The organism is Methylobacterium radiodurans (assembly GCF_003173735.1).
Taxonomy (GTDB): domain Bacteria; phylum Pseudomonadota; class Alphaproteobacteria; order Rhizobiales; family Beijerinckiaceae; genus Methylobacterium; species Methylobacterium radiodurans.
Genome location: NZ_CP029551.1, coordinates 544436 through 994447, shown reverse-complemented (window position 1 = coordinate 994447; position 450012 = coordinate 544436). Strand labels below are relative to the sequence as shown.

Annotated in this window: 411 protein-coding genes and 4 pseudogenes (2 of these 415 only partly in view); 225 read left to right on the top strand and 190 right to left on the bottom strand. The window is 70.5% G+C overall.

Annotated elements, in window-relative coordinates; genetic code table 11:
- A protein-coding gene (locus DK427_RS04440; RefSeq protein WP_109950215.1) for a catalase family peroxidase crosses the window boundary here: on the bottom strand, window positions 1–1038 show its 5' portion. It extends 36 nt beyond the left edge of the window; the window shows 1038 of its 1074 coding nt (coding positions 1–1038); its start codon is at window positions 1036–1038; the stop codon falls past the left edge of the window.
- Window positions 1039–1566: 528 nt separating this feature from the next.
- Between DK427_RS04440 and DK427_RS04435 the strand changes: the two genes are divergently transcribed.
- Complete coding sequence (locus DK427_RS04435) at window positions 1567–3747, top strand: malate synthase G (RefSeq protein WP_109950214.1); 2181 nt, start codon at window positions 1567–1569, stop codon at window positions 3745–3747.
- Window positions 3748–4060: 313 nt separating this feature from the next.
- Here the strand turns inward: DK427_RS04435 and DK427_RS04430 are convergent, their stop codons facing one another.
- Window positions 4061–4642 (bottom strand): LOG family protein, encoded by a 582-nt coding sequence (locus DK427_RS04430; protein WP_109950213.1) that lies wholly within the window; start codon window positions 4640–4642, stop codon window positions 4061–4063.
- 375 nt (window positions 4643–5017) lie between these two features.
- Complete coding sequence (locus DK427_RS04425) at window positions 5018–5338, bottom strand: DMT family transporter (protein ID WP_109950212.1); 321 nt, start codon at window positions 5336–5338, stop codon at window positions 5018–5020.
- Between the two features lie 1041 nt (window positions 5339–6379).
- Between DK427_RS04425 and DK427_RS04420 the strand changes: the two genes are divergently transcribed.
- Window positions 6380–6838 carry a MarR family winged helix-turn-helix transcriptional regulator gene (locus tag DK427_RS04420; RefSeq protein ID WP_109950211.1) on the top strand — a complete coding sequence of 153 codons (459 nt, stop codon included), beginning with the start codon at window positions 6380–6382 and terminating at the stop codon, window positions 6836–6838.
- A gap of 1124 nt (window positions 6839–7962) precedes the next feature.
- Here the strand turns inward: DK427_RS04420 and DK427_RS04410 are convergent.
- Entirely contained in the window at window positions 7963–8844 is an 882-nt protein-coding gene (locus DK427_RS04410) for an IclR family transcriptional regulator (protein ID WP_109950209.1), read from the bottom strand.
- 552 nt (window positions 8845–9396) lie between these two features.
- On the opposite strand from DK427_RS04410, the gene DK427_RS04405 reads away from it, so the two are divergent.
- From DK427_RS04405 to DK427_RS04395, 3 genes are all read left to right on the top strand, one after another.
- A complete protein-coding gene (locus DK427_RS04405) occupies window positions 9397–10356 on the top strand; it encodes a hypothetical protein (RefSeq protein WP_109950208.1) in 960 nt (319 codons plus the stop codon).
- A 158-nt stretch (window positions 10357–10514) separates the two neighbouring features.
- Window positions 10515–11021, top strand: a complete 507-nt coding sequence (locus DK427_RS04400) for a Ros/MucR family transcriptional regulator (RefSeq protein ID WP_109953999.1) — start codon at window positions 10515–10517, stop codon at window positions 11019–11021.
- 196 nt (window positions 11022–11217) lie between these two features.
- Window positions 11218–12255 carry an urea transporter gene (locus DK427_RS04395; protein WP_109950207.1) on the top strand — a complete coding sequence of 346 codons (1038 nt, stop codon included), beginning with the start codon at window positions 11218–11220 and terminating at the stop codon, window positions 12253–12255.
- Window positions 12256–12530: 275 nt separating this feature from the next.
- Here the strand turns inward: DK427_RS04395 and thiC are convergent, their stop codons facing one another.
- Complete coding sequence (gene thiC, locus DK427_RS04385) at window positions 12531–14420, bottom strand: phosphomethylpyrimidine synthase ThiC (RefSeq protein WP_109950206.1); 1890 nt, start codon at window positions 14418–14420, stop codon at window positions 12531–12533.
- Between the two features lie 741 nt (window positions 14421–15161).
- Here thiC and DK427_RS27470 point away from each other — a divergent pair.
- The 10 genes and pseudogenes from DK427_RS27470 to eno all read left to right on the top strand — a co-directional run bounded on the left by DK427_RS27470 (window position 15162) and on the right by eno (window position 30349).
- Window positions 15162–15899: a GGDEF domain-containing protein gene (locus tag DK427_RS27470; protein WP_109950205.1), complete on the top strand. Its 738-nt coding sequence runs from the start codon at window positions 15162–15164 to the stop codon at window positions 15897–15899.
- Window positions 15900–16274: 375 nt separating this feature from the next.
- Complete coding sequence (gene gcl, locus DK427_RS04375) at window positions 16275–18062, top strand: glyoxylate carboligase (protein ID WP_109950204.1); 1788 nt, start codon at window positions 16275–16277, stop codon at window positions 18060–18062.
- A 96-nt stretch (window positions 18063–18158) separates the two neighbouring features.
- Window positions 18159–18935 (top strand): hydroxypyruvate isomerase, encoded by a 777-nt coding sequence (gene hyi, locus DK427_RS04370; protein WP_109950203.1) that lies wholly within the window; start codon window positions 18159–18161, stop codon window positions 18933–18935.
- Between the two features lie 123 nt (window positions 18936–19058).
- Window positions 19059–19952, top strand: a pseudogene (gene glxR, locus DK427_RS04365) (2-hydroxy-3-oxopropionate reductase); the annotation flags it as partial.
- A 32-nt stretch (window positions 19953–19984) separates the two neighbouring features.
- Complete coding sequence (locus tag DK427_RS04360) at window positions 19985–21256, top strand: glycerate kinase type-2 family protein (RefSeq protein ID WP_109950201.1); 1272 nt, start codon at window positions 19985–19987, stop codon at window positions 21254–21256.
- 2 nt (window positions 21257–21258) lie between these two features.
- Window positions 21259–22689 (top strand): pyruvate kinase, encoded by a 1431-nt coding sequence (gene pyk / locus DK427_RS04355; RefSeq protein ID WP_109950200.1) that lies wholly within the window; start codon window positions 21259–21261, stop codon window positions 22687–22689.
- A 296-nt stretch (window positions 22690–22985) separates the two neighbouring features.
- A complete protein-coding gene (aceE, locus tag DK427_RS04350) occupies window positions 22986–25646 on the top strand; it encodes a pyruvate dehydrogenase (acetyl-transferring), homodimeric type (protein ID WP_109950199.1) in 2661 nt (886 codons plus the stop codon).
- A 122-nt stretch (window positions 25647–25768) separates the two neighbouring features.
- Window positions 25769–27070 (top strand): dihydrolipoyllysine-residue acetyltransferase, encoded by a 1302-nt coding sequence (aceF, locus tag DK427_RS04345; protein ID WP_109950198.1) that lies wholly within the window; start codon window positions 25769–25771, stop codon window positions 27068–27070.
- 51 nt (window positions 27071–27121) lie between these two features.
- The gene (gene lpdA, locus DK427_RS04340; RefSeq protein ID WP_109950197.1) at window positions 27122–28969 is read left to right on the top strand and encodes a dihydrolipoyl dehydrogenase; all 1848 of its coding nucleotides are present in this window, start codon (window positions 27122–27124) and stop codon (window positions 28967–28969) included.
- Window positions 28970–29059: 90 nt separating this feature from the next.
- On the top strand, window positions 29060–30349 hold the full coding sequence (eno, locus tag DK427_RS04335; protein ID WP_109950196.1) for a phosphopyruvate hydratase: 1290 nt from the start codon (window positions 29060–29062) through the stop codon (window positions 30347–30349).
- Window positions 30350–30442: 93 nt separating this feature from the next.
- Here eno and DK427_RS04330 read toward each other — a convergent pair whose 3' ends face one another.
- Window positions 30443–31675 (bottom strand): serine hydrolase domain-containing protein, encoded by a 1233-nt coding sequence (locus tag DK427_RS04330; protein WP_109950195.1) that lies wholly within the window; start codon window positions 31673–31675, stop codon window positions 30443–30445.
- A 367-nt stretch (window positions 31676–32042) separates the two neighbouring features.
- Here DK427_RS04330 and DK427_RS04325 point away from each other — a divergent pair, with 367 nt between their 5' ends.
- The gene (locus tag DK427_RS04325; RefSeq protein ID WP_109950194.1) at window positions 32043–32240 is read left to right on the top strand and encodes a hypothetical protein; all 198 of its coding nucleotides are present in this window, start codon (window positions 32043–32045) and stop codon (window positions 32238–32240) included.
- A gap of 402 nt (window positions 32241–32642) precedes the next feature.
- Here DK427_RS04325 and DK427_RS04320 read toward each other — a convergent pair whose 3' ends face one another.
- Window positions 32643–33137: an ureidoglycolate lyase gene (locus tag DK427_RS04320; protein ID WP_109950193.1), complete on the bottom strand. Its 495-nt coding sequence runs from the start codon at window positions 33135–33137 to the stop codon at window positions 32643–32645.
- A gap of 191 nt (window positions 33138–33328) precedes the next feature.
- Window positions 33329–34168, bottom strand: a complete 840-nt coding sequence (locus tag DK427_RS04315) for a bifunctional allantoicase/(S)-ureidoglycine aminohydrolase (RefSeq protein WP_109950192.1) — start codon at window positions 34166–34168, stop codon at window positions 33329–33331.
- Between the two features lie 171 nt (window positions 34169–34339).
- On the opposite strand from DK427_RS04315, the gene DK427_RS04310 reads away from it, so the two are divergent.
- Entirely contained in the window at window positions 34340–35269 is a 930-nt protein-coding gene (locus tag DK427_RS04310; RefSeq protein WP_109950191.1) for a LysR family transcriptional regulator, read from the top strand.
- A gap of 97 nt (window positions 35270–35366) precedes the next feature.
- On the opposite strand, the gene DK427_RS04305 is transcribed toward DK427_RS04310, so the two are convergent.
- The 5 genes from DK427_RS04305 to DK427_RS04285 form a co-directional block, all read right to left on the bottom strand.
- Window positions 35367–35636 carry a PepSY domain-containing protein gene (locus tag DK427_RS04305; protein WP_245930793.1) on the bottom strand — a complete coding sequence of 90 codons (270 nt, stop codon included), beginning with the start codon at window positions 35634–35636 and terminating at the stop codon, window positions 35367–35369.
- A 386-nt stretch (window positions 35637–36022) separates the two neighbouring features.
- Window positions 36023–36532, bottom strand: coding sequence for a 2-oxo-4-hydroxy-4-carboxy-5-ureidoimidazoline decarboxylase (gene uraD / locus DK427_RS04300; RefSeq protein ID WP_109950190.1), 510 nt, complete (start codon window positions 36530–36532; stop codon window positions 36023–36025).
- Between the two features lie 88 nt (window positions 36533–36620).
- Window positions 36621–37556 (bottom strand): allantoinase PuuE, encoded by a 936-nt coding sequence (gene puuE, locus DK427_RS04295; protein WP_342772542.1) that lies wholly within the window; start codon window positions 37554–37556, stop codon window positions 36621–36623.
- 193 nt (window positions 37557–37749) lie between these two features.
- The gene (locus DK427_RS04290; protein ID WP_109950189.1) at window positions 37750–39006 is read right to left on the bottom strand and encodes a urate hydroxylase PuuD; all 1257 of its coding nucleotides are present in this window, start codon (window positions 39004–39006) and stop codon (window positions 37750–37752) included.
- Window positions 39007–39082: 76 nt separating this feature from the next.
- Window positions 39083–40438, bottom strand: coding sequence for a nucleobase:cation symporter-2 family protein (locus DK427_RS04285; RefSeq protein WP_109950188.1), 1356 nt, complete (start codon window positions 40436–40438; stop codon window positions 39083–39085).
- Between the two features lie 236 nt (window positions 40439–40674).
- Here DK427_RS04285 and uraH point away from each other — a divergent pair, with 236 nt between their 5' ends.
- Window positions 40675–41034 carry a hydroxyisourate hydrolase gene (gene uraH / locus DK427_RS04280; RefSeq protein WP_109950187.1) on the top strand — a complete coding sequence of 120 codons (360 nt, stop codon included), beginning with the start codon at window positions 40675–40677 and terminating at the stop codon, window positions 41032–41034.
- A 357-nt stretch (window positions 41035–41391) separates the two neighbouring features.
- A complete protein-coding gene (locus tag DK427_RS04275) occupies window positions 41392–42597 on the top strand; it encodes an OprO/OprP family phosphate-selective porin (RefSeq protein WP_245930792.1) in 1206 nt (401 codons plus the stop codon).
- Here DK427_RS04275 and DK427_RS04270 read toward each other — a convergent pair.
- Window positions 42587–43108: a GNAT family N-acetyltransferase gene (locus tag DK427_RS04270; RefSeq protein ID WP_162559659.1), complete on the bottom strand. Its 522-nt coding sequence runs from the start codon at window positions 43106–43108 to the stop codon at window positions 42587–42589. The two genes, DK427_RS04275 and DK427_RS04270, sit on opposite strands and share 11 nt — an antisense overlap.
- Window positions 43109–43166: 58 nt before the next feature.
- On the bottom strand, window positions 43167–44375 hold the full coding sequence (locus tag DK427_RS04265) for a cyanate transporter (RefSeq protein WP_109950184.1): 1209 nt from the start codon (window positions 44373–44375) through the stop codon (window positions 43167–43169).
- A gap of 493 nt (window positions 44376–44868) precedes the next feature.
- On the opposite strand from DK427_RS04265, the gene DK427_RS04260 reads away from it, so the two are divergent.
- Entirely contained in the window at window positions 44869–45348 is a 480-nt protein-coding gene (locus DK427_RS04260) for a nucleoside deaminase (protein ID WP_109950183.1), read from the top strand.
- Window positions 45349–45368: 20 nt separating this feature from the next.
- Here DK427_RS04260 and DK427_RS04255 read toward each other — a convergent pair whose 3' ends face one another.
- Both DK427_RS04255 and DK427_RS04250 read right to left on the bottom strand, forming a co-directional pair.
- Window positions 45369–46250, bottom strand: coding sequence for a polysaccharide deacetylase family protein (locus DK427_RS04255; RefSeq protein ID WP_109950182.1), 882 nt, complete (start codon window positions 46248–46250; stop codon window positions 45369–45371).
- Between the two features lie 610 nt (window positions 46251–46860).
- Window positions 46861–47178 carry a helix-turn-helix transcriptional regulator gene (locus DK427_RS04250; protein WP_162559658.1) on the bottom strand — a complete coding sequence of 106 codons (318 nt, stop codon included), beginning with the start codon at window positions 47176–47178 and terminating at the stop codon, window positions 46861–46863.
- A 63-nt stretch (window positions 47179–47241) separates the two neighbouring features.
- On the opposite strand from DK427_RS04250, the gene DK427_RS04245 reads away from it, so the two are divergent.
- From DK427_RS04245 to DK427_RS04195, 12 genes are all read left to right on the top strand, one after another.
- Window positions 47242–48138: a 3'-5' exonuclease gene (locus DK427_RS04245; RefSeq protein ID WP_162559657.1), complete on the top strand. Its 897-nt coding sequence runs from the start codon at window positions 47242–47244 to the stop codon at window positions 48136–48138.
- Between the two features lie 5 nt (window positions 48139–48143).
- Window positions 48144–48380 carry a hypothetical protein gene (locus DK427_RS04240; RefSeq protein WP_109950180.1) on the top strand — a complete coding sequence of 79 codons (237 nt, stop codon included), beginning with the start codon at window positions 48144–48146 and terminating at the stop codon, window positions 48378–48380.
- Window positions 48381–51004: 2624 nt separating this feature from the next.
- The gene (locus DK427_RS04235; protein WP_162559656.1) at window positions 51005–51709 is read left to right on the top strand and encodes a TnsA endonuclease N-terminal domain-containing protein; all 705 of its coding nucleotides are present in this window, start codon (window positions 51005–51007) and stop codon (window positions 51707–51709) included.
- The gene (locus DK427_RS04230) at window positions 51706–53901 is read left to right on the top strand and encodes a Mu transposase C-terminal domain-containing protein (RefSeq protein WP_109950178.1); all 2196 of its coding nucleotides are present in this window, start codon (window positions 51706–51708) and stop codon (window positions 53899–53901) included. The genes DK427_RS04235 and DK427_RS04230 overlap by 4 nt, the downstream gene beginning before the upstream one ends.
- 80 nt (window positions 53902–53981) lie before the next feature.
- The gene (locus DK427_RS04225) at window positions 53982–54980 is read left to right on the top strand and encodes an ATP-binding protein (protein ID WP_162559655.1); all 999 of its coding nucleotides are present in this window, start codon (window positions 53982–53984) and stop codon (window positions 54978–54980) included.
- The gene (locus DK427_RS04220; RefSeq protein ID WP_162559654.1) at window positions 54977–56896 is read left to right on the top strand and encodes a TniQ family protein; all 1920 of its coding nucleotides are present in this window, start codon (window positions 54977–54979) and stop codon (window positions 56894–56896) included. The genes DK427_RS04225 and DK427_RS04220 overlap by 4 nt, the downstream gene beginning before the upstream one ends.
- 58 nt (window positions 56897–56954) lie before the next feature.
- Entirely contained in the window at window positions 56955–57497 is a 543-nt protein-coding gene (locus tag DK427_RS04215; protein ID WP_109950176.1) for a hypothetical protein, read from the top strand.
- A 326-nt stretch (window positions 57498–57823) separates the two neighbouring features.
- A complete protein-coding gene (locus DK427_RS04210; RefSeq protein WP_162559653.1) occupies window positions 57824–58822 on the top strand; it encodes a hypothetical protein in 999 nt (332 codons plus the stop codon).
- Window positions 58823–58928: 106 nt separating this feature from the next.
- Window positions 58929–59993 carry a hypothetical protein gene (locus tag DK427_RS04205; RefSeq protein WP_109950174.1) on the top strand — a complete coding sequence of 355 codons (1065 nt, stop codon included), beginning with the start codon at window positions 58929–58931 and terminating at the stop codon, window positions 59991–59993.
- 1010 nt (window positions 59994–61003) lie between these two features.
- Window positions 61004–61486 (top strand): hypothetical protein, encoded by a 483-nt coding sequence (locus DK427_RS04200; RefSeq protein WP_245930791.1) that lies wholly within the window; start codon window positions 61004–61006, stop codon window positions 61484–61486.
- A gap of 508 nt (window positions 61487–61994) precedes the next feature.
- The gene (locus tag DK427_RS25980; protein WP_162559652.1) at window positions 61995–62423 is read left to right on the top strand and encodes a hypothetical protein; all 429 of its coding nucleotides are present in this window, start codon (window positions 61995–61997) and stop codon (window positions 62421–62423) included.
- Complete coding sequence (locus tag DK427_RS04195; protein ID WP_109950173.1) at window positions 62420–63868, top strand: helix-turn-helix domain-containing protein; 1449 nt, start codon at window positions 62420–62422, stop codon at window positions 63866–63868. The genes DK427_RS25980 and DK427_RS04195 overlap by 4 nt, the downstream gene beginning before the upstream one ends.
- Before the next feature lie 138 nt (window positions 63869–64006).
- Here the strand turns inward: DK427_RS04195 and DK427_RS04190 are convergent, their stop codons facing one another.
- Window positions 64007–68005 carry a PIN domain-containing protein gene (locus tag DK427_RS04190; RefSeq protein ID WP_109950172.1) on the bottom strand — a complete coding sequence of 1333 codons (3999 nt, stop codon included), beginning with the start codon at window positions 68003–68005 and terminating at the stop codon, window positions 64007–64009.
- A 775-nt stretch (window positions 68006–68780) separates the two neighbouring features.
- On the opposite strand from DK427_RS04190, the gene DK427_RS04180 reads away from it, so the two are divergent.
- Complete coding sequence (locus DK427_RS04180; RefSeq protein WP_162559651.1) at window positions 68781–69245, top strand: hypothetical protein; 465 nt, start codon at window positions 68781–68783, stop codon at window positions 69243–69245.
- A gap of 523 nt (window positions 69246–69768) precedes the next feature.
- A complete protein-coding gene (locus DK427_RS04175) occupies window positions 69769–70479 on the top strand; it encodes a GntR family transcriptional regulator (RefSeq protein WP_162559650.1) in 711 nt (236 codons plus the stop codon).
- 93 nt (window positions 70480–70572) lie between these two features.
- On the opposite strand, the pseudogene DK427_RS04170 reads toward DK427_RS04175, so the two are convergent.
- Window positions 70573–70907: pseudogene (locus tag DK427_RS04170) on the bottom strand (IS5/IS1182 family transposase); the annotation flags it as partial.
- 396 nt (window positions 70908–71303) lie between these two features.
- Here DK427_RS04170 and DK427_RS04165 point away from each other — a divergent pair.
- Genes DK427_RS04165 through DK427_RS04135 form a run of 7 tightly spaced genes read left to right on the top strand, consistent with a single transcriptional unit; the run spans window position 71304 to window position 74812 of the window.
- The gene (locus tag DK427_RS04165) at window positions 71304–71648 is read left to right on the top strand and encodes a phage major tail protein, TP901-1 family (RefSeq protein WP_342772541.1); all 345 of its coding nucleotides are present in this window, start codon (window positions 71304–71306) and stop codon (window positions 71646–71648) included.
- Between the two features lie 4 nt (window positions 71649–71652).
- Window positions 71653–71997, top strand: coding sequence for a gene transfer agent family protein (locus DK427_RS04160; protein ID WP_109950169.1), 345 nt, complete (start codon window positions 71653–71655; stop codon window positions 71995–71997).
- Window positions 71994–72224, top strand: coding sequence for a phage tail assembly chaperone (locus DK427_RS04155; protein WP_109953992.1), 231 nt, complete (start codon window positions 71994–71996; stop codon window positions 72222–72224). The genes DK427_RS04160 and DK427_RS04155 overlap by 4 nt, the downstream gene beginning before the upstream one ends.
- 12 nt (window positions 72225–72236) lie before the next feature.
- A complete protein-coding gene (locus DK427_RS04150; RefSeq protein WP_109950168.1) occupies window positions 72237–72803 on the top strand; it encodes a phage tail tape measure protein in 567 nt (188 codons plus the stop codon).
- Window positions 72804–72826: 23 nt separating this feature from the next.
- The gene (locus DK427_RS04145) at window positions 72827–73462 is read left to right on the top strand and encodes a DUF2460 domain-containing protein (RefSeq protein ID WP_109950167.1); all 636 of its coding nucleotides are present in this window, start codon (window positions 72827–72829) and stop codon (window positions 73460–73462) included.
- 10 nt (window positions 73463–73472) lie between these two features.
- Window positions 73473–74342, top strand: coding sequence for a DUF2163 domain-containing protein (locus DK427_RS04140; protein WP_109950166.1), 870 nt, complete (start codon window positions 73473–73475; stop codon window positions 74340–74342).
- Window positions 74339–74812: a C40 family peptidase gene (locus DK427_RS04135; RefSeq protein WP_109950165.1), complete on the top strand. Its 474-nt coding sequence runs from the start codon at window positions 74339–74341 to the stop codon at window positions 74810–74812. The genes DK427_RS04140 and DK427_RS04135 overlap by 4 nt, the downstream gene beginning before the upstream one ends.
- Here the strand turns inward: DK427_RS04135 and DK427_RS04130 are convergent.
- A complete protein-coding gene (locus DK427_RS04130; RefSeq protein WP_109950164.1) occupies window positions 74799–76490 on the bottom strand; it encodes a methyl-accepting chemotaxis protein in 1692 nt (563 codons plus the stop codon). The genes DK427_RS04135 and DK427_RS04130 overlap by 14 nt on opposite strands.
- 182 nt (window positions 76491–76672) lie before the next feature.
- On the opposite strand from DK427_RS04130, the gene DK427_RS04125 reads away from it, so the two are divergent.
- The 20 genes from DK427_RS04125 to DK427_RS04035 all read left to right on the top strand — a co-directional run bounded on the left by DK427_RS04125 (window position 76673) and on the right by DK427_RS04035 (window position 99711).
- Entirely contained in the window at window positions 76673–80587 is a 3915-nt protein-coding gene (locus DK427_RS04125) for a baseplate multidomain protein megatron (protein WP_109950163.1), read from the top strand.
- 155 nt (window positions 80588–80742) lie between these two features.
- Window positions 80743–81996, top strand: a complete 1254-nt coding sequence (locus DK427_RS04120; protein ID WP_109950162.1) for a DUF2793 domain-containing protein — start codon at window positions 80743–80745, stop codon at window positions 81994–81996.
- 16 nt (window positions 81997–82012) lie between these two features.
- Window positions 82013–82627, top strand: a complete 615-nt coding sequence (locus tag DK427_RS04115) for a lysozyme (protein ID WP_109950161.1) — start codon at window positions 82013–82015, stop codon at window positions 82625–82627.
- A gap of 66 nt (window positions 82628–82693) precedes the next feature.
- Entirely contained in the window at window positions 82694–83197 is a 504-nt protein-coding gene (locus DK427_RS04110; RefSeq protein WP_109950160.1) for a hypothetical protein, read from the top strand.
- Between the two features lie 64 nt (window positions 83198–83261).
- A complete protein-coding gene (locus tag DK427_RS25975; protein WP_162559649.1) occupies window positions 83262–83675 on the top strand; it encodes a hypothetical protein in 414 nt (137 codons plus the stop codon).
- 11 nt (window positions 83676–83686) lie between these two features.
- Entirely contained in the window at window positions 83687–83845 is a 159-nt protein-coding gene (locus DK427_RS25970; protein WP_162559648.1) for a hypothetical protein, read from the top strand.
- Between the two features lie 257 nt (window positions 83846–84102).
- On the top strand, window positions 84103–84480 hold the full coding sequence (locus DK427_RS04100) for a PepSY domain-containing protein (RefSeq protein ID WP_109950158.1): 378 nt from the start codon (window positions 84103–84105) through the stop codon (window positions 84478–84480).
- 30 nt (window positions 84481–84510) lie between these two features.
- Window positions 84511–85188: a response regulator transcription factor gene (locus DK427_RS04095; RefSeq protein WP_109950157.1), complete on the top strand. Its 678-nt coding sequence runs from the start codon at window positions 84511–84513 to the stop codon at window positions 85186–85188.
- Window positions 85189–85295: 107 nt separating this feature from the next.
- Window positions 85296–86714, top strand: a complete 1419-nt coding sequence (locus tag DK427_RS04090) for a sensor histidine kinase (RefSeq protein WP_109950156.1) — start codon at window positions 85296–85298, stop codon at window positions 86712–86714.
- Between the two features lie 160 nt (window positions 86715–86874).
- On the top strand, window positions 86875–88314 hold the full coding sequence (gene ccmI / locus DK427_RS04085; protein ID WP_109950155.1) for a c-type cytochrome biogenesis protein CcmI: 1440 nt from the start codon (window positions 86875–86877) through the stop codon (window positions 88312–88314).
- Window positions 88315–88485: 171 nt separating this feature from the next.
- Window positions 88486–89004: a cytochrome c maturation protein CcmE gene (gene ccmE, locus DK427_RS04080; protein ID WP_109950154.1), complete on the top strand. Its 519-nt coding sequence runs from the start codon at window positions 88486–88488 to the stop codon at window positions 89002–89004.
- A gap of 29 nt (window positions 89005–89033) precedes the next feature.
- Window positions 89034–91031: a heme lyase CcmF/NrfE family subunit gene (locus tag DK427_RS04075; RefSeq protein ID WP_109950153.1), complete on the top strand. Its 1998-nt coding sequence runs from the start codon at window positions 89034–89036 to the stop codon at window positions 91029–91031.
- Window positions 91028–91480 carry a cytochrome c-type biogenesis protein gene (locus DK427_RS04070; RefSeq protein WP_109950152.1) on the top strand — a complete coding sequence of 151 codons (453 nt, stop codon included), beginning with the start codon at window positions 91028–91030 and terminating at the stop codon, window positions 91478–91480. The genes DK427_RS04075 and DK427_RS04070 overlap by 4 nt, the downstream gene beginning before the upstream one ends.
- Before the next feature lie 210 nt (window positions 91481–91690).
- Entirely contained in the window at window positions 91691–92344 is a 654-nt protein-coding gene (locus tag DK427_RS04065) for a glutathione S-transferase family protein (RefSeq protein ID WP_245930790.1), read from the top strand.
- Between the two features lie 249 nt (window positions 92345–92593).
- A complete protein-coding gene (locus DK427_RS04060; protein WP_109953991.1) occupies window positions 92594–93067 on the top strand; it encodes a formate dehydrogenase subunit gamma in 474 nt (157 codons plus the stop codon).
- Window positions 93064–94623 carry a formate dehydrogenase beta subunit gene (locus tag DK427_RS04055; RefSeq protein WP_109950150.1) on the top strand — a complete coding sequence of 520 codons (1560 nt, stop codon included), beginning with the start codon at window positions 93064–93066 and terminating at the stop codon, window positions 94621–94623. The genes DK427_RS04060 and DK427_RS04055 overlap by 4 nt, the downstream gene beginning before the upstream one ends.
- 10 nt (window positions 94624–94633) lie before the next feature.
- Window positions 94634–97495 carry a formate dehydrogenase subunit alpha gene (fdhF, locus tag DK427_RS04050; protein ID WP_109950149.1) on the top strand — a complete coding sequence of 954 codons (2862 nt, stop codon included), beginning with the start codon at window positions 94634–94636 and terminating at the stop codon, window positions 97493–97495.
- Window positions 97496–97501: 6 nt separating this feature from the next.
- Entirely contained in the window at window positions 97502–97795 is a 294-nt protein-coding gene (locus DK427_RS04045) for a formate dehydrogenase subunit delta (RefSeq protein WP_109950148.1), read from the top strand.
- 348 nt (window positions 97796–98143) lie between these two features.
- Complete coding sequence (locus DK427_RS04040; RefSeq protein ID WP_109950147.1) at window positions 98144–98611, top strand: PAS domain-containing protein; 468 nt, start codon at window positions 98144–98146, stop codon at window positions 98609–98611.
- Between the two features lie 167 nt (window positions 98612–98778).
- Window positions 98779–99711 carry a LysR family transcriptional regulator gene (locus tag DK427_RS04035; RefSeq protein ID WP_109950146.1) on the top strand — a complete coding sequence of 311 codons (933 nt, stop codon included), beginning with the start codon at window positions 98779–98781 and terminating at the stop codon, window positions 99709–99711.
- A 116-nt stretch (window positions 99712–99827) separates the two neighbouring features.
- Here the strand turns inward: DK427_RS04035 and rpmG are convergent, their stop codons facing one another.
- From rpmG to DK427_RS04010, 5 genes are all read right to left on the bottom strand, one after another.
- The gene (rpmG, locus tag DK427_RS04030; RefSeq protein ID WP_109950145.1) at window positions 99828–99995 is read right to left on the bottom strand and encodes a 50S ribosomal protein L33; all 168 of its coding nucleotides are present in this window, start codon (window positions 99993–99995) and stop codon (window positions 99828–99830) included.
- A gap of 146 nt (window positions 99996–100141) precedes the next feature.
- Window positions 100142–100903: an NUDIX hydrolase gene (locus DK427_RS04025; RefSeq protein WP_109950144.1), complete on the bottom strand. Its 762-nt coding sequence runs from the start codon at window positions 100901–100903 to the stop codon at window positions 100142–100144.
- Window positions 100860–101336 carry a DUF983 domain-containing protein gene (locus DK427_RS04020; protein WP_109950143.1) on the bottom strand — a complete coding sequence of 159 codons (477 nt, stop codon included), beginning with the start codon at window positions 101334–101336 and terminating at the stop codon, window positions 100860–100862. The genes DK427_RS04025 and DK427_RS04020 overlap by 44 nt, the downstream gene beginning before the upstream one ends.
- 116 nt (window positions 101337–101452) lie before the next feature.
- Window positions 101453–102982, bottom strand: coding sequence for an anthranilate synthase component I (trpE, locus tag DK427_RS04015; RefSeq protein WP_109950142.1), 1530 nt, complete (start codon window positions 102980–102982; stop codon window positions 101453–101455).
- Window positions 102982–104883: a peptidylprolyl isomerase gene (locus DK427_RS04010; RefSeq protein WP_109950141.1), complete on the bottom strand. Its 1902-nt coding sequence runs from the start codon at window positions 104881–104883 to the stop codon at window positions 102982–102984. The genes trpE and DK427_RS04010 overlap by 1 nt, the downstream gene beginning before the upstream one ends.
- A 252-nt stretch (window positions 104884–105135) precedes the next feature.
- On the opposite strand from DK427_RS04010, the gene tpiA reads away from it, so the two are divergent.
- On the top strand, window positions 105136–105897 hold the full coding sequence (gene tpiA, locus DK427_RS04005) for a triose-phosphate isomerase (RefSeq protein ID WP_109950140.1): 762 nt from the start codon (window positions 105136–105138) through the stop codon (window positions 105895–105897).
- Between the two features lie 9 nt (window positions 105898–105906).
- On the opposite strand, the gene DK427_RS04000 is transcribed toward tpiA, so the two are convergent.
- On the bottom strand, window positions 105907–106353 hold the full coding sequence (locus tag DK427_RS04000) for a nuclear transport factor 2 family protein (protein WP_109950139.1): 447 nt from the start codon (window positions 106351–106353) through the stop codon (window positions 105907–105909).
- Between the two features lie 288 nt (window positions 106354–106641).
- Between DK427_RS04000 and secG the strand changes: the two genes are divergently transcribed.
- From secG to DK427_RS03975, 5 genes are all read left to right on the top strand, one after another.
- Window positions 106642–107067, top strand: a complete 426-nt coding sequence (gene secG, locus DK427_RS03995; RefSeq protein WP_109950138.1) for a preprotein translocase subunit SecG — start codon at window positions 106642–106644, stop codon at window positions 107065–107067.
- Window positions 107068–107241: 174 nt separating this feature from the next.
- A complete protein-coding gene (locus tag DK427_RS03990; protein ID WP_109950137.1) occupies window positions 107242–108870 on the top strand; it encodes a CTP synthase in 1629 nt (542 codons plus the stop codon).
- A gap of 65 nt (window positions 108871–108935) precedes the next feature.
- The gene (locus DK427_RS03985; RefSeq protein ID WP_066920420.1) at window positions 108936–109388 is read left to right on the top strand and encodes a DNA polymerase III subunit chi; all 453 of its coding nucleotides are present in this window, start codon (window positions 108936–108938) and stop codon (window positions 109386–109388) included.
- Window positions 109385–110962, top strand: coding sequence for a S10 family peptidase (locus DK427_RS03980; protein WP_425452534.1), 1578 nt, complete (start codon window positions 109385–109387; stop codon window positions 110960–110962). The genes DK427_RS03985 and DK427_RS03980 overlap by 4 nt, the downstream gene beginning before the upstream one ends.
- Complete coding sequence (locus DK427_RS03975) at window positions 110959–111351, top strand: hypothetical protein (protein WP_109950136.1); 393 nt, start codon at window positions 110959–110961, stop codon at window positions 111349–111351. The genes DK427_RS03980 and DK427_RS03975 overlap by 4 nt, the downstream gene beginning before the upstream one ends.
- Before the next feature lie 4 nt (window positions 111352–111355).
- Here DK427_RS03975 and DK427_RS03970 read toward each other — a convergent pair whose 3' ends face one another.
- Entirely contained in the window at window positions 111356–113137 is a 1782-nt protein-coding gene (locus tag DK427_RS03970) for a hypothetical protein (RefSeq protein ID WP_109950135.1), read from the bottom strand.
- Window positions 113138–113380: 243 nt separating this feature from the next.
- Between DK427_RS03970 and DK427_RS03965 the strand changes: the two genes are divergently transcribed.
- From DK427_RS03965 to DK427_RS03945, 5 genes are all read left to right on the top strand, one after another.
- Entirely contained in the window at window positions 113381–114586 is a 1206-nt protein-coding gene (locus DK427_RS03965) for a glycosyltransferase family 87 protein (protein WP_162559647.1), read from the top strand.
- A 21-nt stretch (window positions 114587–114607) separates the two neighbouring features.
- The gene (locus DK427_RS03960) at window positions 114608–115645 is read left to right on the top strand and encodes an NAD-dependent epimerase/dehydratase family protein (protein ID WP_109950133.1); all 1038 of its coding nucleotides are present in this window, start codon (window positions 114608–114610) and stop codon (window positions 115643–115645) included.
- A gap of 111 nt (window positions 115646–115756) precedes the next feature.
- Window positions 115757–117259 (top strand): NAD(P)/FAD-dependent oxidoreductase, encoded by a 1503-nt coding sequence (locus tag DK427_RS03955; protein WP_109950132.1) that lies wholly within the window; start codon window positions 115757–115759, stop codon window positions 117257–117259.
- Window positions 117260–117398: 139 nt separating this feature from the next.
- Entirely contained in the window at window positions 117399–118682 is a 1284-nt protein-coding gene (locus tag DK427_RS03950) for a PQQ-dependent sugar dehydrogenase (RefSeq protein WP_109950131.1), read from the top strand.
- On the top strand, window positions 118679–119014 hold the full coding sequence (locus DK427_RS03945; protein ID WP_204165264.1) for a c-type cytochrome: 336 nt from the start codon (window positions 118679–118681) through the stop codon (window positions 119012–119014). The genes DK427_RS03950 and DK427_RS03945 overlap by 4 nt, the downstream gene beginning before the upstream one ends.
- A 63-nt stretch (window positions 119015–119077) precedes the next feature.
- Here DK427_RS03945 and DK427_RS03940 read toward each other — a convergent pair whose 3' ends face one another.
- The gene (locus DK427_RS03940; protein ID WP_245930788.1) at window positions 119078–119653 is read right to left on the bottom strand and encodes a TadE/TadG family type IV pilus assembly protein; all 576 of its coding nucleotides are present in this window, start codon (window positions 119651–119653) and stop codon (window positions 119078–119080) included.
- The gene (locus DK427_RS03935) at window positions 119650–120264 is read right to left on the bottom strand and encodes a TadE/TadG family type IV pilus assembly protein (protein WP_109953988.1); all 615 of its coding nucleotides are present in this window, start codon (window positions 120262–120264) and stop codon (window positions 119650–119652) included. Before DK427_RS03935 ends, DK427_RS03940 begins: the two co-directional genes overlap by 4 nt.
- A gap of 272 nt (window positions 120265–120536) precedes the next feature.
- Here DK427_RS03935 and DK427_RS03930 point away from each other — a divergent pair, with 272 nt between their 5' ends.
- From DK427_RS03930 to DK427_RS03920, 3 genes are read left to right on the top strand one after another with little or no spacing between them, the layout of a single operon-like run.
- Window positions 120537–121970, top strand: coding sequence for a TadE/TadG family type IV pilus assembly protein (locus DK427_RS03930; protein ID WP_109950129.1), 1434 nt, complete (start codon window positions 120537–120539; stop codon window positions 121968–121970).
- Window positions 121971–121992: 22 nt separating this feature from the next.
- Complete coding sequence (locus DK427_RS03925; RefSeq protein ID WP_109950128.1) at window positions 121993–123030, top strand: HD-GYP domain-containing protein; 1038 nt, start codon at window positions 121993–121995, stop codon at window positions 123028–123030.
- Window positions 123031–123059: 29 nt separating this feature from the next.
- Window positions 123060–125765, top strand: coding sequence for an ATP-binding protein (locus tag DK427_RS03920; RefSeq protein ID WP_109953987.1), 2706 nt, complete (start codon window positions 123060–123062; stop codon window positions 125763–125765).
- 76 nt (window positions 125766–125841) lie between these two features.
- Here the strand turns inward: DK427_RS03920 and DK427_RS03915 are convergent, their stop codons facing one another.
- Entirely contained in the window at window positions 125842–126588 is a 747-nt protein-coding gene (locus DK427_RS03915; RefSeq protein ID WP_109950127.1) for a YebC/PmpR family DNA-binding transcriptional regulator, read from the bottom strand.
- Window positions 126589–126818: 230 nt separating this feature from the next.
- Between DK427_RS03915 and DK427_RS03910 the strand changes: the two genes are divergently transcribed.
- Entirely contained in the window at window positions 126819–127025 is a 207-nt protein-coding gene (locus DK427_RS03910) for a hypothetical protein (RefSeq protein ID WP_109950126.1), read from the top strand.
- 59 nt (window positions 127026–127084) lie between these two features.
- Complete coding sequence (locus tag DK427_RS03905; protein ID WP_109953986.1) at window positions 127085–127426, top strand: lysozyme inhibitor LprI family protein; 342 nt, start codon at window positions 127085–127087, stop codon at window positions 127424–127426.
- Window positions 127427–127433: 7 nt separating this feature from the next.
- Here the strand turns inward: DK427_RS03905 and hisG are convergent, their stop codons facing one another.
- Entirely contained in the window at window positions 127434–128408 is a 975-nt protein-coding gene (hisG, locus tag DK427_RS03900) for an ATP phosphoribosyltransferase (RefSeq protein WP_425452533.1), read from the bottom strand.
- Window positions 128409–128428: 20 nt separating this feature from the next.
- The gene (locus DK427_RS03895) at window positions 128429–129562 is read right to left on the bottom strand and encodes an ATP phosphoribosyltransferase regulatory subunit (protein WP_109953985.1); all 1134 of its coding nucleotides are present in this window, start codon (window positions 129560–129562) and stop codon (window positions 128429–128431) included.
- 297 nt (window positions 129563–129859) lie between these two features.
- Here DK427_RS03895 and DK427_RS03890 point away from each other — a divergent pair, with 297 nt between their 5' ends.
- The 7 genes from DK427_RS03890 (at window position 129860) to DK427_RS03860 (ending at window position 135769) form a co-directional block, all read left to right on the top strand.
- A complete protein-coding gene (locus DK427_RS03890) occupies window positions 129860–130480 on the top strand; it encodes a Maf family protein (RefSeq protein ID WP_109950124.1) in 621 nt (206 codons plus the stop codon).
- A 12-nt stretch (window positions 130481–130492) separates the two neighbouring features.
- Complete coding sequence (locus DK427_RS03885; protein WP_109950123.1) at window positions 130493–131503, top strand: cation diffusion facilitator family transporter; 1011 nt, start codon at window positions 130493–130495, stop codon at window positions 131501–131503.
- A gap of 13 nt (window positions 131504–131516) precedes the next feature.
- Window positions 131517–132353, top strand: coding sequence for a shikimate dehydrogenase (locus DK427_RS03880; protein ID WP_109950122.1), 837 nt, complete (start codon window positions 131517–131519; stop codon window positions 132351–132353).
- Window positions 132353–132994 carry a dephospho-CoA kinase gene (coaE, locus tag DK427_RS03875; RefSeq protein WP_109950121.1) on the top strand — a complete coding sequence of 214 codons (642 nt, stop codon included), beginning with the start codon at window positions 132353–132355 and terminating at the stop codon, window positions 132992–132994. Before DK427_RS03880 ends, coaE begins: the two co-directional genes overlap by 1 nt.
- A gap of 142 nt (window positions 132995–133136) precedes the next feature.
- Window positions 133137–133862, top strand: coding sequence for a DNA polymerase III subunit epsilon (dnaQ, locus tag DK427_RS03870; protein WP_109950120.1), 726 nt, complete (start codon window positions 133137–133139; stop codon window positions 133860–133862).
- 103 nt (window positions 133863–133965) lie between these two features.
- Complete coding sequence (locus tag DK427_RS03865) at window positions 133966–134430, top strand: CopG family transcriptional regulator (RefSeq protein WP_162559646.1); 465 nt, start codon at window positions 133966–133968, stop codon at window positions 134428–134430.
- 55 nt (window positions 134431–134485) lie between these two features.
- Complete coding sequence (locus DK427_RS03860) at window positions 134486–135769, top strand: extracellular catalytic domain type 1 short-chain-length polyhydroxyalkanoate depolymerase (protein ID WP_109950119.1); 1284 nt, start codon at window positions 134486–134488, stop codon at window positions 135767–135769.
- 12 nt (window positions 135770–135781) lie between these two features.
- Here the strand turns inward: DK427_RS03860 and panC are convergent, their stop codons facing one another.
- The 4 genes from panC to bla form a co-directional block, all read right to left on the bottom strand.
- A complete protein-coding gene (gene panC, locus DK427_RS03855; RefSeq protein WP_281276975.1) occupies window positions 135782–136633 on the bottom strand; it encodes a pantoate--beta-alanine ligase in 852 nt (283 codons plus the stop codon).
- A gap of 97 nt (window positions 136634–136730) precedes the next feature.
- A complete protein-coding gene (locus DK427_RS03850) occupies window positions 136731–137078 on the bottom strand; it encodes a hypothetical protein (RefSeq protein ID WP_109950118.1) in 348 nt (115 codons plus the stop codon).
- A 79-nt stretch (window positions 137079–137157) separates the two neighbouring features.
- Complete coding sequence (gene ybaK, locus DK427_RS03845; RefSeq protein ID WP_109950117.1) at window positions 137158–137643, bottom strand: Cys-tRNA(Pro) deacylase; 486 nt, start codon at window positions 137641–137643, stop codon at window positions 137158–137160.
- Between the two features lie 5 nt (window positions 137644–137648).
- Complete coding sequence (gene bla / locus DK427_RS03840; protein ID WP_425452590.1) at window positions 137649–138557, bottom strand: class A beta-lactamase; 909 nt, start codon at window positions 138555–138557, stop codon at window positions 137649–137651.
- A gap of 141 nt (window positions 138558–138698) precedes the next feature.
- Here bla and mnmE point away from each other — a divergent pair, with 141 nt between their 5' ends.
- Entirely contained in the window at window positions 138699–140009 is a 1311-nt protein-coding gene (gene mnmE, locus DK427_RS03835) for a tRNA uridine-5-carboxymethylaminomethyl(34) synthesis GTPase MnmE (protein WP_109950115.1), read from the top strand.
- A 78-nt stretch (window positions 140010–140087) separates the two neighbouring features.
- On the opposite strand, the gene DK427_RS03830 is transcribed toward mnmE, so the two are convergent.
- The 3 genes from DK427_RS03830 to secB all read right to left on the bottom strand — a co-directional run bounded on the left by DK427_RS03830 (window position 140088) and on the right by secB (window position 142761).
- Window positions 140088–140591, bottom strand: coding sequence for a DUF3429 domain-containing protein (locus DK427_RS03830; RefSeq protein ID WP_109950114.1), 504 nt, complete (start codon window positions 140589–140591; stop codon window positions 140088–140090).
- A 182-nt stretch (window positions 140592–140773) separates the two neighbouring features.
- Complete coding sequence (locus DK427_RS03825) at window positions 140774–142003, bottom strand: MFS transporter (protein WP_109950113.1); 1230 nt, start codon at window positions 142001–142003, stop codon at window positions 140774–140776.
- 254 nt (window positions 142004–142257) lie between these two features.
- Complete coding sequence (secB, locus tag DK427_RS03820; RefSeq protein ID WP_109950112.1) at window positions 142258–142761, bottom strand: protein-export chaperone SecB; 504 nt, start codon at window positions 142759–142761, stop codon at window positions 142258–142260.
- A 490-nt stretch (window positions 142762–143251) separates the two neighbouring features.
- Here secB and DK427_RS03815 point away from each other — a divergent pair, with 490 nt between their 5' ends.
- From DK427_RS03815 to DK427_RS03805, 3 genes are read left to right on the top strand one after another with little or no spacing between them, the layout of a single operon-like run.
- On the top strand, window positions 143252–143965 hold the full coding sequence (locus tag DK427_RS03815; RefSeq protein ID WP_109950111.1) for a Tim44/TimA family putative adaptor protein: 714 nt from the start codon (window positions 143252–143254) through the stop codon (window positions 143963–143965).
- A 19-nt stretch (window positions 143966–143984) separates the two neighbouring features.
- Window positions 143985–145199, top strand: a complete 1215-nt coding sequence (gene mltA / locus DK427_RS03810; protein WP_109950110.1) for a murein transglycosylase A — start codon at window positions 143985–143987, stop codon at window positions 145197–145199.
- Between the two features lie 9 nt (window positions 145200–145208).
- Complete coding sequence (locus tag DK427_RS03805; protein WP_109950109.1) at window positions 145209–145955, top strand: Smr/MutS family protein; 747 nt, start codon at window positions 145209–145211, stop codon at window positions 145953–145955.
- Window positions 145956–145959: 4 nt separating this feature from the next.
- Here DK427_RS03805 and DK427_RS03800 read toward each other — a convergent pair whose 3' ends face one another.
- A complete protein-coding gene (locus DK427_RS03800; protein ID WP_109950108.1) occupies window positions 145960–146202 on the bottom strand; it encodes a hypothetical protein in 243 nt (80 codons plus the stop codon).
- Window positions 146203–146536: 334 nt separating this feature from the next.
- Here DK427_RS03800 and rho point away from each other — a divergent pair, with 334 nt between their 5' ends.
- Together rho and DK427_RS03790 are read left to right on the top strand one after the other, a co-directional pair.
- Window positions 146537–147889, top strand: coding sequence for a transcription termination factor Rho (rho, locus tag DK427_RS03795; protein WP_109950107.1), 1353 nt, complete (start codon window positions 146537–146539; stop codon window positions 147887–147889).
- A gap of 497 nt (window positions 147890–148386) precedes the next feature.
- A complete protein-coding gene (locus DK427_RS03790) occupies window positions 148387–148683 on the top strand; it encodes a helix-turn-helix domain-containing protein (protein ID WP_204165263.1) in 297 nt (98 codons plus the stop codon).
- A 6-nt stretch (window positions 148684–148689) separates the two neighbouring features.
- Here DK427_RS03790 and DK427_RS03785 read toward each other — a convergent pair whose 3' ends face one another.
- The 7 genes from DK427_RS03785 to DK427_RS03755 form a co-directional block, all read right to left on the bottom strand.
- On the bottom strand, window positions 148690–150021 hold the full coding sequence (locus tag DK427_RS03785; protein WP_109953981.1) for a BatD family protein: 1332 nt from the start codon (window positions 150019–150021) through the stop codon (window positions 148690–148692).
- Entirely contained in the window at window positions 150021–150932 is a 912-nt protein-coding gene (locus tag DK427_RS03780) for a tetratricopeptide repeat protein (RefSeq protein WP_109950106.1), read from the bottom strand. Before DK427_RS03780 ends, DK427_RS03785 begins: the two co-directional genes overlap by 1 nt.
- The gene (locus DK427_RS03775; protein WP_109950105.1) at window positions 150932–151858 is read right to left on the bottom strand and encodes a VWA domain-containing protein; all 927 of its coding nucleotides are present in this window, start codon (window positions 151856–151858) and stop codon (window positions 150932–150934) included. Before DK427_RS03775 ends, DK427_RS03780 begins: the two co-directional genes overlap by 1 nt.
- Window positions 151855–152880 (bottom strand): VWA domain-containing protein, encoded by a 1026-nt coding sequence (locus tag DK427_RS03770; protein WP_109950104.1) that lies wholly within the window; start codon window positions 152878–152880, stop codon window positions 151855–151857. The genes DK427_RS03775 and DK427_RS03770 overlap by 4 nt, the downstream gene beginning before the upstream one ends.
- Before the next feature lie 4 nt (window positions 152881–152884).
- On the bottom strand, window positions 152885–153349 hold the full coding sequence (locus DK427_RS03765) for a DUF4381 domain-containing protein (protein ID WP_109950103.1): 465 nt from the start codon (window positions 153347–153349) through the stop codon (window positions 152885–152887).
- Window positions 153350–153394: 45 nt separating this feature from the next.
- Window positions 153395–154252, bottom strand: a complete 858-nt coding sequence (locus tag DK427_RS03760) for a DUF58 domain-containing protein (RefSeq protein ID WP_109950102.1) — start codon at window positions 154250–154252, stop codon at window positions 153395–153397.
- A gap of 74 nt (window positions 154253–154326) precedes the next feature.
- The gene (locus tag DK427_RS03755) at window positions 154327–155340 is read right to left on the bottom strand and encodes an AAA family ATPase (protein ID WP_109950101.1); all 1014 of its coding nucleotides are present in this window, start codon (window positions 155338–155340) and stop codon (window positions 154327–154329) included.
- Window positions 155341–155565: 225 nt separating this feature from the next.
- On the opposite strand from DK427_RS03755, the gene DK427_RS03750 reads away from it, so the two are divergent.
- Entirely contained in the window at window positions 155566–156276 is a 711-nt protein-coding gene (locus tag DK427_RS03750; RefSeq protein ID WP_109950100.1) for an MgtC/SapB family protein, read from the top strand.
- A gap of 257 nt (window positions 156277–156533) precedes the next feature.
- Entirely contained in the window at window positions 156534–157223 is a 690-nt protein-coding gene (locus DK427_RS03745; RefSeq protein WP_109950099.1) for an SDR family oxidoreductase, read from the top strand.
- Window positions 157224–157229: 6 nt separating this feature from the next.
- On the opposite strand, the gene DK427_RS03740 is transcribed toward DK427_RS03745, so the two are convergent.
- The gene (locus tag DK427_RS03740; protein ID WP_425452532.1) at window positions 157230–157562 is read right to left on the bottom strand and encodes a hypothetical protein; all 333 of its coding nucleotides are present in this window, start codon (window positions 157560–157562) and stop codon (window positions 157230–157232) included.
- 338 nt (window positions 157563–157900) lie between these two features.
- Here DK427_RS03740 and DK427_RS03735 point away from each other — a divergent pair, with 338 nt between their 5' ends.
- Window positions 157901–158764: a C40 family peptidase gene (locus DK427_RS03735; RefSeq protein ID WP_109950097.1), complete on the top strand. Its 864-nt coding sequence runs from the start codon at window positions 157901–157903 to the stop codon at window positions 158762–158764.
- On the opposite strand, the gene DK427_RS03730 is transcribed toward DK427_RS03735, so the two are convergent.
- The 4 genes from DK427_RS03730 to DK427_RS03715 are packed head-to-tail and all read right to left on the bottom strand — an operon-like array spanning window position 158742 to window position 161510.
- Complete coding sequence (locus DK427_RS03730) at window positions 158742–159212, bottom strand: arsenate-mycothiol transferase ArsC (protein WP_109950096.1); 471 nt, start codon at window positions 159210–159212, stop codon at window positions 158742–158744. The two genes, DK427_RS03735 and DK427_RS03730, sit on opposite strands and share 23 nt — an antisense overlap.
- Window positions 159213–159237: 25 nt before the next feature.
- Window positions 159238–159729: a UPF0262 family protein gene (locus DK427_RS03725; RefSeq protein ID WP_109950095.1), complete on the bottom strand. Its 492-nt coding sequence runs from the start codon at window positions 159727–159729 to the stop codon at window positions 159238–159240.
- 12 nt (window positions 159730–159741) lie between these two features.
- Window positions 159742–161037: a histidinol dehydrogenase gene (gene hisD, locus DK427_RS03720; protein WP_109950094.1), complete on the bottom strand. Its 1296-nt coding sequence runs from the start codon at window positions 161035–161037 to the stop codon at window positions 159742–159744.
- 38 nt (window positions 161038–161075) lie between these two features.
- On the bottom strand, window positions 161076–161510 hold the full coding sequence (locus tag DK427_RS03715; RefSeq protein WP_109950093.1) for a DUF2948 family protein: 435 nt from the start codon (window positions 161508–161510) through the stop codon (window positions 161076–161078).
- A gap of 233 nt (window positions 161511–161743) precedes the next feature.
- Here DK427_RS03715 and DK427_RS03710 point away from each other — a divergent pair, with 233 nt between their 5' ends.
- Complete coding sequence (locus DK427_RS03710) at window positions 161744–162067, top strand: hypothetical protein (RefSeq protein WP_109950092.1); 324 nt, start codon at window positions 161744–161746, stop codon at window positions 162065–162067.
- Window positions 162068–162131: 64 nt separating this feature from the next.
- Here DK427_RS03710 and murA read toward each other — a convergent pair whose 3' ends face one another.
- The gene (gene murA, locus DK427_RS03705; protein ID WP_109950091.1) at window positions 162132–163421 is read right to left on the bottom strand and encodes a UDP-N-acetylglucosamine 1-carboxyvinyltransferase; all 1290 of its coding nucleotides are present in this window, start codon (window positions 163419–163421) and stop codon (window positions 162132–162134) included.
- 84 nt (window positions 163422–163505) lie between these two features.
- On the bottom strand, window positions 163506–163700 hold the full coding sequence (locus DK427_RS03700) for a hypothetical protein (RefSeq protein ID WP_109950090.1): 195 nt from the start codon (window positions 163698–163700) through the stop codon (window positions 163506–163508).
- Window positions 163701–164022: 322 nt separating this feature from the next.
- Here DK427_RS03700 and hemA point away from each other — a divergent pair, with 322 nt between their 5' ends.
- Window positions 164023–165318 (top strand): 5-aminolevulinate synthase, encoded by a 1296-nt coding sequence (gene hemA / locus DK427_RS03695; protein WP_109950089.1) that lies wholly within the window; start codon window positions 164023–164025, stop codon window positions 165316–165318.
- A 47-nt stretch (window positions 165319–165365) separates the two neighbouring features.
- On the opposite strand, the gene DK427_RS03690 is transcribed toward hemA, so the two are convergent.
- Window positions 165366–166097 carry an MBL fold metallo-hydrolase gene (locus DK427_RS03690; RefSeq protein WP_109950088.1) on the bottom strand — a complete coding sequence of 244 codons (732 nt, stop codon included), beginning with the start codon at window positions 166095–166097 and terminating at the stop codon, window positions 165366–165368.
- A gap of 119 nt (window positions 166098–166216) precedes the next feature.
- On the opposite strand from DK427_RS03690, the gene DK427_RS03685 reads away from it, so the two are divergent.
- Together DK427_RS03685 and DK427_RS03680 are read left to right on the top strand one after the other, a co-directional pair.
- Entirely contained in the window at window positions 166217–166771 is a 555-nt protein-coding gene (locus DK427_RS03685; protein WP_109950087.1) for a DUF4337 domain-containing protein, read from the top strand.
- A gap of 99 nt (window positions 166772–166870) precedes the next feature.
- The gene (locus DK427_RS03680; protein WP_109950086.1) at window positions 166871–167854 is read left to right on the top strand and encodes a hypothetical protein; all 984 of its coding nucleotides are present in this window, start codon (window positions 166871–166873) and stop codon (window positions 167852–167854) included.
- On the opposite strand, the gene DK427_RS03675 is transcribed toward DK427_RS03680, so the two are convergent.
- Both DK427_RS03675 and DK427_RS03670 read right to left on the bottom strand, forming a co-directional pair.
- Window positions 167855–170176 carry a Tex family protein gene (locus DK427_RS03675; protein WP_109950085.1) on the bottom strand — a complete coding sequence of 774 codons (2322 nt, stop codon included), beginning with the start codon at window positions 170174–170176 and terminating at the stop codon, window positions 167855–167857.
- A gap of 60 nt (window positions 170177–170236) precedes the next feature.
- Window positions 170237–170755, bottom strand: a complete 519-nt coding sequence (locus DK427_RS03670) for a TspO/MBR family protein (protein WP_109950084.1) — start codon at window positions 170753–170755, stop codon at window positions 170237–170239.
- 134 nt (window positions 170756–170889) lie between these two features.
- Here DK427_RS03670 and DK427_RS03665 point away from each other — a divergent pair, with 134 nt between their 5' ends.
- On the top strand, window positions 170890–172086 hold the full coding sequence (locus DK427_RS03665) for a trans-sulfuration enzyme family protein (RefSeq protein ID WP_109950083.1): 1197 nt from the start codon (window positions 170890–170892) through the stop codon (window positions 172084–172086).
- Between the two features lie 70 nt (window positions 172087–172156).
- Here DK427_RS03665 and DK427_RS03660 read toward each other — a convergent pair whose 3' ends face one another.
- Entirely contained in the window at window positions 172157–172987 is an 831-nt protein-coding gene (locus DK427_RS03660; RefSeq protein WP_109950082.1) for a pyruvate, water dikinase regulatory protein, read from the bottom strand.
- Between the two features lie 503 nt (window positions 172988–173490).
- Between DK427_RS03660 and DK427_RS03655 the strand changes: the two genes are divergently transcribed.
- Both DK427_RS03655 and hemJ read left to right on the top strand, forming a co-directional pair.
- The gene (locus DK427_RS03655; RefSeq protein WP_109950081.1) at window positions 173491–174639 is read left to right on the top strand and encodes a uroporphyrinogen decarboxylase; all 1149 of its coding nucleotides are present in this window, start codon (window positions 173491–173493) and stop codon (window positions 174637–174639) included.
- A 56-nt stretch (window positions 174640–174695) separates the two neighbouring features.
- The gene (hemJ, locus tag DK427_RS03650; protein WP_109950080.1) at window positions 174696–175127 is read left to right on the top strand and encodes a protoporphyrinogen oxidase HemJ; all 432 of its coding nucleotides are present in this window, start codon (window positions 174696–174698) and stop codon (window positions 175125–175127) included.
- A gap of 45 nt (window positions 175128–175172) precedes the next feature.
- Here the strand turns inward: hemJ and hisS are convergent, their stop codons facing one another.
- Complete coding sequence (gene hisS, locus DK427_RS03645) at window positions 175173–176720, bottom strand: histidine--tRNA ligase (protein WP_109950079.1); 1548 nt, start codon at window positions 176718–176720, stop codon at window positions 175173–175175.
- Window positions 176721–176888: 168 nt separating this feature from the next.
- Here hisS and DK427_RS25965 point away from each other — a divergent pair, with 168 nt between their 5' ends.
- Window positions 176889–177074: a hypothetical protein gene (locus DK427_RS25965; RefSeq protein ID WP_162559645.1), complete on the top strand. Its 186-nt coding sequence runs from the start codon at window positions 176889–176891 to the stop codon at window positions 177072–177074.
- A 259-nt stretch (window positions 177075–177333) separates the two neighbouring features.
- Here DK427_RS25965 and DK427_RS26630 read toward each other — a convergent pair whose 3' ends face one another.
- The gene (locus DK427_RS26630; protein WP_204165262.1) at window positions 177334–177480 is read right to left on the bottom strand and encodes a hypothetical protein; all 147 of its coding nucleotides are present in this window, start codon (window positions 177478–177480) and stop codon (window positions 177334–177336) included.
- 391 nt (window positions 177481–177871) lie between these two features.
- Here DK427_RS26630 and mnmG point away from each other — a divergent pair, with 391 nt between their 5' ends.
- From mnmG to DK427_RS03625, 4 genes are all read left to right on the top strand, one after another.
- Entirely contained in the window at window positions 177872–179746 is a 1875-nt protein-coding gene (mnmG, locus tag DK427_RS03640) for a tRNA uridine-5-carboxymethylaminomethyl(34) synthesis enzyme MnmG (RefSeq protein WP_109950078.1), read from the top strand.
- Window positions 179746–180390: a 16S rRNA (guanine(527)-N(7))-methyltransferase RsmG gene (gene rsmG / locus DK427_RS03635; RefSeq protein ID WP_109950077.1), complete on the top strand. Its 645-nt coding sequence runs from the start codon at window positions 179746–179748 to the stop codon at window positions 180388–180390. Before mnmG ends, rsmG begins: the two co-directional genes overlap by 1 nt.
- Window positions 180387–181241 carry a ParA family protein gene (locus DK427_RS03630; protein ID WP_109950076.1) on the top strand — a complete coding sequence of 285 codons (855 nt, stop codon included), beginning with the start codon at window positions 180387–180389 and terminating at the stop codon, window positions 181239–181241. The genes rsmG and DK427_RS03630 overlap by 4 nt, the downstream gene beginning before the upstream one ends.
- An 82-nt stretch (window positions 181242–181323) precedes the next feature.
- Window positions 181324–182229, top strand: a complete 906-nt coding sequence (locus tag DK427_RS03625) for a ParB/RepB/Spo0J family partition protein (RefSeq protein WP_109953980.1) — start codon at window positions 181324–181326, stop codon at window positions 182227–182229.
- A gap of 12 nt (window positions 182230–182241) precedes the next feature.
- Here the strand turns inward: DK427_RS03625 and DK427_RS03620 are convergent, their stop codons facing one another.
- From DK427_RS03620 to DK427_RS03580, 9 genes are all read right to left on the bottom strand, one after another.
- Window positions 182242–183168 (bottom strand): diguanylate cyclase domain-containing protein, encoded by a 927-nt coding sequence (locus DK427_RS03620; protein ID WP_109950075.1) that lies wholly within the window; start codon window positions 183166–183168, stop codon window positions 182242–182244.
- Between the two features lie 97 nt (window positions 183169–183265).
- A complete protein-coding gene (gene holA / locus DK427_RS03615) occupies window positions 183266–184300 on the bottom strand; it encodes a DNA polymerase III subunit delta (RefSeq protein WP_109950074.1) in 1035 nt (344 codons plus the stop codon).
- A gap of 13 nt (window positions 184301–184313) precedes the next feature.
- A complete protein-coding gene (lptE, locus tag DK427_RS03610) occupies window positions 184314–184871 on the bottom strand; it encodes an LPS assembly lipoprotein LptE (RefSeq protein ID WP_109950073.1) in 558 nt (185 codons plus the stop codon).
- Window positions 184872–184994: 123 nt separating this feature from the next.
- Window positions 184995–187280 carry a TonB-dependent siderophore receptor gene (locus tag DK427_RS03605; protein ID WP_109950072.1) on the bottom strand — a complete coding sequence of 762 codons (2286 nt, stop codon included), beginning with the start codon at window positions 187278–187280 and terminating at the stop codon, window positions 184995–184997.
- A gap of 118 nt (window positions 187281–187398) precedes the next feature.
- Window positions 187399–188310, bottom strand: coding sequence for an acid phosphatase (locus tag DK427_RS03600; RefSeq protein ID WP_109950071.1), 912 nt, complete (start codon window positions 188308–188310; stop codon window positions 187399–187401).
- 149 nt (window positions 188311–188459) lie between these two features.
- On the bottom strand, window positions 188460–189323 hold the full coding sequence (locus DK427_RS03595; RefSeq protein ID WP_109950070.1) for an alpha/beta fold hydrolase: 864 nt from the start codon (window positions 189321–189323) through the stop codon (window positions 188460–188462).
- A gap of 4 nt (window positions 189324–189327) precedes the next feature.
- Window positions 189328–190194 carry a 2,3,4,5-tetrahydropyridine-2,6-dicarboxylate N-succinyltransferase gene (gene dapD, locus DK427_RS03590; protein ID WP_109950069.1) on the bottom strand — a complete coding sequence of 289 codons (867 nt, stop codon included), beginning with the start codon at window positions 190192–190194 and terminating at the stop codon, window positions 189328–189330.
- Between the two features lie 106 nt (window positions 190195–190300).
- Complete coding sequence (locus tag DK427_RS03585; protein ID WP_109950068.1) at window positions 190301–190753, bottom strand: cyclic nucleotide-binding domain-containing protein; 453 nt, start codon at window positions 190751–190753, stop codon at window positions 190301–190303.
- A gap of 84 nt (window positions 190754–190837) precedes the next feature.
- Window positions 190838–191521 (bottom strand): response regulator transcription factor, encoded by a 684-nt coding sequence (locus tag DK427_RS03580; RefSeq protein ID WP_109950067.1) that lies wholly within the window; start codon window positions 191519–191521, stop codon window positions 190838–190840.
- 244 nt (window positions 191522–191765) lie between these two features.
- Between DK427_RS03580 and DK427_RS03575 the strand changes: the two genes are divergently transcribed.
- Both DK427_RS03575 and DK427_RS03570 read left to right on the top strand, forming a co-directional pair.
- Window positions 191766–192332, top strand: a complete 567-nt coding sequence (locus DK427_RS03575; RefSeq protein ID WP_109950066.1) for a L,D-transpeptidase family protein — start codon at window positions 191766–191768, stop codon at window positions 192330–192332.
- 138 nt (window positions 192333–192470) lie between these two features.
- On the top strand, window positions 192471–192911 hold the full coding sequence (locus DK427_RS03570; RefSeq protein ID WP_245930787.1) for a MarR family winged helix-turn-helix transcriptional regulator: 441 nt from the start codon (window positions 192471–192473) through the stop codon (window positions 192909–192911).
- Window positions 192912–192925: 14 nt separating this feature from the next.
- Here DK427_RS03570 and DK427_RS03565 read toward each other — a convergent pair whose 3' ends face one another.
- A complete protein-coding gene (locus DK427_RS03565) occupies window positions 192926–193657 on the bottom strand; it encodes a YggS family pyridoxal phosphate-dependent enzyme (protein ID WP_109950065.1) in 732 nt (243 codons plus the stop codon).
- 194 nt (window positions 193658–193851) lie between these two features.
- On the opposite strand from DK427_RS03565, the gene leuS reads away from it, so the two are divergent.
- Window positions 193852–196455: a leucine--tRNA ligase gene (leuS, locus tag DK427_RS03560; protein WP_109950064.1), complete on the top strand. Its 2604-nt coding sequence runs from the start codon at window positions 193852–193854 to the stop codon at window positions 196453–196455.
- A gap of 171 nt (window positions 196456–196626) precedes the next feature.
- Here the strand turns inward: leuS and DK427_RS03555 are convergent, their stop codons facing one another.
- Window positions 196627–197064: a response regulator gene (locus DK427_RS03555; RefSeq protein WP_109950063.1), complete on the bottom strand. Its 438-nt coding sequence runs from the start codon at window positions 197062–197064 to the stop codon at window positions 196627–196629.
- A 230-nt stretch (window positions 197065–197294) separates the two neighbouring features.
- On the opposite strand from DK427_RS03555, the gene argJ reads away from it, so the two are divergent.
- Genes argJ through DK427_RS03540 form a run of 3 tightly spaced genes read left to right on the top strand, consistent with a single transcriptional unit; the run spans window position 197295 to window position 199698 of the window.
- Window positions 197295–198545: a bifunctional glutamate N-acetyltransferase/amino-acid acetyltransferase ArgJ gene (gene argJ / locus DK427_RS03550; RefSeq protein WP_109950062.1), complete on the top strand. Its 1251-nt coding sequence runs from the start codon at window positions 197295–197297 to the stop codon at window positions 198543–198545.
- On the top strand, window positions 198542–199255 hold the full coding sequence (locus DK427_RS03545; protein WP_109950061.1) for an SIMPL domain-containing protein: 714 nt from the start codon (window positions 198542–198544) through the stop codon (window positions 199253–199255). The genes argJ and DK427_RS03545 overlap by 4 nt, the downstream gene beginning before the upstream one ends.
- Window positions 199252–199698, top strand: coding sequence for a (deoxy)nucleoside triphosphate pyrophosphohydrolase (locus tag DK427_RS03540; RefSeq protein ID WP_109950060.1), 447 nt, complete (start codon window positions 199252–199254; stop codon window positions 199696–199698). Before DK427_RS03545 ends, DK427_RS03540 begins: the two co-directional genes overlap by 4 nt.
- A 59-nt stretch (window positions 199699–199757) precedes the next feature.
- Here DK427_RS03540 and DK427_RS03535 read toward each other — a convergent pair whose 3' ends face one another.
- Window positions 199758–200291, bottom strand: coding sequence for a Dps family protein (locus DK427_RS03535; protein WP_109950059.1), 534 nt, complete (start codon window positions 200289–200291; stop codon window positions 199758–199760).
- 186 nt (window positions 200292–200477) lie between these two features.
- Window positions 200478–202202 carry a L,D-transpeptidase family protein gene (locus DK427_RS03530; RefSeq protein ID WP_109950058.1) on the bottom strand — a complete coding sequence of 575 codons (1725 nt, stop codon included), beginning with the start codon at window positions 202200–202202 and terminating at the stop codon, window positions 200478–200480.
- 169 nt (window positions 202203–202371) lie between these two features.
- On the opposite strand from DK427_RS03530, the gene DK427_RS03525 reads away from it, so the two are divergent.
- From DK427_RS03525 to DK427_RS03510, 4 genes are all read left to right on the top strand, one after another.
- Window positions 202372–203211, top strand: coding sequence for an SDR family NAD(P)-dependent oxidoreductase (locus tag DK427_RS03525; RefSeq protein WP_109950057.1), 840 nt, complete (start codon window positions 202372–202374; stop codon window positions 203209–203211).
- A 118-nt stretch (window positions 203212–203329) separates the two neighbouring features.
- Window positions 203330–204802, top strand: a complete 1473-nt coding sequence (zwf, locus tag DK427_RS03520) for a glucose-6-phosphate dehydrogenase (protein WP_109950056.1) — start codon at window positions 203330–203332, stop codon at window positions 204800–204802.
- Window positions 204799–205089, top strand: a complete 291-nt coding sequence (locus tag DK427_RS03515; protein ID WP_109950055.1) for a hypothetical protein — start codon at window positions 204799–204801, stop codon at window positions 205087–205089. Before zwf (DK427_RS03520) ends, DK427_RS03515 begins: the two co-directional genes overlap by 4 nt.
- Before the next feature lie 115 nt (window positions 205090–205204).
- Window positions 205205–205384, top strand: coding sequence for a hypothetical protein (locus DK427_RS03510; RefSeq protein ID WP_109950054.1), 180 nt, complete (start codon window positions 205205–205207; stop codon window positions 205382–205384).
- An 8-nt stretch (window positions 205385–205392) separates the two neighbouring features.
- On the opposite strand, the gene DK427_RS03505 is transcribed toward DK427_RS03510, so the two are convergent.
- The gene (locus tag DK427_RS03505; RefSeq protein WP_109950053.1) at window positions 205393–206931 is read right to left on the bottom strand and encodes an OpgD/OpgG family glucan biosynthesis protein; all 1539 of its coding nucleotides are present in this window, start codon (window positions 206929–206931) and stop codon (window positions 205393–205395) included.
- Between the two features lie 282 nt (window positions 206932–207213).
- On the opposite strand from DK427_RS03505, the gene mdoH reads away from it, so the two are divergent.
- Window positions 207214–209211, top strand: a complete 1998-nt coding sequence (gene mdoH, locus DK427_RS03500) for a glucans biosynthesis glucosyltransferase MdoH (protein WP_109950052.1) — start codon at window positions 207214–207216, stop codon at window positions 209209–209211.
- Between the two features lie 185 nt (window positions 209212–209396).
- Here the strand turns inward: mdoH and DK427_RS03495 are convergent, their stop codons facing one another.
- A complete protein-coding gene (locus DK427_RS03495) occupies window positions 209397–209885 on the bottom strand; it encodes a hypothetical protein (protein ID WP_109950051.1) in 489 nt (162 codons plus the stop codon).
- A 254-nt stretch (window positions 209886–210139) separates the two neighbouring features.
- Between DK427_RS03495 and DK427_RS03490 the strand changes: the two genes are divergently transcribed.
- Window positions 210140–210400 carry a hypothetical protein gene (locus DK427_RS03490; RefSeq protein ID WP_109950050.1) on the top strand — a complete coding sequence of 87 codons (261 nt, stop codon included), beginning with the start codon at window positions 210140–210142 and terminating at the stop codon, window positions 210398–210400.
- A gap of 12 nt (window positions 210401–210412) precedes the next feature.
- Here DK427_RS03490 and DK427_RS03485 read toward each other — a convergent pair whose 3' ends face one another.
- From DK427_RS03485 to DK427_RS03430, 12 genes are all read right to left on the bottom strand, one after another.
- A complete protein-coding gene (locus tag DK427_RS03485) occupies window positions 210413–210742 on the bottom strand; it encodes a hypothetical protein (protein WP_109950049.1) in 330 nt (109 codons plus the stop codon).
- On the bottom strand, window positions 210739–211206 hold the full coding sequence (gene ptsN, locus DK427_RS03480) for a PTS IIA-like nitrogen regulatory protein PtsN (protein ID WP_109950048.1): 468 nt from the start codon (window positions 211204–211206) through the stop codon (window positions 210739–210741). Before ptsN ends, DK427_RS03485 begins: the two co-directional genes overlap by 4 nt.
- 130 nt (window positions 211207–211336) lie before the next feature.
- On the bottom strand, window positions 211337–211933 hold the full coding sequence (hpf, locus tag DK427_RS03475; RefSeq protein ID WP_109950047.1) for a ribosome hibernation-promoting factor, HPF/YfiA family: 597 nt from the start codon (window positions 211931–211933) through the stop codon (window positions 211337–211339).
- A 105-nt stretch (window positions 211934–212038) separates the two neighbouring features.
- Window positions 212039–213592: an RNA polymerase factor sigma-54 gene (rpoN, locus tag DK427_RS03470; RefSeq protein WP_109950046.1), complete on the bottom strand. Its 1554-nt coding sequence runs from the start codon at window positions 213590–213592 to the stop codon at window positions 212039–212041.
- 278 nt (window positions 213593–213870) lie between these two features.
- Entirely contained in the window at window positions 213871–214725 is an 855-nt protein-coding gene (gene lptB / locus DK427_RS03465) for an LPS export ABC transporter ATP-binding protein (protein WP_109953978.1), read from the bottom strand.
- Between the two features lie 8 nt (window positions 214726–214733).
- Window positions 214734–215426, bottom strand: coding sequence for an LptA/OstA family protein (locus DK427_RS03460; RefSeq protein WP_109950045.1), 693 nt, complete (start codon window positions 215424–215426; stop codon window positions 214734–214736).
- A complete protein-coding gene (gene lptC, locus DK427_RS03455) occupies window positions 215423–216190 on the bottom strand; it encodes an LPS export ABC transporter periplasmic protein LptC (protein ID WP_109950044.1) in 768 nt (255 codons plus the stop codon). Before lptC ends, DK427_RS03460 begins: the two co-directional genes overlap by 4 nt.
- Before the next feature lie 211 nt (window positions 216191–216401).
- On the bottom strand, window positions 216402–217025 hold the full coding sequence (locus tag DK427_RS03450; protein WP_109950043.1) for a ribonuclease D: 624 nt from the start codon (window positions 217023–217025) through the stop codon (window positions 216402–216404).
- Between the two features lie 231 nt (window positions 217026–217256).
- Window positions 217257–218051: a TetR/AcrR family transcriptional regulator gene (locus DK427_RS03445; protein ID WP_245930786.1), complete on the bottom strand. Its 795-nt coding sequence runs from the start codon at window positions 218049–218051 to the stop codon at window positions 217257–217259.
- Window positions 218052–218130: 79 nt separating this feature from the next.
- Window positions 218131–219315 carry a patatin-like phospholipase family protein gene (locus tag DK427_RS03440; protein ID WP_109950042.1) on the bottom strand — a complete coding sequence of 395 codons (1185 nt, stop codon included), beginning with the start codon at window positions 219313–219315 and terminating at the stop codon, window positions 218131–218133.
- 175 nt (window positions 219316–219490) lie between these two features.
- Window positions 219491–220726 carry an NAD(P)/FAD-dependent oxidoreductase gene (locus tag DK427_RS03435; RefSeq protein WP_109950041.1) on the bottom strand — a complete coding sequence of 412 codons (1236 nt, stop codon included), beginning with the start codon at window positions 220724–220726 and terminating at the stop codon, window positions 219491–219493.
- A complete protein-coding gene (locus DK427_RS03430; RefSeq protein ID WP_109950040.1) occupies window positions 220723–221670 on the bottom strand; it encodes a LysR family transcriptional regulator in 948 nt (315 codons plus the stop codon). The genes DK427_RS03435 and DK427_RS03430 overlap by 4 nt, the downstream gene beginning before the upstream one ends.
- A gap of 189 nt (window positions 221671–221859) precedes the next feature.
- Between DK427_RS03430 and DK427_RS03425 the strand changes: the two genes are divergently transcribed.
- The 4 genes from DK427_RS03425 (at window position 221860) to DK427_RS03410 (ending at window position 225333) form a co-directional block, all read left to right on the top strand.
- The gene (locus DK427_RS03425) at window positions 221860–222918 is read left to right on the top strand and encodes a class 1 fructose-bisphosphatase (protein ID WP_109950039.1); all 1059 of its coding nucleotides are present in this window, start codon (window positions 221860–221862) and stop codon (window positions 222916–222918) included.
- Window positions 222919–222937: 19 nt separating this feature from the next.
- Window positions 222938–223798 (top strand): phosphoribulokinase, encoded by an 861-nt coding sequence (locus tag DK427_RS03420; protein WP_109950038.1) that lies wholly within the window; start codon window positions 222938–222940, stop codon window positions 223796–223798.
- 96 nt (window positions 223799–223894) lie between these two features.
- Complete coding sequence (rpe, locus tag DK427_RS03415) at window positions 223895–224590, top strand: ribulose-phosphate 3-epimerase (RefSeq protein ID WP_109950037.1); 696 nt, start codon at window positions 223895–223897, stop codon at window positions 224588–224590.
- A complete protein-coding gene (locus tag DK427_RS03410; protein ID WP_109950036.1) occupies window positions 224584–225333 on the top strand; it encodes an HAD-IA family hydrolase in 750 nt (249 codons plus the stop codon). The genes rpe and DK427_RS03410 overlap by 7 nt, the downstream gene beginning before the upstream one ends.
- Window positions 225334–225450: 117 nt before the next feature.
- Here DK427_RS03410 and DK427_RS03405 read toward each other — a convergent pair whose 3' ends face one another.
- The 3 genes from DK427_RS03405 to ftsE form a co-directional block, all read right to left on the bottom strand.
- Entirely contained in the window at window positions 225451–226260 is an 810-nt protein-coding gene (locus DK427_RS03405; RefSeq protein WP_109950035.1) for a YdcF family protein, read from the bottom strand.
- A gap of 163 nt (window positions 226261–226423) precedes the next feature.
- On the bottom strand, window positions 226424–227485 hold the full coding sequence (locus DK427_RS03400; protein WP_245930785.1) for a cell division protein FtsX: 1062 nt from the start codon (window positions 227483–227485) through the stop codon (window positions 226424–226426).
- Window positions 227482–228228, bottom strand: coding sequence for a cell division ATP-binding protein FtsE (ftsE, locus tag DK427_RS03395; protein WP_109953975.1), 747 nt, complete (start codon window positions 228226–228228; stop codon window positions 227482–227484). Before ftsE ends, DK427_RS03400 begins: the two co-directional genes overlap by 4 nt.
- A gap of 156 nt (window positions 228229–228384) precedes the next feature.
- On the opposite strand from ftsE, the gene DK427_RS03390 reads away from it, so the two are divergent.
- The 5 genes from DK427_RS03390 to DK427_RS03370 all read left to right on the top strand — a co-directional run bounded on the left by DK427_RS03390 (window position 228385) and on the right by DK427_RS03370 (window position 231196).
- On the top strand, window positions 228385–229191 hold the full coding sequence (locus DK427_RS03390; RefSeq protein WP_109950034.1) for a zinc-ribbon domain-containing protein: 807 nt from the start codon (window positions 228385–228387) through the stop codon (window positions 229189–229191).
- A gap of 66 nt (window positions 229192–229257) precedes the next feature.
- Window positions 229258–229827: a hypoxanthine phosphoribosyltransferase gene (gene hpt / locus DK427_RS03385; protein ID WP_109950033.1), complete on the top strand. Its 570-nt coding sequence runs from the start codon at window positions 229258–229260 to the stop codon at window positions 229825–229827.
- Between the two features lie 183 nt (window positions 229828–230010).
- Entirely contained in the window at window positions 230011–230376 is a 366-nt protein-coding gene (locus DK427_RS03380) for a response regulator (protein ID WP_109950032.1), read from the top strand.
- A gap of 115 nt (window positions 230377–230491) precedes the next feature.
- Window positions 230492–230809, top strand: coding sequence for a hypothetical protein (locus DK427_RS03375; RefSeq protein WP_109950031.1), 318 nt, complete (start codon window positions 230492–230494; stop codon window positions 230807–230809).
- A gap of 33 nt (window positions 230810–230842) precedes the next feature.
- On the top strand, window positions 230843–231196 hold the full coding sequence (locus tag DK427_RS03370) for a hypothetical protein (RefSeq protein WP_109950030.1): 354 nt from the start codon (window positions 230843–230845) through the stop codon (window positions 231194–231196).
- 23 nt (window positions 231197–231219) lie between these two features.
- On the opposite strand, the gene DK427_RS03365 is transcribed toward DK427_RS03370, so the two are convergent.
- The 3 genes from DK427_RS03365 to DK427_RS03355 all read right to left on the bottom strand — a co-directional run bounded on the left by DK427_RS03365 (window position 231220) and on the right by DK427_RS03355 (window position 234067).
- On the bottom strand, window positions 231220–232893 hold the full coding sequence (locus DK427_RS03365) for a formate--tetrahydrofolate ligase (RefSeq protein ID WP_109950029.1): 1674 nt from the start codon (window positions 232891–232893) through the stop codon (window positions 231220–231222).
- Window positions 232894–233145: 252 nt separating this feature from the next.
- Complete coding sequence (locus DK427_RS03360) at window positions 233146–233364, bottom strand: heavy-metal-associated domain-containing protein (RefSeq protein WP_109950028.1); 219 nt, start codon at window positions 233362–233364, stop codon at window positions 233146–233148.
- Window positions 233365–233464: 100 nt separating this feature from the next.
- The gene (locus DK427_RS03355) at window positions 233465–234067 is read right to left on the bottom strand and encodes a YqgE/AlgH family protein (RefSeq protein ID WP_204165261.1); all 603 of its coding nucleotides are present in this window, start codon (window positions 234065–234067) and stop codon (window positions 233465–233467) included.
- Window positions 234068–234244: 177 nt separating this feature from the next.
- On the opposite strand from DK427_RS03355, the gene DK427_RS03350 reads away from it, so the two are divergent.
- Both DK427_RS03350 and DK427_RS03345 read left to right on the top strand, forming a co-directional pair.
- A complete protein-coding gene (locus DK427_RS03350) occupies window positions 234245–234724 on the top strand; it encodes a peroxiredoxin (protein ID WP_109950027.1) in 480 nt (159 codons plus the stop codon).
- Between the two features lie 101 nt (window positions 234725–234825).
- The gene (locus DK427_RS03345; RefSeq protein ID WP_109950026.1) at window positions 234826–235467 is read left to right on the top strand and encodes a DedA family protein; all 642 of its coding nucleotides are present in this window, start codon (window positions 234826–234828) and stop codon (window positions 235465–235467) included.
- Window positions 235468–235470: 3 nt separating this feature from the next.
- Here the strand turns inward: DK427_RS03345 and rnhA are convergent, their stop codons facing one another.
- From rnhA to ispH, 3 genes are all read right to left on the bottom strand, one after another.
- On the bottom strand, window positions 235471–235932 hold the full coding sequence (gene rnhA, locus DK427_RS03340) for a ribonuclease HI (RefSeq protein ID WP_109950025.1): 462 nt from the start codon (window positions 235930–235932) through the stop codon (window positions 235471–235473).
- A 1-nt stretch (window position 235933) separates the two neighbouring features.
- Window positions 235934–236899, bottom strand: coding sequence for a homoserine kinase (locus DK427_RS03335; protein ID WP_109950024.1), 966 nt, complete (start codon window positions 236897–236899; stop codon window positions 235934–235936).
- Window positions 236900–237002: 103 nt separating this feature from the next.
- Window positions 237003–238007 carry a 4-hydroxy-3-methylbut-2-enyl diphosphate reductase gene (gene ispH, locus DK427_RS03330; RefSeq protein ID WP_109950023.1) on the bottom strand — a complete coding sequence of 335 codons (1005 nt, stop codon included), beginning with the start codon at window positions 238005–238007 and terminating at the stop codon, window positions 237003–237005.
- Window positions 238008–238241: 234 nt separating this feature from the next.
- Here ispH and DK427_RS03325 point away from each other — a divergent pair, with 234 nt between their 5' ends.
- The gene (locus DK427_RS03325) at window positions 238242–238466 is read left to right on the top strand and encodes a Flp family type IVb pilin (RefSeq protein ID WP_109950022.1); all 225 of its coding nucleotides are present in this window, start codon (window positions 238242–238244) and stop codon (window positions 238464–238466) included.
- 18 nt (window positions 238467–238484) lie between these two features.
- On the opposite strand, the gene DK427_RS03320 is transcribed toward DK427_RS03325, so the two are convergent.
- The 8 genes from DK427_RS03320 to DK427_RS03285 form a co-directional block, all read right to left on the bottom strand.
- Complete coding sequence (locus DK427_RS03320) at window positions 238485–239231, bottom strand: DUF937 domain-containing protein (protein WP_109950021.1); 747 nt, start codon at window positions 239229–239231, stop codon at window positions 238485–238487.
- Between the two features lie 158 nt (window positions 239232–239389).
- A complete protein-coding gene (locus tag DK427_RS03315) occupies window positions 239390–241345 on the bottom strand; it encodes a monovalent cation:proton antiporter-2 (CPA2) family protein (RefSeq protein WP_109950020.1) in 1956 nt (651 codons plus the stop codon).
- 105 nt (window positions 241346–241450) lie between these two features.
- Window positions 241451–243127, bottom strand: coding sequence for a PP2C family protein-serine/threonine phosphatase (locus DK427_RS03310; RefSeq protein WP_204165260.1), 1677 nt, complete (start codon window positions 243125–243127; stop codon window positions 241451–241453).
- A gap of 53 nt (window positions 243128–243180) precedes the next feature.
- Window positions 243181–244065 carry a GGDEF domain-containing protein gene (locus DK427_RS03305; protein ID WP_109950019.1) on the bottom strand — a complete coding sequence of 295 codons (885 nt, stop codon included), beginning with the start codon at window positions 244063–244065 and terminating at the stop codon, window positions 243181–243183.
- Window positions 244065–244454: a DUF1987 domain-containing protein gene (locus tag DK427_RS03300; protein ID WP_109950018.1), complete on the bottom strand. Its 390-nt coding sequence runs from the start codon at window positions 244452–244454 to the stop codon at window positions 244065–244067. The genes DK427_RS03305 and DK427_RS03300 overlap by 1 nt, the downstream gene beginning before the upstream one ends.
- A 10-nt stretch (window positions 244455–244464) precedes the next feature.
- The gene (locus DK427_RS03295) at window positions 244465–245019 is read right to left on the bottom strand and encodes a SiaB family protein kinase (protein WP_109950017.1); all 555 of its coding nucleotides are present in this window, start codon (window positions 245017–245019) and stop codon (window positions 244465–244467) included.
- 263 nt (window positions 245020–245282) lie between these two features.
- Complete coding sequence (locus tag DK427_RS03290; RefSeq protein WP_109950016.1) at window positions 245283–245540, bottom strand: DUF3072 domain-containing protein; 258 nt, start codon at window positions 245538–245540, stop codon at window positions 245283–245285.
- Between the two features lie 196 nt (window positions 245541–245736).
- Window positions 245737–246624 carry a branched-chain amino acid aminotransferase gene (locus DK427_RS03285; RefSeq protein WP_109950015.1) on the bottom strand — a complete coding sequence of 296 codons (888 nt, stop codon included), beginning with the start codon at window positions 246622–246624 and terminating at the stop codon, window positions 245737–245739.
- 206 nt (window positions 246625–246830) lie between these two features.
- Between DK427_RS03285 and DK427_RS03280 the strand changes: the two genes are divergently transcribed.
- Together DK427_RS03280 and DK427_RS03275 are read left to right on the top strand one after the other, a co-directional pair.
- The gene (locus DK427_RS03280) at window positions 246831–247478 is read left to right on the top strand and encodes a MarR family winged helix-turn-helix transcriptional regulator (RefSeq protein ID WP_245930783.1); all 648 of its coding nucleotides are present in this window, start codon (window positions 246831–246833) and stop codon (window positions 247476–247478) included.
- Complete coding sequence (locus tag DK427_RS03275) at window positions 247478–248185, top strand: response regulator (protein WP_109950014.1); 708 nt, start codon at window positions 247478–247480, stop codon at window positions 248183–248185. Before DK427_RS03280 ends, DK427_RS03275 begins: the two co-directional genes overlap by 1 nt.
- Here DK427_RS03275 and DK427_RS03270 read toward each other — a convergent pair.
- Window positions 248182–249891, bottom strand: coding sequence for an ABC transporter permease (locus DK427_RS03270; protein WP_109950013.1), 1710 nt, complete (start codon window positions 249889–249891; stop codon window positions 248182–248184). The two genes, DK427_RS03275 and DK427_RS03270, sit on opposite strands and share 4 nt — an antisense overlap.
- Before the next feature lie 123 nt (window positions 249892–250014).
- Between DK427_RS03270 and dapB the strand changes: the two genes are divergently transcribed.
- The 4 genes from dapB (at window position 250015) to DK427_RS03250 (ending at window position 253454) form a co-directional block, all read left to right on the top strand.
- Entirely contained in the window at window positions 250015–250812 is a 798-nt protein-coding gene (dapB, locus tag DK427_RS03265; protein ID WP_109950012.1) for a 4-hydroxy-tetrahydrodipicolinate reductase, read from the top strand.
- Between the two features lie 106 nt (window positions 250813–250918).
- On the top strand, window positions 250919–251551 hold the full coding sequence (locus tag DK427_RS03260) for a 2,3-bisphosphoglycerate-dependent phosphoglycerate mutase (RefSeq protein ID WP_109950011.1): 633 nt from the start codon (window positions 250919–250921) through the stop codon (window positions 251549–251551).
- A gap of 20 nt (window positions 251552–251571) precedes the next feature.
- On the top strand, window positions 251572–252246 hold the full coding sequence (locus DK427_RS03255) for an alpha-ketoglutarate-dependent dioxygenase AlkB (RefSeq protein WP_109950010.1): 675 nt from the start codon (window positions 251572–251574) through the stop codon (window positions 252244–252246).
- A 236-nt stretch (window positions 252247–252482) separates the two neighbouring features.
- Window positions 252483–253454, top strand: a complete 972-nt coding sequence (locus tag DK427_RS03250; protein WP_109950009.1) for a hypothetical protein — start codon at window positions 252483–252485, stop codon at window positions 253452–253454.
- 115 nt (window positions 253455–253569) lie between these two features.
- Here DK427_RS03250 and DK427_RS03245 read toward each other — a convergent pair whose 3' ends face one another.
- From DK427_RS03245 to DK427_RS03225, 5 genes are all read right to left on the bottom strand, one after another.
- Window positions 253570–255783: a hypothetical protein gene (locus DK427_RS03245; RefSeq protein WP_245930782.1), complete on the bottom strand. Its 2214-nt coding sequence runs from the start codon at window positions 255781–255783 to the stop codon at window positions 253570–253572.
- Window positions 255780–256514: a class I SAM-dependent methyltransferase gene (locus DK427_RS03240; RefSeq protein WP_109950008.1), complete on the bottom strand. Its 735-nt coding sequence runs from the start codon at window positions 256512–256514 to the stop codon at window positions 255780–255782. Before DK427_RS03240 ends, DK427_RS03245 begins: the two co-directional genes overlap by 4 nt.
- Window positions 256496–257662 carry a glycosyltransferase family 2 protein gene (locus DK427_RS03235; protein ID WP_109953970.1) on the bottom strand — a complete coding sequence of 389 codons (1167 nt, stop codon included), beginning with the start codon at window positions 257660–257662 and terminating at the stop codon, window positions 256496–256498. The genes DK427_RS03240 and DK427_RS03235 overlap by 19 nt, the downstream gene beginning before the upstream one ends.
- Window positions 257663–257853: 191 nt before the next feature.
- Entirely contained in the window at window positions 257854–259146 is a 1293-nt protein-coding gene (gene oxlT / locus DK427_RS03230; protein ID WP_109950007.1) for an oxalate/formate MFS antiporter, read from the bottom strand.
- A gap of 290 nt (window positions 259147–259436) precedes the next feature.
- Window positions 259437–260750 (bottom strand): Gfo/Idh/MocA family protein, encoded by a 1314-nt coding sequence (locus tag DK427_RS03225; protein ID WP_109950006.1) that lies wholly within the window; start codon window positions 260748–260750, stop codon window positions 259437–259439.
- Window positions 260751–261001: 251 nt separating this feature from the next.
- Here DK427_RS03225 and DK427_RS03220 point away from each other — a divergent pair, with 251 nt between their 5' ends.
- From DK427_RS03220 to ada, 3 genes are all read left to right on the top strand, one after another.
- Window positions 261002–262423 carry an EAL domain-containing protein gene (locus tag DK427_RS03220; RefSeq protein ID WP_109950005.1) on the top strand — a complete coding sequence of 474 codons (1422 nt, stop codon included), beginning with the start codon at window positions 261002–261004 and terminating at the stop codon, window positions 262421–262423.
- A gap of 68 nt (window positions 262424–262491) precedes the next feature.
- Window positions 262492–263385: a TIGR01459 family HAD-type hydrolase gene (locus DK427_RS03215; protein WP_109950004.1), complete on the top strand. Its 894-nt coding sequence runs from the start codon at window positions 262492–262494 to the stop codon at window positions 263383–263385.
- 93 nt (window positions 263386–263478) lie between these two features.
- Window positions 263479–264579: a bifunctional DNA-binding transcriptional regulator/O6-methylguanine-DNA methyltransferase Ada gene (gene ada / locus DK427_RS03210; RefSeq protein WP_204165257.1), complete on the top strand. Its 1101-nt coding sequence runs from the start codon at window positions 263479–263481 to the stop codon at window positions 264577–264579.
- Window positions 264580–264891: 312 nt separating this feature from the next.
- Here ada and bfr read toward each other — a convergent pair whose 3' ends face one another.
- Window positions 264892–265389 carry a bacterioferritin gene (gene bfr / locus DK427_RS03205; protein ID WP_109950002.1) on the bottom strand — a complete coding sequence of 166 codons (498 nt, stop codon included), beginning with the start codon at window positions 265387–265389 and terminating at the stop codon, window positions 264892–264894.
- Between the two features lie 69 nt (window positions 265390–265458).
- A complete protein-coding gene (locus tag DK427_RS03200) occupies window positions 265459–265728 on the bottom strand; it encodes a (2Fe-2S)-binding protein (RefSeq protein ID WP_109950001.1) in 270 nt (89 codons plus the stop codon).
- 653 nt (window positions 265729–266381) lie between these two features.
- Between DK427_RS03200 and glnA the strand changes: the two genes are divergently transcribed.
- The 4 genes from glnA to DK427_RS03180 all read left to right on the top strand — a co-directional run bounded on the left by glnA (window position 266382) and on the right by DK427_RS03180 (window position 270132).
- A complete protein-coding gene (gene glnA / locus DK427_RS03195) occupies window positions 266382–267794 on the top strand; it encodes a type I glutamate--ammonia ligase (protein WP_109950000.1) in 1413 nt (470 codons plus the stop codon).
- Window positions 267795–267929: 135 nt separating this feature from the next.
- Complete coding sequence (locus tag DK427_RS03190) at window positions 267930–268298, top strand: hypothetical protein (RefSeq protein WP_109949999.1); 369 nt, start codon at window positions 267930–267932, stop codon at window positions 268296–268298.
- Window positions 268299–268313: 15 nt separating this feature from the next.
- Window positions 268314–268952, top strand: a complete 639-nt coding sequence (locus tag DK427_RS03185; RefSeq protein ID WP_109949998.1) for a VOC family protein — start codon at window positions 268314–268316, stop codon at window positions 268950–268952.
- A gap of 22 nt (window positions 268953–268974) precedes the next feature.
- A complete protein-coding gene (locus DK427_RS03180; protein ID WP_109949997.1) occupies window positions 268975–270132 on the top strand; it encodes a dimethylmenaquinone methyltransferase in 1158 nt (385 codons plus the stop codon).
- Window positions 270133–270167: 35 nt separating this feature from the next.
- On the opposite strand, the gene DK427_RS03175 is transcribed toward DK427_RS03180, so the two are convergent.
- Window positions 270168–270407, bottom strand: a complete 240-nt coding sequence (locus DK427_RS03175) for a hypothetical protein (protein WP_109949996.1) — start codon at window positions 270405–270407, stop codon at window positions 270168–270170.
- Window positions 270408–270559: 152 nt separating this feature from the next.
- Here DK427_RS03175 and DK427_RS03170 point away from each other — a divergent pair, with 152 nt between their 5' ends.
- From DK427_RS03170 to proC, 6 genes are all read left to right on the top strand, one after another.
- Entirely contained in the window at window positions 270560–272920 is a 2361-nt protein-coding gene (locus DK427_RS03170; RefSeq protein ID WP_109949995.1) for an ATP-dependent helicase, read from the top strand.
- Window positions 272921–273303: 383 nt separating this feature from the next.
- Window positions 273304–274020, top strand: a complete 717-nt coding sequence (locus DK427_RS03165; RefSeq protein ID WP_109949994.1) for a PhoH family protein — start codon at window positions 273304–273306, stop codon at window positions 274018–274020.
- A 132-nt stretch (window positions 274021–274152) separates the two neighbouring features.
- A complete protein-coding gene (locus DK427_RS03160) occupies window positions 274153–274413 on the top strand; it encodes a hypothetical protein (protein ID WP_109949993.1) in 261 nt (86 codons plus the stop codon).
- 184 nt (window positions 274414–274597) lie between these two features.
- Window positions 274598–274882 carry an accessory factor UbiK family protein gene (locus tag DK427_RS03155; RefSeq protein ID WP_109949992.1) on the top strand — a complete coding sequence of 95 codons (285 nt, stop codon included), beginning with the start codon at window positions 274598–274600 and terminating at the stop codon, window positions 274880–274882.
- Window positions 274883–275171: 289 nt separating this feature from the next.
- Window positions 275172–275681: a type III secretion system chaperone family protein gene (locus DK427_RS03150; protein ID WP_109949991.1), complete on the top strand. Its 510-nt coding sequence runs from the start codon at window positions 275172–275174 to the stop codon at window positions 275679–275681.
- A 16-nt stretch (window positions 275682–275697) separates the two neighbouring features.
- Complete coding sequence (proC, locus tag DK427_RS03145) at window positions 275698–276519, top strand: pyrroline-5-carboxylate reductase (protein ID WP_109949990.1); 822 nt, start codon at window positions 275698–275700, stop codon at window positions 276517–276519.
- Between the two features lie 244 nt (window positions 276520–276763).
- Here proC and DK427_RS26625 read toward each other — a convergent pair whose 3' ends face one another.
- The 6 genes from DK427_RS26625 to DK427_RS03125 form a co-directional block, all read right to left on the bottom strand.
- Window positions 276764–276913 carry a hypothetical protein gene (locus tag DK427_RS26625; RefSeq protein WP_204165256.1) on the bottom strand — a complete coding sequence of 50 codons (150 nt, stop codon included), beginning with the start codon at window positions 276911–276913 and terminating at the stop codon, window positions 276764–276766.
- Window positions 276910–277215, bottom strand: coding sequence for a hypothetical protein (locus DK427_RS03140; protein ID WP_109949989.1), 306 nt, complete (start codon window positions 277213–277215; stop codon window positions 276910–276912). Before DK427_RS03140 ends, DK427_RS26625 begins: the two co-directional genes overlap by 4 nt.
- Window positions 277215–277541, bottom strand: a complete 327-nt coding sequence (locus DK427_RS03135; protein ID WP_109949988.1) for a hypothetical protein — start codon at window positions 277539–277541, stop codon at window positions 277215–277217. Before DK427_RS03135 ends, DK427_RS03140 begins: the two co-directional genes overlap by 1 nt.
- Before the next feature lie 116 nt (window positions 277542–277657).
- Window positions 277658–278641 carry a cysteine synthase A gene (cysK, locus tag DK427_RS03130; RefSeq protein ID WP_109949987.1) on the bottom strand — a complete coding sequence of 328 codons (984 nt, stop codon included), beginning with the start codon at window positions 278639–278641 and terminating at the stop codon, window positions 277658–277660.
- 221 nt (window positions 278642–278862) lie between these two features.
- Complete coding sequence (locus DK427_RS26620) at window positions 278863–279030, bottom strand: hypothetical protein (protein ID WP_204165255.1); 168 nt, start codon at window positions 279028–279030, stop codon at window positions 278863–278865.
- Window positions 279031–279132: 102 nt separating this feature from the next.
- Window positions 279133–279642 carry an META domain-containing protein gene (locus tag DK427_RS03125; protein WP_109949986.1) on the bottom strand — a complete coding sequence of 170 codons (510 nt, stop codon included), beginning with the start codon at window positions 279640–279642 and terminating at the stop codon, window positions 279133–279135.
- Window positions 279643–280038: 396 nt separating this feature from the next.
- Between DK427_RS03125 and DK427_RS03120 the strand changes: the two genes are divergently transcribed.
- The 3 genes from DK427_RS03120 to DK427_RS03110 all read left to right on the top strand — a co-directional run bounded on the left by DK427_RS03120 (window position 280039) and on the right by DK427_RS03110 (window position 281997).
- Entirely contained in the window at window positions 280039–280311 is a 273-nt protein-coding gene (locus DK427_RS03120) for a helix-turn-helix domain-containing protein (protein ID WP_109953969.1), read from the top strand.
- A gap of 77 nt (window positions 280312–280388) precedes the next feature.
- The gene (locus tag DK427_RS03115) at window positions 280389–281120 is read left to right on the top strand and encodes a PIG-L deacetylase family protein (RefSeq protein WP_109949985.1); all 732 of its coding nucleotides are present in this window, start codon (window positions 280389–280391) and stop codon (window positions 281118–281120) included.
- Window positions 281121–281148: 28 nt separating this feature from the next.
- Window positions 281149–281997 (top strand): glycosyltransferase, encoded by an 849-nt coding sequence (locus DK427_RS03110; RefSeq protein ID WP_109949984.1) that lies wholly within the window; start codon window positions 281149–281151, stop codon window positions 281995–281997.
- Window positions 281998–282010: 13 nt separating this feature from the next.
- Here the strand turns inward: DK427_RS03110 and DK427_RS03105 are convergent, their stop codons facing one another.
- Complete coding sequence (locus DK427_RS03105; RefSeq protein ID WP_109949983.1) at window positions 282011–284722, bottom strand: bifunctional acetate--CoA ligase family protein/GNAT family N-acetyltransferase; 2712 nt, start codon at window positions 284720–284722, stop codon at window positions 282011–282013.
- Window positions 284723–285067: 345 nt separating this feature from the next.
- Between DK427_RS03105 and DK427_RS03100 the strand changes: the two genes are divergently transcribed.
- Complete coding sequence (locus DK427_RS03100; RefSeq protein WP_109949982.1) at window positions 285068–285505, top strand: Ros/MucR family transcriptional regulator; 438 nt, start codon at window positions 285068–285070, stop codon at window positions 285503–285505.
- A gap of 151 nt (window positions 285506–285656) precedes the next feature.
- Entirely contained in the window at window positions 285657–286418 is a 762-nt protein-coding gene (locus DK427_RS03095) for a restriction endonuclease (RefSeq protein ID WP_109949981.1), read from the top strand.
- 64 nt (window positions 286419–286482) lie between these two features.
- Here the strand turns inward: DK427_RS03095 and zwf (DK427_RS03090) are convergent, their stop codons facing one another.
- The 7 genes from zwf (DK427_RS03090) to DK427_RS26615 all read right to left on the bottom strand — a co-directional run bounded on the left by zwf (DK427_RS03090) (window position 286483) and on the right by DK427_RS26615 (window position 298844).
- Window positions 286483–288015, bottom strand: coding sequence for a glucose-6-phosphate dehydrogenase (gene zwf / locus DK427_RS03090; protein ID WP_109949980.1), 1533 nt, complete (start codon window positions 288013–288015; stop codon window positions 286483–286485).
- Between the two features lie 73 nt (window positions 288016–288088).
- Window positions 288089–289564, bottom strand: coding sequence for an efflux transporter outer membrane subunit (locus DK427_RS03085; RefSeq protein WP_162559902.1), 1476 nt, complete (start codon window positions 289562–289564; stop codon window positions 288089–288091).
- A gap of 293 nt (window positions 289565–289857) precedes the next feature.
- Window positions 289858–293172: an efflux RND transporter permease subunit gene (locus DK427_RS03080; RefSeq protein WP_109949979.1), complete on the bottom strand. Its 3315-nt coding sequence runs from the start codon at window positions 293170–293172 to the stop codon at window positions 289858–289860.
- A complete protein-coding gene (locus DK427_RS03075; protein ID WP_245930779.1) occupies window positions 293169–293780 on the bottom strand; it encodes an endonuclease domain-containing protein in 612 nt (203 codons plus the stop codon). Before DK427_RS03075 ends, DK427_RS03080 begins: the two co-directional genes overlap by 4 nt.
- Window positions 293777–296902 (bottom strand): MdtB/MuxB family multidrug efflux RND transporter permease subunit, encoded by a 3126-nt coding sequence (locus DK427_RS03070; protein WP_109949978.1) that lies wholly within the window; start codon window positions 296900–296902, stop codon window positions 293777–293779. The genes DK427_RS03075 and DK427_RS03070 overlap by 4 nt, the downstream gene beginning before the upstream one ends.
- A gap of 274 nt (window positions 296903–297176) precedes the next feature.
- On the bottom strand, window positions 297177–298535 hold the full coding sequence (locus tag DK427_RS03065; RefSeq protein WP_109949977.1) for an MdtA/MuxA family multidrug efflux RND transporter periplasmic adaptor subunit: 1359 nt from the start codon (window positions 298533–298535) through the stop codon (window positions 297177–297179).
- Window positions 298536–298670: 135 nt separating this feature from the next.
- Window positions 298671–298844: a hypothetical protein gene (locus DK427_RS26615; protein ID WP_204165254.1), complete on the bottom strand. Its 174-nt coding sequence runs from the start codon at window positions 298842–298844 to the stop codon at window positions 298671–298673.
- A 348-nt stretch (window positions 298845–299192) separates the two neighbouring features.
- Between DK427_RS26615 and DK427_RS03060 the strand changes: the two genes are divergently transcribed.
- The 4 genes from DK427_RS03060 (at window position 299193) to DK427_RS03045 (ending at window position 303342) form a co-directional block, all read left to right on the top strand.
- On the top strand, window positions 299193–300359 hold the full coding sequence (locus tag DK427_RS03060; protein ID WP_109949976.1) for an aminotransferase: 1167 nt from the start codon (window positions 299193–299195) through the stop codon (window positions 300357–300359).
- A gap of 71 nt (window positions 300360–300430) precedes the next feature.
- On the top strand, window positions 300431–300949 hold the full coding sequence (locus DK427_RS03055) for a DUF4112 domain-containing protein (RefSeq protein ID WP_109949975.1): 519 nt from the start codon (window positions 300431–300433) through the stop codon (window positions 300947–300949).
- 148 nt (window positions 300950–301097) lie between these two features.
- Complete coding sequence (locus tag DK427_RS03050) at window positions 301098–302234, top strand: ABC transporter permease (protein ID WP_109949974.1); 1137 nt, start codon at window positions 301098–301100, stop codon at window positions 302232–302234.
- A 583-nt stretch (window positions 302235–302817) separates the two neighbouring features.
- A complete protein-coding gene (locus tag DK427_RS03045; protein ID WP_109949973.1) occupies window positions 302818–303342 on the top strand; it encodes a Ros/MucR family transcriptional regulator in 525 nt (174 codons plus the stop codon).
- A 69-nt stretch (window positions 303343–303411) separates the two neighbouring features.
- Here DK427_RS03045 and DK427_RS03040 read toward each other — a convergent pair whose 3' ends face one another.
- The 4 genes from DK427_RS03040 to DK427_RS03025 all read right to left on the bottom strand — a co-directional run bounded on the left by DK427_RS03040 (window position 303412) and on the right by DK427_RS03025 (window position 306149).
- Complete coding sequence (locus tag DK427_RS03040) at window positions 303412–303723, bottom strand: hypothetical protein (protein ID WP_109949972.1); 312 nt, start codon at window positions 303721–303723, stop codon at window positions 303412–303414.
- Between the two features lie 146 nt (window positions 303724–303869).
- Window positions 303870–304538, bottom strand: coding sequence for a transglutaminase-like cysteine peptidase (locus DK427_RS03035; protein ID WP_109949971.1), 669 nt, complete (start codon window positions 304536–304538; stop codon window positions 303870–303872).
- A gap of 201 nt (window positions 304539–304739) precedes the next feature.
- The gene (locus tag DK427_RS03030; protein WP_245930778.1) at window positions 304740–305309 is read right to left on the bottom strand and encodes a DUF2087 domain-containing protein; all 570 of its coding nucleotides are present in this window, start codon (window positions 305307–305309) and stop codon (window positions 304740–304742) included.
- Window positions 305310–305489: 180 nt separating this feature from the next.
- Window positions 305490–306149: a response regulator gene (locus DK427_RS03025; RefSeq protein ID WP_109949969.1), complete on the bottom strand. Its 660-nt coding sequence runs from the start codon at window positions 306147–306149 to the stop codon at window positions 305490–305492.
- A gap of 263 nt (window positions 306150–306412) precedes the next feature.
- Between DK427_RS03025 and DK427_RS03020 the strand changes: the two genes are divergently transcribed.
- Window positions 306413–307555 (top strand): FIST signal transduction protein, encoded by a 1143-nt coding sequence (locus DK427_RS03020; RefSeq protein WP_204165253.1) that lies wholly within the window; start codon window positions 306413–306415, stop codon window positions 307553–307555.
- Between the two features lie 7 nt (window positions 307556–307562).
- Window positions 307563–308927, top strand: coding sequence for an ATP-binding response regulator (locus tag DK427_RS03015; RefSeq protein WP_109949967.1), 1365 nt, complete (start codon window positions 307563–307565; stop codon window positions 308925–308927).
- Window positions 308928–309000: 73 nt separating this feature from the next.
- Here the strand turns inward: DK427_RS03015 and DK427_RS03010 are convergent, their stop codons facing one another.
- The 3 genes from DK427_RS03010 to fumC are packed head-to-tail and all read right to left on the bottom strand — an operon-like array spanning window position 309001 to window position 310894.
- Window positions 309001–309237 (bottom strand): ribbon-helix-helix domain-containing protein, encoded by a 237-nt coding sequence (locus DK427_RS03010; protein ID WP_281276974.1) that lies wholly within the window; start codon window positions 309235–309237, stop codon window positions 309001–309003.
- A complete protein-coding gene (locus DK427_RS03005; RefSeq protein ID WP_109953965.1) occupies window positions 309234–309425 on the bottom strand; it encodes a DUF4169 family protein in 192 nt (63 codons plus the stop codon). Before DK427_RS03005 ends, DK427_RS03010 begins: the two co-directional genes overlap by 4 nt.
- A 59-nt stretch (window positions 309426–309484) precedes the next feature.
- Complete coding sequence (gene fumC, locus DK427_RS03000; protein WP_109949966.1) at window positions 309485–310894, bottom strand: class II fumarate hydratase; 1410 nt, start codon at window positions 310892–310894, stop codon at window positions 309485–309487.
- 131 nt (window positions 310895–311025) lie between these two features.
- On the opposite strand from fumC, the gene DK427_RS02995 reads away from it, so the two are divergent.
- Window positions 311026–312438, top strand: coding sequence for a cytochrome P450 (locus tag DK427_RS02995; RefSeq protein ID WP_109949965.1), 1413 nt, complete (start codon window positions 311026–311028; stop codon window positions 312436–312438).
- Between the two features lie 10 nt (window positions 312439–312448).
- Here DK427_RS02995 and DK427_RS02990 read toward each other — a convergent pair whose 3' ends face one another.
- The 4 genes from DK427_RS02990 to modA all read right to left on the bottom strand — a co-directional run bounded on the left by DK427_RS02990 (window position 312449) and on the right by modA (window position 316800).
- The gene (locus DK427_RS02990; protein WP_109949964.1) at window positions 312449–313918 is read right to left on the bottom strand and encodes a glycosyltransferase 87 family protein; all 1470 of its coding nucleotides are present in this window, start codon (window positions 313916–313918) and stop codon (window positions 312449–312451) included.
- Window positions 313919–314146: 228 nt separating this feature from the next.
- Window positions 314147–315259, bottom strand: a complete 1113-nt coding sequence (gene modC, locus DK427_RS02985) for a molybdenum ABC transporter ATP-binding protein (protein ID WP_109949963.1) — start codon at window positions 315257–315259, stop codon at window positions 314147–314149.
- 30 nt (window positions 315260–315289) lie between these two features.
- The gene (gene modB / locus DK427_RS02980; RefSeq protein ID WP_109953964.1) at window positions 315290–315982 is read right to left on the bottom strand and encodes a molybdate ABC transporter permease subunit; all 693 of its coding nucleotides are present in this window, start codon (window positions 315980–315982) and stop codon (window positions 315290–315292) included.
- Window positions 315983–316002: 20 nt separating this feature from the next.
- The gene (gene modA / locus DK427_RS02975) at window positions 316003–316800 is read right to left on the bottom strand and encodes a molybdate ABC transporter substrate-binding protein (RefSeq protein ID WP_109949962.1); all 798 of its coding nucleotides are present in this window, start codon (window positions 316798–316800) and stop codon (window positions 316003–316005) included.
- 107 nt (window positions 316801–316907) lie between these two features.
- Between modA and DK427_RS02970 the strand changes: the two genes are divergently transcribed.
- Window positions 316908–317297, top strand: a complete 390-nt coding sequence (locus DK427_RS02970) for a winged helix-turn-helix domain-containing protein (RefSeq protein ID WP_109949961.1) — start codon at window positions 316908–316910, stop codon at window positions 317295–317297.
- Between the two features lie 278 nt (window positions 317298–317575).
- Complete coding sequence (locus tag DK427_RS02965; RefSeq protein WP_109949960.1) at window positions 317576–318730, top strand: GGDEF domain-containing protein; 1155 nt, start codon at window positions 317576–317578, stop codon at window positions 318728–318730.
- Between the two features lie 6 nt (window positions 318731–318736).
- Here the strand turns inward: DK427_RS02965 and DK427_RS02960 are convergent, their stop codons facing one another.
- From DK427_RS02960 to DK427_RS02945, 4 genes and pseudogenes are all read right to left on the bottom strand, one after another.
- Window positions 318737–319246, bottom strand: coding sequence for an ureidoglycolate lyase (locus DK427_RS02960; RefSeq protein WP_109949959.1), 510 nt, complete (start codon window positions 319244–319246; stop codon window positions 318737–318739).
- Window positions 319243–320082 (bottom strand): bifunctional allantoicase/(S)-ureidoglycine aminohydrolase, encoded by an 840-nt coding sequence (locus DK427_RS02955; RefSeq protein ID WP_109949958.1) that lies wholly within the window; start codon window positions 320080–320082, stop codon window positions 319243–319245. Before DK427_RS02955 ends, DK427_RS02960 begins: the two co-directional genes overlap by 4 nt.
- 45 nt (window positions 320083–320127) lie before the next feature.
- Window positions 320128–321288 (bottom strand): annotated as a pseudogene (gene puuE / locus DK427_RS02950) (allantoinase PuuE); the annotation flags it as partial.
- A gap of 73 nt (window positions 321289–321361) precedes the next feature.
- Window positions 321362–322141 carry an ABC transporter ATP-binding protein gene (locus tag DK427_RS02945; protein WP_109949957.1) on the bottom strand — a complete coding sequence of 260 codons (780 nt, stop codon included), beginning with the start codon at window positions 322139–322141 and terminating at the stop codon, window positions 321362–321364.
- Between the two features lie 172 nt (window positions 322142–322313).
- On the opposite strand from DK427_RS02945, the gene DK427_RS02940 reads away from it, so the two are divergent.
- Window positions 322314–322616 (top strand): hypothetical protein, encoded by a 303-nt coding sequence (locus tag DK427_RS02940; RefSeq protein WP_109949956.1) that lies wholly within the window; start codon window positions 322314–322316, stop codon window positions 322614–322616.
- A 188-nt stretch (window positions 322617–322804) separates the two neighbouring features.
- Window positions 322805–322969: a hypothetical protein gene (locus DK427_RS25960; protein WP_162559644.1), complete on the top strand. Its 165-nt coding sequence runs from the start codon at window positions 322805–322807 to the stop codon at window positions 322967–322969.
- Window positions 322970–322978: 9 nt separating this feature from the next.
- On the opposite strand, the gene DK427_RS02935 is transcribed toward DK427_RS25960, so the two are convergent.
- Window positions 322979–323758: an ABC transporter permease gene (locus tag DK427_RS02935; protein ID WP_109949955.1), complete on the bottom strand. Its 780-nt coding sequence runs from the start codon at window positions 323756–323758 to the stop codon at window positions 322979–322981.
- Window positions 323759–323763: 5 nt separating this feature from the next.
- Window positions 323764–324747 (bottom strand): aliphatic sulfonate ABC transporter substrate-binding protein, encoded by a 984-nt coding sequence (locus DK427_RS02930; RefSeq protein WP_109953962.1) that lies wholly within the window; start codon window positions 324745–324747, stop codon window positions 323764–323766.
- A 243-nt stretch (window positions 324748–324990) separates the two neighbouring features.
- Between DK427_RS02930 and DK427_RS02925 the strand changes: the two genes are divergently transcribed.
- Window positions 324991–327786: a [protein-PII] uridylyltransferase gene (locus tag DK427_RS02925; protein ID WP_109949954.1), complete on the top strand. Its 2796-nt coding sequence runs from the start codon at window positions 324991–324993 to the stop codon at window positions 327784–327786.
- Window positions 327787–327883: 97 nt separating this feature from the next.
- Window positions 327884–328501, top strand: a complete 618-nt coding sequence (grpE, locus tag DK427_RS02920) for a nucleotide exchange factor GrpE (protein WP_109953961.1) — start codon at window positions 327884–327886, stop codon at window positions 328499–328501.
- Window positions 328502–328575: 74 nt separating this feature from the next.
- Here grpE and DK427_RS02915 read toward each other — a convergent pair whose 3' ends face one another.
- The 3 genes from DK427_RS02915 to DK427_RS26610 all read right to left on the bottom strand — a co-directional run bounded on the left by DK427_RS02915 (window position 328576) and on the right by DK427_RS26610 (window position 330158).
- Window positions 328576–328950, bottom strand: a complete 375-nt coding sequence (locus DK427_RS02915) for a phospholipase A2 family protein (protein WP_109949953.1) — start codon at window positions 328948–328950, stop codon at window positions 328576–328578.
- Window positions 328951–329225: 275 nt separating this feature from the next.
- Window positions 329226–329957, bottom strand: a complete 732-nt coding sequence (locus DK427_RS02910) for an outer membrane protein (protein WP_109949952.1) — start codon at window positions 329955–329957, stop codon at window positions 329226–329228.
- Between the two features lie 54 nt (window positions 329958–330011).
- Window positions 330012–330158 carry a hypothetical protein gene (locus tag DK427_RS26610; RefSeq protein ID WP_204165252.1) on the bottom strand — a complete coding sequence of 49 codons (147 nt, stop codon included), beginning with the start codon at window positions 330156–330158 and terminating at the stop codon, window positions 330012–330014.
- A 471-nt stretch (window positions 330159–330629) separates the two neighbouring features.
- Between DK427_RS26610 and DK427_RS02900 the strand changes: the two genes are divergently transcribed.
- From DK427_RS02900 to DK427_RS25955, 3 genes are all read left to right on the top strand, one after another.
- Entirely contained in the window at window positions 330630–331466 is an 837-nt protein-coding gene (locus DK427_RS02900; RefSeq protein ID WP_109949950.1) for a DUF6502 family protein, read from the top strand.
- Window positions 331467–331477: 11 nt separating this feature from the next.
- The gene (locus DK427_RS02895) at window positions 331478–332788 is read left to right on the top strand and encodes a DUF5666 domain-containing protein (RefSeq protein ID WP_109949949.1); all 1311 of its coding nucleotides are present in this window, start codon (window positions 331478–331480) and stop codon (window positions 332786–332788) included.
- Window positions 332789–333242: 454 nt separating this feature from the next.
- Window positions 333243–333971 (top strand): hypothetical protein, encoded by a 729-nt coding sequence (locus DK427_RS25955; RefSeq protein ID WP_162559643.1) that lies wholly within the window; start codon window positions 333243–333245, stop codon window positions 333969–333971.
- A gap of 202 nt (window positions 333972–334173) precedes the next feature.
- Here the strand turns inward: DK427_RS25955 and DK427_RS26895 are convergent.
- Window positions 334174–334442: pseudogene (locus DK427_RS26895) on the bottom strand (transposase); the annotation flags it as partial.
- A gap of 51 nt (window positions 334443–334493) precedes the next feature.
- Entirely contained in the window at window positions 334494–335204 is a 711-nt protein-coding gene (locus DK427_RS02885) for a DUF2380 domain-containing protein (protein WP_245930776.1), read from the bottom strand.
- Here DK427_RS02885 and DK427_RS02880 point away from each other — a divergent pair.
- Entirely contained in the window at window positions 335194–336189 is a 996-nt protein-coding gene (locus DK427_RS02880; RefSeq protein WP_245930775.1) for an AraC family transcriptional regulator, read from the top strand. The genes DK427_RS02885 and DK427_RS02880 overlap by 11 nt on opposite strands.
- A gap of 926 nt (window positions 336190–337115) precedes the next feature.
- Here DK427_RS02880 and DK427_RS02870 read toward each other — a convergent pair.
- The 3 genes from DK427_RS02870 to DK427_RS02860 are packed head-to-tail and all read right to left on the bottom strand — an operon-like array spanning window position 337116 to window position 340683.
- On the bottom strand, window positions 337116–337706 hold the full coding sequence (locus DK427_RS02870) for a DUF1254 domain-containing protein (RefSeq protein WP_109949945.1): 591 nt from the start codon (window positions 337704–337706) through the stop codon (window positions 337116–337118).
- Between the two features lie 35 nt (window positions 337707–337741).
- On the bottom strand, window positions 337742–338425 hold the full coding sequence (locus DK427_RS02865; protein WP_109949944.1) for a DUF1214 domain-containing protein: 684 nt from the start codon (window positions 338423–338425) through the stop codon (window positions 337742–337744).
- On the bottom strand, window positions 338422–340683 hold the full coding sequence (locus DK427_RS02860; RefSeq protein WP_109949943.1) for a transglycosylase domain-containing protein: 2262 nt from the start codon (window positions 340681–340683) through the stop codon (window positions 338422–338424). Before DK427_RS02860 ends, DK427_RS02865 begins: the two co-directional genes overlap by 4 nt.
- Window positions 340684–340996: 313 nt before the next feature.
- Here DK427_RS02860 and DK427_RS02855 point away from each other — a divergent pair, with 313 nt between their 5' ends.
- Window positions 340997–341497, top strand: a complete 501-nt coding sequence (locus DK427_RS02855; RefSeq protein WP_109949942.1) for a YcgN family cysteine cluster protein — start codon at window positions 340997–340999, stop codon at window positions 341495–341497.
- 13 nt (window positions 341498–341510) lie between these two features.
- Here the strand turns inward: DK427_RS02855 and DK427_RS02850 are convergent, their stop codons facing one another.
- The 6 genes from DK427_RS02850 to DK427_RS02825 form a co-directional block, all read right to left on the bottom strand.
- On the bottom strand, window positions 341511–342725 hold the full coding sequence (locus tag DK427_RS02850) for a GGDEF domain-containing protein (protein WP_109949941.1): 1215 nt from the start codon (window positions 342723–342725) through the stop codon (window positions 341511–341513).
- A gap of 263 nt (window positions 342726–342988) precedes the next feature.
- Complete coding sequence (locus tag DK427_RS02845; protein WP_109949940.1) at window positions 342989–343642, bottom strand: NrsF family protein; 654 nt, start codon at window positions 343640–343642, stop codon at window positions 342989–342991.
- A 3-nt stretch (window positions 343643–343645) separates the two neighbouring features.
- Window positions 343646–344218 (bottom strand): sigma-70 family RNA polymerase sigma factor, encoded by a 573-nt coding sequence (locus DK427_RS02840; RefSeq protein WP_109953959.1) that lies wholly within the window; start codon window positions 344216–344218, stop codon window positions 343646–343648.
- A 183-nt stretch (window positions 344219–344401) separates the two neighbouring features.
- Window positions 344402–345196, bottom strand: coding sequence for a creatininase family protein (locus DK427_RS02835; RefSeq protein WP_109949939.1), 795 nt, complete (start codon window positions 345194–345196; stop codon window positions 344402–344404).
- A gap of 86 nt (window positions 345197–345282) precedes the next feature.
- Window positions 345283–345819 (bottom strand): protein phosphatase CheZ, encoded by a 537-nt coding sequence (locus tag DK427_RS02830; RefSeq protein WP_245930774.1) that lies wholly within the window; start codon window positions 345817–345819, stop codon window positions 345283–345285.
- Between the two features lie 119 nt (window positions 345820–345938).
- Window positions 345939–346322, bottom strand: a complete 384-nt coding sequence (locus DK427_RS02825) for a response regulator (protein ID WP_066921441.1) — start codon at window positions 346320–346322, stop codon at window positions 345939–345941.
- A 261-nt stretch (window positions 346323–346583) separates the two neighbouring features.
- Between DK427_RS02825 and DK427_RS02820 the strand changes: the two genes are divergently transcribed.
- Together DK427_RS02820 and DK427_RS02815 are read left to right on the top strand one after the other, a co-directional pair.
- The gene (locus DK427_RS02820) at window positions 346584–347564 is read left to right on the top strand and encodes a bifunctional riboflavin kinase/FAD synthetase (RefSeq protein WP_109949938.1); all 981 of its coding nucleotides are present in this window, start codon (window positions 346584–346586) and stop codon (window positions 347562–347564) included.
- A 57-nt stretch (window positions 347565–347621) separates the two neighbouring features.
- Window positions 347622–347840: a DUF2093 domain-containing protein gene (locus DK427_RS02815; protein WP_109949937.1), complete on the top strand. Its 219-nt coding sequence runs from the start codon at window positions 347622–347624 to the stop codon at window positions 347838–347840.
- Between the two features lie 98 nt (window positions 347841–347938).
- Here DK427_RS02815 and DK427_RS02810 read toward each other — a convergent pair whose 3' ends face one another.
- The 5 genes from DK427_RS02810 to DK427_RS02790 form a co-directional block, all read right to left on the bottom strand.
- The gene (locus DK427_RS02810) at window positions 347939–348187 is read right to left on the bottom strand and encodes a hypothetical protein (protein WP_109949936.1); all 249 of its coding nucleotides are present in this window, start codon (window positions 348185–348187) and stop codon (window positions 347939–347941) included.
- Window positions 348184–349197 carry an SDR family oxidoreductase gene (locus DK427_RS02805; RefSeq protein WP_109949935.1) on the bottom strand — a complete coding sequence of 338 codons (1014 nt, stop codon included), beginning with the start codon at window positions 349195–349197 and terminating at the stop codon, window positions 348184–348186. The genes DK427_RS02810 and DK427_RS02805 overlap by 4 nt, the downstream gene beginning before the upstream one ends.
- A 153-nt stretch (window positions 349198–349350) precedes the next feature.
- Window positions 349351–349962, bottom strand: a complete 612-nt coding sequence (locus tag DK427_RS02800) for a cysteine hydrolase family protein (RefSeq protein ID WP_109949934.1) — start codon at window positions 349960–349962, stop codon at window positions 349351–349353.
- Between the two features lie 78 nt (window positions 349963–350040).
- The gene (locus tag DK427_RS02795) at window positions 350041–350535 is read right to left on the bottom strand and encodes a ferritin-like domain-containing protein (RefSeq protein WP_109949933.1); all 495 of its coding nucleotides are present in this window, start codon (window positions 350533–350535) and stop codon (window positions 350041–350043) included.
- A gap of 78 nt (window positions 350536–350613) precedes the next feature.
- Window positions 350614–351471, bottom strand: coding sequence for a manganese catalase family protein (locus DK427_RS02790; RefSeq protein ID WP_109949932.1), 858 nt, complete (start codon window positions 351469–351471; stop codon window positions 350614–350616).
- 434 nt (window positions 351472–351905) lie between these two features.
- Between DK427_RS02790 and DK427_RS02785 the strand changes: the two genes are divergently transcribed.
- The 3 genes from DK427_RS02785 (at window position 351906) to DK427_RS02775 (ending at window position 354404) form a co-directional block, all read left to right on the top strand.
- The gene (locus DK427_RS02785; RefSeq protein ID WP_109953957.1) at window positions 351906–352307 is read left to right on the top strand and encodes a response regulator; all 402 of its coding nucleotides are present in this window, start codon (window positions 351906–351908) and stop codon (window positions 352305–352307) included.
- A gap of 93 nt (window positions 352308–352400) precedes the next feature.
- Window positions 352401–353258: an SDR family oxidoreductase gene (locus DK427_RS02780; RefSeq protein WP_109949931.1), complete on the top strand. Its 858-nt coding sequence runs from the start codon at window positions 352401–352403 to the stop codon at window positions 353256–353258.
- Between the two features lie 168 nt (window positions 353259–353426).
- Window positions 353427–354404, top strand: coding sequence for an SDR family oxidoreductase (locus tag DK427_RS02775; protein WP_109953956.1), 978 nt, complete (start codon window positions 353427–353429; stop codon window positions 354402–354404).
- Window positions 354405–354411: 7 nt separating this feature from the next.
- Here the strand turns inward: DK427_RS02775 and DK427_RS02770 are convergent, their stop codons facing one another.
- Window positions 354412–355620 (bottom strand): MFS transporter, encoded by a 1209-nt coding sequence (locus DK427_RS02770; protein WP_109949930.1) that lies wholly within the window; start codon window positions 355618–355620, stop codon window positions 354412–354414.
- Window positions 355621–355721: 101 nt separating this feature from the next.
- On the bottom strand, window positions 355722–357104 hold the full coding sequence (gene cysS, locus DK427_RS02765) for a cysteine--tRNA ligase (protein WP_109949929.1): 1383 nt from the start codon (window positions 357102–357104) through the stop codon (window positions 355722–355724).
- Window positions 357105–357453: 349 nt separating this feature from the next.
- On the opposite strand from cysS, the gene DK427_RS02760 reads away from it, so the two are divergent.
- Window positions 357454–357786 (top strand): hypothetical protein, encoded by a 333-nt coding sequence (locus tag DK427_RS02760; protein WP_109949928.1) that lies wholly within the window; start codon window positions 357454–357456, stop codon window positions 357784–357786.
- A 6-nt stretch (window positions 357787–357792) separates the two neighbouring features.
- Here the strand turns inward: DK427_RS02760 and DK427_RS02755 are convergent, their stop codons facing one another.
- Window positions 357793–358305 (bottom strand): CreA family protein, encoded by a 513-nt coding sequence (locus DK427_RS02755; RefSeq protein ID WP_109949927.1) that lies wholly within the window; start codon window positions 358303–358305, stop codon window positions 357793–357795.
- Window positions 358306–358468: 163 nt separating this feature from the next.
- Between DK427_RS02755 and DK427_RS02750 the strand changes: the two genes are divergently transcribed.
- Both DK427_RS02750 and DK427_RS02745 read left to right on the top strand, forming a co-directional pair.
- Entirely contained in the window at window positions 358469–359530 is a 1062-nt protein-coding gene (locus tag DK427_RS02750; RefSeq protein ID WP_109949926.1) for a DUF2865 domain-containing protein, read from the top strand.
- Between the two features lie 178 nt (window positions 359531–359708).
- Window positions 359709–361853, top strand: a complete 2145-nt coding sequence (locus DK427_RS02745; RefSeq protein WP_109949925.1) for an OmpA family protein — start codon at window positions 359709–359711, stop codon at window positions 361851–361853.
- A 56-nt stretch (window positions 361854–361909) separates the two neighbouring features.
- Here the strand turns inward: DK427_RS02745 and DK427_RS02740 are convergent, their stop codons facing one another.
- Window positions 361910–364447, bottom strand: coding sequence for a P-loop NTPase family protein (locus DK427_RS02740; RefSeq protein WP_109949924.1), 2538 nt, complete (start codon window positions 364445–364447; stop codon window positions 361910–361912).
- A gap of 375 nt (window positions 364448–364822) precedes the next feature.
- Between DK427_RS02740 and DK427_RS02735 the strand changes: the two genes are divergently transcribed.
- From DK427_RS02735 to DK427_RS02690, 10 genes are read left to right on the top strand one after another with little or no spacing between them, the layout of a single operon-like run.
- Entirely contained in the window at window positions 364823–365482 is a 660-nt protein-coding gene (locus DK427_RS02735; RefSeq protein ID WP_109949923.1) for a cytochrome c3 family protein, read from the top strand.
- Window positions 365479–368472, top strand: coding sequence for a TAT-variant-translocated molybdopterin oxidoreductase (locus tag DK427_RS02730; protein ID WP_109949922.1), 2994 nt, complete (start codon window positions 365479–365481; stop codon window positions 368470–368472). The genes DK427_RS02735 and DK427_RS02730 overlap by 4 nt, the downstream gene beginning before the upstream one ends.
- 3 nt (window positions 368473–368475) lie before the next feature.
- On the top strand, window positions 368476–370476 hold the full coding sequence (locus tag DK427_RS02725; protein ID WP_109949921.1) for a quinol:electron acceptor oxidoreductase subunit ActD: 2001 nt from the start codon (window positions 368476–368478) through the stop codon (window positions 370474–370476).
- Window positions 370473–371012, top strand: a complete 540-nt coding sequence (locus DK427_RS02720) for a c-type cytochrome (RefSeq protein WP_109949920.1) — start codon at window positions 370473–370475, stop codon at window positions 371010–371012. The genes DK427_RS02725 and DK427_RS02720 overlap by 4 nt, the downstream gene beginning before the upstream one ends.
- Window positions 371009–372127, top strand: a complete 1119-nt coding sequence (locus DK427_RS02715; protein ID WP_109949919.1) for a hypothetical protein — start codon at window positions 371009–371011, stop codon at window positions 372125–372127. Before DK427_RS02720 ends, DK427_RS02715 begins: the two co-directional genes overlap by 4 nt.
- The gene (locus DK427_RS02710) at window positions 372124–372600 is read left to right on the top strand and encodes a hypothetical protein (protein ID WP_245930773.1); all 477 of its coding nucleotides are present in this window, start codon (window positions 372124–372126) and stop codon (window positions 372598–372600) included. Before DK427_RS02715 ends, DK427_RS02710 begins: the two co-directional genes overlap by 4 nt.
- Window positions 372597–373589 carry a cytochrome c oxidase subunit II gene (gene coxB, locus DK427_RS02705; protein ID WP_109949918.1) on the top strand — a complete coding sequence of 331 codons (993 nt, stop codon included), beginning with the start codon at window positions 372597–372599 and terminating at the stop codon, window positions 373587–373589. The genes DK427_RS02710 and coxB overlap by 4 nt, the downstream gene beginning before the upstream one ends.
- Window positions 373586–375265, top strand: coding sequence for a cytochrome c oxidase subunit I (locus DK427_RS02700; protein WP_109949917.1), 1680 nt, complete (start codon window positions 373586–373588; stop codon window positions 375263–375265). Before coxB ends, DK427_RS02700 begins: the two co-directional genes overlap by 4 nt.
- A complete protein-coding gene (locus DK427_RS02695; RefSeq protein WP_109949916.1) occupies window positions 375262–375921 on the top strand; it encodes a cytochrome c oxidase subunit 3 in 660 nt (219 codons plus the stop codon). Before DK427_RS02700 ends, DK427_RS02695 begins: the two co-directional genes overlap by 4 nt.
- Window positions 375922–375930: 9 nt before the next feature.
- Window positions 375931–376242: an oxidase gene (locus DK427_RS02690; protein ID WP_109949915.1), complete on the top strand. Its 312-nt coding sequence runs from the start codon at window positions 375931–375933 to the stop codon at window positions 376240–376242.
- A 53-nt stretch (window positions 376243–376295) separates the two neighbouring features.
- Here the strand turns inward: DK427_RS02690 and DK427_RS02685 are convergent, their stop codons facing one another.
- The 3 genes from DK427_RS02685 to DK427_RS02675 form a co-directional block, all read right to left on the bottom strand.
- On the bottom strand, window positions 376296–377351 hold the full coding sequence (locus tag DK427_RS02685) for a lysylphosphatidylglycerol synthase domain-containing protein (protein WP_109949914.1): 1056 nt from the start codon (window positions 377349–377351) through the stop codon (window positions 376296–376298).
- Window positions 377352–377482: 131 nt separating this feature from the next.
- Window positions 377483–378397 carry a site-specific tyrosine recombinase XerD gene (locus DK427_RS02680; protein ID WP_281276973.1) on the bottom strand — a complete coding sequence of 305 codons (915 nt, stop codon included), beginning with the start codon at window positions 378395–378397 and terminating at the stop codon, window positions 377483–377485.
- Window positions 378394–378549 carry a histidine kinase gene (locus DK427_RS02675; protein ID WP_109949913.1) on the bottom strand — a complete coding sequence of 52 codons (156 nt, stop codon included), beginning with the start codon at window positions 378547–378549 and terminating at the stop codon, window positions 378394–378396. Before DK427_RS02675 ends, DK427_RS02680 begins: the two co-directional genes overlap by 4 nt.
- 219 nt (window positions 378550–378768) lie before the next feature.
- On the opposite strand from DK427_RS02675, the gene DK427_RS26890 reads away from it, so the two are divergent.
- The 3 genes from DK427_RS26890 to DK427_RS02665 all read left to right on the top strand — a co-directional run bounded on the left by DK427_RS26890 (window position 378769) and on the right by DK427_RS02665 (window position 381857).
- Window positions 378769–379374, top strand: coding sequence for a shikimate kinase (locus tag DK427_RS26890; protein ID WP_245930772.1), 606 nt, complete (start codon window positions 378769–378771; stop codon window positions 379372–379374).
- A 15-nt stretch (window positions 379375–379389) separates the two neighbouring features.
- Entirely contained in the window at window positions 379390–380526 is a 1137-nt protein-coding gene (aroB, locus tag DK427_RS26885; protein ID WP_245930771.1) for a 3-dehydroquinate synthase, read from the top strand.
- Window positions 380527–380609: 83 nt separating this feature from the next.
- Entirely contained in the window at window positions 380610–381857 is a 1248-nt protein-coding gene (locus DK427_RS02665) for a glycosyltransferase family 87 protein (protein WP_109949912.1), read from the top strand.
- A 42-nt stretch (window positions 381858–381899) separates the two neighbouring features.
- Here DK427_RS02665 and DK427_RS02660 read toward each other — a convergent pair whose 3' ends face one another.
- The 5 genes from DK427_RS02660 to DK427_RS02640 all read right to left on the bottom strand — a co-directional run bounded on the left by DK427_RS02660 (window position 381900) and on the right by DK427_RS02640 (window position 387816).
- Window positions 381900–384347 (bottom strand): glycoside hydrolase family 2 protein, encoded by a 2448-nt coding sequence (locus tag DK427_RS02660; RefSeq protein WP_109949911.1) that lies wholly within the window; start codon window positions 384345–384347, stop codon window positions 381900–381902.
- A 118-nt stretch (window positions 384348–384465) separates the two neighbouring features.
- Window positions 384466–385437: a DUF1839 family protein gene (locus DK427_RS02655; protein WP_245930770.1), complete on the bottom strand. Its 972-nt coding sequence runs from the start codon at window positions 385435–385437 to the stop codon at window positions 384466–384468.
- Between the two features lie 5 nt (window positions 385438–385442).
- Window positions 385443–386402: an amino acid--[acyl-carrier-protein] ligase gene (locus DK427_RS02650; RefSeq protein ID WP_109949910.1), complete on the bottom strand. Its 960-nt coding sequence runs from the start codon at window positions 386400–386402 to the stop codon at window positions 385443–385445.
- On the bottom strand, window positions 386402–387559 hold the full coding sequence (locus DK427_RS02645; RefSeq protein WP_109949909.1) for an acyl-CoA dehydrogenase family protein: 1158 nt from the start codon (window positions 387557–387559) through the stop codon (window positions 386402–386404). The genes DK427_RS02650 and DK427_RS02645 overlap by 1 nt, the downstream gene beginning before the upstream one ends.
- Before the next feature lie 2 nt (window positions 387560–387561).
- Window positions 387562–387816 (bottom strand): acyl carrier protein, encoded by a 255-nt coding sequence (locus tag DK427_RS02640; protein WP_109953952.1) that lies wholly within the window; start codon window positions 387814–387816, stop codon window positions 387562–387564.
- On the opposite strand from DK427_RS02640, the gene DK427_RS02635 reads away from it, so the two are divergent.
- Genes DK427_RS02635 through DK427_RS02625 form a run of 3 tightly spaced genes read left to right on the top strand, consistent with a single transcriptional unit; the run spans window position 387788 to window position 392599 of the window.
- Window positions 387788–389320 carry an acyltransferase family protein gene (locus DK427_RS02635; protein ID WP_109949908.1) on the top strand — a complete coding sequence of 511 codons (1533 nt, stop codon included), beginning with the start codon at window positions 387788–387790 and terminating at the stop codon, window positions 389318–389320. The two genes, DK427_RS02640 and DK427_RS02635, sit on opposite strands and share 29 nt — an antisense overlap.
- A gap of 40 nt (window positions 389321–389360) precedes the next feature.
- A complete protein-coding gene (locus DK427_RS02630; RefSeq protein WP_162559641.1) occupies window positions 389361–391331 on the top strand; it encodes a GumC family protein in 1971 nt (656 codons plus the stop codon).
- Window positions 391328–392599: a UDP-phosphate alpha N-acetylglucosaminyltransferase gene (locus DK427_RS02625; protein ID WP_109949906.1), complete on the top strand. Its 1272-nt coding sequence runs from the start codon at window positions 391328–391330 to the stop codon at window positions 392597–392599. The genes DK427_RS02630 and DK427_RS02625 overlap by 4 nt, the downstream gene beginning before the upstream one ends.
- A 16-nt stretch (window positions 392600–392615) precedes the next feature.
- On the opposite strand, the gene DK427_RS02620 is transcribed toward DK427_RS02625, so the two are convergent.
- Complete coding sequence (locus DK427_RS02620; RefSeq protein WP_109949905.1) at window positions 392616–393242, bottom strand: GNAT family N-acetyltransferase; 627 nt, start codon at window positions 393240–393242, stop codon at window positions 392616–392618.
- Window positions 393242–395587: an Orn/Lys/Arg family decarboxylase gene (locus DK427_RS02615; RefSeq protein WP_109949904.1), complete on the bottom strand. Its 2346-nt coding sequence runs from the start codon at window positions 395585–395587 to the stop codon at window positions 393242–393244. Before DK427_RS02615 ends, DK427_RS02620 begins: the two co-directional genes overlap by 1 nt.
- Window positions 395588–395795: 208 nt before the next feature.
- On the opposite strand from DK427_RS02615, the gene DK427_RS02610 reads away from it, so the two are divergent.
- Entirely contained in the window at window positions 395796–397184 is a 1389-nt protein-coding gene (locus tag DK427_RS02610) for an HD-GYP domain-containing protein (RefSeq protein WP_109953951.1), read from the top strand.
- 57 nt (window positions 397185–397241) lie between these two features.
- On the opposite strand, the gene DK427_RS02605 is transcribed toward DK427_RS02610, so the two are convergent.
- The gene (locus DK427_RS02605) at window positions 397242–398867 is read right to left on the bottom strand and encodes an alpha-D-glucose phosphate-specific phosphoglucomutase (protein ID WP_109949903.1); all 1626 of its coding nucleotides are present in this window, start codon (window positions 398865–398867) and stop codon (window positions 397242–397244) included.
- A 241-nt stretch (window positions 398868–399108) separates the two neighbouring features.
- Here DK427_RS02605 and scpA point away from each other — a divergent pair, with 241 nt between their 5' ends.
- The 3 genes from scpA (at window position 399109) to DK427_RS02590 (ending at window position 406515) form a co-directional block, all read left to right on the top strand.
- The gene (scpA, locus tag DK427_RS02600; RefSeq protein WP_109949902.1) at window positions 399109–401271 is read left to right on the top strand and encodes a methylmalonyl-CoA mutase; all 2163 of its coding nucleotides are present in this window, start codon (window positions 399109–399111) and stop codon (window positions 401269–401271) included.
- A 717-nt stretch (window positions 401272–401988) separates the two neighbouring features.
- A complete protein-coding gene (locus DK427_RS02595; RefSeq protein ID WP_109949901.1) occupies window positions 401989–405021 on the top strand; it encodes an Rne/Rng family ribonuclease in 3033 nt (1010 codons plus the stop codon).
- Between the two features lie 252 nt (window positions 405022–405273).
- A complete protein-coding gene (locus tag DK427_RS02590) occupies window positions 405274–406515 on the top strand; it encodes a methyl-accepting chemotaxis protein (protein ID WP_109949900.1) in 1242 nt (413 codons plus the stop codon).
- 75 nt (window positions 406516–406590) lie between these two features.
- Here the strand turns inward: DK427_RS02590 and DK427_RS02585 are convergent, their stop codons facing one another.
- A complete protein-coding gene (locus DK427_RS02585) occupies window positions 406591–407745 on the bottom strand; it encodes a pyridoxal phosphate-dependent aminotransferase (RefSeq protein WP_109949899.1) in 1155 nt (384 codons plus the stop codon).
- A 204-nt stretch (window positions 407746–407949) separates the two neighbouring features.
- Between DK427_RS02585 and DK427_RS02580 the strand changes: the two genes are divergently transcribed.
- The 5 genes from DK427_RS02580 (at window position 407950) to aat (ending at window position 412062) form a co-directional block, all read left to right on the top strand.
- Window positions 407950–408750 carry a DsbA family protein gene (locus DK427_RS02580; protein ID WP_109949898.1) on the top strand — a complete coding sequence of 267 codons (801 nt, stop codon included), beginning with the start codon at window positions 407950–407952 and terminating at the stop codon, window positions 408748–408750.
- Window positions 408751–408919: 169 nt separating this feature from the next.
- Window positions 408920–409390: a type II 3-dehydroquinate dehydratase gene (aroQ, locus tag DK427_RS02575; RefSeq protein ID WP_109949897.1), complete on the top strand. Its 471-nt coding sequence runs from the start codon at window positions 408920–408922 to the stop codon at window positions 409388–409390.
- 14 nt (window positions 409391–409404) lie between these two features.
- The gene (gene accB / locus DK427_RS02570; protein WP_109949896.1) at window positions 409405–409875 is read left to right on the top strand and encodes an acetyl-CoA carboxylase biotin carboxyl carrier protein; all 471 of its coding nucleotides are present in this window, start codon (window positions 409405–409407) and stop codon (window positions 409873–409875) included.
- 5 nt (window positions 409876–409880) lie between these two features.
- Window positions 409881–411233, top strand: a complete 1353-nt coding sequence (gene accC / locus DK427_RS02565) for an acetyl-CoA carboxylase biotin carboxylase subunit (protein WP_066921365.1) — start codon at window positions 409881–409883, stop codon at window positions 411231–411233.
- Window positions 411234–411402: 169 nt separating this feature from the next.
- The gene (gene aat / locus DK427_RS02560; RefSeq protein WP_109949895.1) at window positions 411403–412062 is read left to right on the top strand and encodes a leucyl/phenylalanyl-tRNA--protein transferase; all 660 of its coding nucleotides are present in this window, start codon (window positions 411403–411405) and stop codon (window positions 412060–412062) included.
- Between the two features lie 4 nt (window positions 412063–412066).
- Here aat and DK427_RS02555 read toward each other — a convergent pair whose 3' ends face one another.
- Window positions 412067–412717 carry a DUF2155 domain-containing protein gene (locus tag DK427_RS02555; protein WP_109949894.1) on the bottom strand — a complete coding sequence of 217 codons (651 nt, stop codon included), beginning with the start codon at window positions 412715–412717 and terminating at the stop codon, window positions 412067–412069.
- Window positions 412718–412798: 81 nt separating this feature from the next.
- Entirely contained in the window at window positions 412799–413215 is a 417-nt protein-coding gene (locus tag DK427_RS02550) for an NADH:ubiquinone oxidoreductase subunit NDUFA12 (protein ID WP_109949893.1), read from the bottom strand.
- Window positions 413216–413761: 546 nt separating this feature from the next.
- Between DK427_RS02550 and DK427_RS02545 the strand changes: the two genes are divergently transcribed.
- From DK427_RS02545 to DK427_RS02535, 3 genes are all read left to right on the top strand, one after another.
- A complete protein-coding gene (locus tag DK427_RS02545; RefSeq protein WP_109949892.1) occupies window positions 413762–417484 on the top strand; it encodes a vitamin B12-dependent ribonucleotide reductase in 3723 nt (1240 codons plus the stop codon).
- Window positions 417485–417825: 341 nt separating this feature from the next.
- Window positions 417826–418101 (top strand): hypothetical protein, encoded by a 276-nt coding sequence (locus DK427_RS02540; protein ID WP_204165251.1) that lies wholly within the window; start codon window positions 417826–417828, stop codon window positions 418099–418101.
- A gap of 366 nt (window positions 418102–418467) precedes the next feature.
- Entirely contained in the window at window positions 418468–420420 is a 1953-nt protein-coding gene (locus tag DK427_RS02535; protein ID WP_109949890.1) for a cytochrome C oxidase Cbb3, read from the top strand.
- 233 nt (window positions 420421–420653) lie between these two features.
- On the opposite strand, the gene DK427_RS02530 is transcribed toward DK427_RS02535, so the two are convergent.
- Window positions 420654–421547 (bottom strand): LysR substrate-binding domain-containing protein, encoded by an 894-nt coding sequence (locus tag DK427_RS02530; protein WP_109949889.1) that lies wholly within the window; start codon window positions 421545–421547, stop codon window positions 420654–420656.
- 109 nt (window positions 421548–421656) lie between these two features.
- Here DK427_RS02530 and DK427_RS02525 point away from each other — a divergent pair, with 109 nt between their 5' ends.
- Window positions 421657–422412 carry an SDR family NAD(P)-dependent oxidoreductase gene (locus DK427_RS02525; RefSeq protein ID WP_109953950.1) on the top strand — a complete coding sequence of 252 codons (756 nt, stop codon included), beginning with the start codon at window positions 421657–421659 and terminating at the stop codon, window positions 422410–422412.
- A 268-nt stretch (window positions 422413–422680) separates the two neighbouring features.
- Here DK427_RS02525 and DK427_RS02520 read toward each other — a convergent pair whose 3' ends face one another.
- Together DK427_RS02520 and DK427_RS02515 are read right to left on the bottom strand one after the other, a co-directional pair.
- Window positions 422681–424075, bottom strand: coding sequence for a sensor histidine kinase (locus DK427_RS02520; RefSeq protein ID WP_109949888.1), 1395 nt, complete (start codon window positions 424073–424075; stop codon window positions 422681–422683).
- Window positions 424072–424740, bottom strand: a complete 669-nt coding sequence (locus DK427_RS02515) for a response regulator (protein ID WP_109949887.1) — start codon at window positions 424738–424740, stop codon at window positions 424072–424074. Before DK427_RS02515 ends, DK427_RS02520 begins: the two co-directional genes overlap by 4 nt.
- A 380-nt stretch (window positions 424741–425120) precedes the next feature.
- Between DK427_RS02515 and DK427_RS26880 the strand changes: the two genes are divergently transcribed.
- From DK427_RS26880 to DK427_RS02475, 8 genes are all read left to right on the top strand, one after another.
- On the top strand, window positions 425121–425552 hold the full coding sequence (locus tag DK427_RS26880; protein WP_245930769.1) for a hypothetical protein: 432 nt from the start codon (window positions 425121–425123) through the stop codon (window positions 425550–425552).
- Between the two features lie 283 nt (window positions 425553–425835).
- A complete protein-coding gene (locus DK427_RS02505; protein WP_109949885.1) occupies window positions 425836–426951 on the top strand; it encodes a metallophosphoesterase family protein in 1116 nt (371 codons plus the stop codon).
- A gap of 1089 nt (window positions 426952–428040) precedes the next feature.
- Window positions 428041–429204 carry an alpha-hydroxy acid oxidase gene (locus DK427_RS02500; RefSeq protein ID WP_109949884.1) on the top strand — a complete coding sequence of 388 codons (1164 nt, stop codon included), beginning with the start codon at window positions 428041–428043 and terminating at the stop codon, window positions 429202–429204.
- A 424-nt stretch (window positions 429205–429628) separates the two neighbouring features.
- Window positions 429629–430663 carry an ABC transporter substrate-binding protein gene (locus DK427_RS02495; protein WP_245930768.1) on the top strand — a complete coding sequence of 345 codons (1035 nt, stop codon included), beginning with the start codon at window positions 429629–429631 and terminating at the stop codon, window positions 430661–430663.
- 87 nt (window positions 430664–430750) lie between these two features.
- Entirely contained in the window at window positions 430751–431614 is an 864-nt protein-coding gene (locus tag DK427_RS02490; RefSeq protein WP_109949882.1) for an ABC transporter permease, read from the top strand.
- The gene (locus DK427_RS02485; protein WP_109949881.1) at window positions 431614–432432 is read left to right on the top strand and encodes an ABC transporter permease; all 819 of its coding nucleotides are present in this window, start codon (window positions 431614–431616) and stop codon (window positions 432430–432432) included. Before DK427_RS02490 ends, DK427_RS02485 begins: the two co-directional genes overlap by 1 nt.
- Window positions 432413–433570: an ABC transporter ATP-binding protein gene (locus DK427_RS02480; protein ID WP_109949880.1), complete on the top strand. Its 1158-nt coding sequence runs from the start codon at window positions 432413–432415 to the stop codon at window positions 433568–433570. The genes DK427_RS02485 and DK427_RS02480 overlap by 20 nt, the downstream gene beginning before the upstream one ends.
- Window positions 433571–433613: 43 nt before the next feature.
- Window positions 433614–434222, top strand: a complete 609-nt coding sequence (locus DK427_RS02475; RefSeq protein WP_109949879.1) for a glutathione S-transferase — start codon at window positions 433614–433616, stop codon at window positions 434220–434222.
- A gap of 30 nt (window positions 434223–434252) precedes the next feature.
- Here DK427_RS02475 and argE read toward each other — a convergent pair whose 3' ends face one another.
- Entirely contained in the window at window positions 434253–435437 is a 1185-nt protein-coding gene (argE, locus tag DK427_RS02470; RefSeq protein ID WP_204165250.1) for an acetylornithine deacetylase, read from the bottom strand.
- Window positions 435438–435760: 323 nt separating this feature from the next.
- Here argE and DK427_RS02465 point away from each other — a divergent pair, with 323 nt between their 5' ends.
- From DK427_RS02465 to DK427_RS02445, 5 genes are all read left to right on the top strand, one after another.
- Window positions 435761–436183, top strand: a complete 423-nt coding sequence (locus DK427_RS02465; protein ID WP_024829447.1) for a RidA family protein — start codon at window positions 435761–435763, stop codon at window positions 436181–436183.
- Window positions 436180–436854 carry a DUF1028 domain-containing protein gene (locus DK427_RS02460; RefSeq protein ID WP_109949877.1) on the top strand — a complete coding sequence of 225 codons (675 nt, stop codon included), beginning with the start codon at window positions 436180–436182 and terminating at the stop codon, window positions 436852–436854. Before DK427_RS02465 ends, DK427_RS02460 begins: the two co-directional genes overlap by 4 nt.
- Window positions 436855–436925: 71 nt before the next feature.
- Window positions 436926–437873 carry a LysR family transcriptional regulator gene (locus DK427_RS02455; RefSeq protein WP_109949876.1) on the top strand — a complete coding sequence of 316 codons (948 nt, stop codon included), beginning with the start codon at window positions 436926–436928 and terminating at the stop codon, window positions 437871–437873.
- A 50-nt stretch (window positions 437874–437923) separates the two neighbouring features.
- Window positions 437924–438379: a type II 3-dehydroquinate dehydratase gene (locus tag DK427_RS02450; RefSeq protein ID WP_109949875.1), complete on the top strand. Its 456-nt coding sequence runs from the start codon at window positions 437924–437926 to the stop codon at window positions 438377–438379.
- Entirely contained in the window at window positions 438376–439308 is a 933-nt protein-coding gene (locus tag DK427_RS02445; protein ID WP_109949874.1) for a 2-hydroxyacid dehydrogenase, read from the top strand. Before DK427_RS02450 ends, DK427_RS02445 begins: the two co-directional genes overlap by 4 nt.
- Window positions 439309–439373: 65 nt before the next feature.
- Here the strand turns inward: DK427_RS02445 and DK427_RS02440 are convergent, their stop codons facing one another.
- From DK427_RS02440 to DK427_RS02420, 5 genes are all read right to left on the bottom strand, one after another.
- Window positions 439374–440624 carry a flavin-containing monooxygenase gene (locus tag DK427_RS02440; RefSeq protein ID WP_109949873.1) on the bottom strand — a complete coding sequence of 417 codons (1251 nt, stop codon included), beginning with the start codon at window positions 440622–440624 and terminating at the stop codon, window positions 439374–439376.
- Between the two features lie 353 nt (window positions 440625–440977).
- A complete protein-coding gene (locus tag DK427_RS02435; RefSeq protein WP_109949872.1) occupies window positions 440978–442648 on the bottom strand; it encodes a pilus assembly protein TadG-related protein in 1671 nt (556 codons plus the stop codon).
- Window positions 442639–443274: a TadE/TadG family type IV pilus assembly protein gene (locus tag DK427_RS02430; protein WP_109949871.1), complete on the bottom strand. Its 636-nt coding sequence runs from the start codon at window positions 443272–443274 to the stop codon at window positions 442639–442641. The genes DK427_RS02435 and DK427_RS02430 overlap by 10 nt, the downstream gene beginning before the upstream one ends.
- Window positions 443262–443864 (bottom strand): TadE/TadG family type IV pilus assembly protein, encoded by a 603-nt coding sequence (locus DK427_RS02425; protein WP_109949870.1) that lies wholly within the window; start codon window positions 443862–443864, stop codon window positions 443262–443264. The genes DK427_RS02430 and DK427_RS02425 overlap by 13 nt, the downstream gene beginning before the upstream one ends.
- A 352-nt stretch (window positions 443865–444216) precedes the next feature.
- The gene (locus DK427_RS02420; protein WP_109949869.1) at window positions 444217–445836 is read right to left on the bottom strand and encodes a gamma-glutamyltransferase family protein; all 1620 of its coding nucleotides are present in this window, start codon (window positions 445834–445836) and stop codon (window positions 444217–444219) included.
- 217 nt (window positions 445837–446053) lie between these two features.
- On the opposite strand from DK427_RS02420, the gene DK427_RS02415 reads away from it, so the two are divergent.
- The 4 genes in view from DK427_RS02415 to DK427_RS02400 are tightly spaced (each overlapping or abutting the next) and all read left to right on the top strand, a layout consistent with a single transcriptional unit that may run on beyond the window.
- Complete coding sequence (locus DK427_RS02415; protein WP_109949868.1) at window positions 446054–447562, top strand: ABC transporter substrate-binding protein; 1509 nt, start codon at window positions 446054–446056, stop codon at window positions 447560–447562.
- Window positions 447562–448506, top strand: coding sequence for an ABC transporter permease (locus tag DK427_RS02410; protein ID WP_109949867.1), 945 nt, complete (start codon window positions 447562–447564; stop codon window positions 448504–448506). Before DK427_RS02415 ends, DK427_RS02410 begins: the two co-directional genes overlap by 1 nt.
- Window positions 448503–449417: an ABC transporter permease gene (locus DK427_RS02405; protein ID WP_109949866.1), complete on the top strand. Its 915-nt coding sequence runs from the start codon at window positions 448503–448505 to the stop codon at window positions 449415–449417. The genes DK427_RS02410 and DK427_RS02405 overlap by 4 nt, the downstream gene beginning before the upstream one ends.
- Window positions 449414–450012, top strand: the 5' portion of a protein-coding gene (locus tag DK427_RS02400) for an ABC transporter ATP-binding protein (protein ID WP_109949865.1). It continues 418 nt past the right edge of the window; 599 of the gene's 1017 nt are visible here — the first part of the coding sequence; the start codon lies at window positions 449414–449416; its stop codon lies beyond the right edge, outside the window. Before DK427_RS02405 ends, DK427_RS02400 begins: the two co-directional genes overlap by 4 nt.

The following is a 450012-nucleotide window of genomic DNA, read 5'->3' as shown; positions in this document are numbered from 1 at the left end:
CCGCCGTTGCGAAATCGCATAGGCCGCCGAGCGGGCGCGAAGGATGGGATCGCCCGATGCCTCCATCCCAGTCGGCAGAATCAGGGGATCGAAGTTGATGCCGTCACAGGATCCACCGGTCTGAGGAGACGCCGACCGGATTTCGACGATCCCAGCGTCGTAGCGTTCCCTGTCGTCCGACCACGGACGACTGGGATCCTCGACGGCATCCCCCTCTCGCGCGAAATCGAACTCCAGGCGAAACCCCACGGGTCCTTCGGTCAGCCTCCGCGCGAGTTCGCGCTGCAAAGCATCGGCATCGTCGAAGGTGTTATCGCGCACGACTTCCATTGGAACGAGGCGCCATCGGACGGCCCGTTCGCGACCATCTCGATCGACGAGAAGGAAGGCGTTGATGGCGTGATAGGTTTCCGTCGCGAAGCTGGGAGTGGGCTTGTAGCTCTTCTGCCAATCGCGGAAAGCCACGCTTTCGGGATGGGCCTCGTAGAACGCGGCCAAACGATTCGCGGACGGCTTTCCCGTCTCCGGAACCGGCGTCATCGCCGCCAATTGATCGTAGAAGCTCTCGACGTCACGGACCGGCAGCACGGGGTTCGTGTTCATCGCGGTTCTCCAACGCTCTCCGTTGGACAGCCTGAAATCGAGTGCGACGCTTCTCACCCCGGCGCGAAGGTCGGGCGCGGTCGGATTGTTGCCACCGATGGAGAAGCGACCGACGAAGGGCGTCTCGTCGTCACGGAAGACAGCCGCCGTCGACCGGCTCGCCAACGTTCCGTTGTTCACGAACACGCCCTCGACGCAAACGCCCTTGGCGTGTGCACGGCGAAAGCCATTGAACAAACCGAGCTTCTCCTGACGATCGACGATCTTCGCCGGCGTCACTCCGGCGTATGGAGTACCGATCAGGATCGCCCCGACGACGCCGATGCATCCGAGATTGAATGCGATGACCGCGTGGCCGAGAACGCTCCTGAGCCGTCGCGGCGGCTCGGGTCGCGACGATCGATTTCCGAGTCGCATCTGTTGGACACTTTCCATCGTCGATCGATCCGACGTCGGTCGAGCTGCGAGGTGACAGGCATCTCGTTGCGCTACCGCGAACGGCTTCGAGCGTCTCGAATCATGGGACGTACCGCACCCTCGTACGAGGTCGCAGCCGGCCGCATCCCGTCTCGGCAGAATGGACGACCGGAACCGCCGTTCCCTCGGACCGATCGCGCGACCGTCATACTCCAAAGCTTCGGATACGATCTTTCTATTCGCCGTTAGGTCCTTCCTGATTTTTCGTCGAGTGACAGCGTAAATATCTCATCCTTGGACGCGCATATCGATCAGATCGGCACAATCGTTACTGAGGAGGGTTACGGAACGCCCCGCGAGCGCATATCGAGCGTCCTCGAACGGCGGTCCTGCACGACCCTTCCGGAGGGTACGAGACCCTCTCCATCGTGAAGCATGCGCCGGTCATATGACGAATTTACAGATGTATGCCCCGCCGATGCCGCCGGGACGTCAGAGCGTTTGCGGAAGACGACGCTCGCCGGGGCTGCCGTTAGGAGAACGGTCATGGAACGAGTGAATGTGGGCGGTCTCGCGGTGGCGCGGGTACTGCACGACTTCGTCGTGGCGGAGGCACTGCCGGGGACGGGAATCTCGCCGGAGGCGTTCTGGGGCGGCCTCGGCGCCGTGGTGCGCGACCTGACGCCGAAGAACCGCGCCCTGCTGGCCAAGCGCGACGCGCTCCAGGCACGCATCGACGACTGGCACCGCGCGCGGGCCGGCAAGCCGGCGGACCCGGCCGCCTACGAGGCCTTCCTGCGCGAGATCGGCTACCTGCTGCCCGATCCCGGCCCCGTCGAGGTCTCGACCCGCAACGTCGATGCCGAGATCGCCGAGATCGCCGGGCCGCAGCTCGTCGTTCCGGTCTCGAACGCCCGCTACGCGCTCAACGCCGCGAACGCCCGCTGGGGCTCGCTCTACGACGCGCTCTACGGCACCGATGCGGTCTCCGAGGAGGGCGGGGCAGTCCGGGGCGGCGGCTACAACCGCACCCGCGGCGCGCGCGTCGTCACCCGCGCCCGCGCCTATCTCGACCGCACCGTGCCGCTGGCGGGCGGCCGCCACGCCGACGTCGTCACCTACGCGGTGGAGGACGGACGGCTCGTGGGCAACCTCAATACCGGCGAGACCGTGCCGCTCGCCCGCCCCGAGACCTTCGCGGGCTATCGCGGCCGGGCCAGCATGCCCTCGGCCCTGCTGCTGCGCCACAACAACCTGCACATCGAGGTCGTCCTCGACCGCACCCACCGGATCGGCCGGTTCGACGCCTCGGGGGTCGCCGACATCCTGCTCGAATCCGCGGTCTCGACGATCATGGATCTCGAGGACTCGGTCGCCACCGTCGATGCCGACGACAAGGTCGTGGTCTACCGCAACTGGCTCGGACTGATGAAGGGCACGCTCGCGGCGGCCTTCGAGAAGGACGGCCGCACCCACGAGCGGCGCCTCAACCCCGACCGGCACTACATCGCGCCCGGCGGCGGCGAGGTGGTGGTGCCCGGCCGCTCGCTGATGCTGGTGCGCAACGTCGGCCATCACATGGACACCGACGCGGTGCTCGACGCCGACGGCAACGAGATCCCCGAGGGCATGCTGGATGCCGCCGTCACCGCGATGATCGCGATCCACGATCTCCGGGGCGAATCTGGCCTGCGCAACAGCCGGACCGGCTCGGTCTACATCGTCAAGCCGAAGATGCACGGGCCCGAGGAGGTCGCCTTCGCGGTCGAGCTGTTTTCCCGGGTCGAGGCGATGCTAGGCCTGGAGGCCGACACGCTGAAGATGGGCATCATGGACGAGGAGCGCCGCACCACGGTCAACCTCGCCGCCTGCATCAAGGCGGCGGCCTCGCGCGTGGTCTTCATCAACACGGGCTTCCTCGACCGCACCGGCGACGAGATCCACACGGCGATGGAGGCAGGCCCCGTCATCCGCAAGAACGACATGAAGGCCACCGCCTGGATCAAGGGCTACGAGGAGAACAACGTCGATGTCGGCCTCGCCTGCGGCCTGCTCGGCCGGGCGCAGATCGGCAAGGGCATGTGGGCGGCCCCCGACGCCATGGCCGAGATGCTGATGCAGAAGGGCGTCCATCCGAAGGCCGGCGCCTCGACGGCCTGGGTCCCCTCCCCCACCGCCGCGACGCTGCACGCGCTCCACTACCACGAGACCGACGTGCGGGCGCGCCAGCTCGAACTCGCGCGGCGGCCGCGCTCGGCGCTCGCCGAGATCCTGGAACTGCCGCTCGCCCGCTCGAACTTCGCGCCCGACGACGTGCAGCAGGAACTCGACAACAACGCGCAGGGCATCCTCGGCTACGTGGTGCGCTGGATCGACCAGGGGGTCGGCTGCTCCAAGGTGCCCGACATCCACGATGTCGGGCTGATGGAGGACCGGGCGACGCTCCGCATCTCCTCCCAGCACATCGCCAACTGGCTGCACCACGGCGTGGTCGACGAGGCGCAGGTGATGGAGACGCTCAAGCGCATGGCCAAGGTGGTCGATCGCCAGAACGCGGGCGACCCGCTCTACCGGCCGATGGCGCCGGCCTTCGACGGCCCGGCCTTCCGAGCGGCCTGCGATCTCGTCCTGAAGGGCCGCGCGCAGCCCAACGGCTACACCGAGTGGGTGCTGACCGCCCGCCGCCGCGAGGCGAAGAGTGGAACGTCGGTCGCTTTAGCTGCTTGAGACCAACGGTTCGGGCGCTTCCGATCTCCGCATCGGACGCAGATTGCGACATCGAACTTCGACCTATGGGTCGGAGTTTTCGGTGGATCGAACGATCGCCCCTCCCGAAACGACCGGATCGCGACATGAAACCTTGAGTGCGCCCGGCGAGCCTCTGCGGGAACCGCTAGGAGTATGACGGAGCGGGCGCTGTGATCGACGATCGTGCAGTGGACCGCCTCCGCCGGCTTCGAAAACCCCTGTTCGCCGGGCAGACCGTCGTTCGCGATGACAAGAACGCCGCCGACGGCGCTCGCTCGGGCGACCGACGCGCTTACGTCTCCCCTCTTCCGAGCCACTTCGTCAAATTCGGCGGATCGTAGGCACGCAACGCTCGAAGCAGTTCCTCGGGCTCACGGGCGACGATCAACATGTCTCGGTGGGGCTGACGCAGGAATCCGCCTGCGGCGACACCGTCCAGAAAACGCAGCATGTCGTCGTAGAAGCCGGCGACGTTGAGGATTGAGACAGGCTTCCTGTGATACCCAAGTTGCCCCCAAGTCCAAACCTCGAACAACTCCTCGAACGTGCCCAGACCACCCGGGAGACCGACGTATCCTCCATCGGCGAGATCCGACATCAGCGCTTTGCGCTCATGCATCGATCCGACCACACGAAGGTCGGTCAGGCCTCGATGCGCGACCTCCTTTTCCACGAGAGCAGCCGGCATGACGCCAGTCACCTCGCCTCCGTGAGCTAGCGCCGCATCCGCCACAGTTCCCATGAGACCGGATCGGCCGCCGCCATAGACCAAGCCGATGCCTTCCAAAGCGAGCGTCCGTCCCAATCGCGAGGCGGCCTCGCGATAGATGGGTTCGAAGCCGTCGTTCGACCCGCAAAAGACGCACAACCGCATTCGACTCTCCCATGGATGATTCAGCGGGGGACCGTCACCTTCAGGCGACGGTCAAGCGCTCCCATCGTCGCCATCCGGAACAGAGCATGTCCGATTCGCGCCTGGCGCTACGTTCCTACGAACACCCCGGCTCAGGCCCGACCGTACATGAGACGCAACCCTCGGCGCCATGCCGCGGGAATTTCGAGACTTGTACAACGTTGGCCTTCGGCAACATATCGAGGTCTTCTGCAATCGCGGCGTCAGCCTCGCCTGACCGGTCGAGTACCTTCGCCGTGGGGACGCCCCAACGAAAGCTCGCTCGGCTATTCTTGGATCCCCAACGAAGCACTTACCCGGTCTCGAGAAAGCCTGCTCGACAATCGCGCGATGCGATCAAGCTTGCGCGAAGTATTTGGTCCCTATGACACCGGCGATGGTCAAGACCATGAACACCCCTTGCATCCCATTGACTTTCTCGCCCAGGAAGACTGCACCGCAGATGACGACACCGACGGCACCAAGGCCGGTCCAGACGGCATAGGCGGTACCCGCGGGCAAACCCCGCATGGCCAGCGCCAACAATCCCATGTTCAGGAAGCTTAGGGAGATCGGAACCGTAGAGGCGATCCAGCTTCCGCGCATGGCCGCCCATTTGAGGCTGAGTGCCCATACGATTTCGGTCACGACAGCTATGCCCAGGACGAGCCACGCCATGGTATGTTCCTGATGCGGGCTCGGCGAGAGAAGCCGCGGCCGGAAACCCGAAAGAGGCCGCTTCGAGCGAACGAGTCATGTATCGTAACGCCCGGCGCTCCTAACCCGGGACTGAACGGGTGTCCACCGTGTCCGATGTACCAGTCGGCACTGTTCCGACAGTCGTCGCCCGTTCGATGGGAAGCCTGAAATATTTGGCCTGAGGATCCTGGAGGATAGTCTGAGGAGCCGAACACGACCACGACTATAACCCCGCGTGAAATATCCATCGCCCCGGAGGCGCCACACGGCGTCCGCCCGCTCGTGCAAGACCCGCCCGTCTGGCGGAGGGGCATCCCGAGTACAATCGCCACTCTCGCAAGCGCCAACCGTGCCCCAGCTCCAGCATTCCCCCGGGACGGAAAACGACCGCATGCGCTCTTTCGTACGACCCGAAGAAAAAAGGCCACCCTATGGGGGCGGCCCGAAGTCTTGGGAGGAAACGCCCCGTTAAGGGCGGCTGGATTGCGACTAGCTCGCCTTCCCGCCCCTCTGGTATGCCAACTCGAACCACAGCGTACAATTGCGGCTTGCGCGTCTGGGCCCTGCGTTTCGCTCATGGCGCAGCTCGATATTTCGCACGGAGGCATTGAACCGCCGATCGGTCGTGACCTGCTCGGTATCCATGGCCCGCTCGGGGAACGTCGTTCGGCCATCAACTTCGGTAAGCGGTGACGTAATGATCTGGTGGTTTAAAGCGAGGCTGTCGTGTACGAGTAGGTGCACGGCGTTGGAGCCGACGCCCGCGTCGAAGCAGCCCTCTTCAGAATGTGGTGTCGAACCGCTCCGGAGGAGATCGTTGCCTCTGGCTGTCACCATGCGAATTGTCGAGCCGGGCGCCCGCGATGCGGTCGGGGCTTCGGGATCGTCCACCTCGCAGGGCGGGGGTGGCGGCATCGAGTTTCCGAACGGCGTTCCTGGCATATGCGACGGCCGGTAGGAAGTTTCACAACTCAGCCATAGCGGCCAGGGATCCTGCGGGTCGGTGGCAAGAGGACGATCATGGACGAAGGCGCTGATTTCGCTCACTTGGACAAGCAGCTTTGCTTCGCGATCTATGCGGCCTCGCACGCGTTCAATGCGGCCTATCGACCACTCCTCGAGCCCCATGGGCTTACTTACCCACAATTCATCATCCTGCTCGTGTTGTGGGAAAAAGGTCGCCTCAGCCTGAAGGCCCTCGGCGACGCGCTCCAGCTCGACTCCGGCACACTGACACCGCTGACGAAGCGCATGGAGGCCGCCGGCCTTTTGCGTCGCGTGAGGAGTAAGGTGGACGAGCGCAGCGTTCACATCGAGCTGACCGAAGATGGTGACAAGCTCCGCCCTCTCGCCGGACAGATCCGAAAGGCGATGATCTGCTCCCTGGGCGGCAAGGTCGAGCCGGTCCTAGAGCTCCGGTCTCGGATCATGCAAATCACCGAGCAGCTAAGGACCGCCCCTCATCCGAGGAACGGCTGACGACATGCGTCATCGCGTCTCGAACGGCACACGGTCGGTATGCCATCGATGCGTCGGAAGAAGGAAGCCACACGGGTGCGGGGCAGCAAAACCTCGCTCGGCGTCCCAGCGGCCTCGCGGCCGGCCTCGATGTCGCGACGATCGTTCGGTGCGTGGTCTCCGCGCATCGTCTCGTCGCCAGAAAAGACGGGCGTGAGCTGATCGCGGATCGCGATGATGGTCAGGGTCTCGCCGGAGTGTCGTGGGTCGGCGCCGACACGTGGCGCGTCCTCGCCACGTACTCCTCGTCGTCCATGTCATGGTCGTCGCGACAGATCCGTTCGAACCTCGCGCATCTCGCTCGCCCACGTCAGGATAGCTGGTATCCGGGACGCATTCCGTACCACGGGATGAGGCGTTTCTCCGAGCCGTGCTCAAGCGTGGCCGCGACGACGTCTTGGCCTCCGGACACCAAGCGATGTCGGTCTCCGTCACGTGGCCAGGAACGCATATCGGGAACGAGAGTGGTCTCGTCGTCGCGTCGCCCCGATCCGTGTATCGGGAGCGGTATGATCGCTGCCGGAGCTCCCCTGCGGACCGAGCCGACTTGATCCCGCTCCACAGGGGTATCTCCTCGCCGCGAGATTCGATTACCAGGGCGATGACCGTCCAAGCGGGTGACATCGCCACCGATCGGACATCGCCACGGAATGGCATGACACACGAGAGCGAGCACGAGGCAGAGGGCGCCGAGAACACCGAAGAACGCGCCGCCGACATAGATCACCAGCGAGATGGTCCGCCAACCGTTGTCATTCGCCGCTCGGGGCAACTCGCTAGGCCAGCGGAGCCATTTTCGACAACGCGACGGCGCCCCATCGGACTGCCGTCCATGTGCGGGGTTGTATCTGTGGCGGCAAGACATGGGTCGCGCTCACGCTCCACTCCTGTCCCACCGGGACCTGGCGAAGCGTCGGTTTCCTACAGGATCGGGCACGACCAAGCCACCTGAGAACCGGGTACTTCGCCTCCACGGTCCATTGCGGCGGCCACGTGATGGCGCTCGATCGGGCTGCGTTCGTACGATTTGGCCGCCCCACCGCCTCGGCGAAAGTCCACGGCAATCGCGGCGCAGGTCGATGCGCTCAGGCAAAAGCCGAGGGAGCGGTCGAGACTTCATCCCCTGGGAACAGAGGTGTGATGCCCCCGAGGGCTTCGGTCAGTTCGTGTGCGGCGTCCCTGACGAGGCGTCCCAACCGTTCGAGTCGGTCGTCCGTCATCCTCGATGTCAGACCCGAGATCGAGATGGCCGCCAGGGCCTCTCCCTGCGCGTCGTAGATCGGCGCCGACACGCAACGCAATCCCATCATGTACTCCTCGTCGTCGATACCATAGCCGTCGCGGCGAATGCGCCTGAGAACCTCGCGCAACTCGCTCGCCCGGGTCAGCGATTTCGGTGTCATGCGACGCATGCCGTAGCGCTGTACGATGGCTGCCACGTCCTCGTCGGAGTAGGTCGCCATGATGACTTTGCCGACCCCGGAGGTAACCATCGGGACGCTGCCGCCCGAACGGGTGATGGCCCGCATGATCTCTCGGCTCTCCACCTGCGTCAGGAAGACGACCTCGCCCTCGTCGATGATCGCCAGATTGGCGGTCTCGCGCGTCTGGTCGCGCAGGCGCCTGAGGATCGGCAGCGCCGGCGCGACGAAATTGCGGCGTCGCACGAAGGCCGATCCCACGGCGAAAGTCCGCCGCCCGACGTGCCACATGCCGTCGGACTGGTCGAACTGCACGAAGCGTCTCTGCTCGAGCGCGGTGAGCAGGCGATGGATCGTCGATGGGGAGAGGCCCGTCCGCGTCGCGAGATCCGTGAGGCGGTAGCCTTCCTCGTCCTCTCCCAGAACTTCCAGCACGCTGAGAGCGCGATCGACCGATTGGACCGAACTCGTGCGCTCGCTCTTGTCGTCGGGTTCGGGGCGGACGGGAGTCTTGGGACGGGAGCGTCGATCGATCGGTTTGCGCATGGTGACCTGGCCTCCTCCGACGTCCGAGCGGGCGGAGTGACGTTCGCAACGAACGTTCTACCGCTCACGATCGCGGCCGACACCGGGACATCGTTCGAGAATCCCGGACGCCGACGATTTCCGTCCGCGGGACGCTGGGCGGGACGGTACTTTCGAACGACTATACGCGTATCCGCACGTGGATGAGCGGGTCGATTATGCCAACGGATTCGAAAGACCTCCGGAATTTTTGGAACATTAAATAAGTTGAGTCCTCAAAGTATTCCCGGCAGGATACGACGCACTCCAGGCGGAAGAGATAAACAAACACGTCGGATCTCTCTTGGCCACGCTCCGGAAACGAAGGCGGCACCAACCCTATCTGGGATGAGGGCGCAAAACGGCGGCGTACATGATCGGCGATCCGCATCGCCGCGTCAGGTCAGGCGACAAAGCTTGCCGTCGACCGGATGCGGTGACGCGAACTCGTATGCCCGGCCGCGTGGCTCGACGCGGGCGTGGCGCCCAGACGCGATAACGCGCGGGCTCGGACGGAACGTGTTGGGGGAAACCATGGGCGCTCGTTTCACACTCGGCCTCCTGTTGGCCATGGCCACGTCGACCGGTTGCCTCGCGGCGGATCCGGCGAAGACGGCGGCCGACATGCCCAAAGAGACGCTTGAGCCCAAGTTCTTCATCTTCTCTGACACTCAGGTGAGCTACCGATACGTCTTCCCGGCCGCCGAACCGGGGGTATCCGTGCGGAACGCGAACGGCCAACTGGAGGGACGCGGCATTCCGAAAAACGTCCTGAACGTGTTCCACACGAACACATGGGCGTACGGAACGAATCTGGTCTCTGTCGACATCCTGAAGTCCGGATCGCAGGATCCGGCAGGGAGTAAATTCCAATCCTTCCCCGATCAGGGTGCGACCGAGGTATACGGACTTTATCGCGGCACGCTGAGCTTCAACAAAATCTTCGACACGAAGACGTTCGCGGTCTCCGGTCTCGTGAAGGACGTCGCGCTGTCCTATGGTGCCGACCTCAACACGAAAGACACCCGTTTCGGCCCGGAGAAACGGCTCGCCGTGGCCGGTCTGAGCTTCGCGATCGACGTGCCCGTCGGCTTCCTGAACGTCCGCGTGCATGCTTCGAAAGAGTGGAACCGTAACGGGTTCGGCCTGGGAGATTTCCGCAGCGTCGAATACAAGTGGGCTCCCGAATTCGAGATGGCGTTCAGTTTCCCGCTCGCGTTCACCGGGCTTCCGATATCGATCGCGGGCTTCAACAACGTCATATTGCCGAAGGGGTCATACGGCACTCTGAACCAGTTCCAGACCAAGACGGAGTGGCTGTCGCGGACGAACCTCGTGCTCGACGTCGGAAAATTGGTGTACGGCCAACCCAACAAGATCGACGCCTTCGTAGGTTTCCAATACTGGCTGAACAAGTTCGGCAACAACCCGAGGAATACGATCAATACAGAGGAGAAGGCTTTCCTGGCCGGTTTCGCGTTTCACGCACCCTGACGTTTTCTGCCCCACCAAGCCGACCAACAACGCGCCCGAGTCAGGCGTTCGCCGCGGGCGACGTCCTATCGCAACCACAAACCGACCTCGGCCGCCTCCGATCGCGAGAGGCGTATCGACGGCGGATCCGCGGATTGCCGACTTTCGAGAGGATCACAGTGGGAGAAGCCGCGAGACGTACGACTCCCCGCCGTGCGGACCTGACAGCTAGGATCGTGACGGCATACGTCAGCCGAAACGCGCTCCTCGTCTCGGAGTTGGAAGCCCTGATCGTTTCGATCCATACGGCGCTGACGGCTGTCCGCGAACCGCAGCGACCGACCGCAAAATCGCGCTCCCCGATCGACAGGCCGACGGCCGCCCAGATCCGCAGATCGTTGGCCGGCGACGGTATCGTGTCGTTCATCGACGGACAGACCTACAAGGTCCTGAAACGCCATCTCTCGAAACACGGATTGACCCCCTACGACTATCGCAAGCGTTACGGCTTGCCGTTCGACTACCCGATCGTCGCACCGGAGTATTCGGCTCGGCGCAGCATCATGGCGCGATCTTCCGGACTCGGGAGAGTGGCCAAAAGAAGCGGCGGTGACCCGAACCCGATCGAACGCCGTGCGGAGTCCGCCATCGATGAGGCGGGCACGCCGAAACAAGCCGATCGATGACGTTGCGGTCCGGTCACAATCGAAACCACGCGGGTCGCTCGCGCGGGACGTATCGTCGGCTCGCCACGGAACCGGCGACACGTCGGCGGAACGCAACGGTCAATCGACGTGATTCGACAGTCGGCTGGCGAAACGAAACTGACGACATTTCGTGGCTTTACGCACTTCGTGAGCGATAGACGTCCGGCAATTCGTGATGACCGAAATCCTACGCTCACGAGGACGTCCGCCAGATCTGGATCGGAGCATGACGATACTGGGCGAACTGACGTCTGCCGCCCGAGTTTCCCGACCTGGAACCCGAATCTCATGCATCGCGGCATCGATACCGACCGCATTCGGACAGGTGTTTCTGCAAGGCGAATCGTCTTGCGGATTCGTGGTCATGATCGGTCTGTTTTGCGTCGCCCCAACTTACGGCCTCTGCGCCATACTCGGCGCTGCGACCGCGTCGACCATCGCGAAACTCTTCGGATCGCCATCCGGAGATTTGCGAAGCGGGCTGTACGGTTTCAACGGGGTCCTCATCGCCATCGCTTTAGGCGGTCGCCTGGAGCATGACGCCACGCTTGCCGCATGGATCGTCGCGACGGTCGCGTTCTGCACGTCCGGGATCGTGTGTCTCAAACGCCGCTCGGTAGCCTGGAGCGGCATACTCACATCACCTTTCGTGGTCGCGACATGGTTCGTATCGGCGCTGTCCGAACACCTCGATCGAACGCTTCATATCCGACTTGACGACCGGATATCTGTAGCGGCCAGTAGCTCGATCGGTCTGTCGCCGACGGACGTATGGATGGGCGTACTCGACGGACTGTCGCAGATTCTCCTTGTGCGAAACGCCTGGATGGGAATGGTCATCCTGATCGCCTTGAGGATGACATCCGGGCCCGCGTGCGGTTGGGCGTTGATCGGGAGTGTCATCGGCCTGACGACGGCATGGTCGTTCGGCGCCGATCCGGCCGCCGTACGGGACGGCCTCTACGGGTACAACGCCGCACTGACCGCGATCGCCCTGGGCGGCTCGACACGGTTGACGGACTTCGCGCGGGTATCGCTCGTGGTCGTCGCTTCGATCGCTACGACCGGCCTGTACGCCGGTGCAGCCAACACGTTCGCCGGTTTTGGCTTGCCGATCCTGACACTGCCGTTCGTCCTGACCGTTTGGGCATGTCGATCGGTCGAGCGACTTTCGGCATCCTGTAGGCCGTTTGCCCATCGACCGAAAGGCTGAAGGGCCGAGGAACGCGAAGTCAGGACGTAAGCAGGCGGGGTTGCGGCATGGCTGTCCTGAGAAGCCGCCCGCTTCAGCGGGCGCAGTCGTCACACGATATTGCCGACGCAATGCCTGAGCCCCCCGCCGGCGGGGTACGGTCGTCCAAACCGAGCGAGTTCGCGAGGAGGTGCCGCGAACGACTGACACGAGTTTTCACGGTCCCCGCTTGGCAGCCGAGCCGTTCCGCAGCTCCCTCGTAAGTCAGTCCCGGTCGCCCTTGGCCAGCACGCCGCCTACTCGGCGGCGTCGACGTAGAGCTTGCCGCCCTCGGCCAGGAACTCCTTGGACTTCGCCTTCATGCCGGCCTCGCGCTGGGCCTCGGACATGACGGGCGCCGCGTGGATCACCGCCCCGGCCTCCTCCATCGCCAGCACCTCGGCGCGCAGGTCCTGCGTGATCTTCATCGAGCAGAATTTCGGCCCGCACATCGAGCAGAAATGGGCGACCTTGTGGGCGTCCTTCGGCAGGGTCTCGTCGTGGTAGGCGCGCGCCGTGTCGGGATCGAGCGAGAGGTTGAACTGGTCCTCCCAGCGGAAGTCGAACCGCGCCCGCGACAGGGCGTCGTCGCGCAGCTGGGCGGCCGGATGGCCCTTGGCCAGATCCGCGGCGTGCGCGGCGATCTTGTAGGTGATGACGCCCGTCTTCACGTCGTCGCGGTTCGGGAGCCCGAGGTGCTCCTTCGGCGTGACGTAGCAGAGCATCGCCGTGCCGAACCAGCCGATCATCGCGGCGCCGATGCCGGAGGTGATGTGGTCGTAGCCCGGCGCGATGTCGGTGGTCAGCGGGCCGAGGGTGTAGAAGGGCGCCTCGCCGCACTCGCGCAGCTGCTTCTCCATGTTCACCTTGATCTTGTGCATCGGCACGTGGCCGGGGCCCTCGATCATCACCTGGCAGCCCTTGTCCCAGGCGATCTTGGTGAGCTCGCCCAAGGTCTCGAGCTCGGCGAACTGCGCGGCGTCGTTGGCGTCCGCGATCGAGCCGGGGCGCAGCCCGTCGCCCAGCGAGAACGAGACGTCGTAGGCCCGCATGATGTCGCAGATCTCGTCGAAGCGCTCGTAGAGGAACGATTCGCGGTGGCCCGCGAGGCACCAGCGCGCCATGATCGAGCCGCCGCGCGAGACGATGCCGGTGACGCGGCGCGCGGTGAGCGGCACGTGGGCGAGCCGCACGCCCGCGTGGATCGTGAAGTAGTCGACGCCCTGCTCGGCCTGCTCGATCAGCGTGTCCTTGAAGACCTCCCAGTCGAGCTTGAGCGGGTCGCCGCCGACCTTCTCCAGCGCCTGGTAGATCGGCACGGTGCCGATCGGCACGGGGGAATTGCGCACGATCCACGAGCGGATGTTGTGGATGTTGCGGCCCGTCGAGAGGTCCATCACCGTGTCGGCGCCCCAGCGGATCGACCAGACCAGCTTCTCGACCTCCTCGGCCGCCGACGAGGTCACAGCCGAGTTGCCGATATTGGCGTTGATCTTCACCAGGAAGTTCCGGCCGATCGCCATCGGCTCCAATTCGGTGTGGTTGATGTTGGCCGGGATGATCGCCCGGCCGCGGGCGATCTCGTCGCGCACGAATTCCGGGGTGATGAAGGCCGGCACCGCCGCGCCGAAATTCTCGCCGTCCGCGAGCGCGGCCTCGGCCCGCTCCAGCATCTCTTCGCGGCAGAGGTTCTCACGATGGGCGACGTAGATCATCTCCTCGGTGATGATCCCGGCGCGGGCGAACTCGTACTGCGTCACCATCTGGCCGGGCGCGGCCTTGCGCAGCGTGCGCTCGGCGGGGCAGGGGGCGACGAGCTTGTCGGCGGCGGCGAAGCCGTTGTCCTCGGGCTTGACCGCGCGGGGCTCGGCCGTGGCGTAGCCGCGGGCCGCGATCCAGGGCTCGCGCACCTGGGGCAGGCCGGCGGCGAGGTCGATCGCCGCGTCCGTCTCGGTGTAGGGGCCCGACGGGTCGTAGACGCGGACCGGCGCCTCGTTCGGATCGGTCAGGGCGATCTCGCGGAACGGCACCCGGATGTCGTCGCGGCCCGCGACCGGAGCGTAGACCTTGCGCGAGCCGTGGACCGGGCCGGTGGTGACGCTCTCAGGCGAGCCCTTCACGACTTTGGGCAGGACGGGTGCGTTCATCGTGGATCTCTTCCTGGTTCCTCGGAGCGATCCGGCCCCCGAACGACGCGTGCCGGCGAAATCGGCTCCACAATGTGGCCCTTCGACTTTCGCACTTACAACATCAGGATCGGGATCGGGCCATGAGGAACGGGCGACCGATGTCGTCGCCATCCTTCCGAGTACGCCCCTCTCGTACGTCGAACCTCGACTGTTCGCTGGTGTCTGTCAACGAGAAGCACGCTCGAAAAGCAGGCCCCATTACCGACGTGCCGCGCCTATCCATTCGACAGCATCGACCGCGAGATACAGCAGAATCAACACTTATACTTTCAAAAATTCAATCCGCGCCGCTCATTATGGATTTTTCCCAAGCACGTTATGCACCAAAGTCTTATGGACTTCGTACGATTGGTGTTCTTTCGGATATCTGGAGACTGCATCGGAAATTATCGATAGATCCGCTCATTGACGAGGGCTTGCGATGCCCCGGCGTCTCGCCAAGCAGAGCGTTGATCTCGCTGCACATCGAACACGCGCTCGTCCGTACCGCTCCCCTCGAGGATCCTGGACGTTTCGCCAAATCGTAGCCGCGGTGACCTTCACGGTCGGCGGTCGGAACGATGGACGCCCCGTGCGCGGCCCAGGGATCTACGACGTCCGATCCGAAAACGCCGCTCCTGGCCTCAGGCCGGCACCAGATCCTGCGCGGGTGACGAGGCAAGCCCGCCAGAGCCAGCCTCGTCACCGACGATCCTGCCGTTGGCATGGAACAATCGGCGCGCCAAATCCAGCGAACTACCGCGCGCGGCGCATAGAACGGTAGCGCTTTCCCCTCGGTACGGCGATGGCATTCCCGCTACGGATCGCCTCCAGACGGTTGCGGGCACCTGCCTGACCTACAGTGCCTCCGGGGGCGGTGGCCGCCATCGAGCCGGCGGGTGCGGCCGTCGTCTGGGCAACGGCGTCCACGGCACCGCACGACACAGCGGCCATCCCTATCGCGAAACCCAAGGCCATCATCCGCATGACGTACACCTTCCGAAAGATCTCTTCCGGATCGCTATTGCCGCGAACCCGGACGGGATCCAGGAGATAGGGCCGCATCGCCCGGAGTGGAGAGCATCCTCCGGGCACCGATCGGAATCGACGTCACCGGTTCGTCCCCGCCCACGCTTCCGCACACTCAGGGAGCACGCGCGCCGATCCGGGGGCGGCGCCTTCCGTATCGGTGGGGAGGAATTCGCGATGCTCGCCCCCTGTGCCGAGGAGAGAGCGCTGTTTCCGGGGGAATCGGTGAGAGGGGACGTCGCGACCGAAGCCATCCCGCATGCCGACCACCCTCGCGGAGTGCTCACTTTCGGCGTCGGACTGGCAGGCGGTGACCATCGGACGACGGAGGTCGCCCACGAGTGGCTGGATCGCGCCGACAGGGCTCTCTACGCCGCGAAACGAAAAGGGCGCGATCGCGTCTGCAGAACAACCCGACCCGCGGCCTGATCGTCTCTCGATGAGGCAGACGCGAGCGGCGCGCGCATGGACTCCCCTGTCGCCAACCCGAGCGATCGCGAGACACGCGGCCTCCGCAGTACCAGCCGCCACCGACCACGAACGAGAACGACGCGTCAGTGCTCGCAGCAAGCGCCGCCCGAGGCGGGATGCTTTCTAGCGACCGCGCGACCGACGACCGGCGCATCGCGGACCGCCGCACCAGGGATCGCGATTTTCCAGGCCGTATCCCAAGCTATGTCACTGCCAACTCGACGCTTTTCCGATCGTTTCCACACAACGGAAATGCGTCGGAAGCTTCTTGAGAGTCAGGGGGCGTTGCTCGAAACATGGGCCGCAACAACTGATTTCAAGGGAGGTGTTGGCATGGCCAAGATGAGAGCCGCCGAGGCTGCCGTTCGCGTCATGGAAAAGGAAGGCGTGACCTGCGCCTTCGGTGTGCCCGGGGCGGCGATCAATCCATTCTATGCCGCCCTTCGGAGCCGCAATACGGTACGTCACATTCTGGCGCGCCACGTCGAGGGCGCCTCGCACATGGCCGACGGCTACACCCGGGCCAAGGCGGGCAACATCGGCGTGTGCATCGGGACCTCGGGCCCGGCCGGCACCGACATGATAACCGGCCTCTACGCCGCCATCGCGGACTCGGTTCCGATCCTCTGCATCACCGGCCAGGCGCCGCGGGCGAAGCTCCACAAGGAGGATTTCCAGGCCGTCGACATCGAGACGATCGCCAAGCCCGTCACCAAATGGGCGGTCACCGTGCGCGAGCCCGCGCTGGTGCCGCAGGTGTTCCAGCAGGCCTTCCACGTGATGCGCTCGGGCCGGCCGGGTCCGGTGCTGATCGATCTGCCGATCGACGTGCAGATGGCCGAGATCGAGTTCGACGACGAACTCTACGAGCCGCTGCCGGTCTACAAGCCCGAAGCATCCCGCGCGCAGATCCAACGAGCGCTGGAAATGATGAACGCGGCCGAACGCCCGCTGATCGTGGCGGGCGGCGGCATCGTCAATGCCGACGCGAGCGACCTGCTGGTGCGCTTTGCGGAAGCCGCAGGCGTGCCGGTCATCCCGACCCTGATGGGCTGGGGCGTGATCCCGGACGACCACCCGCTCATGGCCGGGATGGTCGGGCTCCAGACGAGCCACCGCTACGGCAACCGCAACTTCCTCGACTCCGACTTCGTGATCGGAATCGGCAACCGTTGGGCGAACCGCCACACGGGATCCGTCGAAACCTACACGAAGGGTCGGAAGTTCGTCCACATCGACGTGGAGCCGACACAGATCGGACGCGTCTTCGGGCCCGACCTCGGGATCGCTTCCGACGCGAAGGCGGCGCTCACCCTCCTCGTCGAGGAAGCCGAGAAGCGCCGGGACGCGGGACAACTGAAGGACCGCACCGCCTGGGCCGGAACGTGCCTGCATCGCAAGAACAACATGCTGCGCAAGTCGCACTTCGATCAGGTTCCGCTCAAGCCCCAGCGCGTCTATCAGGAGATGAACGAGATCCTGAGCCGCGACACCTGCTACGTGACCACTATCGGCCTGTCGCAGATCGCGGGAGCGCAATTCCTCCACGTGTACAAGCCCCGCAATTGGATCAACTGCGGTCAGGCCGGGCCGCTCGGCTGGACTCTGCCGGCAGCTCTCGGCGTGCGGGCGGCGGATCCCGACCGTGAGGTGGTCGCGCTCTCCGGCGACTACGACTTCCAATTCATGATCGAGGAACTCGCCGTCGGGGCACAGCACAAGCTGCCGTACCTGCATGTGGTCGTGAACAACTCCTACCTCGGCCTGATTCGGCAATCGCAGCGCGGTTTCTCGATGGACTACGAGGTCAGCCTCGCCTTCGAGAACATCAACAACACCGAGATCGACGGGTACGGCGTGGACCACGTCGCCGTTGCGGAAGGTCTCGGCTGCAAGGCCATTCGCGTGAAGAGCCCGAACGAGTTCAAGGACGCTTTCTCGCGGGCCAAGGAACTGATGCGCGAACACCAGGTGCCGGTGGTGTTGGAATTCATCCTCGAACGAGTGACCAACATCGCGATGGGAACCGAGGTCGACAGCGTCAACGAATTCGAGGAAGTCCTCTGCCTCGATCCGAACCTGTCGATCGCGAACAACGTGGAAATGGCCGTCGACCCCTGATCGTCGGGGGCCACGAAGCCCATCGCCCGGGGAGGGCCGACCTCGGTCACCTCCGGGTTTCGAGAACATTCGCCGCCGTAGACGGGAGGGCCTCCCATGCCCAAATTTGCCGCCAACCTGACGATGCTCTTCAACGAAGTGCCCTTCCTCGAGCGGTTCTCCGCCGCTCGGAAGGCGGGGTTCTCGGGGGTCGAGTATCTCTTTCCCTACGATTTCCCCGCCTCCGAGCTCGCCAAGCGTCTCGCGGACGACGGACTGACTCAGGTTCTGCACAACCTGCCCGCCGGCGATTGGGCATCGGGCGAGCGCGGCATCGCGATCCTGCCCGAGCGCAAGAAGGAGTTCCGGGAAGGCGTCGATCGTGCCGTGGCCTACGCCCGGGAACTCGGCTGCCTGCAGGTGAACTGCCTCGTGGGGATCACGCCGAAGGGGGTGGACGACGGTCTCCTGCGAGACACGCTCGTCGACAATCTCTCCTTCGCGGCCGACGCGTTGGAGCGCGAAGGCATCAAGTTGTTGATCGAGCCGGTCAACACACGCGACATTCCCGGCTTCTATCTGAACCGGACCGAGCAGGCCCTCGGGCTGATCGCCGACATCGGCTCCAACAACGTCTATCTGCAATACGACATCTACCACATGCAGATCATGGAGGGTGATCTGGCAAAGACGATCGATCGAAACCTCGATCGGATCGCTCACGTGCAGCTGGCGGACAATCCGGGGCGCAACGAGCCTGGAACCGGCGAGATCAACTATCCCTTCCTGTTCGATCATCTCGACGCCATCGGCTACGAAGGCTGGGTCGGGTGCGAATACAAGCCCAAGAGCGACACGGTGACGGGCCTCGGTTGGCTGCCGAAATCCGCCTGAGACGACCCGGACGACCCGCTAGCGGGACTCGCGGCGAAACCGGCCTGATCACGAACTTTCCGACGGAACGCGGCCCGCCAGGTCCACGACGCGACCTGCCGAGGAACCCGCACAGGAGGCACTCACATGGCTAAACTCGGCTTTATCGGACTCGGCATCATGGGAAGCCCCATGGCGGCCCATCTTCAGACGGCCGGCCACACGCTTTTCCTCCACAGCGTCGCGGAGATCCCGAGCGATCTGCTGAAGGCGGGCGGCACGGCCTGCGCGAACGGCCGCGAGGTCGCCGAAAAGTCCGACATCGTCTTCGTCATGGTCCCGGACACGCCTCACGTCGAGAGCGTCCTGTTCGACGCCGGCGGTGTCGCCGAGGGGCTTTCGCCCGGCAAGATCGTCGTCGACATGAGCTCGATCTCTCCGATCGCGACCAAGGATTTCGCCAAGCGGATCAACGAGCACGGCGTCGACTACTTGGATGCGCCGGTCTCCGGTGGCGAGGTCGGAGCGAAGGCGGCTTCGCTCACGATCATGGTCGGTGGGCCGGACAAGGCCTTCGAGACGGTTCGGCCCTTGTTCGAACTGATGGGCAAGAACATCACACTCGTCGGCGGGAACGGCGACGGCCAGACCACGAAGGTCGCCAACCAGATCATCGTCGCCCTCAACATCGAAGCCGTCGCCGAGGCGCTGCTCTTCGCCTCGAAGGCCGGTGCGGATCCGGCGCGTGTCCGGCAGGCGCTCATGGGCGGTTTCGCATCCTCGAAGATCCTCGAGGTCCACGGCGAGCGGATGGTCAAGCGGACCTTCGATCCGGGCTTCCGGATTGAGCTCCATCAGAAGGATCTGAACCTCGCGCTGCAGGGGGCCCGCACACTCGGCGTGGCGCTGCCGAACACCGCGACGGCGCAGGAACTGTTCAACACCTGCTCGGCACACGGCGGCCGCGCCTGGGACCATTCCGCGATGGTCCGCGCCCTGGAGATCATGTCCGGCCACGAGGTCGCATCGAAAGGCTGAATCCCAGGGCGGGCCGAAGGGAGGGAATCACGATGACCATCGATGCGGCAGGTCTACTCAGCCGGATGTTCGCCGCGGCGGTCGACGCCGCCGCGCCGGCGATCCGCATCCCTCCCAACCTGCCGCCCGCCCCTCTCGGGCGGACGGTGGTGATCGGTGCCGGCAAGGCATCCGCCGCGATGGCGGCTGCGGTGGACGCGAACTGGCAAGGACCGCTCGACGGTCTGGTCGTCACCCGGTACGGTCACGCCGTTCCGGCCGGACGGATCTCGATCGTCGAGGCGGCGCATCCGGTTCCCGACGAAGCCGGCCTCCGCGCGGCGGAAGCCATCCTCGACAAGGTCCAGGGGCTCGGCCCCGACGATCTCGTCCTCTGCCTGATCTCGGGCGGCGGTTCGTCCCTTCTCTCGCTGCCGGCGCCGGGTATCAGCTTGGCCGACAAGCAGGCGGTGAACCGGGCGCTGCTCAGTTGTGGCGCGCCCATCTCGGAAATGAACGTGGTGCGCAAGCACCTGTCGGCCTTGAAGGGCGGTCGCCTGGCGGCGGCGGCGGCTCCCGCACGCGTGGTGACCCTGGTCATTTCGGACGTGCCCGGCGACGACGTCTCTCTCGTGGCCTCCGGTCCGACCGTCCCTGATCCCTCGACGCGCCACCAGGCTCGCGCGATCCTCGACAGGTACCGTATCGATGCGCCCCGGAGCGTGCTCGAACATCTGGCACGTCCGGAATCCGAAACTCCCAAGCCGGGAGATCCCTGCTTCGCGGGCTCGCTGGCGAAGCTCGTCGCCACACCACAGAGGTCGTTGGAGGCAGCTGCACGGGTCGCACGCGATGCCGGGATCACGCCGCTGATCCTGGGAAGCGCGATCGAGGGCGAGGCGCGCGAGGTCGGCATCGTGCACGCGGGCATCGCGCTCCAATGTGCGGGATACGGAGAACCGCTGGAACTTCCGTGCGTGCTCATCTCGGGCGGGGAGACCACGGTGACCGTCAGGGAGCGCGGACGCGGGGGGCGCAACGCCGAATTCCTTCTCGGTCTCGGCCTCGCGCTGGACGGCCATCCCGGAATCGCGGCCATCGCCGCCGATACGGACGGAATCGACGGGACCGAGTCGAATGCGGGTGCCGTCCTCAAGCCCGATACGCTCGCTCGGGCGGCGGCGCTCGGGATCGACGCCGAGGCGAGCCTTCGCGCGAACGACGCCTACGGCGTCTTCGACGCGGTGGGCGATCTCGTCGTCACGGGACCGACGTTGACCAACGTAAACGACTTTCGCGCGGTATTCGTCTTCGGGAGAAGCTGAGCATGCGACGTTCGAGAAACGCCAAAGTTGTCGCTACCCTCGGGCCTGCGAGCGACTCGGCCGGTGCGATCGAGGACCTGTTCCTCGCTGGAGCGGACGTTTTCCGTCTGAACTTCAGCCACGGCACCGAGGCCGATCACGCCGAGCGTGTGCGGACGATCCGCACTTTGGAAAGCAAGGTCGGCAGACCGATCGGGATCCTCATGGATCTCCAAGGACCGAAACTACGCGTCGGTACGTTCGCGGACGGCGCGGTCCGGCTGGAAGCGGGCGCCGCCTTCCGCCTCGACCTCGATGCCGCCCTCGGCGACGGGCGGCGCGTCTCGCTGCCCCACCCGGAAATCTTCGCCGCGCTGTCGCCCGGGACGGACATCCTGCTGGACGACGGCAAGCTGCGACTGGAAGTGCTATCCTGCGGGCCGGATCACGCGGAGACGGTGGTTCGTGTGGGAGGTCCCCTCTCGGCCCGCAAGGGCGTCAACGTGCCCGGCGTCGTCCTGCCGATGTCCCCTCTGACCGCGCGGGACCGCCGACATCTCGCGTTCGGCCTCGACCTCGGCGTCGATTGGGTCGCCCTGTCCTTCGTCCAGCGTCCCGAGGACATCCTGGAGGCTCGCGAGCTGATAGGAGATCGGGCGCTCGTCATGGCCAAGATCGAGAAGCCGGCCGCCGTCGATCGACTGGACGAGATCGTGTCGCTTTGCGACGGCATCATGGTGGCGCGCGGCGACCTCGGCGTGGAGATGCCGACGGAAGAAGTGCCGATCGTCCAGCGCACCATCATTCGGTCCTGTCGGCGAGAGGGCAAACCGGTGATCGTCGCGACCCAGATGCTGGAGTCGATGACGGCGTCCCCGGTCCCGACCCGAGCCGAGGCGTCCGACGTGGCGACGGCCGTCTACGAGGGCGCCGACGCCGTCATGCTGTCCGCGGAGTCGGCTTCGGGTGCCTACCCGCGAGAAGCCGTGGCGATGATGGACTCGATCCTGCGACGCGTCGAACGCGATCCTCAGTACCGCGTTCTCCTCGACGGGCAGCACGGGGCACCGAGGGCGACGTTGGCCGATGCGATCTGCTGCGCCCTGCGCCGCACCGCGCACGTGATCAACGCGCGGGCGACGGTCAGCTACACGCGGTCCGGTTCCACCAGTCTCCGAGCCGCGCGCGAGCGACCCGTCGCGCCGATCCTGAGCCTGACTCCGTCGATCGACACGGCCCGTCGGCTGACGGTCGCTTGGGGCATCCACTCGGTCGTCGTGGAGAACGAAGCGTCGGACGAAGCGTCGATGACGGAACTCGCCTGCGAGGCCGTCGTCGAGGAGGGCTTCGCCGAAGCCGGCGACAACATCGTCATCACGGCCGGCGTTCCGTTCGGAGTCTCGGGGACGACGAACCTGCTCCGCTTGGCGACGCTGTCCCGGAAGGCCGCCTGACCGGCGCCGCGCGATCGGTTCGCTGACGCGGCCGTCGCGCGGAGCATGCACGATCCCTGTCGGCCATCGGCGCCGGTACGATCGGAAGCGAAACGACACCGTCGATCGTGCCGAACAGCTCGCACGTGGCGGCCCTCTCTGAGACGGATCGCGCGAGATCGCGATCGTCGTATCGGGCGGAACCGATGCGTTCCGCCTCGTCGACACCGGTCTACGCGACCGTCCGCCTCCGGCCGCTACCGTTTCGCCGCCCTGGCCGAGCGACTCCACTTCCAATGACCTTTCGAGGAACCGCGATGCGCGACCTGCCCGATATCGACCCCTTGGAAACACGCGAATGGGTCGACGCCCTCCATTCCGTGGCGCAGTTCGCTGGCCCGGACCGGGTTCGATTTCTGCTCGACAGGATCGTCGACGAGGCCAAGCAGACAGGACTTCCGGTTCCGTACTCGACCAACACGCCCTACCTCAACACGATCGCTCCCGAGAAGCAGGATCCCCATCCGGGTGATCGCCAGATCGAGCACCGCATCCGCTCGGCAATTCGCTGGAACGCGATCGCCATCATCCTACGCGCCAACAAGGAATCCTCGGAGCTCGGGGGACATATCGCGAGCTTTCAATCCGCCGCGACACTCTACGACACCGGCTTCATGCACTTCTGGAAGGGGGACCAGGACGGGCGTGGTGGCGACCTGATCTACGTGCAGGGACACTCGTCGCCGGGCATCTACGCTCGCGCTTACCTGGAAGGCCGGCTCACTGAGGAGCAGATGCTGGCTTTCCGCGCCGAGGTCGACGGGAACGGGTTGTCCTCGTATCCGCATCCTTGGCTGATGCCGGATTTCTGGCAGTTCCCCACCGTCTCCATGGGTCTCGGTCCGCTCATGGCGATCTATCAGGCGCGCTACCTCCGCTACCTGCACCACCGGGGCCACGTCGATACGGACGGTCGCAAGGTCTGGGCCTTCATGGGCGACGGCGAGATGGACGAACCCGAGAGTCTGGGCGCCATCTCCATGGCGGGCCGGGAGAAACTCGACAACCTGATCTTCGTGATCAACTGCAACCTCCAGAGGTTGGATGGACCCGTTCGCGGGAACGGCAAGATCGTCCAGGAGCTCGAGGCGAACTTTCTCGGCAACGGCTGGAACGTCATCAAGTGCCTTTGGGGTACCGGTTGGGACGCGCTGCTGGCGAACGACTCTACGGGAACGCTCGCTCGCCTCATGGAGGAATGCGTCGACGGCGAATACCAAGATTTCAAATCGAAGAACGGCGCCTACATCCGGGAGTTTTTCTTCGGGAGATACCCCGAGACCGCAGCTCTGGTGCGTGACTGGTCGGACGAAGACATCTTCCGTCTGACCCGCGGCGGTCACGACCCGGCGAAGGTCTTCGCGGCCTACTCGGCGGCTGTGAAGCACAAGGGCCAGCCCACCGTCATTCTCGCCAAGACCGTGAAAGGTTACGGCATGGGCGAGGCCGGCGAAGCCCAGAACATCACTCATCAGCAGAAGAAGATGGGCGAGGCGGTGCTGCGGCAGTTTCGCGACCGCTTCGGCATCGAACTGACGGACGAGCAGGTCACGGAAATCCCCTTCATCCGCTTCCCGGAAGGCAGCCCGGAGCACCGCTACCTGATGGCGCGGCGTCAGGCCCTGGGCGGCCCTCTTCCGGCACGCCGCCGCCTGTCGCAGCCGCTGGAGATCCCATCCCTTACGGCGTTCGGCGCGCAGCTCAAGGAGACGGCCGGGCGCGAGATCTCCACGACCATGGCGTTCGTGCGCATCCTCAACACGCTTCTGCGCGACAAGAACGTCGGACCGCGCATCGTCCCGATCGTGCCCGACGAGAGCCGCACGTTCGGCATGGAGGGCATGTTCCGCCAGTTCGGCATCTTCTCCCAGGTCGGTCAGCTCTACCGGCCGGAGGATGCGAACCAGCTCATGTACTACAAGGAGGACGAGAAGGGTCAGATGCTCCAGGAAGGCATCAACGAGCCCGGGGCGATGTCTTCCTGGATCGCGGCGGCCACCTCCTACTCGCATTCGAACGCGCCGACGATCCCGTTCTACATCTACTATTCCATGTTCGGCTTCCAACGCACGGGCGATCTCGCTTGGGCGGCGGGTGACCTGCGCGCCCGCGGCTTCCTGATCGGCGGAACGGCCGGACGCACGACACTCAACGGCGAGGGTCTGCAGCACGAGGACGGTCACAGCCACATCCAGTCGGCCACGATCCCGAACTGCGTCTCCTACGACCCGACGTTCTCCTATGAAGTCGCGGTCATCGTCCAGGACGGCCTGCGTCGGATGTACGCCGAGCAGGAAGACGTGTTCTACTACATCACCGTGATGAACGAGAACTACGAGCACCCAGGCATGCCCGAGGGCGCCGAGGCCGGCATCATCAAGGGGATGTATCTGTTCCGCGAGGGCAGGGGAAAGACCGGCGCGCCGCGGGTGCGGTTGCTCGGCAGCGGTACCATCCTCAGGGAGGTGATCGCCGCCGCCGAGATGCTGGAGGCGGAGCACGGGATCGCGGCGGACGTCTGGAGCTGCCCGAGCTTCACGGAACTACGACGCGACGCGATGGCCTGCGAGCGTTGGAACCTGCTCCATCCGGGGGAGGCCAAGCGCAAGTCGCACGTCGAGACCTGTCTGGAAGCGGGAACCGGCCCGGTGATCGCGGCGACCGACTACATGCGGCTGTTCGCCGATCAGATACGGGCCTGGGTTCCCGGCCGATATCGCGTGCTCGGGACCGATGGCTTCGGGCGCTCGGACTACCGTCGCAAACTGCGCGATTTCTTCGAGGTCGATCGACGCTGGGTCACGATCGCGGCGCTGAGCGGTCTCGTCGAGGAAGGCGCGCTGCCCGCGAGCGCGGTCGCGAGCGCGATCGCCAAGTACGGAATCGATCCCGGCAAGGCCGCCCCCTGGACGGTCTGACCTGAGACACGATCGACGCGCCGGCGCCAACGGCAAAGGCGAGAACGCGTCGGTCTCCAATCGAGCGCGGTCGGCACGGTAGGGTCCGAAGACGGACCCGCGAGGAACGCAGGAAAGACAGCATGGGCATCGAGGTCAAGGTCCCCGACATCGGCGATTTCACGGATATTCCGATCATCGAGGTGTTCGTGAAGGAGGGGGACACGATCGGGCCGGACGATCCCATCGTCTCGCTCGAATCCGACAAGGCGACGATGGACGTACCTTCCCCGAGCGCGGGCATGGTCGAGAAGCTGTTGGTCAAGGCTGGCGATAGGGTGAGCAAGGGCTCGCCCCTCCTGGTACTGAGAGCCGAAGCGGGAGCCGGCGACCTGCCCGCTCCGGCCGATGCCGTCGCGGTTGCGGCCAAACAGGAGCCGCTTCCCGAGGCCACCCCGTCTGCCTCTTCCCCGGCGCCTGCAGCCGCCGTTCCTCCTGCCGCGGCGCCAGCCTCCGGCATACCCGATTTCTCGAACGTCCATGCCAGCCCGACGGTGCGTCGGATCGCCCGCGAACTCGGTATCGATCTGACCGCCGTCAAGGGTACCGGCGACAAGGGACGCATCACGAAGGACGACGTGAAGGGTCACCTCGTCGGCTCCGGCACCCCGGCCCCGACGGGTGGGGCGGTGATGGCATCCGGCGGCATGGGCATTCCGGACATACCGGCCGTCGACTTCTCGAAATTCGGCCCGATCGAGATCAAGCCGCTCGCGCGGATCAAGAAGATTTCCGGTCCGCACCTGCACCGTTCGTGGCTCAACGTGCCGCTCGTCACGCATACGGACGAGGCCGATATCACCGAGACGGATACCTATCGCAAAGAGCTCGATACGGCCGGCAAGGAGAAGGGCTATCGGGTCACGCTCCTTGCCTTCTTGATCAAGGCTTCGATCTCGGCGCTCCGCGCACATCCCGAGTTCAACGCGTCGCTCTCGCCCGAGAAGGACGCCCTGATACTCAAGCGTTACTACAACATCGGCGTTGCGGTCGATACGCCGGACGGGCTCGTGGTGCCCGTCGTCAAGGATGCGGATCGCAAGGGCATCGTCGAGATCAGCCAGGAGCTCGGCACCCTTTCCAAGAAGGCGCGCGAGGGCAAACTCGGCGCCGGCGACATGCAGGGCGCGACCTTCTCGATCTCGAGTCTCGGCGGCATCGGCGGAACCTCGTTCACTCCGCTCGTCAACGCGCCCGAAGTCGGAATCCTGGGTGTGCCGCGCGCGAAGATGGCCCCGGTCTGGAACGGCACCGAATTCGCGCCGCGCCTGATGTTGCCGCTGGCGGTCTCCTACGACCATCGCGTCATCGACGGGGCGCTCGGAGCCCGCTTCACCCGCCACCTCGCCCATGTCCTGGAGGACGTACGGCGCCTCGTCATCTGACGAGGCCGCGTCGAACCGTTCCACCGAGCAGACACACGAGAGAGCGAAACGATGGGCAACGAGGTCAGGTTACCGGATATCGGCGACTTCAAGGACGTCCCGATCATCGAGGTGAACGTGAGCGCCGGCGATCGGATCGCCGTCGACGACGTCCTCCTCGTTCTCGAGTCCGACAAGGCGACGATGGACATTCCGTCGCCTGTCGCCGGCACCGTCGCCGAGGTCCGGGTGAAACCCGGGGAAACGATCAGCCGGGGGGACCTGCTTCTCGTCATGTCCGATACCGTCGAGACCGGAGCTCCCAAGCCGGCGACGACCGACAAGGCGAGTAAGACGGTCCAGGCGACGCCCGGACTCTCGAACGGACCGCACAAGCCCGGGGAGGGCCAAGCCGGCTACGGCTCGTCCGCCGCCGGCGCGACCCTTGACGGTTCCGCGACCAAGGCCGCTCCACAAGCCGCCGCGCCGGTTCAGGGCGAGGATCTGCGGGCCGACGTGCTGGTGCTCGGGGCCGGACCCGGGGGTTATACCGCCGCGTTTCGCGCCGCCGATCTCGGCCGAAAGGTCGTGCTGGTGGAACGCTGGCCGCAACTCGGCGGCGTCTGCCTCAACGTCGGCTGCATCCCGTCGAAGGCGCTCCTGCACGCCGCGAAGGTCATCGACGAAACCCACGCGATGGCGGCCCACGGCATCAGCTTCGCGCCACCGCAGGTCGACATCGACAAGCTTCGTGATTGGAAGGACGGGATCGTCAAGCGCCTCACCGGCGGTCTCGGCGGTCTCGCCAGGCAGCGCAAGGTCACGGTCGTGACCGGGCTGGGACGCTTCGTCAGCCCCAACCAGATCGCGGTCGAGCATGAGGGGAAGAGCACGATCGTCGGCTTCGATCAGGCCATCATCGCGGCCGGCTCCGAGCCGATCACCATGCCGTTCATTCCGCACGGCGATCCGCGTGTCATCGACTCGACCGGCGCGCTCGAACTCGCAGACGTTCCGAAGCGCCTTCTCGTGATCGGCGGCGGAATCATCGGCCTGGAAATGGCGACCGTCTATCACGCGCTGGGCACGAAGGTGACCATCGTCGAACTGATGGACCAGATCATCCCCGGTGCCGACAAGGATCTCGTGACGCCGCTCGCGAAGCGCATCGGCAAGCAGTACGAGGCGGTTCACCTGAAGACGAAGGTGACGAACGTCGAGGCGACGCCCGACGGTCTGCGCGTGACCTTCAAGGGCGGGTCGGCACCCGCAACGGACACGTTCGACAAGATCCTCGTGTCCGTCGGACGCCGCCCGAACGGCAAACTGATCGACGCGGCGAAAGCCGGCGTCATCGTCGACGAACGCGGCTTCGTGCCCGTCGACCGCCAGATGCGCACCAACGTGCCGCACATCTTCGCCATCGGCGACGTCGTCGGACAGCCGATGCTCGCGCACAAGGCCGTCCACGAAGGCAAGGTGGCGGCCGAGAACGCCTCCGGCAAGAACAGCTTCTTCGACGCGAAGGTGATTCCATCGGTGGCCTACACCGATCCGGAAGTGGCTTGGGTCGGGCTGACGGAGAACGAGGCGAAGGGCAAGGGCATCAAGGTCGGCAAGGGGGTCTTCCCGTGGGCGGCCTCGGGCCGCTCGCTCTCGCTCGGACGTGACGAAGGCATGACGAAGGTCCTGTTCGACGAAGCGACCGACCGCATCGTCGGCTGCGGCATCGTCGGCCCCTCCGCCGGCGACCTCATCGCCGAGGCCGCGCTCGCGATCGAGATGGGCGCGGACGCCGAGGACATCGGGCGCACGATCCATCCGCATCCGACCCTGTCCGAGACGGTGGGAATGGCGGCGGAGGTCTTCGAGGGGACGATTACCGACATCTACGCGCCGCGGAAGCCTCGTCATCCGTAGGCGCGAAGCGAGGCGCGACATCCACCGACATCCATAACGAGGAAAGGCGACGCCGGGGCAAACTCAAGCGCGGGGCGTCGGAATCGTAACATGACCGCGATCAGCAACATCGCCGCCCGCGAGATCCTGGACAGCCGGGGCAATCCGACCGTCGAGGTCGACGTGCTCCTGGAAGACGGCTCGTTCGGCCGCGCCGCGGTTCCGTCGGGCGCCTCGACCGGCGCCCACGAGGCGGTCGAGCTGCGCGACGGCGACAAGGGCCGCTACGGCGGCAAGGGGGTGCTGAAGGCGATCGAGGCGGTCGACCTCGAGATCCACAACACCGTCGTCGGCATGGATGCCGAGGATCAGGTCGCGATCGACGAGGCGATGATCCATCTCGACGGCACGCCCAACAAGGCGCGGCTCGGCGCCAACGCGATCCTGGGCGTCTCGCTCGCCGTCGCCAAGGCCGCGGCCGAGACCTCGGGCCTGCCGCTCTACCGCTACGTCGGCGGCGTGCAGGGCCGGGTGCTGCCGGTGCCGATGATGAACATCGTCAACGGCGGCGCGCACGCCGACAACCCGATCGACTTCCAGGAATTCATGATCATGCCGGTCGGCGCCGACTCGCTGGCCGAGGCGGTGCGCATGGGCGCGGAGGTGTTCCACACCCTCAAGAGCGCGCTCAAGAAGGCCGGCCACAACACCAATGTCGGCGACGAGGGCGGCTTCGCCCCGAACCTGCCCTCGGCCGAGGCCGCCCTCGACTTCGTGATGGAATCGATCCAGGCCGCCGGCCTGAAGCCCGGCCAGGACATGGTGCTGGCCCTCGACTGCGCGGCGACCGAGTTCTTCCGGGACGGCGCCTACCGTTACGAGGGCGAGGGCTGCACCCGCGCCATCGAGGAGCAGGTCGACTACCTCGCGGATCTCGTCGCGCAGTACCCGATCCTGTCGATCGAGGACGGCATGTCCGAGGACGACTGGCAGGGCTGGAAGCTCCTGACCGACAAGATCGGCAGCCGCTGCCAGCTCGTTGGCGACGACCTGTTCGTCACGAATGTCGAGCGGCTGTCGCAGGGCATCGAGAGCGGGACGGCCAACTCGATCCTGATCAAGGTCAACCAGATCGGCTCGCTCACCGAGACGCTGGCCGCCGTCGATATGGCCCAGCGCGCCGGCTACACGGCGGTGATGTCGCACCGCTCGGGCGAGACCGAGGACTCGACCATCGCCGACCTCGCGGTCGCCACGAACTGCGGGCAGATCAAGACCGGCTCGCTCGCCCGCTCGGACAGACTGGCCAAGTACAACCAGCTCATCCGCATCGAGGAGGGCCTGGGCCCGCAGGGCCGCTACGCTGGTCGATCGTTCGCCAGGACGAAGATTTCGCCGTAGCGCGGCAAGCCGTCGCCCACCAATCTTGATCGACGTAGCATCCGATGGGCCGGACCCGCCGCCTGAAGAGCGGCGGGTCCGAGCGAGTTCGGGCTACTTGAACTGCAGCTTCCTGACCACCGCCGCGTAGAACTCAGGATCGCGTACGGGCTGGATCCCGGTAGGCTTGGAACGCGCGCCCCAGTGGACGATCACGAGACGCTCCCTGGGATTGACGTATACGCTCTGACCGAAGATGCCCCGCGCCTGGAACGCGTCCTGGTTCGGAGACCCGGCCGGAGCTGCCAAAGGCCACCACATGTAGCCGTAGTTCACGGTCTTGTCCGCCAGATCCTGAGGCCGGCCGGCTTGGTCGAACCACCCCTCGGGTACGACTTGTGTGTCGCCGACCTTTCCTCCATTCAGGACGAAGAGGCCGAAACGGGCGTAATCGCGCAACGTCGCGCTGAAGCCACTCCCGCCGACTTCCAGACCGTTCGGCGCCTCGAGCCACCACGTCGCGTCGTCCTGTGCCCCGATCTTGGACCAGATCTTGTCCGAGAGATATTCGGCGACGGGTCGCCCTACGGCCGCCCGCACGAGAGCGCCGGCGATGTGGGTCTCACCCGTGCTGTAGTTCCAGACCGTGCCAGGAGGCGCTGCACGGGGGAGGCTCGCCATGAACTTGACGATCTCGCCCGGCTTGCCGGCCTGTTGCAGTTCCAACATGCGACGGCGGTCGGACCGGGGGTTGGTGTAGGTCTCGTCCCACTTAACCCCCGATGCCATCCGTAGCAGGTTCTTGACGCTGACACCGTCGTACGCGCTACCCTTCAACTCCGGTAGGTAGACCGTGAGATCGTCATCGATGCTCTTGATGTGACCGTCCTTGATCGCCGCGCCGATCAGCGTGGACGTGATGGATTTCGCCACGGACATCGACATCCAACGTGACGTCGGCGTGTTTCCCAGCTCGTAGTCCTCAAAGACGATCTTGTCGTCCTTGAGCACCAGAAGCCCACCAATCCGATTCAACGATATGTAATCGTAGATATCGTAAGCCTTCCCGTCCGATTCGATCTTCAGATCGTCGAAATTTCGGAGGTCCTCGGCCAGAGGCTTGCCCCGCATATCGCGGTTCACGGTCCGGGTCGGGAAGAGACGATCGATGTTCCGGAACGTACGCGCTTGGATGTCAGGCAATACCCGGCCATCGTAAACGCTTTGCACGGATGCGATATCGGGCGAATTCGCGGATACCTCGTCTTGCGGCCTGGCCAAAGCGACGGCCGAGAGGTTGCAAAGCAAACTCATACAGCCCATAGTGAGAATACGGTAACGCTTCATATCGCGATTCCTTTACAGTACGACTTACTCGAGCCAGGCGATATCATCGAACGCTGGCCTCACAACATCCAATTTATGGATGCGCATTCCCGCCAGATCCTTAGAACGTGCCCTGGGGATCGACGGAACGCTTCGGGACAGCCGGAAGCCGTTGGCAGATCGGCCTCCAGCGAGACACTACGCGCGTCAGGGATGAAGCGCGAGTGGCATACCGAAACCTTTCGCGCACCTGCGGACAGTACAGGTCGCGATCACGCTCCGTTCAGGGGCCTATCCTGCCACATACGCCAAATTCATGTTGCATGTGCGTTCCAACATCCGGCAGGCAAAACCATAGCGCTGTCGGATCGCAAGCTTCGAGGCTGCAATGGATGACCCCGGTAAACTCGACGATCGCACCGCAGATCTCGTCACGGCTATCGAATTCGCCTTGAAGCTGAAGCACGCATCGGACAGCTTGGCGGATCCGCCACTTCAGAAGCTCGTCGACCTCGTGCTGTTCGACCTCGGGATGAAACTCGCTGCCCAAATGAGTGAGAACCCGGAGACGGCGCGAGCTCAGTGACGTGCAGGGGCGCGTGCGAGCCTCGATCGCGACGCCCGATACGCGAGAAGGCCAAGGGCTACGGTTGGTGCGTACGACGGACGCAGGCGGCGAGACTGCCAAAGCGCCTTGTTCACGCGCACTCTCCGATCCCATACGATTGTGGGGTTGCTCGCAACCGGCCTATAGAGCACTTCCTCGGGTGGCCCGCAGGTTCGGCCGTCCGAAGGCGAGTACCCCGCGGATGATCCCGCGCTTGAGCGATGCAAGCTCAGGCGCGTCGGCCGGAAGCTGGATCCGGACAGGTCGAGCGTCGCACCCTGTCCGGAACGACGGGATGTTCCGTCGTTCGGAACACCCCCGAGTATGCGCTTCCGTGCGACGACCGGAAGAACCGAGTGCCGCGGACAGTCGGTGGGCGCCCTAGATCGTCACGATCCAGGGTTCGTCGAAGACATGCTCTTCCAGATTTACGCCTGGGCCATTTCGATCGATCACGATGAAATCCTGGGGAGCACCGAACGGAGTCAGAACACCGTGCCAGACGTTCATGCCATAGCACACGCCCTGGCCGGCGGTCGTCACGAAGGCTTGCGGTCGACCGGGACGTCCGTTCTCATCGTGACAAACGACGACCAGGAAGGGGGCGTCGGTCAACGGAACGAAGGCTTGGGCACCGAGCGGATGACGCTCGACCAGCGGTAGGTTCAGAGGCACCGGATAGGCTTTCGCCTCCACGACGCCGATTACCACACGGGCGTCCTGTCCGGCGATTTCGATCTTCGCGAGATCGTGGAAGCGACGGGCCATACCGGCGTTCATCGCTCGTGGCTCCAGGCATGATCGGTCGATCACCGATCCGAATGGCGCGAAAGCCTCGGGCGTCAGAGTTTTAACTTGGATGTGACGGTCACTCATCAGAACTTCCTGGTCAGCCCGCGTTGAAGAACAAGACGGATAAGGCGGGGCGGTGCCGGATCGGCATCCGCAGGAGATGTCGCGTCGGTTCGATTGGCGATATCCAGGGAGACGGCGTTTCTGCGGTCTGCGGCGGCCGAATGAAGCCCCCGCGAGGCAATCTCCGGATGCACCCTCTTCACGAAGGGGACCTACCGCGCCCCTCCAGCGACTCTCAGACCGGCGTGGCGGTTCACGTCCTTGTAGAGCAGGTATCGGAAGGGGCCGGGGCCGCCCGCGTAGCAGGCCTGCGGGCAGAAGGCGCGCAGCCACATGAAGTCGCCGGCCTCGACCTCCACCCAGTCGCGGTTGAGCTTGTAGACCGCCTTGCCCTCCAGAACGAACAGGCCGTGCTCCATCACGTGCGTCTCCTCGAACGGGATCGAGCCGCCCGGCTGGAAGGTGACGATGTTGACGTGCATGTCGTGGCGCACGTCGTCGGACGACACGAAGCGGGTGGTGGCCCAGGCGTCGTTCGTGCCGGGCATCGCGACGGGATCCTCGCGGCTCTCGTGGGTGACGAAGCTCTCGGGCGCCTCGATCCCCGGCACGCGCTCGTAGGCCTTGCGGATCCAGTGGAATCGGGCGGCCGCGCCCTCCGCGTTGCGCAGAGACCACGCGGCGCCGGGCGCGAGGTAGGCGTAGCTGCCGGGGCGCAGGCCGTGCTCGTGGCCCTCCAGCGTGAGGCTCGGGCGCCCCTCGACGACGAAGAGCACGCCCTCGGCTTCCGGGTCGGGCTCCGGGCTCGCGCTGCCGCCTCCGGGCGCGACCTCCATCAGGTACTGCGCGAAGGTCTCCGAGAAGCCGGAGAGCGGGCGCGACAGCATCCAGGCGCGGGTGCCCTCCCAGAAGGGCAGGACCGAGGTGACGATGTCGCTCATCACGCCCCGCGGGATGACGGCGTAGGCCTCGGTGAACACGGCCCGGCCGGTCATCAGCGCAGTCTGGGGGGGCAGGCCGCCGCAGGGCGGGTTGTAGGGGGAACTGCTCAACGGGCCGCCTCCGAATGATCACATCGAATTGATGGGTGGATTGCGAGGCTCCACCGGTAGGGTTTGAAGCATGGGCGCTATTGACCCTTCCGACATCCTACCCGTTACAGTTCGCCCGAATCTTCGCATTTTTCGTTGGCATTTTTCGAATTTTTCGTTGATTAATGCAGGATGATATCGCTGGAAAGCATTCGCATTTTCATGCGTTCGGCGGACACGGGCAGCTTCTCGGCCGCCGGGCGAGATCTGCGACTGTCACCGTCCGTCATCAGCTACCGGATCCAGAATCTGGAGAAGCACCTCGGATGCCTTCTCCTGACACGTACCACGCGGCGGATGAGTCTCACCGAGGCGGGCCGCATCTTCTACGATCGCTGCCTCGACATAACCTCAGCCGTCGAGCGCGCGGAAAAGAGCGTCGAAACGGCGGGTGCGACGCCGCGCGGTACACTCAAAGTGACGGCCCCCCTCGGCCTTGGCAGACGCGTCGTCGCGCCTCTGATCCCTCGATTCCGCGAGCGACACCAGGAAGCCGACGTGCATCTCAGGCTTTCCGATCACCTGCTGGATCTCGTTCAGGAGGCCGTCGACGTGGCGATCCGCCTCTCGCAAATGCGAGATTCCAGTTTCACCCTGCGAAAGGTCGCCAGTGTCGAGCGCGTACTGTGCGCTTCCCCGTCATATCTGGAAAGAAGCCCACCCCTGAACGAGCCCGGCGACCTTTTGCATCACGATTGTCTGTTGCTGCGATTCCCCGGATCCGAACAGTTTCGCTGGACGCTGACCGATCGGGACGAGAGCTTGACCCTCCCGGTGTCCGGACACATCGATGTCGACGACAGCGACACCTTGACGAAGTGGGCGTTGGCCGGGGAAGGCATCGCCTTGAAGCCTCTGTTCGAGGTTGCTTCCCATATCGCCGACGGCCAGCTCGTAACGGTTCTCCCGAAGACGCCACCCCTGTCCGTGACGCTCGGTATTCTCTATCCCTCACGGAAGATGCTGTCGGCACGCGGAAAGACGTTCGTGGATATGGCATACGAGGCCATGCGCGATCATGTCACCGGGCAGCTCGCACTCGTCGGGAGGCATCCGAACTAACCGCGCCATTCGAGAACACGTTCGCTCGCCATGAAAAACGCGTTCCTCCCGGTCAGGAGGAACGCGTCTCGGCAATCGTCCGCCGATCGATGGCCGATCAATCCTCGGTCTTGGGTTTGGACTTCGTGATCTTACCCGTCTTGCCATCGGCGTGGAACTCGACGATTCGTCCGTCCTTGACGGCCTCGCCTTCCCAATGCCCGTCGTCCACGCCGACGACGATTGCGCTGTAGCCCTCGCTCTGCATCTGCTTTTTGAGATCGTCCTTACTGATCCAATCCGAACCGGGACGATCTTTAGCATATGCGCCGCCCGCCAGGGCAAGGGCGCAAACAGCGACAAGAGTCCGAGTGAGGCGCATGATCATACCTTTCCATATCTCGTCATCGCTCAACGTTGGTGACCACGTGAGAGTTCATGGTTACTTCGAAGACGTGAACACCTACGACCTTCGTCGAGCGTGATACGATAGACGACCAACCGTCATCACGTTTCTCCCGAGTTGGAACTCGCGCGCCCCTTCGGAATGCCGGACTGCGCGAACGCCGCCGCAGCCGATCGATCGAGATCGGTTCCAACCGATGCACTCGGGGCACCCGGCATTTTCCTGCGTGGAACGCCGTCCTGCCCGGGCGCCAGACATTCGAGACACCGTTCTCCCGTCTTCCTCACGCGACGCGCAGGTGCGCGTCGCGGCGCCGAGCGAACCAACGAACCGCCCTGTCACGAGGCGAGATCGATCGGCTCCGCACGCTACGAGCCGATCGAAGCCTCAAGCCGGAAGCCGGCGATCCGCGAAACCTGCCGTAGCGCCTCCAGCTTTTCCTCCTCGCGTGGATTGCCGAGACGCTTCTCGAGCGACGCGATGATGGCGCTTCGATCCATCCCTTTGACCGCGATCACGAACGGAAACTTGAACTTCTCCCCATATGCCTGATTCAGCTCCTGTATGCGTTTCAGTTCTTCGGGAGAACAATTCAGCAGACCGCTCGCCCCCTGCTCGTCGGCGGAATGGGTAGTCAGCTCGCCTCGTATCGCGGCGCGACCCGCCAGTTCCGGGTGAGCGCGCAACAGGGCGAGCTGTCGCTCCGGATCCGCCTGACTGACCACGTCGTTCATGACGTCTCGCAGCGCGTCACGCGTGGCGAAGGGCCGGCGTTGGAACGCGGCTTCTGCCACCCAAGGCGAATGCTCGTAGATCTCACCGAGGAGGGCGACGAACTCCGGGCGGTCGACCTCGTTGAGGCGATCTAGGGAAATCACTTCAGACTCCTATGTCCCAAGAATGTAACTGGCTCCCTGCGGCTCGCGACCTCGGGAACGGTGTCGGGTAACTTGGCGCGTTCGCGGCTCAGACCTGATCGAATCGCGCGGGATGGATCGCCGCCCAGTGCCGAGCGATGTCGATCCGGCGTGCCACCCAAACGTCGGGATGGGACAGCACATGGTCGATGAAACGCGCGAGCGCCGGCAGCCGCGCGGGACGCCCCACGAGACGGCAATGTAGGCCGATCGACAGCATCTTGGGAGCGCTCGCGCCTTCCGCATACAGACAGTCGAAGGCGTCGCGCAGGTGCGCGAAGAACTGCTCGCCGGTGGGAAAGCCGCCGGGGACGGCGAAGCGCATGTCGTTCGTGTCGAGCGTGTAGGGAACGATCAGATGCTGCCGGCCGGCGACCTGTACCCAATAGGGCAGATCGTCGGCGTAGCTGTCGGAGTCGTAGGCGAAGCCGCCATGCTCCACCACGAGCCGCCGGGTGTTGGGACTGTCACGCCCTGTGTACCACCCCAGCAGCGGCTGTCCGGTAAGGCGCTGGATCGTTTCGACGGCGCGGGCGAGATGCTCTCGCTCGACCTCTTCGGACACGTCCTGGTAGGGCAACCAGCGCCAGCCGTGCCCGGCGATCTCGTGGCCGTCGCGGAGAACCGCCTCGGTGACGGCTGGATTGCGCGCGAGCGCTTGCGCGACACCGAACACCGTCAGCGGCAAGCCCCGATCGCGGAAGAGCCGCAGGATCCGCCAGACCCCGGCGCGCGCGCCATACTCGTACAGGCTCTCCATGCTCATGTGACGGCTGGTGAAGGGCTGCGCGCCGATGATTTCCGAAAGGAAGATTTCGGAGTGGGTGTCGCCGTCCGAAACGGAGCGCTCGCCGCCCTCCTCGTAGTTCAGGACGAACTGGACCGCGACCCTCGCGCCCCCCGGCCAGCGCGGGTGTGGGGGATGCTCGCCGTAGCAGATGAAATCGCGAGCGGGATCGTCGGGCATGCCGGCAAGATCGGCCACGGAGGGACCCTTCCTCTGGATAGTGATGTGCGTAGGAGCTCTTCCGAGTGGCGCCCTCGATAGCGCCTGTTCGGAGCTGCGGCCGTCTCGGACCGCGCGGCCGGCCCCCGGCCCGCGCTCGGCTCGGACGGGCTTCGAAGTTTGCCCCGGATCGCCTGACAGGCGCCGGATCGAGAGCGGCAGCGCCGGGCGATCAGTGCCCCTGTAGATAACGTGCGAGCGTGGCCCGTTCCTCGGGTTGCATGTCCGTGACGTTGTTTGGGGGCATCGCGTGGGTGAGCACGGCCTGGACGCGAATGGCATCCGCGAAACGCGCGATGTTCTCGGGCGTGTCGAGGAGTACGCCCTTGGGCGGACTCGCGAGACCGGGCCAGAGCGGCTCGGGCGCGTGGCACATGCTGCAGCGGCTCGTCACGATGGTGACGACGTCCTCGTCGGCCGCCGGAACGCGGAGCGACGCGAGGTGGATGGACGCCGTGGCGTCCACCGTCTCCGCGCCGGACGACGCGGCGGCCGAAGCGAGACCGAGGCGATCCCGGGCGCCGGGAGACGAGACCACGGTGATCGCGATGGCGAGCATGATGCAAGCGGCCGCGACGCCCCAAGCCCACCACGGGTCACCCTTTCCGGCGTGACGGACGTTGAAGAAGTGCCGCACGACGCCGCCCGTGACAACGACCAAGCCGATGATCGTCCAGGTGTAGGGCGTAGACCAGACCAAGGGATAGTGACCGGACAGCATGAAGAACAGCACCGGCAGGGTGAGGTAGTTGTTGTGGGACGAGCGGTTCTTGGCCTGCTTGCCCCAGGCCGGGTTCGGCACGCGACCGGCGATCAGTTCGGCGATGGCCTTCCGCTGGTTGGGCATGATCACGAAGAAGACGTTCGCCGTCATCCAGGTGGCGATCACGGCACCCGTGTGCAGCATCGCCGCGCGGCCCGAGAACACTTGCTGGAAGCCGAAGGCGAAAGCGACCACGACGAGGAACACGATACCCGAGAGCAGCAGCGGGCGGTTCGCCAGTTGCGAGCGATTGAGGCCGTCGTAGATCAGCCAACCCACGATGAGCGCGCCGATTCCGATGACGGCCCCGACGATTGGGGTGATCTGCCGGACGGCCGGATCGATGAGGTACAGGTCGGCCTGAGCGTAGTAGACCCAGCACAGCAGCGCGAAGCCCGACAGCCAAGTCGAGTAGGACTGCCATTTGTGCCAGATCAGATGGTCGGGCATCCGGTCCGGAGCGACGAGGTACTTTCGCACTTGGTAGAAGCCGCCGCCGTGCACCTCCCAGGCCTCACCGCCCTTGCCGTCCGGTATCTCGGCGATCGACCGTATGCTCGCGTCGAGATGCATGAAGTAGAACGACGCACCGATCCAGGCGATGGCCGTGACGACGTGCGTCCACCGAATGAGGAAGCCGCCCCATTCGTGCAGTATCGGGTCCATTTCGAATTGTCCTCGTTGAATTGCGACGCTGGGGCCGAGCGCTGCCGCGATCGCGTCCCTTCGATCGGTGAGCCGATCACTCGCCCGGCGGCGGAATGACGATCTCCTCCTTCGGCGGCTCCTTGCCGCCGGGCCCGTTGAAGAACAGGTTCAGGACGACAGCGGCGGCGGCGGACAGGAGTATTCCGGAGTGGAGGATCGGTCCCAGGGAGTCCGGTAGTGCATGGAAGAATTTGGGTGCGACGAGCGGGATCATCCCGAAGCCGCTGGCGATGGCCACGATGTAGAGGTTGTTGCGATTCGTGCGGTAATCGACCTCCGTCAGGATGCGAATGCCGGTGGCGGCCACCATTCCGAACATGACGATCCCGGCGCCGCCGAGTACGAACAGGGGCACCGCCGCGACGAGCGCGCCGAGCTTCGGTACGAGACCCATGACGATCAGAAGGGCGCCACCGACGACGGTGACCCACCGGGAGCGCACGCCGGTCACGCCGACCAGGCCGATGTTCTGCGAGAACGACGTATGCGGGAAGCTGTTGAACACCCCGGCGATCATCGTGCCGAGACCATCGACGCGCAGGCCACGCGACATGGCCTTCGCGTCGATATGGCGCTCCGTCAGGTCACCGAGCGCTAGGAACATGCCGGCGGACTCGATCATCACCACGATCATCACGACGCTGAGCGTCAGGCCGGCGATCGGATCGAAGATCGGCATGCCGAAGCTGAACGGCGTCACCAGCGCGAACCAATCGGCCCCCGCGACCTGGGTGAAATCCATCCGTCCGAGCAGGAAGGACGCGATGCAGCCCGCGACGATGCCGGCGAGTACCGAAACGTTCGCTAGGAAGCCGCTCGCGAAACGGGTGATCATCAGAATGAACACCATCACGCCGGCGGCCATGACGAGGTGCAACGGCTCACCGTAGCCCGGGAGCGTGTCCACCGAAGCGCCCGCCGCCCAGTTCACGCCGACGCGCATCAGCGAGATGCCGATCATCAGAATGACCGTGCCGGTGACGACCGGCGGAAACAGCGGCATCAACTTGCTGAAGAACGGCGCCAGAAGAATGGTGACCACGCCCGCCACGATCGTGGCTCCGAAGATGCCGGTGGCGCCCAGGTTCGGATCGGCGGCCATGGCCGCCATGGGGCCGACGGCGGCGAAGGTCACGCCCATCATGACGGGCATCTTGATGCCGAAGAAGCGCCCGAGTCCCAAGGACTGGATCAAGGTCGTCACGCCGGCGACGAACAGGTCGGCGTTGACGAGCAGCGCTACCTGATTCGGCGGCAACTGGAGAGCTCGGCCGATGATCAGAGGCACCGCGACGGCGCCGGCATACATCACCAGGACGTGCTGAAGGCCCAGCGCGACGAGTTTAGGCGCGGGCAGAACCTCGTCCACCGGGTGAACGGAGTACCTCATATCTTTCCTCCCGACCCGGGTTCTTGCCCAGACCTTTTGTTCGCCGAGTCACCGACTCGTGCAACGCCGGTACTGTGCGGCGCGCGATAATTCGAAGCGATCCCCGTTTTGACCAAACACCTTCAAAGCGGTTCGTTAAATGTCGGTGGGTTTCCGGTTGCGTCGGCGGCGGTGGGAGTGTTCGTTTCCGTGCCGTCCGGTCGTGACGGACACGATCGCTCTCGGAGGACGTTACAGTGGGCCGTCTCTCAACACATGTGCTGGACACGAACTCGGGCAAACCGGCTGCCGGCGTCAAGATCGTATTACGGCGCTTGGGTTCGGATGGATCGTCAGTCCGCGTCGGCGAAACCGTGACCAATTCGGACGGTCGGACCGACGCGCCCCTTCTCGGCGGCGACGCCCTCGCCGTCGGGACGTACGAGCTCACCTTCCATGTCGGACCCTATTTCCGCGACCGGCAAACCCCGGATCTCGCGGATCCGCCCTTCCTGGACGAGGTTCCGATCCGCTTCGGCATAGCGAACCCGGATGGTCACTACCACGTCCCGCTTCTCGTATCGCCCTGGGCGTTCTCGACCTATCGCGGCAGCTGACGGCGGAGCGCGACGGGCGCGCGTCGGCACGACCCGGACGGCGTTCACGCGCCGTGACGTCGGCCGCCCGATGCGGCCGCCTCGACTAATCCGGGCTTCGCCGTGCCGCGCTCGGACGAGGCTCGAAGCTTTCGGCGTCAGTGGGAAGCGCGCCGGCTCGGACCATCCTCAATGCGCCACACCCGCGCTCGTCCGCGACGTTCTCCTCGTGCACCACCCGAATTTCGGCTTGGTGGACCCCCGCCCCGTTTGCAGATGCGACGCGTACCGTCTTCAGTGCCACCCATGTCGAACGCGCGTCCCCACCGTCGAGCCGCTCTCGCCGTGGCATTCGCTCTGGCGGGATCTCCCGGCGCCTTGGCCGGCGATGCGATCGAGGCGTCGGTCGGCCCCTATGGCGAACGGCTCCGCTACGACGAGAAGGGCCTGACGCTCACCGTTCCCGAACCGGCCGTGAAACTCGCGATCGGCGGCCGCCTGCAGGTGGATGCCGGCGCGGCGGGGTTCGGCAGACCCGATCTGCCGGAGGCGTTTCCGGACAACGTCGCCGTGCGCCGCGCCTGGATCGAGCCGACGCTGACCATCGGCAAAGAGTGGGTGATCGCGTTTCAGTACGACTTCAACGATCCGGTCCTGCCGATCAACGACGCTCTGGTCTCGTGGAAGGGCCTTCCCGATACGGTCGTGACCATCGGGAACATGAAAATGCCCTTCAGTCTGGAGTGGCTGCAGAACAACACGGGCACCCTGTTCGCCGAGCGCTCTCTCGCCAACGCCCTCGTACCGGAGCGTCGCTTCGGCATGGCGGTGGGTCATCATGGCCAGGCTTGGACGGCGGTTCTCGGCGTGTTCGGAAACGCCGCCGGCAACGGCATCACGGGCGACGGTCTCGCGGCGGCCGGACGCGCGACGTACGCGCCAATCCTCGAGGAGCGGGAGACGCTGCATTTCGGGCTCGCCGCGATCCGGCGAGAGCGCTCACGCGGCGACGACAGGTTCGGCTTGTCCGTCCAAGCCGAGGCGTTTCTGTTCGGACGCCCCTTCGTCGACACGGGCACGATTCCGGATGTGTCCCACGTGTCGCGCCTCGGTGCCGAGGTAGCCTATCGCGCCGGTCCGTTTCTGGTCCAGGCGGAGTACATCCGCACCGAGGTCGAGCGTTTCGGTGGCGGCCCGAGCCTTGGCTTCCAGGGCGGCTATCTGGAGGGCTCGCTCGTCCTCAACGGCGCGGGCCGCGCATATGCGCTCACACCCGATGCGAGCACGGCTTACGCCGTGTTCGAGCCTGTCGGCGTACCGGAGGGCCGTCGCGTCTCCCGAGGAGGGGCGGGCATATTCGAACTCTCGGCTCGCTACAGCTTCGTCGATCTGGACGACAGGAACCTACGTGGCGGTTCCGAGCGCGACGTGAGCGTCGGCCTGAGCTGGTACCCGGAGCCGAACCTCCGATTCATCGCCAACTACGTGCGCGGACGTGTCCTGCCCGGCGTGGGGCAAGAGGAACTCGGTACGAGAGCGTTCACGGTCGACGCGTTCATCGCACGCGCGCAGATCAGTTGGTGATCGTCACGGTTGCCTCGGCCCGACCGCCGACGCGGAGGTCCCTGACCATGTACCGCGCGTCCTCGCCGTAGGCGCTTCGCTTGTCGAGCATCGCGTCTCCCCAACTATCGCCACTGAAGCCGCTCCGCTCCCAGAAGGCCGCCGATGCGTTGACCGAAACGAGCGCGAGGCGTGACACTCCTCTCGCGAGGGCACGATCGGACAATTCCCTCAGAATCGCGGTTGCCAACCCCCGTCCCGACGCCTCGGGCGTCAGCGCGAGATCGTGGATGTACACGCAATCGGGCGCCCCCGACGTCGTCCCCGTCGGCGCATTGAGCGGTGGAACGACGCCGAGCCGCCAGAAATAGGCGACGAGATACCCTTCCAGACGATCTTCGGGATCTCTCAGGACGAAGCAGGTCGCGGGTCCGAGGCGAAGGCGCTCCGCGAAAAACCGTCGATCCTCGTGATGACCGGGGAAGACGAGGTCGGCCAGCGCCGCGACCTCGTCCAGATCCGTCTCTCGCATGGGCCGCCAAAGCATTCCGTATCACCGCATACCGGGCCGACGCCGCATCCCGCCTCGGTCATTCGGCCGGAGACGGCACCGCCATGCCCAAAGCGCGGCGATAGGTTCCCGGAGCGAGCCGCGTCGTCAGACAGGCGACGACCATGACATTCCCGAGATGCATGATCCAGCCGGCGGTGTACCCGCCCGACAAATCGTGCAGGAGCGCGACGAGCCACGGAGCGACGGCGGCGAGCAGAAAGCCCCCTCCCTGCATCATCGCCGTCAAGGCTCCAGCGGCAGCCGGGTCCGGCGAGTGATCGAGCGATACGACCATGGTCAGCGCGAAGCTGGAGCCTAATCCCGCGCCCACGCCGACCGCCCAGATCATGGGAGCCAGATCGGGCGCCGCCGCCAGACCGAGAAAGCCGAAGGCCTGCAGAGCGAGCGTGAACCAAAGCCAGCCCCGCCGATCCCGAGCATGCCGGGACACCATCGGAAGGAGAAGCGCGGCCGCGCCCTGACTCAGCGCCATGACGGCGAGCAACGTGCCGCTCGAGCCCACGCTCCAGCCGCGCTCCTGATAGAATGGAGCGAGCCAGGTGACCACCGTGGAGTATCCCCCGTTCACCAATCCGAAGCAGGCCATCAGAAGCCAGGTTCGTGGCCGTCGGAGAAGGCCCACGGCGGGAATCGCCCGTTCCTCGCGGCGGTCGGATCGCGGCAGAATGAGAGCAGCAGCGATCGCGGCCAGCGCCGCCGGCGCCGCCAACAGGCCGAGACCGGCGCGCCAATCCCCGATCGTCTCCGCGACGAGCGGAGCCAGACGCGCCCCGGCCGCCCCACCACCCATCAGCATGGCGGAGTACAAACCCATCACCGTCGACAGTCCGTTCGGGAACTGCCGCTTGAGCACACCGGGAAAGACGACCTGCGCGACGGCGACGCCGACGCTCAGAACGACCGTGCTCGCGAACATGCCTTCGGCATCGACGACGAACCACCGCGCCAGAGATCCACCCGCGACCGCCCACAACGCCGCCACCAGAGCGGGTCGAGCGCCGAATTTCGCCTCCACCGTCGGTCCGACGAACGCCAGAACGCCCATCAACCCCATGGGGATGAGGGTCAACAGCGAGAGGCCTTGCAGGCTCAAACCGATGCTCGCCCGAATATCGGCCGTGAGCGGCCCGACTGCCGTCAGGAACGGCCGAAGGTTCAAGCCGACCAAAATCACGAGAAGCAAGATGGGCAGTCGGGCCGCGGCGGCACCGCCGTTCGGGGTCATGACACGATCATCCTTCTACCGATCGGTCCCGTCCGGATCGGCGTCTCTCCAACAGGTCCGCGGTTCTTGCCGTCGACATCGCCTTGCGCTGGCATTCCAGACCGTCTTGGCTGCCACGGCGCGATCGTCTCGCAGCCGAGACGGTCCCCCCCGGCGCGGCAGCTTGATGATCGAGAGCGCACCCTTTCGGATTACATCGCCCGCCGCCGCCTGGTCTGACAGCGGGCGATCCGACGAAAAATCGCGAAACTGTTTCGTGTTTCCATCGCATATGCGTGCGTCGCCGCACCGTTATCTGACCGGCGGCAGCTGCCGCTGTTCAAGCCTTGGCGGAAATGCGCCCGCCGCTCGTCGGAAGGGGGAGCGAAACTTCGAGGCGCGACGATCACGTTCGCGACGCGCTAGCGCGTGTCCGTTCGACCGAACGTCCGATCAAGCGGAGCTTCCGTGCGCGATCCGGTGATCGCGTCGGCCTCTTCCTGGAAATCGCATCATGACCATGAACAGATACCGTACGCATCTTCTGCGCTGCATCGAACTGGCGGAAACCGCGGTATCGGCCGGGGACGAACCGTTCGGCTCCGTTCTGGTCTCCCACGACGACGTCGTGTTGTTCGAGGATCGCAACAGGATCGGACGGGGGGACGCGACGCGGCATCCCGAGTTCGCCATTGCCCGGTGGGCCGCGGAGAACATGTCACCCGACGATCGTCGGAGAGCCGTCGTCTACACCTCAGGCGAGCATTGCGCGATGTGCGCCGCAGCGCACGGCCTCGTCGGGTTGGGAAAGATCGTCTACGCCAGCTCGACCGGCCAGTTCACCAGATGGATGGCGGAGCTCGGACGCCCCCCGATGGACATCGCGCCCCTGACCATCGAACAGGTTCTCAAGGACGCCGACGTCGAAGGGCCGTTCCCGGAATTCGCCGATCACATCCGGGAACTCCACGCCCGCGCCGTCGGCGCCTCATGACCCTCCAACCCGCCGACGGTTCAGACCGCGGCGTCGATGGACTCGACGTGTTCGGCGATCGCACCGGCCGTCGTCCACCAGATACGCGGATCACCCCCGCCGCGGATTCTCTTCAATACGCCTGCGAGTGCCGGAACGCGATGCGCCTGCCCCATGATGTAAGGGTGCAGCGCGATACCGAGCACCGCCGGCCGTCGCGAGCTCTCGAGTAGCAGTTGATCGACGGCCGCGGCGATCATCGCCGAGAACGCCTCCGCCTCCTGATGACGACCGACGATCGCGGGTAGGTCGTTGATCTCCTGAGAATAGGGAACCGACAATAGGCGACCCGCCGCGGTCCGCAGCCGCGTCGGTTGGTCGTCGTGTGCCCAATCCAAGACGTAGCGGTATCCGTGCTCGACCAGAAGCTCGGGCGTCTCGTGACTTTCCGAGATCCAAGGACCGAGCCATCCCGTGGGCTTCCTACCGAGCGTCTCGATCGCTTTCGTCACGTCGGCGATCATTGCGCTCTCGCGCTCGCGATCCATGTCGCCCTGAGCTTCGGCGTTGGTACGCCCGTGGGCGGCCAGTTCGTCTCCGCGATCTCGACACGCCTCGGCCAGACCGGGGCATCGCTGGATGACATCGGAGTTCAGGAGCGCCGTCGTCCGAAGGTCCAGATCGTCGAACAAGTCGAACAGACGCCAAGCCCCGACGCGGTTCCCATAATCCCGCCATCCCGTATTCAGAACGTCCGGACTCGTCTGCGAGGGACTCAGCTTTGCCCCGAGACCTTCCGTAAAATCGAACACCTCATAATTTACACCAATATATATTGCAAGCCTCCGTCCGTCAGGCCAACTGTAATCCTTCCGGTCCTGTATGGAACGATAGGGGTAGCGTCCGTGATCCGAATGTTTCATGCTCGAATAACGAACGGACGAGGGAATGGATGCACTGGAACTCGTGCAATCCAAACTCGCGAGCGAACGAAGCAACCAGGGGTCGGGCGCCGGTATCATCCGTTCGGCGCGAAACGTGGTCGAGGTCTGGGACAAGGCGCCGTGACCCGGAAAACCGTCGCGGACGTTCGCCTATCCGGCATGACCATCGGCGGGCTGGTCGTGGAAATCGGCCGCGCCAGCCCGCCGGTCGCCGACGCGATCGATCGGGCTTGCGCGCGACGACGGTCGAAGCGTGCACGTGTCGACGCCGATACTCAACGTTCGCAAGAAACGAGACAGGGCGCATGTCACCCGTTCGGGAGCGCCGTCGGCACGCCAATAGGACGCCGCCTCGCCTCCGCCACTCGCCTGCTGCGATTCTCGGTCGCGAATCCTGAAGGTGCGCACGGTGCACATCCGCCGGCGCGTCGAACGCATCCTCAGGCGACGAAGCGTCCCGCCATGGCCTCGGATCACGAGGAGCCGCAGCGGCGGGCCGCACCGTGAGATCTTCGCTGCGGGAGCTTCGGGCACGCGAAAGCGCCATCGCGCCCTGCTCGTCACCGCCGTGAGGAGATCTTGGAAAAACTCATTTTCTCGGAGAGATCGAATGCAGCCAATTCGTGAAATTCGCCGTTTCTGTAATGTTTACGCCAAGCATTCCAGATGATCTCGTGAACGATACGCCAGCCTCGACAAAAACTCTATACATACTATCCATGGTTTCCTGATGTGGAAGGCTTTTGCCTTTTTCGAAATCCGAAATGACACGCCGCAGCACACCGACGCGATCCGCCAATTCATCCTGCGACCAAGCGAGCATGGCGCGCGCTGCTCTGGCTTGCACGGGTTCTATATTCGACAAATCAATACATCCCAACGATTTGTTAACCACAAAACCACCCAAAATGTGCGATTTCAGAAAAACGACCTATGTTGGTTTTGTCGCAACCAACGGTGGCGCCGAACCATGTCGAATGACCTCCCTCTCGATCGCATCGCCTGCCTGCTGGAGCAGTCGGGCCATTACCGCGTCCTGCGTCGTCTGAGGCGACGCGATCCCCATGATGATGCCCTCCCACCCGTCGCGGGGCGCGGCATCTTCCTCGGCTTGGAAACTACGGGACGTGACCCCGGAATGCACGAACTGATCGAGATCGCCCTGGTCCCGTTCACGTACTCGGCCGACGGACGGATCCTCGACGTCCAGGAACCTTACAGTTCGTTCCAGCAGCCCTTCATGCCGATCTCGGCCGAGGTGACCAAGCTCACGGGTATCACGCAACGAATGGTCGATGGCTGCCTGCTCGACATCGCGGAGATCGAGCGGATGCTCGCCGACGTCGATTGGATCTGCAGTCACGACGGCCAGCACGATCGACCGTTCGCCGAGCAGATCACACCCGCCTTCGCACGGAAGAGATGGGCATGCTCGCTCACGCAGATCCCGTGGCGGGAGGCGGGCTTCGGGGGAGCGAAGCTCGGTCGTCTGCTAGCGGAACTCGGCTATTTTACTTCGCTCAACCGTGCGCAGGAGGATTGCGCGGCCGCGATCGAGGTTCTGGCGCAGCGTCTGCCGAACTCGGAGACGACCGCGTTCGCGAGGCTCGTCGTCGCCGCCGAAGCGCCGACCTATCAAGTATGGGCGGTGCGGTGCCCGCTCGGCCGGATACGTTCGCTGCGCGCGCGCGGTTATCGTTGGAACGAGATCGCGAAGCCCGGTCGGCCGACAGCTTGGTACCGTGAAGTCACGGAGGAACTGGTCGCACTGGAGATTCAGTATCTCCGACGCGAGATATACGAAGCCGACGTTGACGTGCCGATCACGGAGATCGGCGCCTACGACCGCTACTCGACCCGGATTTGACGGCGATGCGGGAAACGATCACGCAGAAGCGCGACGCGCTCCGTACCTTGGTGCAGTCTGGCCTTCCCCTCAAGCAGGCGGATGCCGTCGCCCAGCTGGTTTACGATCTCAATGCCGAGTCGATCGACGCGGTTCGAGACGAGCTCCGCGTCTGGAACGCGCGCATGGGCTTGTGGCTGATACTCCTCGGCTTCGCCCTCGTCACCGGACTGATCGCCGCCATCCCGCTCGTGTTCCTCTAACTGCACACGTGCCGCCGAAGCGGCGGATCACCTTCGCGAGAACGCACGGCAAGACAGGAAACCGTGCAGATCGCCGGGTCCGCATCTCGGCGTCCTTACCCCCTGATCGTTCGACATCGTCGCGCCCGGCCTTCCTCGGGACGAGCGCTTCCAGGCGGAGACCCGCCTCACGCCGGCGGAACCTACCGGCCAACTCGCGGAGTGAAGGAATCCCTCATGCCGTATGACTACGATATCCCGGAGCCACGCGCGGTCCGCTCACCCGCACTCCCCGGCGGAGCCGTCTCACGTGGGGGTGATACTCGAAGCTCGACGGCTGACCGGTCCCAGGCGAGATTGGCGTGGCCATCCGAGGGCGACGGCCCCGATCGCGAGGACACGTGCTCCATCGACCCTCGGGTTTTTCGACCGGAGGTCTTCGATGCCGTGTGGCCGAAGATCGTCGGCGTCCGAGCGGCGCAGGCCCAAAGGACTCTGACGCCTGAAGCCTGGCGGCGCTTGTGGTTGAACGGCTACGCCCATCTCCGCGACCGGGATCCGGTCTTCTATGCCGTCACGCCCGAGGGCGCGGCGTGTGCAATCGCCGTTCTGGCTCCTCTGATGCGACGCATCGAGGCGGATTTCCTTAAGTCGGGTGTAGCCAGCGGCCCTCCATCACGCCCGCTGGTATGGGTCCGCAGTGCCCCATCGGCCGTGACACTCCTGCGGTGGCATGATGCCGAAGCCAAGACCAGAACTCGGGCCTCCCAAACCGCCTGGACGAACCCGAACCGACTGCAATCTTTATGTTCCTAAATAGGATATAAAATCTATGCGACTCGTTGTCCGAAACTCGTGATCACGCGAGCTCGGACGCGCTGCGACGCCCGAGATGCTGATCTCGTATCCTCTTGATCGGATCTGTGACGATGCTTCAGGCATCGTGCGATGGTTCAATCCCATGAACCGTCGGACACAGTCGTCGGTGAACCCATAGGCCTATCTTTTCACCAATGCGCAGAAGCCTTTACCGTAAGCGGACCACTTGCGGTGGGAGAGACCCACGCATTCGATCGCGACAGTCAATTATAGGACTGTAGGCCTAACTCTCCGCCACACCCCAAGCTGACGCAAGACCGGCGTAAGCAAGTTTCAGATGAGCCTGTCGTTCCGAACTTGCAGCATCCATGTCCGAAGGATCGCGGAAAACCAAGCTTACCGAAGGTTTTGGGTCGAGATCCGGACTTGACGCACACAGATCACGACGAACATACACGAGCATGTCACCGGCGATCCGACGTGTGACACTGTTCCGGATCTTCCGGGCATAGCCGGTGCCTCCCGCACCGTGAGCAGGACAGGAGATCGACAATGAAGGATTCATGACCGGTGCGATCACCGGGTGACGTCCGACTAGCACTCGGACGCCCCCGGTGACGCTTTCTCTCGCCGACGTCGAAGCACGAACTGTCGGCCATCCCTTTGCAACAGGCTGAGATGCTGCACCACTCCGTCGTGAATTCACGACGGCTCGGTACGGCCTTGGAGATCGCATGCCTATCGCAGCGATACAAGAGGCTTCAGCGCCGACGCCCCTGAGTCATAATGAATCAGGGGGCCAGCATCCAGCAGACATCAGTATCGCGATCGTCCTCAAGGCTGATCGCGGTGCCGTAGCTTCCCCGACTGCAGGATGCATCCCTATGACAACCAATCGCGCACTTCAGGTATCGGAGAACTTCGACGCGTCTCGCCACCACAACGATCTCATGTCGGCTACTAGGCGATCCTACGCCGAGGCATCCGACGTGAACGCTTCCGGCGATCGCCCCACTCCTGTCGTACTTCCGGCTCCGGCAGGCCTTCCCGTCGGCGTCGATGCGGCCAACGACCCGTCGGGAGGCGACGTCAACCATTTGGACGAGCAGACTGCGGCCAGGTGTTGGCGCGCCATTTGGTGCAACGGGTACCGTTATCTCTCCACTCGGGATCTCGCCACGTACCCGCCGACGGTGGTGGGCTTCGGCCGCGCAATCAAAGTCCTCACCCCGCTGATCCGGAGCCTCGTCGACGATCCGGACCATCAACAGGACGCTCGTTCGTCGAGCACCGATCGATCACTGTCCTGTCGCGCCGCCGCTATGCGGGTCGAGGTCGTTTCGGTGCGTCGAGCGAGGCCGAGTCCGGCGACCCTGGGGCGCTGGGTTCGCGAAGGTCGCACTCGATAGGAACCGCTGGCCTACCGCTCCGGAGATGCGAGCGCCCCCACGCTCGCTACCATGGCCGATGGCCGCATCACGGTGACGACCGGACAGGAGTCCTTCGAAGGATCTCCGAAGAACCGTAGCGGCAGCTTCCCTCCTCGGGGAATCGTGGACCGACGCCCCGGAACGCCCCGCGGCGTCGGCGGCGCTCCCCGAGCGGGGCGTCGCCCCTGGGCAAGCGATGCGTCGGGCGCCCACGCAGTGGATGCAGGTTCGTACCGGATCCGTACCGGCGCGATGGCTTCGGCTCGTCGCGGCGGACCAGGACCGCGCGTGCCACCGATCGTGACCACTCGCATGCACCTGGCGTGCACCGCATCGACCGTGCCTTCTCGGGCGGTGGAGAGCGACTGCCGCCTTCCAACTGATGGAAGGGTCTCCATGGACACGATGCCGGCAGACCATCTCTGGTACCCGCCCGAGAGGAGCCGAGCCAGCCGCATCGTGACGAAACCGTCGCGCGGCGGGTCGCGCGTGACGATCGTCGCCGGATCTCCGGAGCGCGAGTTCCATCTCGAGAGCCATCTTGAGGCCAAGGCCGCGTTCGTCATGCTGGCTCGGCGCGAAACCGTCGACCTGTGGGAGCAGCCGCCGGCCATCCCGTACGAGGATACCGATGGTCGGACACGACGGCACACGTTCGATTTCCTCCAGACCTTGCGCGACGGCACCCGCGTTCTCGTCGCGGTCAAGCCGTGGCGGCGCGCCATCGAACAGGATCTGCCTCGAACGCTTCGGTCGATCGCGGAGCAGATCGGTGCGAGCGGTATCGACGTTGCCGACCGGGTCGCTCTGCTGACCGAACGGCGCCTGGGACGCGACACCGTTCACAACGCCCGGCTGATCCTGAGCGCGCGCCGCGACGTCGACCCGGAAGCGGACGCGGCCGTCGCGGAGGTCGTCGCGGACCTGCATGGCGAGACGACGCTGCGCAACATCGCGTGCACATCCGGGTTCGACGGGCGTGGCTTTCGCGCCGGCATCCGCCTGATTGCCGCAGGACGTCTCGTCGTACCCAAGGCGGCCCGTCTTGCCCCCGAAACGAGCGTCAGGGCCGCGCATCAAACCACATCGGAGGCGGAATGAGCGCAGCTCTCGCAATACGCTACGCGTTCGATCCGCTCGATCAACACACGATTGGGGGCATCGCGTTCCGGTACGTCAGCTCGGACCGGAACGGCATCGTTTTCGCGCGCGTCGACGATCCCACGATCCATACCGGGTTCACTCACGACAAGTTCGAGACGTGTCGCCGGCTGCCCGACTATCGCCACGAGCGGGGATGGTTCCATCCCGCCCGCATCAAGATCCGGCTGCGCACGGGAACCACGTTCGTCGCGCATATCGACGAGGCGGAACAGCGTATCGTCGTCTTCCGCGCGGCCGTCTGCACGCTTTTCCTGCAAATGGAAGCGGCCGGCCAGGCAAGCAGGTCGGACCGGTCGATTCGGAAGGCGATGTCCGTCATCGCGACCCAAATCACGCATGTGCCGAACGTGCACAACCTGAGAAAGGACGGCACGCCGAAGCGGTCCCGCTCAGGAGCGACGGACCTACGCGGGCTTCCGGGGCCGAAATGCCTGCGGCAATGGCTCAAGCGTCTGAGGGAGGCCGACTACGACAGCCAAGCCCTGCAAACATACTACGACAATTGCGGTCCACGTGCGCCCGTCATCGATCCGGACCTCCGTACGCTCGCTCTGGAGTACGTCACGAAGTTCGCCAGCCAGCTCAAACCGAGCAAGGCGGACCTCTATGACGACTTCGTAATCGCACTCGCCCTCGTCAACGCAGGCCGTACTGCGGCGGGCCAGCCAGAACTCGTCGCGCCTTCGAACAAGTGGTTCAACGCCCAAATCCGTAAACTGGATGCCTTCGACGTCTATTCGAACCGTCACAGCCCGGCTGCAGCCCGCGCGAAGTTCAATCTGATCGGTCACGGTGTCGACGCGGTTCGCCCGCTTCAGCGGATCGAAATGGACGAATGGGAGGTGTCCCTTATGGTGTTGGCGATCGACGCCGGCATCTGGGAAACCCTCGACGCGTCGCAGAAGGCCGCCGTCGAGCGGACGAAGTGCTGGATCTGCGTCGCGATCTGCGCGGCGACCCGCTGCATCGTCGGTATGACCCTGTCGCGCTCGCCCTCGGGCGAGAACGCGCTGGCGACGCTCCGCATGGTCGTCAGCGACAAGGGGCGCTACGCCGACGCGTGCGGCGCACTCACCCCCTGGGACATGTTCGGTGGCATTGAGGAAGTCGTCACCGACGGCGGACCGAGCTTCGTGTGGACGAAGTTCAGAATCGCGATCGCCGCGATGAGGGGAGCCAAGCACGTCCCGACATCCGGAGTTCCGTTCCTGCGGGGCCGCGTCGAGCGTGTCTTTCGACGGATCCACACGCAGCTCATCGCACGTTTCAGCGGGCGCACGTTCGAGAATACCGTTCGCCGCGGTGACTACGACTCAGAGAAGCAGGCGATCCTTTTCGTCGATCAGTTGAGGTGGGTCCTTTGCCGCTACGTAGTCGACATCTATCACAACCTCCCGCACGAGGGCCTGGGAGGCGAGAGCCCGCGCAATGCCTGGCATCGCCTGGTACGAGAGTACGGTCTGGTCCAGCCGCCCGACCGGCCGAGCCTGCGGGCCGCCTTCGGGAAGCGCATGCGGTGTGTTCTGAGCAATAGGGGTGTCCGGGTGCTCGGACTGTACTACCAGTCCACGTCGCTGCACGCGCATTACAAGAAAGTCGGAGATCGAAAGGTTGAGGTTCGGGTGGACGAACTCGATCTCGGCGCCGTGTCGGTCGATGTCGGTGGCGCCTTTCTGACGGTTCCCTGTATCCACGACGACTTCACGGACGTGTCCATCGGCGTCTGGACGCGGACGCTCGCCGAATTGCGCCTGCGGCACGCGGACGACAACCGCCACGGAATGAAGGCGGTCCGGGAAACCCGACGCGCCATCGAGGCCCTCCGCGAGAACGCCGAGGCGTTCGCGGGGATCTCGCCGGAGACGATCGGCGAGTTCGAACTGGCCCGCTTGGAACGAAGCTTGGCGTTCGGCTTCGTTCCGACCGAACCCGAGACCGAGATCGACCTCGCCGGCGACGGGGATTTCGACCACGTCATAGAGGTGGAGACGTCGCCCGGGGGTTCCATGACCACGAACGACGCCAGCGGCGCCGTTCCGGTGGATACCGGCACAGGCGATGTGGCTTCCGGCGACCGCCAGTCTTCTCCGCAGATCAAGAGTCCGAGCCGCTACAGGATCGTCGACTGATGTTTAGCCAAGTCCAGACCAGGGCACTCGATCTTCTCGCGAATAGCGGGGACGCGAAACGACGCGCCCGCGCTCGGATCATGGAGCGCGTCAGAGCGAAGTTCCTTGAGACCGATCGCTACGACGAGCTGGTGGAGAGTTTCCAGGAGGCTTTGGACAGCCTGGAGCTGCGGGCCGACCCGGACGCCGATCTCGGGCCCGGAAACCGAACCGAGGCCAAGATCCTCATGGTCCTGGGCGAGACGGGCGCCGGCAAGACCCGTTCGCTCAAGCGGATGTTCGCCAGGCACGACGCCTTCCCCGGCTACGATCGGCCCCGCTCCAATTGTCCGTTGGTCACGATCAAGGTGCGCGCGCCGACGACATTCACCGGCGTCGGACGGCAGATCCTGCAGAAGCTCGGGTATCCGATCAAGGGAGCCCTCGACAAGACCCTCGTCTGGGAGCGCGTCCAGGAGCGGATCGAGATGTGCGGACTCCTCGCCATCCATCTCGACGAGATGCACAACGTCGTGTTGAAGGCGAACGAGATCGACCGCACGGACATTCAGAACGCGCTCAAGTCGATGGTCACGGACGAAGCGTGGCCGATCGTCGTGATCGTCTCCGGCCTGCCCGTTCTGGCCGACTTCCTAGAGGAGGCGGAGGAAGACAGGCGACGCGCGCTGACCGTGAACTTCGACGCCCTGGATCCGGAACTCGACGGCGAGGCCATCCGGGAGATGGGCAAGACCCTCGCTTCCGTCGCGGGTGTGGTCTTCTCGGACACGGTCGCGAAGCCGCTCGTACCCCGCCTGCTGCATGCCGGCCTCTATCAGATGGGCACTTCGATCGAGCTGATCCAGGAAGCGATCGGTCAGGCGCTCAAGGCCGAGACCGACGATCTCCGCCGCGAGCATTTCGCGTCCGCCTACTACAAGCGCACCGCCTGCGGCGCCGCCGCGAATCCGTTCACCGTCGACGCTTGGCAGAAGATCGATTGCTCCCGCGTCCTACAGAAGAGCGCTGCCCCGACCACGGACAAGACCCCGGCCGAGCGCATCAAGGCTCACCGCAACCGCATGAAGGGAAAGCCGTGACCGCCTTCCTGTCGCCTGTCCTACCCTTGGGGCGGGACGAAACGCCGACGAGTTACGTCTCCCGGCACGCGTCCTTCCATCGGGCGCCCTCCATGAGGGAGTTCTGTCGCGAACTCGGAATGGACATCCAAGCGGTTGCGCATGGCGACGCGGAAACGCTCGAACGCCTCGCCCGCTTGACGGGCGCGTCGTTGGAGAACCTCGAAGCCAACTGCTTCCGGGCGATCTCGGATGGTGCCAACCGGCTGGAGCGATCCTACCGCGGCGAGCGACTGCGGATCACCTGCCTGCACCGCAACGCCATCCGCGTCTGCCCGCACTGTCTGGCCGACGACCATCGGGCATCGCCGGAACTCGGGGAACACGCCGCCTACGGACGCTCCACATGGAATCTCTCGGCCATTAGAACCTGTCCGATTCACCGCGCCGAACTCGCACGGATCGACCACAAGTCGCTCAAGGCCGGCAATCGCTACGCGCGCCACGATTTTCATCATCTCGTGACGAACCGCCACGGCGGCGATCCGAAGGCCGTCGCACCCGGAGGATCGGCCGAGCCGTCCGGCCTAGAACGCTACTTGCTGACCCGATTGGAGAACGGGGCCTCGGGCGAGCTATGGCTCGATACGTTGCCCTACTACGCCGCCGTGAAGGCGTGCCGAATCTTCGGATGCGTGGCGCGCTTCGGCCCAGCGCAGATCCTGCGCCAGCTCTCCGAGGACGATTGGCATACCGCGGGGAGCGCCGGCTACGACGTACTGCGGGAAGGTCCCACCGGCATCCATCGGTTCCTGGAAAAACTTCAGGCGTCACACGGACACAGTCGTTCGACTAATCGCTACAGCGCCTACGGATCGGTCTACCGATGGCTCGTGTTCGAAGTGAAGGATCCGACATATGCCTGTATTCGAGAGATCTTTCGCGACCATTTCACCCAGACACTGGGTTTCGGTCTGGGACGTGGCGTCTTCGGCGAACCGGTATCCGAGCGGAGCGTCCTCTCCATCCGGGCGGCGTCGCTAGCCTACGATCTCGAACCGCGCCGTCTACGCCGCATCCTAGCCTTCCGCGGGCTGATCGCATCGGACCACGAAAGCCGACCCGACGACAGGGTGACCTTCGACGCGCTCGCGGCCAAGACCCTCCTGCAGGACATCCAGACCAGCCTGTCCCTCGGAGCGGTGGCCGATCATATCGGTGCGGGACGACGCGACGTCACCGTCCTGGAGAGGGCCGGCCACCTGGTTGCGATCTGCCGAGGGGGGCAACGGGACGCGCCCCTCGGGATGTACGTCTTCCGGAAGGCGGACGTGGACGCCTTCCTCGAACGCCTCTACGCCCCGGCCGCCAATCCACGTCCGGCCTCGGCGCGTGTCGTATCGCTTCACGAGGCGCAGTTGCGGCTGCGGTGCGGAAAGCCCGCGATCGTCGGCCTGATCCTGTCCGGCCGCCTCGGCTGGGTGGGATCGGCGACGGAACGGCGCACCTACGCATCGCTGCTCGTCGACTTCGAGGAGGTCGAACGTCTACTCCGAGGCCGGTTCGACGACGTGACGCCCGTCGGACACGCCGCCCGGGAGCTGGGCGTGGCGATCGAACACGTCCGTCGCTTGGCGGATCTCGGCCACTTGCGGCTGCAAACGCGGCGCCATCCGGTCAACGGGCGGCACACCACGACCGTCGGGAACGACACCCTCCAAGCGTTCGACGAAACGTATGTCAGTCTGCGCAACCTGTGTCGCCTGAGAAACACGCCCGCGCCCGCCCTTGAGAAGCGCTTGAAGGCCGCCGGATGCGAGCCGGCCCTGCTGATCGGCGAGGGAGCGGCGGCCATCTATCGCGCGAACACGGTGAAATCCGTCCTCGCGAAACAACGAAGGAGGTACAGAGAAGCGCATACGGCAATTGAAGGTTGAACATTGAATTCTAGCGAATGATCAGAGTTTTTGAAAAAATCCCCGGAGAGACGTGACAATGGCACCGAACGACGAACACTCCTCCTTCGACGCGAATGGCTCCATCGACGAGGCAATGGCCGCGCGGCGTGATTTCGACGTGGCGCAACGCGCGCGCCTTCGCGCGCATATCGAGGAGACACGGCCCGAACTGGCCGAAGCGTACGGGCGGGAAGAGAGCGCCTTCGCCGAGCTCGCGGACGCCGTATTGGCGCCGGCGCTCGCCGGGCTCGCCGCCGACGCGCAGGCCCGGGGCCTGCACATGCGTCTCGTTCGCGAGGATGAGCCAGCCGGCATCTTCGGCGCGGCGACACCCGGCATCCGCCTACTTGTCTCGCGGGAGCCTCTGCCGGACGCCGACACCATCGCCCTGTTCGGCGGCGTCTCCTTCGTCGGCTTCCATGGGCGGTGTCCCGAGCACGTGGTGGAGGTGACCATCGAGCTTTACCCCAGCGGCGGGTCGGCCGGGGTTGAACGCGACGAACGCACGCTCGACTACGACACCGTGACCGTCGACGGCGTACACGGTCTCGTCGACGACGCCCTTCGCCGCCTCCGCTGACCGGAGCCGAGCCGCGCACCACATCGGCCGTCGTCACGTCGGTGTTCTCCCGCGGAGGACGGTCGGGCGCCGGTCCGCAAGGTCGCTGGCCAGACGACAGCCACGCCGACGAGCGAACGCTGGCGTCGAGGCACAGGCGATCCCGTCCCCGTTCGTCGCGGGCAGCCTTCCGTGGCTCGCGTCGGACCATCCCTGCCGCTGCGACGAACGAACGGTCGCAGCCGAGTCCGTGCCGAGCGAGACTTGTGTGAATCGCTGCAGTGACCGCACGGTTCTTCAGGCGGTCGGATGCAGCAGAGTCGGCCTCCCACCCACGTATTCGAAACATGACGGATCGCGCCGAGGAGTCCATTATGAAAATCGTTTTCGGCGGCCAGCTGGATCGCGTGTTCGCGAACGAGTTCGCGATCTCAATGGGCTTGGAGCCCGATGACAACGTAGACCTGGAACTCGTTGAAGAGCGACGCGCCGCCGACGCGCGATACTTCGAGCTGGCCGGCACCCTGGCTGCTCTATCCGACGAGATCGTGCCCTTACCCTACGTCCGCTACGCTCCCGATCCGGTCCGCGACGAGGGTACGCTCGGAACTCCGGTTCGCGTAACCGACCCGGAAGCCTTCATGCAGCGCTTGCGGGCCATCTTCCACTTCGATCAGGTGACGGAGGAAGCCCTGGACGTTGCCAGGGTCTGCGTCTTGGGCCGGTTGGCAGCGGCATCCAACGACGTCTTGAACGCCATCGATACGAAAGAGGCCTGGATCGGCCACTACCATGCACTGCGGCACCTCCACAACGACGACGGCAGGGCGGAAACCTACCTTGCCGGCTTGCTGATGCAAGCTCTCTGGGCGTGGGAGACGGCTGCCGTGCTCGTTCTCGCGGAATGCGACCGCTTCATTCTCGCCGATCTCGGCGCCATCCTCGTGAAGAATCGCTGGCCGAGGCCATTCGCGATCCCGGACCTGCGTTACATGGGACCGCCGCACGACGAGAAGATTTGCGGCCCGCTCGTCAATCTGCGTCCGGCCGATCTCCCGACCGTCGAAGCGTTCAGACAGGAGCCGAGCGTTCGCGCGTACGCAACCTCCGTCTTCGACGCCATTCGTAACGCCGAAGCCGGACATGTCGGCATCACGCTCGAAAAGGCGTATCGGTCCGTAGGTCCGGGCGTTCCGGATGGCCGCGCCGACATCACTCTGGTGGCCGCCAGCGTCAACATGTTCAGCAATGCCGGCACCGTGACACCCGGCGGCCAGCCGGATCCGGACGACTGGTCGAATCGCCGCTTCCCGGCGCGGAAGCTGCGCGCGATCGTGCTGGTCTGACGCCCGCATCCGGCCTCCCCCTGAAGACCACACCCGATGCCGTCACGTAAGACGAAGTGCCGGCGGACTTTCTCGTGAATCGAGGATCGACCTCCAGGAGGTTGCGTTGAGCGACGACTTTTCCCAGCGGGACTCGGCGGCCGGCGTGCCGAGCATCACCGAATCGACCGAGCGGCCGATCGAGGGAGACACCCGTGGCCGGGCCCGTCCGAGGACCGGCACCAGCCCGGCCTCGAACCTCGTCGTGTTTCGGTCCTCCGTAACGCAGGATCAGCGTCGCGACACCGTTCGGGAACGCCTGAACCATGTGATCCGCCCGCTCCTGCGGGCCTACGCGAAGGGCCTCCGCAGACCGTTTCCGCATCTGGAGGCGCATATCGAAGGGGACAGGCCATTGACGGCCTCGCCGATCCTCGACGAGCTTCGGGGGGCATTTCACTGGGCACCGGTGCGCGAGACCATCGCGGAGTATGCCGATCCGACCCTGGTACCGGCCGAGGTCCGCGCGGGACTCGCGACGATGCTCGCGCAGGATTTGTCCGGCGAGCCGCCTACGAGCGTTCGACAGGCGTTTCCCGATTGGAACAAGCCGCTCGTCGCGACGGGGTACTTCCTTACGCCCTGGCGACCGACGGATGCCGCGAGATGGTTGCGAGAGTTCCCTCCATTTAGAACGCTGCTGGAGCCGATGGACATGTGGGATGACCGAACGGCGGCGATCTGGCTCAACGATCGCTCACCCCTGACCTTCAAATCCTTGTTTCCGGTGATTGAAGACAATGTCGTGCCTTTCGAACCACGCCCCGTCTGGAAGCCCTTGACCGAGGTTCTCGGAGGACTGGACGAATTGGATCTCGAGGCGCTGAGCCACAGAGTCTTTCGCGAACGTTTTCGCAGGGACGTCATGCCTCCGGTCCTGAGTGCCCGTCGCGTGCGGATCCGTAACGCCATTGAGGCGATGTCGTATGGCTATCTCACCTTGGAAGAAGCCCGCCGCGACGTCCACACCTACGATCTCGAAAGGCAAGGCTACTTCGATCGCCTATTCGGAAGCAACGACGAATGGATTTTCGATCTGGGGATGACCATCGCGAGTGGCTACACGTTGCCACAGGGCTTCGACAGAATCAGTTTGACGGATTCGTTCGGACATCTGGATAGCCGAGCCTGAATTCACCGCGCCGAAACCTCGGATGATGCTCAGCGTTCCTCGAAATGCGGGCATCCGTGTGTCTTCAGGTGGAAACACTCGCCTCACTGCGGCAGCATTCGGGATCGCGACCGAGCGCGTCCGCCCAAGCGGTCTTTGCCGACCATCCGACGCAGCCCAGCTTCGGCGTCCGGCTGCCGGGTTCCTCCGTCATGCGCTATCAATAGGGACTCTATCGAGCCCTCGGGGACATTGGGCCGAACAAGCCACCTCCACCGCATATTCGAGGTCGCGGCCGGGGCGGAATTGGCATTCGACGATGGCCCAGTTGTCCACCGGGGGCCGTCAGGGGAGTCGATAGATGTGGATAGGACGGCCCGGCGGCACGGTCCAGCGCCGGCTCCGTCCCGGCCATCGACTCCGCGCTCAACAGGTGCGCCGGCCAACGACCCGGAATCCGGGCACGTGGGAGAATCCGGGACGCGGGCACGCCTCTCGGGCGGTCATCGCATCCAAGGCCTTCTGGGGCCGAGCCTATCCCGGACATTAGAGCGAACCTGTTAAAGCCCTCTTAACGCCGTGGCGGCGGGGACGGCCTGTGGACACGGTTGCGGTCCCGCCATCCAGCCTCCAATAGAAAAAACAGAGTCCTAGATTCTCTCTTCTCTTAGATAGGGCCGGGATGGGGACGGAGACGTCGCGCCCGTCCCTCACCCGGAGAGACAAAGGTCTCTTCGGGCCGGGTCGCTCCCCCGATGGACGCATCCCGTCGGGTAGCGGTCGAGCATAGATAGAGCCCAGCGACCGCGCCCACTACGCTCCGAGCGTGGCTCGTCCGATCGCGAACATCAACGTGAGCGGATCGTCGAGCAGGAGCGACCGACGGAATTGGCCGGATCCATTCCGAACGCCGCGTACGCAGCGCCACCAAGACGAGCGCCCATTGCCGTCCACGCTCGGTCGGGCCCATACGGGCCGACCGAGCGTGGACGGCGTTGCCTATCCCGATCGGATCCGCCACGGATCACGGGATGGCCATCCTTACCGACCGCCAACGCCTGGAACTCGCGCTACCCGCGTATCTGCTGTTCGCGCTCTGCCAGATACCGGGCGCTTTCGTACCGTCCGATCTGGCCCTGGCCGCGCGAGCCGAGGCCGACGTCGCCGAGCTGCGCGAGAACCTCCGCATCGCTTGTCTGGAACCGTTCGACGATTTGGCTCCGCGGAAGCGGCAAGCAACCATGCGCCGGCTCGAACGCATTGCCAAAGGTATCATGGCGGAATGGGCCGAGCGACCGTCGCTCGGCCTCATGATGACGCTGTGGTACTTCCTGTCGGACCTCATCGACCGCGAGGTGCTGATTCTGTGGCAGGGCTCTGCGATGGACCGGGCGGTACGGAGGTTATCACCGATGCTCGGGTACGGCTTCGAGGACGGAACGGGCGCTGTCGCGGCACAAGCGCGGGCCGGGGAGTTGCTCGCTCGCCTGCAGGCGGAAGGACTCTACCGCTGACTCCGCATCGGGCCGAGAGGAAAGGTCTCCCCGACGAGGGGTTCGGCGCCGCCTCGTCCGAGGTCCGTCTTTCGTGGGGCTATCCGTCAAGGCGGCCGCCGATCGCGCCTCAGAGCCAGCCCTCGATCGGAATTGTTTTCCGGCGACGCCGCAGGGAAATGATACATGGCTTAGCTCGGCGTCGCCTCAGGCTTTGCGATATCGCATGAAGACATTCGCGGTGTTGGCGATCTATCGCTCGGCAGCGACGATTCGGTTCAACGAGCTCGAACATGTGGGCGCCGCGCGCTGCTTGCCCTGGTCCGTTTTTCCGATGCTTGGGCGGGTATCACGGGGAAACCGACACGTCGCGGACGGGCGGCCGGAACAAGCCCGCGGCAATCTGTGATAGGCGTTCGCGGTGACCATTCCTCGAACCGAACGCATCATGAACTTCGGTGATTTCCGTGGAGTATACCCAGCGATCCCCCCGAAGCGGGCGCCGCGAGATCCGGACGAGTGCGTTCAGATGACGCTCGCCGACGGTATGCGGTTTCTGGCCGGTCCAGTGCGGGAGCCCGTGACCATCGTCCGAGTGCCGACGACCCAGGAGGAGACGCTCGTGGGCAGATATCTTTGGGTCATTGGACCCACGGATTGTCCCCACGGTCTTGAGGAGGGTCCGTTCGGACAAGCGCGTCGGTTGGGACAGGTGAAACATACGAACCTGACAGGAGGCGGCAACGCCCATTGCGGGGGCGAACTCTGGTATCTCACCGACGACCGGGTTCTGATCAATGGCGCCTCGGGACGCTACGGGCCCGCTACCGAGCAGCAGCTCCATGACGCGGCGCGGTGTTTGCAGGCGCTAGGTTATAGCGTCGGATACATGCGCTTCGGCGAAAGCAATAAACCCATGACGTTCGCGGCCGGTGAAGAGGACGTTGTTTGGTTATGAGTGCCATATCCGAAACCGTCGATCCCCGAGATCTCATCGATATCTTCGGTTTCTACGACGCGGAGTTGAGCGTCGAGGAACACGCCCGCGCGTCGACGCAGCGGTTCGTCCGTACGCACACCGACCTGTCGTTCTGGTCCGAAGGCGAGGGCGGTCTGGTCCTCACAGCCGCGCAAGCGCGCGAGGCTTTCGGCTGGACGGTGCTGCGCGAGCTTCTGGATCGCGTCACGGTGCCGCTGATACATCGCGGCTGCCAAGTCGGCCCCGTCTTGCGGGAGCGCCGCGAGGAGGTTCAGATCTCGGTCCAGCAACTGGCGCGGACCACGGGCTTGCAGGTCGCCGACATTGAGGCGGCGGAGGCCGGACGTCGGAGCATGCCGATGACGGTCCTGACACGCCTCGCGCGGGCGCTCGCACTCGATCCTCTCCGCATAGGGTTCGTCGAGAACGGCGGAGGCGACGTCTCTCTCGGCGTCCGCATGCGCGAACTCCAGAAGGTGCCGACGGCGTCCCTCTCGCCGACGTTGGTGCTCGGTCTTCTCGAAGCCGCATGGGTCATAGGCGAACAATCCCGTCTGGAGGCGCAACTCGACGCCTCCCGCTCTCGCGCGATCACCCGGCTCGGCTTCCGACCGCGGGCACTGCGCGACGTCGCTTGGCCTCCCGCTTGGCAGCAGGGAGCCGATCTGGCTCACGAAACGCGGCGCCTTCTCGGCTACGAGGCGGAGGAACCCATCCACGCCTTGCTCCCCGAAGTGGAGGACCGACTGGCCATTCCCGTGGTCCCGCTGAGAATGCCCGTCAATTTCGCTGGAGCCACGATCGAGAACGGCGGTACGCGCGGGATCGTCGTGAACCTCAACGGCATCAATGCGAATGTGTGGACACGCCGCATGACTGTCGCTCACGAGTTAGGACATCTCCTCTGGGATCCGAGCGACGATCTCGCTCGTCTCCGCGTTAATCGCTACTCCGATCTCACGGCAAATGCGCAATCCTTGACCGATCTCGTCGAAATGCGCGTCAATGCGTTTGCCGCCGAGCTCCTGGCCCCGAAAGCCGCAGTGACACGAAAGTATTTCGAATACGGAGGTGGGCCTGAAGCTGTTTCGAGGCTGACCGAGGAATACGGCGTGAGCATCACGGCATTGAGTTGGCAGCTACACAACGGCTCCGACGGACGCATTCAACAATCGCGCGTCAGAGGAGTTCCGAATACAAAACCTTCGGAAAAATGGCGCATCGACGAGAACAGGCGGACGGATTTCTTCGTCTTCGACGAGACTCCGATTTCGCGCACCGGTCGTTTCGCGGAGGTAAGCCTTCAGGCTTACGACATGAATGTCATAAGCGATCACACGTTCGCCGAAAGCCTGAACACCTCGCAGGACAGGCTGCGGGCGCACATCGGCGCGTTGAGGAGCTTGATGCAACCTGTGGGTTGAAAGGGCCTCGCGAGGGATCCGGCAACTGGCGATCATGGGGGGCCAGGACGCTCGTAATCGACATCGCGTGCGATCGGGTCCACAGCTTCGCCGAACGACAGGGTATCCTCCGAGGCGGTCATCCCGTCTGATGGGCTTCTACGCCAGTCGCTCCAAGCCTCGAGCTTTGGACCACCCGGCGATCATACCGGCAATTTCACGTGCGACGCCTTCGGCAGACTCCTGCCGCCCTTTCTGGATTGCAGAGAGCGGGACGATTCCGGTCGATTTCAGCAGCAGAGGTTTGAATGGTGCGACGATCGGGATGAGAGCGTCCCGCGTTGCCAGGACTGTGGTGCGTGCCACCGCTTCGATCCGGTCCGAGCCGCTGCGTAAAAACGCGTCGAAGACCGCCCAAACCAGATCCTGAAGAGCCTGCTCCCCGGGAGCCATGCCGATCGCATGCGTAAACAGGCCGCCGAGAACATTGCGCAAAGAGGCAGGATCGTTGTTGGGAAGTGCCAGCAGTTCGAGATAGCGGTCGGTGCGATCGTCGACGCGCCATCCGGTTCTGTCCAGCTGGTGGATGATGTTCTGCCAGCCGATCATGGTGAAGGCGTAGCCTGCATCGACCAGGGCGTCGACCGCGTCCGCGTAGGCGTCGGACGTGATCGATCCGACTCGTCGGGCCCGCAAGAGTGCCGCCTGGGACCAGACGGCATCAACGCCGAACGTCTCCCGTACGAGGCTGCGGTAGGCTTGATCGTCGGCCAGCATGGGCGCGCCAGTGCCCTGGGCCGCGTAGACGGTATCGACGAAGGCGGGATGCCACCGCTCGACGATCTCCCGGCCCCGAGGATCCGACAACCGTCCCGGCGCCTCGGCCGGTACCAGGCGGCATCGGGTGAGAGCGACGTCCAGAACGTGGTCGGCGTTCGCGATACGACGCTCGATGTCCTCGTCGGTCAGCTCGTACATTCGGTACCGCTCGCCGTCCCAGCCGAGCCTTCCACGACGGGTCCCGCGGTCCGTGGTCCGCTCGACCACGATCCGACGCAGAAAATCGACCGCGGTCTGCGTGACACCGACGCTGTCGAACGCCGCGAAGACTGGCTCGGAGATGCCGAGCGAGACCAGAGCGTGAAGGGTCAGGGGGTCGACGACGCAGCTGCCACGGGATTCGAGTATCGCTTCACCGTTCGCATACTCCTCCGCCACGCCGGTCGCCGTGAGAAGCGGCATGTCCCGCTGTGCGCGAAACGAATCCCAGACTTCTACGGGATTGGCGCCCGCGACCTCCGCAATCATCGGCAGCGGCACGCCACCCGTACGATAGAATTCCTCAAGCTTAGTCAGGGACTCGGCTCTGCGGCGGACCTGTTCCAGCAGCGGTTCCAATCCATCAGGGCCCTTCGTTTCATCAATCGAGAACGTGCCGAAGGCCTTGTTGTCTGGGAACAGCGCTCCAAAGCGCTCGAGAGTTCGGAAGTGTGCGAACAGGAACTTGTCGAGTATCTGCTCGATACGGTACGTCGGGACCTCCGGCCCCAAACCTCCGAACTCGATTTCGTCGCCGACCCTCATTCCCAGAAGACGATTCGCCAGCGTGTTGCCAGGGGCGATCTCGTCCCGCTCCAGCGCCGGCGAGTTCTCCGTTTCGATGATGCGGACGAGCTTCGGTGCGGAGGCCGAGGTCAGCACGACCGCCGTGTCGGAGCCGACGGTCTCGGGCGCGACGATTTTCGTCCGTGCCCCGCACCCGAGGAAGAACAGGCCGACCGCATAGCCGAGATGGACCTGCGGATCCCCAAATCCCGCTCGAAGAGCGCGATAGCCAACGTGGAGCGCCTTCGGTGTCCCGAGGTGCCGATCGATCGCCTGTGCGAGACCGATCAGCTCGCGTGGGGATCCGGCGACGTTCGGTGGCACCGATGCGAGATAGCGCTCGGCGGCGCGCGGATCTCCGAGTCGCTCCAGGATCGATAACCAACGCAGTCTTTTGGAGAGATCGGTGTCGTCCCGCTTGAACTGCTTCTCGTAGAGGCGCCGCGCTTCCGGAAGCGATCCGATACGTTCGAAGATGGAGGCGCCGATGGCGAGATAGTCCGGAAGTTCACGAACGGCGTCGGCGACCGATTCGTACAGTTCACGGGCCTCCCGGCGCCGATCCGCGGCCAGAAGGGCCTGAAGGCGGTGGCGTAGAATCGGGGTGTCCCGATCCAGGGGGTGAAGGCCCGCGAATGCATCGGCCGCCCGGCTGTAGTCGCGAGCCTTGAAGTAGGCCTCGGCCGCATGGACGCGATCCCTCACGTCGACCAAAGTCGGCTGAAGCGCTCCAATCTCGTCCAGCAGCCTCCGCTTCAGTTCCTCGTCCTTCTCGAGAGCGGCTACGTCGAGCCCGACGAGACGGAGCAGGATCGCCGTCGGCTGGCTTCGAAGCATAGCTTCGAGTTCGGCACGGCCTTCTCCGAGCGCCGACGCCGCCTCGACCCGAACAGCCGCGACGGCCCCTCTCTTTCGGGCATCCTCCAGAGTTCCGTAGAGGGCGACTGCCTTGGCGTGAGCACCTTCGGCATCGCCCGAACGGAGCAATCCGTCGAAGATCAGGATTTCGTCGTCGAGTTCGCGGTCGCTCTCTCCGATCGACGCGATGTAGTTCAGGGCGCTGGCCCAATCTCCGCCCATCACCGCCCGAAGCGCCGCCCTTCGAAGGAGTGGTGCGTAGTGGGGGGCGATGGCGAGACCTTCGTCGACGACGCGTCCGCTCTCTTCGCTCAATCCTGCCAGATAGAGCGCGTTCGCGAAGTTGGCGCAGAGATGCACGGCACGGCGAGCGGTGTCGTGCGACCTGATGTGCGACCAGGCAGAACGCAGGAGCGAGATCGCGCGCTGGAAGTCCGCCTTCGCCGCCGATGCGGTCACCCGTTTCAGGACCACGGCGTCAGGATCGGCAAAGATCGGCTCCAGTAGAACTTCGGCAAGCGCAGACTGGGCGCGCCAGTTCCCGGGCTCGCGGGCAAGCGCCTGCTCGGCGAGAGCGCGCGCCCGGTCTGCGTCGCCCATGGCGCGACACCGGATCGACAGGCCGACGAGCACGTCGGCGTCGGTACGAAAGTTCTCCGGGATCTTCGCCAGAAGTTCGTCGACCGGCAGCTCCTCGGGAGCCGACTCGATCGACACCATCACGGCCTGCTCCGATGTCGGATCTTCCGTGAGAACGGCCATGGCCAGAGCATAGGCGGAAGCGCTCTCGCCCTCCAGCAGATGAGCCGTGGCGAGAATAGCCCGCGCGCCGGGATGCATCGGATCTTGTGCATGTGCCGCCTTGAAACCCACGACCGCGGCATCGACCTCATGAAGCGCCAAGTCGGCGGCGGCGATGTTGCCCAGCAGGCGGTAGCGGTTTCGAGCGGATGCGGTCGGCCAGTTCTCCGTCTTCAAGCGTTCCAATGCGACACGCGCGGCTTTGGCGTTTCCGTCCTCGACCAAGCTCCAGAGCTGCCTGATGCGTAGATGTAGCTGGTCTTCCACCGCATCCTTGTTGCGGTTGATGCTGGCTTCGAGCCGATCGAACCGCGAGAGAAGACGGCTGGTGTCGATGCCGATCGGGAGGATGTCCGCGCGGATCGAATCCATACCGCTGGAAATCTTGTCGTCCAGATCTCCGATCGCCGCGGTTAGATCGAGGGGCGCGAGATCGGGGAAGTGCTTCTGGAGGATGTCCGGATAGTCGGTGGCATGTTGCTTGAGCGTGTCCCAAGCATAGACCTCGACGTCGAACAGGCCTGCCGCGCGATGCGCCTTCTTCAACTCGCGGGCCTCGGCCAGGATCCTGACGTCGTTTGGCGCAGTGGTCGCGAGAATGAAGACATCTAGGCTCGGAACGAACGTCTTGGCCTTCTCGACCTCACTCCGAAGCTCCGCGACCGTCAGCGAGGCACCGTAGCCCCCATCTCTGCCTTTGCACTGGACGCCGTTCAATCGTCCGTCTTCCCGGCTCTCGCCGTACACGTCGACACCGGCCTGAGGTTGCCCGCTTCGACCGTTGAACTGCGTGTTCTGGTCCCGCCACAACCGTTTGAACAGATCGAAGCACAGCCGTTCGAAAGCCTGCCAGTCGGCAGGAGCTGGGAACTGGCGGTTGAGGACCAAGGACATGCGAACGGATATAGAACGCGTCCCGCCTAGCGCGAAAGCCGCCCCTTCGATCCGCACCCATGTTTCCGCGCTGGCCCGCCGTCCTGCGCCCTGTCGCGGCAACGTTTCGCCGCGACAGGACGCGGGGCCATCTCTGGCTAGGCTGCCGACGAACTGGCGGCCGCCCCGTCGGAATGCTCTCCGGCCCGCGCCCACAGCGTCGTCGACGCCGCGTCCGCCTATGAACGGATCATGCGTCCATTGGTCGAGAAGGGACAGGGTGTTCCCAAGCTCGCGCCGAAGCTGATGAACCCAGGACCCGGCTCGGCATCCGTCTCCTGCACGGTGCGCTGAAAGTCGCGAGTAAACCCGCCATCCGGCGCGTGAGCGCGACGCTGTTCGCCGGTGGCCCGGAGACCATCGACCTCTCCCGCTACGGCGGACGACCGACCTGAGCTCGATCTCTGGCGCTCCGTGCAACCTCTTTGGCTGTCCTGAAGGGGCAGAGCTTGTCCGCTCCGTGGCCGGCCGTGCGCCGGTCATGGCATCCTACGACCGACGCTTCCCGAACCTGTGGCATGGCAGCGACAGAGCGGGCGCAGGCTATCTGATCGGACCGGGCCGCCTCCGAACCGTCAAGCTTTGGGCGTGAGGGTGGACGGATCGAACCTCATCCGGCCGCTGCCATACTCGTCGCCTCCCGCGCCATCGTCCACGATCACCGCGAGATCTTCGCCGTTCTCGCCTCGTCGAGCCTCTTCTTCGCTGGGCTCCTGGCAGCCCTTCTGCTCGGCTGATGGCAGATCCGCTGGCGATGACGCAGACTGAACTCGCCGACGCCATCCTGGCTGCGACCCACCTACCGGAGCGCGCGCTGCTGGCCGCCTTCGTGCGAGATCCGGGAACGGCGTGTGCCGTAAATCCATTCGCTCGCACCAGTGTCTCGGCCGTGAAGCATACCTGGACGGTCCAGGTCTTCGAGTTCCCGTCTCGCGACGTCGAGGCCGTAGGCCTCCCCGAACTGCTGCAGGCGCTCTCCAACTTGCCCTCTTCGAAGCCGCCAACCCAAGAGATCCTACGGTCGGGCGCGCATTCCATGAACGCCTTCCGTCGCGGCGATCGCCACGAGATCGTCGGCGCCGTCCTGTATGGTCGTACGCATCTACACCTGCCGGTGTCGCCCGCAGCGACGCCAAACAAGCCGAGGACGCGCGTGCACCACTCCGTTGGCCAACTCGACCTGTTCGCCGCCGACGGCTGAAGTACACGGACAGATGGGAACGAAGCGGCACGAGCCGGGGGATGTGGTCGCCGAGCTGCGAAAGGTTTGGTACCGGCGGTACCTGCGGACGCTCTCCAGCGTCACCGGGGCCGCGAGGGTCTCCTACATGCAGGCCTCGGCCCAATCCGGCATGACGGCGTACCCCTACCGAACTTGGCGGTACCGTGAACGAGCCCATTCGGAACGGTATCCACCCCGAGGCGCCCTTCGACGGGGCTGAAACCGAGACCGAGGACCGTCTCGTCCCTTTCGGGTCACGGCTCGCACTCCGGATTTCAGTACGGGAGCCGCCGAGCGGCCCACTGCCACGTCTCTCCGATAAGGCCGCGCTCATCAGGCCCAGCGTCGGACTCACCGAGTGTGACAAGGCGGGTGGGGACGTGGTCCCGCGAAACCGGATGTCGATACACGGAGATATGGATAAAGTACGATCTTCCTACGCAGAATAATCATCTCGAAAATCCCCTAGAAAGACCATTCGACATGCATGCAGGGAAACGATATGAGGTACGAGGACGAGGACTTTTACAATCACAGCGATCGTCGAATGATGATACTGGCTTCAGATGAAATCCGGGAGGCGATCGTCGACGGCCGGCTCAGAAATGGCGAGATCCTATACCCGGACGCCATCGTCGAGCATTATGGAGTGAGCGTCCCGACTGCGACCGCGATCATATCCCAACTCCGCGACGAGAGCCTCGTTCGAAAAGAGGCGTCGTATGAACACGATGCAGTGAACTTCCATGCACATGAGGTGATGACGCTCGGCCAGCAGCGATTGCGGCTCGAGATGGCCGCAATACGCTGTAGCGCCCGCCGGACGCTCAATCCATATTTATCTCGATGCAACAGATCAATCAGGACATGCAAGGCGTCCGATCAAATCAGGCCGAAACTGAAGAGCAATGTCGAAGCTCTCATATATTTGTATGCTTGCGTAGATAACGAGAGTGATCTCAAGCGCATCGGCATCACCATTCGACGATTCAGCAAATATCTCATATGCCTATGGAGGGATGAGAGACGTCAGGACGAATATCTCAAAGATATTAGAATGATCGTCAAGCTATGCAAAGCGAACGACGTAGAGGGAGCTGCAGAGATGGTAGGCCAACACATCTCGAAGATCACGACGGCCATCCTTGCCGAGCTGGGGCGTCGGGAGCGCGAATCTCTATCGGCGGCGATGGGACCGGGAAGGGCGGCTTAGACTCTCGAATCGGGCGCGCGACCTGAGCGAGGGACGCCGAAATCCCAAGCGTGGGCGCGCGACGGCTCTACCTGCCGGCAAGCTCATTAAGACTCAGGGACAAAGCCGTTTGGCCTTAGCTTGGCAGACGAGCGCGCTGAAAGCGAGATGGAGGTCGGCGCGGCGCTCATAGCGGATGGTGAGGCGGCGGAAGCGGGTGATCCACGCCAGCGTCCGTTCCACGATCCGGCAATAGCGACCCAGCCGTTCGCTGCTCTTGATGCCGCGACGGGCAATCCGCGGCGTGATGCTGCAGGCTCGGCACTCGCGCCGGCAGCGGCTGCCGTCCAGGCAGCGACGATGCTCGTAACCCTCGTCGGCGTGCAGCTTGTCCGGTCTGCGCCCAGGCGACCACGCCAGCCGGTGCGCCCCCCCTGCACCGCGTCCAAGCCACCCTACAGGTCTCTACCGTGTTTATGGACGCATCGGCACAGCACAGGTGTCGCTCAATGTGAGCAGCGAGCTAAGCCCCGATTTAGATCTAGGCACACGCCGCGCGAGACTGAGGGCCCCTTCGAGAGGTCGAGCCTCCTTTAAAGCCGAGCGCTGAGGTGGCCGTGCCATGACGCTTGTGCTTCCGCCGATCGTAGCGTGTGACGTCACCATCAGGAGCTGTATTGGCCCAGGCTCGGAGGCGATCGGAGAGCAGGCTCTGGCAGGAGGAGAAGCTAATTGGCGGAAATCATAGTGATGCGGGCTAACTATGCCTCAAGTTGCGGACCAACTTCAGGCTCAAAACCGCTGGAATCGGTCGGTTCTGCGGACCAACTTCGTTCTCCCTTACAGTGGCGGGCCTGCGCGCCCGCCAGATCGCCTTCAACGCCGAGACGGTGGACGTCACCAACGCCGACTCAGCCGGGCACTGGCGCGAGTTGCTGGCCGGCGCGGGCGTGCGACGCGCCGCGGTGTCTGGCGCGGGCGTCTTCCGCGATCAGGCCTCCGACCTTCGGCTGCGCCAGATCTTCTTCGACGGGCTGATCGAGACCTTCCAGGTGGTGGTGCCAGGCTTCGGCACGATCGAGGGTCCGTTCCAGATCACGGCGCTCGAATACCGCGGCGACCACGCGGGCGAGGTCACCTTCGACATGAGCCTGGATTCGGCAGGTCTCCTCGCCTTCGCGGCGGCCTGACCCAATGGCCAACCGCCGCCGCGGCGAGGTGCCGCTCGATCTCGGGGGTGAGCGGTTCACCCTATGCCTGACGCTCGGGGCGCTGGCCGAGCTGGAGGACGCCCTGCAGGCCGGCGACCTCGCGGGCCTCGCCGAGCGCTTCTCCGGCGGGCGTCTGGCCGCCCGCGACCTAATCGCGCTGCTCGGCGCGGCTTTGCGCGGGGGCGGGCACGACCTCGACGACCGGGCGGTCGCCCGCCTGCCGCTCGCCGGGCGGCTGGACGCCGTGACGGCGGCCGTCGGCGAGGCGCTGGTCGCCGCGTTCGGGGAGCCGCCGGAGGAGACACCGGATGAGCCGCCCCGCCCCTGAGACCCACGGGCGGGAGCGCGCCGGGCCCGGGGTCCGCCCCTTGGCCCGCCTTCCCGTGGGACGCGGCGCTGGCGCTGGGGCTCGGACGCCTCGGCTGGCGCCCGCGCGACTTCTGGGCAGCCACGCCCCGCGAACTGTCCGCCGCCCTGCCGCGTCGCCCGGCGGCCCTCGACCGGGACGCCCTCGACCGGCTGATCGCCGCACATCCCGACACGCGCACCGATTGAGGGAGCCGCCACATGGCCGAGAACGACACTGACCGCGCGAACACGATCCGGATCCGGCAGCTGGAAAAGCTCGACGGGCTGGCCAAGAGCTTCGGGCGCAGCCTCTCGACGGCACTCAGTGGCAGCCTCGGCTCCGGCCGCCAACTTGACAGCCTGCTGGGCTCGCTCGGCGGCAAGCTTGCGGGCGCCGCCGTAAAGGCGGCGCTGAAGCCGGTCCAGAGCGGGGTGACGAGCCTCGTCGGCCAGCTCCTGAGCACCTCCGCCACGGCCTTCGCCCGGGGTGGCGTGGTGCAGGGGGGCCGCGTGCGCCCCTTCGCCGAGGGCGGGATCGTGGCCGCGCCCACCTACTTCCCGATGCGCGGCGGCACCGGCCTGATGGGCGAGGCCGGCCCCGAGGCGATCCTGCCGCTGCGCCGCGGGCCGGACGGTCGCCTCGGCGTCGCGGGCGGGGCGCCCGCCCGGCCGGTCTCGGTCAACGTCACCATCGCGACGCCCGACCCGGGCGCCTTCCGCCGTTCCGAGGCGCAGGTCGCCGCCCAGCTCGCCCGCGCGGTCGCCCGCGGCCAGCGCGCGCTCTGAGGGATTTTATTGGGGAGGCCCCGATGCCCGCCGATTTCCACGAGGTGCTGTTCCCCCTCGACGTCTCCCTGCGCGGCAGCGGCGGCCCGGTGCGGCTCACCGAGATCGTCACGCTGGCCTCCGGGCGCGAGCACCGCAACAGCCGCTGGGCCGATTCGCGCCGCCGCTACGATGCCGGCTTCGGCGTCCGCAGCCTCGACGCGCTGCACGCGGTGCTGGCCTTCTTCGAGGAGCGCCGCGGCCGGCTCCACGGCTTCCGCTACCGCGACCGGATCGATTGCCGCTCGGGGCCACCGAGCCGAGAGCCCGGGGCGACCGATCAGCCGCTCGGCCTCGGCGACGGGGTCCGCACGTCCTTCCCCCTCGCCAAGACCTACGGCACCGGCGGGTCCGCCTATCGCCGGGCCGTCGCCAAGCCGGTCGCGGGCAGCGTGCGGGTGGCGGTGGCGGGCCGCGAGCTCGCCGCGGGGAGCTTCACCTGCGACGTCACCACCGGGCTCGTCACCCTGGCCACGGCCCCGGGACCGGGTGCCGCGGTGACGGCCGGCTTCGCCTTCGACGTGCCGGTCCGCTTCGACACCGACGACCTCACGGTCAACCTCGAAGCCTTCACGGCCGGCGAGATCCCGCGCGTGCCGCTCGTCGAGATCGTCCCCTGAGGAGGCACCCATGCGCGACCTGCCCCCTGCCTTCGCGGCCCACCTCGCGGAGGGCGTCACCACCCTCTGCCGCTGCTGGACGCTCGCCCGCCGCGACGGCGTGCGCCTCGGCTTCACCGACCACGACCGCGACCTCGTCCTCGACGGCCTGACCTGCGCCGCCCACACCGGGCTGGAAGCCGCCGAGGCCAGCGCGGAATTGGGCTTCGCGGTCTCGGGCGGCGATGTGGCGGGCGCGCTCACCGCGCTCGGCCTCACCGAGGCGGACATCGCGGGCGGCCTCTACGACGGCGCCACCGTCGAGACCTGGCTCGTCGACTGGCGCGCGCCCGCGACCCGCCTCCTCATCGACGTCGGGACGCTGGGCGAGATCCGGCGCACGGGCGACGCCTTCGTGGCCGAGCTGCGGGGCCTCGCCGACCGCCTCGACGCCGAGCGCGGCCGCAGCTTCCGGGCGACCTGCGGCGCGGAGCTGGGCGACGCGCGCTGCCGGGTCGACCCTGCTCCGTTCCGCACGACCGGCACGGTGGCGGCCCTGCCCGAGCCCGGCACCCTCGCGGTGGCGCTCGCGGGCGCGTTTCCGGACGGACTGTTCACGGGCGGGCGCCTCGCCTGGATCGGAGGCGCCAACGCGGGCGCCGCGGCGGATGTGCGCCTCCAGGAGGGCGCCCGCCTGGAACTCTGGGAGGTGCCGGCCCGCCCGGTCGCTCCCGGGGACGCCTTCCGGCTCACCGCCGGCTGCGACAAGAGCCTCGCCACCTGCCGCGACCGCTTCGCCAACGCGGTCAATTTCCAGGGCTTCCCCCACATGCCGGGCAACGACTTCGTGGTCGCCGGCACGGCCCAGGCGGCCCTCGACGGCGGGAGCCTGTTCCGATGAGCGCGACGATCCCGGGCGACCGCGTCGCCGCCGAGGCGCGGCTCTGGCTCGGCACGCCCTACCGGCACCAGGCCGCCCTGCGGGGCGTGGGCTGCGACTGCCTCGGGCTGGTGCGGGGCGTCTGGCGCGGCCTCATCGGGCCGGAGCCGGAGGCGCCCCCGCCCTATGCGGGTACCTGGGCCGAATCGGCGCCGTTCGGCAGCGAGCCGCTGCTGGAGGCGGCCTCGCGCCACCTCGTCCCCGTGCCCGGGCCGCTCGCCGGATACGCGGCGGCGCCCGGCGACGTGCTGCTCTTCCGTTTCCGCGCCCACCTGCCCACCCGGCACTGCGCCATCGCGACCGGGGCGGCCACGATGATCCACGCCCACGACCGCGCCAGCGTCGCCGAGGTCGCGCTCACGCCCTGGTGGCGGCGCCACCTCGCGGGCGTGTTCCGCTATCCCGGCACCGAGGATCTCACGCCGCCCTGACGGTCGCGAGGAAGCGCTTCATCTCGGCCGAGAGCTGCTCGGACTGGCGCGACAGCTCGGAGGCGGAGGCGAGCACCTGCTCGGCCGCAGCTCCCGTCTCCTCTGCGGCGCCCGCCACGCCCGCGATGTTCCGGGTCACCGCGCCCGTGCCGGCCGACGCCTGCGAGACGTTGCGCACGATCTCCTGCGTCGCCGCGCCCTGCTCCTCCACCGCTGCCGCGATCGAGGTCGCCACGCCGGAGATCTCGCGGATCCGGCCCATGATGGCGCCGATCGCGCCGACCGCCTCGCCGGTCGCGCCCTGGATGCGGCCGATCTGCTGGGTGATCTCCTCGGTCGCCTTGGCGGTCTGGTTGGCGAGTTCCTTCACCTCGGCCGCGACCACCGCGAAGCCGCGCCCCGCCTCGCCGGCGCGCGCCGCCTCGATCGTCGCGTTCAAGGCCAGCAGGTTCGTCTGGCCCGCGATCGAGGAGATCAGCGCCACCACGTCGCCGATCCGCGCCACCGAGCCGTTGAGGGTCTGCACCAGGGCCGCCGCCTGGTCGGCCTCGCCGACCGCCCGACGGGCGAGATCGGCGGAGCCGTCGACCTGCCGGCCGATCTCGCCGACCGAGGCGCCGAGTTCCTCGGCCGCCGCCGCCACGGTGTTGACGTTGGTCGAGGCTTCCTCGGCGGCGGTGGCGGTGGTGGCGGACAGCCCGGCCGTCTCGGCCGCCGTCGCGGTCATGGTCTCGGCGGTGGCCTGTAGCTCGGTGGCCGAGGACGAGACGCTGCCGACGATGCCGCCGACCGCCCGCTCGAAGCCGTCGGCCAGTTCCGTCATCGTGCGGCGACGCTCCTCGGCGGCGGCGGCATCCGCGATGCGGCGGACCTCCGCCTGCTCGGCGGCCCTCTGCGCCACCATCGCCTTGATCCCCTCGACCGCGCGACCGACCGCGCCGATCTCGTCCCCGCGCCGCGCCGCGGCGATCTCCGCCTCGGTCTCGCCCCGCGCCATCCGCTCCAGGACGGAGACGAGGCGGGCGAGCGGCCGGCTGATGCCGAGGATGGCGACCAGCGCCGCAGCCGCGAGACCGGCGAGGAGCCCGAGCCCGCTGAAGAGCCAGAGGCCGTGGTGCGTGGCCTCGCTCGCGCGGGCGAGGTCCCGTGCGCCCGCCTCCATGCTGGCCGCGATGTCGGCACCGAGCTTCGAGGCCATCTGCGTCAGCGCCGCGAAGGTCGGGTCGACGTCCCGGTGCACGAGCGCCACCGCCTCGGCGTTGAGGTTCGCCTCGCCGAGCGAGCGCGCCTCCGAGACGCTGGACATGAAGCTCTCGGCCCTGGCGCGGACCGCCTCGATCCGCCCGGCAAAAGACGGCATGTCGGCCTCGATCTCGGTGAAGAGCTGGCGCAGGCCCGGCACGGCCGACTCGAACTGCTCCGATGCCCGCCGGATCTGATCAGGGTCGGTCTCCGCGATGGTGCGAAAGACGGCGTAGTACATCTCGTAGATGTGTCGGTTGATGCGCCGCGCATTCGCCGACGCCCGCGCGTCGTGCGCGATGAAGCGGTCGTAGCTCTCGCCGATCGCGCCCATGCGCGCGGTCGCCTGCCAGATGCAGGCGCCGACGATGATGCCGATCAAGGCAATGACTGCCGCGATCTTGTGCAATATCTTCACGCGGGAAAGCAGGTTCATCGAAGATAGCCGTTGATATGCCGAGATATCCGAGGAGCTACCGCGTTCCGCGTTAACGACAGCTTTAGTTTGAGTTGCTCGGGTCAATCTTCAGATCTGCAAATTTTGCATTGTGCCAGCCCGTCGCGCGGGCGCTTTCGGCTACGGCCGGATCCCCTCTCTTCCTTTGCCGGAGCGCCGCCATGGCCACGCTGATCCTGTCCACGGCCGGGGCGGCCGTCGGCACCGCGCTCGGCGGTCCGATCGGCGGCGTGGCCGGGCGCGTGCTCGGGGCCGCGGCGGGCGGGGCGATCGACGGGGCGCTGCTGGGCGGGCGCGCAGGCCCGCGCCATGTCGAGGGCCCGCGGCTCGCCGAGATCGCGGGACTCACCTCGACCGAGGGCGATCCGGTGCCGCGCGTCTACGGCCGCGCGCGCATCGGCGGTACCCTGATCTGGGCGACGCGGCCGCTCGAGGTCGCCAACACCACGGTCGAGCGCGCCGGCAGCGGCGCCAAGGGCGGCGGCGGGCAGAAGACGGTCCGCACCGCCTACGCCTACTTCGCCAACCTCGCGGTCGGGCTGTGCGAGGGCGAGATCGCCTGCGTGCGGCGGATCTGGGCGGACGGGCGCGAGCTCGATCAGACCGGTCTGACGCTCCGCGTCCACCGGGGCGGGGCGGACCAGGCGCCCGACCCCCTCGTCGTCGCCAAGGAGGGGCCGGAGAACGCGCCCGCCTATCGCGGCCTCGCCTACGTCGTGTTCGAGGGTCTGCCGCTCGCCGATTTCGGCAACCGCATCCCGCAATTCGCCTTCGAGGTGGTGCGGCCCGTCAACGGGCTGGCGCCGCTCGTGCGCGCGGTCGACCTGATCCCGGGGGCGAGCGAGTTCGCGCTGGACCCCGCCCTCGTCACGGTCGATCTCGGCTTCGGGCGGACGCGGCCCGCCAACCGCCACCAGCTTCAGGCGACGACCGACGTCACCGCCTCACTCGACGCGCTCCAGGCGCTCTGCCCGAACCTGCGCCGCGTCGCCGTCGTGGTCTCGTGGTTCGGCGACGACCTGCGGGCGGGGGCGTGCTGCGTGGTGCCGAAGGTCGAGGACGGGGGCAAGGCCACGACCGGCGACCTCTGGCAGGTGGCGGGCATCCCCCGCGCGGGCGCCGCCGTGATGAGCCGGGCCCCGGACGGCACGCCGGCCTTCGGCGGCACGCCCTCGGATGCCGGCCTGACCCGGCTGGTGGCCGAGCTCGCCCGGCGGAGCCTTGCGGTGGTGCTCTACCCCTTCGTGATGATGGACGTGCCCCACGACAACACCTTGCCGGACCCGCGCGACGCGGCGGCCGCCGGCCAGCCGCCCTATCCCTGGCGCGGGCGCATCACCTGCCACCCGGCCCCGGACGCGTCGGGGAGCCCGGACGGTACCGCGGAGGCCGAGGCCCAGATCGCCGCCTTCTTCGAGGGGCCCGAGGGCTACAGGCGGCAGGTGCTGCACTATGCGGGCCTCGCCGCCGGCTGGGCCGCCGCCGGCACCCCGCTCGCCGGCTTCGTGATCGGCAGCGAGTTCGTCGGCCTGACCCGTGTCCGGAGCGCCGCCGGCTACCCGGCGGTCGAGGCCCTGCGGGCGCTCGCGGCCGACACGCGGGCGATCCTCGGCCCGGCCGTGCCCCTCGTCTACGCCGCCGACTGGACCGAGTACGGCGCCCATGTCCGCGCGGGTGGCGCCGAGATCCGCTTTCCCCTCGACCCGCTCTTCGCCGACCCGAACATCGCGGCGGTGGGGATCGACTACTACCCGCCGCTGACCGACTGGCGCGACGCCCCCGGCCACGCCGACGCGGAGCTTGCCGACACGCTCTACGACCGCGCCTACCTCACCGAGTCCTGCGGGCAGGGCGAGGCCTTCGACTGGTACTATCCCGATGCCGACGCGCGGGCCGCGCAGGCCCGTGCGCCGATCACGGACGGCGCCTACGGCAAGCCCTGGCTCTACCGGGCCAAGGACCTCGTCGGCTGGTGGTCGAACCCGCATATCGAGCGCGTCGGCGGCGTCGAGACCGGCGCGAGCCCCTGGGTGCCGCGGGCCAAGCCGATCTGGCTCACCGAGATCGGCGTGCCGGCAGTCGACAAGGGCACCAACGGGCCGAACGTCTTCCCCGACCCGAAATCCTCCGAGAGCGCCGCGCCGCCGGGCTCCCGGGCCACCCGCGACGAGCTGATCCAGCTGCGCGGGCTGGAGGCGATCCTGACCCGCTTCGACCCGGCCGCGCCGGGCTTCGCGGAGGCGCACAACCCGGTCTCGCCGCTCTACGGCGGGCGCATGGTCGATCCGGCCGCGATCTTCGTCTGGGCCTGGGACGCGCGGCCCTTCCCGGCCTTCCCGGAGACCGACGCGGTCTGGGCCGACGCCGGCAACTGGCGGGTCGGGCACTGGATCACCGGCCGGATCGAGGGCTGCGACCTCGACCGGCTGGTCGCGGTGATCCTCGCCGATCTCGGGGTGGAGGCGCCGGCCCGGATCGAGGCGGCCGCCTTCCTCGACGGCTACGTGATCGACCGGCCGCTCTCGGCCCGCGCCGCCCTGGAGCCGCTGGCCCAGCTCTACGGGCTCGACGTCTCGGCGGTCGCCGGCACCCTGCGCCTGCGCGGACCACGCCTGGAAACGGCCTTGCTGCTCGCGGAGGGCGATCTCGTGCGCGCCTCCGAGACCGAGGCGCCGCTCGCCCAGATCCGGGCCGAGGAGAGCGTCCTGCCCCGCAGCGTCGAGCTCGGCTTCACCGACTCGGAGAGCGCCGGCTACCGGCGCGCCACCGCCGCCGCGGCGCGCCCGGCCGGCGGGCGCCGCCGCGAGAGCCGGATCGAGGCGGCGGTCGTCACCCGGCGCGCGAGCGCGGAGGCGCTGGCCGAATCCGTGCTCGACCGCGCCATCGCGGGCCGCGACACCGCCCGCCTCGCGCTGAGCCCCCGGCTCCTCGCCCTGGAACCCGGCGACCTCGTGGCCCTTCCGGCCGCGCGGGCGGGCACGCCGGCGCTCCAGCGCGTCACCCGCATCGACGACGGCCCGGCAGGCCGCCGCGTCGAGACGCGGGCCGTGCCGCTGCACGGTCCCGGCCAGACCCGGCGCGCGCCCGTGCGCCTCGGCGGCAGCGTTCCGGCCCCGGCGCTTCCGGGTCCGCCCTTCTGCGCGGTGCTCGACCTGCCGGTGGAGCGGGGCGAGCCCCCCGCTCTGCAATGGCTCGCCGTCGCGGCCGATCCGTGGCCCGGCACGGTCGCGGTCTGGCGGGGCGCCGCGGCGGAGGGCCCGCTCGCTCTGCACCGCACCCTCGACCACCCGGCCTGCCTGGGGCGCACCCTGTCCCCACTCCCGCCCGGGCCCCTCTGGCGCATCGACCGGGCGGCGCGCCTCGACGTGACCCTGCGCCACGCGGGCGCGCTGGCGAGCCTCGACGAGGACGCGTGGCTCGCCGGCGGCAACACCTTCGCGGTGGTGGCGCCGGACGGAACGGTCGAGATCCTGTCGGCGGCGCGCGCCGCCCTGACGGGTCCCGAGACTTGGCGGTTGACGCGGATGCTGCGCGGGCTCGGCAACAGCGAGGCGGCGGCCGCGCGCGGCGCCCCCGCGGGCAGCCTGATCGTGCGCCTCGACGGCGGTGCCGTGGTGCCGCTGATCGACCGGCTCGACGAGGCGGGCCGGTCCTTCCGCTACCGCATCGGCCCGGCCGCGCGTGACCCCGGCGACCCGGCCTTCGCGGAGCTGACGGCCACCGCGGGGCTCGGCGCGCTCCGGCCACTCGGCCCCGTGCATCTGCGGGCGCGACGTGAGGCGGCGGGCATCCGCCTCACCTGGATCCGCCGGGCTCGCCGCGCCGCCGACAGCTGGGAGCCCGTCGAGATCCCGCTGGACGAGCCGGAGGCCTACCGCGTCGCGATCCTCGGCGCGGACGGCCGAACCCTGCGCGAGACGGGGACCACCGAGCCGTCGCTGCTCTACCCGGCCGCCGACGAGATCGCCGATTTCGGCACGATCCAGACGGGGCTCACGGTCGCGGTGGCGCAGGTCGGCGCACTCGCCGGACCGGGGGAGCCCTGCCGGGCCCGGGTGCCGGTGCAGTCGGGTTGAAGGGACGGTGAAATCCCCGCGCCTCTCCCCTCAGCGTGGAAGGGGATGCGCACATCCCGCCGGCCAACACCGGGCGCGTGGAATGCGGGGCCCGCACGGGAGGACGCCCGAACCGTCTCCGCCAACGTCCGCCGCACAGCCCCCAGGAGCCCCCGATGTCCACCACCCACAACCTCGCGCTGCCGCTGATCGCGGCGGCGCAGGCGCAGAAGCACGTCACCCACAACGAGGCGCTGGGCCTCCTCGACGCCCTGGTGCAGATCGCCTGCCTCGACAAGGACAGGCCGGCGCCGCCCCCGGCCCCGGCGGAGGGCGACCGCTACCTCGTACCGGCCGCTCCCGACGGGGCCTGGACGGGCCTTGCCGGGCAGATCGCCTGCTTCCAGGACGGCGTCTGGATCGGGCTCGCCCCGCGCCCCGGCTGGCTCGCCTACCTCGTGGACGAGGGCGAGGCCTACCTGTTCACCGGCGCCGGCTGGACGCCGCTCGCCGCGACCCTGCGCAGCTTGCGCAACCTCGCCGGCGTCGGCGTCAACGCCGTGCCGGACGCGGAGAACCGCCTCGCCGTCAATGCGGACGGAGCCCTGTTCTCCTGGGACGAGACCCGCGCGGAGGCGGGCGATGTCCGCCTCGCGCTGAACAAGCGGGCGACGGGGCGCGACGCCGCGCTGAGCTTCCAGACCGGGTTCTCGGCCCGGGCGCTGCTGGGCCTCATCGGGGGCGACGACCTCGCCCTGAAGGTCTCCGCCGACGGCGCCGCCTTCGTCACCGCGTTCACCGTCGCGGCGGGAAGCGGGCGCGTGCGCCTGCCGGCCGGGCTCGACGGCACGCCGGTCGGGGCCGCCGACCCGGCTCTCGGGCGCTTCTCGGCGCTGGCCCTGGTGCCGGCATCGGCCGACCCGGGCGCCGGCACGCTCGGGCAGATCGCCGTCAACAGCACAGAGCGCGCGCTGAAATGGTTCGACGGCGCGCGATGGGCGCGGATCGCCAACCTCGCCAAGTTCTCCGCCCGGACGAACTACGACAACTACATCCCGGCCGGGACTTGGACGAAGGTCGCCTTCAACGAGGCCGACAGCAACGACCAGGGCAGCTTCCGGGCGGCGCAGAACCGCTTCGTGGCGCCGGAGGCCGGGCTCTACCGGTTCGGAGCCGCTCTCACCTACCGGCGGAACGGCACGAGCCAGCCGACCCTGTTCGAGGCACGCCTCTACCGCAGCGGTGCCCCGGCCGGGCATGGCCGGGCTGCGGCCGCCAGCCCCCTGACGGACGGCGTGACCGGGCTCCTGCTCGACGCCGTGCTGCCGCTGGCGGCGGGCGAGACGATCGAGGTCTTCGCCCGGTTCACCGGCGCGGACGGCTACGCGGCGGCGGCCGATTCCGCCTTCCACGGCGCCCAGCTGCCCTGATCCCCGGGAGAGCGACATGGATCTCAGCCCCATCGGCGAGGCCGTCCTCGTCGCGCGCGAGGGCCGGCGCCTGAGCGCCTACCGCGACAGCGTCGGCGTCTGGACCATCGGCATCGGCCACACCTCCGCGGCCGGGCCGCCGCGCGTGGTGCCCGGCCTCACCATCACGGCGGCCGCGTGCGACGCGATCTTCGCGCGCGACGTCGAGGCCTACGTCGCCGCCGTGCGTGACGGCCTGACGGTCGCGGTCGGCCAGCACGCCTTCGATGCCCTGGTCTCGGTCTGCTTCAACATCGGTCCGGCGGCCTTCGCCCGCGCGACCTTCCTGAAGCGGCTCAACGCCGGCGATCTCCCGGGCGCCCGCGCCGCGCTGCTCTGGTGGGACAAGCCTGCGGCGATCCGCGGCCGGCGCGCGGCCGAGGCCGAGCAGCTCGTCACGCCCTACGCAAAGGGGCTGCCCCGGCCGGTGGCGGGCGCCGGTCCGGTCGCGGTCGCGGCGCCGCTCGCAGCCGTGCTGGATCCGACCGTGGCGACCCCCGCCCTCCGCCCGGTCGCCGCCCGGGCCGGCCTGATCGCGGGCCTCGCGGCCCGTCTCGGTGCGCTCCGAGCCGGCCCCGCACCTTACACCTGACGCGACTCCCGAGCCGGCCGGGCCCGCCGCGCATCCCCTGACACGCCCTGACAGCCGAGGAATTCCATGCTCCGCACGCTCACGCTCGCGGCGACCGCGCTCGCCTGCCTCCTCCCGGCCCGGACGGCCCTGGCGGCCGACGCCGCCGTGATCCTGCCCTGGGGCGACTGGCTCGTCGCCCTCGCCCAGACCCTGCAAGCGGTGCTGACGCCGATGCTCATCGGTCTTGTCACCGGCCTGATCGCCCGCCTCGCGCCGCTCCTCAGCTACGTCGTCACGCGCGGCATGGTCGAGGGCATGGTCGCCCGCATCACCGACTACGCCCTGAACGCCGTCGCGGGCGCCGCCAAGGGGCGCGTGCTGAGCGTGCCGGTAGGCTCGGCGGTGATCGCCGCCGCGGTGCAGCGGGCCGCCGACGAGGTGCCGGGCTTCGTGATCCGGGCCGCGGGCGGCCTGCCGGGCCTCGCCGAGCGGGTGTTCCGCCGCCTCGACCTCGAGGCCGACGCCACCGCCGCCAACACCCTGGCGCCCGCCCTCGACGCCGTGGGGCGCCGGCCCAGGGCGCGATAGCGGGAACGAGGGCCGGCCCGGAGCGGCTCGCGGGCACCTTGGGGGAGCGCCATGGAGGAACGTCATGCAGCCCACGCCATGCCCGCCCGGCCCCGCCTGCGGCCGGGCGGCCCTCGACGCGCTCGGGCAGGAGGTCGGACGCGCGCTGCCGCCGCCCGTCGATGGGCTCGGCGAAAGTCTCGTCCGGCGCGCGTTGCGCGAGAAGCCGGGCGACGAGGCCGAGGAGGACCGCCTCGTCGTCCGCTTCGGCACGGAGTGGCGAACCTTCATCCGGCGCCAGAACCCGGACCGGCTCGCCGCCCTCGACGAGCTGATCGACGCGCGCATCGAGCACCGGGCGCTCGCCCGCTTCTACCGGCGGGTGCGCCACGCCGCGGTGGCGGTCACGGTTGCGGGCTTCGCGATCGCCCAGTTCGGGATCGACCGCCTGCCGATCGTGCGCCAGATCTGGCGCCTGCTGCGGGGGGACCTGCGATGAGCGCTTGGCCGATGCATCGATCTCCCGCGCGCCGGCTGGCCCATCTCGGCCGCCTTCTCGGGGCCGGGCTGTTCCTGGCGACCTGCGGCGTCGCCTCCTACACGGCCGGCGCGCGCCACCGGGCGGAACCGGTCTCGGACCGGGCCGCGGCTCCGATCTGCTCACGCTGAACGTGCCGCTGTACTTGCCGTCGCACCTGACGCCGCGCGGGAACCGCGGGGCCGCTCGCGTGTAGAGGCTCGCCACATCAGATCCCACCCGCGCCGATCGATCGCGCCCCGTCGCACCACCGATGCCGAACCGCCCCGATGCCATCTCCCAGGACCGCGCCCGCGGCGTGACCGCCCCGCCCGGAGCGCGGTCGGCGGCGGCGCCCGTCGGTGATATTCAGGGCGCATTCAGTGCCTCCGGACCACAAGTCCTGCCCATGCGCCACGCCCTCGCCCTTCTCGCACTGAGCCTGACCGCGGCGGCGCTCGTCGCGGGCGGCCCGGGCACGATGGCCGAGGAGCCCGACGAGAGCGCCCCGCGCCTCGCCCAGGCCACGGCCGGCTCGGCCCCGCGGCTCGACGCGTGCCTCTCGGCCGCCGACCTGCGCGAGGAGGTCTCGGAGAAGCGCGTGATCGAGCCGGTCGCAGCGATCCGCGCCGCCCGCACGGTGATCCCGCGGGCCGAGATCCAGCGCGCCAGCCTGTGCCGGCACGAGGACGGCCTCGTCTACATGCTAACCGCCTTGCGCCGGGACGGGCACTTCGTGCACGTGATGGTGGACGCCAAGACTGGCCGGGTGGCCGGCCAATACTGAAGCCGCGGGCTGATATCGAAGGAGTGAGCCGTGCGTCTGCTCGTCGTGGAGGATGACAAGGACATCAATCGGCAGGTCGTCGCTGCCCTGGAGGAGGCCGGCTACGTCGCCGACAAGGCCTATGACGGCGAGGAGGGCGGCTATCTCGGCGAGAGCGAGCCCTACGACGCGATCATCCTGGACATGGGCCTGCCGAAGGCGGACGGCGTCAGCGTCCTGCAGAAATGGCGGCGCGCCGGCGTGAAGACTCCGGTCATCATCCTCACCGCCCGCGACCGCTGGTCGGACAAGGTGGACGGCTTCGACGCGGGCGCGGACGACTACGTGACCAAACCCTTCCACATGGAGGAGCTGCTCGCCCGCGTGCGCGCCTTGCTCCGCCGGGCCGCCGGCCACGCCTCCAGCCAGATCGCCTGCGGGCCGGTCACGCTGGACACGCGCTCGGGCAAGGTCTTCGTGGACGGCGCGCAGGTGAAGCTGACGAGCCACGAGTACCGGCTGCTCTCCTACCTGATGCACCATACCGGCCGGGTGGTCTCCCGCGCCGAATTGACCGAGCACCTCTACGACCAGGATTTCGACCGGGACTCGAACACGATCGAGGTCTTCGTCGGACGGCTCCGCAAAAAGCTCGCCGTGGACCTGATCCAGACGGTGCGGGGATTGGGCTATCTGGTGGATCCGAACCAGCCGGCCGCGCGGGTTTAGGTCTGGGCCCGGTTGAGCGCTTCGCTACCACTTCACCGCATCATCCTGGGGCTGCTCGACTGTGCCGGGGATGAAGTGAGTGGTTGTCCGGATCTGTGTCGCAACCCATGACCGCCCTCCTCCGCCTCCTCTCTCTGCGCCGCCGCTCGATCGCGGTGCGGCTCGCCGTCTCGGCCTTCCTCGCTTCCTCGGCGATCCTCCTGATCGCGGCCTGGATCCTGACGACGCTCTATCAGGAGAACACCGAGCGCGCCTTCGACAGCCGGCTCCTCGTCTTCGCCAACAACCTCGCCACCGACCTCGTCTCGCCGGCCGACCCGGAAAGCCGCTCCTTCTCGCTGGGCGACCCGCGTTTCGACCTGCCGCTCTCGGGCTGGTACTGGCAGGTCGGGCGGCCGGACGCGCGCCCGCGGGACCTGCGCACCTCGCGCTCCCTCGTCGGCGTGCCGCTCAAACCCGCGACCGACCCGGACAACAAGGCGGGCGTCGGCCAGATCCGCCAGGGCTACGGCAAGGGCCAGGACGATCGCCTGCTGCGCATCATCGAGCGCGACGTCGATCTCGGCGAGGAGGGCCGCTACACCGTGCGGGTGGCGGGGCCGGCCGACGAGATCGTCAACGACGTCGACCGCTTCCGCTTCTCCCTCTACGTCACCTTCGGGCTGCTCGGGCTGTCGCTCGCGCTCACCACTCTGCTGCAGATCCGCTTCGGCCTGCTGCCGCTCAAGAAGATGCGCGCGGCTCTCGGCACGGTGCGGCGCGGCGAGGCCGATCGGATCACCGGCTCCTACCCGAGCGACATCGCGCCGCTCGCGGGCGAGATTAACCTGCTGATCGAGACCAACCGCGAGATCCTGGAGCGCGCCCGCACCCAGGTCGGCAACCTCGCCCACGCGCTGAAGACCCCGCTCTCGATCATCGTGAACGAGGTCGCCGCCGCCGACGCGCCGGAGGACCTCAGCCAGAAGATCCGCGAGCAGGCCGCGGTGATGCGCGACCAGGTGAACTACCACCTCGACCGCGCGCGCGCGGCCGCGCTCGCCGGCACGCTCGGCACCTCGACGGAGGTCGAGCCGGCGCTCGCGGGCCTGGTGCGAACCTTCGGCAAGATCTACCGCGACAAGGACATCGCCTACGAGGTCCACGTGCCGCCGGGCCTGCGCTTCCGCGGCGAGCGCCAGGATTTCGAGGAGATGGTCGGCAACCTCGTCGACAACGCCTCGAAATGGGCGCACGGCCGCGTCGCGATCCGGGCGGAGGCGGTCGACAAGGACGATTACCCGCACCTCCTGCTCTCGATCGAGGATGACGGGCCGGGCCTGCCGCCTGAGGCCCGTAAGGCCGTGCTCGGGCGGGGCCGGCGCCTCGACGAGTCGAAGCCGGGCTCGGGCCTCGGGCTGTCGATCGTCGCGGATCTGGCCGCCCTCTACCGCGGTCGCTTCAGCCTGGAGGCGGCGGCGCTCGGCGGCCTGCGCGCCGTGCTGGAGGTGCCGGGCGACGCGCCTACCGGCGCCGCGGGGCACTGAGGGCGGGCCACGTCCCGGGCACCGCCGACGACCCCGCTCTTGTCACGAAGCCGAACTTGCGTGACACCGTGCCGCCAGAACAGGGGATCGTGCCGGGGCCCACCCGACCGTACGTACCCTTGAACGAGGGGTCCGGTCCGGGCCCGGTCGACAGGGTCCGATGACGCCGATCTGGTTCATACTGGCGGGCATGACCGCCGCGGCGGTGCTCGCGCTGCTCTGGCCGATGTCCCGCCGCATCCGGACCGGACAGGGCGAGACCGGCACCGCGGCCACCGAGACGGGCTTCTACGAGGACCAGCTCGCCGAGATCGAGCGTGACCTCGCCCGCGGCCTGATCGCGCCCGAGGAGGCCGAGGCCGCGCGCACCGAGGCCGCGCGCCGGCTGCTGCGCGCCACCCGCGCCGCGCATGCAGGCGACGACCCGGACGTGGCCGAGCCCCGGCTGCGCCAGCGCCGCGCCGCCTCCGCCTTCGCGCTCTCCACGATCCCGCTCGTCGCGTTGCTGGCCTACGGGCTTTACGGCTCACCCGACCTGCCCGCCCAGACTCAGGCCGAGCGCCAGGCCCAACAGACCGGCAACCAGGACCTGATGAAGGCGATCGGCCAGATCGAGGCGAAGCTCGCGAGCGATCCCGGTGACGCGCGCGGCTGGGCGGTACTCGCCCCCGTCTACATGCGGCTCGGCCGCTTCACCGACGCCGCCCACGCCTACGAGGCGGTGGCGCGGCTCAAGGGCGAGACGCCCGGGACCCTCTCCGACTGGGGCGAGGCGCTGGTCGCCGCCGCCAACGGCACCGTGCCGCCGGAGGCCAAGCCGATCTTCGAGCGGGCGCTGGCGCTCGATCCGAAGACCCCGAAGCCCCGCTTCTACCTGGCCCGCGCCGCCGAGCAGGCGGGCGATACCGGCGAGGCGATCCGCCAACTCACGGCGATCGAGGAGGCGAGCCCCACCGACGCGCCCTGGCTCGGCCTCGTGCGCGAGAGCCTCGCCCGCCTCAAGGGCGAGCCGCCGCCGCCGAAGGAGGCCGGTCCCGCCGCGCAGAAGGAGGCCCGGCCCGCAGACCAGCAGGCGGCGATCCGCGGCATGGTCGACGGGCTCGACCGGCGCCTCTCCGAGGCGGGCGGAACGCCCGAGGAGTGGCTGCGCCTCGCCCGTTCCCGCGCGGTGCTCGGCGAAGGCGACCGGGCCCGCGAAGCGCTGGCGCGCGCCAGGAAGGCGCTGAAGGACGATCCCGCCGCGCTGGAGCGGCTGGAGGCGGGCGCGCGCGACCTCGGCCTGCAGGCGGAGGCGCCGGAGCCCGCGCCGCGAGCCGACACGGAATCGGCCGTCGCCGCCGTGACCGCGCTGCCGCCGGCCGAGCGCGATGCGGCGATCCGCGCCATGGTGGCGGGGCTCGACCGGCGGCTCGCCGCCAAGGGCGGCAGCGCCGAGGAGTGGATGCGGCTCGTGCGCTCCTACAGCGCGCTCGGCGACCGCGACCACGCCGCACAGGCCCTGGAGCGCGCCCGCATGGCGCTCGCCGCCGACGCGGGGGCGAGCGGCCGGCTCGACGGACTTGCCAAGGAACTCGGGCTGCCGGTCCGCGGCAAGCCCTGACCGGCGGCCGACCGGCGCCGGGCGGCGCTTCTCCCCTGACAATCGGTCCCGGGCCACGGGCTTGACCCGGGCGGCCCCGGAGCCGACACCGTTCGGAGCAACCGAGAACGGCCGCGGTCGCGCCGGGCGTCGGAGCCCGGCCGGCACCCGGCCACGCGAGGGGATGGAGTCGTGACGCGCAAGAGCCGCCGCCTGGTCCTGATCTGCGTCTGCGGCGGCGTCCTCGTCCTCGCCGTCGGCCTGATCCTCACCGCGATGAGCGGGTCGATCGTGTTCTTCCGCTCGCCCTCGGAGGTCGCTGCGCAGGGCGTCGGCCCCGGCGTGCGCTTCCGCCTCGGCGGCCTCATCGAGGCGGGTTCGGTCCGGCGCGGACCGGACCAGACGGTCGATTTCGTGGTCACCGACACCAACGCGACGGTGCCCGTGCACTACAAGGGCCTGCTGCCCGACCTGTTCCGCGAGGGCCAGGGCGTGGTGGCGGAGGGGCGGTTGGAGCCGGGCGGCCTGTTCCGGGCCGACACCGTGCTGGCCAAGCACGACGAATCCTACATGCCGCGCGAGGTCGCCGACGCGCTCAAGGCGCAGGGGCGCTGGCAGGAGGGGGGCGGCAAGGCTGCTCCGGACGCGAAGGCTACCCCGCAGGCCACCACGGCCACCGACAAGACGCTCGGCCCGCGCAGCGAGCGCTAACGGACGAAGCGAGAGGATCACCCCGAACTGTGCTCGTCGAGACCGGTCACTTCGCGCTGGCGCTGGCGCTGGCGCTCTCCCTCGTCCAGGCGGTGATGCCGCTCTGGGCCGCCCGCGCGCGCGAGCCCGCGCTGCGGCAGGTCGCCGTGCAGGCAGCCCTCGGCAGCTTCGCCTGCATCCTCTTCGCCTTCGCGGCGCTGACCTACGCCCACGCCACCTCGGACTTCTCGGTCCTGAACGTGGTGCAGAACTCGCACACCGCCAAGCCCTTCATCTACAAGCTGTCCGGCGTCTGGGGGAACCACGAGGGCTCGATGCTCCTCTGGATCCTGATCCTCACCCTGTTCGGAGCCCTGGTGGCGGTGGCCCGCAACGCCGTGCCGCCGGTGCTGCGCGCCAACACGCTGGGCGTGCAGGGCTTCGTCACCTTCGTGTTCGTGCTCTTCCTGATCACGACCTCGAACCCGTTCACGCGCGCCGTGCCGGCCCCTCTCGAGGGCAACGACCTCAACCCGCTGCTGCAGGATCCCGGCCTCGCGATCCACCCGCCGCTGCTCTACGTCGGCTATGTCGGCTTCTCGATCACCTTCGCGTTCGCGGTGGCGGCCCTCATCGACGGGCGCATCGACGCGGTCTGGGCGCGCGCCGTGCGGCCCTGGACCCTCACCGCCTGGAGCTTCCTGACCCTCGGCATCGCGATGGGCTCGTACTGGGCCTATTACGAGCTCGGCTGGGGCGGCTGGTGGTTCTGGGACCCGGTCGAGAACGCTTCGCTGATGCCCTGGATCGCCGGCACGGCGCTCCTCCACTCCACCGTCGTGATGGAGAAGCGCGACGCCCTGAAGGTCTGGACGGTGCTCCTCGCCATCCTCACCTTCTCGCTCTCCCTGCTCGGCACCTTCATCGTGCGCTCGGGCGTGCTGACCTCGGTGCACTCCTTCGCCACCGACCCGACCCGCGGCGTCTTCATCCTCGCGATCCTCATCCTGTTCATCGGCGGCTCGCTGACGTTGTTCGCGTGGCGCGCGCCGCTCCTGCGCCAGGGCGGCCTGTTCGCGCCGATCTCCCGCGAGGGCAGCCTCGTGCTCAACAACCTGTTCCTAGTGGCGGCCTGCGCGACCGTCTTCGTCGGCACGCTCTACCCGCTGCTCCTGGAGATGCTGGCGGGTGACAAGATCTCGGTCGGGCCGCCCTTCTTCAACGCCACCTTCATCCCGCTGGCGATCCCGCTCCTGCTGATCGTGCCCTTCGGGCAGGCGCTGGCCTGGAAGCGCGGCGATGTGCTGGCCGCGAGCCAGCGCCTGTTCGCCGCGATGGCCGCGGCTCTCGCGGTCGGGCTCGCGGCGCTGGCGCTCACCTGGGGCGGCCCGGTCCTCGCCCCGGTCGGCGTCGGCGTCGGCGCCTACCTGATCGTCGGCTCAGTGCTGGAGATCGTCGCCCGAGCCCGCGGTTACGGCGCGAACCGGGTGCGGGGCGCCGGCCTGATCTGGCGGCGCGCCACCGGCCTGCCGCGCTCGGCCTGGGGCACCGCTCTGGCCCATGCGGGCGTCGGCGTCGCGGTGCTGGGCATCGCCGCGCAGGGCTGGGCGACCGAGGGGCTCGCGACGCTGAAGCCCGGCGGCACGATCGCCGCCGGCCCCTACGTTGCCACCCTCGACCGGGTCGCGCCCCGCCCGGGACCGAACTACGAGGAGACGGCCGCCTTCCTGACCATCAGCAACAAGGCGGGCGACGTGGTCGGCCATGTCGATACCGGCAAGCGCTTCTACCCGAGCCGGCAGATGGCGGTGACGGAATCGGGCCTGCTCACGGTCGGCGCCAGTCAGGTCTATGCCAGCCTCGGCGAGATCCAGCCGGACGGTGTCGGCCTGCGGCTCTACTATAAGCCCTTCGTGCTGCTAATCTGGATCGGCGCCGTGATCATGGCGCTTGGCGGCGGCGTCTCGCTCACCGACCGGCGCATGCGCGTTGGCGCTCCGGTGCGGGCGAAGGCGAAGCCGCTGCCCAACGCGGTGCCGGCCGAATGAGGCGCGCGGCCCTCCTCCTCGCGGCGCTTCTCGCAGCCGGCCCGGTGCGCGCCGTGCAGCCGAACGAGGTCCTGCCGGATCCCGCGCTCGAACACCGCGCCCGCGAGATCTCGGCGGGCCTGCGCTGCCTTGTCTGCCAGAACCAGTCGATCGACGATTCCGACGCGCCGCTCGCCAAGGACCTGCGCGTGCTGGTGCGCGACCGGCTGAAGGCCGGCGACACGAACCGGGAGGCCGAGGAGTTCATCGTGCGCCGCTACGGCGAGTTCGTGCTGCTGCGCCCGGTCTTCGGCCTGCACACGCTGCTGCTCTGGGCGACGCCGCTTCTCGCCATTCTGCTCGGCGGCTTCGGCATCTGGCGGCTCGCCCGCCGCCGGGCGCCCGCGCCGGAGCCGGGCCTGAGCCCCGCCGAGGAGGCGGAGGTCGCGGCACTGACGCGGCGGGATTGATCCCGGGATCCCCAAGGGCCTGAGGCTCTTCTCTTAGGGGGGCGGGGGCACGCAGTCCCGGGGCTCTGCCCTGCACCCGCGAAAGGTCTGGACCTCTCGAAACCATGACAGTTGCGCACAATGCGCCCGCCCCGCTTGCCCACGAAGCCGTTTCGGCACGACTCTTGGATGCAGCGAATCGGAAGAACCGATCATCCGGGAGGCACGCTCATGACGGCCACGCTGACGATCTCCAGTCGTAACTACTCGTCCTGGTCGCTGCGCGGCTGGCTGATCTGCCGGATGGCCGGGCTCGACTTCACGACCGAGATCCTGACCGGCGACGACGCCGCGAGCCGGGCGGAGCTCCTCCATCTCTCGCCGTCCTTCCTCGTGCCCCGCCTGCGCCACGAGGGCATCGTGGTCTGGGACACGCTCGCCATCGCCCAGTACCTCAACGAGACCTTCCCGGAAGCGGGCTTCCTGCCGAAGGATCCGGCGGCCCGCGCTCATTGCCGCTCGATCGCGGGCGAGATGCACGGGGGCTTCATCAACCTGCGCTCGGCCCTGCCGATGAACCTGAAGGCCTTCCACCCGAACTTCCGGATCTTCAACGGCGCCCGGTCCGACATCGACCGCATCGTGACGATCTTCGACGACTGCCTCGCCCGCTACGACGGGCCCTTTCTGTTCGGCGAGCGCCCGACGCTGGCCGACGCGATGTACGCCCCTGTCTGCACGCGCTTCCGCACCTACGACGTGGGCCTGCCGCCGCGCGCGAGCGCCTACCGCGACACGATCCTGCGCTGGCCCCTGATGCAGGAATGGATCGAGGCCGCCGCAGACGAACCGGAGGAGATCGAAGAACTCGACATGGAGTTCTGAAGGTCAGCACGACGGAAACTGGACGCCCGGCCTGCACTTTATTGCATCGCTGCGAAGCCTAGGCCGGCACACCGGCGCCGGCCCGGCCGCCTGGCCCGCCCCCTCGTTCCTCCCCAAGAGCGTTAGCCAAGGAGGAGAGTTACAGCCTGACAGACGTCCTTTGTCAGGCCACCTGAGCGCTTGATTGAAGCCCACCTGCATTTCTGTTCCACTCGAGCCTTAGAACAGGAACAATGTAGGTAGGAAATGATGCCGCGTTTCGAGCCCTGGAGCGCCCCGCGCGCCGCTGGGATCATCGCAGAGCACACCCATCTCGAAGGGGCGACGCTGCCGATCCTGCACGCCTTGCAGGAGACCTTCGGCTACGTCGATGCGGGGGCCGTGCCGCTCATCGCCGACGCGCTGAACCTGTCGCGCGCCGAGGTCCACGGCTGCATCACCTTCTACCACGACTTCCGGGCCCACCCGGCGGGTCGCCACACGGTGAAGCTCTGCCGCGCCGAGGCCTGCCAGGCGATGGGTTCGGACAAACTCCACGCCGACATCCTCAAGCGGCTCGGCACTGAGTGGCACGGCACGACGGCGGACGGCTCCTGCACCGTCGAGCCGGTCTACTGCCTCGGCCTCTGCGCCAACGGTCCCGCCGCCCTCGTCGACGGCGAGCCGGTCGCCCACCTGACCGCCGACGCCCTCGAAGCAGCCCTGACGGAGGTGCGCCAGTGAGCGTCACGATCACCGTTCCGCGCGACGCCGTCGCGCTCGGGCTCGGCGCCAACAAGGTCGCCCGCGCCCTCTTCGCCGGGGCCGAGCGCCGCGGTCTCGACGTCACCATCAAGCGCACCGGCTCGCGCGGCCTGTTCTGGCTGGAGCCGATGGTCGAGGTCGAGACGCCCGAGGGCCGGATCGCCTACGGCCCTGTGACCCTGAAGGACGTCGACGCGCTGCTCGATGCCGGCCTGACCACGGGCGGCGACCATCCGTTGCGCCTCGGCAAACCCGAGGAGATCCCGTTCCTCGCCCGGCAGCAGCGCCTGACCTTCCACCGCTGCGGCGTGGTCGATCCGGCCTCGGTCGAGGATTACCGGGCGCATGGCGGCTATCGCGGGCTCGAAGCCGCGCTCAAGAAGGACGCCGAAGGCATCGTCGCCGAGGTGCGCGAGTCGGGGCTGCGCGGCCGCGGCGGCGCCGGCTTTCCGGCCGGCATCAAGTGGAACACGGTGATGCTCGCCAAGGCGGAGCAGAAATACGTGGTCTGCAACGCCGACGAGGGCGATTCCGGCACCTTCGCCGACCGGATGATGATGGAGGGCGACCCCTTCAACCTCATCGAGGGCATGACCATCGCGGGCGTCGCGACGGGCGCCACGCGCGGCTACATCTACCTGCGCTCGGAGTACCCGCAGGCCTTCGAGACGCTGAAGGAGGCCATCGCCAACGGCGTGAAGGCCGGGGTGCTCGGCGACAACGTCATGGGCTCGGGCAAGACCTTCCACCTGGAAGTCCGGCTCGGCGCCGGTGCCTATATCTGCGGCGAGGAGACCTCGCTCTTGGAGAGCCTGGAGGGCCGCCGCGGCATCGTGCGGGCCAAGCCCCCGATCCCGGCGCTGAAGGGTTTCCTCGGCAAGCCGACACTCGTCAACAACGTGATGACCTTCACGGCCGTGCCCTGGATCTTGGAGCATGGCGCCAAGGCCTACGCCGATTACGGCATGGGCCGCTCGCTCGGCACGCTGCCGATCCAGCTCGCCGGCAACATCAAGCATGGCGGCCTGATCGAGATGGCGTTCGGCATCACGCTGCGCGAGGTCATCGAGGATTTCGGCGGCGGCACCCGCTCCGGACGGCCGGTCCGCGCCGTGCAGGTCGGCGGCCCGCTCGGGGCCTACTTCCCGGACGAACTCCTCGACACGCCCCTCGACTATGAGGCGATGGCGGCCAAGAAGGGCCTCGTCGGCCACGGCGGCATCGTGGTCTTCGACGACACCGTCGACATGGCGAAACAGGCCCGCTTCGCCTTCGAGTTCTGCGCGACCGAGTCGTGCGGCAAGTGCACCCCCTGCCGCATCGGCGCGACCCGCGGCGTCGAGACGATGGACAAGGTGATCGCCGGAATCCGGCCGGACCAGAACCTGAAGCTGGTCGAGGATCTCTGCGAGGTCATGACCGATGGGTCGCTCTGCGCCATGGGCGGGCTCACCCCGATGCCCGTGATGAGCGCGATCACCCATTTCCCCGAGGATTTCAGGCGCGCCGGGGACTTCCCGGTCGCGGCCGAGTGAGGAGGCGTCGATGGGCCTGATCAAGGAAATCGACTACGGCACGCCGATCCGCGTCAACGAGCAGACGGTGACGCTGACCATCGACGGCATGTCCGTCACGGTGCCGGCCGGCACCTCGGTGATGGCGGCCGCGATGAATGCGGGCACGCAGATCCCGAAGCTCTGCGCCACGGACTCGCTGGAGCCCTTCGGCTCCTGTCGCCTCTGCCTCGTCGAGATCGAGGGGCGGCGCGGCACGCCTGCCTCCTGCACCACGCCTGCCGAGAACGGCATGGTGGTGCACACGCAGTCGGACAAGCTCGCGCGACTCCGCAAGGGCGTGATGGAGCTCTACATCTCCGATCACCCGCTCGACTGCCTGACCTGCGCGGCCAACGGCGATTGCGAGCTGCAGACCCAGGCCGGCGTCGTGGGCCTGCGCGACGTGCGCTACGGCTACGAGGGCGACAACCACGTCCGGCCGACCTCCGAGAAATACCTGCCCAAGGACGAGTCGAACCCCTACTTCACCTACGACCCGTCGAAGTGCATCGTCTGCAACCGCTGCGTCCGCGCCTGCGAGGAGGTGCAGGGCACCTTCGCGCTGACCATCGCGGGCCGCGGCTTCGATAGCCGGGTCGCTGCCGGTCCCACGAACTTCTTCGAGTCCGAGTGCGTCTCCTGCGGCGCCTGCGTGCAGGCCTGCCCGACCGCGACGCTCCAGGAGAAGTCGATCCACGAGTTCGGCCAGCCCGAGCACGCGGAGGTCACGACCTGCGCCTATTGCGGCGTCGGCTGCTCGTTCAAGGCCGAGATGCAGGGCGAGCGGGTCGTCCGCATGGTGCCCTACAAGGGCGGCAAGGCCAACGAGGGCCATAGCTGCGTCAAGGGCCGCTTCGCCTACGGCTACGCCACCCACAAGGACCGCATCACCAAGCCGATGATCCGCGAGAAGATCACGGATCCGTGGCGCGAGGTCTCCTGGGAGGAGGCGATCGACCGCGCGGCCTCCGAGTTCAAGCGCATCCAGGCCACCTACGGCCGGGACTCGGTCGGCGGCATCACCTCGTCGCGCTGCACCAACGAGGAGGCCTACCTCGTCCAGAAGCTCGTGCGCGCGGCGTTTGGCAACAACAACGTCGATACCTGCGCCCGCGTCTGCCACTCGCCCACCGGCTACGGCCTGATGTCGACGCTGGGTACCTCAGCCGGCACGCAGGACTTCGCCTCCGTGGCCCATTCCGACGTGATCCTGGTGATCGGCGCCAACCCGACCGACGGCCACCCGGTCTTCGGCTCGCGCATGAAGAAGCGCCTGCGCGAGGGCGCCAAGCTCATCGTCGCCGACCCGCGCAGGATCGACCTCGTGAAGTCGCCCCACATCAAGGCGGACTTCCACCTGCCCCTGAAGCCCGGCTCCAACGTCGCCTTCATCAACTCGCTGGCGCACGTCATCGTCACCGAGGGGCTGATCGACGAGGCCTATGTCCGCGAGCGCTGCGATCTGGCCGAGTTCGAGTCCTGGGCCCGCTTCATCGCCGACGAGCGCCACTCGCCGGAGAACCAACAGCAATTCACCGGGCTCGATCCCGAGCAGGTGCGCGGCGCGGCGCGGCTCTACGCCAAGGGCGGCGCGGCCGGCATCTACTACGGCCTCGGCGTCACCGAGCACAGCCAGGGCTCGACCATGGTGATGGGCATGGCCAACATCGCCATGGCCACCGGTAATATCGGCATGCTGGGTGCGGGCGTGAACCCGCTGCGCGGCCAGAACAACGTGCAGGGCTCCTGCGACATGGGCTCGTTCCCGCACGAGCTGCCGGGCTACCGCCACGTCTCGGACGACGCCACCCGCGAGAGCTTCGAGTCCCTCTGGGGCGCCAAGCTCGACAACGCGCCGGGACTGCGCATCACCAACATGCTGGACGAGGCCGTCGATGGCGCCTTCAAGGGCATGTACATCCAGGGCGAGGACATCGCGCAGTCCGACCCCGACACGCACCACGTCACCGCCGGCCTGATGGCGATGGAGTGCATCGTCGTGCAGGACCTGTTCCTGAACGAGACCGCCAAGTACGCCCACGTCTTCCTGCCGGGCGCCTCGTTCCTGGAGAAGGACGGCACCTTCACCAACGCCGAGCGCCGCATCTCGCGCGTCCGCAAGGTCATGGCCCCGATGGGCGGCTACGGCGACTGGGAGGGCACGGTGCTGCTCTCGAACGCGCTCGGCTACCCGATGAACTACTCGCACCCGTCCGAGATCATGGACGAGATCGCGGCGCTCACCCCGAGCTTCACTGGCGTGTCCTACGCCAAGCTCGACGAGCTGGGCTCTGTGCAGTGGCCCTGCAACGAGCAGGCGCCGCTCGGCACCCCTATGATGCACGTGGACCGCTTCGTCCGCGGCAAGGGCCGGTTCATGATCACCGAGTTCGTGCCGACCGAGGAGCGCACGGGGGCGAAGTTCCCGCTCATCCTCACCACGGGCCGCATCCTCTCCCAGTACAATGTCGGCGCGCAGACGAGGCGCACCCACAATTCGCGCTGGCACGAGGAGGACGTGCTGGAGATCCACCCCTTCGACGCGGAGCTTCGCGGCATCGTGGACGGCGATCTCGTCTCCCTGGAGAGCCGCTCGGGCGACATCGCGCTGAAGGCCCGGGTCTCCGAGCGGATGCAGCCGGGCGTGGTCTACACCACCTTCCACCACGCCAAGACCGGCGCCAACGTCATCACCACGGACTACTCGGACTGGGCGACCAACTGCCCCGAGTACAAGGTGACGGCGGTGCAGGTGCGGCGCACCAACCGGCCCTCCGACTGGCAGGCGAAGTTCTACGAGGAGGATTTCTCGCTGACGCGCATCGCCCAGTCTCTGAAGGCGGCGGAGTAAGCCCGGATGAGCGCCCTCACGCAGGCGGACAAGCTCGTCCGCATGGCCAACCAGATCGCCGCCTTCTTCCGGTCCTATCCGGAGGAGGAGGCGGTCGCCGGGATCGACAAGCACATCCGGGCCTTCTGGACGCCGAAGATGATCGCGCATCTGGAGAACGCCCTGCCGGAGCAGGGCGATCGTGTGGACGAGCTTGTGGTCCGGGCCCTCTCGGGGGCGGAGCCGCAGGCTGACAGCCCGGTCCGCGCCGCCACCCGTGACCCGCAGCTCCTGGGCGCGGGCGCCAGCGACGCGGGCTGACGCCCGGGACGTGCTCCTCTACCCGCTGGGTTCTGCGACCCGGGCTCCTCACGAGCCCGGGTTTTGCCGTTTCGGACGACCCAGTATCGCTCCTGACGCTGCCGAGCGTCGTGGGCAGACGTTAGGCGCGCCACAATAATCTTGCGCGCCACCTATTCAACCGGCAGTAATGTCAATCCCTATGTATCGGCACTCTACGACCCATGACGGTCTCTAGCCCTTTATGGCAGGCATCTCGGCCGCAACAATTCTATCTTGCCCGCGATCTCCGCTTCCAATAGAGGCTCCGTTGAGGGATCGTTAAGGTTTATTAACGATGCTGCCGCCTCGTCCCGCGGGGAAGGAGCCATGAACATCATCGAACTCGTCCGCCTGTTCGCGGAGCCGCTCGATGTTGCGGTCGTTCTCACCGATATCGATCTCGATCGCCCCGGGCCGACGGTCCTGTACACCAATCCGGCCTTCCTCCGGATGAGCGGCTACGACTCCGACGAGGTTCTCGGGCGCTCGCCGCGCATGCTGCAGGGGCCGGGCACCAGCCGCGAGGCGACGCGGCAGATCCAGCGGGCGCTGCGCCTCGAAGGCCGCTTCACGGGCTTCCTGCAGAACTACCGCAAGGACGGCGAGGCCTATCTCTGCGAGCTCGACGTGCGCACCGTGCGGCGGCGGGACGGAACGCCGGAAGCCTTCATCGCCTTCGAGCGCGAGGTGGTGCGTCGGCGTGGGCGGCCCGCACGCGGCGGCGGAGGCCGCTACCGGCCGATCCACGCGGCAGCGCTCCCGCTCACGGAGAACTTCGCGCCGCTCTTCGACTGAGAGCCTCCCACAGAACGTCCGCAGCGCCGTCGGGCGGGGCGGGAGGGCGCCCGCTGATCGGCGCTCTATGAGAGGCGCTGAGACTGTCGACGTCCTCCGGTTGAGGGCAGGAGCCCGCCGAACTACCCTGCGTTCGGCACCAACCCGCGCGCTGCCCGGAAGCCCCCGTGATCGACAAGCTCGACTTCCTGCTCGCCCTCGCCCGCGAGCAGCATTTCGGCCACGCAGCCGAGGTCTGCGGCGTGACGCAGCAGACCCTCTCGGCCGGGGTGAAGCAGCTCGAGAACCGCTTCGGCGTCCAGCTGGTCCTGCGCGGCTCGCGCTTCCAGGGCTTCACGCCGGAGGGCGAGCGGGTGCTGGAGTGGGCTCGCCGGATCGTGGCCGACGCCCGCGCCATGCAGGAGGACATCTCGGCCCTGCGCAAGGGACTGACCGGGCATCTGCGCATCGCCGCGATCCCGACCGCGCTGCCGATGGTCGCGAGCCTGACGACGCCCTACCGCGCCCGCCACCCTGACGTGCGGCTCACCGTCGAATCGACCACCTCGACTGACATCTTCTCGCTGATCGAGAACCTGGAGGCCGATGCGGGCCTGACCTACCTCGACAACGAGCCGCTGGGCCGGGTCATCGCCGTGCCGCTCTACAGAGAGCGCTACCGCCTGCTGACGGCGGCTGGCGGCCCCTACGACGACCGCGCCTCGGTGACCTGGGCGGAGATCGGCCGCATCCCGCTCTGCCTGCTCACGCCCAACATGCAGAATCGGCGCATCATCGACCAGCAGATCCGCGCCGCCGGCCAGGAGCCCGCGACCACGCTCGAATCGAACTCGATGATCGTGCTGATGACCCATGTGCGCACCCTGCGCTGGGCGAGTGTGCTGCCGGCGATCCTCAGCGACGCGCTCGGGCCCATGGAGGGCGTGCGGGCGATCCCGATAACCGGACCGGTGCTGGAGCACACGATCGGCCTCGTGGCGGCCAAGCGCGAGCCCTCGACCCCGATGGTCACCGCCCTCGTCGCCATCGCGCGCGGGCTGACCCGGACGCTCGACCCGACGCTCGACGGCACGGTCTACGGGCTGCCGCCGGAGCTGTGATCTCGGCGCTGCGCCCACAGCCTCGAAAGGCCCGCAGGCCCCAGGGATCCCCGGGAACGAGAAGAGCCGCCCCGTTGCCGGAGCGGCTCTCGAATGCGTCCGAAGAAGAAGCCCGATTACTTGATCTTGGCTTCCTTGAAGTCGACGTGCTTGCGCGCGACGGGATCGTACTTGCGCATCGTCAGCTTCTCGGTCTGCGTGCGCGAGTTCTTCTTGGTGACGTAGAAGTAGCCCGTGTCGGCGGTGGAGACGAGCTTGATCTTGACGGTGACGGCCTTGGCCATGGGGCGGCGCTCCTGAGCTTCGCGGCATTCCGCGTAAGCGAAACGCGAAAACGAAAAGGGCCGGGCTTTGCCCCCGGCCGGAATACGCGCGGGTCAATGCCCGATCCGGCCTCGGCGGTCAAGACCCACAGGGTTCTGCGCCCCCTCTACAGGGCCACCCGCTCCCGCCTTCCGTGGCGCTCGTAATGGAACGGGATCTGGCGATACGGCGCGAAACCGACCGCGATCTGGGCCTCCAGTTCGTCGAGGATCATGCGGGTGATGAAGGGCAGGTCGAGCTTGCGCGCCGTGTCGAGCCGCAGCCATGCGAGTTCGACGAGTTCCGCCTCCGGCCCGATCCGGCCGGGCTCCTCGACAACGACCGCCGCGCGCTCCGCGGTGAAGAAACGGGTATCGAAGCGCCGCACCTGCTTCGGCGGCGTGATTGCCCGGGCGACGAGATGGAGCGCCTCCAGATCCGGCAGCACGCCGTGCCGGCCGAAGGCCTCCCAGCCCACAGGGACCATCTCGGGTGGCCCGTATTCCCGGGTGCCGACGACGAGGCCCGTCTCCTCGAAGGTCTCGCGGATGGCGGCGAGCGCCAGCACCCGGCCGAGATCCTGCGGCGGGCGCGTGACCTGCCGCACCAGAGCGGCCTCGGCATAGTCCGGCAGCGCGTTCGCCACCGGCATGCGCCGGTCGCCGGGTTCCGTGCGGCCACCCGGGAACACGAACTTGCCCGGCATGAAGGCGAGGCCCGGATTGCGCCGGCCCATCAGCACGCGGGGGCCGCCCCGGCGGCGGTCGATGAGGATCAGCGCGGCGGCATCGCGCGGGCGCAGCGATCGCACAGGGAGCTTCGGGGTCGCGTGCGCCTCGGCCGCCTCAGGCGCGGCCGAGATCGGCCCGTCCGTGTCCGCTCTGTCCAATGGCTGGGCCTCCCTCCGTGGCGGAGCGCACCCCCGGTAGCCTAGCGAAACCGTGCAAGCCAAGGGCGTATTGCAGTCCGACCACCGCGCCCTTCACCGGCTGGAGCAGCCCGAGCGCCAGCCCGAGCGTGACGACCGGCCAGAAGCTGAACTGGAACCACAGCGGTACGTCGTAGCCCATCTCCAGCTCCAGGATCAGGTAGCCGACGAGATGGGCGACGATGAAGATCACCAGATAGGGCGGCAGGTCGTCGGCCCGGTGATGGTGCAGCTCCAGCCCGCAGGATTCGCAGGCGGGGCGCACCTTGAGGAAGCGGCCGAAGATCCTGCCTTCCCCGCAATGCGGGCAGCGCCCGAGGAAGCCCCGGCCCATCGATCGGATCAGGCCCGTGCGGGCCGGCGCCCCGGTCTCGGGAAGATCGCTCGCACTCATCACCGCCTCACATCTTCCGGCCGACCTTTGGAACGCGGGGCATGGACCTCGGGCTCGGCACCCAGGACTGGATATGGGATCGGACCCGCTCCGCAGGAGCGGATGGGTCCTGCGCCCTACTGTCCCCGCCGGGCCTGCGCGGCGAAGCGCACCGCCTCCTCCGCCGCCCGGAACAGGGCACGCGCCTTGTTGACGCATTCCTGCTGCTCGGAGGCCGGGTCCGAATCGTACACGATGCCCGCTCCCGCCTGGACGTGCATGCGCCCGTCCTTCACGATCGCCGTGCGCAGCACGATGCAGGTGTCCATCTCGCCGCGGGCGCCGAAATAGCCGATGCAGCCGCCGTAGGGCCCGCGCTTCTCGCGCTCCAGCTCGTCGATGATCTCCATTGCCCGCACCTTCGGGGCACCCGAGACCGTGCCGGCCGGGAAGCCTGCGGCGAGCGCCGAGAGCGCGTCGTGGGCGGGATCCAGCGTGCCCTCGACGTTCGAGACGATGTGCATCACCTGGCTGTAGTACTCGAGGAAGAACGAGTCCGTGACCCGCACGCTGCCGATGCGGGAGACCCGGCCGACATCGTTGCGGCCGAGATCGAGCAGCATCAGGTGCTCGGAGCGCTCCTTCGGGTCGGCCAGAAGCTCCTCGGCGAGCGCACGGTCCTCGGCCGGCGTGGCGCCGCGGCGGCGCGTGCCGGCGATCGGCCGGATCGTCACCGTGCCGTCCCGCAGCCGCACCAGGATCTCGGGGCTGGAGCAGACCACCTGGAAGGCCTCGAAATCGAGGTAGCACAGGAACGGCGCCGGGTTCGTGCGCCGCAAGCTCCGGTAGAGCGCGAAGGCCGGCAGCGTGAAGGGCGCCTCGAAGCGCTGCGAGAGCACCACCTGGAAGATGTCGCCCGCGACGATGTATTCCTTGGCCTTGGCCACCATCGCCGCGTAGGCGTCCGGCGGCGTGTTCGAGACCGGCTCCGGGGGCGCGACCTCCGCGAGGTCGATCCGCGCCTCGATCGGCAGGGGGCCTTCGAGCGCCGCCGCCACCCGGTCGAGCCGGGCGAGGGCGTCCTCGTGGGCGGCCCGCGCGCTGACGCCCTCGGCCGGGCGCACCGGGCAGACCACCGTGATGAGGTCGCGCACCGCGTCGAACACCACCATGGTGCGCGGGCGGATCATCACCGCGTCCGGCACGCCGAGCGGGTCGGGATTGGGCTCGGGCAGCCGCTCCATCGCCCGGACCATGTCGTAGCCGAGATAGCCGAACAGGCCGGCGGCCATCGGCGGCAGGTCCGCTCCCTTGTCTTCACCCGCCTCCGCGATCGCGCTCTCGGCGATCAGCGCCCTGAGGCTTGCCAGCGGCGCCCGCTCGTCCGGCTCGAACCGCGCGAGGTCAGGCCCGCGCGTCCGCTCCGGCCGGCCGTCGCGGCAGCGCCAGATCAGGTCGGGATCAAGCCCGATCATCGAGTAGCGCCCGCGCACCGCGCCGCCCTCGACGGATTCGAGCAGGAAGGCCGGGCCGGCATGCCCGACCCGGAGCTTGAGGAAGGCGGCGACCGGGGTCTCCAGATCCGCCACCAGCGTCAGGCTGAGGAGCGTCGGGCGCCCCGCCTCGTAGGCCGCCCGGACGGCGTCGAAGTCGCTGGGCTCCGACATCAGTACTCGCCGCCGATCGCCCGGCGGAGCGCCGCCTGGTTGACGCTGACGCCCGCGCTCTTCTGCACCTCGGCGATGTAGGCGCCGAGCACGTCGTCGGCGATCGCCGTGCGGAAGTTGCCCTCCACGGTTTTGTCGCTCGGGCTGCCCGGCACGTAGGCCGGCATCGTCGCCTGCGTGACCTTGAACACGGCCCGGTTCTCGCCGGACTGGGCCGAGCCCGCCTTGCCGACATTCGTGGCGAAGACGCGAGCCACCACGTCGGCGGTGAGCTGGTCCTTCGGCTGGTTGCGAGCGATGTCCTCGGCCGTGTGTGGGTTCAGGCCGGCCTCCGTGGCCAGCGCCTCGATGGTCTCACCCTTGTCGAGGCGCTCGGCCAGTTCCCGGCCCTTGGCCTGGAGGCGCTTCTCGACCTCGGCGCTCCGCCAGCCGGCGGCGACCGCATCGCGGACCGCGTCGAGGGGCTTGTCGTGGGCGGCGTCGACCTTCGTGACGTCGTACCAGACGTAACCGCCGTTCTTCGTGCGCAGGGGCTCGTTGTCGCCGCCGATCTCGGCGCGGAACACGGCCGGCAGCGTCGTGTCGGCCTCCGGGACGCCTGCGACCTTCTCGCCCGCCGGGTCGCGGCCCTGCGCGTCGACGGCCGGCACGGCGACGAGAGCGAGACCGCGCTCCTTCGCGATGTCGGCGAGCGGCTTGGCGCTCGCGCGCTCGTCCTCGACGGCGTCGTGGGTCTTGTCGATGCCCTCGCGCGCCCGGGTCAGGGCGACCTGACGGCGGATCTCGCCCTCGACCTCGCTGAGCGGCTTCACCGTGCCGGGCTCGATCGTCGTCACGTCGAGGAGCACCGTGCCGAAGCGGCCCTTCACCGGCTGGCTGACCTTGCCCTGCTCCAGCCCGAAGGCCGCCTCGGCCACCGCCGGGTCGAACAGCTCGGCCTTGGTCAGGGTGCCCAGCACCAGATCCTTGTCGTCGGTGCCGCGTTCCTTGGCCACCGCCTCGAAGCTCTTCTCGCCCGACTCGATCGCCTTGCGGGCCTCCTCGGCCGAAGCCTCGTCGGGGAAGACGATCTGCCGGATGGTGCGGCGCTCCGGCTTGCCGAACGTGCCCTTCTGGGCGTCGTAGATCTTCTGCACCTCCTCGGCCGAGACGGCGTCGGGCTTGGCCAGCGCCTCGGGGTCGAGCACCAGGAGGTTCACGGCGCGGGTCTCGGGTGCGCGGTAGGCCGCCTTGTTGGCCTCGTAATAGGCCTTCAGATCATCCTCGCTCGGGGCTGGGATGTCGCCCGCCACCGAGGGGGTGAGGATGAGGTAGGCGGCCGCGCGCCGCTCCGTGCTGTAGCGGTGCACGGCTTCCCGCATCGCCTGGGGCACGGGCAGATCCGCCGAGACTGCCTCGGCGAGCTGCAGCCGGGCGATGACGGCCCGCTGCTCGCGCACGAAGAGCTGCTCGTTGAGGCCCGCCCGCTGCAGGGTCTGGTAGAACAGCGCCCGGTCGAAGCGGCCTTCCGCGTTCTGGAAGCTCTTCTCGTCCTGGATCGCCCGGAGCACGGCGGCGTCGGACACGGCGAGGCCGAGGTCGCTCGTCTTCTGGTCGAGGGCGGCCTCGGTGACGAGCTGCTGCAGCACCTGCCGCTCGATGCCGAGCGCGCGGGCCTGGTCCGGCGTGATGTTGCGGCGGAACTGCGCCTGGAAGCGCTGGAGCTGGTTCTGGTAGGCGCTGCGCACGGCTTCAGCGCCGATCTGCGTCTTGCCGACGGTGGCGACCGTGGTGCTGGAGCCGCCGCGGAAGAACTCCTCGACGCCGAAGATGCCCACGCCCGCGATCAGCAGGGTGAAGATGATCGTCAGGACGATCTTGCCGAGCCAGTGCTGGCTGGCGTCGCGAATGTTCTGGAGCATCGTTGTCCCGCGTCCTCCCCGCGCCCGTGGGCTGCGAGGGCCGTCACCCGTTCGCGCGTCCGCAGGGTCATGTGCAGGCGCGCCTTTACATTCGCGATAGCCCATCCGCGGGCGCCTCGCCAAGTTACCGATGACGCTGCGACCGGAGCTGCGACGCCGGCCGCGCCGTCGTCACCGGACCGGTTTGCGCGCCCAAGCTTGCTCTGCTAGGCCCGGCCCATCCGGGCGGCACGACGCGATCGAGGTAAAGGCATGGCGGGTTCGGGGCGGCGTCCTCTGGTTGCGGGCAACTGGAAGATGAACGGCACGCGCGCCTCGCTCGCGACCGTCGAGGCGATCCGCGACGGGCTCTCGCCGGCGCTGCTCGAGAAGATCGACGTGCTGATCTGCCCGCCCGCGACGCTGATCGGCTCCTGCGTCGCCGCGACCTACGGCTCGCCCATCGCCATCGGCGGCCAGAACCTGCACGCCCGCCCGAGCGGCGCCTTCACCGGCTCGATCTCGGCCGAGATGCTGGCCGATCTCGGCGCGAAATACGTCATCGTCGGCCATTCCGAGCGGCGCGCCTACCACCACGAGACCGATGACGGCGTGCACGCCAAGGCGCTCGGCGCCCGGCGCGCGGGCCTGTGCGGCATCATCTGCGTCGGCGAGACCATGGAGGAGCGTGAGCAGGGCCGCGCGCTCAGCATCGTGCGGGCGCAGCTCGCCATCGGCCTCCCGAAGGGCGCGACCGCCAAGGACACGGTGATCGCCTACGAGCCGGTCTGGGCGATCGGGTCGGGCCGCACCCCGACCCCGGGCGAGATCGCCGAGGTCCACGCGAGCTTGCGCGAGATGCTCGACAAGCTCGTCGGCGAGGAGGCCGAGAAGATCCGCATCCTCTACGGCGGCTCGGTCAAACCCGGCAACGCCCGCGAGCTGATGGCGGTCGAGAACGTCGACGGCGCGCTGGTCGGCGGCGCGAGCCTCGTCGCCGAGGATTTCCTGGGCATCTGCAACGCCTACGCCTGAGGCGGCGGCTCAGAGCTTGTAGGCCTGCCGCGCGAGCAGGCGCCAGCGGCCGCCCTCCCGGTGCCAGACCTGAAGCACGCCGATATGGACCGGCACGCTCTTGCCGTTCGAGACCGTCTCGCCGTCGAAGACGTGCCGTGCGATCGCGTCGTCGCCGACCACCGAGGCCGTCCGGCTCGTCAGGGTGATGCTGGGGAAGCTGGAGCGGCGGCTCACCAGCGCGTCGATGAAGGCGGCCTTGTCCTGCACCGCTCCGCTCGAATGGCCGTAGCTCAGTCCGTCGAGCACCAGCGCGTCGAGGGCCGCCCCGTCGGCGGCCAGGATCGCGCGGGTCAGCGCGTCGACCGCCGCCTCGACCTCGGCCTCCGGTCCGGCGGCCCGGGCGGATGGCATAGCCGCCGACAGGAGGTGGGCGGCCGCGAGGGCGGCGAGCAGCGATCGGCGCGAGACGGGCATGGCGTTCCTCCGGGGATCGGCGGCGCGTCCGGGGCGCCGCGCCTGGGTTCCGGCTATCGTGCCGCAGGAGAGCACGGGCGCGACTGCGAGGCGAGAGGGGCCGGGCCCCGCCCGGAACCCGTCGGCCCGCCGGCTTCCTGTTGGCGCGCGGCCGCTTCTGGTGTATGGCCCGGCCGATTATGCGGGCGGCGCGCTGGAGCACCGGCCGGCGGCGCGCCCGCCTCTGATCCCTGAGCATCGCGAGCGTTCTCGGGATCGGCGCCAGACAGGTAAGACCCCGGAATCCCGATGCAGACCGTCCTGATCGTCGTCCACCTCCTCATCGTGCTCGCGCTGATCGGCGTCGTGCTGCTGCAGCGCTCCGAGGGCGGCCTCGGGCTCGGCGGTGGCGGCAGCGGCGGCGTCTCCGGCTTCATGACCGGCCGCGGCCAGGCCAACGCGCTCACCCGCGCCACCGCGATCCTGGCCGCCCTGTTCTTCGTCACCAGCATGACGCTCGCCGTGATGTCGCACCGCGCCGCCGGCCCGCGCTCGATCCTCGACGGCGCCGGCACGAATCAGCCGGCGCGCCAGCAGCCGGGCGGCGCCGACAACCTGCTCGACACCCTGCGCCAGCAGCAGAACCAGGGCACGACGTCCGCGCCGGGTGCTGCTCCCGCCGCGCCCGCCCCGAGCCAGCCCGCCGGCCCGCCCGAGGCACCGCAATCCCGCTGAGGCGCGGCCCGGGCCGACGACGCGACGACCGGCGGGCCAGGGTGCGCGCCGGGCCCTATCCGAACCCATGCCGCCGACGCGGTCCGGCCCCGCGCCGCCCGAGCACAGGAAACGGGGGGCGCGGGCCGCGTTCCGTTTGGCAAAGTCTCACGCTTTGATTATGGACCGAGGCCCATGACGCGGTACGTTTTCATCACCGGCGGCGTGGTTTCCTCGCTCGGCAAAGGTCTCGCCTCGGCCGCTCTGGCGGCCCTGCTTCAGGCGCGCGGCTACCGCGTGCGGCTGCGCAAGCTCGACCCCTATCTCAACGTCGATCCGGGCACGATGAGCCCGACGCAGCACGGCGAGGTCTTCGTCACCGACGACGGCGCCGAGACCGACCTCGACCTCGGCCATTACGAGCGCTTCACCGGGCTCCCCGCCACGCGCGCCGACAACATCACCACGGGCCGGATCTATCAGGACATCATCGCGCGTGAGCGGCGCGGCGACTACCTCGGCGCCACCATCCAGGTGATCCCGCACGTCACCAACGCCATCAAGGCGTTCGTGCTCGACGGCAACGAGGCCTACGACTTCGTCCTCGTGGAGATCGGCGGCACGGTCGGCGACATCGAGGGCCTGCCCTTCTTCGAGGCGATCCGCCAGCTCGGCCAGGAACTGCCGCGCGGCACCACCGCCTTCATGCACCTGACGCTCCTGCCCTACATTCCCTCGGCGGGCGAGCTGAAGACGAAGCCGACCCAGCACTCCGTGAAGGAGCTGCGCTCGATCGGCATCCAGCCCGACTTCCTGCTCTGCCGCTGCGACCGGCCGATCCCGGCCGACGAGCGGCGCAAGCTCGGCCTGTTCTGCAACGTGCGCGAATCGGCGGTCATCGAGGCGCGCGACGTCGCCTCGATCTACGACGTGCCGCTCTCCTACCGGGAGGCCGGACTCGACCGCGAGGTGCTCTCCCATTTCGGCCTGGAGCCGAAGGCCGAGCCGGACCTGACCCGCTGGCGCACCATCTCGGAGCGGGTGAAGAACCCCGAGGGCGAGGTCTCCATCGCCATCGTGGGCAAGTACACGGGGCTGAAGGACGCCTACAAGTCGCTCACCGAGGCGCTCACCCACGGCGGCATCGCCCATCGCTGCCGGGTGAACCTCGAGTGGATCGAGTCCGAGGTGTTCGAGCGCGAGGACCCGGCCCCCTTCCTGGAGGGCATCAACGGCATCCTGGTGCCCGGCGGCTTCGGCCAGCGCGGCGCCGAGGGCAAGATCCGCGCGGCCCGCTACGCCCGCGAGCGCAGAATCCCGTATTTCGGCATCTGCTTCGGCATGCAGATGGCGGTGATCGAGGCGGCCCGGGCGCTCGCCGGCATCGCGGACGCGAACTCGACCGAGTTCGGCGAGACCTCGGAGCCGGTGGTCGGCCTGCTCACCGAGTGGCTCAAGGGCAACGAGCTGGAGAAGCGCGCGGCGGCCGGCGACCTCGGCGGCACGATGCGGCTCGGCGCCTACCAGGCCCGCCTCGGGGCCGGCACCCGGATCGCCGAGATCTACGGCACGACGGACATCTCCGAGCGCCACCGCCACCGCTACGAGGTCAACATGGCCTATCGCGAGCGGCTGGAGGCGGCGGGCCTGCGCTTCTCCGGCACCTCGCCGGACGGCCTCCTGCCGGAGACCGTGGAGCATGTCGGCCATCCCTGGTTCATCGGCGTGCAGTACCACCCGGAGCTGAAGTCGCGCCCCTTCGAGCCGCACCCCCTCTTCCAGAGCTTCATCGGCGCGGCGATCGAGCAGAGCCGGCTGGTGTGAGGGATCGCGGTGTGACGCCCGGGCGCGCTCGCACTCCGCGGGCGCGCGCCTATCTCTAGCGGGCCGTGACCGAGATCCTGTTCTACCACATGCAGCGCCAGCCCCTGGAGCGGGTGCTGCCCAACCTCGTCGAGCGCTCGCTGGAGCGCGGCTGGCAGGCCGCGATCCAGGCGGTGAGCGAGGAGCGGCTCGCCGCCCTCGACGACGGGCTCTGGACCTACGCGGACGAGAGCTTCCTGCCCCACGGCACCGACCGCGAGCCCGATGCCGGCACCCAGCCGGTGGTGCTGACCCTGCGCGACCTCAACCCGAACGGTGCCTCGATCCGCTTCCTCGTGGAAGGCGCCGACCTGCCCCCCGACGCGGCCGACTACGCGCGCATCTGCATCCTGTTCGACGGCACCGACCAGGACGCGCTGCTGCGCGCCCGCGAGCAGTGGCGCCAAGCCAAGGCCGCCGGCCACGCGGTCGCCTACTGGCAGCAGGACGAGGACGGTCGCTGGAACAAGAAGGCGTGACGCATTTGACCGGACGCACAGCCGCGCTGCTCGCAGCCCTCCTCGTCGGCCTCGCACCGTTGCAGGCACCCCTGCACGCCCAGGAAGCCGGGCGCGGAGAGGCCGGCCGCCGCGGGCCCGAGCGCCCGGCCGCCGAATCCCGCGAGGGCCGCAAGCTGCCCGCCGATTCGGTGACGCAGCAGAGCGTCACCCTGCCGGACGGCAAGCGCCTCGACTTCACCGCGACCGCCGGCAGCTTGGCCCTCGTCGACGAATCCGGAAAGCTCCAGGCCGAGATCGCCTACATCGCCTACACGCGGCCGGCCGAGGAGGCCCGAGAGCGCCCGGTCACCTTCGCGATCAACGGCGGCCCCGGCGCGGCCTCGGCCTATCTCAATATCGGGGCGATCGGCCCCTGGCGCCTGCCCGCGGACGGGCCGAGCATCAGCCCGTCGCAGAGCGTGGCTTTGGTGCCGAACGACGGCACCTGGCTCGACGTCACCGATCTCGTCTTCATCGATCCCGTCGGCACAGGCTACAGCCGGGCCGCGGACGGGGATGGCAAGTCGTACTGGAACGTCGAGGCGGACAGTTCCGTGCTCGCCGCCGCGATCGCCCGGTACCTGCGCGCCAACGACCGCATGGCGAGCCCGAAATTCTACGTCGGCGAGAGCTACGGCGGCTTCCGCGGGCCCCTGATCGCGGCCAAGCTCCAGGAGGATATCGGCGTCGGGCTGTCCGGCATGGTGCTGCTATCGCCGGTGCTCGACTTCGCCTGGCTGCAACAGCCGCGGGCGAATCCTTTGGGCCACGTGCTGCGCCTGCCCTCCTTCGCGGCCGCCGCCCTGGAGCGCTCGGGCCGGACGCCGACGCCCGAGCTGATGCGGGACGCGGAAGGCTACGCTACCGGACCCTACCTCGCCGACCTGCTCAAGGGCCCGAACGACGCGCAAGCCGTCGCCCGCCTCACCGAGCGCGTGGCCGCGCTGACCGGGCTCGACCCGGCCCTCGTGCGGCAGCAGGCCGGGCGCGTCTCCACCGGCAGCGTCCAGCGCGAGGCCGACCGGGCCTCGGGGCGCGTCGCCAGCGCCTACGACACGGCGGTGACGGGCTGGGACCCGGATCCGACCGCGCCGCATTCCGGCTTCGACGACCCGCTGCTGACCGCGCTCCAGGCGCCCCTCACCAGCGCGATGATCGACCTCTACACGAAGCGCCTGAACTGGCGCGTGCCGAACCTGCGCTACGAGCTCCTGAACGCCGCGGTGAACCGCAGCTGGGGCTGGAACTCCGGCCGCTCGGCACCGGAAGCGCTGGGGCAACTGCGCAGCGTGCTGGCGCTGGACGGCAACATGCGGGTGCTGGTCACCCACGGCTACACCGACCTCGTCACGCCCTACTTCGCCTCGAAGCTGCTGATCGACCAGTTGCCCTCCTACGGCCAGCCGCCGCGCCTGACGCTCGCGGTCTATCCGGGCGGCCACATGTTCTACTCTCGGGCGGACTCGCGCGCCGCCTTCAAGCGGGACGCGGCCGCCCTGTTCTCCGCCGCCGTGAAGGCGCGCGAGGCGGGCGACGGGCGGGCGAGCCGATGAGCCGGTCGAGCCTCGCCCTCGCGGCCGGTCTCGTGGCCGGTCTCGCGGCCATCGCTCTGGCGGGCTGCACCGCCGCGGAGCGGACGCCGCCGACGCCCGCCGAGATCGCCCCGGTTCCGCCGCGCCCGCCCGCGCCGCCGCCGAGCTTCAGCGGGCCCGTGCTGACCCCGGAGGGCGCCTGCACGGGCGCTGCGCCCGGCACCGCCGCGGCGATCGAGCCCGGCATCGGCGAGTGCGACCTCGTCCGCCTGAAGGGCCGGGCGCCGACCGACGTGCTGATCGGCGAGGGCCGCGCGGGGCGCGAGGTGCAGGTGCTCTACACAGAGCCCGGCGCGAAGGAGCTGTACTTCTTCGTCAACAACCGGCTCGACCGGGTGATAAAGTCTTAGCCAGCTAACGCACGCGCCAGACCCGCAGCGCGCTGCCCGGAAGGTCCACGGGCTCCAGCCACGGCACCGCGACCTCGCCGCGGGTGAGGCGCGTCGCGAAGGCGGTTTCCGCCTGCAGGTCGTCGCCGGGACGGGACGGGCAGGTCGCCAGGTAGCGGATGTCGTGCGCGCGGACCTGCCGCCGCAGGTCGGACTCAGTCCCGCCCAGGCCCTCGATGACGGCGGTGAGGCCCGGGATGGCCCGGTGGTAGGGCGCGCCCACCACGGAATGCGGCGTGCGCAGCAGGATCGACGGACCGATGAAGATCGGCGCCAGCACCGTGCCGGGTGGCAGGGCGGCGAGCGGCGCCACGGCGGCGTCCGCGTGGCAGGTCACCGCGCCGTCCGGATCGCGGCCGTTCGCGGCCGTAGGGGTGAGGGCCCCCGCGAGCAGCGCGAGCGCCGTCCAGCTCGAGCCGACTAGGCCGACGCTCAGCGCCAAGGTCCCCCAGAGGCGCGCGCCCCTGAGGTTCGGCGCGGCCGCGAGAGCCCGGTCGATCACCGGGCCGGCCACCAGCGGCACGAAGGCCACCGCGACGTAGATGCCGCGCAGCTGGACGAATCCGAGCAGCACCCCGGGCCAGAGGAACAGGGCGGCGACCCGGAAGAGACGCCGCTCCGGACCTCGGAAGGCGGCCCAGGTCGCAGCAAGAGCCGCCACGACGAGGATCGGGTAGAAGGCCAGGATCTCCCACTGCCGCCACGCCACGAATTTCGGGACCGAGGACATCTCGTTGACGGTGTAGAGCCAGTGCGCGCGCACCAGCGGCGTCATGTCCGGGAAGGGACCGCCGAGGCAGGTGGGGAACAGGGCGGCGAACCCGCCGAGCAGGGCGGCGCCGCAGAGCGCCGCGAAGCCGAGGCGGGCGCCGGCCGAACTCAGGTGCCGGTCGAGCCCCGCGCAGGCCAGCGCCGTGGCGCAGCCACCTGCCGCCAGCCAGAGCCAGGGCGGCGAGAGGGCGTCGCAGTAGGCCGTGCCCCACAGGGCGGGCGCGGTCTGGGCCGCGAAGAGCGGGAAGGCCGCCGACAGGCCGAGGCCGAAGCCCAGGAAGGCCGGCAGCGCCGCCCGGCCGCGCAGCATCCAGTCGCCCGCGAGGAAGAGGGCGCCCAGCGCGATGTAGGGCAACGCCTCCAGGCCGATCGCCAGGGAGAGCGCGGCGAGCCCGCCGCCGACGAGCCCTGGGCGCAGGCCGCCGCGGACGAGGCAGAGGGCGAGGCCGAAGATCGCCAGGATCTGCAGGTTGTGGTGATCGACCCGGCCCGCCTGGAACTGGACGAGGATGCCGAAGGTCTGCGTCGCCACGAACACCGCGAGCACCGCGGCGCGGGGTCCGAAGCTCGCGCGCACGCCCCGATGGACCATCAGGCAGAACAGGCCGAGCAGCAGCAGGGGCCAGAGCACGGCCGTCAGCCCCTCGGCCAGGGACCGGCCGGTGATCGGCGAGAGCAGCAGGATCAGGCCGGCGATGGGCGCATCGACGAGGCGCGACCAGTGACTCTGAACGCCGCCCGGCAGCAGGAACCGGTACTGGACGTTGTCGTACCAGCCCTGGCCGGCGAGCAGGTCGCGCACGCCCACGAGGCGCATCGCGTCGTCGGTGTCGGGCACGCGCAGGCGCGTGATCGTGCCCCAGAGGTCGGCCGGCGCGTTCAGCGTGAGCAGCGAGAACCCGACGATGAGCCAGAGGACGAGCTGGACATCGACCCGCACCCTCGGCGGCGCCTGCACCGCGATCCCCGTCGTCATCCGCCATCAACTCCGCGCAGCCGCGGATGCGCGGCCGCGACGGCCAGAGGATGGGCGGAATCCGCTTAATGGCGGGTCAAGCACCGGATCGGGCGCGGTGTTAATCGGCTGGCAGGCAGGTCCGGTTAACCGTGCCGGACTGTTCCCGGATCGGGCGGAGAGCCGATTCGAACCGGGGGCGCGACACGTCAAGGGTCCGCCCGTCCCGACGGGATGCGCGGTCCGGATCGCGGAGTCCAGTCCATGGTCCCCCAATCCCTTTCGGCACGGCAACGCCTCATCGTGGCCGCGGGCGCCGCCGTCACCCTGGCGAACTGGCTCGGCATCCGGCCGTGGGACCTGAAGGGCTGGCTCATCGGCACGCCGTTCGGGCGGGACTTCGTCAATTTCTGGCTCGCGCCGCGCCTCGCGCTGTCGGGACAGGGCGCCGTGCTCGCCGATCCGGCAGCCTACCGGGACACGGTGATGGCGGTGTTCGACATCGCCCACGACCCGAAGCTGCTCTTCGTCTACCCGCCGCACATCCTGGTCTTCCTGGTCCCCTTCGGCCTGCTGCCGTTCCTGCCAGCCGTGATCGCCTGGACGCTCGTCAACCTCGCGGCCCTGGCCCTGGCGACGCGGCTCTGGCTGGCGCCCGCGGCGCGGCGGGGATGGTTCATCCTCGTGGTCTGCACCGCGCCGGCGGCCGGCGCGATGGTGCTCTACGGCCATTTCGGCGGCCTCATCGCGCTGGCGGCGGCCCTGGCCGTGCTCGAGAGCCGGCGCCGCCCTTGGATCGCCGGGCTCTGTCTCGGCCTTCTCTCGGTCAAGCCGCAATTCGCCCTGGCACTCGGGCTCGTCCTGCTCTGCACCGGGCGCTGGCGCTGGATCCCGATGGCCGCCCTCTCGACCGCGGCCCTCGTCGGCCTCTCGGTCCTGCTGTTCGGACTAGGCCCGTGGGAGCGCTTCATCGGCGTGACCATGCCCATGCAGAGCGCCTTCATCACGGAATTCCACGCGCGCTGGATCGAGACCTCGGTCTCGCCCTTCTTCGCGGCGCGCTTCTGGGGCATGCCGCCGGCCGGGGCCTGGGCGCTCCAGGGAACGGTGACGCTCCTCGCCTTCGCGGTGGGGGTGGCCGCCCTGCGCCGGGCGGGGGACGGACCGCGGATGGATCCCCTCGCGCTCCTCGTCGTCCTGCTCGCTCCGATCGTGATGCTCCCCTACGCGAGCCACTACGAGCTCGCCCTGGTCGCGCCGGGCCTGAGCCTGCTGGCGCTCGGCCGACCGGCGGCCCCGCTCGCGCTCGCCACCTGGCTCCTCGTCCCCCTCGCCCGGGTGCTGTTCATCTTTGACCTGCCGATCCTGTGCCTCCTGGTGCCCGGGACCTTGTTCGCGGCCGCGTGGCGCCTCCTCGCCCCGGCCGACGGCCGACCGAGCGTCGCGGTCCCGCGCGCGGCGCCCGTCTGAGAACCGACACTGAGAACCGAAATGGCCCGTCTTCTCGTCACCGGCGGTTCCGGCTTCCTGGGATCCCTCCTGATCGACGACCTGCTGGCGGCCGGGCACGCGGTCACGAGCATCGACCTCCTGCCCGGCGAGCGGCGGCATCCGCAGCTGAACGGCGTCGTCGGCGACATCCGCGACCGAGCGAGCCTCGACCGGATCCTGTCGGGCGGCGGCTTCGAGGGCGTGTTCCACTGCGCGGCGCTCCTCGCCCACGGCGCCGTGCCGGAGGCCGAGATGTGGTCGTCGAACGTCGAGGGCACGCGCAGCCTCGCGGCGGCGGCCGCGGCAGCGGGCGTGCCGAGCCTCGTCTACGTGTCCAGCAACTGCCTCTGGGGCCGTGGCTTCGACCGGCCGGTGCGCGAGGACGACGCGCCGGAGCCCTGCGAGCCCTACGGCTTGAGCAAGTGGGAGGGCGAGAAGATCCTAGCGGCCCATGCGGGCGACTTCGCCGCCACCGTGATCCGCTCGCCCACGATCATCGACGAGGGACGCCTCGGCCTCCTCGCGATCCTGTTCGAGTTCATCGCCGAGGGGCGCCGCGTCTGGATGGTCGGCGACGGCTCCCACCGCTACCAGTTCATCTACGCCCGCGACCTGATCGCCGCGATGCTGCTCGCCTGGCAGCAGCGCCGCACGGGCATCTTCGGTATCGGCTCGGACCGGGTCGACACCATGCGCGAGACCTTCGCGCACGTCATCGCGCAGACCGGGAGCCGGTCGCGGATCGTCGGCCTGCCCAAGGGACCGGCCGTCCTCGCCATGCGGGCGGCGCACGCGCTCCGGGTCTCGCCGCTCGGTCCCTACCATTACCGGATGATCGCGGCCGACTTCACCTTCGATACCGGGCGGATCAAGGCCGCGCTCGGCTGGCGCCCGACCCTGTCGAACAGCGAGATGCTGCTGCACGCCTACCGCTACTACGCCGCGAACCAGGCCGAGATCGCCGGACGGCGCGACGTCTCGGCCCATCGCCGCGCCGCCGACATGGGCGTCATCCGCGCCCTCAAATGGATCTCCTGACCGGGGCCGCGCGGGCCGGCGCCGCGGAACACAGCGCTCGTTAACCCTTCCGGGCGATACTCCGGCGCATCCGGGCGATCCCGTTGGAGGGGCGCCCCGCCGGAGCCGGGAATGAGCCATCACACCGAGACGCTGGTCATCGGCGCAGGCCCCGCGGGGCTGACCGCCGCCTACCTGCTATCGAAGCACGGCCGCTCCGTCACGGTGCTGGAGCGCGACCCCGCGCAGGTCGGCGGCATCTCCCGCACGGTCTCCCACAACGGCTACCTGTTCGACATCGGCGGGCACCGCTTCTTCTCGAAGTCGAAGGCCGTGGTCGATCTCTGGGACGAGCTCCTGCCCGACGACTTCATCGAGCGCCCGCGCCTGTCGCGGATCTACTACCAGGGCAAATACTACGCCTACCCGCTCAAGGCCTTCGAGGCGCTGCGGAACCTCGGCCTCCTTACCAGCACGGCCTGCGTGCTCTCCTACCTGTACGCGCGCGCCAAGCCGATCGAGACGCCGAAGAGCTTCCACGACTGGGTGCGCAACCAATTCGGCGAGCGCCTGTTCTCGATCTTCTTCAAGACCTACACTGAGAAGGTCTGGGGCATGTCCTGCGACGCGATCTCGGCCGACTGGGCAGCCCAGCGCATCAAGGGGCTCGACCTCGGCGCCGCGATCCGCGACGCGCTCGTTCGCTCGCTCGGGCTGCGCGCGAAGCCCAAGGCCGGCGAGCCGGTGATCAAGACCCTGATCGAGTCCTTCCGCTATCCGCGCCGCGGCCCCGGCATGATGTGGGAGGCGGCCGCCGCGAAGATCCGGGCGCAGGGCGGCCAGGTGCTGCTCGACCGCGGCGTCGACGGCCTCGGCTTTGACGCCGCCACCGGGATCTGGACGGTGAGCGTGCTGCTCGGCGACGGCAGCCGGGAGACCTACACGGCCCGCAACCTCGTCTCCTCGGCGCCGGTGCGCGAGCTCGTGGACGCGATCCGCCCGCGGCCCCTGAGCACCTTCCACGCCCGCGCCCTGCAGTACCGCGACTTCCTCACGGTCGCGCTGATCGCCAAGTCCGACAAGACCTTTCCCGACAACTGGATCTACATCCACGACCCGTCCGTGAAGGTCGGCCGGGTGCAGAACTTCCTCTCGTGGTCGCCCGAGATGGTGCCGGATGCGGGCCACACCTGCCTCGGGCTCGAATATTTCTGCTTCGAGGGCGACGGGCTCTGGAACAGCTCCGACGCCGACCTCGTCGCGCTCGCCAAGGCGGAGATCGGCAAGATCGGGCTGATCGACCCGGCCGACGTGGTCGATGCCTGCGTGGTGCGCCAGCCCAAGGCCTATCCGGTCTACGACGAGACCTACGCGGAGAACGTCGCGATGGTCCGCATGGAGCTGGAGCGGGACTTCCCGAGCCTGCACCTGGTCGGCCGCAACGGCATGCACAAGTACAACAACCAGGACCACGCCATGATGACGGCGATGCTGACCGTCGAGAACATCCTGGCGGGTAAGCGCCGCCACGACGTCTGGCGGGTCAACGAGGACGCCGAGTACACCGAGGCCGGGATCTCGGGCGCCCAGGAAGCCCTGGGGAGCGAGCGGCTGGTGCCGCGCAAGGTGGCCTGAGGCCTTCACGGCCTCGCGAGAGCGGCCGGCCGGAAGGGGCGGCCGGGCGAAGCCCTCACGCGCCGTCTTGCAACCGCCGCCGGCGCACGCGACAACCTTTCCAACGCCCGCTGACGGGGCGGCCCGGGAAGGAACATCCATGCGATCGCAGATTCTGGCCGCGCTCCTGGCGAGCGCGGCGCTCACCGTCGGCGCCCTGGCTCAGGGCGCGCCCCCCGGCGAGACCAAGGGCAAGACCGACGACCTGGAGAAGCTCCAGGCCTTCAAGAGCACCGGCACGGAGCCGGCCCCGGAGGTGCCGCAGACCGGGCGCCGCGCCGACGCCATCCGCAAGACGCTCGCCAAGATCAAGCTGCCCGAGGGCTTCAAGATCGACCTCTACGCCGTGGTGCCGGATGCCCGCGCCCTCGCGGTCGGCCCCAATGCCGGCGTCGTCTTCGTCGGCACCCGCAAGAGCAAGGTCTACACCGTCACCGACCGCGACAAGGACCGGGTGGCCGACGAGGTGCGAGCCTTCGCGCCGGGCGTCAGTTTCAAGGTGCCGAACGGCGTCTGCTTCTCGCGCGACGGCGTGCTGACCGTCGTCGAGCAGAACCGGGTCCTAGCCTTCCCGGCCGCCGAGTTCTTCTACGAGAACCCGGACGTCGCCGCCGGTATCGTCGTGAAGCAGGGTGAGCTGATCCCGGCTTCCGAGGAGAGCTACAACCACACCGCCCGCGTCTGCCGGGTCGGGCCGGACGGCAAGACCTACATCGCGCTCGGCCAGCCCTACAACGTGCCGCCCGCCGACAAGCTCGACCTCTACACGAAGACCGGCATCGGCGGCATCATCCGGGTCGATGCCGACGGGAAGAACCGCGAGGTCTTCGCTACCGGCATCCGCAACTCGGTCGGCATCGACTTCGCGCCCGACAAGAGCCTCTGGTTCACCGACAACCAGGTCGACGGCATGGGCGACGACACGCCGCCGGGCGAGCTGAACCGCGCCACGAAGGCCGGCGAGACCTTCGGCTTCCCCTGGTACGGCGGCGGCGCGGTCCGCACGGCCGAGTACAAGGACCAGACCCCGCCCGCGAACGCCGTGGCGCCCCTGGCCGAGCTGCCGCCGCACGCGGCCGATCTCGGCCTGACCTTCTACAACGGAAAGCAGTTCCCGAAGGCCTACCAGGGCGGCATCTTCATCGCCGAGCACGGCTCGTGGAACCGCACCACCCCGGTCGGCGCCCGGATCATGTTCGCGACGCTCGGCGCCGACGGCAAGGTCGCCTCGGTCAAGCCCTTCGCCGAGGGCTGGCTGACGCAGGACGGCGAGTATCTCGGCCGGCCCGTCGACGTGGCCGTGCTGCTCGACGGCTCGCTCCTCGTCTCGGATGACACCGCGGGCGCGGTCTACCGCATCTCCTACGAGGGCGGGGACAAGTGAGGAGACCGAGCAAGCCGCTTGGCCTCGCCCTCGCGGCGCTGGTCCTCGGCGCGCTCCCGGCCGCGGCCGGGGGCGACGCCGCGGCAGGCCGCAAGCGCGCCGCCGCCTGCCAGGCCTGCCACGGGCTCGACGGGCTCTCGAAGCTGCCGGAGGCGCCCAACCTCGCCGGACAGGTCGAGGTCTACCTCGTCAAGGTCCTGCGGGAGTATCGGGACGGCACGCGCCGCAACGAGGTCATGAACGTGGTCGCCAAGGAGCTGACGGACGCCGACATCGACAACCTCGCGGCCTATTACGGCGGCCTGCAGATCGAGGTTCTGCCGCCGGGCTAGAGCGCTCTCCGCCGATCCCGATTGCCGCGCGATCGGGATCGGCTCCGGGCGGCGTTCGGCCCCTCAGACCGGCGGGCAGGGCTGCCCGCCCGGCAGCACGACCTCCGGGTTGCCCCAGTAGGCCTTGCCCTCTCGCACCGGCCAGAGGGTGGTGTAGGAGAAGGTCCAGTTGCTCAAGGTCGGGAACACCCGGAACAGGGCGGCGTAGCGCATCTTCACCTCCGCCATCACGTAGCGGGTGCCGGCCGCGCTCCCCGTCGGCGCGGGCCCGATCACCGAGCCGACGGTGCGGGCCTGATCCTTCTGCGCCGCGCTGGAACAGACCCGCGCCACGGCGACGCCGTCCGTCAGGTAGACCCCCGCGGCCGTCAGCACGATCCCGGCCGCCTCGATGTCGTAGGGCGTCGCCACGGCGCGGGCCGCCGCGTAGACCTCGCCGACAGCGGGATTCGTGCCGGAGATCAGGTCCGCCATGGTGCTGGCGGCGAGGTCGAGGCGCTTGGCGACCGAGAAGGCCCGTGGCAGCTCGACGGCCGCCATGAACAGGCCGAGCAGGACCGGCACGATGATCGCGAACTCGACCGCGCTGGCGCCGGAGCGCGCGCGCGCGAAGCGCCGGGCCACCGGCTCGCGCCTCACTGGCAAGCCTTCCCGCTATAGGGCTCGGTGGAGAAGATCGCCGTCGCCACGAGGAGCTGGGCGTTCGAGCCCATCGGGTGGCGCGTGAAATCGAGCGCGTTGAACAGGCGCAGCACCGGCACCGCCGCCCGCACGGCCACGACGTCCCTGCCGAGCGGGCACTGGAAGGTGCTGCCGAAGCCGGGCGCCCAGTCCTTCCGCTGGCTGTCGTAGGGATCGGCGATACTCATCGCGGCGAAGCTCGAACCCCGGGTCACGTCGAGCTTGAGATCCGCGCAGCGGAACAGCACCGCGGCGCCGCCGCACATCACGCGGCGCAGGCGCGAGGCCGGGTCGTTGCCGTCCGCGGCGTCCTGGAACGCGCCGGTGCGCAGCGCCCGCGCCGCGCGGTCGACCGCGCTGTCCAGGGTCTGCTGCGACAGGGTCATCATGGCCGCCTCGACGACCACGCAGAGCAGCAGGAGGAAGGGGACGGCCAGCAGCGCGAACTCCACCGCCCCGGCACCCGAGCGGGACCGCACGAAGCCGCGCCCGGCAGCGAGCAGGCGCGCGCGCAGCCGTACCGACAGGTCTCGTGACGGGGTTGTGGGAAGACCACCGGGGGCAGGCATGTTCGAGGGCCGGTCGCGCGATCCGGCGGGGTTTTCCATCGGACCGCCGGACATGATCCGCAGGTCTAGCAGGACCACTCTTTACAACCCGTAAGACTTGCCTGCCGCCCGCACACACTCGGGGAGATAGTTTACTTCACTCATGGTTGATCAAGGACTAAGATCTACAACCTGACCGAACAAGGCGGTTCGTTAACCGGCAGAGCGCTAGGAGATGGCTTGGGAAGATCTGCGTGCGGGCGGACGATGTGATGCGGGAGGTTCGGCACAGGATGGCGGGACGCGGCACCGCGCGCGACCGCTTGGCGGCCTTCGGGGCGGACCGGCGGGGCTCGGTGGCCCTGATCTTCGGCCTGAGCGCCACGGTGCTGGTCGGCCTCATCGGCGGCGGCATCGATTACGCCCGGGTCTCGACGCGCCGCAGCCAGCTCCAGGCCGCGGTCGATGCCGGCGTTCTGGCCGGCGGCAACGCCCTCAAGCTCGCGGCCTCCAGCACCGATTCGGTCCGGGGCGTGACCGAGCAGACCATCCGCGACGCCGCCAAGACCCCGGCCGATCGCGCCCTCGGCCTGCGCGTCGAGGTGCCGCCGGAGAAGACCAGCGTGTTCGCCCGGGCCGAGGAGACGATGCGGCTCGGCTTCGGCGCGCTCGTGGGGCTCGGGACACAGACCATCTCGGCGCAGGCGCGGGTGAACGTGGTGGGTAAGATGCGGCTCTGCATGCTCACCCTGGATCCGTCGGCGATGGGCGCCTTCAACCTCCAGAAGAACGCGCAGGTCACGGCGAACGCCTGCTCTCTCTACGCGAACTCGGCCAACATCGCCGGGATGGTCGGCGGCGACAACGCGATGGCGCGGGCCGACACGATCTGCTCGGCCGGCGGCTATCTCGGCCTGCGGGCGAATTTCGCGCCCCCGCCCCAGACAGGCTGCCCGGTGATCGAGGATCCGCTGAAGGACCGCCCCGCGCCGGCGGTCGGGGGCTGCATCGCGATCCCGGCTTCCGCCAACAAGAAGGGCGACACCAGCAAGAACGAGGTCGACCAGAGCGTCACGCTGGAGCCCGGCACCTATTGCGGCGGCCTGCGCATCACCAAGAAGGCGACCGTCACGCTGCGGCCCGGGATCTACGTGATGAAGGACGGGCCCCTGATCGTCGACCAGAAGGCATCGGTCGCCGGGGACGGCGTGGCGTTCTACTTCACCGGAGACAAGGGCGGCCTGCTGTTCAGCAAGGGCAGCACGGTGAGTCTCGCCGCCCCCACCAGCGGCGTGATGGCCGGACTGCTGATGATGGAGGAGCGCAGCGTCAACAACCCGGTCGATCCCGTCCTGGCCCTGCTGAGTGCCGTGGGGACCACCGTCGGCGGGGTGACCGACCTCGTCTCGGGACTGACGGGCGACGGCGAGTTGCCGCCGACCCCGACCCCCCCGCCGGTCGGCCTGACCAAGCCGATGCGGATCTACCGGATCATCAGCGACAACGCCCGCACCATGCTGGGCACGATCTACCTCCCGGCCGGCCGGGTGGTGATCGACGCGGACAAGCCGGTGGCGGACCGCTCGGCCTACACCGTCGTGGTGGCCCAGCAGGTCAACCTCTACGAGGGGCCGAACCTCTACCTGAACGCGAACTACGACCAGACGAGCGTGCCGGTGCCCAAGGGCGTCGGCCCGCTCTCAGGCAAGCTCATGCTGAGCCAGTAGCGACACGCCGCCGGAAACCCCTATGCTCGCCCTAATCCTCGACGATTCGGAGATGAACAACCTGCTGATGGCGCAGGCTCTGAAGGCCGTGCCCGATTGCGAGCCGGTCGACTTCACCTGCCCTGTCGAGGCGCTGGCTTTCCTGCGCGGCAACGTCGAGCGGATCGGCATCGCGGTCACCGACTACGAGATGCCGGGCATGAACGGCCTCGAGGTGATCCGGGCCGCCCGCGCGGTGGAGGGCTTCGCCCACGTGCCGATCGTGATGGTCACGAGCCTCGACCAGCAGAGCCTGCGCCGCGAGGCCCTGGCGGCGGGCGCCACCGACTTTCTCGGCAAGCCCTGCGACCCGGTCGAGATCCGGGCCCGGGTGACGAACCTGATGAAGATCTCGGCGGCCCACCGGCAGGAGCAGGACCGGGCGGCCTGGCTCGCCCGCGAGGTCGCCGCCGCCGTCTCGGTGATCGAGGCGCGCGAGCGCGAGATCATCGCGCTCCTGATGCGGGCGGCCGAGCACCGCGACACCGATACGGGCAACCACGTCGCCCGGGTCTCGGCCTATGCGGGCATCATCGCCCGGCGCCTCGGCTTCGATCCCGCGGGCGTGCGGACCCTCCAGCTCGCCGCCAGCATGCACGACGTCGGCAAGATCGGCGTGCCGGACGCGATCCTGCTGAAGCCGGGTCCCCTCACGGCCGAGGAGCGGGTCGAGATGCAGGCTCATGCCGAGCGCGGGCGTCGCATCCTGGAGGGCAGCACCTCCGAGGTGGTGCGGCTCGCCGCCGAGATCGCCGCGAGCCACCACGAGCGCTGGGACGGACAGGGCTACCCGGCGGGCCTCAGGGGCGAGGCGATCCCGCTCCCCGGCCGCATCGTGGCGGTGGCCGACGTGTTCGACGCCCTCGTCTCGGACCGGCCCTACAAGGAGGCCTGGCCGCTGGAGCGGGCGAAGGCCTTCCTGCACGAGCAGGCCGGCCAGCACTTCGACCCGGCCTGCGTCGCGGCCTTCCTAGAGGGCTGGGACGAGGTCGAGGACCAGTGCCGCAGGCTCGCGGCCTGACGATCGTCCGGACGAGGGGAGACCGCCCGATGCGCCTTGGTTCGCTCAGCCCGCGGCGCTCGCTCGCCCGGCGCCTCGCCTGGGCCGTCGTCGGTGCCGTGGCGGCGGCGCTGGTGCTCGCCACGCTGCTCTCCGTCTGGCGCGAGGTCGATCGCTACGCCGCCGACAAGCGCGAATCGCTCAGCGCGCTCGCCCAGGTCTTCGCCTATTCGAGCACCGAGGCCGTCGCGGCGGGGGACGAGCGGGCGGCCGAGACCGTGCTCAGGGCGATCGCCCACACGCCGACGATCGTCTACGCGGCGGTCGAGCGCCTGGACGGCGCAGTGCTCGCCGAGCAGGGCATCGGCCTGCGTCTGGCCCGCGACATCGACCTCGACGGCCGGGATATCGGCCTCCACGATCTCCTCTTCACCCGCACGCTCCGAATCAGCGCCCCGGTCAAGGAGAACGCCCGGGACATCGGCCGCGTCGTCCTCGTGGCGCAGACCGGCGACCTCGCCGAGCGCGTCGGCGGCGTGGCGCTGAGCGCGGGGCTCGCGGGCCTGCTCGCGCTGGCGGTCGGGCTCGCCGTCTCGGCCCGGCTCCAGCGCTCGGTGACGCGCCCGCTGGCGGACCTCGCCACCACCATGGACGCGGTGCGCCTCCGGCACGACTACGCCCGCCGCGCGGTGGTCTCGGGCGACGACGAGGTCGGGGCACTGGCCGGCACCTTCAACGCGCTGCTCGGCGCCGTGAACGAGCGCGACCGGCGCTTGGCCGAGCACGGCGCGAAGCTCGAGGAGGAGGTCCGAGTCCGCACCCTCGACCTCAGCGAGGCGATGCTGGCCGCCGAGTCCGCCAACGCCGCCAAGTCCACCTTCCTGGCCACGATGAGCCACGAGATCCGCACGCCGATGAACGGCATGCTGGTGATGGCGGAACTGCTCGCCGGCACCGACCTGCCGCCGCGCCAGCGCCGCTACGCCGAGGTCATCGCCCGCTCCGGGCAGTCCCTGCTCGCCATCATCAACGACATCCTCGACTTCGCGAAGGTCGAGGCGGGCAAGCTGGAGCTGGAGCGGATCCCGGTCGATCCGGGCGAGGTCGCCGACACCGTCGTGACCCTGTTCGGCGAGCGCGCGCGCAGCGCCGGGCTCGACCTCGCGGCGAGCGTCGCCTCCGACGTGCCGCGGCGGATGCTGGGCGATCCCGTGCGGCTGGGCCAGGTGCTCGGCAACTTCGTGTCGAATGCCCTGAAGTTCACGGAAAGCGGCCACGTCCTGGTGCGGATGAGCATGGAGGCGGCGGGCCGCACCCTGGTGATCCGCGTCGAGGATACCGGCATCGGCATCCCGGAGGACAAGCTGCCGACGATCTTCGCGGCCTTCTCGCAGGCCGACCAATCCACCACGCGCCGCTTCGGCGGCACCGGCCTCGGCCTCTCGATCGCCCAGCGGCTGATCGAGGCGATGGGCGGTGCGGTCGGCGTCGAGAGCCGGGTCGGGGCGGGCTCGACCTTCTGGGCGCGGATCCCGGTCGCGGAGGCGGAGGTCGCGCCCGCGATCCGGCGCGGCGACGCCGTGCCGGCCGCGGTCGCCCTCGTCGGCCTCGGGGCGGCCACCGAGGCGGCGCTCGCCGCGAGCCTCGCCGCCGCGGGCTTCGCGCCGGGGACCGCGGAGGCCGCTCTGCAGATCGCCGACGCGGAGGCGCTGCTGCGCGCCGGGACGCGGCCGGCGGGCCGTGAACGGGTGATCGCCCTCTGCCCGATGGGCGAGCCGGCGGGCGCGCAGGCGCTGCGGGCCGGGCTCGCGGACGAGCTGATGCGCTGGCCCGTGGTGCAGAGCGAGTGGCGCGCCACGCAGGCCGCGCTCGCGACGGGCGAGCCCTTCGCGCAAGGGTCCGCGGCGCAAGGCGCCGCGCAGGCACTGCCGCAATTCCCGGGCGCGCGGGTGCTCGTGGCCGACGACAGCGCGGTCAACCGCGAGGTCGCGGTCGAGGCGCTGGCGCGCTGCGGCGTCACCGCGGTCGTCACCGTCGAGGACGGCGCGGCGGCGGTGCTCGCCCAGGCCGAGACGCCGTTCGACCTGATCCTGATGGACGGCAACATGCCGGTGCTCGATGGCTTCGCGGCCTCCCGCGCCATCCGCGAGCGCGAGGCCGCGGCCGGCCTCTCGCGCGTGGCGATCGTCGCGCTCACCGCCCACGTCGTCGGCGACGGCGCCGTGGCCTGGCGCGAGGCCGGCATGGACGGGGCGCTCGCCAAGCCCTTCACCCTGGCGCAGCTCGCGGAACTCCTGGGCGGCATTCTGGCGCCCGGCACCCAGACGGTGGATGAGCCCCCCACGGCCGGCGCGCCGGCACCTGCGGCCGCGCCCGGCGCGCTCCTCGATGCGCAGGTCCTGCAGGGCCTCTGCGAGATGGGCGACGGGGCCTTCTTCGGGCGCGTGCTCGGCCTCTACACGCGCCAGGGCCCTGTGGCGCTGGAGACGCTGGAGCAGGCGCTCGCCGCGGGCGACCCGCGTGCGGTCGCGAGCGCCGCGCACGGGCTCAAGTCGATGAGCGCCAATATCGGCGCGGCGGCGCTCGCGGCCGATCTCGGACGGATCGAGCGCGCCGCGCGCGACGCGGGCGACCTGCCGCCCGCGGGCACGGCGGAGCGCGTCTCGGCGCTCTTCGCGGCCACGATCGAGGCCCTGAGCGGCTTCGCGGACGGCCTCGGCAACGCCCCGGCCGAGGCGCGGAGGGTGGCCGGCTGACGGGAACCCGGGACGATCGGGCGCGCTGCCCGGCCGTTCCGGCGCTCGGCCCCCGCGGCGGCGGGGACCGCCCCGATCAGGCCTCGAGCTTGGCCATCAGCGCCTCGGAGAGCGCGAAGTTGACGTAGACGTTCTGCACGTCGTCCTGGTCCTCGATCACCTCGACAAGGCGCACCAGCTTCTCGCCGGTCTCGTCGTCGACGTCGATCGTGTTCTGGGCCTTCCAGACGAGGCCGGTGCGCACGGGCTCGCCGAAGCGGGCTTCGAGCGCCTTGCCGACCTCGCCGTAGGCGTCCTGGGCACAGGTGACCTCGTGGCCGTTCTCGTCCGAGCGCACATCGTCGGCACCCGCCTCGATCGCGGCCTCCAGCATCGTGTCGGCGTCGGCCACGGCGGCCGGGAACGCGATGACGCCGACCCGGTCGAACATGAAGGCGACCGCCCCGGTCTCCGCGAGACTGCCGCCGGACTTGGTGAAGGCCGAGCGCACGTCGGACGCCGTGCGGTTGCGGTTGTCGGTCTGCGCCTCAACGATCAGCGCGGCGCCGCCCGGGCCGTAGCCCTCGTAGCGGATCTCCTCGTAGTTCTCGCCCTCGGCGCCGGCCGCCTTCTTAATGGCGCGCTCGATGTTGTCCTTCGGCATGTTCTCGGCCCGGGCGGCCAGGATGGCCGCCCGCAGGCGCGGGTTCATCGCCGGATCGGGCGTGCCGAGCTTGGCCGCCACCGTGATCTCGCGAGCGAGCTTGCCGAACACCTTCGAGCGGACCGCGTCGACGCGGCCCTTGCGGTGCATGATGTTCTTGAACTGGGAATGGCCGGCCATGTCTCTTCAGGCTGTCTGCCGCGGCGGAGAGACCGGCTCGGAAATCCTCTCAGGGAGATCCTGGCCCTCGACGCCGCACGGGTCGCGAATCCGCAGGTTATAGGCCGGCGCTCGTCGGCGAGGCAACGCGGGCTTGGTCCGCGCCGACGCGCGATCCCTGTCGGAGGGCACCGGAAAGATCGGGGACGCCCGAGCGTTGCTGCCGCGAGGCTGCGGAGAGACACGAGGTGATGGGTCGAACGAAGCGCCCCGACGGGGACCGCGCGCCGGTCGATGCCGGCCGGAGCGCCCGCACCGGCCCGAGGGCCGCGGCAGCGGGCTGGCTCAGGCTCGGCCTCGCGGCGATCCTCGGCGCCGCGGCGGGCGCGACCCTGTTCCCGCGGGCGGCGCAGGGGCGGTCCGAGGCGCGGCGCCGCCCGGAGCGCGACGGACTATGATCCGGGACGCGGATGGGAGCCTTCGCGGCTTCTCCCCGTTGTCGCGCATGCCCGCTCTGATCCGCACCCTGCCGCTCCTCGCCCTGCTGGCGAGCCCGCTCCTGTCCGACTCCGCGCGGGCCGCGAGCTTCCCCTGCGACAAGGCCGAGACGCCCGACGAGACGGCGATCTGCAGGACGCTCGCGCTCAACGACCGCGACGTGGAGATGGCGACGCGCTTCGAGATCCTGAAGGAGGTGCTGCCGATGGGCGGCCGCACCAAGATGCAGGAGGACCAGGAGGCGTGGCTGAAGGAGCGCCGCGCCTGCGGGCCCGACACCGCCTGCCTGCGCGACCTCTACGACGTCCGGCTGAAGACCCTGCGCGGCCTGCTCTCGGAGTTCGCCAAGCAGGGGCAGTGAGACGACCCTAAGGCAGCCGCGCCAGCAGCCGCTCGGCCAGGGGGTTTTCAGCCGCGAAGGCGTAGTCGATGCGGCGCACGCTGACCGCCCGGGCGCCGGCCCGCACCAGCGCGTCGGCGAGGTCGAAGACCGCCGCCTCCGGGCAGCGCAGCACGATCTCGCCGTCCGCGCACCGCGGCGCGCCGTAGGGCAGCTCGGCCTCGTGGAGCCCGGCGATCGTCGCGAGGTCGATCGTGCCGTCCTCGGGCAGACCGGCCCGCACCTCGCGGGTGGTGCGGGCGCGCTCCTCGGCGGCGATCCGGCCCATCACGGCCCGGAAGGCGGCTCGCTGGCCCTCGCCCCAGGCGGCGTTGAGCGAGGCGACGAGGTTCGCCTCCGAGCGCAGGATGATCCCGTCGTCGAGGATCTTCAGGGCGTTGGCGGCGAGCGTCGCCCCGGTCGTGGTGATGTCCACGACGATCTCGGCCGAGCCTGCAGCAGGCGCGCCCTCGGTGGCGCCCAGGCTCTCCACGATGCGGTAGTCGGCGACGCCCTTCTCGGCGAAGAAGCGGCGGGTCAGGTTCACGTACTTGGTGGCGATGCGCAGACGGCGCCCGTGGCGGGCGCGCATCTCGGCCGCGACCTCGTCGAGGTCGCTCATGGCGCGCACGTCGATCCAGGCCTGGGGCACGGCGACCACCACAGTGGCGTTGCCGAAGCCCAGCGGCGTCAGGAGCTCGACCTGCCCGCGCACGTCCGGCAGGCTCTCGCGGATCAGGTCCTCGCCGGTGATGCCGAGATGGGCCGCGCCCGAGGCGAGCTGGCTCGCGATCTCGGAGGCCGAGAGGTAGCGCACCTCGACATTCGGCACACCGACGAGCTTGCCGCGGTAGTCGCGGGCGCCCGAGCCCTGCGCGAGCTTCAGCCCGGCCCGGGCGAAGAAGGCGTTGGCGTTCTCCTGTAGCCGGCCCTTCGACGGGACGGCCAGGACGAGCGGATCCACGGAAGAGGTCTCCGACAGGCTCACCGGGCCCCTCCCACCACGCGATCGACCCAGAAGGTGCAGCCCACCGCCGGCTGCGGCTCGGGCGCTCCCAGATGGGTCAGCAACCCGTCGTAGCGCCCGCCGCCGACGAGGACGGGCATCCCCTCCCCCCCCGTCACCTCGAAGATGAAACCCGAATAGTAGTCGAGGTTGCGCGCGAAGCCGCCGCTGAAGCGGAAGGCATCGAGCGCGAGGCCGCGGGCCGCGATGAAGCCGTTGCGCTCCTCGAACAGGTCGAGCGCCGCCGCGACCGCGTCGTGCCGGATGCCGGCCTCCGCGACCAGCGCCCGCAGGCTGCGCGCCGCCGCGTCCGGATCGCCGGCAATCGCGCTGTAGCGCTCGATCACCGCGCGGTTCTCGACGTTGAGCCCCGCCCCGCCGCTCGCCTGCGCGGCGGCCTTGGCGAGGAAGCGCTCGGCGATCTCGCCGGCCGAGCGCCCGCCCACCGCCGAGATGCCGGCGATGGCCAGCACATCCTCCACGAAGGCGCGCACGCCGCGCGGGTCCTGGCCCTGGATCGCCGCGAGCAGGCCCGCATGCGGGTCCTCGGGCGTGGCCGCGTTGGTGATGCCGTCGAGGGAGCGGCCGGCGGCGAGCGCGCGGAGCGTGCGCCGCTTGGCGGCCGGGGGCACGCCGAGCCCGTCGAGGAGCGCCACGGTCAGCCCCATGTCGCCGAGGCGGACGGTCGGGCTCGCGTGGCCGAACAGGGCGAGCCCGTCGAGGGCGAGCCCCAGCACCTCCGCGTCCGCCGCCGGGATGTCGGCGCGCCCGATCGACTCGATGCCGGCCTGCAGGAACTCGTCGGGCTCGTCCGCGGCGAGCCGGAAGACGGGGCCGAGATAGCTGTAATCGGCGCTGCCGCCCGCGGCGCGGGCGCGGTGCAGGCGGCAGACCGGAATGGTGAATTCCGGCCGCAGGCACATCTCGGCGCCGGACACGTCCTGCGTCACGAAGATGCGTCGGCGGATGTCCTCGCCGGAGAGTTCGAGGAAGGGCTCGATCGGCTGCAGGACGGGCGGCGTCACCGGCGCGTAGCCGGCCGCCGTCAGATGCGCGAGCAGCCGCGCCTGCGCGGTCCCGTCCGTTCCCGTCTCCGCTTCCGGTCGTGTCATCGGCTCCACCAGCCCGTGTCCGGCGGCTCTGTAGCAATCGCGATGGGGCTTGGCGACCGTTTAGAGTACCGCGTCTGGATACCGCGCCACTCGCCCGGATGGGGACACCGCCCGCGCTCTCCGTTGACCTTTGGCTAACCCCGTCCTGGCAGCTTGGGCTCAGGGGCCACGTCGCGTACCGGCTCCCCGGCAGCCTCGCCGCCCCTTCCCTCCTCGGGGCGGCGGGGTTCGCGGCCCGCTTGCTAGCGGAACCGCGCTGCTGCTTGCGGCAGCGCCGTGATCCGTGACACTGGGCCGATGACCCCGTCCTCGCCCTGGCTCGGCCCGAAGCCGCTTCTCCTCGCCTCCACCAGCCCGACTCGCCGCGCCCTCCTCGAAGGGGCCGGGCTCGCCGTCGAGACCGAGGCGCCGGAGGTGGACGAGCGCGCGGTCGAGGCGGAGAGCGCTGGCCTGCCGCCCGCCGACCTCGCCCGGCGGCTCGCCGAGGCCAAGGCCCTGGCGGTGGCGCGCCGCCGCCCGGACCGGATCGTCGTCGGCGCCGACCAGGTGCTAGCTCTGGATGGGCACGTCCTCCACAAGCCCACCGACGCCGAGGCCGCACGCGCCCAGATCGCTCGGCTGGCGGGCCGCACCCACCAGCTCCACGCCGCCTACGTGCTGGCGCACGGGGGCGCGATCGTGGCGGGCGGCGTCGAGACGGCGAGCCTCACCGTTCGTCCCCTCGATGAGCGCCAGATCGCGGCCTATGTGGCCTGCGCGGGGGAGGCCCGGGTCTGCGCGAGCGTCGGCGGCTACCAGCTCGAAGGGCTCGGCATCCACCTGTTCGAGGCGGTCGCGGGCGAGCACAGCACGATCCTGGGCCTGCCGCTCCTGCCGCTGCTGGCGCATCTGCGCGCCGACGGCTGGCTGCGGTTCTGAGGAGCGTTCCGCTTGGACGATCACCACGATCACGGCGCGCACGACCACCACGCGGATCACGGCTCCGGGACCGGGTCGGGCGTCCGCCGGCACAGTCATAGTCACAGCCACGGTCACAGCCACGGCGGCGCGGGGCACAGCCACGCGCCGGCGAGCTTCGGCACCGCCTTCGCGCTCGGCATCGGGCTGAACACCGCCTTCGTGGCGGTCGAGGCCGGCTACGGCTGGGCCAGCAACGCGATGTCGCTGGTGGCGGATGCCGGCCACAACCTCTCGGACGTGCTCGGCCTCCTCGTCGCCTGGACCGCCTCGGTGCTGGTGCGGCGGCGCCCGAGCGCGCGCTTCACCTACGGGTTGCGCGGCTCGTCGATCCTGGCCGCCCTGTTCAACGGGGTGTTCCTGCTCGTCGCGGTCGGCGCCATCCTGTGGGAGGCCGCCTGGCGCCTCGTCCATCCCGAGCCCGTCGCGGGCGTGACCGTGATGGTGGTGGCCGGCATCGGCATCCTGATCAACGGCCTTACCGCCTGGCTCTTCGCCTCGGGCGCCAAGGGCGACATCAACATCCGCGGCGCCTTCCTGCACATGGTGGCCGACGCCGCGGTCTCGGCCGGGGTCGTGCTGGCGGGCCTCGCGATCTGGCTCACGGGCTGGACCTGGATCGATCCAGCGGTCACCCTCGCCATCGGCGGGCTGATCGTCTGGGCGAGCTGGGGCCTCCTGCGCGACAGCGTGGCGATGTCGCTCGCCGCGGTGCCGCCCGGCATCGACCCGGAGGCGGTGGCCGCTTGGCTCCGTGCGCGGCCGAACGTGAGCGGGCTGCACGACCTCCATATCTGGCCGATGAGCACGACCGAGACGGCGCTCACGGCCCATCTGGTGATGGCAGGGAGCCACCCGGGCAACCACTTCCTCGTCGAGGCCGCGGAGGGCCTGCGCGCCCGCTTCGGCATCGCCCACGCCACCCTGCAGATCGAGGAGGCTGGCGGTCCGCCCTGCCGGCTCGACGCGGCCTGCCACCCGTGACCGGACCCTCTCGATGAGACGCGCCTTCGTCGTCGGACACCCGATCGCCCACTCGCGCTCCCCGCTGATCCACGGGCACTGGCTCGCCCTGCACGGGATCGCGGGCACATACGAGCGCGTGGACGTGGCGCCCGAGGGTTTCGCCGGCTTCGTACGTGATTTAGCCACCTCCGGATATGCGGGCGGCAATGTCACGATCCCACACAAAGAGGCGGCGCACGCACTCAGCGATGCGCTGACGCCGCGGGCGGAGCGCATCGGCGCCGTCAACACGCTGGTGGTCCGGCCGGACGGCACGATCCTGGGCGACAACACCGACGCGCCGGGCTTCGTCGCCCATCTCGACCAGAGCCTCGGGGCGGACTGGCCGGACCGCACCGGCGGCACCGCGCTGGTGCTCGGCGCCGGCGGGGCGGCGCGCGCCGTCGTCGTCGGGCTCGCCGAGCGCGGGCTCGCGCGGATTCGCGTCGCCAACCGCAGCCCCGAGCGCGCCGAGGCCGTGGCGGCGCTCGCGCCCGGAATCGCGGAGGCGCTGCCCTGGGCGGAGATCCCGGCCGCCCTCCACAACACGGGCCTCCTCGTGAACACCACCGCGCTCGGCATGAAGGGGCAGCCGCCGCTCGTGCTCGACCTCGCGCCCCTGCCGGCGCGGGCGGCGGTCGCCGACATCGTCTACGCGCCGCTGGAGACGCCGCTGCTCGCCGCCGCCCGCGCCCGCGGCCTCGCGGCGGTCGACGGTCTCGGTATGCTGCTGCACCAGGCGGTGCCCGGCTTCGAGACCTGGTTCGGCCTACGCCCAGCCGTGACGCCGGAGCTGCGCGCGGCGATCGTCGCCGATCTGGCATCGTGATGAGCGGCCCGCGCCGCCCCTTCGTGCTCGGCCTCACCGGCTCCATCGGCATGGGCAAGTCGGCGACGGCGGCGATGTTCGCGGCGCGCGGCGTGCCGGTCCACGACGCGGACGCCGCCGTGCACCGCCTCTACGGGCCGGGCGGCGCGGCGGCCACGGCGATCGGCGCGGCCTTCCCCGGCACCCTGGCGTCCGATGGTTCGGTGGACCGCGCCGCCCTGCGCGCGGCAGTGCTCGAACGGCCGGAGCGGCTGGCCGCGCTGGAGCGCATCGTGCATCCCCTCGTCGGGCAAGTGGCGCGGGACTTCCTCGCGCGCCACGCCGAGGCGCCACTGGTGCTCCTCGACATCCCGCTCCTCTACGAGACCGGGGGCGAGGGCCGCTGCGACGCGGTGCTGGTGGTCACCGCGCCGCCCGCGGTGCAGCGCGCCCGGGTGCTCGCCCGCCCCGGCATGACCGAGGCCGCCCTTGAGGCGATTCTCGCCAAGCAGATGCCGGACGCCGAGAAGCGGGCGAGGGCCGATTTCGTGATCGACACGAGCCGGGGCTTCGCCGTGGCGGAGGCCGAAGTGGACCGAGTGATCGCGGCGGTCGGTGGAACGGGCGCACGGGACGGGGAAACGTGTCCGGCTCCCGCCTGACGCCCGGGCCCCCTGACGCCCCGCCCCTCCGCAGGGAAGGCTGTGGCGGACGACACCCAGTCCTACGCCCGCCTACGCCGCGCACTCGGTTAACCCGGCCGCGCTTATCCGTTAGGCTCGGCCGGGCCACGGGTGCTGGACAATGCTGCGCGAAATCGTTCTCGACACCGAGACCACCGGCACGGACGCGAAGAACGGCGACCGCCTGATCGAGGTCGGCTGCGTCGAGCTCGTCAACCACGTGCAGTCCGGGCGCACCTTCCACCGCTACGTCAATCCGCAGCGGGCGGTGCATCCGGACGCCTTCGCGGTGCACGGGCTGTCCGACGCGTTCCTCGCCGACAAGCCGCTCTTCGCCGACATCGTCTCCGACTTCGTGGCCTTCTGTGGCGACGCCCCGCTGGTGATCCACAACGCGCCCTTCGACGTCGGCTTCCTCAACATGGAGTACGGCCGGCTGGGCGCTGTCGCCCCGCCGCCGATCCGGCTGGAGGACGTGGTCGATACGCTGATCCTCGCCCGCAAGAAGCATCCGGGCGCGGGCAACAGCCTCGACATGCTGTGCAACCGCTACGGCATCGACCGCAGCCGCCGCACCAAGCATGGCGCGCTCCTCGACGCGCAGATCCTGGCCGAGGTCTATGTCGAGCTGCTCGGCGGGAAGCAGACCGGCCTCGCCCTCGGCGCGGCCGTCGAGGAGCGAGGATCGGAGGCCGCGTCCGGCGAGGCGGGCCCGCGCGATCGCGGTCCCCGGCCGTACCGTGCGCGCCTCACCGCGGAGGAGCGTGCGCGGCACGACGCGTTCCGGGCGAGCCTGGGCGCGAGCGCGATCTGGTCGGAGTATATCGGGGCCGACGAGCCGGCCTGAGACGTGCCCGGCGCTCGCGTCGTTGCTGCACTGCGTCACGGCCTATTGCGGCGCACAACGAACATCCCATATCCATCCACCTGGATGGTGAGAGGATGGTTCGATGCTCGACCTGTCGATCGAGAGGCCGCTTGATCCGACACCCGAAGCGGCCCGGCCCGAGGGGCGCGCGCAGGCGCGGATCGGCGAGAGCGAGAAGATCACGATCAATCTCGGCCCGATCGATCTCGGCCATGTCGACCTGCTGGTGGCCGAGGGTGTCTACGCCAACCGCAGCGACTTCATCCGCACCGCGATCCGCAACCAGATCGAGCGCCACGCCGAGGTGACGCGCCAGTCCTTGGCGCGGCGCAGCGTGGAGCTCGGCCTGCGCCGGATCGCGCGCGCCGACCTGGAGGCTGCGCTGGCCGAGGGGCGCCGCCTCGACATCCGCGTGCTCGGCCTCGCCAGCATCGCGCATGACGTCACCCCCGATCTCGCCCGCGCGGCCATCGCCTCCCTGGAGGTGCTGGGCAGCCTGCAGGCCAGTCCCCCGGTCCGGGCCGCCCTCGCCGACCGGTTGCGCTGAGACGCGCACCAAAACCTTCGCCGCATCCCGCTCCACCGAACCGCGAGGCCCCCCCATGACCGACTCCGACCATCGGAGGCAGGCCCCTCTCGAGGCCATGTTCGAGGCGACGCGCCTGACGGGCCTCGGTCGCCTGGAGGAATCGACGGCGCTGATCCAGCGGACCCTGCTCGGTCTCGGCAACCGTCCGGCACAGGGCTCGGCCCAGAACGCGGCTCCTGCCGCTGCGCCTGCCGGCACCCCCGCCCTGCCGCCACCCGCACGGGGTACGGACACCCCGGGGGTGGCTTCCCCTGAACCCGCCCAGTCCGCGCTCTCGCCCGAGCGGGTGCGCGCGGCGGTCGAGGGCGTCGTGCGGGGGCTGGGGCGTGGCATGGCGCCGGTGCTGAAGGGTCTGGAGGGGCTCGGCCTCGACCACCTGCCCGGCTCGGCCCGAGCGCCCGGCCCTGCGCAACCGGCAACCCACACACCCGATCCGGGTCCCGGTGGCGGCTTCGCGGACGGTCACTTCGCCTGCACGGCGGGTGAGCGCGACTACAAGCTCTTCGTCCCGAGCCGGCCCCGCCGGCCCGCGCCGCTCGTGGTCATGCTGCACGGCTGCACCCAGACGCCCGAGGATTTCGCCCTGGGCACCGGCATGAACGCCCTGGCGGAGCGCGACGGGCTCTACGTCGTCTATCCGGGCCAGTCGCGCCGCGCCAACGGCCAGCGCTGCTGGAACTGGTTCGAGCCGCGCGACCAGGGCCGCGAGGCCGGCGAATCGGCGATCATCGCGGGCCTGACCCGCGCGATCATGGCCGAGCACGCGATCGACCCGGCCCGGGTCTATATCGCCGGCCTCTCGGCTGGGGGCGCCGCGGCCGTGAACGTCGCCCGCGCCTATCCGGACCTCTACGCGGCGGTCGGCGTCCATTCTGGGTTGGCGGCGGGCTGCGCCTGGGACCTCCCCTCCGCCCTGATGGCGATGCGGTCCGGCGCGGCGGGCAGCGAGGTTTCCGGCTCCGGGGGATCCGGGGGGCGCCTGCCGACCATTGTGTTCCACGGCGACGAGGACGGCACGGTGAGCGCCCGCAACGCGGATCTCGTCCTGGCACAGGCGGGGATCGCGGACCTCGACGCCGCGCCCGAGCGCATCCGGGCGGAGGGGCATCCCTACACCCGCACCCGCTACCGCGACCGGTCCGGCCGCGTCCTGGTGGAGGATTGGCGCGTGCGCGGGGCCGGCCACGCTTGGTCGGGCGGCAGCCCGCGCGGCAGCTACACCGACCCACGCGGGCCGGACGCCTCCCGGGCGATGCTCGACTTCTTCGCCCAGCACCGGCTGCCGGATCGGATCTGAGAACAGCGTGCTCTAGACGGGCAGATTGTCGATGAGGCGCGTGCGGCCGAGATAGGCCGCCGCCAGGACGCGGGCCGGTCCCGCGACGCGGGCCACGGGCTCCAGCGTGCCGGCGTCGCAGACCGCGAGGTACTGCACCCGGAAGCCCGCCGCTTCCAGCTCGGCGATGCCGGAGGCGCAGGCCTCCGCCGTCTCGGCCCCGTTGCGCGCGGCGGCGGCCACGGCGGCGAGCACCGCGTGGAGCCGCGGCGCGGCGGAGCGCTCCTCCGGTGTGAGGTAGCGGTTGCGCGAGGAGAGGGCGAGGCCGTCCGCCTCGCGGATCGTCGGCACGCCGCGGATCTCGATGCCCATGTCGAGATCCGCCACGGCGCGCCGGATCACCTGCAGTTGCTGGAAATCCTTCTCGCCGAACAGCGCGACGTCGGGCCGGACCTGATTAAGGAGCTTCGTCACCACCGTGGCGACGCCCGAGAAATGGCCGGGCCGGAAGGCGCCGCACAGCCCGTCCGTCAGCCCGGCGACCTCGATGCGGGTGGCGAAGCCCGGCGGGTACATGGTGACGACCTCGGGCGTCCAGGCGGCGTCCGCGCCGGCCTCGGCGAGGCGGGCGAGATCGGCCTCCACGTCCCGCGGGTAGCGGGAGAAGTCCTCGCTCGGGCCGAACTGGGTCGGGTTCACGAAGATGCTGACGACAGCCCGGCCCTCGCGCCGGGCCTCCGCCACCAGGGCGAGGTGGCCGGCATGCAGCGCACCCATGGTCGGCACCAAGACGACCCGCTCGCCGGCCGCGCGCCACGCCGCGACCTGCGCCCGCATGGCGTCGGGATCGGAGAAGCGGTGCGGCGGCAGGGGGGAACGCGACACGGGACAGGGCTCCGGCTCGGACGGTGCCGGTGACTTAATCCGCCCTTCCGTGCCGCACCAGCCCGCCCGTCGGCGGTGACCTCATAGGAGCATCCCCTCAGGGACAGTACGGCAGCACGGCGCGGTCGAACGGGTCGTCCCAGCCGAGCGGCGGGGTGAAGCCGTAGTAGCTCGGTTTGCCCAGGCCGTAGGCCGACCCGACATAGCTCGGATCGCCGGGCGCGTTCGTCGGTACCGGCACCCGCCGCGGCACACAGCCGACCGGCGCGGGGATGGGGGCGGCGCAGCGCGGCACCACCTCGTCGCCCTCGCCGCGGGGGAAGTAGCGCGGCGCGCCGCAGCGTGGTCCGGCTCCCGCCGGAACGGGAGGTCGTCCGAGGAGGTCGGCCGCGCCGAGGGGCGAGGCCCCGAGCAGAAGGAGGCCGAGGGCGAGGTGCGCGCGCATCCGTTCCTGAACCTCACCCGCGCCCCGCTCCGGCATCCCGCCGAACCTGTCGGGATCGAGGTAAACGCGCGGTTAACCCTCAGATCAGCGCGGCCGTGCGCGCGCCCAGCGCCCGCAGGAGGTCGTCGGGGCGGATGCGGATCTGGAGCCCCCGCCCGCCGCCGTTCACGTAGACCTCCTCGCGGATCTCCCCCTCCGGCGCCAGGGAGCCGGCATCGACCAGGGTCGGCACCGCTTTCTTCTGCCCGAGCGGGCTGATGCCGCCGACATGGTAGCCGGTCAGGCGCTCGGCGTCGGGCACCTTGAGCATCGCGGCGGCCTTGCCCCCGAAGGCCGCGGCGACCCGCTTCATGCTGACCTCCTGGTCGGAGGCGACGAGCAGGCAGACCGGCTTGCCGTCCACCGCGGCCATCAGGGTCTTGAGTACCCGGTCCGGGCCGACGCCGAGCGCCTCGGCGGCCTGGAGGCCGATGCGCGGCGCCTCCGGGTCGTAGGCGTAGGCGTGCAGGCTGTAGGGGATGCCCAGCCTGTCGAGCGCCCGGGTGGCGGGTGTGGCCTTGGCCATGGGGTTCAGGATCCTGCGACGCGCGCCGTGACGATCCGGCCGATCTCGGCATGAGGCGCGTCGCGCGCCTCGACCGGCCCGTCCAACCCGGTGATGTAGACCGTCGCGATCAGTGGCGCACGCCCCAGCGGGCGCAGCAGGGCCACCGTGTTGGCGGTGCCGTTCTCGCCGGTTCCGGTGCGGTCGCCGACCGTCCAGGCGGCGGGCAGGCCCGCGCGCAGGCGCTTCAGCCCGGTGCGCGATTCGACCATCCAGCCCTCCAGCCGCGCCCGGGAGGCCGGGGCGAGGCCGTCGCCCAGCAACAGCCGGTCGAGGGTCGCGGCCATCGCGGCGGGGGTCGTGGTGTCGCGCGGGTCGCCCGGGATCGCGGTGTTCAGGTCGGGCTCCGTGCGATCGAGGCGGGTGGTCGCGTCGCCCTGCTCCCGCAGGAAGGCGGTGAGCGCCCCCGGGCCGCCGAGCGCGGCGAGCAGGAGGTTCGCGGCAGTGTTGTCGCTCCAGAGGAGCGCGGCGGCGCAAGCCTCCTCCACGGTCATCGCGGTCCGGCCGCCGGCCGCCTCGACCTTGGCGCGGGCGACGGGCGCGTAGCTCTGGAGGTCCTCCGGGCCGAGCGGCAGCGCGCGCTCCAGGCGCTCGGCCCCCCGCTCGACGCGCGCCAGGATCGCGGCGGCGGCGAGCACCTTGAAGGTGCTGCAGAGCGGGAAGCGCTCCTCCGCGCGCAGGGACAGCAGGGTCTCGCCGATCGCGGTGTCGCGCAGCGCCACGCCGACGCGCCCGCCGACCCGTGCGGCGAGCGCCGCGAGGCGCGCCGCGGGCGCTGCCTCCGGGCCAGCCGCCTGGAGCGGCCCTGTGGCCGCGAGTGCGAGACCGCCGCCGATCCAGCCGGAGACGCCGCGGCGCGTGGGCCCCGAACCCAGATGGGTCATGATCCGTCCTCCCCCTTCAAGCCGCCACGGCGGCGCGTCATTCTGCACCGGGTCTCCGCCGCGACGGTGCCGTGCCGCACGCCGCGCCGCGGGGTGTGGTAGAGCCCGCCCGGGTTCCGGGAGCAACGGCGCATGGACGACCAGAGCACCATCTTCGCGCCGGCGAGCGGTTTCGGGCGGGCGGCGGTCGCGGTGATCCGGCTCAGCGGCCCGGCCTGCGCGGCCGTGCTGACGACCTTGAGTGGAACGCTGCCGCCGCCCCGCCGCCTCGCCCTGCGGACCCTGCGCGACCCGGGGGACGGCGCCGTGCTCGACAAGGCGCTGGTCTGCTGGATGCCGGGACCGGGCACCTTCAGCGGCGAGGACATGGCCGAGCTGCACCTGCACGGCGGCGCCGCGGTGCGCGCCGGCGTGATCCGGGTCCTTGCCGGCTTGCCCGGCTGCCGCCCGGCCGAGGCCGGCGCCTTCACGCGGCGCGCGGTGCTCAACGGCCGCATGGACCTCACCGAGGCCGAAGGGGTCGCCGACCTGATCGAGGCCGAGACGGCGGCCCAGGCCCGGCAGGCCCTGCGGCAGCTCGACGGCGCGCTCGGGCGCCAGGTCGAGGCGTGGCGGGAGGAGATTCTCACCTGCCTCGCGGGCGCCGAGGCGGCGCTCGACTTCTCCGACGAGGGCGACGTGGACGACGCGGCCCTCGACCGGGCCCTGATCCGGCGGGCGGCGGCGGTGCGCGACGCGGTCGCGGCGGCGCTCGCCGACGGGCGCCGGGGCGAGCGCCTGCGCGAGGGCTACACCGTGGTCCTCGCGGGCGCGCCGAATGCCGGCAAGTCGACGCTGCTCAACGCGCTGAGCCGGCGCGACGCGGCGATCGTCTCCGACCGGCCCGGCACGACCCGCGACGTCATCGAGGTGCGGCTCGACCTCGGCGGCCTCCCCGTGCTGCTCGTGGACACGGCCGGCCTGCGCGAGACCGAGGACGCGCTCGAGGCGGAGGGCATCGCCCGCACCCGGCGCCGGATCGCTCAGGCCGATCTCGTCGTGCTGCTCGACGCGGGGGACGGGGCGAAGACGCTGACCGAGGCGGCCGAGATCCTCCGCGTGCGGACCAAGGCGGATCTCGGCGTGGCGGCGGACGCCGCCGGCACGCTCGCGATCTCGGCGCTGACCGGCTCCGGGATGGACGCCCTGCTGGAGGCGATCCGGGCGCGGGCGGAGGCGGCGATCGGCGGCGAGGGCATCGTCACCCGCGAGCGCCACCGGGAGGCCCTCACCCGCTGTGCCGCCCATCTCGACCGGGTCGTCGGGGCCGGCGCGGCGGCGCCGCCGGAACTCGTGGCGGAGGATCTCCGGCTCGCCGCCCGCGCGCTCGGCGAGGTCAGCGGCCGGGTCAGCGTCGAGGCCGTGCTGGACCGCTTGTTCTCCAGCTTCTGCATCGGAAAGTGACAAGCGAGGCGCGAGGCCGGGCCGGTATGGTGAACCGTTCGTTTCACGTGAAACGAACGGCTTTCGGTCGCCACCCGGTCAGTAGGGCGACATCAGCTTCAGCACGAGCAGCGCGACGAGGCTGAGGATCGCGATCGGTATCTGCAGCGGGCGCAGCCGCGCGAAGAAGAGCGGCGCCTCGCCCCGGCGCGCCGCGATCGGGTCGAGGATCGCGATCGCCACGAAACCCGCGATGAGCATGTCGAGGGCGATGTCCTGCTTGCCCTGGATCACCCCCGTCAGGAGGGCGCCGAACCCTAAGCAGAACAGGCCGAGCATCGTGGCGATCTGCGCCACGGTCGGGCCGCCCTCGGTCCGGAAGCTCACGCCGCGGCGGACGCCCGAGAGGAACAGCAGGATCGCGGCGCCGTACAGGATGGTGACCAGCGTGATCAGGAAATCGAGCGCGCCCCGCTGCCACCACGCGCCGGCCGCGCCGGCCACGAAGGGCAGCATCGGCCCGTAGCCGAAGACGACGCTGAGCCAGGGCGTCTCGCGCGGCTCCTCGGTGATCAGCGTGCGGCCGGTGGCATTCTCGAGCATCTGGGCCTCGGGCTGGAGCGCTCTCCGTCGCCGCGGATGCCGGTTCGGCGCGGGAGCGCGGCAAGACAGGTGCCTCGGGCCGCGTCCGATCGGAGCGGCCCGAAGCGGGCATCTCGGGCGCAACAGGCCCGGACTGCTAGGGTTCCGGGTCTCGACATTTCGTGAGGCCGGGTCAAGCCGGCTCAGGCCGGGTGAGGCGCGGATCGGGCCTGACGCCGCCGGGATCGCCGGCCTGGCTCGGGCGTGGCGTCGAGCCAGACGACCAGCGCCAGCGCCGCGAGGGCGGGCGCTCCAAGCGCCAGGAACGACCCGGTCCAGCCCAGGAGCTGTTGGGCGAGCCCTCCGTACCACGCCGAGAGGGCACCGCCGATGCCCTGCACCGCGTTGAGGGCGCCGAGCGCAGTCTGGGTGCGGCCCGAGCCCCAGGTCAGGTCGGCGACCACGACCGGCACCGCCACTCCGACGATGCCGGAGCCGACGCCGTCGAGGATCTCGGCGAGGATCAGCCAGTACGGGTCGTCGATGAAGGCGGAGAGCGCCGCGCGCACCGGCAGCACGGCGATGGCGAGCATCAGGAGCTTGCGGCGCCCGCTGCGGTCGGCGAGCGAGCCGGCGAAGAGGGCCACCGGCACCATCACGAGCTGCGCCACCATCACGTAGCGCGCGGTCCAGCTGGTCGCGTCGGCGGCGGTCGCCACCAGCTTCTGGCCGAGCAGCGATAGCATGCCGCCGTTGCCGAGGTTGAACAGGGCCAGCGCCACCGCCAGCACCAGGAGCTTGCGGTTGCCGAACACGCTCATCAGGCCGGCCCGCTGCGGCTTGTCGTCCGCATCCTCCTTCCAGCCGACCGCCCGGCGCTCGTTGTAGCAGTGGCCGGGCGTGGTCGCGGTGGCGACGATCGCCAGCACCGCCATGCCGCCGAGCACCCAGAAGGCGACCGCCGGCCCGAACCAGCCCGTGCCCAGGCTGATCAGCCCGGCCGCCAGCAGGATGCCGAGATGGTTGAAGGCCTGGTTGCGGCCCTGCTGCTTCGGGAAGCGCTCCTTGCCGACGATTCCGAGCGTCAGCGCGGTCACGGCGGGCAGCAGCAGGGTCCCGCCGGCCGCCGCCAGCATCTGCGCCGCGAACACTCCCGGCACGCTGCGGGCCGGGAGCAGCAGCAAAGTCCCGCCGAGGATCGCCGCGCAGGCGATGCCGATCAGGAGGCGCGGGCGCCCGAGCCGGTCGACCAGGGCCCCGAAGGGCCCGCTGAGCAGCAGCGCGCCGACACCCACGAGCGTCGTGACGAAGCCGACCCGCGCCGGGCTCCACTGCGCCGCCTCCGCGAGCCATGTCCCGAGAAATGGCCCGAGCCCGCCCTGGATATCGCCGGTGAAGACGTTGATCAGGGCGAGGTGATGGGTGGCGAGCATGCGATCCTGGGGTTCCGGCGTCAGGGGCGGGACCTGTGCCGCGCTGCCGCACGGTCAAGCCCGGCCGCGGCGGGGTGCGGCCAAGTGCGGCGAAGGGGCCACGCCGAAGCGTGGCGGCGCTGGGAGGAACGCCGGAGGGGCCGAAACGGACCCATCGAACGGTCCTTTCATCGGCAACTTGGATCGGCGCACGAAAAACCCCGGCCGCGGGTGGGGCCGGGGTTGTGAGGCTCGTCGGACCGTCGCGCGGCGGATCAGGAGGCGAGCGGGCCGCCGGCCTGCTGCTGGGCCTCGAAGGCGCGCTGGCGGTAGAGACCGACGAAATCAATCGGGTCGATGTAGAGGGGCGGGAAGCCGCCGTTGCGCACCGCCTCGGCGACGATCTGGCGCGCGAAGGGGAAGAGCAGGCGCGGGCACTCGATCATCACTGCCGGGTGCATCTGGTCGTCCGGGATGTTGAGCATGCGGAAGATGCCGGCATATTTCAGGTCGAAGGCGAACAGCACCTCGTTGTTGACCTTGGCATCGCCCTCCAGCGCCAGCACCACTTCGAAGTCGGTCTCCGAGAGCTGCTGCGCGTTGACGTTGACCTGGATGTTGATCTGCGGGCCCTGGCCCTCCTGGGGCTGGAGCGAGCGCGGCGCGTTCGGGTTCTCGAACGACAGGTCCTTGGCGTACTGCGCCAGCGCGTTGATGGTGGGCGGAGCCTCGCCCTGCGGCGCGCCGCCGTTGCCGTTCGGAGCCGGAGAGTCGGCCATGGCGGTTATCCTCCTCAAAGTGTCGCGCCGGCGCCGGGGCCGGACACCGTCGTGCGAAGCGCGCCGGGTATTCGGGGCCGCGCGGCCCGCGCTTCGGGCGGGCTGGCCGCTAACATGCCCGTTCCACTGGAACAAGCGAGCAGGCCGGCGCCGGGTCGCCGTCGTCACAAGTCGTCCCTCACAAGTCATCCCTTCGGACGACAGGCCGCGGGCGACCGAGGTGACGCGACGCACGGAAGCGGGCCGGGGCGGCTGGAACCGGCCGGGCCTTCGTCCCATATGGCGGAGATCGTCAGGGCCTCGCGTCCGGCGAATCCGGCTCGCACCTCGCGCGGCGGTCGGGTAAGAGCAGTGTCGTGCGACGTCTGCCCGGTCCACGGTGCGGCGTTCCGCGGGGGACTCTCACGGGGCGCCGCGGGCTAGGTTCTCACGGATCCCCGCGCGGAATTCTCTGGACGCCGGCCCGCAATGGCCGGCACTCGGATCGGTGATGCAGGATACCTTCGACCTCACGACCATCATCTTCCTGGCGCTTGCGGTCTTCGTGATCTGGCGCCTGCGCTCGGTGCTCGGCCAGAAGACGGGGACCGAGCGCTCGCCGTTCAAACCGGTGGAACGGGGCCGCGCGGAGCCGCAGGCCCGCAGCGAGGGCGACAACGTGGTCCGCCTGCCCGGTGCCGACCGCGCCTCGCCCGAGCGGACGCAGGCGCCGCCCGCCCGCGATTGGCGCGGCATCGCCGAGCCCGGCTCCGCAGTCGCCCGCGGGCTGGAGGCGGCCGTTCAGGCGGAGCCGAGCTTCGACCCGCGCGCCTTCCTGGAGGGCGCCAAGAGCGCCTACGAGGCGATCATGATCGCCTTCGCCAAGGGCGACCGGAAGACCCTGCGCAGCCTGCTCTCCAAGGAGGTCGGAGAGGCCTTCGAGGGCGCCATCGCCGAGCGCGAGCGCAATCGGCAGACGCTGGAGACCACCTTCGTGTCGATCGACAAGGCCGAGATCGTCGCGGTCGAGGTGCGCAACCGCGTCGCGCAGATCACCGTGCGCTTCCTCTCGAACCTGATCACCGCCACCCGCGACGCCAACGGCGCGGTCATCGACGGCAGCGCCGAGACCGTGGTCGAGGTGCCGGATGTCTGGACCTTCGCCCGGACGCTCGGCTCCCGCGACCCGAACTGGCAGCTCGTCGCGACCGAGGCGGGCGCCTGATCCCCCGTGTGACGCGGTGATGCCACGCCCAAGACGCGGAGGGCGCCTTCTCAGCGCCGCCCTCCTGACCGGAACGCTCCTCGCCGGCCCGGCCGCCCAAGCGGCCGGGCCGCTTCGCGTCGGCGGCGCCGTGCTGGAGCCGGTCGCGACCACGTCGCTACCGGGCTTTCCCGGACCCGACCCGGCCGCCGCCCTCGACGCCTTCCGGCGGGTCTGCGCGGCGCCCGCCCCCGCCGCGCCCGTTCCCCCAACCGCCACGGGCTCGGCGCCGGACCTCGCCGCCGCCTGCGCGCTGGCGGCCGACGCGCCGCCTGAGCGGGCCGGCGCCTTCTTCGCCGAGCGCTTCGACGCCTACCGGGTGGTGCGCCCGGCCGAGGGCGGCGAGCCGGAGCGTCGCGCCGGCTTCCTCACCGGCTATTTCGAGCCGGAACTCGCGGGCTCGCTCACCCGCGCGCCGGGCTACGACGCGCCCGTCCTTGCCCGGCCAGACGATCTCGTCAGCCTCGCACCCGGCGAGGTGCGGCCCGGGCTCGATCCCGGCTTGCGGGCGGGCCGCGCGGTCGGCGAAAGGTTGGAGCCCTATCCGGACCGCGCCGCGATCGAGGATGGTGCCTTGGGCGAGCGCGCCCGCCCGCTGCTCTGGCTGCGGGATACCGTCGATCTTCTGGTGCTGCAGGTCCAGGGCTCGGGGCGGGTGCGGCTGCCGGACGGCAGCGGCGTGCGCGTGCTCTACGACGGGCGCAACGGCCGGCCCTACACGGCGGTGGCCAAGCTGATCGTGCAGGAGGGCCACCTGCCGCTGGAGGGGCTGACGCTCGCCCGCTGGACGGCCTGGATGCGGCAGAACCCAGAGATCGCCCGCCGGCTGATCCGCGCCAACGCCTCCTACATCTTCTTCCGCCTCGCCCCCGTGGCCGATCCGGCGCTCGGGCCGCAAGGGGCGGCCGGCGCGCCGCTCAGCCCCGGCCGCAGCATCGCGGTCGATGCCAATCTCTGGCGCTACGGCCTGCCGTTCTGGCTGGAGGGGCGCCTGCCGGGCGCGGCGACCTCGGAGACCGGCCGGCTGGTGGTCGCGGCCGATACGGGCTCGGCCATCGTCGGTCCGGCCCGGGGCGACCTCTATCTCGGCACCGGCGCGGAGGCCGGGATCGCCGCCGGCAACCTGCGCGACGCCGTCGGCTTCGTAGTGCTGCTGCCCAAGGCCGCCCCGCCGGCCACCGAGCCAGAGCGCTGAGGAGCCGCCATGCGCCGCCCGCGCCGCTCCCCGACGCTCACCGGCGAGGAAGCCCGCCTCTGGGCCGAGATCGCCAAGCTGATCACGCCGCTGCGCGGCCGCGGCCGGCCGAAGGCGGAGCCGGCTGCGAAGATGGAGCCGGCCAAGCCCTCCGTCGGCACGGCCGCGAAGAGTGCGGCGAAGAGTTCCGTCCGCATGCCGGTCCCTCCCACCGCGGGTGCCCTGGCCCGGGAATTCGCGGAGGAGTTGGCGGCGACCGCGCCCGCAAAACGCCCCGCGCGCGCCGCGACCGTCAAGGTCTCCAAGGCTCCGACGGTCCCACGCGATCCCGCGCCCGGCGCGTCACCGGCGAAGCCCGCGCCGCGGCCCCCGAGCGCCGCCCCCTACCAGGCGCCACCGCAGGCGCCGCGCCCGCCGGCCGGACTGGACCGGCAGGCACGCCTCGCCCTGCGGCGCGGCACCCTCGCGGTGGAGGCGCGCATCGACCTGCACGGCATGATCCAGAGCGAGGCGCACGCGGCGCTTACCGGCTTCCTGATGCGCGCCCGCGCCGCCGGCCACGCCCACGTCCTCGTGGTGACGGGCAAGGGCGGAGAGGGTTTCGCCGATCCGTTCTCCGAGCGCGGCGTCCTGCGCCGCAGCGTGCCGCACTGGTTGCGCGGGCCGGACCTGCGCGGCCTCGTGCTGGGCTTCGAGGAGGCGGCCCGCCACCACGGCGGCGGGGGCGCCCTCTATGTCCGGCTCCGGCGTCGCTGAGCGCTCACCAGCGCATGGTGCGACGGCGGCAGGTCCGGCCGTTGTCCTCGAAGCCGGCCGGGCAGCGGCGCACGCAGGCGCCGGCCGCGAACTTCAGCGGCGGCCGGCAGGCGGCGCCGAGCTGCCGGCCGTACTGGTAGGCCTTGGCCGGGCTCTCGGCGGCGGCCGGGCCGGCCGGCAGGACCGCGAGGCCCACGAGGAGAGCGGGCGCCAGCAGGAGCGCGCGGTGGGCGAAGCGTGTCGGCATCGGACATCCGAGAGGGTGGAAACCCTCGCTCAACGCGCTCCGCGGTTCCGGGTTCTGGATGCTCGCAGCCAGCAGGTCCGGGACTTGAGCCGACGGCGGAAACGCTGTATGCGTCAGTTGCCCTCCTCAAAAGACCGAGCGCCGCACCGCATCCGCGAGCCCAGGCGGCTCCGTTTCACCGATGCCACGGGTCCCCTCGCGACACGCGAGCCCGATGTCCGGTGCCTCACCCCGAGGCCCGCGCGGATCAACCTCCGCGTTGCCACGCCCGGATCTTCCATCCCGAACGTCCCCGATCTTCCCCCTCACGTCCCACGTCGGTTCAAGACACTCCATGACTGCACATCCCGACGCTTTCGCCGACGCCCCCGAGACCGAGGAGCCGGCTGCCCAGGCGCCCGTCCCGGCGGTGCTCGCCGGCGTCAAGGAGGTCAAGCTCCAGGACCTCAAGGCCAAGACGCCGACCGACCTCATCGCCTTCGCGGAGGAGGTCGAGGTCGAGAACGCCTCGACCATGCGCAAGCAGGAGCTGATGTTCGCCATCCTGAAGCAGCTCGCTGCCAAGGAGATCGAGATCATCGGCTCCGGCACGGTCGAGGTGCTGCAGGACGGCTTCGGCTTCCTGCGCTCCTCCGACTCGAACTACCTGCCGGGCCCGGACGACATCTACATCTCGCCCACCCAGATCCGCCGCTTCGGCCTGCGCACCGGCGACACCGTCGAGGGCCCGATCCGCGGACCGAAGGACGGCGAGCGCTACTTCGCGCTCCTCAAGGTCAACACGATCAATTTCGAGTCGCCTGAGAAGATCAAGCACAAGGTCCACTTCGACAACCTGACGCCGCTCTTCCCCACGCGGCGGTTCAAGCTGGAGCTGGAGAACCCGACCAAGAAGGACTTCAGCCCCCGCATCATCGACATCGTCGCACCGATCGGCAAGGGCCAGCGCGCCCTGATCGTGGCGCCGCCCCGCACGGGTAAGACCGTGCTGATGCAGAACATCGCGCAGTCGATCACCCTCAACCACCCCGAGTGCTACCTCATCGTGCTGCTCATCGACGAGCGTCCCGAGGAGGTCACCGACATGCAGCGCTCGGTGAAGGGCGAGGTCATCGCCTCGACCTTCGACGAGCCGGCCACCCGCCATGTGCAGGTCGCCGAGATGGTGATCGAGAAGGCCAAGCGCTTGGTCGAGCACGGCCGCGACGTGGTGATCCTGCTCGACTCGATCACACGCCTCGGCCGCGCCTACAACACGGTGGTGCCGTCCTCCGGCAAGGTGCTCACCGGCGGCGTGGACGCCAACGCGCTCCAGCGCCCGAAGCGCTTCTTCGGCGCCGCCCGCAACATCGAGGAGGGCGGCTCGCTCTCGATCATCGCCACCGCGCTCATCGACACCGGCTCGCGCATGGACGAGGTGATCTTCGAGGAGTTCAAGGGCACAGGCAACTCCGAGATCATCCTGGACCGCAAGGTCTCGGACAAGCGCATCTTCCCGGCCATCGACATCACCCGCTCCGGCACCCGCAAGGAGGAGCTGCTGGTCCCGCCGGACGCGCTCAAGAAGACCTACGTGCTGCGCCGCATCCTCAACCCGATGGGCGTCACCGACGCGATCGAGTTCCTGCTCGACAAGCTGCGCCAGACCAAGAGCAACGGCGACTTCTTCGACTCGATGAACACCTGAGCGGCGTCGCATCGCTGAAGCCTTCGCGCGGCGTCGGACCCTCGGGGTCCGGCGCCGTTTCTGCTTTCCGGGATGCGTTGTCGCCTACGTCACTGACGCATGTCGATCGCCATCCTAGCTTGGCGCATGGGGGACAGGCTGCACACGGTCGCCGAGACATCGGCCTATCTCGCGCGGTGCCGAACGCTTGGTGTGACCGATGCGGAGCGTGCCGCGATCGTCGATCAGGTCGCGGCCGATCCGAGCGATGGCGAACGGCGATGGCGACCGGGTCCGCGGCTCCGGCGGCATGCGAAAGGTGCGCTTCGGCGGATCGGGCGGCTACCGCGTGATGGTCGCCGATCACGGGCCGAAGGTGCCGGCTTACCTGCTGTCGATCCTGTCGAAAGGGCAGCAAGCGAACTTCACGCCCGCACAGGTCGCAGCGATGCACGACCTCACGAAGAACCTGAAGAGATGCTGGTCCCGGCAGATGAAGGAGGCGGAGGAGGTCCGATGTGACGGACGACGTGTTCGGCGACATCGTTGCGGGCCTGCGAGGAGCCGGTGCCCATGCGCGGGGTGAGACAGCAGCGGGATTGGTGCTCCATGTTCCCCCGAGCATCGACGTTGCAGCAATCCGCAAGCGGACCGGCAAGGCGCAGACCGCATTCGCCGAGAGTATTGGCGTCCCGGTCGGAACGCTGCGGCAGTGGGAGTCGCGGCGCCAACCGCGTGGGGCCGCGCTGGTTCTGCTCGCCCTGCTCGAACGCAATCCGCGCCTCGTCGAAGAGACGCTGGGACAGGCGGCCTGAGAGAAGTCAGGCTGGTCCGTCGATAGGCTTGAGCCGGTCTGGCCCGGTGCCAGCGGCGCGGGGTGCGCGCTCGGACCGGCCGAGCAGCCGGGCAAGGCCGGCGAGGTCGGGCGTCTCGCGGCCGGCGGGCGCGTAGACTACCCGGTCGAGCGCCGCCAGGCCTGCGACGATCTCGGGCCGGGCGCGCCAGAGCGCCGCCAGCTCCGGCTCGGCCTGCGTCGCGGCCGCGACTGCTGCCCGGAAGGCCACCGGATCATTCTCGGCCGCGGCGCGCTTCAGGGCGCGGCGATGAGGACCAGGCAGGCGCAGGCGGGCGCCGCCGGGGCCGAAGCCGAGGAGCAGAAGCCCGAGCCCGAAGGCCGCCAGCCCTGCCGCCGCGGCGATCAGGGGTGAGCGGGCGACCGGCGCCGCGCCCGCCTCCCCCTGATCCACGAGGCCGCCGCCGATCTGACGGGCCGGGATCTCGGCCTCCCGCATCATGCGCGAGACCGTGTCGAACCAGGGTATGCTGATCGCGTCGAGGGGGATCACCTCCGGCACGCCGGGTCGCACGTCCCACTGGTAGGTCGCGCGCGCCACCGGGCCGGTGGGTGTGAGGATGGTCTCGCGGGTCACCGGGCCCGCGAAGGTGATGATGCCGCGGGTGCGCATCACCGGCCGGGGCGGCAGGCCCTCCGCCACCATGCCCTGCGCCTCCACCGTCACGATCCGCCGCCCGGTCTCGCCCATCTTCAGCGTTTCCGGGTCGGGGCTCCAGGAATCGGTGATGCTGACGTCGCGGGCGGGCAGCCACCAGGGCTCTTTCGCCTCGGGACCGCCGGTCGCTTGCGTCCAGGCCGCGACGGGGAGCGGGATCGGGTTCGAGCGCACGTCGACCACCCGGCGGGTGCCCGCGTCGTTGACGGTGAGCCGGTGCACGAAGGGGTCGAGGGTGAAGTCGCCCGCGTGGTGCGGGAAGATCGCCACGGTTCGGTCGAAAGCGAGCCCCACCTGCCCGTCCGGCAAGCGCTCGCGCCGCCAGTTGTCGCGCCCGAGCTGGGTCCAGCTGAAGTTCGCGAGCGTCGGCTGCACCACCTCCTCCAGCAGGATCTGCTGGCGGTAGAGCCCGCGGATGCGCAGCAGCACCATCTCGCGAGCGTAGGGCGCCGCGTTGCCGGCCCGCTCCGCCGTCACCGTGAGGGTGAGGTCGCCGGGCTCGATCTCGGCGTGGGCCGCGGTGGCGAGGAGGAGGAGAGGAAGGGCGAGCCAGAACCGCGCGGTCTCTTCCCCTCTGCTTCGCAGGCTACCCTCCCCCGCAGAGGGAGGAGGGACGATCGCGCGGCGAAGTTCCAAACGCATCACCACGGGTTGCTCCCGGCGGGCATGTTGGTGCCGGCCTCGATGCGGCGGGTCTGCTCGGCCTTGAGGCGCAGCTTCAGGTAGCGGCCGGGATCGTCCGGCAGGGTCTGGAGCCAGAGCCGGTCGGGACGGATCTCGTGGGCCTCGAAGCTCTTGGTCACGCGCCGCACCTCGCGCTCTGGGGCGGCCGCCACCATGGCCGAGCCGCTGCCGGTGCGCCCGCGCCCGGCCGCGTCGCTCGCCGAGCCGCGGGCCTCGCCGCGGCCGGAATCCACCGCCTGCTGCTCGGCCCGGCCGCGGCGGGCCACCTTGCTGTTGCCGGGCAGCGAGGCGCTCGACCCGGCCTCCTTGTTGCCGGCCAGACCCTCGCCGCTCGACGTGGCCCGGATGTCGTCGCTCTGGTCGTGGTTGCGCGTGTTGTTGTAGCGCGCCCCGTACTGCGCCGTGCCGTTGGCGAGGCCTCCGCCGGGGCCGCGGTCGATCGCCTCCTCCATGAGCCGGGCGATCAGCGAACGGTTGGCCTGCGCGTCGGCGTCGCGCGGGTTGTACTGCAGCGCCTGATCGTAGGCCGCGACCGCGCCCGCGAGGTCGCCTGCGCGGGCGAGCGCGTTGCCGAGGTTGTAGGCGTTGCGCCGGCCGCCGTTGCGGAAGATCGCGGCCGCTTGGCCATAGTCGCCGGCCGCGTAGAGGGCGGGCCCGCGCCAGGCCGGATCGGCGATGATCTCGGCGGCCAGCCCCGGCAGGCCGATGCCCATCAGCAGCCGGCCGAGGCCCGTGCGCGGCTCCGACAGGGCGCCGAGGGCGAGGAGGCCTGCTCCCGCGATCGCCAGTCCCGACCCGCGGGCGTAGCGGAGCCAGCGGCGCGGAAGGGCCAGGGCAGCCGGCAGGGGGAAGGAGACGGGGCCGCGCATCAGGCGCTCCGGCGGAAGAGCAGGAGGGCGGGGAGCGCGGCGAGCAGGAGCAGCCAGCGCCCGAGATCGGCGAACGCCAGAACCGTGTAGCCGCCGGCCGCGAGGTGCTGGGCGGTGCTGGCGCCGACCGCGTCAAGCACGGGGGCCGGCGCGTCGAGATCCGCCGTCAAGCCGCCGCCCGCGCGCACGATGGAATCCAGCGCCGCGCGATCGGGCCGCGGCGCGCCCGGAGGCAGGGGTCGGGTCGTCGGCACGAACAGGCCCTGCAGGCGCCAGCCGCGCTCGGCGATGGCGCGGGCCTCGCGCCGGGCTGCCTCGCCGAGTCCGTCCCCGTCGCTGATCAGCACGACGTCGGCGGCCACGACATCGGCTTCGGCCAGCGTGCGCCGGGCGAGCGCGAGACCCCGCTCGGGATGGCTGCCCCGGTCGGGCACGGTGTCGGCGTCTAGGGCGAACAGGGTGGTGCCGAGGCTGTCGCGGTCGGTCGTCGGCGACATCGCCAGGTAGGCGTCGCCCGCGTAGACGACCAGCGCGACCGAGCGGGTGCCGGCAGCCTCCGCCACGGCCTGCGCGGTCTGGCGGACCTCCTTCAGGCTGCCGCCCTCCGTCACCGAGCGTGAGAGGTCGAGCACGATCACGGTGGCGTCGAGGTTGCGGAAGGTCGCGGCATCCTGGCGCTCGACCGCCGGGCCGGTCAGCGCCAGCGCGATCAGGGCGGCCGCCACCGCTGCCGCGAGGTTGGCCTGTCGCCGTCCGCCGAGAACGGCGCCGCGCCGTTCCATCAGCCGCATCAGGGCCGGATCCACCGCCCGACGCCAGTCGCCGAGCGGCGCCGCGCGCCACGTCGCCCGCAGGACGAGGAGCGCGAGCGGCAGGAGGGCGAGGAGCCACCAGGGCCGCAGCAGGGTGAAGCTGTCCAGGCTCATGCCCGCCTCCGGCTCGCGAGGAGGGCCGCGGCGCAGAGGAGCGCCAGGGCGGCGGGCCAGGGCCAGAGGTCGCGCCGCAGCGGCACCGGCGGCGCCTTGGCGCGGCCGCCCTCGATCGCGTCGATGCTGTCGGCCACCGCGACGAGATCCTCGGTGGTCTTCACCCGGAAGGCGCGGCCGCCGCTGACCTCCGCCATCTCCCGCAGGGTCTCGGTGTCTACCACGTCCTGCTCGCCGTCCGCGTTGGCGAGGTCGCGGGGACCGAGCGCGATGGTGTGTACGCGGATGCCGAGGTCCCGGGCGAGCGCGGCCACGTCCCGCGGAGCCGTCTGGCCAGCATTGTTGGCCCCGTCCGAGAGCAGGACCACGACCTTGGCGCTCACTGGGGCCAGCTGGCCGGCCTCCGTCCCGGCATCGCGCGGGTCGAGGCGGCGGAGCGCGAGCCCGAGCCCATCGCCGATGCCGGTCGAGCGGCCGACGAGCCCGATGCCGGCTTCCTCCAGGGCGCGCGCGACGCTCGCGGTGTCGAAGGTTGGGCTCGCCGCGACGTAGGCTTGGTCTGCGAAGATCACGAGGCCGATCCGGTCGCCGGCCCGGCGGCGGATGAAGTCGGCGCCGACGCGCTTGACGGCCTGGAGCCGGCTCACCGTCTCACCGTCGAGGGCGAAGTCGCGGCGCTCCATCGAGCCGGAGAGGTCCATCGCCAGCATGATCTCGCGACCTGAAGCCGGCAAAGCAACACCGGAAAGGACGAGGCGCGGGCCTGCCACCGCGAGGACGAGCGCGGCCCAGAGCGTCCAGATCAGCCAGGTCCGGCGCCGCCCGCGGGAGGCGATGGCACCGGCCTCTCCCGCGTCTGGCACGAGCGAGGCCGGCACGCGCAGCGCCCCGCTCGATCCTTCGGCCTCCGCGGGCAGGAGCCGCGCGGCGAGCCAGGGCAGGGGCAGCAGCAGGAGCGCCAGCGGGGTCGCAAGGTCGAGGGCGGAGAGGAGCGCGCTGGCGGAAGCCGGAAGAAGGGCCATCGCGTCAGGCCCGCATCCGGCCGATGAGGCGGCCGAGTTCCGCGTCGAGGGCGGCGGCGTCGGGCGCCGCGTGGCGGCGGTAGAGGCCGTCCACCAGCACGCGGCCAGCGCCCGCGCTGAAGAGGTCGGTCGCGAACAGGCGATCGAGCCGGGCCGCCCATTCGGCGCCATGAGCCGCGGCGGCTTCCTCGCCGAGGCGAGTGCGCGCGATCCGGCGCAGCAGGCGCGCCTGCGCCACGAGCCGGGCCTCGGGCGGAAGCTCGCGCGTGGCCGCGAGTTCGCGGAGCGCCGACCGACGCAGAGTGGTACCGGCTCTGGACCGGAGGAAGCGGAACAGCCCGATACCGAGCGCGGTCGCGAAGCCGACCAAGGCGGCGGCCACGACCTCGCCCTGCAGCGCGCCGGCGGCGTTGCCCGGCAGGTGCAGGCCGCGGAGCTGGTCGAGGGCGGCAGCGGTCTCAGGATTCATGCGACCTGATCCCGTGCGCGCTTCGCACCGTGTAAACAGCGCCCCTCACAGCACCGCATCGAGGCGCTCCATCAGCGGGGCGTAGGCCTCGGGCCCCGCCTCGACGTCGAGGCGCAGGCCCGCGATGCCGCGGCGGGCGTATTCGGCGAGGCGGTCCTCGGCGGTTGCGCCCGGCCGCGCCCGCCGGCCGCCGTCGAGGAGGCCGCGGCGGCCGTCCGGTAGGGCGAAGGGGTAGAGGCCAGCAGGCCGCGCCCGCTCGAACGCGTCGCTGACGAGAATCAACCGGATCGCGATCCGCTCCGCCGCGAGCGTCAGCAGGTGCTCGAAGTCCGGGCCCGGCGCGTCGAGCGCGCTCGCGATCACGAGATGGCCGCCCGACGGCAGCAGGCTCGCCGCCACGGAGAGGAGATCCGTGAGCGGCGGGTCGGCCGTGTCGGGTGCGGCCAAGGCCTGCGCGTGCGCCAGGGCGAGGGCGCCGGTCACCGCGGTCATCGCGCGCTCACCACCGGCCGGGCGCAGCGCCGTAGGCTCACCGGCTCGGGCTGCCACGAGGCCGACGCGGCCGCCGTCGCCGACGACGCGCCAGCCGAGCAGCGCCAGCGCCTCGGCGGCGGCCACCGAGCGCAGGGTGCGGCGGGTGCCGAACAGCATCGAGGGCCGGAAATCGGCCAGGAGCACTACGGCGCGGTCGCGTTCGTCGTGGTGGGTGCGCGTGTGGAGCTGCCCCGTGCGGGCGGTGGCGTTGCGGTCGATGTGGCGCATGTCGTCGCCCTCCGACCAGAGCCGCACGTCGTCGGGCTCCGAGCCGCGCCCGCGCCGCCGGGTGACGATGCCGCCGGGCAGGCCCGCGAGCGTGCGGGTCACGGGCGCCGAGCCCCGGCGCGCGAGGTGGCGCAGGCCCATCAGCGCCTCGCCCGACAGGTGGATGCCGGGATCCTCCGGAGCGTCCGCCCTGCTGTCCGTCCTCTGCCCCACCCCTAGAGCGCCCGCACCCGCTGCACGAGGCCGGCGACGATGTCGCGCGTCGTCCGCCCCTCGGCGGCGGCCCGCCAAGTGAGGCCGATGCGGTGGGAGAGCGCGTCGGCGGCGAGGTCGGCGATGTCCTCCGGCACGACGTGGTCGCGCCCGTGCAGGTAGGCGCGCGCCTTGCCGGCGAGCATCAGCGCCAGCGTCCCGCGGGGCGAGGCCGGGTGCTCAATCGCGGCGCGCAGGTCCGGCGCCGCCGCGTCGGTCCGCGTCGCGGCGACCAGGCGGACCAAGTAGTCCTTCAGCGCGGGCGAGACGTAGGTGGCGAGCGCGGCCTCGCGGGCGGCGCGCACGTCGTCGAGGCTGAGCTTGGCCGGCATCGCTTCGGCATGGTGGGTCAGCTCACCCTCGACGAGATCGAGGATCCGGCGCTCGGCGGCCTCGTCGGGCATCTCCACCACGACGTGGAGCAGGAAGCGGTCGAGCTGCGCCTCCGGCAGCGGGAAGGTGCCCGCGTGCTCGATCGGGTTCTGGGTTGCCACCACCATAAAGGGGTCGGGCAGCGGATGGGTGTGGCCCGCTACCGTGATCTGCCTTTCCGCCATCGCTTCGAGCAGCGCCGACTGCACCTTGGGCGGGGCGCGGTTGACCTCGTCCACGAGGATCAGCGCGTGGAACAGGGGGCCGGCCAGGAACTCGAAGGTGCCTGCGTCCTGGCGCCAGACCGTGGTGCCGGTAAGGTCGGCGGGCATCAGGTCCGGCGTACACTGTACCCGGGCGAAGGAACCGTCGAGCCCGTCCGCGAGGCGCTTGACCGCCCGCGTCTTGGCGAGGCCGGGCGCGCCCTCGATCAGCAGATGGCCGCCGGTGAGCAGGCCGATCAGCAGGCGCTCCACGAGGCGGTCCGAACCGATCAGGCCGTGGAGGAGCCCGTCGCGCAGACCCAGGATGCGGGCGCGCAACGCTTCGTCTGCGGCGGGTTGTTCGGACGGTGGTGTGCGGGTGGCGAGACTGATGCCACTCATGCGCGGGGAAATCCCGCCGTCGCGACCGGACGATGCGTCATGCTTGGCCGTCTCCTCGGGCGCCGCTGCCGGGGCGCCGGACTCTTAATCGGTCCATAGGAAACCGGTGTGCCTGCCGGACCGGGGAAGCGTCAATCCCGGCAACCCTGGATCGTGCCGCCTCGGGCAATTTGCCCTAGAGCCGGCTGTCACGGTTCCGTCATCGGCCCGCGCCTAGGAGGCGCCATGATCTCGCTCACGCCGCTTCCCGAGACCGTCAACTCGGCCATCAGCCTCGCCGTGGCCTTCGGGCTCGGCACGCTCATCGGTGCCGAGCGGCAGTACCGGCAGCGCAATGCGGGGCTGCGCACCACGGTTCTGGTGGCGCTGGGCGCGGCGGCCTTCGTGGATCTCGGCATGCGGCTCACCGGCGGCGAGGGCGCGACCCGCACCGTGGCCTACGTGATCTCCGGCATCGGCTTCCTGGGCGCCGGCGTGATCATGAAGGAGGGCATGAACGTGCGCGGCCTCAACACGGCCGCGACGCTCTGGTGCTCGGCTTCCGTCGGCGCCTTCGCCGGAGCGGACCTGCCGCTGGAGGCCTGCTTCGTCACCGCGGCGGTGCTCGCCTGCAACACGCTGCTGCGCCCGCTCGTGAATGCCATCAACCGGGCGCCGATCCGCGAGGACCAGACCGAGGCGACCTACGAGGTGCAGGTCACCACCGCGACCGAGGCGGCGGGGCCGGCCCGCGATCTCCTGGTCGATCGGCTGGAGGCGGCGAGCTACCCGGTGCGCGGCGTCGAAGTTGTGGAGCGCGGCGAGGACGCGGTCGACGTGGTGGCGACGCTGCTCGCCGACGCGGTCGAGGGCGGGGAACTCGACGCCGTCACGGACGACCTCGCCCGCGACCCGCGCATCCGTCACGCGACGTGGTCGGTTCGGGCGGCGGATTGAGGAGCTGATCGGCCTCCAACGCATTCGCGCCGCTTTCCCGGACATCCGGAGCACGAGCGGAGGGTGATCCGGGAAAGGGGCGGCGCTTCCGTATCACGGTCGGTCGAGGGGCTACCGATCACAGCCGGCTGCTCCCTAATCCCGACTCCGCGTGCGCCGGCACACGCGCCGCGCGCGCGGTCCCTTCACCGAACCCCGCCCGCGACCGACCTCGCCCCTGGCAAGCGGGGCGCCGGGCGCCCGCCGGAGATTCTCCTATGAGCGACACCTCATCCAAGCGCGCCCTGATCGTCGGAGCCTCGCGCGGGCTCGGCCTAGGCCTCGCCGAGACCCTGCTGCGGCGAGGCTGGACCGTTACGGCCACGCAGCGCCGGGCCGGCTCCGATCTGGAACGGCTGAAGGCGGACGGCCTCACCGTCGAAACGGTCGATATCGACGACGACGCGGGCGTGGCCGGCCTGCACGAGCGGCTTGGGTCGCAGGCCTACGACGTGATCTTCGTGGTGGCGGGCGTGGCGACACAGGCGCACGACCCGGCCCACACGGTGCCCCGGGACGTCGCCGCCCAGGTCTACCTGACGAACGCGATCAGCCCGATCCGCTTCGCCGAGGCCTTTCGCGATCGGCTGGCGCCGGGCGGCAGCCTCGCGCTGATGAGCTCGATCCTCGGCAGCGTCGGGCTCAACGAGTCGGGCGGCTGGGAGACCTACCGGGCCAGCAAGGCGGCGCTGAACACGCTGGCGCGCAGCTTCGAGGTCCGCCATCGCGACAGCGGGATCAGCGTCTTTCTGGTCCATCCGGGCTGGGTCCGCACCGACATGGGAGGCGCGGAGGCCGATATCGATGTGGCGACCAGCGTCACCGGCATGGCGGACGTGATCGAGGCCCGGCTGGGCGAGCCGGGCGTGGCCTATGTCGATTACCGGGGCGAGACCCTGGCCTGGTAGGCCCGGTCAGCGGCGCGGGTCGAGGGGGCGGCCGCGCCGCTCCACCACCACGGGCGCCCGGGTGCGGCGCTCGACGATGACGGTGCGGGGCGCCCGGCTCGGGCTGCCGGGGCTCATGATCCGCTCCGGCACCCGCTCGGGCTTCTTGCGGGCGGCGGCCAGCACATGCGGGCGCACCTCCTCCGCGGACAAGCCGATCAGCCCGCAGGCGATCTCGACCTGCTGCTCGATGTCGTCCGCGAGGTCCTGGGCGGCGGCGACCGCCTCGGCGATGGTCGGCGGTTCGCGACGCACCCGGATCGGTGGCAGGTCAGCGAAGCTCTTCGGCGATTTCTTCACGGCACGGCTCGCACGGTTCATGGGCCGAACATAGGGTGTTGCGGCCGATTGTGCACCGCATCAAAATGGAAGGAAAGATTTTTTCGCATGCATGGCGGCTGGCTCGGCTCTTGCCGAACGCCTAGACTTTAGGCGCCGCCGTATCAGGATTGACCGATGTCGCGCCGATGCGGGACTCGTCGGCTTGTGCGGTGCCACAGAGCAGGGGATCGACGTCCCGCAGCGCCTGACGTCTTGATCAGTCGTCAACGGGCTGGGCGCATCATCGTTCATCGCGATCGTCAACGAACCGCCGCGAAGCGGGAGAATCACCGGTGTCACCGCTTCCGGAAGATCCCATGCCCCTCGACCCGCGCCTCACCCCCGCCCGACCGGACCTAGCCGACATCGTCCTGGAGGGCCGGGTGAAGGCCCGGCGCTTCGTCGCCGGGGATGCGCGTCGCGTCGTCGTGCCCTCCGCGCCCCTGCGCCGGGCGCCGTCTATGGAATCCGGCATCGACACCGAGGCCGTTCTGGGCGACGCCGTGCAGGTCTACGAGGTGCGCGACGGCTTCACCTGGGTCCAGCTCGTCCATGACGGCTATGTGGGCTATCTGACGGCCGACAGCCTCGGACCCGCCGACCCGGCGCCGACCCATCGCGTCGCGGCGCTGCGCACCTTCCTCTATCCGGCGCCCGACCTGAAGCGCCCGCCCCGCGCCCATCTCGGGCTCGGCGCGGCGCTCGCGGTGACGGGGACCGAGGGCGATTACCTGAGGGTCGCTGACGGCTACGTCTTCGCCGGTCATTGCCGCCCGATTCACGAAGTCGAGCCGGATTTCGCCGGCACGGCGGAGCGCCTCGTCGGCGCGCCCTATCTCTGGGGCGGTCGCACCACGCTCGGGCTCGACTGCTCGGGGCTGGTCCAGCTCTGCCTGGAGCTTGCCGGGCGGACCTGCCCGCGCGACGCGGACCAGCAGGAGCGGGCGCTGGGGGAAGCCCTCCCGAACGACCTCGCCGACCTGCGCCGGGGCGACCTCGTGTTCTGGCGCGGCCATGTCGGGATGATGCTCGACGGGACGCGCCTGATCCACGCCAACGGGCACCACATGGCGGTGGCGGTCGAGCCGCTGCAGACGGCCGTCGCGCGCATTCTGGAGAAGAGCTACGGGCCGGTGACGTCCGTGCGGCGGCTGCCGCTCACCCCTTCAGCCGGCTCTTGATCCGCCGGATCAGCCCGTCGCGCACGTCGCGGTAGGCGTCGAGCCGCTGCTCGCGCGAGGCCTCGTAGAGGGCGGTGGGGTCGGGCGTGGGCCAGTACTCCACGTCCGCCGCGAGCGTCCGTGTCAGTTCCAGGGCGGCGTGGTGGGCCTCGGGCGCCAGGGTGACGATGAGGTCGAAGTTCAGCCCCTCCCATTCCTCCAGCTGCTCGACGGTGCGGGACCGGTGCTTCTTGGCGTCGATGCCGATCTCGTCCAGCGCCGCCACCATGAAGGGATCGACCGGCTCGCCCTCGCGCACGCCCGCCGACTGGACGTAGATCGACTTGCCGAAATAGTGACGCGCGATCGCCTCCGCGGCGGGCGAGCGCACGGCGTTGAAGTTGCACATGAACAGGACCGACTGGACCCGTTTCTTCTTCGGTGCGAGGCCCGGCGCGGTCTCGTCCATCGGAGCCTAGCCCCGCCCCACGCCGTCAGCCCTTCCAGTGCAGGGCGAAGATCAGGGTGAAGAGCCGCCGCGCCGTGTCGTGGTCGAGGTCGACCTTGCCCTCGAGGCGCTGCTTCAGGGTCTCGGAGGCCTCGTTGTGCAGGCCTCGGCGACCCATGTCGATCGCCTCGATCTGCGTCGGCGAGGCCGTGCGGATCGCGTTGTAGTAGCTCTCGCAGATCATCTCGTAGTCGCGGATCACCCGCCGGAAGGGGGTGAGCGAGAGGAGATGCGTCATCACCGGCTCGCGCGACTCCGTGCTGATCGCGAAGGAGAGCTTGTTCTCCACGAGCCCGAGATGCAGCCGGTACGGCCCCTCGTCCCGGCCCGGGATGACGAACTGGTTGTCCTCCAGGATGTCGAAGATCGCGATGGCGCGCTCGTGCTCCTGGTCCGGGTTGCCGCGGCCGATCGAATCCTCGTCGAGCGTCACCGCGACGAGGCGGTGCGGCGAGCGCTCGTTCCTGGCCTCCGACATCTTAAGCCTGCCTCACAGGTTCAGCCGGATCGCGACGGAGCGGGCATGGCCCTCCAGGCCCTCCGACCGGCCGAGGTTTATCGCCGCCGGGCCGAGCGCCCGCAAGCTCTCCGGCGTGCAGGCGAGGATCGTCGTGCGCTTCATGAAATCGAGCACGCCGAGGCCGGAGGAGAAGCGGGCCGAGCGGGCGGTCGGCAGCACGTGGTTGGGACCGCCCACGTAGTCGCCGATCGCCTCCGGCGTGTGCGAGCCGAGGAAGATCGCGCCCGCGTTGCGGACCTTGGCGGCCAGGCCTTCCGGGTCCGCGGTCTCGATCTCCAGATGCTCGGGAGCGAGGCGGTCGGTGAGCGGCACGGCCTCGTCGAAGTCGCGCACCCGGATGATCGCGCCGTAATCGCGCCAGCTCGCCCGCGCGATCTCCTGGCGGGGCAGCGTGGTGAGCGCGCGCTCGACCGCCGCCTCGACGGCCTCGGCGAGGTCCGCGCTGTCGGTGATCAGGATGGCCTGGGCCGCGGTGTCGTGCTCGGCCTGCGCCAGGAGGTCGGCGGCGATCCAGTCCGGGTTGGCGTGACCGTCGGCCAGGATCAGCACCTCGGAGGGACCGGCGATCATGTCGATGCCGACCTGCCCGAAGACCCGGCGCTTGGCTGCCGCCACCCAGGCGTTGCCGGGACCGACGATCTTGGCAACCGGCGCGATGGTCCGGGTGCCGTAGGCCAGCGCCGCGACCGCCTGGGCGCCGCCGACGCGGTAGACCTCGTGCACGCCCGACAGGTGGGCGGCGGCCAGAACCAGCGGGTTCATCCGGCCCTCGGGCGCGGGCGCCACCATGACGATGCGCGGCACGCCCGCGACGCGCGCCGGCACCGCGTTCATCAGGACGGACGAAGGATAGCTCGCGGTGCCGCCCGGCACGTAGAGGCCGACCGATTCGAGCGCCGTCCAGCGCCACCCCGCGGTGACGCCGAGCGCGTCGGTCTCGCGGTGGTCGGCGGGTACCTGGGCGCGGTGGAAATGCTCGATCCGCTCGGCCGCGAGCGTCAGGGCCTCGATCTGGTCGGCCGGGCAGGCCGCGACGGCCGCCGCGATCTCCGCCTCCGTGACCCGCAGGCTGCCCTCGGTGAAGTCCTCGCCGAGCCGGTCGAAGCGGCGGGTGTAGTCGACGAGGGCGGCGTCGCCTCCTGCGACCACGCCCGCGATGATGCCGCGCACGGCCTCGTCCACATCCTCGGCGATCTCGCGCTTCACGGTGAGGAGGCGCGCGAAGTCGTCCTGGAAGGTCGGGGCGGAGCTGTCGAGACGAACCATGGAGCCGTGTCGTTTCGTGTTGCGGGAGCCGGTGGTGATCAGGCCGCGTCGCCGTGGCCGGGCCGGCTCTCGGCCTCCCAGACCGGGCCGAGATCCTTCATCTGCACCTCGACGCACTCCACGTCGAGCCGGATCGCGGCGTCCCCTGAGAAGATCAGCGTCACGGTGCCGGAGGGCGGCTCGCCCGGCGTGAAGGTGACAGCGAGCAGGTTCAGCGCCGTGTCCGCGTTCCCGCCCGGCGCGATGCCGCGGGTGCGCACGCCGAGCACCCGCTCGAAATGCACGCCCGTAAGCCGCCGCCGCTCCAGCTCGCCGGGACCGACCGACCAGTCGAAGCGCCGGGCCACGAGGACGAAGCGATGCTCTGCCGCCAGATAGGTCAGGTCGCCGGCCCGCAGGACAGCGTCCTGCAAATGGGCGGAGATCACCGTGAGGTCTTCGGCATCGAGGGCGGTGAGCTTCAAGAGCTCCATGCGGACACCTTGGCTGGATGGCGCATCCGGCGGATCCGGATGCTTGGCCGGAGGGTAAATTTCACGTGAAAACGCTGGGGCGTAGGTAGCGGTGGCACAGGGGATCGACAACGGGCACCGACGCAGGCGCCCGCATGCCGTCGCGACATGTCGGTCATCAGGATCAGGTGCCGTTCAGGCAACGCCCGCTATCTCGGCCTCACAACACGAACGACGTTCGAGGAGACCGACCGGTGACGCGCTTCACGCTCGCGGCTCTCGCCGCCCTGACACTGGGAACGACCCTGGCCGCCGTGCCGGCCAGCGCGCAGTACTACGATGACGGCCCGCGCCGGTTCGATCGCGGCTACGAGGATCGCTACGACCGTTACGAGCGCCGCCGCCGGGACGACTACTACGACGACCGCTACGAGCGGCGCCGGGATTTCGGGCGGCGCGGCGGCAGCATCTGCGTGACCTCGCGCGGCAACTGCCCGACCCGTCCGGCCCCGTTCAACGCGCCCTGCGGCTGCGAGATTCCGGGCTTCGGCTTCAAACGCGGTGCGATCGGCGGCTGACGCCGTCCAATCCCTCGAGAGGTTTGAAGGGGTGCCCGAGCGATCGGGCGCCCCTTTCATTGGCTCAAGCCCGCACGCGCTCGATCCGGGCGCCGCAGCGGCCGAGCTTGGCCTCGAGCGCCTCGAAGCCACGATCGAGGTGGTAGACCCGGTTGATCTGGGTCTCGCCCTCGGCGGCAAGGCCCGCGATCACCAGCGACACCGAGGCGCGCAGATCCGTCGCCATCACGGGCGCGCCCTTCAGGCGCTCGACGCCCTCGACGATCGCCGCATCCCCGTCGAGGCGGATCCTGGCGCCGAGGCGGGCCAGTTCCTGCACGTGCATGAAGCGGTTCTCGAAGATCGTCTCGCGGATGCGCGAACTCCCCTTGGCCAGCGTCATCAGCGCCATGAACTGCGCCTGCAGGTCGGTGGGGAAGCCCGGGAACGGGTCGGTGGTCACGTCCACCGCCGCGATGCCGGCGCCGTTGCGGCGCACCCGGATGCCGTCCGGCACCTGCGTCACCTCGGCGCCCGTCGTGGCCAGCACGTCGAGGGCCGCGTGCAGCAGGTCGGCGCGGGTGTTCTCCAAGACCACGTCGCCGCCCGTCATCGCCACCGCCATGGCGTAGGTGCCGGTCTCGATCCGGTCGGGCAGGACCTCGTGGCGGGCGCCGTTGAGCCGCGCCACGCCCTCGATCTCGATGCGCGGCGTGCCCGCCCCCTTGATGCGCGCGCCCATCTTGGTGAGGCACTCGGCGAGATCGACCACCTCGGGCTCGCGGGCGGCGTTCTCGATCACGGTGGTGCCGTAGGCGAGCGCGGCCGCCATCAGGGCGACGTGCGTGCCGCCGACCGTAACCTTCGGGAAGCTGATCTCGGCGCCGCGCAGGCCGTTCTTGGTCTTGGCCACCACGTAGCCGCCGTCGATCTCGATCTGCGCGCCGAGACGCTCCAGTGCCATGATGAGGAGATCCACGGGCCGCGTGCCGATGGCGCAGCCGCCCGGCAGCGAGACCTTGGCCTCGCCGAAGCGGGCAAGCAGCGGCGCCACCACCCAGAAGCTCGCCCGCATCGTCGAGACCAGCTCGTAGGGGGCGGTCGTGTCGATGACGTTCGAGGCTGTGAGCCGGACGGTCTGGCCGGTCTCGGTTGTCTGCCCGGGGCGCTTGCCAACCACCGTCTGGTCGACGCCGTGGTTGCCGAGAATGCGGGTCAGCGCGTTGATGTCGGCGAGCCGCGGCACGTTGACGAGTTCCAGCGTCTCCCCGGTGAGCAGGCTCGCGATCATCAGCGGCAGCGCCGCGTTCTTGGCGCCCGAGATCGGGATGGTTCCGTGCAGCTCGGTGCCACCGGTGATGTGGATGCGGTCCATGCTGGTTCCCTGAGGCGCCCCGCGGCCTCGCGCGGCGCCTGTCGTCCCGTCGGGCGCGACGGTGCGCCCATGCTTGTCCGCAGGCTATAGTCCAGTTTTGTCGGAATCGGGACCGGAGCCGGACGCATCGGTACCCGGCGCGTCGGAGCGGGGCTGTGGGGCCGTCCCGCCCTGCACCCGGTCCGGCGCCTTGGCGCGCTCCTGCGCCTTGCGCCGCCGCAGGTTGTCGCGCAGCGCCGCCTTCAACCGCTCCGCGCGCGTCTCGCCCGTATCCGCCATCGTCGTCCCGTCATCGCGGCGCTCGCGCGCGGCGCATCGTCACCCTGAGCCCGCACTTCTGCCCCGCACAGGGCAGGAATGTTAGAACTCACCTTGAACCCATTCCAGATCCGCCTGTATCTTCCTCCCCGACAGCGCCCAAAGACGCTGCCGCAAGAACGCTCAAGGAAACCGCCAGCCTGCGTCCGGGGCCTCTCTCTAGGTTCAGCGGACGTCAATCCAAACGTCCGATGCTCGCCGGAGGCCCGCGTGGGTCTCGCGTGCCGAACGATCCCGCGCCGCGACGGCTCGTCCGTCCGTGCCAGCCACCCGAAGGATCCTCATGCCCGTGACCCGGATGCCCGCTGCCCCGAAGACCGCATCGTCCGGACCCGGCATCAAGACCGACTTCGAGGGCTACTTCCGCGCCGCGCTGGACAAGCTGCACGGCGAGCGCCGCTACCGCGTCTTCGCCGATATCGAGCGCGTGGCCGGCCGCTTCCCGCAGGCGAACTGGCGCCGCCCGGACGGCTCGACCCGCGAGATCACCGTGTGGTGCTCGAACGACTATCTGGGCATGGGTCAGCACCCCGAGGTGGTGGGCGCCATGACCGAGACGGCCCGGCGCTGCGGCGTCGGCGCGGGCGGCACCCGCAACATCGCCGGCAACAACTCGCCGCTGGTCGACCTGGAGCGCGAGCTCGCGGATCTCCACGGCAAGGAGGCGGGCCTCGTCTTCACCTCCGGCTACGTCTCGAACCAGGCCGGCATCTCGACGATCGCCAAGCTGATCCCGAACTGCCTGATCCTGTCGGACGCCTTCAACCACAACTCGATGATCGAGGGCGTGCGCCATTCGGGCTGCGAGAAGCGCATCTTCCGCCACAACGATCTCGGGCACTTGGAAGAGCTTCTGATCGAGGCCGGCGACCGGCCGAAGCTCATCGTGTTCGAGTCCGTCTACTCGATGGACGGCGACGTGGCGCCGATCGGCAAGATCTGCGACCTCGCCGACCGCTACGGCGCCATGACCTACCTCGACGAGGTCCACGCGGTCGGCCTCTACGGCGAGCGCGGCGCGGGCATCGCCGAGCGCGACGGGGTGATGCACCGGGTCGACGTGATCGAGGGCACGCTCGCCAAGGGCTTCGGCTGCGTCGGCGGCTACATCACGGGATCGGCCGCGGTGCTCGACGCGGTGCGCTCCTTCGCGGCCGGCTTCATCTTCACCACCGCGCTGCCGCCCGCGGTGGCGGCGGCTGCCCGCGCCTCGGTGCGCTACCTGAAGCGCTCGCAGGTCGAGCGCGAGGCGCACCAGCGCCAGGCGGGGCAGACCAAGGCGGCCCTGGAGGCGGCGGGCCTGCCGGTGCTGCACACCGAGACGCACATCGTGCCGGTGATGGTAGGCGACGCGGAGCTGTGCAAGGCGGCCGCGGACCACCTGCTGGAGTGCCACGGCATCTACATCCAGCCGATCAACTACCCCACCGTGCCGCGCGGCACCGAGCGCCTGCGCATCACGCCCTCACCGTTCCACGACGAGGCGCAGATCCACAAGCTCACCGCGGCGCTGGCCGAGACTTGGGACGCGCTCGACCTGCCGCGCGCCGGCACGGTCTTCGTCGAGGCGGCGGAGTAAGCACCCGTTTTCTCCCTCCCCTCTCTGCGGGTGAAGGAGCCAAGTGCTCACAGCTCCAGTACCAGCCCATCCTCCGCAGCGATGTAGCCGTCGGGCGGATGGGCGATCATCTCAGGGCTCATGTGGGTGAGCATGAGCCGCTTCGGCGCGATCTCCGAGAGGTTGTGGTTGAGCGTCGCCCAGTCGAGGTGGAACTTCACCGGCCGCTCCACCGTGTAGCCCTCGGCGATCATCAGGTCGGCGTCCCGGCCAGCCGGGATCAGCGCGTCGACCCACTGCGTGTCGCCCGTATAGGTCACCACGCGTCCCGCATGGGTGAGCCGCAGGGCGTGCGACGGAGCGCCGGAGGGGTGCTCGACCGCGAAGGCCTCCACCACGACCCGGCCGAACGCCGCCGGGGCGCCGGCCGCGATCTCCCGCACCGTGACCGCGAAGGCCCGCTCCGCCGTGCTGGATCCCGGGAACAGCACCTCCATCGCGGCGGGAAGCCGTTCCCGGATCCCGGGCGGCCCGACGATGGTCAGCGGCGTCGTCCGGCCGCTCACGAGCTGCCCGTCGAGAATCAGCCAGGGCAGGCCGCCGAAATGGTCGCCGTGCAGATGCGTGAGGAACACCGTGTCGATCCCGTTTGGATCGACGCCGAAGCGGCGCATGGCGATGAGGGCGGAGGCTCCGCAATCAATCAGGAAGCCGGTGCCCTCCCCGGCGATGTGGAAGCAGGTGTGCAGGCGCCCGCCCGAGCCGAAGGCGTCGCCGCAACCCAGAACCGTCAGTCGCATGGCCGGACCCTCCGCGTTCCGGGACCAACGCGGCGACGCCCGCCCGCGCTCCCGTGGCTGTTGCACCGCCGCAGGAGATGCGCTGTAGCTCCCCCGCTCACGAATCAGGGGGATCGGGGATGTCGGGCGGTCACGGGGCGATCGAGGGTTCCAACAAGCGGGTAGCGTTGCTGATCTCGGTGCTGGCGCTGTTCCTGGCCTTCAGCGAGACGCTGGGCAAGGCGGCGCAGACCGAGGCGATCGGTGCCAATATCGAGGCCGCCAACCAGTGGGCTTTCTTCCAGGCCCGCACCATCCGCAGCACGGTGCTGAAGACAGCCGACGAGATGGTGGCGCTCGCGCCCCCCGGGCCGAACCAGGAGGCGGTGCAGGCCAAGCGCGCCGAGTGGGCCAAGACCATGGCGCGCTGGGACTCGGAGCCCGCGACCGGCGAGGGCCGCAAGGAACTCGCCGAGAAGGCCAAGGCGAACCAGGAGAAGCGCGACCTCTCGCTCCACCGCTACCACCATTACGAGCTGGCCTCGGCGGCCTTCCAGATCGGCATCGTGCTGGCCTCGGCCCAGGTCATCACCGGCATCGTGGCGCTCGCGGTGGCGGGCGGCCTCCTCGGCGCGGCCGGCGCGGTGATGCTGGGCTTCGGCTTCCTAGCACCCCACGCCCTGCACCTGTTCTGAGAGAGGCCGCCCACAGCAACCGAGGGTGGTTTTAACGGAGCCTTCATAGACCTGGGGCCGCATGGCCGGATGACCTGAACCGCATCCGGACACCGCCTCATGCGCAAGCGTCTCGCCCTGGTCCTGCTCCTGGCAGGCTGCGCCTCCGCCGCGGCGGAGGCCTCCCCGTTCCGTGCGGCCCTCGCAGCGGGCGGCGGCTGCGGCCGGCACCGCGCGCTCGCCGCCGACCTGCTCGGGTCACTCGACGGCGACCCGGTCGCGCGCCCGGGCGAGAGACGGGACGTCGATCTGTTCGGCAAGGCTGCGAGCGCGTGGAGCGAGGCGGAGATCCGTGATGCCGGTGCGGCCTTCGCGGCCTGCGAGGCGCGCCTGTCCGGCGCCCACGCCGATCCGGGGCCGGTGCGCCGCTTCGAGTCAGCCTTGCGCCGGACGGTGATCCTTGCCCGCGCGCTTGAGCCCGCGGAGGAAGTCTCCGAGGTCCCACAGCAGCGCGCGGCCGACGGAAGCGCCCGGACGGCACCCCGTCCAGGCGAGCGCGGCCTGCGCCAGGGCGCCGCCTTCATCCCCGCCAAGGTCACGGCCGGCAAGGCGGGGCCCGGCAGCACGGCCGCGCCTGCGCGCGATCCCAGCCAAATGGCCGCCGAGGCCTTCCGGGACGCGGAGCGAATCGAGCGGGCCGAGACCCCAGCGGCCACATCGGCCGATATGCCGGCCGCAGGGCCGGGGGCTGGGACGGCCAGCGGAGCGAACAGGGAGCGTGGGCCCCAGCTCGCCCTGTCGGCAGCCTTTGGGGCTCCGCGGCATGCGGCGTTCGCGCCCGACGCGGGCGAGCCCCGGCCGGCGGGCAGCCCGAACTGCGCCGTCGGCCTGCGCAGCTTCGAGCTGCTTCAGGCCGACATGCGGATGCCCGAGGTCGAGAGCCTGCTCGGCTGCCGCGGCGCGAGCGACGGCACCGCGACGATCCCGGGGCTCGGCACCTTCGAGACCTATAGCTGGACCGACCGCGGCGGGACCTTCTCGGTGACCCTGGTCTTCCAGGGGCAGCGCCTGAAGTCGAAGGCCCAGCGCGGGCTCGTCAACTGATCATCGGCCGCGCGGCTTGCCCTCGGCCGCCCGGCGCAGGGCGTCGGCGAGCGCGCCAGCCGGATCGGATCTCGCGGCCGGCGCGCGCTCGGCCTGCGGGCGCGGGGCCGGCCGGCCCGCGGCCGGTGCGGGTCCTTCTCGGCGCGCGGGACGCGCCGCCTCGTCCGAGCGCATGCTGAGCGCGATGCGCTTGCGGGCGGCATCGACCTCCAGCACCCGCACCTGCACCACGTCGCCGGGCTTCACCACCTCGCGCGGGTCCTTCACGAAACGGTCGGCCAGCATCGAGATGTGCACCAGCCCATCCTGATGCACGCCGATATCCACGAAGGCGCCGAAGGCCGCGACGTTCGTCACCACACCCTCCAGCCGCATTCCGGGCCGCAGGTCGCCGATCGTCTCGACGCCCTCCGCGAAGGCGGCAGTGCGGAAGCTCGGGCGCGGGTCGCGGCCGGGCTTCTCCAGCTCGGCGATGATGTCGGTGACCGTCGGCAGGCCGAAGCTCTCGTCCACGAAGGCGTTGGGCGCGAGGCCGCGCAGGGTGGCGCCGTCGCCGATCAGGGCCTCGATCGGCCGGCCCGTCGCCGCCAGGATCCGCTTCACCACCGGATAGGCTTCCGGATGGACGCCGGAGGCGTCGAGAGGGTCCGCGCCGCCGCGGATGCGCAGGAAGCCCGCGGCCAGCTCATAGGCCTTCGGCCCGAGGCCCGGCACCTTGCGTAAAGCGGCCCGCTTGGGGAACGGCCCGTTGGCGTCGCGGTGGACGACGATGTTCGAGGCCACCCGCTCCGAAAGGCCCGAGACCCGGGCGAGCAACGGGGCCGAGGCGCTGTTCACGTCGACCCCGACGCTGTTCACGCAATCCTCCACCACCGCGTCGAGGGAGCGGGCGAGCTTTCCGTCCGCCAGATCGTGCTGGTACTGCCCGACGCCGATCGCCTTCGGCTCGATCTTCACCAGCTCGGCCAGCGGGTCCTGCAGCCGCCGGGCGATCGAGACCGCGCCCCGCAGCGTCACGTCGAGGTTCGGCAGCTCGGCCGAGGCGTAGGCCGAGGCCGAGTAGACCGAGGCGCCGGCCTCCGAGACGAGGACCTTGGTGAGCTTGGCGTCGGGGAGCTTGGCGACGAGTTCGGCAGCGAGCCGGTCGGTCTCGCGCGAGGCCGTGCCGTTGCCGACCGCGATCAGCTCGATCTTGTGCGCCAGCACCAGCTTGGCGAGCGCTGCCAGCGCGCCGTTCCAGTCGCGCCGCGGCTCGTGGGGATAGATCGTGTCGATCGCCACCACCTTGCCGGTGGTGTCCACCGCCGCGACCTTCACGCCAGTGCGGTAGCCTGGATCGAGCCCGAGGGTCGGCCGCGCGCCGGCCGGCGCGGCGAGCAGCAGGTCGCGCAGGTTGCGGGCGAAGACCGTGACGGCCCCCTCCTCCGCCACCGCCCAGAGACGCGCGCGGAGATCCGTGTCGGTGGCGGGCTTCAGGCGCTTGCGCCAACACTGCCGCACGCTGTCGAGGAGGAAGCGGTCACCGGGACGGCCCCGGTCGGCGACGCCGAGCACCTGCGCGATCCGCGCCTCCTGCCAGGCGAGCGCACCGGGCCGCGGCTCCTCGCCGTCGGCGATATCGAGGTCCAGCACCTCCTCCTTCTCGCCCCGGAACAGGGCGAGGATGCGGTGCGACGGGAGCTTGGTCAGCGGCTCGGAGAACTCGAAATAGTCGGCAAACTTCTCACCCACCTCGCGTTTGCCCTTGCGAACAGCGGCCGTCATGCGGCCCCGCTGCCAGCCGGTCTCGCGCAGCGATCCGACGAGTTCGGCGCTCTCGCAGGCACGCTCGATGAGGATCGCGCGGGCACCCTCCAGGGCCGCCTCCGCGTCCGGAACATCATTTTTGCCGGCAAATCGACTCGCCTGCACCACGGGATCGAGATCCGGCCGGGCGACGAGAGCCTCGGCCAGCGGCTCCAGCCCGGCCTCGCGGGCGGCGAGCGCCTTGCTGCGGCGCTTGGGCCGGTACGGCAGGTAGAGGTCTTCGAGTCGCGCCTTGGTGTCGGCTCGGGCGATCTGCGCGGCCAGATCCGTGTCGAGCTTGCCCTGCTGGCGGATGCTGTCGAGGATCGCGGTGCGACGCCCTTCGAGGTCGCGCAGGTAGGCAAGGCGCTCCTCGAGCGTGCGCAGCTGGGCGTCGTCCAGCGCGCCGGTGGCCTCCTTGCGGTAGCGGGCGATGAACGGCACCGTGGCGCCGCCGTCGAGGAGATCGACCGCCGCCTTCACCTGGCTCTCGGCCACGCCGAGTTCCGCCGCGATGCGCCCGTTGATGCCGGTCATGGTCCCTCCCTGGCTGGAGGGGGGGTGTGGCGCCGGCCTTGGGCGGGCGTCAAGCCAGGGTCAGTTGAGGCGCAGGATCGCGGCGTTAAGCAAGCTCGCGAAGGCGACCCAGCCGGCATAGGGCACGAGGAGCCAGGCGGCGATCCGGTCGAAGCGCCAGCTCAGCCGGATGGTCCAGAGCACCATCACGAGAAGAGCCACCACCACGACGAGCGCGGCGCCGATCGCGTGGGCGGTGAAGAAGACCGGCGTCCAGGCGGCGTTCAGCACGAGCTGCACCGCGAAGGCCGCGACCGCGAGCCACCAGCCCTGGCGCGCGGGGCCCGTGCGCGGCATCGCGCCGAGCAGCCGCCAGGCCGAGACCGCGATCATCGTGTAGAGGATGGTCCAGGCGACCGGAAACACCCAGTTCGGCGGGTTGAAGCCCGGCTTGTTCAGGCCGGCGTACCAGCCCGGGATCTCGGCCTGCGTCGAGGCGGAGCCGAGGGCGGCGGTGACGACGACCGGCAGGACGGCCACGGCGAGCCGCAGCCCGGGCCGCAGGGCCGGCTCTTCGGGAACGTGGAGGGCGGTGCTCATGCTGGGGCTCGCGCAGGTCGTGTCGGTCGCCCGCCTTGCCGTCCCGGGGCGGATCGTGTCAGGCGCCGTCCACGCCGCCACCTAGCGCGCCGACCGGCGCTCGGGCAGGGGCAGCGACCGAACGGGAGACCGCCATGTCAAGGACCAACGCGCCGCCCGGCCCCGAGGATGCGGACGGGCCGGCGCAGGCGTTCTCCCGCCGCAGCCGCGCCGCGCAGGCGCTCGGCCGGATCGACCCGGTCACCAAGGGCGTGGTGCCGCCGCTCCACGTCGCCACCACCTTCATCCGCGATCCCGACAACGCCTATTCCTCCGGCTTCGCCTACGCGCGGCCCGACAACGCCACCGTGCGCGAGGCCGAGGCCGTGCTGGCGATGCTGGAGGAGGCGCAAGCCGGCGCGCTGCTGTTCGGCTCCGGCATGGCGGCGGCCACCACTGTCTTCGGCGCGCTGGAGCCCGGCGACCACGTGGTGGCGCCCAACGTCATGTACTGGGCCCTGAAGCGCTGGCTGCGCGAGGAGGGGCCGCGCCGCGGCCTCGCGGTCGACTTCGTGGACGCGGAGGATCCGGAACGCCTGCGCGCGGCCGTGCAGCCGGGGCGGACGAAGCTCGTCTGGATCGAGACGCCCGGCAACCCGCTCTGGACCGTCACCGACATCGCGGGCGCGGCCGAGATCGCGCACGCCGCGGGCGCCCGGCTCGCCGTCGACTCCACCGCCGCCTCGCCGGTCCACACCCGGCCGCTCGCGCTCGGCGCCGACCTCGTCATGCATTCGGGCACCAAGATCCTCAACGGGCACTCGGACGTGGTCGCGGGCGTGCTGGCTGCCCGGGAGGCCGACGCCTTCTGGGCTCGGATCGGCGCGATCCGGGCGAGCGGGGGCGCGATCCTCGGGCCGTTCGAGGCCTACCTGCTCACGCGCTCGCTGCGCACCCTGCACCTCCGGGCGGAGCGGCAGGCGGCGGGCGCGATGGACCTCGCGGCCCGGCTGAGCCGCCACCCGCACGTCGCGCGCGTGCTCTATCCGGGCCTGCCCGACGATCCCGGCCACGCGGTCGCCGCCCAGCAGATGGAGAGCGGCTTCGGCTACATGCTGTCGATCCGGGTCCGGGGCGGCGAGGCGGCGGCGATCGCGACCGCCGCCCGGGTCGGGCTGTGGAAGCGAGCGACCTCGCTCGGCGGCGTCGAGAGCCTGATCGAGCACCGCGCCTCGGTCGAGGGGCCGGGCACGCCCTGCCCGCCGGATCTCCTGCGCCTCTCGACCGGCATCGAGGACCCGGACGACCTCTTCGCCGACCTCGACGCGGCGCTCCGGGCGGCCCACACCTAGGTCGCGACGGGGCTCGTCCGTGAGAGCCGGCCACCCTCAGGAACCGCGGATCACAGGATCCGGGTCATCCTCACACCGCGATGAACTTCAGGCGGTGGTCGCGGTAGAGATCGAGGATCGCCGCGGCGGTCTCCTCGATGGAGCGGCGGGTCACGTCGATGGTCGGCCAGCGATTGCGTGTGAAGAGCCGGCGCGAGGCCGTGATCTCGTCGGCGACGGCCGTGCGGTCCACGTAGGTCGTCGACTCGTCCGCCTGCAGGCTGAGGATCCGGTTCTGGCGGATCTGCACGATCCGCTCGGGGCTCGCGAACAGCCCGACGATCAGCGGGCGCCGGGCCCGCTCCAGTTCCGGCGGCAGGGGGACGCCGGGAACGAGGGGCAGGTTCGTGGTCTTCAGCCCGCGGTTCGCCAGGTAGATCGAGGTCGGCGTCTTCGAGGTGCGGCTGACGCCCAGCAGGATCACGTCCGCCTCTTCCAGATCGTGCGGCAGGTTGCCGTCGTCGTGCGCGAGCGTGAAGTTCATCGCGTCGATGCGCTTGAAGTACTCGGCGTTCAGCATGTGCTGGGCGCCGGGCCGCGCCGCGACGGGAGCGCCGAGATAGGATTGCAGCAACGCGTGCACGGGCTGGAGCACCGAGAGGCAGGGCGAGCCGCTCTCGCGGCAGGCGCCTTCGAGCCGCTCGCCGAGGTCGCCGCCGACCAGCGTGTAGAGCACGAGGCCCGGCGCGGCCTTGATCTCGGAGATCACCCGCTCGAGCTGGGAGGCGGAGCGCACCAGCGGGTAGACGTGCTCGATCGCCGAGACGCCCTCGTACTGGGCGGCGGCCGCGCGGCCGACATTGATCAGGGTCTCGCCGGTGGAGTCCGAGACGAGGTGGAGGTGGAAGTAGCTGCGGCTCATCCGGTCGCCTCGGCGCTCCGCGCTTGTCCACCGGGAGCCGTCAGGGGAGTCGATGAATGTGGATAGGATGCCCCGGCGGCGGGGTCCAGCGCCGGCTCCGTCCCGCTCGTCGACTCCGCGCTCAACAGGCACGTCGGCAAACGACCCGGAATCCGGGTGCGTGGGAGAATCCGGGACGCCGGCACGCGTTCCGCGCATCGCCTGCGCCCAAGGCCTTCTGGGGCCGAGCCTATCCCGGACATTAGAGCGAACCTGTTAAAGCCCTCTTAACGTCGCGGCGGCGGGGACGGCCTGTGGACACGGTTGCGGTCCCGTCATCCAGCCTCCAATAGAAAAAACAGAGTCCTAGATTCTCTCTTCTCTTAGATAGGGCCGGTGTGGGGACGGAGCCGTCGCGCTCCCTCCTGCGGGCGGAGCCGAGGACCTCCGAGAGACGGTGCCCTCGGGTGCCGAAGGGTTTTCGCAAGGACGGCGCCGGTCGGGCGCCGCGATCGGGGAGCGGGATGGCAGAGGGTCAGGGGACGAACCGCGAGCGGGACCGGAAGCTCATGCGGGTGCTGGCGGGCGAGGCCGTCTCGCCGGCGCCGGCCTGGATGATGCGGCAGGCCGGGCGCTACCTGCCGGAATACCGCGCCACCCGCGCCGAGGCCGGCTCCTTCCTCGATCTCTGCTACAGCCCGGACTTCGCCGTCGAGGTGACCCTGCAGCCGATCCGCCGCTTCGGCTTCGACGCCGCGATCCTGTTCTCGGACATCCTCGTCGTGCCGCACGCGCTGGGCCAGGACGTGCGCTTCGTGGAGGGCGAGGGGCCCCGTCTCGACCCGATGGCCGGCCGGGCGGAGTTCGACCGCCTGAAGCGGGCCGACGACCCGTCCGTGTTCGGCCATCTCGCCCCCGTCTTCGAGACGGTCGGGCGCTTGCGGGCGGAGCTGCCCGCCGAGACCACGCTGCTCGGCTTCTGCGGCGCGCCCTGGACGGTGGCGAGCTACATGATCGGCGGGCGAGGCACGGCCGACCTCGCCCCCGCCCGGGCGCTCGCCGAGGGTGACACGGCGCTGGTCGACGCGCTGATCGATCGCCTGGTCGCGGTGCAGACGGAATATCTCATTCGCCAGCTCCGGGCCGGGGCCGACGCGGTGCAGATCTTCGAGTCGCATGCCGGCACCCTGCCGCGGGCGATGCCGCGCTCCGGCAGCCCCGTGGAGCCGGTCGGCGACGTCACCGAGAGCGCCCTGCCGGACGAGGCGCCGGAGGACGCGCTGACGCGCTGGTCGCTCCGCCCGATCGCCCGGATGATCGCGGGCATCCGCGCCGAGGTGCCGGACGCCAGGATCATCGTGTTCGCGCGCGGCTCCGGGCTCGACGGCCACGCCCGCGTGGTGCCGGAGACGGGCGCCGACGCCGTCGGCGTCGATTGGGGTGTCGATCTCGCGGCTCTGCGCGCCCGCGTGCCGGCCTCGACCGTGACCCAGGGCAACCTGCACCCCGAGACGCTGATCGCGGGCGGCGACGCGCTGGACGCGGAGGTGGACGCGATCCTGCGGGCGACCGTGGGGAAGCCCCACATCTTCAACCTCGGCCACGGCATCACCCCGCAGACGCCGGTGGCGCATGTCGAGCGGATGCTGGCGCGGCTGCGGGCGGGAGCATGATGCGGAAAAGTGGCCGCCGGTTTTCCGGAGACATCATGCGGGGAGAGAACTGACCGGTGCTCTACGACTGGATCAAGGCGCTCCACATCATCGCGCTGATCGCCTGGATGGCGGCGATGCTCTACCTGCCGCGGCTCTTCGTCTACCACGCGGCGCTGCCGCCGGGCTCGGAGGCGCAATCGGCGACCTTCAAGGTGATGGAGCGGCGCCTGCTCAAGGCGATCATGACGCCCGCCATGATCGCCACCTGGGTCTTCGGCCTGACGCTCGCCTGGATGAGCGGCTACTACGCGAGCCTCTGGCTCCAGCTGAAATTCGTGCTGGTGCTGGCGATGAGCGGCGCGCACGGCTTCCTCGCCCGCGCCGTGAAGGACTTCGCCGCCGACCGGAACACGCGGGGGGACAGGTTCTACCGCGTGATCAACGAGGTGCCGACGCTCCTGATGATCGGCATCGTGATCCTGGCGGTGGTGAAGCCGGGTTTCTGAGGCGGTACCCGGCGGGTTCGGTCCCGCCGGGTGTCCTGCCCGGTTTCAGGCCTGCGGAAAATGCCGGGCCAGCACCTCGCGCACGCGGGCGACCATCTCGGATTCGGGGCAGGAGAACTGCGCGGGCCGCGCGGCCTTCCACTCGGCGTTGCTGGCGATGCTCTCGGCCGCGCGCGCGCCCTCGATCAGGTCCTTGACCTGCACCTCGTTCGCCGCCCGCTCGTTCGAGCCCTGGATGATCGCCACCGGGGCCCGGCGCCGGTCGGCGTACTTCATCTGCGCCTTCATGCCGGCGCCGCCGAGATAGAGCTCGGCCCGGATGTTCTCGGCGCGCAGCGCCGCCACGAGGCGCTGGTAGTCGGCGATGTTCTCGCGGTCGAGCACCAGCACCACCACGGGGCCGGGCTTGGCCGCCCCGCCGAGCAGCGGGCTGCCGACGAGCTGGAGCGCCGAGAACAGGCGCGAGACGCCGATCGAGAAGCCGGTCGCCGGCACCGGCTCGGGCCGGAACCGCCCCACGAGCCCGTCGTAGCGCCCACCGCCCGCGACCGAGCCGAAGCGCACCACCTGGCCCTCCTCGTTGGTCACCGGGAACGTCAGCTCCGCCTCGTAGACGGGGCCCGTGTAGTACTCGAGCCCGCGCACCACGCTGGCATCGGCCCGGATGCGGTCGTGGCCGTAGCCCGCCGCCTCGCAGAGCCGCATGATCGCGTGCAGCTCCGCGATGCCCTCGCGGCCGGTCTCGGATGTGCCGACCACGTCCCGCCAGGAGCCGAAGAACTGCTCCCAGAAGGCCAGCCGGTCGGCGCCCGCGTCCGCCGAGGGCTGGAAGGCCACGTAGGCCAGGATGCGGCGGATCTGCTCCTCGTCGAGGCCAGCGCCCTTGGTGAAGTCGCCGCTCTCGTCCTTGCGGCCGGCGCCCAGCAACTGGCGCACGCCGTCGGCGCCGAGGCGGTCGAGCTTGTCGATGGCGCGGAGCACGGTCAGGCGCTGGCCGGCCCGGTCGTCGCCCGCGAGACCAATCGCCTCCATCACACCGTCGAGCACCTTGCGGTTGTTGACCTTGACGACGAACTGGCCCGCGAGCCCGAGCTTCTCCAGCGTGTCCGCCATCAGCATGCAGGTCTCGGCGTCCGCCGCCACGGAGGCCGCGCCCACGATGTCGGCGTCGAACTGCATGAACTGGCGGAAGCGGCCCGGCCCCGGCTTCTCGTTACGGAAGACGTAGCCGGCCCGAAAACTCCGGTAGGGCTTGGGCAGGCTGTCGTAGTGCTCGGCCACGAACCGGGCGAGTGGCGCTGTCAGATCGTAGCGGAGCGACAGCCAGGACTCGTCGTCGTCCTGGAACGAGAACACGCCCGCGTTCGGCCGGTCGAGATCGGGCAGGAACTTGCCGAGCGACTCCGTGTACTCGACGAAGGGCGTCTCCAGGGCCTCGAAGCCGTAGAGCTCGAAGGTCTCGCGGATGCGCTCCAGCATCCGGTGCTGGGCCGCGATCTCGTCCTCGCGCCGGTCGACGAAGCCGCGCGGCAGGCGGGGCTTCAGGGCGCCGGCCTTCTTCGGGTCGGCCTTCTGGGCTTCGGCCTTGGACATATCGGGACTTCGCTATGTGTAGGAACGCGTTGCCCGGGCTCTAACGCAGGGCGCCCGCGCACGGCAACCGGCGCGGACATGCCCGCCCTCCCCTGCCCCGCTACTCCGGGCTACGCAGTTCGACGTGCCCGACCGCGGAACCTCACGGCTTCGTGAGCTTTGTCCATCATGGTCAGTTCACAGCAACCCGGGCGTCCCCGCGTGGAGCCCTGCCCCGACAAGCCCGGTACGTTCCGCTGGCATATCCGCCTGGAGGACGGCAGCGTCGTTCACGCGCCCTACGCCTTCACGACGCGCGGCGGCGCCGAACTCTCGGCCGATCTCTGGCTGAAGCAGCTGAGCGCTGCGGCGTAGGATCAGGCCGAACCGTTCGCCGGATCTCACCCGGCCGGGACGCGCCTGCCCACGGAGCGCGTGGTGTGCGTCCGGTGCCCAGCGACTGAAAGGCCACGAAGCGGCGCTATCTCAGCAAACGTTGCAGCGTTCGGACCCTGCGTGCCGGCGTGCGCTGGACCCCGGATCACCCTGCACTGCGCTCCGGGCGTCCGCGACAAGGTTGGGAGCTTGTCCGGATGACGGCACTGCGGCCGGCATCGGATGCGTCTGCAGGCGCCTATCGTCCCAGGAACAGCCCTGCCAGCAGGAAGCCCAGGCCCGCGAGCCCGAGCGTGCCCTCGTGCCGGCGTGCGGTTTCGATGAAATGCGCGGCGGCCCCGCCCACGCAGAACAGGGTACCGAGGCTGATGGCCAGGAAATGCATGCCGCCTCCTCAAGAGTGCCAGGACGCGTAAGACATCGCCCCACGGATCAGCCACGCGCGGAACGGGTTAAGCGAAGCAATATTAATGCCGTTTCTCCGGAGGTGTGGGCTGGCGCATGGTTGGGGCAGGATAGGCTCAATCTCCCCCTTGGAATCGGTATGTTAACCATCTCTCCCTCGCGCCTAGCGGGAGGGAAAGCGACGTGGCTGTCGGTACTCAGCGCCTGAATTCCGCGGCTCTCCGGGGAGGCGAGCGCACAAGGATTATGATCCGCGGGGTCGGCGCCGCCCACCGCAACTCCCACGCTCCGCCGTCCCGCACCCGCACCCGCACCCGCACCCTCGCGCCGCATCCGTTGACGATCCCGCGTCCGCGCGCCTAATCACCGGCATGTCCGACATCACCTCCTTCGACGTCGTCGTCATCGGCGGCGGCCATGCCGGCGTCGAGGCCGCCTCCGCCGCTGCCCGCTGCGGCGCGCGCACGGCGCTCGTCACCCATTCGGCGGCCACCATCGGCGCCATGTCCTGCAACCCGGCGATCGGCGGCCTCGGCAAGGGCCATCTCGTGCGGGAGGTCGATGCGCTCGACGGGCTGATGGGCCGGGTCGCGGACGCCGCCGGCATCCAGTTCCGCCTGCTCAACCGCCGCAAGGGACCGGCCGTGCGCGGACCCCGCACCCAGGCCGACCGCAAGCTCTACGCCGCCGCGATGCAGGTGGCGGTCGCCGAGACGCATGGGCTCACGGTGATCGAAGGCGCGTGCGAGGATCTGGTCGTGACGCAGGGCCGCGTCGCGGGCGTGGTGCTGGGGGACGGGCGCACCCGCTCCTGCGGCGCGGTCGTGATCACCACCGGCACCTTCCTGCGCGGGCTGATCCATATCGGTCCGGTTCAGGTGCCGGCCGGCCGCGTCGGCGAGGCGCCCGCAATCGGCCTCGCCCGCACCCTCGATCGGATCGGCTTCCGCCTCGGCCGGCTGAAGACCGGTACGCCCCCGCGCCTCGACGGCACCACCGTCGACTGGGCCGCCCTGGAGATGCAGGAGGCCGACGCCGAGCCGGTGCCGTTCTCGACCTTGACCGAGCGGATCACCACGCCGCAGATCCGCTGCGGCATCACCCGGACGACACAGGGCGTGCACGACCTGATCCGGACGAACCTCCACCTCTCGCCGATGTACTCGGGCGGCATCAGCAGCCGCGGCCCGCGCTACTGCCCGTCGATCGAGGACAAGGTGGTGCGCTTCGGCGACCGCGAGGGGCACCAGATCTTCCTGGAGCCCGAGGGGCTCGATGACCCGACCGTCTACCCGAACGGCATCTCGACCGCCCTGCCCGAGGACGTGCAGCGCGCCATCGTGGCGCTGATCCCGGGCCTGGAGAAGGCCCGCATCGTGCGACCGGGCTACGCCATCGAGTACGACTACGTCGATCCGCGCGAACTCGATACTGGGCTCCAGACCAAGCGCCTGCCCGGCCTGTTCCTCGCCGGCCAGATCAACGGCACCACTGGCTATGAGGAGGCTGCAGCCCAGGGGCTCGTGGCCGGCCTCAACGCGGCCCGTCTCGCGGGCGGCCAGGCAGTCACGGCGTTTGACCGGGCCGAATCCTATCTTGGCGTGATGATCGACGACCTCGTCACCCACGGGGTGAGCGAGCCCTACCGCATGTTCACCTCGCGCTCGGAGTACCGGCTGAGCCTGCGCGTCGACAATGCCGACGAGCGGCTGACCCCGCGCGGCATCGCCCTGGGCTGCGTCGGCGGGACGCGCGCCGCGCATTTCGCCGCCTCCCAGGGGGAGCTTGCCGCCGTTCGAGCCCAGCTCGACGCGCTCAGTCTCACGCCGAGCCAGGCTCGTTCCCACGGGATCGTCCTGAACCAGGACGGCATCCGCCGCAGCGCCTTCCAACTCCTCTCCTATCCCGAACTCGACTGGGCGCGGCTCGCGAGCGTCTGGCCGGAACTCGCCGCGGTGACGCCGCGGATCGCCGAGCGCCTGCGCACGGACGCGACCTACGCGGTCTATCTCGACCGGCAGCAGGCGGACATCGCGGCCTTCCGGCGCGACGAGGCGGTGCGGCTGCCGTCAGGTCTCGACTATGCCCGGATCAGCGGCCTCTCGAACGAGATGCGGCTGAAGCTGGAGGCCGTCAGGCCCGGTACGCTCGGGCAGGCCGCGCGCATCGAGGGCGTGACACCGGCCGCCCTGACCCTGCTGGCGGCTCACGCGCGCCGCGACAACCGCGCGGCGGTGCGCGCCTGATGGCAAGGCTGGATGATCGGGACCGCGTCCTCGCCGAAGCCGGTGTTTCACGTGAAACGGCCGAGCGACTCGATATCTACGTCGCGCAGCTCCGGCGCTGGCAATCGGTCAAGAACCTCGTCGGCCCGGCAACGCTCGCCGAGGTCTGGACCCGCCACGTCGCCGACGCCCTGCAGCTGCTCGCGCTGGCTCCGGATGCACGGCGCTGGCTCGATCTGGGTTCCGGGGCCGGCATCCCGGGGCTGATCCTCGCCATCGCGGGCGGCCCCGATATCAGCGTCGACCTCGTCGAGAGCAACGCGCGCAAATGCGCCTTCCTCACCGAGGCCGCCCGGCTGACCGGCGCGCGGGCGCGGGTCCACGCCGCGCGGATCGAGGCAGTCATCCCGAATTTCCAGGGTGTGGACGTGGTCTGCGCCCGGGCGCTCGCGCCGCTCGAACAGCTCATCGCTTGGACCGAACCGCTGTTGAAATCGGGCACCACCGGCCTGTTTCCGAAAGGGCGCGAGGTCGAAGCGGAATTGACCCGGGCGGCCGCACGGTGGACAGTCGCCTACGACCTCGTTCCGAGCCGAACCGAGTCGATGGCCCGGATCGTGCGGGTCACCGATCTCGCGCCAGCGAGTCACCGATCGAGCCCATGACAAGCGACGTCCTCCCCTCCCCCGTCCAGCCGGCCGCTTCCGCGCGCCCGCTGCGGATCCTCGCGCTCGCCAACCAGAAGGGCGGCGTCGGCAAGACCACGACGGCGATCAACCTGGGCACCGCGCTTGCCGCGATCGGCGAGCAGGTGCTGGTGATCGACCTCGACCCGCAGGGCAACGCCTCGACGGGGCTCGGCATCGACCGGCGCGCCCGGCGCGTCTCGACCTACGAGGTGATGGCCGGCGAGGCGACGCTCGCCCAGGCCGTGGTGCCGACCGCCGTGCCGCGCTTGTCGATCGCGGCCTCCACCATGGACCTGCTCGGCCTCGAGTTGGAGATGGCCCAGAGCCCCGACAGGGCCCACCGCCTGCGCAACGTGCTCAAGGGACTCGCCGACGCGCCGGAGACCGCCGGTTTCAGCTACGTGCTGATCGACTGCCCGCCCTCGCTGAACCTCCTGACCATCAACGCCCTGGTCGCGGCCGACGCCGTGATGGTGCCGCTGCAATGCGAGTTCTTCGCGCTGGAAGGCCTGAGCCAGCTCCTGCGCACCGTCGAGCAGGTGCGCGCCGCGCTCAACCCGAAGCTGACGATCCAGGGTGTCGTGCTGACGATGTTCGATCCCCGCAACAACCTTTCGAACCAGGTGGTGGCGGATGTCCGCAGCTTCATGGGCGAGAAGGTCTACGAGACGATGATCCCGCGCAACGTGCGGATCTCGGAGGCGCCCTCGCACGGCAAGCCGGCGCTGCTCTACGACCTCAAATGCGCGGGGTCCCAGGCCTATCTGCGCCTCGCCTCCGAGGTGATCCAGCGGGAAGGCCGGGTGCCGGCCCCCGCGGCGGCCTGAGCGGCGAAATCCAGGGCGGCGGGTCCCGGTCGATCCAAGGGCGGCGCCGCAGGTTGCGTAACGGAGTGAATGGGTGGCGGTGATGGCGGAAGAGGGCGCACGGCCCCGGCTGGGGCGCGGGCTCGCGGCTCTGATCGGTGATTTCGGCGCGGCAGAACCCGCCGCTGACGGTGCCAAGTCCCCTGCCCCGCAGCGCCGGGTGGCGGTCGAGTTCCTGCGCCCCAACCCGCGCAATCCCCGCCGCCGCTTCAGCGAGACCGATCTCGACGAACTCGCCGTCTCACTGAAGGCGCGCGGGCTGATCCAGCCGATCGTCGTGCGCCCGCTCGCCGACGTGCCGGGCGCATTCGAGATCGTGGCCGGCGAGCGCCGCTGGCGCGCGGCGCAGCGCGCGGGTCTGGACGAAGTTCCGGTGGTCGTCGTGGAGATCGACGACCGCGCCTCGCTCGAATTCGCGATCCTGGAGAACGTGCAGCGCACCGATCTCAACGCGATCGAGGAGGCGGCCGGCTACGAGCGGCTGATGAGTGAGTTCGCCTATAGCCAGCGCGAGCTCGCGGAGATCTTGGGTAAGAGCCGCAGCCATCTCGCCAATACGCTGCGCCTCCTCAACCTGCCACCCACGATCCAGGAGCGGGTGATCGCGGGCGAGATCACCGCGGGCCATGCGCGCGCGCTCCTCGCCGTGCGCGACCCCGAGGCCGTCGGGCGCCGCATCGTGGAGGAGGGGCTGTCGGTCCGCGAGGTGGAGGCGATCGCCGCCGCCGAGGTGCCGGAGCAGGAGGGCCCCCGCCCCGGCCGTCCTCGTGGGGCCGGCGAACGCTCCGAGGAGGTTCGCAGCCTGGAGCGCCGCTTCGCGCGGGCGCTGGGCGTCGGCGTCAGCCTGAAGGCGAAGAACCCGAACGAGGGCGAGATCCGTATCCGCTACCAGACGGCTGAGGAACTCGACGCCCTCTGCCGCCGCTTCCAGATCCCGGACGCGGACTGAGCTGAGCCGCCGTCAGGTGGCGTCGCGTTCGGATTTGGCGCGGTAGAGCGCCCGGTCCGCAGCGGCCAGCAAGGTGTCGACCGTGTCGCCGTCCCGCGCATGCGCGATGCCGACGCTCGCCCCGACCGCGACCGTCTCGCCGGCGAGCGCGATTGGGCCGGCAATTGCCGCACGCAGGTCTACGGCCAGTCGGCCGGCCGCGTCCGGCGTCGGGGCATCGGCGACGACGACGAACTCGTCTCCCCCCGGCCGCGCGGCGAAGACCCGGCGCGCTGCCGCCAGACCCACCAGGCGGCGGCCGATCTCCCGGAGCACCAGATCCCCGGCCTCGTGGCCGAGCCGGTCGTTGATGGGTTTGAAGCGATCGAGGTCGATCGCCAGAGCACAGCAGCCCGTTCCGCCGAGCCGCGCCTCGAGATGCTCGCGCAGATAGAGCCGGTTCGGCAGCTCGGTGAGGGAGTCGTGCCGGGCCGCGTGGCGCAGGCGCTCGGTCGCCGCCTCGCGCTCGGTGATGTCCCGGTCGATGCCGCGATAGCCGCGCAGGCTGCCGTCCGGGTTGAGCAGCGGCACGCCGCTGGTCTCCAGCACGACGATGCGGCCGTCGCTGCGGATGTTGCGGTTCAGGAGGTGGGAGAAACTGCGCTTCTCGGCGACGATCGCCGCGAAGGCGGCCCCGACCCGGGCGGCCTCGTCCGCCGGCATGAAGTCGAAGGGCGTGCGCCCCAGCATCTCCTCCGGCGCGTAGCCGAGCAGGGGAAGGCAGTGGAGCGAGACGTAGGTGTAGCGGCCGGCCGCATCGACCTCCCAGATCCAGTCCGAATTGAGGTCGAGCATCTCCCGCAGGCGCTGAACCTCCCGCTTCAGCGCCGCCAGATCCGGTTCGGGATCGGGCGCGTCGGCCGGTTCACTCTGGCGCTGCCGGAAGAAGTAGGACGACATTGCGTTTGGGCGGATCGAGATGCCGGAAGATTGGACCGAACAGAATTAACGGAGCGTTCGCGGGGCGTCCCCGCGCGCCCGAACTCGCGCAGATGTGTCAGCCGCCGCGGCGCCGGGCCGCCTCCGCGGCGATGCGCAGGAGCGCCGCGGAGGCATGGGCGTGGGCGAGTTCGGCATCCGCCCTACGGCAGGCCAGCACCGCCTCCTGCAGGATCTGGACGGCCTGACGGAGCGCGGCCGGGCTCCAGCGGCCGAGTTGCGCCTCGACCGCGGCCTTCCGCTTGAAGTGCAGGCCGCGCCAGGAGGCGACGAGCAGGCTTGGGCTCTTGTCCGGTCCCTCCAGGCGGCTCGCCAGCAGCGCGAGCGCGTGGCGGAGCGCGGAGCCCAGCATCATCGAGGGATCGAGTCCCTCGTGACGGAAGCGGCGATACTCGCGCTCGACCTCGCCGGCGCGCCCCACGAAGGCCGCATCGATCAGGGTGTTGAGCACGCTCGCCCCGACATCGCTGACGATCGCCTCGACGTCGTCGAGTTCCACGCTCCCCTGCCCGGCCGCGTAGAGGGCGAGCTTCTCGATCTCCGCGAGGCTGGCCCGCCGGTCTCCGCCCAGGCTCTGGCTCAGCACCTCGCGGGCCTCGCGGGCGATGCGCAGGCCCCGCTCCTGCAGGGTGCGGTCGATCAGGTCGGCCAGCGCCCGCTCGTCGTCGGGGTAGCAGGGGATGGCGAGCGCCTTCGGGGATCGCTCGCACAGGGTGCGCAGGGGCGCGGACTTGGCGAGATCCCCCGCCTCCACCACGATGCGGGTATCGGCGACCTCCGCCTTCAGCACAGCCTCGACCGCGGGCGCGTAGTTGCGGCTGCCGGGCCGGACCCAGATGGTGCGCTTGTCGCCGAACAGGCCGACCGTGCCAGCCTCGTCCACGAGGCGGCCCGGATCGGAGGCGAGCGCGTCACCGTCGATCTTTACCAGGGCGAAGGGGTCGTTCGGATCGGTGACGAAGCTCTCGGCGAGACGCTTGGCGCGCTCGACCACGAGGCCGGTATCGGGCCCGTAGACGAGGATGACGGGGAGGCGGGGATCGGGCCCGCGCCGGATCAGCGCTTCGGCCTCGTGCGCCTTGACGGCCGTCACGCGCCCTGCCCAATCAAGGCTTGGCCGAGAGCACGGAGGCGATGCGGGTCTTGATCTGCTCGGCCAGCACCTTCGAGAGGCGGATCTCGGCGTCGCGCGCGGCACGCTGACTGGCGAAGCGCTGGATCGAGCGGTCATAGGTCGCGGTCGAGGTGGCCACGCCCTCGGTGATCACCTTGAGCCCGTCGAGGCTCTCCAGGCTGTAGCGCACGCTGCCCACGATGGTGCCGGCCTCGGCCCGGCCGGTCTGGGTCGAGACGATCGGCGTCTGGATCGTCTCGCTGCCCTGCATCTTCAGGCGATAGCGCTTCGGCGCGGGCTGGCCCGAGCCGTCGAGGTCGAAAATCAGCTCGCTGCGCAGGTAGTGGCCCAGGCGCTCCTGACCTTGCGCCATGTTGATCTCGTCCACCTGGATGGCGGCGAGCAGCGCGCCCATCGACTCGCCGGAGGCGGTCGGCCCGTAGAGCGGGCGGAAGCAGGCGGAGAGGCCGAGCACCAGCGCGCCCGCGCAGGCGAGCCGACTCGTGATCCGGAACCCCCGCCGAAATCCCTGCCCTGCCCGACGAACCATGCGCCCGCGCCCCAGCCCTATACCGATCCGCTCTTTACGCGCGCGCCAGGCGCGGCGCCATCAGCCTGAGGCACAGGCGTTACGATTTCTCTGCGGCGGGAGCGTGGTGACAATCCCCCTGCCCTACCAGCGATAGATCAGGCTGCCGATCACGGTCGCGGGCGCGCCGCGGTAGCAGAAGCCGGCCTGGCAGTTCGTGTAGTCCCGATCGAAGATGTTGAAGCCGTTCAGCTGAGCGCGGAAGCCCTTGTACTTCGGATCGAGCGCCGCGAAGTCGTAGGCGACAAGGGCGTCGAACAGCGTCACGGTCGGATTGCGGACGGTGTTCTCGTCGTTCGCGAAGCTCGTGCCAGCGTAGCGCACGCCGCCGCCAACGGTGAGGCCGGACAGCGGCGAGGAGGGCGGGAACAGGTAGGTGGCGAAGGCCTTGAAGCTGTCGCCCGGGATGCCCGACAGCGCGTTGCCGTCGATCGGCAGATTCGGCACCACCAGCGAGGTCTGGCGCAGGAACCGGAAATCCAGGTGCGTGTAGGCCAGGGTCAGGTTCGTGCCGGGCGCGAGGTTGGCGACGAGTTCCGCCTCGAAGCCCTTTGAGCGGACCGCGCCGGTGGCGACCTGGTTGGCGGCGTTGGTCGGGTCCGTGCGCAGGATCGAGGATTGCACGATGTCGAAGCCCGCGAAGGCCGCGGTGATGTTGGTGTTCGGGACCGCGTACTTCACGCCCGCCTCGATCTGGTCGCCGGTGGCCGCCCGGAAGGGGCGGCCCTGACCGTCTACGCCGACCTGCGGGGTGAAGGTGGTGGCGTAGCTGGCATAAGGCACGAGGCCGGGCGCGAGGATGTAGTTCAGGCCGACCCGCCCCGTGAAGGCCGCATCGTTCTGCGTCGTCGCAGCACCGAGCGCACCCGGCGTGCCGGTCCGCGTGCTCTGGGAAACGAAGTCCTGCCGGCCGGTCAAGGTCAGCACGAATCGGTCGAACTTCGCCTGCTCCTGTAGGTAGATGCCGACCTGATCCAGGGTCTGGAACGAGGCCGCGGTCAGGGCCGGCTTCGGGATGAAGGTGCGGTAGCGGAAGTTCGAGAAGTCGGTGACGCCCGTCAGATCGAGATCGGGGACGTTGAAGTTGAAACCGGACCGGCGGGTGTAGTCGTAGCGCTGATAATCGATACCGCCCAGGATCGTGTGCGCGACCGGTCCGGTGATGGCATGGCCCTCGAACTGGTTGTCGAGCGTGACCGCGTGCAGGTCCTCGATGAACAGACCGGCGTAGCGCTGCGCTGACAGGCCGGTAATGCCGGTGATCTCCGTGTAGGGGAAATCGCCGTTGACGCCGTAGTAGCGAAAATTCTGGCGGAAGATCAGGTCTGGCGAGAACTTGTGCTCGAATGCGTAGCCGACCCGGTACTGCTGCGTGGTGAAGGCGTTGAAACCCGGGTCGCCCTGGTAGAGCCGCGAGACCACGAAACCCGGGAAGTTGACGAAGGCCGCTGTGCCGGGTGCCTGCGTGCGCTGGAACTCGGTCAGCAGCGTGAAGGTGGTGTCGGCGCTGGGCTTCCAGGTGAAGGAGGGCGCGATGTAGGCCCGGTCGTCGGTCGCACCCGGCAGGAAGGTGTCGGACTGGCGCACGAGACCGGTCAGCCGGTAGGCCATCGTGCCGTCGGAGCCTTCGATCGGACCGCCGAGGTCGAAATTACCCTGGTAGCGGTCGTAGTTTCCGCCTTGGAACCAGACCTCCCCGAACCGGGTGAAGACCGGCCGCTTCGTCGTCACGTCGACGATGCCGCCGGGCGAGCCGAGGCCGTAGAGACCGGAGGCGGGGCCGCGCAGGATGGTCAGCGCTTCCGTGCCGTAGGGCTCGATGCGGGGCACGGCGAGGCCGACGCCGGGCTGGCGCAGCCCGTCGCGGTAGATGCCGTTGTAGGTCACTTGGAAGCCGCGGATATAGAACGCGTCGAAGCGCGGATCGAACCCGAACACGTCCGTCGAGGTTCCGGGCGCGTAGGCGAGCGCCTCGTTGACGGACTGCACGTTGCGGTCGTTCAGCTGCTCCCGGGTGACGACGCTGACCGATTGCGGCGTCTCGATCAGCGGCGTGTTCGTCTTGGTCGCCGTCGGGCTGACTTTCGCGGTGTAGCCCACGACGCCGCTCGGACCGCCGCCCCCGCCGCTGGTGGCGGCGCTGTCGGCACCCGGGCCGAGGGGCCCCGCCTCGACGATGTCCCCGCCACCCGGTCCCGGCTCCACCCGTTGGGCGGGCTGCGGCGGCGCCGGCCTGCGCGGGCCAGCAGCCCGAGCCTTCGGCTTCGCGGCCTCTACCGAGATCTGGTTGAGCTGGATGCTCTGCTGGGCTGCCGCCGGCCCGGTGACGAGCAGCGAGGCGAGAGCCGCGAGACGGGCGGGCTGGGACATAAAACCTCGGGCGGGAAACGTCACGGTTACCCGAGGTTTAGCGGTCAAGCTTGCGTGATCAACCCGAAAACGTGATTGAAATCACACACTTGGAACGGTTCAAAAGTCTGCCGTACGCTCAGAACTGAAGAGCGGGCGCGGCGAGCACGTCGTTCTCGCGGGTGCAGATCGCCTCCGCCGGAGCGGGTCCCTTGCCGTCGAGCGCCTTGGCGAGCTCGGCCCGGGCCTTGTCCATGTCGGCACGGAAATCGGCGCTGCCCATCAGCGCGGCGAAGATCGCCGCACCGTTGGTGCGGCCGGCCGCGACGTCGGTGAGCCAGTGCACGCCGCACACGATCCGGCTCTCGCCGTAGACGCGCCCGCGGGCGAGGATCGCGCTAGTCTTCTCGGGGACCAGGGCCGCCATCATCAGTGCGTAGGACCAGCCCTGCGTGGCGTGCCCGGACGGATAGCTGAAGCTGTCGGTGAGCTGCTGGGTCCGCTGCACGCAGATCGGCGCGTCGTTACCGACGAAGGGCCTGAGGCGCCGGTAGTGCAGCTTGGGCGCCTTGGTGCCGCGGGCGATGTCGAGCCGGGCGCGCTCGAACAGGTTGATCACCGCGGGCACGCGCGCCGCGTCGATCTTGGTGCCGAGCACGCAGGCGTAGGTGTCGAGGATGGCCGAGGCGCCCTCCGCCACGTCGCTCGCGGCCAGATCCCAGCGCGGGCTCCCCTTGAGGCCGCGCGTCGTGTTGAAGGCCGCCCGGTCGGCGTTCTCCAGGGGCGAGTGGCTCGCCGGCGGCGGCGACAGGATCTTCACCGTGTCCGGAGCTGCGGCCTCGCTGAGGTAGGGCTTTGCCGCGGGCTTGCCCGGCTTCAGCGTGTCCACGCCGACCGAGGGGGCGGATTGTGGGCCCGGCGCGGCGGTCTCGGGTGGCATGGCCGGCTTCGGGGGCTCCGCGCGGGCCGGAAGAGAGGCCAGGAGCGAGGCCGTCGAGAGAGCGAGGGCCAGGCGTGCCGGCCCGGTGCGGAAGGCAGAGAGACGGAGCATCGGGTTCAGCGGCGTCACGATCCTGAGATTTTTAGAATCATACGAGGGGTTTCACGACGCGCCTATGGCAGCCGACAGGGCTCAAGCAACTTCGGCGGCATTCATGATACAAAACCGACCGGATCTTGCGTTTCTGCCAAGCGCGACTCTCAGCCCAGGGCGCGGATCGCTGCGGCTACGGCCTCCGGATGCTCCTCGTGCGCGCTCAGGGCGCCCGGAACCTGGACGGCGCGCACGCGGTCGCTGGCGGCCAGCGCGTCCATCTCGGCGCCCGAGCGGCGCGGGGCGCGCTCGGGCCGAAGCATCTGAACGGGCGAGAGTCCGTCCCGAAACAGGGCGAGGAAATCCTCCCGGGTGCCGACCGGATCGAGGCCCCCCGTGACGAAGGCCGCCGTACCGAAGCGCCCGTTGCGCTGGCGCGTGACGGCATGCTTCGCCCGCACCAGGGCCGGCGTGACGCGCTCCGGATCGGCGTAGACGTGGGCGCGCATCATCCGGGCGATGATCGGCGGGCTGATGTTGAGGCGGTAGAGCGCGTCGCCGAGGAGCGGCGCCTCGACGGCGCGGCGGATCCGGCCGAAGAGCGGCTCACGCCCGGGCATGGCGGTCGGCAGCGGGCCGCGCCAAGTGGGCGCGACGAGCGCAAGCCGGCCGAACAGGCCGGGATGGCGGGCGGCGGCCGCGACGAGGTAGCCCGCCGCGTGGCCCGCCCCGATCCCGAGCGCGTAGGGGCCGGGCAGGGCGGTGACGAGCGCGTCGAGGAAGGCGTGCAGCGTGTCCGGGTTCAGCGGCATGCGCGGGCGCGGGCGCGCGCCGAAGCCCGGCCAGTCCGGGACGAGGCAGCTGTGGTCGCCCGCGAGCGCCTCGGCGAGGCCGTGCATCTCGGCTCGGGCCGAGATGGTGGAGAGCGCCGGCAGCAGCAGCGCCGCCGGCCCGTCGCCCAGGACGTCGACCGGGGTGGGGCAGGGGCGCCCCGAGACCGTGAGGTCGAGGTGGCGGGTCTCCTGCCGCACGGGGTCAGTCGCGCAGGAGGTCGTTGATGCTGGTCTTGGCGCGGGTCTGCGCGTCCACCCGCTTCACGATCACCGCGCAGTAGAGCGCGGGGCCGGGCGAGCCGTCGGGGAGCGGCTTGCCGGGGAGCGCGCCCGGAACGACCACGGAGTAGGCCGGCACCCGGCCGCGGAAGACCTCGCCGGTCTCGCGGTCAATGATCTTGGTGGAGGCGCCGATGAAGACGCCCATGGAGAGCACCGCGCCCCGCTCGACCACGACGCCCTCGACCACCTCGGAGCGCGCGCCGATGAAGCAATCGTCCTCGATCACCACGGGGCCGGCCTGGAGCGGCTCCAGCACGCCGCCGATGCCGACGCCGCCGGACAGATGCACGTTCTTGCCGATCTGCGCGCAGGAGCCGACCGTCGCCCAGGTGTCGACCATGGTGCCCGAGCCGACATGCGCGCCGAGATTGACGAAGGACGGCATCAGGATGACGCCCGGCGCGATGTAGGCCGAGCGGCGCACCACGGCGCCCGGCACCACGCGGAAGCCCGCATCGCGAAACCGGTTCTCGCCCCAGCCCTCGAACTTCGAGGGCACCTTGTCCCAGGCCGGCGCGCCCGCGGCGCCCGCGGGCACCGCGACCATCTCGTTGAGGCGGAAGGACAGCAGCACCGCCTTCTTCAGCCACTGGTTGACCTGCCAGCCCTCGCCGGTCTTCTCGGCGACCCGGGCCTTGCCGGCGTCGAGCAGGTTCAGGGCCTCGTCCACCGCCTCGCGCACCGGGCCGCGGGTGCCGGTGTCGATGGAGGCGCGCTCCTCCCAGGCGTTCTCGATCGTGCGCGCGAGATCGGCGTGGGCTTCCGTGCGGGCTTGGGCCTCGGACATGGGTCTTCCGGTCGGTTGCTGGCGTGAATCGCGCCCGTGCTTACAGAGCCGGCCCTGGCCTGTCACCTTCGGTGGACGGGGGAGGGGCGGGAAGCGGGGAGGGCGCTCAGCCGGCCGCTAGCAGGCCGCGCACCCGCTCCAGGCCCTGCGAGAGCCCGGCCAGATCCTCGGCCAGCGCGTCGTGGATCGCGGCGGCCGCGTCCGGAAACTCCTCCAGCACACGCCGCATCAGGGCCGGGGTGATGCGCAGCACCGATGTCGGCTCGGCCGCGCGCGCATCGCCCGGCCGCTCGCCGCGCACGAACAGGGCCATCTGCCCGATCAGGGCGGCGCGGCCGGCCTCGACCGGCGCGGCGCCCGCCGCCTGCGGCACCAGCACGACTCTTCCCGAGACGACGACGAAGCCCCCGTCGGTGGCCTCGCCGCGCCGGAACAGGATCTCGTCCGGAGCGAGGTCGCGCCGCTCGGCCGCGAAGGAGAGGAGCCGCAGGGCGTCGCGCCCGAAGAAACGGAGGAGGGGGGCGGCGGCGAGAACCGCGATGTCGTCGTCGATCGCCAAAGCCCCGGGTCTCCGGCCTCTCACATGAGGACGGGTTCTAGCCGAACCGAGCCCTGCGCGCACGACGCACGGGCACGAAAAATGTCAGGGCAGCAGCTTGTAGCCGCCGGCCTCGGTCACGAGGATCGCGGCGGTCGCGGGGTTCGGCTCGATCTTCTGGCGCAGGCGGTAGATGTGGGTTTCCAGGGTGTGCGTGGTGACGTGGGCGTTGTAGCCCCAGACCTCGGCGAGCAGCGTGTCGCGTCCCACCACCTCGCGGCCGGCCCGGTAGAGGAAGCGCAGGATCGCGGTCTCCTTCTCGGTGAGCTTCAGCTTCGAGCCGCGCTCGCCGACCAGCAGCTTGGCGCCCGGCCGAAAGGTGTAGGGGCCGATCTGGAAGACGGCGTCCTCGGAAGCCTCGTGGCTGCGCAGGTGCGCCCGGATGCGGGCGAGCAGGATGCCGAACTTGAAGGGCTTGGTGACGTAGTCGTTGGCGCCGGCCTCCAGGCCCTCGACCGTGTCCTCCTCCGAATCCTGGCCCGTCAGCATCACGACGGGACCGCGATAGCCGTTGCGGCGCATCTGGCGCACGGCCTCACGCCCGTCCATGTCGGGCAGGCCGACATCCATCACCGCGAGATCGATCCGGTGCTCGGCGACGGCCTCGACCGCGGCGGCCGCGCCCGCGACGGCCACGACCGTGAACTCATCGTAGGCGTCGAACTGCTCGGTCAGAGTCTCCCGCAGGATCGCGTCGTCGTCGCAGATCAGGAGGCGGTAGGCGTTCATCCGTCCAACTCTCAAAGGCCCGCTCGATGAAGGCCGGGCCGAGGAGCGGCGCGCACGGCCCCTGGAAGCGGGAACCGGGCTCGCCCATACGAACCCCCTGGCTCCGGAACCGCGGGTCCGGGCATAGGCACCAGCATAATGCGCAGCTCGCGGTTGTGAATTGGCTTGCGCACAATTCTTCATACTGTCTGTCCGCGCCGGCCTCAAGGGCCGCCTCCGCCTGGTCCGAGACGAGGTTCCGCCCATGAAACCGACCCGCCCGGCACGCGCGCCGACCGTGTCAACGACCCTGAGGACGCTGCGGGTGCGGGCCGGGTCCGGGGACCGGCGGCGTGGCCAGATCCTGGTGCCCGGCGGTGCGATACCCTGCGCGCTCGGCGCGGCCGGGATCGTGCGTGCCAAGCGCGAGGGGGACGGCGGCTCGCCCCGCGGCAGCTTCCGCCTGCTCGGCGGCGCCTACCGGCACGACCGGCTCGGCCTTCGTCCCGTCACCGCCCTGAAGCTGCGCCGGACCGGACCGCAGGACGGCTGGTGCGACGACCCGCGCGACCGGCGCTACAACCGGCCGATCCGCCTGCCCGCGCCGGGGGTGAACCACGAGCGGATGTGGCGCGACGACGGCCTCTACGACGTGGTGATCGATCTCGACTACAATCGCGGCCCGATCCGCCCGCGCCGGGGTTCGGCGATCTTCCTCCACGTCGCCCGGCCGGGCTTCCGCCCGACCGAGGGCTGCGTCGCCCTGCGGTTGCCGGACCTGCTCCGGCTGCTCCGTCGGGTCGGGCCGCACACACGTTTGCGGATCGTCTGAAACGGGCACCGTAGTTCATCATCTAGACGCACACGCCCCGCGTGTGCCTTAACGGCCAAGATCCGGCACAGCCCGAGGCGATGTCGGCGCGAGGAGATCCCGCCCCATGTCCGTCGCCGCAACGACCGAGCCGACGCGGTGAAGAAGGCCGGTCGCTTGCGGCTGATTCCGAGCCCCTGCCACTGCCTCGGCGTCCGGCAGGCCGCCCGGCACATGACGCTCCTCTACGACCGCCACCTCGCCGAGATCGGGCTGCGGGCGACGCAGTTCTCCGTGCTGATGGTGCTCGATCAGGCGGGGCCGCTCGCGGTGAACGAACTCGCGCTGTTCCTGGTGCTCGACCGGACCGCCACCGGGCGCGCCCTGCGCCCGCTGTCCCGCGACGGCCTCGTGGAGATCGGGCCGGGCCACGACGGGCGCACCCGGGCGCTCACCCTCACGGAGGCGGGCCGCGTCAAGCTGGAGGCGGCCTACATCATCTGGAAGCGCGCTCAGGACGAGTTCGAGGCGCAGTACGGCGGTGTCACCGAGGCCGAGGCCCTGCGCCTGTCGCTCGCCCGGGTCATCGGGCGGGCCTGATCAGGCCCGCCGCCTCAGACCTTGCGGGCGCGGGCGCCGAAGATCGCCGTGCCGACCCGGACATGGGTCGCGCCGAGCTGGATCGCCGCCGGGTAGTCGGCGCTCATGCCCATCGAGAGGATCGGTAGACCGTGCCGCTCCGCGATCCGCGCCAGCAGGGCGAAGTGGGCTGAGGGCGGGTCCTCGACGGGCGGCACGCACATCAGGCCCTGGATCGCGAGGCCGTGGGTGTCGCGGCAGGCGGCGAGGAGCCCGTCGACCTCGTCCGGTGCGACCCCGCCCTTCTGCGGCTCGTCGCCGGTGTTCACCTGGATCAGGAGCTTCGGTGCCCGGCCGGCGCGGGCGATCTCCTTGGCGAGCGCCGCCGCGAGCGAGAGGCGATCCACGGAATGGATCACGTCGAACAACTCGACCGCCTCCCGGGCCTTGTTGGACTGGAGCGGGCCGACGAGGTGCAGCTCGACATCCGGGTAGCGCGCCTTGAGGTCGGGCCACTTGGCCCGGGATTCCTGCACGTAGTTCTCGCCGAAGACCCGGTGGCCCGCCTCCAGCGCCGGCAGGATGCCCGCGGCGGATACCGTCTTCGAGACCGCGATCAGCTGCACGCCCGCGGGATCCCGCCCGCAATCCTCGGCGGCCTGCACGATCCCGGCCCGCACCTCGGCCAGACCCGCCGCGACGTCGGCCTCGCCGACCGGAGGCCGGGCGACGGGGGAGGGGGCAGGCTCGGTCTTCGGCACATCCATGGGCACATCCAACGGTTCGGGTCTGTTCCTGGGGACCTACCAGCCGCAACGCGCGCCGCAAGGGCACGGCTCCTGCGCAGGGGTGATGCGCGGCAATGCGCGCCCGCGCGTTGACCGGATCGGGCGCGGATATGCTAGTGCCGGCCGCAACCCGCCGGCCTCGACGGCCCGCTTCCCGCCCCGCGACCGAACCCATGACGAACCCGACCCCGACCGAGCGCTACAACGCCAAGGATGCCGAGCCGCGCTGGCAGGCGGAATGGGCCAAGGCGAAGATCTTCGAGACGCCGAACGAGGACGGCCGGCCGAAATACTATGTGCTGGAGATGTTCCCCTACCCGTCGGGGCGCATCCACATGGGCCACGTGCGCAACTACGCGATGGGCGACGTGGTGGCTCGCTACAAGCGCGCCAAGGGCTTCAACGTGCTCCACCCGATGGGCTGGGACGCCTTCGGCCTGCCGGCCGAGAACGCCGCCATGGAGAGGCGCGTCAACCCGCGAGACTGGACCTACGCCAACATTGCCACCATGCGCGGCCAGCTCCAGTCCATGGGCCTCTCGCTCGACTGGAGCCGCGAGATCGCGACCTGCGATCCGGCCTATTACAAGCACCAGCAGCGCATGTTCCTCGACTTCCTTGAGAAGGGGCTGGTCACGCGCCGCACCGCGAAGGTGAATTGGGATCCGGTCGATCACACCGTGCTCGCCAACGAGCAGGTGATCGACGGACGCGGCTGGCGCTCGGGCGCGCTGGTCGAGAGCCGCGAGCTGACCCAGTGGTTCTTCAAGATCACCGATTTCGCCGAGGAGCTGCTGGGCGCGCTCGACGGGCTCGATCGCTGGCCGGAGAAGGTCCGGCTGATGCAGAAGAACTGGATCGGCAAGTCCGAGGGGCTCGAAGTCCGCTTCGCGCTCACCCGTGCCGTTGGCGGCCAGGACACGATCAAGCAGGACACGATCAAGGTCTACACGACGCGGCCTGACACGCTGTTCGGCGCGAAGTTCCTGGCGGTCGCGGCCGACCATCCGCTCGCCGCGGCGCTCGCTGCCGACAGGCCGGAGCTGCAGGGCTTCATCGAGGAGTGCCGCCGCATCGGCACCGCCCAGGCGGCGATCGACACGGCCGAGAAGCTCGGGTTCGACACAGGGCTCACCGTGCGCCACCCGCTCGACCCGGCCTGGGAGCTGCCGGTCTACGTCGCGAATTTCGTGCTGATGGAGTACGGCACTGGCGCGGTGTTCGGCTGCCCCGCCCACGACCAGCGCGATCTCGACTTCGCCAATCGGTACGGGCTCGGCAACACGCCGGTGGTCTGCCCCGAGGACCAGGATCCGGCCGCCTTCACGATCACCGACACCGCCTATGACGGCGACGGCCGGATGATCAACTCGCGCTTCCTCGACGGGATGACCACCGACGAGGCCGTCGAGGCGGTGGCGAACCGCCTGGAGCAGGAGATCCTGGCGGGCGAGGCGGTCGCCTCCCGCAAGGTTCAGTTCCGGCTGCGCGACTGGGGCGTCTCGCGCCAGCGCTACTGGGGCTGCCCGATCCCGATCATCCACTGCGACGCCTGCGGCCCGGTGCCGGTGCCCGTGGCCGCCCTGCCGGTGCGGCTGCCCGACGAGGTCTCGTTCGACCAGCCCGGCAACCCGCTGGAGCGCGACCATGCGTGGCGCAACGTGCCCTGCCCGCGCTGCGGACAGGCGGCCCGGCGCGAGACCGACACGATGGACACCTTCGTGGACTCGTCTTGGTACTTCGCCCGCTTCACCGCGCCCTGGCTGCAGGACGTGCCGACCGACCGCGCCGCGGTCGATCACTGGCTCGCGGTCGATCAGTATATCGGCGGCATCGAGCACGCGATCCTGCACCTGCTCTACGCCCGGTTCTTTACCCGCGCGATGCGCGAGACCGGATGGTCAGGCGTGGCCGAGCCGTTCGCCGGCCTGTTCACGCAGGGCATGGTCGTCCACGAGACCTACAAGGACGAAGGCGGCGCCTGGGTGCCGCCCGCCGAGATCCGCTTCGAGAGCGGGGAGGGGGAGCGCCGGGCGTTCCACGTGAAAACCGGTGCGCCGATCGCCATCGGGGCGATCGAGAAGATGTCGAAGTCGAAGAAGAACGTGGTCGACCCCGATGACATCATCGCGAGCTACGGCGCCGACACCGCCCGCTGGTTCATGCTCTCGGATTCGCCGCCTGAGCGCGACGTGATCTGGACGGAGGAGGGGGTGCAGGGCGCCGCCCGCTTCGTTCAGCGGGTCTGGCGCCTCGTGAACGCGGCGACGCAAGCGGGCGGCGACGGCGCAGCGGATCTCGGCCTTCGCAAAGCGGCGCACCGGGCGCTGGCGGGCGTCGGCGAGGATGTCGAGCGCCTGCGCTTCAACCGCTGCGTCGCGCAGGTCTACACGCTCGCCAACGCGCTCGACGAGGGCCTGCGCGGCACTGCATCACGGGCTGCCGCGACGGAGGCGGCCGGCATCCTGGTGCAGCTCATCGCCCCGATGATGCCGCATCTCGCCGAAGAGTGCTGGCAGGCGCTCGGCCGCTCGGGCCTCGCGGCCCAGGCCCCCTGGCCAACGGTCGAGGCGGCTTTGCTGGTCGAGGACGAGATCACCCTGCCGGTCCAGATCAACGGCAAGAAGCGGGCGGACGTGACCGTGCCCCGCGACGCCGACGCGAAGGCCGTCGAGGCCGCGACCCTGGCGCTCGAGCCAGTCCAGAAGGTCCTCGAGGGGCGGGCGCCCCGGAAGGTCATCGTGGTGCCGGGCCGCATCGTGAATCTGGTGGTGTGAGACCGATTAGGTCGATCGGTTCGGTGAGCCGTGCCTGTCCCTCTCCTTGCGGAGAGGGACAGGCACGAGGCTGAGCGCCGACGCGTCAGACATGCCGCCTCTTTCCGCAACCGGGTGAGGCGGCATCGTAGTCCCGAGCCGGTCAGCCGGTCCGGGCATGTGCCGATATCCTCAGGTAGCCAGTGCCGGCACCGCGAGCGCCTCACGCACCTTCGACGCCACGGCGCCAGCCCGGTGGTCCTTCGCCACGATCAGCGCGTCGGGCAATTCGACTGCCTCGCGCTCGGCCTCGGTCATGTCGCAGGCCAGCACGACGCGCAGGCTGGGGCGCAGCGCCCGGGCCTCCTGCGCCAGCCTCGAGCAACACAGCCGCCCCTCCAGGGAGGCGTCCACCACCATCACGTCGAGGGGAAGCCCGAGGGCGAGCACGGCCATCGCATCGACGCCGTTGTCACACGTCGTGACCTGACAGCCGGTCCGTCGGATCTGGGCGGAGACGGCGTCGCGCCAGCGCTTCTGGCGCGCGGCGACGAGCACCTGAACCCGGTAGCATCCCCTGGGCGGGACGACCGGGACGATGGCAGCGGATCCGAGGGCTACTCGCGGCATGGCGCGATCGGCTTCGTGTTCGCGTTGCATTGCATCATGCTAAACTGACATCTCACGGTCACACAAGAGCTTTGCCGCGAAGACGCCGCAATTGCGGCTGTCCTCCTCATAGGAGGGGCAGCGCGGCGAGGCGCATTGCGACGCAGCAGAACGCCCCGAACCGGTTGACGGCCGCGGCTCCCGCGAGGCAACACCGCGGCGCCCTGCGGTCAAAGCCGGAGATCGATTCCTTGTCGTCCGCCAATCCGCCGCCCGTCTCGCCGCTCGCGCCCAGGACACAGCCGGAGCTGCCGCCCGTGCCGGGCGTCCGGCTCGCGACCGCGCAGGCCGGCATCCGCTATTCCGGCCGCACCGACGTGCTCTATGTCGGGCTCGACGCCGGCACCGTGCCGGCGGGCGTGTTCACCCGCTCGAAATGCCCGTCGGCGCCGGTCGATTGGTGCCGCGAGGCGCTGACGGGCGGCGGGGCTCGGGCGCTCGTCGTCAATTCCGGCAACGCCAACGCCTTCACGGGGCAGCGGGGCCGCGACTCGGTGGCGCTCACCGCCCGCATCGCCGCGCGGGCCGCGTCCTGCACCGAGACCGACGTCTTCGTCGCCTCGACGGGCGTGATCGGCGAGCCGCTCGACGCCACGAAGTTCGAGGGCGTGCTGGCCGATTGCGCGGCCCGCACGCAGGACGGGCCCGCCGCCTGGGCGGCGGCCGCACAGGCCATCATGACCACCGACACCTTCCCGAAGCAGGCCACGCGCCGCGCGGAGATCGACGGCAGGGCGGTCCTGATCAACGGCATCGCCAAGGGCGCGGGCATGATCGCTCCCGACATGGCGACGATGCTGGCCTTCGTCTTCACCGACGCCGCGCTACCGCAGCCGGTGCTCCAGGCGCTGCTGGTGGAGGGCGCGGACAACAGCTTCAACTGCGTGACAGTCGACGGCGACACCTCGACCTCCGACACCCTGATGCTGTTCGCCACGGGCAAGGCGGGAAACGCGGCGGTGGCGGACGCGGCCGACCCGCGGCTCGTCGGCTTCCGGGCCGCGCTCGACGATCTCCTGGTCGAACTCGCACAGCTCGTCGCCAAGGACGGTGAGGGCGCGCGCAAGTTCGTGACCGTGGAGGTCACGGGCGCCGAGAGCGACCGCTCCGCCCACCACATCGCCATGTCGATCGCCAACTCGCCGCTGGTGAAGACCGCGGTGGCCGGCGAGGACGCGAACTGGGGTCGCGTCGTGATGGCGGTCGGCAAGGCCGGCGAGCCCGCCGACCGCGACCGCCTCGCGATCTGGTTCGGCGACGTGCGCGTCGCGGTCGCCGGCGCGCGCGACCCGGACTACAGCGAGGACGCCGCCAGCGCCGTGATGCGCGAGCAGGACATCCGCGTCCGGGTCGATCTTGGGCTGGGGGAGGGCAGGGCCCGCGTCTGGACCTGCGATCTCACCAAGGCCTACATCGAGATCAACGGGGATTACCGCTCGTGAGGGCGGCGCTCGCCGGCCTCGTCCTCCTGTTCGCCGCCGCACCCGCGCGGGCCGACGATGCCTGCGACCACGCGATCAGCGTCACCGGGCGGGCGGCCGCGAGCCGGCCGCCCGACTTCGCCGCAGTCACCGTCGGCGTCGAGGCGAAGGCGCAGAGCCCGGCCGCCGCCCTCGACGCGGCCTCGAAGGCGGTTGCGGGCGTGGTCGCCCTTGGGCGCGACCTCGGGGTCCCGGAGTCTGACATCGGCACCTCCGCGGTCGTGCTGGAGCCGGCGACCCGCGCCGTCACCCGCCCGAACGGCACCGTCGAGTCTCAAGCAGACGGTTACCGGGCGGCGAACGCGGTCACGATCCGGCTCGCCGACATGGCCCGCCTCGGCGACCTGCTGCGGCGCGCGCTCGATGCCGGCGCGAACCGCATCGATTCGATCGGCTTCGGCCTGAACGATCCCGAGAAGGTCGATGCGGAGCTTCAGGTCGCGGCGGCCAGGGACGCCCGCGCCCGCGCGGCTGAACTCGCCGAGGCTGTCGGCGCCAAGCTCGGGCGCCTGTGCAGCCTGTCGGGCAGCGGCAGCGCAGCGCCGCCGCCCATGCCGATGGCCGCGCAGGCCCGCATGAAGGCTCCGGCGCCCGGCCGCCGCGTCCCGATCGCCGCCGGCACGATCGAGAGCCGCAGCGAGGTCGCGGCCAGCTTCGCGGTCGCGCAATGAGCGAGCCGTCGCGCGAGCCTGCGAGCGCGGCCGTGCCGCTGCGCCTCCTGCTCGTGGTGGCGGTCGCCCTGGTGGACCGGGACGGGCGCGTGCTGGTGAGCCAGCGCCCGCCCGGCAAGCAGCTCGCCGGTCTCTGGGAGTTTCCCGGCGGCAAGGTCGAGCCCGGCGAGCGGCCGGAGGCGACGCTGATTCGCGAACTCGTCGAGGAGATCGGCGTGGCCGTCGAGGAGCCCTGCCTCGCGCCGCTCACCTTCGCGAGCCACGCCTACGAGAGCTTCCACCTCCTGATGCCGCTCTACGTCTGCCGCCGCTGGTCCGGCACGCCGCGGGGGCTGGAGGGACAGGCGCTGAAATGGGTGCGGCCGGGCGCGCTCCGCGATCTCGCCATGCCGCCGGCCGACCTGCCGCTGATCCCGTTTCTGGTCGACCTCCTCGGGCCCTGAGCACGAAAAAAGGCCCCGCACAGCAGTGCGGGGCCTGTTCTCATTCGACGGTGGCCGGCTCAGTGGCCGCCGGCCTCGGCGTTCCGGGTGGTCTCGTAGAGGAACCACGTGCGCTCCTCGGACTGGTCGATCCACTCCTCCAGCAGGCTCGTGGTCGAGACGTCGTTGGCCTCGTCCGTGACCTCGTGCAGCTCGCGCATGCGGGCGGTGAGCGCCTTGTTGTCGTCCCGCAGCTCCTTGAGCATGTCGAGCGGGCCGACATATTCGGCATCGTTGTCCTGCACGTTGGTCAGCGTGCTCGCTTGACCGATCGAGCGCAGGACCGTACCGCCGATCTTGCGGCCGCGCTCGCCCACGGCGTCGATGATCGCGAAGATCTGCTGCGACTGCTCGTCGAGGAGCAGGTGGTAGTCGCGGAAGTTCGGGCCGCTGACGTGCCAGTGGAAATTCTTCGTCTTGATGTAGAGCGCGAAGAGGTCCGACAGCAGGACGGTCAGACCCTCAGAGATCTTCTTGACGTCCTCGGGGTTCAGATCGGTCGGGGTGTTGAGGCGATCGCTGCCGATCCGGCTGACGGGCTTGGCCTTGGCCATGGTTGTCTCCGTTCGTCTGGAATTTCAGGTGCCGATACGCGCGTCGCGGGGTTCTCCGCGGCGGCAGCGGCATCGTTCATCGGCAGAATGAACGGTAACCCTGATTGTTCCGGACCCGTTGGACAGCGCATGGCCGGGTCCCGAGCAGTGCACAGCTTGGAGAAGTTCTAAACTATTCGTGATGCGTCAGTTGGTCCTCCCGACGAGGCCCGGCGGCAGAAGGCCGGCGGGCTTCGGGCTGCGTGGCGCGGCCGGACGGATCGAACCGGTCGTGGTGGGATCGGTATGCTGCGGCTCGGGGGCGCTCGCCTCGGCGGGCTTCTGCCGCGCTTCCGCGGGGCGCGGCTGCGCCCCGGCAGCTGCAGGCCGCGCAGGACCCGGCTTGGTGGGCTCGGCAGACTTGATGGGCTCGGAAGGCTTGGACGCGTTGGCGGCCTTGCCGGACTCGGCAGACGTTCCCGGCGTATCGAGGCCATAGATGTCGTCGCGGAAATGGGCGCGGCCGTCCGGCGTGGCGTAGCCGGTCAGGTACACGAAGGTGACCGGCACGGGCTTGGGCAGCTTGATGTCCCGCCGCTCGCCGTCCGCGATGCCGGTCTCGATCTCGATCGGCCCCCAAGACGAGCCCGATCCGTTCGGCCCCTCGGTGCCCTGGAGCAGCCAGCCGACGAACTCCTTCACCTGGCCGACGCGCACGCAGCCGTGACTGTGGAAGCGCACGGAGCGGCCGAACAGCGACTTCGAGGGCGTGTCGTGCATGTAGACCGCGTGGCGGTTCGGCATGTCGATTCGCACTTGGCCGAGCGAGTTGTCGAAGCCGGGATCCTGCCGCAGCGTGTAGTTCGCTGCCTTGTTGGTGTTCCAGTCGAGCGTCGTCGGATCGACCTCGACGCCGCCGGGGCCGAGGATGCGGATATGGTTCTTGGCGAGGTAGCCCGGCTCTTTCCGCATCCTCGGGATGATCTCGTTCTTCACCACCGAGATCGGCACGGTCCAGGTCGGGTTGAAGTTCACGTCGGTGATGCGGGTCTCGACGGACGGCGTCGCCTTGTCGGGGCTGCCGACCACCGCGACGTAGCGGCGGGCGACCTGCCCCTTCTCGACCGCTTCGACCACGGCGGAGGGGATGTTCACCACCACGTAGCGCTCGCCGAAGGGAAAGTTCGAGCCCATCAGGCGCTGGGCGGAAGCCGCGAGCTGGCGCTGGCGGACGCTGGCCGGCACGTTCAGCGCCGCGATGGTCTGGCGGCCGAGAAGCCCCGTCTCGGGCAGGCCGTGCCGCGCCTGGAAAGCCGTGAGGGCGGCGACCAGCGGCGGGTCGAGCCGGTCGCTCGGGGGCGCGTCGGCGGGCAGGTCCCCAGTGAGCGTCAGGTGGTGGCGCAAGGACGGCACCGCCGGATGGCTCGTGCCGGGCTTCAGCACGAGGTCCGTCGGCAGCGGCTCCCAGCCGCCCGCGTCGGCATAGGCCTGGTACTGCTCGGCGGCGCGCAGCGTGTCGAGGAAGGTGCGCGGGTTGAGCGTCGGCGTCGGATCGGCCGAGACCTTCGCGTAGACGAGAGGCGCGGGCTCCTTTTTCCGCGGCGCCTCCTGCTGGGCCGCGTCCTTCGAAGCGTTGTCCTTCGCGGCCTTGTCCTTGGGCTGGGCCGCATCCTTGCTCTCCGCCGGCTTCGGCGCGGCGGGCTCGGCCTTGCGGGCCGGTGCCTCCTTGCGGAGTTCGGGGGCGGGTTGGGCCGCCGCGGGCGCCGCCTGCACGGGCACCGGGAGGGGCACAGGGGCCTGCGTGGGCGCCGGGACGGCCTGCACCTGCGGCGCGGGCCCGGCCGGGGCGTTCTGCGCCGCCGCCGGGCCGAGCGCGATCAGAAGCGCGAGCGGCGCCGCGGCGGCGCGTGCGCAAGCGGACGTCGGGACCATACGCGTGACTCCGGTCGAGATGCCCGCTCGCGGACCGGGGGATCATGGCCGCCGGATGGTTACCAATCCGCTCCGCCCCGCCACGCGCATCTGTCCCACTCGACAGGACGGCCCGGCGCCCCACCCTTCGCCGGACGGATCCGACAGCGTGCCCCGGAGAATGCGAGCGATGTCCCATCCTGCGATCAGCCCCGGCCGCGCCGCGGTGGTGACGGGTGCCGCGAGCGGCATCGGGCTCGCCGCCGCCAAGGCCTTCGCGGGGGCCGGCATGAACGTCTGGCTCGCCGACCTGCCGGGCGACGCCCTGGAGGCGGCCCGCGCCGAGGTCGCCGCGCTCGCCGCCGTCGAGGTGCGGGCGGTGGCGACCGATGTCGGGCGGCGCGAGGCCGTCGAGGCCTTGCGCGACGCGGTCGCGCGCTCGGGCTCGCCCGCGATCGTCATGCTGAACGCCGGGATCGAGGCCGGCGGCCGCCTGTTCTCGGAGCCCGAGACCTGGACCCGTATCCTCGACACAAATCTCTGGGGCGTGATCAACGGCGTGCAGGCCTTCGCCCCCGGCATGATCGAGGGCGGCCAGCCCGGTGCCGTCATCGTCACCGGCTCGAAGCAGGGCATCACCACGCCGCCCGGCAACACGCCCTACAACGTCTCGAAGGCGGGCGTGAAAGCCCTCACGGAAGCGCTCGCGCACGACCTGCGCGGGCGCGAGGGCTGCCGCACCAGCGCGCACCTGCTGATCCCGGGCTTCGTCTACACGGGACTCGCCCGGGCGCGCGGGGTGGCCGAGAAGCCGGCCGGCGCCTGGACGCCGGAGGAGACCGTGGCCTTCATGCTGGAGCGGCTGGAGGCCGGTGACTTCTACATCCTCTGCCCGGACAACGAGACCACGACGGAGCAGGACCGCCGCCGCATCGCCTGGGCGGTCGGGGACATCATCGAGAACCGCCCCGCCCTGTCGCGCTGGCACCCGGATTACGCGGAGGCCTTCCGGAGCCACATGGAGCGCTGACGTCGCCCCGACCCGGGCTCGGCTGGCGAAGGGCTTGCTAAGGCGTATAAGCCGCAAGAGTCGCCCGGGGTGCCGGGCGACTGCGATCCACAGGGCCGTCAGCATACGGGAGCCGCTCTTGGCCACCATCATCCCCGTCGCATCCTTCGACTGTGTCGTGTTCGGCGCGACCGGCGACCTGACGACCCGCAAGCTCCTGCCGGCCCTGTTCTACCGCTTCCAGGACGGGCAGATCCCCGGCACCAGTCGGATCATCGGCGCCTCGCGCACCGACATCACCGCGGAGGAGTTCCGTGAGCGCGCCCGCGACGCGATCAAGCGCTTCGTGCCGCCCCAGGACATCCGCGAGGGCGCGCTCGACGCCTTCATCGACCATCTCGATTACGTGACGATCGACGGCGCGGGCGAGGAGGGCTGGGCCGAGCTCACCGCCAAGCTGAACGAGCGCCCCGATCAGGTGCGGCCCTACTATCTCGCCACCTCGCCCGACCTCTACGGCCCGATCTGCCGCAACCTCGCGAGCCACGGGCTGATCGGTGAGAAATCGCGCGTCGTGCTGGAGAAGCCGATCGGCAAGGACCTCAAGTCCGCCCGTGCCATCAACGACGCGGTGGGCGAGGTCTTCCCCGAGACGCAGATCTACCGGATCGACCACTATCTCGGGAAGGAGACCGTCCAGAACCTGCTGGCCCTGCGCTTCGCCAACACGATCTTCGAGCGGCTCTGGACCGCGGACGTGATCGACCACGTCCAGATCACGGTGGCCGAGACGGTCGGCGTCGAGGGGCGGGCCGGCTACTACGACCGGTCGGGCGCGCTGCGCGACATGCTGCAGAACCACCTGCTGCAGCTCCTCTGCCTCACCGCCATGGAGAGCCCGCTCAACCTCGACGCCAACGCGGTGCGCGACGAGAAGCTGAAGGTTCTGCGCGCCCTCAAGCCCATCACGCCGAACGACGTGCAGCAGGTCACCGTGCGCGGCCAGTACAGCGCGGGCGCGGTCGCGGGTAAACCGGTCGAGAGCTACGCCAACGAGCTGGAGGGCCCGAGCCGGACCGAGACCTTCGTCGCCATGAAGGTCGAGGTGCAGTCCTGGCGCTGGGCGGGCGTGCCGTTCTACCTGCGCACCGGCAAGCGCATGCCCCAGAAGCTCTCCGAGATCGTGGTGCAGTTCCGCGCCTCGCCCTTCTCGATCTTCCCCGAGGAGGCCTTCGGGCGCGAGCCGAACCGCCTCGTCATCCGGCTCCAGCCGGAGGAGGGCATGAAGCTCGAGGTGATGACGAAGGACCCCGGCCCCGGCGGCATGCGCTTGCGCCCGACCAACCTCGACATCTCCTTCGAGGAGACCTTCAAGCAGCGCTATCCGGACGCCTACGAGCGCCTGCTGATGGACGTGGTGCGCGGCAACGCCACCCTGTTCATGCGCCGCGACGAGGTCGAGGCCGCCTGGGCCTGGGCCGATGGCGTGCTGAAGGCTTGGTCCGACCGGCCGGAGGCGCCGCGGCCCTACCCGGCCGGCACCTGGGGGCCGACGTCCGCCATCGCGCTGATCGAGCGCGATGGCCGCACCTGGCACGAGGAACTGCGATGAGACGCCTCGCACTCGGATTGCTGCTGGCGACGAGCCCCGCCGCCGCGCAGCCGCGCCCGGACGTGACCGCGATGACCTGCGCCGAGGCCGGGGCGCTTGTCGCCCGCGCCGGCGCGGTCGTCGTGACGACCGGACCCGCCACCTACACCCGCGTGGTGCGCGACGTGAGCTTCTGCGTGATCGAGAAATCCACCGAGCCGGATTTCGAGCGCACGCGCGACGTGCCGAACTGCTTCGTCGGCTATCGCTGCGTCGATCCCTTCTCCGAGGGCCGCGACGGGCCCTGAGGCGAACGGCCAAGCTGCCGGAATCCCGCCCGGTCCGCTCCTTGTTGCGGACATGCCACCTCGGGATTCTGCCCGGACGAGACCCCGTCAGGGGCCGAGAGGGTCCGGGGCAGCCATGTCCGAGTTCGACGCCATCCGCCTGCAACTGTCGGTCGCAGCGGCGCTGCAGGCAATCGCCACCGTCCGCGCCGAGCGCGAGGCGCCCGCCACCCACGCCGCACGCCGGCATCTCGGCGAGATCCACGGCGCGACCCGCCTGCGCAAGCGACTGGAGCGCGAGCGGCGGATCGGCTGAGCCCTCCCTCAGGCCGGCGCGTCCCAGGTCTCGCTGATCCGGCGTCCGTCCTTCTCCAAGTAAGCCCGCAGGATCACGTCGCCGGGCGGCAGCGGGGCAGGAGGGCGCCACTCCACGTAGATGCGCCAGCCGCCGGTCTGCGGCACGGGCGCGGCCACGGGCTCCACCACCGCGCCCGCGCTCGCCGTGACCACCGCGCGCACGCTCTCGTCGTGGTCCCTCGGCAGGTTCGGCCCCTCGAAATCGATCGCGTAGAGCCGCCGCTGCGGGCTCGGCGGTTCGGTCGGGCGCAGCCGCTCGGCGGAGCCGACCCGGGTGGACACCACGCGCGCGAGGTCGCCCGGCAAAGCCTCGGTCGGCTCGGTCCCGACAGTCGTCAGGCGGTAGGCGAGGCGCAGCGGTTTGCCGGCTTCCAAGGGCGCGGCCGGCACGAAGGCCGCCACGATGTTGTCCATGTACTCCTCGCGCGAGGGGATCTCGAAGAGCTGGACCGCCCCGTCCGCGAAGGCGCCGGGCCGCGGTGATGCGCCAGCGGCGACCATCTCGGGCCGTTTCTCCTCCGCCAGCGGCTCGACCCAGTGCCCGGGACGGGCCTCGTGCCGGGCCTCGACGTCGAGATAAGCGGCAAAATTCCGCTCGCGCTGCAGCAGCCCGAAGCCCCGCAGCGGTGCAGCCCGGAAGGCGGAGATCTGCGGGGCCGGCCGCCCGTTCACAAGGGGCCGCCAGAGGCGGTCCGCTTCGGTCATGACCACCAGCCCGTCCGAATCGTGCACTTCGGGACGGAAATCGTCGAACGCTTGCGCGTTGCGGGCGCCCGGCCCACTCTCCCCGTGCAGGAACATGCTGGTCAGCGGCGCGAGCCCGGCCTTGTCGAGCCGGCGGCGCGGGTGCAGCGAGGCGGTCACCGTCATGCGGGATGGGTCGCCCGGCGCGATCTCGAACCGGTAGGCGCCGGCCACGCTCGGCGAATCGAGCAGCGACAGCACCGTGAGGGTGCGCGCCTCCGCGTCCGGCTCGCAGATCCAGTGGGCGACGAAATCCGGGAACTCCTCGCCCTCCGGCGCGCCCGTGCCGATGGCGAGCCCGCGGGCGGAGAGCCCGTATTCCTGCCCGTCCCCGCGCAGCCGGAAGTACGAGGCGCCGAGGAAGACCAGGAACTCCTCCTGGAAGCCGGGCGGCCGGTTCTTCGGAGCGTCCGAGAAGGCGTAGTGCAGGCGAAAGCCCGCGAAGCCGAGATCGGGCGCGAAGCTCTGGCCCGCCAGATCCTTGCCGAGATCGAACAGGCGCTGGTCGTAGGCCACGGGGCGCGGGGCGCCGCTCCGCGGCTGGACGAAGAGCCGCACACGCTTCTTCTGCAGGAAGCCGCGGTGGAAGAGCTGCGCGCTGAAGTTCCGGCCGAGGCGCAGCGCCTCGGCCGGCCGGAAGACGATGCGGCGGTAACCGTCGTAGCTCAGCGCCGCCAACGCGGGCGGCAGATCCTCCGCCGGAGCGGCGTAGGGGGCGGCCGCGAGACGTTGCGCCTCGGCCACGACGCCCTCGAACGTCATCGGGACGGCCTCGGTCCCGGGATTCCCGGCCGTAGCACCCTCCTGTGCCATCGTTCTGGCGGCATTCAGGTCGATGGCGCTAGGAAAGATCGCGCCGGCAGCAGCGGTCGCGGCCGTCCGAAGAACGGAGCGGCGGGAGGGGGAACGTGAATCGTCCGGCAGCGGCCTGTCCCGCCGCTCCGGCCCCAGCCCTTCGCCACCCTCGACGGCGTCCTCGCTCATCACGTTCTCCACGGTCCCCGATGGCGGCCGTGCCGCCCTCTCGTCCGAGTCTCACCCGCCATGCTCACCACTCCGTCGCCGCATGAGACACCCGACGCCACCTGGCACGCGTCCGTCGGCGCGGGCGACCTCCGTGCGGACCGCCCGCTCGCGGCCACGGAAGCGTGGCAGGTGGAGTCCGGAACCCCGGGCGGCAAGGACCCGCTGGATGATAAGGCCCCGCTGAATGGTAAGAGGCGGGCATCCTCCGTCCTGCTGCGCCGCCGCCTCGCGCTGGCGCTGCCATCGCTCGCCACGGGCGCGGCCATCGCGGCGCTGGCCGCCGCCGCTTATCCGGCGACGGACTGGCTCGGCGCCCTCGTGCTCGGCCTGTTCTGCGTGCTGATGGCGTGGCAGTCCTTCACCGCCTGGCAGTACCTCTACGGCCTGATCGCGACCGGCTTCGGGGATCGCGCCAAGTCGACGCTGGAGCTGCGCTCGGAGGGGCCGGTGCCCGCCCCGAGCGGGCGCAGCCGCACGGCGGCCGTTGTGGCGATCCACGCCGAGGACGCGGTCGCGGTCTTCGCAGCCCTGCGGGTCATGGCCCGCTCGCTGGCCCGCGCGGGCGCCGAGGACATCGACCTCTTCGTTCTGTCGGACACCCGCGACGGCGCGATCGCGGCGGTGGAGGAGCACGAATTCGCCCGCATCCAGGCCTGGCGCGAGAGCGCCGGCCCCGGCCTGCCGCTGGTGCGCTACCGCCGCCGCACCGAGAACAAGGGCCGCAAGGCCGGCAATATCGGCGAGTTCTGCAAGACCTACGGCCACGAGTACGATTTCATGATCGTGCTCGACGCCGACAGCCTGATGACCGGCGCCGCCATGCGTCGCCTCGTCGGGCTGATGGAGGAGAACCCCCGCGTCGGCCTGATCCAGACCGTCTCCTACGCGGCCGGCCGTGACACGCTCTTCGCCCGCGTGCAGCAATTCGCCGTGCGGCTCTACGCGCCGCTGGCGCTGCGCTGCCTGGAGACCTGGCAGGGGCCGGACGGCAGCTACTGGGGCCACAACGCCATCCTGCGGATCGAGGCCTTCGCGAACAACGCCGCGCTGCCGGTGCTGCCCGGCAAGGCCCCGCTCGGCGGCGAGATCCTCTGCCACGACATCGTCGAGGGCGCGCTCCTGCGCCGGGCCGGCTGGGAGGTCCGCCTCGTGCCCGAGATGGGCGGCACCTGGGAGGAGATGCCGACGAACCTCGTTGACCTGCTCGGGCGCGAGCGCCGCTGGTGCCAGGGCAACCTGCAGCACCTCTCGGTCCTGCCCTGGAAGGGCCTCCGCGCGGCGAGCCGCTGGCATCTGGCGGTCGGCATCCTCTCCTACGTGATGCTGCCGCTCTGGATCACCTTCCTGGGGCTCGGCACCTGGCAGGCGGCCCGCACCGGCGATCTCGGCCTGATCGGCTACGGGCTGACCGGCACGGGCGCGGCCGCCCACGCGCTGGCGCTCCTCACCGTCGCGGTCCTGGCCCTGCCGAAGCTACTGAGCCTCGGCCACGTGCTCGCTTCCCCCGAGCGCCGCGCCGCCTTCGGCGGCACCCGCAGACTGCTCGCCAGCGCCGCGCTCGAGCAGTTGGTCTGGGTGGTGCTCTGGCCGGTGATGACCCTGTTCACCGCGGGCGCCGTGGTCTCGACCTTCTTCGGCCGGGTGGTGCGCTGGGACGCGCAGGTGCGCGACGACCGCCGCGTGCCGTGGAGCGAGGCGTTCCGCCTCCAGGCCGACGCGGTGGTGGTCGGTGCGGCCCTTGCGCTGGGCCTCCTGCTCGCGGGCGATTTCGTCCTCGCCCTCTGGATGGCGCCGCTCGCCTTCGCGCTGATCACCAGCCCGGCCCAGAGCGTGCTGACGAGCAGCGCCGAACTCGGCCGCCTGTCCCGCCTGCGCGGCCTGTTTCTCACCGCCGACGACACCGAACAGGCGCCGGAACTCGCCGAGCTGCATCAGAGCCGGATGCCGCCGGCCCCGGTCAAGCCGAGCCACCGCGAGCCACAGCCCGCCGTCCTGCTCGCGGCCGACGAGGCCTGAGGTCATGGGATCCCCAAGGGCCCTTTCGGCGCCTAAAGGCGCTGCAGGCGGGGTCCCGAGGCAGAACACCGGGGTGGCGGAGCCACATCCTTGGCGTGGCCAAGCACTTGGCGGCGCCAAGCAGCAAGGTTCCACCCTGCACCCGCCAACGGTCTCGGACCTTTGGATTCCGAGACTTTGGCTCGCTATTTCCCCTCCAGCACCTGGATCGGGTTCGTCCGCTCGCTCGGCGCCGGCTCCTGGGTGAGCGTGCTGGTGCCCTGCTTGCGCTCCTGAGGGGCCTGGCCCTTCGCCGAGCCGGGGCCGCCCACCGCGGTGGTGTTCGCACCGCTCTGGGTCGGCACGGTGCCGCTCGCGAGTTCGAGGCAGGTCACCATCTCGACGTAGGAGGGGTAGCCGCCCGCCTGGAACTGGCTCTGGCACTGCTTCTTCGCGGCTGCGCTGTAGTCGTTCCAGCGGCGCTCGGCCTCCTTCTTGGCCTCGCGCTCCGAGCGCAGGCAGCCGTTGCGGCTCTCCTCCTCGGTGGCGCTGGAGCCGATATCGACGCGGCCGGCGCTGTTGCAGGTCTTCTCGATGTCGAGGTTCGGCACCGCGTCGGCGCGGGCGGCGCCCGGAAGGGAGCCGAGGAGTGCCAGGAGGGCGGCGCCCGTCAGGGCGGGGCGGATCGGTTTCATGGTGACGAACTCCGGCACGGGGAGCCCGGACGGAAGCCGGGCGCGTCTTGCCGGCACAACGCTCAAGGCGCCTCTTCGTCGCCGCGGCAGCCGGAATTTCCGCCTTCCGCTCTGGCGCGGGTCTGGCGCGGGCGTCGTGCCCTGCCGCACTCCGGGCAACACTTCGTCACCGCCGGGTCGACCGGACGACAAACGCCGTCGCTACCTTGCCGATCGACGCGCCACAGCGCGCCGCAGAACCGGAGGTTACCTCGATGAAGAACTTGCTCGCCGCCGTCCTCGCCACCGCGCTGCTGGCCGGAACAGGACACCCGGCCCTGGCCATCGACGGGCACGGCAACGCCGCAAATCCCGAGCGGGCCGTCCCGAACACGGGCAGCGTATCGGGCGGTCCGGCCCACCGGGACGATCCGCGGGTTCGCGAGGCCACGGAGTTCACGAAGGACGGCAAGCCCCTCCACCATGCCGGGGACGGCCACGTGCACGGGCACGACCACGGCGGCCCGCGCAGGTAGGGCCCGTTCCGGCTAGCTGCCCCGGCAGCGAGCCTTGATGGCTGCGGCGAACTCGCGCTCCGAGCCCTGGACCTGGGCGAGCCGCTCGTTGCGCTCGGAGCCCGATAGGCAGCGCCCGTAGACGCTGGCAACGCGCCGCATCGTGTCGACATGGCGGCGCCAGACCCGGCAGTTCTTGGCCTCGTCTCCGTCCGCCTGCTCCAGCTGGTCGATCGCCTGGCGCTGCATCGACTGAGCGACCAGCACGTCGCGCGGGCAGGTGCCGTCGGCCGCGCTCTGCGCGCGCGCGCCGGCCGGGATCAGGACGAGCGCCAGCGTGGCGAGAAGGCGGGACAGGCTCATGCCGCCTGGGGGGCCGGGGTGTGGGTGAGCAGGGCGTAGAGCGCGCTGGCGTCGCGCGCGGCGCGGATGCGCTCCAGGATGCCGGGCTCGCGCAGGACGCGAGCGACCTGTGCCAGCGCCTTTAGGTGGTCGGCGCCTGCCCCCTCGGGAGCGAGCAGCAGGAAAGCGATGTCGACCGGCTGGCCGTCGAGCGACTCGAAATCCACGGGCTTGTCGAGCCGGGCCACGAGGCCGAACAGGCGGTCGAAGCCCGGCAGCTTGCCGTGCGGAATCGCGACACCGTCGCCGATGCCGGTCGAGCCGAGCCGCTCGCGCTGGAGCAGGGTCTCGAACACCTCGCGCTCGTCGAGGCCCGGCAGGCGGCGGACCGCCTGCGCGCTCAGCTCCTGCAGAACCTGCTTCTTGGCGCGGGCGCGCAGAGCCGGGACCACGGAATCCGGATCGAGGAATTCCAGGATTGGCATGGGAGGACCGTTGCCCCTCTGGCCGGAGGATCCCGCAGGATCCCGGGGCCGTCACCTGGGGCCGGTCTGGCCGGCCCCCTCACGTCTCAATCACCGGCCCGATCGGCAGTTCCGGTTTCGTACCGGCGCCTCAGGCAGCCTCGGGCGGATCGACCCAGCCGATCGCGCCGTCGCTGCGCCGATATACGACGTTGATGCGGCCGGTGCCAGCGTGGACGAAGACGATGACCGGAGCGCCCGTGAGATCGAGGGCGGTGACCGCCTCGCTGACCGAGTGGCGCTGGAGCGTCCGGGTGCTCTCGGCGACGATCGGGGGGTGCTCGGCCCCCTCGTCCTCCGGCGCCTCCTCGGGCTCCTCGTCCTCGGGCGCCGCGAAGACTGCGTAGGCCGCCTCGACGGCGCCGTTGGTCTCGGCTGCCGCGTGGTCCTTCAGGCGGTGCTTGTAGCGGCGCAGGCGCTTCTCCAGCCGGTCGGCCGTCTGCTCGAAGCTCGCGCGCGGGTCGTGGGCGGCGCTGGTCGCCTCCAGCGTCAGGCCCGAGACGAGGTGGATGACGCAGTCCGTGCGGTAGGCGGCGCCGTCGCGGCGGAGGGTGACGTGGCCCGTGCAGGTGCCGCTCATGTGGCTGTCGAGGTACTTCGAAAGCGTCGCCGCCATCCGATCCTCGACGCGCCCGCGCAGTGCTTCCCCGAGGTCCAGGCCGTGGCCAGTGACGCGCAACGCCCCCATGTTTCCTCCGCTCAGAAATGGTTTGGCAGGAGAGTTAAGGAGCCGGCTCGCAGGAAGTCAACGGAGGCGCGGACCACACCGGAGTGGAGGCACCGCAGAGGCGCCTCAGCGTAACGCGACCGCCCCAACGGGGACGCCCCCATGCCCGTAGCGGGCCCGGCGGCGCTCGATCGAGGAGGGAATCCGCAGCGATTCCCGGTATTTGGCGACCGTGCGGCGGGCGATGTCGACGCCCTCGCTCCGCAGCTTCTGCACCAGCGCGTCGTCGGACAGCACGTCGTTCGGGGTCTCGCCGTCGACGAGCTGCTTGATCCGGTGACGCACGGCCTCCGAGGAATGGGCCGCCGCGCCCGCCGCGCCCGGGATCGCCGCGGTGAAGAAGTACTTCATCTCCAGCGTGCCCCGGCTCGTGCCGATCGCCTTGTTGGAGGTGACGCGCGAGACGGTCGACTCGTGCATGCCGATCGCCTCGGCCACCGTCTTCAGGTTCAGCGGGCGCAGGTGCGAGACGCCGTGCAGGAAGAAGCCGTCCTGCTGGCGCACGATCTCGGTGGCGACCTTCAGGATGGTGCGGGCGCGCTGCTCCAGGCTGCGGGTGAGCCAGTTCGCGGTCTGCAGGCATTCGGAGAGGAAGGCCTTGTCGGTGTCGTTCGCGGCCCCCCGCACCACGCGGGCGTAGTAGCTCTGGTTCACCAGCACCCGCGGCAGGGTCTCACCGTTGAGCTCGACCAGCCAGGAGCCGTCGGGAGCGGCGCGCACGAACACGTCCGGGATCAGCACCTCGACGGCGCTCGCGCCAAAGGCGCGGCCGGGCTTCGGGTCGAGGCGGCGGATCTCGGCCAGCATCTCGACCAGATCCTCGTCGTCGACCCCGCAGAGGCGGCGCAGGGCCGCGAAGTCGCGCTTGGCCACGAGGTCGAGGCGCGAGACCAGCGCCTGCATGGCCGGATCGAAGCGGTCCTGCTCGCGCAGCTGGATCGCGAGGCACTCGGCGAGGTCGCGGGCGCCGACGCCTGAGGGCTCGAAGCCCTGGATCAGCCGGAGGATGCCCGCCACCCGGTCGAGGGTGGCACCCAGGCGCTCGGCCACGGTCTCGATCGACTCGCGCAGGTAGCCGGCATCGTCGATCCCGTCGATCAGGAAGCCGCCGATCAGGCGATCGACCGGATCGCGGGTCGCGAGTTCGAGCTGCCCGGAGAGATGCTCGCGCAGCGAGGTCTCGGCGGTCAGGCTCGCCTCGAAGTCCGGCGCCTCGGCATCGAAGCTGCCGCCGGTGCTGCCGTAGGGGGCGGGGGTGAGCGCCAGCATGTCACCGGCCTGCCCCTCGGCCCGGGCCTCGGCCGGCGCGTCGTCCGGGAAGACGTTCTCCAGCCGGGTCTCGAAGCCGGCCTCGATCTCCCCCCGGGCCGGATCCAGCTCGGGCGCCGACCACGCCTCCTCAGAGCCCTCGAAGGGTTCCGCTGCCGGCTCGGCGCTCTCCGCGCCCTCCGCCGGTCCGGTCTCGACGCGCTCCAGCAGCGGGTTGCGCTCCAGCTCGGTCTCGACATAGGCGGCCAGGTCGAGCTGCGAGAACTGGAGCAGCTTGATCGCCTGCAGGAGCTGTGGCGTCATCACCAGGGCTTGGCCCTGGCGCATCTCCAGCCGTTGCAGCAGACTCATGCGACGCCCTGCCTGTTCGAGAAGACAGCCCAGCCCCGGGCTCGCGCCGTTTCGGCACGATTTTTGCTTCTGGCTTTTGTTACGTCTAACGCCTTCCGGCTCGCGCGTCAAAGCGCGCAATTGGTTTTTCCCTCTACGGCGGCGCCGAGCAGAGTACGTGCTGAACTACTCCAGCATCGCTTTAAGGAAGGGTTGCGCGCAATGCGTCGCGCGTCCGGAGGCGCCAGAACGCGGGCCGCCGTGTCATTGGCGTGCGACGGACAGGCGTCCGGAACCGCCTAGAGGCGGAAATCCTCGCCGAGATAGAGGCGGCGCGCGTCCGGGTTCGCCACGATCTCAGCGGGCGTGCCCTCGGTGAGGATGCGGCCCGAATGGGCGATGTAGGCCCGGTCGATCAGGCCCAGGGTCTCGCGCACGTTGTGGTCGGTGATGAGCACGCCGAGGCCGCGCTGCTTCAGATGTTTCACCAGATCCTGGATGTCGCCCACCGCGATCGGGTCGATGCCCGCGAAGGGCTCGTCGAGCAGCATGAAGGTCGGCGAGGAGGCGAGCGCACGGGCGATCTCGCAGCGCCGACGCTCGCCGCCCGAGAGGGCGATCGAGGGCGACTTGCGCAGGCGCGCGATGTCGAACTCCTCCAGCAGGGATTCGAGCTTGCGCTCGCGCTCCTTGCGGTCGGGCTCGGCCACCTCCAGCACGGCGCGGATGTTGTCCTCGACCGAGAGACCGCGGAAGATCGAGGCCTCCTGCGGCAGATAGCCGATGCCGAGCCGTGCCCGCTGATACATCGGCAGCTGGGTGATCGGCAGCCCGTCCAGGGTGATGTGGCCGCGATCCGCGGTCACCAGCCCGGTGATCATGTAGAAGATCGTGGTCTTGCCGGCGCCGTTGGGACCGAGCAGGCCCACGGCCTCGCCGGTGCGCACGGTGAGCCCCGCCTCGTGCACCACGGTGCGGGCGCCGTAGCTCTTGCGCAGGCCGCGCACGCTGAGGATGCCGGGGCCGCCCTCGGCCGCTTCGGCCAGCGCCTCGGGGGCGGGCGCCCGGCCGAACAGCCGCCCGAGCAGGGAGGGCCGCCGCGCGGTCGGCGGCACGGCGCCGGGATCCGGCCCCGGACCGGGATCGAACGACACGGCCGCGCTCAATTGGCCTGGGCCCGCGCCCTGGTCGCATCCGGCTCGCCCGCCTTCGGGCCGGGCTTGGCGACGGCCGGCTGCGCACAACCCTTCGGCGCGCCGCCCTTCGCCTCGGCCTTCTCCCCCGGCACGAACATGGCCGAGACGCGCCCGCCCGCGACCGGGTCCATGTTCGCCCGGCCGGTGTTCATGTCGTAGACGAGGCGCGAGCCGCGGGTGACGTTCTGGCACTGGCTCAGCACGACGTTGCCGGTGAGCACGATGCGCTTGGCGGCCTGATCGAACACCGCGCTGTCGCCGGTGGCGACCTGATCCTTCTGGACTACCGTCACCGGCCCGGCGCACTCGACCTTCTGGATGCCGTTCTCGGGCGTCGCGCGGGCCTCGCCCTCGGCGGGCTTCTCGGCGGCCTTGTCCTTCGGGGCGTCCTTCTCCCTGCCGCGCTTGTAGTGCACGGTCATGGTCGAGCAGCGGATGGTGCTGTCGCCCTGCACCGCCACCACGTTGCCGGCGAAGACCGCCTTGTTCTCCCGGTCGAACACGTCGAGCCGGTCGGCATCGATCTTGATCGGCTCCTTGCCGCTGCCGCCGAAGCCGCCGAGAGGCGAGGCCGCCTCCTTCTGAGCCACGGCCGGACCCGCGAGCAGCATCGCCGCGAGGAGGGCGAGAGGAAGGTGTTTCAGAGGAAGGCGTCTCATGGCCGGCTGTCCTGCGGCCCGGCCGCCGAGGTCATCAACCGCAGGGTATCGCCGTCCAGCGTGGGACCGGGCGCGTCGGCGGGCCGCCGCTGGACCGTCTTCTGGGCCTTGTCCTCGCCGTGGAATACGGTGCGGACGTTGCCGATGAAGGAGATGACGCGTCCGTTCTCCACCACGTCGAGGCTGTCGGCCTCGACGGAGCCGCTCGGTACCGTGACGGTCACCGGCTCCTTGGAGGCGACGCTGCCGGTCTTGAAGTTCACCGAGGCCGATTTCAGGCGCGCCTCCTCGCCCTTGTCGGTCCAAATCCGAATGTCGCGGTTGAGGTCGAGCGATTCGCGGGCGGTGTCGAACAGGCCCGTCGCGGCCTCCAGGCGGGCGAGTCCGCCCTTGTCATCGGTGGCGATGTGGCCCCGCATGGCCTCGAGCTCGATCAGGCTGGGCTTGCGCATGTCCTGGAGGGCGGCCGCCGCCGTGACCTCGTAGCCGCGGTCGCCCTTGCGGAAACCCGAGAGGCGCGGGTTGTCCATCCGCACCTTGGTCCCCGAGAGCGTCACCGGACCGACGCTGACGTTCGGTACGGCGGCGCCGAAGGGATTGAGCACCAGGGCGGCGACCGTGATCACCGCGCCCGCCGCGACCACCGGGATCACCCGCCGGAGCGTGCGGACCTTGGCGCTGTGCCGATGGGCGCGGGCATGCGCGCGCGTGCGCCGGGCGTTGCCGCCGGCCCCGTTCGTCCCGATCGCGTCGACCACCTGCATGGACCTGTCCGTGCGGCGCGCCCGAAGTGCGCGGATGCGTGGAAGGGCTGCCCCCGTGAGCCCGCCGCCGGATGCGCCCGGGCGATGGCGAAGTTATGGCTCAACCGTTTCGGAAACTTCAACCATAGCGCGCGTTTGGCGGACAGCGCGGCAGAGTGCCGAGAGGCGGATCCGTGCCGGGATGTGCGCCCCGGCACGCGCACCCCCGCCCTCAGCTGTGCGCGAAGATGTCGGTCTCCGGCCAGCCGTCGAGGTCGAGCCGGGCGCGGATCGGCAGGAAAGCGAAGCAGGACGCGGCCAGATCGGTGCGGCCCTCGCGGGCGAGCATCTGGTCCAGGCGCGCGCGGGCGGCGTGCAGGTGCAGCACATCGGAGGCCGCGTAGTCGAGCTGGGCCTGGCTCAGAGTCTCGGCGCCCCAGTCCGAGGATTGCTGCTGCTTCGAGAGATCGACGCCCACGAGCTCGCGCACCACGTCCTTCAGCCCGTGCCGGTCGGTGTAGGTGCGGGCGAGCTTCGAGGCGATCTTGGTGCAGTAGACCGGTGCCGGCATCACGCCGAGACGGCGGTAGAGCACCGCGAGGTCGAAGCGGGCAAAGTGGAAGATCTTGAGAACCTGATTGTCGGCCAGAACCCGCTTCAGGTTCACCGGATCCGGGCCGTCGAGCGGGATCTGGACCACGTCCGCGCTACCGTCGCCGGTCGAGATCTGCACGACGCAAAGCCGGTCCCGGTGCGGGTTGAGGCCCAGCGTCTCGGTGTCGATGGCGATGGCCGCGCCCGGCGCGTAGCCCTCGGGCAGGTCGCCCCGGTGGAGGCGGACAGTGGGGCTCGGCATCGGCTCGGGTCTTCGGCGTCAGGGATATGGGCAGGCGGGATTATTTTGCCGGTATCACCCGCGATGCGGACGGACAAGGGAGACGTCACCGCAGCAGAAGACCGGATCCGGTTTTCGCCACCCTGGGCCTCACGGATGAAGCGCGACCTTGTCCCGGACGCCCGGAACGGAGTGGAAGGTGATCCGGGAAAGGGCGCGATGCAGGTCGGGCACCGCGCCCTCGGGATCGGTTCAGATCGCCGCAGCCGGATCCGAATCGGCCTCGTCGTCCCGCGGCCGCTCGCGACGGCGCTCGCGGCGCTCCAGCACGGCGCGGCCGAGCGCGCGCAGCGGGGCGGTGAGCCGGCGCACGTCCTCGGCCCGCTCCATGAAGCGCTCGCCGTTGCGAATCTCGCGGTCGAGGCGCGCCATCGTGCGGGCGAGAGCCGGGTCGTCGTCCTCAAGCCAGGTCTCGGTCACGCGGGCGAAGGCGATGACCACGCCCTGCAGCTTCACCCGGCCGAGCGGCCCCTCGGTGTCGATGCCGGCCGCGGCCAGCATGTAGCGGTGCGAGTTCAGCATCACGCCGTTCAGCGCCAGCATGGTGAGCGGGTCGCCACGCAGCGCGTAGGCGATCCGGCGCAGCGCCGGCTTGTAGGGCGTCATCGCGTCGAGGCGGCGCATCAGTACGTCGAACAGGCGCTCGCGCGTCGGCTCGTCGGCGAGGTCGGCGTTGTCATCGGCCAGTACCTTGCGGTCGATGATGCGGGTGAGGCCACCCAGAACGGCGCCCTTCGAGGGGTAGAGTTCGCGCAGTTCGGCCAGCGTCAGCCCCGCCTCGCGAGCGATGTCGCCGATCTCGATGTCGTTCCAGGGTTGCTCGGCGGCGAGCCGCATCAGCGCCTCGACCGCGGCCTCGCGTGGGGGCAGCTTCGGCGTCTCGGGTGCGGCCTCCGCCCCGCTGCGGGTGCCGGCTTTCTGGGCGGTCTTGCGGGTCTTGGATCCCGGGTTGGCCGCGTTCGGGCCGTCACCTGCGCTCTCGCTCATCGCGTGATCCGCTCCTCGTCTCCGTCGGTTCCCCCGATCTAGGTGGCGCCGGCCCGGTTTGCGAGCGGAGAGCGGCGCTTCAGCGCGCCGTCTCGGCCGCCACGGTCTTCAGGATGGGCGCGGCGGGCACGCTGTGCTCCCAGAAGCGACCGGTGCGGCCCTTCTCGTAGCCGGCATTGTAGAGCGCCCGCATGTAGCCCGTGTCGAAGCCCCGCGCCGTCGTGGTATTCGGTGCGGCCTCGTCGATGTAGGTGAGGTTGAAGCCGATCCCGTTCGTCTTGGCGAAGGCGTAGGTCGCCGTCAGCGTGGCGCGGCTGCGGGCGCGGCTCGCCGTGGTGAAGGAGCGCTCGACGATCGCAAGCGTGTTGTTCCGCGTCACGTCGAATTCGGGCTCGAGCCGCCCGTTGATCACCACGTAGATGTCGGCCTTGCCGGCCCTGTGCAGGCGGCCCTCCTGCACCAGCAGAGACTGGGGCAGCGTGAAGACGGGTGTCACCACCGAGCCGTCCACGTGCAGCTCTTGGAAGCCGGCGGTTCCGGCCTGCACGTCGATGAGCTGAGGCGGGAACACCGCCGGGATGCTGGCAGAGGCGGTCAGCACGTCGCGGAATAGATCGACGGCGTTCGGGGCGCCGCTCGCGGCGATCGCGCCCATGTTCCAGATCACGGCGCGCTGCGAATCGAGGTTGGCCGTGACCACCAGCAGGCGCCGTCCCTTGGCGTGCTCCTCGGCCACCGCGCGGAGCAGGTCCGCATTGACGTAGCGGCCGATCAGGTTGCGCAGGCGCCCGTCTCCGAAGAGGCCGGAGCCGAACAGCACGTTGGTGATGTTGGGCGACTGCACCAGCGTCTCGGCGACGCCGCTGGTGTAGAACTCAGTGAGATAGGGGTCGTAGGCCGGGCCCAGGAAGGCGAAGGGCGCGATCAGCGCGCCCGTGCTCACGCCCGAGACCATGTTGAATTCCGGCCGCGTGCCCGAGGCCGTCCAGCCGTTGAGCACGCCCGCCCCGTAGGCGCCGTCGCCGCCGCCGCCCGACAGGGCGAGATAGCTGAAGCTGCGGCTCTTCGCCTTCGGTGCGGCGAGTGCCGTGAAGGTCTCCACCGCGGCATCCGAGTAGACCCGGGCGTCCGGGATGTTCGGCACGCTCGCGACCGCGGCCTGCGAGGCCGTGTAGGCGGTCCGCGGCAGCGAGGAGCAGGCGGCGACTTGGCCAGCGACCCCGAAGGCGAGGAGGCAGCGGAAGACTGTGAATCGGCGCGTCATGACCCTTGTCCTGAGACCCGCTCTCGAACCTGCCCCAGCCTTTAACGAAGCTTGAGCGTTCAGGTTCGACAGGTCAATCACATGGCGGCCGGGCGCAGCAATCGCGCCACATCTGTTGCGCCGTGGCAGCGGCCGAGGCGCGGCGGTTAATTTCACGTGAAAACCGTGGGCTGCCTCAGGCCCGGATCGCGAGTGCTTTCAGGTCGAAGGAAGGGTCTGCGGCCTGGTCGGGCGTGAGCGGCGTGCCAGCGGCGAACAGGCGCCGTGCCACCATGTGGTCGCCGGCGCGGTTGACCGACTCGACGGCGGCGAGCTGCCCATCCCGGAAGCGGAAGACTGAGAAGGCGGCCTCCGTGCCGCGCCGCACGCCGATGTCGCCGGGCGCGCCGAGACCAGCGATCTGAAGCTTGTGCGGGCCCTGGTCGCTCCAGAACCACGGCACCGCGGCGTAGGGCGCCGGACGGCCGGCAAGGCGCCCGGCGAGGCAGCGGCCCTGGTCGATCGCGTTCTGCACGGACTCGATCCGCACCGTGCCGTCCGGCGAGAGGCCATGGGCGAAGCGGGTCGGGAAGCGGGCGCAGTCGCCGATGGCCGAGACCGCCGGATCCTCGGTCGCCAGGAAGGCGTCGACTCGCACCCCGTCCGCGACCGCGAGGCCGGCTCTGTCCGCGATCTCCTGGTTCGGCAGCACGCCGATGCCGACGAGCACGAGCTCGGCCGGAAGGGCCGTGCCATCGGCGAGCGTCACCCCCGAGGTCCGGCCGTCCCGCCCCTCTACTGCGGCGAGGCCGGCCCCGAAGCGGAAGCGCACGCCCGCGGCCTCGTGGGCGCCGCGGAAGAAGGCAGCGGTCTCGGGCGAGACCGCGCGGGCCATCGGCCGGTCGGCCAGCTCGATCACCGTCACGTCGACGCCGCGCGCGGCGGCCACCGCGGCGAATTCGAGCCCGATGAAGCCCGCGCCGACCACGATGGCCGCGCGGCAGGTTGCGAGGGCGGCCTTGAGCGCATCCGCGTCGGCGAGCCCGCGGAGCTGGTACACGCCCGCGAGGTCGGCGCCCGGCACGGGCAGCGGCCGGTTGCGTGCCCCAGTGGCGATCACGAGGTGATCGTAGTGAACCGGCCCGTCGCCGGTCAGCAGCCGGCGCCCCGCACGGTCGATCGCCTCGGCGACGAGGCCCGGCCGGAAGCCGATTCGGTGCTCGTCGAGATAGGCGGCGGGTCGCAGCGCCAGACCTTCCGCGTCGGTCTTGCCGGCGAGATACGCCTTCGACAGGGGCGGGCGCTGGTAGGGCAGGGCGGTCTCGTCGCCCACCAGGGTGAGGGGCCCCGCGAAACCCGCCTCGCGCAAGGAGGCAGCCGCCTGGAACCCGGCCTGCCCCGCGCCCAGGACGACGACGCCCGCCTCGCTCACGGAGCGGCCCCGGCCGCCATCGCTCGCACGGCGTCGAGCCGCGGCAGACAGCGGGCGCCGTCGCGATAGAGGTAGTCCCAGAACGCGGCAGCCGCCGGGCCCAGCACCTTGTCGGCGCGGCGCACCACGTACCAGTCGCGCCGGATCGGCAGGCCCTCGACATCGAGCAGCACGAGCCGCCCCGTCTCGACCTCCGCCGCGACGGTGTGGGCGGAGAGCAGCGCGATGCCGAGGCCCGCCATCACCGCCTGCTTGATCGTCTCGTTCGAGCCGGTGTCGATGCCGAGCTTGGCCCGCCGGATGATGATGCCGCTGATGAACTCCTCGAACACCGTGCGGGTGCCCGAGCCGTCCTCGCGCACAAAGAAGGGCTGGTCGGCCAGCTCCTCGCGCGTGATGTTGCGCCGGCCGGCGAGCGGATTGCCGGGCGCGGCGATCAGCACCAGCGGGTGCGGCCCGAGCTTCTCGGCCTCGATCGCGAAGTCGCGCGGCGGCCGGCCCATGATGGCGAAATCGATCTCGTAGTTGCGCAGGGCCTCGACCGTCTCGCCCCGGTTGCCGACCGAGAGGTTGATCTCGACGCCCGGATGCTTCTCCAGGAACCCGGCGATTGCCCGCGGGGTAAAGTATTTGGCGGTGGACACCACGCCCATCGCCACGCGGCCCCCGGCGCCGCCCTTCAGGGTGCGCAGGCGGTCGGCGCAGGTCTCCAGCACCGTGTTGATGCTGTCGATCGCCCAGAGCATCTCGCGACCGGCATCGGTCGGCTTCAGGCCGTTCGGCGTCCGGTCGAACAGGAGGAGGCCGGCCTCCTCCTCGAGCTGGCGGATGCGGGCGTAGAGCGCCGCCGATGTGACGTTGAGTTCCTGGGCGGCGCGCGTCATCGTCCCGAGTTTGGCGACGGCGGCGACGGCCTGGAGCTGCTTCAAGGACAGGTTGCGCATCGCCTCTCGTTCTAGTTTTTTTGTAGGCTGCCGCAAGATATTTTAGAATTCTTGAGCCGTCCTGTCCCCCGCCTCTGGCGATGTAGACCGGGCGCGCGGTATCATCCGGACGCGGCTGCGGTTAGAGGCTTTCGCCTCGGGCCGGGTTCGTCCCGGCCGGGGCGACAGACGATGCGAGGGCTAAGAGCGATGGCTGACGAGTCTCTTGAGGTCGGAGCGCATCTCGACGCGTGCCTTGCGCGGGCGGTCTCGCACAACCCTGCGCTGAAGGACACGGCCGTGGTGATCGCTGCCATCGCGGGCGCCGCCATTACGATCAGCGAGGTGATCGGGCGCGGGGCGCTCGGTGGCGACCTCGCGGCGACGGGATCCAAGAACAGCGACGGCGACGTGCAGAAGGCGCTGGACGTGATTGCGCACCAGCGCGTGACCGAGGCGCTGCAGGCCGCCCCCGTGGCCGAGGTCGCCTCGGAAGAGGCCGACGACGTGATGCGCCTCAACCCCGGCGCACCGCTGGCGGTGGCGATCGACCCGCTCGACGGCTCGTCGAACATCGGCGTCAACATGGCGGTCGGCACCATCTTCGGCATCCGCCCGGCGGTGCAGGATGCGGGGAACCCGATCGCCTCGTTCACGACACCGGGCACGGCGCAGCTCGCCGCGGGCTTCGTCACCTACGGGCCGGCCACCGCGCTGGTCCTGACGCTCGGCGAGGGCACGCAGGTCTACGTGCTCGACCGGGCCGAGCGCGCCTTCCGGCTGACGCATCCGAGCCTCGACGTGCCCGCCACGACGAAGGAGTACGCGATCAACGCCTCGAACGCCCGGCACTGGGAAGCGCCGATCAAGGCCTTCATCGAGGATTGCCTGCGGGGCGCGGAAGGGCCGCGCGACAAGGACTACAACATGCGCTGGCTCGGCTCGCTCGTGGCCGACGCGCAGCGCGTGCTGATGCGCGGCGGCGTGTTCCTGTATCCGGGCGACCAGCGCAAGGGCTATGCGCAGGGGCGCCTGCGCCTGCTCTACGAGGCCGCGCCGATCGCCATGCTGATGGAGCAGGCGGGTGCCGGCGCGACCGACGGCGAGCGCCGCATCCTCGACATCGAGGCCACCGGCATCCACGAGCGCGTACCCCTGGTCTTCGGCTCGACCGAGGAAGTGGAGTGCGTGGCCAAGTACTTCGACGGCCGCAACCACGCCGCCGGGCGCTCGCCGCTCTTCGGCCAGCGCGGCCTGATGCGCAGCTAGGCGCGCCGCCCGGACGACGATGTCGGCACGCCATCCCATCATCTCGGTGACCGGCTCCTCGGGAGCCGGCACCACCTCGGTCCGGAACACCTTCGAGCAGATCTTCCGGCGGGAGGACGTCAGCGCCGTCTATATCGAGGGCGACGGTTTCCACGCCTTCGACCGCGAGACCATGCGGGCGATGATGGCGCGCGAGCCGACGCTCAGCCATTTCGCGCCGCGCGCCAACCTCCTGGCCGAGCTGGAGGCGGTGTTCCGCAGCTACGGCGAGTCGGGCCGCGGCCGCACCCGGCACTACGCCCACGACGCGCACGACGCCGCCCGCTACGGTGTGCCGGAAGGCACCTTCTCGTCCTGGGAGGATTTTCCCCCGGGCTCCGACCTGCTGTTCTACGAGGGGCTCCACGGCTGCGTGGTCGATGCGAACGTGGACATCGCCCGCTATCCCGACCTCAAGATCGGCGTGGTGCCGGTGATCAACCTGGAGTGGATCCAGAAGCTGCACCGGGACCGCTCGTTCCGCGGCTACTCGACCGAGGCCGTCACCGACGTGATCCTCAGGCGGATGCCCGACTACGTGCAGACGATCTGCCCGCAATTCTCGTGGACCGACATCAACTTCCAGCGGGTGCCGACGGTCGATACGTCGAACCCCTTCATCGCCCGCTGGATCCCGACCGCGGACGAATCGATGGTGGTGATCCGCTTCAAGGACCCCAAGGGGATCGACTTCTCGTACCTCGTCTCGATGATCCACGACAGCTTCATGAGCCGAGCGAACTCCATCGTCATCCCAGGCGGCAAGCTTGACTTGGCGATGCAGCTCATCCTGACGCCGATCATCATGCAGCTCGTCGAGCGCCGCCGCCGGCTGGCCTGACGCGCCGGACGGGCCGACAGCCCGGACCGACTGTCGCCGCCCGGCAGATGCAGACCGGGCTCAAAACCCTATCTGTCGTCCCGAAAGGCTTGTTCCATGACTACCCGTCCGCCCCTCATCGCGCCCTCGATCCTCTCGGCGGATTTCTCGCGGCTCGGCGAGGAGACGCGGGCGGTGGCCGCGGCCGGGGGCGACTGGATCCATCTCGACGTGATGGACGGCCATTTCGTGCCCAACATCACCTTCGGACCGCCGGTGGTGAAGGCGCTGCGGCCCCACACCGACAGGTTCTTCGACGTGCACCTGATGATCGCGCCGGCCGACCCCTACCTCGCGGCCTTCGCGGAGGCCGGCGCCGACGGCATCTCGGTCCATGTCGAGGCGGGGCCGCACATCCACCGCTCGCTCCAGACCATCCGGGCGCTCGGCAAGCGCGCGGGCGTGGCGCTCAATCCCGGCACGCCGGCCGCGATGGTCGAGCCGCTCCTCGACATGGTCGACCTCGTGCTGGTGATGACTGTCAATCCGGGCTTCGGCGGCCAGAGCTTCCTGCCCGGCGCGCTGGAGACCGTCTCGCGGGTCCGCACCATGATCGCGGAGCGCGACATCCGGATCCAGGTCGATGGCGGCATCGACCCCAGGACCGTCGAGGCGGCTGCGCGGGCGGGCGCCGACGTGTTCGTCGCCGGCAACGCCGTGTTCAAGGACGGTCCTGCCGCCTACGCGGAGCGGATCGCCGCGATCCGCGCGGGCGCCCAGGCGGCCGGCGGCGCCGGCCCGCTCGCATGCTGAAGGTGCTGATCTTCGACGTCGACGGCACGCTTGCCGAGACCGAGGACCTGCACCGGCAGGCCTTCAACCGCGCCTTCGCGGAACTCGGCCTGCCCTGGCACTGGTCGCCCGCGACCTACCGCGACCTGCTCGCCGTGATGGGTGGCAAGGAGCGGCTCGCCCACTTCATCGACGCCGAGCATCCGGGGGATGCCGCCTCGCTCCACGCGCGGGCGCCCGAGATCCACGGGCTCAAGACCCGGCTCTACGGCGAGCTGGTGGCCGATGGCGGCCTGGGCCTGAGGCCCGGCATCCGCCGGCTGATCACGGAGTCCCGGGAGGCCGGCCTGCGGGTCGCGGTGGCGACCACGACGAGCCGGCCGAACGTCGATCGCCTGATCGCGGTCAACTTCCCCGAGGGCGAGCAGCCCTTCTGCGTGATCGCGGCCGGCGACGAGGCGGCCCGCAAGAAGCCGGCGCCGGACGTGTTCACCCTGGCGCTGGAGCGCCTGGGCGTGCGCCCCTCCGAGGCGGTCGCCTTCGAGGATTCGGCGGCCGGCATCCGCTCGGCGCTGGATGCCGGGCTGCCGGTGGTGGCGACCCGCAGCCAGTACACCGAGGGCCACCCGCTCGACGGCGCCTTCTCGGCGATCTCCGATCTCGGCGAGCCGGACCGCCCGCACCGCCACCTCGCGGGCGTGGCCTGGCCGGGCGGCGTGGTGACGCTCGCGGCGCTGAAGGCATGGCACGCGGCGCAGGGCTGATCGAGGAGCCGGATCCCTCCGCTCTCCTCCAAGAATCCGCTCGATCACCTCGAATGCCGCAGCTTCCCCTCTCCCCGCGCGCGGCGCGAGAGGGAGCCGCGACGCCCGAGGTGTTTATCAGAGCCGCGGCTCGGCCGCCGCCCGCAGCGCGCCCGTTGCCCCCGGTTCGGCTACCATCTTCACCGGCTTGCCCCGGCCGATCAGGATCGCCGCGCGGGACTGCTCGGGATCGTCCTCGAAGCGGGTCCGCACCCAGGCCACGAGAAACTTCGCGTACTCGGCGGCGAGCAGGCGCGCCGTGCCCGCGCATTGCCACCAGCGCGCGGCGTCGAACCCGTCCGCGACGACGGGGTGGGGGATCACGTGGTCGGCACCCTCCAGCACGTGGTCGAGTTCGATCAGCGTGCGCGGCATGTGGTAGTTCGAGGTCACCACCGCGACCGTGCCGAAGCGGTGGCGGCGCATCCAGCGGCGCGTCTCGATCGCGTTGCCGATCGTGTTGCGCGCCCGGTAGTCGAGATCGACGCAGCAGGCGATCAGGTCGCGCTGGCTCGGGTTGAGGCGGGCGATCTCGTCGCGGCTGGTGCGCTCGTTGACCCCGGTGATCAGCAGGCGCCGGCCGTAGCCCGCGGCCAGCAGGTCGATCGCGTCGCCGATGCGCTGGGCGCCCCCGGTGAGCACCACGATCCCGTCCGCCCGGTCGACCGGAACGCGCTCCAACCGGACGAGCCCGTCCACGAAGCCGAGGAAGCCGAGGCCGAGCGCGATACCGCCCAGGCCCGTTCCGGCCAGAAGCCCGAGGCCGAGCCGGCGCAGGCGGGGCTTCGGCCGTCCGGCGTCGACCGACTCGCCCGTCCGCAGGGAGCGCGCCGTGTCCCAGCGCCAGCCGAAGGGCTCGCCCGCGTTCGATTCGGAAGCGCACGGCATACGCGTGGACATTCTCCGGCAGGATAGCCCCGATTGCGGCGATGCGGAGGCGCCGCCGGTGCGACGGGGAGGGGCAGGATGCCCTGCCGGCCATTGCGCGCGCCAGTGGTTTACGAAACGTTAACGCGCCGGATCCGGACTTCATCCGGCGCGCTCCCGTCCCTCAGGCCAGGAAGCGCCGCACCGTCAGCCGCGAGACCACACCCGTCACCAGCGAGGCGATGATGCCGATGGCGAGCACGGCGGCGTAGCCGCGCCAGCCGATGTGGAAGGCGCCGAACAGGGCCTCGATCTCGTCGCCGGCCGGGCCCGAGCGCCAGGCGCGGGCGAGCAGCCCCGCCAGCCAGAAGGCCAGGAGTGCGAGACCCGCCCCGATCGCGCCGCCCCGCAGGCCCAGGCCGAAGAAGCGCCGCTGGAAGGCCCGGGCGATGAAGTCGGCGTCGGCGCCGACGAAGTGGAGCACCTCCACCACCTCGCGGTTGCCCGCCATCGCCCCCCGGGTCGCGAAGGCGACCGCAAGACCCGTGGCGACCAGCACCAGCGCGACGATGCCGACGCCCACGCCCACGAAGGTGTTGGCCATGGTCGAGAGCCGCTGCAGCCAGAGCGCGTGGTCGTCGAGGCTCGCCACGCCCGGCAGGGCCTCGCCGAGGCTCGTCCGCAGGCGCTTCAGGTCGGGCGCGGGCGTGCCGAGCGTCAGGGTGATGAGCCGCGGCACCGGCAGGTCGCCGAGGTCGAGCCCGCTGCCGAGCCAGGGTTCCAGCAGGCGCTCGGCCTCCTGCTTCGAGAAGACGTGGGCGGCCGCGATGCCGGGCTCGGCCTTCGCGACGCTCTCGGCCCGGGCGAGGTCGGTCTCGATGTCGCGCCCGGGCGCCGGGCGGACCTGGATCGTCACCTCCTGGGCGACGCTGCCCTGCCACTGGGCCGCGCTCGCCGAGACCATCTCGGCCGCGCCCGCGCAGAGCGCGGCCAGGAAGGTCAGGATGGCGATGACCGCCGCAAGCGAGCGGCTCGCGGCGGTGTCGGTCGGCACCAGGGGGGCGTTGCGCCTGAGCGTAGCCGGCAGCGGCTCGGCCGCCTCTGGCGCCGGGCGGGCCGCCCGTTCCGGGGCGCCGCGCTCCAGGTCGGAGGCCGCGGGTCTCCCCGCGGGCCGGCCCGCGGATGAGCCGGGAGGATTGGGGGTATTGCCGGACGTGTTGCCGGAGGTGTCGCGGTCCACGCTCATGCCTCGATCCGCAGGCGGCCCTCGCCCAGCACCATGCGGCGCGCCGGCACGGTGTCCATGATGCCGTAATCGTGGGTCGCGATGATCACCGAGGTGCCGAGCTTGTTCAATTCGAGGAACAGGCGCAGCAGCCGCCGCCCGAGGCCCGGATCGACGTTGCCGGTCGGCTCGTCGGCGAGCAGGAGGTCCGGCCGGCCGATCAGCGCCCGGGCGATGGCCGCCCGCTGCTTCTCGCCGCCCGAGAGCAGCGGGGGCAGGGCGTGCATGCGCTCGCCGAGGCCGACCCAGCGCAAGAGCTCGACGACCTCGGCCCGGTAGCTCGTCTCGGCCCGGCCCTGGACGCGCAGGGGCAGCGCCACGTTCTCGTAGGTGGTGAGGTGATCGAGCAGCCGGAAATCCTGGAACACCACGCCCATGCGCCGGCGCAGGCCCGTGAGCGCGCCGCTGGAGATGCCGCTGACCTCCTCGCCGAAGACCGAGACGAGCCCCCGCGTCGGCCGCACCGAGAGCAGGATCAGGCGCAGCAGCGTGGTCTTGCCCGCGCCCGACGGTCCGGTGAGGAACTGGAAGGAGTGCGGCGCGATCTTGAAGCTCACGTCGGAGAGCACCTCCGGCCCCAGGCCGTAGCGCATCCCGACATTCTCGAACTGGACCACCGGGGCCTCGGCGCCGGAGAGCAGGCTTGCCGTCTTCAAAGCTGCGCAACCTCGCGGGACACCGTTTCGGGACTTGGCCCCCGGCATGGACTTGGCCCCCGGCATGAAGTCCCGGGGCGGCGTTTTCAAGTCCGCGGGGCTTCACCGGCTTCACCGGAGCTTAACCGCGTTCGCTGACACTGGGTTAAGCGTTTCGTGCCGCACTTCGGCCGGGCGCCCGAGTGTCCGCGTGAGTTTCGGCCGATGCTGATCACCTGCCCCACCTGCGCCAGCAGCTACCAGGTCGAGATCGGCCGGGTCGGCATGGAGGGGCGCTCGGTCCGCTGCGCCGCCTGCCGCGAGACCTGGTTCATCACCCCCGCCGAGGTGCTGGCCGCGCACGCGGCGGAGCTGGCCGAGGCGGAGGCCGCCGAGCCGTCGGCGACGGACTGGCAGGAGGCCTCAGCCGAGGTCCGCGAGGCGGTGGGTGCGGACGTGGTCGAGAACGTGCCGCCCGAGCCGGCCGTCGCGAAGGGACGGCGCGCCGGGCCTAAGCCGCGCAAGCGGAGGCCCGTGGGGGCGCGGCGCGGGCTGCCGGGCTTCTCGCCGGCGCTCGCCGCGGGCCTCGCGCTGCTGGCCGCGCTGCCGCTCGCCTGTCTGGCCCGCACTGCCGTAGTGCGGGCGGTGCCCCAGAGCGCCGCGCTCTATGCCGGGATCGGCCTGCCGGTGAACCTGCGCGGGCTGGAGATCCGCGACGTGGTGGCGTTCCGCAATCCCGCCGAGGCCGGGCGCCCGGCCGAGCTGGTGCTGGAGGGCGACCTCGTCGGGCTCGCCCGCGACAGCGCGCCGGTGCCGCCGCTCGCAGTCGAGGTGCGCGACGCCGAGGGCCGGACCCTGCGCCGCTTCGCCGTCGCGGCCCCGCGCGCCGCGCTCGCGCCGGGCGAGCGCGCCCGCTTCCGCGCGAGCCTCCTCGATCCGCCCGCCGAGGGGCGCGGGCTGCAGATCCGGTTCGCGGCCGAGCCGCCCGCGCTGACGCTGGCCTCCGCAGTGGGGAAATCCGCCCATCCGTAAGGTGCCGCGCCGCTTTTCGCGGGTGCACCCGTGGAAGCGCCCGCAAAAAGATGGTCTAACAGACCCATGACCGAAGCCTCACGACGCGTGCGCGTCCTGTTCGACGAAGCCGCCATCGCCCGCCGCAACGCGGAGATCGCCGAGGCGATCGTGGCCGCCAAGCCTGAGAACCTGCTGGTGGTCGCGGTGCTCAAGGGCAGCTTCATGTTCGCCGCCGACCTGCTGCGCGCGCTGCACCATGTCGGGCTCGCCCCCCATGTCGAGTTCGTGCACCTGTCGAGCTACCGCACCGGCACCGTCTCTTCGGGCCAGGTCGAGATCCTGCGCGACGTGCAGAGCGAGGTGCGCGGCCGCGACGTGCTCCTCGTCGACGACATCCTGGAATCGGGCCGGACGCTCGTCTTCGCCAAGGACCTGCTGATGGCCCGCGGCGCCCGCCGTGTGATGACGGCGGTGCTCCTGGAGAAGCCCGGCAAGCGGGCGGTGACGATCGACGCGGACTTCGTCGGCTTCACCTGCCCGGACGTGTTCGTGGTGGGCTACGGCATGGATGCGGCCCACGCCTTCCGGCAATTGCCCTTCGTCGGGCTGGTGGATTTCGACAACGCCGATCCCGACCTGTTCGACGGCGGCTGAGCGTGACAGTGCCCGCAGGGAACCGCGGCCCAAGCGCGGCATTTTCAGTCAGGGACTGGATCGTGCGCATCGCGTCTCCGCGGCGGGCCTTCGGAGAGCGGCGCGGCGGACCGGCACAGCCCTCGGTGACGTCGAGCCATTGCCGGCCGGGCGGGTCTCGCGACAGGATGACGACGAACTGACATGGCGCGCATCCTGCTCGTGGATGACGAGGAAACAGTCCGGGGCTTCCTGAAGCGGGGGCTGGAGATCGACGGCCACGCCGTCGTCACGGCGATCGACGGCAGCGACGGGCTCGACCGGCTGAACGAGGCCGATGGCGCCTTCGACTTGCTGCTCACCGACATCCGCATGCCGCTGATGGACGGCATCGCGCTGGCGCTCGCGGCCAAGCGCGACTTCCCCGACCTGACCATCCTGCTGATGACGGGCTTCGCCGACCAGCGCGAGCGCGCCCGCGGCCTCGACGCCATCGTCACGGACGTGCTGACCAAGCCCTTCTCGCTGGCGGATCTGCGCGCCACCGTGAACCGCGCCCTCTCGGCCTGACCGCGCGCTCTTTGCCGCGTCTTAAGCACGTCGCTTAGGCGTGGTTTCACAATGCGGGACTTAGAGTAGCGGCGGGTGGACGCGGTCCGCCTTTCGGCTACGGCTCTCAACGACCATGACGTCCCAGGCGCATAACGAGTTCGGCCGTCGCCAGCGGGTCGAGGACCCGTACGACGACTGGGACGATGGGCGGTACGACGCGCCGCCGCGGCGCGGCCTGTTCTCCCGCCTGTTCGGTCTCGTCAAGCTGGCCGTCTTCCTGACGCCGCTCGGGATCTTCCTCTACGGCTACTTCGTCGCCGATTGCCGCGCGAGCGGCGGCACCGGCTTCGGCCAGATCGTCCAGGCGGGCGTCTGCGCGCGCGGCCAGATCGTCGACAGCGCCGTGTCCCTGGGCGACGGCCTCAAGCTGATCCGCCGCGTCATCGACTGATCCGACACATCTGCATCCAAGGGGGGATCCGACATGCAGACATCTTCGTCCAAGGCGCAGGCGGGGCAGGCCGGCCTCTTCGAGGCCCGCCTCGCGCGGAGCGGCGGCCCGAGCATCAACCGCCGCCGCGGCGGCCTGCGTCCAGGTGAGCCCGGTCGGGGCCGTCTCGGCTGGAAGGCCTGGCTCGTGATCGACGCGGTGGGCCTCGTCCTGTTCCTGGCGGTTGTCGTCGTCTGGCCCCCGCTCAGCACCTGCCGCGAGAAGGCGCGCGAGTACGGTCTCTACGCGGGCGACACGATCGAGAAGTGCACTCGCCGCGGCCTCGCCGAGCGCTTCGAGCGGGCGGACCAGCGCGTCAAGATGCTGATCCGCAGCTCGGGCCACTGAGGCCCGAGCCGGCTTTCCGTCTCTCAGAAAAGCCCGTCGATCTGTCCGCTCGCGTCGAGGCGGATCGTGTCGGCGGCCGGCACCTTGGGCAGGCCCGGCATGGTCATGATCTCCCCGCAGATCACCACCACGAAGCCCGCGCCCGCCGAGAGCCGCACGTCGCGCACGCCGACGATGTGTCCCTCCGGCGCGCCGATCAGGGTCGGATCGGTCGAGAACGAGTACTGCGTCTTGGCCATGCAGACCGGCAGGTTGCCGTAGCCCTCCTTCTCGAACGCGGCGAGCTTCTGGGCAGCCTTCGATTCGAGCTGGATGTCGGCCGCGCCGTAGAGCTTGGTCGCGATCGCCTTGATCTTGTCGGTGAGCTTGGACTCGGTCTCGTAGGTGTAGGTGATCGGCTGCGCGCCGCCCTCGGAGAGACGGACCACCGCCTGGGCCAGCGCCTCGGCGCCCGCCCCGCCCTCCGCCCAGTGCTTGCAGGTGATGGCCTCGACGCCGAGACGCTCGCTGCAGAGTTCCCTGAGGCGCGCGTGCTCCGCGTCGGTGTCGGCGTAGAAGTGGTTGACCGCCACAACCACCGGCAGGCCGAAATTGCGCACGTTGGTGACGTGGCGGGCGAGGTTGGCGAAGCCCCGCTCCAGCGCCTCGATGTTCTCGCCCCCGAGATCCTTCTTGTTGACGCCGCCGTGCATCTTGAGGGCGCGCACCGTGGCGACGATGACGACCGCCGAGGGGCCGATGCCGGCCTGACGGCACTTGATGTCGAGGAACTTCTCCGCCCCGAGATCGGCACCGAAGCCCGCTTCCGTCACGGTGTAGTCGGCGAGCCTCAGGCCCGCCCGCGTGGCGATCACCGAGTTGCAGCCGTGCGCGATGTTGGCGAAGGGGCCGCCGTGGATCAGGGCCGGGTTGCCCTCCAGCGTCTGCACGAGGTTGGGCTGCAGCGCGTCCTTCAGGAGCACGGTCATGGCGCCCGTGGCCTTGACGTCCTTCAGCGTGACGAGCTTGCGGTCGCGGGTCTCGGCGATGACGATGCGGCCGAGCCGCTCCTCCAGGTCTTCCAGGTTCCGGGCGAGGCAGAACACCGCCATCACTTCGGAGGCGACCGTGATGTCGAAGCCGTCCTCGCGCGGAAAGCCGTTGGCGACGCCGCCGAGCGACTGGGTGATCTGGCGCAGCGCCCGGTCGTTCATGTCCACGACGCGGCGCCAGAAGATGCGGCGCACGTCGATGTTGAGCTCGTTCGCCCAGTAGACGTGGTTGTCGATCAGCGCCGCCGCGAGGCTGTGGGCCGAGGTGATGGCGTGGAAATCGCCGGTGAAGTGCAGGTTGATCTGCTCCATCGGCACGACCTGCGCCTTGCCGCCGCCGGCCGCGCCCCCCTTCATGCCGAAGCAGGGGCCGAGCGAGGGCTCGCGCAGGCAGATCATGGTCTTCTGGCCGATGCGGTTCAGCGCGTCGCCCAGGCCCACCGTCGTGGTGGTCTTGCCCTCGCCGGCCGGCGTCGGCGAGATCGCGGTGACGAGCACCAGCTTGCCCTCGGGCCGGCCTTCGAGGCCCGCGATGAAGCCGTGGTCGAGCTTGGCGATGTGCTTCCCGTAATTGTGCAGGGCCTCGTCCGGGATGCCGAGCTTCTCCGCCACCGCGGCGATTGGCTTCAGGGTGGCGGCGCGAGCGATCTCGATGTCTGACGGCATGGTTTCCTCACCCTGAGTGGTGCGGGCCGCGCCGCGTCCGTCGCGTTCCGCACAAGATCCCCGCCGGCTTTTGCCGTGCGGACGCGGCGCGACCAAGCCCGAGCCGGGCTCGATCGGCGCGCTATCCCGGTAGTTTAGCGGCAAGCCAAGGTGAAAAGCCCGTCGAAATTTTTCGACGAGCCCACAAAATATCTTTCGTGATTGTGCGGGTGGCGAAGAAGCCTTCGCGGGCTTTCCCGCTTCAGCCCCGCCTCAGCCCGTCATCGCGGTCGCGGTGTAGCCGGCCTTGTCCAGGGCATCCGCGATGGCGAGGCTCTGGGCGCTCGTCCGGATCGCGACGCGCTCGCCGGCGCGGTCGACCTCGACGGAGGCCTCGGGATCGAGCCGGCGGACCGTGCGCCGCACCGCCTCGGCGCAGCCGTCGCAGGTCATGCCCTCGACGTGCATCAGAAGTTCGATCCTCTCGTCCATGCGGCGGCTCCGGTCGGCGGGATGCGGTGGGATGCGGCGCATCCTTCGTCAGCGCGGCATGTCGGGCCGCGGACCGGCGGCGGCAAGGTGGGTGCGGGCCTCAGGCGCGGCCGACGCTGCCAGAGAGCATGGCCGGATCGATCCCGATGCCGCGCAGCGCCCGCTCGTACTTGGCGTCGAGATCGGTGTTGAAGATCAGGGCCGGGTCGGCCGGGCAGTTCAGCCAGCCGTTGGCCATGATCTCGCTCTCGAGCTGGCCCGCCTGCCAACCCGCGTAGCCGAGCGCCAGCACCGCGCTCGCCGGGCCCGCACCGCTCGCGATGGCGCGCAGGATCTCCACGGTCGCGGTGAGGCAGATGCCCTCGTCGATGATCAGCGTGGACTGGTCGATGTGGAAGTCGTCGGTGTGCAGCACGAAGCCGCGCCGCCCCTCGACGGGACCGCCCATCAGCACCGGCATGTGGCCGACCCGCTCGCGCAGCCGGATCGCGTCGGCCTCCTGCGCCACGTCGAGCTGCAGCAGGAGGTCGGGCATCGAGAGGTCGGTGACCGGCTTGTTGACGATGATGCCCATCGCCCCGTCCGCCGAGTGGGCGCAGACGTAGATCACCGCGCGGGCGAAGCGCTCGTCCGTCATCCCCGGCATCGCCACCAGGAACTGGCCGTCGAGATAGGAGGGGGCGCCGGACGGAGGCATCTGCATGGCGCCATGCTACCCCCTGCCCGACCTTTGTCCAGCGGGCAAAACGCGCGGCGGGCAGGCAGAACGGGCTCGGCCGCCGTGCCGGGCCACCGAGTCCGGCTCGACAGTGACAGCCCTTGGCCCTAGTTCAACGGCGATCCGCGCAAGCGTGGCAGTTTCGAGACGACGGAGACGGCGATGATTCAGGTCGGCGATCACCTGCCCCAGGCGACGTTCCGCGTGAACGGCCCGGACGGCCCCGCGGCCAAGACCACGGACGACGTGTTCAAGGGCCGCCGCGTCGTGCTGGTCGGGGTGCCGGGCGCCTTCACGCCGAGCTGCCACCGCAACCACCTGCCGGGCTTCGTCACGCACCGGGACGAGATCCTGGCGCGCGGCATCGACGCGATCGCCGTGACCGCCGTCAACGACGTCTTCGTGCTCGACGCCTGGGCCAAGGCCAGCGGGGCCGAGAGCATCGAGTTCCTGGCCGACGGCAACGCCGACTTCGTGAAGGCGATCGGCCTGGAGATGGACGGCACCGGCTTCGGCCTCGGCATCCGCTCGAAGCGCTACGCCGCGTTGGTCGAGGACGGCGTGGTGCGGGTGCTCAACATCGAGGAATCTCCCTCCAAGGCGGAGATCTCCGGCGCCGAGGCTCTCCTCAAGGTGATCTGAGGCCGGTCCTCCGGGGCGACGCGTCGCCCCGGGCCGCCCTCGAAAGGCCACGTTCGGGTCGCGACGCTCGGTTGAACCGCAACCGAACGGGATCCCGACGCGTGTCCTTCCTTCACGATCTGCCGATCGCGGATCTGATCACGAGCTACGGCTACCTCGCGATCTTCACGATCATCACCCTGGAGAGCGCGGGCGTGCCGCTGCCCGGCGAGACGGCCCTGATCTCCTCGGCCGTCTACGCGGGCAGCACAGGGCAGCTCAACATCGGGCTGATCGTGCTGGCGGCGGCCTCCGCGGCGATCCTGGGCGACAATCTCGGCTACTGGGCGGGGCGCCGATGGGGCATGCCGCTCCTGCTGCGCTACGGCCACCTCGTCGCCCTCGACCACGGCCGGCTCAAGCTCGGCCAGTACCTGTTCCGGGAGCACGGCGGCAAGATCGTGTTCTTCGGCCGCTTCACCGCGATGCTGCGGGCCTACGCGGCGGTGCTGGCCGGCGTGAACCGGCTCGATGCCCGGCGCTTCATGCTCTTCAACGGACTTGGCGGCCTGGTCTGGGCGGCGGCGATGGGGGTGGGCTCGTATCTCTGCGGCCGCTCGATCGAGCGGATCGCCGGGCCGGTCGGCCTCGCGCTTCTCGCGCTGGTGATCTTCGGCGGGCTCGCGCTCTGGCTGTTCGTGCGCCGACACGAGACCCGCCTGCGGGCGCAGGCCGAGGCCGCGATCCCGGGGCCTCTCGCCTGAGGCTCAACCGCGCTTGCGGAACGGCGCCATCGCGGCGACCGCCAGCGCGTCGACCCGGTTGTTCAGCGGGTCGCTGGCGTGGCCCTTCACCCAGTGCCACACCACCTCGTGGCGCTGGCGGGCCGCGTCGATGCGGCGCCAGAGATCCTCGTTCTTCACGGGCTTGCGGTCGGCGGTGAGCCAGCCGCGCGCCTTCCAGTTATGGATCCAGGCGGTCACGCCCTGGCGCAGGTACTGCGAGTCGGTGAAGAGATCGACCCGGCAGGGCCGCTTCAGGGCCTCCAGCGCCTCGATCGCCGCGAGCAGCTCCATGCGGTTGTTGGTGGTGTGAGCCTCGCCGCCCGAGATCTCCCGCTCCTGGTCTCCGTAGAGCAGGATCGCCCCCCAGCCGCCGGGGCCCGGGTTTCCCGAGCAGGCGCCGTCCGTGTAGATGCGCACGCTAGCGGGCGCGCGGGCGTCGCTCATCTCAGCCGCGGCCGTAATCGCGGGCGTCCCGCGCCTGACGGTGGAAGGTGAGGCGCCGGTCGTACTCGCGCGGGTCCTTCGGCTGCACCAGGGCGCCGGGCGGCACGTTGAGCCAGTCCACCAGCCGGGTCAGCATGAAGCGGAGCGCCGCCCCGCGGGCGAGGACCGGCAGGGCCTCGACCTCGGCGGGCTCCAGCGGCCGCACCGCCTCGTAGCCGGCGATCAGCGCGGCGGCCATGTCCTTCCGGAAGGTCCGGCCCGCATCCTCGAAGCACCACGCATTGAGGCAGATCGCGAGGTCGTAGGCGAGGGCGTCCGTGCAGGCGAAGTAGAAGTCGATCAGGCCCGACAGCGCGTCGCCGATGAAGAACACGTTGTCGGTGAAGAGATCGGCGTGGATCACCCCGCCGGGCAGCCCGGTCGGCCAGGAGGTTTCGAGGAGCGCGAGGTCGGCGCGGGTGCGCTCGGAGAGCCCCGGCGAGACAGCGTCGGCTTGGGACCCCGCCTGCGCGAAGAGCGGCCCCCAGGCCCCGACCGAGAGGCTGTTGGCGCGGCTCATGCCGAAGTCGCGCCCCGCCGCGTGCAGCTCGGCGAGCGCCCGGCCGAGAGCCGCGCAATGGTCGACACCCGGCGCCTTGACGGAGACGCCCTCCAGGAAGGTCACGATCACGGCCGGCCGGCCGCAGAGGCGGCCGAGCGCCTCCCCCGAGCGGTTGCGCACCGGCTGCGGGCAGGCGAGCCCGCGCCGGGCGAGGTGCTCCATCAGGTTCAGGAAGAAGGGCAGGTCGCCCTCGTTCACCCGCTTCTCGTAGAGGGTGAGGATGAAGTTGCCGGCCGTGGTGTGCAGGAAGAAGTTGGTGTTCTCCACCCCCTCGGCGATGCCCTTGTAGGAGAGCAGGGTGCCGATCTCGTAGGCGGCAAGGAACGCGCTCAGCTCCGCGTCGGGTACCTCGGTGTAGACGGCCACGCGCTGCGCTCGTTCGGTTGGGATGCGTCCATACGGAAGAGGGGCGCCGGTCGGGCGCCCCTCGAAATACCGTGCCCCGTGGGTCTCTGACGAACTGGCCGGCCTATTCGGCGGCCGCCGCCTCGCTGCGCAGCTCACGCGGCAGCGGGAACACCATGTCCTCGACCACCGTCGAGACGGTGTCGACCGTGACCTCGTAGCGGGCCGCGAAGGCGTCGATGATCTCCTCGACCAGCACCTCGGGCGCCGAGGCGCCGGCGGTGAGGCCGAGCTTCTTCACGCCCTCGAAGGCCGGCCAGTCGATCTCCTCGGCGCGCAGCATCAGGCGGGTGATCGGGCAGCCGACCCGCTCGGCGACCTCGCGCAGGCGCTGCGAGTTCGAGGAGTTGGACGAGCCCACCACAATCAGCGCATCGACCAGCGGCGCGATCTGCTTCACCGCCTCCTGGCGGTTGGTGGTGGCGTAGCAGATGTCGTCCTTGTGCGGCCCGGTGATGTTCGGGAACTTCTGCTTGAGCGCGTCCACGATGTGGCGGGTGTCGTCCACCGAGAGCGTGGTCTGCGTCACCCAGGCGAGGTTGTCCGGGTTCTCGGGTTCCAGGGCCGCGATCTGGTCGAGGTCCTCGACCAGCGTGATCGAGCCCTTGGGCAGCTGGCCCATGGTGCCGACGACCTCGGGGTGGCCCGAATGGCCGACGAGCAGGACGTGACGCCCGCGCTTGTGATGGATCTCGGCCTCGCGGTGGACCTTGGTCACCAGCGGGCAGGTCGCGTCGATGGTGGTGAGCCCGCGCTCGACGGCGTTGGCCGGCACGGTCTTGGCCACGCCGTGGGCGGAGAAGATCACCGGCGCGCCGCTGTCGGGCACCTCGTCGAGCTCGCGCACGAAGACGGCGCCCTTCCGCTTCAGGCTCTCGACCACGTACTTGTTGTGGACGATCTCGTGCCGGACGTAGACGGGCGGCCCGTAGATCGCGAGAGCGCGCTCCACCACGTCGATGGCGCGCACCACGCCGGCGCAGAAGCCGCGCGGTGCCGCGAGCAGGATCTCCAGCGGGGGCTTGGTACCGGCCGCAGCCGCGTCGGGATTCGTGATGTCGGCGCTCATGGCCCGGATGTGGCGAGGGCAGGCCCGTTCTGTCAACAGGCGGGCCCCGCGAAAGCGCGCGCGCGCGGGCGGCGCAGGGCACGATTGCGCGGGCGGCGTGGTGCTCCGGCGACAGATCGGGCGCGGCCCGGGCCGATCCTCAGGCCACTCCCCCGACCGGTGTCCTTAATGCATCCGCAAGGTTGTACCGTCTAGCTTGTGCACGCGGCCATCCAGGCCGGCAGACGGACTTCCATGGTGCCGACCGGAGCAGAGCGGACCGCAGCGACGGAGCGGGGCGGCAGGGAGCCGAACCGGATCGGCGCCTTCGCGCGCGACAGGCGCGGCAGCACGGCCATGGAATACGCGATGATCGGTGCGCTGATCTTCGCGGTCGCCGCCGGGACGATCAAGCTCTACGGCACGAAGATGAACGACGTCTACGGCCGCATCGGGGCGACCGCCGCCCAGGTCCAGTGACGCCGCCGGCAGGCGGTCTCAAGCGCTCCCGGTCCTCGGCGGGGTTCGGCCGGCGGGCTTCGGCGGGGTCGAACCGGCCGCCTCGGGCTTCGCGGCGGCCTGCTGCGCGGCGGTTGCGCGCGCGCCCTCGCTCCAGAAGGCGTCGAACAGGCTTTGCATCGCCCGCACGTTCTGCTGCTGCACCTCCGCGCCCGTCTGGAGCAGCTGCTGCAGGAGATCCTGCCCGGCAGCCTTCGGATCCGCAGGTCCGGTATGCCCGGCCCGCGCGCCCTGCGGGCGCGCCTCCGTCCGGGTCCCGCGGGTCGCGGGTCGCGCCGGTTGCGCGGCCGGCGCCTCGGCGGGCGGCAGGAAGGCCTTCATCATCTCGATCCAGGCCTGGTTGATCGGGAAGCCGGCGGCCGCCTGCGGCGGCTGGGCCGGCTCCCGAGCGGGCGAGGGGGCGGCCGGCGGGTTCAGCAGCATGTGGACGATGCTCGCCACCACGGCGCCCGCCATCATCGGCAGCATCTGGCGCAGCACCTGCGCGCCCACGCCGCTCGCCATCGAGGCCTGCTGGAGTACCGCCTGGGTCAGCATCGGCTGGCCGAAGAGGTTGGCGAAGCCGGTGGGATCGTTCGACCCCATGCGCTGCAGCCCGATCGCGAAGGCCGGCAGCAGGGCTTCGAGGGCGCGGCGGGTCTGCTCGGGGCTGAGGCCGAACTGCTGGGCGACGCCCTGCATCCCGGCAGCACCAGGACCCTGCAGCATGTCGAGCGGGTTGAACATGGCCTGGGGCCTCGCTGATACCGACGCGGAGCCGGGCCGATCCCGCGCTGCGGGCCGTCCCGTCCAAAGCGCAAGTCTGCCCTGTCGGGCACCCGATGACCAGAACGCGTCGGGCCGGAACGGAGGCGGACGGCTACGGGGGCTGAGCCCATCCTCACCTATTCGCGCCGATCCTCCGCGCGCGCCAGCAGCACCTCCTCCTCCGGCGCCGCCTCGGGGTCCCGGGGAGGGCGCTCCAGCAGGCGCTCGGCGGCCTCGCGCCGGTCGTGGCCGATGATGTCGCGGGTCTCCGCGTTCAGCGCACGGGCCGGGCGCTGCGGGGCGGTCAGCGGCTCGGGCTTCAGTTCGGCGGGTGCCGTACCGCGCAGCCAGCCGCTGCCATCCGGCAGCGCGCCGGCCTGCTGCAGAACGAGGCGGGCGACGTCGCGCTTGCGCACGTCCTCGACGCGGGCGGCCGCGGCCTCCGCCGGCAGGCCCAGCCCCTCCAGGGTGGCGCGCCCGAACTGAAGCGCCGACTCGAAGGTCTCGCGCAGCTGGAAGTCGACGTCCCGGTTCATCAGCTCGACGGCGTGCATGCGGTCGTAGGCGCGCACGTAGGTGCGCACGTTCGCGAACTCCTCGTGCACGATGTCGACGATCTTCAGCGCGGCCTCCGCGTCGTCCACGCAGATGCAGACGAGTTCGGCCCGGCCGATACCGGCCGCGCGCAGCACGTCGAGGCGGGTGCCGTCGCCGTAGTAGATCCGGAAGCCGAAGCGCGAGGCCGAGCGGATCTGCTCCACGTCCTTGTCGATCACCGTGACGGCGATGCCCTCGGCGAGCAGCACCTGGGTCAGGATCTGGCCGAAGCGGCCGAAGCCGATCACCAGCACCCGCGTCTCGGCGCTCTCGATCACGTCGGTGGTGGGAAGGTCCGGACCGCCCGACCGGGCGCGCAGGGCGTCGAGCGCCTTGTCGAGACCCTTCGCCGCCACCGGCCCAACCAGCATGGTGAGGGCGGCCAGCGCCACGGCGAAGCGGGTGCTCGTGGCGTCGGTCAGCCCCAGCCCCTCCGCCTGCGGCAGGAGCACGAAGGCGAACTCGCCCGCCGGCGCCAGCACGGCGGCGCCCCGCACCGCGTCGAGCGGGCCGGAGCCGAACAGGCGGAAGAGGGCCGCCACCAGCGCGACCTTCACCAGGATCGCGGCCGCGGTCGCGCCGAACAGAGCCGGCCAGACCGCCCGCACCAGCGCACCGTCGATCGACATGCCCACGCTCATGAAGAACAGGCCGAGCAGCATGCCGCGGAAGGGCTCGATATCGGCCTCCAGCTGGTGGCGGAAGTTCGACTCGGCGAGCAGGATGCCGGCGAGGAACGCCCCCATCGCCATCGAGAGGCCGACCTCCTGCATCACGAGCGCGGTGCCGAGCACGACGAGGAGGGCGGCGGCGGTCATCACCTCGCGGGCGCCGGACGCTGCGAGCAGGCGGAAGAACGGGTTGAGGCCGTAGCGGCCGACCAGCACCACGGCGACGATCGCCCCGAGCGCCTTGGCGGTCGAGAGCGCGGCGTCGCCGAGCCAGGGCGCGTCGCCGCCCCCGCCCGCCGAGGCCATCAGCGGCATCAGCGCCAGGATGCCGACGACGGCGAGATCCTGGAACAGCAGCACCGCGAAGGCGCGGCTGCCGTAGGCGGTGCCGAGGTCGCCCCGCTCCTCCAGGAGCTGCAGGGCGACGGCCGTCGCCGAGAGGGCGAGCGCGATGCCGATGACGGCGCTGGCGCCGAGGCCGATCCCTGCGAGCATCCCGGCGCTCCCCAGCACCAGGGCGCAGAGGGCAAGTTGGAGTGTGCCGAGGCCGAAGATGTCCCGCCGCATCGAGACGAGCTGCGAGAGGTGCAGCTCCAGCCCGACGATGAACAGGAGCAGCACCACGCCGATCTCCGCGACGCTCGCGGCGGTGCCGGGCTCGGCGATCAGCGAGAGGCCGGAGGGGCCGATCAGCACGCCGGCCACGAGGTAGCCCAGCACCGCGCTCTGCCCGGCGAGGCGGAACAGGGGCACGCCGATCACTGCCGCCGACAGGAAGGTGAGGACGGGCGGCAGGAAGCTCGCGTGTTCGGCGGGACTTGCCATGGCGGGCGCAAAAACCTCGGGGTCGGCTGCGGAGGCGCCCAACCCTTAGCCCGGCCGCCGTCCCGGCGCGAGCGCCCGACGGGTGCCGTACGTCACGCCAGGGCCTCAGGGGAGCCGGAAGGCCACCAGGGTCATGTCGTCCCGCCGGGGCTGGCTGCCGCGGTAGGCCGCCAGGTCCTGCTCCAGCCCGGCGAGTTGCGCGTCCAGATCGTCGTCGGCGCGGGCGAGAAGGCGCTCGGCCACGCCGCGCTGGCCCATGAGCCTCGGGCGCTCGCCGGGCGCGCCGCCCATCTGGTCGGTGACGCCGTCGGTCATCAGGTAGAAGGTCGTGCCGGGCTCGACGGCCACGGGCGTGTCGGCCTCGGGCAGCGCCTCTCGCCCGGTGCGCGGATAGCCGAGGCCGCGCCGGCCGCCGCGAACCTGCGCGACGGCGCCGTCCCGGATCGCCGTGAGCGAGAGCCCCGCGCCGGCAAAGAGCAGGCTGCGCCCGGCCGGATCCCAGACGCAGATGCCGCAATCGAGGCCGTCGTCGGACTCGGCGCCGCGCCCGTCCTGGCGGAGCTGGGCGCGCACCATCGCGTCGAGGCCGGCCAGGATCGCGGCGGGCGAGCGCAGGCCCCGCTCGTGCAGCAGCCGGTCGAGGGCGGTGGCGACGATCAGGGTCAGGAAGGCGCCGGGCACACCGTGGCCGGTGCAGTCCGCCACCACGATCACCGAGAGGCCGTCGATCTCCTCCAGCCAGTAATAGTCGCCGCCCACGAGGTGCAGCGGCTGGTACAGCACGGCGAGCGCGACGCTTCCGCCGAGGGCCGTGCGCTCCGGCAGGACCGAGGCCTGGATGCGGCGGGCGTAACCGATGCTCTCGATCACCTGGCGGTTGGCCGTCTCGAGCTGGGCGTGCGCCTGCTCCAGCGCCTGGAGCAGGCGCTTGGCCTCGTCGCCGCTCTGCAGGCCCTCGACCATGCTGTTGAAGGCCTGGGAGATCGCGTCGATCTCGTTGCTCGGCCGGTAGGCGCCGCCGAGATCGACCGTGGTCCAGCGCTTGTGCTCGACCTTGCGCATCGCCACGAGCAGGCGCTTCAGCGGCGCGACGACGTGGCGGCGCACGGTACGGTTGAGCGTCGCCACGAAGGCCAGCATCAGCACCAGGCTGGTGCCGAGCGCGAGCAGCGCCTGCCGCTCGGCGTTGTCGCGCAACGCCTCGGCGGAGAGCACCAGCGTGAGGTTGCCGGACCGGTCACCGGCCGCGTCGAGCGTCGCGCTCACTTGAACGCGGTTCCAGTCCCGCCCCTGCGGCCGCTCGCCCGCGCTGCCGAGGAGCGTGCCGGCCCCGTCGCGCAGGGCAGCGTAGCGGAAGGCGGGATCGCGGGCGAGCGCCTGGAGCTGCGGCCCGAAGATCTCGGGCGCCCGCTCCCAGCCGGGCCGGGCGATGGCCGAGGCGGTGAGCGAGGCCAGGATGTTCGCCCGGTCGGTGTAGAGGCGGATCTGGTCGGTGTAGTTGACCCAGGCGATCCCGGCCTGGGTCAGCAGCACCACCGCGGCGATGACGGGGTAGATCCGCAGGAACAGCGTGCGGGTCAGGCTGTCGAGATCGTGACCGCGCGCGGCCCCGCGCAGGGCGCCCGGGGCCATGATCGCGGTCGCGTCCGCCACGTCGGCCGGGACGTCGGCGAAGCCGAGATTGTCCAGCAGGTCCTCGCGCCGCATCGGCCCGGCACCGCGCAGGCCGCCGCGCCGGGCCGCCGGGGAGGGGATCTCGGCGCTGCTCTCGGCGCTGCTCATGGGATCTTCCCTGACCGTCTCGGAGGGTTCTCGAACGGGGTCGCGCGGGAGCCTCAGTCCGTCCCGCGGCTCTCGGCGCACCGGACCCGGTCGCGGCCGCCGTCCTTGGCCCCGTAGAGCGCTTCGTCGGCCCGCTTCAGGGCCTCGGTCAGCGGCTCGCCCACAGCGGAGGCGGCGAGACCGACGCTGACCGAGATCGCGAGCATGCCGCCCTCGGTGGGCACGGGCGTGTCCGCCACGGCGCGGCGCAGGCCCTCGGCGAGGGCGAGGCCTTCGGCCGGGCCGGTCTCCGGCAGCAGGACCGCGAACTCCTCGCCGCCCATGCGGCCGAAGGCGTCGCCCGCGCGCAGCGCCCCCCGGCAGGTCGCCGCGAAGGCGACGAGCGCGGCATCGCCCGCCGCATGGCCGTGGCCGTCGTTGATGCGCTTGAACCGGTCGAGGTCGAGCACCAGCAGGCAGGCGTCGCCGGCCGTGCGCGGCCAGGCCCGCTCGGCGATCTCGAGGAAGCGGCGGCGCGTCAGCGCGCCGGTAAGGTGGTCGGTGTCGACGAGGCGGCGCAGCTCCGCCTCGAGGCGCCCACGGTGCTCGATCTCGGCGGAGAGCGCCGCGTTGAGGGCCTGGAGTTCGCGCTGCTGCTCGGCCATGCGCTGGTTGGCCCGCTGCAGGTCGAGCTGCATGCGGTCGCTCATCCGCACGAGCCGGCGCTGCTCGCGCGTCCCACGCCGATAGGCGCCGGCGAGTTCCTGGACCCCCTCGGCCATCTCGGAGAGGCGCGCTAGCATCACGTCGGCGCGGCCGATAATGGCCTCTTCGGCGTCGAACAGGCTGAAGCCGTCCTCATGCCCGGCCGAATGTCCGGTGGAGCGCGGCGGATCCCCCGCGGGACGCAGGACGGCCTCCTGGGCGCGCTTGAGCGCGGCGGCGCGGCTACCGGGCATCAGACCTGCGCCTCCATCACCAGTTCGAAGGCCGCGTGCTCGAAATCGGCGGCGAAATCCTCGCCGGCCTCCGCGATCGTGTCGTCGCCCTCGGCGTAGAGCCAGCGGATCGTGACCGGCCGGCCCGCGGCGGCGGCGTCCTCCAGCGGCATGAACAGGTTCATCAGCGCCTTGGCACTCGACGAGTTGAAATAGGCGAGGCCGACCTCGAAGGTGAGGGGGGCTCGGCCCCCCTCGGCCAGATCGGCGCGCAGGGCTTGGAGCAGCGGCCCGTAGAAGGCGGCGGCATCCTCCGGATAGGATTCGCCGCGCAGCGACAGGCGGCCGGCGGCGAGGTCGAAATCGACCTCGGGCGAGCGGTCGGTCGCGGCGATCTGGATGCGCGTCATCGGGCGGGCCTCAGATATAGGCCTTGAGGCAGAACAGGCTGCGGTCGGCGCCGGTCGCCTGGAAGTCGTACTCGACCGGGGCGCTGGAGCGTCGGGCAATCTCGATCAGGCCGATGCTGCCGCCGAGGCTGCCCTCGTCCGGCGCCTGCCGCAGCTTCTCCCGGTAGAACTGCTTCAGCGCGTCCCCCGAGAGGCCCGACAGGTGGTCGAGCCGCTCGCGCAGGCGTGGTACCTCGGCGTTGCCGACCTCGTTGCCGCAGACCACGAAGAAGCGCTCACCCTCGGTGCCGACCACGATCATGCCGCTGCTGACCCGGCCGGGACGCGGCTCGGCCTCGGGCTGGATGCGGTCGGCGGAGTAGCGGATCACGTTCTGGGCCTGCTCGACGAAGATCGCGAAGACGCGCTTGGCCACGCCCGCATCGGTCTCCTCCTGGCGCATGCGCAGCTTCAGCACCTCGCCGAGCGAGAACAGCACGCTTTCGGAGAGGTCGCCGCCGAAGGACAGGATCACCCCGTTCCGCTTGGCGGCCTCGTGGAACGACAGGAAATCGTGTGCGAGCACGGGAACCTCCGAGAGCGGGACGCGCGATGGCGCGCGGCCCTCGACCGGGCATGCTCCCATCCATAGCCCGGATCTCTCAACGAATTCTTACTCCCAGTCCCTGAGGTTGTAACGCGCAAGTCTAGGCCAAGATTTCGATTGCAACGTGCAAGCCCATGATCAGAGCAGAGTGCACAAAGATTGTGCTTCAAGCGGGAAGGAGCGGGAAGGCGCACCCGCGCTGGCCGACGCGCGTCCGGCCGGCGCGCGAGCGCCGGATGGTCTCAGGCGCGGCCGGCTTCCTTACGCAGGGCGTCGATGCGCTTCGAGGCTTCCGCCTTGTCGAGCTCAGGGTCGAAGGCTTCCGGCTCCTTGGCCTCCTCCGACAAGGTCTTGAGATAGGAGGCTTGCGCACCGGTCATCGGCTCGCCGCCGGTCGTCCACTGGTCCGGATCCTTGATCTGGTTCGAGACATCCTTCGGGTCGGTCTTGGGGTTGGCGTCGTGCGTGTCGGCGGCTTTCTTCGCGGCGGCCTTGGCCATGAGGGAACCTTTCGTTCTTGAAATGTTCCTATCAACGCGACCGGCGTTTGGGGGTTCCCGGCGGCCGCGAGACGGCGGGGGATGGCTGCGAGCCGCCCCTCACCAGGGCGAGGTCGACCATGCCCGACGCGCTCCCTACCCCGCGGAGGGGGGAGGAAGATCGCGCGGGGCCGGCGGGAGTGAAGGGATCGGCCCCTCAGGCGGCCTCGGCCTTCGGCTGCACCTCGGCGAGGTAGTCGTCCATCAGCGTCTTGGTGAGGGCGGCCGGGGTGAAGCGGTAGGGCCCGATCTCGGAGACCGGCGTGACCTCGGCGGCCGAGCCCGTGATGAAGCACTCGGAGAAGTCCGCCATCTCCTCGGGCGCGATGCGGCGCTCGACCACCTCGACGCCGCGGCGGCGGGCCAGCTCGATCACGGTCTGGCGCGTGATGCCGTTGAGGAAGCGGTCGGCGGTGGGCGTGTGGATCACGCCGTCCTTCACGAAGAAGACGTTGGCGCCCGTGCACTCGGCGACGTTGCCCTCGAAGTCGAGCATCAGCGCATCGGCGTAGCCCCGGTTCTCGGCCCGGTGCTTCGAGATCGTGCAGATCATGTAGAGGCCCGCCGCCTTCGAGGCGCAGGGCGCCGTGCGGGGATCGGGGCGGCGGTACTCCGCCATGTCGAGGCGGATGCCCTTCATCTTGGTGGCGGCGTCGAAGTAGCTCGGCCATTCCCAGGCCGCGATGGCGAGATGGATCGTGTTGCCCTGGGCCGAGACGCCCATCATCTCCGAGCCACGCCACGCGACGGGGCGCAGATAGGCGTCCTTGAGGCCGCTGGTCTTGAGGACGAGCTGCTTGGCCGCCTCGATCTCCTCGACCGAGAACGGGATCTTGAAGTCGAGGAGTTCGGCCGAGCGGTGCAGGCGCTTGGTGTGCTCCAGGCTCTTGAAGATCCGCCCGCCGTAGGCCCGCTCGCCCTCGAACACCGAGGAACCGTAGTGGAGACCGTGGCTCAGCACATGGATCTTCGCCTCCCGCCACGGCACCATGGCGCCGTCGAACCAGATGGTGCCTTCACGCTGGTCGAACGGGATGACGGACATCGGCAGGGTCTTCCTGGTGGCGGCCCTCCGGAGGGCCGGGCATGTCTGGCGGAACGCGGGGTGCGCCGGGTGGGGCGGATCCGTCAAGCGCCGAATCCGCGAGGCTGGCTCGCGCCGGCCGGATCGCCCGGCCGGGCAGGGTTGACGGGTACCAACCGGGCTGAAATATGTCAACGAGACTGACTTATATCGGGATCGACAGAGACGTGACACGCGAGCCGCCGCGCGCAGACCGGACCGTGGACGCCGCCGGGGAGCTGGCCGGCGCCGCGGCGAGCCCGCGCGAGACGGCCTGCAGCAGCGACGACCTGATCGAACTCCTGTTCTTCGCCTACCGCGACTTCGTCGGCGACCCCGACCGGATCCTGGCCGAGTACGGCTTCGGCCGTGCGCATCACCGGGTGCTGCACTTCGTCGATCGCTACCCGGGCCTGACGATCGCCGAACTCCTCGACATCCTGCGCATCACCAAGCAGAGCCTCAACCGCGTCCTCAAGGACCTGATCGAGCAGGGCTACATCGTGCAGCGCACCGGCACGAGCGACCGGCGCCAGCGCCTGCTGTTCTGCTCCGGCTCCGGGGCGACGCTCGCCGCCGAGCTGACCCGGGTGCAGGCCCGGCGCCTCGCCCGGGCGCTCGCCATGCCGGGCGGCGCCGGCGGGTCGCCCGAAGCCTTCCTGCTCGCGATGATCGAGCCCGACGAGCGCGCGGCGGTGCGCCGCCTGATGGCCCGGCGCGGCCAAGGCGTCGGCGAGCAAAGCATCGGCGAGGGCATCGGCGAGGGCATCGGCGAGGGCATCGGCGAGACCGGCGACCCGATGGACGAGAAGATCCTCGGGCAGGACGCCGCCTGATGGGAGCCGCGCGCGCCGAGCTGCCCGAATCCGCCCCGCACGTGCTCGTCGTCGACGACGACCGGCGCCTGCGCGAGCTTCTCTCCCGCTATCTTGCCGACCAGGGTTTTCGCGTGACGAGCGCGGCGAGCGCGGCCGAGGCCCGGGCCAAGGCCCAGAGCCTGCTGTTCGACGCGATGGTGCTCGACGTGATGATGCCGGGCGAGAACGGCTTCGACTACGCCCGCAGCGTGCGCGAGACCTCGCGGGTCCCGATCCTGATGCTGACCGCCCGCTCCAACACCAACGACCGGGTCATGGGGCTGGAGATCGGCGCCGACGACTACCTGCCGAAGCCCTTCGAGCCGCGCGAGCTGACGCTGCGACTGAGCAACATCATCAACCGCTCGCAGGCGGCGCGCCCCGCGAACGGCACCGAGCCCGTGACCTTCGGCCCCTTCGTCTTCCGGCCCGACCGGGGCGAGCTGCGGCGCGGCGAGGAGGTGATCCGCATCACCGAGCGCGAGCGGGAACTCCTGACGATCCTGGCCGCGGCGGCCGGCGGCAACGTCGAGCGCGAGCAGCTCTCCGGCGGCGTGGGCGCCGTGGCCGAGCGGGCGGTCGACGTGCAGATCAACCGCCTGCGCCGGAAGATCGAGGTCGATCCGGCCAACCCCCTGCTGCTGCAGACGGTGCGGGGCGTCGGCTACAGGCTGGCCGTCGATTAGCCGGCTCTGTCGGTTCTGCGCTCCCGCGTATCCACCCGCAGCATCAGTGCCACCGGGATCAATCCCACCAGCACGATCAGCAGCGCGGCGACCGTGCCGTCCTCGTAGGTGCCCCGGGCCGCCTCGCCGTAGAGGTGGGTTGCCAGGGTCTCGACGTTGAGCGGGCGCAGCAGCAGGGTCGCGGGCAATTCCTTGGCGCAATCGACGAAGACGAGGAGCGCCCCGCTGAGGAGCGCCGGCCAAGCGAGCGGCAGCTGGATCCGCCGGAGCGTGCCGAGCGGGCCCCGCCCGAGGAGCCGGCTCGCGTCCGGCAGGGTGCCGGGCAGCCGCGCCAGACCCGCCTCGCTGGTGCCGACCGCGATGCCGAGGAAGCGCACCAGATAGGCGGTGACCAGGGCACCCCCCGTGCCGAGCCCGACGAGGGCCGGGGCGGCGCCGAACAGCGCCTGTCCCGCATCCGCGAGGGCGCCGTCCGCCAGCGCCAGTGGCCCGAGCAGCCCGATCGCCAGGATGGTGCCGGGCAGCGCGTAGCCGAGCCCGGCGATCCGGATCAGGCCCGGCCCCCAGCTCTTGCGGGCCAGCAGCCGGGGGCTCGCCGCCACCAGGAAGCCGATGGCTGCGGCGATCAGCGTCGCGACGCCCGCGTAGAGCACCGTGCTGGCGATCTCGCCGGCCAGCCGCGCGGGGATCCCGGTGCGCAGGACGCGCGCGGCGGCACCGTAGCCGAGGAAGCCCGCCGGGATCAGGAAGCCGCAGGCCACCGGCAGGAGGCCGAGCCCGAGTGCGGCCAGACCCGCGCGCCGCGAGAGCGGCAGGCGGGCCATCCGGCGGGGCCGCTGCGCCGCGGTCGCGAAGCTCCGGCCCCGGCGGGCGCGCCGCTCGGCCGCGACCAGCACCAGCACCAGGGCCAGCATCACCAGCGCGATCTGCGCCGCGCCCGCGAGGTCCGAGCGGTTGATCCAGGTGGCGTAGACCTGCACGGTGAGCGTCCGCACGCCCAGGAACTCGGCCGCGCCGATGTCGTTCAGCGCCTCCATCAGGGCGAGGCTCGTGCCCAGCGCGATCGCCGGCCGGGCGAGCGGCAGGGCGACCCGGCGGAACGTGGTGGCGGGGCGCCCGCCGAGCGTGCGCGCCGCCTCCATGAGATTGGCCGCCTGCATCCGGAACAGCGCGCGGGTCGGCAGGTAGACGTAGGGGTAGAGCACGAAGCCCAGGAGCAGGATGCAGCCCGGCAACGAGCGGATCTCCGGGAAGGGCAGGTCGCGCGGGCGCGTCAGGCCCAGCAGATCGCGCAGGGTGGATTGCACCGGCCCCAGCGGGTGCAGGAGGTCGAGATAGGCGTAGGCCACGATGTAGGTCGGCACCGCGAGCGGCAGCAGCAGGCCGATCTCGAGGAGGCGCCGGCCCGGGAACTCGTAGGCCGCAACCAGCCAGGCGGCGCCGGTGCCGACCACCGTCACCACGAGCCCGACGCCGAGGAGGAGGGCGCCCGTCTGCCACAGGGCCTGGGGCAGCACGTAGGCCCAGAGATGCGGCCACAGCTCGCCCGTGCCCTGGAGCGCGGCGTGGGCCAGCGAGACGACCGGGCTCAGCACCAGGGTCGCGACCGCTAGGGCGGCCAGGCCGAGGAGCAGGGCGGAGGCGCGTGCCCGGAGGGTGCCGGGGCGCCGGGGCAGGGGGCGGACGACGGGCTCGGCTGCGATCATCCCAGCATTCGACGGCACCGCCATCCTTCCTCCCGGGCCCCGGCGCGACGGCTCGACATGATCGCTCGCCTTGGCAGCCCGGGAGCGAGCCTGTAACCCGGCTCCGGTTCTGAGGGAAACGACATGCGGCTCGTTGTGGTCGGCGCCGGCGGGCGCATGGGGCGGATGCTGGTGCGGGCCGTGGCCCAGGCAGAGGGCTGCACCCTCTCGGGCGCGATCGAGCGCGAGGGCGCCGACGTGCTGGGCCAGGATGCGGGCACGCTCGCCGGCCTGCCGCCGCTCGGCGTCCCGGTCACCGACGATCCGCTGGCCGCCTTCGCAGCCACCGACGGCGTCCTCGACTTCACGGCGCCCGCCGCCACCGTGTTCTACGCCGAGCTCGCCGCGCAGGCCCGCATCGTCCACGTGGTGGGCACCACGGGGCTCTCCGAGGAGGATCTGGCGGCCCTGCGGGCGGCCGCCTTCCACGCCCGCATCGTGCGCTCGGGCAACATGTCGCTCGGCGTCAACCTCGTGGCCGAGCTGGTGCGCCGGGTCGCGGCCTCGCTCGGCGAGGAATTCGACATCGAGATCGCCGAGATGCACCACCGCCACAAGGTCGATGCGCCCTCGGGCACCGCGCTTCTGCTCGGCGAGGCGGCGGCCGCGGGCCGCGGCGTGGACCTCGCGGAGGTGCGCGTCTCGACCCGCGACGGCCATACCGGCCCGCGCCGGCCGGGCGACATCGGCTTCGCGACGCTTCGCGGCGGCAGCGTGGTGGGCGACCACAGCGTGGTCTTCGCCGGCCCCTCCGAGCGCATCACCATCAGCCACCACGCGGAGGACCGGGCGCTATTCGCCAGCGGCGCCGTGAAGGCGGCGCTCTGGGCCCATCCGAAGCCGCCGGGCCTCTACACGATGACAGACGTGCTGGGGCTGTAAGCCGGGCCGTGGCCGCACCCCGCCTCCGCTTGGGTCGGCGGCCCCGGCTCTGCTAGGAGCGCCGCAGCGAAGCCGGACGGACCGGCGGCACGAAGGATACGGATCGATGGAGCGCCTGCTCGTCCTCGCTCGGCACGGCCAGAGCGAGTGGAACCTCAAGAACCTGTTCACGGGCTGGCGCAACCCGGACCTCACCGCCCTCGGCGTCGAGGAGGCCCGCAAGGCCGGCCGCTGGCTGAAGAGCGAGGGCTACGGCTTCGACGTCGCCTTCACCTCCGACCTCGGCCGGGCGCAGCGCACCTGCGCGCTGATGCTGGAGGAGATGGGCGTCAGCGACATCGAGGTGATCCGCTCGCAGGCGCTGAACGAGCGCGACTACGGCGAGTTGTCGGGCCTCAACAAGGACGACGCGCGCGAGCGCTGGGGGGCCGAGCAGGTCCATCTCTGGCGCCGCTCCTACGACGTGCCGCCGCCCGGCGGCGAGAGCCTGAAGGACACGGCCGCCCGCGTGCTGCCCTTCTACATCGAACGCATCCTGCCCCGCGTGATGGCGGGCGACCGGGTGCTGGTGGCCGCCCACGGCAACTCGCTGCGCGCCCTCGTGATGGTGCTCGACCATATGACGACCCAGACCATCGCGGGGCTCGAGATCGCTACCGGCGTGCCGCTGGTCTACCGGCTGGCCTCGGACACCACGGTCGCCGCCAAGTCGGTGCTGGAGCGGGACATCGACGTCTGAGCGGGCACCCGGGCAGAGGGATGGAGCCGGGGATCGCGCTGGCGCCGGGGCTGGTCCACCACCCCGGCTGGCTCGACGCGGCTTCGCGCGCGGCGCTGCAGGCGGAGGTCGCGGCGGTGCTCGCCGCGGCGCCCGCCTACACGCCCCGGATGCCGCGCACCGGCAAGCCCTTCTCGGTGCGCATGACGAATGCCGGGCCGCTCGGCTGGGTCTCGGACGCGGCCGGCTACCGCTACCAGCCGCAGCACCCGGAGACCGGGGCACCCTGGCCGCCGCTGCCGCCCACCGTGCTGCGGGCCTGGGCGGCGCTCGCCGGCTACGCGGCACCGCCCGAGGCCTGCCTGATCAACCTCTACGGTCCGGAGGCCCGGATGGGCCTGCACCAGGACCGGGACGAGCGGGACCTCACGGCACCCGTGCTCTCGCTCTCGCTCGGTGCGCCCGCCCTGTTCCGCTACGGCGGCCTGAAGCGCACGGATCCGTCCCGCTCGATCCGGCTGCGAGCCGGCGACGCGCTCGTGATCGGCGGCCCCTCGCGGCTGATCTTCCACGGGATCGACCGCGTCCTCGCCGCGGGCGACCTGCTCGACCCCGGCGAGCCGGCCCTACCGGAACTGCCGGCGGGCTGGCGCCTCAACCTCACCGCCCGGCGGGTGAGCCCGCCTGTTGCCGGTCCGGTAGCCGCGAAGCCGTGACCGTAGCGCTGCCGAGAACCGGCGGGATCATCGCGCCCGTCTCCCCGGACGCGCCATCGCCCGGGATCTTGCGGTCTTCTCCACCGGCGCCGGTGTCGGACCGGGCGCACCGCGGCTCGTCGGCGCCATCATGGTCGCAGCCCGGGGGCCGCCGCTTGACAGCGGCCGGCCAGGGACCGACGCACTACGACGAGGGCGCTCGTTCAGCGAGGCCCGATCCGAAGAGTCAGGTTCCGATGCGCTTGCGGCATATCACGCAGAATCTGGGGGTCGTCGGGCTCGTTCTGGCGCTGTCGGCGCCGCCGGGGAGCCTTCCGGCCCGCGCGGCCGACGTCGTCTACCCGGCGGGCTCCCGCTTCGGCTTCCAGCCGCCCGCCGACATGGTGCCCTCGCGCCGCTTCACCGGGTTCGAGCGGCGCGAGGGCGGCGCCACGCTCACGGTGGTGGAGCTGCCCCCGAGCGCCTTCGCGGAACTCGTCACGAACTTCACCGACGCCAACCTCCTCGCGCAGGGCTTCGCCGTGGAGAAGCGCGAGCCGATGAAGATCGGCGAGGCGGAAGGGATGCTGTTCACCGGCGAGCAGCCGAGCACCCCGGGCACGGAGGGCCCCACCGTCCGCAAGCTCCTGCTCCTCGTCGGCGATCCGAGCGTGACGGGCATGATCGTCGCCCAGGCGCTGCCGGACGCGGAGACCGAGGCGAGCCTGCGGGCGCTGATCACCAACGTGACGATCCGCCCAGCCCTGACGCTCGCCCAGCAGGTCGACGCGCTGCCCTTCCGCATCAACGATCCCGCCGGGTTCCGCCCGGTGCGCGTGCTGGCCGGCAACTCGGTGCTGCTGACCGAGGGCCCGAAGGACCAGATGACGAGCATGGAGCAGCCGATCCTGGTGCTCGCCCAGGCGGTCCAGCAGCCGCCGACGGCGGAGCAGCGCGACGGCTTCGCCCGCAGCGCGCTCTACGCGAACCAGACCATGAAGGACTTCGTCATCGAGCGCGCCCAGAGCTACCGCCGCAACGGCGTGGACTGGCACGAGATCGTGGCCCGCGCCGTCGATGTCCCCTCGAACAAGCCCATCGTGGTGGCCCAGACCATCCGCTTCGCTCCGGACGGGTACCTGCGCGCGGTCGGCATCGTGCGGGACGACCAGCGGGACGACACGCTGGCGAAGTTCCGCCAAGTCGTCGACAGCGTGCAGATCAAGTAGCGGGACGCGTCGAGGGGACATCCGCGGCGCGTGCCGGCGACCTCCGGTTTGCCGTCACCTGCCCCGGGCATCCGGAGCAACGGCCCTCTCCTATCCGCCGAGGGCTTGGCAGCCGTCACGGTGTCCGGCGGGTCGTCCGGCGCGGCCACGACCTCCAGAACGCGGTCGCTGCGATCGCCGCGAGGGCGAGTGCGGCCAGCGCGAGGCCGAGGCCGAGGCCACGCGGCCGATAGCGGAGCACCAGGTCGCCGCTCCCTGCCGGAATCACCACGGACGGCAGGATCGCGTTGACGATCTCGACGGTGAGCGGCTGCCCGTTCCACACGGCCTCGTAGCCCGGGTACCAGGCCCGCGCCCATACGATGCGGCCGCCCGAGCCGGCCAGCCCGTAGCGCGCCTCCCGCACATCCTCCGCCGCCGTCCTGATCTCCGACCCTTCGGGCAGGCGCGACAGCGTGCCGGGCAGGCCTGGCAGCATCCGCTCGAACAGGATCCCGCTCTCGACGGATCGGTGGGTCCAGCCCGGGCCGGCCACGGCCGCGAAGGCCTCGGCACGCGCACCCGCCTGCGCCGTGACCCGCGTCACACGGGCGAGATCGAGGGTGCTCGCACCGGTCACGGGATCCGGGCGCGTCCAGCGCTCGGCCGCGTCGAGGCAGGACCCCCCGATATAATCCATACAGAGGGCCCCGAAGCCCAGGCCGCGCATCGGCGAGTAGCCGGCGATCGCGGCGTTGCCGGTGTAGAGCGCGGTGTTGCCCTGCGGGAAGGCGAGATACAGGCCGGCCGGGGCATCGCGGATGTCCAGCCTCCTGAACAGGGCCCGCTCGAACAGGAGCAGCGCCGTGTCGCCCTGCCGCGGACCGGGCTCGCCGCGGTAGGCCGCCCGCTCCATCGGCGGCCGCCAGTCCGGGAACTGGCTGTTGCCCGGAAAGACCTTGGTCAATGCTGCGAAGATGGCGATGTGGCTCACCCCGATGGCGATCAGCCCCATCCGGGTTCGGGGCCCCCCGTGGCGGAGGACGATCAGCACGACCAGGACCACCGGCAGGAGAAGCAGGAGGTTCACGCCGATCGCATCGATGAGCGGGAGGCCAGCGAGGACGCCGGTGCCGAGGATCAGCGCCGACGTTCGGCGGGCGGACCAGACGTGCCCCGGCTGGCCGAGGAACCACGCCCCCAGAACCGCGCAGCCGATCTGGAAGTAGGGCAGGAAACGGAAGGGCCAGCGCAGCTGCGACACGCCCGGCGCCGCGGCGAGGAGGCCGAGCACGAGGATCGCGGCGAGGAGGAGAGCGGCACCGGTGCCGGCCGGCCCGCGCAGCCGCGGCCACGCGCCGTGCAGCATGGCGACCGGGATCCACCAGCCCACGTACTGCATCGGCGGCGAGACGACGAGCGAGAGGCCGCCGAAGCTGATCCAGGCCTGCGGGAAGACCGGCGCGCCGATCGCGACGAGCGTCGGGAGCGGTGTCTGCCACTGGTGCGGGTCGAACGATTCCGCCAGCCGCGCGGAGCTGCCGATCGCGGCCGCGAGCGGCATCCAGGCGGGCGCCGCGAGCGCGAAGCCGAGGCCCGCCGCCAGCACGGCCCGGAGGCCGGCACGCCGGTCCGCGCCGGCGAACGCCCCCGCGGCCACGCCCGCCGCCAGACCCGCCAGCAGGGCCGCGTCCGCGAAGGGCCAGCCGCTCGCCACCACGAGGAAGACCGCCAGGGCCGCGGGCGGGACGAGGCGGCTGTCCCGCCCGGCCCAGATCAGGAAGGCGGCAGCCCACGCGAGCCAGGCCGCGCTGACGAGGCCCGGCACCCAGCTCACCGCGCCCCAGGCGATGAGGCCGAGGCAGGTGGCGCCGGCGAGGCCGCCGAGCACGGCGAAGGGCCGACCGGTGCCGATGCTGCGCCCGAGCGCGTAGGTGCCCGCGCCGAGAAGGCCGATATGGAAGACGGCGTAGAAGGCGGCCGCTCTGTCGAGGCGTTCGAAGCCGTCGAGCACGCGGTAGAGCGCGAGGCAGACCGGGTTGAACACGCCGTACTGGTACTCGGCGAGGAACGCGCCGCCCTGGAACAGGCGCGGCGTGAGGAACGGCCACTCCCCCGACCGGATCAGCCGCGCGATCTCGAGGAAGCCGGGCAGGAAGTAGGACTGGGCATCGTCCCTGAAGTAGAAGCTCGGCTCGTGCAGGAGGGGAATCGCCGCCGTCGCGGCGGCGAGGCAGGCGGCCAGGAGAGCGTGACCGATCTCAGCGCCGGCCCGTGACCGACGGCTCCTCGACGGAGCTCCGCCGGAGATCGCCGCCCGCCCGGCGAGCGGGCCGGTGCCGGCCGTCATCGCGTCCACACCGCCAGGACCGACTTGCCCGCCCGGTAGCCGATGAGCGGATCGACACGGCGCGAGAGGGGCACCATCAGCCGGTCCCAGACGGCGATCTGCCGGGACGTCGGCATCGCCTGACGCAGGAGCGCGGCGTTGGCGAAGGATGCGGCCAGGCCGACGCTGTCGAGATAGCGCAGCCGCACGAGCCTCAGACCCCCGGGCGCGATCGCCCGAAGGCTGGCGCGGGTGTAGCGCCGCTCGTGCCCGATCGCCGCGTCGAAGGGCGAGTAGAGGCGGGGATGGGCGGGTGCGAGCACCACGAGGGTGCCGCCCGGGGCGAGAGCCGCCGCCGCCCGCGCGAGTTCCGCCAGGTCCTCCCGGATGTGTTCGAGGACGTCGATGTAGAGGATCGCGTCGTAGGGCCCCGCGGCGGCGCAGGCGGCGCCCAAGGACGCGAGCGTGCCCTGGCAGGCGCGGACATGCGCCGGCAGCGTCCCCTCCGCCACCTTCGCGTCGACGGCTGCGGCGAAGCGGCGGTCCGGTTCGAGGCAGGTCCAGTGCGTCACGCCGGGCCGGCGAGCCAGGACCTCCGCGGTCGCGCCGAGCCCGGCCCCGACATCGAGCACCCGGCCGCGCAGGAACGGCGCGATCTCGCGCGACCAATAGGCCTTCCAGGATCGGGCCGCGGCGAAGAGGTCGAGTTCGGTGCCGACGTAGCCGTCCGCGGTCAGGAGGCCGCTTTCCATGTCGTCCGTTCCCATGCCGCGTCTTGCCATGCCATCCCTTGCCCAGCTGCCTCGTCCGGCGGCGCCCCCTGGGCGGGCGGGGAGGGCCGCTGCACCGGATCCGCGCGGGAAACCAGGAAGCGCTCCGCCTCACGGGCCGGCACCACCTCGGACAGGGACCGCCGGTTGAGGTGCGAGGCCGCGGAGGCGAGCGCGAGGAGGATCGCCTGAAGCAGCGCGACGAGGAGCAGGCCGGCCGCGCTCGTGGCCCAGCCCGGCACGGCCATATCCGTGCCGAAACGGATCGCGACCACCGCGACCAGCGCGGCGACGAGGCCGCCGGAGAAGAGCCCGAGAGCGATCAGGAGCCGGACGAGGCAGACGTCCTCGAAGACCGCGATCGCGTTGAGCCCGTGCCGGATCAGGCTGGTCAGGTTCATGCTGGAGCGGCCCGCGTAGCGCGTGCCCCGGTCCAGGCGCACGCGGTGCAGGGGCAGGCCGGATCGCAGCAGCGTCGCGGCGAAGTGGCTCCACAGCGCCGGGCTGTGGACGAGGCGGGCCAGCGCCCGCGGCGGGATCACGCAGTAATGGCCGAAATCGATCGTCTTGCCGGTCCCGATCACGAAGAAGGCCTTGAACACGGCGTAGCCGAGGGCGAAGCGCGCGCCCTCGAAGCGGCGGCCGCGCCGCACGCAGATGATCGCGTCCGGATGGGCCGCACTCGTGTCCAGGAGGTACGGTATGTGTTCCGGACGATCCTCGCCGTCCCCGTCCATCACGATCACGGCGCGGTAGGAGGCTGCGCGGGCGCTCGCGACGGTGAGGCCGACTGCGATCGCGCGCTGGTGGCCCAGATTGGCGACCAGGGTCGCCCGCCGGAGGCGGATGCGGAGGCCCGCGTCGGCGACGGCGCGCAGCGTCTCGTCCCCGCACTGCCACGAGCCGTCGTCCACCACGATGAGGTCGGCCGTCAGGTTCCGCGCCTCGCAGACGGTCCCGATCGCCTGGGCGAGATGCCGGAAGGCCGCCCAGTCATTGTAGACCGGAACGACGATGCCGATCGGCAGCGCCTCCTCCCCGGCGGCCGCGCGCAGGCCCGCCAGTTCCCGTGCGGCGCGGGCGAGACGGTCCCCGGGCGGCTCCGGTGGAGCGTCGACCACATCCCTCATCATCCCCCCGGGCGCCGACGGTTCCGGTCGCGCTGGTCCGGGCAGCGGACGCCCCGAGCCGGCTCGAAGGGCAGGATGGCCAAACACGGTTAAGGACGGATGTAGGCGCCGGGCGGGCCGCGCCGAAACGAAACGGGGCGCGGCTCGCGCCGCGCCCCCATCTCGTCCGTGCAGGTCTCGTGAGAGCCGGATCAGTGCCCGGCGGAGACCGGGTTCATCACACCGTTGCGGGCATGGTGGGCCTTCAGCATCGGGCGCAGCGCCGTGATGGCGAGCACCGCCGCGGTCAGGTCCATGATGGCGACCGTGTAGAGCACGGTCGACCACGTTCCGGTGGCCTGCATCAGGAGGTTGCCGACCGGGACGAACAGGGCGGCCAAGCCCTTGGCGCAGTAGAGCACGCCGTAGATCTTGCCGATGTGCTTCGAGCCGAAGGTGTCCGCGGCGGTGGCCGAGAACAGGGAGTACACCTCGCCCCAGGCCAGGAACACGATGCCCGAGAGGATCACGAAGGCCCAGGGGTTCGAGCCGAAGTAGCCCAGCGCCACGATGCCGATACCCTCCATCGCGAAGGCGATGAACATCGTCTTCTCGCGGCCGATCTTGTCCGAGACCCAGCCGAAGAGCGGGCGCGACACGCCGTTCATGATGCGGTCGAGCATCAGCGCGAAGGGCAGGGCGGCCATGGCGAAGAAGTACAGGTTCACCTGGAAGTTCTTCACCCCGAGGTCCTGCGCGATCACGCCGAGCTGGGCCACCGCCATCAGGCCGCCGGTCACCGTGCAGGTGAACATCAGCAGCATCACCCAGAAGACCTTCGTGTTGAGGGCCTCCTTCAGGGTGTAGTCGCGCCGGGTCTGGAGCACGTGCGAGGAGAACTTGACCTCACCGCCGGCCGGGCCGCGCACGAAGATCGCCGCCAGGATGATCACCGAGCCCTGGATCAGGCCGAAGGTGAAGAAGGCCTGGGCGTAGCTGCCCGCATCGATCATCTTGGCGATGGGCAGGATGGTGAGCGCCGAGCCCGCACCGTAGCCGCCCGCCGTGAGGCCGACCGCGAGGCCGCGCCGGTCCGGGAACCACTTCAGGGCGTTGTTGATGCAGGTGGCGTAGACGCATCCGACGCCGATGCCGCCGACGATGGAGCCCATGTAGAAGCCGGTGAGCGAGGTCGCGTAGGAGTTCACGATCCAGGCCAGGCCCGTCATCAGGCCGCCGAACATCAGCACCTTGCTGGGGCCGTACTTGTCGATGAAGTAGCCCTCGATGGGGGTGAGCCAGGTCTGAACCACCACGAAGATGGTGAAGGCGACCTGGATCGCGGCGCGGTCCCAGCCGAAGGTCTTCTGAATCTCGGGGACGAACAGGGTCCAGGCGTACTGGATGTTGGCGGCTGCCACCATGCAGAGTACACCGAGCCCGAGCTGCAGCCAGCGTCCCGCCATGGGTCTCGCCTCAGCGCGTATTGCGGCGGAGGATGTCATGGGCGTCTCCTTCTCCCTCGCCGGCAATAGGTTCGCGAACGGACAATAATCCGGGCGCGCCTCCGGTCGATGCTTTCCCAGCGTCCGCGATCATTTGCTAAGATCCTGCGGCATCGCTGGTATGCAGTATTTGTAATGATGCGAGCGTTGGCAACCGGAATTTTCTTGCCGGAGGCTCGGAAAATTTTTCGTGCGGACGCGTGTTTTTGCGGATTAAAGATCTGACCCGAACGTGCAGCGAGTCGATCCTGGACGGAAAAGGTCCCGGGATCTCGGCGGGGGAGGGGTCCCTAGCCGGCCTCCTCGGGCTCGGGCCCCCGGGTGACGTCGAGGCCCGACCCGGCGCCCGCGGGCGGCCCGACCTTGACCGGCGCGCCGGTGCGGGCCGCCTCGTAGATCGCCTCCATGAGCACGTGGTCCTGCAGGCCCTCCTCGCCCGGGGTGCGGGGCCGGCGGCCCTCCTGGATGCAGCGGGCGAAGTGGTCCATCTCCAGGGCGAACTGATTCTTGTGGACGAGCATCCGCTCGTCTTTCGCAACGATCTTCCCGCTGCGGCGGGTCACGAACAGGCGCTGGCCCGTGTAGGCAAAGGCGTTGTCCAGATCGATCTCGGCGCCCGCGCTGTGCACCGTGAGGCGACGGGCTTCGTGCACGCCGTAGCTCGTCAGGCACTGGGCGATCACGCCCGAGGGGAAGCTCAGGGTGAAGCTCACGCTCTCCTCGACCTCGGCGAACTTGCCGTCGCCGGACGGCGAGTAGACCTGGGCGGTGATTCGGTCCGGCTCCTCGCCGAGGAGCGCGCGCACGCCGTTGAGGCAGTAGATGCCGATATCGGGCAGCGCGCCGCCGCCCGAGAGCGCCCGGCGCAGGCGCCACTGCTCGGGCAGGCCGGACGTCTGGCCGTTGAAGGCCTGGATCAGGCGCGGGCGACCGAACTCGCCCGCGCGGCTGATCCGCACAACCTCGCGGTTGAAGGGCTCGTACTGGCAGCGATAGGCGATCATCAGCCGGACGTTCGCCCGCTCGCAGGCCGCGATCATCGCGCGCGCCTCCGCGGAATTGGCCGCCATCGGCTTCTCGCAGAGCACGTGCTTGCCGGCATTCGCCGCCGCCAGCACGTTGTCCTTATGCACCGCGTTCGGCGTGACGATGTAGACGGCCTGGACGTCCGGATTGGCCTTCAGCCTGTCCCAGTCGCCGTAGCCGTAGACCGCGTCTTCCGGCACGCCGTACTGCTGCGCCACGAGCCGGGCCTTCTCGGGCGAGCCCGACATCACGGCGGCGAGCCGCGCGTGCTTGGTTTGGCCGAGCGCGGGCAGGATCTCGTCGAGGCTGAGCCGCCCGAGCCCGACGACGCAGTAGCCGGTGCGCCTGGCGACCGGCTGGGGGGCCGGGGTCGGAGCCGGCGGCTTGTCGCCCTCGCCGCGCCAGTTCGGGAACATCACCCGGTTTCCCTGCACCGCGCCCGTATCTGCCGGCACGGAGGGAGCGGGCGGTGCGGCGCTCGCGCGGCCGGCCAGGCCGACGGCGCCCGTGAGCGCGCCCGTTATCGCGGCGCCCGCCGCCAAGAGGTTGCGCCGGGAGAGCGCGCCGTCGTCCGTCATCAGGAATGTGTCCGCTGTGCGAGGGATCTCGCCCCGCCAATCAGGGCGCTCGCGCGGGGGTTCCGGACCAGCGGCGACCTGCCGGGCGGGGGCGCTACTCCCGCGATGTCACACCGCGGCAAAAACCGGTGGGGTTAGCGCCCGCCACCTTGCCGGCCCGGCGGCCCTCGGCGACAACGTGAGCGCGTTCCGGACCGGCCGAACTCGACCGGTCCTCGCACCGCGTATCTCGTGCAGGTGTCACCCAAGCGATGCTCCGGTTCCTCGGCCGGCATGCGAGCCTGTTGGCCTTCGGGGTGGTGGCCGCCGTCGTCCTCGGGCCCCTCACGGTGTTCTGGCCGGGAGCCGGGGCGCTGGCCGTCGCCCTCGTCGGTGCAGTCGGAGCGCTCGCCGCCCACGCCCGCGCCACCGCCCTGCGGGCGCGCTGCGACGTGCTCTCCCGCGAGGTCGACGGGCTCTCCAAGCGCCTGCTGCGCGCCGAGGCGCTCGCCGCCGCGCGGCCCGAGCCGGAGCAGGCGGGGCTGGCCGCCGAGATCTCGGAACTCGGCGTCGAGATCGGCCTGCTCAGCGGCATCGTGCGCGACCTCACTGCAGTCGTCGGCGTCCAGGACGCGGAGGTCGCCCGCCTGAAGGCCGCGGCTGCCCGTCCGCCGGCCGTACCCGCCGCGCCGCGCCCGGCGCCCGCCGTCCCGCAGCCGATCGTCCCACCCCCGGTCCGGCCCGTGCCCGCGGAGCCCGCGACGCGGCGTCCCGCACCCGAGCCGGCCCCCGTGCCTGCGCCCCTGCCAGCCCCTGCGCCCGCGCCGGCCAGGCCTCTTCCGCCCCGCACGGTCCTGCCGCGTCCCGAGCCGCTGCCCGAGGCCGCGCTGATCGCCGCCTTCGAGGAGGACGGGCTGGAGGTGCATCTCCAGCCCGTCGTCACCCTGCCGCAGCGCAAGGTCGTCGCCTACGAGGCGCTGGCGCGGTTGCGCGCGGGCACCGACCTCCTCGCGCCCGAGGATTTCCTGCCGGTCCTGGAGCGGCACGGGCGCACGACCGAACTCGATCGCCGCATGCTCCAGCGCGCCGCCACCGTCGCGCGCCATCTCGGCAGTCGCGGCAGCGAGGCGAGCGTGACCTACGGCCTCTCGCCGCTCTCGCTCTACGAGCCCGGCTTCCTGCGCTGGCTCGCCCGGCTCGTCGCCGACGATGCCGGGCTCGCCGGCCGCCTCGTGCTCGCCCTGCCGCAGGCGAGCTGGCGCAGCCTCGACGCCGAGCAGGCGGGCGCGCTCGGCGCCTTGCGCGGCAAGGTCGGCTTCGTCCTCGACCGGCCGCAGGACCTGCGCTTCGACGGGGCAGCCCTCGCGCGCGCCGGCGTCGGGCAGGTCAAGATCCCGGCCGGGATGCTGCTGCGGCCGGAGCGGCCGGACCTCGCCGACATCGCCGTCGAGGATCTGGTGACGGCGCTCGCCAGGGCCGGGATCCGCCTCGTGGCGCAGTCGGTCGAGGCGGAGGGCGACGTGCCCGACCTGATCGACCTCGACGTGGCGCTGGCCCAGGGCTCGGTCTTCGCAGCGCCCCGCCCAGTGCGGGCCGACGTGCTCGCCGCCCCCCCGGCCGAGGCCGGACCGCCGGAGCCGCCCGAGCCGCCGCAGCGGCGGCCCTTCCGCTCCTTCCTGCGCCGGGCGAGCTGAGGTCCCCGGGCGTTGCCTTCCGTGCCCCGTCCGCCTAACCGGACGCCGCGACCGCCGCAGGACCAGGCATGACCGAGCACGCTTCTATCCCGACGCTCTCCGGTTTCCGGGAGATCGCGGATTCCTACGACCTGATCCTCTGCGACGTCTGGGGCGTGCTGCACGACGGCCGCCGGGCGCATACGGGCGCGGGCGAGGCGCTGATCCGCTTCCGCCACCTGCCCGGCTCCGAGCGCCCGCGCCGGGTGGTGCTGGTCTCGAACGCGCCGCGGCCCGGCGAGGGCGTCGGGCGCATCCTCGACGGGTTCGGCGTGCCGCGCGAGGCCTACGACGCGATCGTCACCTCGGGCGACCTCACCCGGGCGCTGATCGCCGACCGGCCCGGCACCCGCCTCTACCATCTCGGTCCCGAGCGGGATGCGGGCATCTTCCGCGGTCTCGACGTGGACCTCGTCTCCGCCGAGGCCGCCGACCTCGTGCTCTGCACCGGCCTGTTCGACGACCGCACCGAGACGGCCGACGATTACCGCGACACCCTCGCGGCGCTCCGCGCCCGGGACGTCCCGATGATCTGCGCCAACCCCGATCTCGTGGTCGAGGCGGACGGGCGGCTGATCCCCTGCGCGGGGCTGCTGGCCGCGGCCTACGCGGATCTCGGCGGCACGGTCGTCTACGCGGGCAAGCCGCACCGGCCGGTCTACGAGGCGGCGCTGGCGCGGGCCGGCGAACTCGACGGGCAGGAGCCGCCCGATCCCGCCCGGGTGATCGCGGTGGGCGACGCGATCCGCACGGATGTCGCGGGCGCGCGCGGCTTCGGCATCGCGAGCCTCCTCGTTGCCCGGGGCATCCACGCGGAGGAACTCGGGGTCACGGCCGAGCACCATCGCCTCGGCGAGATCGCAGACTGGCTCGCCGCCCAGACGGTGCGGCCGGACGCGGTGATCGAGCGCCTGGTCTGGTAGGATTCGGCCGCAAGGCGCGGGATGCCGAGGCCTAACGCGACCCGCAGGATGGGACGATCGGCCCCGCGGGGCCTCCAGACCGGAACTGGCGCGATGCCTGTTGCTTCGATCCTGCCCACGCCCTCTGAAACCCCCGTCCCCCTCGACGAGGCGGGGATGTGGGCGGCGCTCGCGGCCCGCGACGCCGCGGCGGACGGCCGCTTCGTCTTCGCGGTGCGTACCACCGGCGTCTATTGTCGCCCGAGCTGCCCGTCCCGGGCGGCCAAGCGCGAGAACGTCCGCTTCTATGCCGGACCGCCGGAGGCCGAGGCCGCGGGCTTTCGCGCCTGCCGGCGCTGCCGGCCGGACGCGGCGGGGCCGGAGGCGCGGCGGCGCGCGATGGTCGCGCGGGCCTGCCGCCGGATCGAGACCGCCGAGACCGAGCCGGCGCTCGCCGCCCTGGCGACGGAGGCGGGCCTCAGCCCCTTCCACTTCCACCGGGTCTTCCGCGCGGTCACCGGCGTGACGCCGCGGGCCTACGCGCGGGCGCGCCGGGCCGAGCGCGTCGCCGCCACCCTGCAGGAGGCCGGCACTGTGACGGCGGCGCTCTACGAGGCCGGCTACAACGCCCCGAGCCGCTTCTACGCGGAGGCGCCCGCGCGGCTCGGCATGAGCCCGACCGCCTATCGCCGGGGCGGGGCGGGCGCCCGCATCCGCTTCGGCGTCGGGGCCTGCACGCTCGGCGCCATCCTGGTGGCGGCGAGCGAGCGGGGCGTCTGCGCGATCCTGCTCGGCGACGACCCCGACGCGCTGGTGCGCGACCTGCAGGACCGCTTCGCCGCGGCGGAGCTCGTCGGGGGCGATGCGACCTTCGAGGCCTGGATGGCGCGGGTGATCGGCCTCGTCGAGGCGCCGGGGCGGAGCCTCGACCTGCCTCTCGACATCGGCGGGACCGCCTTCCAGCAGCGGGTCTGGGAGGCGCTGCGCCGGATCCCGGTGGGCGCGACCGCGAGCTACGCCGAGATCGCCCGGGTGATCGGCATGCCGGCGGCGGTCCGGGCGGTGGCGATGGCCTGCGGCGCGAACGCGCTCGCAGTGGCGATCCCCTGCCACCGGGTGGTGCGCTCGGACGGCGCGCTCTCCGGGTACCGCTGGGGCGTGGAGCGCAAGCGGGCGCTTCTCGCGCGGGAGGCGGGGGAGTGCGGGGAGGCGTGATGCGGTTTTGACGTCCGCGACTTTCCCCCCTCCTCTGCGGGGGAGGGTGGCACCCGAAGGGTGACGGTCGGGACGTAGTCCCGCAGAGAGGGGAACCACGCGAACGGAAGAGGTGCAGCCGTCATGCAGGGCACGGCCCGATCCTGACGCTGGGATCCCCTCACCCGACCCGGCCTGACGGCCGGCCCACCCTCCCCCGCAGAGGGGGGAGGGAGAGTCGCGAGGGCGTTCGCCGGATGCGCGACACGCGCGCTTGCAGAGCCCCTCGGATGAGAGCCGTCCCGGGCCCGAAGTCCCGGGACGGCCGACGCTTCACTCGGTCTCGGGCGCGATCTGCTCCAGCCCGCCGATGTGGCGCTGGGCGTAGAGCGGCAGGCCGATCTGGTTGATCAGCTCCAGCTGCGTCTCCAGGAAGTCGATATGGCCCTCCTCGTCCTCGGCCAGGTCCTCGAACAGGCGCTTCGAGACGCGGTCGTTGATCGAGTCGCAGTACTTGGCCGCCTCGAGGTAGAGCGCCCGGGCCTCGTTCTCGGCCGCGAGGTCGCACTCGATGATCTCCTGCACGGTCTGGCCGATCCGCAGCGGGTCGAGTTCCTGCAGGTTCGGGAAGCCGTCGAGGAAGAGGATCCGGTCGATGAACCGGTCGGCGTGGTTCATCTCCTCGATCGATTCCTTGCGCCAGAACTTGGCGAGGTCGACGTAGCCCCAGTCGTTCAGCAGGCGGAAGTGGAGCCAGTACTGGTTGACCGCCGTCAGCTCGCTGCGCAGGCCTCGGTTGAGGTACTCGATGACCTTGGTGTCGCCCTTCATGCCCCAGTCTCTCTCCGTTGTCGGAACGCGAGGAGATGGGCGCCCGGTTCGAGAACCGTCGGGCACCTGTCAGGCGGCCAGCTCCTCGTCCGCTGTTTGGAACTGTTTCAGACTGCACGCGCTCGCGCAAGACGCCGAGCAGGCATGGGCGTCCGCTTCGGCCGCCTCCGCGAGCGCGGTGCGCAGGATCGACCGGATGGTGCGGGCGCAGCGCCCGCATTTCGGGCTGCAGCCGAGGCAGGCATAGACCTGGGCCGGCGTGCGCGGGCAGGCCGGACCCGGGTCGAGGCAGCCGCGCACGGCGCCGTCGGACAGGACGTTGCAGGAACAGACGATCATGCGATCCGCGAACCCTGGCTTGGTTCTCGGCCGGCCGGAAGCCGTTCGGCCGTCCTTCGATCCGGAGCCCTCCGGCGGGCCCCTGCATAGCGCGACAGATTAGAACTCTTGAAAACTAGAGCGATTTCAACGCTTTAGCGCGGCGACACATGGCACCGCCCCGGGCGGCGGTCAAGGGTGCTCGTTTCACCCTCGCGCAATCGAATCGGCCGTCCCTGAAGCAACCGCCCTCGATCCGGCGCCTTTCCGGAGGGTGCGACGGACACGGTGACGCAGGCTCACCGCGCTGCCTCCGGCCGCCACGATCCCGTGGGAGAGGAAGGCCCGCGCTCCGTCCGGACAATGTCCGAGAGGCCGGCCGGTGCTCCCGGCATCCGGATGCGGACGGGTCCGATCGGCGCCCGTGGAGCGCGTCCGGTGGTCGGGTGCGGACAGGGACCGCCCTTCGTCATCCCGCAACGCAGCGAGAACGGGACGTGAGACTCCTGTTTCGACAAGGACTTAAAGCCGGCAACGGGTTTCGCCTCTCCCCGAATCCCTCTAGCCTTGCGCCATCCCCGCCTGTAAGGCCGCCCGGCGCGCTCACGCGCCGCCTCCTCGCGACCGCGCGGGGCAAATTCGGCGCAAGCCCGGACTGAAGGAGATTCCCAGGGATGGCAAAGACCGCAGCGGATGTCCTGAGGGAGATCAAGGACAACGACGTCAAGTACGTGGACTTCCGGTTCACGGATCCGCGGGGCAAGTGGCAGCACGTCACCTTCGACGTCTCGCTCGTCGACGACGAGATCTTCCAGGACGGCACCATGTTCGACGGCTCGTCGATCGCCGGCTGGAAGGCGATCAACGAATCCGACATGCTGCTGATGCCGGATCCGGCGACCGCCTGCATGGACCCGTTCTTCTCCGCCTCCACCATGTCGATCGTCTGCGACGTGCTGGAGCCGTCCAGCGGCCAGCCCTATTCCCGCGACCCGCGCTCGACCGCCAAGCTCGCCGAGGCGTATCTGCGCTCCACCGGCATCGGCGACACGATCTATGTCGGCCCCGAGGCCGAGTTCTTCGTCTTCGACGACGTGAAGTTCGGCGCCGACCCCTACCATACCGGCTTCCAGCTCGACTCGACCGAGCTTCCGACCAACGGCTTCACCGACTACGAGGGCGGCAACCTCGGCCACCGGGTGCAGACCAAGGGCGGCTACTTCCCGGTACCGCCTCAGGATTCGGCCCAGGACATGCGCGGCGAGATGCTGGCCGCCATGCAGTCGATGGGCGTGAAGGTCGAGAAGCACCACCACGAGGTGGCGAGCGCCCAGCACGAACTCGGCATGAAGTTCGACACGCTGACGCTGCTCGCCGACCACATGCAGATCTACAAGTACTGCATCCACAACGTGGCGCAGAGCTACGGCAAGACCGCGACCTTCATGCCCAAGCCCGTCTACGGCGACAACGGCTCCGGCATGCACGTGCACCAGTCGATCTGGAAGAACGGCAAGCCGCTCTTCGCGGGCGACAAGTACGCCGATCTCTCCCAGGAATGCCTCTGGTACATCGGCGGCATCATCAAGCACGCCAAGGCCTTGAACGCCTTCACCAACCCCTCGACCAACTCCTACAAGCGCCTTGTCCCGGGCTACGAGGCCCCGGTGCTGCTGGCCTACTCGGCCCGCAACCGCTCGGCCTCCTGCCGCATCCCGTGGACGACGAACCCGAAGGCCAAGCGCGTCGAGGTCCGCTTCCCCGACCCGATGGCGAACCCCTACCTCGCCTTCTCGGCGCTGCTGATGGCCGGCCTCGACGGCATCCTCAACAAGATCGATCCGGGTCCGGCGATGGACAAGGATCTGTACGACCTGCCCCCGCGCGAGCTGAAGCAGATCCCGACCGTGTGCGGCTCGCTCCGTGAGGCCCTCCAGAGCCTCGACAAGGACCGGGACTTCCTCAAGGCCGGCGGCGTGTTCTCGGACGACCAGATCGACTCGTTCATCGAGCTGAAGATGACCGAGGTGCTGCGCTACGAGATGACCCCCCACCCGATCGAGTTCGTGCAGTACTACTCGCTCTGAGCGGACGGGCCGGGCGGCGACGCCCGGCCTGTCAGGACGGAACGCGGCGCCGGGGCCCTGGAAGGGGCTCCGGCGTTTCGCGTTCCAAGGTCGGCATCGCGGCTTGGGCCGGCGGAAAGTCCTCGCCTAGGATCGGTGGCGCAGGCGCGGATCGGGCTGATCGCTGTGGGCCAGAGGACGAAGAAGCGGAACCGGACGAAGAAGCGGCTCGGCCGCCTGCCGCCGACCCCGGAATTCCGGTCTTTCGGCATGCGGTTCCATCAGGACACCGACCTTGAACACGACGGCCTGAGGGACGCCGCCCACTCTGCCCTGCGGAACTTCAAAGGTGAGGAACGCCGACGCCTGCGCGATTTCATCGGACAGGTCCTGCAGAGCGACCTGTCGCCGGACGAGCTGCGCAAGCTCTGGGGCCTGACCGGATCCGACGTGATCTTCTTCGAAGCGAAGGAGTTTCTCGCTTTCCTGGCCTTCGTGCACGATCAGCTGCGCAAGGGGCTGTAACCGCGAAGGACCCGCATGCTCACCCTCGACCACCTCGCTGTCGTCGCCCCCACCCTCGCGGAAGGAATCGCCCATGTCCGCGAGAGCCTCGAGCTCGACATTCCCGAGGGCGGGCGCCACCGCGAGATGGGCACGCGCAACCACCTGCTGCGCCTCGGCGAGGCGCTCTTCCTCGAAGTGATCGCGGTCGATCCCAAGGCGCCCCATCCCGGCCGCCCGCGCTGGTTCGGCCTCGACGATGCGGGCGGGGTGCGGGCCGATTGGGAGGCCGGACGGCGCCTGCGGGCCTTCGTGGCGCGCACGGACGACCTCGACGGCGCGGTGGCTCAGCGGCCCGGCCTGTTCGGCCGCCCGGCCCGCATGACGCGCGGCGCGCTCGCTTGGCGTTTCGGCGTGCGCGACGACGGCGCGCTGCCGCTCGACGGCCTCGCGCCCTGCCTGATGGCGTGGGGTCCGGAGGGCAATCCGGCCCGCGCCATGCCGAATCTCGGCGCGCGGCTCCTCGCCTTCCGGCTCGACCATCCCGACCCGGAGGCGGCTGCCGCCCTCTACCGGGAGATCGGCCTCATCGACTCGCCGGAGATTCGCGAAGGTCCCGTATTCCGCTACACGGCGGAGATCGAGACGCCGTCGGGCCCGCGCACGCTGGCCTGAGCCGCCCGCGAGGAGACACGGTTTGAACGCCACCCAACTCACGCATCACGACCTCGACGGCTACGGCGCCTCGACGGTCGTCGGCCGGTTCCGCGACGTGCGGCGGGTGGTGCACATCCCGCGCTACTCGGATGTTGGGCCGGTGGTCGAGACCGAGCTGAAGCGGCTGGAGCGCACGAAGGCGCCCGAGCTGCTGATCCTCACCGATCTGGGCCTGGAGGAGGTCGCCGTCACCTTCATCCGCCGCTTCGCGCAGATGAACCTGAAGCGCGAGGCCGAGCGGCGCCATCGCCTCGTGGTGCTCGACCACCACGCCTCCTCGATCGACCAGCTGCGCGCCCAGAAGCTGGAGCCGCAGGACGATCCCGAGCGGCCCGCCCTGAAGCGCTTCGATGCCGGCGACCCGGACACCGTCGTGCTGATCGACACGGAGCGCTGCGCCACCCGGATGGCCTACGAGCAGCGCGCGCTCTACGCGCCGGAGGCCGGCGAGGGCGACGCCGACCTCGCGAGCCTCGTCGCGGCGGTCGACGCCCTCGATCTCTGGCGCAAGGACCGACCGGAGTTTCTGGGCGGCCTCGCCCTCGACGAGGCCTTCTGGGACAACGTCTCGACCCTGATCCCGGTGGGCCATCCCTGGCACGACCGCTTCCTGAGCGGCCTGCTCCTGGCGCTCGCCGCGCTGCTGCGCGAGGGTCTCAGCCCGGCCGAGATCGAGGCCCGGCTGGGTGCCGTGCGCCTCCGCCTCGTCGACGACCTGATGGCGGGCGATCCCGACGACGACGCGGCCCTCACCACCCGCATGCGCGTCGCCCGCGCGCTCGCCCGCTCGGAGGAGCTGTTCCGGCCGCTCTCGGACGGCACGCTGCTCTCCTTCGGGCTCGATTCGGGCGCCTTCCAGCGCATCTCCGACCTGATCATGGAGGCCGGCCGGGCCCGCCGCGTCGTCAACGTGCAGCGGGTCGGCACGCTCTCCTTCCGCTCGAACAACGAGACGGCGCTCGACGGCGCGCGCAAGTTCCGCGGCGGCGGCCACCGGGACGCGGCCGGCGGCCGGCTCCAGAGCGGGGCGGCCTTCTCGCTCGCCGACGCGCTGGCGCAGGTCGAGCCTGTGCTGAACCCGCCCGCGCCCGATCCCGATGCCAGCCCCTTCGCGGCGCTTCGCGCCCTGAAGGGCTGACACGGCCTTGCGGAGCGGGTCGGGTCGAGGCGCCCCTAGCGCCGCGGCGCGCCCACGACGCCGCTCGGCGGGGCCGGCGGCTGTGCCGTCTGGCTCCGCTGCATCTCCATGCGGGCGGCGTTGTTCTGGCTCGTGGTGCCGATCTGGTTGGACCGGCTGTTGCTCTGGTTGGTCAGCGCCTGGTTGGTCGAAGTCGGGTTCGACAGGACCTGGGCTGAGGCCGGTCCGGCGGCGAGCGCCAGGATGGCGGCGAGGGTGACGTGTGCGAGGCGCATGGCGATCCTCCTGTTGCCGTGATCGTATGCAGGAACGACGTGCGAGCACCCGCCGGGTTCCTGCGCAGGGCCCGCGACACGAGCCGGCACGGCCTGTCCGGGCCGGGCGCCGGCCCTCGACGCCGTTCGCGTTTTGGTCCAGGGAGGATCCCATGCAGAACCCTCCGCACGCCGCTTCCAGTGCCGCCGGGGCCGCCGGGTCCCAGGGTGCCGGCAGCTCGATCTCCGCCCGCGCAATGGGCGGGCTGCGCCCGGACGCGGCCGCCTACCTCGACGGGCTGAACCCGGAGCAGCGCCGCGCGGTCGAGACCACGGAGGGGCCGGTCCTGGTGCTGGCGGGCGCCGGTACCGGCAAGACCCGGGTTCTCACCACCCGCATCGCTCACCTGATCGCGACGGGGCGCGCCCGGCCCTACGACATCCTGGCGGTGACCTTCACCAACAAGGCCGCCCGGGAGATGAAGCACCGCATCGGCACCCTGATCGGGCCGGCGGGCGAGGGCATGCCCTGGCTCGGCACCTTCCATGCCATCGGCACCAAGATCCTGCGCCGCCACGCCGAGCTCGTCGGGCTGAAATCCGACTTCACCATCCTCGGCACCGACGACCAGCTCCGCCTGATGAAGCAGGTCATCCTCGACCAGAACGTGGACGAGAAGCGCTGGCCCGCCCGCGCCTTGAGCCACGCCATCGACGGCTGGAAGAACCGGGGCCTCGGGCCCGAGCAGGTCCCGGCGGGGGAGGGGCAGGCCTTCGCCTTCGGCAAGGGGGCCGCGCTCTACACCGCCTACCAGGCCCGGCTCGCGACGCTCAACGCCGTCGACTTCGGCGACCTGCTGCTGCTCTGCCTCAAGCTCTGGCGCGAGAATCCGGACATCCTGCAGAACTACCAGAGCCGCTTCCGCTACATCCTGGTGGACGAGTACCAGGACACCAACGTCGCCCAGTACCTCTGGCTGCGCCTGCTGGCGCAGGGACACCGCAACGTCGCCTGCGTGGGCGACGACGACCAGTCGATCTACGGCTGGCGCGGGGCCGAGGTCGACAACATCCTGCGCTTCGAGCACGACTTCCCGGGCGCCGTCGTGGTGCGGCTGGAGCGCAACTACCGCTCGACCGGGCACATCCTGGCCGCCGCCTCCGGGCTGATCGCCCGGAACGAGGGGCGGCTCGGCAAGACGCTGCGCACCGACGACGAGCCGGGCGAGCGCGTCACCGTGACGGGCGCCTGGGATTCGGAGGAGGAGGCGCGCCAGATCGCCGAGGCGATCGAGCGGCTGCAGGGGAAGAAGCACCCCCTCTCCGAGATCGCCGTGCTGGTGCGCATCTCCGCCCAGATGCGCGAGATCGAGGACCGCTTCGTCCAGCTCGGCCTGCCCTACCGGGTGGTCGGCGGCCCGCGCTTCTACGAGCGGGCCGAGATCCGCGACGCGCTGGCCTACCTGCGCGTCACCGCAAACTCGGCCGACGACCTCGCCTTCGAGCGCATCGTCAATACGCCCAAGCGCGGCCTGGGCGATGCCACGCTCCAGCAACTCCACGCCTATGCCCGCGCCGAGCGCGTGCCCTTGCTGCTCGCCGCCCGGCGCCTCTGCGAGACCGACGAACTGAAGCCCCGCGTGCGCTCGACCCTGCGCGCGTTGACCGAAAGCTTCTCCCGCTGGGCCCGCTCGGTCGAGAGCCAGCCCCATTCCGAGGTGGCGCAGACCATCCTGGAGGAATCCGGCTACACCGAGATGTGGCAGAAGGACCGCTCGGCGGACGCGGCCGGGCGCCTGGAGAACCTCAAGGAGTTCGTCCGCTCCATGGAGGAGTTCCCGGATCTCGCGGGCTTCCTGGAACACGTCTCGCTGGTGATGGAGGCCTCCGAGGCGGAAGGGGCCGAGCGCGTCTCGCTGATGACGCTCCACGCCGCCAAGGGCCTAGAGTTCGACACCGTGTTCCTGCCCGGCTGGGAGGACGGCCTGTTCCCGAATCAGCGGGCGCTCGACGAGAGCGGGCGGGCGGGGCTCGAGGAGGAGCGCCGCCTCGCCCATGTCGGCCTGACCCGGGCGCGCAAGCGCGCCAAGCTGTCATTCGCGGTCAACCGCCGCATCCACGGGCTGTGGTCCTCGACCATCCCCTCGCGCTTCATCGACGAGCTGCCCGAGGCCTCCGTCGACGTGGTCGAGGCTCCGGCGCATTTCTCGGCGGGCGCCTCCCGCTTCGACCGCAACCCGGCGCCCTTCGGCTCCTCCTACGGCACGCCCGGCTGGCAGCGGGCGCAGGCCGCGACCAACGGGCGCGGCTTCGGCGCCTCGTCCGGCCGAGGTTCCGGCGGTCCCCGCCAGATCGAGGGCGAACTGGTGGCGAAATCCACCGGCAGCGCCTCGGCCTTCCAGGGCGGCCAGCGGGTCTTCCACACCAAGTTCGGGCCCGGCACCGTCGCGGGGGTCGACGGCAACAAGCTGACCGTTGACTTCGACAAGGCCGGCCGGAAGATGGTGCTCGACAGCTTCCTCCAGCCGGGGTGAGCTGTCCCGCCGGCTCAAGCCCGGACTTTTCAGGGCGGCAGGACCGGCCGGAATCGCCTCGCGGCGAGTCAGGATCGAGGGCGTGACGGATGCCGTGTCATCCTGTGTCCACCCCGCGGCGCGGCAGCGCCTGATCCGGCACCGCCCTCAAGATCGTCTCCGAATTGCAACAGCTACTCCCAAGCTCGCGCACGCGCGCTGGCTTGGTGCGGCCGTTGCTTGCCTGAGACGTGCCGGTTTGCACAGGCATCTGCGGCCGCGATGGAACCCGTGAACACGGTCCACCATTGAGGTGCAAAGGGCGAAACAGGTCTGAATAAAAGGTTTTCGACGACGGCGCAGTGACAGTTCCAGATTGGCAAGTCCAGGTGGAGTGTTGATCGATGAAAAGACGGCGCGCACGACTTGAGCTGGTGGAAGATCGCGGTGCCCGGGTGCACCGGACCCGGTTCGACGAGGAACGTTGTTTAAGCCCGATTCAACCCCTGACCGACAGACAAGGCGAATATCTCGACGCCCTCGCCAGGCACGCGCAAGTCATCGTCCTGGGGCCCGCCGGAACGGGCAAGACCTTCATCGCCGGCACCCGCGCTGCCGACCAGCTCCGTCAGCGCCGCATCGCCAAGGTCGTGATCACGCGGCCGAACGTCCCCTCGGGCCGCTCGCTCGGCTTCTTTCCCGGAACCCTGGAAGACAAGATCGCCCCCTGGGTGGCGCCCCTCACCGAGGCCATGAAGGAGCGCATGGGCCAGGCCGCCTTCGAGATCGCGCTGAAGACCGGCGACATCGAGATCGTGCCCTTCGAGGTGATGCGCGGGCGCACCTTCAAGAACTGCCTCGTGATCCTCGACGAGGCGCAGAACACCACCACCGCCGAGATCAAGATGTTCCTCACCCGCATCGGCGACGATTGCCAGGTGATCATCAACGGCGACGTCTCGCAGACGGACCTGCGCGAGACATCCGGCCTGCGCACCGTGATCCACCTCGTGAAGAGCCGGATGATGCCGATCCCGGTGGTGGAGTTCACCCGCGACGACATCGTCCGCTCGGGCATCTGCGCCGAGTGGGTGAAGGCTTTTGAAGAAACCAATCTCTGATTGAAGGGTTGGGCACGGCGGGCTCCTGCGGTGGTCCGTCGTGCCCGCTGGGCACGAGAATCTGCTCCGAACCTCCCGCACGGGAGGATGAACCGGGTGCCGCGCCCGGATATTCGAGACCAGGAAACTCTCGTGAGGAAACTGACCTTCGCCGTCGCCGTCGCCGCCGCGATGGGGGCCGCCGCCCTCGCCGGTCCGGCCTCCGCGGCCCCCGGCATCCCCGCGGGCGTCACCGCGCCCGACGCCGTCACGCACGTGCAGATGACCCCGATGGAGCGCCGCATGGAGCGCCGCGCGATGCGCCGGCACATGGAGCGCCGCATGGAGCGCCGGGCAGTGCGCCGGCACATGGAGCGCCGGATGATGCGCCGGCACATGATGCGCAACATGTGAGCAGCGCGCTCGCGCGACGGATCGGGGTCCTTCGGGGCCCCGTTTCCTTATCAGAGGACTGGCGGAGCGGCGCCTGTGGATGCAGGCAGATTGCCGCGGCCGTCCGGGATTCCCTTCCGGGCCCCCCGCGTGAGATGCCGGCCCGCAGAGCCAAGCCGCACGTCCGGCGCCCTGGGAGACGACCATGCCCCCCTCCAACCGCCTGTTCGACGATTTCGCCCGGATCATGACCGACGCGGCCGGGGCCGCGCAGGGCGTGCGCCGGGAGGCCGAGACCGTGGTCCGCGCTCAGTTCGAGCGCCTGATCCGCGACATGGACATCGCCTCGCGCGAGGAGGTCGACGTGCTGCGCGACCTCGTGAGCACGCTACGCACCCAGAACGAGGCGCTCGCCGCCCGCGTCGCCGTGCTGGAGGGCAAGCTCGGGGACAGGGCCGGCAGCGCGGCGGGGGCGAGCGAGGGCGTCTGAGCCGGGCCGCTGGGCGCTCGGCTTTTGCACAGGGAAGCGGCGCCCGCGGTTCCGTTTCCTGTTCACCGGACGGGCGGCCCGCTTTGTGTCGCGACTCCCGCCCGGTCTATAGTCGGTCAGGTTCTGATTCGCCCGAGCGCACCGATGACCGACAGAACGTGACCCGTCGCATCATCGCTCAAGACCCCGGATGGTCGAGCTTTACTGCGTTGGGGCGCGTTTGGACGCTCGGTTGCATTACCAACATCATGCCACTGCGGCCGGACCCCGGCCGCCAGTCCGGATCGTCATGCCCCAGCTTCACGTCGACATCGAAGACCAGGACCGGATCGAGCACCCGCTCGACGTGGTCGAGCGCCTGGCCTCCCTGCGCGACTGGATCTTCGACCGGGCCGAGACCGACGAGATGTCCGTCACCAGCCCCGGGCGCTGGACGGACTACCACCTCGCCTTCACCTGGATCGAGGACATGGAGGCGCTGCACGTCGCCTGCGCCTTCGACCTCAAGGTGCCGGAGCGCCAGCGCGTCGAGGTGCTGCGGCTGATCGCGCTGGTCAACGAGCAGCTCTGGATCGGCCATTTCGACCTCTGGTCGAGCGACAACGTGGTGATGTTCCGCCACGCGCTCCTGCTGACGGGCGGGATCATCCCGACGCACCCGCAATGCGCCACGCTGATGAAGTCGGCGGTCGATGCCTGCGAGCGCTACTATCAGGCCTTCCAGTTCGTCCTCTGGGCCGGCAAGACGGCCCGCGAAGCCCTCGACGCCGTGCTGTTCGAGACCGAGGGCGAGGCCTGAGGAGCCTGCGCACCCGATGACCGCACCTGCCCGCCTGCCCGCCTCCCTCACCCTCGTCGGTGCCGGCAAGATGGGCGGCGCGATGCTCGCCGGCTGGCTGGAGGCCGGGCTCGACCCGCGCGCCGTCACGATCCTCGACCCGACGCCGTCCGAGGCGATCGCCGCGCTCTGCGCCGAGCGCGGGATCGCGCTGAACCCGGCGGATCCGGCCCCGAGCGCTGTGCTGGTGCTCGGCATCAAGCCGCAGGGGCTGGAGGCGGCCGCCGCGGCGCTGGCACCACTCGTCGGCCCGGATACGCTCGTCGTCTCGATCCTGGCCGGCAAGACCATCGCGGACCTGAAGGCGCGCCTGCCCGGTGCCCGCGCCGTGGTGCGGGCCATGCCGAACCTGCCGGCCAGCATCGGGCGGGGCGCGACCGGGGCGGTGGCGAGCCCGGAGGTCTCGGACGATCAGCACGCCGTCGCGGAGGCGTTGCTCTCGGCCGCGGGCCTCACCGAGTGGCTCGATGCGGAGGCTCAGATCGACGCGGTCACCGCCGTCTCGGGCTCAGGGCCGGCCTACGTCTTCCTGCTGGTCGAGGCGCTGGCCGAGGCCGGCATCGCGGCCGGGCTCGCGCCCGAGGTTGCGGCCCGGCTCGCCCGGGCGACCGTCACCGGCGCGGGCGCCCTACTGGATGTCAGCCCCGAGCCGGCGGCGCAGCTGCGCCGGAACGTTACCTCGCCCGGCGGCACCACGGCCGCGGCTCTCGACATCCTGATGCGGGCGGACGGCCTCGGCCGCCTGATGGACGAGGCCGTCGCCGCGGCCAAGCGTCGGGCGGGTGAGTTGTCGGGCTGATCGGACTCACGTCGCTCGAATGCCGCGTGCCCCCTCTCCCCGCCGGGAGGGGAGAGGCCCGCGGGCACCTCGTCGTGCCTGCGGGAAGCGAAGGCGCAGGCAAAGCGGAGATGAGGGAGTATCGTCGGATGAGTCTCTTCCGGCACCGCCCTCTCACCGTCGCCTACCGGCTCGCTCAGCCCACAACAGGGTCGGCTGAGCCCTCTCTCCGCGCACGGGGAGAGGGGAGCGGCGCGCCGAACCCTCAGCTGCTGCCCGGGTCCGTCTCGTCCCGCTGCGTGCCGCCGCCCTGCGGGCCCTCGCCGGGCTTGCCCTCGGTCTTCTCGTTCGGGTCCTTCACCGCGTCCGGCGCGATGTTGGCGGGCTTGTCGTCGGGCTTCTTGTCGTCGCTCATGCGCCCTCCTCGCGCTCGGGCTTGCTCAGGCCCCCGGCGACCTTGCGACCGGCCTCGGGGCCGCGCGCTGCTTTCTGGTCGGAATGACCCCCGGACGAGCCGCCGAGCGCGGGTGGGGATTGGCCGGCGGCGCCCGCGTCCCAGCCGGCGTTGCGCTCGGCATCGCTGCGGCCGCCCGAATCCATGTCGGTGATCGCGGCCTGATCCTGGGTCTGGCGGCCGCCGCCCGCCGGGCTCGAGCCGGGCGTGCCGACATCGTCGTCGGGCTTGCGGGTGACGGTTTCGGGCTCGCGCGGGCTCATCAGCGCTTCCCGTCGTCCTGGCCGACCGCGGCGGTCGCGCGCTCGATCGCCTCCTCGGTGGCGCCCGACTGGCCCTCGCCGCGCAGGCGGTCGAGATTCTCGCGGGGCGTCTCGGCCTCCGTTGCGTCGGTGGCGTCCTGCCCCGGCGTGCCGGAGGCGATGCGGGCGGTCTCGGCCTGCCCCTGCGGGTCGCGCTTCAGATCGCTCTGGGTCCGCTGGGCCAGGCCGATGTCGCGGGCCGAATCCTGGCCGAGATCCTGGCCGTTGCGGTCGGCGTAGGCGTCGAACTCCTTGAGCGTCGGGCGCTCGCTGCTCTCGGGCGTCATCGCGGCTCCTGCATGTCTCTGGCCTGTCTCTGGCCGGGACAACAGACGCCGCGCAGCGAGGTTGCGTCCGCGGCGGCAGCGGAACAGTGCGACCGCCGCGGACGCGCGGGTTCGGGCTAGCCGATGCCCTCGAACAGCGCCGAGGAGATGTAGCGCTCGGCGAACGAGCAGGCGACGGTGACGATGCGCTTGCCCTTGAACTCGGGCCGGCCTGCCAGCTCCAGCGCCGCCGCGACGTTGCCGCCCGTCGAGATGCCGCCCGGGATGCCCTCGAACTTGGCGAGATCGCGCGCGGTCTCGAAGGCGGTCTGGTTCGAGACCTTCAGCACGCCGTCGAGGATGTCGGTGTGCAGGTTGCCGGGGATGAAGCCCGCGCCGATGCCCTGGATCTTGTGCGGGCCGGGCTGGCCGCCGGATATCACCGGGGAATCCTCGGGCTCGACTGCGAAGACCTTCAGGTTGGGCAGGCGGGGCTTCAGCACCTCGCCGACGCCCGTCACGGTGCCGCCGGTGCCCACGCCCGCCACGAAGGCGTCGAGCTGGCCGTTGGTGTCGGCCCAGATCTCCTCGGCGGTGGTCTTGCGGTGGATCTCGGGATTGGCCGGGTTGGAGAATTGCTGCGGCATCACCGCGCCCGGGATGGTGTTCAGCAGTTCCTCGGCCTTGGCGATCGCGCCCTTCATGCCCTGCGGGCCGGGTGTCAGCTCCAGCTGCGCGCCCAGGAAGGCTAGCATCTTGCGGCGCTCCAGCGACATCGTCTCGGGCATCACCAGGATCAGGCGGTAGCCGCGGGCGGCGGCCACGAAGGCCAGCGCGATGCCGGTGTTGCCCGAGGTCGGCTCGACCAGCGTGCCGCCGGGCTTGAGCTGGCCGGAGGCTTCCAGCGCGTCGATCATGTTGACGCCGATGCGGTCCTTCACGCTCGAGATCGGGTTGAAGAACTCGAGCTTCAGCAGGATCTCGGCCTCGACGCCGCGCTCCTTCGGCAGCCGGTTCAGGCGCACCAGGGGCGTGTTGCCGATCGTCTCGGTGATCGAGCCGTAGACCCGGCCGTGCCCGACCTGTCGTGTCCCGGTGGTCGTCTCTGCGCTGCCGGCCATCGCGATCTCCCTCTATCGAACCGTCTCGGATGCGGGCGCGCCGGATCTCGTCCCCGGGCTGCCCGCAGCGAAGGCAGGCGATATCGCGTCGTCCCGCCCTCGGCAATCGGGCTAACTTGAGGATTCGACAAATCTTTTCCCTGTCGCGGCGACGGCTCGCGGATGGGGGAAGAGTATTGCTGCCTGCGCGGTTGCGCTTGGAAGTTCGTTCTCCAATGCCCTCAGGCGCCGAAGCGCATCGCGAGGAGCAGGAACGTCGCCGCGAGCGGGGCGGCGGCAGCGAGCCAGAGGGAGCCCGGATGCGTGCTGCGCGGCACGGCGAAGCGCGGATCGCGCGCGCTCTCCGCCCGCAGCGGGGCCTGGTTCCCGAACCCGATCCTGCCCGCCATGCACGCCGCTCCGCCCGTGGATCACGGAGGGGAGAAGGCGCCGCAGGCGGTCAACGTGGGCTGAATCCGGCGGGACGAGCCGGCCGCATGGTCAGCGAAGGGTTAAAGAGCGCGATCGAAGCGCAGCTCGCCGTTCGGGCTCTTCAGCACGAGTTGCGAGCCCACCAAGTCCCACTGAGCGGCGGTACGCAGGGCGACGAAGAAGGCCTGCTCTGTGGCGGCCAACCCCTTGTCGCAGGGCTTCTTGGTCAGCGCGAGAGGGCCGACCGCGAGGTGCTGGTCGCGCAACGGGAAGGCGGTGGCCGCAAAGGTGTTGCAGCCGCCGTAGCCGCGGGCGCGGTACTGCTTATCGATGATGAAGCTCGGGCGGTCGGCACCCGCGAACGGCTTGCCGTTGATGCTGACCGCGGTCCACGTGGCGTCGAGCGGGAAGATCTTCTCGGTCTGCTTCGTCGGCGGCACGTACTGGGGCTTCTTCTCCTCACCGCCCGGGGTGCGGTTGGCGCGGCCGAAGCCGGAGATGTTGGGGCTCTGCGCCCGGGCCTCGATCGCCGTCACCGTGCTGGCGGCCAATGCCGCGCAGGTCAGCGCGGCGATCCGGATCGTTCTCATCGTTCACGCCCCTCTCGCTCGGCCGTCCCACCGCCTGCCCGGGGCGGCGCGGACCGAGCCGCACGTGGTTTCGCCAGGTGGCGCGCCAGCAAGTGGCTCGCCAAACGGGCCGTGGGGGCCCGCCGCACGCCTCCGTGGATCGGATGCCAGATGGCCGGTTCGGGTTCGGGACGTGCGCCAGCGCCAATCCGATAGAATTTCAGCACAATTATGGTCAAGGCGCGCCCGCGCCGGGGCAGGGCGCCGTCCCCGGGTTCCGCGCGCGCCGGGCCGTCCGCGCGGAACCGAACCGCGCCGCATCGGCGTTGTCCCGCGAGTCGGGGGACGGAGATCGGCGGGAGAGGCATCGTGGCGGGATCGGACGAGGGCGGTCAGAGCGGGGCGGTGGCGCGGCCGATGAGCCCCGAACAGTCGCGTGCGGCCCGGGGGCTGCTCGGCTGGTCGGAGGCCGATCTCGCCCGCAAGGTCGGCCTCGACGAGCGGCTCGTGCACGACTTCGAGGCGGGCTACGGCGATCCGCCCGCCGGGCAGATCGCGGCCCTGCGCAGCGCGCTCGCGGCTGCCGGCGCCGTCTTCACCGACCTGCCCTCGCCGGGCGTGCGCCTCGACGCCAGGGGCGGCAGCGAGGGCATACGGCTGCAGGACCTGACCACCGAGAACGACAGGTAGGCGCGCCCGGCTCTCAGCCCGCATTCATCTGCCGGTCCGTACAGGACGGCGCATCCCGCCGGCTTCAAGGGTGCGCCATGCGTGTCGACGACTTCCTCACCGCCGCCGATCGGCTCCCCGTCGCGGATCTGGCGACGCTCGTGGGTGCGGGCGGGCTCGTGGTGGTCGCGCCGCACCCGGACGACGAGAGCCTCGGCTGCGGCGGCCTGATCGCCGAGGCGCGCCGGCTCGGCCGGCCGGTGAGACTCGTCGTGGTCAGCGACGGCTGCGGCTCGCACACCCACTCGAAGCTCTACCCGCCCGAGCGCCTGCGGTCCTTGCGCGAGGACGAGACCCGGCGCGCCGTCTCCGAACTCGGCATGGGACCGGAGGACGTCAGCTTCCTGCGCCTGCCGGACGCCCACGTGCCGAGCGACGGGCCGACCGCGGAGGCCGCCGCGAACGCGGTGGCGGAGGCCGCGCGCGCCTGCGGGGCGGGCGCGGTCTTCGTGACCTGGCGGCACGACCCGCACTGCGACCACCAGGCCTCGGCCGCGATCGTGGCGCTCGCCCGGCCCCGACTCGGGATGGCCCGGGTCTACGAGTATCCGGTCTGGGGCTGGACCCTACCACCCGAGACCGAGGTCGGGCCCGAGCCGCGGGGCTACCGCCTCGACGTCTCCGCGCACCGGGACGCCAAGGTGCGGGCGGTCAACGCCCACGCCTCGCAGACGACTGACCTGATCGCCGACGACCCGGAGGGGTTCCGCCTGGAGGCGCAGATGATCGAGCGGCTCTGCGGGCCGCACGAGCGCTTCGTCGCGGTCTGAGATCGGATCTGAGATCGGAACAGCCCCCGTGCCCACCAGCGTCATCACCCTGAACAAGGGCCGCCGGGCCCACCTGCTGCGCCTGCTCGAAGGCCTCGGGCGCGGCGCGCACCCGGCCGAGTGCATCGTGGTCGAGATGGGCGGCGACGACGCGTCCCTGCCCGACCACGGCTTCCCGCTGCGGCGGCTGATGCTCGACGGCGCCGGCCTGCCACTCGCTGCCGCCCGCAACGCCGGGCGGCGCGCGGCCTCCGGCGACATCCTGGTCTTCCTCGACGTGGACTGCATCCCCTCGGCCGACCTCGTGGCTGGCCTCGGGGGCCGCGCGGCGGAGCACGACGCGCTGATCTGCTGCGCGGTCTCCTACCTGCCGGCCGGCGCCGTGCGGGATGGCTGGCGGGCGGCCGACCTCGACGCGGCGGGGCGGCTCCACCCGGTGCGCAGCTTCCCCCAGACGGGCGTCGTGCCGGCGCCCCAGCCCGGCTTGTTCTGGTCACTCGCCTTCGCGGTGCGGGCTTCGACCTACGATCGCCTCGGCGGCTTCGACGAGGGTTTCGACGGCTACGGCGCCGAGGACACCGATCTCGCCTTCCGGGCGGCTGAGGCCGGGGTACCGGTGCTGTTCGCGGCCGAGGGCCGTGCGTGGCACCAGCACCACCCGGCCTACGACCCGCCGGTGCAGCACGTCGCCGACATCGTGCGCAACGCCAACCGCTTCCACGCGCGCCACGGCTTCTGGCCGATGGACGGCTGGCTCGACGCCTTCGCGGGGCTGGGGCTGGTGGAGGCGGACCGGAGCCGGGAACTCGTCCTGCGCCGCCTGCCGACGCCCGAGGAGGTCGCGGCGGCGCGCCTGCCGGATTCGCGGCCGTTCTAACTCGCGCGGCAGCTCATGCGGCCTGCGTCAGCGGCAGCTTCACCGTGACCATCCCGGCATCCTCCGGATCCGGGTGCTGGCTGAAGCCGAGGCGGCGGCAGACCGCGAGCATCGGGCGGTTCTCGGCGAGCACCGAGCCCTCCACGCGGGCGATGCCCTCCGAGCGCGCCCAGTCGATCATCAGCCGCATCAGCGCGTAGGCGAGCCCCGTGCCGCGGGCCTCCGTCCGGATCAGGATGGCAAACTCTCCGCTCTCGCCGTTGGCGTCGGCGTGGAGGCGCACGGCGCCGAGCATCCGGCGGCCCTCCTCGGCCGCGGATTCGTCGAGCGCCACGAACGCGATGGCGCGGGCGTAGTCGAGCTGCGTCAGCCGGGCCAGGAAGGCGTGGCTGAACTCGCGCACGGGCGCGAAGAAGCGCAGCCGCACGTCCTCCGGATCGATTGTCGCGAAGAAGGCCCGGAACAGCGGCTCGTCCTCGGGCCGGACCGGGCGGACGTGGATGGCGCGGCCCTTGAGCGACATCGTCCGCATCCAGGCGGTTGGGTAGGGCCGGATGGCGAAGCGCGGGTGGCCGCGCCCGACCCGGCGGTCCGGGAAGCCGCGCCCGATCCGCACCCGGGCGTCGAGCGCCACGACGCCGGTCTCGTCGGCGAGCAGCGGGTTGATGTCGAGCTCGCGCACCTGGGGCAGGTCGGCGGCGAGCTGGGCGAGCTTGACGAGCGTCAGCCCGATGGCCCGCATGTCGGCGGCCGGCACGTCGCGGTAGGCTTCCAGCCGCCGCGCCACGCGGGTGCGCGAGATCAGGTCCTCGGCGAGGGCGAGGTCGAGGGGCGGCAGGCCGAGCGCCCGGTCGTCGATCACCTCGACCGCGGTGCCGCCGCGCCCGAACACCACGACGGGCCCGAAGGTCGGGTCCTCGGCGAGCCCCGCGATCAGCTCGCGGCGGCGGCCCCGCCGCACCATCGGCTGCACGGCGAAGCCCGTGATGCGTGCCTCGGGCCGCTCGCGCCGGGCGCGGGCCAGGATCGCGCGGGCGGCGCCCCGCACGTCGGCCTCGCTGGTGAGGTCGAGATGCACGCCGCCGATGTCGGATTTGTGTACCACGTCGGGTGAGACCACCTTCAGCGCGACCGCGCCGCCGGCCGCGATCACCGGCCAGGCGGCGGCCGCGGCCGCGTCGATGTCGGGGGCCAGCGTCAGGGGCACCGAGGCGATGTCGTAGGCTTCCAAGAGCTCCATCACCGAGATCGGGTCGAGCCAGGTCGCGCCCTGGCGCAGCGCCCGGGCGACGATGCCCCGGGCGGCCTGGGTGTCGGCGTGGAAGTCGCGCGGCAGCGAGTCCGGCGTGCGCATCAGGTCGTCCTGCGCCTCGCGGTAGCGCACGAGGTGGAGGAAGCCCTCGACCGCCTCGGAATCGGTCGAGAAGCGCGGGATGCCGGCGGCCGAGAGGGCGGCCCCCTCCGCCTCGTCCGCGCCGAGGGAGACCGCGAAGACCGGCTTCCTGCGCGTCGTGCCGGCGCGCGCGGCCTGCACCGTCCCGGCGACCGCCTCGGCCACCGCGGCGGCGTTCGAGCGGGCAGTCGGCACGTGGATCGCCAGCACCGCGTCGTTCTCCCGGTCGGCCAGCAGCGGCTTGAGGGCCGCCGCGAAGGCTGGCCCGTCCGCGTCGATGCCGAGATCGACCGGGTTCTCGATTGGACTCTCGGCCGCGAAGCCGTCGGTGGGCGTCACCGCAGCCAGGGTGCCGCCGCGCTCGGCCAGGCGGTCGGCGGCGAGCTGGCCGACGCCGCGCCCGTTCGTCAGGATGGCGAGCCGGCGGCCCGGGAAGGGGCGCTGGCGCCCGAGCGTCTCGACGGCCGAGAACATCTCGTCGAGATCCTGCACGGCGAGCAGGCCAGCGCGGCGGAAGGCGGCGGCGTAGACGGCGTCCGGCTTGGCGAGCGCGCCCGTATGGGTCTCGGGCGCGTGGCTGCCGGAGGCGGCGGGGTGGGGCAGGTGTCGCCCGCTGCGGAGCACCACCACGGGCTTCGAGCGCGCCGCCGCGCGGGCGGCCGACATGAAGCGGCGGGCGTTGTCGATCTGGTCGAGGCAGAGCAGGATCGCCCGGGTGCGGTAATCGCCCGCGAAGTGGTCGAGGCAGTCGGCCATGTCCACGTCGCTGGCGCTGCCGAGGGCGAGGGCCGCCGAGAGGCCGACCCCGTGCCGGCTCGCCCAGGCGACGATCGCCGCCGCGACGGTGCCCGATGTCGAGACCAGCGCGAGGTCGCCCGCCTGCGGCATGTGGGCGAACAGGCTGACGTTGAGGCGGGCTGACGGCACCACCAGCCCGGCGCTGTCGGGCCCGAGCAGGCGCAGGCCGTGGGCGCGGGCGATCGCCCTGGCGCGCGGGCCCGGATCGTCCGGACCGCTGCCGAGATGCGCGGTCAGGATCGCGGCCGCGCGCGCGCCGATCCGGCCCGCATCCGCGACGATGTCCGGGACAGCGGCGGGCGGCGCGGCGATGACCACGAGATCGGGCGTCTCGGCGAGGTCGGAGACCTGGGGAACGCACGGATAGCCCGCCACGCTCGCGTGGCTCGGGTTGACCGGCAGGACGCGGCCCGGAAAGCCTGCCGCCCGCAGGTTCTCCAGCACGGCCCGCCCGAGCGAGCCCTCGCGCTCGCCCGCCCCCACCAGGGCGACGGTGCGCGGGTTCAGCAAGGCGTCGAACCGGTAGGTGCTCAAGGCCGCCGCTCCCGTCCGCGGACCGGAGCCCGCTTCCCGTGCCAACAAGGCGCTCGGCGGAACGGCCACCGCTCCGGCGCCCGATGCTTAGCCCATCGCCGCCCCGGATGCACGTCCGCTCCGCTCCCCGGAACCGCAAGTGCCGGAAGGGTGCGCCGCCGAGTCCTGATGTTCCTGCAACAGTCGGCACGTCTCTAGAGAGCGTTTCGATTTTACAGGTTGCTTCGAGAGATTTGAAATCATAGTACCCCGCGCCGGACAACCTTGAATGTGCCGCCTGCAGTGCGGTCGTCGGTCTCTCGCACGATGGACCGAGTGTTGTCTTCAAGGAAGGAGAGGCTGGGGATGAGCACCGGGAGCGGCGCAGGGCCGGATTACGTCGGCCTGACAACAGAGATCGTCTCGGCCTTCATCAGCAGAAACGCGGTCTCTCCAGCCGAGCTGTCCGACCTGATCGGAGCGGTCCACACAACCCTGAATAGGCTCGGCCGAGCGCCGGAGGCCGAGGCTGCGTCGGCCCGCGTGCCGGCGGTGCCGGTCGGCCGCTCGATCCGGCCCGAATACCTGATCTGCCTGGAGGACGGGAAGAAGTTCAAGTCCCTGAAGCGGCACCTGCGCGCGCGTCACGACCTCACGCCGGAGCAGTATCGGGAGCGCTGGAACCTGTCGCCCGACTATCCGATGGTGGCGCCGAATTACGCGGCCGCCCGCTCGGACCTCGCCCGCGCGATGGGGCTCGGCCAGAAGCGCCGCAAGGGACTGGGCGACGCCGGCGCGGCGTAGGGCCCGAGCGATCCACAGGGGATCGGGCGCGTCGCGGCCTCGGGCCGGACGCCGTTAGAGATCGGGCAAGGGCCGGCTGCGATGACCGCTCGGTGCGCGGGTCCTCCGCGCGCCCGCCCGGTCTCCCAGCGAGGGTGCATTGCAAGGCTCCATGCCCGGCCGGCCCAGCCTCGTCGCCCGCCTGTTCTGGGCGAGCGTGGCGGGCCTCGCCCTCGGCCTCGTCTACGGGCCGCCCGCCCTCGTGGCGACGGCGGCGGGGCTCGGCCTCGTCCTGCTGCGCCACATCGGCCGGCCCGGCCGCTTCCGGTCCCGCGTGCGCCGGATCGCGCGCCGGCACGCCGAGACCCTGGCGCTGCGCCGACGCCAGGAGTGCTTCGTGGACGCCTACGGCAACGAGATCCGCGACAGCTGGCTGCGCGAGCGCGACTACTTCCTCGACCGCACGGTCCTGCCGCAGCTGGAGGCGCGCTTTCCCGACTACGTCGTGGCGCGTAGGCCTGAGGCGCTCGCCATCGTCGAGGCGGTGGCGGAGGCCGCCGACCTTCCCGAAGAGGATGCGCCGCCCGAGGACGGGATCGGCTACGAGCAATTCTGCCTCGGTCGGCTGAAGGCGGCGGGTTGGCGCGCCCACCCGACCCCCGCGAGCGGCGACCAGGGCGCCGACATCGTGGCGACGCGCGGGCGCACCCGGCTCGTCGTGCAGTGCAAGCGCTACGGCAAGCCGGTCGGCAACGCGGCGGTGCAGGAGGCGGCGGCCGCCCGGCGCTACTGGGAGGCGGACGCCGCGGCGGTGGTGTCGAACGCGGGCTTCACCCCGGCCGCCCGCAAGCTCGCCGCCGCCACGGGCGTCGCGCTCCTGCACCACGACGCGCTCGGGACGCTCGCGGAGGCGGATCTGCTGGCGGAGGCGTGAGGTCGGCCGGGGCGCCGCCCCGGCACCCGGCCGAAGGGACGCGTCCCTTCGGGATCCCGGAACTTCAATCCGTCTCGCCGTCGAGCCCCAGCCAGTGGCGCCCGTCGCGGGCGAGCAGGTCGTCCGCTTCCCGCGGCCCGTCGCTGCCGACCGGGTAGAAGGCGACGTCTGCCTGCGGCCAGCCCTTCAGCAGCGGATCGACTGCCGCCCAGCCCGCCTCGATGTTGTCGGCGCGCTGGAACATGGTCGCGTCGCCGGTCATGCAGTCGTAGAGCAGCGTCTCGTAGCCGACATTCGGCGGGTTCGCGAAGAAGTCGGCGTAGCGGAAACTGGTGCGGACCCGGCCGATGCGCATCTTCGGGCCGGGCACCTTCACGTTGAGTTCGGTCGCCGCACCGTGCTGCGGGTCGATGGTGATCCGCATCACGTTCGGCGTCAGCGGGTCGACGCCGTGTCCCTCGAACAGCCGGAAGGGCGCGGGCTTGAACAGCACCGCGATCTCGGTCCGCCGGGCCGCCATGCGCTTGCCGGTGCGCAGGTAGAACGGCACGCCTGCCCAGCGCCAGTTGTCGATCTCCAGCTTCAGCGCGACGTAGGTCTCGGTCACGGAGTCGCGCGCCACGTCGTGCTCGTCGCGGTAGGCCGGGAGATCGTGCCCCTCGAGCCGGCCGGCCGTGTACTGGCCGCGCACCGCGTCCGACGGCGGGATCGGCTTTACAGCCTCGGCGAGCTTCGCCTTCTCGTCGCGCACGGCCTCCGCGCCGAAGGAGTTCGGCGGCTCCATCGCCACCATGCAGAGCAGCTGGAACAGGTGGTTGGGCACCATGTCCCGCAGCGCTCCGGTCGGCTCGTAGAAACCGCCGCGCTCCTCGACGCCGACCGTCTCGGCGGCGGTGATCTGCACGCTGTCGACGTATTCGCGCCGCCAGACCGGCTCGAGCATGCCGTTGGCGAAGCGCATCGCCAGGATCGACTGCACGGTCTCCTTTCCGAGGAAGTGGTCGATCCGGTAGAACTGGCTCTCGTCGGCGCATTTCAGGATGCGGGCGTTGAGCGCCTTGGCGGATTCGAGGTCCTGGCCGAACGGCTTCTCGATCACCACGCGGCGGAAGGTGCCGTCCGTCTGCTTGAGCAGGCCGGCCTTCCCCAAGCCCTCCACCACGGTGCCGAAGAAGCGCGCTGCCACCGCGAGGTAGAACACCGCGTTGTCCTGGATACGCTCGCCGAGCGCCGCGAACAGGGCGGGATCCTCGAAGTCGCCCTTGAGGAAGTGGATGCGCTCGCGCACGAAGCCCCAGCTTCGCGGGTCGATGCGGTCGGTGTGGAACTCCGAGTCCGGATCCTTGGAGAAGTCCTCCAGCGCCTCGGAGAGCGCCTTGCGCAGGCCCTCGTCGGTGTTGTCGTTGTGATCGACGCCGAGGATCTTGAAGTCCTGGTCGAGCAGGCCGCTGCCCGCGAGGTTGTAGAGCGAGGGCATCAGCAGGCGCTTGGTCAGGTCGCCCATCGCACCGAAGATCACCAGCGTGCAGGGCGGCGCCGGCTCGACGCCGCAGGCGGCGTCGTCCTTCAGTTCGGCCTCGTTCTCGGGTTCGGGCATGGTCGGACTCCCCGCAAGCGCGGCAGCGCAGCGAAACTGCACCGTCAACATGGTGCAGGTGCGGGCGTTCCCCCTACTCCTCCACCCGCACGGCCGGGCTCAGGTCGATCGGCAGGCGCGGGCCCTTCAGCTCGGCGTCGCCGGGCAGGCTGCGCGCGTCCCAGCCGCCGCCGAGCGCGCGCACGAGGGTGATCGCGGTGGTGAAGCGGTTGAGCCGGATCTGCAGCGCTGCGACCTCGTTCGTGAGCTGCAGGTTCTGGGCGGTCACCACCGTGGTGAAGTTCTGGGTGCCAGCCCGGTACTCGTTCAGCGTGATCTCGACCGCGCGCCGGGCGGAGGTCACGGCCTCGTCCTGCGCCGCCTGCTGGCGGGCGAGGATGCGGACGCCCGCGAGTCCGTTCTCGACCTCCGCGAAGGCCGAGAGCACGGTCTGCCGGTAGTTGGCGACCGACGCATCGTAGCCGGCGCGCGCCGCCTGGAGCGCGGCCGAGCGGGCGCCGCCGTCGAACAGGACCTCGGTGCCGGAGGCGGCGACCGACCAGACCTGGTTGGCCGCCGACAGGAGCCCGTTACGGGTCGCGCCCGAGATGCCGCCGGAGGCCGAGAGCGTCACGGTCGGGTAGAAGGCCGCGACCGCCACCCCGATCTGCTCGCTCTGCGACTGCACGAGGCGCTCGGCCTGGGCGACGTCCGGGCGCCGCTCCAGGAGGTCCGAGGGGATGCCGACCGGCACCGCGGGCGGGCGGTTCGGCAGCAGGTTGACCGGCAGCCTCAGCTCGGAGGGCGGGCGCCCGATCAGCGTCGCGATGGCGTGCTCGAAGGTCGCCCGGGTGAGGCCGACCGCGACCGCGGAGGCCTGCGTGGTCTGGACCTGGGTCTGGGCGGTGATCACGTCGGAGCGGGCGGCGACGCCCGCGTTGTACTGGTTCTCGGTGATCTGGAGCGTGCGCTTGAAGTTCTCGACGTTCTCGTTGAGCAGCTTCTGCAGCGAGTCGGCGTAGCGCAGCGAGAAGTAGTTCGTCGCGACCTCCGCCTGGATGGCGAGCCGGGTCAGCGCCAGCTGCGCGGCATCCGCCTGGGCCAGGGCCGTCTGGCTCTCGAGGTTGCGCCGGATCCCGCCGAACAGGTCGAGTTCCCAGCTCGCCTGGCCGAGCAGCGCCACGCTGGTGCGCTCGGTGCCGGCGACGCGCTGGCGCGTGATGGAGGGCGCGCCGACGACGGTCGGGTAGAGCGCGGCACGGGCCTGCTCGACGATGGCGCGGGCCTGCCGGTAGGCTGCGACCGACTGGCGGAGCGTCTGGTTGTCCACATCGACGAGGCGGATCAGCCGGTCGAGGGCCGGGTCGTTGAACACGCGCCACCAGTCGCCGCGCTCGGCGTGGTCGTTGGGGGCGGCGGCGCGCCAGTTCTTCCTCGCTGCCACCTGCGCCGCGCTGTCCTCGCGGGCGCCGCCCTGCTTGAAGGCGAGCGGGGTCTCGACGGAGGGGCGCGAATAGTCCGGGCCGACGACGCAGCCGGTGAGGGCGGTGAGGGCCAGCGCGAGCGCGATCCCCCTCCCCCCTCTGCGGAGGAGGGTACCCTGCGAAGCAGGGCGGGCCGGGACGAAGTCCCGCAAGAGGGGAGCCCGGCTTCCAGCCAGGGCGCAGCCTGCATGAAGGGCGCGCTTTATCCTGAAGCGGTGTCCCCTCTCTGCGGGACTTCGTCCCGACCGACTCCTGCTCACGCAGGGGCCACCCTCCCCCGCAGAGGGGGGAGGGAGGGTGGCCTGTCCGGCAGCTGGTCGCGTCGAGCGGGTTCCTTCCCCACGAGGCGGGGAGGGCGTCTTCAAGACGTCCGACACGCTCACTCCCCCGCCTGCAGCACCGCGGGTCCGCCCCGCCGACGGCGCCGGGCGTTGACCCGGTGCCGGAGCCGGTCGAGGGCGAGGTAGACGACGGGGGTGGTGTAGAGGGTCAGGATCTGGCTCACGATCAGGCCGCCCACGATGGCGATGCCGAGGGGCTGGCGCAGCTCGGCGCCCTCGCCGCCGCCGACGATCAGCGGCGCCGCACCGAGCAGTGCGGCCAAGGTTGTCATCATGATCGGGCGGAAGCGCAAGAGGCAGGCCTCGGTGATCGACTCCGCCGGCGCGAGCCCGCGCGTGCGCTCGGCGTCGAGGGCGAAGTCGACCATCATGATCGCGTTCTTCTTCACGATGCCGATGAGCAGGAACACCGCGATGAGCGCCACGATCGAGAACTCGGTGCCGGTCACCAAGAGCGCCAGCACCGCGCCGATGCCGGCCGAGGGCAGCGTCGAGAGGATGGTGAGCGGGTGCACGAAGCTCTCGTACAGGATGCCGAGCACCGCGTAGACGGCCAGGATCGCGGCCAGGATCAGCAGCGGCTGGCGCGATGCGCTCGACTGGTAGTTCTTCGCCGCGCCCGAGTACGAGCCGTGGATCGTGGCCGGCAGGCGCAGTTCCGCCATCGCCCGCTCGATCGCCGCGGTCGCGTCCGACAGGCTCTTGCCGGGCGCGAGGTTGAACGAGATCGTGGTCGCCACGAACAGGCCCTGGTGGCTCACCTGCACGGGCGCGTTGCCGGTCTCGAAGCGGGCGAAGGCCGAGAGCGGAATCATGGTCTCCTTGGCGGAGGAGACGGGCGCGGCCGAGGAGGCGCCGCCCTTGGACGCCGCGATGGCGTTGGCCGCGGCGTTCCGGGCGGAATCGGCCGCGATGGCCGAGGCGGTGTCGGTGGTGGTCGCCGCGCCCGTGGTGGTGGCGTTGACGTTGGCGGCCCCGCCCGCCGCCACCGTGCCGGCGACCGCGTTGGTGGTGGCCGAGCCCCGCGCCTTGCCGCCCGAGGTCGAGATGTAGATCTGCTTCAGGCTCTCCGGCGTCTCCAGGTAGCGCGGGTCGATCTCCATCACGACGTGGTACTGGTTCAGCGGGTTGTAGATCGTCGAGACCTGCCGCTGGCCGAAGGCGTCGTAGAGGGTGTTGTCGATCTTGTCGGGGGTGATGCCGTACCGGAAGGCGGTGGCCCGGTCGATCACGATGCGGCTCTCCAGGCCCCCCTCCTGCTGGTCGGAGGTGACGTCGGAGAAGGTCGGGTCCTTCTGCAGCATCGCGACGAGCTTCGGCGCCGCCGCGTAGAGCTCCGCCGCGGTGTCGCCCTGGAGGCTGTACTGGTACTGGGCGAAGCTCTGGCGCCCGCCCATCTGCAGGTCCTGGCGCGGGAAGACGTAGAGGCGCGCGCCCGCCACCCGCGCGAGCTTCGGGCGCAGCCGGTTCATCACGGTCGAGATCGGGTCGCGCTCGGAGCGGGGCTTAAGGCCGATGAAGGCGTTGGCGGAGTTGGTGCCGCGGCCGCCCGTGAAGGCGACGACGCTGTCCACCGCCGGGTCCGCCTGCACGATGGCCGCGGCCTCGCGCATCTTCTTCTCCATGGACTGGAACGAGATGCGCTGGTCGGCCTGGATGCCGCCCATCATCTGGCCCGTGTCCTGCTCGGGGAAGAAGCCCTTCGGCACGATGACGTAGAGGTAGACGTTGAGGCCCACCGTCGCCAGCAGCGAGAGCAGCACGAGGCGGGGATGGCGCAGCGCGATGGTGAGCGTGCGGGCGTAGGCCCGGAGCATCGCCTCGAAGCCGCCCTCCAGCGCGCGCAGCACGATGTTCGGGCGCCCGGCCTGCCGCTCGGGCCTGAGGAGGCGCGCGCACATCATCGGCGTGGTGGTGAGCGAGAGCACCAGCGAGATCAGGATCGCCAGCGACAGGGTGAGCGAGAATTCGAGGAAGATGCGCCCGACGAGGCCGCCCATCAGCAGGATCGGCAGGAACACGGCGACGAGCGACAGGCTCATCGACACCACCGTGAAGCCGACCTCGCGCGCGCCCGCGAGCGCCGCCTCGACGCGCGACTTGCCCATCTCGATGTGGCGCTGGATGTTCTCCAGCACCACGATGGCGTCGTCCACCACGAAGCCCGTGCCGATGATCAGCGCCATCAGCGACAGGATGTTGAGCGAGAAGCCCAGCAGGTACATCGCCGAGAAGGTGCCGACGATCGAGATCGGCACCGCGACCGCCGGGATCAGCGTGGCCCTGGCCGAGCGCAGGAAGGCGTAGACCACCAGGATCACCAGGGCGACGGCGATCAGCAGGGTCTCTTCGGTCGCCGCGAGCGTCGCCCGAATGGTGGCGCTGCGGTCGCCCGTCAGCTTGATCTCGATGCCGCCGGGCAGCGCCGCCGCGATCTGCGGCAGCGCGTCCTTCACGCCCTTGATCGTCTCGACGACGTTCGAGCCCGGCTGCTTGTAGACGAACAGGATCACGCCTTGCCGGCCGTTGACGAGGCCGAGGTTGCGCCGGTCCTCGACCCCGTCCTTGATCTTGCCGACATCGGTGAGGCGCACCGCCGCCCCGTTGCGGTAGGCCACCACGATGTCGCGGTAATCCTCGGCCTTGCGGCCCTGATCGTTGGCGTAGAGCTGGTAGCGGCGGTCGCCGACGTCGATGTCGCCCTTGGGCGAGTTGGCGTTGGCGGAGGCGAGCGCCGCCCGGATGCCCTCGAGCCCGATGCCGTAGTTGAAGAGCGCGGTCGGATCGAGTTCGACGCGCACCGCCGGGAGCGAGGAGCCGCCGATATCGACGTTGCCGACGCCCGGCAGCTGCGAGAGCTTCTGCTGCACGACCGTGGCGGCGGAATCGTAAAGCTGGCCCGGCGTCAGCGTGTCCGAGGTCAGCCCCAGGATGATGATCGGCGACTCGGCGGGGTTGAACTTGCGGTAGGTCGGGTTGGTGCGCAGCGCGGAGGGCAGGTCGGCGCGCGCGGCGTTGATCGCCGCCTGCACGTCGCGGGCGGCCCCGTCGATGTCGCGGTTGAGCCCGAACAGGAGGACGATGCGCACCGTGCCGAGCGAGCTCGTGGACGTCATCTCGTTGACGTCCGCGATGGCGCCGAGCCGGCGCTCGAGCGGCGCCGCGACCGTAGTGGCCATGGTCTCGGGGGAAGCGCCTGCCATCTGCGCCTGGACGAGGATGACCGGGAAATCGACCTGCGGCAGCGGCGCCACCGGCAGTTTCAGGAAGGCGAAGATGCCGGCGAGCAGCACGCCGATGGTCAGCAGCGTGGTCGCCACCGGGCGCCGGATGAAGGGCTCGGAGATGTTCACGGGAGGGGGCTCCCCGCGCGCCCCGCCTGCCCTCCCCCCTCTGCGGGGGAGGGTGGGCCGGCCGTCAGGCCGGGTCGGTCGGGACAAAGTCCCGCAGAGAGGGGAGCGACGGTGCCGGACAGATCGCGACCCTGCCGCGCCGCGACGGCCGCGCCGACCCTGTCGAGGACGAGAGCAAGATTACTCAGAACAAGGTCGTTCGGGAAACGCAGGATCTCGAAGCCTTGCGCGCGGAGCCAGGCATCGCGCGCGGCGTCGCGGTCGCGGCGCGCGTCCACCTCGTGGGGGGCACCGTCGAGTTCCACAATCAGACGGGCGCAGGCACAGAGGAAGTCGGCGATATAGGGCGGGATCGGAACCTGGCGCCGGAACTTCAGCCCGCGGAAGCGGCCGCCGCGCACCTGCTGCCAGAGCGCGTCCTCGGCCTTGGTGCGAAGCTGGCGCTGCTCCCGGGCGAAGGCGCGCAGATGCGGGGTGGGCTTGGCGAACCGCCCGTCATCGCGCGCCGCCCCCGTGCCGGAAGCCGGGTTCCCCTCTCCCGACCCCCTTCGGGGGCCACCCTCCCCCGCAGAGGGGGGAGGGAGTTCTGCAGAAGCGTCGCGCCTCACGGCAGCGCCTCGCTCGCGCCGAGGTCCGGCCCGCGGCGGCCCGTGACGCGGCGCTCCAGCCGGTCGAAGGCGAGGTAGATCACAGGCGTCGTGAACAGCGTCAGCACCTGGCTGACGATCAGGCCGCCCGCGATGCAGATGCCGAGCGGCTGGCGCAGCTCGGAACCCACGCCCGTGCCGAAGATCATCGGAAGGGCCGCGAACAGGGCGGCCAAGGTCGTCATCAGGATCGGGCGGAAGCGCAGCAGGCAGGCCTGGTAGATGGCCTCGCGCGGATCCATCCCGTCCTCGCGCTCGGCCTGGAGCGCGAAGTCGATCATCATGATCGCGTTCTTCTTCACGATGCCGATGAGGAGCACGATGCCGATGATCGCGATGATGTCGAGCGAGAGCCCGAACAGCATCAGGCCGAGCAGCGCCCCGATGCCCGCCGAGGGCAGCGTCGACAGGATCGTGATCGGGTGGATGAAGCTCTCGTAGAGCACGCCGAGCACGATGTAGACGGTCACGATCGCGGCCATGACCAGGAACAGCTCGTTGCCGAGTGCCGCCTGGAAGGCGAAGACCGAGCCCTGCGGCACCACCCGGAAGGAATCCGGCAGGCCGATCTCGGCCTTGGCCTTATCGATCGCCCCGATCGCCTCGCCGAGCGCGGCGCCGGGCGCGAGGTTGAACGACACGGTGGTGGCCGGGAACTGGCCGAGATGCGAGATCAGCAGCGGGGCCCGCCGCTCCGAGACCCGCGCCACCGCCGAGAGCGGCACCTGCCCGTTGGTCGCGGTGGAGGAGGGCAGGTAGATCGTGTCGAGGCTGTCCAGCGTCCGGTGCAAAGCCGGGTCGGCCTCGAGGATCACCCGGTACTGGTTCGACTGGGTGAAGATCGTCGAGATGATGCGCTGGCCGAAGGCGTCGTAGAGGGCGTTGTCGATGGTCGCCGGCGTGATGCCGTAGCGGCCGGCCGTCGGCCGGTCGATGGTGATGTAGGCGGCCAAGCCCTGGCCCTGGTAGTCGTTGGCCACGTCCGCGACGACGGGCGAGCGCGCCAGCGCCTCGGTGAAGCGCGGCACCCAGGTCTCGAACGCGTCGAGGTTCGGGCTCTCCAGGATGACTTGGTACTGGGTCGCCGAGACCGCCGTGTCGATGGTCAGATCCTGTACCGGCTGCAGGAACAGGCGCACGCCGCTGATCTCGGCGCTCGCCCGGTTGATGCGCCGGATGATCTCGGAGGCGCCGGCCGTGCGCGCCTCCCGGGGCTTCAGGTTGATCAGGAAGCGGCCGGAATTGAGCGTGACGTTCGATCCGTCGACCCCGATGAAGGAGGTCAGGCTCTGCACGTCCGGATCCTGCAGGATCGCGCGGGCCAGCGCCTGCTGGCGCTCGGCCATGGCGGCGTAGGAGACGGATTGGTCGGCCTGGCTCACGCCCTGGATCACGCCCGTGTCCTGCACGGGGAAGAAGCCCTTCGGGATGACCACGAACAGGTAGCCGGTGAGCGCCACCGTGCCGAGGGTGACGAGGAGCGTCAGGCCCTGGTGGGCGAGCACGACGCGCAAAGCCCGGCCGTAGGCCGCGATCGTGCCCTCCGTGGCCTGCCGGCCGAGGCGGGCGAGGACGCCCTCGCGCCGCTCGGCCCGGTGCGCCGGCTCGTGCTTGAGCAGCCGCGCGCAGAGCATCGGCACCAGCGTCAGCGAGACCACCGCCGAGATCACGATGGTGGCCGCCAGCGTGATGGCGAATTCGTGGAACAGGCGCCCGACCACGTCGCCCATGAACAGGAGCGGGATCAGCACCGCGATGAGCGACACGGTGAGCGAGATGATGGTGAAGCCGATCTCGCGCGAGCCCTTGAGAGCCGCCTGCAGCGGGCTCTCGCCCTCCTCGACGTGGCGGGCGATGTTCTCGATCACCACGATGGCATCGTCCACCACGAAGCCCGTCGCGATGGTGAGCGCCATCAGCGAGAGGTTGTCGAGGGAGAAGCCGTAGAGGTCCATCACGGGCAGGGCGCCAATGAGGGAGAGCGGCACCGAAAGGCTCGGGATCAGCGTCGCGGAGAACGAGCGCAAGAACAGGAAGATCACCATCACGACGAGCGCGATGGCGAGGCCGAGCTCGAACTGCACGTCGTGCACCGAGGCGCGGATCGTGGTGGTGCGGTCGGTGAGCAGGCTGATCTGCACGGCTGCCGGCATCGAGCCCTGGAGCTGGGGCAGCAGCGCCTTGATCTTGTCGACGGTGGCGATGACGTTGGCGCCGGGCTGGCGCTGGATGTTGAGGATGACCGCGGGCGTCTCGTCGGCCCAGGCGCCGAGCTTGGTGTTCTCGGGGGCGTCCACCACCTCGGCCACGTCCGAGAGTCGGACCGGCGCGCCGTTGCGGTAGGCGATGATGGCGTCCCGGTAGGTCGCCGGGTCGCGGATCTGGTCGTTGGCGTTGATCGCGTAGGACTGCTTCGGCCCGTCGATGTTGCCCTTCGGCGTGTTGACGTTGAGGTTGGTGATGGTGGTGCGCAGATCGTCGATGTTGAGGCCGTAGGCGGCCAGCGCCCGGGAATTGAAGCGCACCCGCACGGCCGGGCGCTGGCCGCCCGAGATGCTCACCAGGCCGACGCCCGCGACCTGGCTGATCTTCTGGGCAAGCCGGGTCTCGGCGAGATCGCGCACCTGGATCAGCGGCAGGGTCTTGGAGGTCAGCGCCAGCGTCAGCACCGGCGCGTCGGCCGGGTTCACCTTGGCGTAGATCGGCGGCGCCGGCAGGTCCGAGGGCAGGAGGTTGCCGGCCGCGTTGATCGCCGCCTGGACCTGCTGCTCGGCGATGTCGAGGGGCAGATCCAGGCTGAACTGGAGCGTGATGACCGAGGCGCCGGCCGACGACTGCGAGGTCATCTGGTTCAGGTTGGCGAGTTGCCCGAACTGCCGCTCCAGCGGCGCGGTCACCGCCGAGGTCATCACCTCGGGGCTGGCGCCCGGATAGAAGGTCTGGACCTGGATCGTCGGGTAATCGACGGAGGGCAGGGCCGAAACCGGCAGGTTCAGGTACGACACCCCGCCGACGATCAGGATCGCCAGCATCAGGAGCGTGGTCGCGACCGGCCGCAGGATGAAGAGGCGGGAGGGGTTCACGGCGCGACGCCCGTGCGAAGGTCGACAGCCCCTCTCCCCGCCTGCGGGGAGAGGGTCGCGACGACCTCGTCGTCGTCGCGACAAGCGGTAGCGGGGGTGAGGGGGCCTGAGCGGAAGAGGCTCCTCCGTCGAAGCCCCCTCACCCCCGCGTCGATCCCTTCGGGATCGATACGCAGGCTCGCTTCATGCCCCGACGAGGGGGCATGAAGCCCTCTCCCCGCACGGCGGGGAGAGGGGAACACAGCCGTGAAGGGCAGCCCGTGCATGGCGCCGCTCACTGCGCCTGCCGCCGACGGCCCCGGCGCTCTCCGCTCTCACTCGGACCCGCGGCGGGCGTCTGGGCTGGCGCCGCGTCGGCCGCGCTGCCCGGCTCACTGGACTGCGCCGTCGCGCCGCTCGTCACCCGCACGGGCGCGCCCTCGCGGAGGCGGTCGGTGCCGTCCGTGACCACCCGGTCGCCGGGCTTCAGGCCCGACAGCACCACGGTCCGGGTGCCGTCCGTCTCGCCGGTCTTGATCGGACGGACCGTGACCTTGTTGTCCCCGTCCATCAGGTAGACGTAGGTGCCGGGCGTACCCTGGAGCAGCGCGGCGTTCGGCACCAGGGCCGCGTCCTTCACGGTCTCGACGGTCAGCTTGGCGTTCACGAACTGGTTCGGGAACAGCGCCTCGTCGTCGTTCTGGAACAGGGCGCGCAGCTTCACCGTGCCGGTTGTCACGTCGATCTGGTTGTCGACCGTGTCGAGAGCACCGCTCGCGATCTCGTGGGCGTCGCCCCGGTCGTAGGCCCGGACAGTCAGCTTGGCGCCGGCCCGCACCTGTCGCATCACCCGGGCGACGTCGTCCTCCGGCAGGGTGAACACCACCGAGATCGGGTGGAGCTGCGTCACCACCACGATCGCGGTCGAGCCCGCCGTGACGTAGTTGCCGACATCGACCTGACGCAGGCCGACGCGTCCGTCCACCGGCGAGACGATGCGGGTGTAGGTGATGTTGAGCTTCTGCTGATCGACGAGCGCCTGGTCGGCCGCGACCGTGCCCTCGTTCTGCTTCACCAGAGCGCCCTGTGTGTCGACGTTCTGCTTCGAGATCGAGTCCTGCTGCGACAGGCGCCGGAAGCGATCGAGGTCGAGCCGCGAGTTCTGCAACAGCGCCTGATCGCGGGCGAGCTGGCCCTGGTACTGGGCGAGCAGCGCCTCGTAGGGACGCGAGTCGATCTGGGCGAGGTAGTCGCCCCGCTTCACCATCTGGCCCTCGCGGAACCCGATCTCGGTGAGATAGCCGCTGATCTGCGAGCGCATGGTCACGGTGGCGAGCGGCGTCACCGTGCCGAGGCCCTGGAGCACCACCGGAACGTCGCCGGTCGTCACCGCGGCGATGCCGACCGCCTGGGGCATGTCGTGGCTGCCGCGCGCACCGCGCCCACCGCCGCGGCCCGAAGTCGCCGCAACCTCGCCCTCAGGCTTCGCCTGCCGCGCCTCGTACCAGCGGTGGCCGATCGCGCCGAGACCCAGCAGCGCCAGGAGCACGAGCATCCAGCGCAGCGGGCGGACGCGTCGCCGCGTGGGGAGTGCGGGCGCCTCCGGCTGGAAGGCCCGCGCCCGGTCGGTGCGGATCGGTGAACTCTCGTTCATGCCCTGTGAGAACTCTGCATCCCGCGGCCCGACCCGGCCGCTCTCCCCCGTTCCGCGCGTCGCGGCGGATCCGTCGTCGCGCCCATCATGGCGCGCGAGGCACCACCACACAGGTGGTGCCGGCCCAATGCGGTGTCAGTAGGGCCCGGACGTTTCGCGCATGTTGCCGGATTCGCCCGGCGGCCGATCCGCGCCGTAGTGGCGCACCACCTCGCGGAAGGAGGCATCGGCCGGCGTCACCGGCAGGGCGAGCCGCAGGGCGAGACCTGCGAGGCCGGTCGCGAGGGCGAGGAGCAGGCAGGTCCGCATCGGCGTCCGCTTCGATCGTGTCCGCCGCTTGTATCCCGGATCGGCCGCGGACGCGAAAAGGGCCGCCAACGGATTGGCGGCCCTATCCACGACCGGAGCGGCGCTTCAACGAGGCTGGACGAGGGGGCAAAGTCCCGCCCCGCGAAGCGCCGTCCCAGCCGTGTGTCAGGAGAATTGGCTCACGACTGATGAAAGTCAACAATCGTCAGCTCGCGATGCCTCGCCGGGGCCGTGCAACGTGCGGTGGCGCACCTCCGGCTCTGCACCCGCCGTCGTCCGCGCCAGTGGCTCCCGGCCACGCGGCGCCCGTGATATGGCCACCAGCCCCCTGTCGCCGCCCAGCCCCCGATGAGCCGCCCCGCCAACCCCGTCTTCGCCGACCTGCCGACCACCGTCTTCGAGACCATGTCGGCGCTCGCCCGCGCGCACGGCGCGGTCAATCTCGGCCAGGGCTTCCCGGACGATCCCGGCCCCGCCGACCTCCGGGAGATCGGCGCCCGCGCGCTCGTCACGGGCGACAACCAGTACCCGCCGATGATGGGGCTGCCCGCGCTCCGCCAGGCGGTCGCCGCCCACTACGCCCGCCACCAGGGGCTCGACCTCGATCCGGCGACCGAGGTGATGGTGACCTCCGGCGCCACCGAGGCGCTCGCCGGGGCGCTCCTCGCGCTCGTGCAGCCCGGCGACGAGGTGGTGCTGTTCGCGCCGATGTACGACGCCTACCTGCCGCTGGTGCGGCGCGCGGGCGGCGTGCCGCGGATCGTGAACCTTCGGCCGCCGGGCTTCCGCCTCGACGAAGATGCGCTCGCGGCCGTGTTCAGCGCGCGCACCCGGGTCGTCCTCCTCAACAACCCGCTCAACCCTAGCGCCACGCTGTTCGGCCGGGACGACCTCGAAATGCTCGCCGGGTTCTGCCGCCGCCACGACGTCACGGCGGTCTGCGACGAGGTCTGGGAGCACGTGGTCTTCGACGGTGCCGCGCACGTGCCGCTGATGGGCCTGCCGGGCATGCGCGAGCGCACCGTGAAGATCGGCTCGGCCGGCAAGATCTTCTCGCTCACCGGCTGGAAGGTCGGCTTCGTCATGGCGGACGCCGCCCTGATGCGGGTGCTCGCCAAGGCACACCAGTTCCTCACCTTCACCACGCCGCCGAACCTGCAGGTGGCGGTGGCCCATGGGCTCGCGAAGGAGGACGCCACCTTCCAGGCGATGCGCGCCGGCTACGCCCGCTCCCGCGACCGGCTGGCGGCGGGGCTCGCCGCCATCGGCTATCCCGTGCTGCCGGCCGGGGCGACGTGGTTCCTCAACGTCGATATCGGGGCGCTCGGCCATGCCGACGACGTCGTCTTCTGCGAGGATCTGGTGCGGCGCCACGGCGTGGCGGCGATCCCCGTGAGCGCCTTCTACCCCGACGGGTCGGTGCGCAGCCTCGTGCGCCTCTGCTTCGCCAAGTCCGACGCCACCCTCGACAGGGCGCTGGAGCGGATGGCCGGCGCCCTGGCGGGCGCCGCCTAGGGGCGGCATCCTTGCGGGGCCGCGGGGACGGGGCCACATCCAGGCTCATGAGCGCGACCCGGATTCCCGCGATGGACTTCATCAAGGCCAAGGACTTCACCCAGGGCAAGCCCCGGGCACAGGGCCCGCGCGGCGATGCAGGACAGGGCACATTCCAGGGCGCCTTCCGGACCAGCGCCGGCCGGCTCACGCTGGGCGACACCTCGCCCGAGGCGAGCCTCGTGCGGCTGGAGGCCCTGGCCCACCTCCTCGACTCGGCCTTCCTGATCCCCGGCATCAACCGGCGGGTCGGCGTCGAGGCGGTGATCGGCCTCGTGCCGATCATCGGCGACATCGCCGGCATGGCGATCTCGTCCTACATCGTCTACGAGGCGAGGCGTCTCGGCGCCCCGCGCTGGCTGATCGGCCGCATGGCGCTGAACGTCGCCTTCGACGGCGCGGTCGGCGTGGTGCCGCTGGCCGGCGACCTGTTCGACGCGGCCTTCAAGGCCAACCGGCGCAACGTGCGCCTGCTGCGCCGCTGGCTGGAGCGCAGCGGCAAACTGCGCCCGAACGAGATCGAGGGCACGGCCGTCCGGCTCGACGGCTGAGCCCTCCGCGAGGAGGGGCGGAGCCGTTGAACGAACACACCCGGCCCGATTCCGCCCGCGCTGCCGAGGCCGGGGCGCCCGCCGCCCCGATTTCCGCCCCGATGCCCGGCGCCCAGCCGGCGATCCTGCGGCCGGGGGCGACGAGCCCCTGGATGGGCCGCCGGCCGAGCCGCCCGCCGCCCCCGCCCGGCACGGCTTCCTCTCGCCCCTCAACCGGCGGCGCCTGCGCAACTTCCGCGGCAACCGGCTGGGCTACTGGTCCTTCCTGATCTTCACAGCCCTGTTCGTCGTCAGCCTGTTCGCCGAACTCATCGCCAACGACCGGCCGATCCTCGTCTCCTACAAGGGCGAGTGGCTGACGCCGGTCTTCGTGGACTATCCGGAAGAGAAGTTCGGCGGCTTCCTGGCGCAGACGGATTACCGCTCGCCCGAGATCGCCCGGGAAATCGCCGAGAACGGCTGGGCGCTCTGGCCGCCGATCCCGTTCTCCTACAACACCATCAACACCGACCTGCCGACCCCGTCCCCCTCGCCCCCGACCTGGATGCTGACGGACGCCCAGTGCAAGGCGGCGGCCGAGGCCCGCGGCGGCAGCACCTGCGCCGACATCCCCTGGCACTGGCTCGGCACCGACAACACCACCCGCGACGTGCTGGCGCGCGTGATCTACGGCTTCCGCATCTCGGTGCTGTTCGGGCTGATCCTGGCGGCCGTCTCCTCGGTCATCGGCGTGATCGCGGGCGCGGTGCAGGGCTATTTCGGCGGCTGGGTGGACTTGAGCTTCCAGCGCTTCATCGAGATCTGGGGCGGCATCCCGACCCTCTACCTGATCATCATCATCTCGGCTTTCATCGCGCCGGGCTTCTTCGTGCTGCTCGGCATCATGCTGCTATTCTCCTGGGTGGCGCTGGTCAGCGTGGTACGGGCCGAGTTCCTGCGGGCGCGCAACTTCGAGTACGTGCGCGCCGCCCGCGCGCTCGGCCTCTCCAACCTGCGCATCATGAGGGTGCACCTCCTGCCGAACGCCATGGTGGCGACGCTGACCTTCCTGCCCTTCATCCTGAACGGCTCGATCACCACGCTGACCTCCCTCGACTTCCTGGGCTTCGGCCTGCCGCCGGGCTCCCCCTCGCTCGGCGAACTGCTCGCGCAGGGCAAGGACAACCTCAACGCCCTCTGGCTGGGGCTCACCGCCTTCTTCGTCATCGCCGCGATGCTGAGCCTGCTCGTCTTCGCGGGCGAGGCGGTGCGCGACGCCTTCGACCCCCGCAAGACCTTCTCCTGAGCAAGACCTTCTGAGCGGGAGCGCCTCCGGCCGATCCACTTGCTCGACCGGAGCGCGCTCGTCCCGTCCTAAAGCCGGATCGGGAGGCGTACCTGGCGCCGCCCGACGCGATCGAGTGGGCGGCGCACGATCGTCCTGAGGTGCTCCTCGCCCGCCCGGGCTGGTCGCCGCCGTGGTATTCCCGTTTCAGGGCAGTCCCGCCCCGTGGCCGGTCGCCGCTTCGACAGCAATGCCCCCGACGAGGTCGTGCAGGATCTCGATTCGAACCTGTCTTCGCCCGGCGAGGCCCGCCGGATGGGACCGTTCCTGCCGCAACAGCGAACGCGAGCAAGGACTTAACAATCTTGCCGAGAGTGAAAAGCAGGGCTCTCCTGTACGGTTAGCATTCGCTTGAATGTGGGGCCTGGAAGCTGGGCGTCGCACGTAAACTCAAGCGGACCGCCGGAAGCTCGGTCGGTATGTTGCTCGACAATATCGTGTCTAATCACAAGGAAATATCATTTGAATCTTGCCTTCCTGGGCAAATAACATAACTCGTTGCACTGGGGCCCCTGTGAAGGGGTATTGCACGAGGGACGCACGCATGTCGGATACCGCAGCACCATCGCAAGCGAGCTACATTGAGAACACCGTCGATGTCGTCGCCGCCTATGTCTCGAACAACTCCATCCCCACGACAGAGCTGCCGGCCCTGATCGCCAGCGTGCACGAAGTTTTGAACGCGATCGCGGCCGGGACGACCAAGCCGGAGGTCGAAACGGTCGAGAAGCCGAGCCCGGCCCAGATCCGCAAGTCGATCCGTCCGGACGGGCTGATCAGCTTCATCGACGGCAAGTCGTACAAGACGCTCAAGCGCCATCTCACCAAGCACGGCCTCGATCCGCAGAGCTACCGCGAGCGCTACGGCCTGCCGGCGGATTATCCGACCACTTCGGCGAATTATTCCGCCCAGCGCTCCGCGCTCGCCAAGAGCCTCGGGCTCGGTCAGCCGGGCCGCGCCGTGGCGCCGGGCGAGCCGGAGCCCGAGCCGGAGCCCGTCCGCACCCGCCGCAAAGGGGGGACGACCGGGTCCAAGGGTCGCTCGCGCAAGCCGGCCGAGGTCGCCTGAGGATTCGCGCCGCGCACGGGTGATCCCGCGCCGCGACCCGTTCGTCAGGGGTTCGTGCGCGGCACCGTCTCAGAGGGAGGCGCGGCGGCCGAGCAGCCAGCCGCGCGCCCGCGCCACGAGGGCCGGACGCGCCTGGTCCGCCTCGTCCGCATCCACCATCGGCGAGGCCGCCAGCGCCGCCAGATAGGCGGTCTCCGTCTCCCGGCAGATCCGCAGGGCCGCGTCCGCGGCGAGCGAGGGGCTGGTCAGCGCCGCCTGCAGCGCGAAGTTCCGGTCGAGGCAGCCGCGCCAGGACGCGTAGTGCCGGCCGGCCTCGCCGGCCTCGGCCGCACCCGCGAGGCAGAGCATGAGGGATCCGGCGAGGCAGAGGGATCGGATCATGGTGAAGGCGCCGCTCAGGTTAAGCGGCAGTTTCGCGCGCGAAGCCTTAAGATCCCGCTAACCGTTCGTTCCGCCGACCCGTCCCGGATCGAGGAGCTGCCGGATCGAGGAGCTGCCGGATCGGGGATCTGCCTCGGGTCCGAGGATCAGCGGTTCGCCGTGGTGACCGGCGAGGAGACGCCGCCGAGGGAGACCCACGCTGTGGCGTCCTGGCTCTCGCGCTTGACGAAGACGTAGCCGGTGCGGTGCCAGGGCAGGATCTGGCTGGTCTTGTTGTCGAGCACGAGGTCGCCGCGGTCGGTGATCAGGGTGAGCACGGCATGGCCCTCGCCCTTCTCGTCGATCACGACCGTCATCCGCATGGCGCGCTTGGGCAGGCCGGCGGCGGCCAGCAGGTGGCGCTTGAGGAGCTGGAAGTCCTCGCAGTCGCCGATGCCGTCCTCGGCCAGATCCCAGCGGTCGGGCGTGCCCAGGTGATCCTGGTCGGTCATCGCCCGCACGCTCTTGTTCACGCGCTTGTTGACCGCGACGATCGTCGACCACAGGGCCGGCGTCAGGCTGATCCGGGCCGGCTCGTTCCGGTCCACCGCGCACTCGGCCCCGTAGGCCTGGCAGAACGTCACCCACGCGGCGATCGGCTTGGCCGCGCCGGTCGGCTCGGCGGTGCTGGGGACGCTCGGAAGCGCCGCGAAGGTCTGGGCGGCGGCGGGTGCCGCGGCGAGAGCCAGGGCGAGACCTGCCGCCAGGAAGCCCGCGCGGGTGCCGCGCCCCCGGGCCGTCGCCACATCCCGCCGCTTCGAAACCGCGAACCGCATGGCTTTTGATCCAACCCGTTAAGCTCTCGTTAACGAAAGCTCGCACGGGCCCGGCCGCACGGCAATCGGCGCCTTAACAAAAGGTTAACACTGTGGGCAAGTCGGGGCGGGATAGTCTGCCGGATCTGTCCCCGGAGCCGCGCCGGACCTTCGGGGGGCGCGAGAACGCCGGGTGCCCGCGTGGCGTTCCCGGCCCGCCGCTCAGGAGGCATCGGAGCCACGCCGCTGACTCAGGATCCGGACGAGTTCGCGCGCCTCGGCCGGCGGGCGGCGCTCCTGCCGCCGATAGGCCGACCCGTCCCGGCTGCGCGCCACCAGCTTCATTCCGGTGAGGCTCCGGCGAAGAATGGCCGGATCCTCGAAGCGGTGCTCCCGCCGCAACAGGGCGCTAACCGCGCGCTCGTCCAGCACGGTGGCCGGCGGCAGGCGCGCCCAGAGGCAGAGTTCCTGCACCGGCCGGCGCGACGGCCAACGGAGCAACAGCCCGGCAGCGTCGAACTGGAACAGGGCCCGCTCGACCAGACGGTGATCGGCCGTCTCCGGCGGGGGCGCCGCCTCAAGGCGTGCCCGGGCTAAATGGGCGGCTCGCAGGTGCTGGACGTTGCGAAAGCCCGCCGCCCGCGCCAGCATGTTCATCAGGCTCAAATGCCCGTGCGGAGGCGGCGCGGCCGTCATTTGCTGCGCCAAGGCGCGGGTGAAGCGGGAGAGGTCGTCCGCCGTGAGCGGGATGGTGTGTCTCGACATGTCGCATCCTCGGATGCCGCGGATCATGTCGTCGGTCGCTGGCTTGACGACGCGGCAGGGATGGACCGGTCGGGGCCGTCGGTGGATGGCAGGTTTAGCTTCCCGTGCGGGACAGCGACGCCTCGGTGTCTGCCGACCGTGACGAAATACCTATCACGCGGCGCAGGGGCCGGCAACGCGCCGGCCCGCGATCCTGATCCGCCGGGCCTAACCCACCGGCGCGTTGTGGATCTGCTCGAAGTCGAGCGCGGCCGTGTCGATCACGATCTGCGTCCGGCTGATCACTTCGAGCTTGCGCAGGATCTCGGAGACATGGGCCTTCACGGTCGAGTCGCCGACCTGCAGCTCGTGGGCGATCTGCTTGTTGAGCTTGCCCTGGCGGATCATCATCAGCACCCGCAACTGCTGGGGCGTCAGCCGGGCGATGCGCTCGGGCAGCGGCGCCTTGCGCGACTTCGCGGCCGTGGCCGGCGCCTCGGCGAGGCCCGGCGGGATCACGAGGGCGCCGCTCAAGACGTCGCTGATCGCGCGCGTCAGCGTTGCCTTGTCGACCGCCTTCGGCACGAAGCCCGCCGCGCCGTGCTGGAGCGCCTCGCGCATGATGCGCGGGTCCTCGTGGCCCGAGACGATGAGGATCGGCACCCGAGGGAAACGGGTGCGCAGGGTGACGAGCCCGTCGAAGCCGCTGACCCCCTGCATCGAGAGGTCGAGCAGAACGAGGTCGATGCCGCGCTCCTCGGCGAGCCGCGCGGCCGCCGCCGCGATCCCGTCCGCCTCGTGCAGCACCGCGTCCGAGTAGGCGAGCCGGATGGCGCCGGCCAGCGCGTCGCGGAACAGGGGGTGGTCGTCGACGATCAGCAGCTGCATGGGCGCGCTCCCACCGCGCTCGGGCCTCCCGCACCATGGAGGTTGGGCCGGCCGCCATTGTCCATGATGCGTGCGGGCCGGACAATGGCGGCCGAATTGGCCATTGGGCGGAGATGCGACGAGCTTTGCTGCCGGGACCCGCGCCGTTGCACGCATCGATCGCGCACGACATACTCTCTGCAGGGCTCACTGCCGGGAGAACGGGCAGAAGATGCCCGCCGCGCTGATCGAGCGGGGGCGGAGACGTGGGACAGGGAACGCGGATGCGCGCGCATCTGTGCGGCATCAGGACGGCCTGGACCGAGGCCGTGTCGCCCCGGACGGCCGCGGCCGAGATCGCCCGGGCGGTCGGCCCCGGCATGGTGCAGATCGTCCTGTTCTTCTCGCCCCACTACGATCCCGAGACCCTGCTGCGCGCGCTCGAGGCCGAGCTGCCGGGCGTGGCGATCGCCGGCTGCACCACCTCCGGCAACATCTGCCCCGAGGGCGGGCTCGACCGCGGTCTCGTGGCGATCGCCTTCCCGGACCAGGGCTTCCGCATCGTCTCGACGCTGCTCGACGGGATCGACGACCTCGACGTCGAGCGCACGGCCTCGACTGTCCGGGCGCTGCGCCGCAGCCTCAACCCGCACGGCGAGACGGTGCCGGAGCGCTGCTTCGCCCTCTCGCTGATCGACGGGCTCGCCAACGCCGAGGAGACGGTGGTCTCGGGCATCGCCTGGGCGCTGGACGGCATTCCCCTCGTCGGCGGCTCGGCGGGCGACGACCTCACCTTCCGGGACGCCGTGGTGCTGCATGGCGGGCGTATCCACCGGCGCGCCGCGGCACTGATCCTGGTCGAGACCGACTTCCCCGTTCAGATCTTCAAGAGCGACAATTTCGAGCCGACGGAGAAGAAATTCGTCGTCACCGCCTCGGACGGCGAGCGGCGCATCGTGCACGAGCTGAACGCCGAGCCCGCCGCGCGGGAATACGCCATGGCGGTCGGGCTCGACCCGGAGGGGCTCTCGCCGATGAGCTTTGCCGCCTACCCGCTCGCCGTGAAGGTCGGCGGCGAGTATTTCTGCCGCTCGATCCGGCGGCTCAACCCGGACGGCTCCCTGAGCTTCTTCTGCGCCATCGACGAGGGCGTGGTCCTGACGCTGGCCGAGCCCCGCGACATCGTGGCGGCGACGCGCGACGAGCTGGCCCGGCTCGACCACGCGCTCGGCGGCATCGACCTGATCATCGGCTTCGAGTGCGTGCTGCGCCGGCTCGACGCCGAGAGCCGGCAGGTGCGCCAGGGCATCGCCGACCTCTACCGCCGCTTCAACGTGGTCGGGTTCGAGACCTTCGGCGAGCAGTACCGGGCGATGCACCTCAACCAGACCTTCACGGGCATCGCCATCGGCCGGCGAGCGGAATGAGGGCCCGATGAACGCCCATGCCGGCGAGCCGGGTCCCGAGACCGAGGCCGAGCTGCGCCGCCGGGTGGCCAAGCTGGAGCGCATCAACGCGGCGCTCATGGCCCATGTCGAGCGCTCGACCGACCAGCAGGGCGGCGCCTACGCGCTGTTCCAGACCGCCATCACCCTGGAGGGCCGGGTCCGCAGCCGCACCGAGGCGCTGACCGGGCTGATGCGGGAACTGGAGCGCTCGAACGCGGCGCTGGTGGCCGCCAAGGAGGAGGCCGAGACCGCCAACCGGTCGAAGACCCGCTTCCTCGCCGCCGCCGGCCACGATCTGCTCCAGCCGCTCAACGCCGCCCGGCTCTCGCTCTCGGCGCTGGCCGACCTGCCGCTCGCGCCCGAGGCCGGCGCCATCGCGGGCCAGGTCGAGCGCGGTCTCCAGACGATCGAGGACCTGATCAAGACGCTCCTCGACATCTCGAAGCTCGATGCGGGCATCGTCCGGCCGGAGGTGCGGGCCCTCGCTCTGCCCGACCTCCTGGCGGAGTTGGCCGAGAGTTTCCGGCCCTTCGCCGAGCGCAAGGGTCTGCGGCTCGCGGTGCGCTGCCCGGACGTCGCGGTGGCGAGCGACGGCGTGCTGCTGCGGCGCATCCTGCAGAACCTCGTCTCGAACGCGGTGCGCTACACGGCCTCCGGCGGCGTGCTGCTCGTCGCCCGGCCCCGCGGCGAAGGCATCCGCATCGACGTGATCGATACCGGCTGCGGCATCGGCGCCGAGGAGCGGACGCTCGTCTTCGACGAGTTCTACCGCGGCGGCGGCAAGGGCAGCGGTCCGGAGGTGCAGGGCGAGCCGGGTCTCGGCCTCGGCCTCTCGATCGTGCGCCGCATGGCAGCCGCCCTCGGCCACCCGCTCGACCTCGCCTCGCGGCCCGGCCACGGCACCCGGGTCTCGCTGACGCTGCCGCCGAGCACCCTGCCGGTGGAGGCGCCGCCCGCGCCAGCGCCGGTCGCCACGCGCCTGTCGGGCGCGCACGTGCTCATCGTGGAGAACGACGCCTCTACGGCCGAGGCCCTGCGCCGCCTCCTGCAGAACTGGGACGCCGAGGTCTCGGCCTTCCGCGACCTCGCCGGCGTTCAGGCCGCGCTCGCCGCCGGCCTCCCCGATCCCGACATCCTCGTCCTCGACTACCATCTCGATGACGGCGCCTGCGGCCTCGACGTCGCCGCGTATCTGCGCGCCGTCTGCCCCGCGCCGCTGCCGGTGATCCTGACCACCGCGGACCACGCGCCGGAGATCGAGGCGCGGGCGGACCTCCTCGACGTGGAGTTGATGCGCAAGCCCGTGAAGCCGGCGCAGCTGCGCTCGCTGCTGACCTACATGCTGGCGTGAGGGCATCCTGGCCGCTGCAGGCAGCCTCTCCCTCCTCCGCAAGGGGGGAGGGAGAGTGCGCGCCTTGACGTGATCAGCCGGACCCCGCCTCCGCCCCACCCGGCGCCCGCACGGCGGCGAGCACGTGGACCCGGATTGCCGAGGACAGGTTCTGCGCCCCGCGTTCCGCGTCGATCGCGCCGATCAGCGCCTGGACCGACTGGCCGCGGGCACCCGCGATCTCGCGCAGGGCCTCCCAGAACGGTTCCTCCAGGGAGACGCTGGTCGGGTGGCCCGCGATCATCACCGAGCGCTTGCGGATGCCGCTCACGCCGGCGGGTCGTCCCGTTCCAGACGATGCCCTTCGTGGCGGGTCTCCTCCAGCGCCTTGCGCTTCTCCTGAAGGGTCTTCTGCTTCTTCGGGCGGCCGAAGGCCGCGCGGTTCTCGGCGGCCCGGGTGTCCTTCTCCGCCTTCTCCCGCGCCTTGCGGACCTGACGCAGGTTGATGATCTCGGCCATCGTCACCGCCTCCCGGATCTCGGGCCGGCGCGGGACAGATCCCTGCGCCGGCCGGCCGCTCACTCGGCGCTGGGCGCCAGCATGGTCTCGGGCCGTACCACGCGCTCGAACTCCTCGTCGGTCACGTAGCCGAGGCGCAGCGCCTCCTCCTTGAGGGTCGTGCCGTTCTTGTGCGCGGTCTTGGCGATCTCGGCCGCCTTGTCGTAGCCGATCGAGGGCGCGAGCGCGGTCACCAGCATCAGCGAGCGGCTCATCAGGTCACTGATCTTGTCCTCGTTGGCCTTGATGCCGACGACGCAGTTGTCGGCGAAGCTCACCGCGGCGTCCGCGAGCAGCCGCACCGATTGCAGCACCGCGTTGGCGATCACCGGCTTGAACACGTTGAGCTCGAAATTGCCCTGTGAGCCGGCGAACGACACGGTTGTGCCGTTGCCGATCACCTGGGCGCAGACCATCGTCAGCGCCTCGCACTGGGTCGGGTTGACCTTGCCGGGCATGATCGAGGAGCCGGGCTCGTTCTCAGGGAGCGACAGCTCGCCCAGTCCCGAGCGCGGGCCCGAGCCCAGGAAGCGGATGTCCTGGGCGATCTTGAACAGGCCGGCGGCGAGCGCCGAGAGCGCCCCTTGCGTGAAGACCAGCGCGTCGTGGGTGGCCAGCGCCTCGAACTTGTTGGCCGCCGAGGTGAAGGGCAGCCCTGTCAGCTCCGCGACCTTGGCGGCGAACTTCTCCGCGAATTCGGGATGCGCGTTGAGGCCGGTGCCGACCGCGGTGCCGCCCTGCGCCAGCGCCAGCACGCCCGGAAGGGTCGCCGCGACGCGCGAGCCGCCGAGCGCGACCTGGGCGACGTAGCCGGAGAATTCCTGGCCGAGCGAGACGGGCGTCGCGTCCTGCAGGTGGGTGCGGCCGATCTTGACGATGCTCTCGAAGGCCTTCGCCTTGGCGTCGAGCGCGCCGTGCAGGTGCGAGAGGGCGGGCAGCAGCCGCTCCTGGATCTCGCGGGCCACCGCGATGTGCATCGCGGTCGGGAAGGTGTCGTTCGAGGACTGGCCGCGGTTGCAATGGTCGTTCGGGTGAACGGGCGACTTGCCGCCGCGCTGGCCACCCAGGCGCTCATTGGCGAGGCTCGCGATCACCTCGTTGGCGTTCATGTTGGACTGCGTGCCCGAGCCCGTCTGCCAGACGACCAGCGGGAACTCGTCGTCGTGCTGGCCGGCCACCACCTCGGCGGCGGAGGCAGCGATCGCGTCGGCGATCTTCGGCTCGAGCGCGCCCAGATCCTTGTTCACCAGGGCGGCGGCCTGCTTGACGATGCCGAGCGCGTGCACGAGCGGCGCGGGCATGTGCTCGGTGCCGATCTTGAAGTTCTGGATCGAGCGCTGCGTCTGCGCGCCCCAGTACCGGTGGGCCGGAACCTCGATCGGGCCGAACGTGTCGGATTCCGTGCGGGTGGCGGTCTCGGTGGGCGACATCGTGGCCTCTACGTCTGGTGCAGTGCGGGACCTACTTAGCGAAGGCCGGGCCGAAACGCGAACCTGCCGCGCAGGCCTCCTGACAATCCGCGCGGGCTGTCGCCGCGCCCCCGGAAGCCCAACGGGACACCATGCCGACGACCGCCGAGACCCTGCCGGAGACGGCCGCGCCGACCCGCTTCCGCCCCGAGGTGCCCCGTCCGCGGCGCACGCCGATGGGCCTGTTCGAGTTCCTGCGGGCCGCCCGCGCCAACCCGCTCACCACCTGGATGGAGGACCACTTCACTCTGCCGCTGGTGGCGGGCGAGGGCGTGCTCGGGCGCGTCACGGTGGTGAGCGAGCCCAGCCTGATCCGCCACTTCCTGGTCGAGAACGCGGGTGCCTACCGCAAGGACGACCTGCAGCGGCGCGTGCTGGCGCCGGGCCTCGGCGAGGGCCTGCTGACCGCCGAAGGCGACGACTGGCGGCTCCAGCGGCGCACGCTCGCCCCCCTCTTCTCCGCCCGCACGGTGCGGGGCTTCGAGGCGGCGATGAACGCGGCCGGCGCGCGGCTTGCCCGGCGCCTCGTGCGGCGGGCCGGCAGCCAGATCGACGTCGGCCAGGAGATGGCCCGCGTCACCCTCGACGTGCTGGAGCGGACGATCTTCACCCATGGGCCGCAGAACGACCCGGACGCCTTGGCCCGCGCCATCACGCGCTTCCTCGAATCGGTCGGACCGGTCGATCCGCTCGACGTGTTCGGCGTGCCCGCCTTCGTGCCGCGGCTCGGGCGCATCAGGGCGCGGCCGGCCTTGCGCTACTTCGCCGAGGTGGTGGACGGGCTGATTGAGCACCGCCGCGCCGTGATGGCGCGGGGCGAAGCGCCGGAGGACCTGCTGACCCTGCTGCTCGCCGCGCAGGACCCCGAGACGGGCCAGGGGCTCGACGACCTCACGGTGAAGGCCAACATCGTCACCTTCATCGCCGCCGGCCACGAGACCACTGCCAACGCCCTGACCTGGGCGCTCTACTGCCTGTCGCAGGACGAGGCCGCGCTCGCCCGCCTGGAGGCGGAGGTGGACGCTGCCGCCGACCCGGAGGGCAACTTCGCCGCCGAGCGCCTGCCCTACGCAAAGGCCGTGATCGAGGAGGCGCTGCGGCTGTTCCCGCCCGCCGCCATCATCAGCCGGCAGGCGCTGAAGGAGGACCGGCTCGGCCGGGTGAAGGTGCCGCGCGGCTCGCTGGTGATGGTGTCGCCCTACGTGCTCCACCGCCACCGCGGCCTCTGGGACGACCCCGACGCCTTCGTGCCGGAGCGCTTCCTGGGCGAGGCCCGCGCGGCGATCCCACGCTTCGCCTACCTGCCCTTCGGGGCGGGGCCGCGCGTCTGCATCGGCCAGAGCTTCTCGCTGCAGGAGGCGGTGATCGTGCTGGCCCACATGGTGCGGGCGGTCCGCCTCGCCCTGCCGGCCGCCCATCCGCCGGTCACACCCGTGCAGCGGGTGACGGTGCGGCCGGGCCAGGGCCTGCGCATGGAGGCGGTCCGGCGCGCCGCCGCCGCCTGACCCGCCCCGGCTAGCTGCCTGCCAAGACGGAGCCGCCGACGAGGTCCGGGCGCCCACGGGCCGGGGCCGCACCCCGCCGCAACAGGCCTGCGCCCTGCACGAGCACCGCGATCAGCAGCAGCGCCGCGAAGAAATGCGGGTTGCCCGCGAGGTTCCACGGCCGCTCGTACAGGAGCCGCAGAAAGGGCATGTAGCTCGCCGCCAGGACCCACGAGGCGCCGAGCATCCAGAGGAGCGGCACGCTCCAGCCGTCCCGCGGCCGGTCGAGCAGCACCGCCAGGGCAATGACGTAGACCGGCAGCAGCGTGCCGTAGTGGAAGGGCCAGACGATCGGCGAGGCGATCGTGAAGCAGATCGAGGCGAGCGCGAAATCCGCGAGCGTGGCGGGCGTGCCCCGGCGCAGCCAGGCCGGGAGCAACGCCAGCGCCGTGAGGAGGCTGCCCCCTGCCAGCGTCGCCAGGTGCACGCTGCGGTAATAAGGCGCGTAGTAGTCCGCGTCGCGGGTCAGCACACCCTCGACGCCGCCGTCGGCGAGCCGGTGGGCGATGCCGTTGATCGACTCGTTGGCGTAGAGCCGCTCGCCCAGCCGCGACATGGTGCTCATCACCTCCAGATAGGCGAGGTTGTTGTGCAGCCCGAAGACCGCGACCGCCGCGAGCGCGGCCGGCACGGCGACGCAGAGGAAGCCCGCGCAGAAGGACCAGTTGCGCCACAGCACGGCCCAGAGCAGCAGCGCCCCGAGCTGCGGCTTGATCATCGCGGCGAGCGCGATCAGCGCGCCCGCGGCGGCGGTGCTGCCGCCGAGCCAGGCGAGGCAGGCGAGCGCGAAGAGGGCGTTGATCCAGAGCTGGATGTTGCCGTTCCGCAGGGCGTAGAAATCCGGGTAGAAGGCGAGCGCGAAGGCGAGCGCCGTCACCCCCACCACCAGGGCGCCCGCCCGCCCGCCCGCGGGCAAGCGGAGCACTGCCAGCAGGGCCACAGCCGCGGCGGCGATGCCGAAGGCCGCCAGGTTGATCGTGTTGAGGCTGCGGATGCTTCCGAGGCCCGCGTCTTCCAGAGCCGCGATCGGCAGCAGGCTGGTCAGCGGGTACTGGAACTTCTTGGTCTCGGTGAAATCAGACAGGTCGCCCGCCGCCCCGGTGGCGCCGGAAACCTGGAACTCCCGCAGGGTCTCCCAGAGGCGGTCGCCGGCCGGGCTCTCGTGGATGCGCAGCGCCAGCTTCATCGGCTTCCACGAATCGATCGCATCGTCGAGGAAGGTGCGGATGCCGGAGGGTGGCGCGACCGCCTCGTGGGCGGCCGGCAGCGCGCGCACGACCCGCTCCTTGAGCGCGACGCCCGCTGCGCTGAGCACCAGGCCGAGCAGCAGGCTCAGAGCGAGGACGCCCCACAGGCTCCGCCGCGCGTCGGGGGCCGGAGCGGCGCGCGGGACGGGCGGGGCGGCGAGGGCCGGAGAGGCCGCTGGCGGGGTCGCTGACATGGGGCTGATCCGGCTCCCTGAACGGCGGGCGTCGGCCGGTCCTGTCGGGTCCGTGCTGCCCGCCGGACCGCCAGGACGTCTGACCGCCAAGATGCCCGACCGCCAAAAACACCTCGGCGCACGAGGCTTATCGCGGCGCGGGGCCGCCGCCACCGTCTATCCGGGCGTAGTCTGTTCGGGGGAGGGATACGGACGCGCCCGATCGGGTTGGCCTCCCGCGCGGGCGGCTCAGGCCCCCGGCGGCGCGGCGCAGCGAGCCGGGCCCTCCACCAGCGCGATGCTCTTCACCGCAGCGAAGACCGGAAGACCGGGGCCGAGACCCATCTCGGCGAGGGAACGGCGGGTCAGGCGCACCACAAGGGCCGCGCCGCCGCAATCGAGGCGGACCTCCGTGCCGGGGTCGCCGGGCGCGGCGGCGCCGATCTCCGCGACCGTGCCGGCCAGCACGTTGAGCGCGCTCGTGCCCTCGGGCCGGGCGAGGCTGAGGGTCACGTCGCGGGCCGAGACGAGGATGCGCACGGGCGCGCCCACGCCCCGGTCGAGGAGCGGTACATGGAGGGGCCCCGCCGCCGTCGCGAGCCGCGTCAGCGCGAAGGCGGGATCGTGCGCCTCCACGGTGGCGGCGAGCACCGCGCCGGCCTCGCGGGCGGCGCGCAGCGGTCCCACGTCGAGGCGCGCGCTCACCGCGTCCACGGGGCCGCTCGCGACGACCCGGCCCGCCTCCAGCACCACGACCCGGTCGGCGAGCCGCACGACCTCGGGCAGGGCGTGCGAGACGTAGAGGATCGGCACGCCTCCGCGATCGCGCAGGCGCTCGAGGAAGGGCAGGATCTCGGCCTTGCGGGCCTCGTCCAGCGCCGCCAGCGGCTCGTCCATCAGGAGCAGGCGGGGCCGGGCCAGCAGCGCCCGGCCGATCGCCACCCGCTGCCGCTCGCCGCCGGAGAGCCCTGCCGGGCGGCGCGCGAGGAGGTGGCCGATGCCGAGGAGTCCCACCACGTCGTCGAAGCCGATCCCGTCGGTGCCGCGGGCGAGCCGGCGCCCGAACAGCAGGTTGCCGCGCACGTCGAGATGCGGGAACAGCCGGCTCTCCTGGAAGACGTAGCCGACGCGGCGGCGGTGCGGCGGCACGAAGCGTCCCGTCTCCGTGTCCACCAGCGTCTCGCCGTCGAGGGTCACGCGGGCCCGCTCGGGGCGCACCAGCCCGGCGACGACGTCGATGAGCGTGGTCTTGCCCGAGCCGGAGCGCCCGAACAGGGCCGTGACGCCGCTCTCCGCCTCGAAGGCGGCGTCGAGCCGGAAGGCGCCCTGCCGGTGCGCGACCGCGACGGACAGCCCGCTCATGGCTGAGCCCCACTCATGGGTGAGCCCCGCTCACGCCGCGAGCCGGCGGGCGACGCCGCGGGCGAGCAGCTCCGAGAGGACGAGCGCTGCCATCGAGACGGCGATCGAGATCAGGGTTAGGCGCATCGCCCCGGCCTCGCCGCCCGGCACCTGGGTCAGGGTGTAGATGGCCGACGGCAGGGTCTGGGTCTCGCCGGGGATGTTCGACACGAAGGTGATGGTAGCGCCGAACTCGCCCATCGCCTTGGCGAAGCAGAGCACGAGGCCCGCCAGGATGCCGGGCAGGATCAGCGGCAGGGTCACCCGGGCGAAGACCTGCACCGGGTTCGCCCCGAGGGTCGCGGCCGCCTGTTCGAGCTTGCCGTCCACCGCCTCGATCGACAGGCGGATCGCCCGCACCAGCAGCGGAAAGCCCATCACCGCGCAGGCGAGCGCCGCGCCTGTCCAGCGGAACGCGAACACGATGCCGAACTCGGCGAGCACGCTGCCCACCGGCCCGCGCCGTCCGAAGGCGAGGAGCAGCAGGTAACCGGTCACCACCGGTGGCAGCACCAGGGGCAGGTGCACGGCCATGTCGAGGAGCGTCCGGCCCCAGAACCGGCCCCGCGCGAGCAGGTAGGCCACGCCGAGGCCGAGCGGCAGGCTCGCTAGCGTGCCGGTGGTCGCCACCAGCAAGCTGAGGCGCAGGGCCTGCCACTCCTCGGGTGTCAGCCAGCCCGTCACCGCAGCGGTCACGGTATCGGTCACTGGGCCGCGGTGGTCGCGCGGTTCAGCACCGTGAAGCCCTGCTTCTCGAAGGCCGCCTTGGCGGCGGGCCCGCGCAGGTAGGCGAGCAGGGCCGCCGCGTCGGGATTGGCCGAGTCCTTGGTGATCGCCACCGGGTAGACGATCGGCGGGTGGCTGTCGGCCGGGAAGGTCGCGACGATCCGCACGTTGGCGTCGGCGGCGGCGTCGGTGGCGTAGACGATGCCGAGCGGCGCCTCGCCGCGGGAGACCAGGAGCAGCGCCGCGCGCACGCTCTCCGCTTGCGCCACCCGGTCCTTCACGCCCGCCCAGGCGCCGAGCTTCTCCAGGGCCGCCTTGCCGTACTTGCCGGCGGGCACCGCCTCGACGTTGCCCATGGCGAGCCGTCCCGAGCCCAGGGCCGCCGCGAGGTCGAGGCCCGGCCCCATCCGCACCTCGGTCCTCGCATCCTTCGGGGCGATCAGCACGATGCTGTTGGCGAGCAAGCTCACGCGCGTGTCGGGCCGGATGAGGTTCTGCTTGGCGAGGTAGTCCATCCAGTCGAGGTCGGCGGAGAAGAACAGGTCGGCGGGCGCGCCCTGCTCGATCTGCTTGGCCAGCGTGTTCGAGGCCGCGTAGGAGACCCGCGGCGCCGGCTTGCCCTCCCTGGCGTAGGCGCCCGCGATGTCGTCGAGCGCGTTCTTCAGGCTGGCTGCCGCGAAGACCGTGACGGGCTCGGCCGCCCAGGCCGGTCCCGCTCCCAGCAGGGCAGAGGCGACGAGGGCGGCCAGGAAGCCGCTGCGGGTGAGCGTGCGCATGGAGATCCGTCCTCGATCCGAAGCGATCCGGCGGGCATGCCGCGCCCCGGGCGTCGCGCTATATACAGCCGGACATAGCCCCGACCAGGGGCGGCGCGGAAGAGGCGATGACCCGTCTGAGCATCCGGATCGATCTCGGCCCCGGTCACCGGGTCGGCCCCGGCAAGGTTCGGTTGCTGGAGGCGGTAGCCGAGCACGGCTCGATCTCGGCCGCCGGCCGGGCGCTCGGCATGTCCTACCGGCGCGCCTGGACCCTGATCGAGGCGCTGAACGCCGGCTTCGGCCGGCCGGTGGTCGAGGCCCAGGCGGGCGGCCGGGCCGGGGGCGGGGCCCGCCTCTCATCCTTCGGCGCCGGGCTCGTGGCGGATTACCGGGCGCTGGAGCGCGCGGCCGAGCGGGCGGCCGCCCCCTTCCTGGCGCGCCTGTCCGGTCCGGACGATGCGCCCCGGGACCACCCGGCGCAAGAGAATCCAGCCGATATCGCGCAGGAATACTAGGTCCGGGCGAACGATGTGCCGATCAGTCCTCGATCGCGCATCGTTCGCGCAACATACATTGAATTCGCGCGCCAAGTGAGATGCCTTGAGCCAATCCGATGATTTTGAGAAGAGAGATAGAAATATCCGCGGACGGATCGGCTCGCTTCATCGCTCGATCGTTGGGTCGCGGAGCCCGGAAGCAGGTTCTTAACCATGCGCGCGCTAGAGTCGGGACCATAAGGAAACGCTTGGTCGTCTATCCTTAAGGCCTGCCAGGCCGGTCAGGAGCCAGCCGCATGCAGATCGACCTCGCGACGCTCTGGTACCTGACCATCGGGACGCTGCTCGTCTCGGCGGCGCTGACGCTGTGGGAGCGGCAGGCCCATCCCCGGCGCGCGCGCGAGCTCGGGACCTGGGGGGGGGCCTGCGCGGTCTTCGCCTTCGGCTGCGTGGTCGCGATGAACCGCGGCCTGCTGCCCGGTGCGACCGGCGCGGCGCTCACGAACCTCCTGATGGTGCTGGGCTACCTGATGGTGCTGCACGGAGCGGCCCGCCTCGACGGTCCGGCCCGCTTCCGGGGCTCGGCGGCGGCGCTCGCCGCGCTCGCCCTCCTCTGGGCGGTCGCGGGCTGGCGCTTCGAGGCGGCGTTCTGGAACCACGTCGCCGCGCTGCCGATCGCGCTCGCCTGCGGCCTGACCGCCTGGACGCTCCTGCGCAGCCGCACGATCCGGGGCCTGCGCTCGCGGCCGGTCGCGGTCGCGGTCTCGGCCGGGCACGGCCTGTTCTACCTCCTGCGCGGGCTGGTGGCGCCCGTCCTCGCCGAGCGCTACGGGCCGGGCCTGCTGCCGGTCTTCGCCAAGGTCACGATGTACGAGGCGGTGCTCTACTCCGTCGCCATGCCGATGACCTTCCTGGCGCTGGTGCGCGAGGAGGCGCAGGCCCAGCTCCTTGCGGCGGCGCGCACGGATTTCCTCACCGGGCTGGCCAACCGTCAGGGCTTCTTCGAGCAGGGCGCGCGGATGCTCGCGGAGCGGGTGGCGGACCGGCCGGTCGCGCTCCTCGCCTTCGACCTCGACCATTTCAAGCGCATCAACGACCATCACGGGCACGCGGCGGGCGACGCGGTGCTCGCCCTGTTCGCCCGCGTGGCCCGGGACGTGGCCGGCCCGGACGCCCTGGTGGCCCGCCTCGGAGGCGAGGAGTTCGCGGCCCTCCTGCCACGGCAGAGCGGGCGCACGGCGCGACAGATCGGCGAGGGCGTCGCGCGCCTCTTCGCGGAGGCCGTCGCCCACCGCGACGGGCCCGGCATCCCGGCGACCGTCAGCGTGGGCCTGGCGGAGGCGGGTCCGGCGCACGCCGACCTCGCGAGCCTGCTCTCGGCGGCCGACCGCGCGCTCTACCAGGCGAAGGCACGGGGGCGGAACCGCGTCGAGGTCGCGGCCGCGGCCTGAGCCGGCTCAGGCGCCCCCCTCCGGCAGCGTGACCGTCCAGGGCTCCTCGTAGACGTATTCCTCGAGGTTCACCCCCGGGCCGCCGCGGTCGATCACCAGGAAGTCCTGGGCCGCGCCGATGGGGGTCAGCACCCCGTGCCACGTGCCCGCATCGTAGCAGACGCCCTGGCCGGGCGCGGTGAGGAAGGCCTGCGGCCGACCCGGCCGGCCCCCCTCGTCCGGGCAGACCACGACGAGGAAGGGGGAGGCGTCGAGCGGCACGAAGGCCTGGGCGCCGAGGGGGTGGCGCTCGACGAGGCTGAACACCAGCGGCACCGGGTAGGGCTCAGCCTCGACATGGCCGATCACCACGGTGCTCTCCGCGCCCAGCACCGGCACCGCCGCGAGGTCGTGGAAGCGGCGCGCCCGGCCGGCATTCATCGGGCGCGGGGCAACCGCGGCCTTGTCGATCACCGTGCCGAAGGGCCGGAAGGCCTCCGCGGTGAGGAGGTGCGCCGCGAGGGTCCGCCCGCTCACCGGCCGAGCCCGCGGGGATTCAGGGCGGCGTGGCGGTTCACGTCCTTGTAGAGCAGGTAGCGAAAGGGGCCGGGGCCGCCCGCGTAGCAGGCCTGCGGGCAGAAGGCGCGCAGCCACATGAAGTCGCCGGCCTCGACCTCGACCCAGTCGCGGTTGAGCCGGTAGACCGCCTTGCCCTCCAGAACGAACAGGCCGTGCTCCATCACGTGCGTCTCCTCGAACGGGATCGAGGCGCCGGGGCGCATGGCGACGATGTTGACGTGCATGTCGTGGCGCACGTCGTCGGAGGCGACGAAGCGGGTGGTGGCCCAGGCGCCGTCCGTGCCCGGCATCGGGACGGGATCCTCGCGGCTCTCGTGGGTGACGAAGCTCTCGGGCGCCGCGATGCCCGGCACCCGCTCGTAGGCCTTGCGGATCCAGTGGAAGCGGGCGGCCGCGCCCTCCGCGTTGCGCAGGGACCACGCGGCGCCCGGCGCGAGATAGGCGTAGCTGCCGGGGCGCAGGCCGTGCTCGTGCCCGTCGAGCGTCAGGCTTGGGCGCCCCTCCACCACGAAGAGCACGCCTTGCGCTTGCCCGTCGGGCTCGGGGCTCGCGCTGCCGCCGCCGGGGGCGACCTCCATCAGGTACTGCGCGAAGGTCTCGGAGAAGCCCGAGAGCGGGCGCGACAGCATCCAGGCGCGCGTGCCCTCCCAGAAGGGCAAGACCGAGGTGACGATGTCGCTCATCACGCCCTTGGGGATGACGGCGTAGGCCTCGGTGAACACGGCCCGGCCGGTCATCAGCGCGGTCTGGGGCGGAAGGCCGCCGCAGGGCGGGTTGTAGGGGGAGGCGGTCATCGAAAAAATCCTCTCTCAGGCCGGCAGGATATCGCGCAGCCGCCGCAGCGCCTGCGCCTCGGCCGCCTGCGGGGTGAGGCCGGCAGTCAGGATCGCGGCGCGCTCCGCCTCGGAGCCGGCGCGGAAGGCGCGGCAGAGAGCGTTGTGCAGGCCGAGCGCGGTGTCGTGGGCGCTGCCGAGTTCCAGCGCGAAGGCGCGCTCGGCCACCCAGGCGCCGCCCGCGAACACGTCCCGGAAGTGGGCGACGAAGCTCTCTTGGTCCATCCGCGACGGCCGGAGCGCGGGTGCCGCGTAGGGGTGGCGCGCCTGCCAGTGGCGGGCGATGTCGATGCGCTTGGCGAACCAGACCCCGTCGTGGCCGCGCACGTAGTCGAGGAAGCGGGCGAGCGCCAGGGCCCGGCCCGGGCGCCCGACGAGGCGGCAGTGCAGGCCGATATTCATCATGCCCGGCCGGCCGGCCGCGCCCTCGGCGTAGAGCGCGTCGAACGTGTCCTTCAGGTAGCCGAGGAACTGGTCGCCGTTGGCGAAGCCCGCCGGCGTCGAGAAGCGCATGTCGTTGGCGTCGAGGGTGTAGGGCACGATCAACTGCGGGCGGATCGGCCGCCCGTGGCCGTCATGGTCGAGCCAGTAGGGCAGGTCGTCGGCGTAGGTGTCGGATACGTAGGCGAAGCCGCCCTCCTCGGCGACGAGCCGCACCGTGTCGGCCGAGGAGCGGCCGGTGTACCAGCCGGTCGGGCGCGCGCCCGTCACCTCCGTGTGCAGGCGGATCGCCGCCTCGATGTCCCGGCGCTCGTCCTCCGGCGAATGGGCCCGGTAGTCGATCCAGCGCAGGCCGTGCGAGGCGATCTCCCAGTCGGCCGCCTGCATCGCCGCGACCTGCTCGGGCGAGCGCGCCAGGGCGGTGGCGACGCCGTAGACCGTGACCGGGATCTCCAGGCCGGTCAGCAGCCGGTGCAGGCGCCAGAACCCGGCCCGCGCGCCGTACTCGTAGAGGGATTCCATGTTCCAGTGGCGCAGGCCCGGCCAGGGCACGGCCGAGACGATCTCGGAGAGGAAGGCCTCGGAGGCCGCGTCCCCGTGCAGGATCGCGTTCTCGCCACCCTCCTCGTAGTTCAGGACGACCTGCACGGCCACGCGCGCGCCGCCCGGCCAGTCCGGGTCGGGCGGGTTCGCCCCGTAGCCGCGCATGTCCCGCACGTAGCGCATCATCCAGGTCCCCGGTCGGCGTCCCGGTCGAAGGGTCGGCCGGGAAGCGCGGTATAGCCCCGCCGCGGAGCCGCTACCACCAGTTCCCGCCGGGCGCGGCGGGCTCGGGGCGGGCGCCGCCCGGGCGCAGGGAGCGGTCGAGGGCGGCCAGGATCGCCCGCACCGCCGCCTCGCTCCGGGGATCGGCCGGGTCGCGCGGGCGGGGCAGGGGCAGGCCCACGGTCTCGTCGAGGCGGCCAGGCTTGGGGCGCATCACCACGGCCCGGTCGGCGAGCGCCACCGCCTCGCCGACGTCGTGGGTGACGATGAGGATGGTGGGCCGCGTCTCCGACCAGAGGGCGAGCAGGTGGCCGTGCAGGTCGCGGCGGGTGAAGGCGTCGAGCGCCGAGAACGGCTCGTCGAGGAGCAGCACCCGCGGATGCGCCACGAAGGCACGGGCGATGGAGACCCGCTGCTGCTGCCCGCCCGAGAGTTCCCGCGGCCAGCGCCGGGCGTGCTCGGCGAGCCCGACGCGCTCCAGCGCGTGGCCGACCCGGGAGGCCCGCTCGGCCCGCGGCAGGTCGGCGAGGCCGAAGCCGACATTGCCGGCGACGTCGAGCCAGGGCAGCAGGCGCGGCTCCTGGAAGACGAGGCCGACGCCCGGATGGGGCGCCCCGATCACCTCGTCGTCCAGGCGCACCCGGCCGGCGCTCGCCCGGTCGAGCCCCGCGATCAGGCGCAGCAGGGTGGTCTTGCCGCAGCCCGAGCCGCCGACCAGCGCGACGATCTCCCCAGCCGGCACCGCGAGATCGATCTCCGCCAGCGCCCGGGTGCCGTCCGCGTAGGTCTTCGACAGGGTCTCGATGCTGAGCACGGGGCCTCACGCTCTCTCAAGGCTTCGCCGCGGCGCGCCCGCCTCGGACCGGCATCCCGGGCGGCGGCAGCGGCGCCCGAGCGGTGCGGCCTGTCGCCCGAATGGCACGGCCGGCCGCTCCGGCCAATGCTACAGGGTGACGGGTACTCGGGCAGCGATTCGGCGGACGGTCTTGGCACGCTTCGGTCTCATCGCCCTCGCGCTCCTGGCGACCTCTCCCTCCGCGGCGCGGGCGGCCGATCCCCACGAGCGTCACGTCCTGACCCCAGCCCCCGCCCCGATCACCGGGCGCTTCCTCGCGACCTGCGAGGATCTCGGCCGCTTCTGCTTCGCCGAAGGGTGCGGGCGCGACCAGATCGACGCGGCGCTGGCCTGCCGGGCGGCCTGCCCGTCCTCCGCCGTGATGACGGTGCAGCCCGTTGCCTGCCCGATCCCCGGCCCGCCGGTCCGCGTGGTGCTGCGCCGGCGCGGGTGAGCCGCCGGACGAGACCGAACGACAGTCTTCGCCCGCTGTAGCCGGGATGACACGGGAGATTGTCTCCGCAGGAATTCGCGACCGGGGCGGAAACGAAGGCGCGCGGCGCGCATTGACGTCCGCCACCTCACCCCGCGCCTCCCCGATGCGGCGCGAAACCACGCTTCCTGCGGCGGAACACGAACGTGATGTCAAAGAACGACCTGCAGCCGCCCCAGTCCGGCCCCGGCCGCAACCCCGTCCTCCACGGCGTCGCGCACGGTCTGGCGAAGCTGTTCCCGCCCGTCGAGCAGCCGCAGGCGCGCGGGCGCGAGACGGAGCGCCGCGCCGACGCCCGCCAGGGTCGCGACTGAGGGATCCGCTCATAGGCTCTCGCGCACCGTGTCCTGCCAGCGCACCAGCGGGCCGGTGAGCGCGACCAGCAGGGCGTCGGCGAGCTTGCCCACCACCGCGAAGGCGATGATCGCCGCCAGGATCTGGTCCGGTTTGCCGAATTGCTGGCCGTCGACCAGCAGATAGCCGAGACCCTCGGAGGCGCCCATCAGCTCGGCCGCCACCACGAACAGGAAGCCGAGGCCGAGGCCCGTGCGCAGGGCGACCAGCGTTGCGGGCAGCACCGCCGGCAGCAGGATGCGCCGCACCAGGGCGATGCCGGAGAGCCGGAAGATCCGCCCGACCTCGACCAGCTTGCGATCGACCGAGGCGATCGCGCCCGCCACCCCGATATAGACTGGGAAGAACACGCCCACCGCGATCAGCAGCACCTTCGGCGTCTCCAGGATGCCGAACCACAGGATGAAGAGCGGCACCCAGGCGAGCGAAGGCACGGCCCGAAGGGCCTGCAGGCTCGGGTCGAGCAGCCAGCGCAGCGCCGGCACCGTCGCGACAAGCGCGCCCGCCAGGATGCCGGTCCCCGCGCCCCAGAGGAAGCCGAGCCCGACCCGCGCGAGCGTCGCCCGCACGTGGACCAGAAGGTCGCCGGAGGCCGCGAGGTCGAGGAGCGCCGCGCCGATCCGGCTCGGCGGCGGCAGGAGCCGGCCGGACGCCAGGCCGAGCCGGACCGCGATCTCCCAGCCGAGCGCGAGGGCGAGCGGCAGCAGCAGGCCGAGGGCGGCCCGGCCGCCGTGGCGCAGCCAGACCATGCGCGTCAGCGCGCGGGCGCCGGATTGAAGCTCGGGTCGAGCAGCCCGTCGACCGCCGCCGCGACGTCGGTCCCGGCCGCGATCACGCCCGCCTGCTGCAGGGCGAGGCCCGCCGCCTTGATCGAGTCGGCCTGGGCCGGCCCGATCGCCGGCTGGGTGATGTCCGTGCGCTCGAGCTGGCGCGCGATCACCGGTTCCGGCAGCTTCGTCGCCGCGACGAGCGCCGCCGCGAGCGCCTGCGGGTTGGCCAGCGCGTAGGCCCGGGCCTGCTCGTAGGCAGCGATCACGACGCGCACCAGCTCCGGGTTCTCCTTGGCGAAGGCCTCGCGCACGTCGAGCAGGCCCCAGGTGTTGGCCGCCGCGTCCCGGTGGAACAGCACCGCGCCGCCCTCGATCTCGGCCGCCGCCATCATCGGATCGAGGCCCGCCCAGGCATCGACGTCGCCGCGCTCCAGCGCGGTGCGCCCGTCCGGGTGCTGCAGCAGGACGAGCTTGGCGTCCTTCTCGGTGAGGCCGGCGCCCTGGAGCGCGCGGATCAGGAAGATGTGCGGGTCGGTGCCGCGGGTGACGGCGACGCGCCGCCCCTTGAGGTCGGCCGGCCGGGCGATGCCCGTGTCCTTGCGGGTGACGAGCGCTGTCCATTCGGGCCGCGAGAAGGCGTAGACCGCCTTGATCGGGTTGCCGTTGATGCGCGCGACCAGGGCTGCGGCGCCGGCCGCCGAGCCGAAATCGATCGCGCCCGCGTTCAGGAATTCGAGCGCCTTGTTGGAGCCGAGCGACTGGACCCAGCGCACCTTGATGCCGCGGGGCTTCAGGGCCTCCTCCAGGAAGCCCTTCTCCTTCAGCAGGAGCCCGACCGGGTTGTAGGTCGCCCAGTCGAGGCGGATCTCCGTCGGCGCCTCGGCGCGGGCGGGCGCGGGGACCAGGCCCGCGAGCTGCGCCAGGGCGATGCCGGCGGCACCCAGGAGGACACGGCGACTCGGACGCATGCGCGACATATCTTTCCACCCGCTCAATTCGGATCGAGCTAAGCGGTAGCGTTTTTCGAGTCAAACAACCCCGCCGCAATAAAGAACGAAACAGGTGCCCTGCCCCGTCCGCGTGGAAGAACCTCCGCCGCTGGCAGCCGTGCCGGATCGTGCTAAACCGCTGGCAGGTGCGGCCTCGGGCTCGTGTCGCTCGGCCCTAGGCTCCGCCGGCCCGGTGCCGCGGAGCCGCTGTAACGGGTATTCATGTTCGACGCCGCCGCCGCCCTCGACAGGATTCTGACCGATCTCGACCGCGAGGCGCGGGAGCCGACGAAGCTGCGGGCCGCCCTCGTGCCGCAGCTCAAGGCGGTCATCGCCGAGGGCCACGCGGCGGCCGAGGCCCAGCTCCTCAAGGATCGCGACGGGATGGCCTGCGCGCAGGCCCTGTCGCGGCTCACCGACGCGGTGGTGCGGGCGATCTACGACGCGGTCTGCTGGCGCCTCTACCCGAACGACAACCCGACGACGGGCGAGCAGCTCGCGATCGTGGCGACCGGCGGCTACGGCCGGGGCACGATGGCGCCGGGCTCCGACATCGATCTGCTGTTCCTGCTGCCCTACAAGCAGACCGCGTGGTCGGAGAGCGTCGTCGAGGCGATGCTCTACGTGCTCTGGGACCTCAAGCTGAAGGTCGGCCACGCCACGCGCTCGGTCGAGGAATGCCTGCGCGAGGCGCGCGCGGACTTCACGATCCGCACGGCGCTCTTGGAGGCCCGCTTCCTGTTCGGCTCGCGCATCCTGTTCGAGGAGCTGATCACCCGCTTCGATTCCGAACTCGTCGTCGGCTCGGCCGCCGAGTTCGTGGAGGCGAAGCTGCGCGAGCGCGACGGGCGGGTCTCGAAGGCCGGCTCCTCCCGCTACCTCGTCGAGCCGAACGTCAAGGACGGCAAGGGGGGCCTGCGCGACCTCAACACCCTGTTCTGGATCGCCAAGTACACTTACCGGGTGCGCGATCAGGCCGAGCTCGTCCATGCGGGCCTGTTCACGCCCGACGAGTACCGGCTGTTCGAGCGCTGCGAGGAGTTCCTGTGGCGCGTGCGCTGCCACATGCACTTCCTCACCGGCCGCCCCGAGGAGCGGCTCTCCTTCGGGCTCCAGCCGCGCGTGGCCGAGCGCCTCAACTACGGGCCGCGCGGCGGCCTGTCGGGCGTCGAGCGCTTCATGAAGGCCTATTTCCTGATCGCCAAGGACGTGGGCGACCTCACCGCCATCGTCTGCGCGGAGCTGGAGGCGCGCCACGCCAAGCGCACGCCGGTGCTCGACCGCTGGATCGGCCGTTTCCGCGACCGCTTCCGCGCGACCGCCATGGAGGCGGAGGATTTCTGGATCGACCACGGCCGGGTGAACCTCAGGGCCGAGGACGCCTTCGAGCGCGACCCCGTCAACCTGATCCGCCTGTTCTGGCTGGCCGAGCGGCACAACCTGCCGATCCACCCGGACGCGCGGCGCCTCGCCACCCGCTCGCTGCGGCTGATCACCCCCACGCTTCGCGCCGACGAGGAGGCGAACCGGCTCTTCGTCGAGATCCTGACCTCGAAGAACGCGCCGGAATCCGTGCTGCGCCAGATGAACGAGGCGGGCGTGCTCGGCCGCTTCATCCCCGATTTCGGGCGCATCGTGGCGATGATGCAGTTCAACATGTACCACCACTTCACGGTGGACGAGCACCTGCTGCGCTCGGTCGGCGTGCTGGCGGCGATCGAGGCGGGCCGGGTGCAGGAGGCGCACCCGCTGGTCTCGCGGGTGATCCACACCATCAACAACCGCACCGCGCTCTACGTGGCGATCCTCCTGCACGACATCGCCAAGGGCCGGCCCGAGGACCACTCGGTGGCGGGCGCGGCCATCGCCCAGCGGCTCTGCCCGCGCCTCGGCCTCTCCCAGGCCGAGACCGAGACGGTGGCCTGGCTCGTCGAGCACCACCTCCTGATGTCGATGACGGCCCAGAGCCGCGACCTCTCCGACCCGAAGACGATCGAGCGCTTCGCGGGCGTGGTGCAGACGCTGGAGCGGCTGAAGCTCCTCACCATCCTGACGGTCGCCGACATCGCCGCCGTCGGCCCCGGCGTCTGGACCGCCTGGAAGGGCACGCTGCTGCGCACCCTCTACGACGAGACCGAGGTGCGGCTCTCGGGCGGCCACTCCGAGATCGCCCGCACCGACCGGGTGCGGATGATCCAGATCGCGCTTCGCGAGAAGCTGCCGGACTGGTCGGCCGAGGAGTTCGACGCCTACGCGGCCCGCCACAACCAGGCCTACTGGCTGAAGGTTGAGGGCGTGCGCCAGTTCAAGGACGCGAACTTCATCCGGGGCGTGGTCGAGTCGGGCCGAACCAGCGCCACCGATGTCGAGACCGACCCGGTGCGGGGCGTGACCGAGATCACGGTCTACTCGCCCGACCACCCGCGGCTTCTGGCCATCATCACCGGCGCCTGCGCGGCGGCCGGCGGCAACATCGTGGACGCGCAGATCTTTACCACGAGCGACGGCTTCGCTCTCGACTCGATCTACGTCTCCCGCGCCTTCGAGCGCGACGAGGACGAGCTGCGCCGGGGCCAGCGCATCACCGCGGCGATCGAGCGGGCGCTCAAGGGCGAGATCCGCATCGCCGATCTCGTCGCCGACAAGCACCCGCCGGTGGCGAGCGCGCGCGCCAAGACCTTCCTGGTGCCGCCCGACATGGCGATCGACAACGCGCTGTCGAGCCGCGAGACCGTGGTCGAGGTCACCGGCCTCGACCGGCCGGGCCTCCTCTACGAGCTGACCACCGCCTTCAGCCGGCTCTCGCTCAACATCACCTCGGCGCATATCGCGACCTTCGGCGAGCGCGCGGTCGACGTGTTCTACATCACCGACCTCATCGGCACCCGGGTCACGCAGCCCGACCGCCTCGCCGCGATCCGGGCCGCCGTGATGGAGATCTTCGCGGGCGATGTCGCGGCGCTGAAGGCCGAGGGGCTGGAAGCGCTGGTCGCCGCGCCCCCGCCGCGGGAAGCCTGAAGGGCCGCCGCCGCGGGTTGATTTCAGGGAGCGCCGGCCTGATATCAGCGGCGATCCCGCACATCACCACGACTGAAACGCCATGACGAGCAACGACATGCAGCAGGACGACCCGCGCCGGAACCAGGCCGCGGACGGCGCCGCGCCCCGGGCCGAGCCTCAGGCGGGGGGCGATGCCGACGCGGCCCAGCAGCCCGAGGCGAACCCGCACGGCGAGGCCCTCGCCGCACTGACGGCCGAGCGCGACGAGTTCAAGGACCGCGCGCTGCGCACGCTTGCCGAGATGGAGAACCTGCGTCGCCGCACCGAGCGTGAGGTCGCGGACGCGCGCACCTACGCGGTGACGAACTTCGCCCGCGACGTTCTCAACGTGGCTGACAACATCCGCCGCGCCCTGGAGAGCGTGCCGGCCGAGGCCCGTGCGAGTGCCGACGGCGCCCTGAAGGGGCTGATCGAGGGCATCGAGCTGACTGAGCGCGACCTCGCCAAGACTCTGGAGCGGCACGGCGTGAAAGCGGTCGAGCCGCAAGGGCAGCGCTTCGACCCGAACCGCCATCAGGCGATGTTCGAGGTGCCGAACACGGAGGTGCCCAACGGCACCGTGGTGCAGGTGGTGCAGTCCGGCTACGTCATCGGCGATCGGGTGCTGCGCCCGGCCCTGGTGGGCGTCTCGAAGGGTGGGCCGAAGGCTGGGCCCAACCCCGCCGACGCCTGATCGCCCCGGCACGATCCAGTCGAGCACGGCCGAGACGGGAGCCCGGTGCCGATGGCGCCGGGCTCCTCGCGTTGTCAGGGATTGCAGGGCAGCGCCAGGGCGAAGTCGGAGACGAACCGGGCGGTGTCGCGCACGGACAGCGGCGTGCGGGGATCGCGGGCCACGAGATCCGCCTCCGCATGGAGGCGGTCGTGGCAGGCACAGGCCGCCAACCGTCCGGAGGCGAGCGGGGGCGAGCAGGCGTCGTGCCGGGCGCAGGCGAGGTCGAGCGCATCGATCGGCGGGTATCCCGGGCCTCGGTTGCCCGGACCGCAGAAGTTGCCGTGGATCAGTAAGCGACCGCGGCCGGAATCGACCCGCGGCAGGTCCTGTGCCCGCGCGGCCGGCGCGAGCGCGCCCGCGAGGGCGCAGGCGATCACCGCGCGGTGCAGGAATCCGGATGCGGTCACGGTCGGGCCCCGTTCGGCGAACGTCCCATCCTGCGGGCGGGATCGGCCGATGCGTCCGGCCAAGCGTCCCGCGTGGCGGAACAAGACTTAGCCGTCGAACCGACTGATTCTACCCTCTGGCGGGCGGCGCTGGACGCTACAGCCTTCGCCGGGCTTCGTTCCAGCACGGAAGAATGCGGATTGGATACTGATCCCCATCGATCGCGCAGTTCCGGTCCGACCAGTGCGGGCCCTGCGCCCCTCCCGACCTGCGCCGGGAAGGGCGCCGGCGCCGGTTAGAAGCGGTAGTTCAGGCCGGCGCGCACGAGACCGAAATCGCCCGCATCGCGGCCGCCGCCGTAATAGGCCGCGGTGCTGGCGTCGTAGAAGGTCGCGCCCGAGAAGCTGCGGCGCAGGTTCACGTAGAGACCCTCGATCTTGGCCGAGAGTTTCTCCGTGAAGGCGTACTCGACGCCGCCGCCGACCGCGTATCCGGTGCGGAAGCTCTCCGGCAAGGTGTAGGGGTAGGTCGCCGCGTAGGCGCCGCGCGCGCCGCCGCCATAGGCGAAGCCGCCGGTGCCGTAGACCAGCACCCGGTCGAAGGCGTAGCCGATCCGGCCGCGCACCGTGCCGAAATAGTCCAGGCTCGGCCGCACGCTGTAGTACGGCGCGGTCCCCAGATAGGTCGCATCCGCCTTGGCGAAAGCCGTGCCCTGGATGTCGGCCTCGACGCCCAGCACCCAGCCGGCGCCCGGCGTGAGCTGGTAATTGTAGCCGATCTGGCCGCCGCCGACGAAGCCGCCGCGGCTGCCGCCGCCCGTAGCGGTGCCGTAGGTCGGGTCGGTGAAGCCGCTGCCGCCGCCGAAGCCGTAGCCCGCATTCACGCCGACATAGAGCCCGGTCCAGGTGAAGACCGGCAGGCTCGGCAGCGGCGGCGGGGGTACGGCGCGCCGGGGCAGGTCGGCGGCGCCCGCCGCGCAGGTCAGCGCAGCCAAGCCCGCGAGGGCGGCCGGAAGGGTTCTCAGCATGGATCTCGTCTCGTGTTGGGGCCGCTCGGCGCGGCCGCTGGGATGCGCGCGGCCTCAGAGCGCCGCGAGCAGCAGGCCGACCACGGTCACCGCCAGGATCAGGCAGATCGCGAAGTCGATGACCCGTGCGCCGCCGCAGCCCTCCGCGAGGTCGGGGGTGCGGCGTCCGGGGCGATGCCCGGCGAAGCCGGCCGCACTCATCCGCACCGTCATCGGATCGACCCAGCGTGCGGGTGGGTGAGGGCGGCCTCCCGAAGCACCGGGACGCTTCGGGAGGCCTGTGGAGCCGCCGTCCTGCCGGAGGGGGTCGGCAGGGCGGTGGCCTGCTGCGTTCCGGGAGAGACGCCGCGGTGGACCGTGTCCGCGGCGACGCTTCCGAGAGCGGGCAGTGCGAGGGCGGCCAAGCACAGCGCGAGGCGTGCGAGGCGCGCGGCATCGGGGGCGCGGCCGCGGGGGGCCGCCGGTCGGAAAGCGTCTCGCAGGGGCGGCAGCGCGGGTGGGGCGACCATGCGGATCCTCTCGGCCATCATCAGGCTCCTGCTCCGTGGGAAATTTGACCACGAAATAGTTACGTGTGCAAAAATCCCACGTCAAACGGAAAAACCGGGGGTGAGGTGCGTCGGCGCACCCTGTGGGATTGTCTCCCACGATTTGGCGGCTAAGGTCGGATCCATGTCGGACGAGATCGCATCCTCGGAGGGCGCGGCCCTGCATGCGCCGGTCGCGCGCCTGCTGCGCCCGCTCGTGCGCCTGTTCGTGGCCCGCGGCATCACCTTCCCGGCGCTGACGAATCTGCTGCGCGAACTCTACGTGAACGTGGCCGAGTACGACTTCGCTCTCCCCGGCAAGGAGCAGACGGACAGCCGCGTCTCGCTGCTCACCGGCATCCACCGCAAGGAGGTGCGGCGCCTTCGCGGCGCGGGCGCCCCGGTGAGCGCGGTGCCGGCCGTGGTCTCACGCACGAGCCGGATCATCGCCCGTTGGCTGGCCGACCCGCGATTCACGGACGCCCAGGGCCGGCCACTGCCGCTGCCCCGCTCGGGCCCCGGCGATGCGGCCTCCTTCGAGGCCCTGGTCTCCGGCATCACCCGGGACCTGCGCCCGCGCGCCGTGCTCGACGAGTGGCTCGACCGGGGCTTGGCGCACCTCGACGCAGACGACCGCGTCGTGCTGGCGGAAGCCGCCTACGTGCCCAAGGGCGGCGGCGAACCGCAACTCTACTATTTCGGCCGCAACCTGCACGACCATATCGCGGCGAGCGTCGCCAACATCGTCGGCGAGGCTCCCCGCTTTCTGGAGCGGGCGGTGCATTACGACGGGCTCTCGGAGGATCTCGCCCGGCGCCTGGAGGCGCGAGCCCGCGAGATCGCCATGGAGGCGCTGCAACAGGCCAACCGCGAGGCCCACGCCGCCTGCCAGACGGATCCCGGCGGCAACCACCGCTGGAATTTCGGCCTCTACGTCTACGCCGAGGCGGCGCCCCCGCCCGCGCCTCCCGGAACCGTTTGAGGAGCGGGCGCGTGGCGCGCGACCATCGTCCACATGTTCGCCCGAGCCGCCGGCTCGTTCTCGGCCTCCTCGCCGGCGCGGCCCTCCTGCCCGGGCGCCTGCCGGCGCAGGAGGCGCCGGTTCGCGATCAGGGCATCGGCGGCACGGGGGCCCGCCCGACCGACGCGCCCGGCGAGGGCGACCGCGGCATCGGCGGCACGGGGGTGATCGGCACGATCCGGCGCTTCGGCTCGATCGTGGTGAACGACCTGCGCATCGGCTACCCGGACGACGTCGCGGTGCATATCGACGGCGCGCCGGCCCGGGCGTCCGACCTGCGCATCGGCCACGTGGTGCGGGTGGTGGCCCGGCTCGCGGGCGGCGGGTCCGCTGGCGGACTGACCACCCGGCGCATCGACGTGACGAGCGAGGTGGTGGGCCCCGTCCAGGCGGTCGGCCGCAACAGCCTGACGGTGCTGGGCCAGCGCGTCGCGACCGGCACGGCGGGGGGCGTCTGGACGATCGGCCAGCGCGTCGCGGTGAGCGGCCTGCGCCGCCCGGACGGCGTCGTGGTGGCGAGCCTAATCGAGCCCCGCGCGGCGGGCCCGGACCGGGTCGCCGGTCCGGTCCGGCGGGGGGGCGACGGCGCGCTGCGGATCGGCGGCCTGCGGCTCACGGGCGCCGGGCCCCTGCCGGTGGGGCGCCGCGCCGCGGTCGCTGGGCGACTGCGGGACGGCGGGCTCGCGGTGACCGACGCCGCCGAGGCTGGCCTGCCCCCAGGCATCCGGACCGCCTCGATCGAGGCCTATATCGGCCGGCGCGAGGGGGGCATGACCCTGGGCTCAGGCCTGCCCGTCTCGGGCGCGCCGGGCGCGGACCTGCCCCGGTCCGGCGCGGTCCGGGCGGTGCTCACCACGGAGGTGGCGGGCGACGGGCGCCTGACGATCGAGCGCTTGCGCGTCGAGGACCGGCTCGCCCCGGTGCGCGAGCCCCCGCTTCGCGAGCCCGGACGCTTCGAGGGGCCGGGCTTCCAGCGCGACCGGCTCGACCTGCGCGGCCTACCGGGCCACGGCCCGGGAGGCGTCCCGGGACCGGAGGGCGCGGGGCCCGGGCCGGGGCTGCGCATCGATACGCGCCCGCCCGGCGCCGGCACGGTGGGACCCGGCGGCTTCGGACCGCCCGGCGGCTTCGGCGGGCCGGGTGGCCCAGGGGGAGGGCCCGGGGGCAATCCGGGCGGCTTCGGAGGACCCGGCGGTCCCGGAGGCGGCTTCGGCGGCCCCGGTGGTGGCGGGCCGGGCTTCGGCGGTGGCGGGCCGGGCGGCTTCGGTGGCGGCCGACGCTGAAGGCCCCACGGGTGATCGGGGCGCGTAACGGTCCTCGGAGGTCTGGAGTCTCGGCCGGCAGCCTGATCCGGGCTAAGCCTCGGCATGAATCGGGCTGCACATTGCCCTGCAGGAGGCGTGGGACGACCGGTTTGGGGGCCTCTCTGCAAATCAGGTCGGTCGGAGCATGACCATACCGAGCGTGATCACGGCGAAATCGTTGCTCGCCCGCTTCTCGTTGGGGGTTGACGATACTGCTCGATACCGTTGGTCAGCACTCGGCCCTGATGCATTCGAATTATGCGGCCTTGTCGGAGACGGAGTGCGCGCTCTATAGGTATAAATCTCTACTGATCGGCTAAAGTTGAACATAAACATGCAAACATATAGATATTGCGAGGGAATGCTTCGAAATAGTCCCGAGATATTTGAAAGATTTCTCCCTGAAGTAGATCACCATACGACAGGAGAAATCATGATGCATCCAAATTTCACTCAGATACGACGACAGTACGTTCTTGACACAACGGAGCACTACGCGATCGACACGTTTCCAGGAGGTTGGCAGAGTACTGCGTATCGCGTGATGATCCTTGGTACTCTGTTGGATCTGTACGATGCGTGGGATCCGGAAGATCTGAAGACATTGCCAACGCTCACACGTCTCAAGCAGACGATAGCCTCGCTTGGCCTCACCGGTTCGCGCCTCATCGATGATTTTGTTCGTCGTCTTGTTCAAACCGGTCATGTGAGTTTGGATCGATTCGAGATGGACGGTCGGGTTCGTATCCTCAGGCCCAGCGACAGCACATTGGCATGGTATGGTAAGACAGCGGCATCGTACTACAGCATACTCGACTATCTTTATCCTGGATTTGGATATAGCGTCGCCTCGTCAGATAATTCCTCGTTCATGAAGCATCAGCGCATATCGGCGTCAGGAATATTCGAGATCATCGTTCGGTTTCTCGCGAAAAATGTCGATTTATACCCATTTCACAGTATGAATGGTGGTGGAATCGCGTTGATGCATCTGGCTGTTTCTCGAGAAGGCGTCAAAAATCAAGACGAAGATGAAAGATATTCAATTTTTTGCAGCGCAGGCACGGTATCACAAGGTCGCATTTCCGCAACATTTTGCTCGCAGCCGAAGAGGGCAACCTCCTGTCGAGATCTGGCAAGCATGGCAAAGTCCTTGAACTGACACCGCGCGGGCACTTTGCCGTCGATCGCTTCATCGGAGACACTCTCTCCTCGCACGATATGACCTTTCGCATGGCGATGACAAAAATGAGGACCGAAATGGATTCAGCTCGGCATCAACGGGTATGATTATGAAACTGTACTAAAGAAAACTGATATCATCTAAAGAGTTGGCTAAAGACTGATGTAGAACGATTTGCCGAAGCAGATTGATAATCCGGCTGCGTCTGCAGCCGCTGTAGCACCCGATCGACCACGCCTGCCATTGCCAGCGGTCGGACCAGCTCGACTTTAGGATTCAGAGAACCCGAGCGCAGCGGGTGCTTCCACGGCGCGCCCGTGCGCAGGATCCGGAGCAGGCCGTTCCGCACTTGGCGGTGATCACCCGCAGGTCGGCCCAGCGCGGCTTCTGCGGAGGCAGCAGCGGGGCGATCTGCTCCCACGGCGGGTCGGTCAGTTCGCAGCCTCGCAAAGTCCACATCTGTGCTCGCCTCACCCGTGCGAACCCCTTTGCAGAGCCGCCTCAAGGGGGCGCCGCGGCCGCATCGCGGATCTGCGCGACGAGGAATGCCTCCGCGCGCTGCCACGCCTCATCGGTATCCCCCCGGAAGTTCAGGTCGCGGGTGAGGACGTCCCGGCCTGTGCGCACATCGACCAGACGCGCCCAGAACTGAAGGATCAGCGTGCTGCTCTTGTGCACGACGCCGACGAAGATCAGGTGCGCCCCACGATCCCGAGCGGCCTGGAGCAGGCAGGCCGCCTGGCCGGCAGGACAATTCCGCCTCAAGTGCTCGGCGGGGAGAACCGCGGCGCTGTAGAGACCGGTTCCGGTCAGATCGACCGCGATCTCGTCCGTCAGGCGTGCGAGACGCGCTTCGTGTTGAGCGGATTGATCCGTGGGCTCGCCCGAGGTGTCGAGTAGCTTGAGCGGCAGCACCGCCATAGGGACCGGCGCGGGACCTGCCGCGTGGGCCGGTACCCCCGAGAAGGATGCGAGCGCGCTCCCGATCATGGCGATCCGGAAGAGGCGCAGCGGGGCTCCGCGTTCGATGAAGGCCGGCATCATCGTCTTCTCCAGAACAATCCGGCTGGCTGCGCGCCGGCCCGGGCGTCCCGGCCTAGACGCTTCGCGGCGCTCGATCTTGCCATTCGGCGCCAAAGCGCCGAGCCTGACGACCGGGAGGCGATTCATGCCGGCACACGGCTTGACCCGGGCACGCACGATGGGCCCCATCGCCGACGCGGTCGCTGCGGCCGGCGGATCGGTGCGTCGCGTCTTCGGTCGCGCCGGGATGCCGCTGACGCTGCTCGACACCCCCGACCGGCTGATCCTGCTTCGGGATCAACTCGCGCTCGTTGAAGCGGCTATCCGGGAGATCGGCGATGCTGCCCTGCCGGCACGGCTCTCGACCCGCGCCGGCATCGTCGGTCTGGGCCCCATCGGCGTGCAGGTGCAGTCTGCCGAAACCCTCGGAGCCGCCCTCGGGCGGGTGGAGATCGTCACGCCGGTTCTCTTGCAGACTGCAACTCTGACCGGCGTCCGCTGCCACGGCACGGAGGCCTTCTACAGCTACGAGGTCGCCGAGCGGATCGAGATTGGGCGTCAGGCCAACGAGATCCTGGCGCTCGGCTACCTGCTCGGTACCGCGCGCCATTTCCTCGGTGCGGGTTGGCGGCCGAAGCGCGCCGTCGTGACGGGAGCGTGGCTGCCGGCCCGCGGTGAGATCGAGGCGCTGTTCGGATGCGAGGTCGCGCTGGGCCCGCGGGCAGGGCTCGTGTTCCCTGCCCCACTTCTCGGTGCACTCAATCCCCGCCGCATACACCCCGCTCGCGAGGGGGGGATGGAAGGCGCACCGATCGATGACGGGCTCGCGGGTTGCGTCGCGCACGTGATCGCCCTCGATCTCGACGAGGGCGGTCCGTCAATCGATCGCGTCGCCCGGCGCCTCGGCCTCTCGCGTCGGACACTCCAGCGCCGCCTGGAGGAGGCTGGCACGTGTTACGCCGACATCCATCGCCGCGTCATGCTTCGCCGGGCCAGCGAGCGGCTGGCAGAGACGACGCTGGGTATCGGCCGCATCGCTGCGGAACTCGGCTACGGTGATGCGGCTCACTTCACGCGCGCGTTCCTGGGATGGACCGGAGCCACACCCAGCCAATGGCGGCGCCACCACTCGTCGCGATCCCGGCTGGCGTCGAGCAAGCCTGGACAAGCTTAGGGCGAACGCCTGCTATTCGGCGGCTTGTCTGGACGTGCCCGTATGGCCGGTCGAATTCGAACGTGCGGCCGCATCCGGGAACGTTTGGGATCGCAGGGGGGATTCCGGCATCGTGCTCTGTGAAGGGCGCGTCGTCGTGGATCGGCGATGATGTTCCGGCCCTCCCGCAGGAACTGAGGGCGTGAGCGACAGTCACCACGACTCACAGGTGCGTACAGGCCAGGATGAGCTGGTAGAAGCGCTGCTCCGGTCCTGTTGCCGACACGGATGGATAATGCATCGAGCGCGCAGACGCACGCGACGCGTCGTGGCGTGCGAGCCTCGATGTCGTCTGGATCATGCTCCCCTCGAGCCGCATCGCGGTCGGTGCCGCATCGTCCGAGGTGCTCCGCGGGCCCCGGTTCGGGTCCAAGGCCGATACGAGGAGTTGGTCGAACTGATGGGCTTCAGCGTGCGCGCGCAATCTGCTGGACATGCAAAAGCACCCTCGGCCGGAGCGTTCTTCGAGTGGGATCTATCGATGCAGCCGAAGGTTGTGCAGAGCCTCAATACCGATACTGGCGTCTGCTTCGGTCCATTCGTGCCTTACCCGTTACGGTTTACAGCGCTGAAATCGGCGCAACAACCGAGCCGGATTGACAAAAATTGCGACGACCTCCGGAAGCCGGAAGAAACCCGCTGCTCGACGTCGGGCAGCCTCGGATCCTGCGCGTGCAGACGGACGACCCCGCGCCAGTCGAGGCGTCGCGGCAACGCGTGGATCTGCGGCACGGACGGGGCAGGTAGCCTCGGACGCCGCAGCGATGCTCGCCGATCCAGCGGCGCGCGAGGCTGCTCTTGAGGCAATACATCCCATCGAACGGAGAGGGTCGACGGATCCGCATGACGGCTACGGCGCGCGAGCTCGTCTCGGCCGCCGAACATCCCTACCGCGCGGGCGGTTCCTCGCTCTGGCTGTCGATGGAGCAGGCCACCGCCTGCACGGCCGCGTTGGCGGCCGGGCGCTGGCTCGGCAGGCCGGCCAGCGCCCGCACCACCACGAAGCCCTGGCGGTCGGGGGCGACGATGCGCACGTCTCGGCTCGGCTCGCTCTCGTCGTCGTTGGCCAGCGCCTCGTCGTACTGGGCACGCGTGAGGATCACGAGGTCGAGCGCGCCGCGCACCGCCGCTTGGTCGGTCACCGCGTAGTAGGCGCCGCGCCGCCCGTGCGCGGCGAGCGTGAGCATCAGGGGGCCTGTGCGGGCCGAGACGCGCATCGGCCCGTCCGCGAGGTCGTAGGCGCAGACGCCGACCGCCACCGCGGGATCCGGGATCGGCAGCCACGCCTCGGCCGGGGCCGGGCTGGCAGTGGTCGCCACCGTGTAGATCGGCTGCGGGTGGTCGAGGCTCTCGCTGGCCCGCGCGCGGGAGAGCGCGTCCGCCTCGGACAGGAGCGGGATCGCCAGCACGGTTGCCACGTGCACGAGGCCGGCGAGCGTCAGCCCGCACAGGGTGGCGTAGGCGAAGCGCAGGCTCATCGGGGTGCCGTCCGGCTCGGGGCTCACGTCCGGCCTCACGTCCGGCAGCGCACGCGGGTGATCGCCGGCACCGCGTCCCGGTCGAGGCTGCCGGCGCTCGCCGCCACCGGCGTGTCGTAGAGGCGCAGGGCGAGCCGCAGGGGGCCGCTCGCGCGCGGGCTCGGCAGCCAGTTGCCCGGCTCGGCCTCGGGCCCGAGCGCGACGGCGAAGCGGCCGTCCCGCTCCCGCAGGATCTCGCTCGCGGTGAAGCCCTCGCGCACCGGCGGCCGGGCCGGATCCGGGTCGCCGCGGCCCGAGACAGTCAGGGTCCAGGCCCGGGCCGGCGGCGTCGCCCCGGTGATGCTGTAGGTGCAGGCGGCGTCGAGTCCGCGGCCGGCATCGTCCGTCGCCGCCGTCATCAGAAGGCCCTCGCCGACCGCGAGCGGGATCTCGCCCCGGCGGGCGTTGACGGCCCGGGTGTAGGGATCGGCGCTGGTGGCACCCGCCCGTGGCCAGATCGTCCAGGCCCCGACCGTGACGCCGCCGAACGGGTAGCCGCCCCGCGTCGCCCAATCGGCGCTGGCGAGCCCCAGCACCGCGCCGAGCGCCAGCGCGTAGAGGGCGAGCCCGACCCAGGTGATCCGGTGCCAGAGGCGGAGCGCGACCCCCCCCAGCCGGCCGCCCGCCCGCGCGGCCGCGGCGGCCTGCGCCGTCACCGCGGGCCTCAATGTGGACCTCATCGGGTCGCCGTCCGGTCGGCCGGGCCGCCGCTCTCCGCGAGCGCACGCGGCGCGCCCTTCGGGTCGGTCTTGGGGGTGATCTTGGGGGTGATCTTGGGTTCGAGCTGCGCGCCTGGCCGCGGCGGCGCCTCGATGGTGCGGAACAGGCCGTTCACGCCGCTGATCACCTCGAAGGAGCGGCGCGAGAGCTTGCCGTAATTGCTCGCCGCCGGGTTCGTCGGCGCGGTGGGCGCCGCCGCCTGGGCGCTCGGGGCCGGCACTTTCAGCCCGGGCAGGGGCTTCAGCTCGATGCCCTGGTGCGCGGGTTCCATCACGTCGTGCCAGACCTGCGCGGGCAGCGAGCCGCCGGTCATCTTGTTGGTCGAGGTGCTGTCGTCGTTGCCGAACCAGACCGCGCCGACATAGTTGCCCGAGTAGCCCACGAACCACGCGTCCTTGTAGCCGTTCGTGGTGCCGGTCTTGCCCGCGATCTTCACGCCCTCGATCTGGACGCGCCGGGCCGTGCCCTCCTCGACCACCTTGTTGAGCATGTAGTTCATGCCGGCCACGACCTGCGTCGAGAGCACCTGCTCAGGGCGCTCGTCCGCGTGGCGGTAGATCACCTCTCCGGACGAGTTCTTCACCTCCATCGCTGCGTAGGGCTTGGCTCGCTGGCCGCCGTTGGCGAAGACCGCGTAGGCCGCCGCCTGGTCGATCACCGTGACCTCGGCCGAGCCGATCGGCAGCGAGACCGAGTCGACGAGCGGCGTGGTGATGCCCATGACGTGGGCCGTGTCGATGATCTTCTTCCGGCCCGCCACCGCGGCGCGCGCGTCGTGGCTGATGCCCATCGCCTTGCCGAGCTGGATCGAGACCTGGATCGGGATTGTGTTGATCGACTTGGCCACCGCGAGCCAGAGGGGCTGCCGCCCCGAGTAGGAGCGGCCGTAGTTCTGCGGGCACCAGTTGCCGATGCAGGTCACCCGGTCCACCACCACGGTCTCGGGCTTGTACTGGCCCGAGGCGAGCGCGGCGGCGTAGACGTAGGGCTTGAACGAGGAGCCGGGCTGGCGCAGGGCGTCGGTGGCGCGGTTGAACTGGCTCTCGCCGTAATCGGCCCCGCCCACCATCGCGCGCAGCGCCCCGTCCGGATCGAGGATGACCAGGGCAGCCTCCTCGACGTCGTAGGCGTCGCCGGACTTGCGCAGCACGTTGGCCACCACCTCGTCGGCCCGCTTCTGGATCGCGACGTCGAGCGGCGTCTTCACGGTGAGCACGCGGTCGTTGCGGAACTTGCCCGCGTCGGCCATCTGCTTGATCTCGCCGAAGGCCCAGTCGAGGTAGTAGTCGGCCGTGATGTCGCGGGTGCGCGTCACGGGCGTCGCCGGGTTGCGCAGAGCCGTCTGGATCTGGCCTTCCGTGACGAAGCCCGCCTCCACCATGTTGTGCAGTACGTCGACCGCGCGGGAGCGGGCCGCCGGCAGGTTGACGTGGGGCGCGTACTTCGTCGGCGCCTTGAACAGGCCGGCCAGCATCGCCGCCTCGGCGAGGCTGATGTCCTTCAGCGGCTTGCCGAAATAGTAGTCCGCCGCCGCCACCGCGCCGAAGGTGCCGCCGCCCATATAGGCCCGGTCGAGATAGAGCTTCAGGATCTCGTTCTTGCTGAGGTGGAATTCCAGCCAGAGCGCCAGGAACGCCTCGTTGACCTTGCGCTCGATCGAGCGCTCGTTGGTCAGGAACAGGTTCTTGGCGAGCTGCTGGGTGATCGAGGAGCCGCCCTGGGTGTTGCCGCCGCCGCGCGAGTTGTTGACGAGCGCGCGCATCGTGCCGATCGGGTCGATGCCCCAGTGCTCGTAGAAGCGCCGGTCCTCGGTCGAGACCAGCGCCTTGATCATGATGTCGGGAAACTCGTCGAGCTTGAGCGAGTCGTCGTGCTTGATGCCGCGGCGCCCGACCTCGGTGCCGTAGCGGTCGAGGAAGGTGACGGCGAGGTCCTGCTGCTTCAGCCAGTTCTCGCTCGTCAGGTTGAAGGCGGGCTGGGCGAGCGCGAGCAATCCCAGGAAGCCGACGGCGCCGATCGTGACCCCCTCGCTCGTGAGGTCGATCGCGACCCGCTTCCAGCCCCGCACCGAGAAGCGGTTCATCGCGGCCTGGAAGCGCTCGTAGACGATGCCGGTCGACTGGCCGCTGTCGTAGAGGCTGGCGTTCACCCAGGCGTCGAAGCCCAGCGCGGCGCGCTGGATGCGGGTCCGGATCGCGGTGAGGTTCGGCAGACGCACGACGGAGGATCCGGCTTCGAAGGCACCAGGGAGAGCAGTCGGGAGCCGACTCTCCTTACCAAGCCCCGCGGCCGTCCGCGAGGCTTGATCGCGGACAACGTTCGGGCGGCGGATCCGGAGCCCGTCAACCTCCGCTTAACCTTGATGGCCGAATGGGGCGGCCCGGTGGCGCCGGACTTCTCCAGGGCTCCGCCCTGGACCCGCCAAAGGTCGCGGACCTTTGGGATCCATGACCGTTCTCCGGCCACGCTTGCGTGCGGGCGTGCCTTGCGGCAGACGGGGGCTCCACCCCCCGATGCTTGAGAGGCTCCCGATGGGAAGCCCCAGGGCCCCGCGCCGCGGCGCGGCCGTGCCGTCGAACGAGTTCTGGCGTACCAAATCCCTGGAGGCGATGACCTCCGAGGAGTGGGAGAGCCTGTGCGACGGCTGCGGGCGCTGCTGCCTGATCAAGCTCGAGGACGAGGATACGGGCGAGGTCCATCACACCGATATCGGCTGCACGCTCCTCGACGGGATCGGCTGCCGCTGCCGCGACTACGCCCACCGCCAGAAGCGGGTGCCGGACTGCGTGCGGCTGACGCCGGAGGCGGTGCGCACCATCCCCTGGCTGCCGCCGACCTGCGCCTACCGCCTCGTGCGCGACGGCGAGCCGCTGTTCGACTGGCATCCCCTGGTCTCGGGCCGCGCGAGCAGCGTCCACGAGGCCGGCATCTCCGTGCGCGGGCGGCTCTCCGGCAACGAGGAGGAGTTCCTCGACGAGGAGTATCCCGAGCGCATCGTGGATTGGCCGGGGCTCCTGCCGGACGAGGAGTAGGCGGTCCGCTGCCTCAGCCCGCCGTCGCGAAACGGTCCGCCTCGCCCCTGTCGAGCACGAAGCGGTTCCGACCCCGGCTCTTGGCCTGGTAGAGGGCTCGATCCGCGGCCGCGAGGAGGGTGGCGGGAGAGGCCGGGACGCCGTTTGACCGTCTTGCGACGCCGACGCTGATCGTCACCTTGCCGATGCCGTCGGCGCGGGAGGGATGGGTGATGTTCAGGGCCTCGATGGCCTGGACGAGGTTCCTGGCCCGGCGCGCCGCCTCCATCTCGCTCGCGTTGCGCAGGACGAGCGAGAACTCCTCGCCGCCGAAGCGGGCGCAGAGCGCGTCGTCCCCCGTCCCGGCCTCGGCGAAGACCTCGGCCACGCGCCGCAGGCAGTCGTCGCCCGCCGGATGGCCGAGCGCGTCGTTGAAGAGCTTGAAGTGGTCGATGTCGATCATCATCAGCGCCACGGCGTCGGGCGTGGCGCACCACGCGTCCAGCTGCTCCGCGAGGTGGCGGCGGTTCGGCAGCCCGGTCAGGGCGTCCGTCCGGGAGAGGTTCTGGAACTCGCGCCGCGCCGCGTCCGCGCTGGTCGCCCGCAGCGTTGCGCCCAGCGCGGTCAGGTAGTCCCCGCAGCGGCGGCGCTCGATGCGGTGGTTGGCGTAGAGGCTGAACAGGCAGGCCGTCCCGATCTGCACGGCGAAGCTGAAGCGGAGCGGCGCGTCGAGACCCTCCTTCGTCAGCACCGCCAGCACGGTGAGCGCGAAGGCGCAGGCCGTGAAGATCGCCGCGTGCTGGAAGCGCAGGGCCAGCACCATGTTGGCGAACACGATGGTGAGCGGCAATTCCCCGAAGGTGAAGAGGCCCAGCGAATCGCGCGTCAGCCAGAACAGGAAGACCGGAACGAGGTAGGCGTTCAGGATCCCGCCGAGCACGAGGCGCTCGGTCCATTGCGGGGGCGTGCGGCCGATCGCCCAGACCAGCGCCAGGGAGACCGGCGTGACGATGGCAGCGCGCAGGACGAGGGAGAGGAGGAGGACGTCGGGCAGGAGCACGATGCTCGTGACGTTGTAGACGTTGTAGAGGATCAGCCCGATGAGGATCGCGGTCCGGATGTCGGCGGTCCGGCCCGCCGCATGCTCAAGGTCGTAGCGGGCCTGAACAGGTGCCGAGAAACGCAACCACCAGTCGAGTGGTCGGCCACTATTCAATTCATCGAGACGCTGGATCGCGTTCGCACTCATGTCGGTATCCCCTCATGAATGCATGTACCCTCGCTGTGTAAATTCTTTGTAAGATATTTGCCTTGCAGTGCAGTTCCGGCGCGTGCCGGTCTCTGCACGCGCGCGGCACCGCTCCCAGTCTTCGTTCCCAGGCGCTTTGCGGTACCGAACCGGCACCCGCGCTAGAGCGCTCTCCGCCGAAGTGGACGCCGGTTCGGCGCAAGAGAGCGCGTCAAAACAAGCGCTTAGAGCCGTTCCTGATCGCAACGCGATCGGGAACGGCTCTAGCGGCGTCTCCGGTCGAGCAGGCGCCCACCCGCGAGTCCGTTGAGGCCGATCACGCCGAGCACCGTCGCTCCGTGGACCGCGAGGTCGGTCGCGGTCGTCTCCTGCGGATGGAACGGCATCAGCAGGGCGGCGGCGGCGGCCGCGACCGCCAGCCCGCCGAGCGCCGCGGTGAGGTTCGGGCGCAAGGGGCAGGCCCGGCGCAGCATCAGCACCAGCAGCAGCGAGAGCGGCAGCGACACGCCGAGCAGGAAGGTGAGGCAGCCGGGCAGCGCGTGCGGGGCCTCGATCCCGGGGCCGGTGAGGGCCCGCAGGCAGCCCGGCCCGCTCGCGCCGATCCAGAGGGCGGCGGGCGCGAGCGGCAGCAGGGCCCAGGCCGCCGTGCGTCCCGGCACGCTGGTGGCGAAGGCGGCGAAGGCTGCGGTGAGCGCTGTCAGCACGGCGCCGAGCAGGACGAGCGACGCCTCGGCCGGTCGCGGCCCGCGCAGGCCCTCCAGATCGAGCACGGCGAGGAGCGCGAGGCCGAGCGCGAGGACGGCGCCGGCCCAGGCCAGCGCGCGCAGGCCCGGGGAGGGCAGGGGGCGGACCGGTGCGAGCCGGGCGGCGAGATCCTCGACCAGACGGTCGTGCGAGAGGCGCTGGGTCTCGGGCATCCGCTACTCTCCCGAAGGTCCCGCTCCGGGACCCGCGAGGCTCGCGCGCAGCGCCTTGATCGCCCGGTGCAGGTTCACCTTGAGCGCGCCCTTGCTGCGCCCGGTCAGCGCGGCCGCCTCGTCGAGCGAGCGCTCGCGCAGTGCCAGTTCCTCGACCGCCTGGCGCTGCCCCGCGGGCAGGGCCGCCACGGCGCGGGCGAGATCGGCGGCGCGCTCCCGCGCCTCCAGGCCGTCCCCGGGCTCAGGCCGCGCGTCCGGCTCGCTCTCGTAGGCCACCGGATCGTGCACCTCGCGCGGCCGGCGACCGGCGCGGCGGAGCGCGTCGACCGCCCGGCGCTGCGCGATCGCGCGCAGCCAGGGCAGGAAGGCCCGCGCCGGGTCGTAGCTCGCCCGCGCCCGGTGCAGAGTAACGAGCGTCTCCTGGACGGCGTCCTCGATGGCCTCGCCGCGCAGTCCCTGCACGCGCACGGCGGTCCGGATCACCGGCAGGCAGTCCCGGAGCAGGGCGCGGTAGGCGTCCGCGTCGCCCCCTTGCGCCGCCCGCATCGCGGCGGCCAACCTTTCCTCCAGCGCCATCGCCGCCCCGCCGCGTGCCTGCGGGGCGGATTCTAACGCCCGCGGGCGCAGCGAAAAGAGCGGGTCGGAGCGGGCGTCCAGGGCGAGCAGCATGGGTTCGGCCGGCGTGACGAGGCCGCCGGCGGGCGGCGGCCGGCCCTGTGCATTCGCGCGCGGACCGGGCTCGGTTACGCCGCGCGGCGCTCAGCCATCGAGTTCGAAGCGGGCGACGTCGGCGAGCAGGGCCACGAAGGCCCGGGCCCCGTGGTCGAGAGCGGCCCGGCCCGCCTCCGCATGCCCCAGCCGCGCGTCGCCGATCGCGCCGGACGGGTGCAGGTCCTGCGCCTTCCAGGCGAAGGCGGCGGGCCGGCCGGCGCTCAGATGCGCGAAGTCCCCGCGCATCCGGAACGCCCGGGAGGGGAAGTCGGCGATCCGGTCGGCCCGCACGAGGTCGGGCCGCAGCGCCAGCATCAGGGCGGTCTCGATCCCGCCCGCGTGGATGCCGTAGGCGACCTCGTCGGCCGGGAACAGGCCCGGCGGGTAGCCGAAGCGGGCCCAGGCGGTCGTCACCGCGATCATGCCGAGACGTCCGCGCAGCTCCGCCGCCACGAGGTCGATGAGCGCGCTGTTGCCGCCGTGGGACGTGACGATGACGAGCCGGCGGCAGCCGGCGCGGTGCACGCCCGCGCCGATCTCGGTCCAGGCCCTGAGCGCCGTCTCGGCGGTGAGCGTCAGGGTGCCCGGAAAGGCGTCGTGCTCGTCCGACTTGCCGACGGACTGCACCGGCAGGGTCAGCACGTCGAGATCGTCGGGCACGAGGGCGGCGGCGCGCGCGAGGTAGCCCTCGGCGATCACCACGTCTGTGGCGAGCGGCAGGTGCGGCCCGTGCTGCTCCACGGCCGCGACCGGCAGGACGGCGACCGCGCGGCCCATGGCGCCGGCCCCCTCGCGGGCGCGGATCTCCTCCGCGGTCAGTTCGGACCAGGCGCGTGCGGGCATCGTCCGTGTCTCGCGGGCGGTGGGGCCGCCCGTCTAGCACGCCGCGCCCGTGCCCGCGCAAGGTGCGGGCAACGCTCGTCCGAGCCTCAGGCGAAGAGGGCGTCGATGTCGTCCTGAGCGGTGGCCGGGCCCTTCGATTGCGGGCCGTTGAGGATCAGGCGCTCGGCCCGCTCCTTGCGCGCCGCCTCGGCCGCGTCGAGCCCGGCCTCGTCGCGGGCGCGCACCGCCGTGGCGAAGCGGGCGAGGCGCAATTCGAGGTGGCGGAGGGCTTCGACCACCTTGGAGATGCGCTGGCCGGTGATGTCCTGGAAGGCGCAGGCCTCGAAGATCGTGTAGATCTGCGCCTCGACGTTGGCGCGGTAATCCGCGTCGTCGGGCAGCGCCAGCATCGCCTCGGCCGATTCCATGATGGTGTTGGTGGCCCCGGCCGTGGCGGCGAGCACGTTTCCGAGCTCCTCGTGCGCCATCGGGATGCGGTCGCGGGTGATCTCGTTGGCCCGCAGGGCCGCGATCTCGCCGCGCACGTGACTGATGTAGTCGGCGATCTGGATCAGCTCGGCGACCATCTTCTGCGGGGACAGGCTGCTGGCCGCATCGGCGGCCAAAGTTCCGGAATAACCCATGGCGTTTCCTCGAACGCGAAACATCCTGGAACCCGAGAGGCTCGGGTCGGGGCCGCGATCCGGCCGGTCCCCCCGGACGGAATTCGGATCGCGTGCCCCGTGCGACGGACGCGCGGCGCTCAGGCGCCGCAGACCGCCTCGATCTTCGACTTCAGCGTGGCGGCGTTGAAGGGCTTGACGATGTAGTTGTTCACGCCGGCCTTCTTGGCCGCGATCACGTTCTCGGTCTTCGACTCGGCGGTGACCATGATGAACGGCGTGGTGCGCAGGCCCTCGTCGGCGCGCACGTGGCGCAGCAGCTCGTAGCCCGTCATCGGCTCCATGTTCCAGTCGGAGATGACGAGGCCGTACTTGCGGCCCTTCAGCTTGGCGAGCGCGGCGGTGCCGTCGGAGGCGTCGTCGACCTCCTCGAAGCCGAGCTGCTTCAACAGGTTGCGGATGATGCGGACCATGGTCTGGTAGTCGTCGACGACCAGGATCGGCATGCTGAGGTCGAGGGCCATGAGCGCGTGACTCCGTGTGTTTCCTTCAGGGGAGCAGCTTTGCGAGGCTCCCGCGGTACGATTTACGGGAGGCGCCAGAGCCCGGACGGCGCCTCGTGATCGCCAAAATAGGCTTGACCGGATTGCGAACCGGTTAACCCGCGCGCGAGCTTGGCTCTTGACCGCTCCGCTTGACCGCCGGTGTGGTTTTCGACAGGGTCCGCCGCGTTTTCCGGGGCCTCCCGATCCCGGTCGTCACCCCGAGCGAGACCGCAAGTACCGATGGCCTCAGGCGACGAGACGGCCGCGCGACCCTTCACGATCTGCCGGCCGGACGAGCCCCTGCCGCCGAACCTCGCCGGCGCGGTCGCGGCACTCGGCAATTTCGACGGCGTGCATCGCGGCCACCGGGTGCTCGCCGAGGCGGTGCGCGAGGCGGCGGGCGGGGCCCCCGCGATCGTTCTGACCTTCGAGCCGCATCCGCGCGCCTTCTTCGCCCCCGACCTGCCGATGTTCCGCCTCACCGGGCCGGAGGCGAAGGAGATCGTGTTCCGGCGCCTCGGCCTCGACGGGCTGGTGATCCGCCGCTTCGACGCCGCGCTCGCCGGCACCGGCGCGCGCGCCTTCGTGCACGACCTGCTCAAGCGCGACCTCGGCCTCTCGGGCGTTGTGATCGGGCACGACTTCCATTTCGGCCGCGGGCGCGAGGGCACGCCCGCGATCCTCGCCGAGCTCTGCCGCGAGGTGGGGCTCGCCTGCCGCATCGTGCCGCCGGTGGCGCTCGGCAGCGAGGCCGAGCCGATCTCCTCCTCGGGGATCCGCCGGGCGCTGGCGGTGGGCGACCTCGCGCGGGCGAACGCCCTGCTCGGCTACCGCTGGTTCGTCCTGGGCCCCGTCCGGCACGGGGAGAAGCGCGGGCGGGTGCTGGGCTACCCGACCGCCAACGTGGCCCTGCCCGATTGCGGGCTCGCCCACGGCATCTACGCGGTGCGCGTCCGGCTCCCGGACGGGGCCTTCCGCGACGGCGTGGCGAGCTACGGCCGCCGCCCGACCTTCGACGACGGCGCGCCGCTCCTCGAGGTGAACCTGTTCGACTTCGCGGGCGACCTCTACGGGCAGGTGATCGCGGTCGAGTTCGTGGCCTGGATCCGCGGCGAGGAGCGCTTCGACAGCGCCGAGGCGCTGGTCGTCCAGATGGACCGCGACGCGGCCGAGGCGCGCCGCCTGCTGGCTGCCGACACCACGCCCTCGATGCTCGGTTGATTTCTGCCGGCCGCCGCCCGTGCTATGAGTGGGCCCGAGGATTCAGGGACATCTGCGATGCTGGGACGCTTCGAGCGGGGTGCGAGCGGGGAGGCCGTGGTCGAGTATGGCGACGGCACCATGCGGGTGGTCAAGCCCGGCAGCTTCGTGCGTTGCGCGGTGACCGGCGAGGCGATCCCGCTCGACTCCCTGCGCTACTGGAGCGCCGCGCGCCAGGAGGCCTACGCCTCGCCCGACGCCGTGATGGTGCGCCTGAAGCAGACCGGACGGCCCTAGAGCCGTTTCCGATCGCGTTGCAATCGGAAACGGCTCTAAGCTCTTGTGTTGACGCGCTCTCTTGCGCCAAGCCGGCGTCCCCTTCAACGGAGAGCGCTCTAGCCCTGCGGCTCGCCGAGCCGCGCCCGGTGCCGCTCCAGGGTGTCGAGCAGGATCGGCATGAAGGCCGATCCCGCATCGAGCCCGGCCACGCCGCGCTCCAGCTCGGCCAGGGCCGTGCGCTGCCCGGTCAGCCCCTCGACCGCGTCGAGATAGGCCCAGATCACGGCGTCGGCCTCCCCTGCATTGACCGGCCGCTCGGCGGCGAGCAGCCCCTCGAAGACGCGCAGCGTCTCCTCGCGGGTCATCGGGAGCCGTCCTGCCGGGCGCCGATGAGGCCCGCCGCCGCCAGCCCAATCCCGGCCACGACGGCCGCCGTGGTCAGCGGGTGGAGGCTGGCGCGAGTGTAGAGGCTCGTGCGCATCACGTGGCCCGGATGCCCGCCGGCGACCTCGCCGCCCGAGCGGCTCGGCTCGTAGAGGGCGCCGGCCCGGTCGCGGGCGGGCTGGTCGGTCTGCTGCTGGGCCGACATCGTGCGGCCCGCGAGATCGAAGGCGCGCGGCGCCAGTTCCTTGGCGAGGCTCATCAGGCGGCCGCCCCCGCCCACGTAGATGTCGCGGCGCGGATGCACGGCGGCGTGCAGGATCGCGTGCGCCACCTCCTCGGTGCGGTAGACCGGCGGCGGCAGCTTGGGTGCGTGCGGCGTGTAGTTCTTGGCGTTCCGCGCGAACGGCGTGTCGATCGCTGCGGGCTTGATCAGCGTCACGGCGACGCCCGCGCCCTCCTCCTCCAGCTCGATCCGGAAGGCGTCGGTGAAGCCTTTGATCGCGTGCTTGCTGGCGCAGTACATGCCCTGAAGCGGGAAGGCGATGTCCGAGGCGACGCTGCCGAGGTTGATCAGGACGCCGCCGCTGCGCTTCAGATAGGGGGCGGCCACGAGCGAGCCGTTCACCACGCCCCAGAAGTTCGTCTGAAACAGGCGCTGGTTGTCGGCCTCGCTCACCTCCTCCAGTCGCCCGAAGATCGACAGGCCGGCATCGTTCACCCAGGTGTCGATGCGCCCGAAGCGCCCGACTGCCTGATCGGCGATGCGCTGGACCTGGGCGCGGTCGCCGACATCGGCCACCACGTCGAGGGCCTCGCCGCCCTCCGCCTCGATCTCCCGGCGGATCCGCGCCAGCGCCTCGCCGTTGCGGGCGGCGAGTACCACCTTCGCGCCCTTGCGCGCGGCCCGGCGGGCGGTCTCGAGGCCGATGCCGCTCGACGCGCCGGTGATGACCATGACCTGACGGTCGAGCGGATTGCGGGACTTCCACATGGAGCGGATCCTCTCGGGCAGGTTCTTGCGGGAAGGGTTCAACCGTCCAACCGCAGGCCCGCGGATCCGTTCATCCGCGTCCGGGCGAGCGGCGGGTCCTCAAGGCCAACGTTCGGGCCAAACGCTCAGGGCCAAACGCTCAGGGCCAAACGCTCAGGGCCAAGCCCTCAGGATCTCGTCCGTCGGCGCGATCTCGATCTGCTCGCCGAAGCGGCTGCAGTAGAGGGTCACCATCGCGTCGTGGGTTTCGTCGGCCGAGCTGCAGACGCCGTCGGCGGCGATCACCACCCGGTAGCCGCGATCGACCGCGCCGAGCACGGTGGCGAGCACGCAGATGTCCGTCTCACCGCCGGTGATCACCAGCGTGTCGGTGCCGAGATCCTGCAGGTGCGCCTGGAGGTCCGGCTGCATCCAGGGCGAATAGGTCCCCTTGTCGAAGACCCGGCCGGGCGAGGCCAGCGCGGCGAGGCTCGGCAGCAGGTCGACCATCCCGGGCTCCAGCCGGTCGAGGGTCATCTTCGGCCAGTGCTCGTAGTAGCGCCGCCACGTGCCGGAGCAGGATTCCGCGTTCGCCGCCGGAATGAAGCGCGTGAATGCCGTCCGCTCGGGATGGGCGGCGGTGATCCGCTCGACCTGCGGCAGGATGCGGCCGAGCCAGGGCGTGTGCCAGTCCGTCTCCTCGTGGAACAGGCGCTGGACATCGACGCAGACATGCGCCGTCAGGGCGCCCAGATCACCGAACCGCAGCCCCACGCCCCGTTTCATCGCGGATGTCCCCCCCCCTGGTCTGTGAAATCGCGCGGCGGATACGCCGGATCCCCACTCACGCCGCGGCCCTCGGCCTCAGGCCGCGGCCTGTTCCAGGCTCTCGGCGAGCCGGCTCGCGAAGGCGTCGCCCCGGTAGATCTCGGAGGCCGCCTGCTTCAGCCGCGCCTCCTGTTCGGGCTTGCCGAGCGCGCGGGCGTAGGCCGCGGCCGAGCCGAAGCCGGCCAGCCCGTAATGGGACATGCGCTGGTACTGGGCGATGATCTGCACGTCGCGCAGCCGCCCGTCGGCCGGCGCCTCTTTCACGCCGTGCTTGAGCGCCTCGGCGACCAGGCCCTCCATGCCCTTGCAGTGCTCGGGCGCGGTCTCGCCGCCGCTCTCCTCGATGAGCTGCTTCAGCGTGGCCGTGTGCTTCTCGATGCCGCCGACGGAGTGCTCCAGCATCGCCTTCAGCTTCGGGTCGCTCGCTTGCTCGCCGAGCTGCCGGACGGCGCGCGTCATCTGATCGTTGGCCGACCAGAGGTCCTTCATCTCGTCGAGATACACGTCGCGCAGGCTGTTGGGTGCCGCCATGCTCGCCTCCTGATCGTTCGCCGATGATGGTTCGTCCGCGGGATGCGGCCGGGCCCCCTCCGGGGCCCGACCGGGCTGTCAGCCGATCTGCTCGTTCTGGGCGCCGCTGTCGGGCCGGGCAGGGCCGAGCACCGGCTCCTCGCCCATCGGCTCGTTCTGCACGACGCTGAACTCGCCCTTGCCGTCGAGGGAGGGGCCGCTGGTCCAGCGGCCGGCGGGCGGCGGCGTGCCGTCGCGCGACGTGGCGAAGAAGTTGTAGTTGAACTTCTGGTGCTCCTCGCTCTGCGGGAAGGAGTTCGGGATCGGCAGCGCGCCCTTGTGGCCGCCCAGCTCCTCGATCACCGCGAGCCACTGCTCCTGGTGCATCGTGTCGCGGGCGATCATGAAGTGCAGCATGTCCTTCATGCCGGGGTCGTTGGTGGCGTTGAAGAGGCGCACCGCCAGCGTCCGGCCGGTGCTCTCGGCCGCGACGTTGCAGTACATGTCGGCCGCCAGGTTGCCGCTCGCGTAGATGTGGCTCATGTCGAAGGGTACGCCCTCGCAATTGGCCGGGAAGGCCGCCATGCCGGTCGATAGGATGTGCCGGTGCAGCATGCCCTCGACCATGTGGCGCGGGTTCTCGCCGCCCATCACGGCGCCGACCACCTTGTCGGCCGCGCCCGCCTCCTGAACCTTGGTCGGGGCGGTCTCGAGGTTCATGGCGACCGCGGTCGCCAGCATCTCGATATGGCCGATCTCCTCGGTCGCCGTGTGCAGGAGCATGTCGCGGTACTTCGTCGTCGGCCCGCGCGAGCCCCAGGCCTGGAAGAAGTACTGCATGCAGACGCGGATCTCGCCCTCGACGCCGCCGATCGCCTGCTGGAGCATCCGGGCGAAGACGGGGTCCGGGCTCTCGACGCGGACCGGATACTGCAGGCGCTTGTCGAAGTAGTACATGGGCTGGTCCTCTGAGAGTGTTCGCTGGCTGGCGAGGCCTGTCCCGCACCGAGCCCCTCCGGGCACGGGTCGAGGCGCGATCGTGGAGGGATCGCGGAAGGCCGGGGCCTGTATCCGAGCGGCGCTGTAGGCTGTGAGCCGGAGGCTGTTCTTCCTGTTTCGGCGCGCGCTGAAGATACGTTCAGCTGAACCGGGCCGTGATCGGCGAAGTTCCTGCAAAAATCTGGGAATTTTATTTGTTACACTTGATCCATGTTAGGAAGGCATGGGATTTCGCCGAGGATCCACCTTGGACCATTGCGGCCGAGCCCGTGCTTGCCGGATAGTGGCTCGGAGGTGCGCGGCGGCGGACCCGCGGTCGGGTCCGCGCGTTGACGCTTCCGATGCGGACGGATCGTGCCGGGCCGAAGGCTCCGGCGATGTTGGAGGAGGCGATGATGGATGCGGCACGATCCTTGACCGACCGCCACGTGCTGGTGGTCGAGGACGACTACTTCATCATGGACGAGCTGCGGCTGAGCTTCGAGCAGAGCGGCGCCACGGTGCTCGGGCCGGTCGGCAGCGTCGAGGAGGCACTCGCCATCGCCAAGGACTCTCCGCGGATCGATGCCGCGGTGCTCGACATCAACCTGCACGGCGAGATGGCCTTTCCGGTGGCCGACGCCCTGCGCACCCGCGGCGTCCCGATCATCTTCGCCACCGGCTACGACGCGGTCACCATCCCCGAGCGCTTCGCCGACGCGCTCCACTGCGAGAAGCCGGTCGAGCCCGACATGATCGCGCGCCTGATCCTGTCCCGGACGGGCGGCGTTGCGCAGACGCACAGGGCGACCTGAGCGGAACCGGAGACGGCCTTTTTCCCGCCCCGCGGTGACCTTCCGGACGGTGCGCGGTTGCTCCGGCAACAGCCCGACGCGACGGAGTCCTCCGTGGAGCAATTCCCCAAGCCGCCCTTCCCGGACCAGCGCCAGCCGATGCCGGGCTCCAGCGCGGCGATGGAGCCGCCGCCCGATTACGGCGAGGCGACCTACAAGGGCTCGGGCCGGCTCGCCGGCAAGGCCGCGATCATCACCGGTGGCGACAGCGGCATCGGCCGCGCCGTGGCGCTCGCCTTCGCCCGCGAGGGCGCCGACGTGTTGGTCTCCTATCTCGACGAGGACGAGGACGCGGCCGAGACGCGCCGGCTGGTCGAGTCGGCCGGGCGCCGGGCGGTGCTGGTGCCGGGCGACATCCAGGAGGCGCGCCACTGCCGGCTGATCGTGGAGACGGCCGTCAAGGAGTTCGGCCGGCTCGACGTGCTCGTCAACAACGCCGCCCACCAGGCGACCTTCGACAGCCCCGAGGAGATCTCTGACGCGGAGTGGGAGACCACCTTCCGCATCAACATCCATGCGATGTTCTACCTCGTGAAGGCCGCCTTGCCGCATCTGCGCGAGGGCGCGGCCATCATCAACACCACCTCGGTCAACGCCGACACGCCGAGCCCGCAGCTTCTCGCCTACGCCACCACCAAGGGCGCGATCCAGAACTTCACCGGCGGCCTCGCCCAGATGCTCGCCGAGCGGGGCATCCGAGTGAACTGCGTCGCGCCGGGCCCGATCTGGACCCCGCTGATTCCCTCGACCATGCCGCCCGAGAAGGTGACGCAGTTCGGCTCCCAGGTGCCGATGAAGCGCCCCGGCCAGCCGAAGGAACTCGCCCCCGTCTACGTGATGCTGGCCTCCGACGAGGCGAGCTACGTCTCGGGCGCCACCATCGCCGTGACGGGCGGCAAGCCGATCATCTGATCGCCCCGGATCTCGAAGGCAGAGCCTTCGGCGGGTCTAGGCAGGATCTCTGATCTTGGCACTGGTCGGCGAAGCCAAGCTCGGGGCGCTGCCCCGAACCCTGCCAAAGGGCCCCGACCCTTTGGGATCCCAGGACCACACAAAGGAGCGTGTATGGGCCCGAGACCGCTGAAGAGCCTCCGCGGCGCCGTGGTGGTGATCACCGGGGCGTCGAGCGGCATCGGCCGGGCAACCGCGCTCGCCTTCGCCCGGGCCGGAGCCGACGTGGTGCTGGCGGCCCGCCGCGGCGACGTGCTGGAGGATCTGGCGGCGATCTGCCGGCGCCAGGGCGGCCAGGCCGAGGCGGTGCCGACCGACGTCACCGATCCGGGCGCCGTCGAGGCGCTGGCGCGGGCGGCCGAGCACAGGTTCGGGCACATCGACGTCTGGGTGAACAATGCCGGCACCGGCGTGTTCGGGCCTTTCTGGGAGGCGCCGCTCGACCTGCACCGGCGGACGATCGCGGTGAACCTCCTCGGCACCCTGCACGGCGCCTACGCGGCGCTGCCGCGCTTCCTCCGCCAGGGCCGGGGCGTGCTGATCAACATGGTCTCGCTCGGCGGCTGGGCGCCGACGCCCTTCGCGGCGGCCTACACGGCGAGCAAGTTCGGCCTGCGCGGCCTCACCGCCAGCCTGCGGCAGGAACTGCGCGACCATCCGGGCATCCGGGTCTGCGGCGTGTTCCCGGCGATGGTCGACACGCCGGGCTTCGTGCACGGCGCCAACGTCTCGGGCCGCACCCTCGACCCCGGGCCGATGCTCTACGCGCCCGAGGATGTGGCCCGGACGATCCTGCACCTCGCGCTCCGCCCGCGCGACGAGGTCGCGGTCGGCTGGCCGGCCCGGGCGCTGCAGGCCGCCTACGCGCTGGCTCCGGGCCCCACCGAGCACGTGATGGGCTTCACCCTCGCGCGGCTCCTAGAACGGGCAGGGCCCGCGCCGAGCAGCTACGGCGCTCTGCGCGGGCCGGTGCCGGGCGGCACCACCGCGAGCGGGGGCTGGCGCCACCGCAAGGGCGTGCCCTCGGCCCCCGTGCTCAGCGGCCTCGGCCTCGCGGCGCTCGGCATCCTCGGCCTCGCCGCGCTCGGGGCAGCCCGCCGCCGGTGAGCCGTGCTCAGGCGCCCGGCAGGGGCGCGAGCCGCGCGAGGCGGAGCGCGATGGCCAGCGCCGCGCAGTAGAGCCCGCCCACGAAGGCCACGACGCCGGGCCAGCCCGCATGCGCGAAGGCCCAGCCGCCCGCGGTGCCGAGCACCGACGAGCCGAGATAGTACAGGCAGAGATACACCGAGGAGGCCTGCGCCCGATGCCTCAGGGCCCGCCGTCCGATCCAGCTGCTCGCCACCGAGTGCGCGCCGAAGAAGCCGACCGTGACCACGACGATGCCGACGACCACCACGACGAGGTTCTGCGACAGGGTCATCAGGATGCCGGCGAGGCCGACCGCGATGGCGAGCCACAGCACCTTGCGCCGCCCGAGCCGGCTCGCGATCTCGCCGGTCGCCGTCGAGCTCATGGTGCCGGCGAGATAGACCGTGAAGATCAGCCCGATCGCGGTCTGGCTGAGGGAGAAGGGCGGATCGAGCAGGCGGAAGCCGATATAGTTGTAGACGCAGACGAAGCCGCCCATCAGCAGGAAGGCCTCGGCGAACAGCCAGGGCAGCCCGGCATCGCGGAAATGCTGGCCGAAGGTGGCGGGCACGGCCCGCCAGTGCGTGCGGCGCGACTCGAAGTTGCGCGCGGGCGGCAGGGCCCAGCGGAAGGCCAGCGCCGCCAGAAGGGCCAGCACGCCGATGACCCCGAGCCCGATCCGCCAGGAGGCGTGGTCCGCGATCACGCCGGCGATCAGCCGCCCGATCATGCCGCCGAGCGCGTTGCCGCCGACGAGCAATCCCATCGAGAGGCCGATCGCGCGCGGGTCCATCTCCTCGGCCAGATAGGCCATCGCCACCGCGGGCAGGCCGCTCGCGGCGATGCCGGTCAGCGCGCGCAGCGCCAGGAAGCCGTGCCAGCTCGGCACCAGCGCCGCCACGATGGTCAGCAGCGCCGAGGCGAAGAGCGAGGCCAGCATCACCGGCTTGCGGCCCCAGACCTCCGAGAGGGGGCTGACCACGAGGAGCGAGAGGGCGAGCAGCGCGCAGGGCAGCGACAGGGCGAGGCTGCTCTCGGCCGGCGAGACGTGGAAGTCGTCGGCGTAGATCGGCAGCAGGGGCTGCACGCCGTAGAGCACCGCGAAGGTTGAGAACCCGGCCGCGGCGAGCGCGACCGTCGTCCTCCGGAAGGCCGGGGTGCCGCTCCGGATCCGCCGATCGTCACCCTGCTCCATCGCGCCCGTCCGTCCTCGCGGTTTCCGGGCGTGAGTGAGCCGCCGCCGCGGGCCGCGTCAACAGCCGGCGGGCGGGGCGCGGTGGCGGCGCGGGCGGATCGTCAGCGCGCCACGCTCCAGGTCGTCGTGCCGTCCTTGTTGTCCTTCACCGCCACGCCCATGGCGGCCAGCGCGTCGCGGGCGCGGTCGGAGGCGGCCCAGTCCTTTGCGGCGCGGGCGGCCTTGCGCTCGGCGATCAGCCCCTCCACCCGCGCGACGTCGATCCCGGCGGCCTCGACGCTCGCCTCGGCGCGTGCGCTCGCCGTCTGGCCGAGGAGCCCGAGCAGGTTCGCCCCCGCCTTCAGCCGGGCCGGATCGTCGAGCCGGTGGATCTCGGCGAGCGCCGCCGCGGTGTTGAGGTCGTCCAGCAGCGGCTCCAGCACGCTCGGCGGTGCCTCCGCCGCGGGAGCGGCGTCGCCGACCGCGCCGTACCAGCGCTCCAGCATCCGGCTCGCCTCCTCCAGACCCCGCAGCGTCCAGTCGATCGGCTGGCGGTAGTGGGTCTTGAGCATGTTGAGGCGCACGACCTCGCCGGGCCAGTCCCTCAGCACGTCCCGGATGGTGATGAAGTTGCCGAGGGACTTCGACATCTTCTCGCCCTCGACCTGCAGGAAGCCGTTGTGCAGCCACCAGTTGGCCATCACGGGCGTGCCGAAGCAGCAGCGGGACTGCGCCACCTCGTTCTCGTGGTGGGGGAAGATCAGGTCGATGCCGCCCGCGTGGATGTCGAAGGTCTCGCCCAGATGCTTGGCCGACATCGCCGAGCACTCGATATGCCAGCCGGGCCGGCCCGGCGCCGCGATGCCGGCGGGCGAGTCCCAGGACGGCTCGCCCGGCTTCGAGGGCTTCCAGAGCACGAAGTCGAGGGGCGAGCGCTTGTAGGGCGCGACCTCGACCCTGGCGCCGGCCTCCATCTCGTCGAGCGGGCGCTTCGACAGCCGGCCGTAATCGGGCATCGAGGGCACGTCGAACAAGACGTGGTCCGCCGCCACGTAGGCGTGGCCCGCCGCGACCAGTCCCTCGATCATCCGGCACATCTCGCGGATGTGATCGGTGGCGCGCGGCTCGATGAAGCGGGGCGGCTCGCCCGGCCGGTTCACGTCCTCGGGCATCAGCACGCCGAGGTCGCGGATGTCCCGGTGGAACTGCGCCAGGGTGCCGTCGGTGAGTTCGCGGATGGTGATGCCGCGCTCGGCCGCGCGCGCGTTGATCTTGTCGTCCACGTCCGTGACGTTGCGGGCGTAGGTGACGTGCGCCGGCCCGTAGAGGTGGCGCAGCAGCCGGAACAGCAGGTCGAAGACGATGATCGGGCGCGCGTTGCCGATATGGGCCGCGTCGTAGACCGTGGGGCCGCAGGCGTACATCCGGACGTTGCCGGCATCGATCGGCGCGAACAGGTCCTTGGCGCCGGTCAGCGTGTTGTAGAGCCGCAACATCGGCGCCATGAAACCCATCCTCTCCCGTCCCGTCCGGGCCGCGCGCCGGTCCCGTCCGCGTCCTGCGACAGGCCGGCAACTCGCTTGTCCCCTCAAGGACCTGCCGCCCGGCCCGGCCCCGCGCGGTGTCCGGCCAAGCTTTGCTGCGCCGCGGCGGCGGCGCAGGAGCCTGTTGCGGATCGGCGACGGCGCGACCCGCCGGATCGGGCTAACCCGAAACCGTGATGCAATCGACAACGCCGGACGCGCAAGCCCGCGCCCGGCCCGCGGGCGGAGCCCGAAAGGTTTTGTTTACCGCATCCATGGACCCTCGCCGCAGGTCTCCCTGCACCCACGCTTGAGCCCCAAGGATTCGTTCATGCGCGCCTCGACCGCCGTCAGCGCCCTCCTCGCCGCCGTCCTCGCCACGACGCTCGCGCTCGGCGCGCAGGCGGGCAGCGAGACCCCTGCTCGCAGCCAGGTCGAGAAGACCTTCCTGATCCCGTCGAGCGAGGGCTACGGCGTCGCCGACTGCCTGACGACGCCCGGCAGCGCCTGCGGCCAGACGGTCGCCGATTCGTGGTGCGAGGCCCAGGGGTTCGCGGCCGCCGGCTCCTTCGGCGTCGCGGCGCCCGAGGAATATACCGGCTCGGTCGACCTGCCGGTCTCGAAGCCCTCGGAGCGCCCGCTGCGCATCACCTGCCGGGATTGAACGAGCCTACCGCACGAAATCCCCGCACTTCTGCGAGGCTTCCGTGCCCCAGGGCATCAGCGGCACCGCGGAGGTCGAGTTCTTCGGCGAGCCCTGGACGACCTTGTCGGAATAGACCATGTAGATCAACGTGTTGCGCTTCGCGTCGCAGCCGCGCACGATCTGCATCGACTTGAAGATCAGCGAGCGGCGCTCGCTGAACACCACCTCGCCCTGCTTGAACTTGTCCTTGAACTGGACCGGGCCGACCTGCCGGCAGGCGAGCGAGATGTCCGAGACGTCCTCGGCCAGACCGAGCGTGCCCTTGATGCCGCCCTTCTCGGGCTGGGTGTACCAGCAGGCCACACCCGAGACCGCCGGGTCATCGATGCCGTAGACAACGAGCTTGTCGTTGGGCGTGAGCGGGCGCCAGACCGTCGACTTGTCCATGATCCGGTCCGGCTCCTGCGCGGAGGCGGGCAGGGTGGCCAGCACGGCTGTCAAGCCGAGGGCGGCGGCTGTGAGACACCGAAACAACATCGTCCACGCATTCCCCTCTCGAAACGGTGCCGGGCATGTAGGAGGGGTGTCGCCGCCGCGCGAGGCCGTTTAAAAAATGTTGTCTCCGGCGCGAGTCACGGATCCGTGTCCGGTTCTCGTTCGCGTCCGTCTCGTTCCCGGTTCCCAAGGCCCCCGGTCGCCCATGCTGCCGTCGCGTTCCTCGATCCGCCGGACCGTCCGCGCGCTCGCCGCGGCCGCCGCCTGTCTCGTGCCCGGCCTCGCGGCCGCGCAGCAACCGGTCGCGACCCCGGTCCCGCCGGCCGCTCCGAGCGCCGCCTGCCTGCGCTACAGGGCCGAACTGTCCGCCCTTCCGGCCGACGGGGCGAGCGTGATGCGCGCGCTCCAGGGCGAGATCGGCCGGCTGGAGGCCTATCACCGCAGCCTGAACTGCGAGGGCGGCCGTTTCCTGTTCTTCGACACCCGCCCGCCCCAGTGCGGCGCGGTCGAGCAGCGCATCCGCGCGCTCAACGCCACCTACGGGGGCGCGGCGACCGACGACAATTCCGGTCGCCGCCGCCAGCTCCAGGCGCTGGTGGCGCAGAACTGCCCGATGATCGCCAGGGCGGAGGGCGGCGAGCTCCACGCCCGCGGCGGCGCGCAGGTGATCTGCGTGCGTACCTGCGATGGCGGCTATTTCCCGATGAAGAACCTGCCGGAGGGCCGCGCCAGCGCCGACGACATGTGCCAGGCGCTCTGCCCCGGCACCGAGGCCGTGGCCTACTCGATGCCGAACGGCGACGACGCCCTGAGGCACGCGGCGACCGTGCGCGGCAGCCGCGCCTACGCGTCGCTGGCCAACGCCTTCAAGTTCCAGAAGACCTTCGTGCCGAACTGTTCCTGCAAGCCCGCCGACAAGAGCTGGGCGCAGTCGCTCGTGAAGGCCGAGAGCATGCTGGTGCGGCACAAGGGCGACATCTTCGTCACGCCGATGCAGGCCGAGGCCCTGTCGCGCCCGAAGATCCGCCTGACGCTGGTCGGCCGCGCCGACAAGACCGCGGCCGAGCTCGCCGCCGACGCCGCCGGCCGCAGCGCGTCCGCCTCGGGCGACGCGGCCGCGACGACCGGGACGGCTCCCTCCGCCGTCGAGCGGGCGAGCGTGCGCATCATCGCGCCGGACCGGATCGCCGTGCCGGCCGCGGCACTGCCGGCGGCGCTGGCCGCGACGACCGGGACCGCTCCGGCGACCGCGCCCGCCGCGCGCTGACGGACCGTCCCCGGACGGCCGCGCGCCGCCCGCCTCCCGGGAACCAAATCCTTTCTGCGGAAGTTCGAACCGGCCGAATGCCCCGTCCCGCGTGCGATCCCGAGGGAGCGCGGTCGGACGGGGCCGAATCTCTCACGCGCCGCAACCGCTCCGGTTCCGGCGCCGCGAAGGCCGATCGATGCGGAAACTCCGCCTGCTCCTTCTCGCCGGGACCGTGCTGCCCGGCCTCCTCGCCGCGCCCGTCTCCGCGCGCCCGGACGATCCGGGCGCCCGCATGCTCCTGGCCCAAGGCGGGCCGGACATGGAGCGGGGCCCGCGCGGCGGCGGGCCGGACGGCCCGCGGGGCGGCGGCGAAGGTCCCCGCGGCGGCGGGGAAGGCCCGCGCGGTGGGGCGCCGCGGCCGGAAAGGCCGGAAAGGCCAGAGCGTCCCGAAAGGTCCGAGCGGCCCGAGCGCGCCGCGCCCGAGCGGGCCGCGCCGCCGGCCCAGCGCGAGCGCCCCGAGCCGCGGCCCGAACGCCCCGAGCCGCGGCCCGAGCGTGCCGCCCCTCCCGAGCGTCCTCAGCCACCCGCCGCGCGCGAGCGCCCCGAGTCTCGCGAGGAGCGCGTGCCCGCGCCGCGACAGCCCGAGCGCGAGCGTCAGCCCGAGCGTCCGCAGCGTCCGGACCGTGACCCGGCCGAGCGCCCGACCCCACCGGCCCGCGAGCGTGCGCCGGAGCGGCAGACCGCACCGGAACGTCCTGCCGCGCCCGAGCGCCGTGAAGCGCCCGAGCCCGACGCGCCGCAGCGGCCGGCGCCGCGGCCTGAATCCGGCGCGCCCGGTCGGCAGGACCGCCAAGATCGGCAGGACCGCCAGGACAGGCAGGATCGTCCCGAGCGCGCGGCGCCTCAGCCCGGCGGAGCCCCGGGACGAGAGCCCGCGCCCGGCGCTCCGCAGCAGGCCGCGCCGCCGGCCCCGAATCAGGCGCCCGGCGTGCCGGGCCGACCCGTCCAGCGCCCGGACGCCGCGCCGACCGCCCCCAACCAGGCCCCGGGTGTGCCTGGCCGGCCTGTCCAGCCGCCGGGCGCGCCCCAGGCCGCACCGCCGGCCCAGGCTCCGGCGCCCGGCGCCGTCCAACCCGGCGCCGATCCCGGCCGGGCGCAGCCCGGTGCGGCGACCCCGCCGAACCAGGCGCCCGGCATCCCCGGTCGTCCGGTCCTGCCGCCCGGGGCCGACCGGGATGGTCGCGCCGACGACCGTCGGGGCTACGACGACCGCCGCGACGACCGGCGTGGATACGACGACCGCCGCGACGACCGGCGTGGATACGACGACCGCCGCGATGACCGCCGCGGCTTCAACGTGCCGGGCCGCGCCGGCTACATCCCAGGCGGGTTCCGCGAGGACGACGAGGACATCCGCGACTACGACCGGATCCGGCGCGACCGGCGCGAGTTCAACGAGGACGGGCGCACCTACATCCGCGAGCCCGGCCGCATTATCGTGCGCGACCGCGACGGCTACTTCATCCGCCACGACGAGAATGAGCGCTTCCGCGAGCTCGACCGGCGCGCCTTCCGCAGCGAGCGGCGCGGGGCAGAGACCTACACCTTCCTCGACCGGCCGGGCGGCGAGCAGATCGTCACGGTCGTCGACGACGACGGCCGCCTGCTGCGCCGCACCCGCCGCTTCCGCGACGGGCGCGAGGTGGTGATCATCGACAACGGCTTCGGGCCGCGCCGGCCGATCTACGAGGACGTGGTCGACCTGCCCCCGCCCGACATCCGCATCCCGCGCGAGCGCTACGTCGTGGACTACGCGGGCGCCGACGAGCGCGCTGTCTACGAGGCCCTCTCGGCCCCGCCGGTGGTGCCGGTGGAGCGGCGCTACACGCTCGACCAAGTGCGCTACAGCCCGCAGTTGCGCGCCCGGATGCGCAGCGTCGACATCGACACGATCACCTTCGACACCGGCTCCTTCACGGTGACGCCGGACCAGGCGGCGCGGCTCTCGACCATCGCGGCGGCGATCAACCAGGCGATCCGGGCCAACCCGCAAGAGGTCTTCCTGATCGAGGGCTACACCGACGCGGTGGGCTCGGACGTGGACAACCTCTCGCTCTCGGACCGCCGGGCGCAGTCGGTCGCCACCGTCCTGACCCAGCAGTTCCAGGTGCCGCCCGAGAACCTGACCACCCAGGGCTACGGCGAGCAGTACCTGAAGGTGAACACGCAGAACGCCTCCCGCGAGAACCGCCGTGTGACCGTGCGGCGGATCACGCCGCTGATTCAGCAGGGGCAGGCGCAGGACCAAGGGCAGGGGCAAGGCGGCCAGCCGCCGCGGTAGGGCCGCGCGATCTCCCTCCCCCGCTGAGGGGGAGGGAGGACGGCGCGGTCCCGGGCCTACGCCGCCACCACCGTGTTCCCCGCTACCCGGATCACCGCGTCGAAGGGCGGCAGCGCCGCCGGGTCGGCGGCGTCGGGCAGGCAGACGATGAGGCCGCGGCCCGCGCGGGCCGCCCGCAGATGGGCGAGACGCTCCTCGAAGTTGGTGGGCGCGCGCTCCTCCAGAAGGATCGCCACGACGAGGATGTCGGGCTCCCGGACCAGGCAGCGGGCGAGATCGATCGCCACGCGCTCGCGCGGGCCCGGCGCGCCCTCGGCGAGCGCGCCGGTGGCCGCGGGGTCGATCCGGCTGTCGAGGCCGAGCCGGTAGACCTGATCCTCCAGCCCCTCCTCGGCCAGCACCCGGCGGACCAGGGCGCGCACCCGCGCCTCGGCGCCGGCCTCGCCGTAGCTGATCCGGCCGAACAGCAGGTTCTCCTCCAGGCTCGCGGCCGGGTTGACCCGCGCGGGATCGTAGAACTCCACCGCCCCGCGCAAGGAGGGCGGCAGCATCCGGGCGAAGGCGTGGCGCGCGGCCACGATGCGCGCCTCCAGACCCGCGTCGATCAGGCCGAAGCGGTGCCGCGTCTCGTTGTAGCGCAGCGCCAGCCCGATCAGAGCCTCGCGGTCGCGGTGCCCCGCGGGACCGCGGCGGAGCGTGGCGTCCGTCTGGCGCGCGACCAGATCCTCGAAGAAGCCGCGCTCGGCCGCCGGGAAGAGCGAGAAGGCGTCGAAGAGGGGGTGGTCGGCGGGCAGGTCGGCGAAGATTTCGACCGAGTTGCGCGCGACCGCGAGGCCGATCTCGGTGAGCGGGCGGGTCAGGCCCTCCGCCTCCAGCACCGCCCGCAGGTAGGGTTGGCGCGCGAGCCGCGCCGGGGCGAGGGCCGGCCCTACCGCCTCGCCGAACAGGATGTTCTCGCCCAGATCCGCCTGGTGGTTGTAGAGCCCCGGATCGAAAGGCTCGACGAGGCGCTCGGCCTGCTCGGCCCGGAGGCGCGCGCGCACGCTCTCGCGCGCCGCCACCACGGCCCGGGCGAGATCCGGATCGGCGGCGGGATCGACCTGCCCGGTGAGGCCGCGGGCGTACACGAAGGCGTCGAGCCCGGTGAGCCGCAGAAGTTCGACGAAGCCCGCCGCGTCCGGGATCCGCTCCGAGCCGTAGAGCAGGTTCTGCCGCAGCGAGCCCTCGATCAGGATCGCCTCGCCCGTGGCGTAGGCGATGCGGCGCGCCCGCTCGGCCGGGTCGAAGGCACGCAGGTCGTGGCCCCCGAAGGTGACGGCGCCGGCCGTCGGCTCGACCTGCCCGGCGAGCACCGCCGCGAGCACCCGGGCGCCGCCGCCGCGCCCACCCGCGATCGCCACATGACCGGGCATCGCGACCTCCGCGTCGACGCCCGCGAGGCGCTCCCCAGTCGCCGCGTCGAAGGCACCGACGCCGCTGGCCACGAGCGGGCCGGAGCGGGGGAGGGGCGGGCGCTCCGCTGCCGGCCGGATCCGGGCTCGGGCCTGCAGGCCGGCGACCGAACGGGCGATGTCCCGGAAGGCCGGCACGAGTGCGTCGCGCAGGGCCCAGAGGTCGAGGGCGGCGGCGAGCAAGACGGCTGCCAGCGCGAAGCCGCCCGCGGCTGCGGCAAGCGCCGCCGGATCGACGGGTTGCGCGGGCGGCGCCCCGGGCCCGCTGCCGCGCCAGAGCGCGGTGCCGACCGCGACCGCGGGCAGCAGCACCGCGAGCGCCACGGCCGGGGCGCGGGCGTAGGCGAGGCGCGCTTCCGCCTCGCCGAGCCGGTCGCGCCCGCGCCGGACCTTGGCGGCCAGCCGCGCCCGCTCCAGGGCGGCGGCGCCGTGGCGGCGGATCGCGGGCAGGCGCCGCACCAGATCGACGAGCGTGTGCTGCGCGGCCGCGCCCGCCTCCTGCCGCAGGGCGCCGCGGCGGCGGGTGCGCGCCAGGATCAGCGCGTGGGCGAGGCCGAGCCCGAGAAGCCCGATCCCCGCCACCGGCACGAGGCGGGGTGCGGCCAGAGCCGCGAGGCCGAGGGCGAGCAGGGCGGCGCCCGCGGCGAGACCTGGCAGGACCAGCCCGACCGCGAGCAGCCCGTCGAGCCGGGCGAGCGTCCGGCCGCTGAGATCGGCCAGCCCGCGCGCCTCCTCGCGGGCGCCCGCGGGCGCCTCGAGGATCGCCTCCGTCACCGCAGCCCGCAGCCGTCCCGTCGCCCGCGCCTGGGCGGAGAAGCAGAGCCGCGCCACGATCCAGCCGAGCCCGGCTAGCGCCAGCGCCGTGCCGGCGAGGCAGAGGAAGGCGGCGAGTTCGAGCTGGGCCGGCGCCAGCATCCAGCCCGGTGCCAAGACGAGGTCCGGCCGCGGGTCCTGAAGCGGTACCACGAGGCGCAGGAAGGGGAGGGCGGCGGCCTCGTCGCGCAGCATCGTGGCCAGCAGGTCGCGCAGGCAGAGCAGCGCCAGGGCGGCGAGGGGCGCGCCGGCTCCCAGCCCGAGCAGCAGCGCGGCGGCGTGCTGGCGCCGGGCGGCGCGCCAGCTCAGGTGGATCGGGTCCGATTCCATGCCGCCTCGCTGCTGCCGTTTGGGGAGCCGGATGAAACCTCCGGCCGCCGGATTCGCGCATAGTGGACCCGGGGCGCGCGGCAAAGCGTGGCAGCGCACCCTCGAGCGCAGAGGGGGTAGGCTGAGGGGCAGGAAAGCTCGGGGGATGGAATTTTTCGAATTCCAGGCCGGAGCGCGACGCGGTCGCATTGCCGGCCCTGCTCGCGTGCCCTCTCTTCTGGTGCGGGACGGCACGGCCCCGCGGCCCGGCACGCGGCCAGTCGAAGAACGGATCGATCGTTTGACGCAGCCAGGACCCTGGACCGGAGAGCCGACAGGTGCGCGGCGGAGCACGTTCCCGGTGCGGAGCACGTTCCCGGGGCGGAGCACCGGCTGATGGCGCAGCTCTTCTCGCCCGGCGCGGACGCGATCTACCGCCTCGTCCTCCTCACGGGCGTCGCCTGCCTCGCGGGCGTGCCGATCGTGGCGGCGGGCATCGTGCGCTCGGACTATGTGACGGGCGTCGGGATCGCCCCGCAGCAGCCGGTGCCGTTCAGCCACAAGCACCATTCGGGCGAGCTTGGCATCGATTGCCGCTACTGCCACACCACCGTGGAGAAGGAGGCGACTGCCGGCATCCCGCCGACCCATACCTGCATGACCTGCCACTCGCAGATCTGGGCGGGCTCGGACATGCTCAAGCCCGTGCGGGACAGCTACAGCAGCGGCGAGCCGCTGCAGTGGCGGCGCCTGAACAAGTTGCCGTCCTACGTCTATTACAATCACTCGGTGCACGTGACGAAGGGCATCGGTTGCTCCACCTGCCACGGCGAGGTCACGGCCATGCAGATGACCTACCGGGCCAACGCCTTCGAGATGGGCTTCTGCCTCGACTGCCACCGCAACCCGGAAAAGTACGTCCGCACGTCCGATCAGGTCTGGAACATGACGTGGAGCCCGCCCGCGGATCAGGCGACGCTCGGGCCGCAGCTGGTGGCGCAGAACCACATCCGCGGCGGCCAGCGCCTGATGGAGTGCGGGATCTGCCACCGATGAGCCGCGACCCCGACATCGCGCTCCTGCGCGCTCGGCTCTCCGGCGCCGACGGGCCGACCTTCTGGCGCAGCCTCGAGGCGGTCGCCGACACGCCGGCCTTCCGGGCCTATGTCGAGTCCGAGTTCCCGGCTGCGGCGCGCCTCGCGGGCGCCCCCGACCGGCGCGGATTCCTGCGGCTGATGGCGGCCTCCTTCGCGCTCTCCGGCCTCACGGCCTGCGGCGCGGATGTCGGGCGCGACTACGAGCTGCCCTACGTCAACCAGCCCGAGCGGATCGTGCCGGGCGCGTCCCTCTCCTATGCCAGCTCGGCCCTGTTCGACGGCTTCGCCAACGGCATCCTGGTCACCACCCGCAACGGGCGGCCGATCAAGGTCGAGGGCAACCCGGACCATCCGTTCAGCCGCGGCGGCACCGACATTCTGGCCCAGGCCTCGGTGCTCGGGCTCTACGACCCCTTCCGCGCGCAGGCGGTGCAGCATCTCGGGCGGCCGAGTTCCTGGGCGGCCTTCCGGGGCCAGATGCTGGCCCGGCTCGCCGCGTGGCGCGAGGGCCGTGGGCGCGGGCTTGCCGTCCTCTCCGCCCCCGCGACCTCGCCCGCGCTCTCCGCGCTGGTCGCGCGGCTGCGGGAGCAGTACCCGGAGATGGGCTGGTACGAGACGGCCGGCGCCACGCGCGAGAGCCTCTACGCGGGCGCGGTCCAGGCCTACGGCAGGCCGGTCGAGACCCTGCCGGACTTCGCGAAGGCGCGCACCGTCGTGTCGCTGGACGGCGACTTCCTCGATCTCGGCCCCGGGCAGGTCGGCCTCTCGCGCGCCTGGATCGAAGCCCGGCGCGCCGGCCACGCGGCCGGGCGCCTGCCCGCGCTCCACGCCGTTGCCCCGACGCCGACGCTCACCAGCGCCAAGGCCGACCACGGCCTCAGCCTCTCGGCGAGCGGGATCGAGGCGCTGGCCCGCGATCTCCTCAGCCTCACTGACGGCGGCAGCGGTGGCGGGTCGGGCGCGCGGGCGGGCAACTGGCTGCGCCGCGCTGCCGCGGCGCTCGACGCGAACCGGGGTGCTTCCATCGTCACCACGGGGCTCACCGCCTCGCCGGAGCTGCACGCCCTGGTGCACCGCCTCAACGGCGCGCTCGGCAACACGGGCACGACGCTGCGCCACATCGCCCCCCTGACGCCCGGCGGCGCCGGCACGCTGGGCGAGCTTGCCGAGGCGATGGAGCGGGGCGCGGTCGAGACGCTCGTCGTGCTGGGCTCCAACCCGGTCTACGAGGCCCCGGGCGGCCTCGACTTCGCCCGCCGGCTGGAGCGCGTGCCGCTCAAGATCCATCTGGGCCTCTACTACGACGAGACCGGCGCCCACGCGGACTGGCACCTGCCGCTCGCCCACCCGCTCGAATCCTGGGGCGACGCGCGCTCCCTCGACGGGACGGTGGGCCTGATCCAGCCGACCATCGCACCGCTGCACGAGGGCCGCACGGTCCACGAGCTGCTCTCCTTCCTGCTGGAGGGCGAGATGCGCGACGGGCTGGGCCTCCTCAAGGCGCGGTGGCGCCGCCCGGACGAGGACGAGGCCGCGTTCGAGGCCCGCTTCGCCGAGGCCCTGCGCCTGGGCTTCCTGCCAGGCAGCGCGAGCCCGGCCGAGACGGTCGCGCTCACCGGCGCTGCGCCCGCACCGGCGCCCGCGGCGCCCTCCGGCATCGAGGTGGTGTTCCGGCCGGACCCCACCGTGTGGGACGGGACGCACGCGGATCTCAGCTGGCTCCAGGAACTGCCCAAGCCGCTGACCAAGGTGGTCTGGGAGAACGTGGTGCTGCTCTCCCCGGCGCTGGCCGAGCGCGAGGGCATCGCCACCGGCGACCTCGTGGCGGTCGAAGCGGGCGAGGCCCGGATCGAGGGGGCGGCCTGGATCCTGCCGGGGCAGGCCGAGGAGACGGTCACGCTCACCCTCGGCTACGGCCGCGACGTGCCGGACCACCTCTCCCGCGGCCTCGGCTACGACGCCAACCGCCTGCGCCCCGCCGACACGCCCTGGCGGCTCCAAGGCGCCAGGCTCTCGAAGACCGGCGCGCGCCGCATGCCCGCGACCACGCAGGATCTCGGCACGATGCAGGGGCACGACCTCGTGCGCGTGCAGGCGGAGGGCGCCGAGCCGGTGGGCGAGGACGCCGCCTTCGACCTGCCGAGCTTCTACGGACCGGCCTCCGAGGATCGCGGCGCCGAAGGGGCGGCCAAGGCCGCCTGGGGCATGGTGATCGATCTCGACGCCTGCATCGGCTGCAACGCCTGCGTCACCGCCTGCCAGTCGGAGAACAACATCCCGGTGGTCGGCCGCGACGAGGTCGCCCGCGGCCGCTGGATGGGCTGGATCCGGATCGACCGCTACTACGCGGGCAGCCTCGACGAGCCCGCGACCCATTTCCAGCCGGTGCCCTGCATGCATTGCGAGCAGGCGCCGTGCGAGGTCGGCTGCCCGGTCGAGGCGACGCTGCACGACAGCGAGGGCCTGAACCTGCAGGTCTACAACCGCTGCGTCGGCACCCGCACCTGCCAGAGCTACTGCCCCTACAAGGTCCGGCGCTTCAACTACCTCGACTACACGGGCGACCAGCCGGCCGTCCTGCAGCAGCGCAACAACCCCGAGGTGACGGTGCGCGCCCGCGGGGTGATGGAGAAGTGCACCTACTGCATCCAACGGATCGCCGCCGCCCGGATCGACTCGGCCAAGGACGCGCACGCCGCGATCCCCGACGGCGCGGTCGAGACCGCCTGCCAGAACGCCTGCCCGACCCGGGCGATCGTGTTCGGCAACATCGCCGACCCGGAGAGCCGCGTTGCGCGGGCCCGGGCGGAGGGGCGGCACTACGCGCTCTTGGGCGAACTCAACACGCGCCCCCGCACCACCTACCTCGCGGGCCTCGCGCCCGCCGACGGGCAGAAGGCGCCGCCGTCCGGGCCATCGTCCGAGCGAGAAACCCGGAAGGAGGGCTGACGCGTGGCCGACGCCGCCCTGATCCCCCCGGATGAGACGCTCGCCGGCATCGGCCGCACGGTCGCCGCCGTGCCGATCCGCCACCCGCTCGGCCGCCGCTGGTGGATCGCCTTCGCGGCGGCGATGGCCCTGCTCGGAATCTTCGCCGCCGCCCTGTTCTGGCTGCTCTTCGAGGGCGTCGGCGTCTGGGGCAACAACAACGCCGTCGTCTGGGCGCTCGACATCGCGAGCTACGACTGGTGGATCGGGGCGGCCTGCGGCAGCCTGCTCGTCTCCGCCACGCTGCTGCTGCTCGGCGCGGAGTGGCGCGGCGCGGTCAACCGGGTCGCCGAGACGGTGGCCCTGCTCTGCACCTGCGCGGCCGGGCTCTACCCGATCATCCATCTCGGCCGGCCCTGGTACTTCTACTGGAACCTGCCCTACCCCAACACCTTCTCGCTCTGGCCGCAGTTCCGCTCGGCGCTGGTCTGGGACGCGATCGACATCGTCTCCTTCCTGGTGGTCTGCGTCAGCCTCTGGTTCATCGGCCTGCTGCCCGACCTCGCGGCCCTGCGCGACCGCGCCTTCGCGGACGCGATGCGTCAGCGGGAGGAGCGCAGCCTGACCCGCGGCCTCGCGATGATGCGAGCGCGGACTTACGGCCTGCTCGCCTCCGGCTGGCGGGGATCGGCTGCCCACTGGCAGCTCTGGTCGCAGGCCTACCGCACCATCGCGCTGCTCGGCGTGATGCTGGTGGTCTGCGTGCAGACTGGCGCCTCGGTGATGTTCGCCGGCTCCGTGATGCCGGGCTGGCACGACACGATCCTGCCCGTGACCTTCCTGGTGAACGCGGTCTTCTCCGGCGTCGGGTTGACCGCGGCGATCGTGGTGCTGATCCGTGCCGTCTACGGCCTCGACGCGCTGGTGACCGAACGCCATCTCGAACTCCTCGCCCGGCTCCTCCTCGGCCTCGGCTGCGCCAGCCTCTACTGCTACGCTACCGAGTTCTTCTCGACCGCGCTGCACGGCGATGCCTACGAGCGCGGCGTGCTCGTCCGCCGCATCACCGGCGAGCACGCCGCCGCCTTCTGGACCGTGCTCGCCTGCCTGCTCCTGCCCGCGCAGGTGTTCTGGTCCGGGCGGGCGCGCCGCGCGCCGCTGGCCGTCGCGGCGGTCGGAATCCTCGTGGCGGTCGGGGCCTACGCCGACCACGTCATGGTGCTGCTCGTGACACTCGGGCAGAACTTCCTGCCGGCCGCGCACGAGCCCTTCCGGGAGACGGTCTGGGGCATCGCCACCTTCGCGGGCTCGGTCGGCCTGTTCCTCGTGCTGCTGCTCCTGTTCCTGCGCTACCTGCCGGCGATCTCGATCACCGAGACCCGCCGCCTCGCGCTGGCGCGGGCGGGCACGGCCGCCGAGGCCGGGCGGGGCGCCAGCCCGGAGCCCGAGGCGGTCGAGCCCGGCACGCCGCTCTGGGGCATCAGCGCCAGCTTCGGTACGGAGGCCGAACTCGCCGCCGCCGCCCAGGCGGTGGCAAACCTCACCGCTGCCCGCAACGGCCGCGACGTCCATCTCGACGGGCACGGCCCGGTGCCGATGCCGCGCGTCGTCCGGGCCCTGGGGCTCGGTGGCCGCACGATCCGCCCCTACGCGCTCGGCGGTGCGCTCGCGGGCGGGCTCGGCTTCTATGGGATGTGCGTCTACGCCAGCGCCTACCACTACGTCTTCCTGATCGGCGGGCGGCCGCGCTTCTCCTGGCCCTCCTTCGTAGTGCCGAGCTTCGCCTTCGCCATGATGAGCGGGGTGGTGGCGATCCACCTCGCCCTGCTGGTGCTGAACCGGCTGCCGCGGCTGAACCACCCGGCCTTCAACATCCCGGGCTTCCTGCGCGCCAGCGAGGACCGCTTCTTCCTCTCGGTGCAGGCGCAAGAGGAGGGCTTTGAGCCGGAGCGGATCGAGCGGCGCCTCGCAGCGCTTCCCGCCGGCGCCGGCCGGCCCCTCGAGATCCGGCGGATCCCGCGATGAGCCCGGCGCTCCGCACCCTCCTCCTCCTGGCCGGCCTGCTCGCGCTCGCGGGCTGCGAGCAGGCCAACATGGCCGAGCAGCCGAAGGCCCGGACCTGGGACCGCAACCCCTATTTCGCCAAGCACATGACCATGCGCGATCCCGTGCCCGGCACGGTGCCGCGGCAGGACCCGGCGGCGGCCGCCCCTCAGCCCGCGACGATCACGGCCGCTTCGCTGGAGCGGGGCCGGGAGCGCTACGGCATCTTCTGCACGCCCTGCCACGGCGCGTCCGGTGATGGGAACGGCATCGTGGTGCAGCGCGGCTTCCCGCACGCCGGCAACCTCGCAGCGGACAGGCTGCGGCAGGCCTCCGCCGCGGACCTCTACCGCATCGTCGGCGAGGGCCACCGCGCCATGTTCGGCATGGCGCAGATGATCCCGTCCGCCGACCGCTGGGCGATCGTCGCCTATCTGCGGGCGCTCCAGCTCAGCCAGGGCGCCGAGGTGGCGAGCCTGCCCGAGGCGGACCGCGCCCGCCTGGAGGCCGCCCGATGAGCCGCCCCGCCAAGCGTCCTCTCGCCAAGCCTTCCCTCGCCCAACGGCTCGCGCGCCCGCTGCCGCTCGGCCTCGCCGGGCTCGCGGCTTTGGCGCTCGCCGTGCTCGCGGCCGGCTGGCGGGAGGTTGCCGGCTCCTACCTCGCCGCCTGGCTGGTCCTGCTCGGGCTCGCGGCGGGCGCTTTGCCCGTGGTGGTGGCGCTGGAGCGCTTCGGCCTCAGCGTGCACGACCGCGGCGAGGGCGAGATCGCCCTGAGCCTGCGCCGCCTGCTCGGACTGATGCCGGCCGCCGCGATCCTCGGCCTGCCGCTGCTCGCCGCCGCGCCGATCCTCTACCCCTGGGCGACCGAGGCGCCCCATACCCCGCTCGGCCGCCTCTGGTTCACCCTGCCGGGCTTCGCCCTGCGCCTCCTCGCCTATCTCGGCCTCTGGGTCTGGCTGGCCGCCCGCTTCCGCGACGCGCCGCCCAAGCCCGGCGACGGGCGCACCGCCGCGGGCGTGGGGCTGCACGCGCTCGTCGGCACGCTGGCGGTGACGGACCTCGTCGGCGCGCTCGACACACGGCTCGGCTCCAGCCTGGAGGGCCTCCTGGTTCTCACGGCCTGGAGCGGGCTCGCCTTCGCGGCCGCGATCCTGCGCGCGCCCGAGGAGCCGGCCCCGGTCGGCCGCGGTCGCGCGGTCGCGGGCCAGGACCGGCTCGTGCCCCTCGCGGTCCTGCTGGCGCTCTGGGCCTACCTGCACTTCGTGCAGTTCCTGATCGTCTGGTCGGCCAACCTCCCCGACGAGGTGCGCTGGTACCTCGCCCGCGGCGGCTGGTCCGGCCGGGGGCTCGCGCTGATGGCCGGCGCGGTCGCGCTCGCCGCCGCGCTCGCCACCCTGCGGCCGGGCCGCCCCACCACCCGGGTGCTGGCGGGCCTCGTCGTCGTGCTGCACGCGGCCGAGATGTTCTGGCTCGTCACCCCGGCGCTCCGCGACCGCTTCACCCTCACGCCGGGCGACGGGCTCGCCGCCCTCGGCATCCTCTGCCTCGCCGGGGCGCTGCGCCCGCTGGCGCGGATGCCTCATCCCCGCGGCCCCGCGGGCACCCGCTCTGCGGGCGGGAGGATCCCCGCATGAGCGGCCCGCGCATGCCGCCCGGCCGGACCGGCGGCCTGGTCCAGGCGATCCTCGCCGGGCTGAGCCCCCGCCGCCCTCCGGTACCAGAGCCCGAGCCCGCCCACTGGCCCGAGGCGCCCCGCGAGGGGCCGGGCTACGAGACCGAGGACGTCGACGTCCGCAGGACAGGCCTCGTCATGGCCGGGCTGGCAGCCTCGGCGCTCGTCGCGGTCGCGCTGATGCTCTGGCTGATGCACGCCTTCACGGCCGGCCAGCGCCGGGCGCTGCCCCCGCTCACCCCGCAGCAGACCGCGGTGCTGAAGCCCCCGCCGCCGAATCTCCAGGCCGACCCCTACGCCGACATCGCCCGCGAGCGCGCGGCCGAGCGCGGCCGACTCGACGGCTACGCTCTCACCGAGGCGGGCCGCGCCCGCATCCCGATCGGCCGCGCCATGGAGCTGGTGACCGGCCGGCCCCTGGACCCCGCCCGATGACCCCGCACCACTCCGCCCTCGAACTCTGGCCGGCCGCGGTCTCGGCCAAGGCCGTCGAGACCGACTACCTGATCCTCGCCTTCACGGTGCTGACGCTGGCGCTCACCGTGCCGGTCTTCCTGGCGATCACGTGGTTCGCCCTGCGCTACCGCGACGGCCAGGAGGCCGACCGTGAGCCCAGCGGCATCCGCTCGAACCTCGTCGAGATCAGCTGGATGCTGATCCCCTTCGCGCTCACCCTGATCTTCTTCGCCTGGGGGGCGCGCCTCTTCGTCCATTCCAAGAACCCGCCGCCCGACGCCATGGTGGTCGAGGCGATCGGCCGGCAGTGGATGTGGAAGTTCCAGCACCCGACGGGCCAGTCCGAGATCAACGACCTGCACGTACCGATCAACCAGCCGGTGAAACTGCGCATCATCAGCCAGGACGTGATCCATGCCCTCTACCTGCCGGCGGTGCGGATGCAGGTGGCGGCGATCCCCGGCCGCACCACCGAACTCTGGTTCAAGGCCGAGCGGGCCGGCACCTACCACCTCTACTGCTCGGAATATTGCGGCACCGATCATTCCCTGATGGAGGGCAACGTCACCTTCATGGAGCCGGGCGACTACCAGGAATGGCTGACGCATGGCGGCGCGCAGCAATCGGGTCCCGCCGCGGGCCTTGCCGTCTACAACGCCTACGGCTGCGGCACCTGCCACAACGCGGATTCGCCGGTGCGCGCCCCGCGGCTCGCCGGCCTCTACGGACGGGCGGTGAGGCTCGCGGACGGCACCACACGGGTGGCGGATGATACCTACCTCCGCGAAAAAATCCTGAACCCCAACGGCAACCGGCTGGCCGAGGGCTACAAGCAGATCATGCCGAGCTACGCCGGCAAGATCCCGGACGACGACCTCACCCGCCTGATCAACTACCTCAAGTCCGACATGCGCGCCGCCGCGGGCGGCCCGGCCGCGCGAGGTGCCACGCCAGGAGACCGGCCATGAGCGCATCCGGCACCGTCGAGGGCGGGGTGGCCAACCGGGAGCCGCACGCGCCCGAGGCCACGCTCGGCCGCCCCTCCGACTACCTGCACGCGCAATCGACGCTGCGCTCGTGGTTCCTCACCACAGACCACAAGCGCATCGCGATCCTCTATCTCGCGGCGATCACCGCCTTCTTCGTCATCGGCGCGGTGGCGGCGGGCGTGGTCCGCCTCGCGCTCGTCGTGCCGAACGGCGCGATCATGACGAACGACACCTACAACAAGGCCTTCACCATCCACGGCGTGGTGATGGTGTGGTTCTTCCTCATCCCGTCGATCCCCGCGACCTTCGGCAACTTCCTGATCCCGCTGATGATCGGGGCGAAGGACCTCGCCTTCCCCAAGCTCAACCTGACGAGCTGGTACGTCTTCATGGGCGGCGCGCTCTTCACCATGGTCTCGGTGGTGCTGGGCGGCGTCGACACGGGCTGGACCTTCTACGCGCCGCTCTCGACCGCCTTCTCGAACACCTGGGTGCTACCGGCGCTGATCGGCGTCACCATCGTCGGCTTCTCGTCGATCCTGACGGGGCTCAATTTCGTGGTCACGATCCACACCATGCGGGCCCCCGGCATGACGTGGTTCAAGCTGCCGATCTTCGTCTGGGCGCACTACGCCACCAGCCTGATCTTCCTGCTCGCCACGCCGGTCATCACCACGGCGCTGATCCTGCTCATCATGGAGCGGGCCTTCCATATCGGGGTGTTCGACCCGGCCTATGGCGGCGACCCGGTGCTGTTCCAGCACCTGTTCTGGTTCTACTCGCACCCGGCCGTGTACATCATGGTCCTGCCCGGCATGGGGGTGATCTCCGAGATCGTGCCGGCCTTCGCCCAGAAGAAGCTCTTCGGCTACCGCTTCGTCGCCTACGCGTCGATCGGGCTCGCCTCCGTGACCTTCTTCGTCTGGGGCCACCACATGTTCGTCAACGGGCAGAGCGACCTGGCCTCGCTCGCCTTCTCGGTCCTGTCCTTCGCGGTGGCGGTGCCCTCGGCCGTGAAGGTCTACAACTGGACCGCGACGATCCATAAGGGCCGGCTCAGGCTCGACACGCCGATGCTCTACGCGATGGGCTATATCGGCCTGTTCGTGCTGGGCGGCCTGACGGGACTCTATCTGGCGACGCTCGCCGTCAACCAGCACGTCCACGCCACCTACTTCGTGGTGGCGCATTTCCACTACATCATGGTCGGCGGCACGGTGCTGGCGTTCCTCGGCGGGCTGCACTTCTGGTGGCCGAAATTCACGGGCCGGATGTATGTCGAGGCCTGGGGCCGGATCTCGGCGGTGCTGATCTTCCTCGGCTTCAACGTCACCTTCTTCCCGCAATTCATCCTCGGCTATCTCGGCATGCCGCGGCGCTACGCGACCTACCCGCCCGAGTTCCAGCTCCTCAACATCCTCTCCTCGGCGGGCGCCACCATCCTGGCGGCGGGCTACCTCTTCCCGATGCTCTACCTCGTCTACTCGCTCTGGTTCGGCCGGAAGGCGCCGGCGAACCCCTGGGACGCCAAGGGCCTCGAATGGGAGACCAGCTCGCCGCCGCCGACCCACAACTTCCTCGGCGATCCGGCGGTGCCGAAGATCCCCTACGACTACCCGATCCAGGTCCAGGAGAGCCGGAGCCAGCACGGATGAGCGAGGCCCTGCCGGACGGCGTCGGCGTCGCCCGCGCCGAGCATTTCGACAGCGTGGCACAGCAGCGCTACGCCGCGACGCTCGGCATCTGGGCCTGGCTGATTACCGAGCTTCTGCTCTTCGCCGCCCTGTTCCTGGTGGCGCTGATCACCCGCATCCAGCACCCCGAGGCGACGGTCGAGGCCGCGCGCCACCTCAAGTTCTGGATCGGCGCGGTCAACACCGTGGTGCTGATCTGCTCCAGCCTCACCATGTCGATGGCGATCGAATTCTCGCGCATGGGCTGGCAGCGGGCGATGGTGCGGGCGATGCTCGCGACCGCCGCGCTCGGCGCGCTGTTCCTCGTGTTCAAGGGCTACGAGTACTACGCCGACTACCAGGAGCACATGATGCCGTTCCTGTCCGGGCGGCCCTACGAACTGGCGCAGAGCCCGGCCTCGCGGCTCTTCGTGAACCTGTACTACGTGGCGACGAGCCTCCACGCGCTGCACCTGTTCACCGGCATCGCGATCCTGCTCGGGATGACCTGGAAGGCGGCCAAGCCCGGTTTCTTGGGCCGGCACCAGAACTGGATCGAGGTCTACGGCCTGTACTGGCACTTCATCGATCTGGTCTGGATCCTGGCCTTCCCGATCCTCTACGTGGTCAACCGGTAGGGGAGGGCGATGCGCAACCCGATCAGGGATCTCTCGCCCGAGGATCGCGCCCTGCTGCGGCGCCACATGCGCAAGCCGGTCCTGACCTTTCTGGCGCTGCTGGGCCTGCTCGCCGTCAACGTCGCGCTCGGCGCCACGGTGCCCTTCGCCTACACCTGGGCGCTGGAACTCGCCGTCGTGACCGTGATGGTGGCCCTCATCCTCCTCGTGTCGATGGAGGTCCTGGAGGAGCCGCCGCTGGTGAAGCTGTTCAGCGTGCTCGGCTTCTTCTGGGTCGCCATCATGGTCGGCATGACGCTGACGGACTACCTCGCGCGCTGAGGCGACATCCGCGGGCATTCCCACTCTCCCCGGCGCGGGGAGAGCGGCGGTCCTCAGACCGCCTTCTCCTTGAGCTTGTGCTCGATCTCGTGTGCGTCGAGCCCCGGCGCGATGACCGGAGGCTCGGGCACGGCCTCCGGCTGAGTCTTGCCGACCGCGGCGGCGAGGCGCGAGCGCTCGAACATCAGGACGATGACGATGGAGGCGAGCAGCGGCAGCCAGAGGTAGAACACGCGGAAGATGATCACCGCCGCGATGACGGCGTCCTTCTGCGCGTTGTCTGTGATCTGCATCGCCGTGATGAAGACCAGCTCGAACACCCCGAGGCCGCCGGGCGCGTGCGAGGCCAGCGCCAGCGAGAACGAGGCGAGGAAGATCGCCAGCACGGTGAGGAAGTCGACGCCCATCGACTGCGGCAGCGCGAAGTAGATGATGCCCGCCGCTCCCAGCAGCTCCAGCGGCGCCGCGATCAGCTGGCGGCCCATGATGCCGGGGCGCGGATATTCGAGCTTGAACGAGCGGATGTGCAGCGGCGGCAGGCGCAGGATCGAGCCCGCGACGTAGAGCGCCACGAAGGCCAGCATGCCGATGCCGACGATCAGCGCGGTCTTCGGATCGGTGAAGACGGCCGGGAGCTTGCCTTCGAGACGCGAGAGCAGGTGCGGGTCGAGGACGAGGGTCAGGCCGCCGAGCGACACCGTGCCGAGGAAGAAGGTGAAGGAGCAGAGCGCCACCAGCACCGCGACCTGCGCGGCCGAGAGCCCCTTGGCGGTGTAGGCCCTGTAGCGCACCAGCGCGCCCGAGAAGACCGAGGCGCCGATATTGTGCGAGAGCGCGTAGGTGGTGAAGGAGCAGAGCGAGACGAACAGCCACGAGATGTGGCGCACGCCCAGATGCAGCAGCGCGATCCGGTCGTACCAGGCGAGCGCCGCGTAGGCGACGAGGGTGGAGACGAGCGCCAGCAGGATCCGGTGGGGCGGGATCGCCAGGATCGCGCCCCAGATCGCCGAGAGCGAGGTGGTCTTCAATTCCTGGTAGAGGAAGTAGCCGGAGACGACGACGGCCGCGAGGCCGACGAGCGGCCAGATGAACTCGCTGATCTTCTTCATGGCACTCTCGTCCCGGGGATCGCGATCCTGATGCGCCATGAACCGGCGCACCGCAAGCGGGGCGGGACCGCCCTGCCGGGGCGGGTCATGTCAGGCGATCGTGACCGTTTCGTGTGGGGGCGGGACGAGCCTCACTCGTCCATCAGCGGGTGCAGGTCGCGCACCATGCCCTTCAGGCGCTCGTCGAGCACGTGGGTGTAGATCTGCGTGGTCGAGATGTCGGCGTGGCCGAGCAGCTCCTGCACGATGCGCAGGTCCGCGCCGTTCTGCAGCAGGTGGCTGGCGAAGGCGTGGCGCAGGACGTGCGGGCTGATCCGGTCGGCCCGGATCCCGGCGGCGGCGCCCGCCACCTTCAGGTCGCGGGCGAAGGCCTGCCGGGTCAGGTGCCCGCTCTCGCTGTCGGCGGGGAACAGCCAGGGCCCCTCGGCCGTCAGGCCGGCGAGGTGCTCGCGCATCGCCGCGCGGGCGAGGTCGGTCAGCGGCACGAGGCGCTCGCGCCCGCCCTTGCCCCGCACCACGAGGTAGCGCTCCCGCGTCGTCGCGGCCGAGCGCGGCAGGCTGATCAGCTCCGAGACGCGCAGGCCCGTGGCGTAGAGGAGTTCGAGCAGGCACAGCATCCGGCGCGCGCGGGCCGCCTCGCCCGGGCTCTCGGCCGCGCCCGCCCGCGCCCGCGCGACGTCGAGCAGGCGGTCGACCTCGGCGACGCCCAGCACCTTCGGCAGGGCTTGCGGCCGGCGCGGACCGGAGACCGGCGCTGACGGGTCGGTCTCCGCCAGTCCTTCCGCGTAGAGGAACTTGTGGAAGCCGCGGATGCAGGAGAGCTTGCGCGCCGCCGAGGAGGCCTTGAGGCCGCGCGTCTCCAGCTCGGCGAGGTAGGCCCGCAGCGTCGCGGCCTCGACCGCGTCGAGATCGATCCGCGACGCGGCGAGCCAAGCTCGGTAATCGTCGAGGTCGCGCCGGTAGGCGGAGAGCGTGTTGGCGGCGGCCCCGCGCTCGGCCGCCAGCATGTCGAGATAGGCGCCGATCTCCGGATCGGGCGCGCTCACCGGTTGGTCGGCGGCTGCAGCTTGGCCGGCGGGATGGTCACGCTCATCTCGCGCGGGGTCGGCTTCACGAAGGTCGCCAGCGCGAACATCCCGGCGAAGACGAGGCCGGCCAGGATCGCCAGCGTCGCGAAGAAACGGAACAGGGTCGGCACGTCGGGACAATCTCGGTCGAGCGGGAGCGGCGCCGGCAGGCCGGGGTTCTGGCACCCGGGCTACCGCGTTGCACCACGCGCCCGCCCCGATGGCAAGGGCCCGTATACCACACCCGAGGTCACAGCTTCAGGACCAAGCTCGGCCGTGACGGGGGTCCGGCCGTTCCCTGTGCCCGGCAAACGCGCTAAGACCCGCCGTTCCATGCGAAGTCTGCTGCGATGAACGAGCCTGCTCAGACGGGCGGAGAACCGATCGAGGCGCGCCTGCGCCGGGCCCTGGGGACCCGGTCGATCGTGCTCGTCGGCCTGATGGGGGCGGGCAAGAGCACGGTCGGCCGCCGGCTGGCCCAGCGCCTCGGCCTGATCTTCAAGGATGCCGACCACGAGATCGAGGCCGCGGCCGGCCTCACCATCCCGGACATCTTCGCCATCTACGGCGAGCCGAGCTTTCGCGACGGCGAGGAGCGGGTGATCGCGCGCCTGCTGCGGGCGGGCCCGCTCGTGCTCGCCACCGGGGGCGGCGCCTTCATGCGCGACACGACCCGGGCGCGGATCGCCGAGTTCGGCGTCTCGGTCTGGCTGAAGGCCGACCTCGACGTGCTGATGCGCCGCGTGCGCAAGCGCGGCAACCGCCCGCTCCTCGAGACCGAGGACCCCGAGGCGACGATGCGCGCCCTGATGGAGGCGCGCCACCCGGTCTACGCCGAGGCCGACGTCGAGGTGGTCTCCCGCGACGTCTCCCACGACCGGGTGGTGGACGACGTGCTCGAAGCCCTGGTCGCCCATCTCGATCCGTCGGCGCCGCCCGCCGTCGCCGCGCAGTAGACAGTCATTCGAGCCATGTCTGACCAAGCCCTGTCCGACGCCCCCCTCACCGTGCACGTGCCCCTCGACGCGGGCCGCGCCTACGACATCCTGATCGGGCGCGGGCTCGTCGCCGAGGCCGGCGCGCGCGCCGCCGCGCTCGGGGCGCGGGCGGCCGGCATCGTCACGGACGAGACCGTGGCGGGCCTCTACGGCGCGCAGATCCGCGAGAGCCTGGAGGCGGCCGGCCTGCGCGCCGGGCTGATCGCGGTGGCGCCGGGCGAGGCTTCCAAATCCTACGCCGGCTACGCGCAGGTCTGCGACGGGCTTCTCGGTCTGAAGATTGAGCGGGGGGACCTCGTGGTGGCGCTCGGCGGCGGCGTGGTGGGCGATCTGGCGGGCTTCGCTGCCGCGACGCTCCGGCGCGGCGTGCGCTTCCTGCAGGTGCCGACCACCCTGCTGGCCCAGGTCGATTCCTCGGTCGGCGGCAAGACCGGGATCAATTCCCCGCTCGGCAAGAACCTCGTCGGCGCCTTCCACCAGCCGCGCCTCGTGCTCGCCGATACCGCGACCCTCGACACGCTGTCGGAGCGCGAGATGCGGGCGGGCTACGCGGAGGTGGCCAAGTACGGCCTGATCGGCGACGCCGACTTCTTCGGCTGGTGCGAGGCGAACTGGCGGGGCATCTTCTCCGGCGGGCCGGAGCGCGACGAGGCGGTGGCGATCTGCTGCCGCGCCAAGGCCGGCGTGGTGGTGCGCGACGAGCGCGAGGACGGCGAGCGCGCCCTGCTCAATCTCGGCCACACCTTCGGCCACGCCCTGGAGCGCCTGACCGGCTACGAGTCCGCCCGCCTCGTCCACGGCGAGGGAGTGGCGATCGGGCTGGCGCTCGCCTTCCGCTTCTCGGCCCGGCTCGGGCTCTGCTCGGGCCAGGAGGCGGGCCGCGTCGCCAACCACCTCGCGCTCGCCGGTCTGCCGACCCGCCTCGCCCAGGTGCCGGGCGGATGCGGCGACGCCGACGCGCTCCTCGACGCGATGGCCCAGGACAAGAAGGTGCGCGACGGTGCCCTCACCTTCATCCTCGCCCGCGGCATCGGCCGGAGCTTCATCGCGCCGGGCATCGACCGGGCCGAGGTGCGCGCCTTCCTGGAGGACGAGCTGCGGGCGGGTTGAGCGCCGCCCGAACGCCGCGTTAACCGCGCCGGAACCGGCCGGGCGCATGCTGCGCGCTCGGCACCGTCCGCGGGGAGTGGGGATTGGGCGCGCCCTCAAGTCGTCAGGCGGGTCTTCACGCCGCGATCGCCGACCTGCGCGACCTCGCGGGAAGCGACGCGCGGCTCTACCGGCTCGCGCGGCTGGCGAGCCTCTGGCTCCTGCCCATCATGCTCGGGATCGTCGTCCTCGCCGGATTCGTGACTGGGCCGGCGCCGGGGCGCGACTGCGACGGCAACGCATTGGGCGTCGATTTCACCCAGGTCTGGGCGGCCGGGCAGGCGGCGCTGCGGGGCGCGGCCGGCGAGCCCTATGACTTCCCGCACCATCTCCGGAACCTCAGCGCGGCCTTCGGGCCCGAGTGCCGCTTCGCCTGGCACTACCCGCCGGTCTTCCTGCTGCCCGCCGCCGCGGTAGCGGCCCTGCCGCCGCCCACCGCCTTCCTGGCCTGGAGCGTCGCAGGGACCGCTCTCTTCGCCCTGGCGCTCCGGCTCGCGGGCGGGCGGGCGGCGCTCCTCGTCGGGCTCGCCCACCCGCTGGTCTTCTGCAATCTCGTCTACGGGCAGAACGGGCTGTTCACCGCGGGCCTGCTGACCCTCGGGGCGCTCCTCGTCGACCGCCGCCCGCCGGTGGCCGGACTCTGCTTCGGGCTCGTGGCCTACAAGCCGCAGCTCGCGGCGCTCGCCCCCCTGCTGCTCCTCGTCACCGGGCGCTGGCGCTGCCTCGGCGCCTGCCTCGGCACGGTGGCGGCGCTCTGCCTCGCCGCGCTCCTCGCCTTCGGCACTGCGCCCTGGCTTGGCTTCCTCGGCACGCTGGCCGAGACCGACCGCATCATCCTGCGTCAGGCCGCGGCGGGGCTCGACCTCAACGCCAGCGCCTACGGGGCGGTGCGGCTGGCCGGCGGTCCCTACGCCCTGGCCTGGGCGGCCCAGATCGCCGCGAGCCTCGGTGCGCTGGCCCTGGCTTGGTGGGTCTGGACGACCTGCCCGGACCCGCGCCTGCGCGCCGCGACCCTGCTCGCCGCCGCGCCGATGCTCTCGCCCTACGTGCCGGTCTACGACCTCGCGCCGCTCGTGCCCGCCACGGTGCTGCTCGTGGTGGCGGCCCGGCAGGCCGGCGGCCTGCACGCCCACGAGCGCTGGCTGCTCGTCACCGCGCCGCTCACCGCGGCGCTCCGGGTCGGCGCGGAGGCCACCGGGATCTGCTTCGGGCTCGTCTTCGCGCTGGCGACGCTCGCCTGCCTTGCTGCCCGCGCGCTGCCGCAGCCGCGCATCCTCAGGGCGCTGCCCTGAGAACCCGCCCAAGGGCCGCGGGCCCTTGGGAATCCCGCGATCTCAGGCCTCCGGGCCGAACGTCACCGTCTCGACGGCATTGAGAGCCCGCACCCGGCCGTGCGGCAGGCGTGGCGCACCGGTAAATCCGATCCGCCGTTCCGTCCCCGGGGCGAGGTGGAACCACGTGTCGTCGGGCCGGGCGCGCTCGGCCTCCACCTGCACGCCGAGCGCGTGGCGCTCGGCTCGGACCCGGATCGCGTTCGCCTCCACGGCCACCGAGAGGCCGGTCTCGATGGGCTCGATTCGGCGCCCGCCCGGGACGTGGAAGGCCTCGGCGATCACCGCGCCCGCCGGATCGCTGAGGCTTGCATGTCCCAGCGTGTGGGCCGGCGGCCCGAACCGGTAGCTGTCGGTGGCGTCGAAGAAGCGGCCGAGGAGTTCGGCCGACGAGAGGGTCCGCGTCGAGCGGGCCCCGAGGCCGACGGCGCGCTCCGCCTTGGCGACCGCTCGCCCTGCCGCGTCCGTGAAGGCGAGGCGCAGGGTGAGGTCGCGCGCCTCGGCGGTCTCGTTGTGCAGGTGCACGTGGAGCCCGTTCAGCCCCTCGTCCGAGAGCGTGACCTGCACCGGCCGGAAGGCCCGCTTCAGGGCGTACCAGCCCGATTTCGGGACGCCCCGCGCGTCCACGATGCCCCAGCCCGTGCCGGGGGCGAGATCGCGCAGGAACCAGACGAGCCCGCCCCGGGTCGTCGAGCGCGTCCGCCGCCACTCGGCGACGGTCGCCTCCATCACCTCGGCGACCGCGGCGCGCCCCAGGTCGCGGTAGCGTTCCGGGTCGGCGCGGCGGAGCGCGGCCGGATCCACGCCGTAGAGCAGGCCGACATAGTGGTCGCGCACCTGCTCGAAATCCCAGTCCGCGCCCCGGTCGCGCGGGATGCCGGCGCTCCAGCGCGGGGATTCCATCTCGCCGAGGCCCATCGCGGCGAGGCTCGATTCTTCCGGCAGGTTCGCGAAGGCCAGGCACTCGGTGGCGAAGCCCACCTCCGCCCGGCGCGCGTCCTCCAGGGGGCGGCGGTAGGCGCCCACGCCGTAATAGTGCGTCACGCCGGCCGTGGTGGAGAAGGGCAGATCCCCCCCCGAGGGCGAGTTCGGCACCACCGCGAGGTCCGGCCGGATCGGCGCGGCCAACGCCGGCAGCCGCTCGCCCGCGAAGGCATCCGCCCAGACCGCCCGCGGCGCCCCCAGCATCGCCGCCTGCTGCCAGACCTCGCTGCCGCCGGAGAGCGCGCAGAGGGACGGCGAGAGCTGGGTGCGGTCGAGGAGATCCGCGATCTCGCCCTCCAGCTCCTGGCGGAAGGCCGGGTCGTCGTGGGGATAGTCGAAATTGGCGAGCATCAGGTCCTGGAAGACCAGGATGCCGAGTTCGTCGCAGAGGTCGTGGAAGGCTTGGGGACCGTAGAGGGTGATGCCGGAGACCCGCAGCATGTTCATCCCGGCCTCGCGGGCGAGGTCGAGGAGCGGGCGGGCATCCTCCGCGCCGCTGCCCAGGCCGACGAGGTCCGGCGGGGTCCAGTTGGCGCCGCGGCAGAAGACCGGCACGCCGTTCACCGCGAGGCTTAACCCCTCCTCGAAGGGGCGCGTCAGGGTGATGCTGCGGAAGCCCGTGCGCCCGAGATCGTGGCTGCGCCCGTCGAGATCGACCGCGACCGCGTGCAGGCGCGGCTCGCCGTGGGTGTGGGGCCACCAGGGCGCGATGCCGGGGAGGAGGAGCTCGCCCTCGAACAGGTCCGGCGCCGTCCGCGCGAGCGCCACCAAGCGGCCGTCGCAGCGGAGCGTGGCCCGCTCGACCGGACCATCGACGCGGAGCCGGGCGACGAGCCGGCCGGTCTCACCGTCGAGGTCGGCGCGCAGGTCGGCCGCGACAAGGTCCGGCGCGCCCGCAGAGAGCGGCGTCAGGGTGATCGGGCGGTAGGGGCCGACGAGATCGATCTCCGGGCACCAGCCCGGCATGAAGCCGAGCAGGCTCGTGCGCGCGTGGCGCAGCGACCCGGGCGTGGCGAGGCGGGGCCGCCAGCGCCCGCGCTTGGCCGGCCGGTCGAGTTCGGCCTTCAGCGAGCGGAAGCGGAGGACGATCTCGTTGTCCCCGGCGAGATCTACCGCGACCGCGTGGGCGCGGAACATCGAGTGGCTGGTGAGGATCGGCACGCCGTTGAGCCAGACCTCGCAGAGCGTCGCCAGCCCCTCGAAGGCGAGGCGCGCCCGGCCGGTGCCCGGAAAGCTGGTGCGGTACCAGACGTCGCGGTCGTGGATCGGCGCCGGCTCGGCCTCGGACCAGAGGCCGGCCTCGCGCAGCGCCGCGGCGGCGGTGCCGGGAACCCGTGCGGGAATCCAGCCGTCGAGCCCGGCGAGATCGCCCGGCCCCGCGCAGGCGCCGGGCGGCGTGGTCACGAGTTGCCAGGAGCCGCCGACGGGGAGCGGCGGAACGCCGTCGATGGCGCGGATGCGGGCCATGCTGGGTCTCGGAGGAGATCAATCACACCGGATCCGGGTGATCTGTTCGGGTCGGGCGAGCGCCCCCTCTCCCCGCGCGCGGGGAGAGGGGTTGCGCGTCGAGCGGACGTCGTTGCCCTCAGCCCAGCGCCCGGTCGAGTTCCGCGAACACCGCCTCGTACTGCGCCGCCGCCTTGTCGAGGCGCGCGCTCAAGCCCAGCGCGCTGCGGCGGTGGAAGGCGCGGGCGAGCTGGAACTGGAAGGTCTTGGCCTCCTGCGCCAGTACCCCCGCCGCCTCGGCCGCGGTGGCGAGATTCGCCGCGCCGTGCCCGTCGAGCCAGCGCAGGTGGCTGCCGAGCAGCTCGAAATTTGCCCCGAGCTGGCGCGTGGTGTTGAAGGCGTAGGCGTGGAACACGGCCAGTGAGCGGCCGACCAGCGCGTCCGCCGCCGTCGCGAGCGCTGCCTGGAAGGCCAGCACCGGGTTCCGTGCCGGCGCGCGGGCGCGGTGGTGCCGCAGCAGTTCGAGGGCAGCAGTCGGAAGCTCGGCCTCCGGCAGGGGCGGCGCTCCCGCCTTCACGAACTCCGCGTAGGGCGGCAACTCGCTGGGCCCGAAGATGCCGTTGTAATCGGCGCCGGACAGGGTGAACCGGCCGGCATTGTGCAGGTAGTCGAGCGTCTTGGCCGCCGGGTCGAGCGCCAGGATGCCGATCGTCGTCTTGGCATGGGAGCGCCCGTAGGTCGTACCAGCGGTGTCTGGCAGGTAGAGCGCGTCCACCTCGACCAGCACCGGGCAGCCGCGCGCGGCCTGGACCAGCGCGTGCCGCTCCAGCCCGTCGTAGACGGCGAGTTCGAGGATCTCCAACCCGTAGAGCCGGTCGATGTCGGCGGCCGGCGGCTTGAAGAAGGTGAACTGGTCGCCCTCGAAATCCTGCCGCAGGGTGAAGCCCAGGAGCGCCTCCGGCACGAGGCCGCGCCCGTGCAGCAGCTCGATCCAGAGATCGACGTAGCAGTTCGTCTCCGGCCAGTGCCGGTCGGCGGCGTGCAGCGGGTGGGCGATATAGGCCGGAGCCGGGGCCGGCTCCGGCCGCGCGCGATCGAGAGCGGCGCTCACGAGCGTCAGCCCCAGAGCACCCGGCGCACGCCCTCCGGCCAGGCGGCGAGGTCGAGGCCGTGGTGGCGCAGCAGTGCCAGGGTGATGCGCTCCAGCCCGAACCCGACGCAGGCCGTGTGGGCCACGTCGCCGTCGGCCTGCACGAGGTCCCAGGTCGTGCCGAAATGGTCCTGGTGGTAGTTGAAGCTGAGGCAGGCGGTCGGCTTCTCGACGCTGTTGACCGGCACGTTCAGCTCGAACTTCAGCCCCTGGGCGCGCTGGTTGTTGGCGAGCATCCGGCCGGCGCGGCCGAAGAACGGGTCGTTGGCGGCGTCGATCGCGAGCGGCAGTTCGAGGTCGCGGATCATCTGGGTGCCGCGCTCCAGCCAGCTCTCGCGGAAGGCCAGCACCTGATCGGGGCTGCCCATGCGCACGTACTCGCGCATCCGGAAGAGCTGCATCCGGGTCGGCTCCAGCGAGGGCTCGCGCCGGAAGCAGTAGGATTGCAGGTCGAACAGCCGGCCCTCCGCGGGGAGCGGGCCACGCGCCGCGGCGACCGGGTAGAGCGGGTAGCAGGCCGCAGGCGTCAGCACGATGTCGGTGGCCTTCTGGCCCGCCGTCCAGTCCTCGCCCGCCTCGACGCAGGCCAAGAGCTTGGCGTGCTCGCCCTCGTGCCCGCAGAAGCTGTGCACGGTGCCGGCGAGGTTCGGGAAGCCCTTGAGGTAGCCGGAGCGCTCGAAGGCCGGCCGGCTCATGCCGGGGGGAAAGCGCAGCACCTCGGCGTTGTCGGCGGCGCCGAGGCGCCCGATCAGCCGGTCGAGGGCCTCGACCACGCTCTCGAAGGCGCCGCTGCGGCCGTAGAGGCCGTCGACGCCGGTGCGGACCAGGAGACCCTGGTCGAAGAGCCGGTCGAGGAAGGTGGGCTCGGCGAGGCCGTCGTCGTCGAGGGGCTCGCAGAAGGTCGGGGTGGGCTGAATCGATTCCATCACGCGCTCATGAGCTGGCCGGAGCTCTTCTGCACGAGCAGGAGCTTGGCGGTGTTGGCGAGGATGCGGTCGTTGCCGATCATGAGCGGCGCCGAGAGGACGTCGCGCAGGGGGCGGCCGAGGCTGAAGGGCGTGCCGTTCTTGTATCCGGCGAGCCCGACGATCCCGAGCGCGCGCTGGACGATGTCGACCGCCATGTCGGAGGCGGTCGTCTTCAGGTTGTTGAGCATCACCGAGAAGGCGAGCGAGTCGAGAAGGTCGGCATTGCCCTGCGCGTCCTCGAAGCGGCGCAGCGCCGAGACCAGCGTCGCCTTCATGGCCTGGAGGGCGTTCGACAGCTCGGCGAGCCGGAGCGCGGTCGGCGGAACCTGGCCCTGGCGCTTGCGGGCCTCGGCCTGCACGAAGACCCGGGCACGGTCGACCGCGAAGCTCGCGATGCCGAACCACACGGCGCTCCAGAGGAGGTGCGAGGCGGCCAGCATCGACTGCGCGGCGATCTCCGCGAAGGGTTTCGGCAGGATCTGCTCGACGGGCACGCCGCGCGCCTCCAGCCGGAAGCCGTCGCTGCAGGTGCCCCGCATGCCCAGCGTGTCCCAGGTGCTCGTCCGCTCCAGGGTGATCTGGTCGGCGAAGAGCGCCACCAGCACCTGATCGGAGGTCGCGGCCTCTGGGTTGCGGCGGGCGGTGGCGAGGATCAGGTCGGCCTGCGCCCCGTAGGAGATGACGGAGGCGTCCTTGCCGAGCGCGAACACCTCGCCCGTCTGCTCGACGGCGCAGAGGCTGTTGCGCAGGTCGCCGCCGATGCCGGCCTCCGTGGTGGAGGAGGCGACGAGCAGCTGCTCCCCGGCGATCTGCTCCATCAGGCGGCAGTGCCACGCGCTGTCGAGCCCGTGGCTGACGAGGCTCGACACCTTGATGTGGTGCATGGCGAAGACCATGGCGGCCGCGCTGCAGGCTTGGCCGAGCGCGAAGCAGCCCTCCGCGATATCCGTGAGGCCCGCGCCCTCGCCGCCGAACTGCCGCGGGATCTGGAGGCCCAGAAGGCGCTCTGCCTTCAGGGCGGCGACCGCTTCCGCGGGGAAGCGGCCTTCGCGGTCCACCGCGTCGGCGTGGAGCGCCGCCACCGAGGCGGCGCGTGCGAAGCGCTCGGCCAGCATGGTCAGGCAGCTTCCGCCTGGACCAGGCTCGAGACGGTCTCGCGGATGCTGCGGATCGTCGAGAACGACTTGCGGCTGAGCAGGTGATCCGGGAACTCGACGTCGAAGTGCTCCTCCAGCGCCAGCATGAGCTGCACCGAGCCGAAGGAGTCGAGGCCCTTGTCGAACAGGTTCTCGTCCTCCGCGATCTGGCCGGCGACCGGGGCGAGGGCCTCGTTCCGGGCAAGAATGTTACGAATCTCTTCCAGCGAAACCATCACCAATCCCCGTGAATTTGCCGGATATACGGTAAATTCCAGGCGCGTTGAAAGTCAAACTCGTTCCGGAGCGGTGGTAAATCGGAAATCAACCGGCCTGAGGCTGGGAGCGGGCCGCCGATTCACGCCTCGTTACGGTCTCGGTCCTGCTCCGGAGGGCGGCCGGGAGCGCGCCGCTCTCACCGCTGGACGGGAATGCGCGACGATGGGACAGGATGGGGGTCAGGGAGCGGACGGGACGTCCCGTTTCGAAACGCTCGACGCCCTGCGGGGCGTCTGTGCTCTGATGGTTGCCTTCTTCCACATGCCCTTCGCGCACCCGCTGCGGGCGGTGCCGCACTTCGACAATGTGCAGTTCTGCGTCGACGTCTTCTTCGTGCTATCGGGCTTCGTCCTGCTCCACGCCTACGGAGAGCGGTTGGCGGGCTCGCGCCAAGATCTGCGGCGGCGAGGCTTGTGGCGGCAAGGTTTGCGCTTCGCGCTGGTCCGGTTCGGGCGCCTATGGCCGCTGCACGCCGCCACGCTCGGGCTCTTGGTCGCGATCGAGGCGGCGCGCCTCCTCTATCTCGCCGGCCATCCGGGCATGCCCGTGGTCACGCCGCCCTTCGGCGAGGCGCACCGGCCGATCGAGGTGCTCACCCATCTCCTGTTCCTGCAGGACTTCCTCACCTTCGGCGAATTCAGCTGGAACGTTCCCGCCTGGAGCATCGCGGTGGAGTTCTACGCCTCGCTGGTGCTCGCCGGCACCGTGATGCTGGTCGGGCCCCGAGCCCACCGCACCTTCGCGGTGCTCGCCCTGCTCTCTGCCCTCGCGCTCCACGCGGCGAGCCCCGGAACCCTGTTCGCGATCCAGGACTGGGGCATCCTGCGCTGCCTGTCCGACCTCTTCGTTGGCTGCCTCGCCTACGGCCTGCGGGATGCCCTGCGCCTCCCGGAAGCCTGGGCGGGATGGGTCGAGGCCGCCGCCCTCGCGCTTCTCCTCGCCGTCGCCGCCCTCGTGCCGCCGGGGGGATGGGCCTACGGCGCGCCCCTCGTCTTCGGCGCGGTCATCGCCTTGTTCTCGCACGGGCGCGGCCCCGTCTCGGCGGCGGCCCAGGGCGCGGTGCCGCAGGCGCTCGGCCGCTGGTCTTTCTCGATCTACCTGCTGCACTTCCCGGTGCTCCAGCTGTTCCGCACCGGCCTGCACTACGCGGTGCCGGGCGCGGGGGCTCCGACCCCCGGTGCGGAGGGCGGCGGCATCGATCTCGGCGCGCCGCTCCTGAACCTCTCGGCCGCCCTCGCGCTCGTCGGCGTCAGCGTCCTCCTGGCCGGGCCGAGCTACTGGCTGATCGAGCGGCCGGCGCTCGCCTGGTTCAGGGCGCTCGACCGATGGGCCTTCGCCCGGACGCCGGCCGCCCCCGGGCTCGGGATGCCCGCGTCTCAGCCCATGTCTCAGCCCGTGTCTCAGATTGAGAAGCCTCCGCACCGGCCGGCCTGCGGGGATTGGTCACCAATCGGACAGTAATTCTGGGGCCGGGCAGTGTTGCGTCGGCCGGAGTCACATCGTGGAGCAGGTGCGGGTCTTGCCGCCGGCCGGATCGATCTCGGGTCGCCACCTCGCGGGCGATCCTGCGGGCGGCCGGGCCGAGGGCACCCTCGCGGACCTGTGGGGCTCGGCCCGACGGGGCTGGCTCTGGATCGTGGCGGGCGCCCTCATCGCGGGCTGCCTCGGCGGTCTCTTCGTCCTGCGGCAGACGCCGAGCTACCGGGCGAGCGTCGAGATCCTGATCGACCCGCAGGCCCTGCAGATCGTGGGACGCGGCTTGTCGCGGACCGACACGCCGGCGCAGCTCGACTTCGCCAACCTGGAGAGCCAGTCGCTGATCCTGCTCTCCGCCAAGGTGCTGGAGCGCGTGGTCGCCCGCCTGGACCTCGCCGACGACCCGGTCCTCACCCGCGGGGCCAAGCCGGGCATCGACCGGGCGGGCTTCGCGCTCGAGGCCCTGCGCAAGCGGCTCATCGTGCGGCGCGTGGAGACCTCGCTGATCTTCCAGCTCTCCGCGATCTACCCGGAACCGCGCCGGGCCGCCGAGATCGCCAACGCCGTGGCGGCCGCCTATTTCGACGTCGCGGCCGGCGACCGGCTCGCCGCGGTCCGGCGCGCCAACGAGACCCTGCTGAGCCAGCTCAACGACCTGCGCGGGCAGCTCGACCGGGCCGACCTCGCGGTGGAGCGCTACCGGGCCGACAAGGGGCTGATCGGCTCGGGCGAGTCCGGCCTGCTGGTCTCGCAGCAATTGCGCGACCTCTATGGACAGATCACCACGGCGGAGGCGGAGCTCGCGCGGCTGTCGGGCCGGCGCGAGAAGGCCAGGGCCTGGGCGGCGGCCGACGGGCCGCCCGCGACGCCGGAGGCGGGCGCCTCCGCGGTGATGATCTCGCTGCGCGCGCAGCACGCCCAGAGCACCCAGGAGATCGCCCAGCTCTCGCGCAGCCTCGGCCAGAACCATCCCCAGATGCTCGCGCTCGCGGCCCAGCGTGCCGCGACCGTGCGGCTGATCGCGTCCGAGGCCGACCGCATCCGCCGCACCATCGACGAGGACGTGCGCCGCGGCGAGGAGGGTTTGAGGCTCCTGCGCCGCCGCGCCGAGGCGCTGGTCACCTCGCAGACCAGCAGCAACGAGGAGGGGATCCGCCTGCGCCAGCTGGAGAGCGAGGCCGAGGCGATCCGGCGCACCTACAACCTCGTGCTCGGCCGCAGCAAGGACCTCGAGCAACAGGAGGTGATCAACCCGAACAACTCGCAGATCGTCTCCCGGGCCGTGCCCCCGCTGAAGCCCTCCGACACGCCGATGCCGATCGTGGCGGCGGCCGGCGCCCTGCTGGGTGCTGTGCTCGGCCTCGCGGCTGCCTACCTGTTCGACCGCTGGCGCGGGACCTTCGCGACCGCCGCCTCCCTCGCGGCCTCCGGCGTTCCGGTCTGGGCGCGGCTGCCCCGCGCGGGCCGCGCCGACGCCGATCAGGCGCTCGTCGCCGCGGCCCGCGAGCTGCGCGACCGCCTCGCCGCCTGGCCCGGCGCCACCATCACGGTGGCCTCGGAAGGGCTCGGCGCGGAGCGGCTGCGCACGGCCCACGTCCTCACCGAGCTGCTGATCCGGCTCGGCGAGCCGGCGATCCTCGTGCCGGGCACCCTGCGCCCGCAGCGCGCCCTCACCGAGCCGGGGGCCGGCCGCGCCGCGCCGCGCCGCGCCGTCTCCCGGCACTCCCCCGCCGCGCGCACCGAGCTGGTGGTGACGGAGCGGGACCTCACCGACGGCGAGAGCTGGCTCGCGATCCCCGAGACCTCGGACGCGATCGTCCTCGTGGTCGCCCCGGGACGGACCACGCGCGCCCGGCTGGCCCGGCTGATCGAGATTCTGGACGGGCCCGGCGGCTTCCGGCATGGCGGCCTCATCGGTCTCGTCGCGGTCCAGCCGTCGCGGCCGGTGCGCCGCGCGGTGCCGCGGGGCGCTGCCGTGGCCGTGAGGCCGGCGTGATCGCCGCGGACGGCCGCGCGCCCTACCAGTCCCGCGCGGCCCACTGCGCGCTGATGGGCGCGCTCCTGTTCAATGCCGGGCTCTGCTTCCTCAACACGATGGGCCTGGCGGTGACCGGCGGCACGGTCGCGGGCGCCGAGGCCTGCATCGTGATGCTCGCCCTCGCCTTCGCGCTCGACGGGCGCGCCGGGCCCTGGCTGGTGCTCGCGATCCTGGCCGCCTACGCGATCCTGATCCTCGTGCTGAGGGGCTCGACCGACCCGAAGATGATCCGCGACCTCTTGATCCCGGTCGCCTTCTACAATCTCGGCCTGCGCGCGCCCGACATCCGCGACGCCGACCGCGCGGCCCTGGCGGCGGGCCTCGTCGTGGTGGCGATGGGGCTGTTCGAGTACGCGGCGCTGCCGGTCTACGAGCAGATGTTCAACATCGTGCGCTACTACATCGCCCGCGGCAGCATGTCGGCCGCGGAGATGAACGGCCTCACCGGATCGCTCTTCGCGAGCGGCGTGCGGCCGGACGCGCGCACGATCCTGCCCTTCCTGGGGCCGCACCGGGTCTCCTCGGTCTTCCTCGAACCGGTCTCGGCGGGCAATTTCGGCGCGATCCTGTTCGCCTGGGGGCTCTACCGGCCGGGGATGCGGGGGCGCGGCTGGCTCTTCGCCTGCGCGGCGCTCACCATCATCCTGGCGGATGCGCGCTTCGGCGCCGTCGTCTGCGTGGCGATCGCCGCCGCGCTGCTGGCGGCCCACCGGCTGCCGCGCCTGCTCTGGTTCGCGCTGCCCTGCACGATCCTGTTGGCGCTCGCGGTCTGCGGCTTCGAGAACACGGCGTCGGACCGGAGCAACAACTTCGTCGGGCGCCTGCTGGTGGCGGCCGAGATCATCACCTCCCTGCCCGTCGAGGGCGTGCTCGGCACGAGCGCCGAGAAGGTCTTCGTCTCGGATGCGGGCTACGCCTACGTGCTGCTCCAGATCGGGCTCGTCGGTGGGCTGGCGGCGTGGCTGCTCTTCGTGCTGATGCCGGCCGGCAGCGCGGATGCGTGGCGGCTGCGCTGCGCCGGCGCCACCTATATCTGCCTGCTCCTCGTGATCAGCGACTCGCCCTTCTCGATCAAGACCGGGGCCCTGCTCTGGTTCATGCTGGGCGCGGCCGACGGCGCCGGTCGGGGCCTCGCCGCAGAGGCAGCGCCGAGGTCGGACCCCTACGCGCGGGGACCCTACGTGGGCGCCCTCGCGCGGTCCGGCCCTCTCGGGATCTCCCCGTAGCTGGACGGGATCCGCTCTACTCGCCTTGCCAGTCGTGGGCCGCCACCAGGGTCTCGACGGGCGCGGGCTCCGGCCGGCGCCAGGCCGCCGGCTGGTCGGCGGAGCCGGTGCCCAGCGGGCACTGGACCATCACGCTGTCGCTCCAGCGACCGTATTTGTAGCCGACGCCGGCGAGGTAGCCGACCCGGGCAAAGCCGCAGGCCTCGTGCAGGCGCAACGAGGCCTCGTTCTTCGCGTCGATGTAGCCGATGATCTGCCGGTAGCCGCCCGCCGCACAGGCCTCGATCAGCGCCGGCAGCAGGCGCCGGCCGATCCCGGCGTGCAGGTGGTCCGGGTGGACGTAGATCGAGTGCTTCAGCGTGAAGCGGTAGGCCGGCCGCTTGCGGAACGGCACCGCGTAGGCGTAGCCCGCTACCTGCCCGTCGCGCTCGGCCACGAGATGGGGCAGGCGCTTCTTGCGCATGGTCTTGCGGCGGCGCTTCAGGTCGTCGGGCAGCAGGCGCTCCTCCTCGAAATCGCCCGTGTCGCCGACGCCCCGGCGGATGTGGTGCTCGTAGATCGCGATCATCGCCGACACGTCCGAGTCCGAGGACGGGCGGATGACGATGCCCGGATGGGTTGCGACCGGGGCGTCGGCCTCCATCAGCGGCCCTCGCGCAGCACGTAGGTGTAGAAGCGGATCCGCCCGTCCGGCTCGTGCTGGCGGTAGACCCCCTGGATCTCGGCCTCGAAGCCCGGGAACAGGTTGGAGGCCGCCTCGAACATCTTGAAATAGTCGAGCATGGGCTTGGCGCGCTCATCGATCCGCTCGCCCGGCAGCACCGTGCCGATCCCGGGCGGGTAGACCAGAAGCAAGGTGGTGGCCACACGCCCCTCGGCCTCGGCGATCGGCACGAAGTCGACGTGGTTGCGGGTGAGCATCTGGGCCGCGTCCTTCGGGGCCATCACCATCTCGGGCAGGTGCTCGGGCGCGAACTGCTTGCGCTGGAGGGCGGAGGTGTTCGCCTCCCGGTGGAACGCGTGGTAGTCGGCGCAGAGGTCGCGCAGGCGCACCCCGGCGTAGCGGGCGGGCCGGCGCCGGACGAATTCCGGCATGGCTTCCTCGAGCGGCGCGTTGTCGTCGTGCAGGCGCTTGAAGGCGACGAGTCCCGAGATCAGCGTGCCGGCCTTGGACGATTCGACCCCCGGCGTCAGCAGGAAGAGCAGCGAGTTCAGGTCGTTCTTCTCCGGCACGATCCGGTTCTCGCGCAGGTACTGCGCCACGATCGGGGCCGGCACGCCGTGGTCGGCGTAGGCGCCCGTCTGCCGGTCGAAGCCCGGGGTGAGCACGGTGAGCTTGTTCGGGTCGGTGATGGCGTAGCCCGGCGCCACATGGGTGAAGCCGTGCCAGCGCGCGCCGGGCGTCAGCTCCCAGTGGCGCGGGTTGGAGGCCAGCTCGTCCGTCGGCACGCTCTCCCAGGGCACCTCGGCCCCGTCGGCGGTCTTCGTCACGTCCGGCACGAAGGGGTCGAAGAACCAGCGCTTCAGGGGATCGCGCTCGTTCTCCTCGAACTCCTTGCGAATGGCGCGGGCTTTTTTCCGCCACTCGATCCCGAGTCGGATCGTGTCGTCCCAGAGGATCATGCCGGAGCGCCCCTTCATCATCTGGGCGCCGACGTCGAGCGAGGCGAACAGGGGATAGAACGGCGAGGTCGAGGCGTGAACCAGGAAGCTCTCGTTGAGCCGCCGATGCTCGACGCGCCGGGTCTGCCCGCGGATATGTCCGTCCTTCGTGTGGATCTGCGAGGCCTGGCTGAAGCTCGCGAGCTGCTTGTGGGTCGATTGCGTGGCGATGATGCCAGGCGCGGTCTCGTCGAGCCCGGTCAACCCCATGGCGAAGCGGCGCTGGAAGAGCGGGTGGAACTTCATGAAGCCCGCCCAGGCCTCGTCGAACAGGATGTAGTCGCAGAGGTGGCCGATCCGCTCCAGGATCTCCTGCGCGTCGTAGATCGTGCCGTCGTAGGTGCACTGCTCGATTACCGCGACGCGGAACGGGCGTTCCTTGCGCCACGCGTCGCGGTCCTTCACCAGCGGGTTGTTCCGGATCTTCTCGCGGATGCGCGTCTCGTCGAGCGCCTCGTGGTAGATCGGCCCGATCAGCCCGTACGCATTCCGGTCCGTCTCCAGGAAGATCGGGATGCCGCCGCCGAGGAAGAGCGCCCCGTGATGGGCCGCCTTGTGGTTGTTGCGGTCGAACAGCACGAGGTCGCCCTCGGCCACCAGCGAGGACAGCACGATCTTGTTCGAGGCCGAGGTGCCGTTGAGGACGAAGTAGGTCTTCTCCGCGCCGAAGATCTGGGCGGCCTCCTTCTGGGCCTTCAGGGCCGGACCCTCGTGGGTAAGGAGGTCGCCGAGATCGAGCACCGAATTGTCGAGGTCGTCGCGAAAGATCGCCTCGCCCAGATGCTCGACGAAGATGCGGCCGATCGGCGAGCGGTTGTAGAAGATGCCGCCGTTGTGGCCCGGGCAGGTCCAGAGCTGGTTGCCCTTCTCGGCGTAGTCGACCAGCGCGCCGAAGAACGGCGTCTTCAGGGTCTCGGCGTACTGGGTCACGCGGCTGACGAGGCCGCGGGCGATGAATTCCGGCGTCTCTTCGGCCAGGAAGATGTAGCCGTCGATGAAGTCCAGGAGCTCTACGGGTATGTCTTCGAGCCGCTTGCGCCGGACCATGATGACGATCGGCATCTCCAGGCCGCGCTTGCGCATCATGTCGATGAGGGCGGCGGCCTTGCCGTCGAGGCCGCGCTTGCCCCAGTCCACCACGAGGCAGCCGACCGCGGCGTCGGTCTGCACGGCGATGGCCGCGTCCTCGACGCGGCGGGCCCGCACCACCTCGAAGCCGCGCTGCTCGACCGCCGCCACGATCTGATCGACCCGCGCGCCCTCCAGATCGCCCGGATCGAAGGTCGGCGTGCACATCAGCACGGTGAAGCGGCGGTGGAAGTCCATGGGCGGGCTCCTGTCGGTCGGCGTCGGCGGGGAGATAGGGCCCCGCCCGGACTCGGCAGGCTTTCGGGCGCGGAGATGACAGCGGGATGACAGGCCGCGCGCCGCAAGTCTCCGTTGACCATCCGGCGCATCGGTCCCGCGCGCCGCAACGCTTTGGTCAGGCCCCGAGGACGAAGGTCCGCAAGGGACAGGGCGGGGCACGGCGATGATGCGGGTGGTGACGGACGGCGAGGCGGGGACCGGGACGGTCCAGTTCTCGGAACTGCTCGGCGCGCTGAGCCACGCCCTCGACCTGACCGAGGGGCAGCCCGCAGGGCACTGCGTGCGGGCGACCTGGATCGGCTTCCAGATCGGCCGGCAGATGGGCCTGCCGGAGCTGCAGCTCTGGGAACTCTACCACACGGTGATGCTGAAGGACCTCGGCTGCTCCAGCAACGCCGCACGCATCTGCGAGCTGTACCTGTCGGACGACCTCAGCTTCAAGCGCGACTTCAAGACGGTGAGCGACAGCCTGCCGAAGGTGCTGGGCTTCGTCTTCTCGCATACGGGCCTGAAGGCGGGCCTCGCCGAGCGCTTCCGGGCAGTGCTCAACATCCTGCAGAACGGCGGCGCGATCGTCGACGACCTGATCCAGACCCGCTGCCAGCGCGGTGCCGAGATCGCCCGGGCCCTGCGCTTCCCGCCCGCCGTCTGCGGCGCCATCCACGCCCTCGACGAGCACTGGAACGGCGGCGGCCGGCCCGACCGGCTCGCCGGGCCCGCCATCCCGCTCTACGCCCGGGTGGCGCTCCTCGCCCAGGTGGTCGACGTGTTCCACACCGCGGCCGGCCGCGCGGCGGCCGTCGCCGAGGTGCGGGCACGCGCCGGCACGTGGTTCGACCCGCAGGTGGTGGCCTGTTTCGAGGCGGCCGCCGCCGAGCCGGGCTTCTGGGAGACGCTGGCCTCCCCGGACGTGGAGGCGGCCGTCTTCGCGCTGGCGCCGCGCAGCCCGATCGCGGTGGACGAGGATTATCTCGACGACATCGCCCGCGCCTTCGCGCAGATCATCGACGCCAAGAGTCCCTTCACCTCGGGCCATTCGGAGCGGGTCGCGGTCTATGCCGACCTGGTGGCGGCCGAACTCGGCTACGCCCCCGAGCGGCGGCGCTGGCTGCGCCGCGCCGCCCTGCTGCACGACATCGGCAAGCTCGGCGTCTCGAACGCGATCCTCGACAAGAACGGCAAGCTCGACGACGCGGAATGGCAGGACATGCGCAACCACGCGGTCCTGTCCGAGACCATCCTGGCGCGGGTGTCGGCCTTCCACGAGATCGCGCTGATCGGCGGCGGCCATCACGAGCGACTCGACGGCAAGGGCTATCCGCGAGGTCTCAAGGGCGAGGAGATCGCGCCTGAGACCCGCATCGTCTCGGTGGCCGACGTGTTCGACGCGCTCACCGCCGACCGGCCCTACCGCAAGGCAATGCCGGTGGAGAAGGCTCTCGCCATCATGCGAAGCGATGTCGGCACCGCCTTCGACCCGGACTGCTTCGCCGCGCTGGAGCGGGCGATCGCCGGCCTGGAGGCGGGATTGCCGCAGATGCGGGCGGCGGCGTGAGCCGCATCGCTTCCCCTCGGCTACGGAGGGGAAGAACGGTTCGGGCCCGAATCCGCCTCAGGTCACCACGCTCGGCTCGCTCCGGCCGGTGATCTCGGCGATCTGCGCGATCGCGCGGGCGGCCTCGACAACCGGGGCGAGCACCGTCGCCGGGTCGGCATCGTGCGTGTCGCGGTCGTAGCGCTCGATATAGACCCGCAGCGTCGCCCCGGCGGTGCCGGTGCCCGACAGGCGGTAGACCACCCGCGCATCCTCGGCGAACCCGATGCGGATGCCCTGCCGCTCGGTCACCGAGCCGTCGACCGGGTCGACGTAGCGGAAGTCGTCGGCGCTCGCGATCGTGAGGCCGGCGAAGCTCTGCCCCGGCAGGGTGCCGAGCCTGTCGCGCAGGCCCTGCATCAGCCGCTCGGCGGCCGCGCTCTCGATCTCCTCGTAATCGTGCCGGGTGTAGTAGTCGCGCCCGAAATCCGCCCAGTGCGCGCGCACGATCGCGTCCGCCTGCTCGCCCGTGTCCGCCAGGATGTCGAGCCAGAGCAGCACCGCCCAGAGCCCGTCCTTCTCGCGCACGTGGTTCGAGCCGGTGCCGGCGCTCTCCTCGCCGCACAGCGTGATCAGCCCGGCGTCCAAGAGGTTGCCGAAGAATTTCCAGCCGGTCGGCGTCTCGTAGGCCTTGATCCCGAGCTTGGCCGCGACCCGGTCGGCGGCGCGGCTCGTCGGCATCGAGCGGGCGATGCCGGCGAGCCCGCCCGCGTAGCCCGGCGCCCGGTGGGCGTGGGCGGCCAGGATCGCGAGGCTGTCGCTCGGCGTCACGAAGAGGCCGGGCGCCACGATCATGTTGCGGTCGCCGTCGCCGTCCGAGGCCGCGCCGAAATCGGGGGCGTCTGCCCCATGCATCAGGTCGAACAGCTCACGCGCGTGGACCGGGTTCGGGTCCGGATGGTGCCCGCCGAAATCCTCCTGCGGCACGGCGTTCACCACGGTGCCGGGGGCCGCCCCCAGCTCCCCCTCCAGGATCGCCTTCGCGTAAGGGCCGGTGACCGCGCTCATCGCGTCGAAGCGCATGCGGAAGCCGCCCGCGAACAGAGCCCGGATCGCCTCGAAATCGACGAGCTCGCGCATCAGCGCCGCGTAGTCGGCGACCGGATCGATCACCGTGACGCTCATCCCCTCGACCGTGACGTCGCCGAGCTGGTCGAGATCGAGTTCGGGCACGTCGGCGATGCGATATTCGGTGATTGCCTTCGCCCGCTCGAAGATCGCCGCGGTGACGCTCTCGGGGGCCGGTCCGCCGTTCTTCGTGTTGAACTTGATGCCGAAATCGCCCTCCGGCCCGCCCGGATTGTGGCTCGCCGAGAGCACGAGGCCGCCGATCGCCCCGTGTTTCCGGATCACGCAGGAGGCGGCCGGCGTCGAGAGCAGGCCTCCCTGACCCACCAGCACCCGCCCGAAGCCGTTGGCCGCCGCGATCTTGATCGCGGTCTGCACCACCTCCCGGTTGAGGAAGCGTCCGTCGCCGCCGATCACCAGGGTCTGGCCGTCCTTGTCTGCGATCGTGTCGAAGATCGCCTGGACGAAGTTCTCGACGTAGTTCGGCTGCCGGAAGACCGGCACCTTCTTGCGCAGGCCCGAGGTGCCGGGCTTCTGGTCCGGGAAGGGTTGGGTCGGAACGGTCTTGAGGGCCATCGGGCTCGGCTCTTCCTGCGGGACGCGTCGTCGTGAAGGCGCACCACGGCCGGGCGCGAACCTCGGCCGTAACGAGTAGGGCGACACCGGCCCGTTTCAATGGATCCGGGCGACAGCCGAACGGCGCCAGTCATGCGGCCTCCGCCGGACGGGGAGTAGCCCGCACCCGAACCGTCCTTATAATGCACGTCAAACCGCCCCGAACGGGGCTGACGCCTGCCCCTCGCCCGAGTCCTGCACGATGTCCCGCATCCCGAACTTCGCCGAGGTCCCGTTCTCGGGCGATCCGCTGCCGGTCCCGCCGCCCGCCGCCGGCGAGGCCTGGATGAGCCCGGAGGGCATCCCGGTGAAGCCGGCCTACGGGCCCGCCGACCGCGAGGGCTTGGAATTCCTGCACACCTATCCGGGCCTCGCGCCGTACCTGCGCGGGCCCTACCCGACCATGTACGTCACCCAGCCCTGGACGATCCGGCAGTACGCGGGCTTCTCCACGGCCGAGGATTCGAACGCCTTCTACCGGCGCAACCTCGCGGCCGGGCAGAAGGGCCTCTCGGTCGCCTTCGATCTGGCCACACACCGCGGCTACGATTCGGACCATCCGCGCGTCTCGGGCGATGTCGGCATGGCGGGCGTCGCGATCGACTCGATCTACGACATGCGGACCCTGTTCTCGGGGATCCCGCTCGACGAGATGACCGTCTCGATGACGATGAACGGCGCGGTGCTGCCCGTTCTCGCCCTCTACATCGTGGCGGCCGAGGAGCAGGGCGTGCCGCCCTCGAAGCTCGCCGGCACCATCCAGAACGACATCCTCAAGGAGTTCATGGTCCGCAACACCTACATCTATCCCCCCAAGGGATCGATGCGGATCATCTCGGACATCTTCGCCTACACCTCGGCCAACATGCCGAAGTTCAACTCGATCTCGATCTCCGGCTATCATATGCAGGAGGCCGGGGCTACGAACGACCTCGAACTTGCCTACACCTTGGCCGACGGCGTCGAGTACATCAAGGCGGGGCTCGCCGCGGGCCTGACCATCGACCAGTTCGCCCCGCGCCTGTCCTTCTTCTGGGCGATTTCGACGAACTTCTTCATGGAGATCGCCAAGATGCGGGCCGCGCGCCTGATCTGGGCGAAGCTCGTCAAGGAGTTCGAGCCGAGATCCGACAAGTCGCTCCCCTTGCGCACCCATTCGCAGACGTCCGGCTGGTCGCTCACCGCGCAGGACGTGTTCAACAACGTCACCCGCACCGCCATCGAGGCGATGGCTGCGACGCAGGGGGGCACGCAGTCGCTCCACACCAACGCGCTCGACGAGGCGCTGGCCCTGCCGACCGACTTCTCGGCCCGGATCGCGCGCAACACCCAGCTCTTCCTGCAGCAGGAGAGCGGCACCACCCGCATCGTCGATCCGTGGGGCGGCTCGTACTACGTCGAGCGGCTCACCGCCGACATCGTGGCCCGCGCCTGGGAGCATATCCGCGAGGTCGAATCGCTCGGCGGCATGGCCAAGGCGATCGAGGCCGGCATCCCGAAGCTCCGGATCGAGGAGGCGGCCGCCCGCGCCCAGGCCCGGATCGATTCGGGCCGGCAGACCATCGTGGGCATCAACAAGTTCAAGCCCGACGACGAGATGAAGATCGAGCTCTTGCGCGTCGACAACGGCAACGTGCGCACGCTCCAGATCGACAAGCTCAAGCGCCTGCGGGCCGAGCGCAACCAGGCCGACGTGGACGCGGCGCTCGCCGCCCTGACGCAGGCGGCGGACGGGGCTGGCAACCTGCTCGAACTGGCGGTCAACGCCGCGCGGGCCAAGGCTACGGTCGGCGAGATCTCCGAGGCGCTGGAGCGGGCCTGGGGCCGGCACCGGGCCGAGATCCGCTCGATCTCGGGCGTCTACAAGCGGGAGGTCGGCGGCATGTCGCCTGTGGTCGAGAAGGTGCGCGGCCTCGTCGAGGCCTTCGAGGAGAACGACGGGCGCCGCCCCCGCATCCTGGTGGCCAAGATGGGCCAGGACGGGCACGACCGCGGCCAGAAGGTGATCGCGTCCGCTTTCGCGGATCTCGGCTTCGACGTGGATATCGGACCGCTCTTCGCCACGCCCGCGGAGGCCGCGCGGCAGGCGGTGGAGAACGACGTGCACATCGTGGGCGTCTCCTCGCTCGCGGCCGGCCACCTGACGCTGGTGCCGGAATTGCGGGCGGCGCTGGCCGAAGCGGGCCGCGACGACGTGATGATCGTTGTCGGCGGCGTGATCCCGCCGGGCGACTACGACGCGCTCTACGCGGCGGGCGCCTCGGCGATCTTCCCGCCCGGCACTGTCATCGCGGAGGCCGCCGTGAAGCTGATCGAGGAGCTGAACGGGCGGCTCGGCTACGGGGCGCGGGCGGCGGCGGAGTAGGGGCGGCGCTCGCGCGAACCTGCCCTCCGCGAGATCATGGTCGCACGGCGGGACTGAACACGCGTCGCGTTCCCCCTCCCCCGCGGAGAGGGGGGAGCATTCGGCAGCCGTAAGCGCACCCAGCGGGGTTTGCGCGGCGTCCCGCGCCTTCCTTGGGCCAAGCTCAAGCTTTAGCCATGCCTCCGGCGGCCCTTGCCAAATCCCTGCGACGATCTGTAATGATAACGACCCCTTCCCGGTCCCGCCGGTCGCGTTCGCGGCCCGCGGGCGTGCCGAACTCATACACGCTTCGGTCGCGTCCTCGCCGTCGGTTCTCCGCGGCGGCCGTCGGAATCTCAGTCAGGCCGGGGGGTGTCGGCTCAAGCGTCGGTCTCCGGCGCACGGTTTTTTTCGGATTCACGGCCGGCCCGAACCGGTCGAGATGTCTTCGCGAGGTCGGGGAAAGGATGGACGGACGCACAGCATCGGTTGCCGTTGCTTGTGCCGCAGGCGCGCATGCCTCGCGTGGCGCCGGTTCGTCCCTCCCTCCGGCCAGGTTCAACCCCAGGCACGCGCATGCGTGCCGCTCGGCGGTTGGCGCCAATCCCTTCCGTTCAGACCCCGCGGCCTCGGCGACGAGGCCGGTACGAGCGCGCCCCACGGCCTCGCGGCCGGGGGCGGCTCCACCGGGATTCGGGCTCAGGAGAGCGACGTCGGCCGCCATGTCGAAAGTTCGTCATGGCCAACAACAAGATGCTCATCGACGCGATGCACCCGGAGGAGACCCGGGTCGTCACGGTCCACGGGTCTAGGGTCGAGGAGTTCGACTTCGAAGCCGCCAACCGGCGCCAGCTGCGCGGCAACATCTACCTCGCCAAGGTGACGCGCGTGGAGCCCTCGCTCCAGGCCGCCTTCGTGGAGTACGGCGGCAACCGCCACGGCTTCCTCGCCTTCAACGAGATCCATCCCGACTACTACCAGATTCCGCTCGCCGACCGGCAGGCGCTCCTCGAGGAGGAGGCCCGCGACGCCGAGGAGCACCGCGAGCGCGAGGAGCGCCGCCGCTCGTCGTCCCGCCGCTCGCGCGGGCGCCGCGCCTCGGCCCGCCGCAGCGAGGCCGACGCCACCGTGAGCGCCGAGGAGACGGGTGCGCCGGCCATCGACGAGGCCGTGTCGGACGTCGCCCCCGCGGACGAGGCCGTGCCGGTGATCGGCGGCGACGCCTCTGCGGACCTGCCCGACGCCGCCATCGCGAGTGCCGAGACGCCCGAGGGCGAGACCGTCGAGGCCGCGCCGGCCGCTGATGCGGGCGCGGTCGCGCCCGTCGCCGAGCCCCCGGTCGAGGCCGTCACCGCCGAGGCCGCTGGCGAAGCGGCCGAGCGCGCCGCGGCCGTCGAGACCGCCGTCGAGGCGGAGGCCGCGCCCGCCACCGTCAGCGGCGAGCCCGCCCCCGGCCCGGATGCCGAGGTCCGCACTGCCGTCGCCGAGGCCCTGACCGTCGTGGAAGCCCCCGCCGAGGCGGAGGAGGAGCCCGACGCGGAGGAGGACGAGGAGGACGAGGACCACGACGAGGACGAGGAGTCCGACGAGGAGGACGAGGATCAGGACGACGAGGACGAGTCGGACGAGGACGATCACGAGGAGGGCGACGAGGAGGATCCCGACGCCGAGCCGCGGGTCGCCCAGGTCGGCGGCAACGGCGACGCGCTGGCCGAGATCCCGGACCGTCCGCGCGCCCCGCGCCGGCACTACAAGATCCAGGAGGTGATCAAGCGCCGCCAGATCATCCTGGTGCAGGTCGTCAAGGAGGAGCGCGGCACCAAGGGCGCGGCGCTGACCACCTACCTGTCGCTCGCCGGCCGCTACTCGGTGCTGATGCCCAATACCGGCCGAGGCGGCGGCATCTCGCGCAAGATCACCTCGGCAGCCGACCGCAAGCGCCTGAAGGAGGTCGTCTCCGACCTCGACGTGCCGGAGGGGATGGGCGTCATCCTACGCACGGCAGGCGCCTCACGCACCCAGCCCGAGATCAAGCGCGACTTCGAGTACCTGATGCGGCTCTGGGAATCGGTGCGCGAGCTGACGCTCACCTCGATGGCCCCGGCGCTGGTCTACGAGGAGGGCTCGCTGATCAAGCGCGCCATCCGCGACCTCTACAACAAGGACCTCGACGAGGTTCTGGTGGCGGGCGACGAGGCCTACCACGAGGCCCGGGACTTCATGCGCATGCTGATGCCCGGCCAGTCGAAGGTGGTAAAGCCCTACCGCGACACGACGCCGATCTTCGCCCGCTACGGCATCGAGCAGCAGCTCGACGCGATGTTCTCCACGCACGTCTCGCTGAAGTCGGGCGGCTACCTCGTGATCAATCCGACCGAGGCGCTGGTCTCGATCGACGTGAACTCAGGGCGCGCCACCCGCGAGCACGACATCGAGGACACCGCGCTCAAGACGAACCTCGAGGCCGCCGAGGAGGTCGCCCGGCAGCTGCGCCTGCGCGATCTCGCCGGCCTCATCGTCATCGACTTCATCGACATGGAGGAGAAGCGCAACAACCGCGCGGTCGAGAAGAAGCTCAACGAGTGCCTGAAGAACGACCGCGCCCGCATCCAGGTCGGCCGGATCTCGCCCTTCGGCCTTCTGGAGATGAGCCGCCAGCGCATCCGCACGGGCGTGCTCGAATCCTCCTCGATCCCCTGCGCGCATTGCGGCGGTTCGGGCTTCGTGCGGGCGACCGCCTCGGTCGCCCTGCACATCCTGCGCTCCCTTGAGGAGGCGTTGCTCAAGTCGGCCACGCACAACCTCGTGCTGCGCACCCGCACCGAGGTGGCGCTCTACATCCTCAACCAGAAGCGGGCGCACCTGCGCGAGCTCGAGGTCCGCTTCGGCGTGACCATCACGGTCGCGGCCGACGAGCGGCTGGCCGCCGCCGCGCCCTACCAGCTCGACCGCGGCGAGCCCGCGCAGCGGGCGGAAGGGCCGGTGACCGGCGTACGCGCGGTCGCGGTCTCGCCCGCCATGGAGATCGACGAGGAGATCGAAGAGGAGGATCTCGTCGAGGAAGCCGAGACGGAGGACGAGGCCCAGGAGGGCGAAAGCCAGGGCGAGGGTCGCGCCGAGGCCCGCGAGGACGGCGAGGGCCGCCGTCGCCGTCGCCGCCGGCGCCGCCGCGGCGGGCGCCAGGAGAACGGCGAATCGAACGGGGAGGCGGGCGACGAGGGCCGCCACGCCGCCGAGGACGAGGGCGCCGAGGAAGCGGAGGACGAGAGCGAAACGGTCGGGGCTGCCGAGACCGCCGAGGCCGAGGAGGGAGCGTCCGACGAGGCCGCCGCGGCCGAGCAGGCCGAGGACGGGGAGGGCCGCCGCCGCCGCCGCCGCGGTCGCCGCGGTGGGCGCGGACGCTCGGAGGGCCGCGTCCGCGAGGCCGCCTCGGGCGAGGCCGACGCGTCCGAGGGCGACGAGGCCGAGGCGGGCGCCGACGCCGTCGCTGCCCTGTCGCCGGAGGAGCCGGTGAGCGCCGAGATCCTGGCCGAGACGGTCGAGGCTTCCGCACCCGCCGCCCTGGACGCTGCGGTCGAGCTGCCGGTCTCGGCCGCCTCGCCCGAGCCGCGGGCGGAGATCGCCGCGGCGGAGCCGGAGCCTGCGCCGAAGGCCGAGACCGCCCCGCCGCCGGAGCCGGTCGCCGTAGTGCTCACTGCGCCGACTGATCCCGACCGGCCGAAGCGCGCCGGCTGGTGGTCGCGCACCAAGGCGGCCCTCAGCGGGGAGTGAGGTGCTCGGGCCGACAGGCCCGACATTCTCCGGAATCGCGGACATCACCGTCCGCCCGAGGCGGAGACCGGCTTGTCCGGCTCCGCCTCACGTCTTTTTGACTATCCGATTGCACAACCTGAACGTGTCGTTTTTCCAGTTCCCAGTGCGGGGCAGCCTAACTCCTTGTACGGTCGTCCTACGGCTTTAACTGACAGTTGAGAGCCTTGCGGGAAGATGCCCTCCTGTACGATGATCTGAGAGGGCCCCGCCATGTTCGCACTGTTCCGCGGAAACCGTCCTGCGGAGCTGCCGCCGGCCGTGCTCGACACCGCGCCCGCGGTGGTCGAGGTCCCCGTGCCGCCTGAACCGCCCGCGCTCGACGCCACGATGCTGCGGCTTCAGGCCAGCCTCTCGGCCGCCGCTTCGGAGGCCGGCACCTCGATCGGCTGGATCACCCACGACTCCGCGCAGATCTCCGAGCAGGCCCGGCTGATCGCCGCGGCTGGCGAGGAACTTGCCGCCACCACGAGCGAGGTCGCCGCCCGCTCGCAGACATCGGCCGAGACCGCAGAGCGAGCCCGGGTCGGCATCAGCGCGTGCGCCGCCGACATGCGGCTCGCGGCCGAGCGGATGCAGGTGATCGAGGCGCGCTCCACCGAGATCGGTGGCTGCCTCGATGGCTTCGCGGCGGCCGCACGCCGGATCGAGGAGATGGCGAGCGCCATCGCGGCGATCTCGGCCCAGACCAACCTGTTGGCGCTGAACGCCACGATCGAGGCGGCCCGCGCCGGCGAGGCGGGGCGCGGCTTCGCGGTGGTGGCCGGCGAGGTCAAGGCGCTCTCGGCCCAGACCGCGAAGGCCACCGACGAGATCCGGGCCCGCCTCACCGCGCTGCAGGGTGAATTGTCGGCGATGCACGACGCGGTCGAGCACAGCCGCGCCGCGGTGACCGCGGGTTCCGAGGTGATGACTCGGGTCAACGCCCGCGTCGAGAGCGAGAGCGCGGCGGTGGCTGCAGCCGCCTCCGAGATGCGCGCCATGGTCGGGATCATGGAGCAGCAGATCACCGCCACGGGCGAGATCGCCGCCAATGTCGGCAACATCGCCGCGGGTACCGAGAAGTCCCGCCGCGAGATCGGCGATGCCATCGGTCGCCTCGACGCCCTGGAGGGGATGAGCCGCTCGCTGCTCGACCGCCAGCCGGGCGACGCGCGGCTCGTGCGGCTCGGCCGGCTGCCCGCCGACTGCGCCGCCTGGCGCCGCCGGCTCGCCTCCTGCCTCGTCGGATTGGTGCCGGTGGGAGAGGCTGCGTCGCTCGCGGTCAGGCCGGACCCGGAGATGCCGACCGCGATCCGCACGGCCCTCACCGAGGCCGGCTCCAAGGCCGAGGCCATGGCGGCCCACATCCGAGCGGCCTCCTGGGGCGAGGCGGCGGGAGCTTTCCAGGCTTTCGAGGCCTGCGTAGCCGAGGCCGTGAGGGCGGCCGAGGCAGCCTTCGCGCAGGCCGCCTGAGACGCGGGATTTCGAAGGCCGGCAGTCCTTCGACGGGGTCTCAGGGCAGCGCCCCGAGCCTCGACCCTCATCGGCTCAGCCGAGCCAGCCGCGCAGGCGCCGCACCGCCTCGCGGCAATCCGCCTCCGACCCGGCGAAGGAGAAGCGCACGTGGTGCGCGCCCTCCGCCGGGTCGAAGTCGAGGCCCGGGGTCGCCGCGACGCCGGCCTCCGCCAGCATGCGGCTGCAGAACGCCGCCGCGTCGTCCGTGAGGTCGGAGACGTCGGCGTAGAGGTAGAAGGCCCCGTCCGCCGGGTGCGCCCGTCCGAGCCCGAGGCCCGGGAAGGCGTCGAGCAGGATCGCCCGGTTGCGGGCGTAGCCGTCGCGCACCGCGTCGAGCTCCTCCCCCGCCTCGAAGGCCGCGAGCGCGCCCACCTGCGACAGGTAGGGGGCCGAGATGTAGAGGTTCTGCGCGAGCCGCTCGATCGGCCGCACGAGGCTGTCGGGCACCACCATCCAGCCGATGCGCCAGCCGGTCATGCAGTGGTACTTCGAGAACGAGTTGATCACGACCGCGTCGGGGTCGAACTGCAGCGCGGTCGCGCTCGGCAGGCCGTAGCCGAGGCCGTGATAGATCTCGTCGGAGATGAAGGGCAGGCTGAGGTCGCGGGCCGCGGCGCAGAGGTCGCGCAGCGCGTCCGGCGCGATCACGGTACCGGAGGGGTTGGCCGGGCTCATCACCAGCACGCCCGCGAGCCCCGCTCGCGCGTGGACCTCGCGCAGGAGCGCCGCGGTCGGGGCGAAGCGGTCCTCGGCCCGCAGCACCATCGGCGTCGCCACGAGGTCGAGGGCTGCCAGGATGCTGCGATAGGCCGGGTAGCCAGGCTGCGGCACGCCGACCCGGGCGCCCGCGTCGAACAGGCTCATGAAGGCCAGGATGAAGCCCGCCGAGGAGCCGGTCGTGATCACGACGCGCTCCGGCGCCACCGCGACGCCGTAGCGGTCCCGGTAGTCCCGGGCGATGCGCTCGCGCAGCGCCGGCAGGCCGAGCGCCTCGGTGTAGGGCACCCGACCCAGCGCCAGGGCGGCCTGCGCCGCCGCGATCACGGCCTTTGGCGCGGGGGCGGAGGGCTGGCCGACCTCCATGTGCACCACGCTGCCGCCGGCCCGCTCGCGGGCGGCGGCTGCCGTCATCACGTCCATCGCGAGGAAGGGGGCGACCGCCGCGACGCGGCGGGAGGGAAGGAGCATGGCTGTCTTCGTCCACGGGTTGAGGGCGCCAAAGGACCGAGTTTACGCTCCCAGGCAAGGGACGGTGCGCCGCGGGGCGGCCGGACGGTCCGGGCCCGCGACGCGCAATTTGACCGCGCGCCGTGAAAAGGCCTAACCGGGCCCCTACCTGAATCGCGGTTCCGCCGGCAGGCCCGGCCGATAGCCCGCGCGCAGCGAGGACGTATGCCCTTCTCCCGTTCCGTCTCGATCCTGGCCCTGACCCTCGTGCTCGGCGCGGCGCCCGCCCTGATCCGGCCCGCCCTGGCCCAGGAGCCCGCCGCCTCCGCCGCGCCGGTCTTCAGCGACCAGCAGCGTCAGGCGATCGAGTCGATCGTGAAGGAGTACCTGATCAAGAACCCCGACGTGCTGCAGGAGGCGATCGCCGAGGGCGAGCGCCGCCAGATGGAGACGCAGCGCCTCGCCCAGTCCGCCGCCCTCAAGGAATCGAAGGACGCGCTCCTCAACGGTCCGCACGACGTGGTCGCCGGCAACCCGAGCGGCGACGTCACCGTAGTGGAGTTCTTCGACTACAATTGCGGCTACTGCCGCAAGGCGCTCGGCGACATCCAGACCCTGATCAAGACCGACCCGAAGCTGCGCGTCGTGATCAAGGATTTCCCGGTGCTCGGGCCCGAATCGCTGGAGGCCAGCCAGATCGCGCTCGCGGTCAAGCAGCAGGTCAAGGGCGACAAGCTGTTCGAGTTCCACCAGAAGCTCCTGGAGTCGAAGGGCCGGGTGAACGGCGCCCGCGCGCTCCAGGTCGCCAAGGAGATGGGCCTCGACGTCGCCCGCATCCAGAAGGACGCGGCCGGGCCGGAGGTGAAGGCGGCGCTCGCCGAGAACCGCGGCCTCGGCGACAAGCTCGGCCTCTCCGGCACGCCGGCCTTCATCATCGGCGAGGAGATCATCCCGGGCGCGGTCGGCGTCGACCCGATCCGCAAGACGATCGCGGACGTGCGCCAGTGCGGCCACGCCTCCTGCTGAGCTGACCGCGCGCGCGGGCCGCCATTCGCGGCACCCGCGCGGCCTCGTCCAGCGCGGCGCGCCCTTGTGGCGCCTGCGAACCATCGTCCAGCGCGGCGCGCCCTTGTGGCGCCCGCGAACCATCGTCTAAGAGCGGCCCGCCGCCCGGCGCCGGGCACCCGACGGTTCCATGATCCCGATTCACGTCCTCAACGGGCCGAACCTCAACCTCCTCGGTCGCCGCGAGCCCGGCATCTACGGCACCGCGACGCTGGCCGACATCGAGCGCGACCTGCGCGCTCAGGCGGCACGCCTGAGCGTGGACCTGACCTTCCGGCAGACGAACCACGAGGGCGAACTCGTCGGCTTCGTGCAGGAGGCGGGGCTCGCGGGCGCGGGCGTGCTGATCAACGCCGCCGCCTACACCCACACCTCCGTGGCGCTGCGCGACGCGATCAGCGGCAGCGGCGCGCTCGCGATCGAGATCCACCTCTCGAACGTCCACGCCCGCGAGGCGTTTCGCCACCACTCCTTCATCGCTCCCGTCTGCGCGGGCGTGATCTGCGGCTTCGGCCCGATGAGCTACGGCCTCGGCCTCGACGCGCTGGCACGCCTGATGGCCGCCCGGAGCGGCACTCCGACTCAACCGACATCGCCGTGAAAGACCCCGCCCCGATGCCCAAGCACGAACCCATCGATCCCGACCTCGTGCGCGAGCTGGCCAACCTCGTCACCGAGACCGGCCTCTCCGAGATCGAGGTGGAGAAGGGGGATCTCCGCATCCGCGTCGTGCGCCGCCCGGAGCCGGTGAGCGTGCAGGTGGCCGCCCCCGCCCCGGTGGCCGCGCTCGCGCCCGTCGCCGCCCCGAGCGCGCCGGCGGCCGCTCCCGCTCCGGCCTCGCCCCGGGCGCATCCGGGCGCCGTGCCCTCGCCGATGGTCGGCACCGCCTATCGCCGGCCCTCGCCGGATGCCAAGCCCTTCGTCGAGGTCGGATCGAAGGTCGAGGCCGGCGAGAAGGTTCTGCTCATCGAGGCGATGAAGACCTTCAACGAGATCGTCGCCCCGCGCGCCGGCACGGTCAGCGCGATCTTCGTCGAGGACGGCCAACCCGTCGAGTTCGGCGAACCGCTGCTGGCGATCGAGTAGGCGCGATGTTCGACAAGATCCTGATCGCCAACCGCGGCGAGATCGCGCTGCGCATCCTGCGGGCGGCCAAGGAGCTCGGCATCGCCACCGTGGCGGTCCACTCCACGGCGGATGCCGACGCGATGCACGTGCGGCTGGCCGACGAGAGCGTGTGCATCGGGCCGCCCGCCGCCCGCGAGAGCTACCTGAACATCCCGTCGATCATCGCGGCCTGCGAGATCACGGGGGCGGACGCGGTGCATCCGGGCTATGGCTTCCTCTCGGAGAACGCCCGCTTCGCCGAGGTGCTGGCCCACCACAATATCGGCTTCATCGGCCCGAAGGCCGAGCACATCCGCACGATGGGCGACAAGATCGAGGCCAAGCGCACGGCGCTCTCGCTCGGCATCCCCTGCGTGCCGGGCTCGGAGGGCGGCATCGACGATATCGACGCGGCCAAGCGCGTGGCCGCCGAGATCGGCTACCCCGTGCTGGTCAAGGCCGCCTCCGGCGGCGGCGGGCGCGGCATGAAGGTCGCCCGCACCGAGGCCGATCTGGAGCAGGCGGTCGTCCTCGCCCGCACCGAGGCCAAGGCCGCCTTCGGCGACGACGCGGTCTATCTGGAAAAGTACCTGGAGAAGCCGCGCCACATCGAGGTGCAGATCCTCGGCGACGGGCGGGGCGACGCCGTGCACCTGGCCGAGCGCGACTGCTCGCTCCAGCGCCGGCACCAGAAGGTCTGGGAGGAGGGCGGCTCGCCCGCGCTCAACGAGGCGATGCGGGCCGAGATCGGCGGCATCTGCTCGGCCGCGATGAAGAAGCTCGGCTATCGCGGCGCCGGCACGATCGAGTTCCTCTACGAGGACGGGCGCTTCTACTTCATCGAGATGAACACGCGCATCCAGGTCGAGCATCCCGTCACCGAGATGATCACCGGGATCGACCTCGTGAACGAGCAGATCCGGGTGGCGGCGGGCAGCGACCTTTCGGTCAGCCAGGACGAGATCCGGGTCGAGGGCCACGCCATCGAGTGCCGGATCAACGCCGAGCACCCGGCCACCTTCCGGCCCTCGCCCGGCCAGATCACCTACTACCACCCGCCGGGTGGCCTCGGGGTGCGCGTCGATTCGGCCGCCTTCCAGGGCTACCGCATCCCGCCGAACTACGACTCGCTGATCGGCAAGCTGATCGTGCACGGGCGCACCCGCAACGAGTGCCTGATGCGCCTGCGCCGGGCGCTCGACGAGTTCGTCATCGACGGCGTCGACACCACCCTGCCGCTGTTCCGCACCCTCGTGCGCAATGCCGACGTGCAGAACGGCGCCTACGACATCCACTGGCTGGAGGGTTTCCTGGAGGCGGGCGGCCTCGCCACCTGAGGCGCTCCCGCATCCATCCGGCCCGGACGAGGCCGGCCCCGGCGGGGCCGGCCTTTTTCGCGGCCTGTCCCGGGCCCGTTTCCCGGCTTGTGGGTGCGGGCCCGGATCCGCTACGCCTTGGCCTGGCGCGGGCTTCGCCCTGTGGCCGGCCCCGCCCCGGATCAGGTTCATGCACGACGGCGCCCGCGTGGAGATCACCCCGGAGATCCTGCTCAAGGCCTACGCCGCCGGCATCTTCCCGATGGCCGAGGACGCGACCGACCCGACCCTGTACTGGGTCGAGCCCCGCGCGCGCGGCGTGCTGCCCCTCGACGGCTTCCGCGTGTCCCGCCGCCTCGCCCGGACCGTGCGCTCGGACGTGTTCGAGGTCCGGAGCGACAGCGATTTCGACGGGGTGATCGCCGGCTGCGCCGCGCCGCGCCGGGACAGCGAGCGTACCTGGATCAACGGGCGCATCCGGGAGCTCTACGGCGCGCTGTTCGACCAGGGCCACGCCCACACGGTCGAGGTCTATGCGGGAGACGAGCTGGTCGGCGGCCTCTACGGCGTCTCGCTCGGGGCCGCCTTCTTCGGCGAGAGCATGTTCCACACGGTCCGGGACGCCTCGAAGGTCGCCCTGGTCCACCTGATGGGGCGCCTCAGGGCCTGCGGCTACCGCCTCGCTGACACGCAGTTCGTCACCGACCACCTCGCCCAGTTCGGCGCCGAGGAGCTGCCGCGCCACGTCTACAAGCGGCGGCTGGCCGAGGCTCTCGCCGAGCGGGCGGAGTGGAACGCGTGGCCGGCGAGCGTGCGCGGCGCGGACGCGCTCGCGGCGCTCGACGCCTGAGGGATCAGCGGAACAGCGCGTCGAACAGTGATTGCGGCTGCTGGGGCGGGGGGGCCGGCGCCGGGCCCTCGTTCGACGGGAAGAACTTGCGCGAGGGCTTCTGGCGCGGCTGGACCGGCACGCCGCGCGGCGCCTCGACGTCGACCTGGCCCGCCGAGTTGACCTGCTGGGCGGTCTTCGTCTGGTCGCGGCCCTTCTTCGGCTTCTCGGGCTTGGAGGCGAGTGCGGGCACGTCCTCCTGCTCCTTGGCCTCGGCGATCACGTCGGTGCCGCCCTTACAATCGACCAGCCAGACGTCGTAGATCGGGTGCTCGATCGCGTGCAGCCCCGGGCTCGCGGCGAACATCCAGCCGGTGAAGATGCGGCGGTACTTGTTGTCGAGCGTGACCTCGTCGACCTCGAGGAAGGCCGTGGTCTTGGCGCTCTCCGTGGGCGGCCGCGTGTAGCAGACCCGCGGGGTGAGCTGGAGCGCGCCGAACTGCACCGTCTCGTCCACCGATACCTCGAAGGAGACGATGCGGCCGGTGATCTTGTCGAGGCCCGAGAACACGGCCGTCGGGTTCTTGATCTTGTCGGCCTGGGCCGGGACCACGCCCAGCGCGGCCAGGCCGGCGGCGAGCGCGGCGCCCGACAGGCGTGCGGTGATGCGGCTCAAGGCGGGGCCCTCCGGGAACGCGGGTTCAGACGCGCGAGACCGCCTTCAAGACCCGAACGGTGGTGAATTGAGGGCGGGCGCTCACGCGTCGGGCGTCCACGGCACGTAGTCGCCGGTCGCGGCCGGCCGCGCGCCCCAGGAGAGCTGCGACCCCTTCGGCCGGTAGGCGTCGGGCGAGCCGGTCTGGTTCTCCACGTGCGGCTTCTGCCAGGCGCGGGGCGTGTACGCCTCCTCGCTCGGCGGGACCTCAACGTTGTGGCAGAGCCAGCCGCGCCAGCCGGGCGGCACCTTCGAGGCGTCGGCGTAGCCGTTGTAGACGACCCAGCGACGCTCCGGCCCCACCGAGCGGTCGATCAGCGGACCCATCGCGCGGTAGTATTTGTTGCCGAGCTCGTCGCTGCCGACATAGGTGCCGCTGCGCGCGGTGTAGAGTGCGAGCGAGACCGTCTGCCCGTTCCACCACGTGAAGATGCGCAGCAGCGTGTCCTTGAGAGCCATCGCGTGTCCCCGGGGCCTTCGAAGAGAATCCCCGCGCGGGCGCGAGGCTTCGGGCGGGTTATGGTCAGCCGGGCCCCACGAGTCCAGCCGAAAGCCGTCCCCACCCCCTCACAGGTGTCGCCGAAATGTCGCGGCGCGAATCCGCGGGCGGGCCCGAGATCCTGCGTCGGCTGCCATTTCCCGCAGGGGTTGCGGAGCCCTGTGGATCGAAAATTTTCCGGAACCGAATCCAGGAAGCCGAAAGAGCACTTAGCCGGGCGGCCCGCAATATCCACAGGGTTTTCGCATTTCCTACCACATCTAGCGTGGAACTCGGAGCCGGCACACCACTTGTTGACGTGAAGGCGGCCTCGGCGTTAATCTCCGGGTCATGGTTCGGGCGGCTCGGCCACGGGTTCGGGGCTCGCGCGGACACCTTCACGTCATCATCGCCGGTCCCGCCGCAGTTCTACCCTGCGTCGGATCCGGCGCCCCCAGAGTTGGGACCATATCCCGCGCGCGAGCGTGGGGCGGGGCCGTCACGCCCCGTCGGGAGAGGTGTGTTTCATGCGGTTCGAGCGTCGCTACACCACGGCCGGGCAGTCCCCCTACGCCGCCATCCCGTTCCGCAAGGCCCTGAGCGAGATCCGCAACCCGGACGGCTCGGTGGTCTTCCGGCTCGACGGCATCTCGGTTCCCGAGAGCTGGAGCCAGGTCGCGAGCGACGTGCTCGCGCAGAAGTACTTCCGCAAGGCCGGCGTGCCGGCCCGCCTGCGCAAGGTCGAGGAGAACGACGTCCCCTCCTTCCTCTGGCGCTCGGTCGCCGACGAGGCGGCGCTGAGTGAGCTGCCCAAGGAGGAGCGCCTGGGCTCCGAGACCTCGGCGACCCAAGTCTTCGACCGGCTCGCCGGCTGCTGGACCTACTGGGGCTGGAAGGGCGGCTACTTCTCCTCCGAAGAGGACGCCCAGGCCTTCATGGACGAGCTGCGCTTCATGCTGGCCAAGCAGATGGTGGCGCCGAACTCACCGCAATGGTTCAACACCGGCCTGCACTGGGCCTACGGCATCGACGGCCCGAGCCAGGGCCACTATTACTGCGACCCGAAGACCGGTGCGCTGACGAAGTCGGCCACCGCCTACGAGCATCCGCAGCCGCACGCCTGCTTCATCCAGTCGGTCCAGGACGACCTCGTCAACGAGGGCGGCATCATGGACCTGTGGGTGCGCGAGGCCCGCCTGTTCAAGTACGGCTCCGGCACCGGCTCGAACTTCTCGATGCTGCGCGGCGAGAACGAGCGCCTGGGCGGCGGCGGCAAGTCGTCGGGCCTGATGAGCTTCCTCAAGATCGGCGACCGGGCGGCCGGCGCCATCAAGTCGGGCGGCACCACGCGCCGCGCCGCCAAGATGGTGATCGTCGACATCGACCACCCGGACATCGAGGCCTTCATCGACTGGAAGGTGAAGGAGGAGCAGAAGGTCGCAGCACTTGTGACCGGCTCCAAGGTCGTCTCGAAGCACCTCACGCTGGTGATGAAGGCCTGCACCCAGTGCGAGGCGGAAGGCGACGCCTGCTTCGACCCCGAGCGCAACCCGGTGCTCAAGCGCGAGATCAAGGCGGCGCGGCGCGCCTCGGTGCCGGACGCCTACATCAAGCGCGTGGTGCAGTTCGCCCGCCAGGGCTTCACCAAGATCGATTTCCCGGTCTACGACACCGACTGGGATTCCGAGGCCTACCTCACGGTGGCGGGCCAGAACTCCAACAACTCGGTCTCGCTCACCGACGACTTCCTGCGGGCGGTGGAAGCCGACAAGCCCTGGAACCTGACCTCGCGCACCACCGGCAAGGTGGTGAAGACCCCGCAGGCCCGCGACCTCTGGGAGAAGATCGGCGAGGCGGCCTGGGCCTCGGCGGATCCCGGCCTGCACTTCAACACCACGATGAACGACTGGCACACCTGCCCGCAGGGCGGGCGGATCCGGGCCTCGAACCCGTGCTCCGAGTACATGTTCCTCGACGACACGGCCTGCAACCTCGCCTCGGCCAACCTGCTGACGATGTACGATCGGCAGACCAAGCGCTTCGACGTGGAGGCCTTCGAGCACCTCAACCGCCTCTGGACGGTGGTACTCGAGATCTCGGTGATGATGGCGCAGTTCCCGTCGCGTGAGATCGCCGAACTCTCCTACAAATACCGCACGCTCGGCCTCGGCTACGCCAATATCGGCGGCCTGCTGATGACCATGGGCCTGCCCTACGACTCGAAGGAGGGCCGGGCGCTCGCCGGCGCGCTCACCGCGATCATGACGGGCGTGGCCTACGCCACCTCCGCCGAGATGGCGGCCGAGCTCGGACCCTTCGCGGCCTACGAGGACAACGCCGACGCGATGCTGCGGGTGATCCGCAACCACCGCCGCGCGGCCCACGGCGAGGCCGAGGGCTACGAGTTCCTCAACATCGCCCCCGTGGCCCTCGACCACGCCAACATCCCGCAGGCCGACCTCGGCGAGCACGCCCGCGCCGCCTGGGACCGGGCGCTGCGCCTGGGCGAGGAGCACGGCTACCGCAACGCGCAGGCCACCGTGATCGCGCCGACCGGCACGATCGGCCTCGTGATGGATTGCGACACCACCGGCATCGAGCCGGACTTCGCCCTGGTGAAGTTCAAGAAGCTCGCGGGCGGCGGCTACTTCAAGATCATCAACCAGGCCGCCCCGGACGCGCTGCGGGCGCTGGGCTACCGCGAGTCCGAGATCGCCGAGATCGAGGCCTACGCGGTCGGCCACGGCTCGATGGGCCAGGCCCCCGCGATCAACCCGGCGACGCTCCGCGCCAAGGGCTTCACCGACGAGAAGATCGCCGCGATCGAGGCGGGCCTGAAGTCGGCCTTCGACATCAAGTTCGTGTTCAACCGCTGGACGCTCGGCGACGACTTCCTGACGAACACCCTGAAGGTGCCGGCCGAGAAGCTCGCCGACCCGACCTTCGAGCTGCTGCCGCACCTCGGCTTCACCAAGCGCGACATCGAGGCCGCCAACACCCATATCTGCGGTGCGATGACGCTGGAGGGCGCGCCGCACCTCAAGACCGAGCACTACGCGGTGTTCGACTGCGCCAACCCGTGCGGACGCATCGGGAAGCGCTACCTCTCGGTCGAGAGCCACATCCGCATGATGGCGGCGGCGCAGCCCTTCATCTCGGGGGCGATCTCCAAGACCATCAACATGCCCAACGACGCCACGGTGGAGGATTGCAAGGCGGCCTACCTGCTGTCCTGGCGCCTCGCGCTGAAGGCCAACGCCCTCTACCGCGACGGCTCGAAGCTGTCGCAGCCCCTCAACGCCGCCCTGATCTCGGACGACGAGGAGGAGGCCGACGAGGGCCTGGAGGCCCTGGTCCAGGCGCCGGCCGCCGCCAAGGCGGCGCTCGCCGCCGAGAAGATCGTCGAGCGGGTGATCGAGCGCGTCGAGCGCATCCGCTCGCGCGAGAAACTGCCGGCCCGGCGCAAGGGCTACACCCAGAAGGCGGTGGTCGGCGGCCACAAGGTCTACCTGCGCACCGGCGAGTACGACGACGGGCGTCTCGGCGAGATCTTCATCGACATGCACAAGGAGGGCGCGACCTTCCGGAGCCTAATGAACAACTTCGCCATCGCGATCTCGCTCGGCCTCCAGTACGGCGTGCCGCTGGAGGAGTATGTCGAGGCCTTCACCTTCACCCGCTTCGAGCCGGCGGGCTTCGTGCAGGGCAACGACGCGATCAAGAACGCGACCTCGCTGCTCGACTACGTCTTCCGCGAGCTGGCGGTGTCCTATCTCGGCCGGGCGGACCTCGCCCATGTCAGCCCGAACGAGATCGGCGGCACGGTGATCGGCGGCGGCGAGAGCGGCGACACCACCCGCGACGCGGCGAAGTCCGCTCCCGCGGCGGCGATCGTCTCCCGCGGCCTCGTGCGGGGCTCGGCCGACCGGCTCACCCTGATCCAGGGTGGTCCCGCCGGCGGCACGGTCGGGGTCGGCGCGGGCACGACTGGCCAGAGCGCGCCAGCCGGCGGCACGGTCCACGCGCTCCGCGGCGCCACCGCGCTGAAGGCGGAGCCGGCCTCGGCGATCGAGACGCTTCCCTTCGTGCAGGCGGAGCCCGCCGAGCGCAGCGTCGCGGATCGCCGGGCCGAGGCCAAGATGAAGGGCTATGTCGGCGAAGCCTGCCCTGAATGCGCGAACTTCACGCTCGTCCGCAACGGCACCTGCCTCAAGTGCGACACCTGCGGTTCCACGACAGGGTGCTCGTGATCTGCCCGGTCCTGTTCTAACGGAGAGGGAATCTGGGGCCCAAAAATAGGGAATTTTGGGCCCTCACCTTAGGCAAGTGTGGTCCCAACTGTCGGATGGCGAAGGCGGGACCGGACGACACATTCCCACCATGGCAAGAAAGGCTGGCCGTGACCTCGAGGTCCGGCCCGCTTCCATTTCGGCTCACTCACATCGGTATGCCCGGAGCGCCGCTTCCCTGGGCCTTCGGGCCGCAAACGCATGCCTTCACTCTTCGCTGGCGACGATACCTTCAGGACGGTGGTCGGCAACAGGGAATGCCGATGACATGCGAGATCGAATCCCTGCCCGTGGGAATCCGGATGACGGGGATCTCCACGATGTGGCAGCGTCACGCGGCCTCGTTCGCGCTCGGCCTCTCCGCGCTGACGGTCGGTGGCCTCGTCGTAATGCTCAGCGATGTAGCCTTGTTCAAGGTAATGGGCTTCGTACTCTCGACCCTGCCACCCATCACCGCAGCGACGGCTATCAAGAACAGCGGCGAACGTGCAGATGTCCGTGGAATAGTTCTGCTGCGTATGTTGTCGAAAAATCGTATAGTTCCCGGATATAATTTGATTACTATTGCTTTATATTAAAAAATCTGCAAGCGAATATAGTGTTTCATTACGGTCAGCAGCGTGGCCGTCATGCGCTTCCAGCAACGCAGCTGATGGCGTCGCGATCAGTGTACCAACCTGTCGGTCGAATCATTTCAGTCTCCAGAGGGCCAACCTCGCTAAAGAAGCTGCATCGAAGCCACAACGTCCGCTCTCAGACGAGGGCTCGAGGGCCGCTCCCCACTCAGCTACGCCGTCGCACCAGTTCCTTTCATCCCCCAATGCGGACGGCCCACACGAGTCCGGTTCTGCACGACGCCTGCCGCCTCGCGGATCTGTCATCGAACCGTGGCCGTCGCCGCCTGTTGTCCGGCGACCCCTACAGGCCGGAGATCCGACCTCGGCATGCGTTCCCGCTCTCTGATCCTGATCGCCTGCGCTGTCCTCATCCTCGCGGCCGGCGTCGCGAAGTTCGGCCGTTTCAGCTACGCACCGATGCCGGCGCGCGAAGCCCTCGCGAATCCTGACCGCTACCCGATCCGCACGGCTTATGACCTCCTCGGGCGCCGCATCGGTCCGGAGGAGGCGCAGGCGCTGCGGGCCACAGAGGCGGGACGCCGGACGCTGTCGCCCGAGGCCGGCGCCTTCGCCGTCGACGAGGCTGTCGTCGCGCGCGGTCGGGAGGCTTTCTACACGGAGACCTTCGGGAACGAGGTCTTTCTCACTGACGTCCTGGGGATGCTCGACGGCGCCCTGACGCCCTACGAGGTCGCCCGCGCGGTGATCCTCCTCGGCGGGCAAGCCACGAACAATCTTCAGGTCCGCGTCGCCAACGACGTGCGGATCGGCGAGCGCCAGTGGCGCAAGGGCGACCTCGTCTCGACCGGCCTGGATGTCGAGGCGGGCGGCCTCGGTATCATCGGCCTGAAGACATTCTACGATCGCGGCCAGCTGCGCCTCGGCATCACCTGCGCCCTCTGTCATGCGGCGGTCGATCCGCGCACCGGCAAGGTCGTGGAGGGGGCGCCGAACGCCGACCTCAACGCTGGCCTGCTGCTCGCGCTCTCGGCCAACGCCTCCGCCTACTTCATGCATGGCAGCGTCGATCTCGCGGCCCTCGCCGGCGATCCGGCGCGGACCGTCCAGACCGCCGGCGGAGGCACCATGGTACTGCCGGACCGCGACAAGCTGGAGGCCGCGGCCAAGGTCGAGGTCGCGAGCTGGCCGCCGGGCAGCTTCGACTCCTCCGCCGACCGGGTGACGAACCCGACGTCCATCCCGTCGAGCTTCTCCGCCTACGGCGAGCCCTACAGCTGGAGCGGGCGCGAGGCCGTCGGGCCTTTCCACGGCCTGTCGTCGCTGAACAACAACGTGCACGCCGCCAATTCCGATACGACACAGCTCGCCGCCGCGGCGCCCTGGCTGTTCGGCCTCGATACAGACCTCTACCTCGGCATCCTGCTCCAGGGGGCGGTCAATCCTGCCCTGCGCTACGATCCCGAAGGCGGCAGGACGCCGGGCGCGCTTCTGGCCGCCTTCGACCCGACGCCCGGCTCGCCGGGCCTCAACCGCTTCGCCGTCCTGCCGAGCTTTCCGGCAACGAACTACGTGACGGACAACGGGTTGTTCGCCTCCGTACCCGGGGAGCCAGCGAACTTCGCGAACAACGCCATGTCGGCCTTCCAGAACCTCCTGCGTCCGCCGACCGCCCCGAAGGTGGAGGTTGCGGCCGGGCGCACGGTGTTCGAGCGGGCCGGATGTGCCGGCTGCCATTCCGGCCCCGCGCTCACCAACAACCGGATCGTGCCCGTGGGCGAGATCGGCACCGAGCCAACTCGGGCCCGCGCCGGGGCGAAGATGGAGGCGCGCCTCGCCGCTCCCACGATGTTCGCGACCGATACGCCGTTCCCGCTGGAGGCCGACCCGAAGATCGTCCCGATCCCGCTCGAGGGCGATGCCCTTCGCCAAGTCCAGCTCGGCTGGGCACATGCCGGGACCGAGGGCGGCTACAAGGTTCCGAATCTCGTCGGCCTCGCATGGTCGGCGCCCTACCTGCACGACGGCGGTGTCGCGGTCGGGGCAGACTCCGCTGTCCAGCTCGGCATACCCGGCACCCTCATGCGCGGCCTTGCGCCCGATCCGCGCAACAGCCTGCGCGCCCTGGTGGACCGGGACCTGCGCGGGCGGGTCGTTGCCGCTAACCATGCCTCCGCCACGGCGCGCACGGCCCGCGTGACGGGAGAAGGGCACACCCACTGGGTCGATGCGGCGGCCGGCTACAGCCCTGGCGATCAGGAGGCGCTGCTGGGCTACCTGCTCTCCATTGATGCTCTGACGGAGGACGTGCCGGTGCCCTGAACCGGCTCAGGAGCGTGTGCGAGAACGTGAGGATGCACGCGGACGGGACGGCCGAGGTGATACCGCACCCCGAAGGCGCGTCTGCCGGCGTACGGCCCTGTTCCCAGAGCGGCCATTCCGCTGATGACCCAAACCGATCACCCCTCCTACTGTCCGTCTGCCCGGCGAGCGGACATCGGCGGCGTTACCGGGCAGCCACCGGAGCGATGATGCGCGCAGGCTGTGCCGCTCTCTCACAGCTTCGGAAAGGCTGCCGCCAAGTGGTCTATCAGCGCGCGCACCGCCGGCGGAAGGCCGCGCCGGGTCGTGAAGACGAGGTGGACGATACCGGCCTCGCCCTGCCAATCTCGGAGGATGTGGACGAGCCTGCCCGCGGTGACGTGAGCGGCGCAGACATGCTCGGGCAGATAGGCGATGCCGATGCCCTCCGCGGCAGCGTCACACAGCACCGCGAAGTCGCTGCACGTCATGCGTGGTTCATGGCGCAGCCGATATGTCGTCCCACCGGCCTGTTCGAACCGCCATTCCACCTCGCCTTGATCGTCGCTCGTGCCGAGGGTCGGGACGGAGCGCAGGGAAGCGATGTCAGCTCCGAGTCGGCTGGCAACCTGGGGGCTCGCAACCAGAATCCAGCGCGAATGCCCTAGCGAGCGCATCGTCAACGAGGCGTCACTGTCGAGCTCCCGCCGCACTCGCACGGCCACGTCGATGCGTTCCTCGATCAGATCAACGGGCCTGTCTATGGCGATGAGCTGCAGGCTGACCTTCGGGTAGCGGGCCAGAAAGGCGCGAACGGACGCCGAGACGACCTCCACCAAGCCCTTCGGGCAGCTCATGCGGATGCGCCCGTGCGGCTCGGCCTGCGCCTCCGCGACGAGTGCCTCGGCCCGCTCGGCCTCCACCATCATCGCTCGGCAACGCTCGTAGAAGCTTTGCCCGACCTCGGTGACGCGGAAGCGCCGGCTCGACCGCTCGATCAGGCGCAGGCCCAACCGGGCCTCGATGGCCGCGACCCGGCGACTGAGCTTCGACTTCGGCTCGCGCAGCGCTCGGCCTGCGGCGGCGAAGCCCCCATGAGCGACGACCTCGGCGAAGTAGCGGTAGTCGTTGAGATCGGCGCGCATCATCGTTCCTCTCATGGAACGCTACGTGCCACGTTTGCCGTCTACTCGCATCGTCGTTCTCACAGCATCTCTCTCGTCAACGGCAGGCAAAGCCGAACGACGGAGAATGACGATGACGAACCGTTTCGAGAACAAGGTGGTGGTGGTGACCGGCGCCACCAGCGGCATCGGTCTGGCGATGGCGAAGGCCTTCTCGGCGGAGGGCGCGTCGGTGTTCATCACGGGTCGCCGGCAGGAGGCGCTCGACGCCGCGGTTCAGCGTATCGGCGGGCGCGTCACCGGCGTCCAGGGCGACATGGCGCGCCTGGCCGACATCGACCGCCTCTACGACGCGGTCCAGCAGAAGCATGCGCAGATCGACGTCGTGGTCGCGAATGCAGGCGGTGGCGAGTTCGCTCCGCTGGGCGCCATCACCGAGGAGCAGTTCGACAGCACATTCGACACCAACGTGAAGGGCACGCTGTTCACCGTCCAGAAGGCCCTTCCGCTTCTCAAGGATGGCGGCGCGGTCGTCCTGACGGGCTCGACTGCCGGCAGCGAAGGCACGCCGGCCTTCAGCGTCTACTCGGCCAGCAAGGCGGCGGTGCGCAACTTCGCCCGCACCTGGATCCTCGACCTGAAGGAGCGGCGCATTCGGGTCAATGTCGTCAGCCCCGGTGCGACGCGCACGCCTGGCCTCGTTGGTCTTGCCGGCGCGGAGGCCGATAAGCAGCAGGCCCTCCTCGACGTCCTGGGCTCGCGCATCCCGCTCGGGCGTGTGGGTGAACCGGAGGAGATCGCCAAGGCGGCCCTCTTCCTCGCGTCGGACGAGGCCAGCTTCGTCAACGGCGTGGAGTTCTTCGTCGATGGTGGGCAAGCGCAGATCTGAGCGGGCGGCGACCAAGGTCGGCTCTGCGGCGTCATGGCCGCTGAGCCGACGGTCTGCGAGCGCCCCCTCCCGGACATTCCATCCGCGTGCCTGCGACCCTCTCTGCTGAGCCCGAGCGGACATCCGAGGAGCACCGCTGAAGGTCCGGACGGGGTGAAATGCAGCGACCGGGCGATCAGGCGCTGAACAGCGGGGTCGCATCATCGGGCGATCGTGCGTCCGGAATTGATCGGTCCTTGTCTAATCAAGGCAAAGGTTGCAGCTGTATTCAGGCTGGCAATGTCAAGCGTGCGTCAAGCCCTCCGAGCTCGGACGCGCCAAGTACAACGGAGCCGCCATAAAGTTCCGCCAGTTCTATGGCGATTGGCAGGCCGAAGCCGTGGCCGGGCCGGCTTTCGTCGAGACGACGACCTCGGATCGATGCCTCGGCCATGGCAGCCTCGTCCAGGCCCGGCCCATCGTCCTCGACGCGGATCACGACATCCTTGCCCTCGCGCATCGCGCCGACGCGCACACGTCCGCGGCACCATTTGCATGCGTTCTCGGTGAGGTTTCCCAGGATCTCGTCGAGATCCTGCGGGTCGCAGGCCGCTGTGAGACCGTTTGGCACCGCGTTGACGAAGTCGATGGCCTTGTCGGCGTGAATGCGTAGCAGTGCGATCGCCAAATCGGCCACATGGGCGGCGATATGGGCCCTTGTTCGGGAGCTGCCGCCGATGGCGGCCGTGCGGGCACGGCGCAGGTGATGGCGGATGCGCCGGTCCATGGCGTCCACCTGCCGGGCGAGCGCCGCGTCGCGCGCGCCGCCAGTCTCGGCGAGTGCGATGGACAGGGTTGCGAGCGGCGTCTTCAGGCCATGAGCGAGGTTCGCGACCTGGGACCGGGCATGCTCCAGGTTGATCCCGTTCTGATGAAGGAGCGCGTTGATCTCCGCGGCCAGCGGACGCACCTCGGTGGGCTGCCGCTCGGGAAGACGGTCGAGTTCCCCAGCCCGCACGGCGGCGAGTTCGTCGCGCAGCCGTCGGAGAGGTTGCAGGCCGAGCCGGACCTGCACGAGCACGCCGGCGAACAGCAAGAGCCCGATCAGCCCGAGGCAGACGAGCAGCGTTCGCAGCGCTTCCAGGACCGGCCCCCGCAGGGCCGCGGTCGGGGCCGAGGCGACGTAGACGGTCTGGGGCTCGCTGGCGCGGCCCTCGACCGTCAGCGTTCGCAGGATCAGACCTTCGCCCCAGGGGCCGGTGCCGTCCGCGGGCGACGGGGTGTCCCGGTCCCGTCGGCGGACCGGCATCTCCGGAAGCGCGAGGTCGCGCTCCTCCAGCGAGCCGGACCGGAGAACGGCCTCCCCGCGGCGCACCTGCCAGTACCAGCCGGAGCGCGCCCGGTCGAAAGGCGGGCCGTCCCGGTCGCGGCCGAGGGAGAGTGTGCCGTCGGCCGCCGGCTGCAGATCGGAGACCAGGGACAGGATGCGGTCGTCGAGCCGGCCGTCGATCTGCCCGCGGACGAAGCGGTGCAGGATGAAGCCGATGGAGAGGCCGGCGGCGACGAGCGCGATCGCGAGGCACGCGCCCGCCGTCAGCAGTAGGCGCCGCTGCAGCGAGCCCGGGCCGCCGAACAGCCGACGCGGCGGTCCGGGGCGTGGCTTGGCCGGGAGCGGCGGGATCACGCGGCGCCCGCCGGCATCAGCCGGTAGCCGTGGCCGCGCACGGTCTCGATGGCGGCGGGGGCGATCTTGCGGCGCAGGCGTGTGATGATGACCTCGACGGAGTTGGAATCGACCTCGGCATCGCCGTCGTAGACCCGCTCGATCAACTGCCCGCGCGGCACCACGCACTCCTTGCGAAGGATGAGGGCGCAGAGCACGCGCCACTCCAGTCCAGTCAGCCGCAGCGGCAATCCGTGGTGCTCGAAAGTGCCGAGCCCCGCATCGAAGGTGAGCGGTCCGCACGCGACCCGGGCTGCACCGTTGGCCTGGGCGCGGCGCATCAGGGCACGCAGACGCATCACCAGCTCCTCCACGCGGAACGGCTTGACTAAGTAGTCGTCGGCACCCGCCTTGAAGCCCGCCACCTTGTCGCTCCAGCCATCCCGTGCGGTGAGGATGAGAACCGGCACGGTGCGCCCGGCTGATCGCCAGTCCTGCAGCACCGACACGCCGTCGCGCTGGGGCAGGCCGAGATCCAACACGATTGCGTCGTAGGTCTCGGTCTCGCCGAGATGACCGGCGTCGACGCCGTTCCGGGCGAGATCGACGGCGAAGCCCCCCGCGCGCAACGCCTGGGCCACCTCGGCGGAGAGCGCCTCGTCATCTTCGACCAGCAGGATCTTCATGACGGCTCCGTTCCTGGGGATGCGCGCCTAGCGACCGCCGTTTAACCGAACCTGAACGAAGTGGTTCAGGGCCGGTTTCGACCGGCGTCCTAGACGTTGGTCGACCCGAAAGGGACGTCACCGAACAGGACAATAGGATCATGAGCGACGATACAATCATCGAGGGCCCGGCGCGGGAACAACTGGAGCGGGCGCGAGGCTCAGCCCGGTTCCACTCGAAGAGGCGCGGTCTCTTCATCGGCGCCATCGCCGCGCCGCTGGCACTCGGTGCCGTCGGGCTGTCCCTGGCGCAACCCGGACAGGCCGTTGTACCCACACCGGTCACCCCGACGGCGATCTCAGCGCTCGCCCCCTCAGGCGCCGTCGCGGCCAGGGGCGAGGTGGCCGAGATCTTCGGCAACAAGTTCGTGATTCAGGACGGCACGGGCCGCGCCTTGGTCGAAACCGGCCGGCAAGGCGAGGGCGGGGGGCTTGTCACGAAGGGCGAGACCATCACCGTTCAGGGCCGCTTCGAGAAAGGCTTCCTGCACGCCAGCCTGATCACCCGCGCGGACGGCAAGCAGGTCGTCCTCGGCCGGCCGGGAGGTCCGCCGGCTGGCAGCGCGGACTGGGCGAAGGACAAGCTCGGCCTGGGTCCGCAGCCGGATCTGCCGGCTCTGAAAGCGGCGGTCGAGAAGGCTGGGTACAGCGACGTTCGGGTCACCGGTCGCGGTCCGCGTCACCTGGAGGTCGCCGCCAAGGGGGCGGATGGTGGCGAGCGCCTTCTGCACGTCGATTTCGACGGTCGGATTCGCGAGCGCCCGCTGCTTTGATCCTTCCCGCATCGATCGCATCCCGCGATGTCGACGGCCGATCCTGGGCTGTGCCGACATTCTTCTCGACTGCAGATCCAACGACGGGGCGACCTCCCGGCACTGAAAATCACAGCCTTGTGACGGATTAAAACGGAACAGAACTTCGGAAGACAACTTAAGCGGCGGCCACCACTTTGGTGGCCGCCTCGTGCCAAGATGTCGATCGTGCCGATGGAGCCTTATCCCATGCACAGAGCAAGCTGCCGGATACGCGCCGCCGTCGGCGTGGAGTAGCCAGACGATGAGCGCCCGCGACGACATCCTGGCCTTCGCACATGTCGGCGACCTGCACCTCACAGGTCCGAACGCCGACAACGCCCGCGACTATCGGGCGATCATCGCGCAGCTTGGCGCGACCGACGGGCTCGATTTCGTGTTCCTGCCCGGCGACAACGCGGACAATGGCCTTCCCGAGCAATACGCGCTCGCTCGCGCCACCCTCGAAGGTCTGAGCCTGCCAGTCCACATCATCACCGGCGATCACGACATGGAGGGCGGCAGTCTCGACGCCTTCTATGCCGGCCTGTCCGTCCCACCGCTTCCCTACGCGACCGTGATCTCCGGTACGCGCTGCCTCTTCCTCGATATGTGCGGCTCGGGCCGTGGCGGACCGGATTTTCGCCTTGGTGCGGAGCAGATCACCTGGTTTGAGCGCGAACTGGCCGAGGCCGAGGCTCGGGAAGAGCCCTGCGCCATCTTCATGCACAGCTATCCGGCCGATCTGAAGGCCGTGGGCGAGGCTGCCCACGTCGCCGACCTGATCCATCGCGGTCCGGTCTGCCTGGTCGAGATGGGACACACCCACTACAACGAACTCGCCAACGACGGGCGCACCATCTACGCCGCCTGCCGCTCCACCGGACAGATCGAGGAAGGGCCCGTCGGCTACGCCATCGCCGCGATCAATCGCGGCGTGGTCGCGTGGCGCTTCAAGGAGCTGGCCCGGCCCTGGCCCTTCGTTCTGATCACTGCGCCGGCCGACAAGCGGCTCGCCCGTTCCGAAGAGCACCGTATCGCCGGCGAGACGGAGGTCGGCGCGCTCGTGCTGGGGCACGCCCGCGTCGCGGCGTGCGAGTACAGGATCGACGACGGGCCCTGGCGGCCGATGCACCGCAGCGGGGACGACCGGCGCTATCATGCCCGCATCGACTGGCCGATAGGCGCCCGGCGCCTCGCGGTCCGTGCGCGCGACGACGATGGCGGCATCGATGAGGATGTGGTCGAGCCGGCCGATGGCGACGCGGTCCTCGCGACCTCGCGGGGCATCGGCAGCGACGCGGACGCGATCGGCGCCTGGCCCGAACGAGGCGTGCTCGGTACGCAGCTCGGGCCGAACCGCAACGGGCGGCACTGGTAGACCCGATTTCCCGGCCTTCTCCTCTCGACCGCCTGTTCGCCGATGCCGTCTCGGTCGATGAAGCCGGCGTAACCGCTTCCTCATGCGCGGGTCGATGGAGGAATCGCTGACCGCCAAAGCCATCGAGACGACGACCCCCACGACGACCATGGTCGGGCAAAAGCTCAGGGAATGTGAGTGCCTAAGAGCGGAGGTGGTCGTCCGTCGCTAACCTGCTGATCAGTGGAGGTATTAATCTGAAAACAGTTCAGGAATTTTTGAATTTCCTTCGCGAATATTTTTGTAGATACAGAAATTAATGCATCGTCCTCTGTATTATCAATAGTAATCTGGTAAAACTGAGTTTTAAGCCGATGAACGAGCGGAAGTTCGTTGGACACGCGTTCTATAAAGAAGCTAATTTTCAACGGATCCAAGGTCGAAAAAGCAAAACAAGCCACGCTTCGCTCGTGCAACGAAGGGCAGGGGCCATTTTTTCGCCCTAATCCATGGTCTTTGCTGACGCGGGCGGCTGCGAATGCCTATCCGCTTTCAAGGCAACTAATCCGCGTTGGATAAGCAAATCATGCCTGATTGTGCGAGACGGCGCAAGAAATCTCACATGAAACGGCGACTTGTACCGAGGCACTTACCAACTCAAGTCCGACACTGCAGTTGATGCAGTGCGAGGCAAAGGATAGGTGCCGTCCGGGCATAGAGGGTGTTCAAGTGCCCCTCCTGCGGCGGTGCGCAAGTTGGGCATCGCTCGGGGCGAATTTGCGAGGGTTGCGTTGAGCCTCATTTCGACAGGGGGCAAGGATAGATTCGAAGGCGAGCCCGCTGATTTCTGAGCAGAATCATCGAGGGAGGATGCCGGCGGCAGCCTTCTGTAACGAGGACCAGGACAGGCCCGTTAGCGCGCATGTATGCAGGCCAGTGGACGCAGCGTGTTCTCACCGCATCCTGCTAGAGAGATCGTATCGCCGTCGTTCGAGGCGGCTTTGGAACCTTGAGACCGTGCGCTCCGTCGTCGCCGGAGAGCACGGGGCGGAGCGCATCGGCGGCATCCGAACCTTCCTTCAGCGGCATTGATCCGAAGCTATAAGAACCATGGCACCCATCATCACGACGATCGAGGACCTGCGACGGGTTGCCAAGCGGCGCGTGCCGCGGATGTTCTACGATTACTGCGATTCCGGTTCCTGGACCGAGTCCACCTACCGCGCCAACGAGGCCGATTTCGCGGCGATCAAGCTGCGCCAGCGGGTTGCGGTCGACATGACCGACCGCTCGCTCACTACCACGATGGCGGGCCGGCCGGTCGCGATGCCCGTTGCCCTGGCGCCGACCGGCCTGACCGGCATGCAGCACGCCGACGGCGAGATCCTGGCGGCGCGCGCCGCGGAGGCGGCCGGCGTGCCGTTCACGCTCTCGACCATGAGCATCTGCAGCATCGAGGACGTCGCCGAGGCTGTGACCCAGCCGTTCTGGTTTCAGCTCTACTTCATGCGCGACCGCGCCTTCAACGACAGGCTGATCGATCGGGCGAAGGCGGCGGGTTGCTCCGCGCTGGTGCTCACCCTGGACCTGCAGATCCTCGGGCAGCGCCACAAGGACCTGCGCAACGGCCTCTCCGCGCCCCCGAAGCCGACGCTCGGCACCGCGCTGAACCTGCTGACGAAGCCCCGCTGGTGCTGGTCGATGCTCGGCACGCGGCGGCGGACATTCCGCAACATCGTCGGGCACGTGGAGGGCGTGCGCGACACCAGCTCCATCTCGGCCTGGGCCGCGGACCAGTTCGACCCGCGCCTCGGCTGGGACGACGTGCAGCGGATACGCGACCGCTGGCAGGGCCCCCTTATCCTAAAGGGCATCCTCGACGTGGAGGACGCCGAGAAGGCGGCCGCGACGGGGGCCGAGGCGCTGATCGTCTCGAACCACGGCGGCCGTCAGCTCGATGGGGCGCCCTCGTCCATCACAGTGCTGCCCGAGATCGTCGACGCGGTCGGATCCCGCATCGAGGTGCTGATGGACGGCGGCATTCGCTCGGGGCAGGACGTGCTCAAGGCCGTCGCGCTCGGGGCGAAGGGCGTCTTCATCGGCCGCGCCTTCCTGTACGGGCTCGGTGCCTACGGACAGGCGGGCGTCGCCAAGTCCCTGTCGATCCTCCGCCAGGAACTCGACACCACGATGGCGCTCTGCGGTCACCGCGACATCCGCGCGGTCGACCGCTCGATCCTGCGGACGCCACCGGTGCGGGCCGCCGCCCCCTGACACTGGTTCGGCCGGGGCCGGCTCCCGAGGTCCGATGCCTCGGGATTTCCGATCCAGGGGCTTCCGGAAATCGTACTTTATGCACGGGTGCGGCCATTTAGCCTCGCTTTCCGAGAGAGGGCCGCGCCGCGCGATGATCCGATCTTCGCAAGCTGACCATCCGGGGAGGCCTTGAGAGGCCAGGGCTCGGATCGTCGGCGCGCGAGCACGCGCGGAATCGAGCCGTATCGATTGAGCTTTGCTCGCATGATCCGGGCGAAGGGTGGCCGTGCGGCCATCGATGAGTGGAAGTTTCCCGGTCTATGCTACGTCGATCCGCAAGGTCGCACGAGAAGAGGCCGCGATATCGTTCGTGATCGTGGATGGGCGTGATTGGCATCGCGCTTGCGAATACCTTGAGATGACACCGAGAGGAGCCACCGACGTGATCCGCCTTCTGACACCGCTCATCGCCGCCTCCGTCCTGGTCGCATCGATCATCCCGGGGCAGGCGGCCGAGAAGCTCGTCGTCAGCACTTGGGGCGGCAGCTTCCGCGACCTGATCGACGAGGCTATCGCCGCAAAGTTCAAGGCGGAGACCGGCGTCGAGGTCGAGTACATCACCGGCGGCACCATCGACCGGCTCAACAAGGCCAAGCTCGCCAAGGGCTCCCCTGAGAGCGACGTGACCTTCACGACCGCCCATGTCGGCTGGCTCTACGTCAACGACGGCCTCTTCGAGACGCTCGACCTCGCCAAGATCCCGAATTCCCAGAACCTCGTCGAGCAGGCAAAGGTCAGCCCCGCCCATCTCGGCACCTGGGGCTACGTCTACACGATCGGCTATCGCGCCGACCTCGCCCCCAAGGGCATGACCTTCGGCTCCTGGGCCGACCTCTGGGATCCGAAGCTGAAGAACAGCCTCGCCGCGCCCGATTTCGACCCGAGCCACATCATCGCGGTCTCGGCGCTGCTCTCGGGCGGCGACCCGGCCACCTGGGAGAAGGGGCAGGCCAAGCTCGAGGCGCTCAAGCCCAACTTCCGGGCCTTCTACACCAACGACGCCAACAGCCAGCAGCTCATCGCCTCCGGCGAGACCCCCGTCCAGGTCGTGCTGACCATGAACGCCTACTACATGAAGGGCCAGGACGTGCCGATCACCGTGGTGATCCCGAAGGAGGGCGGCGTGCTCGGCATCGACACGGTCGCGATCAACAAGGGCTCGAAGAAGGCCGATCTCGCCTACAAGTTCATCAACATCGCCCTCGATCCCGAAGTGCAGGCCAAGATCGCGCAGCTCAAGAAGGGCAGCCCCACCGTCACCAACGCGAAGGTCGATCCCGAGACCGCCAAGCTCCCGGGCGTGTTCACCACCGCCGAGCAGTGGAAGACCCAGGCCATCAACATCGACCCGAAGCTCAGGGCCGAGAAGACGGCGCTCTGGCGCAAGTGGTTCGCCGAGAACATCATGGCGCGCTGAGACTTCGCCGTCTCCGGCCCGCATGCTCTCGCCCGGCGCGGCCGGGTGAGAGGGGCGTGCCGTCCGTCCCGATCGACCGGAATCCCGATGACACCCGCGATTCGCCGCCGGCCCTTCCTGCCCCTGTTCGTGACGCCGGCGGTGCTCGTCGCCGCCGCGATCGTCGCCGCCATGGTGGCGATCCTGCGCTACAGCCTGCACGCCTACGTGCCGGGCTCCCTCGACGTCGGCGGGCTCACGCTGGAGAACTTCACCGATCTCGGCCGCCCGATCGTGCTGCGGGCGCTGCGCGACACGGTGCTGATCTGCTTCGAGACGGCGCTGATCACCCTGGTCGTGGGCTACCCCGTCGCCTACGCCCTGGTGCGCACCCGCTCGGTGCTGCTGAAATCCGTCATCCTGGTCACCGCGGTGACGCCGCTCTTCCTCGGCGAGGTGGTGCGCACCTATGCCTGGACGGTGGTGCTCGGCAATTCCGGCTTCGTGAACGCGACGCTCCGCCAGTTCGGGCTGATCGAGCGGCCGATCCAGCTCATGTTCACCGAACTCGGGGTGATCATCGCCCTCGTCCACGTGACGCTGCCCGTGATGGTGATCATGCTGGCAGCCGCCCTCGCCCATATCGACCGCGACTACGAGCGGGCGGCGCAGAGCCTCGGCGCCGGGCCGGTGCGCGCCTTCCTCACGGTGACGCTGCCGCTCTCGATGCCCGGCGTGGTGGCGGGCTTCACCACCGCCTTCGCCTGGACCTTCAGCGCCTTCGCGACGCCCCAGGTGATCGGCGGCGGCAAGGTCGGGGTGGTCTCGACGCTGGTCTACCAGCTCGGCCTGTCCTCGTTCAATTTCCCGGTCGCGGCTTCCTTAAGCCTCGCCGGCCTCGTCCTGGCGCTCGGCACGATGTGGCTCGTGCGACGCGCCGCCCGCCCGCTCGAAGCGCTCGGAGGCCATTGATGCGCCGCGGCCTCTCCACACGTCTCCTGGGGATTTCCGGCAAGGTCCTCGTCGGGCTGATCCTCGCCTTCATCGTGCTGCCGGCCCTCGTGGTCACGCTGGCCGCCTTCAACGACCGGGCGATCCTGAGCTTCCCGCCTGCCAAGTACTCCACGCGCTGGTTCACCCGTGCCCTGACCTACCGGGACTTCCAGACGGGCCTGTGGAACAGCCTCGTGGTCACCGCCTGGGCCTCCACGATCGCGCTCGGCGTGGGCACCGGCTTCGCCATCGCGCTGAAGCGGTACAGTTTCCGCCTCAAGGCGGCGCTGGAGGGCGTGCTGCTCTCGCCCCTGATCGTGCCGCACTTCACCATCGGCCTCGGCCTGCTGGTGCTCGCTACCGGCATCGGCGCGGCGCGGGGCTTCTCCGTCGTGGTCCTCACCCACGTCGTGGTGGTGCTGCCCTTCGTGATCCGCTCGGTCTACATCTCGCTGCAGAACATCGACGAGCGGCTGGAGCTGGCCGCCGCCAGCCTCGGTGCCCGGCCGGGCCGCGTGCTCTCCACCATCACCCTGCCGCTGCTGGCGCCCGGCCTCGTCAGCGGCTGGCTGTTCGCCGCGATCCTCTCCTTCAACGAGTTCACCGCCTCGCTCTTCGTGACGGGGCAGGCGACCCAGACCCTGCCGGTGGCGATGTACGGCTACGTCCGCGAGTTCGCGGACCCGACGCTCGCGGCCGTCTCGGTCATCTACATCGCGGTGACGGCGCTCGCGCTGACCGTCGCCAACACGTTTCTCGGGCTCGGCAAGGTGTTGAATGTTGAGCAAGGCCGTTGATCTCTCCCCGCCCGCGAGCCTGCCCGGCGCCGCCGTGATCCCCCGCCCCGCCCCGGCGGTCCGCCTCGACGGGGTGGTGAAGCGCTTCGGCTCGGTCACCGCGCTCGAAGAGACCTGGCTTCAGGTGGAGCAGGGCGAGTTCCTGACGCTGCTCGGACCCTCGGGCTGCGGCAAGACCACCCTGCTCAATCTGATGGCGGGCTTCCTGGAAGCTGATGCGGGCGAGATCTTCATCGGCGGCGACCTCGTCACCGCCACCCCGCCCTACGAGCGCGAGATCGGCATCGTCTTCCAGAACTACGCCCTGTTCCCCCACATGAGCGTGGCCAAGAACGTCGGCTACGGCCTGCGCATGCGGGGCGTCCCGAAGCGCGAGATCGCCGAGCGGGTCGCGGAGGCGCTCGCCCTCGTGAAGCTCTCGGGCCTCGCGGACCGCTCGCCCCGCCAGCTCTCCGGCGGCCAGCAGCAGCGCGTGGCGCTCGCCCGCGCCCTCGTCATCCGCCCGAAGGTCCTGCTCCTCGACGAGCCGTTCTCGGCGCTCGACAAGAACCTGCGCGGGGCGATGCAGGTCGAGCTGAAGGAGATCCAGCGCCGGCTCGGGGTGACGACGGTCTTCGTCACGCACGACCAGGGCGAGGCGCTCAGCATGTCGGACCGCATCGTCGTGATGTCGGCCGGCCGTGTCCGTCAGGTCGGCACGCCGGACCAGGTCTACCGGCACCCGCAGGACCGCTTCGTGGCAGGGTTCATCGGCGACGTGAACCTCCTGCCCGGCCGTCTCGAATCCCGTGCGGGCGAGCGCGCCACGGTCGCGGTCGGCGGCCTCCGCCGCGAGGTCGAGGCCGGCGCGCTGGGCGCTTGCGCGGCCGGTGCCGCGGTCGACGTGTTCGTGCGGCCGGATCACCTCGGCGTGCGCCCCGCGGGCGAGGCCGGGACCCTGCCGGCCCGGGTCGCGGCCCTCGTCTACCAGGGCTCGCACATCGACCTGCACGCCGACCTCGAATCCGATACGGTCGGGGGCGGGCGCGTGGTGGTGCGGATGCCGGGGCACGGGGCGCTCGCCACCTACGCCCCCGGGACCCCGGTGGGCCTGCTCGTGCCGCAGGCGGGCCTCGTCGCCTTCCCGCCCGAGCCGTGACGCGGTCGTCCGCGCCGGACACGCCCGACAGGAACAGGACCCGATGAAGCTCCTCTACGCCCGGACCTCGCCCTACGTCCGCAAGGTCCTGGTCGTCGCCCACGAGACCGGGCAGGCCGAGGCGATCGCGATCGTTCCGGTCACGGCCACGCCCACCGAGCGCAATCCCGAGACGGTCGGCCACAACCCGCTCGGCAAGGTCCCGACCCTGGTGCTGGACGACGGGAGCGCCCTGTTCGACAGCCGGATGATCTGCGAGTACCTCGACGCGCGCTCGGCCGGCCCGCGCCTCTTCCCGGACGGGGAGGCCCGCTGGGACGCGCTCGCCCGCCAGGCGCTGGCCGACGGCCTGCTCGATGCCGCGCTGCTGCTGCGCTACGAGCGCGTGCTGCGCCCGGCCTCCGCGCGCTGGGACGCCTGGGAGGCGGGCCAGGTCGCGAAGATCGCCGGCGCCCTCGACCGGATCGAGGCGACGCTCGCCGGTCCTGCGGGCGCGCTCGATATCGGCGCCGTCGCCACGGCCTGCGCCCTCGGCTACCTCGATTTCCGCTTCCCCGACCTCGGCTGGCGTACCGGCCGGCCCGGGGCGGCAGCGTGGTACGAGGCGTTCGGCCGGCGCCCGTCGATGCAGCGCACGACGCCCGAGGAGTGAGGGCGCGCCGCGCAGGGTCTCGGTTGCCGCTCAGCGCGATACGTCGATCAGCCTCCGGACGAAGGCGGCGCAGCTCTCCAGCTCGTCCCGCGTGACGTACTCGTCGGCCTTGTGGGCGCGCGCCATCGCGCCCGGGCCGATCACCACGGCCGGGACGTCGCCCAGTGCCTGGAACAGGCCCGCCTCGGTCCCGTAGGACACCTTGGCGTGGTGGTCGCGGCCGGCGAGCCGCTTGGCCAGGAGCGCCAGATCCGCCCGCGGGTCGATCTCGAGCCCCGGATAATCGACGAGCGGCTCGACCGCGACGCCGCAGGCGGGATCGCGCGCCGCCATCTCGGCGCCCAGCACCTCGGTCGCGTAGGCGATCGCGGCCCCGGCGAGCGCCCCGGCATCGTCGGCCGCGATGGCGCGATACTCGAACTCGACCGTGCAGGCGTCGGGCACGATGTTGAGCGCGGTGCCGCCGCGGACAACGCTGCAGAGCCCGGTGGTGTGGGGCACGTCGTAGAGCGGGTCGCGGGCACCGTCGCGGGCGAGCCCCTCGGCGCTCAGGCGAACATGGTCGATGAAGCGGGCGGCGTACTCGACGGCGTTGATCCCCTGCGGCGCCATCGCCGAGTGGCAGGCCCGTCCGCGAAAGGTGAGCCGAGCCGCGCTCTTGCCCTTGTGGCCGACCACGACACCCATCTCGGTCGGCTCGCCCACGAAGCAGCCCAGCGGACGCGGGCCCCGCGCGCGCATCCGCGCGATCAGCGGGCGAACGCCGAGGCAGCCGACCTCCTCGTCGTACGAGAGGGCGATGTGGATCGGGCGCGCGAGCCCCGCCGCCGCCATCTCGGGCATCAGGGCCAGGCAGACCGCAACGAAGCCCTTCATGTCCGAGGTGCCGCGCCCGTACAGGCGCCCGTCGCGCTCGGTCAGCCGGAACGGGTCGCTCGACCAGGCTTGCCCCGCCACCGGTACGACGTCGCTGTGCCCGGAGAGCACGTAGCCCGGCACGTCCCGCGGGCCGAGCGTGATCCAGAGCGCGGCCTTCTCGCCCGTCTCCGAGGGCACCCGGTCGATCTCGGCCCCGCTCGCCCGGGCGAGCGCCTCGACGTAGTCGACGAGCGCGAGGTTGCTGCTGGCGCTGACGGACTCGAAGGCGACGAGCCTGTCCAGCGTCTCGACGAGGGACATGCCGAGCGATCCGGGTGCCGTGACAGGGGTGACCATCGGTGGATTCCGCAACGCGCAAGACCGGGCGGATGGTTACGGTCGGCGGGCACCGGAGACAACACGAGGAGCCCTGTCCGCGGCCCTCGCCGGGCCTCCGGCGGCTTCGGATTTTCCGAACCACGACCCCGGCAAGTGCTTGTTGTTGGGACCAGCCGGATCGATATCCTCGCCCCGCTCAAGCCTGGAAGCGGGCGCCGCCGGTCGATCCCGATGCGTCGAGCGGCCGGGTCGCGTGCAGCGCCCGCACGGTCGCTCCTCCCCGGGCCGGACGGCGCAAGCCGCAGCCCGCCTTCGCTCTTGCCCGAGGTAGGAACGACCCGATGACCGTCCACAAGCGGATCCGTCCCTTCAACACCCGCGACACCTATCCGGAGCAGCAGCTCGACAACGACCTCTGCCAGACCGTGGTGGCCCGCGGGCAGATGGTCTTCGTGCGCGGGCAGATCGGCCAGGACCTCGACAGCTCCGAGAGCGTCGCGATCGGCGACGCCGCCGGTCAGGCCGAGAAGGCGATGGCCAATATCGCGATGCTGCTCGAAGAGGCCGGCTCGCGGCTCGAGCACATCTGCAAGATCACGATCTACCTCGTCGATCCGCGCTACCGCGAGCCGGTCTACCGCACGGTCGGCCGCTGGCTGAAGGGCGTCCATCCGGTCTCGACCGGGATCGTGGTCTCCGCGCTCGCCCGGCCCGAATGGCTCGTCGAGATCGACGCCATCGCGGTGATCCCGGAGGCGGCATGACCTTCTCGATCGTGGCGCGCTGCGCGGCGACCGGCATGTTCGGCGTCGCCGTCTCGTCCTCCTCGCCCGCCGTCGCGGCGCGCTGCGCCCATGCCCGCGCGGGGGTCGGCGCGGTCGCGAGCCAGAACGTGACTGACCCGGGCCTCGGGCGCCGGGCCCTCGACCTGATGGCGCTCGGCGCCGACGCCGCCGAGGCCGTCGCCGTGCTGCGGCGGACCGGCGGTCCGATGGACTATCGCCAGGTCCTCGCGGTGGACGCGGCCGGCGGCACGGCGATCCATTCCGGCCCCAGGGCGCTCGGGACCTGGGCCGAGGCGCGCGACCGGGACGTCGCCTGCGGCGGCAACCTGCTCGCCGACGCGCGCGTGCCCGGGGCCATGGTCGAGGCCTTCCTCGGCGCGTCCGGGCATCTGGGCGACCGCCTGCTCGTCGCGATGCGGGCGGCGCTCGCGGCCGGCGGTGAGGCCGGCCCGGTGCACTCGGCCGGGCTCATGCTGGTGCGCGAGGTCGCCTGGCCCGTCGCGGACCTGCGCGTCGACTGGACCGAGGATTGCCCGATCGCGGGCCTTGCCGCGCTGTGGGACCTCTACCGGCCGCAGCTCGACGCCTACGTCACCCGCGCCCTCGACCCGGTCGCCGCGCCGAGCTACGGAGTGCCGGGCGACCTATGATCGCGGATAGGACGCGCGGCGGCTTTCCGGTCGGCCCACTGGTCGTCCTCTGCGCTCGCTGAAGGCGGCGAATGCGGTTCACCCTGCGCCAACTCGAATACTTCATCGCCGCCGGCCAGACCGGCAGCATCACGCTCGCCTCCGAGCGCATCCACATCTCCCAGCCCTCGATCTCGACGGCCATCGCGCACCTGGAGCGGGAACTCTCCGTGCAGCTCTTCGTCCGCCACCACGCGCAGGGGCTCACGCTGACGCCGATCGGCCGCGAGGTGCTGCGCGAGGCCAAGGCCCTCGTGGAGCAGGCCGAAGGGCTCTACACCCTGGCCTCCGAGGCCGGGGGACAGGTGCGGGGCCCCCTCTCGCTCGGCTGCATGGTGACGCTCGCGCCGATGCTCGTGCCCGAACTCGCCCACGCCTTCACCACCGCCTATCCCGCCACGCAGATCCGTTATGTCGAGGGCGACCAGGAACAGCTCATCACGGGCCTGCGCCGCTCGGAGACCGAGGTCGCGCTGACGTACGACCTGCACGTGCCGGACGACATCCATTTCACCCCGCTCGTCGACCTGCCGCCGCACGTCCTGGTGGCCGAGGGGCATCCGCTCGCCGGGGAGGCGGCGGTCGCGATGGCCGACATCGTGGACGAGCCGATGATCCTGCTCGACCTGCCGCTGAGCCGCGAATACTTCCTCGCCCTCTTCATGGCCGAGGGCCTGCAGCCGAAGATCGCCGCGCGCTCCGCCCACCAGGAGGTGGTGCGCACGATGGTGGCCAACGGCCACGGCTACACCCTGTTCAACGTGCGCCCGCGCTCCGACCTCGCGCTCGACGGGAAGCGGCTGAAGCGGGTGCGGCTCGCGGGCACGCACCGCCCGATGCGCATCGGCCTCGCGCGCCTGAAGCAGCTCAACCGCTCGCGCCTCGTGGAGGCCTTCGAGACGCACTGCCGGGCCTTCATCTCCGACGCCTACATCCCCGGCATGGTCGCGCCCGCCATCGAGCGGCGGGTGCCGCGTTGAAGGCCCGCCCGGGGCAGGAAGCCCCCGAGGAACGCTCCGAGGAACCCGCCATGACCGCGCCGATCCCGATCCTCTTCCTGAACGGCCCGAACGCCAACCTGTACGGGCTCGACCCGAGCGGAACCTATGGCAGCGAGAGCTTCCCCGCGCTCAAGGCGCGCTGCGAGCGGCACGCCGGATCCGTCGGCGTCGCTCTCGATTTTCGGCAGTCGAACCACGAGGGCGTGCTCGTGGACTGGATCCAGGAGGGGCGGGGAACGGCCGCGGGCCTGGCCATCAACGCGGCCGGGCTCACCTATACCTCCGTGGCGATCCTCGACGCGCTGCAGGCATTTCCCGGGCCCATCGTCGAGGTGCACATGAGCAACATCTGGAAGCGGGAGCCCTTCCGGCACCATTCCTACGTCTCGCGGGCGGCGACCGGCGTGGTCGCGGGGCTCGGCGGCCTCGGCTACGAACTTGCCATCACCGCGCTCGCCACCCTGGCGCGGGAGGCCCGCGCGTGACCGAGACCCTCGTCTTCGCCAGCGCCGTCGATCCGGTCGAGCCCTGGCGCGCGGCGCTGGAGGCGCTGCTGCCGGACGTGCGTGTCCGGACGCCGGACGAGATCGGGCCGGGGGACGACGTCCGCTACGCGCTGGTCTGGAAGCCGCCGGTGGGCTTCTTCGCGCGGCATCCAGGCCTGCGGCTCGTCACCATCCTGGGGGCGGGCGCCGACGCCCTCGTCGGCCGGGACGACCTGCCCGACGTGCCGGTCGCGCGCCTGTCCGATCCCGAGATGGCCAGGATGATGACGCACTACGTGCTGTTCGCGGTGCTGCGCTACGCCCGCGACATCCCGGCCTTCGAGGCGGCCCAGCGCGCCGGCCGCTGGCACTACGTCCACCCGCGCGAGGCCCGGGAGATCCGGGTCGGCGTGCTGGGTCTGGGCGAACTCGGCGGCGCGGCGGCGCTCGAACTCGCCCGCCAGGGCTTCTCCGTCGCGGGCTGGTCGCGCACGCCGAAGGCGCTCCCCGGCATCGCGTGCCACGCGGGTCCCGACGCGCTGATCCCGTTCCTCGCGCGGAGCGAGATCCTGGTGGTGATGCTGCCGCTGACGCCCGAGACGCGGCGCCTGATCGGCGCGGACGCGATCGCCGCGCTCCCGCGGGGCGCCAAGCTCGTCAACGTCTCGCGCGGTGCGGTGATCGACGAGGCGGCCCTCGTGGCGGCCCTGGCCTCCGGCCATCTCGGGGGCGCGACGCTCGACGTGTTCGAGACCGAGCCGCTCGCGGAGGGTCACCCGCTCTGGACGATGGAGAACGTCCTCGTCACGCCGCACCTCGCCTCGGTGGCGATCCCCGCCTCCGCGGCCCGGCAGATCGCCGAGAACATCCGGCGGGTGCGCGCAGGGCAGCCGCCGGAGCACCGCGTGGACCTGGCGCGAGGGTACTGAGAGCCTCTCGCAAAACTCCCGATCACCGGGAGTCTTGGCAGGTGCCCGGGCGCGGCCCGGGCCCGTCAGGCCCGGGTATAGGCGTCGTAGTTGCGCTGGATCACGATGTGGTCGGCGATGTGCTTGGCATCCTGCCAGCAGCCGTAGATGAAGGCGGAGGCCCGGTTCGTCAGATCGGGCAGGCCGAGGAAGTAGATGCCGTTCTCCGCCGAGACGCCGCGCTTGTGCAGGGGCAGGCCCTGCTCGTCGAACGCGTCGACGTCGAGCCAGCTGAAGTCGTACTTGAAGCCGGTCGCCCACAGGATGGTGCCGATGCCGGCCTTGCCCAGGTCGAGGCTGAGGATCGGCTCCTTGAGGCAGTCCGGATCCTCGTAGCGGTGCCACGCCTCGGGCTCGGGCGGCAGGTCCAGGCCCTTGCGCGCGATATAGGCGTCGGCGTCCCGCAGGACGTCGAAATAGGCCTCGTCGCCCTCGGCGATGTTCCGCACGAGGTCGTCCGCGAAGTGGAGCGTGCCGTTCGCGTAGTCACGGGTCACGCCGACCAGCGTGACGCCCATATGTGCGAGCCGCCGGAAATCGACGGTCCGCCCGCCCTCGTAGCCGCTCACCGCGAAGGCGACGTGCCGCTTCTTGCGCTTCGACTTGACCTCGTCCCACAGGCCGAGCGCGCCGAGCCACCAGCAATAGTCGCGCTGGCGATAGGCCCGCGGCGGGCGGTAGTGCTCGCCGACCGACAGGTAGACCTGCCGTCCGGCCTTGCAGAGCTCCTCGGCGATCTGCGAGCCCGAGGCGCCGCATCCGACGACCAGCACGGCGCCGTCGGCCAGCTGTCCGGGGTTCTTGTAGTTGGACGAGTGCAGCTGATCGATCGCTGCATCGGCCGGGACGATGTTCGGGAACGACGCCACCTGGAACGGCCCCGTCGCCGCGACGACGCGGCGGGCCTCGAAGATGCCGTCTGATGTCGTCACCGTGTATCCGGGGCGCCCCTGGTTGTGCTTGACGTGCCTGACCTCGACCCCCGTGCGGATCGGCGCCTTGATCATCGCGGCGTAGTCATTGAAATACTTGGCGACGCGATCCTTGGTCGGGAAGGTGTCCGGATGCACGTCCTCGAACGTCAGGTTCGGGAAGCGGTCGTGCCAGGCCGGCCCGTTGGCGACGAGCGAGTCCCAGCGCATCGAACTCCAGTTCTCCGCGATGCGGCTGCGCTCCAGGACGATGTGCGGGATCTTGAGTGCGGTGAGGTGCTCGCTCATCGCAATACCTGACTGGCCCGCTCCCACGACCAGGGTATCGGTGACCTCGACTGCCATTTCAGCTCCCGAAACCTTGCAGATCCTTCGATCTCGAATTCGCCCGGCGTGTCTGAGCCGGCCACATCCGATCTGCCCTACACGGGGACAGTGACCTTCAACGGTGAGTCAGGTCTGCTGGAACGGATCGGCGAAGAGAAGAACGATTTTTCTATGGTCCGCTTCGGAAAATGCGAACTCTCGGAGCCTGGCCGACCTCCGGCCGCGCGCCGCCGCGGTCGTGTTCCCTGAAGCCGGGGTCGTCTGGCGGCTTCGGGCAGGCCGCCGGCCTCCGGAGCACCTGACACAACGCCCGCAGCGCCGTCGTGCGCGGAGGGAGGGCACCCGGTGATCGGGCGTTTCGCGAGAGGCCTTCACTGCGTCAGGCGCAGCGACCCGATGCTTGAGGCGATCTGATTGAAGGCGGTGATCAGGCCGTTCGCGTCGTTGGCGACGAAGAATTGATTCGTCGCGCTGGCGCAGCTGCTCAGAAGGTTGAGGCCTTGCTGATCGATCGGATCGGCCGGGACGCTGAACCCGATCGTATAGATCGAGATGCCCGCAGCCTTCGCGTTGCTGCAGGCCAGCGACGTGAGGGCGTCCAGCGCATTGCGTGCCCTGGACGTGGTCGAGATGTTCTGGTTTCCGGGCGGCAGACGCGGATTGGGGCCGGACCCGTCCGCATTCTTGATGTAGCCCGCCGGAAAGTACATCGACTGATTGTACGGCGAGTTCCCGTTCATCGGCCAGCTGTTCTCCCCGTCCGTCATCAGAATGAGGACCTTGTTGACCGCGCTGGAGCTGTAGGAGGCTGGCGGACTCGCTCCGCCGGCGAAGACGCTCAGGGGCGAGAGCGTGCGCCAACCCCACATCAGGCCCTCGTAGATATTGGTCGAGCCGAGGGGCGCCATGCTGTTGATGAGGGCCTTCAGCGCCGCGGTATCGCTCGTCAGCGTTTGCAGCGGCTGGGTCGTGCATCCGAAATTCGGACCGTTCGGCACCCCGGTAAAATAATTCGAATTTGTCGGTGTGGCTCCGGTGGGCGAGACGTACTTGCAGGCCCGCCCCTCCAGTTGCGCAAATGTCAGATTGTTCGTCGTGTCGCAATTTGTTTTGTCGGTCTTGTCGTCGATGTAGCTGTTGTAGCTACAGTTCTGTCCAACGCAAGCATAGGTCGCACTGCTGTCCCCCGGCTCGTCGGGCGCCAACATCGGCACGAAGTAGGAATCGTTGGACGACGGCGTCATGTCCTGGATGTTGAGCGGATAGGGCAAGGTCTCCAGGCAGCCGGCCCAGCCCCAGCCGGCATAGACGCCCTGCAGCTTGGCGAAGATCTGCAGCCGGTTCGTGAAGTTGGAGCCACCCGGCGAGAGCACGTTGGTCCAATGATACGAAGACTTGCCTGTGAGGTCGATCCAGGAAGCTGAGCGGTAGCTCGCGGGGATCGCCACGGCCGAGGCGAAGGGCACGATGGAGAGGCGTGTCCCGGCGGAGAAGGCGTCGTTGCTGTAGACGTAATCCACGAAATTGGCCGCCGCGGTCTTCAGGGCCTGCATCTTCGTCTGGCCGCCGCCCGAGACGTTCATCGAGCCGGTATTGTCGAGGACGAGCGCGATCTCGAACGTCTTCGGCAAGGGTGTGGCGCAGCGCGCGGTGGCGCGCGGCCGGATCGTCGTCGTCCCGGTGATCTTGCCGAAGAAGATGGGTGAAGGCGCGCGCGCGGTCAGCGTGATCTGCCGCGGATTGTCGGTGATGGTGATCGCGTCGAGCGTGACCGTCGCCCCCATGAAGCCGGTCATCATCGTGCCGGCCTGGAGCTGCAACGCGGCCTTCGTCGTGGAGAGCGGCGTTTGACACAGGGCGAGGGCCGTCGCGTCCGTGGCGGCCTGCAGCTTCACCTCGAGGCGGGTGGCCAACCCGTAGTCGATCGCCGCCCCGGTGAAGCCCAGGATCGGCAGGCTCAGAAAGGCGAAGAGGATCGCGACGTTGCCGTCCCGAGCTCCGCGGAGTCGTGCGAAAGCCCGGCGGAAGGCGGCTACTTGCATTCCGCGCCTCCCGGAAGGATCACCTCGGTGTAGGTGTTGGCTCCGTATTTCCGTCCCCCTCGGGCCGGCCAGGGCATGCTGACCTTGAAGCTGAACGTTCCGCTCGCTTGACCGAACAGCTTCAGCAACGCGCTGCCGAGCATTGGCCGGTAGTCCATGCTGGCCTCGGTCAGGATGTAGCGCACGCCGGTCGTCTGAAACCCGGGCGGCACGGTCAGGTCGGCCGCGCCGCCGAGCCCCCGGGCGGTCGCGTTCGCGCTCGCGGTGCTGGAGCAGACCTTGGGGACGAGGTTGAGCTTTGTCAGGTCCACTCCCATCGCGCTCACGACGATCTTGACGCCTGAGCTGTCGAAGGGACGCAGCACGGCGCTCGACGAGGCGAGGATGTCACCCATGAGGCCGGAGCTGACCGGGTTCTGCGTGTCTCCCTGAGCGGTCAGGTCCGACACGGTGCGGGCGAGCAGCGTCAGCTTGCGCCAGTTGTCGATCGCGTGCGCGTATTCCGAGACGCCGGCGAGAATCAGCAGCAGCACCGGCAGCAGCAGCGCGAACTCGGTCATGGCGCTGCCCGCGCGGCAGCGCGCGAGAGCGGCGACGGCGGACCCGGCCGGCTTCAGCTGGCGCATGCCGTGGTCCCGGTCGTCTGATACGGCTCGGTGCGAAACACCGCCGTCGACATCAGGAGGTACGAGCCGTCCGCGAAGGTTCGGAAGTTCGTCCCGAGCAGGCCGAGGAGCGTCGGGAGCTTGACCGCCGCCGTGACGACCACGATGGCCCCGGGCTTGGGGCAGACGTAGGTGTTCCCGAACGACGTGCTCCACGTGCCCGTGTTCGGGTCGACCGGGCTCGCGGGCGCGGATGATCCGAACGAGCCGGCCGTCTTGACGTCGAGCTTGACCGCGGAGCAGTCGAACAGCGTGACGCGATTGTCCGAGCCCGCGCCGCAGATCTGCGACCGGAGGGCGGTGAGGATCGCCGTCGGGTCGGTCTGCCCGGCATTCGAGAGCTGGAACTGCCCGGTGAACAGGGACCGGACGCCCACCTGCAGGGCGCGGTCGAAGTTCTGCGCCGCCCAGATCAGGAAGGCGACCTGGATGATCGCGGCGCACAATCCCAGGAAGGGCACGGCCACGAGCGCGAACTCGACCGCTGCGGCTCCCTCACGAGCGCTGCCGAAGGGCTTGATGACTGTTGAGTAGAGGTCGCGCTTTATCATGCCGGCGGTTGCAGCAGAGTTTGCTCGCAACCAAGGCCTGTATCCGCCGAGGTTTAACACTTCGTGCGCTTGGCTCGACCGCTCGCGCAACCATGCACGGGATGCTGCGAAGGTTGGCGGCATGACCAGTCTAGAGCGCTCTCTGCCGAAGTGCACGCCGGTTCAGCGCAAGAGAGCGCGTCAAAACAAGGGCTTAGAGCCGTTCCCGCTTGCAATGCGATCGGGAACGGCTCTAAGCGGACATGCGCCTTGGCGTGCGAAGGCTACGCGATAGCCCATACACCGCATCCGTCCGCGGCTGCGGCACGGATCGTGTGCCGCGATGCCGGGCGGGCGGAAGGCGCAGCCGCGCTCAGGCGACGACGGCCTGCCCGTCGCGCCGCGGGTCGCTCGCCGCCACGTAGCCGTCCTCGGCGGGGTCGCCCATGCGCCAGATGAACTGGCCGGCGCCGAAATCCTGGTAGCTGTCGTTGATCACCTCGATGCGGTGGCCGCGCTCGGCGAGCGCCTGCACCGTCTCGGCCGGCATCGTCGACTCGGCGTTGATGCTGAGCCCCTCGTTGACGCGCCAGCGCGGCGCGTCGCAGGCGGCCTGCGGGTTCTGGTGGTGGTCGAGCATGCGCACCAGCGTCTGCACGTGCCCCTGCGGCTGCATGTTGCCGCCCATCACCCCGAAGCTCATCACGGGCGCGCCGTCCCTGGTCAGGAAGCCCGGGATGATGGTGTGGAAGGGCCGCTTGCCCGGCGCCACCACGTTGGGGCTGCGCGGATCGAGGTGGAAGCCGTAGCCCCGGTTCTGCAGGCTGAGGCCCCATTCGGGCACCACCACGCCGGAGCCGAAGCCCATGAAGTTCGACTGGATGAAGCTCACCATCATGCCGGATTCGTCCGCCGCGGTGAGGTAGATCGTGCCGCCGGAGGCCGGGTTGCCGGGGCCGAAATCCTGCGCCCGCGCGCGGTCGATGAGCCGGCCGCGGGTCTTCAGGTAGGCTGGGTCGAGCATCTCGTCGGGCGTCACCGTCATGCCGGAGGGGTCGGCGACGTAGCGGTAGGTGTCCGCGAAGGCGAGCTTCATCGCCTCGATCTGGAGGTGCTGGCTCTCGGGCCCGTCCGGCGGCAGGCTGGCGAGATCGAAATCCTCCAAGATGCCGAGCGCGATCTGCGCGGCGATGCCCTGTCCGTTCGGCGGGATCTCGTGGAGCGTGTAGCCGCGGTAATCCTGGCCCGTGGGCTCCACCCATTCGGGCCGGAAGGCGGCGAGATCGGCCACCGTCATGGCGCCCCCGTGCGCGGCGGCGTGGCGGGCGATGCCTTCCGCGATCTCGCCCTCGTAGAAGGCGCGGGCCCCGGTCTCGGCGACCGCGCGCAGCGTCCGGGCGATGCCCGGCAGGCGCACCCGCTCGCCGACCTCCGGGGCGCGGCCGTGGGGCAGGAAGACCTCGGCGAAGCCGGGCTGGCCGGCGAGGTCCGCCACGCGGGCGGCGGCGGCCCATTTCTGCTGCACCACGATCGGCGCGAGGTAGCCGCGCTCGGCGATCTCGATCGCGGGCTGCATCAGGTCGCCGAAGGGCAGGCGTCCGAAGCGCTCGGAGAGCGCCGCCCAGGCGGCCACCGCGCCCGGCACCGTCACCGAATCCCAGCCGCGCATCGGCGGGCGGGCCGCCTCGCCGTACTTGCGGCGGAAGTACTCGGGCGTCCAGGCGGCCGGCGCGCCGCCCGAGGCGTTGAGCCCGTGCAATTGCCGGCCATCCCACAGGATGCAGAAGGCGTCCGAGCCGAGCCCGTTGCTGCAGGGCTCCGTGATGGTCTTGGCCGCCGCCGCGGCGATCGCCGCATCGACCGCGTTGCCGCCCTGCCAGATCATCTTCAGCCCGGCCTGGGCGGCGAGCGCGTGCGAGGTCGCCACCACGTTGCGGCCGAAGATCGGCATGCGCAGCGAGGGATAGCCGTGGTTCCAGGCGAAGGGCTTCATCGGTTCGGGTCCGTGGTTGCCGGGGCGCGTCGCGGGCTCGGCACTTCTGTTGCGCCCTTCCGCCGGACCGCACAAGTTGTGCCGCGCCGCTGCGCGCTGGCACGGATGCTGCTTGGAACACCGTGTGCCACAGGATCGCGCCGCCGCGGTCTTGACGTGCCGGCCCGCGCGCCGGACCCTTCTGGCCGATCCATCCTCGCACGAACGGGACAACTGGATGTTGCGTCTCTCCGCCGCCTGCCTCGCCGCAGGGCTCGCGCTGCCCGCGTGGCTCGCGGTCACCGCGCCGCTCTCGGCCCAGACCCTGCGCTACGGCATGATGGAGGATCCCGACGCCCTCGACCCGACGCTCGCCCGCACCTTCGCGAGCCGCATGGTCTTCGCCGCGCTCTGCGACAAGCTCGTCGATATCGGCCCCGACCTGAAGCCGGTGCCGCAGCTCGCCACGAAGTGGGAGCTCTCGGCGGACGAGAAGGTGCTCACCGTCACCCTGCGCCCCGGCGCCAAGTTCCACGACGGCGAGCCCGTGAACGCGGCCGCCGCCAAGTTCTCGATCGAGCGCCACCTGAAGATGCCGGGCTCGCAGCGCCGCGGCGAGATCGCACCGATCGACACCGTGGAGGTCGTGGACGACTTAACCTTCAGGATCACCCTGAAGCAGCCCTTCGCGCCGCTGATGGCGCAGTTCACCGACCGGGCCGGCATGCTGGTCTCGCCGAAAGCCGCCGAGCGGCTGGGCGACAAGTTCTCCACCGCCCCGGTCTGCGCCGGCCCGTTCAAGTTCGTGGAGCGGGTGCCGCAGGACCGCATCGTGGTCGAGCGCTTCCCCGATTACTGGAACAAGGACCAGATCCACATCCAGCGCATCGAGTTCCGGCCGATCCCCGACACCACGGTGCGGCTGACGAACCTGCGCGCCGGCCAGCTCGACCTCCTGGAGCGCCTCGCTCCCACCGACGCGCCGCAGGTGGCGCGCGACGCCAAGCTCAAGCTCGCCTCGACCTACGAACTCGGCTTCCAGTCGGTGCTGTTCAACCTCGCCAAGGCCGGCTCGCCCGTCGCCGACCCCCGGGTGCGCGCCGCCTTCGAGCTGTCGCTCGACCGCAACGCCATCAGCCAGGTGGTGTTCAACGGCGAGTTCCTGCCCGGCAACCAGTGGGTCTCGCCGAAGCACCCGGACTACGTGAAGGACTATCCGATCCCGAAGCGCGACGTGGCCAAGGCCAAGGCGCTGCTGGCGGAAGCCGGCCAGCCCAAGCCCCAGATCACCATGATGGTCTACGCCAACAGCGAGGCGCCGCAGGTCGGCCAGGTGATCCAGGCGATGACCAAGGAGGCGGGCTTCGACGTGAAGCTCCAGGCCACCGACTTCACCACCGCGCTCGATATCGCCGACAAGGGCAACTACGAGGCCTATCTCTACAACTGGAGCGGCCGGCCGGACCCGGACGGCAACACCTTCAGCTTCCTCGCCTGCAAGGCGCCGCTGAACTACCCGCGCTACTGCAGCGAGGGCGCCGACGCGGCGCTGCAGGCCGAGCGCGGCTCGGTCGATCCGGAGAAGCGCAAGGCCGCCTGGAAGGCGCTCGCCGACACGGTGCTGAACGACCGTCCGGGCGTCTACCTGATGCACCGCAAGCTGCTCTGGGCCTACAGCCCGAAGCTCACCGGCTTCGTGCCCTATCCGGACGGACTCGCCCGCTTCACCGGGCTCAAGCTGAACTGATGCTGCGTTTCCTGGTCCACCGTCTCGCGCTCGCGGTCCCGACCCTCATCATCGCCTCGATGATCATCTTCGCCCTGCAGCAATTGCTGCCGGGCGACGTCGCGACCGCGCTCACGGGCGAGGAGCGCGACCCCGAGGTGATCGCCTTCATCCGCGAGAAGTACCACCTCGATCAGCCCCTGCCGGTGCGCTACGCCTACTGGGCGGCCGGCGTGCTCCAGGGCGATCTCGGCGTCTCGGTGCGCCTGCAGAAGCCGGTCTCCGAACTGGTGCTGGAGAAGCTGCCGGTCACGCTCGAGCTCGCCTGCCTCGCCATGCTGGTGGCGCTCGCCATCGGCGTGCCGATGGGCATCCTCTCGGCGGTCAAGCGCGGCACCTGGATGGACGCTGCGGCCAACGGCGTCGCGCTCTGGGGCCTGTCGGTGCCGAACTTCTGGCTCGGCATCCTGCTGATCCTGCTCTTCTCGGTGCATCTCGGCTGGCTGCCGGCCTCCGGCTACGTGCCACCGGGCGAGAGTCTCATAGAAAACCTGCGATCCATGGCCATGCCGGCTTTCGTCCTCGGCAACGCCATCGCGGCGGTGATGATGCGCCACACCCGCGCGGCGATGCTGGGCGTGCTGGGCTCCGACTACGTGCGAACCGCCCGCGCCAAGGGCGTCTCCCCGTTGCGCCTCGTGCTGCGCCACGCGCTGCCCAACGCAGCGATCCCGATCATCACGCTGGGCGCGCTGGAATTCGGGCAACTGCTCTCGGGCGCGGTTCTGACCGAGCAGGTCTTCTCCGTGCCGGGCTTCGGCAAGCTGATGGTGGATGCCGTGTTCAACCGGGACTTCGCCACCGTGCAGGGCGTCGTGATCTGCACCGCCGCCACCTACATCGCCCTCAACCTCGCCGCCGACCTGCTCTCGGCCGTGGTGAACCCGAAGCTGCGCCGAGCATGAGCACCGGTGCCCCTCTCACCGAAGCCGCCGGCGTCGCCGCGCCCGCGGCCGCGCCCGCTAGTCCCCGCGAGCCCCGCTCCCTCTCGGCCTTCTGGCGCCGCCTGCGCGCCCGGCGGAGCGCGGTGGTCGGCCTCGCCATCGTGGTCCTGCTCGTCGCGATGGCCGCGCTCGCGGATTTCATTGCGCCCTACGATCCGACCGCGACTGACTGGGGAGCGGTGCGCGCGGCGCCGAGCCTCGCGCACCCGTTCGGCGGCGACGAGGTCGGGCGGGACATCCTGTCCCGCATCATCTACGGGGCCCGCGCCTCGCTCGGCGCCGGCCTCGTCTCGGTCGCGCTCGCGGTCGCCCTCGGCCTGCCGATCGGCCTCCTCTCCGGCTATGCGGGGGGCTGGATCGATGCGGTGATCATGCGCCTCACCGACGCGCTCCTCGCGATCCCCTTCCTGATCCTGGCGATCGCGCTCGCCGCCTTCCTGGGCCCGAGCCTCACCAACGCCATGCTGGCCATCGGCCTGTCGGCCACCTCCACCTTCGTGCGCCTCACCCGGGCGCAGGTGCGGGCCGTGGCGGCGGAGGAGTTCGTGGAGGCGGCCCGCGCGGTGGGCAACCCGCCCTGGCGGATCGCGCTGGTGCACATCCTGCCCAACATCGTCCCGGCGATCCTCGTCCAGGCGACGCTGACCATCGCGGCCGCCATCATCGCGGAGGCGAGCCTCTCCTTCCTCGGTCTCGGCCAGCAGCCGCCCGAGCCCTCCTGGGGCGCCATGCTGACGGTCGCCAAGAACTTCATGGACCAGGCGCCCTGGATGGCGATCTGGCCGGGCGTCTCGATCTTCCTCGCCGTGCTGGCCTTCAACCTGCTGGGCGATGGCCTGCGCGACGCCCTCGACCCGAGGCAGCGGACATGAGCGAACCCCTGCTCGACGTGCGGGACCTGCGGGTCACCTTCGACACCGAGGGCGGCACGGTCCACGCCGTCAACGGCGTCTCCTACACGCTGGCCGAGGGCGAGACGCTGGGCATCGTGGGCGAATCCGGCTCCGGCAAGAGCGTGCACGTCCTCGCCATGCTGGGCCTGATCCCGCGCCCGCCCGGCCGCATCGCCGGCGGGCAGGTGCTGTTCCGGGGCCGCGATCTCCTGGCGCTGCCCGAGCGCGCCCTGCGCAAGGTCCGCGGTGGCGAGATCGGTTTCGTCTTCCAGGACCCGATGAGCTCGCTCAATCCCGGCATGACGGTCGCCCAGCAGATCGTCGAACCGCTGCGCATCCATCTCGGCCTCGACCGGCGGGCGGCTCGCGCGCGGGCCCGCGAACTCCTCGACCTCGTGCGCATCCCGAACGCGGGTGCGCGCCTCGACCAGTACCCGCACGAGTTCTCCGGCGGGCAGCGCCAGCGCGTGATGATCGCGATCGGGCTCGCCTGCCGGCCGAAGCTGCTCATCGCCGACGAGGCGACGACGGCGCTCGACGTGACCGTCCAGGCCGAGATCATCGCCCTGGTGCA

What these genes read in the sequence shown, in the direction of transcription:
- DK427_RS04435 (WP_109950214.1), top strand. Translation starts at nt 1,567, where the DNA reads ATGGAACGAGTGAATGTGGGCGGTCTCGCGGTGGCGCGGGTACTGCAC.
- DK427_RS04430 (WP_109950213.1), bottom strand. Translation starts at nt 4,642, where the DNA reads ATGCGGTTGTGCGTCTTTTGCGGGTCGAACGACGGCTTCGAACCCATC.
- DK427_RS04425 (WP_109950212.1), bottom strand. Translation starts at nt 5,338, where the DNA reads ATGGCGTGGCTCGTCCTGGGCATAGCTGTCGTGACCGAAATCGTATGG.
- DK427_RS04420 (WP_109950211.1), top strand. Translation starts at nt 6,380, where the DNA reads ATGGACGAAGGCGCTGATTTCGCTCACTTGGACAAGCAGCTTTGCTTC.
- DK427_RS04410 (WP_109950209.1), bottom strand. Translation starts at nt 8,844, where the DNA reads ATGCGCAAACCGATCGATCGACGCTCCCGTCCCAAGACTCCCGTCCGC.
- DK427_RS04405 (WP_109950208.1), top strand. Translation starts at nt 9,397, where the DNA reads ATGGGCGCTCGTTTCACACTCGGCCTCCTGTTGGCCATGGCCACGTCG.
- DK427_RS04395 (WP_109950207.1), top strand. Translation starts at nt 11,218, where the DNA reads ATGACCGAAATCCTACGCTCACGAGGACGTCCGCCAGATCTGGATCGG.
- thiC (WP_109950206.1), bottom strand. Translation starts at nt 14,420, where the DNA reads ATGAACGCACCCGTCCTGCCCAAAGTCGTGAAGGGCTCGCCTGAGAGC.
- gcl (WP_109950204.1), top strand. Translation starts at nt 16,275, where the DNA reads ATGGCCAAGATGAGAGCCGCCGAGGCTGCCGTTCGCGTCATGGAAAAG.
- hyi (WP_109950203.1), top strand. Translation starts at nt 18,159, where the DNA reads ATGCCCAAATTTGCCGCCAACCTGACGATGCTCTTCAACGAAGTGCCC.
- DK427_RS04360 (WP_109950201.1), top strand. Translation starts at nt 19,985, where the DNA reads ATGACCATCGATGCGGCAGGTCTACTCAGCCGGATGTTCGCCGCGGCG.
- pyk (WP_109950200.1), top strand. Translation starts at nt 21,259, where the DNA reads ATGCGACGTTCGAGAAACGCCAAAGTTGTCGCTACCCTCGGGCCTGCG.
- aceE (WP_109950199.1), top strand. Translation starts at nt 22,986, where the DNA reads ATGCGCGACCTGCCCGATATCGACCCCTTGGAAACACGCGAATGGGTC.
- aceF (WP_109950198.1), top strand. Translation starts at nt 25,769, where the DNA reads ATGGGCATCGAGGTCAAGGTCCCCGACATCGGCGATTTCACGGATATT.
- lpdA (WP_109950197.1), top strand. Translation starts at nt 27,122, where the DNA reads ATGGGCAACGAGGTCAGGTTACCGGATATCGGCGACTTCAAGGACGTC.
- eno (WP_109950196.1), top strand. Translation starts at nt 29,060, where the DNA reads ATGACCGCGATCAGCAACATCGCCGCCCGCGAGATCCTGGACAGCCGG.
- DK427_RS04330 (WP_109950195.1), bottom strand. Translation starts at nt 31,675, where the DNA reads ATGAAGCGTTACCGTATTCTCACTATGGGCTGTATGAGTTTGCTTTGC.
- DK427_RS04325 (WP_109950194.1), top strand. Translation starts at nt 32,043, where the DNA reads ATGGATGACCCCGGTAAACTCGACGATCGCACCGCAGATCTCGTCACG.
- DK427_RS04320 (WP_109950193.1), bottom strand. Translation starts at nt 33,137, where the DNA reads ATGAGTGACCGTCACATCCAAGTTAAAACTCTGACGCCCGAGGCTTTC.
- DK427_RS04310 (WP_109950191.1), top strand. Translation starts at nt 34,340, where the DNA reads ATGATATCGCTGGAAAGCATTCGCATTTTCATGCGTTCGGCGGACACG.
- DK427_RS04305 (WP_245930793.1), bottom strand. Translation starts at nt 35,636, where the DNA reads ATGATCATGCGCCTCACTCGGACTCTTGTCGCTGTTTGCGCCCTTGCC.
- DK427_RS04290 (WP_109950189.1), bottom strand. Translation starts at nt 39,006, where the DNA reads ATGGACCCGATACTGCACGAATGGGGCGGCTTCCTCATTCGGTGGACG.
- DK427_RS04285 (WP_109950188.1), bottom strand. Translation starts at nt 40,438, where the DNA reads ATGAGGTACTCCGTTCACCCGGTGGACGAGGTTCTGCCCGCGCCTAAA.
- DK427_RS04270 (WP_162559659.1), bottom strand. Translation starts at nt 43,108, where the DNA reads ATGCGAGAGACGGATCTGGACGAGGTCGCGGCGCTGGCCGACCTCGTC.
- DK427_RS04265 (WP_109950184.1), bottom strand. Translation starts at nt 44,375, where the DNA reads ATGACCCCGAACGGCGGTGCCGCCGCGGCCCGACTGCCCATCTTGCTT.
- DK427_RS04260 (WP_109950183.1), top strand. Translation starts at nt 44,869, where the DNA reads ATGACCATGAACAGATACCGTACGCATCTTCTGCGCTGCATCGAACTG.
- DK427_RS04255 (WP_109950182.1), bottom strand. Translation starts at nt 46,250, where the DNA reads ATGAAACATTCGGATCACGGACGCTACCCCTATCGTTCCATACAGGAC.
- DK427_RS04245 (WP_162559657.1), top strand. Translation starts at nt 47,242, where the DNA reads ATGTCGAATGACCTCCCTCTCGATCGCATCGCCTGCCTGCTGGAGCAG.
- DK427_RS04240 (WP_109950180.1), top strand. Translation starts at nt 48,144, where the DNA reads ATGCGGGAAACGATCACGCAGAAGCGCGACGCGCTCCGTACCTTGGTG.
- DK427_RS04235 (WP_162559656.1), top strand. Translation starts at nt 51,005, where the DNA reads ATGGACACGATGCCGGCAGACCATCTCTGGTACCCGCCCGAGAGGAGC.
- DK427_RS04230 (WP_109950178.1), top strand. Translation starts at nt 51,706, where the DNA reads ATGAGCGCAGCTCTCGCAATACGCTACGCGTTCGATCCGCTCGATCAA.
- DK427_RS04225 (WP_162559655.1), top strand. Translation starts at nt 53,982, where the DNA reads ATGGAGCGCGTCAGAGCGAAGTTCCTTGAGACCGATCGCTACGACGAG.
- DK427_RS04215 (WP_109950176.1), top strand. Translation starts at nt 56,955, where the DNA reads ATGGCACCGAACGACGAACACTCCTCCTTCGACGCGAATGGCTCCATC.
- DK427_RS04210 (WP_162559653.1), top strand. Translation starts at nt 57,824, where the DNA reads ATGACGGATCGCGCCGAGGAGTCCATTATGAAAATCGTTTTCGGCGGC.
- DK427_RS04200 (WP_245930791.1), top strand. Translation starts at nt 61,004, where the DNA reads ATGGCCATCCTTACCGACCGCCAACGCCTGGAACTCGCGCTACCCGCG.
- DK427_RS25980 (WP_162559652.1), top strand. Translation starts at nt 61,995, where the DNA reads ATGACGCTCGCCGACGGTATGCGGTTTCTGGCCGGTCCAGTGCGGGAG.
- DK427_RS04195 (WP_109950173.1), top strand. Translation starts at nt 62,420, where the DNA reads ATGAGTGCCATATCCGAAACCGTCGATCCCCGAGATCTCATCGATATC.
- DK427_RS04190 (WP_109950172.1), bottom strand. Translation starts at nt 68,005, where the DNA reads ATGTCCTTGGTCCTCAACCGCCAGTTCCCAGCTCCTGCCGACTGGCAG.
- DK427_RS04180 (WP_162559651.1), top strand. Translation starts at nt 68,781, where the DNA reads ATGGCAGATCCGCTGGCGATGACGCAGACTGAACTCGCCGACGCCATC.
- DK427_RS04175 (WP_162559650.1), top strand. Translation starts at nt 69,769, where the DNA reads ATGAGGTACGAGGACGAGGACTTTTACAATCACAGCGATCGTCGAATG.
- DK427_RS04160 (WP_109950169.1), top strand. Translation starts at nt 71,653, where the DNA reads ATGGCCAACCGCCGCCGCGGCGAGGTGCCGCTCGATCTCGGGGGTGAG.
- DK427_RS04150 (WP_109950168.1), top strand. Translation starts at nt 72,237, where the DNA reads ATGGCCGAGAACGACACTGACCGCGCGAACACGATCCGGATCCGGCAG.
- DK427_RS04145 (WP_109950167.1), top strand. Translation starts at nt 72,827, where the DNA reads ATGCCCGCCGATTTCCACGAGGTGCTGTTCCCCCTCGACGTCTCCCTG.
- DK427_RS04140 (WP_109950166.1), top strand. Translation starts at nt 73,473, where the DNA reads ATGCGCGACCTGCCCCCTGCCTTCGCGGCCCACCTCGCGGAGGGCGTC.
- DK427_RS04135 (WP_109950165.1), top strand. Translation starts at nt 74,339, where the DNA reads ATGAGCGCGACGATCCCGGGCGACCGCGTCGCCGCCGAGGCGCGGCTC.
- DK427_RS04130 (WP_109950164.1), bottom strand. Translation starts at nt 76,490, where the DNA reads ATGAACCTGCTTTCCCGCGTGAAGATATTGCACAAGATCGCGGCAGTC.
- DK427_RS04125 (WP_109950163.1), top strand. Translation starts at nt 76,673, where the DNA reads ATGGCCACGCTGATCCTGTCCACGGCCGGGGCGGCCGTCGGCACCGCG.
- DK427_RS04120 (WP_109950162.1), top strand. Translation starts at nt 80,743, where the DNA reads ATGTCCACCACCCACAACCTCGCGCTGCCGCTGATCGCGGCGGCGCAG.
- DK427_RS04115 (WP_109950161.1), top strand. Translation starts at nt 82,013, where the DNA reads ATGGATCTCAGCCCCATCGGCGAGGCCGTCCTCGTCGCGCGCGAGGGC.
- DK427_RS04110 (WP_109950160.1), top strand. Translation starts at nt 82,694, where the DNA reads ATGCTCCGCACGCTCACGCTCGCGGCGACCGCGCTCGCCTGCCTCCTC.
- DK427_RS25975 (WP_162559649.1), top strand. Translation starts at nt 83,262, where the DNA reads ATGCAGCCCACGCCATGCCCGCCCGGCCCCGCCTGCGGCCGGGCGGCC.
- DK427_RS25970 (WP_162559648.1), top strand. Translation starts at nt 83,687, where the DNA reads ATGCATCGATCTCCCGCGCGCCGGCTGGCCCATCTCGGCCGCCTTCTC.
- DK427_RS04100 (WP_109950158.1), top strand. Translation starts at nt 84,103, where the DNA reads ATGCGCCACGCCCTCGCCCTTCTCGCACTGAGCCTGACCGCGGCGGCG.
- DK427_RS04090 (WP_109950156.1), top strand. Translation starts at nt 85,296, where the DNA reads ATGACCGCCCTCCTCCGCCTCCTCTCTCTGCGCCGCCGCTCGATCGCG.
- ccmI (WP_109950155.1), top strand. Translation starts at nt 86,875, where the DNA reads ATGACGCCGATCTGGTTCATACTGGCGGGCATGACCGCCGCGGCGGTG.
- DK427_RS04070 (WP_109950152.1), top strand. Translation starts at nt 91,028, where the DNA reads ATGAGGCGCGCGGCCCTCCTCCTCGCGGCGCTTCTCGCAGCCGGCCCG.
- DK427_RS04065 (WP_245930790.1), top strand. Translation starts at nt 91,691, where the DNA reads ATGACGGCCACGCTGACGATCTCCAGTCGTAACTACTCGTCCTGGTCG.
- DK427_RS04060 (WP_109953991.1), top strand. Translation starts at nt 92,594, where the DNA reads ATGCCGCGTTTCGAGCCCTGGAGCGCCCCGCGCGCCGCTGGGATCATC.
- fdhF (WP_109950149.1), top strand. Translation starts at nt 94,634, where the DNA reads ATGGGCCTGATCAAGGAAATCGACTACGGCACGCCGATCCGCGTCAAC.
- DK427_RS04045 (WP_109950148.1), top strand. Translation starts at nt 97,502, where the DNA reads ATGAGCGCCCTCACGCAGGCGGACAAGCTCGTCCGCATGGCCAACCAG.
- DK427_RS04040 (WP_109950147.1), top strand. Translation starts at nt 98,144, where the DNA reads ATGAACATCATCGAACTCGTCCGCCTGTTCGCGGAGCCGCTCGATGTT.
- rpmG (WP_109950145.1), bottom strand. Translation starts at nt 99,995, where the DNA reads ATGGCCAAGGCCGTCACCGTCAAGATCAAGCTCGTCTCCACCGCCGAC.
- DK427_RS04020 (WP_109950143.1), bottom strand. Translation starts at nt 101,336, where the DNA reads ATGAGTGCGAGCGATCTTCCCGAGACCGGGGCGCCGGCCCGCACGGGC.
- trpE (WP_109950142.1), bottom strand. Translation starts at nt 102,982, where the DNA reads ATGTCGGAGCCCAGCGACTTCGACGCCGTCCGGGCGGCCTACGAGGCG.
- DK427_RS04010 (WP_109950141.1), bottom strand. Translation starts at nt 104,883, where the DNA reads ATGCTCCAGAACATTCGCGACGCCAGCCAGCACTGGCTCGGCAAGATC.
- tpiA (WP_109950140.1), top strand. Translation starts at nt 105,136, where the DNA reads ATGGCGGGTTCGGGGCGGCGTCCTCTGGTTGCGGGCAACTGGAAGATG.
- DK427_RS04000 (WP_109950139.1), bottom strand. Translation starts at nt 106,353, where the DNA reads ATGCCCGTCTCGCGCCGATCGCTGCTCGCCGCCCTCGCGGCCGCCCAC.
- secG (WP_109950138.1), top strand. Translation starts at nt 106,642, where the DNA reads ATGCAGACCGTCCTGATCGTCGTCCACCTCCTCATCGTGCTCGCGCTG.
- DK427_RS03990 (WP_109950137.1), top strand. Translation starts at nt 107,242, where the DNA reads ATGACGCGGTACGTTTTCATCACCGGCGGCGTGGTTTCCTCGCTCGGC.
- DK427_RS03975 (WP_109950136.1), top strand. Translation starts at nt 110,959, where the DNA reads ATGAGCCGGTCGAGCCTCGCCCTCGCGGCCGGTCTCGTGGCCGGTCTC.
- DK427_RS03970 (WP_109950135.1), bottom strand. Translation starts at nt 113,137, where the DNA reads ATGACGACGGGGATCGCGGTGCAGGCGCCGCCGAGGGTGCGGGTCGAT.
- DK427_RS03965 (WP_162559647.1), top strand. Translation starts at nt 113,381, where the DNA reads ATGGTCCCCCAATCCCTTTCGGCACGGCAACGCCTCATCGTGGCCGCG.
- DK427_RS03960 (WP_109950133.1), top strand. Translation starts at nt 114,608, where the DNA reads ATGGCCCGTCTTCTCGTCACCGGCGGTTCCGGCTTCCTGGGATCCCTC.
- DK427_RS03955 (WP_109950132.1), top strand. Translation starts at nt 115,757, where the DNA reads ATGAGCCATCACACCGAGACGCTGGTCATCGGCGCAGGCCCCGCGGGG.
- DK427_RS03950 (WP_109950131.1), top strand. Translation starts at nt 117,399, where the DNA reads ATGCGATCGCAGATTCTGGCCGCGCTCCTGGCGAGCGCGGCGCTCACC.
- DK427_RS03935 (WP_109953988.1), bottom strand. Translation starts at nt 120,264, where the DNA reads ATGCCTGCCCCCGGTGGTCTTCCCACAACCCCGTCACGAGACCTGTCG.
- DK427_RS03930 (WP_109950129.1), top strand. Translation starts at nt 120,537, where the DNA reads ATGGCGGGACGCGGCACCGCGCGCGACCGCTTGGCGGCCTTCGGGGCG.
- DK427_RS03925 (WP_109950128.1), top strand. Translation starts at nt 121,993, where the DNA reads ATGCTCGCCCTAATCCTCGACGATTCGGAGATGAACAACCTGCTGATG.
- DK427_RS03920 (WP_109953987.1), top strand. Translation starts at nt 123,060, where the DNA reads ATGCGCCTTGGTTCGCTCAGCCCGCGGCGCTCGCTCGCCCGGCGCCTC.
- DK427_RS03915 (WP_109950127.1), bottom strand. Translation starts at nt 126,588, where the DNA reads ATGGCCGGCCATTCCCAGTTCAAGAACATCATGCACCGCAAGGGCCGC.
- DK427_RS03910 (WP_109950126.1), top strand. Translation starts at nt 126,819, where the DNA reads ATGGGTCGAACGAAGCGCCCCGACGGGGACCGCGCGCCGGTCGATGCC.
- DK427_RS03895 (WP_109953985.1), bottom strand. Translation starts at nt 129,562, where the DNA reads ATGACACGACCGGAAGCGGAGACGGGAACGGACGGGACCGCGCAGGCG.
- DK427_RS03890 (WP_109950124.1), top strand. Translation starts at nt 129,860, where the DNA reads ATGACCCCGTCCTCGCCCTGGCTCGGCCCGAAGCCGCTTCTCCTCGCC.
- DK427_RS03880 (WP_109950122.1), top strand. Translation starts at nt 131,517, where the DNA reads ATGAGACGCGCCTTCGTCGTCGGACACCCGATCGCCCACTCGCGCTCC.
- coaE (WP_109950121.1), top strand. Translation starts at nt 132,353, where the DNA reads ATGAGCGGCCCGCGCCGCCCCTTCGTGCTCGGCCTCACCGGCTCCATC.
- dnaQ (WP_109950120.1), top strand. Translation starts at nt 133,137, where the DNA reads ATGCTGCGCGAAATCGTTCTCGACACCGAGACCACCGGCACGGACGCG.
- DK427_RS03865 (WP_162559646.1), top strand. Translation starts at nt 133,966, where the DNA reads ATGCTCGACCTGTCGATCGAGAGGCCGCTTGATCCGACACCCGAAGCG.
- DK427_RS03860 (WP_109950119.1), top strand. Translation starts at nt 134,486, where the DNA reads ATGACCGACTCCGACCATCGGAGGCAGGCCCCTCTCGAGGCCATGTTC.
- DK427_RS03850 (WP_109950118.1), bottom strand. Translation starts at nt 137,078, where the DNA reads ATGCGCGCGCACCTCGCCCTCGGCCTCCTTCTGCTCGGGGCCTCGCCC.
- ybaK (WP_109950117.1), bottom strand. Translation starts at nt 137,643, where the DNA reads ATGGCCAAGGCCACACCCGCCACCCGGGCGCTCGACAGGCTGGGCATC.
- mnmE (WP_109950115.1), top strand. Translation starts at nt 138,699, where the DNA reads ATGGACGACCAGAGCACCATCTTCGCGCCGGCGAGCGGTTTCGGGCGG.
- DK427_RS03830 (WP_109950114.1), bottom strand. Translation starts at nt 140,591, where the DNA reads ATGCTCGAGAATGCCACCGGCCGCACGCTGATCACCGAGGAGCCGCGC.
- DK427_RS03825 (WP_109950113.1), bottom strand. Translation starts at nt 142,003, where the DNA reads ATGCTCGCCACCCATCACCTCGCCCTGATCAACGTCTTCACCGGCGAT.
- secB (WP_109950112.1), bottom strand. Translation starts at nt 142,761, where the DNA reads ATGGCCGACTCTCCGGCTCCGAACGGCAACGGCGGCGCGCCGCAGGGC.
- DK427_RS03815 (WP_109950111.1), top strand. Translation starts at nt 143,252, where the DNA reads ATGCAGGATACCTTCGACCTCACGACCATCATCTTCCTGGCGCTTGCG.
- mltA (WP_109950110.1), top strand. Translation starts at nt 143,985, where the DNA reads ATGCCACGCCCAAGACGCGGAGGGCGCCTTCTCAGCGCCGCCCTCCTG.
- DK427_RS03805 (WP_109950109.1), top strand. Translation starts at nt 145,209, where the DNA reads ATGCGCCGCCCGCGCCGCTCCCCGACGCTCACCGGCGAGGAAGCCCGC.
- DK427_RS03800 (WP_109950108.1), bottom strand. Translation starts at nt 146,202, where the DNA reads ATGCCGACACGCTTCGCCCACCGCGCGCTCCTGCTGGCGCCCGCTCTC.
- rho (WP_109950107.1), top strand. Translation starts at nt 146,537, where the DNA reads ATGACTGCACATCCCGACGCTTTCGCCGACGCCCCCGAGACCGAGGAG.
- DK427_RS03785 (WP_109953981.1), bottom strand. Translation starts at nt 150,021, where the DNA reads ATGCGTTTGGAACTTCGCCGCGCGATCGTCCCTCCTCCCTCTGCGGGG.
- DK427_RS03780 (WP_109950106.1), bottom strand. Translation starts at nt 150,932, where the DNA reads ATGCGCGGCCCCGTCTCCTTCCCCCTGCCGGCTGCCCTGGCCCTTCCG.
- DK427_RS03775 (WP_109950105.1), bottom strand. Translation starts at nt 151,858, where the DNA reads ATGAGCCTGGACAGCTTCACCCTGCTGCGGCCCTGGTGGCTCCTCGCC.
- DK427_RS03770 (WP_109950104.1), bottom strand. Translation starts at nt 152,880, where the DNA reads ATGGCCCTTCTTCCGGCTTCCGCCAGCGCGCTCCTCTCCGCCCTCGAC.
- DK427_RS03765 (WP_109950103.1), bottom strand. Translation starts at nt 153,349, where the DNA reads ATGAATCCTGAGACCGCTGCCGCCCTCGACCAGCTCCGCGGCCTGCAC.
- DK427_RS03760 (WP_109950102.1), bottom strand. Translation starts at nt 154,252, where the DNA reads ATGGGCCTGCGCCACCTCGCGCGCCGGGGCTCGGCGCCCGTGACCCGC.
- DK427_RS03755 (WP_109950101.1), bottom strand. Translation starts at nt 155,340, where the DNA reads ATGAGTGGCATCAGTCTCGCCACCCGCACACCACCGTCCGAACAACCC.
- DK427_RS03750 (WP_109950100.1), top strand. Translation starts at nt 155,566, where the DNA reads ATGATCTCGCTCACGCCGCTTCCCGAGACCGTCAACTCGGCCATCAGC.
- DK427_RS03745 (WP_109950099.1), top strand. Translation starts at nt 156,534, where the DNA reads ATGAGCGACACCTCATCCAAGCGCGCCCTGATCGTCGGAGCCTCGCGC.
- DK427_RS03735 (WP_109950097.1), top strand. Translation starts at nt 157,901, where the DNA reads ATGCCCCTCGACCCGCGCCTCACCCCCGCCCGACCGGACCTAGCCGAC.
- DK427_RS03730 (WP_109950096.1), bottom strand. Translation starts at nt 159,212, where the DNA reads ATGGACGAGACCGCGCCGGGCCTCGCACCGAAGAAGAAACGGGTCCAG.
- DK427_RS03725 (WP_109950095.1), bottom strand. Translation starts at nt 159,729, where the DNA reads ATGTCGGAGGCCAGGAACGAGCGCTCGCCGCACCGCCTCGTCGCGGTG.
- hisD (WP_109950094.1), bottom strand. Translation starts at nt 161,037, where the DNA reads ATGGTTCGTCTCGACAGCTCCGCCCCGACCTTCCAGGACGACTTCGCG.
- DK427_RS03715 (WP_109950093.1), bottom strand. Translation starts at nt 161,510, where the DNA reads ATGGAGCTCTTGAAGCTCACCGCCCTCGATGCCGAAGACCTCACGGTG.
- murA (WP_109950091.1), bottom strand. Translation starts at nt 163,421, where the DNA reads ATGGACCGCATCCACATCACCGGTGGCACCGAGCTGCACGGAACCATC.
- DK427_RS03700 (WP_109950090.1), bottom strand. Translation starts at nt 163,700, where the DNA reads ATGGCGGATACGGGCGAGACGCGCGCGGAGCGGTTGAAGGCGGCGCTG.
- hemA (WP_109950089.1), top strand. Translation starts at nt 164,023, where the DNA reads ATGCCCGTGACCCGGATGCCCGCTGCCCCGAAGACCGCATCGTCCGGA.
- DK427_RS03690 (WP_109950088.1), bottom strand. Translation starts at nt 166,097, where the DNA reads ATGCGACTGACGGTTCTGGGTTGCGGCGACGCCTTCGGCTCGGGCGGG.
- DK427_RS03685 (WP_109950087.1), top strand. Translation starts at nt 166,217, where the DNA reads ATGTCGGGCGGTCACGGGGCGATCGAGGGTTCCAACAAGCGGGTAGCG.
- DK427_RS03680 (WP_109950086.1), top strand. Translation starts at nt 166,871, where the DNA reads ATGCGCAAGCGTCTCGCCCTGGTCCTGCTCCTGGCAGGCTGCGCCTCC.
- DK427_RS03675 (WP_109950085.1), bottom strand. Translation starts at nt 170,176, where the DNA reads ATGACCGGCATCAACGGGCGCATCGCGGCGGAACTCGGCGTGGCCGAG.
- DK427_RS03670 (WP_109950084.1), bottom strand. Translation starts at nt 170,755, where the DNA reads ATGAGCACCGCCCTCCACGTTCCCGAAGAGCCGGCCCTGCGGCCCGGG.
- DK427_RS03665 (WP_109950083.1), top strand. Translation starts at nt 170,890, where the DNA reads ATGTCAAGGACCAACGCGCCGCCCGGCCCCGAGGATGCGGACGGGCCG.
- DK427_RS03660 (WP_109950082.1), bottom strand. Translation starts at nt 172,987, where the DNA reads ATGAGCCGCAGCTACTTCCACCTCCACCTCGTCTCGGACTCCACCGGC.
- DK427_RS03655 (WP_109950081.1), top strand. Translation starts at nt 173,491, where the DNA reads ATGGCAGAGGGTCAGGGGACGAACCGCGAGCGGGACCGGAAGCTCATG.
- hisS (WP_109950079.1), bottom strand. Translation starts at nt 176,720, where the DNA reads ATGTCCAAGGCCGAAGCCCAGAAGGCCGACCCGAAGAAGGCCGGCGCC.
- DK427_RS25965 (WP_162559645.1), top strand. Translation starts at nt 176,889, where the DNA reads ATGGTCAGTTCACAGCAACCCGGGCGTCCCCGCGTGGAGCCCTGCCCC.
- DK427_RS26630 (WP_204165262.1), bottom strand. Translation starts at nt 177,480, where the DNA reads ATGCATTTCCTGGCCATCAGCCTCGGTACCCTGTTCTGCGTGGGCGGG.
- mnmG (WP_109950078.1), top strand. Translation starts at nt 177,872, where the DNA reads ATGTCCGACATCACCTCCTTCGACGTCGTCGTCATCGGCGGCGGCCAT.
- rsmG (WP_109950077.1), top strand. Translation starts at nt 179,746, where the DNA reads ATGGCAAGGCTGGATGATCGGGACCGCGTCCTCGCCGAAGCCGGTGTT.
- DK427_RS03630 (WP_109950076.1), top strand. Translation starts at nt 180,387, where the DNA reads ATGACAAGCGACGTCCTCCCCTCCCCCGTCCAGCCGGCCGCTTCCGCG.
- DK427_RS03625 (WP_109953980.1), top strand. Translation starts at nt 181,324, where the DNA reads ATGGCGGAAGAGGGCGCACGGCCCCGGCTGGGGCGCGGGCTCGCGGCT.
- DK427_RS03620 (WP_109950075.1), bottom strand. Translation starts at nt 183,168, where the DNA reads ATGTCGTCCTACTTCTTCCGGCAGCGCCAGAGTGAACCGGCCGACGCG.
- lptE (WP_109950073.1), bottom strand. Translation starts at nt 184,871, where the DNA reads ATGGTTCGTCGGGCAGGGCAGGGATTTCGGCGGGGGTTCCGGATCACG.
- DK427_RS03605 (WP_109950072.1), bottom strand. Translation starts at nt 187,280, where the DNA reads ATGTCCCAGCCCGCCCGTCTCGCGGCTCTCGCCTCGCTGCTCGTCACC.
- DK427_RS03600 (WP_109950071.1), bottom strand. Translation starts at nt 188,310, where the DNA reads ATGCTCCGTCTCTCTGCCTTCCGCACCGGGCCGGCACGCCTGGCCCTC.
- dapD (WP_109950069.1), bottom strand. Translation starts at nt 190,194, where the DNA reads ATGTCCGAGGCCCAAGCCCGCACGGAAGCCCACGCCGATCTCGCGCGC.
- DK427_RS03580 (WP_109950067.1), bottom strand. Translation starts at nt 191,521, where the DNA reads ATGAACGCCTACCGCCTCCTGATCTGCGACGACGACGCGATCCTGCGG.
- DK427_RS03575 (WP_109950066.1), top strand. Translation starts at nt 191,766, where the DNA reads ATGAAACCGACCCGCCCGGCACGCGCGCCGACCGTGTCAACGACCCTG.
- DK427_RS03565 (WP_109950065.1), bottom strand. Translation starts at nt 193,657, where the DNA reads ATGGATGTGCCGAAGACCGAGCCTGCCCCCTCCCCCGTCGCCCGGCCT.
- leuS (WP_109950064.1), top strand. Translation starts at nt 193,852, where the DNA reads ATGACGAACCCGACCCCGACCGAGCGCTACAACGCCAAGGATGCCGAG.
- DK427_RS03555 (WP_109950063.1), bottom strand. Translation starts at nt 197,064, where the DNA reads ATGCCGCGAGTAGCCCTCGGATCCGCTGCCATCGTCCCGGTCGTCCCG.
- DK427_RS03540 (WP_109950060.1), top strand. Translation starts at nt 199,252, where the DNA reads ATGAGCGAGCCGTCGCGCGAGCCTGCGAGCGCGGCCGTGCCGCTGCGC.
- DK427_RS03535 (WP_109950059.1), bottom strand. Translation starts at nt 200,291, where the DNA reads ATGGCCAAGGCCAAGCCCGTCAGCCGGATCGGCAGCGATCGCCTCAAC.
- DK427_RS03530 (WP_109950058.1), bottom strand. Translation starts at nt 202,202, where the DNA reads ATGGTCCCGACGTCCGCTTGCGCACGCGCCGCCGCGGCGCCGCTCGCG.
- DK427_RS03525 (WP_109950057.1), top strand. Translation starts at nt 202,372, where the DNA reads ATGTCCCATCCTGCGATCAGCCCCGGCCGCGCCGCGGTGGTGACGGGT.
- DK427_RS03515 (WP_109950055.1), top strand. Translation starts at nt 204,799, where the DNA reads ATGAGACGCCTCGCACTCGGATTGCTGCTGGCGACGAGCCCCGCCGCC.
- DK427_RS03510 (WP_109950054.1), top strand. Translation starts at nt 205,205, where the DNA reads ATGTCCGAGTTCGACGCCATCCGCCTGCAACTGTCGGTCGCAGCGGCG.
- DK427_RS03505 (WP_109950053.1), bottom strand. Translation starts at nt 206,931, where the DNA reads ATGACGTTCGAGGGCGTCGTGGCCGAGGCGCAACGTCTCGCGGCCGCC.
- mdoH (WP_109950052.1), top strand. Translation starts at nt 207,214, where the DNA reads ATGCTCACCACTCCGTCGCCGCATGAGACACCCGACGCCACCTGGCAC.
- DK427_RS03495 (WP_109950051.1), bottom strand. Translation starts at nt 209,885, where the DNA reads ATGAAACCGATCCGCCCCGCCCTGACGGGCGCCGCCCTCCTGGCACTC.
- DK427_RS03490 (WP_109950050.1), top strand. Translation starts at nt 210,140, where the DNA reads ATGAAGAACTTGCTCGCCGCCGTCCTCGCCACCGCGCTGCTGGCCGGA.
- DK427_RS03485 (WP_109950049.1), bottom strand. Translation starts at nt 210,742, where the DNA reads ATGAGCCTGTCCCGCCTTCTCGCCACGCTGGCGCTCGTCCTGATCCCG.
- ptsN (WP_109950048.1), bottom strand. Translation starts at nt 211,206, where the DNA reads ATGCCAATCCTGGAATTCCTCGATCCGGATTCCGTGGTCCCGGCTCTG.
- hpf (WP_109950047.1), bottom strand. Translation starts at nt 211,933, where the DNA reads ATGGGGGCGTTGCGCGTCACTGGCCACGGCCTGGACCTCGGGGAAGCA.
- rpoN (WP_109950046.1), bottom strand. Translation starts at nt 213,592, where the DNA reads ATGAGTCTGCTGCAACGGCTGGAGATGCGCCAGGGCCAAGCCCTGGTG.
- DK427_RS03460 (WP_109950045.1), bottom strand. Translation starts at nt 215,426, where the DNA reads ATGAGACGCCTTCCTCTGAAACACCTTCCTCTCGCCCTCCTCGCGGCG.
- lptC (WP_109950044.1), bottom strand. Translation starts at nt 216,190, where the DNA reads ATGCAGGTGGTCGACGCGATCGGGACGAACGGGGCCGGCGGCAACGCC.
- DK427_RS03450 (WP_109950043.1), bottom strand. Translation starts at nt 217,025, where the DNA reads ATGCCGAGCCCCACTGTCCGCCTCCACCGGGGCGACCTGCCCGAGGGC.
- DK427_RS03445 (WP_245930786.1), bottom strand. Translation starts at nt 218,051, where the DNA reads ATGAGCGAGAGCGCAGGTGACGGCCCGAACGCGGCCAACCCGGGATCC.
- DK427_RS03440 (WP_109950042.1), bottom strand. Translation starts at nt 219,315, where the DNA reads ATGACGCGCCGATTCACAGTCTTCCGCTGCCTCCTCGCCTTCGGGGTC.
- DK427_RS03430 (WP_109950040.1), bottom strand. Translation starts at nt 221,670, where the DNA reads ATGCGCAACCTGTCCTTGAAGCAGCTCCAGGCCGTCGCCGCCGTCGCC.
- DK427_RS03425 (WP_109950039.1), top strand. Translation starts at nt 221,860, where the DNA reads ATGGCTGACGAGTCTCTTGAGGTCGGAGCGCATCTCGACGCGTGCCTT.
- DK427_RS03420 (WP_109950038.1), top strand. Translation starts at nt 222,938, where the DNA reads ATGTCGGCACGCCATCCCATCATCTCGGTGACCGGCTCCTCGGGAGCC.
- rpe (WP_109950037.1), top strand. Translation starts at nt 223,895, where the DNA reads ATGACTACCCGTCCGCCCCTCATCGCGCCCTCGATCCTCTCGGCGGAT.
- DK427_RS03410 (WP_109950036.1), top strand. Translation starts at nt 224,584, where the DNA reads ATGCTGAAGGTGCTGATCTTCGACGTCGACGGCACGCTTGCCGAGACC.
- DK427_RS03405 (WP_109950035.1), bottom strand. Translation starts at nt 226,260, where the DNA reads ATGCCGTGCGCTTCCGAATCGAACGCGGGCGAGCCCTTCGGCTGGCGC.
- DK427_RS03400 (WP_245930785.1), bottom strand. Translation starts at nt 227,485, where the DNA reads ATGAGCGTGGACCGCGACACCTCCGGCAACACGTCCGGCAATACCCCC.
- ftsE (WP_109953975.1), bottom strand. Translation starts at nt 228,228, where the DNA reads ATGCCGGGGGCCAAGTCCCGAAACGGTGTCCCGCGAGGTTGCGCAGCT.
- DK427_RS03390 (WP_109950034.1), top strand. Translation starts at nt 228,385, where the DNA reads ATGCTGATCACCTGCCCCACCTGCGCCAGCAGCTACCAGGTCGAGATC.
- hpt (WP_109950033.1), top strand. Translation starts at nt 229,258, where the DNA reads ATGACCGAAGCCTCACGACGCGTGCGCGTCCTGTTCGACGAAGCCGCC.
- DK427_RS03380 (WP_109950032.1), top strand. Translation starts at nt 230,011, where the DNA reads ATGGCGCGCATCCTGCTCGTGGATGACGAGGAAACAGTCCGGGGCTTC.
- DK427_RS03375 (WP_109950031.1), top strand. Translation starts at nt 230,492, where the DNA reads ATGACGTCCCAGGCGCATAACGAGTTCGGCCGTCGCCAGCGGGTCGAG.
- DK427_RS03370 (WP_109950030.1), top strand. Translation starts at nt 230,843, where the DNA reads ATGCAGACATCTTCGTCCAAGGCGCAGGCGGGGCAGGCCGGCCTCTTC.
- DK427_RS03365 (WP_109950029.1), bottom strand. Translation starts at nt 232,893, where the DNA reads ATGCCGTCAGACATCGAGATCGCTCGCGCCGCCACCCTGAAGCCAATC.
- DK427_RS03360 (WP_109950028.1), bottom strand. Translation starts at nt 233,364, where the DNA reads ATGGACGAGAGGATCGAACTTCTGATGCACGTCGAGGGCATGACCTGC.
- DK427_RS03355 (WP_204165261.1), bottom strand. Translation starts at nt 234,067, where the DNA reads ATGCAGATGCCTCCGTCCGGCGCCCCCTCCTATCTCGACGGCCAGTTC.
- DK427_RS03350 (WP_109950027.1), top strand. Translation starts at nt 234,245, where the DNA reads ATGATTCAGGTCGGCGATCACCTGCCCCAGGCGACGTTCCGCGTGAAC.
- rnhA (WP_109950025.1), bottom strand. Translation starts at nt 235,932, where the DNA reads ATGAGCGACGCCCGCGCGCCCGCTAGCGTGCGCATCTACACGGACGGC.
- ispH (WP_109950023.1), bottom strand. Translation starts at nt 238,007, where the DNA reads ATGAGCGCCGACATCACGAATCCCGACGCGGCTGCGGCCGGTACCAAG.
- DK427_RS03325 (WP_109950022.1), top strand. Translation starts at nt 238,242, where the DNA reads ATGGTGCCGACCGGAGCAGAGCGGACCGCAGCGACGGAGCGGGGCGGC.
- DK427_RS03320 (WP_109950021.1), bottom strand. Translation starts at nt 239,231, where the DNA reads ATGTTCAACCCGCTCGACATGCTGCAGGGTCCTGGTGCTGCCGGGATG.
- DK427_RS03315 (WP_109950020.1), bottom strand. Translation starts at nt 241,345, where the DNA reads ATGGCAAGTCCCGCCGAACACGCGAGCTTCCTGCCGCCCGTCCTCACC.
- DK427_RS03310 (WP_204165260.1), bottom strand. Translation starts at nt 243,127, where the DNA reads ATGAGCAGCGCCGAGAGCAGCGCCGAGATCCCCTCCCCGGCGGCCCGG.
- DK427_RS03305 (WP_109950019.1), bottom strand. Translation starts at nt 244,065, where the DNA reads ATGCCCGGTAGCCGCGCCGCCGCGCTCAAGCGCGCCCAGGAGGCCGTC.
- DK427_RS03300 (WP_109950018.1), bottom strand. Translation starts at nt 244,454, where the DNA reads ATGACGCGCATCCAGATCGCCGCGACCGACCGCTCGCCCGAGGTCGAT.
- DK427_RS03290 (WP_109950016.1), bottom strand. Translation starts at nt 245,540, where the DNA reads ATGGCCAAGGCCGCCGCGAAGAAAGCCGCCGACACGCACGACGCCAAC.
- DK427_RS03285 (WP_109950015.1), bottom strand. Translation starts at nt 246,624, where the DNA reads ATGTCCGTCATCCCGTTCGACCAGCGTGAAGGCACCATCTGGTTCGAC.
- DK427_RS03275 (WP_109950014.1), top strand. Translation starts at nt 247,478, where the DNA reads ATGGGAGCCGCGCGCGCCGAGCTGCCCGAATCCGCCCCGCACGTGCTC.
- DK427_RS03270 (WP_109950013.1), bottom strand. Translation starts at nt 249,891, where the DNA reads ATGATCGCAGCCGAGCCCGTCGTCCGCCCCCTGCCCCGGCGCCCCGGC.
- dapB (WP_109950012.1), top strand. Translation starts at nt 250,015, where the DNA reads ATGCGGCTCGTTGTGGTCGGCGCCGGCGGGCGCATGGGGCGGATGCTG.
- DK427_RS03260 (WP_109950011.1), top strand. Translation starts at nt 250,919, where the DNA reads ATGGAGCGCCTGCTCGTCCTCGCTCGGCACGGCCAGAGCGAGTGGAAC.
- DK427_RS03255 (WP_109950010.1), top strand. Translation starts at nt 251,572, where the DNA reads ATGGAGCCGGGGATCGCGCTGGCGCCGGGGCTGGTCCACCACCCCGGC.
- DK427_RS03250 (WP_109950009.1), top strand. Translation starts at nt 252,483, where the DNA reads ATGCGCTTGCGGCATATCACGCAGAATCTGGGGGTCGTCGGGCTCGTT.
- DK427_RS03245 (WP_245930782.1), bottom strand. Translation starts at nt 255,783, where the DNA reads ATGACGGCCGGCACCGGCCCGCTCGCCGGGCGGGCGGCGATCTCCGGC.
- DK427_RS03240 (WP_109950008.1), bottom strand. Translation starts at nt 256,514, where the DNA reads ATGGAAAGCGGCCTCCTGACCGCGGACGGCTACGTCGGCACCGAACTC.
- DK427_RS03235 (WP_109953970.1), bottom strand. Translation starts at nt 257,662, where the DNA reads ATGAGGGATGTGGTCGACGCTCCACCGGAGCCGCCCGGGGACCGTCTC.
- oxlT (WP_109950007.1), bottom strand. Translation starts at nt 259,146, where the DNA reads ATGACATCCTCCGCCGCAATACGCGCTGAGGCGAGACCCATGGCGGGA.
- DK427_RS03225 (WP_109950006.1), bottom strand. Translation starts at nt 260,750, where the DNA reads ATGACGGACGACGGCGCGCTCTCCCGGCGCAACCTCTTGGCGGCGGGC.
- DK427_RS03220 (WP_109950005.1), top strand. Translation starts at nt 261,002, where the DNA reads ATGCTCCGGTTCCTCGGCCGGCATGCGAGCCTGTTGGCCTTCGGGGTG.
- DK427_RS03215 (WP_109950004.1), top strand. Translation starts at nt 262,492, where the DNA reads ATGACCGAGCACGCTTCTATCCCGACGCTCTCCGGTTTCCGGGAGATC.
- ada (WP_204165257.1), top strand. Translation starts at nt 263,479, where the DNA reads ATGCCTGTTGCTTCGATCCTGCCCACGCCCTCTGAAACCCCCGTCCCC.
- bfr (WP_109950002.1), bottom strand. Translation starts at nt 265,389, where the DNA reads ATGAAGGGCGACACCAAGGTCATCGAGTACCTCAACCGAGGCCTGCGC.
- DK427_RS03200 (WP_109950001.1), bottom strand. Translation starts at nt 265,728, where the DNA reads ATGATCGTCTGTTCCTGCAACGTCCTGTCCGACGGCGCCGTGCGCGGC.
- glnA (WP_109950000.1), top strand. Translation starts at nt 266,382, where the DNA reads ATGGCAAAGACCGCAGCGGATGTCCTGAGGGAGATCAAGGACAACGAC.
- DK427_RS03185 (WP_109949998.1), top strand. Translation starts at nt 268,314, where the DNA reads ATGCTCACCCTCGACCACCTCGCTGTCGTCGCCCCCACCCTCGCGGAA.
- DK427_RS03175 (WP_109949996.1), bottom strand. Translation starts at nt 270,407, where the DNA reads ATGCGCCTCGCACACGTCACCCTCGCCGCCATCCTGGCGCTCGCCGCC.
- DK427_RS03170 (WP_109949995.1), top strand. Translation starts at nt 270,560, where the DNA reads ATGCAGAACCCTCCGCACGCCGCTTCCAGTGCCGCCGGGGCCGCCGGG.
- DK427_RS03165 (WP_109949994.1), top strand. Translation starts at nt 273,304, where the DNA reads ATGAAAAGACGGCGCGCACGACTTGAGCTGGTGGAAGATCGCGGTGCC.
- DK427_RS03155 (WP_109949992.1), top strand. Translation starts at nt 274,598, where the DNA reads ATGCCCCCCTCCAACCGCCTGTTCGACGATTTCGCCCGGATCATGACC.
- DK427_RS03150 (WP_109949991.1), top strand. Translation starts at nt 275,172, where the DNA reads ATGCCCCAGCTTCACGTCGACATCGAAGACCAGGACCGGATCGAGCAC.
- proC (WP_109949990.1), top strand. Translation starts at nt 275,698, where the DNA reads ATGACCGCACCTGCCCGCCTGCCCGCCTCCCTCACCCTCGTCGGTGCC.
- DK427_RS26625 (WP_204165256.1), bottom strand. Translation starts at nt 276,913, where the DNA reads ATGAGCGACGACAAGAAGCCCGACGACAAGCCCGCCAACATCGCGCCG.
- DK427_RS03140 (WP_109949989.1), bottom strand. Translation starts at nt 277,215, where the DNA reads ATGAGCCCGCGCGAGCCCGAAACCGTCACCCGCAAGCCCGACGACGAT.
- DK427_RS03135 (WP_109949988.1), bottom strand. Translation starts at nt 277,541, where the DNA reads ATGACGCCCGAGAGCAGCGAGCGCCCGACGCTCAAGGAGTTCGACGCC.
- cysK (WP_109949987.1), bottom strand. Translation starts at nt 278,641, where the DNA reads ATGGCCGGCAGCGCAGAGACGACCACCGGGACACGACAGGTCGGGCAC.
- DK427_RS26620 (WP_204165255.1), bottom strand. Translation starts at nt 279,030, where the DNA reads ATGGCGGGCAGGATCGGGTTCGGGAACCAGGCCCCGCTGCGGGCGGAG.
- DK427_RS03125 (WP_109949986.1), bottom strand. Translation starts at nt 279,642, where the DNA reads ATGAGAACGATCCGGATCGCCGCGCTGACCTGCGCGGCATTGGCCGCC.
- DK427_RS03120 (WP_109953969.1), top strand. Translation starts at nt 280,039, where the DNA reads ATGAGCCCCGAACAGTCGCGTGCGGCCCGGGGGCTGCTCGGCTGGTCG.
- DK427_RS03115 (WP_109949985.1), top strand. Translation starts at nt 280,389, where the DNA reads ATGCGTGTCGACGACTTCCTCACCGCCGCCGATCGGCTCCCCGTCGCG.
- DK427_RS03100 (WP_109949982.1), top strand. Translation starts at nt 285,068, where the DNA reads ATGAGCACCGGGAGCGGCGCAGGGCCGGATTACGTCGGCCTGACAACA.
- DK427_RS03095 (WP_109949981.1), top strand. Translation starts at nt 285,657, where the DNA reads ATGCCCGGCCGGCCCAGCCTCGTCGCCCGCCTGTTCTGGGCGAGCGTG.
- zwf (WP_109949980.1), bottom strand. Translation starts at nt 288,015, where the DNA reads ATGCCCGAACCCGAGAACGAGGCCGAACTGAAGGACGACGCCGCCTGC.
- DK427_RS03065 (WP_109949977.1), bottom strand. Translation starts at nt 298,535, where the DNA reads ATGAACGAGAGTTCACCGATCCGCACCGACCGGGCGCGGGCCTTCCAG.
- DK427_RS26615 (WP_204165254.1), bottom strand. Translation starts at nt 298,844, where the DNA reads ATGCGGACCTGCCTGCTCCTCGCCCTCGCGACCGGCCTCGCAGGTCTC.
- DK427_RS03060 (WP_109949976.1), top strand. Translation starts at nt 299,193, where the DNA reads ATGAGCCGCCCCGCCAACCCCGTCTTCGCCGACCTGCCGACCACCGTC.
- DK427_RS03055 (WP_109949975.1), top strand. Translation starts at nt 300,431, where the DNA reads ATGGACTTCATCAAGGCCAAGGACTTCACCCAGGGCAAGCCCCGGGCA.
- DK427_RS03045 (WP_109949973.1), top strand. Translation starts at nt 302,818, where the DNA reads ATGTCGGATACCGCAGCACCATCGCAAGCGAGCTACATTGAGAACACC.
- DK427_RS03040 (WP_109949972.1), bottom strand. Translation starts at nt 303,723, where the DNA reads ATGATCCGATCCCTCTGCCTCGCCGGATCCCTCATGCTCTGCCTCGCG.
- DK427_RS03035 (WP_109949971.1), bottom strand. Translation starts at nt 304,538, where the DNA reads ATGCGGTTCGCGGTTTCGAAGCGGCGGGATGTGGCGACGGCCCGGGGG.
- DK427_RS03030 (WP_245930778.1), bottom strand. Translation starts at nt 305,309, where the DNA reads ATGATCCGCGGCATCCGAGGATGCGACATGTCGAGACACACCATCCCG.
- DK427_RS03025 (WP_109949969.1), bottom strand. Translation starts at nt 306,149, where the DNA reads ATGCAGCTGCTGATCGTCGACGACCACCCCCTGTTCCGCGACGCGCTG.
- DK427_RS03020 (WP_204165253.1), top strand. Translation starts at nt 306,413, where the DNA reads ATGCGCGCGCATCTGTGCGGCATCAGGACGGCCTGGACCGAGGCCGTG.
- DK427_RS03015 (WP_109949967.1), top strand. Translation starts at nt 307,563, where the DNA reads ATGAACGCCCATGCCGGCGAGCCGGGTCCCGAGACCGAGGCCGAGCTG.
- DK427_RS03005 (WP_109953965.1), bottom strand. Translation starts at nt 309,425, where the DNA reads ATGGCCGAGATCATCAACCTGCGTCAGGTCCGCAAGGCGCGGGAGAAG.
- fumC (WP_109949966.1), bottom strand. Translation starts at nt 310,894, where the DNA reads ATGTCGCCCACCGAGACCGCCACCCGCACGGAATCCGACACGTTCGGC.
- DK427_RS02995 (WP_109949965.1), top strand. Translation starts at nt 311,026, where the DNA reads ATGCCGACGACCGCCGAGACCCTGCCGGAGACGGCCGCGCCGACCCGC.
- DK427_RS02990 (WP_109949964.1), bottom strand. Translation starts at nt 313,918, where the DNA reads ATGTCAGCGACCCCGCCAGCGGCCTCTCCGGCCCTCGCCGCCCCGCCC.
- modC (WP_109949963.1), bottom strand. Translation starts at nt 315,259, where the DNA reads ATGAGCGGGCTGTCCGTCGCGGTCGCGCACCGGCAGGGCGCCTTCCGG.
- modA (WP_109949962.1), bottom strand. Translation starts at nt 316,800, where the DNA reads ATGCGCACGCTCACCCGCAGCGGCTTCCTGGCCGCCCTCGTCGCCTCT.
- DK427_RS02970 (WP_109949961.1), top strand. Translation starts at nt 316,908, where the DNA reads ATGACCCGTCTGAGCATCCGGATCGATCTCGGCCCCGGTCACCGGGTC.
- DK427_RS02965 (WP_109949960.1), top strand. Translation starts at nt 317,576, where the DNA reads ATGCAGATCGACCTCGCGACGCTCTGGTACCTGACCATCGGGACGCTG.
- DK427_RS02955 (WP_109949958.1), bottom strand. Translation starts at nt 320,082, where the DNA reads ATGACCGCCTCCCCCTACAACCCGCCCTGCGGCGGCCTTCCGCCCCAG.
- DK427_RS25960 (WP_162559644.1), top strand. Translation starts at nt 322,805, where the DNA reads ATGTCAAAGAACGACCTGCAGCCGCCCCAGTCCGGCCCCGGCCGCAAC.
- DK427_RS02935 (WP_109949955.1), bottom strand. Translation starts at nt 323,758, where the DNA reads ATGGTCTGGCTGCGCCACGGCGGCCGGGCCGCCCTCGGCCTGCTGCTG.
- DK427_RS02930 (WP_109953962.1), bottom strand. Translation starts at nt 324,747, where the DNA reads ATGCGTCCGAGTCGCCGTGTCCTCCTGGGTGCCGCCGGCATCGCCCTG.
- DK427_RS02925 (WP_109949954.1), top strand. Translation starts at nt 324,991, where the DNA reads ATGTTCGACGCCGCCGCCGCCCTCGACAGGATTCTGACCGATCTCGAC.
- grpE (WP_109953961.1), top strand. Translation starts at nt 327,884, where the DNA reads ATGCAGCAGGACGACCCGCGCCGGAACCAGGCCGCGGACGGCGCCGCG.
- DK427_RS02910 (WP_109949952.1), bottom strand. Translation starts at nt 329,957, where the DNA reads ATGCTGAGAACCCTTCCGGCCGCCCTCGCGGGCTTGGCTGCGCTGACC.
- DK427_RS26610 (WP_204165252.1), bottom strand. Translation starts at nt 330,158, where the DNA reads ATGAGTGCGGCCGGCTTCGCCGGGCATCGCCCCGGACGCCGCACCCCC.
- DK427_RS02900 (WP_109949950.1), top strand. Translation starts at nt 330,630, where the DNA reads ATGTCGGACGAGATCGCATCCTCGGAGGGCGCGGCCCTGCATGCGCCG.
- DK427_RS25955 (WP_162559643.1), top strand. Translation starts at nt 333,243, where the DNA reads ATGATGCATCCAAATTTCACTCAGATACGACGACAGTACGTTCTTGAC.
- DK427_RS02880 (WP_245930775.1), top strand. Translation starts at nt 335,194, where the DNA reads ATGGGCCCCATCGCCGACGCGGTCGCTGCGGCCGGCGGATCGGTGCGT.
- DK427_RS02885 (WP_245930776.1), bottom strand. Translation starts at nt 335,204, where the DNA reads ATGGGGCCCATCGTGCGTGCCCGGGTCAAGCCGTGTGCCGGCATGAAT.
- DK427_RS02870 (WP_109949945.1), bottom strand. Translation starts at nt 337,706, where the DNA reads ATGAGCCTGCGCTTCGCCTACGCCACCCTGTGCGGGCTGACGCTCGCC.
- DK427_RS02865 (WP_109949944.1), bottom strand. Translation starts at nt 338,425, where the DNA reads ATGAGGTCCACATTGAGGCCCGCGGTGACGGCGCAGGCCGCCGCGGCC.
- DK427_RS02855 (WP_109949942.1), top strand. Translation starts at nt 340,997, where the DNA reads ATGGGAAGCCCCAGGGCCCCGCGCCGCGGCGCGGCCGTGCCGTCGAAC.
- DK427_RS02850 (WP_109949941.1), bottom strand. Translation starts at nt 342,725, where the DNA reads ATGAGTGCGAACGCGATCCAGCGTCTCGATGAATTGAATAGTGGCCGA.
- DK427_RS02845 (WP_109949940.1), bottom strand. Translation starts at nt 343,642, where the DNA reads ATGCCCGAGACCCAGCGCCTCTCGCACGACCGTCTGGTCGAGGATCTC.
- DK427_RS02840 (WP_109953959.1), bottom strand. Translation starts at nt 344,218, where the DNA reads ATGGCGCTGGAGGAAAGGTTGGCCGCCGCGATGCGGGCGGCGCAAGGG.
- DK427_RS02835 (WP_109949939.1), bottom strand. Translation starts at nt 345,196, where the DNA reads ATGCCCGCACGCGCCTGGTCCGAACTGACCGCGGAGGAGATCCGCGCC.
- DK427_RS02830 (WP_245930774.1), bottom strand. Translation starts at nt 345,819, where the DNA reads ATGGGTTATTCCGGAACTTTGGCCGCCGATGCGGCCAGCAGCCTGTCC.
- DK427_RS02825 (WP_066921441.1), bottom strand. Translation starts at nt 346,322, where the DNA reads ATGGCCCTCGACCTCAGCATGCCGATCCTGGTCGTCGACGACTACCAG.
- DK427_RS02820 (WP_109949938.1), top strand. Translation starts at nt 346,584, where the DNA reads ATGGCCTCAGGCGACGAGACGGCCGCGCGACCCTTCACGATCTGCCGG.
- DK427_RS02815 (WP_109949937.1), top strand. Translation starts at nt 347,622, where the DNA reads ATGCTGGGACGCTTCGAGCGGGGTGCGAGCGGGGAGGCCGTGGTCGAG.
- DK427_RS02810 (WP_109949936.1), bottom strand. Translation starts at nt 348,187, where the DNA reads ATGACCCGCGAGGAGACGCTGCGCGTCTTCGAGGGGCTGCTCGCCGCC.
- DK427_RS02805 (WP_109949935.1), bottom strand. Translation starts at nt 349,197, where the DNA reads ATGTGGAAGTCCCGCAATCCGCTCGACCGTCAGGTCATGGTCATCACC.
- DK427_RS02800 (WP_109949934.1), bottom strand. Translation starts at nt 349,962, where the DNA reads ATGAAACGGGGCGTGGGGCTGCGGTTCGGTGATCTGGGCGCCCTGACG.
- DK427_RS02795 (WP_109949933.1), bottom strand. Translation starts at nt 350,535, where the DNA reads ATGGCGGCACCCAACAGCCTGCGCGACGTGTATCTCGACGAGATGAAG.
- DK427_RS02790 (WP_109949932.1), bottom strand. Translation starts at nt 351,471, where the DNA reads ATGTACTACTTCGACAAGCGCCTGCAGTATCCGGTCCGCGTCGAGAGC.
- DK427_RS02785 (WP_109953957.1), top strand. Translation starts at nt 351,906, where the DNA reads ATGATGGATGCGGCACGATCCTTGACCGACCGCCACGTGCTGGTGGTC.
- DK427_RS02770 (WP_109949930.1), bottom strand. Translation starts at nt 355,620, where the DNA reads ATGGAGCAGGGTGACGATCGGCGGATCCGGAGCGGCACCCCGGCCTTC.
- cysS (WP_109949929.1), bottom strand. Translation starts at nt 357,104, where the DNA reads ATGGCGCCGATGTTGCGGCTCTACAACACGCTGACCGGCGCCAAGGAC.
- DK427_RS02760 (WP_109949928.1), top strand. Translation starts at nt 357,454, where the DNA reads ATGCGCGCCTCGACCGCCGTCAGCGCCCTCCTCGCCGCCGTCCTCGCC.
- DK427_RS02755 (WP_109949927.1), bottom strand. Translation starts at nt 358,305, where the DNA reads ATGTTGTTTCGGTGTCTCACAGCCGCCGCCCTCGGCTTGACAGCCGTG.
- DK427_RS02750 (WP_109949926.1), top strand. Translation starts at nt 358,469, where the DNA reads ATGCTGCCGTCGCGTTCCTCGATCCGCCGGACCGTCCGCGCGCTCGCC.
- DK427_RS02745 (WP_109949925.1), top strand. Translation starts at nt 359,709, where the DNA reads ATGCGGAAACTCCGCCTGCTCCTTCTCGCCGGGACCGTGCTGCCCGGC.
- DK427_RS02740 (WP_109949924.1), bottom strand. Translation starts at nt 364,447, where the DNA reads ATGGAATCGGACCCGATCCACCTGAGCTGGCGCGCCGCCCGGCGCCAG.
- DK427_RS02735 (WP_109949923.1), top strand. Translation starts at nt 364,823, where the DNA reads ATGGCGCAGCTCTTCTCGCCCGGCGCGGACGCGATCTACCGCCTCGTC.
- DK427_RS02730 (WP_109949922.1), top strand. Translation starts at nt 365,479, where the DNA reads ATGAGCCGCGACCCCGACATCGCGCTCCTGCGCGCTCGGCTCTCCGGC.
- DK427_RS02720 (WP_109949920.1), top strand. Translation starts at nt 370,473, where the DNA reads ATGAGCCCGGCGCTCCGCACCCTCCTCCTCCTGGCCGGCCTGCTCGCG.
- DK427_RS02715 (WP_109949919.1), top strand. Translation starts at nt 371,009, where the DNA reads ATGAGCCGCCCCGCCAAGCGTCCTCTCGCCAAGCCTTCCCTCGCCCAA.
- DK427_RS02710 (WP_245930773.1), top strand. Translation starts at nt 372,124, where the DNA reads ATGAGCGGCCCGCGCATGCCGCCCGGCCGGACCGGCGGCCTGGTCCAG.
- coxB (WP_109949918.1), top strand. Translation starts at nt 372,597, where the DNA reads ATGACCCCGCACCACTCCGCCCTCGAACTCTGGCCGGCCGCGGTCTCG.
- DK427_RS02700 (WP_109949917.1), top strand. Translation starts at nt 373,586, where the DNA reads ATGAGCGCATCCGGCACCGTCGAGGGCGGGGTGGCCAACCGGGAGCCG.
- DK427_RS02695 (WP_109949916.1), top strand. Translation starts at nt 375,262, where the DNA reads ATGAGCGAGGCCCTGCCGGACGGCGTCGGCGTCGCCCGCGCCGAGCAT.
- DK427_RS02690 (WP_109949915.1), top strand. Translation starts at nt 375,931, where the DNA reads ATGCGCAACCCGATCAGGGATCTCTCGCCCGAGGATCGCGCCCTGCTG.
- DK427_RS02685 (WP_109949914.1), bottom strand. Translation starts at nt 377,351, where the DNA reads ATGAAGAAGATCAGCGAGTTCATCTGGCCGCTCGTCGGCCTCGCGGCC.
- DK427_RS26890 (WP_245930772.1), top strand. Translation starts at nt 378,769, where the DNA reads ATGAACGAGCCTGCTCAGACGGGCGGAGAACCGATCGAGGCGCGCCTG.
- aroB (WP_245930771.1), top strand. Translation starts at nt 379,390, where the DNA reads ATGTCTGACCAAGCCCTGTCCGACGCCCCCCTCACCGTGCACGTGCCC.
- DK427_RS02660 (WP_109949911.1), bottom strand. Translation starts at nt 384,347, where the DNA reads ATGGCCCGCATCCGCGCCATCGACGGCGTTCCGCCGCTCCCCGTCGGC.
- DK427_RS02650 (WP_109949910.1), bottom strand. Translation starts at nt 386,402, where the DNA reads ATGGAATCGATTCAGCCCACCCCGACCTTCTGCGAGCCCCTCGACGAC.
- DK427_RS02645 (WP_109949909.1), bottom strand. Translation starts at nt 387,559, where the DNA reads ATGCTGGCCGAGCGCTTCGCACGCGCCGCCTCGGTGGCGGCGCTCCAC.
- DK427_RS02635 (WP_109949908.1), top strand. Translation starts at nt 387,788, where the DNA reads ATGTTACGAATCTCTTCCAGCGAAACCATCACCAATCCCCGTGAATTT.
- DK427_RS02640 (WP_109953952.1), bottom strand. Translation starts at nt 387,816, where the DNA reads ATGGTTTCGCTGGAAGAGATTCGTAACATTCTTGCCCGGAACGAGGCC.
- DK427_RS02620 (WP_109949905.1), bottom strand. Translation starts at nt 393,242, where the DNA reads ATGGAGGCCGACGCCCCGGTCGCAACCCATCCGGGCATCGTCATCCGC.
- DK427_RS02615 (WP_109949904.1), bottom strand. Translation starts at nt 395,587, where the DNA reads ATGGACTTCCACCGCCGCTTCACCGTGCTGATGTGCACGCCGACCTTC.
- DK427_RS02610 (WP_109953951.1), top strand. Translation starts at nt 395,796, where the DNA reads ATGCGGGTGGTGACGGACGGCGAGGCGGGGACCGGGACGGTCCAGTTC.
- DK427_RS02605 (WP_109949903.1), bottom strand. Translation starts at nt 398,867, where the DNA reads ATGGCCCTCAAGACCGTTCCGACCCAACCCTTCCCGGACCAGAAGCCC.
- scpA (WP_109949902.1), top strand. Translation starts at nt 399,109, where the DNA reads ATGTCCCGCATCCCGAACTTCGCCGAGGTCCCGTTCTCGGGCGATCCG.
- DK427_RS02595 (WP_109949901.1), top strand. Translation starts at nt 401,989, where the DNA reads ATGGCCAACAACAAGATGCTCATCGACGCGATGCACCCGGAGGAGACC.
- DK427_RS02590 (WP_109949900.1), top strand. Translation starts at nt 405,274, where the DNA reads ATGTTCGCACTGTTCCGCGGAAACCGTCCTGCGGAGCTGCCGCCGGCC.
- DK427_RS02585 (WP_109949899.1), bottom strand. Translation starts at nt 407,745, where the DNA reads ATGCTCCTTCCCTCCCGCCGCGTCGCGGCGGTCGCCCCCTTCCTCGCG.
- DK427_RS02580 (WP_109949898.1), top strand. Translation starts at nt 407,950, where the DNA reads ATGCCCTTCTCCCGTTCCGTCTCGATCCTGGCCCTGACCCTCGTGCTC.
- aroQ (WP_109949897.1), top strand. Translation starts at nt 408,920, where the DNA reads ATGATCCCGATTCACGTCCTCAACGGGCCGAACCTCAACCTCCTCGGT.
- accB (WP_109949896.1), top strand. Translation starts at nt 409,405, where the DNA reads ATGCCCAAGCACGAACCCATCGATCCCGACCTCGTGCGCGAGCTGGCC.
- accC (WP_066921365.1), top strand. Translation starts at nt 409,881, where the DNA reads ATGTTCGACAAGATCCTGATCGCCAACCGCGGCGAGATCGCGCTGCGC.
- aat (WP_109949895.1), top strand. Translation starts at nt 411,403, where the DNA reads ATGCACGACGGCGCCCGCGTGGAGATCACCCCGGAGATCCTGCTCAAG.
- DK427_RS02550 (WP_109949893.1), bottom strand. Translation starts at nt 413,215, where the DNA reads ATGGCTCTCAAGGACACGCTGCTGCGCATCTTCACGTGGTGGAACGGG.
- DK427_RS02545 (WP_109949892.1), top strand. Translation starts at nt 413,762, where the DNA reads ATGCGGTTCGAGCGTCGCTACACCACGGCCGGGCAGTCCCCCTACGCC.
- DK427_RS02540 (WP_204165251.1), top strand. Translation starts at nt 417,826, where the DNA reads ATGACGGGGATCTCCACGATGTGGCAGCGTCACGCGGCCTCGTTCGCG.
- DK427_RS02535 (WP_109949890.1), top strand. Translation starts at nt 418,468, where the DNA reads ATGCGTTCCCGCTCTCTGATCCTGATCGCCTGCGCTGTCCTCATCCTC.
- DK427_RS02530 (WP_109949889.1), bottom strand. Translation starts at nt 421,547, where the DNA reads ATGATGCGCGCCGATCTCAACGACTACCGCTACTTCGCCGAGGTCGTC.
- DK427_RS02525 (WP_109953950.1), top strand. Translation starts at nt 421,657, where the DNA reads ATGACGAACCGTTTCGAGAACAAGGTGGTGGTGGTGACCGGCGCCACC.
- DK427_RS02515 (WP_109949887.1), bottom strand. Translation starts at nt 424,740, where the DNA reads ATGAAGATCCTGCTGGTCGAAGATGACGAGGCGCTCTCCGCCGAGGTG.
- DK427_RS02505 (WP_109949885.1), top strand. Translation starts at nt 425,836, where the DNA reads ATGAGCGCCCGCGACGACATCCTGGCCTTCGCACATGTCGGCGACCTG.
- DK427_RS02500 (WP_109949884.1), top strand. Translation starts at nt 428,041, where the DNA reads ATGGCACCCATCATCACGACGATCGAGGACCTGCGACGGGTTGCCAAG.
- DK427_RS02490 (WP_109949882.1), top strand. Translation starts at nt 430,751, where the DNA reads ATGACACCCGCGATTCGCCGCCGGCCCTTCCTGCCCCTGTTCGTGACG.
- DK427_RS02485 (WP_109949881.1), top strand. Translation starts at nt 431,614, where the DNA reads ATGCGCCGCGGCCTCTCCACACGTCTCCTGGGGATTTCCGGCAAGGTC.
- DK427_RS02480 (WP_109949880.1), top strand. Translation starts at nt 432,413, where the DNA reads ATGTTGAGCAAGGCCGTTGATCTCTCCCCGCCCGCGAGCCTGCCCGGC.
- DK427_RS02475 (WP_109949879.1), top strand. Translation starts at nt 433,614, where the DNA reads ATGAAGCTCCTCTACGCCCGGACCTCGCCCTACGTCCGCAAGGTCCTG.
- argE (WP_204165250.1), bottom strand. Translation starts at nt 435,437, where the DNA reads ATGGTCACCCCTGTCACGGCACCCGGATCGCTCGGCATGTCCCTCGTC.
- DK427_RS02465 (WP_024829447.1), top strand. Translation starts at nt 435,761, where the DNA reads ATGACCGTCCACAAGCGGATCCGTCCCTTCAACACCCGCGACACCTAT.
- DK427_RS02460 (WP_109949877.1), top strand. Translation starts at nt 436,180, where the DNA reads ATGACCTTCTCGATCGTGGCGCGCTGCGCGGCGACCGGCATGTTCGGC.
- DK427_RS02455 (WP_109949876.1), top strand. Translation starts at nt 436,926, where the DNA reads ATGCGGTTCACCCTGCGCCAACTCGAATACTTCATCGCCGCCGGCCAG.
- DK427_RS02450 (WP_109949875.1), top strand. Translation starts at nt 437,924, where the DNA reads ATGACCGCGCCGATCCCGATCCTCTTCCTGAACGGCCCGAACGCCAAC.
- DK427_RS02440 (WP_109949873.1), bottom strand. Translation starts at nt 440,624, where the DNA reads ATGGCAGTCGAGGTCACCGATACCCTGGTCGTGGGAGCGGGCCAGTCA.
- DK427_RS02435 (WP_109949872.1), bottom strand. Translation starts at nt 442,648, where the DNA reads ATGCAAGTAGCCGCCTTCCGCCGGGCTTTCGCACGACTCCGCGGAGCT.
- DK427_RS02430 (WP_109949871.1), bottom strand. Translation starts at nt 443,274, where the DNA reads ATGCGCCAGCTGAAGCCGGCCGGGTCCGCCGTCGCCGCTCTCGCGCGC.
- DK427_RS02425 (WP_109949870.1), bottom strand. Translation starts at nt 443,864, where the DNA reads ATGATAAAGCGCGACCTCTACTCAACAGTCATCAAGCCCTTCGGCAGC.
- DK427_RS02420 (WP_109949869.1), bottom strand. Translation starts at nt 445,836, where the DNA reads ATGAAGCCCTTCGCCTGGAACCACGGCTATCCCTCGCTGCGCATGCCG.
- DK427_RS02415 (WP_109949868.1), top strand. Translation starts at nt 446,054, where the DNA reads ATGTTGCGTCTCTCCGCCGCCTGCCTCGCCGCAGGGCTCGCGCTGCCC.
- DK427_RS02410 (WP_109949867.1), top strand. Translation starts at nt 447,562, where the DNA reads ATGCTGCGTTTCCTGGTCCACCGTCTCGCGCTCGCGGTCCCGACCCTC.
- DK427_RS02405 (WP_109949866.1), top strand. Translation starts at nt 448,503, where the DNA reads ATGAGCACCGGTGCCCCTCTCACCGAAGCCGCCGGCGTCGCCGCGCCC.